381 protein-coding genes, 2 pseudogenes and 1 riboswitch (2 of these 384 cut by a window edge) are annotated in these 461,373 nt (G+C 55.7%); of the genes and pseudogenes, 240 read left to right on the plus strand and 143 right to left on the minus strand.

Annotation, left to right across the window (positions count from 1 at the left end):
* Positions 1 to 270, minus strand: the 5' portion of a protein-coding gene (locus ACQE3D_RS07035; protein ID WP_231883784.1) for a transposase. It extends 138 nt beyond the left edge of the window; only the first 270 of its 408 coding nucleotides appear in the window; its start codon is at positions 268 to 270; the stop codon falls past the left edge of the window.
* 1,715 nt (positions 271 to 1,985) lie between these two features.
* On the opposite strand from ACQE3D_RS07035, the gene ACQE3D_RS07040 reads away from it, so the two are divergent.
* From ACQE3D_RS07040 to ACQE3D_RS07050, 3 genes are all read left to right on the plus strand, one after another.
* A complete protein-coding gene (locus ACQE3D_RS07040) occupies positions 1,986 to 2,729 on the plus strand; it encodes a PEP-CTERM sorting domain-containing protein (protein WP_313728578.1) in 744 nt (247 codons plus the stop codon).
* A gap of 43 nt (positions 2,730 to 2,772) precedes the next feature.
* Complete coding sequence (locus tag ACQE3D_RS07045) at positions 2,773 to 3,573, plus strand: hypothetical protein (protein WP_313728577.1); 801 nt, start codon at positions 2,773 to 2,775, stop codon at positions 3,571 to 3,573.
* Between the two features lie 71 nt (positions 3,574 to 3,644).
* The gene (locus ACQE3D_RS07050; RefSeq protein ID WP_313728576.1) at positions 3,645 to 4,403 is read left to right on the plus strand and encodes a DUF1566 domain-containing protein; all 759 of its coding nucleotides are present in this window, start codon (positions 3,645 to 3,647) and stop codon (positions 4,401 to 4,403) included.
* Between the two features lie 494 nt (positions 4,404 to 4,897).
* On the opposite strand, the gene ACQE3D_RS07055 is transcribed toward ACQE3D_RS07050, so the two are convergent.
* Positions 4,898 to 6,268 (minus strand): glycoside hydrolase family 30 protein, encoded by a 1,371-nt coding sequence (locus tag ACQE3D_RS07055; RefSeq protein WP_313728575.1) that lies wholly within the window; start codon positions 6,266 to 6,268, stop codon positions 4,898 to 4,900.
* A 267-nt stretch (positions 6,269 to 6,535) separates the two neighbouring features.
* A complete protein-coding gene (gene ald / locus ACQE3D_RS07060; RefSeq protein WP_071158663.1) occupies positions 6,536 to 7,651 on the minus strand; it encodes an alanine dehydrogenase in 1,116 nt (371 codons plus the stop codon).
* 750 nt (positions 7,652 to 8,401) lie between these two features.
* Between ald and ACQE3D_RS07065 the strand changes: the two genes are divergently transcribed.
* Entirely contained in the window at positions 8,402 to 10,063 is a 1,662-nt protein-coding gene (locus ACQE3D_RS07065; RefSeq protein WP_064028197.1) for an ATP-binding protein, read from the plus strand.
* Between the two features lie 12 nt (positions 10,064 to 10,075).
* On the opposite strand, the gene ACQE3D_RS07070 is transcribed toward ACQE3D_RS07065, so the two are convergent.
* The 3 genes from ACQE3D_RS07070 to ACQE3D_RS07080 form a co-directional block, all read right to left on the minus strand.
* Positions 10,076 to 10,570 (minus strand): GNAT family N-acetyltransferase, encoded by a 495-nt coding sequence (locus ACQE3D_RS07070; protein ID WP_064028199.1) that lies wholly within the window; start codon positions 10,568 to 10,570, stop codon positions 10,076 to 10,078.
* A 66-nt stretch (positions 10,571 to 10,636) separates the two neighbouring features.
* A complete protein-coding gene (locus ACQE3D_RS07075; RefSeq protein ID WP_064028201.1) occupies positions 10,637 to 10,984 on the minus strand; it encodes a DUF6916 family protein in 348 nt (115 codons plus the stop codon).
* A complete protein-coding gene (locus ACQE3D_RS07080; protein WP_064028203.1) occupies positions 10,981 to 11,652 on the minus strand; it encodes a phage tail protein in 672 nt (223 codons plus the stop codon). The genes ACQE3D_RS07075 and ACQE3D_RS07080 overlap by 4 nt, the downstream gene beginning before the upstream one ends.
* 316 nt (positions 11,653 to 11,968) lie before the next feature.
* Here ACQE3D_RS07080 and ACQE3D_RS07085 point away from each other — a divergent pair, with 316 nt between their 5' ends.
* The 7 genes from ACQE3D_RS07085 (at position 11,969) to ACQE3D_RS07115 (ending at position 31,380) form a co-directional block, all read left to right on the plus strand.
* Entirely contained in the window at positions 11,969 to 12,823 is an 855-nt protein-coding gene (locus ACQE3D_RS07085; protein WP_313728573.1) for a sulfotransferase family protein, read from the plus strand.
* A 28-nt stretch (positions 12,824 to 12,851) separates the two neighbouring features.
* Positions 12,852 to 24,482, plus strand: coding sequence for an autotransporter-associated beta strand repeat-containing protein (locus tag ACQE3D_RS07090; RefSeq protein WP_427551433.1), 11,631 nt, complete (start codon positions 12,852 to 12,854; stop codon positions 24,480 to 24,482).
* Between the two features lie 23 nt (positions 24,483 to 24,505).
* A complete protein-coding gene (locus ACQE3D_RS07095) occupies positions 24,506 to 26,089 on the plus strand; it encodes a TolC family protein (RefSeq protein ID WP_313728570.1) in 1,584 nt (527 codons plus the stop codon).
* The gene (locus ACQE3D_RS07100; RefSeq protein WP_313728568.1) at positions 26,089 to 26,823 is read left to right on the plus strand and encodes an efflux RND transporter periplasmic adaptor subunit; all 735 of its coding nucleotides are present in this window, start codon (positions 26,089 to 26,091) and stop codon (positions 26,821 to 26,823) included. The genes ACQE3D_RS07095 and ACQE3D_RS07100 overlap by 1 nt, the downstream gene beginning before the upstream one ends.
* A gap of 3 nt (positions 26,824 to 26,826) precedes the next feature.
* Positions 26,827 to 28,167: an efflux RND transporter periplasmic adaptor subunit gene (locus ACQE3D_RS07105; RefSeq protein ID WP_313728567.1), complete on the plus strand. Its 1,341-nt coding sequence runs from the start codon at positions 26,827 to 26,829 to the stop codon at positions 28,165 to 28,167.
* Positions 28,152 to 30,281, plus strand: coding sequence for an HlyD family efflux transporter periplasmic adaptor subunit (locus ACQE3D_RS07110; RefSeq protein WP_313728566.1), 2,130 nt, complete (start codon positions 28,152 to 28,154; stop codon positions 30,279 to 30,281). Before ACQE3D_RS07105 ends, ACQE3D_RS07110 begins: the two co-directional genes overlap by 16 nt.
* A gap of 592 nt (positions 30,282 to 30,873) precedes the next feature.
* The gene (locus tag ACQE3D_RS07115) at positions 30,874 to 31,380 is read left to right on the plus strand and encodes a phage tail protein (RefSeq protein ID WP_064027195.1); all 507 of its coding nucleotides are present in this window, start codon (positions 30,874 to 30,876) and stop codon (positions 31,378 to 31,380) included.
* A gap of 210 nt (positions 31,381 to 31,590) precedes the next feature.
* Here ACQE3D_RS07115 and ACQE3D_RS07120 read toward each other — a convergent pair whose 3' ends face one another.
* On the minus strand, positions 31,591 to 33,189 hold the full coding sequence (locus tag ACQE3D_RS07120) for a flavin monoamine oxidase family protein (RefSeq protein ID WP_313728565.1): 1,599 nt from the start codon (positions 33,187 to 33,189) through the stop codon (positions 31,591 to 31,593).
* Positions 33,190 to 33,663: 474 nt separating this feature from the next.
* Positions 33,664 to 34,353, minus strand: a complete 690-nt coding sequence (aqpZ, locus tag ACQE3D_RS07125) for an aquaporin Z (protein ID WP_071159378.1) — start codon at positions 34,351 to 34,353, stop codon at positions 33,664 to 33,666.
* Positions 34,354 to 34,638: 285 nt separating this feature from the next.
* Here aqpZ and ACQE3D_RS07130 point away from each other — a divergent pair, with 285 nt between their 5' ends.
* Positions 34,639 to 35,448, plus strand: coding sequence for an NAD(+)--dinitrogen-reductase ADP-D-ribosyltransferase (locus tag ACQE3D_RS07130; protein WP_064027205.1), 810 nt, complete (start codon positions 34,639 to 34,641; stop codon positions 35,446 to 35,448).
* A complete protein-coding gene (gene draG, locus ACQE3D_RS07135) occupies positions 35,448 to 36,323 on the plus strand; it encodes an ADP-ribosyl-[dinitrogen reductase] hydrolase (RefSeq protein WP_313728564.1) in 876 nt (291 codons plus the stop codon). Before ACQE3D_RS07130 ends, draG begins: the two co-directional genes overlap by 1 nt.
* A 22-nt stretch (positions 36,324 to 36,345) precedes the next feature.
* Here the strand turns inward: draG and ACQE3D_RS07140 are convergent, their stop codons facing one another.
* The 8 genes from ACQE3D_RS07140 to ACQE3D_RS07175 form a co-directional block, all read right to left on the minus strand.
* A complete protein-coding gene (locus ACQE3D_RS07140; RefSeq protein ID WP_157197814.1) occupies positions 36,346 to 36,507 on the minus strand; it encodes a hypothetical protein in 162 nt (53 codons plus the stop codon).
* A 78-nt stretch (positions 36,508 to 36,585) separates the two neighbouring features.
* Positions 36,586 to 38,448: a 1-deoxy-D-xylulose-5-phosphate synthase gene (dxs, locus tag ACQE3D_RS07145; protein WP_313728563.1), complete on the minus strand. Its 1,863-nt coding sequence runs from the start codon at positions 38,446 to 38,448 to the stop codon at positions 36,586 to 36,588.
* Position 38,449: 1 nt separating this feature from the next.
* Complete coding sequence (locus ACQE3D_RS07150) at positions 38,450 to 40,081, minus strand: copper resistance D family protein (protein WP_313728562.1); 1,632 nt, start codon at positions 40,079 to 40,081, stop codon at positions 38,450 to 38,452.
* Positions 40,082 to 40,087: 6 nt separating this feature from the next.
* Positions 40,088 to 40,447 carry a copper resistance CopC family protein gene (locus ACQE3D_RS07155; RefSeq protein ID WP_313728561.1) on the minus strand — a complete coding sequence of 120 codons (360 nt, stop codon included), beginning with the start codon at positions 40,445 to 40,447 and terminating at the stop codon, positions 40,088 to 40,090.
* Between the two features lie 10 nt (positions 40,448 to 40,457).
* Positions 40,458 to 41,843 (minus strand): aspartate aminotransferase family protein, encoded by a 1,386-nt coding sequence (locus ACQE3D_RS07160; RefSeq protein ID WP_313728560.1) that lies wholly within the window; start codon positions 41,841 to 41,843, stop codon positions 40,458 to 40,460.
* A gap of 54 nt (positions 41,844 to 41,897) precedes the next feature.
* Positions 41,898 to 42,599, minus strand: a complete 702-nt coding sequence (locus ACQE3D_RS07165; protein ID WP_064026246.1) for a phosphorylase — start codon at positions 42,597 to 42,599, stop codon at positions 41,898 to 41,900.
* A 1-nt stretch (position 42,600) separates the two neighbouring features.
* A complete protein-coding gene (shc, locus tag ACQE3D_RS07170) occupies positions 42,601 to 44,556 on the minus strand; it encodes a squalene--hopene cyclase (protein ID WP_313728559.1) in 1,956 nt (651 codons plus the stop codon).
* Positions 44,557 to 44,565: 9 nt separating this feature from the next.
* Positions 44,566 to 45,657, minus strand: coding sequence for a phytoene/squalene synthase family protein (locus ACQE3D_RS07175; RefSeq protein ID WP_071159356.1), 1,092 nt, complete (start codon positions 45,655 to 45,657; stop codon positions 44,566 to 44,568).
* A gap of 438 nt (positions 45,658 to 46,095) precedes the next feature.
* On the opposite strand from ACQE3D_RS07175, the gene hpnH reads away from it, so the two are divergent.
* The 3 genes from hpnH to ACQE3D_RS07190 all read left to right on the plus strand — a co-directional run bounded on the left by hpnH (position 46,096) and on the right by ACQE3D_RS07190 (position 48,887).
* Positions 46,096 to 47,196, plus strand: a complete 1,101-nt coding sequence (gene hpnH / locus ACQE3D_RS07180; protein WP_313728557.1) for an adenosyl-hopene transferase HpnH — start codon at positions 46,096 to 46,098, stop codon at positions 47,194 to 47,196.
* Positions 47,197 to 47,263: 67 nt separating this feature from the next.
* Positions 47,264 to 47,869, plus strand: coding sequence for an ABC transporter substrate-binding protein (locus tag ACQE3D_RS07185; protein WP_427551757.1), 606 nt, complete (start codon positions 47,264 to 47,266; stop codon positions 47,867 to 47,869).
* A 22-nt stretch (positions 47,870 to 47,891) separates the two neighbouring features.
* Entirely contained in the window at positions 47,892 to 48,887 is a 996-nt protein-coding gene (locus ACQE3D_RS07190; protein ID WP_281022712.1) for an MlaA family lipoprotein, read from the plus strand.
* Positions 48,888 to 48,962: 75 nt separating this feature from the next.
* Here the strand turns inward: ACQE3D_RS07190 and ACQE3D_RS07195 are convergent, their stop codons facing one another.
* From ACQE3D_RS07195 to ACQE3D_RS07210, 4 genes are read right to left on the minus strand one after another with little or no spacing between them, the layout of a single operon-like run.
* A complete protein-coding gene (locus ACQE3D_RS07195) occupies positions 48,963 to 49,478 on the minus strand; it encodes an adenine phosphoribosyltransferase (protein WP_064026256.1) in 516 nt (171 codons plus the stop codon).
* A gap of 14 nt (positions 49,479 to 49,492) precedes the next feature.
* Positions 49,493 to 51,355 (minus strand): 1-deoxy-D-xylulose-5-phosphate synthase, encoded by a 1,863-nt coding sequence (dxs, locus tag ACQE3D_RS07200; protein WP_313728555.1) that lies wholly within the window; start codon positions 51,353 to 51,355, stop codon positions 49,493 to 49,495.
* Positions 51,356 to 51,406: 51 nt separating this feature from the next.
* A complete protein-coding gene (gene ispA, locus ACQE3D_RS07205; RefSeq protein WP_313728554.1) occupies positions 51,407 to 52,300 on the minus strand; it encodes a (2E,6E)-farnesyl diphosphate synthase in 894 nt (297 codons plus the stop codon).
* Positions 52,293 to 52,526, minus strand: coding sequence for an exodeoxyribonuclease VII small subunit (locus ACQE3D_RS07210; protein WP_064031835.1), 234 nt, complete (start codon positions 52,524 to 52,526; stop codon positions 52,293 to 52,295). The genes ispA and ACQE3D_RS07210 overlap by 8 nt, the downstream gene beginning before the upstream one ends.
* 72 nt (positions 52,527 to 52,598) lie before the next feature.
* Here ACQE3D_RS07210 and parE point away from each other — a divergent pair, with 72 nt between their 5' ends.
* Together parE and ACQE3D_RS07220 are read left to right on the plus strand one after the other, a co-directional pair.
* Entirely contained in the window at positions 52,599 to 54,488 is a 1,890-nt protein-coding gene (gene parE, locus ACQE3D_RS07215; protein ID WP_071157085.1) for a DNA topoisomerase IV subunit B, read from the plus strand.
* Between the two features lie 23 nt (positions 54,489 to 54,511).
* The gene (locus ACQE3D_RS07220; protein WP_064031833.1) at positions 54,512 to 55,342 is read left to right on the plus strand and encodes a CvfB family protein; all 831 of its coding nucleotides are present in this window, start codon (positions 54,512 to 54,514) and stop codon (positions 55,340 to 55,342) included.
* A gap of 96 nt (positions 55,343 to 55,438) precedes the next feature.
* Here ACQE3D_RS07220 and ACQE3D_RS07225 read toward each other — a convergent pair whose 3' ends face one another.
* Positions 55,439 to 57,028: a LysM peptidoglycan-binding domain-containing protein gene (locus ACQE3D_RS07225; protein ID WP_426994359.1), complete on the minus strand. Its 1,590-nt coding sequence runs from the start codon at positions 57,026 to 57,028 to the stop codon at positions 55,439 to 55,441.
* 88 nt (positions 57,029 to 57,116) lie between these two features.
* On the opposite strand from ACQE3D_RS07225, the gene ACQE3D_RS07230 reads away from it, so the two are divergent.
* From ACQE3D_RS07230 to ACQE3D_RS07240, 3 genes are read left to right on the plus strand one after another with little or no spacing between them, the layout of a single operon-like run.
* The gene (locus ACQE3D_RS07230) at positions 57,117 to 57,827 is read left to right on the plus strand and encodes a class I SAM-dependent methyltransferase (RefSeq protein ID WP_071157091.1); all 711 of its coding nucleotides are present in this window, start codon (positions 57,117 to 57,119) and stop codon (positions 57,825 to 57,827) included.
* Between the two features lie 13 nt (positions 57,828 to 57,840).
* On the plus strand, positions 57,841 to 58,284 hold the full coding sequence (rnhA, locus tag ACQE3D_RS07235; RefSeq protein ID WP_281022716.1) for a ribonuclease HI: 444 nt from the start codon (positions 57,841 to 57,843) through the stop codon (positions 58,282 to 58,284).
* Positions 58,281 to 58,631: a GIY-YIG nuclease family protein gene (locus ACQE3D_RS07240; protein WP_427551434.1), complete on the plus strand. Its 351-nt coding sequence runs from the start codon at positions 58,281 to 58,283 to the stop codon at positions 58,629 to 58,631. The genes rnhA and ACQE3D_RS07240 overlap by 4 nt, the downstream gene beginning before the upstream one ends.
* 48 nt (positions 58,632 to 58,679) lie before the next feature.
* On the opposite strand, the gene ACQE3D_RS07245 is transcribed toward ACQE3D_RS07240, so the two are convergent.
* Complete coding sequence (locus ACQE3D_RS07245; RefSeq protein WP_427551435.1) at positions 58,680 to 59,876, minus strand: cytochrome-c peroxidase; 1,197 nt, start codon at positions 59,874 to 59,876, stop codon at positions 58,680 to 58,682.
* A 108-nt stretch (positions 59,877 to 59,984) separates the two neighbouring features.
* On the minus strand, positions 59,985 to 61,487 hold the full coding sequence (locus tag ACQE3D_RS07250) for a hypothetical protein (RefSeq protein ID WP_071157095.1): 1,503 nt from the start codon (positions 61,485 to 61,487) through the stop codon (positions 59,985 to 59,987).
* 261 nt (positions 61,488 to 61,748) lie between these two features.
* Between ACQE3D_RS07250 and ACQE3D_RS07255 the strand changes: the two genes are divergently transcribed.
* The 8 genes from ACQE3D_RS07255 to ACQE3D_RS07290 all read left to right on the plus strand — a co-directional run bounded on the left by ACQE3D_RS07255 (position 61,749) and on the right by ACQE3D_RS07290 (position 66,506).
* On the plus strand, positions 61,749 to 62,300 hold the full coding sequence (locus tag ACQE3D_RS07255) for an FMN-binding protein (protein WP_175463667.1): 552 nt from the start codon (positions 61,749 to 61,751) through the stop codon (positions 62,298 to 62,300).
* Positions 62,300 to 62,788 carry a hypothetical protein gene (locus ACQE3D_RS07260; protein WP_071157097.1) on the plus strand — a complete coding sequence of 163 codons (489 nt, stop codon included), beginning with the start codon at positions 62,300 to 62,302 and terminating at the stop codon, positions 62,786 to 62,788. Before ACQE3D_RS07255 ends, ACQE3D_RS07260 begins: the two co-directional genes overlap by 1 nt.
* A 61-nt stretch (positions 62,789 to 62,849) precedes the next feature.
* On the plus strand, positions 62,850 to 63,344 hold the full coding sequence (locus ACQE3D_RS07265) for a nucleoside triphosphate pyrophosphohydrolase family protein (RefSeq protein ID WP_427551436.1): 495 nt from the start codon (positions 62,850 to 62,852) through the stop codon (positions 63,342 to 63,344).
* A gap of 17 nt (positions 63,345 to 63,361) precedes the next feature.
* Positions 63,362 to 64,231: an NAD(P)-dependent oxidoreductase gene (locus ACQE3D_RS07270; RefSeq protein WP_071157101.1), complete on the plus strand. Its 870-nt coding sequence runs from the start codon at positions 63,362 to 63,364 to the stop codon at positions 64,229 to 64,231.
* Between the two features lie 6 nt (positions 64,232 to 64,237).
* A complete protein-coding gene (locus ACQE3D_RS07275; protein WP_427551437.1) occupies positions 64,238 to 65,017 on the plus strand; it encodes a hydroxypyruvate isomerase family protein in 780 nt (259 codons plus the stop codon).
* A gap of 30 nt (positions 65,018 to 65,047) precedes the next feature.
* Entirely contained in the window at positions 65,048 to 65,422 is a 375-nt protein-coding gene (locus ACQE3D_RS07280) for a VOC family protein (protein WP_427551438.1), read from the plus strand.
* A 2-nt stretch (positions 65,423 to 65,424) separates the two neighbouring features.
* Positions 65,425 to 65,946, plus strand: coding sequence for a hypothetical protein (locus ACQE3D_RS07285; RefSeq protein ID WP_071157107.1), 522 nt, complete (start codon positions 65,425 to 65,427; stop codon positions 65,944 to 65,946).
* On the plus strand, positions 65,946 to 66,506 hold the full coding sequence (locus ACQE3D_RS07290) for a hypothetical protein (protein WP_427551439.1): 561 nt from the start codon (positions 65,946 to 65,948) through the stop codon (positions 66,504 to 66,506). The genes ACQE3D_RS07285 and ACQE3D_RS07290 overlap by 1 nt, the downstream gene beginning before the upstream one ends.
* A 21-nt stretch (positions 66,507 to 66,527) precedes the next feature.
* Here the strand turns inward: ACQE3D_RS07290 and trkA are convergent, their stop codons facing one another.
* On the minus strand, positions 66,528 to 67,889 hold the full coding sequence (trkA, locus tag ACQE3D_RS07295) for a Trk system potassium transporter TrkA (RefSeq protein ID WP_064031820.1): 1,362 nt from the start codon (positions 67,887 to 67,889) through the stop codon (positions 66,528 to 66,530).
* Between the two features lie 187 nt (positions 67,890 to 68,076).
* Here trkA and secA point away from each other — a divergent pair, with 187 nt between their 5' ends.
* The 3 genes from secA to trmL all read left to right on the plus strand — a co-directional run bounded on the left by secA (position 68,077) and on the right by trmL (position 73,948).
* Positions 68,077 to 70,809 (plus strand): preprotein translocase subunit SecA, encoded by a 2,733-nt coding sequence (secA, locus tag ACQE3D_RS07300; protein WP_064031819.1) that lies wholly within the window; start codon positions 68,077 to 68,079, stop codon positions 70,807 to 70,809.
* Between the two features lie 149 nt (positions 70,810 to 70,958).
* Positions 70,959 to 73,460 carry a glycogen/starch/alpha-glucan phosphorylase gene (locus tag ACQE3D_RS07305; RefSeq protein WP_071157111.1) on the plus strand — a complete coding sequence of 834 codons (2,502 nt, stop codon included), beginning with the start codon at positions 70,959 to 70,961 and terminating at the stop codon, positions 73,458 to 73,460.
* A gap of 11 nt (positions 73,461 to 73,471) precedes the next feature.
* A complete protein-coding gene (gene trmL / locus ACQE3D_RS07310; RefSeq protein ID WP_064031817.1) occupies positions 73,472 to 73,948 on the plus strand; it encodes a tRNA (uridine(34)/cytosine(34)/5-carboxymethylaminomethyluridine(34)-2'-O)-methyltransferase TrmL in 477 nt (158 codons plus the stop codon).
* 12 nt (positions 73,949 to 73,960) lie between these two features.
* Here trmL and ACQE3D_RS07315 read toward each other — a convergent pair whose 3' ends face one another.
* Together ACQE3D_RS07315 and ACQE3D_RS07320 are read right to left on the minus strand one after the other, a co-directional pair.
* Positions 73,961 to 74,806, minus strand: a complete 846-nt coding sequence (locus tag ACQE3D_RS07315; protein ID WP_071157113.1) for a sulfurtransferase — start codon at positions 74,804 to 74,806, stop codon at positions 73,961 to 73,963.
* A 2-nt stretch (positions 74,807 to 74,808) separates the two neighbouring features.
* The gene (locus ACQE3D_RS07320; RefSeq protein WP_071157115.1) at positions 74,809 to 75,783 is read right to left on the minus strand and encodes an NAD(P)H-quinone oxidoreductase; all 975 of its coding nucleotides are present in this window, start codon (positions 75,781 to 75,783) and stop codon (positions 74,809 to 74,811) included.
* 77 nt (positions 75,784 to 75,860) lie between these two features.
* Between ACQE3D_RS07320 and argC the strand changes: the two genes are divergently transcribed.
* Positions 75,861 to 76,889 carry an N-acetyl-gamma-glutamyl-phosphate reductase gene (gene argC / locus ACQE3D_RS07325; RefSeq protein WP_427551441.1) on the plus strand — a complete coding sequence of 343 codons (1,029 nt, stop codon included), beginning with the start codon at positions 75,861 to 75,863 and terminating at the stop codon, positions 76,887 to 76,889.
* An 88-nt stretch (positions 76,890 to 76,977) separates the two neighbouring features.
* Here the strand turns inward: argC and xdp1 are convergent, their stop codons facing one another.
* Together xdp1 and prsT are read right to left on the minus strand one after the other, a co-directional pair.
* Positions 76,978 to 77,835 carry an exosortase-dependent surface protein XDP1 gene (gene xdp1, locus ACQE3D_RS07330; protein WP_168032983.1) on the minus strand — a complete coding sequence of 286 codons (858 nt, stop codon included), beginning with the start codon at positions 77,833 to 77,835 and terminating at the stop codon, positions 76,978 to 76,980.
* A 227-nt stretch (positions 77,836 to 78,062) separates the two neighbouring features.
* Positions 78,063 to 80,891: an XrtA/PEP-CTERM system TPR-repeat protein PrsT gene (gene prsT, locus ACQE3D_RS07335; RefSeq protein WP_427551442.1), complete on the minus strand. Its 2,829-nt coding sequence runs from the start codon at positions 80,889 to 80,891 to the stop codon at positions 78,063 to 78,065.
* 226 nt (positions 80,892 to 81,117) lie between these two features.
* On the opposite strand from prsT, the gene ACQE3D_RS07340 reads away from it, so the two are divergent.
* The 9 genes from ACQE3D_RS07340 to ACQE3D_RS07380 are packed head-to-tail and all read left to right on the plus strand — an operon-like array spanning position 81,118 to position 90,812.
* Complete coding sequence (locus tag ACQE3D_RS07340) at positions 81,118 to 82,320, plus strand: sensor histidine kinase (protein WP_313728536.1); 1,203 nt, start codon at positions 81,118 to 81,120, stop codon at positions 82,318 to 82,320.
* Positions 82,307 to 83,689 (plus strand): sigma-54-dependent transcriptional regulator, encoded by a 1,383-nt coding sequence (locus tag ACQE3D_RS07345; protein ID WP_071157121.1) that lies wholly within the window; start codon positions 82,307 to 82,309, stop codon positions 83,687 to 83,689. The genes ACQE3D_RS07340 and ACQE3D_RS07345 overlap by 14 nt, the downstream gene beginning before the upstream one ends.
* 53 nt (positions 83,690 to 83,742) lie before the next feature.
* Positions 83,743 to 84,054, plus strand: a complete 312-nt coding sequence (fliE, locus tag ACQE3D_RS07350; RefSeq protein WP_427551443.1) for a flagellar hook-basal body complex protein FliE — start codon at positions 83,743 to 83,745, stop codon at positions 84,052 to 84,054.
* A gap of 18 nt (positions 84,055 to 84,072) precedes the next feature.
* Positions 84,073 to 85,821 (plus strand): flagellar basal-body MS-ring/collar protein FliF, encoded by a 1,749-nt coding sequence (gene fliF / locus ACQE3D_RS07355; RefSeq protein ID WP_139306178.1) that lies wholly within the window; start codon positions 84,073 to 84,075, stop codon positions 85,819 to 85,821.
* On the plus strand, positions 85,814 to 86,824 hold the full coding sequence (gene fliG / locus ACQE3D_RS07360) for a flagellar motor switch protein FliG (protein ID WP_064030356.1): 1,011 nt from the start codon (positions 85,814 to 85,816) through the stop codon (positions 86,822 to 86,824). Before fliF ends, fliG begins: the two co-directional genes overlap by 8 nt.
* Complete coding sequence (locus tag ACQE3D_RS07365) at positions 86,811 to 87,515, plus strand: flagellar assembly protein FliH (protein ID WP_427551444.1); 705 nt, start codon at positions 86,811 to 86,813, stop codon at positions 87,513 to 87,515. The genes fliG and ACQE3D_RS07365 overlap by 14 nt, the downstream gene beginning before the upstream one ends.
* A complete protein-coding gene (fliI, locus tag ACQE3D_RS07370; RefSeq protein WP_168032995.1) occupies positions 87,512 to 88,861 on the plus strand; it encodes a flagellar protein export ATPase FliI in 1,350 nt (449 codons plus the stop codon). Before ACQE3D_RS07365 ends, fliI begins: the two co-directional genes overlap by 4 nt.
* Complete coding sequence (gene fliJ, locus ACQE3D_RS07375) at positions 88,858 to 89,310, plus strand: flagellar export protein FliJ (RefSeq protein ID WP_071157127.1); 453 nt, start codon at positions 88,858 to 88,860, stop codon at positions 89,308 to 89,310. The genes fliI and fliJ overlap by 4 nt, the downstream gene beginning before the upstream one ends.
* Positions 89,311 to 89,339: 29 nt before the next feature.
* The gene (locus ACQE3D_RS07380) at positions 89,340 to 90,812 is read left to right on the plus strand and encodes a flagellar hook-length control protein FliK (RefSeq protein WP_427551445.1); all 1,473 of its coding nucleotides are present in this window, start codon (positions 89,340 to 89,342) and stop codon (positions 90,810 to 90,812) included.
* Between the two features lie 427 nt (positions 90,813 to 91,239).
* On the opposite strand, the gene ACQE3D_RS07385 is transcribed toward ACQE3D_RS07380, so the two are convergent.
* Positions 91,240 to 91,773 carry a DUF2380 domain-containing protein gene (locus ACQE3D_RS07385; RefSeq protein ID WP_427551446.1) on the minus strand — a complete coding sequence of 178 codons (534 nt, stop codon included), beginning with the start codon at positions 91,771 to 91,773 and terminating at the stop codon, positions 91,240 to 91,242.
* A 329-nt stretch (positions 91,774 to 92,102) separates the two neighbouring features.
* Here ACQE3D_RS07385 and ACQE3D_RS07390 point away from each other — a divergent pair, with 329 nt between their 5' ends.
* Together ACQE3D_RS07390 and ACQE3D_RS07395 are read left to right on the plus strand one after the other, a co-directional pair.
* On the plus strand, positions 92,103 to 93,455 hold the full coding sequence (locus ACQE3D_RS07390; protein ID WP_427551447.1) for a histidine kinase: 1,353 nt from the start codon (positions 92,103 to 92,105) through the stop codon (positions 93,453 to 93,455).
* The gene (locus ACQE3D_RS07395) at positions 93,452 to 94,135 is read left to right on the plus strand and encodes a response regulator (RefSeq protein ID WP_427551448.1); all 684 of its coding nucleotides are present in this window, start codon (positions 93,452 to 93,454) and stop codon (positions 94,133 to 94,135) included. Before ACQE3D_RS07390 ends, ACQE3D_RS07395 begins: the two co-directional genes overlap by 4 nt.
* A 19-nt stretch (positions 94,136 to 94,154) precedes the next feature.
* On the opposite strand, the gene ACQE3D_RS07400 is transcribed toward ACQE3D_RS07395, so the two are convergent.
* Complete coding sequence (locus ACQE3D_RS07400; RefSeq protein WP_071157137.1) at positions 94,155 to 94,457, minus strand: DUF6156 family protein; 303 nt, start codon at positions 94,455 to 94,457, stop codon at positions 94,155 to 94,157.
* 339 nt (positions 94,458 to 94,796) lie between these two features.
* Between ACQE3D_RS07400 and ACQE3D_RS07405 the strand changes: the two genes are divergently transcribed.
* The gene (locus ACQE3D_RS07405; protein ID WP_427551449.1) at positions 94,797 to 96,173 is read left to right on the plus strand and encodes a (Fe-S)-binding protein; all 1,377 of its coding nucleotides are present in this window, start codon (positions 94,797 to 94,799) and stop codon (positions 96,171 to 96,173) included.
* 217 nt (positions 96,174 to 96,390) lie between these two features.
* Entirely contained in the window at positions 96,391 to 98,097 is a 1,707-nt protein-coding gene (locus ACQE3D_RS07410; RefSeq protein WP_427551450.1) for an AAA family ATPase, read from the plus strand.
* 225 nt (positions 98,098 to 98,322) lie between these two features.
* Here ACQE3D_RS07410 and ACQE3D_RS07415 read toward each other — a convergent pair whose 3' ends face one another.
* The 3 genes from ACQE3D_RS07415 to ACQE3D_RS07425 form a co-directional block, all read right to left on the minus strand.
* Positions 98,323 to 99,015 carry a hypothetical protein gene (locus ACQE3D_RS07415; protein ID WP_427551451.1) on the minus strand — a complete coding sequence of 231 codons (693 nt, stop codon included), beginning with the start codon at positions 99,013 to 99,015 and terminating at the stop codon, positions 98,323 to 98,325.
* Positions 99,016 to 99,019: 4 nt separating this feature from the next.
* Positions 99,020 to 99,499, minus strand: coding sequence for a hypothetical protein (locus tag ACQE3D_RS07420; protein WP_427551452.1), 480 nt, complete (start codon positions 99,497 to 99,499; stop codon positions 99,020 to 99,022).
* 194 nt (positions 99,500 to 99,693) lie between these two features.
* Positions 99,694 to 101,850 (minus strand): hypothetical protein, encoded by a 2,157-nt coding sequence (locus tag ACQE3D_RS07425; protein ID WP_427551453.1) that lies wholly within the window; start codon positions 101,848 to 101,850, stop codon positions 99,694 to 99,696.
* Between the two features lie 823 nt (positions 101,851 to 102,673).
* Here ACQE3D_RS07425 and bamA point away from each other — a divergent pair.
* From bamA to ACQE3D_RS07475, 10 genes are all read left to right on the plus strand, one after another.
* Complete coding sequence (bamA, locus tag ACQE3D_RS07430; RefSeq protein ID WP_396642306.1) at positions 102,674 to 105,007, plus strand: outer membrane protein assembly factor BamA; 2,334 nt, start codon at positions 102,674 to 102,676, stop codon at positions 105,005 to 105,007.
* Positions 105,008 to 105,085: 78 nt separating this feature from the next.
* Entirely contained in the window at positions 105,086 to 105,586 is a 501-nt protein-coding gene (locus tag ACQE3D_RS07435; RefSeq protein WP_082885606.1) for an OmpH family outer membrane protein, read from the plus strand.
* A gap of 99 nt (positions 105,587 to 105,685) precedes the next feature.
* A complete protein-coding gene (gene fabZ, locus ACQE3D_RS07440) occupies positions 105,686 to 106,132 on the plus strand; it encodes a 3-hydroxyacyl-ACP dehydratase FabZ (protein WP_064030328.1) in 447 nt (148 codons plus the stop codon).
* A 3-nt stretch (positions 106,133 to 106,135) separates the two neighbouring features.
* Positions 106,136 to 106,906, plus strand: coding sequence for an acyl-ACP--UDP-N-acetylglucosamine O-acyltransferase (lpxA, locus tag ACQE3D_RS07445; protein ID WP_064030326.1), 771 nt, complete (start codon positions 106,136 to 106,138; stop codon positions 106,904 to 106,906).
* Positions 106,881 to 107,474, plus strand: a complete 594-nt coding sequence (gene rnhB / locus ACQE3D_RS07450) for a ribonuclease HII (protein ID WP_427551454.1) — start codon at positions 106,881 to 106,883, stop codon at positions 107,472 to 107,474. The genes lpxA and rnhB overlap by 26 nt, the downstream gene beginning before the upstream one ends.
* A 5-nt stretch (positions 107,475 to 107,479) precedes the next feature.
* A complete protein-coding gene (dnaE, locus tag ACQE3D_RS07455; RefSeq protein ID WP_427551455.1) occupies positions 107,480 to 110,968 on the plus strand; it encodes a DNA polymerase III subunit alpha in 3,489 nt (1,162 codons plus the stop codon).
* A 108-nt stretch (positions 110,969 to 111,076) separates the two neighbouring features.
* Entirely contained in the window at positions 111,077 to 111,712 is a 636-nt protein-coding gene (locus ACQE3D_RS07460; RefSeq protein ID WP_064030320.1) for a DedA family protein, read from the plus strand.
* Positions 111,713 to 111,721: 9 nt separating this feature from the next.
* Entirely contained in the window at positions 111,722 to 112,801 is a 1,080-nt protein-coding gene (locus ACQE3D_RS07465) for an AI-2E family transporter (RefSeq protein ID WP_064030318.1), read from the plus strand.
* Between the two features lie 3 nt (positions 112,802 to 112,804).
* Positions 112,805 to 113,584 carry a DUF3530 family protein gene (locus ACQE3D_RS07470; RefSeq protein WP_427551456.1) on the plus strand — a complete coding sequence of 260 codons (780 nt, stop codon included), beginning with the start codon at positions 112,805 to 112,807 and terminating at the stop codon, positions 113,582 to 113,584.
* Between the two features lie 15 nt (positions 113,585 to 113,599).
* Entirely contained in the window at positions 113,600 to 113,836 is a 237-nt protein-coding gene (locus ACQE3D_RS07475) for a TIGR02647 family protein (RefSeq protein ID WP_064030313.1), read from the plus strand.
* A gap of 52 nt (positions 113,837 to 113,888) precedes the next feature.
* Here ACQE3D_RS07475 and ACQE3D_RS07480 read toward each other — a convergent pair whose 3' ends face one another.
* From ACQE3D_RS07480 to ACQE3D_RS07500, 5 genes are read right to left on the minus strand one after another with little or no spacing between them, the layout of a single operon-like run.
* A complete protein-coding gene (locus ACQE3D_RS07480) occupies positions 113,889 to 114,254 on the minus strand; it encodes a DUF6164 family protein (RefSeq protein WP_281022748.1) in 366 nt (121 codons plus the stop codon).
* Positions 114,255 to 114,261: 7 nt separating this feature from the next.
* Positions 114,262 to 115,077 (minus strand): bifunctional DNA-formamidopyrimidine glycosylase/DNA-(apurinic or apyrimidinic site) lyase, encoded by an 816-nt coding sequence (mutM, locus tag ACQE3D_RS07485; protein WP_427551457.1) that lies wholly within the window; start codon positions 115,075 to 115,077, stop codon positions 114,262 to 114,264.
* 8 nt (positions 115,078 to 115,085) lie between these two features.
* Positions 115,086 to 115,709 carry a high frequency lysogenization protein HflD gene (gene hflD, locus ACQE3D_RS07490; RefSeq protein WP_071157158.1) on the minus strand — a complete coding sequence of 208 codons (624 nt, stop codon included), beginning with the start codon at positions 115,707 to 115,709 and terminating at the stop codon, positions 115,086 to 115,088.
* 1 nt (position 115,710) lies between these two features.
* A complete protein-coding gene (locus ACQE3D_RS07495) occupies positions 115,711 to 116,148 on the minus strand; it encodes a rhodanese-like domain-containing protein (RefSeq protein WP_071157187.1) in 438 nt (145 codons plus the stop codon).
* Positions 116,149 to 116,169: 21 nt separating this feature from the next.
* The gene (locus ACQE3D_RS07500; protein WP_071157159.1) at positions 116,170 to 117,375 is read right to left on the minus strand and encodes an EAL and HDOD domain-containing protein; all 1,206 of its coding nucleotides are present in this window, start codon (positions 117,373 to 117,375) and stop codon (positions 116,170 to 116,172) included.
* Positions 117,376 to 117,494: 119 nt separating this feature from the next.
* Here ACQE3D_RS07500 and ACQE3D_RS07505 point away from each other — a divergent pair, with 119 nt between their 5' ends.
* The gene (locus ACQE3D_RS07505; protein WP_064026296.1) at positions 117,495 to 117,704 is read left to right on the plus strand and encodes a heavy-metal-associated domain-containing protein; all 210 of its coding nucleotides are present in this window, start codon (positions 117,495 to 117,497) and stop codon (positions 117,702 to 117,704) included.
* An 86-nt stretch (positions 117,705 to 117,790) separates the two neighbouring features.
* Positions 117,791 to 120,028, plus strand: a complete 2,238-nt coding sequence (locus tag ACQE3D_RS07510) for a heavy metal translocating P-type ATPase (RefSeq protein WP_427551458.1) — start codon at positions 117,791 to 117,793, stop codon at positions 120,026 to 120,028.
* 36 nt (positions 120,029 to 120,064) lie between these two features.
* On the opposite strand, the gene ACQE3D_RS07515 is transcribed toward ACQE3D_RS07510, so the two are convergent.
* The 5 genes from ACQE3D_RS07515 to chrA all read right to left on the minus strand — a co-directional run bounded on the left by ACQE3D_RS07515 (position 120,065) and on the right by chrA (position 126,060).
* Positions 120,065 to 121,681 (minus strand): methyl-accepting chemotaxis protein, encoded by a 1,617-nt coding sequence (locus tag ACQE3D_RS07515; protein ID WP_427551459.1) that lies wholly within the window; start codon positions 121,679 to 121,681, stop codon positions 120,065 to 120,067.
* Positions 121,682 to 121,776: 95 nt separating this feature from the next.
* Positions 121,777 to 122,352 (minus strand): hypothetical protein, encoded by a 576-nt coding sequence (locus ACQE3D_RS07520; protein WP_427551460.1) that lies wholly within the window; start codon positions 122,350 to 122,352, stop codon positions 121,777 to 121,779.
* 11 nt (positions 122,353 to 122,363) lie between these two features.
* On the minus strand, positions 122,364 to 122,867 hold the full coding sequence (locus tag ACQE3D_RS07525; protein WP_427551461.1) for a hypothetical protein: 504 nt from the start codon (positions 122,865 to 122,867) through the stop codon (positions 122,364 to 122,366).
* A 2-nt stretch (positions 122,868 to 122,869) separates the two neighbouring features.
* On the minus strand, positions 122,870 to 124,303 hold the full coding sequence (locus ACQE3D_RS07530; protein ID WP_427551462.1) for a hypothetical protein: 1,434 nt from the start codon (positions 124,301 to 124,303) through the stop codon (positions 122,870 to 122,872).
* A gap of 419 nt (positions 124,304 to 124,722) precedes the next feature.
* The gene (gene chrA, locus ACQE3D_RS07535; protein ID WP_427551464.1) at positions 124,723 to 126,060 is read right to left on the minus strand and encodes a chromate efflux transporter; all 1,338 of its coding nucleotides are present in this window, start codon (positions 126,058 to 126,060) and stop codon (positions 124,723 to 124,725) included.
* A gap of 652 nt (positions 126,061 to 126,712) precedes the next feature.
* Between chrA and ACQE3D_RS07540 the strand changes: the two genes are divergently transcribed.
* From ACQE3D_RS07540 to tatA, 10 genes are all read left to right on the plus strand, one after another.
* The gene (locus ACQE3D_RS07540; protein ID WP_427551465.1) at positions 126,713 to 129,475 is read left to right on the plus strand and encodes a TonB-dependent receptor; all 2,763 of its coding nucleotides are present in this window, start codon (positions 126,713 to 126,715) and stop codon (positions 129,473 to 129,475) included.
* Positions 129,476 to 129,543: 68 nt separating this feature from the next.
* Entirely contained in the window at positions 129,544 to 130,506 is a 963-nt protein-coding gene (locus tag ACQE3D_RS07545) for an SMP-30/gluconolactonase/LRE family protein (RefSeq protein WP_427551466.1), read from the plus strand.
* A 511-nt stretch (positions 130,507 to 131,017) separates the two neighbouring features.
* On the plus strand, positions 131,018 to 131,491 hold the full coding sequence (locus tag ACQE3D_RS07550; RefSeq protein ID WP_427551467.1) for a rhodanese-like domain-containing protein: 474 nt from the start codon (positions 131,018 to 131,020) through the stop codon (positions 131,489 to 131,491).
* Positions 131,492 to 131,575: 84 nt separating this feature from the next.
* Positions 131,576 to 133,921 carry a DUF1549 and DUF1553 domain-containing protein gene (locus ACQE3D_RS07555; protein ID WP_427551468.1) on the plus strand — a complete coding sequence of 782 codons (2,346 nt, stop codon included), beginning with the start codon at positions 131,576 to 131,578 and terminating at the stop codon, positions 133,919 to 133,921.
* A gap of 77 nt (positions 133,922 to 133,998) precedes the next feature.
* On the plus strand, positions 133,999 to 135,462 hold the full coding sequence (locus ACQE3D_RS07560; protein ID WP_427551469.1) for a DUF1501 domain-containing protein: 1,464 nt from the start codon (positions 133,999 to 134,001) through the stop codon (positions 135,460 to 135,462).
* A 112-nt stretch (positions 135,463 to 135,574) separates the two neighbouring features.
* Entirely contained in the window at positions 135,575 to 135,964 is a 390-nt protein-coding gene (locus ACQE3D_RS07565; protein ID WP_427551470.1) for a hypothetical protein, read from the plus strand.
* Between the two features lie 13 nt (positions 135,965 to 135,977).
* Complete coding sequence (locus tag ACQE3D_RS07570; protein ID WP_071157177.1) at positions 135,978 to 136,568, plus strand: peroxiredoxin; 591 nt, start codon at positions 135,978 to 135,980, stop codon at positions 136,566 to 136,568.
* Positions 136,565 to 137,245 (plus strand): c-type cytochrome, encoded by a 681-nt coding sequence (locus ACQE3D_RS07575; protein WP_427551471.1) that lies wholly within the window; start codon positions 136,565 to 136,567, stop codon positions 137,243 to 137,245. Before ACQE3D_RS07570 ends, ACQE3D_RS07575 begins: the two co-directional genes overlap by 4 nt.
* A 168-nt stretch (positions 137,246 to 137,413) precedes the next feature.
* Positions 137,414 to 139,060: a PepSY domain-containing protein gene (locus ACQE3D_RS07580; protein WP_427551472.1), complete on the plus strand. Its 1,647-nt coding sequence runs from the start codon at positions 137,414 to 137,416 to the stop codon at positions 139,058 to 139,060.
* Between the two features lie 99 nt (positions 139,061 to 139,159).
* Positions 139,160 to 139,369, plus strand: coding sequence for a twin-arginine translocase TatA/TatE family subunit (gene tatA / locus ACQE3D_RS07585; RefSeq protein WP_064025479.1), 210 nt, complete (start codon positions 139,160 to 139,162; stop codon positions 139,367 to 139,369).
* Positions 139,370 to 139,556: 187 nt separating this feature from the next.
* On the opposite strand, the gene ACQE3D_RS07590 is transcribed toward tatA, so the two are convergent.
* Positions 139,557 to 141,806, minus strand: coding sequence for a PASTA domain-containing protein (locus ACQE3D_RS07590; protein WP_427551473.1), 2,250 nt, complete (start codon positions 141,804 to 141,806; stop codon positions 139,557 to 139,559).
* A gap of 1,121 nt (positions 141,807 to 142,927) precedes the next feature.
* On the opposite strand from ACQE3D_RS07590, the gene ACQE3D_RS07595 reads away from it, so the two are divergent.
* Positions 142,928 to 143,230 carry an REP-associated tyrosine transposase gene (locus tag ACQE3D_RS07595; RefSeq protein WP_427551475.1) on the plus strand — a complete coding sequence of 101 codons (303 nt, stop codon included), beginning with the start codon at positions 142,928 to 142,930 and terminating at the stop codon, positions 143,228 to 143,230.
* A gap of 193 nt (positions 143,231 to 143,423) precedes the next feature.
* Here the strand turns inward: ACQE3D_RS07595 and ACQE3D_RS07600 are convergent, their stop codons facing one another.
* The 10 genes from ACQE3D_RS07600 to ACQE3D_RS07645 all read right to left on the minus strand — a co-directional run bounded on the left by ACQE3D_RS07600 (position 143,424) and on the right by ACQE3D_RS07645 (position 159,114).
* Positions 143,424 to 144,188 carry a VPLPA-CTERM sorting domain-containing protein gene (locus tag ACQE3D_RS07600; protein WP_427551476.1) on the minus strand — a complete coding sequence of 255 codons (765 nt, stop codon included), beginning with the start codon at positions 144,186 to 144,188 and terminating at the stop codon, positions 143,424 to 143,426.
* Between the two features lie 387 nt (positions 144,189 to 144,575).
* A complete protein-coding gene (locus ACQE3D_RS07605) occupies positions 144,576 to 146,165 on the minus strand; it encodes an esterase/lipase family protein (RefSeq protein ID WP_427551478.1) in 1,590 nt (529 codons plus the stop codon).
* Between the two features lie 177 nt (positions 146,166 to 146,342).
* Positions 146,343 to 147,704: a lipase family protein gene (locus tag ACQE3D_RS07610; RefSeq protein ID WP_427551479.1), complete on the minus strand. Its 1,362-nt coding sequence runs from the start codon at positions 147,702 to 147,704 to the stop codon at positions 146,343 to 146,345.
* A complete protein-coding gene (locus ACQE3D_RS07615) occupies positions 147,688 to 148,911 on the minus strand; it encodes a hypothetical protein (protein WP_427551480.1) in 1,224 nt (407 codons plus the stop codon). Before ACQE3D_RS07615 ends, ACQE3D_RS07610 begins: the two co-directional genes overlap by 17 nt.
* 778 nt (positions 148,912 to 149,689) lie before the next feature.
* The gene (locus ACQE3D_RS07620) at positions 149,690 to 150,322 is read right to left on the minus strand and encodes a glycoside hydrolase family 19 protein (RefSeq protein WP_427551481.1); all 633 of its coding nucleotides are present in this window, start codon (positions 150,320 to 150,322) and stop codon (positions 149,690 to 149,692) included.
* A 35-nt stretch (positions 150,323 to 150,357) separates the two neighbouring features.
* Positions 150,358 to 151,983: a DUF2235 domain-containing protein gene (locus tag ACQE3D_RS07625; protein WP_427551482.1), complete on the minus strand. Its 1,626-nt coding sequence runs from the start codon at positions 151,981 to 151,983 to the stop codon at positions 150,358 to 150,360.
* A 365-nt stretch (positions 151,984 to 152,348) separates the two neighbouring features.
* A complete protein-coding gene (locus ACQE3D_RS07630; protein WP_427551483.1) occupies positions 152,349 to 153,161 on the minus strand; it encodes a lipase family protein in 813 nt (270 codons plus the stop codon).
* A gap of 174 nt (positions 153,162 to 153,335) precedes the next feature.
* Positions 153,336 to 155,408, minus strand: coding sequence for a S8 family serine peptidase (locus ACQE3D_RS07635; RefSeq protein WP_427551485.1), 2,073 nt, complete (start codon positions 155,406 to 155,408; stop codon positions 153,336 to 153,338).
* A gap of 197 nt (positions 155,409 to 155,605) precedes the next feature.
* On the minus strand, positions 155,606 to 156,487 hold the full coding sequence (locus ACQE3D_RS07640) for a hypothetical protein (protein ID WP_427551486.1): 882 nt from the start codon (positions 156,485 to 156,487) through the stop codon (positions 155,606 to 155,608).
* Between the two features lie 224 nt (positions 156,488 to 156,711).
* Positions 156,712 to 159,114 carry a hypothetical protein gene (locus tag ACQE3D_RS07645; RefSeq protein ID WP_427551487.1) on the minus strand — a complete coding sequence of 801 codons (2,403 nt, stop codon included), beginning with the start codon at positions 159,112 to 159,114 and terminating at the stop codon, positions 156,712 to 156,714.
* Positions 159,115 to 159,481: 367 nt separating this feature from the next.
* On the opposite strand from ACQE3D_RS07645, the gene ACQE3D_RS07650 reads away from it, so the two are divergent.
* Positions 159,482 to 160,162, plus strand: a complete 681-nt coding sequence (locus ACQE3D_RS07650) for a response regulator (RefSeq protein ID WP_427551488.1) — start codon at positions 159,482 to 159,484, stop codon at positions 160,160 to 160,162.
* Here ACQE3D_RS07650 and ACQE3D_RS07655 read toward each other — a convergent pair.
* From ACQE3D_RS07655 to ACQE3D_RS07685, 7 genes are all read right to left on the minus strand, one after another.
* Positions 160,107 to 161,999, minus strand: a complete 1,893-nt coding sequence (locus ACQE3D_RS07655; RefSeq protein WP_427551489.1) for an ATP-binding response regulator — start codon at positions 161,997 to 161,999, stop codon at positions 160,107 to 160,109. The genes ACQE3D_RS07650 and ACQE3D_RS07655 overlap by 56 nt on opposite strands.
* 530 nt (positions 162,000 to 162,529) lie before the next feature.
* Positions 162,530 to 162,751 carry a DUF1289 domain-containing protein gene (locus ACQE3D_RS07660; RefSeq protein ID WP_427551491.1) on the minus strand — a complete coding sequence of 74 codons (222 nt, stop codon included), beginning with the start codon at positions 162,749 to 162,751 and terminating at the stop codon, positions 162,530 to 162,532.
* A gap of 255 nt (positions 162,752 to 163,006) precedes the next feature.
* Entirely contained in the window at positions 163,007 to 163,321 is a 315-nt protein-coding gene (locus tag ACQE3D_RS07665; protein WP_427551492.1) for a DUF190 domain-containing protein, read from the minus strand.
* Positions 163,309 to 164,010: a fluoride efflux transporter CrcB gene (crcB, locus tag ACQE3D_RS07670; RefSeq protein ID WP_071157389.1), complete on the minus strand. Its 702-nt coding sequence runs from the start codon at positions 164,008 to 164,010 to the stop codon at positions 163,309 to 163,311. The genes ACQE3D_RS07665 and crcB overlap by 13 nt, the downstream gene beginning before the upstream one ends.
* 12 nt (positions 164,011 to 164,022) lie before the next feature.
* Positions 164,023 to 164,763 (minus strand): sulfate transporter CysZ, encoded by a 741-nt coding sequence (gene cysZ / locus ACQE3D_RS07675; protein WP_427551494.1) that lies wholly within the window; start codon positions 164,761 to 164,763, stop codon positions 164,023 to 164,025.
* A complete protein-coding gene (mtnA, locus tag ACQE3D_RS07680) occupies positions 164,760 to 165,788 on the minus strand; it encodes an S-methyl-5-thioribose-1-phosphate isomerase (protein WP_064029898.1) in 1,029 nt (342 codons plus the stop codon). Before mtnA ends, cysZ begins: the two co-directional genes overlap by 4 nt.
* A gap of 344 nt (positions 165,789 to 166,132) precedes the next feature.
* Entirely contained in the window at positions 166,133 to 169,984 is a 3,852-nt protein-coding gene (locus tag ACQE3D_RS07685; protein WP_427551496.1) for a PAS domain S-box protein, read from the minus strand.
* 213 nt (positions 169,985 to 170,197) lie between these two features.
* On the opposite strand from ACQE3D_RS07685, the gene ACQE3D_RS07690 reads away from it, so the two are divergent.
* The 5 genes from ACQE3D_RS07690 to ACQE3D_RS07710 all read left to right on the plus strand — a co-directional run bounded on the left by ACQE3D_RS07690 (position 170,198) and on the right by ACQE3D_RS07710 (position 176,850).
* Positions 170,198 to 171,517, plus strand: coding sequence for a TRZ/ATZ family hydrolase (locus ACQE3D_RS07690; RefSeq protein WP_281022787.1), 1,320 nt, complete (start codon positions 170,198 to 170,200; stop codon positions 171,515 to 171,517).
* 554 nt (positions 171,518 to 172,071) lie between these two features.
* Positions 172,072 to 172,809 (plus strand): class I SAM-dependent methyltransferase, encoded by a 738-nt coding sequence (locus tag ACQE3D_RS07695; RefSeq protein ID WP_427551498.1) that lies wholly within the window; start codon positions 172,072 to 172,074, stop codon positions 172,807 to 172,809.
* A gap of 84 nt (positions 172,810 to 172,893) precedes the next feature.
* On the plus strand, positions 172,894 to 173,700 hold the full coding sequence (locus tag ACQE3D_RS07700) for a glycosyltransferase (protein ID WP_427551499.1): 807 nt from the start codon (positions 172,894 to 172,896) through the stop codon (positions 173,698 to 173,700).
* A gap of 115 nt (positions 173,701 to 173,815) precedes the next feature.
* Entirely contained in the window at positions 173,816 to 175,273 is a 1,458-nt protein-coding gene (locus tag ACQE3D_RS07705; protein ID WP_427551500.1) for a glycosyltransferase, read from the plus strand.
* A 2-nt stretch (positions 175,274 to 175,275) separates the two neighbouring features.
* A complete protein-coding gene (locus ACQE3D_RS07710) occupies positions 175,276 to 176,850 on the plus strand; it encodes an ArnT family glycosyltransferase (protein ID WP_427551501.1) in 1,575 nt (524 codons plus the stop codon).
* Between the two features lie 95 nt (positions 176,851 to 176,945).
* On the opposite strand, the gene recG is transcribed toward ACQE3D_RS07710, so the two are convergent.
* The 4 genes from recG to ACQE3D_RS07730 all read right to left on the minus strand — a co-directional run bounded on the left by recG (position 176,946) and on the right by ACQE3D_RS07730 (position 183,224).
* Complete coding sequence (recG, locus tag ACQE3D_RS07715) at positions 176,946 to 179,063, minus strand: ATP-dependent DNA helicase RecG (protein WP_427551502.1); 2,118 nt, start codon at positions 179,061 to 179,063, stop codon at positions 176,946 to 176,948.
* Between the two features lie 80 nt (positions 179,064 to 179,143).
* On the minus strand, positions 179,144 to 180,265 hold the full coding sequence (locus ACQE3D_RS07720; RefSeq protein WP_427551504.1) for a HupE/UreJ family protein: 1,122 nt from the start codon (positions 180,263 to 180,265) through the stop codon (positions 179,144 to 179,146).
* Positions 180,252 to 181,475, minus strand: coding sequence for a hypothetical protein (locus ACQE3D_RS07725; RefSeq protein ID WP_427551505.1), 1,224 nt, complete (start codon positions 181,473 to 181,475; stop codon positions 180,252 to 180,254). Before ACQE3D_RS07725 ends, ACQE3D_RS07720 begins: the two co-directional genes overlap by 14 nt.
* An 81-nt stretch (positions 181,476 to 181,556) precedes the next feature.
* Positions 181,557 to 183,224, minus strand: a complete 1,668-nt coding sequence (locus tag ACQE3D_RS07730; protein WP_427551506.1) for a DUF4331 family protein — start codon at positions 183,222 to 183,224, stop codon at positions 181,557 to 181,559.
* Positions 183,225 to 184,030: 806 nt separating this feature from the next.
* Here ACQE3D_RS07730 and ACQE3D_RS07735 point away from each other — a divergent pair.
* The 4 genes from ACQE3D_RS07735 to ACQE3D_RS07750 all read left to right on the plus strand — a co-directional run bounded on the left by ACQE3D_RS07735 (position 184,031) and on the right by ACQE3D_RS07750 (position 189,400).
* Entirely contained in the window at positions 184,031 to 186,568 is a 2,538-nt protein-coding gene (locus ACQE3D_RS07735) for a hypothetical protein (protein WP_427551507.1), read from the plus strand.
* A gap of 14 nt (positions 186,569 to 186,582) precedes the next feature.
* Positions 186,583 to 188,460 carry a GMC family oxidoreductase gene (locus ACQE3D_RS07740; RefSeq protein WP_427551508.1) on the plus strand — a complete coding sequence of 626 codons (1,878 nt, stop codon included), beginning with the start codon at positions 186,583 to 186,585 and terminating at the stop codon, positions 188,458 to 188,460.
* Positions 188,461 to 188,602: 142 nt separating this feature from the next.
* Positions 188,603 to 189,205: a sigma-70 family RNA polymerase sigma factor gene (locus ACQE3D_RS07745; RefSeq protein ID WP_427551510.1), complete on the plus strand. Its 603-nt coding sequence runs from the start codon at positions 188,603 to 188,605 to the stop codon at positions 189,203 to 189,205.
* Positions 189,206 to 189,217: 12 nt separating this feature from the next.
* Complete coding sequence (locus tag ACQE3D_RS07750; RefSeq protein ID WP_205450505.1) at positions 189,218 to 189,400, plus strand: zf-HC2 domain-containing protein; 183 nt, start codon at positions 189,218 to 189,220, stop codon at positions 189,398 to 189,400.
* Positions 189,401 to 189,423: 23 nt separating this feature from the next.
* Here ACQE3D_RS07750 and ACQE3D_RS07755 read toward each other — a convergent pair whose 3' ends face one another.
* Positions 189,424 to 190,500, minus strand: coding sequence for a cobalamin-independent methionine synthase II family protein (locus tag ACQE3D_RS07755; RefSeq protein WP_427551511.1), 1,077 nt, complete (start codon positions 190,498 to 190,500; stop codon positions 189,424 to 189,426).
* Between the two features lie 102 nt (positions 190,501 to 190,602).
* On the opposite strand from ACQE3D_RS07755, the gene ACQE3D_RS07760 reads away from it, so the two are divergent.
* The 5 genes from ACQE3D_RS07760 (at position 190,603) to ACQE3D_RS07780 (ending at position 193,737) form a co-directional block, all read left to right on the plus strand.
* The gene (locus ACQE3D_RS07760) at positions 190,603 to 191,097 is read left to right on the plus strand and encodes a MerR family transcriptional regulator (RefSeq protein ID WP_205450507.1); all 495 of its coding nucleotides are present in this window, start codon (positions 190,603 to 190,605) and stop codon (positions 191,095 to 191,097) included.
* A gap of 95 nt (positions 191,098 to 191,192) precedes the next feature.
* Positions 191,193 to 191,519 (plus strand): hypothetical protein, encoded by a 327-nt coding sequence (locus tag ACQE3D_RS07765; RefSeq protein ID WP_205450508.1) that lies wholly within the window; start codon positions 191,193 to 191,195, stop codon positions 191,517 to 191,519.
* 15 nt (positions 191,520 to 191,534) lie between these two features.
* Complete coding sequence (locus ACQE3D_RS07770) at positions 191,535 to 192,407, plus strand: DUF692 domain-containing protein (RefSeq protein WP_427551513.1); 873 nt, start codon at positions 191,535 to 191,537, stop codon at positions 192,405 to 192,407.
* Positions 192,404 to 193,159, plus strand: a complete 756-nt coding sequence (locus tag ACQE3D_RS07775) for a DNA-binding domain-containing protein (RefSeq protein ID WP_427551515.1) — start codon at positions 192,404 to 192,406, stop codon at positions 193,157 to 193,159. The genes ACQE3D_RS07770 and ACQE3D_RS07775 overlap by 4 nt, the downstream gene beginning before the upstream one ends.
* A gap of 17 nt (positions 193,160 to 193,176) precedes the next feature.
* Positions 193,177 to 193,737: a DoxX family protein gene (locus ACQE3D_RS07780; protein WP_427551517.1), complete on the plus strand. Its 561-nt coding sequence runs from the start codon at positions 193,177 to 193,179 to the stop codon at positions 193,735 to 193,737.
* A 91-nt stretch (positions 193,738 to 193,828) separates the two neighbouring features.
* On the opposite strand, the gene ACQE3D_RS07785 is transcribed toward ACQE3D_RS07780, so the two are convergent.
* From ACQE3D_RS07785 to ACQE3D_RS07795, 3 genes are all read right to left on the minus strand, one after another.
* A complete protein-coding gene (locus ACQE3D_RS07785; RefSeq protein WP_427551519.1) occupies positions 193,829 to 194,008 on the minus strand; it encodes a hypothetical protein in 180 nt (59 codons plus the stop codon).
* Positions 194,009 to 194,815: 807 nt separating this feature from the next.
* On the minus strand, positions 194,816 to 195,577 hold the full coding sequence (locus ACQE3D_RS07790) for a haloacid dehalogenase type II (RefSeq protein WP_427551521.1): 762 nt from the start codon (positions 195,575 to 195,577) through the stop codon (positions 194,816 to 194,818).
* 70 nt (positions 195,578 to 195,647) lie between these two features.
* Positions 195,648 to 196,736 (minus strand): lactonase family protein, encoded by a 1,089-nt coding sequence (locus tag ACQE3D_RS07795; RefSeq protein WP_427551523.1) that lies wholly within the window; start codon positions 196,734 to 196,736, stop codon positions 195,648 to 195,650.
* A gap of 158 nt (positions 196,737 to 196,894) precedes the next feature.
* On the opposite strand from ACQE3D_RS07795, the gene ACQE3D_RS07800 reads away from it, so the two are divergent.
* Positions 196,895 to 197,017, plus strand: a complete 123-nt coding sequence (locus tag ACQE3D_RS07800; protein WP_427551525.1) for a hypothetical protein — start codon at positions 196,895 to 196,897, stop codon at positions 197,015 to 197,017.
* A 34-nt stretch (positions 197,018 to 197,051) separates the two neighbouring features.
* On the plus strand, positions 197,052 to 197,210 hold the full coding sequence (locus ACQE3D_RS07805; RefSeq protein WP_168033091.1) for an LPXTG cell wall anchor domain-containing protein: 159 nt from the start codon (positions 197,052 to 197,054) through the stop codon (positions 197,208 to 197,210).
* A 142-nt stretch (positions 197,211 to 197,352) separates the two neighbouring features.
* Here the strand turns inward: ACQE3D_RS07805 and ACQE3D_RS07810 are convergent, their stop codons facing one another.
* From ACQE3D_RS07810 to ACQE3D_RS07845, 8 genes are all read right to left on the minus strand, one after another.
* Positions 197,353 to 197,565, minus strand: a complete 213-nt coding sequence (locus tag ACQE3D_RS07810; RefSeq protein WP_082885714.1) for a hypothetical protein — start codon at positions 197,563 to 197,565, stop codon at positions 197,353 to 197,355.
* 199 nt (positions 197,566 to 197,764) lie between these two features.
* Positions 197,765 to 198,373: a sulfite oxidase heme-binding subunit YedZ gene (locus tag ACQE3D_RS07815; RefSeq protein ID WP_427551527.1), complete on the minus strand. Its 609-nt coding sequence runs from the start codon at positions 198,371 to 198,373 to the stop codon at positions 197,765 to 197,767.
* A 4-nt stretch (positions 198,374 to 198,377) separates the two neighbouring features.
* A complete protein-coding gene (gene msrP / locus ACQE3D_RS07820; RefSeq protein ID WP_427551529.1) occupies positions 198,378 to 199,295 on the minus strand; it encodes a protein-methionine-sulfoxide reductase catalytic subunit MsrP in 918 nt (305 codons plus the stop codon).
* 11 nt (positions 199,296 to 199,306) lie between these two features.
* Positions 199,307 to 199,918: a cytochrome P460 family protein gene (locus ACQE3D_RS07825; RefSeq protein WP_313728453.1), complete on the minus strand. Its 612-nt coding sequence runs from the start codon at positions 199,916 to 199,918 to the stop codon at positions 199,307 to 199,309.
* Positions 199,915 to 200,382, minus strand: coding sequence for a DoxX family protein (locus ACQE3D_RS07830; RefSeq protein ID WP_427551531.1), 468 nt, complete (start codon positions 200,380 to 200,382; stop codon positions 199,915 to 199,917). The genes ACQE3D_RS07825 and ACQE3D_RS07830 overlap by 4 nt, the downstream gene beginning before the upstream one ends.
* A 12-nt stretch (positions 200,383 to 200,394) precedes the next feature.
* Positions 200,395 to 201,165, minus strand: a complete 771-nt coding sequence (locus ACQE3D_RS07835; protein ID WP_064031500.1) for a DNA-binding domain-containing protein — start codon at positions 201,163 to 201,165, stop codon at positions 200,395 to 200,397.
* The gene (locus ACQE3D_RS07840) at positions 201,149 to 202,030 is read right to left on the minus strand and encodes a DUF692 domain-containing protein (RefSeq protein WP_427551532.1); all 882 of its coding nucleotides are present in this window, start codon (positions 202,028 to 202,030) and stop codon (positions 201,149 to 201,151) included. Before ACQE3D_RS07840 ends, ACQE3D_RS07835 begins: the two co-directional genes overlap by 17 nt.
* 9 nt (positions 202,031 to 202,039) lie before the next feature.
* Positions 202,040 to 202,312, minus strand: coding sequence for a BufA1 family periplasmic bufferin-type metallophore (locus ACQE3D_RS07845; protein ID WP_064031498.1), 273 nt, complete (start codon positions 202,310 to 202,312; stop codon positions 202,040 to 202,042).
* Between the two features lie 551 nt (positions 202,313 to 202,863).
* Here ACQE3D_RS07845 and ACQE3D_RS07850 point away from each other — a divergent pair.
* Entirely contained in the window at positions 202,864 to 203,505 is a 642-nt protein-coding gene (locus ACQE3D_RS07850) for a hypothetical protein (RefSeq protein ID WP_064031497.1), read from the plus strand.
* Between the two features lie 402 nt (positions 203,506 to 203,907).
* Here ACQE3D_RS07850 and ACQE3D_RS07855 read toward each other — a convergent pair whose 3' ends face one another.
* From ACQE3D_RS07855 to ACQE3D_RS07865, 3 genes are all read right to left on the minus strand, one after another.
* Positions 203,908 to 207,264 carry a hypothetical protein gene (locus ACQE3D_RS07855; RefSeq protein ID WP_427551533.1) on the minus strand — a complete coding sequence of 1,119 codons (3,357 nt, stop codon included), beginning with the start codon at positions 207,262 to 207,264 and terminating at the stop codon, positions 203,908 to 203,910.
* A gap of 386 nt (positions 207,265 to 207,650) precedes the next feature.
* Positions 207,651 to 208,163 (minus strand): hypothetical protein, encoded by a 513-nt coding sequence (locus ACQE3D_RS07860; protein WP_427551534.1) that lies wholly within the window; start codon positions 208,161 to 208,163, stop codon positions 207,651 to 207,653.
* Between the two features lie 275 nt (positions 208,164 to 208,438).
* Positions 208,439 to 208,771 carry a phage integrase N-terminal SAM-like domain-containing protein gene (locus ACQE3D_RS07865; protein WP_071160369.1) on the minus strand — a complete coding sequence of 111 codons (333 nt, stop codon included), beginning with the start codon at positions 208,769 to 208,771 and terminating at the stop codon, positions 208,439 to 208,441.
* A 126-nt stretch (positions 208,772 to 208,897) separates the two neighbouring features.
* Here ACQE3D_RS07865 and ACQE3D_RS07870 point away from each other — a divergent pair, with 126 nt between their 5' ends.
* The 3 genes from ACQE3D_RS07870 to ACQE3D_RS07880 all read left to right on the plus strand — a co-directional run bounded on the left by ACQE3D_RS07870 (position 208,898) and on the right by ACQE3D_RS07880 (position 210,431).
* Complete coding sequence (locus ACQE3D_RS07870) at positions 208,898 to 209,200, plus strand: hypothetical protein (RefSeq protein ID WP_071160371.1); 303 nt, start codon at positions 208,898 to 208,900, stop codon at positions 209,198 to 209,200.
* A 462-nt stretch (positions 209,201 to 209,662) separates the two neighbouring features.
* Entirely contained in the window at positions 209,663 to 210,046 is a 384-nt protein-coding gene (locus tag ACQE3D_RS07875) for a hypothetical protein (protein ID WP_071158574.1), read from the plus strand.
* A gap of 88 nt (positions 210,047 to 210,134) precedes the next feature.
* Positions 210,135 to 210,431 carry a DUF7660 family protein gene (locus tag ACQE3D_RS07880; protein WP_071159982.1) on the plus strand — a complete coding sequence of 99 codons (297 nt, stop codon included), beginning with the start codon at positions 210,135 to 210,137 and terminating at the stop codon, positions 210,429 to 210,431.
* Here ACQE3D_RS07880 and ACQE3D_RS07885 read toward each other — a convergent pair.
* Positions 210,422 to 210,940, minus strand: a complete 519-nt coding sequence (locus ACQE3D_RS07885; protein WP_139306320.1) for a hypothetical protein — start codon at positions 210,938 to 210,940, stop codon at positions 210,422 to 210,424. The genes ACQE3D_RS07880 and ACQE3D_RS07885 overlap by 10 nt on opposite strands.
* Positions 210,941 to 211,059: 119 nt before the next feature.
* On the opposite strand from ACQE3D_RS07885, the gene ACQE3D_RS07890 reads away from it, so the two are divergent.
* The 5 genes from ACQE3D_RS07890 (at position 211,060) to ACQE3D_RS07910 (ending at position 213,614) form a co-directional block, all read left to right on the plus strand.
* Complete coding sequence (locus ACQE3D_RS07890; RefSeq protein WP_139306321.1) at positions 211,060 to 211,410, plus strand: hypothetical protein; 351 nt, start codon at positions 211,060 to 211,062, stop codon at positions 211,408 to 211,410.
* Positions 211,411 to 211,527: 117 nt separating this feature from the next.
* Positions 211,528 to 212,025: an AAA family ATPase gene (locus ACQE3D_RS07895; RefSeq protein ID WP_064031101.1), complete on the plus strand. Its 498-nt coding sequence runs from the start codon at positions 211,528 to 211,530 to the stop codon at positions 212,023 to 212,025.
* A 123-nt stretch (positions 212,026 to 212,148) separates the two neighbouring features.
* The gene (locus ACQE3D_RS07900; RefSeq protein WP_071159978.1) at positions 212,149 to 212,694 is read left to right on the plus strand and encodes a DUF6817 domain-containing protein; all 546 of its coding nucleotides are present in this window, start codon (positions 212,149 to 212,151) and stop codon (positions 212,692 to 212,694) included.
* Between the two features lie 98 nt (positions 212,695 to 212,792).
* Entirely contained in the window at positions 212,793 to 213,083 is a 291-nt protein-coding gene (locus tag ACQE3D_RS07905; protein ID WP_064031099.1) for a DUF1330 domain-containing protein, read from the plus strand.
* Between the two features lie 102 nt (positions 213,084 to 213,185).
* Positions 213,186 to 213,614, plus strand: a complete 429-nt coding sequence (locus ACQE3D_RS07910) for a hypothetical protein (RefSeq protein ID WP_071159980.1) — start codon at positions 213,186 to 213,188, stop codon at positions 213,612 to 213,614.
* 83 nt (positions 213,615 to 213,697) lie between these two features.
* Here the strand turns inward: ACQE3D_RS07910 and tnpC (ACQE3D_RS07915) are convergent.
* The 3 genes and pseudogenes from tnpC (ACQE3D_RS07915) to ACQE3D_RS07925 all read right to left on the minus strand — a co-directional run bounded on the left by tnpC (ACQE3D_RS07915) (position 213,698) and on the right by ACQE3D_RS07925 (position 216,043).
* Positions 213,698 to 215,278 (minus strand): annotated as a pseudogene (gene tnpC, locus ACQE3D_RS07915) (IS66 family transposase).
* 31 nt (positions 215,279 to 215,309) lie between these two features.
* Positions 215,310 to 215,660 carry an IS66 family insertion sequence element accessory protein TnpB gene (tnpB, locus tag ACQE3D_RS07920; protein WP_427551536.1) on the minus strand — a complete coding sequence of 117 codons (351 nt, stop codon included), beginning with the start codon at positions 215,658 to 215,660 and terminating at the stop codon, positions 215,310 to 215,312.
* A complete protein-coding gene (locus ACQE3D_RS07925) occupies positions 215,636 to 216,043 on the minus strand; it encodes a transposase (protein ID WP_231883784.1) in 408 nt (135 codons plus the stop codon). The genes tnpB (ACQE3D_RS07920) and ACQE3D_RS07925 overlap by 25 nt, the downstream gene beginning before the upstream one ends.
* A 292-nt stretch (positions 216,044 to 216,335) precedes the next feature.
* Here ACQE3D_RS07925 and ACQE3D_RS07930 point away from each other — a divergent pair, with 292 nt between their 5' ends.
* Positions 216,336 to 217,205, plus strand: a complete 870-nt coding sequence (locus ACQE3D_RS07930) for a phosphatase PAP2 family protein (RefSeq protein ID WP_071157791.1) — start codon at positions 216,336 to 216,338, stop codon at positions 217,203 to 217,205.
* Positions 217,189 to 219,696 carry a PEP/pyruvate-binding domain-containing protein gene (locus ACQE3D_RS07935; RefSeq protein WP_427551537.1) on the plus strand — a complete coding sequence of 836 codons (2,508 nt, stop codon included), beginning with the start codon at positions 217,189 to 217,191 and terminating at the stop codon, positions 219,694 to 219,696. The genes ACQE3D_RS07930 and ACQE3D_RS07935 overlap by 17 nt, the downstream gene beginning before the upstream one ends.
* A gap of 80 nt (positions 219,697 to 219,776) precedes the next feature.
* Here the strand turns inward: ACQE3D_RS07935 and ACQE3D_RS07940 are convergent, their stop codons facing one another.
* On the minus strand, positions 219,777 to 219,917 hold the full coding sequence (locus tag ACQE3D_RS07940; protein WP_427551538.1) for a hypothetical protein: 141 nt from the start codon (positions 219,915 to 219,917) through the stop codon (positions 219,777 to 219,779).
* 255 nt (positions 219,918 to 220,172) lie between these two features.
* On the opposite strand from ACQE3D_RS07940, the gene ACQE3D_RS07945 reads away from it, so the two are divergent.
* Complete coding sequence (locus tag ACQE3D_RS07945; RefSeq protein WP_427551539.1) at positions 220,173 to 220,388, plus strand: addiction module protein; 216 nt, start codon at positions 220,173 to 220,175, stop codon at positions 220,386 to 220,388.
* A gap of 873 nt (positions 220,389 to 221,261) precedes the next feature.
* Here ACQE3D_RS07945 and ACQE3D_RS07950 read toward each other — a convergent pair.
* Positions 221,262 to 224,255, minus strand: a complete 2,994-nt coding sequence (locus tag ACQE3D_RS07950; RefSeq protein WP_427551541.1) for an HD domain-containing protein — start codon at positions 224,253 to 224,255, stop codon at positions 221,262 to 221,264.
* 218 nt (positions 224,256 to 224,473) lie between these two features.
* Between ACQE3D_RS07950 and hrpA the strand changes: the two genes are divergently transcribed.
* The 18 genes from hrpA to ACQE3D_RS08040 all read left to right on the plus strand — a co-directional run bounded on the left by hrpA (position 224,474) and on the right by ACQE3D_RS08040 (position 251,848).
* Positions 224,474 to 228,367, plus strand: coding sequence for an ATP-dependent RNA helicase HrpA (gene hrpA, locus ACQE3D_RS07955; RefSeq protein WP_427551542.1), 3,894 nt, complete (start codon positions 224,474 to 224,476; stop codon positions 228,365 to 228,367).
* Positions 228,368 to 228,802: 435 nt separating this feature from the next.
* On the plus strand, positions 228,803 to 229,312 hold the full coding sequence (locus ACQE3D_RS07960; protein ID WP_168032352.1) for a sigma-70 family RNA polymerase sigma factor: 510 nt from the start codon (positions 228,803 to 228,805) through the stop codon (positions 229,310 to 229,312).
* Positions 229,313 to 229,380: 68 nt separating this feature from the next.
* Positions 229,381 to 230,334, plus strand: a complete 954-nt coding sequence (locus ACQE3D_RS07965) for a FecR family protein (RefSeq protein ID WP_427551543.1) — start codon at positions 229,381 to 229,383, stop codon at positions 230,332 to 230,334.
* Positions 230,335 to 230,633: 299 nt separating this feature from the next.
* Entirely contained in the window at positions 230,634 to 233,066 is a 2,433-nt protein-coding gene (locus ACQE3D_RS07970; protein ID WP_427551544.1) for a TonB-dependent siderophore receptor, read from the plus strand.
* Between the two features lie 179 nt (positions 233,067 to 233,245).
* On the plus strand, positions 233,246 to 234,481 hold the full coding sequence (locus ACQE3D_RS07975; RefSeq protein WP_427551545.1) for a PepSY-associated TM helix domain-containing protein: 1,236 nt from the start codon (positions 233,246 to 233,248) through the stop codon (positions 234,479 to 234,481).
* A gap of 208 nt (positions 234,482 to 234,689) precedes the next feature.
* Positions 234,690 to 235,211 carry an RNA polymerase sigma factor gene (locus tag ACQE3D_RS07980; RefSeq protein WP_313728428.1) on the plus strand — a complete coding sequence of 174 codons (522 nt, stop codon included), beginning with the start codon at positions 234,690 to 234,692 and terminating at the stop codon, positions 235,209 to 235,211.
* A gap of 91 nt (positions 235,212 to 235,302) precedes the next feature.
* Positions 235,303 to 236,292, plus strand: a complete 990-nt coding sequence (locus ACQE3D_RS07985) for a FecR family protein (RefSeq protein WP_427551546.1) — start codon at positions 235,303 to 235,305, stop codon at positions 236,290 to 236,292.
* 376 nt (positions 236,293 to 236,668) lie between these two features.
* Positions 236,669 to 239,101, plus strand: coding sequence for a TonB-dependent siderophore receptor (locus ACQE3D_RS07990; protein ID WP_427551547.1), 2,433 nt, complete (start codon positions 236,669 to 236,671; stop codon positions 239,099 to 239,101).
* A gap of 125 nt (positions 239,102 to 239,226) precedes the next feature.
* Positions 239,227 to 240,387 carry a PepSY-associated TM helix domain-containing protein gene (locus ACQE3D_RS07995; RefSeq protein ID WP_368086602.1) on the plus strand — a complete coding sequence of 387 codons (1,161 nt, stop codon included), beginning with the start codon at positions 239,227 to 239,229 and terminating at the stop codon, positions 240,385 to 240,387.
* A gap of 379 nt (positions 240,388 to 240,766) precedes the next feature.
* The gene (locus tag ACQE3D_RS08000) at positions 240,767 to 241,477 is read left to right on the plus strand and encodes a rhomboid family intramembrane serine protease (protein WP_064030597.1); all 711 of its coding nucleotides are present in this window, start codon (positions 240,767 to 240,769) and stop codon (positions 241,475 to 241,477) included.
* Between the two features lie 141 nt (positions 241,478 to 241,618).
* On the plus strand, positions 241,619 to 241,942 hold the full coding sequence (locus ACQE3D_RS08005; RefSeq protein WP_064030588.1) for a hypothetical protein: 324 nt from the start codon (positions 241,619 to 241,621) through the stop codon (positions 241,940 to 241,942).
* 431 nt (positions 241,943 to 242,373) lie between these two features.
* Entirely contained in the window at positions 242,374 to 242,757 is a 384-nt protein-coding gene (locus ACQE3D_RS08010) for a hypothetical protein (protein WP_071157835.1), read from the plus strand.
* Between the two features lie 69 nt (positions 242,758 to 242,826).
* Complete coding sequence (locus tag ACQE3D_RS08015; RefSeq protein ID WP_071157834.1) at positions 242,827 to 243,468, plus strand: DUF2760 domain-containing protein; 642 nt, start codon at positions 242,827 to 242,829, stop codon at positions 243,466 to 243,468.
* Positions 243,465 to 245,300: an Hsp70 family protein gene (locus ACQE3D_RS08020; RefSeq protein ID WP_071157820.1), complete on the plus strand. Its 1,836-nt coding sequence runs from the start codon at positions 243,465 to 243,467 to the stop codon at positions 245,298 to 245,300. The genes ACQE3D_RS08015 and ACQE3D_RS08020 overlap by 4 nt, the downstream gene beginning before the upstream one ends.
* Before the next feature lie 866 nt (positions 245,301 to 246,166).
* The gene (locus ACQE3D_RS08025; protein WP_071157822.1) at positions 246,167 to 246,670 is read left to right on the plus strand and encodes a sigma-70 family RNA polymerase sigma factor; all 504 of its coding nucleotides are present in this window, start codon (positions 246,167 to 246,169) and stop codon (positions 246,668 to 246,670) included.
* Between the two features lie 6 nt (positions 246,671 to 246,676).
* Positions 246,677 to 247,651, plus strand: a complete 975-nt coding sequence (locus ACQE3D_RS08030) for a FecR domain-containing protein (protein WP_427551548.1) — start codon at positions 246,677 to 246,679, stop codon at positions 247,649 to 247,651.
* 437 nt (positions 247,652 to 248,088) lie between these two features.
* Positions 248,089 to 250,545 carry a TonB-dependent siderophore receptor gene (locus ACQE3D_RS08035; RefSeq protein WP_071157826.1) on the plus strand — a complete coding sequence of 819 codons (2,457 nt, stop codon included), beginning with the start codon at positions 248,089 to 248,091 and terminating at the stop codon, positions 250,543 to 250,545.
* 100 nt (positions 250,546 to 250,645) lie between these two features.
* Positions 250,646 to 251,848, plus strand: coding sequence for a PepSY-associated TM helix domain-containing protein (locus tag ACQE3D_RS08040; protein WP_071157828.1), 1,203 nt, complete (start codon positions 250,646 to 250,648; stop codon positions 251,846 to 251,848).
* Positions 251,849 to 252,023: 175 nt separating this feature from the next.
* On the opposite strand, the gene ACQE3D_RS08045 is transcribed toward ACQE3D_RS08040, so the two are convergent.
* The 3 genes from ACQE3D_RS08045 to ACQE3D_RS08055 form a co-directional block, all read right to left on the minus strand.
* Entirely contained in the window at positions 252,024 to 254,435 is a 2,412-nt protein-coding gene (locus ACQE3D_RS08045) for a TonB-dependent siderophore receptor (RefSeq protein ID WP_427551550.1), read from the minus strand.
* Positions 254,436 to 254,698: 263 nt separating this feature from the next.
* On the minus strand, positions 254,699 to 255,709 hold the full coding sequence (locus ACQE3D_RS08050) for a FecR family protein (RefSeq protein WP_427551551.1): 1,011 nt from the start codon (positions 255,707 to 255,709) through the stop codon (positions 254,699 to 254,701).
* A 72-nt stretch (positions 255,710 to 255,781) separates the two neighbouring features.
* Positions 255,782 to 256,348 (minus strand): RNA polymerase sigma factor, encoded by a 567-nt coding sequence (locus ACQE3D_RS08055; RefSeq protein WP_427551552.1) that lies wholly within the window; start codon positions 256,346 to 256,348, stop codon positions 255,782 to 255,784.
* A gap of 343 nt (positions 256,349 to 256,691) precedes the next feature.
* Here ACQE3D_RS08055 and ACQE3D_RS08060 point away from each other — a divergent pair, with 343 nt between their 5' ends.
* The 4 genes from ACQE3D_RS08060 to ACQE3D_RS08075 all read left to right on the plus strand — a co-directional run bounded on the left by ACQE3D_RS08060 (position 256,692) and on the right by ACQE3D_RS08075 (position 259,120).
* Complete coding sequence (locus ACQE3D_RS08060) at positions 256,692 to 257,288, plus strand: DUF938 domain-containing protein (RefSeq protein ID WP_427551553.1); 597 nt, start codon at positions 256,692 to 256,694, stop codon at positions 257,286 to 257,288.
* Between the two features lie 132 nt (positions 257,289 to 257,420).
* On the plus strand, positions 257,421 to 258,011 hold the full coding sequence (locus ACQE3D_RS08065; RefSeq protein ID WP_426994239.1) for a cold shock domain-containing protein: 591 nt from the start codon (positions 257,421 to 257,423) through the stop codon (positions 258,009 to 258,011).
* Positions 258,012 to 258,069: 58 nt separating this feature from the next.
* Positions 258,070 to 258,348, plus strand: a complete 279-nt coding sequence (locus ACQE3D_RS08070) for a YceK/YidQ family lipoprotein (RefSeq protein ID WP_427551554.1) — start codon at positions 258,070 to 258,072, stop codon at positions 258,346 to 258,348.
* Positions 258,349 to 258,658: 310 nt separating this feature from the next.
* On the plus strand, positions 258,659 to 259,120 hold the full coding sequence (locus ACQE3D_RS08075) for a hypothetical protein (RefSeq protein WP_427551555.1): 462 nt from the start codon (positions 258,659 to 258,661) through the stop codon (positions 259,118 to 259,120).
* A gap of 1,271 nt (positions 259,121 to 260,391) precedes the next feature.
* On the opposite strand, the gene ACQE3D_RS08080 is transcribed toward ACQE3D_RS08075, so the two are convergent.
* From ACQE3D_RS08080 to ACQE3D_RS08105, 6 genes are all read right to left on the minus strand, one after another.
* The gene (locus tag ACQE3D_RS08080) at positions 260,392 to 260,916 is read right to left on the minus strand and encodes a hypothetical protein (protein WP_139306306.1); all 525 of its coding nucleotides are present in this window, start codon (positions 260,914 to 260,916) and stop codon (positions 260,392 to 260,394) included.
* Between the two features lie 84 nt (positions 260,917 to 261,000).
* Positions 261,001 to 261,456, minus strand: coding sequence for an SMI1/KNR4 family protein (locus ACQE3D_RS08085; RefSeq protein ID WP_071159879.1), 456 nt, complete (start codon positions 261,454 to 261,456; stop codon positions 261,001 to 261,003).
* Between the two features lie 99 nt (positions 261,457 to 261,555).
* Positions 261,556 to 262,020 (minus strand): WapI family immunity protein, encoded by a 465-nt coding sequence (locus ACQE3D_RS08090; protein ID WP_427551556.1) that lies wholly within the window; start codon positions 262,018 to 262,020, stop codon positions 261,556 to 261,558.
* A gap of 111 nt (positions 262,021 to 262,131) precedes the next feature.
* A complete protein-coding gene (locus ACQE3D_RS08095) occupies positions 262,132 to 262,449 on the minus strand; it encodes a hypothetical protein (protein WP_427551558.1) in 318 nt (105 codons plus the stop codon).
* 81 nt (positions 262,450 to 262,530) lie between these two features.
* Positions 262,531 to 263,040 carry a hypothetical protein gene (locus ACQE3D_RS08100; protein WP_071158573.1) on the minus strand — a complete coding sequence of 170 codons (510 nt, stop codon included), beginning with the start codon at positions 263,038 to 263,040 and terminating at the stop codon, positions 262,531 to 262,533.
* Between the two features lie 1,249 nt (positions 263,041 to 264,289).
* Positions 264,290 to 270,721, minus strand: a complete 6,432-nt coding sequence (locus ACQE3D_RS08105) for a PAS domain S-box protein (RefSeq protein ID WP_427551559.1) — start codon at positions 270,719 to 270,721, stop codon at positions 264,290 to 264,292.
* Positions 270,722 to 271,433: 712 nt separating this feature from the next.
* Between ACQE3D_RS08105 and ACQE3D_RS08110 the strand changes: the two genes are divergently transcribed.
* From ACQE3D_RS08110 to ACQE3D_RS08170, 13 genes are all read left to right on the plus strand, one after another.
* A complete protein-coding gene (locus tag ACQE3D_RS08110; RefSeq protein ID WP_427551560.1) occupies positions 271,434 to 272,819 on the plus strand; it encodes an MFS transporter in 1,386 nt (461 codons plus the stop codon).
* Positions 272,820 to 272,850: 31 nt separating this feature from the next.
* Entirely contained in the window at positions 272,851 to 273,321 is a 471-nt protein-coding gene (gene ssb, locus ACQE3D_RS08115) for a single-stranded DNA-binding protein (protein ID WP_064030875.1), read from the plus strand.
* Between the two features lie 24 nt (positions 273,322 to 273,345).
* Positions 273,346 to 274,515 carry an MlaE family ABC transporter permease gene (locus tag ACQE3D_RS08120; protein WP_313728391.1) on the plus strand — a complete coding sequence of 390 codons (1,170 nt, stop codon included), beginning with the start codon at positions 273,346 to 273,348 and terminating at the stop codon, positions 274,513 to 274,515.
* A gap of 2 nt (positions 274,516 to 274,517) precedes the next feature.
* Positions 274,518 to 275,309 carry an ABC transporter ATP-binding protein gene (locus ACQE3D_RS08125; protein WP_427551561.1) on the plus strand — a complete coding sequence of 264 codons (792 nt, stop codon included), beginning with the start codon at positions 274,518 to 274,520 and terminating at the stop codon, positions 275,307 to 275,309.
* Positions 275,306 to 276,298, plus strand: a complete 993-nt coding sequence (locus ACQE3D_RS08130; RefSeq protein WP_427551563.1) for an MlaD family protein — start codon at positions 275,306 to 275,308, stop codon at positions 276,296 to 276,298. Before ACQE3D_RS08125 ends, ACQE3D_RS08130 begins: the two co-directional genes overlap by 4 nt.
* Positions 276,299 to 276,818: 520 nt before the next feature.
* A riboswitch (cyclic di-GMP riboswitch) is annotated at positions 276,819 to 276,895 on the plus strand.
* 102 nt (positions 276,896 to 276,997) lie between these two features.
* A complete protein-coding gene (locus ACQE3D_RS08135) occupies positions 276,998 to 277,816 on the plus strand; it encodes a PEP-CTERM sorting domain-containing protein (protein ID WP_168028885.1) in 819 nt (272 codons plus the stop codon).
* A gap of 108 nt (positions 277,817 to 277,924) precedes the next feature.
* Positions 277,925 to 278,689: a VPLPA-CTERM sorting domain-containing protein gene (locus ACQE3D_RS08140; protein ID WP_064030892.1), complete on the plus strand. Its 765-nt coding sequence runs from the start codon at positions 277,925 to 277,927 to the stop codon at positions 278,687 to 278,689.
* Positions 278,686 to 280,341, plus strand: a complete 1,656-nt coding sequence (locus ACQE3D_RS08145; RefSeq protein ID WP_427551564.1) for a hypothetical protein — start codon at positions 278,686 to 278,688, stop codon at positions 280,339 to 280,341. Before ACQE3D_RS08140 ends, ACQE3D_RS08145 begins: the two co-directional genes overlap by 4 nt.
* A 35-nt stretch (positions 280,342 to 280,376) precedes the next feature.
* On the plus strand, positions 280,377 to 280,961 hold the full coding sequence (locus ACQE3D_RS08150; RefSeq protein ID WP_427551565.1) for a cohesin domain-containing protein: 585 nt from the start codon (positions 280,377 to 280,379) through the stop codon (positions 280,959 to 280,961).
* Positions 280,962 to 281,158: 197 nt separating this feature from the next.
* Entirely contained in the window at positions 281,159 to 281,617 is a 459-nt protein-coding gene (locus tag ACQE3D_RS08155; RefSeq protein WP_427551566.1) for a YncE family protein, read from the plus strand.
* A 42-nt stretch (positions 281,618 to 281,659) separates the two neighbouring features.
* Positions 281,660 to 283,015: an IS1182 family transposase gene (locus ACQE3D_RS08160; RefSeq protein ID WP_071156645.1), complete on the plus strand. Its 1,356-nt coding sequence runs from the start codon at positions 281,660 to 281,662 to the stop codon at positions 283,013 to 283,015.
* A gap of 283 nt (positions 283,016 to 283,298) precedes the next feature.
* A complete protein-coding gene (locus ACQE3D_RS08165) occupies positions 283,299 to 285,806 on the plus strand; it encodes a YncE family protein (RefSeq protein WP_427551567.1) in 2,508 nt (835 codons plus the stop codon).
* Between the two features lie 112 nt (positions 285,807 to 285,918).
* The gene (locus ACQE3D_RS08170) at positions 285,919 to 286,497 is read left to right on the plus strand and encodes a PqiC family protein (RefSeq protein ID WP_426994222.1); all 579 of its coding nucleotides are present in this window, start codon (positions 285,919 to 285,921) and stop codon (positions 286,495 to 286,497) included.
* A 57-nt stretch (positions 286,498 to 286,554) separates the two neighbouring features.
* On the opposite strand, the gene ACQE3D_RS08175 is transcribed toward ACQE3D_RS08170, so the two are convergent.
* Positions 286,555 to 286,827, minus strand: coding sequence for a hypothetical protein (locus ACQE3D_RS08175; protein ID WP_426994221.1), 273 nt, complete (start codon positions 286,825 to 286,827; stop codon positions 286,555 to 286,557).
* A gap of 179 nt (positions 286,828 to 287,006) precedes the next feature.
* Here ACQE3D_RS08175 and ACQE3D_RS08180 point away from each other — a divergent pair, with 179 nt between their 5' ends.
* On the plus strand, positions 287,007 to 288,062 hold the full coding sequence (locus ACQE3D_RS08180; protein WP_064030891.1) for an FAD-dependent oxidoreductase: 1,056 nt from the start codon (positions 287,007 to 287,009) through the stop codon (positions 288,060 to 288,062).
* A gap of 13 nt (positions 288,063 to 288,075) precedes the next feature.
* Here the strand turns inward: ACQE3D_RS08180 and ACQE3D_RS08185 are convergent, their stop codons facing one another.
* Complete coding sequence (locus ACQE3D_RS08185; protein ID WP_427551569.1) at positions 288,076 to 288,741, minus strand: Crp/Fnr family transcriptional regulator; 666 nt, start codon at positions 288,739 to 288,741, stop codon at positions 288,076 to 288,078.
* 242 nt (positions 288,742 to 288,983) lie between these two features.
* Here ACQE3D_RS08185 and ACQE3D_RS08190 point away from each other — a divergent pair, with 242 nt between their 5' ends.
* The 6 genes from ACQE3D_RS08190 to ACQE3D_RS08215 all read left to right on the plus strand — a co-directional run bounded on the left by ACQE3D_RS08190 (position 288,984) and on the right by ACQE3D_RS08215 (position 296,122).
* Entirely contained in the window at positions 288,984 to 289,169 is a 186-nt protein-coding gene (locus tag ACQE3D_RS08190; RefSeq protein WP_064030865.1) for a hypothetical protein, read from the plus strand.
* Positions 289,170 to 289,199: 30 nt separating this feature from the next.
* A complete protein-coding gene (locus tag ACQE3D_RS08195; protein WP_064030864.1) occupies positions 289,200 to 289,451 on the plus strand; it encodes a hypothetical protein in 252 nt (83 codons plus the stop codon).
* Between the two features lie 13 nt (positions 289,452 to 289,464).
* A complete protein-coding gene (locus ACQE3D_RS08200; protein ID WP_064030863.1) occupies positions 289,465 to 289,899 on the plus strand; it encodes a hypothetical protein in 435 nt (144 codons plus the stop codon).
* A 43-nt stretch (positions 289,900 to 289,942) separates the two neighbouring features.
* Complete coding sequence (locus ACQE3D_RS08205) at positions 289,943 to 291,193, plus strand: HlyD family secretion protein (RefSeq protein WP_427551570.1); 1,251 nt, start codon at positions 289,943 to 289,945, stop codon at positions 291,191 to 291,193.
* Positions 291,194 to 293,323, plus strand: coding sequence for a peptidase domain-containing ABC transporter (locus tag ACQE3D_RS08210; RefSeq protein WP_427551571.1), 2,130 nt, complete (start codon positions 291,194 to 291,196; stop codon positions 293,321 to 293,323). It begins immediately after the preceding gene.
* Positions 293,324 to 293,608: 285 nt separating this feature from the next.
* On the plus strand, positions 293,609 to 296,122 hold the full coding sequence (locus ACQE3D_RS08215; protein WP_427551573.1) for a patatin-like phospholipase family protein: 2,514 nt from the start codon (positions 293,609 to 293,611) through the stop codon (positions 296,120 to 296,122).
* Between the two features lie 277 nt (positions 296,123 to 296,399).
* Here ACQE3D_RS08215 and ACQE3D_RS08220 read toward each other — a convergent pair whose 3' ends face one another.
* Positions 296,400 to 297,086 carry a lectin gene (locus tag ACQE3D_RS08220; protein WP_427551574.1) on the minus strand — a complete coding sequence of 229 codons (687 nt, stop codon included), beginning with the start codon at positions 297,084 to 297,086 and terminating at the stop codon, positions 296,400 to 296,402.
* Positions 297,087 to 297,330: 244 nt separating this feature from the next.
* On the opposite strand from ACQE3D_RS08220, the gene ACQE3D_RS08225 reads away from it, so the two are divergent.
* The gene (locus ACQE3D_RS08225; protein WP_427551575.1) at positions 297,331 to 300,558 is read left to right on the plus strand and encodes a hypothetical protein; all 3,228 of its coding nucleotides are present in this window, start codon (positions 297,331 to 297,333) and stop codon (positions 300,556 to 300,558) included.
* A gap of 803 nt (positions 300,559 to 301,361) precedes the next feature.
* Here the strand turns inward: ACQE3D_RS08225 and ACQE3D_RS08230 are convergent.
* Positions 301,362 to 304,628, minus strand: a complete 3,267-nt coding sequence (locus tag ACQE3D_RS08230) for a chemotaxis protein CheB (protein WP_427551576.1) — start codon at positions 304,626 to 304,628, stop codon at positions 301,362 to 301,364.
* A gap of 378 nt (positions 304,629 to 305,006) precedes the next feature.
* Positions 305,007 to 305,561 (minus strand): PAS domain-containing protein, encoded by a 555-nt coding sequence (locus ACQE3D_RS08235; RefSeq protein ID WP_071159834.1) that lies wholly within the window; start codon positions 305,559 to 305,561, stop codon positions 305,007 to 305,009.
* Positions 305,562 to 305,859: 298 nt separating this feature from the next.
* On the opposite strand from ACQE3D_RS08235, the gene ACQE3D_RS08240 reads away from it, so the two are divergent.
* The 3 genes from ACQE3D_RS08240 to ACQE3D_RS08250 all read left to right on the plus strand — a co-directional run bounded on the left by ACQE3D_RS08240 (position 305,860) and on the right by ACQE3D_RS08250 (position 310,155).
* Positions 305,860 to 306,417, plus strand: coding sequence for a sigma-70 family RNA polymerase sigma factor (locus ACQE3D_RS08240; RefSeq protein WP_082885647.1), 558 nt, complete (start codon positions 305,860 to 305,862; stop codon positions 306,415 to 306,417).
* An 87-nt stretch (positions 306,418 to 306,504) separates the two neighbouring features.
* Positions 306,505 to 307,482 carry a FecR family protein gene (locus tag ACQE3D_RS08245; protein ID WP_427551578.1) on the plus strand — a complete coding sequence of 326 codons (978 nt, stop codon included), beginning with the start codon at positions 306,505 to 306,507 and terminating at the stop codon, positions 307,480 to 307,482.
* 252 nt (positions 307,483 to 307,734) lie between these two features.
* Positions 307,735 to 310,155 (plus strand): TonB-dependent siderophore receptor, encoded by a 2,421-nt coding sequence (locus tag ACQE3D_RS08250; protein WP_427551580.1) that lies wholly within the window; start codon positions 307,735 to 307,737, stop codon positions 310,153 to 310,155.
* Between the two features lie 124 nt (positions 310,156 to 310,279).
* On the opposite strand, the gene ACQE3D_RS08255 is transcribed toward ACQE3D_RS08250, so the two are convergent.
* The 15 genes from ACQE3D_RS08255 to ACQE3D_RS08325 form a co-directional block, all read right to left on the minus strand.
* A complete protein-coding gene (locus ACQE3D_RS08255) occupies positions 310,280 to 311,224 on the minus strand; it encodes a YbgA family protein (protein ID WP_427551581.1) in 945 nt (314 codons plus the stop codon).
* Positions 311,221 to 311,748 carry a lipocalin family protein gene (locus ACQE3D_RS08260; protein WP_427551582.1) on the minus strand — a complete coding sequence of 176 codons (528 nt, stop codon included), beginning with the start codon at positions 311,746 to 311,748 and terminating at the stop codon, positions 311,221 to 311,223. The genes ACQE3D_RS08255 and ACQE3D_RS08260 overlap by 4 nt, the downstream gene beginning before the upstream one ends.
* Positions 311,741 to 313,141: a cryptochrome/photolyase family protein gene (locus tag ACQE3D_RS08265; RefSeq protein ID WP_427551584.1), complete on the minus strand. Its 1,401-nt coding sequence runs from the start codon at positions 313,139 to 313,141 to the stop codon at positions 311,741 to 311,743. The genes ACQE3D_RS08260 and ACQE3D_RS08265 overlap by 8 nt, the downstream gene beginning before the upstream one ends.
* Positions 313,142 to 313,144: 3 nt before the next feature.
* Entirely contained in the window at positions 313,145 to 313,654 is a 510-nt protein-coding gene (locus tag ACQE3D_RS08270; protein ID WP_168028853.1) for a hypothetical protein, read from the minus strand.
* A 15-nt stretch (positions 313,655 to 313,669) separates the two neighbouring features.
* On the minus strand, positions 313,670 to 314,581 hold the full coding sequence (locus ACQE3D_RS08275; protein ID WP_427551585.1) for a TIGR01777 family oxidoreductase: 912 nt from the start codon (positions 314,579 to 314,581) through the stop codon (positions 313,670 to 313,672).
* A 24-nt stretch (positions 314,582 to 314,605) separates the two neighbouring features.
* Positions 314,606 to 315,229 carry a sulfite oxidase heme-binding subunit YedZ gene (locus tag ACQE3D_RS08280; protein WP_064030848.1) on the minus strand — a complete coding sequence of 208 codons (624 nt, stop codon included), beginning with the start codon at positions 315,227 to 315,229 and terminating at the stop codon, positions 314,606 to 314,608.
* The gene (gene msrP, locus ACQE3D_RS08285) at positions 315,229 to 316,152 is read right to left on the minus strand and encodes a protein-methionine-sulfoxide reductase catalytic subunit MsrP (RefSeq protein WP_427551587.1); all 924 of its coding nucleotides are present in this window, start codon (positions 316,150 to 316,152) and stop codon (positions 315,229 to 315,231) included. The genes ACQE3D_RS08280 and msrP (ACQE3D_RS08285) overlap by 1 nt, the downstream gene beginning before the upstream one ends.
* A 10-nt stretch (positions 316,153 to 316,162) precedes the next feature.
* Positions 316,163 to 316,996, minus strand: a complete 834-nt coding sequence (locus tag ACQE3D_RS08290; protein WP_071159814.1) for a sterol desaturase family protein — start codon at positions 316,994 to 316,996, stop codon at positions 316,163 to 316,165.
* 17 nt (positions 316,997 to 317,013) lie between these two features.
* Complete coding sequence (locus tag ACQE3D_RS08295; protein ID WP_064030845.1) at positions 317,014 to 317,475, minus strand: PAS domain-containing protein; 462 nt, start codon at positions 317,473 to 317,475, stop codon at positions 317,014 to 317,016.
* A gap of 52 nt (positions 317,476 to 317,527) precedes the next feature.
* Positions 317,528 to 318,010, minus strand: coding sequence for an SRPBCC family protein (locus ACQE3D_RS08300; RefSeq protein ID WP_071159812.1), 483 nt, complete (start codon positions 318,008 to 318,010; stop codon positions 317,528 to 317,530).
* A gap of 96 nt (positions 318,011 to 318,106) precedes the next feature.
* Positions 318,107 to 318,553: a hypothetical protein gene (locus ACQE3D_RS08305; RefSeq protein ID WP_071159809.1), complete on the minus strand. Its 447-nt coding sequence runs from the start codon at positions 318,551 to 318,553 to the stop codon at positions 318,107 to 318,109.
* 67 nt (positions 318,554 to 318,620) lie between these two features.
* Positions 318,621 to 320,519, minus strand: coding sequence for an ATP-dependent zinc metalloprotease FtsH (gene ftsH / locus ACQE3D_RS08310; RefSeq protein WP_071159807.1), 1,899 nt, complete (start codon positions 320,517 to 320,519; stop codon positions 318,621 to 318,623).
* A 15-nt stretch (positions 320,520 to 320,534) separates the two neighbouring features.
* Positions 320,535 to 321,398: a protease modulator HflC gene (hflC, locus tag ACQE3D_RS08315; RefSeq protein WP_427551588.1), complete on the minus strand. Its 864-nt coding sequence runs from the start codon at positions 321,396 to 321,398 to the stop codon at positions 320,535 to 320,537.
* Positions 321,395 to 322,558 carry an FtsH protease activity modulator HflK gene (gene hflK, locus ACQE3D_RS08320; RefSeq protein WP_427551589.1) on the minus strand — a complete coding sequence of 388 codons (1,164 nt, stop codon included), beginning with the start codon at positions 322,556 to 322,558 and terminating at the stop codon, positions 321,395 to 321,397. Before hflK (ACQE3D_RS08320) ends, hflC (ACQE3D_RS08315) begins: the two co-directional genes overlap by 4 nt.
* 52 nt (positions 322,559 to 322,610) lie before the next feature.
* Entirely contained in the window at positions 322,611 to 323,855 is a 1,245-nt protein-coding gene (locus tag ACQE3D_RS08325) for a sigma-70 family RNA polymerase sigma factor (RefSeq protein ID WP_071159805.1), read from the minus strand.
* An 88-nt stretch (positions 323,856 to 323,943) separates the two neighbouring features.
* Between ACQE3D_RS08325 and ACQE3D_RS08330 the strand changes: the two genes are divergently transcribed.
* The gene (locus ACQE3D_RS08330; protein WP_064030838.1) at positions 323,944 to 324,843 is read left to right on the plus strand and encodes a MerR family transcriptional regulator; all 900 of its coding nucleotides are present in this window, start codon (positions 323,944 to 323,946) and stop codon (positions 324,841 to 324,843) included.
* 186 nt (positions 324,844 to 325,029) lie between these two features.
* Complete coding sequence (locus ACQE3D_RS08335; RefSeq protein WP_064030837.1) at positions 325,030 to 325,488, plus strand: GNAT family N-acetyltransferase; 459 nt, start codon at positions 325,030 to 325,032, stop codon at positions 325,486 to 325,488.
* A gap of 32 nt (positions 325,489 to 325,520) precedes the next feature.
* Here ACQE3D_RS08335 and ACQE3D_RS08340 read toward each other — a convergent pair whose 3' ends face one another.
* A complete protein-coding gene (locus ACQE3D_RS08340; protein WP_427551590.1) occupies positions 325,521 to 325,667 on the minus strand; it encodes a hypothetical protein in 147 nt (48 codons plus the stop codon).
* A 152-nt stretch (positions 325,668 to 325,819) separates the two neighbouring features.
* Here ACQE3D_RS08340 and mutL point away from each other — a divergent pair, with 152 nt between their 5' ends.
* The 5 genes from mutL to ACQE3D_RS08365 all read left to right on the plus strand — a co-directional run bounded on the left by mutL (position 325,820) and on the right by ACQE3D_RS08365 (position 332,601).
* Entirely contained in the window at positions 325,820 to 327,670 is a 1,851-nt protein-coding gene (gene mutL, locus ACQE3D_RS08345; protein ID WP_427551592.1) for a DNA mismatch repair endonuclease MutL, read from the plus strand.
* A complete protein-coding gene (gene miaA / locus ACQE3D_RS08350) occupies positions 327,670 to 328,605 on the plus strand; it encodes a tRNA (adenosine(37)-N6)-dimethylallyltransferase MiaA (protein ID WP_427551759.1) in 936 nt (311 codons plus the stop codon). Before mutL ends, miaA begins: the two co-directional genes overlap by 1 nt.
* Positions 328,598 to 329,194 (plus strand): 5-formyltetrahydrofolate cyclo-ligase, encoded by a 597-nt coding sequence (locus tag ACQE3D_RS08355; protein ID WP_427551594.1) that lies wholly within the window; start codon positions 328,598 to 328,600, stop codon positions 329,192 to 329,194. The genes miaA and ACQE3D_RS08355 overlap by 8 nt, the downstream gene beginning before the upstream one ends.
* A gap of 2 nt (positions 329,195 to 329,196) precedes the next feature.
* Entirely contained in the window at positions 329,197 to 330,351 is a 1,155-nt protein-coding gene (locus tag ACQE3D_RS08360) for a carboxynorspermidine decarboxylase (RefSeq protein WP_427551761.1), read from the plus strand.
* Positions 330,352 to 330,570: 219 nt separating this feature from the next.
* Positions 330,571 to 332,601 carry a reprolysin-like metallopeptidase gene (locus tag ACQE3D_RS08365; protein WP_427551596.1) on the plus strand — a complete coding sequence of 677 codons (2,031 nt, stop codon included), beginning with the start codon at positions 330,571 to 330,573 and terminating at the stop codon, positions 332,599 to 332,601.
* A 105-nt stretch (positions 332,602 to 332,706) separates the two neighbouring features.
* Here the strand turns inward: ACQE3D_RS08365 and ACQE3D_RS08370 are convergent, their stop codons facing one another.
* From ACQE3D_RS08370 to htpG, 4 genes are all read right to left on the minus strand, one after another.
* Entirely contained in the window at positions 332,707 to 333,516 is an 810-nt protein-coding gene (locus ACQE3D_RS08370; RefSeq protein WP_427551597.1) for an arylamine N-acetyltransferase family protein, read from the minus strand.
* A gap of 106 nt (positions 333,517 to 333,622) precedes the next feature.
* Positions 333,623 to 334,105, minus strand: a complete 483-nt coding sequence (locus tag ACQE3D_RS08375) for a metallophosphoesterase family protein (RefSeq protein ID WP_426994193.1) — start codon at positions 334,103 to 334,105, stop codon at positions 333,623 to 333,625.
* A 262-nt stretch (positions 334,106 to 334,367) separates the two neighbouring features.
* Positions 334,368 to 335,279: a restriction endonuclease gene (locus tag ACQE3D_RS08380; RefSeq protein WP_313728355.1), complete on the minus strand. Its 912-nt coding sequence runs from the start codon at positions 335,277 to 335,279 to the stop codon at positions 334,368 to 334,370.
* 215 nt (positions 335,280 to 335,494) lie between these two features.
* The gene (htpG, locus tag ACQE3D_RS08385; RefSeq protein ID WP_427551600.1) at positions 335,495 to 337,435 is read right to left on the minus strand and encodes a molecular chaperone HtpG; all 1,941 of its coding nucleotides are present in this window, start codon (positions 337,433 to 337,435) and stop codon (positions 335,495 to 335,497) included.
* 127 nt (positions 337,436 to 337,562) lie between these two features.
* Here htpG and ACQE3D_RS08390 point away from each other — a divergent pair, with 127 nt between their 5' ends.
* The 41 genes from ACQE3D_RS08390 (at position 337,563) to tnpC (ACQE3D_RS08590) (ending at position 381,402) form a co-directional block, all read left to right on the plus strand.
* On the plus strand, positions 337,563 to 339,191 hold the full coding sequence (locus ACQE3D_RS08390; protein WP_071159784.1) for a tetratricopeptide repeat-containing response regulator: 1,629 nt from the start codon (positions 337,563 to 337,565) through the stop codon (positions 339,189 to 339,191).
* Between the two features lie 3 nt (positions 339,192 to 339,194).
* Entirely contained in the window at positions 339,195 to 339,878 is a 684-nt protein-coding gene (locus ACQE3D_RS08395; RefSeq protein WP_427551602.1) for a sensor histidine kinase, read from the plus strand.
* Positions 339,879 to 340,149: 271 nt separating this feature from the next.
* Positions 340,150 to 341,220: a dTDP-glucose 4,6-dehydratase gene (rfbB, locus tag ACQE3D_RS08400; RefSeq protein ID WP_427551604.1), complete on the plus strand. Its 1,071-nt coding sequence runs from the start codon at positions 340,150 to 340,152 to the stop codon at positions 341,218 to 341,220.
* A gap of 4 nt (positions 341,221 to 341,224) precedes the next feature.
* Entirely contained in the window at positions 341,225 to 342,121 is an 897-nt protein-coding gene (gene rfbD / locus ACQE3D_RS08405) for a dTDP-4-dehydrorhamnose reductase (protein WP_427551605.1), read from the plus strand.
* A gap of 2 nt (positions 342,122 to 342,123) precedes the next feature.
* A complete protein-coding gene (rfbA, locus tag ACQE3D_RS08410; RefSeq protein ID WP_071159778.1) occupies positions 342,124 to 343,008 on the plus strand; it encodes a glucose-1-phosphate thymidylyltransferase RfbA in 885 nt (294 codons plus the stop codon).
* A gap of 334 nt (positions 343,009 to 343,342) precedes the next feature.
* Complete coding sequence (locus tag ACQE3D_RS08415; RefSeq protein WP_217631704.1) at positions 343,343 to 343,525, plus strand: hypothetical protein; 183 nt, start codon at positions 343,343 to 343,345, stop codon at positions 343,523 to 343,525.
* A gap of 100 nt (positions 343,526 to 343,625) precedes the next feature.
* Positions 343,626 to 343,859, plus strand: a complete 234-nt coding sequence (locus ACQE3D_RS08420) for a hypothetical protein (RefSeq protein WP_217631703.1) — start codon at positions 343,626 to 343,628, stop codon at positions 343,857 to 343,859.
* A gap of 23 nt (positions 343,860 to 343,882) precedes the next feature.
* The gene (gene rfbC, locus ACQE3D_RS08425) at positions 343,883 to 344,428 is read left to right on the plus strand and encodes a dTDP-4-dehydrorhamnose 3,5-epimerase (protein ID WP_071159776.1); all 546 of its coding nucleotides are present in this window, start codon (positions 343,883 to 343,885) and stop codon (positions 344,426 to 344,428) included.
* Between the two features lie 3 nt (positions 344,429 to 344,431).
* The gene (locus tag ACQE3D_RS08430) at positions 344,432 to 345,250 is read left to right on the plus strand and encodes an ABC transporter permease (RefSeq protein ID WP_071159775.1); all 819 of its coding nucleotides are present in this window, start codon (positions 344,432 to 344,434) and stop codon (positions 345,248 to 345,250) included.
* 134 nt (positions 345,251 to 345,384) lie between these two features.
* Positions 345,385 to 346,596 (plus strand): ABC transporter ATP-binding protein, encoded by a 1,212-nt coding sequence (locus tag ACQE3D_RS08435; protein ID WP_071159773.1) that lies wholly within the window; start codon positions 345,385 to 345,387, stop codon positions 346,594 to 346,596.
* A 177-nt stretch (positions 346,597 to 346,773) separates the two neighbouring features.
* A complete protein-coding gene (locus ACQE3D_RS08440; RefSeq protein WP_427551608.1) occupies positions 346,774 to 348,810 on the plus strand; it encodes a methyltransferase domain-containing protein in 2,037 nt (678 codons plus the stop codon).
* On the plus strand, positions 348,807 to 349,763 hold the full coding sequence (locus ACQE3D_RS08445; protein WP_071159769.1) for a glycosyltransferase family 2 protein: 957 nt from the start codon (positions 348,807 to 348,809) through the stop codon (positions 349,761 to 349,763). Before ACQE3D_RS08440 ends, ACQE3D_RS08445 begins: the two co-directional genes overlap by 4 nt.
* 3 nt (positions 349,764 to 349,766) lie before the next feature.
* Positions 349,767 to 351,524 (plus strand): glycosyltransferase family 4 protein, encoded by a 1,758-nt coding sequence (locus ACQE3D_RS08450; RefSeq protein WP_083386135.1) that lies wholly within the window; start codon positions 349,767 to 349,769, stop codon positions 351,522 to 351,524.
* 9 nt (positions 351,525 to 351,533) lie between these two features.
* Entirely contained in the window at positions 351,534 to 353,402 is a 1,869-nt protein-coding gene (locus tag ACQE3D_RS08455; RefSeq protein WP_071159766.1) for a hypothetical protein, read from the plus strand.
* 8 nt (positions 353,403 to 353,410) lie between these two features.
* Complete coding sequence (locus tag ACQE3D_RS08460) at positions 353,411 to 354,364, plus strand: NAD-dependent epimerase/dehydratase family protein (RefSeq protein WP_071159764.1); 954 nt, start codon at positions 353,411 to 353,413, stop codon at positions 354,362 to 354,364.
* Positions 354,361 to 355,227: an acyltransferase family protein gene (locus ACQE3D_RS08465; protein WP_427551610.1), complete on the plus strand. Its 867-nt coding sequence runs from the start codon at positions 354,361 to 354,363 to the stop codon at positions 355,225 to 355,227. The genes ACQE3D_RS08460 and ACQE3D_RS08465 overlap by 4 nt, the downstream gene beginning before the upstream one ends.
* 273 nt (positions 355,228 to 355,500) lie before the next feature.
* On the plus strand, positions 355,501 to 356,409 hold the full coding sequence (locus ACQE3D_RS08470; protein WP_217631701.1) for a decaprenyl-phosphate phosphoribosyltransferase: 909 nt from the start codon (positions 355,501 to 355,503) through the stop codon (positions 356,407 to 356,409).
* Positions 356,406 to 357,359, plus strand: coding sequence for a lysylphosphatidylglycerol synthase transmembrane domain-containing protein (locus ACQE3D_RS08475; protein ID WP_071159760.1), 954 nt, complete (start codon positions 356,406 to 356,408; stop codon positions 357,357 to 357,359). Before ACQE3D_RS08470 ends, ACQE3D_RS08475 begins: the two co-directional genes overlap by 4 nt.
* Entirely contained in the window at positions 357,356 to 358,651 is a 1,296-nt protein-coding gene (locus ACQE3D_RS08480; protein ID WP_083386133.1) for an FAD-binding oxidoreductase, read from the plus strand. The genes ACQE3D_RS08475 and ACQE3D_RS08480 overlap by 4 nt, the downstream gene beginning before the upstream one ends.
* Positions 358,648 to 359,403 (plus strand): SDR family oxidoreductase, encoded by a 756-nt coding sequence (locus tag ACQE3D_RS08485; protein ID WP_175463744.1) that lies wholly within the window; start codon positions 358,648 to 358,650, stop codon positions 359,401 to 359,403. The genes ACQE3D_RS08480 and ACQE3D_RS08485 overlap by 4 nt, the downstream gene beginning before the upstream one ends.
* Positions 359,403 to 360,032, plus strand: coding sequence for an HAD-IB family hydrolase (locus tag ACQE3D_RS08490; protein WP_071159759.1), 630 nt, complete (start codon positions 359,403 to 359,405; stop codon positions 360,030 to 360,032). The genes ACQE3D_RS08485 and ACQE3D_RS08490 overlap by 1 nt, the downstream gene beginning before the upstream one ends.
* 76 nt (positions 360,033 to 360,108) lie before the next feature.
* Entirely contained in the window at positions 360,109 to 361,074 is a 966-nt protein-coding gene (locus ACQE3D_RS08495) for a glycosyltransferase family 2 protein (protein ID WP_071159757.1), read from the plus strand.
* A gap of 11 nt (positions 361,075 to 361,085) precedes the next feature.
* Complete coding sequence (locus tag ACQE3D_RS08500) at positions 361,086 to 361,967, plus strand: glycosyltransferase family 2 protein (RefSeq protein ID WP_427551611.1); 882 nt, start codon at positions 361,086 to 361,088, stop codon at positions 361,965 to 361,967.
* The gene (locus ACQE3D_RS08505; protein ID WP_071159753.1) at positions 361,964 to 362,842 is read left to right on the plus strand and encodes an SDR family oxidoreductase; all 879 of its coding nucleotides are present in this window, start codon (positions 361,964 to 361,966) and stop codon (positions 362,840 to 362,842) included. Before ACQE3D_RS08500 ends, ACQE3D_RS08505 begins: the two co-directional genes overlap by 4 nt.
* A 141-nt stretch (positions 362,843 to 362,983) precedes the next feature.
* Positions 362,984 to 364,339: a tRNA 5-hydroxyuridine modification protein YegQ gene (gene yegQ, locus ACQE3D_RS08510; RefSeq protein WP_313728327.1), complete on the plus strand. Its 1,356-nt coding sequence runs from the start codon at positions 362,984 to 362,986 to the stop codon at positions 364,337 to 364,339.
* A gap of 17 nt (positions 364,340 to 364,356) precedes the next feature.
* Positions 364,357 to 364,842 (plus strand): ribonuclease E activity regulator RraA, encoded by a 486-nt coding sequence (gene rraA / locus ACQE3D_RS08515; RefSeq protein WP_281022904.1) that lies wholly within the window; start codon positions 364,357 to 364,359, stop codon positions 364,840 to 364,842.
* A gap of 37 nt (positions 364,843 to 364,879) precedes the next feature.
* Positions 364,880 to 365,836, plus strand: a complete 957-nt coding sequence (gene ispH, locus ACQE3D_RS08520; RefSeq protein WP_427551612.1) for a 4-hydroxy-3-methylbut-2-enyl diphosphate reductase — start codon at positions 364,880 to 364,882, stop codon at positions 365,834 to 365,836.
* A 25-nt stretch (positions 365,837 to 365,861) separates the two neighbouring features.
* The gene (locus tag ACQE3D_RS08525; RefSeq protein ID WP_064030802.1) at positions 365,862 to 366,221 is read left to right on the plus strand and encodes a rhodanese-like domain-containing protein; all 360 of its coding nucleotides are present in this window, start codon (positions 365,862 to 365,864) and stop codon (positions 366,219 to 366,221) included.
* Complete coding sequence (locus tag ACQE3D_RS08530; protein ID WP_064030801.1) at positions 366,214 to 366,612, plus strand: RNA-binding S4 domain-containing protein; 399 nt, start codon at positions 366,214 to 366,216, stop codon at positions 366,610 to 366,612. The genes ACQE3D_RS08525 and ACQE3D_RS08530 overlap by 8 nt, the downstream gene beginning before the upstream one ends.
* Before the next feature lie 183 nt (positions 366,613 to 366,795).
* Positions 366,796 to 368,571: a hypothetical protein gene (locus ACQE3D_RS08535; RefSeq protein WP_064030800.1), complete on the plus strand. Its 1,776-nt coding sequence runs from the start codon at positions 366,796 to 366,798 to the stop codon at positions 368,569 to 368,571.
* A 12-nt stretch (positions 368,572 to 368,583) separates the two neighbouring features.
* Positions 368,584 to 371,547 (plus strand): DUF748 domain-containing protein, encoded by a 2,964-nt coding sequence (locus ACQE3D_RS08540; RefSeq protein ID WP_427551615.1) that lies wholly within the window; start codon positions 368,584 to 368,586, stop codon positions 371,545 to 371,547.
* Between the two features lie 88 nt (positions 371,548 to 371,635).
* The gene (locus ACQE3D_RS08545; RefSeq protein WP_064030798.1) at positions 371,636 to 372,079 is read left to right on the plus strand and encodes a DUF1134 domain-containing protein; all 444 of its coding nucleotides are present in this window, start codon (positions 371,636 to 371,638) and stop codon (positions 372,077 to 372,079) included.
* Positions 372,080 to 372,096: 17 nt separating this feature from the next.
* Positions 372,097 to 372,423, plus strand: a complete 327-nt coding sequence (locus tag ACQE3D_RS08550; protein WP_071159743.1) for a hypothetical protein — start codon at positions 372,097 to 372,099, stop codon at positions 372,421 to 372,423.
* A gap of 159 nt (positions 372,424 to 372,582) precedes the next feature.
* Positions 372,583 to 374,181 carry a hypothetical protein gene (locus ACQE3D_RS08555; protein ID WP_071159741.1) on the plus strand — a complete coding sequence of 533 codons (1,599 nt, stop codon included), beginning with the start codon at positions 372,583 to 372,585 and terminating at the stop codon, positions 374,179 to 374,181.
* A 68-nt stretch (positions 374,182 to 374,249) separates the two neighbouring features.
* Positions 374,250 to 376,577: a ribonuclease R gene (gene rnr, locus ACQE3D_RS08560; protein ID WP_427551616.1), complete on the plus strand. Its 2,328-nt coding sequence runs from the start codon at positions 374,250 to 374,252 to the stop codon at positions 376,575 to 376,577.
* The gene (rlmB, locus tag ACQE3D_RS08565) at positions 376,574 to 377,317 is read left to right on the plus strand and encodes a 23S rRNA (guanosine(2251)-2'-O)-methyltransferase RlmB (RefSeq protein ID WP_064030794.1); all 744 of its coding nucleotides are present in this window, start codon (positions 376,574 to 376,576) and stop codon (positions 377,315 to 377,317) included. The genes rnr and rlmB overlap by 4 nt, the downstream gene beginning before the upstream one ends.
* A 4-nt stretch (positions 377,318 to 377,321) precedes the next feature.
* Positions 377,322 to 377,600, plus strand: a complete 279-nt coding sequence (locus tag ACQE3D_RS08570; protein ID WP_071159739.1) for a c-type cytochrome — start codon at positions 377,322 to 377,324, stop codon at positions 377,598 to 377,600.
* Complete coding sequence (locus tag ACQE3D_RS08575; protein WP_427551618.1) at positions 377,601 to 378,893, plus strand: FCSD flavin-binding domain-containing protein; 1,293 nt, start codon at positions 377,601 to 377,603, stop codon at positions 378,891 to 378,893.
* Between the two features lie 184 nt (positions 378,894 to 379,077).
* Complete coding sequence (locus ACQE3D_RS08580; RefSeq protein WP_231883784.1) at positions 379,078 to 379,485, plus strand: transposase; 408 nt, start codon at positions 379,078 to 379,080, stop codon at positions 379,483 to 379,485.
* The gene (tnpB, locus tag ACQE3D_RS08585; RefSeq protein WP_313727828.1) at positions 379,461 to 379,811 is read left to right on the plus strand and encodes an IS66 family insertion sequence element accessory protein TnpB; all 351 of its coding nucleotides are present in this window, start codon (positions 379,461 to 379,463) and stop codon (positions 379,809 to 379,811) included. Before ACQE3D_RS08580 ends, tnpB (ACQE3D_RS08585) begins: the two co-directional genes overlap by 25 nt.
* Positions 379,812 to 379,842: 31 nt before the next feature.
* A complete protein-coding gene (gene tnpC, locus ACQE3D_RS08590) occupies positions 379,843 to 381,402 on the plus strand; it encodes an IS66 family transposase (RefSeq protein ID WP_313728405.1) in 1,560 nt (519 codons plus the stop codon).
* Between the two features lie 659 nt (positions 381,403 to 382,061).
* Here tnpC (ACQE3D_RS08590) and trxB read toward each other — a convergent pair.
* Positions 382,062 to 383,018: a thioredoxin-disulfide reductase gene (gene trxB / locus ACQE3D_RS08595; protein WP_064030885.1), complete on the minus strand. Its 957-nt coding sequence runs from the start codon at positions 383,016 to 383,018 to the stop codon at positions 382,062 to 382,064.
* A gap of 299 nt (positions 383,019 to 383,317) precedes the next feature.
* Between trxB and ACQE3D_RS08600 the strand changes: the two genes are divergently transcribed.
* The 4 genes from ACQE3D_RS08600 to ACQE3D_RS08615 all read left to right on the plus strand — a co-directional run bounded on the left by ACQE3D_RS08600 (position 383,318) and on the right by ACQE3D_RS08615 (position 387,079).
* Entirely contained in the window at positions 383,318 to 385,630 is a 2,313-nt protein-coding gene (locus ACQE3D_RS08600) for a DNA translocase FtsK (RefSeq protein ID WP_427551619.1), read from the plus strand.
* Positions 385,627 to 385,815, plus strand: a complete 189-nt coding sequence (locus ACQE3D_RS08605) for a hypothetical protein (RefSeq protein WP_427551620.1) — start codon at positions 385,627 to 385,629, stop codon at positions 385,813 to 385,815. Before ACQE3D_RS08600 ends, ACQE3D_RS08605 begins: the two co-directional genes overlap by 4 nt.
* Positions 385,816 to 385,983: 168 nt before the next feature.
* Complete coding sequence (locus ACQE3D_RS08610; protein WP_064030789.1) at positions 385,984 to 386,253, plus strand: SemiSWEET transporter; 270 nt, start codon at positions 385,984 to 385,986, stop codon at positions 386,251 to 386,253.
* A gap of 19 nt (positions 386,254 to 386,272) precedes the next feature.
* On the plus strand, positions 386,273 to 387,079 hold the full coding sequence (locus ACQE3D_RS08615; protein WP_427551622.1) for a GntR family transcriptional regulator: 807 nt from the start codon (positions 386,273 to 386,275) through the stop codon (positions 387,077 to 387,079).
* Here the strand turns inward: ACQE3D_RS08615 and ACQE3D_RS08620 are convergent, their stop codons facing one another.
* Complete coding sequence (locus tag ACQE3D_RS08620; RefSeq protein WP_427551624.1) at positions 387,080 to 388,021, minus strand: ribokinase; 942 nt, start codon at positions 388,019 to 388,021, stop codon at positions 387,080 to 387,082. It abuts the gene before it with no gap.
* A 220-nt stretch (positions 388,022 to 388,241) separates the two neighbouring features.
* On the opposite strand from ACQE3D_RS08620, the gene ACQE3D_RS08625 reads away from it, so the two are divergent.
* The 10 genes from ACQE3D_RS08625 (at position 388,242) to kdpE (ending at position 398,484) form a co-directional block, all read left to right on the plus strand.
* Positions 388,242 to 389,030, plus strand: coding sequence for a hypothetical protein (locus ACQE3D_RS08625; RefSeq protein WP_427551626.1), 789 nt, complete (start codon positions 388,242 to 388,244; stop codon positions 389,028 to 389,030).
* A gap of 79 nt (positions 389,031 to 389,109) precedes the next feature.
* The gene (locus ACQE3D_RS08630; RefSeq protein WP_064030787.1) at positions 389,110 to 389,952 is read left to right on the plus strand and encodes a hypothetical protein; all 843 of its coding nucleotides are present in this window, start codon (positions 389,110 to 389,112) and stop codon (positions 389,950 to 389,952) included.
* 177 nt (positions 389,953 to 390,129) lie between these two features.
* Positions 390,130 to 390,666 carry a cob(I)yrinic acid a,c-diamide adenosyltransferase gene (cobO, locus tag ACQE3D_RS08635; protein ID WP_427551627.1) on the plus strand — a complete coding sequence of 179 codons (537 nt, stop codon included), beginning with the start codon at positions 390,130 to 390,132 and terminating at the stop codon, positions 390,664 to 390,666.
* A gap of 67 nt (positions 390,667 to 390,733) precedes the next feature.
* A complete protein-coding gene (locus ACQE3D_RS08640; RefSeq protein WP_064030785.1) occupies positions 390,734 to 391,144 on the plus strand; it encodes a ketosteroid isomerase-related protein in 411 nt (136 codons plus the stop codon).
* A gap of 104 nt (positions 391,145 to 391,248) precedes the next feature.
* A complete protein-coding gene (locus tag ACQE3D_RS08645; protein WP_064030784.1) occupies positions 391,249 to 391,611 on the plus strand; it encodes a hypothetical protein in 363 nt (120 codons plus the stop codon).
* A gap of 255 nt (positions 391,612 to 391,866) precedes the next feature.
* Positions 391,867 to 392,850, plus strand: a complete 984-nt coding sequence (locus ACQE3D_RS08650) for an ABC transporter ATP-binding protein (RefSeq protein ID WP_427551628.1) — start codon at positions 391,867 to 391,869, stop codon at positions 392,848 to 392,850.
* Positions 392,847 to 393,608 (plus strand): ABC transporter permease, encoded by a 762-nt coding sequence (locus ACQE3D_RS08655; protein ID WP_064030782.1) that lies wholly within the window; start codon positions 392,847 to 392,849, stop codon positions 393,606 to 393,608. Before ACQE3D_RS08650 ends, ACQE3D_RS08655 begins: the two co-directional genes overlap by 4 nt.
* Positions 393,609 to 393,781: 173 nt before the next feature.
* Positions 393,782 to 394,858, plus strand: a complete 1,077-nt coding sequence (locus ACQE3D_RS08660; RefSeq protein WP_427551630.1) for a radical SAM/SPASM domain-containing protein — start codon at positions 393,782 to 393,784, stop codon at positions 394,856 to 394,858.
* Between the two features lie 167 nt (positions 394,859 to 395,025).
* Positions 395,026 to 397,764, plus strand: a complete 2,739-nt coding sequence (locus ACQE3D_RS08665; protein ID WP_427551631.1) for a DUF4118 domain-containing protein — start codon at positions 395,026 to 395,028, stop codon at positions 397,762 to 397,764.
* A gap of 24 nt (positions 397,765 to 397,788) precedes the next feature.
* The gene (gene kdpE, locus ACQE3D_RS08670) at positions 397,789 to 398,484 is read left to right on the plus strand and encodes a two-component system response regulator KdpE (RefSeq protein WP_064030779.1); all 696 of its coding nucleotides are present in this window, start codon (positions 397,789 to 397,791) and stop codon (positions 398,482 to 398,484) included.
* Between the two features lie 174 nt (positions 398,485 to 398,658).
* Here kdpE and ACQE3D_RS08675 read toward each other — a convergent pair whose 3' ends face one another.
* Together ACQE3D_RS08675 and ACQE3D_RS08680 are read right to left on the minus strand one after the other, a co-directional pair.
* Positions 398,659 to 399,042, minus strand: a complete 384-nt coding sequence (locus ACQE3D_RS08675; protein ID WP_313728302.1) for a NifB/NifX family molybdenum-iron cluster-binding protein — start codon at positions 399,040 to 399,042, stop codon at positions 398,659 to 398,661.
* A gap of 159 nt (positions 399,043 to 399,201) precedes the next feature.
* Entirely contained in the window at positions 399,202 to 400,350 is a 1,149-nt protein-coding gene (locus ACQE3D_RS08680) for a GNAT family N-acetyltransferase (RefSeq protein WP_427551632.1), read from the minus strand.
* A 640-nt stretch (positions 400,351 to 400,990) separates the two neighbouring features.
* Between ACQE3D_RS08680 and ACQE3D_RS08685 the strand changes: the two genes are divergently transcribed.
* From ACQE3D_RS08685 to ACQE3D_RS08705, 5 genes and pseudogenes are all read left to right on the plus strand, one after another.
* On the plus strand, positions 400,991 to 401,293 hold the full coding sequence (locus tag ACQE3D_RS08685) for a hypothetical protein (protein WP_064030776.1): 303 nt from the start codon (positions 400,991 to 400,993) through the stop codon (positions 401,291 to 401,293).
* Between the two features lie 103 nt (positions 401,294 to 401,396).
* Positions 401,397 to 401,507: pseudogene (locus ACQE3D_RS08690) on the plus strand (transposase domain-containing protein); the annotation flags it as partial.
* Between the two features lie 389 nt (positions 401,508 to 401,896).
* The gene (locus ACQE3D_RS08695) at positions 401,897 to 402,016 is read left to right on the plus strand and encodes an HD domain-containing protein (protein ID WP_427501530.1); all 120 of its coding nucleotides are present in this window, start codon (positions 401,897 to 401,899) and stop codon (positions 402,014 to 402,016) included.
* On the plus strand, positions 401,976 to 402,278 hold the full coding sequence (locus ACQE3D_RS08700; RefSeq protein ID WP_139306303.1) for a hypothetical protein: 303 nt from the start codon (positions 401,976 to 401,978) through the stop codon (positions 402,276 to 402,278). Before ACQE3D_RS08695 ends, ACQE3D_RS08700 begins: the two co-directional genes overlap by 41 nt.
* An 878-nt stretch (positions 402,279 to 403,156) precedes the next feature.
* Positions 403,157 to 406,258, plus strand: coding sequence for a hypothetical protein (locus ACQE3D_RS08705; protein ID WP_427551634.1), 3,102 nt, complete (start codon positions 403,157 to 403,159; stop codon positions 406,256 to 406,258).
* Between the two features lie 450 nt (positions 406,259 to 406,708).
* Here the strand turns inward: ACQE3D_RS08705 and dnaQ are convergent, their stop codons facing one another.
* The gene (gene dnaQ / locus ACQE3D_RS08710) at positions 406,709 to 407,437 is read right to left on the minus strand and encodes a DNA polymerase III subunit epsilon (RefSeq protein ID WP_427551635.1); all 729 of its coding nucleotides are present in this window, start codon (positions 407,435 to 407,437) and stop codon (positions 406,709 to 406,711) included.
* Between the two features lie 9 nt (positions 407,438 to 407,446).
* The gene (ppk1, locus tag ACQE3D_RS08715; protein WP_269454749.1) at positions 407,447 to 409,558 is read right to left on the minus strand and encodes a polyphosphate kinase 1; all 2,112 of its coding nucleotides are present in this window, start codon (positions 409,556 to 409,558) and stop codon (positions 407,447 to 407,449) included.
* An 83-nt stretch (positions 409,559 to 409,641) separates the two neighbouring features.
* Between ppk1 and cysM the strand changes: the two genes are divergently transcribed.
* From cysM to ACQE3D_RS08785, 14 genes are all read left to right on the plus strand, one after another.
* Complete coding sequence (gene cysM, locus ACQE3D_RS08720) at positions 409,642 to 410,532, plus strand: cysteine synthase CysM (protein ID WP_064027120.1); 891 nt, start codon at positions 409,642 to 409,644, stop codon at positions 410,530 to 410,532.
* A 94-nt stretch (positions 410,533 to 410,626) separates the two neighbouring features.
* Complete coding sequence (gene rlmD, locus ACQE3D_RS08725) at positions 410,627 to 411,952, plus strand: 23S rRNA (uracil(1939)-C(5))-methyltransferase RlmD (RefSeq protein WP_427551637.1); 1,326 nt, start codon at positions 410,627 to 410,629, stop codon at positions 411,950 to 411,952.
* Entirely contained in the window at positions 411,949 to 412,437 is a 489-nt protein-coding gene (locus tag ACQE3D_RS08730; RefSeq protein ID WP_064027115.1) for a L,D-transpeptidase, read from the plus strand. The genes rlmD and ACQE3D_RS08730 overlap by 4 nt, the downstream gene beginning before the upstream one ends.
* A 10-nt stretch (positions 412,438 to 412,447) precedes the next feature.
* Entirely contained in the window at positions 412,448 to 413,251 is an 804-nt protein-coding gene (gene truA, locus ACQE3D_RS08735) for a tRNA pseudouridine(38-40) synthase TruA (RefSeq protein ID WP_427551638.1), read from the plus strand.
* A gap of 591 nt (positions 413,252 to 413,842) precedes the next feature.
* Positions 413,843 to 414,511, plus strand: a complete 669-nt coding sequence (locus ACQE3D_RS08740) for a hypothetical protein (protein WP_064027111.1) — start codon at positions 413,843 to 413,845, stop codon at positions 414,509 to 414,511.
* Between the two features lie 40 nt (positions 414,512 to 414,551).
* Complete coding sequence (locus ACQE3D_RS08745; RefSeq protein WP_064027109.1) at positions 414,552 to 415,274, plus strand: hypothetical protein; 723 nt, start codon at positions 414,552 to 414,554, stop codon at positions 415,272 to 415,274.
* Between the two features lie 739 nt (positions 415,275 to 416,013).
* The gene (locus ACQE3D_RS08750; RefSeq protein ID WP_427551640.1) at positions 416,014 to 417,456 is read left to right on the plus strand and encodes an amino acid permease; all 1,443 of its coding nucleotides are present in this window, start codon (positions 416,014 to 416,016) and stop codon (positions 417,454 to 417,456) included.
* Between the two features lie 103 nt (positions 417,457 to 417,559).
* Positions 417,560 to 419,224 carry an energy-dependent translational throttle protein EttA gene (ettA, locus tag ACQE3D_RS08755; RefSeq protein WP_064027107.1) on the plus strand — a complete coding sequence of 555 codons (1,665 nt, stop codon included), beginning with the start codon at positions 417,560 to 417,562 and terminating at the stop codon, positions 419,222 to 419,224.
* 193 nt (positions 419,225 to 419,417) lie between these two features.
* Positions 419,418 to 419,660: an RNA chaperone Hfq gene (gene hfq / locus ACQE3D_RS08760; protein WP_064027105.1), complete on the plus strand. Its 243-nt coding sequence runs from the start codon at positions 419,418 to 419,420 to the stop codon at positions 419,658 to 419,660.
* A gap of 11 nt (positions 419,661 to 419,671) precedes the next feature.
* Complete coding sequence (gene hflX / locus ACQE3D_RS08765; RefSeq protein WP_168028748.1) at positions 419,672 to 420,946, plus strand: ribosome rescue GTPase HflX; 1,275 nt, start codon at positions 419,672 to 419,674, stop codon at positions 420,944 to 420,946.
* 192 nt (positions 420,947 to 421,138) lie between these two features.
* Positions 421,139 to 422,353 carry an FtsH protease activity modulator HflK gene (gene hflK, locus ACQE3D_RS08770; RefSeq protein ID WP_064027102.1) on the plus strand — a complete coding sequence of 405 codons (1,215 nt, stop codon included), beginning with the start codon at positions 421,139 to 421,141 and terminating at the stop codon, positions 422,351 to 422,353.
* A complete protein-coding gene (hflC, locus tag ACQE3D_RS08775) occupies positions 422,343 to 423,197 on the plus strand; it encodes a protease modulator HflC (protein ID WP_064027100.1) in 855 nt (284 codons plus the stop codon). Before hflK (ACQE3D_RS08770) ends, hflC (ACQE3D_RS08775) begins: the two co-directional genes overlap by 11 nt.
* Before the next feature lie 70 nt (positions 423,198 to 423,267).
* A complete protein-coding gene (locus ACQE3D_RS08780) occupies positions 423,268 to 424,461 on the plus strand; it encodes an ATP phosphoribosyltransferase regulatory subunit (protein ID WP_396642169.1) in 1,194 nt (397 codons plus the stop codon).
* Between the two features lie 14 nt (positions 424,462 to 424,475).
* Complete coding sequence (locus ACQE3D_RS08785; RefSeq protein WP_396642167.1) at positions 424,476 to 425,771, plus strand: adenylosuccinate synthase; 1,296 nt, start codon at positions 424,476 to 424,478, stop codon at positions 425,769 to 425,771.
* Positions 425,772 to 426,216: 445 nt separating this feature from the next.
* On the opposite strand, the gene ACQE3D_RS08790 is transcribed toward ACQE3D_RS08785, so the two are convergent.
* From ACQE3D_RS08790 to ACQE3D_RS08800, 3 genes are read right to left on the minus strand one after another with little or no spacing between them, the layout of a single operon-like run.
* Positions 426,217 to 427,656, minus strand: a complete 1,440-nt coding sequence (locus ACQE3D_RS08790) for a TolC family protein (protein ID WP_427551642.1) — start codon at positions 427,654 to 427,656, stop codon at positions 426,217 to 426,219.
* A complete protein-coding gene (locus tag ACQE3D_RS08795) occupies positions 427,643 to 430,819 on the minus strand; it encodes an efflux RND transporter permease subunit (protein WP_427551643.1) in 3,177 nt (1,058 codons plus the stop codon). Before ACQE3D_RS08795 ends, ACQE3D_RS08790 begins: the two co-directional genes overlap by 14 nt.
* A 21-nt stretch (positions 430,820 to 430,840) precedes the next feature.
* Positions 430,841 to 431,926 carry an efflux RND transporter periplasmic adaptor subunit gene (locus tag ACQE3D_RS08800; protein ID WP_427551645.1) on the minus strand — a complete coding sequence of 362 codons (1,086 nt, stop codon included), beginning with the start codon at positions 431,924 to 431,926 and terminating at the stop codon, positions 430,841 to 430,843.
* Positions 431,927 to 432,488: 562 nt separating this feature from the next.
* On the opposite strand from ACQE3D_RS08800, the gene ACQE3D_RS08805 reads away from it, so the two are divergent.
* Complete coding sequence (locus tag ACQE3D_RS08805; protein WP_313728274.1) at positions 432,489 to 432,665, plus strand: hypothetical protein; 177 nt, start codon at positions 432,489 to 432,491, stop codon at positions 432,663 to 432,665.
* A 280-nt stretch (positions 432,666 to 432,945) separates the two neighbouring features.
* Here the strand turns inward: ACQE3D_RS08805 and ACQE3D_RS08810 are convergent, their stop codons facing one another.
* The gene (locus tag ACQE3D_RS08810; protein ID WP_427551647.1) at positions 432,946 to 433,311 is read right to left on the minus strand and encodes a hypothetical protein; all 366 of its coding nucleotides are present in this window, start codon (positions 433,309 to 433,311) and stop codon (positions 432,946 to 432,948) included.
* Between the two features lie 518 nt (positions 433,312 to 433,829).
* Here ACQE3D_RS08810 and ACQE3D_RS08815 point away from each other — a divergent pair.
* Positions 433,830 to 435,257 (plus strand): sigma-54-dependent transcriptional regulator, encoded by a 1,428-nt coding sequence (locus ACQE3D_RS08815; RefSeq protein ID WP_281022962.1) that lies wholly within the window; start codon positions 433,830 to 433,832, stop codon positions 435,255 to 435,257.
* Positions 435,258 to 435,273: 16 nt separating this feature from the next.
* On the opposite strand, the gene ACQE3D_RS08820 is transcribed toward ACQE3D_RS08815, so the two are convergent.
* The 7 genes from ACQE3D_RS08820 to ACQE3D_RS08850 form a co-directional block, all read right to left on the minus strand.
* On the minus strand, positions 435,274 to 435,753 hold the full coding sequence (locus ACQE3D_RS08820; RefSeq protein ID WP_064031343.1) for a cupin domain-containing protein: 480 nt from the start codon (positions 435,751 to 435,753) through the stop codon (positions 435,274 to 435,276).
* A 179-nt stretch (positions 435,754 to 435,932) separates the two neighbouring features.
* Positions 435,933 to 437,810 (minus strand): potassium transporter Kup, encoded by a 1,878-nt coding sequence (locus ACQE3D_RS08825; RefSeq protein ID WP_071159649.1) that lies wholly within the window; start codon positions 437,808 to 437,810, stop codon positions 435,933 to 435,935.
* 193 nt (positions 437,811 to 438,003) lie between these two features.
* Positions 438,004 to 438,711: a response regulator gene (locus ACQE3D_RS08830; RefSeq protein WP_064031345.1), complete on the minus strand. Its 708-nt coding sequence runs from the start codon at positions 438,709 to 438,711 to the stop codon at positions 438,004 to 438,006.
* A complete protein-coding gene (locus ACQE3D_RS08835) occupies positions 438,708 to 440,207 on the minus strand; it encodes a DUF4118 domain-containing protein (RefSeq protein WP_427551649.1) in 1,500 nt (499 codons plus the stop codon). The genes ACQE3D_RS08830 and ACQE3D_RS08835 overlap by 4 nt, the downstream gene beginning before the upstream one ends.
* Positions 440,208 to 440,258: 51 nt before the next feature.
* The gene (gene nhaD, locus ACQE3D_RS08840; protein WP_427551651.1) at positions 440,259 to 441,746 is read right to left on the minus strand and encodes a sodium:proton antiporter NhaD; all 1,488 of its coding nucleotides are present in this window, start codon (positions 441,744 to 441,746) and stop codon (positions 440,259 to 440,261) included.
* 223 nt (positions 441,747 to 441,969) lie between these two features.
* Positions 441,970 to 442,650 (minus strand): laminin B domain-containing protein, encoded by a 681-nt coding sequence (locus ACQE3D_RS08845; RefSeq protein ID WP_427551652.1) that lies wholly within the window; start codon positions 442,648 to 442,650, stop codon positions 441,970 to 441,972.
* A gap of 53 nt (positions 442,651 to 442,703) precedes the next feature.
* A complete protein-coding gene (locus tag ACQE3D_RS08850) occupies positions 442,704 to 443,234 on the minus strand; it encodes a hypothetical protein (RefSeq protein WP_427551654.1) in 531 nt (176 codons plus the stop codon).
* A 401-nt stretch (positions 443,235 to 443,635) separates the two neighbouring features.
* On the opposite strand from ACQE3D_RS08850, the gene cysT reads away from it, so the two are divergent.
* The 8 genes from cysT (at position 443,636) to ACQE3D_RS08890 (ending at position 449,694) form a co-directional block, all read left to right on the plus strand.
* Entirely contained in the window at positions 443,636 to 444,463 is an 828-nt protein-coding gene (gene cysT / locus ACQE3D_RS08855) for a sulfate ABC transporter permease subunit CysT (protein ID WP_071159638.1), read from the plus strand.
* 9 nt (positions 444,464 to 444,472) lie between these two features.
* On the plus strand, positions 444,473 to 445,336 hold the full coding sequence (gene cysW / locus ACQE3D_RS08860) for a sulfate ABC transporter permease subunit CysW (RefSeq protein WP_071159637.1): 864 nt from the start codon (positions 444,473 to 444,475) through the stop codon (positions 445,334 to 445,336).
* A 58-nt stretch (positions 445,337 to 445,394) separates the two neighbouring features.
* Positions 445,395 to 446,438 carry a sulfate/molybdate ABC transporter ATP-binding protein gene (locus ACQE3D_RS08865; RefSeq protein ID WP_427551657.1) on the plus strand — a complete coding sequence of 348 codons (1,044 nt, stop codon included), beginning with the start codon at positions 445,395 to 445,397 and terminating at the stop codon, positions 446,436 to 446,438.
* Between the two features lie 52 nt (positions 446,439 to 446,490).
* Entirely contained in the window at positions 446,491 to 447,396 is a 906-nt protein-coding gene (locus tag ACQE3D_RS08870) for a LysR substrate-binding domain-containing protein (protein WP_071159635.1), read from the plus strand.
* A gap of 166 nt (positions 447,397 to 447,562) precedes the next feature.
* Positions 447,563 to 447,988, plus strand: a complete 426-nt coding sequence (locus ACQE3D_RS08875; RefSeq protein ID WP_064031354.1) for a YeeE/YedE family protein — start codon at positions 447,563 to 447,565, stop codon at positions 447,986 to 447,988.
* A complete protein-coding gene (locus ACQE3D_RS08880; RefSeq protein WP_071159632.1) occupies positions 447,985 to 448,407 on the plus strand; it encodes a DUF6691 family protein in 423 nt (140 codons plus the stop codon). The genes ACQE3D_RS08875 and ACQE3D_RS08880 overlap by 4 nt, the downstream gene beginning before the upstream one ends.
* A 37-nt stretch (positions 448,408 to 448,444) precedes the next feature.
* Positions 448,445 to 449,101 (plus strand): thiopurine S-methyltransferase, encoded by a 657-nt coding sequence (locus ACQE3D_RS08885; RefSeq protein WP_071159630.1) that lies wholly within the window; start codon positions 448,445 to 448,447, stop codon positions 449,099 to 449,101.
* 197 nt (positions 449,102 to 449,298) lie between these two features.
* Positions 449,299 to 449,694: a CBS domain-containing protein gene (locus tag ACQE3D_RS08890; RefSeq protein ID WP_071159629.1), complete on the plus strand. Its 396-nt coding sequence runs from the start codon at positions 449,299 to 449,301 to the stop codon at positions 449,692 to 449,694.
* A 44-nt stretch (positions 449,695 to 449,738) separates the two neighbouring features.
* Here ACQE3D_RS08890 and ACQE3D_RS08895 read toward each other — a convergent pair whose 3' ends face one another.
* Positions 449,739 to 450,311 (minus strand): hypothetical protein, encoded by a 573-nt coding sequence (locus ACQE3D_RS08895; protein WP_139306301.1) that lies wholly within the window; start codon positions 450,309 to 450,311, stop codon positions 449,739 to 449,741.
* 255 nt (positions 450,312 to 450,566) lie between these two features.
* Between ACQE3D_RS08895 and ACQE3D_RS08900 the strand changes: the two genes are divergently transcribed.
* Complete coding sequence (locus ACQE3D_RS08900) at positions 450,567 to 451,952, plus strand: L-lactate MFS transporter (protein WP_071159627.1); 1,386 nt, start codon at positions 450,567 to 450,569, stop codon at positions 451,950 to 451,952.
* 19 nt (positions 451,953 to 451,971) lie between these two features.
* Complete coding sequence (locus ACQE3D_RS08905) at positions 451,972 to 452,100, plus strand: MFS transporter small subunit (protein WP_269454756.1); 129 nt, start codon at positions 451,972 to 451,974, stop codon at positions 452,098 to 452,100.
* A 113-nt stretch (positions 452,101 to 452,213) separates the two neighbouring features.
* Here ACQE3D_RS08905 and ACQE3D_RS08910 read toward each other — a convergent pair whose 3' ends face one another.
* A complete protein-coding gene (locus ACQE3D_RS08910; RefSeq protein WP_064028521.1) occupies positions 452,214 to 453,539 on the minus strand; it encodes a TolC family outer membrane protein in 1,326 nt (441 codons plus the stop codon).
* Between the two features lie 135 nt (positions 453,540 to 453,674).
* Here ACQE3D_RS08910 and galU point away from each other — a divergent pair, with 135 nt between their 5' ends.
* Positions 453,675 to 454,556 (plus strand): UTP--glucose-1-phosphate uridylyltransferase GalU, encoded by an 882-nt coding sequence (galU, locus tag ACQE3D_RS08915; RefSeq protein ID WP_071159625.1) that lies wholly within the window; start codon positions 453,675 to 453,677, stop codon positions 454,554 to 454,556.
* Positions 454,557 to 454,631: 75 nt separating this feature from the next.
* On the opposite strand, the gene ACQE3D_RS08920 is transcribed toward galU, so the two are convergent.
* The 4 genes from ACQE3D_RS08920 to ACQE3D_RS08935 all read right to left on the minus strand — a co-directional run bounded on the left by ACQE3D_RS08920 (position 454,632) and on the right by ACQE3D_RS08935 (position 458,818).
* Entirely contained in the window at positions 454,632 to 455,033 is a 402-nt protein-coding gene (locus ACQE3D_RS08920; RefSeq protein WP_168031420.1) for a tetratricopeptide repeat protein, read from the minus strand.
* A gap of 289 nt (positions 455,034 to 455,322) precedes the next feature.
* Positions 455,323 to 456,561, minus strand: coding sequence for a glycosyltransferase family 4 protein (locus tag ACQE3D_RS08925; RefSeq protein WP_427551660.1), 1,239 nt, complete (start codon positions 456,559 to 456,561; stop codon positions 455,323 to 455,325).
* Between the two features lie 29 nt (positions 456,562 to 456,590).
* Complete coding sequence (locus ACQE3D_RS08930) at positions 456,591 to 457,544, minus strand: glycosyltransferase family 2 protein (RefSeq protein ID WP_427551661.1); 954 nt, start codon at positions 457,542 to 457,544, stop codon at positions 456,591 to 456,593.
* A gap of 14 nt (positions 457,545 to 457,558) precedes the next feature.
* Positions 457,559 to 458,818: a hypothetical protein gene (locus tag ACQE3D_RS08935; RefSeq protein WP_427551663.1), complete on the minus strand. Its 1,260-nt coding sequence runs from the start codon at positions 458,816 to 458,818 to the stop codon at positions 457,559 to 457,561.
* 217 nt (positions 458,819 to 459,035) lie between these two features.
* Between ACQE3D_RS08935 and xrtA the strand changes: the two genes are divergently transcribed.
* Together xrtA and ACQE3D_RS08945 are read left to right on the plus strand one after the other, a co-directional pair.
* Positions 459,036 to 460,541: an exosortase A gene (gene xrtA, locus ACQE3D_RS08940; protein WP_071159617.1), complete on the plus strand. Its 1,506-nt coding sequence runs from the start codon at positions 459,036 to 459,038 to the stop codon at positions 460,539 to 460,541.
* Positions 460,542 to 460,686: 145 nt separating this feature from the next.
* A protein-coding gene (locus tag ACQE3D_RS08945) for a mannose-1-phosphate guanylyltransferase/mannose-6-phosphate isomerase (RefSeq protein ID WP_064028536.1) crosses the window boundary here: on the plus strand, positions 460,687 to 461,373 show its 5' end (the start). It continues 711 nt past the right edge of the window; only the first 687 of its 1,398 coding nucleotides appear in the window; its start codon is at positions 460,687 to 460,689; its stop codon lies beyond the right edge, outside the window.

Here is a 461,373-nt window from a genome sequence, read left to right on the forward strand (position 1 = left end):
CTCTGCGCTCAGCGACTGAACGGGCACAAAAGCCGGCAACGTTAATGGACTGTTCGGATTCGGATGTCCTGTTTCTCGGTAATGCCCCATCCACTTGCGCAGCAGATTGGCATTGATACCGTATTGCAGAGCGATCTTGGCAACCGATGTGCCCGAATGCAAGCAAACTTTCACTAGCTCCCGCTTGGCTTCCGGATCATAAAGGCAACGGCCGTCTCGCCCGTGCCCCACGATTAATGGCCGCGATAATCGCGTGTTATGCTCCTTCATAGGTGTCCACCTGATTATAAGTGGACACTATCTTCGTTCCTTTCGAGCTGTTTATACAGATGCTGTTAAAGGACCGCTTACGAAGGCGGAGGGAACCGCAAGCGCCAGCTTGCGGACGTCCTTCTCGATTGCAGGGTTAGACGTAGCGGATGCACACAAACAGATTTTTTGCTGCCTCATGAGCCCGCTCACTTGCCTGATAACAAAGATACGCCAATCAGGCTCGCCAACAAACCGGGGAAGCACCCACACAGGAAAAACGCTGCTTTGTGAAAGACAGATTCCTTCCTGATTTTGTGAAGCCTGAATGAATACAGGAGAGTGGCCGGGAGCACCAATACGACCAAAGCGACAAAAGCAATTGAGTGCATTGCGGACCACACCTTGAACAAAGCGGATACGAAAAACAACAACACCGCTCCGTAGCCCGCGAAGCTAATGAAAAACGGAATCTCTAGCTGCGCTGACACTCCTTGCCTACACATGCTCTTTACCAATAAGACATACGCAGCAACTCCCAAAACAGGAAGACAAATCAGCAGGCTCGCGTAGGCAAAAAGCATCTTGAGAGAGACGTCTAACGCCAAGCTAAGCGGAGCGTCCCTTTGAGCGACGTGTTATGGGGAAAGCCTCGCCATTTTGATGATTGCCGCACCGCTGACACCTCGCTGCTAAAAATTGGAAAGAACGCCGTTAATGTAAAGCCCTCTGCGACTGGAAGCAAGGCTAATGAATTCAGCGCCGCTAGCGGTCGGAAGACGGCTGCAATTTAAAGCTGCCGCAACCGGAAGCGCTGAGGCAAAACAATCAGTAACGCATAGAATTGTAAGGCCGCCAAACCACCAACACCTGGTTGACGACAGCGGAAAGCCCTCCAAAAAACTTGGTGCGGAAAACCGGAATATGACCGCTGACCTATAACGTTCGAGCTAACCGGACTGTGGAGGCAAGCGCCGTAGCGGGTCCGGTTGAGCGAGGGGTTAGGCGTCACCGCGCACCGCCCACTCAATACGTTGACGATCCTCGCTCGGCTCCAAAAGATACCGCTCGCCACTGAGCGGACTGACCTTAGAAGACTGATCGAGCGGCGGGCTACTCTGAGACGATCACGTCGCACCACTCACGCGGCGGATCCTTCTGTCCGAGCCCGACCGTGGTTTCAACTCACTCCAGTTCGGACTCATAGACCTCCGCTTCGTACAGGGTAGGTTGGCTGAGGTCCGGAGGGAAGTATGCAATCACCATTGGCAGATTGTCTGGGCCAGTAAATGCTTGGTCGAGTAGGACCGTGGGTTGAGGTAACGAACCCCAACATGTTGGCTAAACATAACATTGATGCCCTTCAAGCCATCAGTCACTTGGAAGTTTCGGCACCGACGGCGTGCGGATGGCTTTGCGGCTGTCTACGCTCTTGGCCTTGTTGGAATTGGGCGAAGCGGATGCTTGACGGTTTTATCGGCGGATGACGCTTCGCTTATCCGCCCGGTCATGAAAAAACCCAATATTAGTATTTGGTGCAATACAGGTCATATCACCTAAATTTCGATAGATTTAAGTGATTTCACGCAGTCCTTCCAGCTCAGCCCAGCCCAGTTCAAGGAATTATCCATGATACTGTAAGGTTTTAGGGCGTCATTTGATTTTGGCATATTTTCTGCCTCACCACTTAAGACAACTTAAGTCTAATTTTGCTAATTGTTTGGGGTATAGAAAATATGAAATTTAAAAACTCGGCACAGTCAATCGCCGCCGCACTCGTTTTTGGAGGGCTTTCATTCTCAGCGGAGGCTGCCTTAGTAGATATGGGGGGTGGTTTATTGTACGACAACGTCCTGGATGTGACATGGCTGCAGGACGCCAATTACGCACATACCACGGGATATTCTGCAACCGGTGTTGATACGACGACGGGTCGAATGACCTGGGATGCGGCAAACACCTGGGCAACTAACCTTGTGTATCACGATTCCGTGCGAAATGTCGATTATGGCGGTTGGCAGTTGGCTTCCGCCCTACCTGTGAATGGAGTCAGCTACAACATGACCAGAGCATTTGATGGCAGTACCGATAACGGTTTTAACATTACCAGTCAGAACTCGATGTTGATGTATATGCTTTATGTCAACTTGGGTCTGATTGGCGTGGTCGATACCTCTGGCAATTTTACGTATCACGATGGGCCATATGGAAACGGCACGTATCCCGCCAATTTCAATGTCCCGGTTATAGGTTTAGTGCACGACTTGATGACCAAACCTTATTGGTCCAGTGAATACGATGCAACCACTGCCTTCATTGGCAATATGAGTGGCGGCGGCCAGGCGACGAATCCAAAAACCAATCAATACTTCGCTTGGGCGGTACATCAAGGCAATATTGCCGCTGTTCCAGTGCCCGGTGCGGTATGGCTATTTGGCACTGGGCTTTTGGGTTTATTAGGTTTGCGCCGCAACAAATAAAGCCTGTTTTTAATTTGTATTGGAAAGAACACAAGGAATTTTTATGAAAAGAAAATTGGATAGAGCGATTGTTAGTATTTTAGGTGTTGCTGCATTGTCGGCAGTGTCTGCTGAATCATTTGCATTCGGTTCAACCAATTTGGGTGTTTTTACCGGGACGACGATTACCCAGACCGACTCAACCCCTCTGAGATCTTGGTCGGATTACGGTACTAGCTTTAACCTCGGTTGGGTACACACGGCTGATTGGTTCACAATTCAGGTTGGTAGCGCGTCCGATATCGCCGCAGGCAATCGCTTAAACGTCGAGTTCAAACTCACCGCTGGTTTCACCGACCCTTTAAGCTATGGCGGCTTTTCGATTTGGACCAGCGGATCAAACCCCATCGTCAACGGCAGTGGTTTTCATAAATACAATCAGGTACGCGGCCCTAACGATGGTGGCGTACACACTAACGATAAGTTAGCGTCGCCAGGTAACATTATTTCCGGTCATAACGGTTGGGTTGGGTACGCGCAGAACGGTTTGACCTTTACCAATTCGGACGGTGATTTAGTCGCTAATGGCGGCGCATGGAACACGGCATCACCTTACTTAAATGGCGGTGCCGCCAGTTCGGTGGATGGTTCTACTCTGGATTTGTACGGATTAAAAGCCGGGTATTACTTGATCGGCTTGGGTGGCGTCTGTCCGGATAATGCCGCGTGCATGAGCCAATCGCCGACCACCCGAAATTATGTGTTCACCGCATCAACAGCACCAGTCCCCATACCCGGTGCTGTTTGGTTATTCGGTACTGCAATTTCGGGTTTGATCGGTTTCGGTCGACGTAAATCAGCCTAATTTAGCGCACTCATCAAGGAAAAAGGCCACGGAAGGCTTTTTCTATTGTAAATTTTGGGAGTCTTGACAATATGACATTTAAACAATCAACGAAATCAGTAGCCATGGCACTGGTTTTTGGCGCGTTTTTTTCCTCCGCCAATGCTGCGCTGATAGACCGTGGAAATGGGCTGTTATATGACACGGTTTTAGATGTAACCTGGCTGCAAAATGCCAATCTTGCCGCAACCAATACTTTCGGCGTATCCGGCATTAATGCCAATGGCACCATGTCTTGGACAACTGCCCAAGATTGGATTTCTGCAATGAACTCTGCAAACTACCTTGGTTACAATCAATGGCGACTACCAGCGATCAAGCCGATCGACGGTAGCGCGACCAACTACAATCTAACCTATGCGACTAACGGTAGTTCGGATAACGGTTTCCGCATAGATAGCCCGTATTCGGAACTCAGTTATATGTATTACGTCAATTTGGGTCTGAAACCTGCTTTTGATGCCAACGGCAACTTTACTTCCGACTTTGGGATATTTGGTAATGGAACTTACAGTAGCTCAGCACCGTATCTGCAAAATAACGTAGGACTGGTTCAAAATCTCCAAGCTTATGCTTATTGGTCAGGTTCACCGGATTTGTCAAACCCTGTATATGCATGGTGGGTGAATTTCGGGAACGGTCGGCAAGGCAGATATTTCCAGACTGATAAATACGAGGCATGGGCCGTTATTTCTGGTGATGTTGCTGCAGTACCGGTTCCAGGTGCGTTATGGCTATTTGGCTCTGCAATTGCCAGCCTAGTTGGATTGAGCCGTCGTCAATCTGCGTAAATTTGATTATGGACTTACTGCTATGGAAGGCTTTCATCATGCTAATAAGTTCCAAAGAGTGCTGGGGAACCTCGTAACGCAACGATAGTGTTAATTTGCTCGCCGAATACCGGCCAGTCGCCTGGGCAAAAAATGTCCTAAATGTCGACATTGGATAGTTACCCCGACTGGCCGGGTTAGGCGGCTTTCCATTTCGATGCGGTCATGAAGCCAAAGCTCGATGATGGCCGGTAACGAGCATAACTCCCTCGCAAATTTGCACATAGCCGCTCACTGGGAACACTAATAATCCAACCAAGTTTGCTCAATGCGGAGTGATTTAAAACTTGGGTTAGCGCTAATTTTCAAGCCTAGAATGCAAATAGCCGGTTTTTGAAGGAAATCCGTGTTTGCAATGTAGTCGTTCGCGGCTAAAGCCCTCGGCCGTCAATTTTGAGTAGCGCGTAGCGATCGGCGTCGCTCGGTGACGGCTTCGAACAGGCCACTTTGCGACTTTACGCCCGCCAAACATACGTCGCCACGGTCCCGGCCGCCAGGCTGGCGGGGGCGGCGAGGTCGCTGTAGCGGATGCGGAAGTCGCGGGTCTCGGCAGTGTCGTTCAGAACGATCAACACGATGCGGTCGTCCGGGGTCAGGAAGGCGACGTTAGGCAGCGTGTCGGCGTCGGTTTCCAGGCGCAGCGAGCCGGGGCGGACCCATTTGGCGGCGTGGGCGATGATGTAGTAAGCGACATTGCGGGTGATCTGGTCGCCGTCTATCGTCAGCGCGCCGACGCAGCGGGCTTCGCCGCCGGCGGTGTGCGGCCGGCAGTGCGGGTCGGAGGCCAGGTTCCATTCCAGCACGACGCCGGCCCAGTGGCGGCTAGCGCCGATCAGCACGTTTTTGACGTGCCACAGCAAGTCGCCGCCGAATTGGCCGTCCGAGCCTACCCATTGTTCGGTGAAATACAGTTTTTTGTCCGGGTGGGCGGCGTGGATTTGCGACAGCACCGCGATGTCGCCGCCGTACAAATGCCAGGCCGAGCCGCTGAAATAGGCACGGGCCTGGTCGTTGGCCAACACGGTCAGCGGGTATTCGGGAACGTCGCAATTATGGTCCCAGCAAAATACCTCGACTTCGGCCAGACCGGCCTCGGCCAGGGCCGGCCCCAGATGCAGCCTGACGAAGTCGGCCTGTTCCTCGGCGCTCATGACCATGCTGGGGTCGTTTTTGTAATTTTGCGGTTCGTTTTGCGGGGTGACGGCGTGGATGGCGATGCCGCGCGCCCGCATCGCCAACAGGTATTTAACGAAATAGGCGGCGTAAACCGGCCGGCATTCCGGTTTGAGGCTGCCTCCGACCCAGTCGGCGTTGGTTTTCATCCAGCGCGGCGCGGACCAGGGCGTGGCGATGATTTTGATGGCCGGATTCAAGGCCAGAATGTCTTGCAGCAAGGGCACGACTTCGCGGTCGCCGGCCTGTAGATCGAATCGGGCCAGTTCGAAATCGGTTTCGCCGTCGGCCAGATCGTCGTAGGAATAGCTGCGCTCGCTCAAGTCCGACGCGCCGATACTGACGCGCAGAAAGCTGACCCCGATGCCGTCGCCGTCCGGCAAAAACAGTTCTTCGAGCAAGGCTTGCCGGATGGCGGCCGGTAGCCGGCTGATCAGCATGGCGCTGCCGCCGGTTAGCGTGTAGCCGAATCCTTCGATGGTTTGGCGGCGTTGGTCGGGATTGACGGTGATGGTCGGCGGTTCGGCGTCGTTGTCGGCGGTCTCGAAAGCCAGGGTCTCGAATTGCCGTTCGAATAGCCAGGTTTGGTCGGCGCTGGTTTGCCAGACCGTCGCTGCGAGTGGGATGTCCGTTACTGTGTCGCTTGCCTGCATCTGCTGTCCTCCTGCTCGGTCAGAGCCGGCAGTCTACCGAAGCGGCGCGGGATGTCCAGCGGCAAGGTGAAGTGGGTCGCTTCGGCTTGACGCCGGCGCCGGCAGCGAACGCCGGCTGAGCGGAGCCGAAGCAGGGCTGGTTCCTTTCCGCGCTCAACGACTTACCTAGCGACGATCATGAAACCGCCGTATCGTCCCAAGCGATGGCTTGCAGTCGGTGGGAGCGGCGTCCTGGTCGCGACGAAGGCGCCGCTCCCAACATGACTGTCACTGTAAAAACTGTTCTTGCGGCAAACACGCCATGCCGAAAGCGTCGGCGATGCCGGGGTAGGTAACGTGGCCGGCGACGACGTTCAGGCCTTTCAGCAAGGCCGGATTGTCGCGCAACGCGGTTTGCCAACCCTTGTTGGCCAGTTGCAGCACGTAGGGGAGGGTGGCGTTGGTCAGCGCCAGCGTCGAGGTGCGCGGCACGCCGCCGGGCATGTTGGCGACCGCGTAATGAACGATGCCGTCCACCAGATAGACCGGGTCGGCGTGGGTGGTGGGGTGGGTGGTTTCCACGCAGCCGCCTTGATCGACCGCGACGTCGACGATGACCGCGCCGGGCTGCATCGTCGCCAGGTCTTCGCGGCGGATCAGTTTCGGCGCGGCGGCACCGGTGACCAGTACGCCGCCGATGACCAGGTCGGCTTGGGCGATGTGTTCCAGAATCGCGTGGCGGCTGGAATACAGCAGTTGCACGTTGGGCGGCAGAATGTCGGCGAGGTGGCGCAGGCGGTCCAGCGACAGGTCCAATATCGTGACTTGCGCGCCCAAGCCGGCGGCCATTTTGGCGGCATGGGTGCCGACCACGCCGCCGCCGAGGATGACGACCTTGGCCGGCGCCACGCCGGGCACGCCGCCCAGCAGCACGCCGCGCCCGCCGTAGAGCTTTTCCAGATAATGCGCGCCTTCCTGCACCGCCAAGCGGCCGGCGACTTCCGACATTGGGGTCAATAGCGGCAACTCGCCATGCGGCAATTGCACGGTTTCGTAGGCGATGCAGGTGGCGCCGGAGGCCAGATGCGCTTCGGTCAAGCGGCGGTTGGCGGCGAAATGAAAGTAGGTGAAGACGGTCAGGTCAGGACGTAACAGCGACCATTCCGGCTCAATCGGCTCCTTGACCTTGACGACCAGATCGGCGCTGTCCCACACCGGCGCGGCGGCCGGGGCCAGTTCGGCGCCGGCCGCGACATAGAGTTCGTCGGCAAAGCCGGCGCCGGCGCCGGCGCCGGTCTCGATCACGACCTGGTGGCCGGCGCTTACCAGTGCGGCCGCGCCGGACGGCACCAGCGCGACCCGGTTTTCGTTGGGTTTGATTTCCTTGGGAATGCCGATTTTCATGTTGACCTCATCGAAGTGGTTGATGCAGGGTTTAAGTCCATTTCAGCGTGCTGCCGGCGGAGTATTCCCCCGGCCTGTCACTATTTGGCTGGGCTTCTCCAGCGGCCTTAATCCGGGTTTCCCCGTTTGGGGGTGCAGGAAAAGCCCCCCTCTCCTCGCGGGAGAGGGGGCCGGGGTGAGGGGGGATCACGAGGTAACGCATTGATTTTTATCTCCGCTCATCCTGCCCCTCGCTTAATTCAACTTGGTAGATTTCAGGCTTCCCCTTACCGAAGGCTGTCATTCCGGCATGGATTGCCGGACCCGTTAGCGCGCGGAGCGAATCTAGCCGCCATGGAGGGTTCGAAGCTCGCCATCCATGGCACTGGATACCCGCTTCCCGGCGGGTATGACGGTCTTTCTTCCAATCTGACAAGAACTACCCCCTCTTTCTCAAACTGGGGAACAGATCGCTGAGCGCTTGCCGTCTACCGACCCCGGCCTTTAAAACTCCGAATGGTGGACCGGATTTGCCGGTCGGCAATGGGGCCGAGTTAAGCATACCTACTATAGGTCAAGCAATATCCGCGCCTGGCGCCGTTCGGCGCCGAAGCGCCGGGAATCCGCGAGCCCCGGCGTTTCCGGCCGTCGGTCGGTTCCGGCATTGTCGGCAATGTCGATCCGGTTTGGCGTATCGCCGACAGAGCCGGCGGCGTCGGCGGAAAATTTTCGGCTAAGCTTAGCCCAGCTTGTTCCGCAGCCGAGATTGCCATGAGTGACACCACCGACAACATCCTGATCGCCTATTTGACCGAGGTGCGCGCCGACGGCATGGACGCCCGCATCGTCGCGGAGCACGCCACCGCGGCGCCGATCATCCGGTTGGGCGATGAAGAGATTCTGGCCGGCCATTTGGGTTCCTACGTGGTGATTCGCCAATCGCATATCGGGGTGCTGGCGTTGGTCTTCAAGATGTGGGAGCGCGACCGCTTCGATCAGGCCGGCAACCGCGCCACCGACCGCTTTATCGCGTTGATTCCGGTCGGCGAGCTGAACGAAAGCAATGTGTTCATCCGCGGCGTGCGCCATTATCCGACGCCCGGCGCGGCGGTGTATGCGGTGGGCTTGGCCGAGATCAACGCGATTTTTTCCAAGTTCCGCGACTACCAATTCTTCATCGGCCAGCTCGCCAGTCACAAGGATTACCATCTCAGCCTCGATCCGCGCGCCTTGTTCGGCCGGCATTTCGCGATCGTCGGCCAGTCCGGTTCCGGCAAATCGTGGACCGTGACCAGTCTGATCCAACACACGATCGCGGCGATGCCGAAGACCCATTTGATCATGCTGGACCTGCACGGCGAATATTGCTGGAAGACGCCGGACGGCAGCATCGAGTCGGCCTTCCCCAGCGAGCGCGTCAATTACGTCGACGCGATGGAATTGGAAATGCCGTATTGGATGATGACTTACGCCGAGCTGGTGGATTTGTTCATCGACCGCGACGATCCCGGTTCGTCGATTCAAATGGCCTTCATGCGCGAGATTTTGCAACAGCTCAAACGCAAGGAAGCCAAGAATGTCGGCTTGGGGGTGGTATCCATCGATACGCCGATTTTCTTTTCGCTGGCCGAGCTGTACATGCAGTTCAAGGCCGCCAACGAGGAACGCAAGGACTTCGGCAAGACCAAGGGCGCCTTGTTCGGCCAGTTCGACGAATTTTTGGTGCGGATGCAAAGCCGCTTCAACGACGTGCGCTACGACTTTTTATTGAAACCGAAAAAGCGCAACACCTCGGACAGCATGGCCGAATTGCTGCGCGAGTTCGTCGGTCTGGGCCGTAAGAAGGCCAATATCACCGTCGTCGATCTCAGCTCGGTGCCGACCGACGTGCGGCCGGCTGTGTCGGCGCAAGTCGGCCGGCTGGCTTACGAGTTCAATTACTGGAATCCGCGCCGCCGCGAGTTTCCAATCACGCTGATTTGCGAGGAAGCCCACGCCTATATTCCGCGCGAAAAAAGCAGTCAGTTCGAAGGCACCCGCAAAATGATGGAGCGGATCGCCAAGGAAGGCCGCAAATACGGGGTGTCGATCGGCGTGGTCAGCCAGCGGCCGACCGAGTTGTCGGAAACCATGCTGGCGCAATGCAGTTCGTATATCTGTTTACGCACCACCAATCCGGACGACCAGCAATACATACGCGGTCTGGTGCCGGAAGCCGAGGGCGATCTGGCCGACATTCTGAGTTCGTTGGGGCGCGGCGAGGCCCTGGTGCTGGGCGAGGCGGCACCGCTGCCGACCCGGGTGCAAATCTACCGGCCCAATCCCGAACCCAAAAGTAACGACGTCGATTACTTCACCGCTTGGCGGGAAGGCCCGGACGATTTGGACGTGGAAGGCATCGTCGATAACTGGCGCAATCAAAACCGTCACTAGGCCGGACGGGAGTCAAGCGCCGCCCGGATACCAAACCAGTAAGGCGTGGCTGTCGCTGGTTCTGGCCAGCCCGAAGCCCAGCTTGGCGTAAAACGCCAAGGCGCCGGGGTTGTCCAGCGCGGCGACCAACGTCAACGGTGCATGGGCCTGTCCGGCCGCCTGCTGTAAGGCGCGAATCACCGCCCGACCGTGGCCGCGATTTCGGGCGGCCGGCAGCAAGGCTAAATCGATCAAACGCACTTCGTTGTGGCCGAAATCGACGGCGACCCGGCCGACAGCTTGGCTATGTATTTCGATGATGAAATACATCGCATTTGGAAATTGTTGACCGTAGCCTTCGCGCTGGGCGCGAAACTGCATTTCGATCAGTTCCTCGACGAAGTCGCGCTCCGCGTCGAGCAGACGCAAGTCGTCGCGCAAGCTGTGGTACAGGCCGGCTAGAAAGGTCGCGTCATTGTCGCGTTGCGGCCTCAGATTCAAGCCGGCCGGCGATGGCGCTAGCGCCATCGCCGTCGCCGCTGGGGTTGAACCGAGCTTTTTCGCCGTTCGCGTCGGTAGGTATGCGCGCTCATGTCAGTTAAACACTGCTTGAAACAACGCCGCCGGTTGCGGGCCGGCGTTCAAGACCCGGCTCAGGTAAATGCCGGGAACCTCGAACGCTTGGGCGATGCGCATCGTAAACACACCGTCCAGATACGGACAATCGGCGTCGCCTTTCAGTAGCAGCGCGAACGGCATGCGGCTGTCCCGGTCGCCGCTCGGCGAGCGGGCGCCGGGTTTTTCGTCGACACGCGCCAGGACCGTGGCGATCGTCACCGCGCCGCTTTCCAACAGACAAGTTTGGCCGAGATAGGGCAGGAAATGCCCGCTACTCAAGTCGGCGATCGGTGCATTCTTTGGATCAGGATTCGCGGTACTCATTGCTGCATCGGGAAAATGCCGTTCAGCGCGATGCAGAAGTTCAGCGCCAGATAGGGCGACATCGCGGCCGGGACGCTGAAGTTCAGCGGTGCGCTGACCGGGGCGCCGGCGCCGGTATTACCGACCGTGACCGTGCCGTTGCCGCTCAACGTGGTCGTCACTCCGCCCAGCGTGATCGGGTTGGTTTGCGGCGTGGCGGCCGGCAGAAACACCGCGGCCGAGGTCTGGCCGTTTGGGGCGTTAGTCAGCGTGGCGTTGGCATCGGGATTAACGCCGCCGCCGGCGCCGGTGGAGACCTTGACGGCCGTGGCGGCGTTGACGCCGGCTAGCGATAGATCGGCGGCGTGGGTATGAGACGGCAAATTGGCGGTGGTCAAACTAAACGCGGTTTGGGTTTGGACCGTGGCGCCAGATGTGCCGCCGGTTTGCGCCATCTGGTAAGGTTGCGAAGCGGACAGCGGATTGGCGCCGAAATGAATCGGCGCCCGGCCTTGCAGATTGGGTAAATTGAAGAAGCTACGGCCGTCGCCGCCGAATCTTGTCCCAAGCAGCGCGTACAGTGCATTTTGTTGTTGTATCGCCATTTGCTGGCCGTTGCAGAACGCCCAATCTTGCGGGGCATATGCAAAACCGAAGATGTGGATTTCGCCTAAAAATGGATCAGCCATGATGGACCTCCTGGGGTCTTTGCGAAAAATAGCCGGGAAAAAGCCGCCAAGCTTGTTCTCCGGGCGAACGCCGAAATTTTGTAAAGCGTAAGCGACATTAAGCATAATCGTTCCTAACGGAAAAGCTAGGCTACTGTGAGATCCGATACCGATGTTCGGCTTGAATGCGCCGCGCGGTTGACAAGGTCGCGGTCTGCGACTATTTTTCGAACCCATTACCCGTTCGCGAACTTGTTACCGACACTGTGCTGATGAAAAATATCGATATGCCGCGGGTTGTCGACGCGACGGCCCGCGCCTTGGTGCTGGGTTCGCAATGAGTCATCGTTACCACTTTATTTCCGGCCTGCCGCGCTCCGGTTCGACGCTGCTGGCCGCTATTCTGAAACAGAATCCGCGCTTTCAAGCCGGTATGACCAGTCCGGTCGGCGCATTTTTTTCGGGTTTGCTCGATCAGGTCAGCGCCGGTAGCGAGTGGGGGCCGGTCGTGACCACCGCGCAACGCCGCCGCCTGCTGCGCGGTTTGTTCGACAGTTATTACGCCGAGGAAACCGGCAAGGATGTGGTGTTCGATACCAACCGGGCTTGGTGCGGCCGCTTGCCGGCACTGCTGGATTTGTTCCCGGACGCCAAGATCATTGCCTGCGTCCGCAACGTGGCCTGGGTCATGGACAGTCTGGAGCGGCTGTACCGGGCCAGCCCCTATGAAAACAGCCGCTTGTTCGCCGACGACGTCGAGCGCAATACCGTGTATAGCCGGGTGGAAACCTTGGCGCAGCGCAATCGCCTGGTCGGTTTTGCCTGGTCGGCGCTGAAGGAAGCGTTTTACGGCGAGCAGGCCGCTTCGCTGCTGGTCGTCGACTACGATTTGCTGGCTCGGGCGCCCGAGAAGGTGATGCCGTTGATTTACGATTTTCTCGGCGAGCCCGCGTATCCGCACGATTTCGCGAATCTGCAGTACGACGCGCCGGCCTTCGACAACAATTTGGGCTTGTCCGGCCTGCACAGCATTCGACCTCGAGTGACCTTGGAGAACCGGGCGACCATTCTGCCGCCGGATCTGTTCGAGCAATACGCCGATATGGCGTTCTGGCGCGACGGCCGCGGCAGTCGCGCCCACGTTGTTTCCGCGCAACCGGCCGCCGCTCGGCCGCTGGCGAAATCCGTTTGATTGACCGTCGATTTTGGGGAGCAAGACCATGAAACTATTCGAGCGTATTCGCCCCGCCGGGACTCGCCATCGTTCCAAGGCGGCACCGCTACGTGCCTGGGCCTTGGAACCGCGCATCCTGTTCGACGGCGCGGCGGCGGTCAGCGCCGACGCCGCTCAAGCGGACGCGCCGCCGACCGCCGATCAGCCGCCTTCGGCGCTGGACGCTCAACATTTGCTGGATGCGGCGGCCGCCTGCCAATTCCCGGAAGCGACGGCCGCCCGGCCTACCGCCGTCATCTTCGTCGACAGCCGGGTCAGGGACGCCGAAACCTTGTTGGCCGGCGCCGATCCGCGCGCCGAAGTCGTAATGTTGGAGGCCGGCCGCGACGGCGTGCAACAGATGGCCGACTATTTGGCGGATCGCCGCGACATTTCGGCGATTTCCATTGTCGCCGAGGGCGGCGAGGCCAACGTTTGGTTGGGCAATGCCTGGCTGAACAATGATTCAATCGGCGGCTACGCCGCTCAACTCGATACGATAGGCCAAGCGCTGGCGGCCGACGGCGATCTGCAAGTCTATTCCTGCAACCTGGGCAGGGGCGCCGACGGCGCTACGTTTGCCCGGACCCTGGCCGATCTGACCGGGGCCGACGTGGCGGTGTCCGACAACCGCACCGGCGCTGGCGGCGATTGGGATTTGGAAGTGCGCACCGGCGACGTCTCGGCACCCGCGGCGTTTTCCGCTTCGGCCATGGCCGACTACGATTACGCGCTGGCGACGGTCACCGTGACCAACAATAACGATAGCGGTGCCGGGTCGTTGCGCGCGGCGATTGCGTCGGCGTCGTCCGGCGACACGATTACGTTCAACGCCGGAATGACGATTACCTTGTCCAGCGGCCAGTTAAGTATCAGCCAAAATTTGACGATAGACGGCGATCTGGACGACAACGGTAGTGCCGATGTTACCGTCGATGCCAATTACCACAGCCGGGTGCTGTCGATTACCAGCGGCAACGTGACCGTCGACGGTTTGACGATCACCCACGGTTTGGTTTCGGGCGACGGCGGTGCGTATAACAGCGTCAACGGCGGCGATGCGTTGGGCGCCGGAATCTCGGTGACCGGCGCGGGCACCACGGCCACATTTTTGCATTCGACAATCACCGGCAACGTCGCGGCCGGCGGCGGCGGCAACGGCGGTAGTGACAACGGGTCTTACGGTTACGGCGGCGGCGGCGGCGGCGGTTGGGGGACGACTGTCGGCGGAACCGGAGGGGCTTTTAATAATACTACACCTGGCGCCTCGGGTTCCGCGGGTACTGGCGGAAATGGCGGTGTTAACGGGGTTGCCAGCGCCTCTGGCCGGGGCGGTAGCAGTGGCGCCAGTGGCGCCGGCGGCGCGGGGGGAACCAGCGGTAGTGCCAATGCGGGCGGAACCGGGGGAACCGCCGGCTCGGGCGGACTGAATTTTATCGGCGGCGGCGGCGGCGGATACGGTTCAGGCGGCAGCGGCAGCGCGGTGGTTGGCCGGGGCGGGATCGGCGCCGGCGCTTTAGCAATCGGTTCCGGCGCAACGGTGTACATGGCGTCGACCTCGATCACCAACAATCTCGGCGCCGGCGGCGGCGGTGCGGGTGGTTACGGTGTCGATGGCGGCGACGGCGGAGCCGGCGTCGGCGGAATCTACAACAATGGTGCCTTCAAATACGAAAACGCTACCATTACCCACACCTCGAATTACGGAGGCGGCGGTGCCGGCGGAACGTCCTCGGGCGGTAACCCCGGCGCCTCCGGGTCGGGCGGTAACGCCGGCACCGAATGGCTAGACGGGCCGGGTAGCACGGCCGCCTGGACGCCGCCCTCGCCGACGGCGTCGATTACGTCGGCTACCTACGACGCCGGCACCAACGTGCTGTCCGTCACCGGCGCTAATATGACCACCGGCGACAGCATCGATACCACCAAGCTGACACTGACCGGCGAGGGCGGCAATACCTATACCTTGGCCGGCAGTTACACGGTGACCGCCAGTAGTTCCACCAGTTTTAGCATTACTTTGGATGCCACCGATCAGCTCAACGTCGAAGGCCTGCTGAATAAGGACGGGACCGCGTCCGCCGGCGCGACCACCTACAATCTGGCCGGCGCGGCGAATTGGGACAGCACCGCCTCGGCATCCGCAGATACCACCGGCAACGGCGTTACCGTCAGCAGTACCCAAACGCCGACCTTGACCTCGGCGACCTACGACACCGCGACCGGCTTGTTGGTCGTGACCGGCACCCATCTGGTCAAGCAAAGCGGCGCGACCAACGATATCGACGCTTCGTTGTTTACGTTGACTGGTCAAGGCGGCAGCTACACCTTGACCGACACCAGCGACGTGGAGATCACTTCGGCGACTGCGTTCACGTTGACGTTGTCGGCCACCGACAAGGCCCAGGTCAACACCCTGCTTGATAAAAACGGCACCAGTTCCAGCGGCAGCACGACTTACAATTTGGCGGGGGCCGATAATTGGAACGGGCCAATCACCGGCGGTAGTATTGCCGATACCAGTGGCAACGGCATCACTGTTTCCGGCATCAATTCGGCGGCGGTGATTAGCGGTTTGAACGGCGATAGCGTGGCCTTGTCCGGCACCGTGACCCTCGATGCCAGCGGCAATTTGACCGTTTCCGATGCCGAAAACGACGTGAGCGGCTGGAACGGCGCTTCGTTGACCGTGCAGCGCGGCAAGATCGGCGATACCAGTATCGCCGATGCCACTAGCAACGACGTCTACAGCTTTAATGCCAGCGGTTTCAGCGATACCGGTTCGGCGTTGCAAACCGGCGGCGCGACCACCTTCGCTACTTACACCAATACCGGCGGGGTGTTGACGATCAACTTCAACGCCAATGCCACCACCGCGTTGGTGCAAGCGGTGATGCGCGGCATTCAATACGCCAACAGCACCCCGTTCGGCGATGCCACGATCCGTTTCGCGTTGAGCGACGGTACCGCGACGACGAATGCCGATGTCAGTGTGACCAGTTCCAGTATTTACGTGACCCAGACCAGCGACGACAGCGGTAACGACGCCGCCGACGGCTTCGGTTTGCGCGAAGCGTTGGCGCGCTCGACGGCCCAGGCCGGCGCGGATAGCGTGATTCTAAGCAATTTGACCAGCGGCACCACGCTGACCTTAACCGGCTCCACCGCAACCTTGGGTGCCGGCGATACGGTGACCTTGCAAGCGGCAAAGACCGTGACGATAGCCGGTAGCGGCGGTGGCGGTCTGGTACTGGCCGGGTCCGGCACCTTGAATTTGCTCGGCGCTAGCGCCGCCTTGACCGTGTCCGCCGATATATCCGGCGCCAGCGGCAGTCTCAGTAAAATCAGCGGCGGTGCCTTGACGCTGTCAGGCAGCAATACATACGGCGGAGCGACTTCGTTCAGTAACGGCGCCGTGACTCTGAACGGCGGCGCGGCGATCCCCAACGCCAGCGCGCTGACCTTGGGCAACGGCGCAAGTCTGGCCGTCACGCTGGGCGCGGATGAAACCATCGGGTCGTTGAGCGGCAGCGGCGTGACCGGCAGCTTCGATCTCGGTTCGTTCACGTTGACGACCGGCGGCGACGCCACCTCGACCGGTTTCGACGGCGTGCTGAGCGGAACCGGCGGCTTAACCAAAACCGGTAGCGGCACCTTCACACTGAGCGGCGCCAACACCTATACCGGCGCGACCACCGTGTCGGCCGGCACGCTGGCTTTGAGCGGCGGTAGCGCCTTGGCCGACACCAGCGCGGTCAGCGTGGCCAGCACCTTGAGTCTCAACGCATCCGAGACGATCGGTTCGTTGGCCGGGGCCGGTAGCGTCGTTCTTGGCTCCAATACCCTGACCGCCGGCGGCGACAATTCGTCAACCACGTTTTCCGGCGGAATCTCCGGTAGCGGCGGATTGACCAAAGCCGGCAGCGGCACCCTGATTTTGTCGGGTAGCAACACCTTCAGCGGCGCGCTGACCTTGTCCGGCGGCACGTTGCAAACCGCCAGTCTAGGTAGCGCCGGTTCGCTGGTCATGGACGGCGGTACCTTGGCGGCTAGCGCCGGGGGTATTACCTCCTCGGTTGGGGTATCGGTCACCGCCAACGGCGGCGCGTTCAATACCACGGCCGGCAACATCACGCTGAACGGTAATCTGACCGGTACCGGTGGCATCTCGGTCGGCGGGGGCGCGGGCAACGTGCTGAAGCTAGCGGGTACCAACACCGGTTACAGCGGCACCATTACGTTGAACAACACGATCATCGACATCGCGTCGGACAGCGCGCTGGGGACCGGCGCGCTGGCCTGGAACGGCGGCAAGCTGCGTTCGACCACCACGGCGCGCAGCATAGCCAACGCGATCACGCTCGGCGGCGATGTGACGATGTCGGGCTCGTTTGCGTTGACCTTTACCGGCAACGTCGATTTCGGCAATGCGGCACGCACCATCAACAGCGGCGTCGATACGACGTTCTCGGGTGTCTTGAGTAATAGCAGCGGTCTGTTCACCAAGACCGGCGGCGGCACGATGACGCTGTCGGGCGCGAATACCTTGACCGGCGCCGTCACGCTGTCGCTAGGCGGGTTAACGTTAAATAACGGGAGTGCCATCGCCAACAATACCGCGGTCACGCTTGCTAGCGGGACCACGCTGACGCTGGGTGCCGCCAAAACCATCGGTTCATTGGCGGGCGCCGGCAATATTGCGCTCGGGGCTTTTACGTTGACGGCCGGGGACGGCTCCAACACCAGTTTTACCGGCGTCATCAGCGGTAGCGGCGGTTTGACCAAGACCGGTTCCGGTACCTTGACCTTGGGCGGCACCAACACCTATACCGGTGCGACCACAATTTCGGCCGGTACCTTGACCACCAGCGGCAACAACCGAATCGCCGACAGCTCGGCGGTGACGGTGGCCAGCGGCGCTAGCTTGACGCTATCGTCTGCGAGCGACCGGATCGGTTCGTTGGCCGGCGCCGGCGCGGTGTCCTTGACCTCCAGCACTTTGGAAATCGGCGGCGACAACACCAGCACCAGTTTTACCGGCACGATCACCGGTAGCGGCGCGACCGTCGACAAAGTCGGCAGCGGAACGCTGACCTTGGCCCTGTCCGGGACGAATGCCTTGACCGCCACGTCGCGTCTCCAAGCGTCCGGCGGTACGGTGGTGTTGTCCGGTACGCTGAGCGGCACGCCCGAACTGGCGCTGAACGGCGGCTCCTACCAGTTAGCGTCGGATGTCAGCGTCGGCCAAATCAATAGCTACAGCAGCGGTAATATCGATCTGCAATCCTTCACGCTGACTAGCGATTCGGCATCGTCAGGGGCGTTTTCCGGGGTAATCAGCGGCAGCGGCGGCCTGACCAAGCTGGGTAGCGGCGAATTGGACTTGTCCGGCACCAATACTTACACGGGGGCCACGACGATTTCGGCGGGCACGCTGACCTTGTCCGGCAGCGGCTCGGTGCTGGCAGATACCACCGCCGTCACCGTGGCTTCCGGCGCCATTCTGAATCTGCACGCCATCGACGACACGATAGGCTCGCTGGCCGGAGCCGGCACCGTGACACTGAACAGCGGCACGCTGACGGTGGCCGGTAATGCTTCGACCACGTTCTCCGGTATTCTGCAGGACGGCGGAAATAGCGGCGGCTTTGCTAAAGCCGGCAGCGGTAGCTTGACCTTGTCCGGCGCCAATACCTATACAGGTTCGACCGCGATCGACGCCGGTACCTTGGTGGTTACCGGCAGCTTGAACGGCGCCGGAGCCGGCGCGGTTAACGTGGCCAGCGGCGCCACGCTGGCCGGCACCGGTAGCGTCAACGGCGGCCTGACGATCGCTTCGGGCGGGACCTTGGCGCCGGGCGTGGCCGGCAGCAACGACGGCGTCGGCACGCTGACCGTGACCGGCGGTTTAACTATCGCCTCCGGCGGCAGCTTGGCGGCCGACATTGCCGGTTCGGCCAGCTACGATAGCGTGGCGGTTACCGGCGCGGTCAATGTCAGCGGCGCCACGCTGAGCTTGTCCGGCGCCCATGTCGCCACCAAATCGGCGAGCGGCGAAGCCTTCACATTGATTTCCAACGACGGTTCGGACGCGATCACCGGCAGCTTTAGCGGTTTGGCGGCGGCCGGCACCGTGACGTTTAACGCGGTGGCGTTGACCGCCAGTTACACGGTCGGCAGCAACAGTAACGACTTTCGCTTGACCGGACCGGTCAACCAGGGGCCGGCCCTGGGCGGTACCTTTACTACCGCCGGCAGCGTCAACGACAATGCCACGACCACGCCGTTCGCCAACGTGACCTACACCGACGCCGACGACAGTTCGGGCACGTTCACGCTGACCATCAGCTACACCGGCGCCAACGGCACCTTGAGCAGCGCCGGCGGCGGTTTGACCGGTTCGGCCGGCAGCTACACCTTGACCGCGAACAGTCCCGGCGCGCTGCAAACCCTGCTGCAAGCGCTGGTGTTTACCCCGACCGACAACCAAGCCGTGCCTGCCGGCACCGTCCAGACCACGTTTACGTTGACCGGCAACGACGGCACCAGCAGCGGCTCCGCCGACAGCTCGACCGTGATCACCGCGACCTCGATTAACGACGCGCCGACCGATTTGCAACTTTCCAACAACGCGATCAGCGTGTTCGACGGGCTCAACGCCACGGTCGGCACGCTGTCGGCGTCCGACGTCGATACCGGCCAGACCTTGACTTATAGCTTGGTCAGCGGCAGCGGCGATACCGACAACGCCAGTTTTACAATCAGCGGCACCACGTTGAGCGTCGACAACGCGGCTTTGACCGCCGGTCAGACGTATTCGGTTCGTATCGGCGCCAGCGACGGCACCGATTCGGTCGAACAGGTCTTCTCGATCACGGTATCTAATGATCTGACAGTGACCGTCACCGCGATAGACGGCAATGCGGTCAGTAGCTTTAATGCCGACGTCGCCGACGGCGGCGGTTTGGACCTGCGGGAAGCACTGTATTACGCCGGCACGATTGCCGGGCCGACCACGATCAACTTCGCCGAAACCTTGAGCGGCACCATCACGTTGGGCGGGGCCTATACCGTGGCCGACGGCGTGACCTTGGCGATGGATAGCGACACCGACAGCCGCTCGCTGACGATCGCCAGCCAGTCCTTGAATTTGGCCGGCGCGATTGGGGTCAGTGTCGGCACCGGCGATACGCTGACCATCAATTCCGCGCTAGCCGACGACGGTAGCGTGGTTTCTAATTTGACCAAAAGCGGCGCCGGCAAACTGGTGCTCGGCGGCACCAACAATACCTCGACCGGCGGCACCAGCGGCACCGGCTTGAATACCGCCGGCATCGCCGGTGGCACGTTGGCGGTGGCCGGCGACGCCAATCTGGGAACCGGCAACCTGACCTTGAGCGGCGGTACCTTGCAGACGACCGGCGGCTATCCCAATGCGATCGACAACAATATCGTGCTGGCGGCGGACAGCGGGATTCTGGTCGATACCGGCGCCTACCTGCAACACACCGGGGTGCTGAGCGGCAGCGGGGCTCTGACCAAACTGGGCGGCTCCACGCTGGAGCTGGCCGGCGCTTCGGCCAACACCTACAGCGGCGGCACCGCGATCGGCGCCGGTTATCTGCTGACCAGCAAGAGCGGCGCGCTGGGTAGCGGCGGGGTGATTATCGCCAACGGCGCCTCGTTGCACCTACAGAGCGCGGCGACCTTCAGCAACACGATCTCCGCCGCCGGCGTCGGCGCGGACACTAACGGCGCGATCCGCGCCATCGGCGGCGACAATACTTTGAGCGGCCTAATCACTTTGACCGGCAACACCAAGATCGATACCGGCGGCAACACCTTGACGCTATCCGGCGGCATCACCGACGGCGCCAACAGCTATGCGCTGACTCAGTTCTGGACCGGCACGCTGCTACTGTCCGGTACCGGCGATTGGGACGGCGGTCTGGCCGTGACCGGCGGCACCGTGCAGACTGAAGGCGGCGCGGCGATCAAGGACAGTTGCGCGGTGACCTTATCCGGTGCCGGAGCGCTAAGCATCAGCGCTAGCGAGACGATAGGCACGCTGTCCGGCGGCAGTTCGGCGGTCGCCGGCATTAGCTTGGATAGCGGCGCGGTATTGACCGTCAATCAAGCGACCGGCAGCAGTTTTTCCGGCGCGATCGCCGGTGCCGGCGGTTTGACCAAGGCCGGCGCGAACGAGTTGGAACTGTCCGGAACCAATACCTACAGCGGCGCGACCACGGTAACGGCCGGCATGTTGTCGGTCTCGGGCGGCGAGGCCATCGGCGACGATAGCGCGCTCGACATCGCAGGCGGCGCCACGTTGTTTTTATACGACAACGAAACCGCCGGCTCCCTGTCCGGCGCCGGCAGCGTGACCTTGAACAGCGGCAGCCTGACCGTCGGCGGCAATAATGCCTCGACCGGCTTTTCCGGGGTGGTCGAAGACGGCGCCATTGGTGGGAATTTGATTAAAACCGGCACCGGCACTTTGACCCTGTCAGGCAATAACAGCTATAGCGGAGAAACCACGGTGCGTGGCGGCGGTACCTTGGCGATAGCCTCCGACGCCAATCTCGGCGGCGGCGATCTGACCTTGAACGCCGGCACGCTGTCGATTAGCGCCGCCACGAACATCGATAACAATGTAACCCTGATCGGCGCGGCGACCGTTTCGAACAGCGCCGCCGCGACCTTGTCCGGCGTGTTGTCCGGCAGCGGCTCGTTGACCAAGCAAGGTAGCGCGGCGTTGACGCTATCCGGCGCCAATACCTACAGCGGCACGACGACGGTATCGGCCGGCGCGCTGGCGGTGACCGGCGCGCTGGGAGGGACCAGTGGCGTTTCGGTGCAATCCGGGGCGACCTTGGCCGGCAGCGGCAGTATTTTCGCGGTCAGTTCGACCAATCAATTGACGATACTCGACGGAGCGACATTGGCTCCCGGAGTGGCCGGCACCAATAACGGCATCGGCGTGCTGACCGTCAACGGCAATCTGCGGCTCAGCGGCGACATGGCCGCCGAAGTCGGCGGCGACGGCGGCGTGGCCGGCACCGACTTCGACCAAGTCGTCGTCAACGGCGTCGTCAGTTTGAACGGCGGATCGTTGAGCGTGAGCCGGGTCGGCGCTTACAGTGCCAGCAACGGTGCCACGTATCGGATCATCGACAACGACGGCGCCGACGCGGTGTCGGGCAGCGCCGGCACTTTCAACGGCATACCCGAGGGCAGCGACGCGACGTTGAACGGCGACATTTATACCGTGCGTTACGCCAGCGGCACCGGCAACGACGTGGTGCTGACCGCGTTGGTCAACCCGCTAGTGACCGACGTGTCGGCTTCGACCGCCAGCGGCAGTTACAAAGCCGGTGACATCGTCACCATTACCGTGACCTTCAACCGGGCCGTGACGGTGACCGGCACGCCGACCTTGGCGCTGAATACCGGCCGTAACGCCAGTTTCAGCGGCGGCTCGGGCACGACCACGCTGAGTTTCAGCTATGTCGTGCAAGCCGGCGACACCAGTGCCGACCTGGACTACGCGGCCACCACCGCGTTGGCCTTGAGCGGCGGCGCGATACTGGATAGCTCGACCAGTCTACCGGCGATATTGACCTTGGCCGCGCCCGGCGATCCCGACTCCTTGGGTGTCAACCGCGACATCGTGGTCGATACCTCTGCGCCGGCCGCGCCGAGCTTGAGCTTGGCCACCGACAGCGGCACCAGTAACAGCGACGCCATCACCAACAGCGGCGCGGTGACGGTGTCCGGTCTGGAAGGCGGCGCGAGCTGGCAATACAGCAGCGACGGCGGCACGAGCTGGACGACGGGCAACGGCACCAGCTTTAACGTCAGCGGCGATGGGGCCAAGTCGCTGTTGGTTCGGCAGATTGATATTGCCGGCAATGTCTCGGCCAATTCCGCCGCGCTAGCCTTTACCCTGGATACAGTCTCCGCCGCGCCGAGCTTGGCCTTGGCCGAGGATAGCGGCGCCAGTGCCGTCGATGGCTTGACCAACAATGGCGTCGTCAATGCGGGCGCTCTGGAAAGCGGCGCCAGTTGGGAATACAGCATCGACGGCGGTACGACTTGGGTCGCCGGCAGCGGCGACAGTTTTAGCGTGGCCGGCGACGGCGCCAAGTCGGTGTTGGCGCGGCAGACCGACTTGGCCGGCAATGCATCGGCTGAGTCGGTCGCATTGACCTTCACGTTGGACACCGCCGCGCCGGCCGAGGCGAGCGGAAGCTTGAGCGTGGCCGAAAATGCCGCGAACGGCACGGCGGTCGGTAGTGTGACGGCCAGCGATCTGCATGCGGTGGTTTACAGTCTGGTTGACGACGCTAACGGCCGCTTCGCGATCGACGCCGCGACCGGCGCGGTCACCGTCGCCGATGGCGGCCAACTAAATTACGAAGTCGCCGCCAGCCACTCGATCACAGTGCGCGCCACCGACGCGGCCGGCAATAGCCGCGACACCGAACTGAGCGTGACGCTGACCAATGCCAACGACGCGCCGACCGGCACGTTGACGATACGCGGCACGCCGACCGCCGGCGAAACCCTGACGGTCGTCGATGCGCTGAGCGACGCCGACGGCAAGGGTAGCGTGGTATATACCTGGAAGGACGGCGACGGCAATGTCCTGGGGACCGGCTCTCGCTTGTTGCTGACCCAAGCTTTCGTCGATAAAACCATCAGCGTGACAGCCAGTTACACCGACGGCTTGGACAACGCCGAGGAAGTCACTTCCAGCCCTACCGCGGCGGTGGCGATAGGCATCGTCACCAACGCCACGCAAACCGTGGACTTTAACGCGGGAACTGGCGGTGGACTGGGCGGTTTCGGTGGTTTGGGCGGCTCGTCCGCTGGTGGTGTCGGAGCGACCGGCGCCGGCGGCACGGTTGGTTCGGGCGGCTCTACTGGCGGCGGTTTGGGTGGCGGCATCGGCGCTGGCGCCGCCGGCGGTTTAGGCGGGGGTTCCGGATTTGGCGGAGCCGGCTTAAGCGGCGGGCTCGGCGCCGGTGGCGGCGCGGGTTTCGGCACCTCACTGTTTTCCAGCACCGTTGGCGACGGCGGTTTGTCTTCGACCAGCGGGCAAACCACCTCCTTGCAAATGCAGGCCAGCGTGTCGGCGGATGGCGGCAATGCGTTTACGATGCCGGCTCAAGCACTGTCCAGCCTGGATACCAGCTCGGGCGTCAGTTTTCAGGCGACCCAGGCCAATGGCGCCAGCCTGCCGAGTTGGGTACGTTTCGATCCCGCGACCGGCGGCTTGAGCGTGCGAGAAGGACAGGGCGGCGATAACACCGTCGTCAAAATCACCGCGACCGACGGACGGGGCAACCAGACCGTCGTGACCGTGGTGCTGAAACCGCAGAACCGGCCGGGCCAGGGTACGGGCGGCGAAGGTCGGAGCGGAGGCGAAGGCCAGAACGGGGCCGGCGAAGGCCGGCCGGGCCAAGGCGGCGGACGCCCCGCTTCCGGCCGTGGCGGAGAGCCGCGCGCCGAGCTTGGCAAGACGCCGCTAAGCACCCAATTGCAAGCGTTCGGCAGCCAACGCACCCTACGGGATGCCGACACCCTATTGAACCATCTGGCGCGAGCGTTCCGCGATCCACGGGACGCCGCATGACTTTATCGACACAGGAATTCGCTATGGCTGAAAACCATTCCCGACCGACCCCTCGGTTTAATCCCGGCCTGTTGGCGGCGGCGATCGGTGCCGTATGGCTGACCGGTTGTTCGCTGACGCCTTCGCCGCTAACCCAGCAAGAGCGGCAGAGCCAGATCGGTCTCGATCAGAGTCAGTTGTTCAAGCAACAAGAACCGCTGACCGCGCCGTTGACCTTGTATCAGGCGATGTCGCGGGCACTCAAATATAACCTGGACCATCGGGTCAAGATGATGGAACGGGCGGTCGCGGAAGGCCAGGCCACGCTGGCGCGTTTCGATTTGTTGCCGGAAGTGGTGGCTTCGGCCGGCTATCGCAGCCGCGACAATTTCAACGCCTCGGCCAGCCGCTCGATTTCGACCGGCCGGCAATCGCTGGAAACCTCGACCTCGCAGGACCGCAGCCGCTACCTGGGCGATTTGAGTCTGCGCTGGAATATTCTGGACTTCGGCGTCAGTTATTTCCGGGCTCAGCAGGAAGGCAACAAGGCCTTGGTGACCGCAGAAAGCCGGCGCAAGGTCAGCCACAATTTGATGAAGGACGTACGTAGCGCCTATTGGCGAGCCTTGAGCGCGCAGCGAATGACCGCCAAGATTCAACCGGTGCTGACCGAAGCCCGCCGCGCCTTGGAACTCGCCAGCCAGGCCGAGGCGGAAAAACTACGGGCGCCTCTGGAAGCCTTGCGCTATCGAAAAAGCCTGCTGGAAATCGTCCGCCGCTTGGAAGGCTTGTTGGAGCAACAGCAATTGGCTAAAGCCGAATTGACCGGCTTGATCAATCTGCCGCCGAATCAGGACTATCAATTGGCCGATGTCGCGGCCGGTGCTTGGCCCGGCATCGCCACGCCGCAGTTGAGTCAGGAACAACTGGACGAATTGGCCTTGCAACTGCGTCCGGAATTGCGTCAGGAAATGTATCAAACTCGGATCGGCTCGGCCGAAGTCAAAAAAGCCATGCTGCGCTTGCTGCCCGGCGTCGAGGTGCAATTGGGCGGCAATTACGATTCCAACTCCTATTTGCTGAATCAAAGCTGGGGCGAAATCGGCACGCAGATTTCCAAGAATCTGTTCGAGCTATTGTCGGCGCCGCAAGCCATCGCCACCGCCGAGACGCAGGAGTCGCTGGCCAACTCGCGGCGCTTGGCCGCGCACATGGCGATTTTGACCCAGGTGCGGCTGGCCCGGCAGCAATTGGCGCTGAGCGAAAACCAATTGAAATTGACGTCCGAGCTCGACGACATCAATCAGCAGATCCACCATCACGTGTTGAACAGCGAGTTGACCGAAGCGATGAGTTCGCTGGAGCGGATACGCACGTCGGTCGATTCGGTCTTGTCCGAGTTGCAACGCCACCAAAGTTACGCGGATTCGCAGGATGCGCTGGGTAAATTGTATGTATCCCTGGGCTTCGACCCGTTGCCGGCGACGATGGCCGACGATAGCGTCGATACGTTGGCGCGGGCGATCGAAGCGATCGATCAGGATTGGGCGCAAGGCCGCTTTCCATCGCAAGCCACCGACGATCCGACACCGGAAACCGCCGCCGCCGGCCAGGGAGAACATTCCTGATGGGCAAAGCTTGGTTTTTGTTGGTCGGTCTGGCGTTGGCGCCGATTTTGCGCGCCGAGCCGGCCGCCGACACCGAAATCCGCGCGCAACTGACCGCGCGCAACGCCACCACGCTGTCGGCGGAACTGGCGGCGGTGATTAAGGAATTGACGGTGCGCGACGGCGAGCGCTTCAAAAAAGGCCAATTGCTGGTGGCTTTCGACTGCTCTATTCAGCAAGCGCAATTGGAAAAGGCCCGCGCCACCGCGCAGGGCGCGGCCAAGACCTACGAAGTCGATCAACGCTTGGCCAAGCTGGAATCGATCAGCGTGCTGGAAGTCGAAGTCGCCGCCGCCAAATTGGGCGAGGCCAAGGCCGACGTGGCGCTGACCCAGGCCGGTCTGGAAAAGTGCAAGATCGCCGCACCGTTCGACGGCCGGGTCGCCGAACTGAAAGCCCAGCGCCATCAACATTTGAAAGTCGGCGATCCGATCATGGATGTGTTGGACGACGGCCAACTGGAAGTCAAACTGATCGTGCCGTCGCCGTGGCTGCGCTGGCTGAAGGCCGGTCAAGCGTTTACCGTGCACATCGACGAATTGGACCGGGATTTCCCGGCCGAAGTCGTCACCTTGGGCGCCCGTATCGATCCGGTCAGCCAAACCGTTGCCATTTTGGGGCGTATCACCGGCAAACATGCCGAATTGCTGGCCGGCATGAGCGGCCGGGCAGCCTTTCCCAGTCAATCACACTAATTCATGAGCGAGACCGAGGACGCCCGCCTCCGTCAGGCGCGGGGCCTGGCGCTGCTGCTGCAACTGCAACGCCGGGCGCGGGCCGCCGAGGACTTGGCCGCGCTCGGCTTCGTGGCGGTCAACGAAACTCGCGGCTTGGTCGAATATCGGCAAGCCGCGTTATGGCTGGATCGGCCGTTGCGGCCGATCGCGGCCTTGTCCGGTGTCGCCGATGCCGATCCGCAAGCGCCGTACGCGGTCTGGTTGGCGGCGGTGTGCCGCTGGCTGCACGGTGCCGACCGCGCGTCGGCTTATCGCTGCATGCAGCTGGACGAACTGCCGGAGGCGCTGCGCGGCGATTGGCGGCAATGGTTGCCGGCTCAGGCCTTATGGTTGCCGTTGACGGCGCGCGGCCAGTGCCTCGGCGGCTTATTGCTGGCCAGGGAATCGGCTTGGCTGGACGCCGAAGCGCAACTGCTGGCCGAATTGGCCGACGCTTACGCTCACGCCTGGCAAGCACTGGCGCCGAGACCGGCTTGGTATCGGCGCGGGTTCGGCCGGCGCTCGGTCAAGCTGTGGGCGTTCGGCGTCCTGCTGGCGTTGATGTGGCCGCTGCGCTTGTCGGTGCTGGCGCCGGCCGAGATCGTCCCGGCCCGGCCCACGCTGATTCGCGCGCCGCTGGCCGGCGTGGTCGCCGCGTTTCACGTCCAGCCCAATCAAAGCGTCGCGGCCGGTGAACCGCTGCTGAGCCTGGAAAATACCGATATCGCCAACCGCTTGGACGTATCGCGCAAGGCGCTGGCGGTGGCCGAGGCGGAATATCGCAAGACCGCGCAACAAGCCATGTTCGATGCCGACAGCAAGGCCGAAGTCGCGGTCTTAAAGGCGCGGATGGACCAGCACGCCGCCGAGGTGACGTTCATGCAAGGCCAGCTGGCGCGGGCCGAGGTCGCAGCGCCGCACGCTGGCGTGGCGATCTTCGCCGACGTGCACGACTGGCTGGGTAGGCCGGTGGAATTGGGCGAGCGGATTTTAATGGTGGCCGATGCCAACCAAGTGGAGCTGGATATTCGTCTGCCGATCGGCGATTTCATCGAATTGGCGGACGGTGGCCCCGCGACGGTGTTTTTGAACGTCGACCCTCAGCATCCGATCGCGGCCGAGGTGTATAGCGTCAGTTACCAGACCTCGGCCGAGGTCGGCGACGCGCTGGTGTACCGCGTCAAGGCGCGTCTGACTGACAGCGAGCGGCCGCCGCGCATCGGTTTGAAGGGGACGGCCAAGCTTTACGGCGAACGGGTGACACTGTTTTATTACTTGTTTCGGCGGCCGTTGGCGGCCGCGCGTTTATGGTTGGGATGGTAGCCGATCCGACGGCCTTGCCGCCGTTGCGGGAAGAAATTCATTGTCTGGCCGGGCCCGCCGGATTTGACGGCGCGCCGACCTGGACCCTGCACGATCCGGCCAACAACCGTTTTTACCGGATCGGCTGGCCGGAATTTGAAATCCTCAGTCGCTGGCGGTTGGCGGTTCCGCAGGCGATCGCAGACGCGATCGGGCGGGAAACCACGCTGGCGGTGAGCGCCGAGCAAGTCGCCGATCTGGGCAAGTTTCTAATGGCGCACAATCTGCTGCGCGCGGAAGGTCCGGCCGGTCTGGAAGGGCTGCGCCGACAAGCGGCGGCCAGCCGAATCGGCGTCGGCGAATGGCTGTTGCACAATTATCTGTTTTTCAAGATTCCATTGGTGCGTCCCGACGCCTGGTTGGCGCGCTGCTATCCGCGATTGGCTTGGGTTTACAGCGGGCGTTGCGCCGCGCTGTTCGGACTGTGCGCGTTACTGGCGCTGTTTTTGTTGTCGCGGCAGTGGGACGCCTTCCTGAACACCTTTCCGTATTTCTTTAACTGGCTAGGTCTGGCCCAGTGGTTTCTGGCCCTGGCTCTGGCGAAAACCTTGCACGAGTTCGGTCATGCCTTGACCGCCCATCGCTACGGTTGCCGGGTACCGACGATGGGGGTTGCCTTCATGGTGATGTACCCGATGTTGTACACCGATGCCAGCGAGGCCTGGAAATTGGTGTCGCGCCGGCAACGCCTGGCGATCGCCGGGGCCGGTGTCGCCGCCGAACTGGGCTTGGCCGTGGTCGCGGCGCTGGCCTGGAGTTTTTTGCCGGACGGGCCGGCCCGTGGCGGCGCGTTTTTGTTGGCGACTTCGACCTGGATCGTCACGCTGGCGATCAATCTTAGTCCGTTCATGCGCTTCGACGGCTATTACCTGCTGGCCGACTGGCTGGGCGTCGATAATCTGCAGCCGCGCGCGTTTGCCTACGCCCGCTGGCGCACGCGGACTTGGCTGTTCGGTTTGGACTGGCCGGCCCCTGAAATCCTACCGCCGCGGATGGCGCGGTTTTTCGCGGTCTATGCTTGGGGAACCTGGCTGTACCGCTTTTTCTTGTTTTTGGGGATCGCGGTACTGGTTTACCACTTCAGCTTTAAATTGCTGGGTTTGTTGTTGATGGCGGTTGAAATTGGTTGGTTTATTGTCCGGCCCATCGTTTCCGAATTGCGGGTCTGGTGGAGCTTGTCCGGCCACGACATCGGCCAGGGCCGGCGTTTGACTGGACTCGCCGCGCTGCTCGGCGTAGCCGCCCTGCTGCTGTTGCCGTGGCAGGGTTATACGACCGCGCCGGCCATGATCCGCGCCGAGCAGTATGCCGAGATTGTCCTGCCCAGAGCGGGGCGCTTGGAGAGTTTTCCGGTCGCCGCCGGCCAGACCATCAAACGCGGCGAATTATTGGCCCGTCTGAGTTCGCCGGAGTTGGATTATCAAGCCTCGGACGCCGGCAGTCAGGGCCGCGCGCTGGCCTGGCAATTGGCTTATCAGGGCCTGCGCCAGGAGTTGTTGCAACGCCGGCGGGTGTTGTTGAAGGAATTGGAATCCGCCGCCGCCAAGCAGGCCGGCACCCAGGAGCAACAAGCCGAGCTGACGTTGTCGGCACCGTTCGACGGCGTGGCGCTGGACGTTAACGATGCGCTTCAGGTCGGTCAATGGTTACCGGCCGGCGAGGCGATGCTGATTGTCGCCGATCCCGGCGCTTGGTTGGTCGAGGCCTATCTGGCCGAAGAGGATTTGCTGCCCGCCGAGCAAGCGGTGTCCGGCTGGTTTTACCCGGACGATCCGGACGCGGCTCCGGTCGCGTGTCGGGTGGAACGCATCGATCGCGGCGGCTCGACTCGAATTCCCGATGCGCTTGCCTCCAGTTACGGCGGGGATCTGGCGGCGCGTCCGGACCGGCAGGGCCTGCAGATACCGGAAAGGGCGGTGTATCGGATCGTATTGCGGCCGATTCAAACCCCAAGCCGCAACGCCTTTCCCGGCGTACGCCGAGGTAGCGTGCGCTTGGATACGCCGGCCGTCAGTCTGCTCAGTAAAGCCTGGCGAAGGGTTGCCACCGTGGCGGTCCGCGAATCGGGGTTTTAGGCGTTTACTCATTCCGAAGATAACGTTCACGAAACCGTCGGGTCGTCCCAGCCAATCAAAGCGCCGGCGTGGGAGCGGCTTTAGCCGGGATCGGTGTCGTTCCCACGTCGGCACGCCGTGATTTGCTCCCTGATTTTCAGAAAGATGATCAGCTAAACGGCACAGCGAGGACAAAGCCGAGCGCAACTACGGCCTTGCCCAGGCTAGCTGTTCCTTATTTCCCTACTGCCCGGACTGGGCGGGCTGTTCCAGTCCTTCTTCTCCCGAGTTCGTGGCGTCCATCGGTGCGCCATTACGGCATACCGTATCGCGCACGAAATATCGTGGCGTTTAGACGGTGCCGATGAATTTGCTTGTCGCAGGTCTCCAGTCTATAGCGCTTCAGTTTCAATCGCTTAAGGCGGATTGAGCGTGGTTTGCATGACTTGGCATCCGATTTGCCCTTATAGATTCAAGTTCATCAAGTTTCTAGGTAATTTTTTTATCATCAAATTTGGTGACTTTCAGTTCTACCACACTATCGGATTATTCGACCTTGCATAAGGCAAATCCGAATCGTTTTAAATTAATTCACTTTGTTGGGGGATATATCATGAAAACATTGACCGGAATAATCAGCGTGATATTGGGTGTCGCCGCTTTTTCGGCAAACGCCGGTGGTACGGCCGTCGCGGAGGACCCGAATGCCAATAGCGGCCCGGCTACCTACTTTGAATTCAGCGCCGGCGCGATTACGACCTATTTCACCGACTGCAAGGGCATGGGTTCGCAAAATGAGGTTGTCGAATCCAAGGTCGTTAGCGGGCGGGGGGAAATGGGTGCGGTTAAAGTACCAGGGCGAATGTCGGTTAGAAATCTAACTTGCAGCAAAGCCTTGGGTAAATCGCTGGAGTTATGGAATTGGCGGCAACAGGTCGCGGACGGAAATATCGGCAGGGCACGTTACGATGCGACTTTGATTGCCTACGATGCGTCGATGACACCTATTGCGGAATGGTCTTTTAGTCGCGCATGGCCGGTATCGGTCGATTACAACGAAACCACGCCCGGAAAAGAAACCCTGATATTCGCCGCCGAACGTGTCCAGCGGGTGAAGTGATCGAGTCCCGGCCCGGCCTATCGCCGGATTGTGGGGCGTTGACGGTCGCGGTTTCAAATCCGTTTGAGCCGAGCGGATCGATAGACAATAAGTTTGGCCCCCCAATGCTTCGTGTAGCCAGGCCACGCAGGGGGCGGGTTTCGTCGCGGACCTTTTTATAACAGGTGGGGTGCCTGTTACTGTCTCCAGCGCTTGTTGCGGCGTGGGTGTTTATTCACGATGGTTTTGTAAGATGTCCAGCGCCAATGCCGCCGCCAAGCGGCCGGTTTGGGCGCCGCCTTCCATGAAACCGTAATTGGCGTCGCTCAAATGCTCGCCGGCAAAAATCAATTTGTCGAAAGCCACTTGTTGGGTCGCGGAGCCGTCGCCCTCGACCCAAAAAAATTCGGCGAATGTGCTCAGCTGTCCAGGCGCAAAGTTAGCGTAGCCGCCGCCGACATACGGATTATTGCCCCAGGCGCTTTTTGCCAAGCCCCCGCTCGCCGAGGCTTTCGCGCCAGGGATAAATTTGTCCAGATCGGTGATGAATTGTTTCGCCAGCGGTTTGATATTGCCGGTGTTATTCAGTTGTCTGGCCTGATCGCCGCCCAAGAAAAAATTCAACGCGCCGCCGCGACGATGCGGTTGGCGCTGAGTTTCGTCCCAGACCTCCGAGTAGCCGAAGTCCGTCCAGGCCGCCAAACTAAAACCGGCGGGGCTATGCCAGAAGCGTTGCTTAAAACCGGCGATCAATTTTTCATTGGCGCCCGGATTGGCTTCGGCGACGAAACGGCGAAACAAAGCGGGTAACGGGGCATCGAGCTCCACGTTGCGCAAGGCCGGAAAGGGTGTCGCAATGATGACGATGTCGGCTTCAACCCGGCTTCCGTCGCTGAAGGTCAGATGGTATTCGTCGTTGCGCAGCTTGAGCGCTCGCAAAGCTTTACGCAGATGAATTTGCCCCGCCAAGGCGCGCGCCAGCGCATCGGTGATCCGCGCCGAACCGCCGACCACGGCGTAAACCTCATCGCTGTAGCTGAGCAAATCGACGGCTTGACCGTCGACCACCGGCAAAATATCGATTAGTTGTAATGCCGACGCTTGTGAGGTTTCCGCGCCGAATTCGGTCCGCAGCATATTTCCCAGCAGGCTGCGCACATAAGGCGCGCCGATTTTATCGGCGTGTCGGTGCAAGTAATCGCTGACCGACCATTGATCGAACAGCGGCGCATGCGTTTCCCAGTCCTGGTCCAGCAAGCCGGCATCTTCGTGAATCTGCGCGGCAATGGCGCGCAAATCGTCGGCCAGCTGCGCTTCGCTAAAGCGTTCGCCGTTGAAGAAATAGACTTCTTTCGGATAAGGTAAGCGCGCCGCATCCTGGCGTTTATCGAACAGCTTAATCCCGAAGTCCTTGGCCAACCCCAGCATGTCCGGATGATTGGTATTGATCAGCTCCGCGCCCAAATCGATCGTCAAGCCGTCGTCGAGGCTGGCGGACAACATACGGCCGCCTACCCTGGAGTGCGCTTCGAAGACTGTCGCCGCAACGCCGGCTTTTTTTAGCCGGTAAGCGGCGTTTAGGCCGGCAATACCGGCCCCGATGATCGCCACTCGCGCATCGCCGCGATCTTTCGCCCAAGCCGGCGGCGCCAAGCTTGAGCCCAGCGCGCCGGCGAATCCGGCCGCCGTCGAGGTCTTGATAAAGCGGCGCCGGCTCCAGCCCGCCTGGCTAGCGGGAATCGGGTCGGGCAAGTGATTGGCTTTAAGATGGTCCCGTCTGGCAGCCTGTAAAATCAGAACCAGCCGCCGAAATAAAGTGCTATGCGTCATCAGCAAATCTCCCGTATTCGAAAATCGCATTATAGAATTAAAATCCGCCGCGGCTGAGGTCGCGCGCTGGAATAAACGTGTTGCCCGCTACCGCGATACCAAGCCGAGGACGGCGCTTTGGCGGGGAAATCGTCAAATCCGGCGTACGGTCGAATGGAGTCAGGCGGCCATCGGCTGTGTTTCTTCAGCTTTCTCCGTTTGCAAGATGACAGCGATACCGCTCTGAAAACGAATACCTCCATTGGAACGCCCTCGATCGCGGCTAAAGACGCTCCGGCCCGGTTTTTGTGCTGCGGGCGAAAACCCTTCCACGATCCTTAGATTGAGGCAAGCCGCGATGTTTCGAGCGAAAACCGCTATCTAGGCAAACGGACGGTCGCAGGCGTTGTGCGGCTGGGTTCGCCTGGTTCCGAGGTTCGCCGCCGGAACCAGGCGTTGGGCTTACTGATTCCGGACGGCGAATCGCGCCTATCCTTACTCGGCCGGCCCGCCGATAAAACGATATGCCAAAGCGCCCAATATCGCGCCGATAAACGGCGCGACCCAAAACAGCCACAGTTGCGCCAAGGCCCAATCACCAACGTACAGTGCGACGCCGAGGCTGCGAGCCGGATTGACCGAGGTATTGGTGACCGGAATGCTGATCAAATGAATCAAGGTCAGGCAGAGGCCGATCGCTATCGGCGCCAGGCCTTGCGGAGCGCGGGCGTCGGTGGCCCCGAGTATCACCAGCAGAAACATCATCGTCATCACGACTTCGGTGATCAGCGCCGCCAGTAGCGAATAGCCGCCCGGCGAATGTTCGCCGTAACCGTTGGAGGCAAAGCCAGCGGACACGTCGAAACCGGCCTTGCCGCTGGCGATCAGATACAAAACGCCGCCGGCAATTACCGCGCCGACGACTTGCGATGCGATGTAAGGCAACAATTGCTTGGCCGGAAACCGGCCACCCATCCACAGGCCGACCGATACCGCCGGATTGAGATGGCAGCCCGAGATATGGCCGATCGCGTAAGCCATCGTCAGCACCGTCAATCCGAAGGCCAGCGAGACGCCGAGCAGGCCGATACCGACCTGCGGAAACGCGGCGGCCAATACGGCGCTGCCGCAGCCGCCCAATACCAACCAGAAAGTCCCAAAGGACTCGGCTACATAATTTTTCATCTGATTCTCCCGTGTATAGTTATTGTGGTGCCGATTTTGGGACTTTATTTTTGTTTGTGAATCAATCGGCTAGCAGACTCTAGCCCCGCCCCGCACGCGCTGTCAATCACAAAAATTCGTGCTGACCACTAACCGGGGCGATGGTTGGATTTGGCGACGGGATTCTCCAGCTGGGTGGGCGTTCAGGCGAGGAAACCGAAGGCCGGTATCGGCGGTTTGGCAAAACCGGGTTATCGATGTGAAAATACTCGGTTAACGATCATTCCCAAGGTAGCCGACCCGACTATGCCCGACATTTCCCGTCACGGACACAGTACCAACCTGATCGGCGTGGCGACGGAGTGCATCGCGAGCCACTTGTTCAACGAATACCCCAAATCCCTAAGCATTGCCGGTACCCGCGAGGCGGCGCACGGCCTGTTCGACAAATTGGCCGAGCAAACCACGCTGGAACAATGCGGTCAGGTGTTTCAGGATTATATGTGCGTGGTGTTCGGTTTCGAGACCGAGCAACGTTTGAGCGACGACGCTCTAGGCCGGCGCCGTTACCGTAACAGTTATTTGCGGCTGATTCAGGATTGGGGACTGGATTCCAACAACGCTCAGGGGGCGGTGTTGAAGGGGTGGGTGGAAAGTCGATTCGGCTTGTTTCCCAATTATCATAAGACCCGTATCACCAGTTTCATGAGCTACGACTGGCTGGCCTATGTCGAAGAAAAGATGAACAGTCGCTATCACAACAACTGCATCTTCATGCAGTTGGATTTGCTGTATGAGTTTTGCCAATGGGTGGTCGCCCGCTTTCAGCGGCCGGCTGCCACGCACAAGACGCTGTATCGAGGGGTCAACGATTTAGGGGATTGGGTTGTCGAAGGCGTGGGCGATCACCATGAAAAAATCGTCCGCTTCAACAGCATCGTGTCGTTCACGGATAAGTGCGGTATCGCCGGCGAGTTTGGCAGCTACATTTTAGAAGTCGAGGTACCGATGGTAAAACTGGTGTTTTTCAGCGATCTGCTGCCGCACCATGCCTTGCGCGGCGAGGCTGAATATTTGGTGATCGGCGGCGATTACCGAGTTACCGTGAGGCGTTGATGAACGAAGCTTTGCTGAACCGCGCACTGGGCGCGTATCTGGGTTTTGCCTGCGGCGATGCGCTGGGCGCGACAGTGGAGTTTATGTCGCCCAAGCGCATTCAAAAGCGCTACGGCGTGCATCGCGAGATGATAGGCGGCGGTTGGTTGGATTTGGCGCCGGGGCAGGTGACCGACGATACTCAGATGTCGCTGGCCTTGGGCGCGGCTATCATCGCCCGGCCCGATTGGGATTTGGCGACGGTGGCCGACCATTTCGTGGCTTGGTTGGACACCGAGCCGCCCGATGTCGGCATGACTTGCCGGCGCGGCATCGTCCGCTATCGCGACGAAGGCGAATTGATCGGCTTGCCGCGCGAGGACGAGGCGGGCAACGGCGCATGCATGCGCAATTTGCCGGTGGTGTTGGCGACCTTGAATCGGCCGTTCGAATTCGAGCGCTGGAGTCTGGAGCAGGGCAGGATCACTCACCACAACCCCTTATCCGACGCGGCGACTCTGACGTTGGGGCGGATGACGCAGGCCTTGTTGTTGGGCAAAGGTGTTGCGGAGTGCAGAGCGCTGGCGGCCGGTTTGGTCGAACAATTCGAGCTATTCGCGTTCGAACCGTATCTGGGGAAGTCGTCCGGCTATATCGTCGATACGCTACATACTGTGTTGCACTATTTTTTCACGACCGACGATTTCGAGTCCTGTCTGGTGGCGACGGTCAATCAAGGCGGCGATGCCGATACGACCGGGGCGCTGGTTGGCATGTTGGCGGGTGCGCATTACGGTTTGGCCGGCATTCCGCCGCGTTGGTTGGAAAGCCTGGACGGCAAGGTTGCCGCCGAAATTCGCCGCCAAACCGAGAAATTACTGGGTCTAGCCGCTTAGCTGCGCCGAACGGCGGTCGCGGTCAGACCCGAGCGGCCAGTTTCAGCAACAAACCGGCGACCAATGCGGTCTGCAGCAAGCCGACGCCAACGACCGCGCGGATCGGTTCGGCCTGATGCTCGGTAAAGCCGTCGGCTTTGAGCTTATTGGCGAACTCGAGCGTATCGAGAATGATGCTGCTCATGGTGGGTAGACTCCGGATGCGGGACATTGACCGTAGAGTCGGCCCAAATTCAGAGCCACCGACAAAATGCCTCTTGTCTCAAGCGCAAAACGCCTCGATGCTGGCCAACAGGCCCTTGGCGTCGAGTCCGCACAAGCCGAGCAGTTGTTCTCTGGAGCCCTGCTCGACGAAGCGGTCGGGCAAGCCGAGGGTCAGGACCGGCATCAGTATCCGTTGCGCTTGCAGGAATTCCAGTACCGCACTACCGGCCCCGCCGGCAATGACGTTTTCCTCGACCGTGACGAACACGTCGTGGGTTTTCGCCAGTTCCAGAATCAAGCTTTCATCAAGGGGCTTGACGAAGCGCATGTTGGCGACCGTGGCACCCAGTTGCTTGCCGGCTTCGACGGCCGGGGCGACCATCGCCCCCCAGGCCAGGATGGCAATCCGGCCGCCCTGGTGGCGAATCTCGCCCTGGCCGATCTCAAGGTCGGTCAGGCGCGGATCGATCGCCGCGCCGGGCCCCTTGCCGCGCGGATAGCGCACCGAGGCCGGGCCATTGTAATGGAAGCCGGTGGTCAGCATTTGCCGGCACTCGTTCTCGTCGGCCGGGGCCATCACTAGCATGTTCGGAATGCAGCGCAGATAGCTGTAGTCGAAGGCGCCGGCATGGGTCGGGCCGTCCGGGCCGACCAGACCGGCTCGATCCAACGCAAACAACACGTCCAGATTCTGCAAGGCCACGTCGTGGATCAACTGGTCGTAGCCGCGCTGCAAAAACGTAGAATAAATTGCCACCACCGGCTTGGCGCCTTGGCAGGCCTGGCCGGCGGCCAGGGTCACCGCGTGCTGCTCGGCGATGGCCACGTCGAAATAGCGTTGCGGGTATTGCTGGGAAAACTCGACCAACCCCGAGCCTTCGCGCATGGCCGGGGTAATCCCCAGCAGCCGCTCGTCCTCGGCCGCCATGTCGCACAACCAACGGCTGAACACCTCGGTATAGGTCGGGTGCGGCGACGGCGCCGCCTTGGGCAGAAAATCCTGGGTCGGATCGAAGGCCGGCACGCCGTGGTAAGCCAAGGGGTCCTTCTCGGCCGGCGCATAGCCCTTGCCCTTCTTGGTGACCACGTGCAAAAACACCGGTCCGCGCAAATCCTTGAGCTTGTCCAGGGTCGACACCAAGATCTCCAGATCGTGGCCGTCGATCGGTCCGAAGTAATTAAAGCCCAACTCCTCGAACAAGGTGCCCGGCACGATCATGCCTTTGACATGTTCCTCGGCCTTGCGGGCCAACTCCCAAACGCTGGGCATGCTGGACAAGGCCTTCTTGCTTTCCTGACGGACCGACGAATACAGCTTGCTGGACAAAATCTTGGTCAGATAATTGTTCATCGCCCCGACCGGCGGCGAAATCGACATCTCGTTGTCGTTCAGAATCACCAACAGATTGGCATTGACGTCGCCGGCATGATTCATCGCCTCGAAGGCCATGCCGCCGGTGATCGAACCGTCGCCGATGATGGCCACCATCTTCTTATCCTCGCCGCGTAGCTGCGAAGCGATGGCCATGCCCAAGGCCGCGCTGATCGAAGTCGAGGAATGGCCGACGCCGAAGGCATCGTATTCGCTCTCGGCCCGGCACGGAAAGGCCGACACCCCGCCCAGGGTACGGATCGTGGTCATTCTGTCCTTGCGGCCGGTCAGAATCTTGTGCGGATAGGCCTGATGGCCGACATCCCAAACCAATTGATCGACCGGGGTATTGAATACGTAATGCAGCGCCACGGTCAATTCCACCGTGCCCAGGCCGGCCGCGAAATGGCCGCCGGAAATGCTGACGGTATGGGTCAGAAACCGGCGCACCTCGTCGGCCAACGCCTGGAGCTGCTCGGGCGCCAGCGCGCGGATGTCGGTCGGGCTGGCGATGGTGGCTAGCAGCGGAAATTCGTTAGTCTGTTTCATATTAGTACAGGGGTTCGCGGTAGAACATCAGAATCACGCCGATTTGGAATAGCGCAAAAACCGAGATAAAGCCGGCCACGTTTTTGCCCGGCGCGTCCAATTTCAGCTCCAGCCAACGGCCGCAAGCCAGGATTAGCGCGAACACGCCCATCAGGGTGTGGCCGACCTGGATTAGAAACGCGGTTTTAGCCTCGAAGCCGACATGCGAGTGCGCTAGCAGCATCATGCCGCCGAAGGCCGACATCAGCGGAAACAAATAGGGCAGAATACCGGGGTCGGCCTTGACGCGGGCGCGGGTCTCGTACAAGCCCAGCATAAACACCAGAAAGGTGGCGATCCGGTGTTGCAAAATCTCGCCGTTGTTGAAAGTGCTATCCCAAAAGCCGATCGGACCCAACGGCCAGCTCTCGGCGTCGGAACGGAAGAACAGGAATATCCCGAGTCCCATGAAGCCGACCGGCCAGTAGCGCGCCCAGTTGTGAAAGCGCTCCGAGTAGGACAGCATCGCGAAAAAACTCATCGCGGTCAGGAAGATACCGGAGATGTTGTGGTTGTAATCCGACCAGGCGGTGGCGGCTTCCGACGGGATTTGGCCGACGATGGCGATCCGGCCGGCCTCGCCGGCGAGCAGGGCTTCGTGGGTTGGCGATTCCCAACGCGGTATGCGCGGGTGAAACATGTTCAACACTTCTTCCCAGGTTGCGGTTAAGTGCGGAATATCCACCGACGGCGGTTGCGAGGCCAGACTGGCGGCGGTGAACAGAATGGTCAACAGAATCAGGGTTTCCGCTTCGATGTAGTAGGGCACCCGGGCGGTCAGCACGTACTGGCTGCGGCTGGTGAAGTACTCTCGGACGGCGGATTTGTTCATCCAGGCAAAGCCCAATGCCAGTCCCATCATCATGATTTTCACGGTTAGCAGGTTGCCGTAACCGGCGCCGATAAAGCCCTGGAAGGTGCGAATGTAATACCAGGCTAACGGGGTGCCGGTCACCAGCAGCAAGCCGACCGCGCCTATCCCCAGGCCTGAGAAACGCTTCAACAGCAGCGGCCAGATTTCCTCGGCGATGGCGTTTTGCTTGCGCAAGCCCCACAGAGCCAGTATTTGGAAAATGCCGCCGACCCAGGCCGCCGCTGCGATCTGATGGCTGACGGTCAAGGTCATTAGCAAACCGCGGTCTTCCAGGCGACTGGCTCCGTGGACCAGCCAGGCGGCGGCTATCACTAGCGGCACGATAATGGCGATCGCGATTTGCCAGTGCCGTTTGGAACGTAAGTGGTGTTTCAGGCCGAACTTGATGAATAAATACAGCGCAAAGGCAAATAGTGCGCGGGCCACGCCGGCGTTGAATTGCACGGTGTGAAAAAACGCCGGGAACGGCGATTTGCCCAATGTAACGGCCATTAGCCAAATTTTCAGACCGATTTTCGACAATTGGGTGATGACCACGGCTTTGCTGCCGAAGTGGATCAGATTGACGGTTCTGTCCAGTAACGCGCTATTGTAATTGGCGCTTTCGTCCCAGGGGCGCAGCACGAACAAGCCCCACAGCAAGCCGCCGATGGCGATGGAGTAGAAGGTCAGATCGACGCCGCCGATCAACGAGTCTAAATAATTGGCAATGCCTTCCATAAGGATTTATTTGGGTTCTTTAACGAAAAAGCGCAGCAGGTCTTCACTGAGATGACCGTCCGCGGCGAAAATCTTCAGTTTGATCGCATACTCGCCGGGCGCCAAGGCCGGCAGGTCGAGCACCACTTGGCCGGGTTTGGCGCCGAGCGAGGCGCTGACCGGCGTCATCACGTCGCCGGCGCTGACCAGAAACACTTCCGACAAATCGAGCTCCACTTTCGAATTGAACGACAATTCGACCTGGCTGGCTTGATTGACCGGCACCGGTTTCAATTTCAACGAGTTATGGGTAACGACGGCGTGACCGAACGCAATGTTGCTGGTAGCCAGCGTTAAAATCAAAAGTATCCGTTGTAACGAGTGCATAACAATCTCCTTATTTCTTGTTTTTCAGAGCATGACTGGCTAGGTTTTTGCCCAGCGTCCAGATCGAGCCGGTGACGTTGTGGGTATCGGCGATGGTTTTTTCCATCGCGTCGACGATCCAGTCGCGGTCTTTTTGCGTCAGGTTAAGCGGCGGCAACAGCTTGACGACATTCATGCCGTGGCCGGCGACCTGACTGAGCACCCGATGTTCCTTGAACAGCGGGATCGTAATCATCTGACAGAACAGACCTTTGTTGGCCGCTTCCAGCATCGCCCAGGCGGCTTTTAGCCCCAGGCTCTTCGGCGACTGGAATTCGATCGCGATCATCGAGCCCTTGCCGCGCGCTTCCTTCAGGAATTCGTACTTCGGACTCATCTCGTTCAGCGTGGCGATGATGTCTTCGCCGATCTTGGCGCTGTTTTCCACCAGCTTTTCGTCGTGGATCACATGCAGGCTGGCCAGGCCGGCGGCCATTGCCATATTGTTTTTCGAGAAGGTCGAACCGTGGACGACGGCGCGGTCCATCCGGTTGAACACCGTGTCCATGATTTTGGCGGTCATCGCCACGCCGCCGACCGGCACGAAGCCGCCGGACAGTGCTTTAGCCATCAAAATCATATCGGGCTTGACGCCCCAATGTTCAATCGCCCAGAACTTGCCGGTGCGGCCGATGCCGGTCTGGATTTCGTCTGCGACGAACAGCGTGCCGTATTTTTTACACAGGCGTTCGACTTCCGGCAGGTAGTCGTCGGACGGCAGGTTGACGCCCTTGCCTTGGATCGGCTCGACGATGAAGGCGGCGACGTCCTTGCCGCTAAGTACTTGTTCCAGCGCGGCCAGATCGTTGAACGGCACTGCCGAACAGTTCGGCAATAAGGGGCCGAAGCCCTCGCGGAATATTTCCTCGCCGTTCAGCGACAAGGCACCCATGGTCAGACCGTGATAGCCGTGTTCGCAATAAACGATGCGCGGCCGCTTGGTGGTGTAACGGGCGAATTTGATGGCGGCTTCGACCGCCTCGGTGCCTGAGTTGCAGAAAAACATTTTTTCCAAATTGTCCGGACAGGTGGCGATGATTTCCTTCGCCAGTAAGCCGCTCAATAAGGAAACGTCCATTTGCACCAGATTCGGTAATTCCAGCGTCAAGGTTTCTTGCAAGGCCTTGACGATGGTTGGGTGATTGCGGCCCATCGCGAACACGCCGAAACCGCTCAGCAAATCCAAGTACTCGTTGCCTTCGTCGTCGTACAGGTATTGGCCGATCGCTCGCTGGTATTTGCGGTCGTAACCGATGGTACGCAGGACTCGCACCATTTGGTTGTTAAGGTATTGCTCGTGCAGATCGAATTTTTCATCGAAATGCTGGGAAAACAGATCGGCAATGCTGAAGGACATTTATTACCTCGTAAGCTGCGCCGTTGCCGGTAATCGCGGCAAGGGCTGGTTTTTCTAGTAAATGACGATTTCGTTTAAGTGTTTGGCGATGGTTTTCAGCGTCTTTTGGGCGGCGCCGAAATGTCGGCCGAGTTTGATCAATCCTGGAAGCTCCCAAGGATGATTCAGCAAGTGGCGTAGTAATTTAGCCATCTCGACGCGGCCCTGATCGTTCAAGGCGCCGACCACCGCGCGCGGCAGGTCCATCGCGGCCGGATCGGCGATCGCGCGCAATACCAGGAATGGTAAATTGGCTTGACTGGCGACTTTGGCAATCGCGCCGCTTTCCATGTCCAACGCTACCGCGCCGGTTTCGCGGTGAATCAGTTGTTTGTCGCTACTCAGCGCGACGATACGCGCTTCGGTGGAGAGATTGCCGCTCCCCACCGTCAGGCGTTCGCTGAGTCGGTTGCGCATTTTGTGCGACCAACGTTTGTCGGTTTCGTAACTTTGACGGTCGAAAAAAATCTGGTCCGCGACTACCAGAACGCCGGGCCGCAACTGCGGCGCCAATGCCGCCGCGCAACCCCAGCTGATCAGCCGATCGGCGCCCTTGGCGATGAGCAGGCGAGCGGCGCTGGCGGCATTGTTGGGACCGGCGCCGGCATAAGCGACCAGGATGTCGGCGCTTATTCGGCAACATTCGCCGCGCGCCAATTTCCGGGAAGTCAGCGTGGCAAGTTCTTCTGGCAGGGCAACGACGATTCCGCAACTCACGTTACTGTTTATTCAGTTCGTTGCGGTATCGGGCTAAAGCCCACAACGGGAAGAACTTGTCGTAGCCGTGATATTTCAAATAAAACACCTTGGGAAAGCCGGGTGCGGTAAAGCAGGGGTCGTTCCAGACGCCGTCGGCTTGTTGGGTCCGCATCAGGAAGTCGATGCCGGCCTTGACTTCCGCGCTACGCGCTTCGCCGGCCGCGATCAGGCCCAATATCGCCCAAGCGGTTTGGAACGCGGTGCTGAAGTGGTAGCTGCCGCGATACTGAATGTCGTCGTGATAACTCAAGTTATCCTCGCCCCAGCCGCCGTCCTCGCGTTGCACGCTCTTTAGCCAAGCGGCCGCCTTGACGAACATCGGGTCGGTTTTCGGCACATCGGTTTGTTCCAGACCCAATAGGGTCGACCAAGTACCGTAGATGAAGTTGGTACCCCAGCGGCCGAACCAGGAGCCGTCGGCTTCCTGTTCGCCACGGATGTATTCGATCGTGCGTTGCAAGGCCGGACGGTATTCGTCGTGGTCCTTGGCGACGCGCGCCATCAACATGGCGCAACGGGCGCTGACGTCGACGGTCGGCGGATCGAGCAAGGCGCCGTGATCGGCAAACGGAATTTCGTTCAGGTAGTAATAGGTATTGTCGACGTCGAAAGCACCGTAGCCGCCGTTCTCCGATTGCATGCCGACGATCCAGCGCGTGGCGCGGTGGATGGATTCGTCCAGGTTGTCCAGGCCGGATTCGGCCATTGTGAAACCGACGATCGCGGTATCGTCCACATCGGGGTAATGCGGGTTGGCGAACTGGAAGGCCCAACCGCCGCCGGCTAAGTCGGGTTTCCGGACCCGCCAATCGCCGGGTTCGTCCGACAATTGCACGCTTTTCAACCAGTCGTAGGCATGGGTCAGGGCCGCGGCGTTACCGCGTTTGTCGGCTTCGATCAATGCCATGCTGGCCAATGCGGTGTCCCAAACCGGCGACAAACAGGGTTGGCAATAGGCGTCTTTTTCGTTGACGACTAATAGTTTATCGATGGCTTGCCGGCAGATAGTCACATTCGGGTGGTCGTTAGGCATGCCGAGCAACAGCATCGCCTCGTAGGCGTTGACCATGGCCGGGAAGATGCCGCCCAGGCCGTCCTCGCCGTTCAAGCGATCGGTGAACCAAGTCACGGCTTGGTCTATCGCGCGTTGGCGCATGCGGTTTGGGATCAAGGGTTCGGTGACTCGGCCCAGTTTATCCAGGGCCAGAAAGCATTTGTTCAACAACGTGCGTTCCGGGAAGTAGTGCTTCTCTTCGTCGGGGTGGACGACGAACAGTTCCAGGATGTCGATATTACGCGGATTCTTGGCCTTGGCTTTCAGCGTGCACAGGATGAACAACGGCACCATCACGGTTCGCGACCAATAAGAAACCTTGTCCAAATGGAAAGGAAACCACTTGGGCAGCAGCATGATTTCGACCGGGATGTAGGGTACGCCGCGCCAGGGCAATTGTTCGAATATGGCCAGCGCGATCCGGGTAAACACGTTGGCGCGCGCCGCGCCGCCTTGGGCCAGAATCCAGGTCCGTAGTTTGACCATGTGCGGCGCGTCGATGGCATCGCCGGCCATCTTCAGTGCGTAGTAGACCTTGACGCTGCAGCTGATGTCGCCGGGACCGCCCGTGAACAACGGATAACTGCCGTCGGGATTTTGCCGCCCGCGCAGGTAAACGGCGATCTTGGCTTGCAATTCTTCGTTAATGTCGTCCAGGTAATGCATCATCATGATGTATTCGGACGGGATGGTGCAGTCGGCTTCGAGTTCGAACACCCAATAACCCTTGGGATTTTGCAGGCTGAGCAATCGGGTTTGGGCGCGCTCGATGGCGATATTCAGCGCGCTTGACGCGTTGGATGTCGCCGAGCTGCTGGGTGAAAAGTCGTGGTTGCTCTCTACGGGGGCTTCAGTAAACATGGCGATTCCTTATTGTCCGGAGTGAGATACGGGTAAATACTGCCAGTCAGGCGTCTTCAGGCCCCGGCTGGACAGATTGAATAAAAGCGACAAAAGCCAGTTGCTGCGAGCCGCTAATTTACTGGCGACTATCGTGGCCTTGACGCTGTTGCGGCTGATCTTGACCTGACTCGAATCATTGAAATCAAGGTGTTGCTTGATTTTTTTCAAGGTCAGTACCGCCATGCCCAGTGCCCACAGGCAAAAATTGCGAATGCCGGTTTCGTGGCTGGGCAGAAGTTGGGTGTAAGTCAGGGCGTTTTGCAGATGGCCGTGGGCAATGTCGATCAAATGTTCCAGGCCTTTCCGAAAGCGTTGGTCGTTGGTGGTCGGCGTCAGTTCGGTCAGTTTGAAACCGGTCTCGTCGAAAATATCTTGCGGCAGCCAACAGACGCCGCGTTTGGCGTCGTCCCAAATGTCCTTGAGAATGTTGGTCATTTGCAGGCCTTGACCGAAGGAAACCGACAGCTTCAATAGTTCCTCCCGATGCGCGGCGATTTCCGGAGAATAGTGACAGAACAGTTTTGCCAACATCTCGCCGACGCAGCCGGCGACGTAGTAGCAATAGTCGTCCATGTCCTTCATTGTTTTCAGGCCGGCGTGTAGATCCAGCGCCTGGTAAATCGGCATGCCGTTGGCCATCGTTTGCACGCATTCGGCTAGCGCTTGAATTTGCGCCGCGTCAAGGCTGTGGGTGATCGCGATGACCCTTGGAATCACCCGGATCAAGCTGTGTTCGGCCGGAATGGTTTGTTCGGAAAGCAATGGTGCCAATTCGGCGGCAAACGAGTCAGCGTGGGCGCCGGTCTTGACGACTTCGATAAAGCCGCGACAGAAGTACTTTTTTTGCTCGGCATCCAGAGACACTTCGTCTTCGATGGTATCGACAATGCGGCACAGTAAGTAGGCATTGGCCACGGCCGTGTAGAGCGCGCCGGGCAATTGCGGGATGGTCAGGGCGAAAGTGCGCGACACGCCTTCAAGCAATACGGCTTGAAACCCGCTGTCCGGGAGCCGGTTGAGTTCGGCTATGTCGGTGATTGGCGATCGAGGTCCTTTCATGGTTTTACGGTCTATTGAAGATGTGTCAATGATAGTCGGTTTGTTGGTGATTTGCAAAGCGGTGTTGTTTTAGGGCAAATTTTTCGACGCTTTGCTTAAGGTAGGTCGTGAGTTAGTTGAGATTATTTAAGTAAGTATATGATTTATAAATGTGCTGATTTGTTGTGTTGGATCGGTTTTCCTATGGCGCGGCTGTTCAATTGAATAGATTTACCGCAAGCAATTTGCTGTTGTTGTTGCTTTTTCTTCATTCTTACTGGAGTGAATCCAGAAAAAGTAGTATTCTAGCGACATCTGCTTGTATCGCCGCACTGTATTTCGCTAGTATTTCTCAGGTTTTATGGGGCCTCGGCGGCATACGGAAGGTTGGCTTGGGTTGTTGTTTTTTTTTAACAACAAATCGATGTCAGTGTCTTGATAGATTTTGGAGAAAACGCTGTGAGTGTTCCTTTACGTCAGCAATGGGCTGTAGGTAGTTATCTGGTTAAGCAAAAACTCAAGGGTGTGAAAAAATACCCGTTGGTGTTGATGCTGGAGCCGTTGTTTAGATGCAACTTGGCTTGCGCCGGCTGCGGTAAAATCGATTACCCGGACGATATTCTCGATAAGCGCTTGTCGGTGCAAGAGTGTCTGGATGCCGTGGACGAGTGTGGTGCGCCGATGGTCTCGATTCCGGGCGGCGAGCCTTTAATACACAAGGAAATGCCGCAAATCGTCGAAGGTATCGTCGCTAGAAAGAAATTCGTCTATCTTTGCACCAATGCGTTGTTGTTGCGCAAGCGCATCAACGATTACAAGCCTTCCCCGTATTTGACTTTTTCGGTACACCTGGATGGTTTGAAGCATCGCCACGATGCCTCCGTTTGTCAGGACGGCGTGTTCGACATTGCCATCGAGGCCATCAAGCTGGCCTTGGGCAAGGGCTTCCGAGTCACGATCAACTGTACGTTGTTCCAGGGCGAAACCCCTGAAGAAGTTGCCGAGTTCTTGGATTACGCGATGGACCTGGGCGTCGAAGGCGTGACGATCGCGCCGGGTTTCAGTTACGAGCGGGCGCCGCGTCAGGATGTGTTTATCCGAGGCGTGGATACCAAGAACCTGTTCCGGGGTATCTTCAAACTGGGCAAAAAACGCAAATGGAAGCTTAACCACTCGGCGCTCTATTTGGATTATCTGGCCGGCAATCAAAGTTACGATTGTACGCCGTGGGGTAACCCGACCCGCAATGTGTTTGGTTGGCAGAAGCCTTGCTATTTGCTGGCTGACGAAGGCAACGCCGCGTCCTTTAAAGAACTGTTGGACGATACGCCCTGGGATAAATACGGCACGGTAAAAAATCCCAAATGCGCGAATTGCATGGCTCATTGCGGTTACGAGGCGACAGCGGTCGAAGATATGTTGGCGAATCCGTTGAAAGGACTTTGGGTGTCGTTACGCGGGCCGAAAACCTCCGGAGATATGGTTGCCGAGACGCAGCCTAACTATACCGGCGATCGTAAAACCTCGATTTCGGAAATTCCGGTGAAAATCGAGTCTTAATGTAAATCACCGAGAGCGTAACTTGAATTGGCGCTGTAAACCGAACAGTTTGGATGGCAAGGCAATGATGTTGAGAAAGATCTTATTGGGTATTGGTTTTCTGGCGCTATTATGCGTTTCTTCGGCGGGCATTGCCGGCGAAATGACGGCACGGCAGGTCGTCGAGGGCTTTCAGAACGAGCTGTTGGACGTGATGAAGCAAGGTAAAGCGCTTGGTTTTCAGGGACGATACGAAAAATTGGATGTTGCCGTCAAGAAAAGCCACGACTTGCCGAAAATTGCTCGTATTGTCGTCGGTAAGCAGTGGGAGGAGTTGGCGCCCGAGCAGCAATCCAAGCTGGAAGAAGTATTCAGTAAATTAAGCGTGTCGGCTTACGCGCATAATTTCAAGGATTATTCCGGGGAATCGTTTAACTTCGTGTCAGAAGAGGAAACCGGTCGGGGTGGCGTGGTTATTCACACTAATCTGTTGATTCCAGGTGAAAAAGACGTCAAGTTCGATTACATGATGAAGAAAAAAGACGATGGTTGGCAGATTATCAATATAATAGCCGACGGCGTTAGCGATTTGGCTCTGAAGCGGTCCGACTACACAAATGTGCTGAGTCGGGAAGGTTTCGATGCCTTGATCGCTAAAATTAACGAAAAGATCGATAGTTACGCGAAACAATAAGTCTGTTTTAGGAATTTCTGTAATGTTTAACCCCAGTTTTCAAGCGAAAAGTCAGGCTCCCCTGCTTTGGGCGCTGTTGGTTTCAGGCGCCTTGGCCGGTGGCGGATGCGCGACGACGGAGTCGCGTAGCGACCAAGCCGCCGGCAAGAGTAAGGATGTGTCTGGTTCTTCGAACTCCGTCGATCCGTACGAAGGATTCAACCGTTCGATGTATGGCTTCAACATGGGATTGGACAGGTATTTGCTCAAACCGGTCGCGGACGGTTACAAATACGTCACGCCGGATTTCATGGAAACCGGCGTCAGTAACTTTTTCAATAACCTTAAAGGCATCAACGTCGTGTTGAATGATGTTTTGCAAGGTAAGTTCGAACAAAGCGCGTCGGATACCGGCCGTTTTCTGGCGAATACCACATTCGGCGTCGCGGGTTTGTTCGATGTCGCCAGCGATTTGGGTTTGCAAAATAATGTCGAGGACTTTGGTCAAACCTTGGCGGTTTGGGGTGTCGATCAAGGCGCTTATTTGGTACTTCCGGTGCTGGGTCCTACCACGGTTCGCGACGGTGGGGCAGTCATTATCGATAAAGCCGCCAATCCGGGTACTTATGTGCCGGGCAGCGGCATCGTCGAAGGCATTAACGACCGCGCGAATGCCGAAGGCGCTCTGAATTTCATCGACGAAGCGGCGCTCGATCCTTATGTATTCACCCGCGAGTCATTCCTGCAGTATCGGAAAAACCTGATCAACGACGGTAAAGCCGATACCAGTAGTTACGATTTGGATGTCGACGCGGCGCTTGAAGAGACTTCGGGTTCAGAAGTCGAAAAAAAAAACAGTTCAGGAAAGCCGGCGCCGGCCGATAGCAGCAAAGTCGACCAACCGGTAGCCGCACCGGTCAAGTCCAGTGCCGTAGCAACGGCAGCGAGCCCGGCCTTCGAAAAAATGCTCAAATCCTTTGAGGAGGCCTCGGCTAAAATGGATAGGATTAGTAAAAAAAAAACCAGACACAAGCGTTAGTCTGAGCTGATTAGGTGTTTGCTAATAACAAAAAAGGCCGGTTTTACCGGCCTTTTTTGTTGGAAAGCCCTCGAATTAATAGTGCAGCAAGGAATGAATTTCGTACCCTTGCAAATTCCCTCTCCCGTTCAGAAAATCCAATTCGACGACGAAAGCGCATGCCACCACGCTGGCGCCGAGTTTTTCGATCAATTCGCAACTGGCCTTCGCCGTACCGCCGGTTGCCAACAAGTCGTCTATCAGCAGCACTTTATCTTTGCTATCGACGGCATCGATATGTACCTCAAGTTCCGCGGAGCCATATTCCAGATCGTAAGACACGCTTTGTACGTCGTAGGGCAACTTGCCGGGCTTTCGTAGCGGGACGAACGGAATACCCAGTTCCCAGGCAACTAGAGAGCCGAAAATGAAGCCGCGGGCTTCCATGCCGGCTACCGCAGTAATGTCGCGGCCGAGAAACGGATGTAACAGTTGATGTACAGCCAGCCGTAGCGTGGCCGGGTCCTTGACCAGTGGCGTGATGTCCTTGAAGACGATACCGGGTTTTGGGAAATCGGGAATGTCGCGAATTTTGTTTCTGAGTCTGTCCATTGTTGCCTGTTGTCTCAAGCGCAAAACGCCTCGATGCTGGCCAACAGGCCTTTGGCGTCGAGTCCGCACAAGCCGAGCAGTTGTTCTCTGGAGCCCTGCTCGACGAAGCGGTCGGGCAAGCCGAGGGTCAGGACCGGCATCAGTATCCGCTGCGCTTGCAGGAATTCCAGTACCGCACTACCGGCCCCGCCGGCAATGACGTTTTCCTCGACCGTGACGAACACGTCGTGGGTTTTCGCCAGTTCCAGAATCAAGCTTTCATCAAGGGGCTTGACGAAGCGCATGTTGGCGACCGTGGCACCCAGTTGCTTGCCGGCTTCGACGGCCGGGGCGACCATCGCCCCCCAGGCCAGGATGGCAATCCGGCCGCCCTGGTGGCGAATCTCGCCCTGGCCGATCTCAAGGTCGGTCAGGCGCGGATCGATCGCCGCGCCGGGCCCCTTGCCGCGCGGATAGCGCACCGAGGCCGGGCCATTGTAATGGAAGCCGGTGGTCAGCATTTGCCGGCACTCGTTCTCGTCGGCCGGGGCCATCACTAGCATGTTCGGAATGCAGCGCAGATAGCTGTAGTCGAAGGCGCCGGCATGGGTCGGGCCGTCCGGGCCGACCAGACCGGCTCGATCCAACGCAAACAACACGTCCAGATTCTGCAAGGCCACGTCGTGGATCAACTGGTCGTAGCCGCGCTGCAAAAACGTAGAATAAATTGCCACCACCGGCTTGGCGCCTTGGCAGGCCTGGCCGGCGGCCAGGGTCACCGCGTGCTGCTCGGCGATGGCCACGTCGAAATAGCGTTGCGGGTATTGCTGGGAAAACTCGACCAACCCCGAGCCTTCGCGCATGGCCGGGGTAATCCCCAGCAGCCGCTCGTCCTCGGCCGCCATGTCGCACAACCAACGGCTGAACACCTCGGTATAGGTCGGGTGCGGCGACGGCGCCGCCTTGGGCAGAAAATCCTGGGTCGGATCGAAGGCCGGCACGCCGTGGTAAGCCAAGGGGTCCTTCTCGGCCGGCGCATAGCCCTTGCCCTTCTTGGTGACCACGTGCAAAAACACCGGTCCGCGCAAATCCTTGAGCTTGTCCAGGGTCGACACCAAGATCTCCAGATCGTGGCCGTCGATCGGTCCGAAGTAATTAAAGCCCAACTCCTCGAACAAGGTGCCCGGCACGATCATGCCTTTGACATGTTCCTCGGCCTTGCGGGCCAACTCCCAAACGCTGGGCATGCTGGACAAGGCCTTCTTGCTTTCCTGACGGACCGACGAATACAGCTTGCTGGACAAAATCTTGGTCAGATAATTGTTCATCGCCCCGACCGGCGGCGAAATCGACATCTCGTTGTCGTTCAGAATCACCAACAGATTGGCATTGACGTCGCCGGCATGATTCATCGCCTCGAAGGCCATGCCGCCGGTGATCGAACCGTCGCCGATGATGGCCACCATCTTCTTATCCTCACCGCGTAGCTGCGAAGCGATGGCCATGCCCAAGGCCGCGCTGATCGAAGTCGAGGAATGGCCGACGCCGAAGGCATCGTATTCGCTCTCGGCCCGGCACGGAAAGGCCGACACCCCGCCCAGGGTACGGATCGTGGTCATTCTGTCCTTGCGGCCGGTCAGAATCTTGTGCGGATAGGCCTGATGGCCGACATCCCAAACCAATTGATCGACCGGGGTATTGAATACGTAATGCAGCGCCACGGTCAATTCCACCGTGCCCAGGCCGGCCGCGAAATGGCCGCCGGAAATGCTGACGGTATGGGTCAGAAACCGGCGCACCTCGTCGGCCAACGCCTGGAGCTGCTCGGGCGCCAGCGCGCGGACGTCGGTCGGGCTGGCGATGGTGTTCAGTAACGGGAATGTTCCGGAAAGCGTCATGTCGTGATTGGGTTTCTTCGGATTACCGATGGCGGTCGTGTTGCGGTTCGATTAATGGGTGCGCTCGATAATGTATAAAGACAGCTCGCGCAGCAGATCGGCTTCGTCACCGAAACCGGCCAAACTTTCGACGGCTTGCTCGTGCAGCTCTTGGGCTTTTTGTTTGGCGCCGGCCATGCCCAGCAACGCGGGGTAGGTCGGTTTATCATTGTTCACATCCTTACCTTGGGTTTTGCCCAAGGTGGCGGTGTCGGCCTCGATGTCGAGTATGTCGTCCTTGACCTGAAACGACAGGCCTATGCATTTAGCGTAATGATCCAGTTTTTTGGCGGTATCGGTCGCTAAATCCGGTTTGGAGAGCGCGGCCAGATTGACGCTGGCCCGAATCAGCGCCCCGGTTTTATGGATGTGCATGTTCTCCAGCTCGGGTAACGTCAGTTTACGGCCTACCGATCCCAAATCAATGGCTTGGCCGCCCACCATGCCTTGCGAACCGCTGGCGCGAGTCAACGCCGCGATCATCTTGACTCGGGCTTCCGCGCCGACCTTGATGGCGGCGTCGTTGGCCAACACGTCGAAGGCCAGCGCCTGCAAGGCGTCGCCGGCCAAAATCGCGGTGGCTTCGTCGAAGGCTTTATGGCAGGTCGGTTTGCCGCGGCGCAGGTCGTCGTCGTCCATGGCCGGCAGGTCGTCGTGAATTAGCGAATAAACGTGGATGAACTCGACCGCGCAAGCTTGGGCGTCCAAAGCGTCCTCGGCAATGCCCAATGCTTGACCGGTTGCGTAAGTTAATAGCGGGCGGGTCCGTTTGCCGCCATCCAACACGGAATAACGCATGGCTTGATGCAAAGTTTGCGGCAGAATATTTTCGCCCGGTAGTCGAACGTCCAGAGCGCGTTCCACGCGATTTTGACAGGCGGTCAGGTAGTCTTTCAGTTTACTCATCGGTGAATGGCTCCAGGGTTTGTTGGCCGTTTTTTTCTAATAGGATGTGCACTTTTTGCTCGGCGTCCTGCAAGGCTTGCTGGCAGGTGCGGGTGAGCTTGATGCCGCGCTCGAACGACTTTAACGATTCTTCCAAAGAGATGTCGCCGCGCTCCATTTGCTCGACCAATTTCTCCAGTTCTTCCATCGCTTCCTCAAATTGGGATGCGCTTTTGCGTCTCGACATATAATGCGCTGATGTGCTCGAAAAAATGACCGAGCATTATAGTATGAATTAACCGCCATTTGATGAGTAACGATGACCCAAGAATATAACGCCGCCGCGATTGAGGTGCTGAGCGGCTTGGACCCGGTGCGCAAGCGCCCCGGCATGTACACCGATACCACCCGGCCCAACCATCTGGTGCAGGAGGTGGTCGATAACAGCGTCGACGAGGCTCTAGCCGGACACGCCGACAGTATCGAAGTATCCCTATACAAAGACGGTTCGGTTAAGGTGATCGACAACGGTCGCGGCATGCCGGTCGATATTCACCCAGAGCAAGGCATGCCGGGCGTGGAGGTGATCCTGACTCAGTTACATGCCGGCGGTAAGTTTTCCAATAAGAATTACCAGTTCTCCGGCGGCTTGCACGGGGTCGGTGTTTCGGTGGTCAACGCGCTGTCCGAGAAATTGTTGGTCGAGATCAAGCGCGGCGGCGGTATCTATCAAATGGAATTCGCCGGCGGCGACAAGGTCGGCGAACTGCAGCAGACCGGTACGGTCGGCAAGAACAATACCGGCACCAGCGTACACTTTTGGCCGGACGGCAAATATTTCGATTCCAACCGAGTCTCGGTCAGCAAGTTAAAGCACGTATTGCGGGCGAAGGCGGTGTTATGTCCGGGGCTGAAAATCGTGTTGGTGTCCGAGCTCAGCGATGAACGCATCGAATGGTGTTACCAGAACGGTTTGCAAGAGTATTTGTTGGACAGGGTCGGCGACGCCGAGATCTTTCCGCAACCGCCGTTCATGGCTAAGATGGCCGCCAGCACCGAAGCGGTGGAATGGGGTATCGTCTGGACGCCCGACAGCCTGCCGGAAGCCGTTGCCGAGAGCTATGTCAATCTGGTGCCGACCGCGCAAGGCGGTACCCACGTCAACGGATTACGCGCCGGTCTGACCGAGGCGATCCGTGAGTTTCTGGATTTTCGTAATTTGCTGCCGCGCGGCGTCAAAGTCGCCCCTGAAGACGTCTGGGAAAATTGTCATTTTGTGTTGTCGGTAAAACTCGAAGACCCGCAGTTTTCCGGCCAGACCAAGGAACGCTTGAGCTCGCGCGAGTGCGTGACCTTCGTTTCCGGCGTCGCCAAGGATACTTTCAGCTTGTGGCTAAACCAGCATCCGCAGGAAGGCGAGAAAATCGCCGAGATCATTCTCGCCAGCGCCCAGAAGCGCTTGCGAGCCGGCAAGAAGATCGTCCGCAAGAAAATCACCAGCGGTCCGGCCTTGCCCGGTAAATTGGCCGATTGTTCGGGGCAGGATCTCAGTCGAACCGAACTGTTTCTGGTCGAGGGCGATTCGGCCGGCGGCTCGGCCAAACAAGCTCGCGACCGCGAGTTTCAGGCCATCATGCCGTTGCGCGGCAAGATTCTAAATACTTGGGAGGTCGATTCCGGCGAAGTGATGGCTTCTCAAGAAGTCCACGATATCGCCGTCGCCTTGGGTATAGAGCCGGACAGTAACGATTTGCAAAACCTGCGCTACGGCAAGGTCTGTATATTGGCGGACGCCGATTCCGACGGCAACCACATCGCGACCTTGATCTGCGCGCTGTTTTATCAGCATTTTAGGGCCTTGGTCGATGCCGGTCACGTATTCGTGGCGATGCCGCCGCTTTACCGGATCGACGTTGGTAAAAAGGTGTTTTATGCATTGGACGAATCCGAACGCCTGGGGGTATTGGCGCGCATCGAAGCCGAAAAATTGACCGGCAAGGTCAATATTCAGCGCTTCAAGGGCTTGGGCGAAATGAACCCGTCCCAATTGCGGGAAACCACGATGAATCCGGACACTCGCCGACTAGTACAATTGACCGTCGCGGAAAACGACAATACCCGCGAGCAGATGGATTTGCTGTTAGCCAAAAAACGTGCCAGCGACCGTAAGAGTTGGCTGGAAGACAAAGGCAATTTGGCTGACGTATAACCGCGCCCAACAGGACTGAAATCATGATAGAACTCGGCAAACTCAATACTTTAAGCATCGTCAGCCATCGCGATGATCAATGCTATCTCGATGGCGGCGAATGGGGCGAAATCGCGTTGGCCGACTCCGGCGGGGCGGCTGGTAAGCCGGTCGGCGATCGCCTAACGGTTTTCGTCTATATAGACGGCAAGAATCAAGTCGTTGCCACCTCGCAAACGCCTAAGGCGCAAGCCGGCGAAGTCGCTTGGCTGAAAGTGGTATCGCTGAGTCACGCCGGCGCGTTTTTGGATTGGGGTTTGCCCAAGGATTTGCTGTTACCGTTCAGCGAGCAAAAAGGTAAGGTGATCGAAGGGCGTTTCTGCCTGGTGCGGCTGTTTCTGGATGAAGATAATCGGATTGCGGCGTCGATGCGTCTGGACGATTTTATCCAAGATGAGGCGTTTTATTATCAGGACGGCCAGGCGGTGGAGTTGATCATCGCCGAGCATACCGAACTGGGTTTTAAGGCCGTTGTCGATCACAAATACTGGGGTGTTTTATATAAAAGCGAGGTGTTCCAGCCGTTGAAAAAAGGCCAGAAGCTGGCCGGCTTCATCAAAAAGATACGGCCGGATCGACGGTTGGATCTGATTTTAACGCAAGCTAAATACGGCGAGAAAGTCGATAGCACCTCGCAAAAAATCTTGGATATCTTGGCGGAGCGCGGCGGTTATATCGCGTTGACCGACAAAAGCGACCCGCAATTGATTTACGACACCTTTGGCGTCAGTAAGAAGGTGTTCAAGCAGGCTATCGGCGGCTTGTACAAGCAACGCCGAATAGTGCTGGAGTCGGATGGGATCAGACTGGCCTGAGGCCTAGCCAACGGGGTGACGCCGGACGGAGTTGCCCGCCCGGCAGCAAACAGAGCTGTGGGACCGGCTCTAAACAGCGCTCGCGGTGCCTTAGGCTTAGGTCGAAGGATGGGCGGTTTCTACGATGATCTTGAGTTTAGTGCCGGGTTTTATATCGGCCTTGTTTTTAGGGACATTGTTCCACTTGCGCAGCTCGGTGACGGCGACGTTAAATTTCTTGGAAATTTGCGCCAGGGTGTCGCCGGATTTAACCGTGTAGCTGATTTGCTTGAACGCCGGTGCCGCCGAAGCGACAGTAATGTCGCCGCCTTTTTTGACGGTGATTTTTTGACCAGGCTTCAGAACCGCTTTTTTCGGCAGTTTGTTCCAATTGACGATGTCGTCTCTATCCACGCCTAAATGTTGCGCGACGCTCCACAGCGTATCGCCTTTTTTGACCGTGTAGATTTGCTTGCTAGGCGCGGCTTGGGTTGGCGCCGAAGGTTGCGCGGCGGCTAGGTTGCCGGTCGGTTCGTCGCGCAAGGCTTTGTAAGAGGTCGGTATCAGCAATACCTTGCCGTCGGCGACTGTTTCGCCGTCCAGGTGATTGACTTGCATGATCTCGTCCACCGACGTGTTGTGTTTCTTGGCGATGACTTTCAAGCTTTCGCGGTGGCCCACGGTATGGTGCATCCATTTGATGCGCTCTTCGTGGGGCAATTCCGCCAGCTTTTCCTTGAAGGCCGGGGCTTTGTCGACCGGAATCAGTAAACGGTGCGGACCTTCCGGATCGGTGCTCCAGCGGTTGAACCCCGGATTCAGCTTGAAGAAATGGTCCATCGGCAATTGCGCCAGTTCGGCGGCCTTGCCCAAATCCAGTTGCGATTTGATATCGACCAGTTCGAAGTACGGTTCGTTGGGGAATTGCTGCAAACTGACGTTGTATTTCTCGGGGTTGGCGAAGATCTTGGCGATGGCCAGAAGCCGGGGCACGTAGGCGGAGGTTTCGTTGTTCAGGTCCAGCGACCAGAAGTCGGTGGGTTGGCCTCGATCGAGATTGCGATCTATCGCGTTTTTGATATTGCCTTTGCCGGCGTTATACGAGGCCAGTGCCAATAGCCAATCGTTGTTGAACCACTCGCTGAGTTCCTTCAAGAAGGTCGCGGCAGCTTGGGTGGACTCTATGACGTCGCGGCGGCCGTCGAACCAGCTGTTTTGTTTCAGGCCGTAGAGTTTGCCGGTGGGCGGAATGAATTGCCACAGGCCCGAGGCTTGGGCCGGCGACATGGCGTCGGGTCGGAATGCGCTTTCGACGGCCGGTAACAGCGCCAGCTCGCCGGGAATGTTTTTGGCTTCGAGTTCGTTCAGGATGAAGTACAGATAAGGCTCGGCACGCTGTTGTACCCTGGTCAGGTATTCCGGATTTCTCAGATACCAATTGACTTCGCGATCGATTCGGGCGTTATCGATTTCCGGTAACGCGTACAATGACAGCATCCGGTCCCAGATAGTCGAAAACTCCTTGGTTTCGCTCGGTGATTTTTCGTTACGGTTGGCTTGGCCGTTGCGGGTAAATATCGAGAACTTGCTGCCGACGGCCTGGCCCAAATGGTCTTTTTTAGTGGACTGGCTACAGCCGGACAACAGCAGTATCGGCAGAATCAAAGACAGATGACAGGCTGTTTTTTTCGAAAATGAGCAGGGCATTGTCTGTACTCGCTAAAATAAAAAAATTAGATGCTAGCATGGCTTTCCCGATTAGCCAAAAAAACATGCTCTAAAACGGTTGGGGTAAATGAAGAGAGACTTTTTGTTCGCACTGTATCAGACGCCTAGGGGCAAGCTGTTGCAAAGCATGGAGGCGAGTTATTTGAAACGCTCGATCACGGTTAGTTGCAAGCAGACGCAATTGCAGATCGGCGGATTGGGTTGGGAACGGGACTTCGTGGATTGCTCGCTCTACCAAAATTATTTAATTCTGGATGCCAAGCGTCTTGGTAGCGCCGAGGCGTTAAAGGTAACCGCCAAGGCCTACAGCTTGCCGATACAGACAGAGTCGATGGACTTGGTGATATTGCCTCATTTGCTGGAATTCGATGCCCAGCGTTTTCGAACCCTGCGGGAAGTGAATAGAGTGCTAAAACCGGGCGGTGAGTTGGTAATGCTGAATTTCAATCCGTTCAGCCCGTCGGTGCGCTTTCAATTCGTTTGGGACCGCAAACTGGCCGATTCCTGGCGCGCGCATTTCATCAGCCGCGCCCGGCTGTTGGACTGGCTGAAACTGCTGAATTTCGAAGTCTTGAACACCGTGGAATTTGGCTTGGACCGTTTTACGATCACCCACGGCCAATTTCGGACCGGTTATCCTTCGTTGCTGACGATGGCTTACGGTGTCAAGGTTGTGAAGCGTCAGTATTCGCTGATTCCGTTGGCGGCGGAATTTAAGCGCAAAGCCGGTTTGGCGACCGCCGGAGCCGGCGTCGAAAATCGATTACCGAATTACTAAAACAAATTAAATCATGAGCGAGTTAGTTGAAATCTATACCGACGGCGCTTGTCGCGGCAATCCCGGTCCGGGCGGTTGGGGGGTTTGTCTGCAATATAAAGGCAAGCAGAAACTGCTGCACGGCGGCGACCCGGAAACCACCAATAACCGGATGGAGTTGATGGCGGCGATTCAGGCCCTGGAAGCGTTGACGCACGCTTGCAACGTGCGTTTGCATACCGATTCCAAATACGTGTTGCAGGGTATTACCGAATGGATGGTCAATTGGAAGAAGCGGTCCTGGAAAACCTCGGCCAATCAAGCGGTCAAAAACGAGGATTTGTGGCGGAGGCTCGACGCGGCGATCCAACGCCATCGCATCGATTGGGTATGGGTGAAGGGCCACTCCGGCAACGACGGCAACGAGCGGGCGGACCGCTTGGCCAACCAAGGCATCGACGAACTCAAGCGCCGATGAATGCCGTCGGGCTATCGGATGCGGTGGGCTTGGTGGCCGGCGACGATGGCGGGCATACGGCCCCCGATGCGGAAGTCGTGTCCGTCGCTTGGTCGGTTTACATTGTGTTGTGCCAGGACGGCAGTTTGTATACCGGAATCAGCACCGACGTGGCGCGCCGCTTCGACGAACATCGGAGCGGGCGCGGCGCTAAGTTTTTTCGGAGTCGAATTCCGCTCGCGGTTGCCTATCGCGAAGCCGGACACGACCGCGCCTCGGCGTCTCGGCGGGAGGCCGAGATCAAGAAGCTGTCCAAGCGGCGGAAGCTGGCACTGATCGAAGCGGCGGGCGGGCGTGAAACGCTGTAAACCGCTGGGATTGGTAGCCTAGCCGATACCTGGTCCGGTTGCCGGTCGTTATTTAGGCGCCTTGTACGGCCACGGCGATTCGGATTTGTAGCCGTCGGTCAAAGTCTTCAAAAACGCCACCAAATCGTCGACTTCCTTTTTCTTCAGGTTCAATGCGCCGAGCTCGGTATGGTTGACGTTGGTATTTTCCTCGGGAGCCGGCCAACACTTTTTCGACAAAGCGGTCGCTTCCAGCGTTAACGTATTCCCGCAACGTTTTTTGATGTCGCGGTTGCTGTACAACTCAACCGCGCCTCGCAGGGTTTTGAAATAGCCGTTGTGCATATAAGGTCCGGTGACCGCGACATTGCGCAGGGTCGGCACTTTGATTTTGCCGAGTTCGGCGTTGAGGTGCAGGCGGCCGCCCAGGCCCTCGTCGATGAAGGTCGCGCCTTCCGGGTTCAATTCCGCGCTCAAGGTATAAAACAAGTTCGCCGGGTTCTTCGGCACGCCGAGGTTATCGTAACTGTGGTCCGTGAATAGCGGAGGAGTGCCGTTAGCCAGCGGACGATTGGGGTGGCAGGCCGCGCAATTGCCTTTGTTGCCGGCTTCGAAGAGTTGCAAGCCGCGTTTTTCCTGAGCGGTGAATTTGGCTTTGCCGAATAAGTAAAAGTCGTATTTGGACGTAAAGCGGTTGAATACCGGACTGCGCTCGAACTCGGCAATCGCGTTGGCGATCCTGTCGTAGGCGAGGTCGACGTCGTCCAGCGCGCCGTTGCCGTAAACGGAGTCGAACATCGCGGCATACGCGGCGGAGCGGACCTTGGACACGACCGTCGCGCTATCGGGGTTGGCCATTTCCACGGGGTTTAAAAACGGCCCTTTGGCTTGGTCTTCCAGCGTCGCGGCTCGGCCGTCCAGGAATTGGCCGCCGAGGTAAAGACCCGAGGCGCGGTCGTAATAAAACGCTGGGGCGTAACCGGAATACATCGCGGTCGGCGTGTTCCGGTTGCCCTGCAAATTGCTCAGTATGCCTTGCGATGTCGGCGAGTTTTTGTCCGGGTCGGTAAAGGCGAACGCCGGATCGTGGCAGGTAGCGCAGGCCTGGCCGGCCGGTTCGGATAGATTGGTGTCGAAAAATAACTGTTGGCCCAGTTGCGCCTTGGTACTGAGATTGCCGGCACCGGGCAGAACCGGAACGTCGGCCCCGGCAGTCGCGGCGAAGCAAGCGGCGGCGAGGGTAGTAAGCAGCGAAAATAATTTCATGATCGTATCTCGTGGGGACCGTTTCGCGCGAGGCGAGCGCACCCGAGGCGGCGGATATTGGTCAGGTCGCCGCCTCGTCGCCGTGGTTATTATTAGCTGTGGTTATTATTAATAGATAAAGCCGAAGCCTAGATTGAACTCGTCCCCGAACGGTACGCCGGCCGGGACCAGTTTTCGATCGCGGATGTTGCGGTAGTCGGCCTTGATGACGATATTGTCTATCGGTTTGTAGCTGAGGCCGGCTTGATAAATCCAACGATCGAGGCCGCTGCCTTTCTCGAAACCGCTAGCGACGGCGGCGACGGTGTCGTAACGCTCGACCCGGACGAATGGTGCGAGGTATTGGCTGCTTTCCTTCCAGACGAACGGCATGATGTCGTGAGCGGCTTCGAGGTACCAGCCGAAACTTTCCTTACCGATTGGGCCGTCGCCAGCGATGATCGGATTTAAGAATTCGGTGTTCTCGATACGGCTCCACGCCCCCAAGGCGCGCAGTTCCAGGCCGCGGTATTTGTATTGCAGATGGCCTTCGTAGAGTTGGGTGTAAAAATCCACGCCCTTGCCGTCGAAGTCGACCAAATTCTTTTGACTGCTGTTGCCTTGAAACGTCGATGCACCCACCATCAAGCCCGGCACAAAATTCGGCGAATAGTCCAGGCGGGCGGTGAAGGCAAAATCCTCGGCCTGGGCGTTGCTGCCGCCGCCTCTACCTTCCTTGATACCGATATTGGAGAAATTCGCGGCATTCAGGCCGTTGACGGCGTAGGCCCGATATTCCAGGCCCGGCAAGATCTCGCCGAACAGGCCGGCGCCCATTTCTCGCCAAGTGGACGGGATGATGTAGCGCTCGACGTCCGGGCGGTGATTGCCATGGTAGGTGGTCGGTTCGTGCATTTCGTTGATAAAGCCCATCGGCATCAACATCAATCCGGCACGGACGTTGTATTTGGGATTGAGCAGGAAATCGAGTTGCGAGAACTCGACGGAAATTTCGCCTTTTTCCTCGGAGCCCTCGCCGGTCGAGGCGTGTTCGAATTCGAATTCGTTGTTCAGCACGATCCAGTCGTTGAATTTGTAACCCAGGTAAATGACGGCGCGTTCCAGGTCGGCGGTGTCTTTATTAGTGGCACTGTCGCCGCGCGGATCGGCGTAATTGGTGTACATTGCTTCGCCGTAACCGCCGATTGAAATACCCCGATTGACGCGGTAGACATTGGATGCGGCCGGACCTAGACCGTATTGGCTCTTATATTCGCGAGACTCGGGTATGAACAATTGGGTTTTCAGGCGTTCGACTTCGGTTGCCAGCACATCGGTTTTGCGTTCCAGCTCGCCGTTTTGTCCGGTCTTTCCGTTAACTACCGGGGTGGATTGCGCCACTGCTTGGGTCGACTTTTGTTGTTCCTTCAATGTATTGACTTCCTGTTGCAAGGCCTCGTTTTGGGCGGTTTTGGCCTTCAGCGCTTCGATTTCCTGTTGTTGTTGCTGAACGATTTTCCACATCTCCTCCATCGTATTCGGCATCGGTGGCGCTGCGTGTGCCGTGCCCAGCGCCAAGCTAATAGCGCCCGCCAGGCAAACGGTTGGTTTGAATGGTTTGCTAATAATCATCGGATAACCCCTTGATAGGATGTTGAACAATAAGGTGAGTTTTTCAAATAATAAATGCCAAGCATTCTCATTTGCAAGAAATATTGCTAGGCCATCTGTGGTATTTCACGAACGACAGGGACTATCCGAGCGGGAAACGAGGCGAAAAAGATGCGGTACGCAGAACGAAGTGGCCGATAATGGAGGAAGTGGTATCGGGAAAGGTTTGGCAAATCGGTTGGCTGTCTCTATCATAGCCACCCTTTATTTGCGGGAACGGTAGTGAATATTTTTAGCCTGATCAGATTATCAATAGCGTTGATTGCCCTGTTGACTGCCGCAAGTTCGGCGCTGGCGACGGTGTATTACAGCAAGGCGGAAGCGCTGAAACTGGCCTTTGCGGAGGACGTCAGCGTCGAAGTGCTATCGCTGTTTCCGACGCCGGAGCAGGTTTTGGAAATCGAACGACTAGCTAAGGTCAAGCTCGATTCCAGCCTGATTAGTCTGCATGTCGGCAAAAAGCAGGGCCAGATTGTCGGATATGCGTTGATCGAGTCGCACACTGTCAGAACGCAGCCCGAAACCCTGCTACTGGTTTTGAACCCCGATGGGCGTCTACGCAACGTGTATACTTTGGCTTTTCATGAGCCTACCGAATATCAGCCGCCGGAACGTTGGTTTACGCTATTAACTAATCGCGGCCTGGAGGATTTGAGCTTCGACAAAGAAGTTCAGGCCGTGGCCGGCGCCACCTTGAGCTCGCGGGCGGCGTTAAACAGCGCCAGAAAACTGGTTGCCATCTTCGAAGTCCTGTTGAAACCAGCAAAACCCTAATGCGATTTTTTGTGACCGGCGAACAAAACCGCCAATTGTTGATCAATTCCTTGATCCTGATGTTTTTGGTCTACGTGGCGCTGTTATGGGTCAGTAACGGCTTGATGTATTTTCATAAGATGAGTTTAACCGTCGAGTCGGTGGTCGCTTTCTATCTCGGTTCGGAAGAAGCCTTCACTCAGCCCAGAAGCTATCAAAGTTTGCTCGAAGTTACCCACTTTCATCTGTTTGCGATGGGCATGCTGGTGTTGACTTTAACGCATTTGATGCTGATGACCTCGTTGCCGACTCTGTTGAAAGTGTGGTTAAGCGGCATCATATACGCGGCGGCATTGGCCGACGAAGCGGCCGGTTGGCTGGTCAGGTTTGTTGACCCCCGTTTTGCGTATTTCAAGATTGCCGCGTTTCTGACCCTAGAAGCCTCGTTGCTGGCCTTGATCGTCATCGTATCGATTTCGTTGATCCAGTCCCGGCAGCGTATTCAGTAACGCGGAACGAATCCGGCCGGCAATCCACGCGCATTCTAAATTTCATTAACAGTGGGTAACTATGAACAAGCATTTACAATTGGTTAAGGAATTTCATCGTCAATTCGGCATTGCTCAACCCGATGACGGCGATTTAGCACATCTGTCGGACATGGATATCGTCATGCGTCAGGCGCTGTTGTTGGATTGTGCCAGTTACACCTTCAAAGCGGTCGCTGGCGGCGATTTGTTGAAAATACTGGCGGGTTTGGTCGATTTGGCGTTCAACGCCTTGGCGGCGATTGCGTGTCGCGGCGACGAGGTGGTCACGGTGTCAGTGAACTGGCGCCAGGACGGCTCGGTATTGTCGTTGATACGAGCCTTATCCGATAAAGTCCACCAGTGCGTCTCCGGTGAAACCGTGCACTACTCGGCCTTGTATGCGTTATGCGGGCATTTGGCGCAACGCTTCGTGAATGCCGATTTCGATCAGGCGTTTCAGTTGGTCCACGGTCATCTGATGGCCGGCCTGGACGATAGCCAACCGATCGATCTGAGTCCGGCATTGTTCGAATAAGGTAGAAGAGGGCCGCGATGCGCTATACATTGGGATTTGTCGGCATCGGCTTGATGGGTAGGCCGATGACCTTGCGCTTGCTGGATGCGGGGTTTACCGTGCGCGTCTGGAATCGCAGCCCGGAAAAGCTGAGCGACGTTGCCGCCGCCGGTGCGGCCGTGTGTGCCAGCGTTGCTGAGTTGGTCGCCAATTCCGATGTGATCTTGCTGTGTCTGGCCGATAGTGCCGCCGTGGAAAGCGTCGTGGCCCAAGGCGTCATCGCCGCCGGCAACGCCCAGAAATTGTTGATCGACCTGTCCAGCATTCATCCGGATGTTACCCGGCGCTTGGCCGCCGCGGTCAAGGCCGGTTGCGGCATGCGTTGGGTGGATGCGCCGGTGTCCGGCGGTACGGTCGGTGCCGAGGAGGGCAGTCTGGCGATCATGGCGGGCGGCGAAGCGGACGATATCGATGTTGCCCGGCAGGTGTTGCGACCACTTTACAGTCGCTTAACCCACATGGGGCCGGTCGGCAGCGGTCAGATTACCAAAATCTGTAATCAGATGATCGTCAGTTGCAACGTGCTGGTCATCGCCGAAATGATGGCGCTGGCTCGGGCGGCCGGGGTCGACGCCGAGCGGATTCCGCAAGCGCTGGCCGGCGGCTTCGCCGATTCCAAGCCGCTGCAAATTGTCGGTCCGGAAATGGCGGAGGGTCGTTTCGAGCCGGTGAAATGGCGGGTAGGCACGCTATTGAAAGACCTGACGATGGCGGCGGATGTTGCCGGTCAAGCGGGTTCTGCGGTACCAATGTCCGGTCTGGCCGCGCAACTGCTGCGGCTCCACGCCGGTCGCGGCTTTCTGAATCAAGATCCGGCGACCTTGATCAAACTTTACCGCGAGACTTGATAGGCGATGTTGCGTTTTTCGGCCAATCTCAGTTTGTTGTTCGACGAATACCCACTGCTCGAACGGTTCCAGGCCGCGCGCCGCGCCGGTTTCGACGCTGTCGAAATCCAGTTTCCCTACGATTTGCCGGCCGAAGCGATCGCCGACCAATTGCAGTATCATGATTTGCGCCTGGTGCTGTTCAATGTCGACGCGGCCACTTTGTTGCAGGGCGGCGAAGGCCTCGCGGCTGTACCGGAGCGCGTCGCCGAGTTTCGGCGAGCGGTGGCGCAAGCCTGCCGCTATGCCCAAGTGTTGCGACCGGCGTTCGTCAACGTGTTGCCGGGTCGATGCTTGACGGCCGAGTATCGCCCGGCGTATTCGCAAACCTTGCTCGAAAATTTGCATTTCGCGGCTGATCAGTTCGCCGAATTGGGCATCGAGACAGTGTTCGAGGCGATCAACACCTTCGACATGCCGGGGTTTTTGGTCGATAGCGGTCGGCAAATGTTGGACATCCTCGATCAAATCGGTCATCCGCATTTAAAAATGCAGTGCGACATTTATCACATGACCCGGATGGGCGAGGATTGCGCGGCGTTTATCGCGGAACATGCCGAGCGAATCGGCCACATTCAGTTTGCCGACGTGCCGGGGCGGGGCGAGCCGGGGAGCGGGGCGGTCGATTTTTCCGCCATGTTCGGCGCGATCGCCGGATCGGCCTATCGCGGTTGGCTCGGCGCCGAATACCGTCCGTCCGGCGCCACGGTCGACAGTTTAGCTTGGCTGCCGGCATCGACGGTATAATCGACGGGATTTTCAATCCGGGGTAGGGCCATGACCGCACACAATTTTACGTTACATCATGCCAGTCTGTTGGTGTCCGATACCGAACAGTCTTTAAGGTTTTACCGCGACATATTGGGCATGCCTCAGACCGAGCGTCCGGATTTGCCGTTTCCGGGCGCTTGGCTGCAGATTGGCGCCCAGCAAATTCACTTGCTGGAGCTACCCAATCCTGATCCCACCAGTGGACGCGCGGCGCATGGCGGCCGAGATCGGCATGTGGCGATGCATGTCGATTCCATCGATGCCCTCAGGGAAAGTTTGGAGCAGGGCGGTATAGAATTCACACTGAGTATCTCTGGGCGTAAAGCCTTGTTTTGCCGGGACCGGGACGGCAACGCCCTGGAGTTTATCGAGCGTCCGTAACGATGTCCGGACGTTTGGTTTGGGCGGCGTTGCTGCTCGGTAGTTTAGCCATGCTGTTATTGTTGGCCGGGTTTTTGGCGATGCAAGCGGGCTTGGCGTTGCTAACCGGTTTGCTTTATCTGCTGGGCGCTAAAATTTTACTGGTGGCCTTGGCCTTATGGGGCGGCCTAGGGCTATTCGGTTTGATTAGAGAGGTCAGTCGCGATCTGCGGGCATTTTGCAGCGAAACCGCGGCGGCTTTGCGGCGCGTCGCCGCGCTGGAACTGGCCAGGCGCGCAGCCGCGACTCGCCGGGCTTTGGAGTTCAAGCAGTTGCAATATCGGGCGGCCATGCGGCGCCGGCGCATCCTGGCGGCCGATGATCGCAAGCAGTTGCGGGAGTTGTCGGCGGCTGTCGAGTCGGAATTGTTGGCGGGCAAGGCTCTGTTGCCGGCCAAGCGTTTCAAAACGCTTAGGCGCGAATTGAAACATTGTCTGCGCAGCGGCGACGTCGCGGGCATCCTTGCGGTCCGCGAGCAAGTCTGATGGCGGCGATCGGGCGCTGGCTGAGCGCGGCGCTTTCATTTTGGCGGCGGGCTAGCGACGATCAGCTTGATTGGCGTTTGGCGCGCCAAGACTTGGCCGCCGAATTGCGCCGAAATCAAGCCGTCGCGGAGCAGGCGCTAGCCGCCCAGCTGCGCAAACAGGCTCAGCAATTGGCCCACGAGTTGGCAGTGAACAAAGCGCGCAACGCCAACGAACTGGCGATGGTCAAGGTTCAATGCCAGCAGGATTTAAAGGACTACCGGCAATATCTGGAATCGTTGGACAAATTGAAAAACTCGCTACGCGCCAGTTACGCGCATTTGCCGGAGGCCGTGGCATTTACGATACATCACCACGCCAAGCAGTTGCTGAACAGGATGTGGGACAGTGATGAACCTGACGAAAAATTGCGGATGGAGATGGCCTTGTTGCAATTCATGGCGGCGGTGCACGAGGACAGCCGCGCCGCGTTGCAGCAGGAGACCAGCACCGCCGGCATGCCGCAACGCGCGTTGGCGTTTATCGATGCGGATCGCGAAGGTAAGCCGCTGTCGGATTGATGCCTTCGACGGGTGGTGCGCTCAGATCGGTTGGAAATATTCCTCGATATCCTTGACGTGCTTCTTGTTCAACGCAAACATCACCACATGATCGCCTTCCGCGAACACGGTGTCGTGATGTACCGGAATCACTTCCTTCTCGCGAATCAGCGCGCCCAGAATCACGCCGTCGGGCAGATTGACCTGATCGACCCGTAGACCGACCACCGAAGAGGCGTTTTTGCTGCGATGGGCGATCGCTTCGATGGCCTCGGCGCTGCCTCCGCAAACCGAGCTGACGCCGACCACGTCGCCTTTGCGAACGTGTTTCAAGATGCCGCCTAGGGTTTCCAGCTTGGGTTGTATCGCCAAATCGATGTCGCTGCCGTCCAGCAATTTCAGGTAGGAGTTATTGTTGACCAAGCAGATGGCTTTCTTGGCGCCGAGCTTTTTCGCCAGCCCCGCCGAAATCAGGTTGATGCCGTCGTTATTGGTGATGGCGCAGAACAGATCGGTATCCTCGATCATTTCTTCCAGCAGCAGCGATTCGTCGGTGCAGTCGCCGTGCAAAATCATCGTGTTGCGCAAATCGTTGGCGATGTCCTTGGCGCGCTCGATGTTGTGTTCGATCACCTTGACGTGATAGTTGTTTTCCAGCGCTAACGCCAGACGTTTGCCGATGTGGCCGCCGCCGGCCAGCATGATGGATTTGATCGGCGATTCCAGTTTGTGTAAATCGATCAGGGTCTTACGGACCTTGTCGCGCGGGCAGACGAAAAACACCTCGTCGCCGGTGGCGATGACCGCTTCGCCGTTGACCGGAATCGCCTTGCCGTCGCGAAAGATCGCGGCAACGCGGATCATACCGTCGGCCAGTTTTTCCTTGACCGCCTGGATGCGTTTGCCGGTCAAAAAGCCGGTGGCGACTACCTTGATCGAAAACAACCGCACCAAACCGTCGGCGAATTCGGAGACGTGCAGCGCGCCCGGAAATTTGATCAGGTTGCGAATGGCTTCGGTGACCACTTGTTCCGGACTGATGACGATATCGATAGGAATACCGTTAGGTTGGAACAGTTCGGGGTGGGTCAGAAAATCGATGGCCCTTACCCTGGCGATGGTTTTCGGCTTGCTGTACAGCGTATTGATAACCTGGCAGGCCAGCATATTGGTTTCGTCGCGGTCGGTCACCGCGATGACCATGTCGGCGTCGCGAATCCCGGATTGCTCCAAAACGCTGGGATGCGTGGCGTTGCCTTCGACAGTGGCGATGTCCAGGCGCGCTTTAAGGGCCGTCAGCAAGTGCGATTTTTGATCGATGACCACGATGTCGTTTTCTTCGCTGGCGAGAGCGCCGGCTACCGATGAGCCGGTGACGCCGGCGCCGAGTATCACAATTTTCATACGGAGGAGGCGTGCCGGAAAATGGGTGGCGAGGTGGGAAAGTGAAGGAGAGAAATTATACCTGCATTGCCTGGCTTGTCCATGTTCCAGCGGTTTTGGCGTTGGTGGCATGGGCTTGTTTTCTAGTCAGCGCCCCCCCATAACGTTATAATCGCAAACTTTGGTTCACTCTAATACTGGAATTATCATGCTGGGGAAGCTGGTTAAAATGGTAGTTGGCAGCCGGAACGACAGGCTGATCAAGAAAAAGCGCAGAATAGTCAAGAAGATTAATGCGTTGGCCGCCGAATACGAAACACTGTCCGATGCCGCGTTAACCGCTAAGACTCAGGAATTCCGCGATCGCCTGGCACGGGGCGAAAAACTGGACCAACTATTGCCGGAAGCTTTTGCCACGGTGCGCGAAGCGTCGAGCCGGGTGTTCGGCATGCGCCATTTCGACGTGCAGTTGATCGGCGGTATGGTGTTGAATTCCGGCAAGATCGCCGAGATGAAAACCGGTGAAGGTAAAACCCTGATGGCGACGCTGGCGGCCTATCTTAACGCCTTGCCCGGCCGCGGCGTTCACGTCGTGACCGTCAACGACTATCTGGCGCGCCGCGACGCCGAATGGATGGGTAAGCTCTACGGTTTTCTGGGTTTGAGCACCGGCGTGATCGTTAGCGACTTAAACCACGAACAACGCCAAGCCGCATACGCCGCCGATATTACCTACGGTACCAATAACGAATTCGGCTTCGACTACTTGCGCGACAACATGTCGTTCAGTCTGGAGCAAAAAGTTCAGCGCGACCTGAATTTCGCGATCGTCGACGAGGTCGATTCGATCCTGATCGACGAAGCCAGAACGCCGCTGATCATCTCCGGGCAGGCCGAGGGCAATACCGACGTCTATTTGAAGACCAACGCCATCATCCCGCTGCTGACCAAGCAGGAAAAATCCGAAGATCCGGAATTGCAAGACAAAATGCCGGGCGATTATGCGGTGGACGAGAAATCGCGGCAGATACACCTGACTGAAGCCGGCTACGAAAAAGTCGAGCGTTTGTTGGTTGAACACGGCTTGATCGAGGCCGGTTCCTCGCTATACGACGCGGCCAACATTCGTTTGATGCACTACCTGAATGCCTCGTTGCGGGCGCATATTTTGTTTCAGCGCGATGTCGATTACGTCGTTAAAAACGATCAAGTCATCATTGTCGACGAATTCACCGGGCGCATGATGACCGGCCGGCGCTGGTCGGACGGCTTGCATCAAGCGGTCGAAGCCAAGGAACGCGTTACCATTCAAAACGAGAACCAGACACTGGCCTCGATTACCTTCCAAAACTATTTCCGCCTGTACAACAAGCTGTCCGGGATGACCGGTACCGCGGATACCGAAGCGTTCGAGCTGAACAAAATTTACGGCTTGGAAGTTGTCGTTATCCCGACCCATAGACCGATGATCCGTAAAGACATGGGCGATTTGGTGTACTTGTCGGCGCGGGAAAAATACAACGCGGTCATCGAAGACATTAAGGATTGCGTCAAACGCGGTCAGCCGGTGCTGGTCGGCACCACGTCGATCGAAAACTCCGAGCGGATTTCGGCGATGCTGAAGCAACAAGGCATCCAGCACGAAGTCTTGAATGCCAAACAACATGAGCGCGAGGCCCATATCATCGAGTTGGCGGGTATGCCGGGCGCGGTGACGATTGCCACCAACATGGCCGGTCGCGGTACCGACATCGTGTTGGGCGGTAATTTGAATGCTGAGCTGGCGACCTTGGGCGAAGACGCCAGCGACGATGCCAAGGAACAGGTGCGAGGTGCGTGGTTGGATCGCCATGAAAAAGTGTTGGCGTCCGGCGGTTTACACGTGATCGGTTCCGAACGCCACGAGTCGCGGCGGATCGATAACCAGTTGCGCGGTCGTTCCGGCCGGCAGGGCGATCCGGGTTCAACCCGGTTTTATTTGTCGTTGGAAGACGATTTGATGCGGATTTTCGCATCTGAGCGGGTAGCTGGCCTGATGCAGAAGTTGGGCATGCAGGAAGGCGAAGCGATCGAGCATCCCTGGGTGACTCGGTCGATCGAGAGCGCCCAGCGCAAGGTGGAAAACCGCAACTTCGATATTCGTAAGGAAATTTTGGCCTACGACGATGTCGCCAACGATCAACGCAAAGTGATCTATTCGCAGCGCAACGAGTTGATGGCCGCCGAGGATATCAGCGACATCGTGGCGGCGATACGCGCGGATGTGCTCAACGACGCGGTGACCCAGTTCGTCCCGCCGAAAACGATGGAAGAACAATGGGATATTCGCGGTCTGGAACAGCATTTGTCGCAGGATTTTAACCTGAGCATGCCGTTGGTCGAGATGATGGCGCGGGACAAAACCTTGAACGAAGCCAAGCTGCGGCATTTGGTCGTCGAGAAAGCCGAGCAGGAAGCCAAGGCCAAGGAAGACAGTATCGGCGCTTCCGTGATGCGGCACTTCGAAAAATCGGTGATGCTGCAAGTCCTGGATAACAGTTGGAAGGAGCATTTGGCGGCGATGGACCAACTGCGCCAAGGCATACATTTCCGCGGTTATGCGCAAAAGGACCCCAAACAGGAGTACAAGCGCGAGTCATTCCAAATGTTTACCAGCTTGTTGAATCACATCAAACAGGAAGTCGTGACTATACTCTGCAAGGTGCAGGTCAGTCGCGAGGAAGATGTCGAAGCGATCGATCAACAACGCCAAGCGCCGCAGGAAATGCATTACGAACATGCCGAGGCTTCGTCGCTTTTCGAATCCGGCGACGAAACGGCCGAGCCGGCCGACGAGAATGGGGTACCGTTTGTACGCGGCGATCGTAAGGTCGGTCGTAACGATCCGTGCCCTTGCGGTTCGGGTAAAAAGTACAAGCAGTGTCACGGTAAGCTGAGCTGATTGGGTTGACGGGCGGCTCCGCCAGTCGCCCGACTCAAGTCGTCCGGTTTTGAGCGGATCGGATTGTTTGCCCGGCTTGCCGGGAGTGTATCGTCATCCATGTTTGCGCTATGGCTTCCAGAGATTCATTGTTTTACAGGGTAATCACGATGCCGCATAGAGTTTTTCATAAGAGCAATCCCGCTTCCGACATCACCAAGCTGCCCAAGTTGGGGATGGAAAAGAAGCATTTCATCTCCGATTTCAAACACTATTACAGCCATCGGTTGGGGCGAGACGAAAATTGCCGTTCGCCGCACTATGCCTACGAGGCTTTGTCGTTGACCATCAGCGACAGGTTGGTCGAGCGCTGGAAAAAAACTTACAACGTCTACCGCGATTCGGATTGCAAGAAGGCCTTTTATCTGTCGATGGAGTTTCTGATCGGCCGGTCCCTGAGCAACGCGATGCTGAATTTGGGCGTGGACGACGTGGTTACTCAAGCGCTATACGATCTCGGTTTGGAAGCCGAGGAACTGGTGGAGAGCGAGCCGGACGCCGGATTGGGTAACGGTGGCTTGGGTCGGCTGGCGGCCTGTTTCATCGACAGTTGCGCGACTTTACAGTTGCCGGTCACCGGTTACGGGCTGCGTTACGAATACGGCATGTTTACCCAGCAGATCGTCAATGGCGAGCAGGTCGAGCGGCCGGACCACTGGTTGCGGATGGGCAACGTTTGGGAGATCGAACGTCCGGAATACATGCATCGGATCAAATTCGGCGGCCGGACTCAAAGTCACATTGACGAACACGGCAATCGGCGTACCAGTTGGATAGAAACGCACGATATTCTGGCCATGCCTTACGACACGCCGGTACCTGGCTACAAGAACGGTACCGTCAATACTTTGCGGCTTTGGAAGGCAATCGCCACCGAAGAGTTTAATCTGCAGGAATTCAACGCCGGCGACTATGCCGAGGCGGTCGCTCAGAAGGTCACCGCCGAGAACATCACGATGGTGTTGTACCCCAACGATGCCAACGAAAACGGCAAGGCGCTACGCCTGCAACAACAATATTTGCTGGCATCCGCCAGTTTGCAGGACGTGATCGCAAACTGGGTCGGGCGGCACGGCAACAATTTCTCGAAGTTTTCCGAAAAGAATTGTTTTCAACTAAACGATACCCATCCCAGTATCGCGGTTGCCGAATTGATGCGTCTGCTGATGGATATCCATGGGTTGTCCTGGCGCGATGCCTGGAATATCACCCGCAACACGATGGCTTACACCAATCACACGCTGTTGCCGGAAGCCTTGGAAAAATGGTCGGTCAATCTGATGCAAAGTTTGTTGCCGAGGTTGTTGGAGATCATCTACGAGATCAACGCGCATTTCCTGGCTGAAGTGTCGGCGCGTTGGCCGGGCGACGGCGAGCGCATGGCGAGAATGTCCATCATCGAAGAAGGCCCGACCAAAATGGTGCGCATGGCCTATTTGGCGATCGTCGGGAGTTTTTCGGTCAACGGTGTGGCCGAATTGCATTCCAAATTGCTGAAGGAAGGCTTGTTCCGGGATTTCTACGAACTGTGGCCAGGCAAATTCAACAACAAAACCAACGGCGTCACACCGAGGCGTTGGCTGGCCGGTTGCAATCCCGAATTGGCGGAATTCATCACCGAAACCATCGGCGATGCCTGGATCACCGACTTGTCGCAATTGGCCGAGCTCAAACCCTATGCCGACGATGCGGCATTCCGCAAGAAATGGTACGAGCTGAACCGGGCCAGCAAGCAACGTTTGGTGGATTTCAAGAAATTCGAGTACGACATCGATATCAACGTCGATGCCTTGTTCGACGTGCAGGTCAAGCGGATCCACGAGTACAAGCGGCAAGTCCTGAATGTGCTGCATGTGATTCATCTCTACGACCGGATCAAGCGCGGCGACACCGACAACTGGGTGCCGCGTTGCGTGTTGATCGGCGGCAAGGCGGCGCCGGGCTATGCGATGGCGAAGAAAATCATCAAGTTCATCAACAATGTCTCGCATGTGATCAACAACGATCCGGATGTCGGCGACAAGTTGAAACTGGTGTTTTTGCCGAATTACTGCGTCTCGGCGATGGAAAAGATTTGTCCCGGCGCGGACTTGTCCGAGCAAATTTCGACGGCCGGCAAAGAAGCATCCGGTACCGGCAATATGAAGTTCATGATGAACGGTGCGCTGACGATAGGCACGTTGGATGGCGCGAACATTGAAATCCGCGAGGAAGTCGGCGAGGAGAACTTTTTTCTGTTCGGCTTGACCGAAGCCGAGGTGGAAGCGTTGCGGGGTCATTACGACCCGGAGGCGTACATCCGTGACGATAACGATCTGCAGCGGGTCATGTATTTATTGGAATGCGGCCATTTCAATCGCTTCGAACCGGGTATGTTCGATGACATTATCGCGTCGATTAAAAGCCCCAGCGATCCGTGGATGACCCTTGCCGATTTCCGCAGCTATCTGGAGGCGCAGAAACGCGTCGACGCCGCGTACCGGGATCAAGAGCATTGGACGCGGATGAGCATTATCAACACCGCCGCCAGCGGCAAGTTTTCGACCGACCGGACCATCAGCGAATATAATCACGACATTTGGCACTTGACGCCGATCCAAGTCGAGGGATAGCCGGGCGGGCGATGCTGGATATCGTGCTGTTCGAACCGGAGATTCCCGCGAACACCGGTAATATTATCCGGCTATGCGCCAATACCGGTGCGCATCTGCACCTGATCCGGCCGTTGGGTTTTGAGCTGGACGACAAGCGCTTGCGCAGAGCCGGTTTGGATTATCACGAGTGGGTTAATATTCGTCAGCACGGCTCGTTGGCAGACTACTTGGAGCGCGGAAAGCCCAAACGTTTGTTCGCGTTTACCACCAAGGGCACCAATGTGTTTAGCCAAGTGCGCTATCAAGCCGGCGATGCCCTGTTGTTCGGGCCGGAAACGCGCGGATTGCCTCAGGAATTCCTGGAGAGTTTGCCGCCCGAGCAAAAGCTCTACTTGCCGATGCGGGCAGAGAGCCGTAGCCTGAATTTATCGAATACTGTCGCCGTAGCTTTGTATGAGGCCTGGCGACAATTGGGCTATCCGGAGGCCTTGCCGAAGGCACGTTGAAACACCTCCATGTCAACCCTTCGCTAGCGGGCGATTGCGGTCCCGGATCCATTCGCTCCACGAGCCGGCATACAGCCGAGAACCGCCTAGTCCGGCGATTTCCATTGCCAACAGGTTGTGGCAAGCGGTTACGCCGGAGCCGCACATATGGACGACTTGTCGGGGCTCGATCGGACCGAGAATATCCTGGAATTGCGCTTTCAGATAATTGGCCGGTAAAAAAAAGCCTTTGCTATCCAGATTGGCCTGAAACGGCCTATTCCGCGCGCCCGGTACATGGCCAGCGACCGGGTCGATCGGTTCCTGCCGGCCCGCGAAGCGCTCAGGGGTTCTAGCGTCGATTAAAACGATTTCATGTTTGGCCAGACCGTCCCGAACCTTGTTCGCGTTCAGCCAACGGCTATCGTCAAGATAGCAACGAAACGTGCCGGAAATCGGTTTCGGCAATATCGTCGTTACCGGTTTGCCCAGGCGCCGCCAGTTTCGGTAATCGCCATCCAGCACCGCAACCCGGTCGTGTCCCATTGCACGCAACAGCCACCACAACCGTCCGGCAAAGGCGCCGGAAGCGTCGTCATAAACCACGACTTGATGGCGGGCACTGACTCCCCAGGCAATCAGCTTTGCGGTCAGTGCCCGAAAGTCCGGTAATGGATGGCGGCCGGTATAATCTCGGATGGGCGCGGAGAGGTCTTGATTGAGATCCGCATAGCGGGCGCCTGGGATATGATGCTGGCGATAGGCCCGATGTCCAGCTTCCGGCTCGGCCAGCGAGAAGCGGCAGTCGACGATCAGCCAATTCGGGTCGTCTAGGTGGGTGCTTAGGGTGTCGGCCGAGACTAGCGTAGTGCAAGACATCGTTATACCTCCAGGATAATTTTTCCGATATGTTGAGAGCTTTCCATTCTGGCGTGGGCTTCCGCGGCGTTTGCCAGAGGATAGAGTGAATCGATGACGGGTTTGATTCGGCCCGATTCAAGCAAGGGCCAGACTTGGCTCAGCAATTGTTGGGCAATCGCGGCCTTGAATGTATCGTCCCTTGCGCGTAAGGTGGAGCCGGCGATAGTCAGCCGCTTCATTAAGACCGCCGCCAAGTTGATCTCGGCCTTGGCGCCGGTTTGAATCGCGATCTGCAACAGGCGGCCGTCAGGCGCCAGCGCTTTCAGATTACGCGGAAAATAGTCGCCGCCGACGATGTCCAGTACCGCGTCCACGCCCCGCCCCACGGTCAATTGCTTGCAGGCCTCGACAAAGTCTCTTTCACGATAATTGATTGCCGCTTCAGCGCCGAGTGTCATGCAAAAATCGCATTTCTCTCGGCTGCCGGCGGTGACGATCACTCTGGCACCAAGCGCACCGGCGAGTTGGATAGCTGTCGTGCCGATGCCGCTGCTACCGCCGTGGACCAATAAACATTCGCCGGAGCATAACTTGGCTCGGTCGAATAGATTGCTCCAGACCGTGAAAAAGGTTTCGGGAATCGCGGCGGCCTGCACAAAGTCAAAGCCGGCCGGTATCGGTAGGCAGCAGACCGCACTGGCTATTGCGTATTCAGCGTAGCCGCCGCCGGTCAACAAGGCGCAAACGCTGTCCCCCGGTTTGGGAGAGACGACGTCCGAGCCGGTTTCAATCACCGTGCCGGCGACTTCCAGGCCTAAAATGGGGGATGCGCCTTCCGGTGGCGGGTATAAGCCGGCGCGCTGCACGAGATCCGGGCGATTGACGCCAGCGGCGGAGACCTTGATCAGGACTTGGCCGTTGTCTGGCTTGGGCGTCGGCAATTCGGTTAAAGCGAGTTGACGAGCTTCGCCGGGAAGAATCGTGATCGCGCGCATCGGCGTCTGCGGTTGGGGAAGAGTGTCGTATTATATGTGGCCATTTCGAGTATTAGCGGATTTTCAGCGAGATCAACATGATAAAAGCGGGCATCGTAGGCGGCACCGGATATACAGGGGTCGAATTGTTAAGAATCCTGACATTGCATCCCGAGGTCGAGGTCGCGGCGGTGACATCGCGGGCCGATGCGGGCACGCGGGTCGACAAAGTCTATCCTAGTCTGCGCGGCTATTGCGATGTGGTCTTCACGCGACCGGAAATAGAAAACCTTCGCGACTGCGATGTAGTGTTTTTCGCGACGCCAAACGGAATCGCGATGACCATGGCAGAGGCTTTGCTTGCGCTGGGGATCAAGGTGATCGATTTATCCGCCGACTTTCGATTGCAGGATAGTGCGGAATGGGAGCATTGGTACGGCGTCGAGCACGCCTGCCCGGAGCTGATCGGCGAAGCGGTTTACGCGCTGCCGGAAGTGAATCGCGCGGCGATACGCGCCGCCAGATTAATTGCCTGTCCGGGTTGTTATCCGACGGCCGTGCAGCTGGGATTTTTGCCGTTGCTGGAGCATGGGCTGGTTGATGTCGGCAATCTGATCGCCGACTGTAAATCCGGCGTTAGCGGTGCCGGTCGCAAGGCCGAGCTGTCCTCGCTGATGAGCGAGGCCGGCGAGAGCTTCAAAGCTTACGGCGTGGCGGGTCATCGGCATTTGCCGGAGATTCGTCAAGGCTTGCAGCGCGCCACGACCGAACGGGTCGGCCTGACCTTCGTACCGCATCTGACGCCGATGATTCGCGGCATACACGCGACCTTGTACGCCAGATTGACCAAGTCGGTCGATTTGCAGAGCCTGTACGAAACTCGGTATCAAGATGAAAAATTTGTCGATGTGCTGCCGGCCGGCAGTCATGCCGATACGCGTAACGTCAGAGGCAGTAATCGCTGCCAGATCGCGGTTCATCAGCCACGGGGTGGCGATGTCGTCGTGATTCTGTCGGTCATCGATAACCTGGTTAAGGGCGCCTCCGGTCAGGCGGTGCAGGCGATGAATTTGACGATGGGTTTGGATGAGTTTATCGGATTGGAGTTGGTACCGCTTTATCCGTAGTCTGTATGCCATGACAAATAAAAAGGCCCGTCCCCGTGGTTACAGGGGCGGGCCTTTATGTTTCGGTGCCGAGCAGCGATGGACGGGCTTAGGCTATTAGCAAATTTCCGCGAGTGTCTCTCATCCTGGCTCTAAAACCCAGCAAGCCCAGCGCAATCAATAGGGCGCTGGCGGGTTCCGGTACGCTGCCCGTAGTGGTGCTGACGATGCCTGAAACGGCGGACAATTTAAAGTAGTCGTTGCCGAAGCTTAATAATGAAGTCGAATCGCCTTTACCGGTTCCCGCGCTGGTCGTATAAGCGCTGATCAGCCAGTAACTGGACGACACATTATCGGAATTGATCGCTTTAGCGGTGTTGGTCGAACCCATATTGTAATTACCGATGAAAGACCAACCGGCACTGAGTAACTGAGCAAAGGTATGGTTGGCGATTGCGGCCGCCGCAGGCAAGGCGCCACCTACTAGAGAACCAGTGTAGGCCAGCACTGAAATGTCGGCATCTCCATTGATGTAGCCAACACTCAGGCTGTCGATATCGACACCGTTGGGGCCAAAATACAGCAACGCCGCGTCGACGTTTCCGTCAGGCGCGTAGTCGGTATATGACGACGCGCTGCCATCATTGTCGAACGCATGGTCCGGCTGGCTGCCGAGTGTTCCGTCGTTACTAGCGGCGGTCGCCCCTAAGCCGTAACCGGAATACAATGCCAGGGTTGCTGCGGCAAAAGTTGATGCGGGTGTGGCTGAGGTGGACGACGTTGAAAATGCCGATACCGTTAGGTTAGGCGCGCCAGCCGTGGATGATGAGAATGCCTGACTGTTGCCAGAGGTCGGAGAGTAAGTTGGGTAGTTTGCCGTACAGCCATTTAAACAATTCGCAGTATTTAACAAATTCCAGGCGGTAGCGTGCGCGGAAAGTGGCGAAAGAATGAAGGCTGCCAGCACTAAGTATGTTCTAGTCATTTGGGGATCTCCGTATTTAGCAGGTGTGCTCGCCCGGTATTCTCTATAATTTCCGATATAGAAACACTGTACTGAAGGATTAAAGCGGGAAGCGTCAATATTTTTACAGCAAGAAATGTGCGTATATTTGATTTATATGCAATTTCAATTGCTTGGTGTTGCTTGTGAGGGGCGGGGGACTGCGCGTGTAAAATAAGCCGACATGAGAGTTAGCGGTTGAGTTTTTCCAATAAAATCTTTGCTTTGTCGATCCCGTTAAATGATTGGCCACTATTCAAAGCTTCTTGCAACTCGGCCTTGGCTTCGTCATTCCGCTGCAGCATTTCTAACGCCGCGGCAATATGGTAGCGAATTTCCGGGTCGCCGGATAAACGAGAGTGTGCGTCGCGTAGGTAGCGAAGGCCTTTTTCCGGGTTCCCGGTATTGGCCAGAATCCATCCTAATGTGTCGTTTGCCGAAGGATGCTCGGGCGCCAATTTGACGGCGTTTTCCGCTAAAACCAGAGCTTTGGGATTGCCCAGATTGAAGTATACGTAGGCGAGATTGTTTAAAAACTGTGGTTCGTCCGGGAATTTTTTCAAGAGCTTATCGTACTGTTTTTCGGCGGCGGCAAATCTGCCGGCACGCATGTTTTCTTCGGCCAGCGCCGCCAGCGGGACGCTATCTTCCGGGTGTTTTTCGATCCAGTTACTCAGCAGATCGTAAGCCTCCGAGGCCCGGTCGGTTTGCTTTAAAGCGTCGAACAACTTCATCAATACTTGCGAGTTAGGCTCCAGATTGAAGCCTTCCTGAAAGTGAGTTACGGCTAATGCGTAATTTTTGTCATGCATCGCGATATCGCCCAACAAGGTGCGGGCGAAACTTCGGTTTGGGTACTGCTGACGTAAATTTTCGGCGCGGCTAAGCGCAAAAACCGGTTTACCGTAGTTCAGCTCGGTTTCCACCAGCGCGATCTGCGACGGCAGATGTTTAGGGTCGGCCAGGACCGCTTTCTTTAACGTTTTGATGGCTTCATATTGGTCTTCGGCGTCCAATTGACGACGGGCGACTTTGTAGAGCAGTTTCGCGCTCAGTCTGGCTTGATCCGCCATGCGGATGTAAATTGCCAGCGCTCGATCTCGGCTATTGTTCGCCAAGTAGCAGCGCGCAAGCGCGTCCAGCACTTTATGGTCGTTTTTATCGATGAGTTCGGCGGCTTCGGCGATACTGACGGCTTCCGTGGTTTTGCCAGTGTGTAATTTGACTTCGATCAGCGCCAGTAGAACCGGTATGGACTTTTGATCGACTTTGCGGGCCTTGGCCAGCCAGGACTCCGCGCGTTCGGGATTCCCGGCGGCCAGTTCGATCAGCGCCAACTCCGTCATCAGCGTCACATTATCGGTTTGTTTATTTAGCAGGTTTTCCAGTCTGGATTTTGCAGCATCGAGTTTATTCTCGGCTGCATCCAATCGGCCCAAATTCACATAAGCGGCTACGAAATTAGGTTCCAGTTCGATCGCGCGTTCAAAACTTTGTCTGGCCTGTTTGTATTGTTTCGCGCTGACTTGGGCGGTGCCCATTAAGTTGATCAGTGTAATATTTTTCGGCGCTTGTTCAACCATGGCCTTTGCAACGCGTAGCGCGTTTGCGGATTCGCCCCGGCTGATATAAATCGACACTAAATGGGTTCCGGCCTGAGTATTGCCGGGGTTGTTTTTGAATGACGCTTCCAACTCTTCGGCGGCCATCTGCTCTTGCCCCATCGACAGCAGGTTTAAGCCAATTTCGGTGTGGATTTGCTCACCATCCGCGCTTAAAGCCGAAGCCTTCTCCAACATGGTGCTGGCCAAATCGTGTCTGCCGGTGCGCATATAGGCGCTTCCCAGTAAAAACATCAGGCGATAGTCCCGAGGATTTCGGACTAATACCGGTTTGAGTAGGGTAATCACTTGTTCCGGTTCGTTTTTCGCAAGCAGTGCCGATGCCAGCAATTTATAGCCACCGATTTGTTCCGGAAATTGGCGGACGTACAGCTGCAAATGGTTTATCGCGATATCGTAGCGCTGCAGGCCGAAGTTTACCAAGCCTGACAACATCAAGGTCTGCGCGTGGGCGGTTACTAGTTCCGGCTTTAGATTGACTAACGTATCCGCCGCGGTATTGAGTTCCTTGACCGACTCGTCGATTCGATTGTTGCGCGCCAGAATGACTGATCTTAGATAGTTGCCTCTTGGGTCGAACGAATAATGTTCCTTGACGTAGTCCAAATCTTGTAGGGCCTGATCGTCACGATGCTGATCCATCAGTATCCCTATGCGGGCCAGGCGGGCGTCAAGATGTTCCGGCTGGGCCGCCAAGGTGGCGTCGTATTCCGTCAACGCCCCATTTAGGTCTCCTTGAGAATGCTTGATCGAGCCTATAACGAAGCGTACGCCGGGATCGTCGGGCTTCATCTGCAGTGCCTTGTCCGTGGCGGTCCGCGCGCCGTCGATATCGCCGCGACGTAATAAGGTATTGGCGCGCCCAATCAGCGAGTCGATTTGTCCCGGATTGATTTGGCTGGCCATATCGTATTCGTTAAGAGCGGCGCTGAGTTCTCCCAATTGCACATAAGCGTGGCCTCGAAACAAGTGAAGGGTGGGTTGCAGATCCCGGCTGAATCGGCTGGGATCGATTTCCTTAATCAATTGATCGTATTTGAGCTGATACAAGTACAACTGCGCCAGTGGCTTAATGAGCAGGGCTTGATCGGCGCCCAATTGCTTGGCCTGAGTCAGTTGCACCTCGGCTTCCGACAGCGACTGTTGTTTGAGGTAGATTTCGCCCAATAAAATATGCGCGGCGACATAGTTGGGGTTTTCTTGCAGCGCATTTTTTAGGTCAATGATCGCTTCCGGTAAATTTTGATTCTGCTGTGCCTGAATCGCTTGCTCGTAAAATTGACCGGCTCGAATTTCGTCGGAAATAGCGGCTTGAAACGGCGACAAGGTCGAAGCAAGCAACAACGCGGCGGGAATCCGGCGTAACGGTGGGCGAATTTCGGGCGGATGCTTGTGCATGGCGTTATGACGGTGATTGGTTAGCTCCGATAGCATAGCCTGAAAGAGGTCCCGCCACCAGCCGTATCGCGCGATTGAATCGATACCCGTTCTATCGAACTTGCCAGACTGCGGGAGAGCGGCGCCAAAATCTTGGCGTGATGGTTTAAGTGGTTGAAAATATGTGTAAATTATTCATGGTCCGGTTTTTGCTTTTTGCCTGGCGTAACCACTAGGCGTCAAGATTATGGAGACTTTCAGCTATCACCAACAACGGCAAGCCGAACGTTTGACCGATGCGTTTCGGGCCTTCAATGCCTTGTCCGAAAATCTAGCCCAGTCCTATCACGGGTTGGAAGAGCAAGTGACCGCTCTGAATCGCGAACTGGCGGCGGCGCGCGACGAACGCGTGAACACCTTGATCGAAAAGGAAAGACTGGCCAGCCGTTTGCAACAAATTCTGGCGGCGCTGCCTGCCGCGGTGATCGTGCTGAACCGAGAAGGGGTGGTGATCGATTGCAACGGCTACGCGGTGGATTTCCTCGGCGAGCCCTTATTGGGCGAGAGTTGGTGGCAAGTCGTTGGTCGCAGTCTGCAGCCGGTGTTCGATTCCCCGCACGAGAGGCAACTGCGTGACGGCCGTACCGTCAACATCACCTACAGCGCCTTGGGTAACGGCGCGGAGCAGCTGATTTTATTGTCCGACGTTACCGAATTGCGTTCCCTGCAGAATTTATTGGCCCGTCAAAAGCAATTGAGCGCGATGGGTGAGATGGTGGCCGGATTGGCCCATCAGGTGCGCACACCGCTATCGACCGCCATTCTGTACGCCTCGCAAATCAATACGCCGGGCTTGAGCGGCGACAAGCGCCTGCAATTCTCCGCCAAGATACTGGAACGCCTGCACTATTTGGAAAGGCAGGTTAACGATATGCTGATTTTCGCCAAGCAAGGCCGAATGGCCATGCAGGACTTCGAGTTGCAAACCTTGTGGCTATTGTTGGCGGATAGTGCGGATGCGCTGACTTGCGATTTTACGCTCGAGGACCGATCCGGTATCGCACGTTTGACCGGGAACCAGGATGCATTGCTCGGCGCGTTGCTGAATTTGCTGACCAACGCCGTAGAGGCCGGAGCCCGGTGTGTCATTTTGACCGCGACGGCCGGCGAGGTGGGCGATTTGCTCATCGAAGTGGTCGACGATGGGCCGGGCGTGCCCGAACCGCGCCGGGAGCGCCTGTTCGAACCGTTTTTCACAACTAAGGCTAACGGCACCGGTCTCGGACTGGCGGTTGTCGATAGCGTGGCCAAGGCGCATGGCGGCCGGGCGACTTATCGGCCCTTGCCCGAACGCGGCAGCCGTTTTACGTTAATTTTGCCATCAACCCGTTACGAACCCAGTTTATCGGCCGGTGTCGCCGGCCGCGGAGAATGCTATGAAACCGTGTGACGTATTGATCGTCGAAGACGACCCGGCTTTGGCCGAAGCCTTGTGCGACACGTTGGAACTGGCCGGCTATCAGGTCAAGTCAGCGAAAAACGGCGCCGACGCGTTGGGCTTGTTGTCCCGGCAAACGGCGCGGCTAATCGTCAGCGACGTGCAGATGCCGGTAATGGACGGCTATCAGTTATTGCAAAACCTCCAGCAAAAGCCCGAGGCGCCGCCGGTATTGCTGATGACGGCTTACGGCACGATTCCGAAAGCGGTCGAAGCGATGCAGGCCGGCGCCGCCGATTATCTGATCAAACCCTTCGAAGCCGGCGTTCTGCTCGACAAGGTGGCGGGATTTATTCAAGGTCCGCAACCCCAGCAGTGCGAAAGAGTCGTCGCCGACGCATTGATGAAAAAATTGTACGCTCTCGCGGCCAAGGTCGCGAAGACCGATGTGACCATGTTGCTGGAAGGCGAAAGCGGCACCGGCAAGGAAGTGTTGGCGCGGTACATACACCGAAACTCGCACTTTCATCAAGGTCCGTTCGAAGCGATCAACTGCGCGGCAATCCCGGAAAACATGCTGGAGGCGATGTTGTTCGGTTACGAAAAAGGCGCGTTTACCGGCGCGGTGCAGTCGATGCCCGGCAAATTCGAGCTCGCTCACGGCGGCACGTTATTGCTCGATGAAATATCCGAGATGGATTTGGCCTTGCAGGCTAAATTGCTCAGAGTCTTACAGGAAAAAGAAGTTGAACGGCTGGGCAGTCACCGCAAGATTGCACTGAACGTCAGAATTTTGGCGACTACCAACCGGAAATTGAAGTCCTATGTTAACGAGGGCCGGTTTCGCGAGGATCTGTATTTCCGATTGAGCGTATTTCCGTTACGCATCCCTCCCTTGCGCGAGCGTCCCGGCGATGTGCTGCCGCTGGCCTACGAATTGTTGGCGAAACACAGCCCGCATGGTCGGCCGGCCTGCACGATAGAGCCGGAAGCCGCCGTTCGCTTGCAACAATACCGCTGGCCGGGCAACGTGCGCGAACTGGAGAACGTGATACAGCGCGCGCTGATTCTGCAAAACAACGGTCGAATCGGTTGCGCCGAGTTGATATTCGAAGAGGGCTGCGAAATCTTGCCGGAATTGCCGGCCGAACTGCAAAGCCTTGCCTCGCCGAGCGATGGGGCTGCCGAGGCGGCGGGGGCTCTTTGCAGTGCCAGTCTCGATGAAGGCGTGCGTTCGGCCGAGGAAAAGATCATCCTGCAGATGCTGCATGAGGCCAGCGGCAGCCGCAAGGCCACGGCCGAGCGGTTGGGAATCAGCCCGCGCACCTTGCGTTATAAAATTGCCCGGATGAAGGAGGCCGGGGTGTTGGTTCCTTGTTAAAAATTGGCTTGAAATCTGCTTGTCCGATATAAAATCACCAGCGAGTCATTTTTATGTCAGATATGAATATCAACCAAGTCCTGGCTCAAATGCGGATCATGTCCATCGAAGCCGGCGGCAAACCGCCGGTTGGCGACAATTCCGGCGATTTCGCCGCGATGTTGAAGCAATCGATCGACTCGGTGAACCGCACTCAGCAAACCGCCAACGACATGGCGCAATCCTTCGAAATGGGCAAGCCGGACGTTAGTCTGGCCGAGGTGATGATCGCCTCGCAAAAAGCCAGCGTATCGTTCCAGGCCATGCTGCAAGTCCGCAACAAACTGGTCGATGCCTACAAGGACGTTATGGGCATGTCCATGTAAGCTGCTATGCTGTGAGCCATGAGCGAAATAGACCGAAACCTACCGATGGAAAGCGCGTTGCCGATGGTGACGACGGACAAGGGCAGAATGCAGACGGCGTTGAGAAGCCTGAGCAAACTGCCGCTGTCCAACCAATTGGGCTTGATGTTGGGCCTGGCCTTAAGCGTCGCTATTGGGGTTGCCGTCGTGCTCTGGTCGCAGGAGCAACATTACGACTTATTGTTTCCGGCAGTCGCCGAAAAAGATGCCACCGAAATCCTCGATGCGTTGACCAAGCTAGGCGTCGAGTATAAGGTCGAGACCGGTACCGGAACGATCATGGTGCCGGCCGAAAAAGTCCGCGAAGTCAAGCTCAAGCTGGCCGCGCAAGGTCTGCCGCGCAGCACCAGCCTCGGTTACGAGTTGCTCGACAAGGACAACGGTTTCGGCGCCAGCAAAAACGTCGAACAGATGCGCTTTCAGCGGGCCTTGGAAGGCGAGATTGCGTTGACCGTGCAAACCATCCAAAACGTCAAATCCGCCAAGGTGTTGCTGGCGATTCCGGTACAGTCGGTCTTCGTCCGCGAACGTAAAAAACCCAGCGCTTCGGTCGTGGTCGAGCTGTATCAGGGCCGCAGCTTGGAAAAGGAACAAATCGAAGCCATCGTCCACTTGGTATCGTCCAGCGTGCCGTTGATGGAGCCGGGCCAAGTCACCGTCGTCGATCAAAAAGGCCGTTTGCTGAACAGCAAGGAAACCTCGGAGGATATGTCCCTATCCAGTAAGCAGTTCGATTACAAACGCAATCTGGAGGAACACCTGCGCGGGCGGATCGAGAATATTCTGACGCCGCTGGTTGGCGGCGACGGCATGCGGGCGCAGATTTCCGCCGACGTCGATTTTACGGTGACCGAAAAAACCCAGGAAATGTTCAACCCCGATTTGCCGGCGCTACGCAGCGAGCAAACCCAGGAAGACAAAAACTCGCAATCCAAGGTGCAAGGCGTTCCGGGCGCGTTATCCAACCAGCCGCCGCCGACAGGCGTGGCGCCGGAAGTTGCCAGCGGCCAGGAGAAAACCGAAACCAGCGGAGAAACCGGTTCCACCAGCAAAAGCGCGACCCGCAACTACGAACTCGATAAAACCATTACCCACACGCGGCTCGCTACCGGCGCGTTGCGGCGACTGTCGGTGGCGGTCGTCGTCGATAACAAAAAGGTCGCTCAGGCGGACGGACAATTCGGCCAACTGCCGTATTCCCAGGAAGAACTCAACCAATTACGCGATTTGGTCAAGCAGGCGGTGGGCTTCGACAACAGTCGCGGCGATCAGGTCACTGTGACCAACGTGGCTTTCAAAATGCCGGAAGCGCTGGAAGAAGTGCCCAGCGAACCGTTCTGGCAACAAGCTTGGTTTGGCGGTAGCATGCGGCAATTGGCGGCCGTGCTGGTGGTGCTGATGTTGATTTTGGGTGTGCTGAGGCCGGCGGTGCGGACCTTGATCGCCAAGGAAGCGCAGATCGAAGCGTTGGAAGAGGCCAAGGCCATTGCCGAGGCGTCCGGGGGTATCGTGCGCTTCGACGAAGAAGGCCGGCCGGTGCCGGTCGCCGTCAAGGTCGATGAAGAAACCGGCGAGGTGCGGACGATCACGACCGGCGCCGAGGATTTGTTGCTGCTGGAAGCCCCGCAAAGCTACGAAAAAAGGCTGGAATACGTGCAAAAACTGATAGACGAAGATCCCAAACTGGTCGCCCAAGTCATCAAAACCTGGTTGAAGGACAATGGCTGAGGATCCCAATGACCTATCCCATGCCCAGCGCGCCTCGCTGCTGCTGCTGGCCGTCGGTCAGGACCGGGCGGCGACGGTACTGCGCCACATGGGACCCAAGGAAGTGCAATTGATCGGCTCGACGATGGCGCAACTGGGACCCATCAGCTCGGGGATGGTGGATCAGGTCTTGGAAGAGTTCATTATTCAGATCAAGAACGAAACCGGCCTGGGTTTGGATTCCGACGAATACATCCGGGCGATGCTGACCAACGCATTGGGTGCCGACAAGGCCGGCAGTATCATCGACCGGATTTTGTTGGGCGCCAACAGCAAGGGTATCGAGCAGCTCAAATGGATGGATACCCGCTCGATCGCCGACTTGATCCGTCTCGAACATCCGCAAATCATCTCGATCATTTTGTCCTTGTTGGACGCCGATCAGGCGGCCGATGTGCTGACGATGCTGCCGGAAAACATGCGTTCCGACATTCTGATGCGCATCGCCACGCTGGAAGGCGTGCAGCCCGCGGCATTGCGCGAGCTGGACGACATCATGGAAAAACAATTGACCGGCAGCGAAGGCGTCAAGTCATCGCAAATCGGCGGTATCGACGCTGCCGCCAATATTCTCAATTTCATCGAAAGCACGGTCAGCGATCCGATGATGCAAGACATCAACGAAGCCAATTCCGATCTGGCTCAACGTATTCAGGACAAAATGTTCGTATTCGGCGATTTGGTCAACGTCGACGACCGCGGCATTCAAACCCTGCTACGCGAAGTTTCCACCGACCAATTGCTGTTGGCTTTGCGCGGCGTGGACGGCGCCTTACGCGACAAGATTTTCGCCAACATGTCCCGCCGCGCGGCGGAAATGCTGCGCGACGACCTCGAAGCCGCGCCGCCGGCTCGCCTCAGCGAAGTCGAAGCCGCGCAAAAAGACATCCTGGCGATCGCCAAACGCTTGTCCGACGCCGGGGAAATTTCGTTAGGCGGCGGCGGCGGCGATGAATTCGTCTAAGGGCAATAAATTCTCCGACGCCGAGCTGCAAGCGCTGAATCGCTGGACCGATTTGCAGGATTTCAGCGCGCCGCGCTCCGAACCCGTCGATGTCAAGGAAGCCACGGAAACCTTGACGGTCGATCAAATCGAAGCGATCCAAAAACAGGCTTACGCGGAAGCCTACGCGCAAGGTCGGCAACAGGGCATGGAAGAAGGGCGCGAGATTGGCTTGGAAGAGGGACGGCGGCAGGGTTACGAAGAAAGCCTGCACTTGCTGCAAAAGCAGGCCGCCGAACTGAATGTGCTGCTCGAAGCCTTGAGCGAGCCGTTTCGAACGCTCGACGCCGCCGTCGAAGAAGAATTGGTCAAACTGGCCTGCGCGATAGCCGGCCAATTAGTCCGCCGCGAACTGAAAACCGAACCCGGCGAAGTCGTCGCGGTGGTGCGCGAAGCCGTCAAGGCCCTGCCGCTAGCCTCGCAAAAAATTACCGTCAATCTGCATCCCGAAGACGCGGCGTTGGTCAAAACCGCGTTGAGCCTGGACGAAAGCATGCCGCCTTGGTGCTTGCGGGAAGATCCCCTACTGAGTCGAGGCGGTTGCACCGTCGAAACCGAAGTGTCCAGCGTCGATGCCAGCGTCGAAACCCGTTTGGCCGCCGTGATAGCCACGGTTTTGGGCGGCGAACGCCGCCAAGACGCTCAGCGATGATTCCCACGCCGGACCGTGGACGGTTGTGGTTGGCACGTTTGCAACCATATCGGCAACGTTTGCTCGAGCCGCCGCCGTTAATCGTCGAAGGCCGCTTGACCCGAATGGTGGGGCTGACTTTGGAAGCCGAGGGTTGCCGAGCCTCGATCGGCTCGCTGTGCCGCGTCGTCACCAAGTCCGGCAAAGTCATTTCCGCCGAAGTCGTCGGCTTTTCCGGAGCCCGCTTGTTTTTGATGCCAACCGGCGATACCCATGGCCTGGAGCCGGGTTGCCGGGTGATTCCGCTCGGGCAGGACAGCCTGGTCGGCGTCGGTTTCGGCTTACTTGGCCGGGTGCTGGACGGCGCCGGTCAGGCGCTGGACAACAAGGGACCTTTGATCACCGATGCCAAGGTCTCGCTATCCGGCGTGCCGATCAATCCGCTGACCCGCAAACCGATCCGCGAAGCCTTGGATGTCGGCGTCAGAGCCATCAACTCAATTCTCAGCGTCGGCCGCGGTCAGCGGATGGGCTTGTTCGCCGGCACCGGTGTCGGTAAGAGCATCCTGCTGGGCATGATGACCAAATTCACCAATGCCGACATCGTCGTCGTTGGCCTGATCGGCGAGCGCGGCCGGGAGGTGAACGAATTTGTGTTGAAGATCCTGGGCGAGGAAGGCTTGAGCCGCGCGGTGGTGGTGGCGTCGCCGGCCGACGATTCGCCGCTGATGCGGGTGCATGGCGCGCTATTGGCGACGGCGATCGCCGAATATTTTCGCGACCAGGGCTTGAACGTGCTGCTGTTGATGGATTCCTTGACCCGCTATGCCCAGGCTTACCGCGAAATCGCGTTGGCCATCGACGAGCCGCCGGCCACCAAGGGTTATCCGCCGTCGGTATTCGCCAAATTGCCGCAGTTGGTGGAGCGGGCCGGCAACGGCGACGAAGGTGGCGGCTCGATCACCGCGTTTTACACCGTGCTGGCCGAGGGCGACGACACCAACGACCCGATCGCCGACGCGGCTCGCGGCGTGTTGGACGGGCATATCGTGTTGTCGCGGGCGCTGGCGGACTCGGGCCATTATCCCGCCATCGACGTCGAAGCGTCGGTTAGCCGGGTGATGCCGGATATTGTGGATAACGAGCACATGCGCATGGCTCGCGATTTGCGGCGTTTGTATTCCACTTACCAGCAAAACCGCGACTTGATCAGCGTCGGCGCTTACCGGCCCGGCGCCGATCCGCGCATCGATCAGGCGATCGAGCGCAATCCTGCCATCATGGCGTTTCTGCGGCAGGACATGGACGAATCGGTCGATTTGAGTCGTAGCATTGACGAGCTGGCGCAATTACTGGGCGGCCGATGAAAAAATCTCAGCGCCTGAATGTCATAGTCGATTTATACGTTCGCCAGGAACGCGAAGCGTTGGAGGCGATGGGCGTCAGCCAGCAACGGCTCGCCGATCAGCAAAACCAGCTCGATCAACTGGTTCAATATCGGCTGGAGTATTTGCAGCGTTTCGAGGCACGTCAGCGGGCCGGGATTAACGTTGGTCAGTTGCTGGAGTTTCGAGCGTTCGCCGACAAGCTGGACGGGGCGATCGAAGGTCAGCGCCGCCAGGTGCTGCAATGCGAAAGGGATTTGCAAAAAGCCCGTGGACTTTGGGAACAATGCCATCAGCGCACTAAAAGTTTGAAGCGCGTCAAGGAATTGGCGGCCGTCGACGAAGCGAAAACCGAACAAAAACGCGAGCAAGCCGAGCAAGACGACCGGGCAGCTCGCTCGCGCCGCGACGATGGCACGGGACGTGCTTAGATCGATGATATAGTCCGAGGAGTGGCGCCATGAATATTCAAGGTTTCAATTTGGTTTCGTTGTTGGCCGGCACCGAAAATGCCGCCGGTTTGAACGGTTTGAACGGTTTGAACGGTTTGAACGGTTTGAACGGTTTATTTTCCGGCGAAGGCGGTGCGGCCGGGTTTTCCGATACGCTGATGCGGCAGTTGACGGCCTTGCAGCAGGCCATGACATCCGGCGGCGCAAGCACCGCTGGCGATTTGTCGTTGCCGAGCCAAGTTTCGGGCAGCGAAGGCCAGGTGATCGACGGGCAAACCCTGCAAAACTTTGCCGCGTTATTCGGCAAACGCTTGCCGGCTACCACGGTCGGTCAAGCCGGCGGAGCGGATTCGGCCAAATCCGAAATCGATCTGGACGACACCTTGCAGGCTTTGGCCGAGGTGCTGCGATCGTTGCAAAGCCTTGAGGCCGCTGCGCCGGAAGCCGCTCAAGCAACGCCGGTCGCCGAGATCGACACGTCTACCGAGCAAAGCCACGATTCCGAGATCCGTAACTTGACCGAGCAGTTACAAGCCGCACTGGACGCCGCTGGCGTTACCAAGGTGCCGGCGTCCAAGATGGCGGAGCTTGGTTCTCAAACCTCGGCGGAGGTTTCTACCCAGACCGCCGCGACGGTTTCCGCCCAGACGGATGAGCAAGTGGCCAACGCCTTGCAAACCGCTTCGGCGATAGGTCAGGAACGCCAGCCCGCCAAATTGCAAACCGCGGCCGGCCGGGATGCGTTGCTGGCAAACTTGACCGGTGACGACGCCAAGAATTTGACGGCCTCGGCGGCGACCAGCATCGGTTCCACCGCGGGCACTGAAACCTCGACCGGTAACGCCGGCGGGCAGACCGGCAACAACGAGCAAGCGCCCCAGCAACCGTCGTCCGACAGCGGTCTGTCCGCCGTTAAAGTGTCCGCCGAAAGTGGCGATAGCGCTGACAGTCGCTGGTCGCGGGTCGCGGCGGATGTGGGCCAATTGAATAGAGTCGCGGCCAATGCAGGCCCGCAGCCTGAAGCCACTGTGATTGGACGGCCGGTCAACCACCCAGAATGGAATGCCGAGCTCGGTCAGAAATTGTTGTGGATGCACAATCAGGCGGTACCGTCGGCGGAAATTCGCTTGAATCCCGAACATTTAGGACCGATTTCGATCAAGATCGATGTCAATCAAGATCAGGCCAACGTCACGTTTACCACCCAGCACGCGGTGGTCAAGGAGGCGATCGAGGCGGCGATTCCCAAGCTCAGGGAGATGCTGGGCGGTCAAAACTTGAATCTGGCCGATGTCAACGTGTCGCAGCAACAGTCCGAGCAACGCTCGGGCCGCGAGGGTTTTCAAATGGCGGGCGACCAACAGCGTGGGCGGCAGGGTCAAGCCTCTGGGCAGGAGGTGTCGGTTGCCGACCCGGTCATCGACGAAATCGAGACCGGGCGGGCGATTGCCAGTAACGGCTTGCTGAGTTTGTTTGCCTAATTCTACTTTGTCAGAATAAAGCAACGCTGTCATGCTCGCCGGGAAGCGGGCATCCAGTGCCATGGATGGCAAGCTTCGATCGGTCCGTGGGGTCTGGATTTCGGCAATCCCTGCCGAAATGACGAGCACTACCAAGAGTCTGATAAGGTAGAACTAAGCCGGTTCGGTAACCTCCTGGGGCCACTCAGATTCCCGAGCCGGCCCGCGAGCAGGGACGTCTCACTTTCTAATTTGCTACCTAACGATCATGAAAGTGCTGCACCGCCCCGAGAAATGAAAGTCTGTGGTGGAGCGGCTTTTGCCTTGATTGACAGCGTTCCGACACCGGTTTGGGTGGCGGCCGTCCGGTGGCTTTCAGAGTACCCACCATTGGACCGCGAATCGGTCAGTCCGCGCGGACCCATTCGGGGCGCCCCCAGCATTTTGCTTATCGATTCGCTGGGAAAGAAACCGGCGCGTTTCCTGATCCGGCCAAGCTCTGCTGGATTTTGCGCGCCAGCGCGGCAATCGCGTGCTCGGTGACGCTGGAGTGGTTGCCTTTCAGTTCGATGTCGTAGCGGGCCAGAATTTGCCGGTTGCGAGTATCGACCAGATATGCCCAAAGATAGGACACCAAAAAGCTGGGTTTGCTGTGTTGGGCGACGACGATCCAGTCCGCGCCTTGAGCCTTGCCCAGATCGGCGGCCAGATCCGGATGGTGGAATAAATAGCCGAAGCCGGCGTTCGCCGAGGTCAAGGCCGCGTCCGCGACGCGTTCGCCGAGGTAAGCGCGGTCGTGGGACAGTGCGGCGATCAACAGCGGCGCCATCGACGCGGTACGCTGTTTTTCTTGCGGCGTATTCGGCAGCGAGGTAATGTCGTTTAGCTCGAAAGCGGGGATCGCGATGCGCGGCGCGGCCGGGGCTGGGCCGGCGATCAACCCGACTAGAACCAATAGCGGTTTCAGCAATGTTTTAGTCATGATTATCTCCTAGTGATCAATTACTTCGGTTGACCCTCGGGCATGAAAATCGGCGATTCGGCAGCAGCTCTAGCCGCGATTGGCGGCGTGCCGACATCGGCGGCAGCGCTACCGGCCTCTATTTCCACCCACCGGACGATTTGGCTACCGCCGCCAGCGAGGAGGCGATCGTCTTTCGCGAAGGTGGTGCCAGATTACGCCGCCCGGCCCAGCGGATCAGCCGAGATTTGCCCGGCCGATTCGGGCAATTTGCCCGCCGGGCGGTACTTGCTAGGCAGCTCGGGACGGGCTGCTTACAATGAGGCCATCCGTTTTTCCAGGCATGCTCGATGAATTTGAAGTGGCATTTGTTATCCCGCATCGCCGTCGCGGCGGTACTCTGCTTGTCCGCGATGTCGTATTACGCGTTGCAACGCAGTGCCAAGCAAGTCAATGCGTTAGTCGTCGCGAGCGCCGATTCGCTGGCTCGCCAACTGGATTACCAATTATTGATGGAGCGTTCAGGCTATCCGTCGGCAGCCGGGTTTCCGGATTTCGAGTTGTGGAAGCAAACCAGCCGCGTGCCGGGCTTGTGCGTCGGCTTTGAAGCACCGGACGGCCGCGTGATGCGCCATGTCTGCACCGGTGCAGCGTTGGCGGCGGCGCCTTGGCCGGTCTGGTTCGACGTGCTGTACCGGCACGGTTTCGGCGCGGAGCCGGTCGGCCGTCGCGATGTTGGTTTAAACAGCGCCTCGAAAGGCACGGTGGTTGTAGAAGCAGGCGCGGAGTTGACCGTGGCGCGTGCTTGGGCGACCTTGACCGATCTGGCCGAATTGTCGGCGCTGACGGTGCTGACGATTTCCGGACTGGTCTATCTGGCGGTTGGCCGGGCGTTGCAGCCGGCCGGTGACGTGGCGGCCGGTTTGGCGAGACTGGCGCGCGGCGAGCTGGACTATCGCTTGCCGGAATACGCCTTGTTGGAATGGCGCTTGATTGGCGCGGCGATCAACCGCTTGGCGGACAGTCAGCAACGTTTGCTGAGCGAGCGCCAGCGCTTGGCGGCGCGCTTGCTGCAAGTGCAGGAGGACGAGCGCCGTCATCTGGCCCGCGAACTGCACGACGATTTCGGCCAAGCCCTGGCCGCGATTAACGCGGTCAATGCGGCGATCGCCCAAACCGCTCGTCGCGACTGTCCGGAATTGTTGGCCGAAACCGAACGGATTGCTCGCTACACACGGGGGTTACATGACGGATTGCGCGGCTTGACGACCCGACTGCGGCCGGCGGAATTGGACGAGCTGGGGTTGGCGGCCGCGCTGGCTGCCTTGGTACGGTCCTGGCAGCGGCCGGTGGCCAACCACACCCGCTACGCGCTAAAAATAGACGGCGACTGCCGGCTTTTGTCGGCGGACGCCGCCACTGCGATTTACCGCTTGGTGCAGGAGGGGATCAACAATATCGCCAAGCATTCGGGCGCCGGTCTGGCCGAGATTTGCTTGACGATCGCCGAGCGCGCCGAATTGACGATTAGCGACGACGGATGTGCCGAAGGCCTACCGTTTGCGGACGGCCCTGGCATTGGCTTGGTAGGCATGCGCGAGCGGGTGACCGCGCTGGGCGGTCGGTTCGAGTTGGTCGTGCGCCAACCGCACGGACTGCGGGTGCGGGTCAGTCTGCCCTTGCCGGAACAGGCGGTCGAATGAACGGCGCGGCGATTCGCATCCTGCTGGTCGATGATCACGCCATCGTTCGCGAGGGGTATCGCGCCTTGCTGGCCAAGCAGCCCGATATGTTGTTGGTGGCCGAAGCCGGCGATGCGGCGACGGCTTACGGCTTATTCCGGGACGTCGCCCCCGACGTGGTCGTCACCGATTGGAGCTTGCCCGGCCAAAGCGGCTTGGAATTGATCGGCCGGATTCGCCAGCGCGATGCCCGCGCCAAAATCCTGGTATTCAGCATGCATCAGAATCCGGCGTTCGCTTGGCAGGCCTGTCGGGCCGGCGCGTTGGGCTATATCGGTAAAAACGAGGACCCGGAAACGCTGTTGCAAGCCATCCGCGATGTGCGGCGGGGCCGTCACGTCCTCAGCGGCACCGTGGCCCAAGCGTTGGCGATGGAAAAACTTGGCGGCGAGGGCTGGGCCTTGGAAGTCTTGACACCGCGCGAATTCGAAATTTTGCGTTTATTGGTCGCGGCGCGAACGCCGGCACAGATCGCGAAACTGCTCAATATCAGCGTCAAGACCGTTTGCAATAGCCATTACCTGATCAAGCGTAAATTGGGCGTCGGCAGCGACATCGAGCTGACCCGGCTGGCGATCAAGCTCAATGTCGTCGATTTGCTGGAGTTGACCGATCCCAACGAACCGGAACGCGACACCTAGCGGATTTGGCCCGGTGCGATCAGTCTAGCGCTTGACCGGCTTCGTCGAAGCTCAGTACCGTGATCTCACCGTCCACGTCGGTGATTTCCGCTTGGCTCAACGTGCCGTTACCGTGATAGCTATATTGATGGCGCAGTTCTACGTCGCCGTAAACCAGTTTTTCCAGCAGCAATAGCCGTTCGTCGCCGTCGAAAAAGCCGCGAAAGTAGGTGTTGCGGTTTTCCAGATGGCTTGCGTCGGGCAGTTCGTTAACCAGTTTCAGCGGCAGCTTGACGCCGCTGTAGCTGATGAAATAGCGACAGGCGCAGTTTTCCAATTCCACGGTGGGTTTCCTCGTTATTTTTTGAAAGCCTAATTTCCGCAAGTTTTGTGCCGAAATTAATCCGGCGCATAGACGAGTCCACGCGCTGAGCCGGGTTGGCGGGTGAAACCGCGCTTACGCCAAGGGCTTGATCGTTGAGTTGTCGCTATTCCAACGGTTCTCGCCGGATTAAGCCCGTAAAGTCTGTGGTAAATCGTTCGCGCCGGCCATTGATTGTCGGTTTTGCGACAATCGGCGCTGGCCCAGCCGCGTTGCGTTCGCCGCTAACCAGCGATTTCGGCCGGCGGAGCAGGGTGGCTTCGTTTTTGCTTGATGCTGGTTTTCACTCGTTCAGCATTTATGAAGTTGTTATTGGACTGGTCGTCCTACCGCAATGCCGGCATGGGCGATGCCTACGCCGACATCCCCAAGCACGGTGCCGATTTTGCCAAGGCGATCGCGGTTTGCATCGGCAGCAAGCAATGCCAGCAGCAGGCCGACAAGGGCGTGATGTGCCCGAGCTTTCGGGTTAGCGGCAATCCGGATTTGTCGCCGGGCGGACGGGTTAAGTTGCTGAAAGCCGCGCTGAATGCCGATGACGCGGAAGCGCTGTTCGATCCGGCCTTGGTCGCCGCGATGGATCTGTGCGTGGCCTGCAAGGGTTGCAGGCGCGAATGCGAAAACGAAGTGGACATGGCGGCGATCAAGGCCGAATTCCTGGCTCAGCAAGCGGCCCGGCGCGGCCTGCCGTTGCGCCGCCAATTGTGGGGGCATCTGCCCAAATTACTGAAGTGGCCGGTGCTGCGTCGGTTGATCGCGTGGCGTAACCGTTCGCCGCTGCTGGCCAAACTGGCGCAATCGGTGTTGGGCATCAGCGCCAAGGCGGAATTGCCGCTGCCGGCCGAGCGTCCGTTCCAAGTCCCGCGACAATCCAGTTTGGTTCTGCACCCGGATCTGAGTGATCGGCAAGTTGTACTGCTGGTCGACACCTTCAATTACTACTTCAACCCGGCCTCGGCCGAGGCGGCAAAAAATTTGCTAACGGCGGCCGGCTACCACGTCCATGTCGCGGCACCGTCCCCCACCGACAAAGACCAGCGGCCACTATGTTGCGGGCGCACCTATTTTTCCAACGGCATGCTCGACCAAGCTCGCGCCGAGGCTCGCCGGATGCTGGCCGCGTTGAGCGAGCATATCGACGTCGGCCGCGCCATCGTCGGTCTGGAACCATCCTGCATTCTGAGTTTACGCGACGAATATCTGAAACTGGATTTGGGCGAATCGGCCGGCAAACTGGCCGAAAAAGTCGTGCTGCTGGAAGAGTTTATCGTCCGCGAGCAAAGCGCCAAGCGCTGGAATCTGGTTTTTCAAGCGATCCCGAGTCAATCGCGGGTGCTGCTGCACGGTCATTGCCACCAGAAAGCGGTCGGCTCGATCAAGTCGGTCCGCAAAATTTTGAAGCAAATTCCCGGCTTGTCGTTCGAACTGATCGAGTCGTCCTGTTGCGGCATGGCCGGTAACTTCGGCGTCGAAGCCGAACATTACGACGATGCCCAGGCGATGGCCGAACTGGCCTTGTTCCCGGCGCTACGCGCAGAGCCCGATGCGCTATTGGTCGGCAGCGGATTTTCCTGCCGCGAACAAATTGTTGGCGGCGGCTTCGCCAAGCCGCTGCATTTGGCCGAATTGCTGTGTTTGGCGTTACCCCAACCGGACGGAGAGGCTAGCACCGGTTGAGTGGAGCAGAAGCCGGCTAATGTTTGTGAAAGAGCTTGCGTTCGGGAGATTGAAAAAGGTGGGTGTAAGCGCGGCTTTAACCGCGATCGAAGACCTTCCGACACAGAGATGTCTCGCTCACCGGTGTTCAGAGTAACCAGCGTTGATTTTGCCTCGACCGCGAGTCCACGCTCGCTAACCCATTTTGTTTTTCGCCGCTTTGATAAGGAATCGTTCGATGAAACTGTCCATAGATAAACCGCATCTTCAGCAACTGTTGACCGCTCACCCGCGCCTGACCGGCTTGAACGAGCAACTGCGTTTCGGCAATAAAGCCCAGGTGTTTTACGATCAACTCAGCGGCGTCGAGATGGAAACGTTGGCCGGCATTTACGCCCAACAAGGCGAGAGTTATCAGCAACAGGCCGCGCTGCTGACGGCGTTGCGGCAAGCCTTAACCGACGATCACCGCCGCTACGGACCGGACGATCTGGAAAAACTGCTGCCGGACATCGCGAGCTACTTGTTGGACGGCGCGATTCACGGCTGGTTGTTTCACGTCGAGCATGGCGGCCGAACCCTGGCTTATTTAGTTACCCGCGTCGATTACACGCCGCCGGGCGAGGAAGAAGCCGGGCGCATCCTGATTGAATTAAAAGCCAACAGCAAGGGCAAGATCGCCATCGAAACCCTGGTTATCCGCGGCAAGGATCTGGACCACAAAACCATTCCCGAAATCTTTGCCGGCAAGGGTTATTTGAAGGAGACCGCCGAGTTGACGGCCAGTTACGATGACGCAGCTGCCCGCTATTTCGATTGGCGCGGCCGCTACGGCGAGCAATTCTCCGGTTGGGGTACCGGCATCTACGCCGAAGACCCGACCGCCAGCCACCGCAGCAACGACTGGACCCGCAAAAATACCGTGGTGCTGTCGTCCGGCGGCGGCGCGTGCCGGCTGGTCAACGACGAAAATATCCTCAGCGACCGGGTGCTGACGCTGGAAGCCTCCGGCGACATCTTCGGCACCTATTTGCGCAAGGCCGGCAAAAGCATGCGCTACGACAGCAAGACCGAGAGCCAGATGGAGCAAGCCAAGGCCGAGGTCGGCAAGGGCTTGTTCACCGAACTGCCGGTACACGGCTACATCCTGCTGTTTCATCTGGAGTTGCACCACCACGTCTGGGTCCATGTCGACGATATGCAGCCCTACGTCTACCAGCCGGAACTGAAACAAAAGTTGATCCTGCCGCCGGAGCAAACCGATCTGATCGACATCTTGACCGCCGAAATGGACATGCTGATGGACGACATCGTCGAAGGCAAATCCGGCGGTACCACGGTGCTGTGCGCCGGGCCGGCCGGGGTCGGCAAGACCCTGACCGCCGAGGTGTATTCGGAAATCATCAAGCGGCCGCTGTACCGGGTGCATTCCGGCCAGCTCGGCTTGAACGTCGCCGAAATGGAGAAAACCCTGAAGGAAACCCTGATCCGCGCCCAGCGCTGGGGCGCGGTGATGCTGATCGACGAGGCCGATGTGTACATTAAGAAGCGCGCCGACAACCTGGCCTCCAATGCCGTGGTCGGCGTGTTCCTGCGGGTGCTGGAATACTTCAACGGCCTGTTGTTTCTGACCACCAACCGGGTCGACGACATCGACGAAGCCATCATCTCCCGTTGCATCGCGATGATTCGCTACCACTCGCCGAACAGCGCCGACCGCCGCAAAATCTGGAAGGTGATGACCGAACAGTTCTCGCTGCCGATCTCTGACGAACTGATCGAGAAACTGGTGGACTTGTTTCCCGGCGCCTCCGGCCGCGATATCAAGGGTCTGACCAAACTGGTCGCCAAGTTCTGCATGCAAAAACAACTGGCGCCGACCTTGGATGTATTTATTCGCTGCTCGGTGTTTAGGGGCTTGGAGTTGGTGGGGGAGGCGGCTTGAAACGCTGAACAGGACACTGGCCCGAAACGCCATCGGCGAAACAGATCGGAGACCTAGCGGTCGCCGGTGGCGTGGTCCAAGCCCGAGTCGGCTTAGAAACTTAGGTTTGTATCTCGGCTGACTCTTGAATGTATCGAGTTTTCTCGCGGCGGTAATCCTATGATTCGAGCCGAATGCTTGGGTATGAGACCTTCGGCCGCCGTGGTTGCGTGTATCGAGCAGAATTTACTGATTTAACGACATTGTATGAAGAAGAGCCCACACATCTTGTTCTACGGATTCAAGAAGGGCCTCATTCCCGGCGTCCACGGCACATTCGGCCGCTATAGAAAATTTCGGCGAATTGTTCTTGGCTTGGTTCGAACCGATTATCGCGGTAATAGTTAATGCCGCTGATCTATCAGCCGTATCCTTGCTGAACCAATGTTTGTGCGTGGTTTGCCAGCCGTTGTATTGGCCATTCAGTTTAATAGCCTCGAAAGCAATTCGTATCGCCCGGTCGGAACGTTTGGAATCGCAGCAAGGAACCGATAGGCCGTATTCCAGATAGTGATTGATACCGTAACCCATCAGGACTCGATTTCTGACGTAAGCAATCTCAGACGCCAGTTTGGCAAAATCCCAAGCGTATCCGACTTCATTGGAGGTGTAGCGTAGCTCTCGAAACTTACAATCAGCAAGATGGTCGCGCCGTTTCAGCATTAGCAACGACTGGATTCCGCTGTCCGGCGGATGGTTTGCAGAGATTCTATTTAACTCGGCAAGGTATTGCGACGTATCGTCATACCAGTGGCCGGGGACGGTCAATTTGACGATGCCTAGACGATCACTAACACGGGCCGGTTGCAACTGGGTACACGCTGACAGGATCAAGACCGCAATCGCAAAGATTAAGTAAGAATATCCCAAAGCGATCAACAGGTTAGCGTGTTGAGCGGGCGGGAATATGAAATTGTCCCGAGTTTCTCGCGGGAGCACTTACAGCGTTACTATCCTCCTCGATAAGCGGGATATCGGAAAACTCGGACTTGGAATCAATTGCCGCTTTCAAGTCTGGCTTTAGATTAGCGTAATCGGATTGTCTGTAGGATCGATTCCCGCATTCGGTGTTGTATTTTCCATTCAGTAGGTTCAGGGCGTTTGCCTTGTCGTTATAGGCGTTGACGGCTGCGTTATATGTTTTGATATCATCGTGATTTATTTGGATGCGTCGGTTGAAATCGTTCACGGCCTTGATGCTGTCGGCTTGTATACGTCCGCGTAGCTCATCCAACGCTTGAGTTTGTTCGTACAATTCCGTTTTTTCAGCCGCGAGTTTGACATTTTCCTTTTGCAAGGCCACTGAATCTTCCTTGGCTTTAATAATACGTTGGGCGCAAGCAACTAACTCGGATGCAGTCATCGGTTTCACTCCCGCTACCGATTGGCGAGATACGGCGTTACCGATACTGGGCATGGCGACGACATCCGAATCAAGAGCGGTTGGAGCGGGCGCCTTGGTTGGAGGAGCACTGCAAGCGGAGAGTAGGCCGCTGAATATTAAGGTAAGCCAATATCGTATCTGCGTTTGCCGCTGTGTTTCAGGGCGATAAATTGTCATATCGGGAGGTCGCGTTGTTGGATATTGGGATCAATGTCCGGGAAATAATTACGGTCTTTTTTGATTTTGAAGTCATTGGAATCGCCATCTTCGGCAAACTCGATTCGGTACCTTGTAGGTACATCGGTGAATCTACCGTTTTGCAACAGCAACAATTGTTGGACCGCAGGTTCATAACCTTGTTTCGCCGCCGACGTTGTCCATCGAATCGCTTGCTCTACATCCATGGTTTCCACACCTATACCTTGCGCATACATTAGCCCAAGGTTGTATTGCGCGAATGCATTGCCTTGTTCCGCCGCGGCAGTGAGATAGGTCACGGCTTTGCTCTCGTCTTTATCGGTGCCACGTCCCTCTAAATACATCATGCCCAATAAAAACCGGGCTTTTAGATTGCCGTGATCGGCGGCGGTTTTTGCCCATTTGAATGCGGCCTGTTGATCCTTGGACCAGAAATAGCGAGATAACCGATATTCAGCCTCCGAGTCACCAGCGTTGGCTTGCTCAATCAACCAATCCAGTTGAAAAATCTCGTAAATTAAGCCGGTTTTGCCGTTTTTAGCTTCGATTAAAACCTGGGAACTACTGGCGGGAAACGGCCCTTTCCAGTTCGTCTGGACTTCATCACCATTCTTGGAATGTACGATGACTTTTTCGATCGGAGCGAGCTGGAAAACGCCGCCGTTGGCGCGTTGTTTTTCCGCCATGGCATACCATTTTTCGGACTCCTTCGTATCGATTGGGACGCCTAAACCGGCTCGATACATCGAGCCTAAGTCTTCTTGGGCGGAAGCGTGCCCTTGTTCAGCGGCGGCCCTTATCCACTTTACCGCTCGCGAAAGGTCTTGTTTGATTTCCACGCCATCGCGCAATAACAAACCCAGGCGATACTGGGCATCGGCAAAATCTTGCTTTGCGGCGAGTTCGAGCCAACGCGCGGCTTCGATTTCGCTACGGGGAACGCCGTTGCCTTCCAGGTGCAGCAAGCCCAAACTTGCTTGCGCCATCTTGTGGTTTTGCTCGGCGGCCAGACGGTACCATTTGACGGCTTCTTCAACATCCATCGGCACGCCTGCGCCAATTCTGTAACAGTTTCCCAAATTGTTTTGCGCTTTGGCTAAACCCTGGTCGGCCGCTTTGCGATACCAGTCCGCAGCCTGTTTGGGATCGATTGCGATGCCTTTCCCCTGTTCGTAAATCACGCCCAGCGCGGCCTGTGAGTCAGGTAGTACGGCGGCTTTGAGGTACCATTTACGAGCTTCGACATAATCTTGATTTACCCCTTTGCCTTCAAAATACATGGTGCCTAAATTCTGTTGCGCCGCCGTGTAACCTTGCTCGGCAGCCGAACGAAATAAGGCTTCGGCTTCGGAAAAACTTTGTTTTACGCCTTTCCCAAAATAATAGAGCGCTCCCAAATCGGTTTGGGCTTGCGCTAAACCTTGGTTGGCGGACATCCGCAACCAACGCACACCTTCGTCAAGTTGATTGCCGTCCCGTAATAAAATACCGAGGTTATATTGAGATTCTTTATGGCCGCGCGAGGCGGCAATTCGAAATAGACGAGCGGCTTCTTGCCGATCGGGATTCAAACCTCGCCCCAACTGAAATAGTATCCCCAGATTGGCGGTGGCACCCAGATGGCCTCGATCGGCCGCGCTGGCATACCAGCGGCGAGCTTCTGTATAATCTTGTTCCACCCCTCGACCTTGATCGAACATGGTCGCCAAAGACATCATGGCTTCAGTAAAGCCATGTTCCGCCGCCAAGCGATACCAATGCGCCGCTTGCTTTAGATCACTTGCGACGCCAAGTCCCTTGTCGTAAAACACGCCGATGTTATTTTGCGAATCCGGATAGTTTTGCTCCGCGGCCTGACGGTACCAGTGCAAGGCTTTTTGGTAACTCTGGATAACGCCCAAACCCATTTGATTCATGACGCCCAAATTGTGTTGTGCTCGTTTGTCGCCGGATTCCGCCAGAGGAGTCCACAACGTTAACGCAGCGACATAATCGTTCCGAGCCGCGGCAGCGACCCCGTCTTCAAAATTACCTGCAAAAGCCGGAGTGGCCAGCGCCAAGAAATAAAGTAACTGGATGGTGTTCTTAGTTAATGTTTTCACGATACGGTTACTATTGGAGTTGTGCCGCAAATCCGCGGGCAGGGGGGGGTTGTTGGTCTAGTGGATGTTCTAGGGTGATTTTATTAGCAATCTGTTACAAATCGATGACGGCCATGGCTGAAGAGTGCATCGACGGTATGCAGATGAGTTCAACGAGCAAGCTCTGGCAAAAGTCTACAGCTGAGGCAAAGGAACGATTCAAGCGATTGTCGACGAGTCAAACCTAAGCAATTTTCCGAACGCTAAAAGACTTGCTCGCGGTAGTCCAAGCAAAACAGGGATTAAGCTCAGGGCGAACGATTGGATCAACAAATTGACAAGTCGCCAATGTCATACTCGGGCGTCGTGCCGCGCTTGATTGGGATGCGGTCGTGCAACATTCCCGCTTGGCGTCTCGTTACAATGGCAGTCGTAGGGCAAAGCGCGGATATGCCGCGTTGGAACGCTATCGGTCGCGGTTAATGCCGCTCACTCGCCGTTCTTTTGATTGTCAGGGGTGTAAATCCTTGCATAACCGCTGGATGCATGGTACGGGTTGATATCAAAGATCGTTTTGATCCTTACAACCCGGATTTATCGGTGTCGGACAAGCTGTTAAGACGATTTGGAACGCATTTGACTGTCGAATTGACAGTTTGCGTTTGGGCTGGAGTTAAAGCAACGACGTCGTAAATAAAATCAAGCTGTTATCTGCTGTTTTTTGTGTTGGATTTCGCAATGTTGATGTTTACGTTTGAAATTCAAAGGTAAAGCAAAATCCCGGCCAGCATTAACGATGATTTACTTTTCAACGCACTAGAATGGTGGGCACGCGTGTTACAATCGCCGCCATTTATACATCTTGGTTGAGTGCGTGAAGAAAAATCCGCTATTTCAAATACTGTTGCTGAGTGCCTTGGCCGGCAAATTGGCCCACGCCGGCAGCTTCGTAGTTGATGACATCCAGGTCAAGGGATTGCAACGGATTTCGGCGGGTACGGTATACAACTATCTGCCGGTATCGGTTGGCGAAACCTTCACCGACGAAAAACAAGCCTCGGCGATCCGCTCCTTGTTTAATACCGGTTTTTTCAAGGACATCACGCTGGAGCGCGACGGCAATACCTTGATCGTGACCGTGGTCGAACGGCCGTCGGTCGCCAAGATCGTCATCGAAGGCAACAAGGACATCAAGAAGGAAGACTTGACCGAAGCCTTGAAGAAAATCGGTCTGGCGGAAGGCAAGGTCTACAACAAACAAGTGTTGGACAAGGTCGAGCAGGAGATGCGCCGCCAATATTTCAGCCACGGTAAATACGGCTTGAAGATCAAGACCGAGGTCACCGATCTGACTCGCAACCGGGTCGGCATACGCATCGAGATTTCCGAGGGCCGGGTGGCCAAGATCAAGCAGATCAACATTGTCGGCAATAAAACCTTCGCCAGTGACGCCTTACGCAAGGAATTCGAACTCAGTACCACCAATTTTCTATCTTTTTATTCCAAGGATGACCAGTATTCCAAGCAAAAGTTATCGGCCGATTTGGAAAAGCTGCGTTCGTATTATCTGGATCGCGGCTACATCAATTTTTCGATCGAATCGACCCAGGTCGATATCACCGCCGATAAGAAGGAAATCTACATTACGATCAACGTCAAGGAAGGCGAGGTGTATACGCTGGAAAAGGTCAAATTGTCCGGCGAGTTGATCGTGCCGCCCGAGGACTTGATCAAACTGGTCAGGGTCGGGCCTGGGGAAATTTTCTCTCGTAAAAACGCCACCGAGACCTCGAAGGCGATTTCCGACCGGTTGGGCGACGAAGGTTATACCTTCGCCAACGTCAATATGGTGCCGGAAATCAACGAGCAATCCAAAACGGTGGCGATGACTTTTTTCGTCGATCCGGGTAAACGGGTTTACGTCAGGCGGATTAACGTGAAGGGCAACACCAAGACCCGCGACGAAGTGATCCGTCGCGAGGCCCGGCAAATGGAGTCCAGTTGGGCGGCTAGCAGTAAGATCGAGCGCACCAAGACTCGTCTGGACCGCTTGGGCTATTTCGAGGAAGTCGGCGTGGAAACGCCGCCGGTGACCGGCGTGGCCGACCAGATCGACGTCAATTACACGGTTAAGGAAAAAGCCTCCGGTAACTTGCAGGCCGGTATCGGTTACTCGCAGGTGCAAGGCATCATTTTCAACGCCAATGTGTCCCAGGACAACATCTTCGGTACCGGTAAGCGGCTGGATTTCGCGTTCAACAACAGTAGCATCTTGACCCGTTACAACTTGGGTTTCACCGATCCTTACTACACGCTGGACGGCGTGTCGCTCGGTTACAATTTGGGCTATACCTCGCGTAACGCTTATGCCGCCAACTTGGCCGCGTATAACACGACGATCACCAATGCCGGCGTCAACTTCGGCATTCCGCTAAACGAATTCGACAGGGTGGGTTTCGACCTGGAATTGAAACGGACCGAAATCGAAAATACCGCTTATTCGTCCGATACCATTCTGAAGTTTCTCGGCTTTACCAAATATACCAGCGGTCAAATTCGCTCGAAAAGCTTTACCAGTTTGTCCACGTCGGCCGGTTGGACCCACGACACGTTGGATCGGGCTACCTTCGCGCATAGCGGCGGCCAGCAGCGGATTTCGGCGTTGGCGACGATACCGGGCAGCGATCTCGAGTATTACAAGGTCGGCTATAAGCACCAACACTACTTTCCGCTATCCAACGATTTCACGTTCCGCTTATTGGGCGAGGTGGCTCACGGTGGCGGCTACGGCAGCACGGACGGTTTGCCGTTCTTCGAAAACTATTTCGCCGGCGGTACCGGCGACGTGCGCGGCTTCATGCAGAATACGCTGGGCGTGATCGACGCGACTACGCTCAACTCGAATGCCTACACCAATCGTCCGATCGGCGGCGCGACCAAGCTGATCGGTAAGGCCGAATTGTTTTTCCCGATTCCGTTTTTGAGCGACGTCAAGTCGGTACGGATCGGCTCGTTCGTCGATGCCGGTACCTTGTCGCCGGGCTTGAGCACCGGCGATTTGCGCAAATATTTCCGCTATTCGGTGGGCTTGTCCGGGGAATGGCTGTCGCCGTTCGGCGCGTTGGCGGTCAGCGTGGCTCAACCGCTCAATTCCGAGTCTGGAGATAGAACTCAGGCCTTCCAGTTCACGTTCGGCTCGGGATTTTAGTTCAGTTCAAGGCAGTTTTACCCTATAATCGGGCTTGCGTTCTGTCTTAACACAATTTAACCGGAGATGGTTATTACCATGAAAAAAAGTATTGCTTTATTCTTAACGCTGATGGCGTTTGCTGGCGTTAGTCACGCGGAACTGAAGATCGGTTTCGTCAACGTGGCAAAAGTATTGGAGAAGGCCCCGCAGGCAGCGAAAGCAAAAACGCGTTTGGAAACCGAATTTTCGCCTCGGGATAAAGCTTTGGTTTCTCAGCAAAAAGAAATCAAAACCTTGGAAGACAAACTCGGCAGGGATTCCGCTGTGATGGGGGAAGAAGAACGCCACCGTTTGGAAAAAGACATTTTGGATAAAAAACGCGATGCGGCCAGAGCTCAGCAAGAGTTCAGCGAAGACTTCAATATGCGCCGCAACGAAGAACTGGGTAACCTGCAAAAACGTATCGTCGAAGCAGTAAGAGCGTTAGCCAAGGAAGAGTCGTTCGACCTGCTGCTGACCGACGGCGTCATTTACGCCAACGACCAAATCGACGTCACCGCGCGGGTACAACAAAAGCTCGAAACGCTGTCGCAATAATTCAAGAGCGTTTCCGTCGGAAACGCCGACTTCAAAGCGAGGGAGACGGCCCGCCGGCTGGCTCCCTTTTTCGTTTACCTCCACCGACTCCGGACCATCATGACAGGTACGCTAGACATATTGCAAATTCAGGCACTTCTCCCGCACCGTTATCCCTTTTTGTTGGTCGATAGAGTCGTCGAGTGCGAACCCGGCGCGAAATTGGTCGGTATTAAAAACGTCAGTTTCAACGAGCCGTTTTTCCAAGGTCATTTTCCGGCGCAACCCATCATGCCCGGCGTGCTGATCCTGGAAGCGCTGGCGCAAGCTACCGCGCTACTGACCGCGAAAAGCGACGACAAATTGGGGCAGGGCAATACCACTTTCTTCTTGGCCGGCATCGACAACGCCCGCTTCAAAAAGCAGGTCGTGCCCGGCGACCAGTTGCGCCTGGAAGTGACCTATCTGAAACACAAACGCCATCTATGGTCTTTCGACTGCCGCGCCGAAGTCGATGGCGAACTGGCGGCCGGCGCACAAATCATGTGCGCGGTCGCGACGAGCTAAGTCATGATAGATTCCAGAGCGGTAGTCCATCCCAAGGCCGAATTGGCCGAAGACGTTTCGGTCGGTCCGTTCAGCGTCATCGGTCCCGAAGTGCAAATCGACGCCGGCACCGAAATCGGGCCGCACGTGGTTATTCGAGGTCCAACCGCGATCGGCCGCGACAACAAGATTTACCAATTCTCGTCGATAGGCGAAGACCCGCAAGACAAAAAGTACGCCGACGAAGTGACTCGGTTGGAAATCGGCGACCGCAACGTGATCCGCGAATTCTGCACGATGCATCGCGGCACGCTGCAGGATAAAGGCTTGACGTTGATCGGCAGCGATAATCTGTTCATGGCCTATACCCATGTGGCTCACGATTGCGAGATTGGCGACCACGTGATCATGGCGAACGGCGCATCGATCGCCGGCCACGTGCACATTGGCGATCATGCCATTTTGGGCGGTTTTACGCTGGTCCATCAATTCACCCAGATCGGCGAGTACAGCTTCTCGGCGATGGGTAGCGCGATTACTCAGGACATTCCTCCGTTCGTGATGGTTGGCGGCCGGCCAACCCGGCCGCACGGCATCAATTCGGTCGGCATGGAACGCAACGGTAAATCGCCGGAAGTGATACGCCAGATTCGTCAGGCCTACAAAATCTTGTACAAGAACAACTTGCGCCTGGAAGACGCCATCGAAGAGATGGAAGGCATGGCCGGCGAAAGCAACGAACTTTCCAATATGGTCAGTTTCTTGCGCAATGTCACCCGCGGCATCCTCCGTTAATCCTTCACGCCTGATCGCCGGCATCGACGAAGTGGGGCGAGGCTGTCTCGTCGGTCCGGTGGTCGCGGCGGCGGTGATCCTCGATCCGGCCAAGCCGATTGCCGGTTTGAACGATTCCAAAAAACTCAGCGAAAAACGCCGTGCCGCGTTGGCCGACGAAATCAAGGTTAAGGCCTTGGCTTGGGCGGTCGGCCGCGCCGAAGCCAGTGAAATCGACCGCATCAACATCTTGCAAGCCACCTTTGTCGCGATGCGCAGAGCCTTCAGCCAATTGGCGATCAAACCCGATTACATCATGGTCGACGGCAACCGGTTGCCCGGCATAGCTTGCCCCGGCGAAGCGGTGGTCGGCGGCGACGCCTTGGTCGCCGAAATTTCCGCCGCGTCCATCCTGGCTAAGGTCGCGCGCGACACGGAAATGGACGTGCTGGATAGACTCTATCCCGGTTACCAATTTGCCGTTCACAAAGGTTATCCGACCAAAACCCATCTGAGCGCATTGGCGGAATTGGGCGTATCGCCGCAACATCGCCGCTCCTACGCGCCGGTCAAAAAATTCCTGGGTTGACCGCGATGAATCCCCGCTTCGTCCACCTCCGCATCCACACCGAATTCTCACTGGTTGACGGTATCGTCCGCATCAAGCCGCTGGTCAAAAAGCTCGGCGAATTCAATATGCCAGCGGCGGCGATTACCGAGCAGAGCAATCTGTTCTCGTTGGTCAAATTCTACAAAGCCGCGCAAGGCGCCGGCATCAAGCCGATCGCCGGCGCCGATGTGCTGATTTACAACGACGACGAACCGGCCGCGCCGCGCCGCCTGACTTTGTTGGCTCGCAATCAACGGGGTTATGTGACCTTGACCGAACTGGTGTCGAGGGGTTACCAGGAAGGCCAGCATCAAGGCATTCCGATGCTGCAAAAAGCCTGGATAGCCGAAAACCACGAAGGTCTGATCGCCTTGTCCGGCGCAATGCAGGGCGATGTTGGCGCGGCCCTGTTGTCGGAAAATTTTGCCCTGGCTAAGGCTTGCGCCGAATTCTGGGCCGGTTTGTTCCCGGACAGTTTTTACCTAGAAGTCCAGCGCGTCGGCAAACCGGACGAGGAGCGTTACATCAAGCTGGCGGCGGATTTGGCCGCCGAATTGGACTTGCCGGTCGTCGCGACCAACGATGTGCGCTTTTTGAATCGGAGCGATTTCGACGCTCACGAAGTGCGGGTCTGCATCCATCAAGGTCGGGTTTTGGACGACAGCCGCCGGCCGAAGGATTACACCGAGCAGCAATATTTGCGCAGCGCCGAGGAAATGCTGGCGCTGTTCGCCGACTTGCCGGAAGCCTTGCAAAACAGCGTCGAAATCGCCAAGCGTTGCAATGTCGAGTTGCGCTTGGGCGAAAATTTCCTGCCCGATTTCGAAGTCCCCGAGGGGATGACGCTGGCCGATTATTTCAAGCAGGCGTCGCGCGAGGGATTGGAAGAACGCTTGCAGCAGCACGCGCCGGTCGGCAATGGCTCGTTCGAGGACAATCGCAAGGTCTACGACGAGCGGCTGGAAACCGAATTGAGCGTGATCGTGCAGATGGGTTTTCCCGGCTACTTCATGATCGTCGCCGACTTCATCCAGTGGGCCAAGAATAACGACATTCCGGTCGGGCCGGGCCGGGGTTCGGGCGCCGGTTCGTTGGTGGCTTATGCATTGAAGATCACCGACCTCGATCCTATCGAATTCGACTTGTTGTTCGAGCGCTTCTTGAATCCGGAACGGGTGTCGATGCCCGACTTCGATATCGACTTTTGCATGGAACGCCGTGACGAAGTGATCGACTACGTGGCGCGTCATTACGGCCGCGACCACGTGTCGCAGATCATCACCTACGGTTCGATGGCGGCCAAGGCGGTGATTCGCGACGTGGGCCGGGTGATGGGCCATGCCTACGGCTTCGTCGATAGGCTGGCCAAGCTGATTCCGTTCGAAATCGGCATGACGCTGGACAAGGCCTTGAAGGAAAGCCCGGAACTCAAGGACTTGTACGAGGCCGAGGAAGAGGTCAAGCAGTTGATCGACATGGCCCGCGCGCTGGAGGGCATCTCGCGCAACGCCGGCAAGCACGCCGGCGGCGTGGTGATCTCGCCGACCAAACTGACGGACTTTTCGCCACTGTATTGCGAGCAGGGCGGCGGCAACTTGGTGACCCAGTTCGACAAGGACGACGTCGAGGCGGTCGGCCTGGTCAAGTTCGACTTTTTGGGGCTGCGGACCCTGACCATCATAGCCTGGGCGCTGGAAACGATTAACCGCCAGCGCGCCGCGAAGGGCGAGCCGCCGGTGGACATTGCCCAAATTCCGCGCGACGACCTGCCCAGCTACGAACTGCTGAAGAAGGCCCAGACTACGGCGGTGTTCCAGCTCGAATCCAGCGGCATGAAGGCGCTGATCAAAAAGCTTAAACCCGACTGCTTCGACGACATCATTGCGTTGGTGGCGCTGTTCCGGCCCGGTCCGCTGGAGTCGGGGATGGTCGACGACTACATCAACGTCAAGCACGGCGCCAAGGCCGAATACGCCCATCCGCTGCTGGAACCTATCCTGAAGCCGACCAACGGCGTCATTCTCTATCAGGAACAGGTGATGCAGATCGCCCGCGAACTAGCGAGCTACACGCTGGGCGGCGCCGACATGCTGCGGCGGGCGATGGGTAAGAAGAAGCCCGAGGAAATGGCCAAGGAACGGGAGAAGTTCATGTCTGGTGCGGTCGCCAACCAGATCGACGCGGGCATCGCCACCTACGTGTTCGACTTGATGGAGAAATTCGCCGGCTACGGTTTCAACAAGTCGCACTCGGCGGCTTATGCATTGGTTGCTTACCAGACAGCTTGGCTGAAGGCGCATTATCCGGCGGCCTTCATGGCGGCGGTGATGTCCTCCGATATGGACAACACCGACAAGGTGGTGGTGTTGATCGAGGAATGCCGGGAGATGAAATTGCAAATCCGGCCACCCGACGTCAATCTGTCCGATTTTCGCTTCACGGTCAACGACCAGGGCCAGATCGTCTACGGCATCGGCGCGATCAAGGGTGTCGGTGAAAACGCGATCGAGGATTTACTGAAGGAGCGCAACGCCAACGGGCCGTATTCGGGTTTGTACGATTTATGCAAGCGCGTCGATCTGCGCAAGGTCAACCGACGAGTGCTGGAAGCGCTGATCAAGGCCGGCGCCTTGGATACCATCGACCCGAACCGTGCCGCTCACATGGCCGAACTGACCACCGCGCTCAGAGTGGCCGAGCAACATGGCAAAATGGCGCTGGCCGGCCAAAACGACTTGTTCGGCTTGGGCGTCGAAGTCGAGGAAAGCGATAACGAGGCCGACGCCTATTCCACCGCCGTCGAACCGTGGACCGAAAAAGAAAAACTGGAAGCCGAGAAGCAAACCCTGGGTTTGTTCCTGTCCGGCCATCCGATCGCCGAATATCTGCCGGAGCTCAAACACATCACCCACGGTACGCTGGGCAGCTTGGAAGTCGATGCCGGCCGGGCGCGCGGCAAGATGGAAGCCCGCGTCGCCGGCTTGATTGTGGAAATGCGTACCCGTCAGACCAAGCAGGGCAAGATGATGGGCTTCGCGACGCTGGACGACCGCACCGGCCGTTTGGAAGTCGCCGCGTTCAGCGGCATCTTCGACAAATACCGCAATCTGCTCAGCAAGGACACGATTTTGGTCGCCGAAGGCTCGTTGGCGATGGACGACTTTACCAACGGTTTGCGGATGACCGCTGAGAAACTTTACGGCATCGAGGAAGCCCGCGAGCTGTTTTCACGCGGTATTCAATTGACGATAGACACCGCCAACCGCAGTTTGAGCGGCGATTGGCCGGCGCGTTTGCAGGACATCCTGGCGCCGTTTCGCGGCGGCAATTGCCCGGTCCAGATCGACTATCGCACCGCCCGCGACAAGGCAGCGTTGCAACTTGGCGAAGAGTGGCGGGTCCGGCCGGCCGATGAGCTGTTGATTCGCTTGCGCCGTTTGTTGTCCAACGAGAACGTGTCGGTTAGGTATTGAGCCGTTAGGCGGTCTTGCTTGGCACGCCGGGCGCTTCGGCGCGAATTCGGCGGCGGCCGGTCGCTCCGGGCTATAATGAGCCGACTTCATCAACTTAACGGATTGAACATGGATTGGCTGCATTTCTTGCTCGACGTATTGCTGCATATCGATAAACACTTGGCCGATTTGATCGGCGAGTACGGCACTTTGACTTACGCGATTTTGTTTGCGGTGATCTTTATCGAAACCGGTTTTGTCGTGATGCCGTTCCTGCCCGGCGATTCCTTGTTGTTCGCGGCCGGCGCGTTCGCGGCGCTGGAGTCTTTCGAGATGCCGACCTTGTTGAGCCTGTTGGCGCTGGCGGCGGTGCTGGGCGATACCGTTAATTATTGGATAGGACGGAGCATCGGTCAAAAAGCCTTTACGCTGAGTTGGGTCAACCACCAGCATTTGTTGAAGGCCCAAGCTTTTTACGATACCTACGGCGGTAAAACGATTGTGTTGGCGCGCTTTGTACCCATCGTTCGCACCTTCGCGCCGTTTGTGGCCGGTATCGGTCGAATGCGCTATCGGGACTTCTTGCTGTTTAATCTGATCGGCGGCTTGGCGTGGGTACTGATTTGCGTCTTCGCCGGCTATTTTTTCGGCAATATTCCGGTCGTCAAGAAAAACTTCGAACTGGCGATCCTGGCCATCATCGTGATTTCAATTCTACCTATCGTCATCGAAGTCTGGAAAGCCCGGCGGCAACCCGCCGAATAGGAGAGGACGATGGGAGATCTCAGCGATTCGCAAAAATGGTTAGTGCTGGCTTTTCTGATTGGTGCTTCCGCATTGATTTACTTGCTGTCGCCGGTGCTGATGCCGTTCGCGGTGGCGGCAGTGCTGGCTTATCTTGGCGACCCGCTGGTTGACAGATTGGAAGCGCTGGACTTTAAAGGACGAAGCTTGAGTCGCACGGTTGCGGTGGTTCTGGTGTTTTCCGGCATTTCGCTGGCGATCGCCGCGCTGCTGATCGTGGTCATCCCGGCCTTGGAATACCAAATCGGCGAGTTCATCGACAAACTGCCGGCCTATTTGAACTGGCTGAATCGTACCGTGATTCCGGTGCTGCAAAAATATTTGGGCCGCGGCGTCCGGCCCTTGCATATCGAGCAGCTGAGCACCTTGATCAAAAACCAGTGGCAGGACGGCGGCGGGGTATTCGAAAACTTCATGCAGTCGGTATCGCACTCCGGTGCGGTGATCATCGGCTGGTTGATGAATCTGGTGCTGATACCGGTCATCACCTTTTATTTGTTGCGCGACTGGGATGTGTTGGTCGAGCGCGTTCACGATCTGTTTCCGCGACGTTACGCCGCTACGGTCGGCGCGCTGGCCGCCGAGGCCGACGATGTCCTCGGCGCCTTCTTGCGCGGCCAGTTTTACGTGATGTTGGCCCTGGGCGGCATTTACAGCATCGGTTTATGGCTGGTCGATTTGGAATTGGCGCTGGTGATCGGTATGACGGCCGGTTTGATCAGTTTCATTCCTTACATGGGGGCTTTGGTCGGCATTGTGTTTTCCTGCATTGCCGCGCTGCTGCAATTTCAAGACGCGGTACATTTATTACCCGTGCTGATGGTATTCGCGGTGGGGCAGAGCTTGGAGGGCATGGTGTTGACGCCCTGGTTGGTCGGTAACAAGATCGGCTTACACCCGGTCGCGGTGATGTTCGCGGTGATGGCCGGTGGCCGTTTGTTTGGCTTTCTGGGCGTGTTGCTGGCCTTGCCGGTGGCTTCTGTGATCATGGTCTTGCTGCGGCATTTGCACGAGCGTTACACCTTCAGCGGTTTTTACAGCAAGGGTTGAGCGATGCGTCTGGCGATCGCGTTTTGCGGTGTTTGCTTGGCGTTTTCGGCATCGGCGGGCGATCCGGCCCGCGAGCAGGCCTATGCCGATGCGATTCAGCAGCAACCGGCCATCGGCGAAGCGGTGTGGCTGCAAACCGGGGACGGCGGGCGATTTTTAGCGTTGTTCGTCGATGCCGAAAAAACCGCTAACGAGCAGGTGGTCATCATTCTGCACGACGCGGATGGCCATCCCGATCAGCAACCGCTGATCCGCGAACTACGCACGGTGTTGCCGCGGCACCGCTGGGCGAGTTTGGCGATACAGTTGCCGTTGCGCGAAGCCGGCGCGGCGCTGGAAGACTATTACCCGTTGGTTGGCGAGGCCGACGCCCGGATTCAAGCGGCCATCGATCATGCGATCAAAATCGGCGCCAAGCAAATCGCGATGGTCGGTTACGGCATCGGCGCGGCGATGGCGGCCGCCCGCCTCAGCCAGAATCCAGCCAATGTCGTCGCGTTTGCCGCGATCAGCTTGCCGGTGCCGGACAGCAGTCAGGCCGGCGTGCAAACCCTAAGCTTCGTGAAGAATATCAATCTGCCGTTGCTCGACGTTTACGCCGAAGCCGACTGGCCGGACGTGACGGAAACGGCCGTCAAGCGCCGTATCGCCTGTAAGGAGAACCCGGTCTACCGGCAGATCCGCATCGACGGCGACGATCACGCCTATCGGCAAAATTACCCGTTGCTGGTCAAACGCGTCTATAGTTGGCTGGCAACGACCATCATGGAAAATCAACAATAACAGAGGGGAGACTTTATGCCATTGAACGAAGACTTATATGCCGAGATTCGGCTGCTGGCGCTGTACAACCTGGAGTCGATTCAGGAGGGGGTCAAGGTGCACGGTAACGCCGAGCCGGCCTTGATCGCGGCCGCGCGACGTTTGCACGACAAAGGTTTGGTGAGCCAAGCCGACGGCGGTTACTTGACCGACTTGGGCGTCGAAGCCGCCGAGCACGCCCAAAAACTGCTAACCATCCTGAAAACGCGTTAAGCCGTTTTCAGTGTCGCCGGTCCGACGCGGAAAGCGCCGGTCCGGCGGCGCTTCACAGTCCCAAATCGAACAACCATTTTACCGAGGCGTAGCCGACCGCGGCGATCAATGCGCTGTAACTGAGAAAATGTAAGGGTTGGCCGAGGTTATGCCGCCAAAAACCGGTGTGTTGGCCTTGCAGTTTGCGTAGCCGATACAGTTCGCGCTGGGCTTCGGCGCGTTCGGCTTGGTAGGCGTCGCACAGCGCGCGGGCCTGTTCTAGGTCGTCGGCATCGTAAAGCCAGATGGCCGCGGTTGAAATGCCCCAATTGCCGGCCGAGGTTTCGTAAAAGCCGATCTCGTGTTCGGTCAGCAGTTGGCGGATGTCGTCGGCTTCGTCGAGCGGAACGTCTCTTAAATTGAAAAATAATACCGCCATGAACGATCTATTGTTGGCACGTGGGGCAGAAATAACTGGCGCGCTGGCCGATTTTTAGGTGTTGGACCGGCTCCCGGCAGCTTAAACAGGGTTCGCCGCCCCGGCCGTAAACCCGCAACGATTGTTTGAAGTAGCCGGGTTTGCCTTGCGCGTCGGTAAAGTCGCGCAGCGTGGTGCCGCCTTGGGCGATGGCTTGCTCCAGCACGGTTTTGATCGAGGCGCTCAGCCGGGCGCAATCGTCGGCGTCGAGGCCTCCGGCCGGCCGGGTTGGTAGTATGCCGGCCAGAAACAAGGATTCGTTGGCGTAGATATTGCCGACCCCGACGACGATGTGGCTGTCCATGATCAGCTGTTTGATCGGCACTTGCCGGCCGGCGAGACGTCCAGCCAGGTAGGCGGGATCGAAGTCGGCGGATAATGGTTCCGGACCGAGTTCGGCCAACAGCGGATGCGCATGGGGGACTTCCGCCGTCCACAACACCGCGCCGAACTTGCGTTGATCGTTATAGCGCAGCAAAGTGTTGTCGTCGAACACGAAATCGAGATGGTCGTGCTTGCCGTGGGCCAGCCCGGCCTGACCGATGCGCAAATTGCCGGACATGCCGAGATGAATTAGCAGCGTACCGTTTTCGAGGTTGAACAGAAGATACTTGCCTCGCCGGTCGATGCGGCGCAGCCGGCGGCCGGTCAGCAGAGCGGCCAGATCGGCGGGAACCGGCCAGCGCAAGCGGGATTCGCGAACAACCACCGAGGCAAAGGTTTTGCCTTCGATGTGCGGCGAAATACCGCGTCGGCTGGTTTCGACTTCGGGAAGCTCTGGCATCGCGGACCTTAAATTTGCGTCAGCAGAAATCGGGCTTCGTCCTGAATTTTTCGGCGCGACCATAACAAGGTCCAGCGCGTGCCTCCGCACTGCCGCCACAACAAGGTCGAGCGGATGCCTGCCAGCAACAAGGCCCGGATTTTATTGACGATGGCTTGGTTGCCCAGATATTGGGGGTCGCCCGCCACCATGATGCGCGGTTGCAGGGTACTGATGGAGCTGTGATAGATGTCGGCCAAATTGGCCAGGACGTTTTCGTGCAGGATGCCGAAATGCTCGGACTGGGCTTGCGCTCTGGCGATGCCTGCCCGGATGTTATCCTGCATCTCGGTTTTGCCGGACAGTTTTTTTTGAAGATAGACCAGTTGGGCGGCGTAGCGGGTCTGTTCCGCGCTGGCCTGTTCTCGATTTGCCAATTGTCGCTGCAACTGCTCGAGTCCGTGAGTGACGCCAGCAATGCCGCCGTAAACCTCGGCAACGCTGTCCGAGTCGATTTTCAGAAGGCTGCCGATGCTGCTCTGCATCGCCGGGGACGGGCAAGCGCCGGCGGTGGCCAATTGGTGTACGAGCGAGCAGGCCTGGGCGATACCGGCCAGCGCGATCGTCTGGTTGCTCAGCGTCTGTATTGTCATCTCAGTTGCAAGCGACCGTCGCGCAACTGGGTTTGACCGGTTTGCCGGATTTGATCCAGCCTTGAATGCCGCTGGACAGGTGGTAGATTTGGTTCATGCCTTTTTGCTCGGCCAACAATTTGCCGAGTTTGGCGCTGCGGTTGCCGGACCGGCATACCAGAATCACCGGCTGATCCGGTGACGTTTTCAATTTCTCGACTTGGCTGCTCCAGGCCTCCTGGTCGATTTGGCCGTTTGCGTCGAACGATTGCAACAAGCGGCTTTGCGGGATCACGCCGGACGCCTGCCATTCCTGTTCGGTACGCACATCAATCACCAGTGCGTTTTGGTTTTTTTGCATGTCCAGCAATTGCTCGGCGCCGACTTCCGCCAATTCTCCGGCCGTTAACCGAAAGCTGACCACCAGGGTCGACAGAGCCAAGAATATCGATTTTTTCATAAACCACCGGTAACGGGACATTTAAGTACTTAACAGCGGAAACACGCATTTGGCCCACCAATCGATGCTTTCCAAATACAGTTGGCCAATTCGAGTATGCGAAACGCCCCGATACGACCCCAAGGACGGTTCCCAACGCTCGTGAGCGACGCAAAACTTGAGCGCTTCGCCGGGGCCGCCCGCGTATTCCAGCACGGCTTGCATTATATCGTCGGACAGCGGCAGCTGTTCGATAACTTTCGGTAACGGCATGTCCAGCAAGGCATCCAGGCCGGACAGCATGCCGACGAAGAAAAACAGCTCCCTGTCCTGGCCGGTTTCCTGCGCCAACAGTTCGCACAGCTTGGCGCGGACTAATACGTTTTGTAGAACCGAGGAGGGCTTGTCGCTGAGCGACGACAGCGTCAGGATGTTGACCCAGCGTTTGACCTCGATGAGCCCCAGGCAGACGATGGCGTGCTTAATCGATTCGATCTTGCGCGGCAACGCGAAAAACGCCGAATTGATGTAATGCAGCAGCTTAAAACTCAGACCGACATCTTGAGAGACGATGCGGCCGATCTCCGAAAACTCGACATCGGGCTGGTTGACGGCCGACATTAGCCGGATAGCGGAGGCCTGGCTGACGCCGAGGCGCTTGCCTTCGACCAAATTGGGTTTGCTGAAGAAAAACCCCTGGAACAGTTCGCAGCCCCATTCCTTCAAGGCTTGAAATTCCTCGTGGGTTTCGACTTTCTCGGCCAGTAGGCTCAGCCCGTAACCTTTGAGCTCGGTGATCAAGGCGTGGGATTTCTCGAGGCCGTCGGCCATGACGTCCAGTTTGACGATGTCGGCGATTTCCAGCAACGGCCGCCATTCCGGCGTCAACACGAAGTCGTCCAGCGCGATGGTGTAGCCCAATTCGGACAGGGCCTTCAAATTGGCGACGATGGCGTCGTCGACCGCGACCGATTCCAGGACTTCGATGACGATGCGGTCCTTGGGCAAGTGTAGCGGTATGTTGTCCAGCAAGTTCCGGCCGGTAAAGTTGATGAAGGCCTTATGTGGGCCGACCAATTCGTTCAGGCCGATTTCCAGGATGGTGTCGGTAATGACTTGGCGGGTCGCGTTGGCTGCCCCATCCTGTTGACTCAGATCGAAGTCCTTGCCCCGAAACAGAATTTCGTAAGCGAAGGTGCTTAAATCCCGGTCCAATATCGGCTGTCGGCCGATTAGAAAATCTGTCATGCGTTGCGGCTCCCCCCGTGCATCCTCTATCATGAAGCTTGGTGGGGTTTTATACACGAGCGTGCCGCGCTCGTCGAGTGACCCGCCGATTCGGATTTCAACAACTTTGGGAGAACTCTATGTCGGAAACAGCGTCTTTAGCGGTAACGGGTATGAAATGCGGCGGTTGCGAGAATAACATCGTCGGAAAACTGTCGGCGGTGCCGGGCGTGATAGCCGTAAAAGCCTCGCATACCGAAAAACGGGTGGACGTCGAGTACGATCCGACCCAGACCGACCTTGATGAAATCGAGGACACCATCGTCGAAGCCGGTTTCAAAGTCGAATAAATCGCAATGCGCGCGTACCTGACCAAGGTGCCGACCGCCGGTGCCAACGATCAAGTCGCAACAACGGCAAATGCCGGGGATATTCAATGACCACTGACCAAGTTCAAACCGCCGAAACCCGCCTGTCGATTCTGGGCATGCGTTGCGCGGGCTGTATTGCCGCCGTCGAAACCGCATTGCAACAAGTGCCGGGCGTCGAATCGGTCGCCGTTAATTTCGCCGACCATTCCGCGACCGTCACCGGTGCCGCCGACCATGAAGCGATGAAGCGTTCGCTACGGGAAGCCGGCTACGACGCGGCGGTGATGGAAGGTCTGGAAGACCCGCGCGAGGAGGAAGAGCAGGAAGAACGGCGCTATCGCGATTTGATGAACAAGGCCAAGGTCGCCGGCGCGCTGGGCGTGCCGCTGATGTTGGGCGCCCATATGGACTGGTTTCCGGCGATGGGTACCGCCGCCGGCGCCGACTTTTGGTCCATCGTCGCCTTGCTGACGCTGGCGGTGATGTTTTATTCCGGCGGACATTTTTTCGTCAGCGCGGTAAAGCTGCTGCAAGTCCGGCAAAGCAATATGGACACGCTGATCGCGCTGGGTACCGGCTCGGCCTGGTTGTATTCTTGCGTCGTCATCGATTTTTCCGGGCAATTGCCGTCTCTGTCGGCGCATGCCTACTTCGAAGCCTCGGCGGTGATTTTGGCCTTCATCAATTTGGGCAGTGCCTTGGAAACCCGCGCGCGCGGTAAAACCTCCGCGGCGATACGCGCCCTGATCGGTCTGCAACCGCGGACCGCCCGCGTGGTCCGCGACGGCGCCGAAATCGACGTGCCGATCGAGCAGGTCGGTTTGGGCGAAACCTTGCGGGTCAGGCCCGGAGAAAAAATTCCGGTGGACGGCGTGGTGCTGGAAGGCCATTCCAGCGTTGACGAAGCGATGTTGACCGGCGAGTCGATTCCGGTCGAAAAGCAGGTCGGTTCCAATGTGGCTTCCGGCACGATGAACTTGCACGGCAGCTTTTTGTTCAGCGCCACCCGAATCGGCCGGGATACCGCGCTAGCACAAATCATCCAAAGCGTGCGTCAGGCGCAGAACAGCAAGCCGGCCATCGCCAAGCTGGCGGACCGCATTTCGGCCGTGTTCGTGCCGACCGTGGTCGGCATTTCCGCGTTCACCTTTTTGGTTTGGCTGATATTCGGACCGTCGCCATCGCTGGGTTACGCCTTCGTCACCGCGATGACGGTGCTGGTCATCGCCTGCCCGTGCGCGCTGGGCTTGGCCACCCCGATTTCGGTGATGGTCGCGGTCGGCCGGGCGGCGCAAACCGGCATATTGATCCGGCGCGGCGAGGCCTTGCAGAGTGCCGGCAACATCAGTTGTTTGGTGCTGGATAAGACCGGTACCGTGACCACCGGCAAGCCGAGTCTGGCCGACGTGGTGGCGTTCGGCGAATACTCGGTCGAGCAAGTGTTGCAGCGCGCGGCCAGCCTGGAATCCGGCTCCGAGCATCCGTTGGCGGCGGCCATTTTGGCCGGCGCGGCCGATCGCGGCTTGACCCTGGATAAAGTCAGACGCTTTCAGGCGGTGGCCGGCCACGGCATCAGCGGCCGGATCGCGGATCGTCTCTGGTTGTTCGGCAACGCCGCGTTGATGGCGGAAAACGGCATCGACGACATGCCCTACCGGGAAAAAATGGCCGAACTGTCGGCCAAGGGACAGACGGCGATGCTGTTGGCCGAAGAGCAGACCGTCGCCGGCATCGTTGCCGTCGCCGACCCGATCAAGGCCGATTCGGCCGAGGCGGTGCGTCGGCTGCAAGCCGCCGGCGTCAGGGTGTTGATGGTGACCGGCGACAACGAAATCACCGCCAAGGCCATCGCCGCGCAAGCCGGTATCGGCGAAGTTCGCGCTCAGGTTTTGCCGCAAGACAAGGCGGCCGTGGTGCAAGCCCTGCAACAGCAAGGGGAAGTGGTCGGCATGGTCGGCGACGGTATCAACGATGCGCCGGCGCTGGCCCAGGCGGATGTCGGTCTGGCGATAGGCACCGGCACCGACGTCGCGATCGAAAGTGCCGACATCGTGTTGCTGCAAGGCTCGCTGCTCAAAGTGCCGGAAGCGATGGCGCTGTCGCGGCTGACCGTCACCAATATCCAGCAAAATCTGTTCGGCGCCTTTATCTACAACACGATAGGCATTCCGGTCGCGGCCGGTTTGCTGTACCCGCTGTTCGGCGTGTTGCTGAACCCGATGATCGCCGGCGCGGCGATGGCGATGTCGTCGGTCACCGTGGTCAGCAACGCCAACCGGCTGCGCTGGATGAAGTTGGAGTAAACCAGGTCGCCGGCTGGAGCCGGCTCCGGCTAGCCGTTACAGCTTGAACTGCGAAATCGTGGTGCGCAGGTTGCCGGAAATCCGCTGCAGGGTACTGGCCTCGCCGGCGGTTTGCTTGGCGTCGTCGGCGGTATTGGCGGTGACTTCGTTGATCGCGATGACGTTTTGATTAATGTGGTCGACGACCAGGGTTTGTTCGCGGACCGCGTTGGAGATGTGGGCGTTCATTTCCGAGATTTGTTCGGCCATCCCGGAAATATTGTCCAGCAATACGCCGGTGTTTTCGATGACGGTGACGGTTTGCTTGGCTTGGTTTTGACTGTCGAACATCGCTTTGACCGCTTCCCTGGAGCCGCCTTGCAAGCGTTCTATCATCGCCTGAATTTCGTGGGTCGAAGCCTGAGTGCGGCTGGCCAGGGTGCGGACTTCATCGGCGACCACCGCGAAGCCGCGTCCTTGCTCGCCGGCCCTGGCAGCTTCGATCGCCGCGTTCAGCGCCAGTAGATTGGTCTGGTCGGCGATGCCCTGAATCACATCCAACACCGAACTGACGTTGACGCAGTCTTGCTCGACGTTGCCGATCACATGGCTGGCACTGTCGATGTAGGCCGACAACGCATGGATGGCTTGTACGGTCTCGGTAACCACGCGCTTGCCGTTGTTGGCGTCGGCGCTGCTTCTTTGCGCGGCTTGGGCGGCGCTGCCGGTGTTGCGGGACACTTCGGCGGCGGTCGATGACAGTTCGGTCACCGTGGTAGCCACCTGATCGGTACCCTGTTGCTGTTTGACCATGTCGAGTTGTACCCGTTCGGCCAATTGGCTCAGTCGGCTCGACGAGCCGGTGAGTTGTTCGGATTCTATCGCGACTTGCCGCATCATTGCGTGCAGCGTCGTTAAAAACTCGTTGAACAGATTTACAATCGTTCCGATCTCGTCCTCTCCGTCGTAGGGAATCCGCCGGGTCAGGTCGCCGCCGCCTTGTTTCAGGGCTTGCAGCGACTGCCGCAATGCGGTCAGCGGCGGCTCGATTTTAAAATAGAGCATCAACAAGCAGATCACGACGAACATCAGCAAGGCGATCGAAAACGCGATACGCGTGGTTCCGTAGTCGGTCAGCGTTTGGCCGAGCAACTGTTTGGAGCGGGCCACTTCGCCGTCTATTTGGGTGCTCAGGGTTTGCAGTTTTTCGGTCAGGCGGGCGGCCGAGTCGTCCAGCCCCGTGCCTGCGGCCTTCATCGTGGCGGTGCCGGCTTCGTTGCCGAACTTGATGTAGTCCCAACCCATTTTGACGCCGGTGTCGTGCATGGCCTGGACATGGGTTTTCAATACGTCGATTTGCGGCGATAGATTGGGTTCGATTTGACGGGCTTTTTCCAGATTCTCCAGGGCCGAAGCCAGGTTTTGCTTGGCCTCGGCGAAGCCGTCGTCGGAATGGGTCGCGCCGACGTCCGTCAGAAATTGCTGGATTTGCACGACATGAAAGCGAACGTGCGACAACGCGTCGGACACGTCCTGCTTGCGGGTGGCTTCCGCCAGCGTGCGATCGATCGATTGAAAGGCCTGCCACAGCGAAACCACGAACAGCAGATTGGCTAAGGCCAGTATCGAGGCGATGGCGATCAGATACGATTTAATGGAGGTCGATTTAAACATTAAGTGGGTAAGTGATTTTGAGTGGGTTAAACGGGTTGTTTCGGCGCATGGCGAGTTCTAAGGTAGCCGATTGCTGAAGGCCGGCCGCATACGACTTATAATTTTTCCAATTCGTCGGCCAACTTTGCCAGCGAGGCGAGGGCGTCTTGCTGGCTTTTCGACAAAGTTTCGGGGTTTTCCGCGACGCAGCGCTCGATTTGCCGGCGTTGCTCGGCAATCAGATGCAGGCGCTGTTCACGGCTGCCGCGCAGTTTGCCGACCATGTCGCTGAACGCGCCGGCCAGTTCCTGCAATTGATCGTTTTCCCTCAGCTGAGTGACGGTGTCCAGATTGCCGTTTCCGACTTCCCGGCACAAGGTCTCGAACCGGTACAACGGCCCCGCGATCTTGTGCGACGCGTACAGCACGCCACCGACCGCAATCCCGCCGGCCAGCAAAATAGCCACCACGTTGCCGATCAAAATCGATACGCCCAGGCGCTCGGCGGCGTTGACGATACTGACGTGCGCCGATTGCGCTTGTGCCTGCAAATCGCCGCCGGTCATCCAGTAAATCAGGAGCGCCGAGCATAGGCCGGCCAACAATATCAGCGCGAACACGCCGAGGATGAATCGACCCTGGAACGCTTTTTTAATGAAAACGCGGCTGCGTTTGGATTCGGTGTTGTTCATTTTCGGAAACCTTAGTTGACGTTGTGACAGGTTAGGCAAAGCTCGCCGTCGCTATTGTTGCGGCGCAGTAAAAAGCTTTTTTTCAAGCGTTCGGCGTTCATCAGCTTGTCTATGAAACTGTGACTGGCTTGCGGCCGATCGCTGTCCAACCTGCCGTGGGTGTAATGGCAGGTCAGGCAAGTCATATCGTGTTCTTCGTTCAGAGGCAGGTCGGCCGGTACCGGGAAATCGATATTCAAACCGACTTTATGGCCTTGATTAGGGTTGTGGCAAGAGGAACACATCGCCACCCCGTCCTTGGCGAAAGCCGCCAGATCCACCGTGTGATTCTTGGTGGTGAGTATCCCGTCATCCTTGATGTCGGCGGCGGTGTTATGACATTCGCCGCAACCGGATTGCGGCGTTTGCCGGGAGATTTCGTGCGGATTTTCGGCGGCGGTACGGGCGCCGCCGACGAACAGCAGCATCGCTAGGCTGCCGCCAACTACCAAACTTTGTATAAGACGCTTTTTCATGGCTAGAAAGACATCACGATTTGGGCGATACCCAGGCGGCGGTCGAAGTAACGCTCGTAGGTGCGAGTGCCCAACGAATCGTCGTACTCGAACTTGATCCGCAAGTGATCGCTGAATTTGTAATTGAAGCCCAGCGTCAGCATCGACAAATCGTTGACGGCGACGGTACTGCCGTCGAAATCCAAAGCCAGGTCTTGCGACGGCTGCCAGCGGCTATAGCGGGCAAACAGCGTGACCGGCTGCTTGACTAGGCTTTCCAGGTCGGCGGTTAATGTGGAGTGGTAACCCAGTTGGTGGCCCTTGCCGAACGGGTTTCGATCCGGATTGGGCACGATGTTGCCGCCGCTATCCAAAAATACCTGTTGATGAGCATTCAGCAGCATGAATTCGTTTTGCAAGCGCCACGGACCGTAGCCTATGCTCAAATCCGCACCGTAAACGGTGTTGCGGATGCGATTTTCGCCGTCGAGTTCGCTAAGGTGGGATACGCCGAGTTCGATGCCTTCCGGGTTGGCGCTGTGGATTTTGTAGGTATTTTGCCCCAAGGCCAGACCCAAGCGCCCACCGATCGCGTGACCGTCGTTGGCGTACAGCGCATCGGTCCAGAACACCGAATAATTGAACCCGTCCCAAGCGCCGTAGGACCGAACGCCGTCTGAGTTGTAACCGCCCAACTGCATGCGCGAGGTAGTCAGCGGCGCGGTCACGGTGATCCGGTCCTTGTTGGCGAAGTTTTGGTAATCGTTACCGAAGGGCAAGTCGAAACGGCCGGCTTGAATATGCAGACCCTTGTTGTTGAAGATACGGCCGCGCGGAGGGATGCGGTCGTTAAATAAATGGTAGTCGACCAATGCGACGGCGATGCCGGCCATCGTACTGCCGCCGCTCAATGCACCTGGGCCGCTGTTACCGCAAAAAATCGCGCCCGGCGCGCCGTAATCGGCATTCGACGAATTGCCGCACAGCACCAAGGCCGAGCTGGCACCGAAATGGTCGTCGTGCACATAATCCAAATCCAGTTCCACCGAGCCGACGCTAAAGGTCTGGTCGGTGGAATTGCCGGTCTTGGCGTTGATGTCGAAAAATCCGCTGATTTCCAGGCCGCTGGCCGATGCGGCTTGGCGGAGTTCGCTGACTTTTTTATCCAAAGCTTGCAACTTGCGGGCAACCGAGCCATCGTCGCCGGCGGGAGCCGGCTTAGCGGCCGCAACCGGGGGGGGCGGCACTGGTTGCCCTGGTGCGGTGGCGACCGGCGGCGCGCGTTCTTGCTCGAGTTGCTTAATGCGAGCCTCGAGTTGTTCGATCTTTTGATCTTTTTCCTTGAGCATCGTCTGCACAATTCGGCGGATGTGCTCGTCATCGGCTGGAGCCGCGATGGCCGATGTGGGCGCGGCGCTGAGTACTACCACCGATAACAACGATAAACTTCGACGCATATACAGGTTTGAATATCTGAGTTTGGAAATTAACCGGACTGTCATGTCGAAAATCAGCCTAGTCGGTTTTTTTGTGAATACAACCAAGTGATTTGCAGGGAAAATGTGCGCAAAAATCCGCGTGGCTTGAGCCGCACGCATGCTTAGTCTCGGTGAATTTAGGAAATCCTCCTGGTTGCGGATTTTTTTAGGCGTTAGTCGGTTTTCCGCCGGTTTTGACAAGCCAAGCGCGTTGGCAAGACACTCGCGCATATCCGGCGATTGGGAACACTAGTGTCGACGAGGCTCGCCGGCCAATCGGCGCCACCTTTCTGGCTGTAATGCGCTGGCGTGATGCTGGCTTGGAGATTGGGCCGTGCGGGCCGGGTTTGTTTGAAGTCGCTAAGCGTTTAGCTGAAAGCGAAGAGGACAGGCCGGATTCAGCCCCTCAGGCATCGCCATCCGGCACCCAGCAGCGCCGCCGCGACAATAACCGGGATGACGCCCAGGCGGTATCGGCCGAGCGCCAGTAGTGAAGCCGCACTCAGTGATACCGCAAAGCCGTCGATAGGGCCGTCCCAGCCGTTCGGCCAGCCGACGTGGTAGGCGAAAAATACCGCCAAGTCTACGATGACGCCGACCACGGCGGCGGTGACCGCCGTTAGCGGCGCCGTGAATCCGACATTGCCGTGGCTGGTTTCGATCAGTGGCCCGCCGGCCAGGATGAACAAAAAACTGGGCAGAAAGGTAAAGTAGGTAACGACGGTCGCCGCCAGCGCGCCAGCCGCGAACAAGCGTTCCGGTCCGAATAGCGCCTGGCCCCAACCAGCCACGAAGCCGACAAAGGTATTGACCATGATCAGCGGTCCCGGCGTGGTTTCGCCGAGTGCCAGCGCGTCCATCATTTGTTGAGCGCTCAGCCAGCGAAATTCCTCGACCGCGCCCTGATACACATAGGGTAGAACCGCATAGGCGCCCCCGAAAGTCAGCAACGCGGCTTTGGTAAAGAACCAGCCCATTTGCGTCAGCGTGCCGTTCCAGCCGAATAGTAACCAAAGCAGCCCCAACGCGCCGGCCCACAGCAAACCGCCGACCGCCGACAGTTTAACCAGGCGCGGCCAACTGAAAAGCGCGTGCGTCGGTATCGGTGTCGCGTCGTCGATCAGCGCCGGACCGAAATCGGCGCGGGGTTTGCCGCGACCGCCGCCGACCGCGAAGACCTGCGGAGCGAGCTTGCTGCCTACCGCGCCAATCAGCGCGGCGCCGATTAGGATCAAAGGAAACGGTGCCCGCAGCAAAAAGATCGCGCCGAAGGCGGCGGCGGCCAGTGCCGCTAGCCAGCGGTTTTGCAAAATCCGCGAACCGATCCGGTAAGCGGCAAACCAGACGATCGCGGTGACCGCCGGCTTGACGCCGTAAAGCAAAGCAGTCACCGCCGACAGATCGCCGAAACTCAAATACAGCCAGCCGAGAACGATCAGCATCAACATGGCCGGTAGAAAGAACAGACTACCGGCGACCAAGGCGCCAGGCGTTTTATGCAGCAGCCAACCCAGATAGGTTGCCAGTTGCTGAGCCTCCGGCCCCGGCAATACCATGCAAAAGTTCAGCGCGTGCAGAAAGCGGCGCTCGCTGATCCAGCGGCGCCGCTCGACCAGTTCCCGGTGCATGATCGCGATCTGTCCGGCCGGGCCGCCGAAGCTGATCAAGCCCAGCTTTAGCCAGAATCGGCAGGCTTCGCTAAAACTGGGGTGCGGCGGGGGCAGGGTTGGTGGCATATGCAATTTCCCGAAATAGTTGTTGGCCGAACATCGTTGACGCTCTATCAGCACTAAAGATCGCGGCTGGGGCGAGTTCGTGGCATCCGGTTCGGTGCGGAGCGGAAGCGAACGAGGGCAAGCGTGGTACTCGCTAAAACCATGAAAGAATGACCGCCTGTCCATCAATTTCCCCCCCCGGCGCGCCGACGAAACAACGGAGCGGCTTCAGCAGCGATGGACGACGGTCATGGATTCGTCGATCGGTAAACCGCACTCCAGCCTCTCTCTTGCTACTCGCGTCCGCTATCCTACCTCGAATCGGCGCCCGCTCGGCAAGCCGATCCCAGTCCGCTTTGCGGATACGGCAACACCGCGACGACAGGCTGTTGCTGATTGGGCAGCGAGTCAGCAGTTGCTGGCTCGCTGTCAGCAGGCGATCGCCGTGCCCCGCTTTCCGGCAGTGTCTTTACTCGCGGAGTTTGATGGGATTTTCTGTCTTTAATCAATAGAAATCAATTGTTTATCGAGGATGGTGCGGTTGGCGTCGGTCGCTAACCGCATTCATGGCATATCGGTTGCACTACAGGGCTTAGGCCGGTTTGCGCGCCGACGCTGTCGGCCGGGCAAACCGGTTCGAATTTTCGAAATTGACATTCGACTGGGTGAGACAGTGAAACAGTACTTAGATAGCGCCGATGCGCCAGGTGTCGGCCTTCGGGCCGGCGTTCCCAAAACTTTAGGTCGCAACACCTTGTCGGCTTGCGTGAGCTTGGCATTAGCGGGGGCGCCGCTGATGGTCGTCTCGGACGCCGACGCCGCGCCGACTAAAAAGTCGGTCAAAAAAATCGCCGCGCCCGACAAATCGGTATCCGATTTGGAAGAGAAAGTGGCCAGACTGACCGCGGAATTGGAAGCGTCCAAACGCCGCGAGCAGGATTTGCTCCGGAAAAATGCCGCGAGCGCCTCGGCGGCGGCCGGTGCGGCTGTCGCGACCGGCGCTGCCGCCGAAGTTGGCGCGGCCGGCGAAGCGGCCGCACTGGCGGCGGCCGAGCCCGAACCCGTCGTCGAAGAGGAGAAACCGAAGAATTTGTCCGAAGTTTCGGTCACCGCGCGGCGCAAGGAAGAAAAATTGCAGGAAGTGCCGATTCCGATCGCGGTCATCAACCGGGAAACCCTGGAGCGCGACAACGTGGTGTCGGTGCAGGATTTCTCCCGTCGCGCGCCCAACCTGGGCGTCACGTCCGCCAATGCCAGGCAAACCAGTATTGCCCTGCGCGGTTTGGGGAAAAACAGCGGCAACGAATCGATGGAGTCCAGCGTCGGCGTGATGGTGGACAACGTCTGGCGGGCTTGGGTCGGTTCGGCTTGGGCCAACTTCGCCGATCTGGATCAGGTCGAGGTGTTGCGCGGCCCGCAAGGCACCTTGCAAGGCAAGAACAGCAATCTGGGCTTGCTGAACATCACCACCAAGGCGCCGTCGTTCAAGGACAGTTATTACGTCGACGGCTTTGCCGGCGACCGCGATACCTTGCAAGGCAAGTTCGGCGCCACCGGTACGATACTGCCAGGGCTGTTGGCGTATCGGGCAAGCGGTTTTATCGACAAGCGCGACGGTTACATCAAAAATTACGACATTCACCGTAGCGAGGGCGATCTGGGTGAAACCAATGCGTTGGGCGGGCGCTTGCAATTTTTGTTGACGCCCAGCGACGTGTTGAGTGCGAAGGTCATCGTCGATAAAACCGCGTCTACCCAAACCATGAGCGTACAGCCGCTAATCGCCGATCCGTCAACTTTCGCTAACGGCGCTTCTAGGGGGACGACGTTTAGCACCCGCTTGGCTCGAAACTGGTTTGACCCGGTGCGCAGCAATGGTCAACCTTTAGCGATCATCGGAGATCCGCGAGCGATGGCGAACAATGAGCGACGTCAATCGCGCGGTGACGGTTCGGGCGTGTCCGCGGAAATCAACTACGACGCCCTGGGGCATCGCTTTACATCGATTACCGCTTGGCGCGACGCCTTGTTTGAACCCAACCACGACGGCGACGGTTCGACCGCCGACATCGAGCGGATCAGCGGTTGGACCGTCAAGAACCAGCAATGGTCGCAGGAGCTGCGGGTCAGTTCGCGCGATCCGGGCCCGATCGATTATCAGGCCGGCGTGTTTGCGATGCGCACCATTGCGGACACGTTTAACCAGCGTTTGTTTGGGAGTGACGCCGGGGCTTTTTATGCTAGCAACTCGCAATACTCAACCTTGAACAGCAATGCGATCGGGCGGCAAATGATGCTGGCGTCCCTTAACAACGTCATGTACCGGCAAAGCGTTGTGCCCGCGACCGACAGTTACGCGGCATATGGGCAGGTCAACTGGCATGTGACGGATGACGCGACATTGACCGTGGGTTTGCGGGATACCTTTGAACGGCGGGAAAACACCGGTTGGAGCCATCCGATTGGCGGAGTCGACTTAGACGTGCTCGGCGCCCAAATCGGCGCTTCGGCAAATCAGATTGCTGCCGCCAAGGCGGTTCGGAGTGGCCGTTTGGGAACCGAGTGGGATGCGCCGCGCCAAGGATTCGACCAAAACTCGCAAAACTGGCTGGTCAATCCCAGCTACAAAATCAACAAGGATCTGATGGTTTATGGCTCGGTATCGGGCGGCAACAAATCCGGCGCGGCACAATTTAACTTGAACACGGGTAAGGTAGAAAACGTCAATCCGGAGAACGTGATGGATTACGAATTCGGCATCAAGAGCACTTGGCTGGATCGCAAGCTGGTGGCCAACGTCAACTTCTACCAAACCGACATCGAAGGTTTCCAATCGCAATTGGTTATTCCCTGCACGATTGGCGTGGACGGATGCACCACCGGTAACCGAACGACCTTGGGTAACATCAAGGGCATCCAATTGCGCGGTATCGAATTGGAGACCAACTACGATATTACACCGGGCTTGAGCGTGTTCCTGAACGGATCATTCAATAGGGCGATTTATACCGACTTTGCCAACGCCCCGTGTCCGCCGGAAGCAAATTCGGTGATTTGCGACCAAACCGGACGGACCTTGCCGAATGCGCCGACCTTCACCGCCAACTACGGTGTGGACTACCGCGCGCCGTTGACTTTCGGCTTGGGTAACGACTACGGCTTGCAATGGCATGCCTATTTGATCGACAGCTATAAATCGGCGGCTAATTATAACGCCAGTCTGTCGGTGTACGGCAAACAGGCGGCCTACCACGTCACCGACGGCGGTATCGGTATCGGCACCAAGAACGGCAAATACAATCTGGACTTGGTCGGTCGCAACATCTTCGACACGATCTACTTTACCAATGCCGGAAATTTCTCCAATACCGCGGCGGCCAGCGCGTCGTTCGGCGACGCCCGGTATTACGGCGTGCATTTCCGGGCCAAATTTTAATGCGAGCCGGCCGGACGGCTTAACGGTCGCCCGGCCGGATGTTCCACTCATATCGATAGAGGAGTTTTATGTCAGTCACGTATTCGACCCTGTTGTTGAGTATCAGCGCTTTGTTGGCGGCCGGCGGTGCGCGCGCCGACGATCCGGTCACGCCGGCGATTCCGGGTGTCGCGGCCGGCGGCGTGGTGCTGGAATTGATCAAGGACGGCTTCAACGGCACCGAAGGACCGATAGGCTATAGCGACGGCAGCTTGCTGTTCACCGAGACCAATGCCAATAAAATCGTGCGCATCGGGCCGGACGATCAAGTGTCGACCTTTTTGGAGAATTCCAACGGCGCCAACGGCTTGGCCCTGACTCCGGACGGCAAGATCATCGCCGTGCAAACCAAGGATACCCAAGTCGGCGCGATTTATCCGGTCAAGGAAAAAACCGTGCTGGTCAAGGATTACCAGGGCGTTAAATTTCAACGGCCCAACGACTTGGTGCGCGCCGGCAGCGGCGGTATTTATTTCACCGATAGCGGCACCCGGCCGACCAAGGAAAATCCCAATCCGGAACCGTCGCATCCCGGCGTGTTTTACATCGGTCCGGACGGAGCGCTCAAGCAACTGGTCAACGACATCGAGCGGCCCAACGGCATCCAGCTCAGCAAGGACGAAAAGACCTTGTACGTCGCCAATACCCAAGGCGAACACATTCTGGCTTACGACATCGCCGCCGACGGCTCGCTTGCCAACCGCCGCAATTTTTCCAAGCTGGAAGGCTGGCAAAAAGGCGAGGACGGCACGTGGTCCAGCGGCGCGGACGGTTTGGCGCTGGATGACGAAGGCCGGCTGTTCGTGGCTTCGAATGCCGGCATTGAGGTGTTGAGCGGCAAGGGCGAAGCTTTGGGCACGATACCGGTAGCCAAAAAACCGCAAAATCTGGCCTTCGCCGGTAACGAAAAAAATATTTTATACGTCGTGGGTCGCGGTGCCGCGTACAAAGTCCCGTTGTTGACCAAGGGCATTTCCAGCCGGCCCAAATAATAGCGAGCGGAATACGAAATGCCAGGCGGCTGGGGCGGGAGCCGCACGTTACAACGGTTTGGACTTGATCGCCCGGAATAGCCATCTGGTTTGTACGCGCGGCTTTAGCCGCGATCGACAGCGCCTTCAATTTCCGCAAACGCGCGCCCAGAACACATGGGGTTTGGTTTATCGATTTAGGCATCGTGGTGGCCTCTTAACGGGACGAGGAATTTCCTCGGCCCGTTTTTTTTGCCTGTCGCTCGCTGCCGACAGCAGCGCCAGCATCGATGCTAGCCGAGCAGCACTGCCTGTTGCCAGGGTGCTGCAAATTCATCAGTCGCTAGCGGAATCTCGTGCAAGATTCGATTTTTCAAAAGAGTTTTACTTTAAAAGTCTTTTATAAACAGTATCTTGAATTGTTTTTGATTCGATATTTCCGATTGGCATACTACTTGCCCTATCACTAGAGAATTAACCCTTGCCGCGTCGAACGACGCTTGTTCAAAAAATGAAACGAGAAAACCCGAATATGAAACAACCTCTGTCATTAGTTTTGTTGGCGATGCTGCTGACCGCGCCGGTCTTCGCATCGGCGGCCGAGAAAGACGCGCACGTCCACGCCGATGCCAAACCTGCGGCGCAGGCGCCCAGGCCTTACGAGTACAAAACCCCCAAGCTGAATCGCGCCCAAGTCGATGCCTTACTGGCTAAACCCGGCGAATTGCTGTTCATCGATACCCGCCGCCCGGACGAAATCAGCAAGATCGGTTCGTTTCCGGTGTATCTGAACGTGCAGGTCGATGCTATCGATGCGGCGCTGCCCTTCATTCCCAAGGACAGGTCTATCGTCACGGTATCCAACCACGCCGGCCGCGCCGGCAAGATCGCCGATTTGCTGGCCGCGAAAGGTTTCAAAGTGGTCGGCGCGGTCGGTTCGCAGAATTACGAAGAAGAAGGCGGCAAGATCGTCAGGATCGTGCCGCCGGAACCTAAAACCAATTGATCGTAACCGCGGATCGCCGGATGGGCGGCGGTTCGCGTTCATCCGCACGGGGCGTTCCGGTGCTTGAGTTTTTGGAGTGGTGAAATGAATAAGAAAAAATTAACGATCGCAATCGCCTGGGCCTTGTCCGTGGCGATGGTGGGCGAGGCCGGTGGGGCCGATGAAAAATCCGCCGGCGATGCCGCTCCGGCGGCGCAAGGCAAGGCCAAACTTTGGTCGTATCAAGCGGTCAAGGCGCCGGCAGCTCCGGCGGTCCAGCATCAGGATTGGGTCAGGACGCCGATCGATGCCTTCATCCTCGCCAAACAGGAAGAAAAAGGCCTGACGCCGTCGCCGGATGCCGATAGAGCCGCCTTTATTCGCCGAGCCACGCTGGACGTGTGGGGCATCATTCCCAGCCCGGAAGACGTGGACGCCTTCGTCAACGATGAATCCGAAAACGCTTACGAAAAGCTGGCCGACCGCTTGCTGGCATCGCCTAAGTACGGCGAACGCCAAGGCCGCAAATGGCTGGATTTGGCGCGCTACGCCGACAGTACCGGCTTCCAGAACGACAACGATCGCTTGAACAACTGGCGTTACCGCGATTACGTAATCAATTCATTCAATCAGGACAAGCCTTACAGCCGCTTCATCCAGGAACAACTGGCCGGCGACGAATTGTGGCCCGGCGACGAGCAGGCCCTGATCGCGACCGGTTTCATGGCGCAGTTCCCGGATAACTCCAACTCGCGCGATCTGGTGCAACGTAAATACCAAATCACCACCGATATTACCGATACGGTCGGGAAAGTGGTGTTGGGTCAAACCTTGGAATGCGCGCGTTGCCACAACCACAAATTCGACAAGATCAGTCAGAAAGACTATTTCTCGTTCCAGTCCTTCTTCGCCAACGTGGCCCCGGTGGACAACATTCCGGCTAAGAAAGGTCCGATCGAAGTGGCCTACGACCAGCAATACGCCAAGTGGCAGGAAGCCACCAAGGACATCCGCGCCAAGCAAAAGGCCATTATCGATACCCATCGGGAAGAGGCGCTCAAGTATCACAAGGAACGTTATCTGACCGACTCGCGCGACGCGATTTTCAAACCCAAGGAAAAATGGACAGCCCAGGACCGCTGGGTCAATCATCGCTTGGCTAACGTCACCAACGAAGCCAGCATGCAATCCTACTTCCAGGAAAAAGGCGAAAGTACCGACGCCAAAACCCGCGATCCGAAGATTGCCGAGCAGTGGGCCGAATTGGAAAAGCTGAACAAGGAATTGCGTAAATTCGACGATTTGAAACCGGCGACGTTCTCGAATGAAATTTCGGCGATGACCGAACTGGGCCATCCGGATGCGCCGCCCAGCTTCGTGTTTGCGGTCGGCGACCATGAGAAACCGTTGGAACAGGTGCAACCGGCCTTCCCGGCGGCGATTACCGACGAAAAACCGGACATCAAACCGTTGCCGTTCTCGTCCGGCCGTCGCTCGGCCTTGGTGAAATGGATCACCAGTCCGACCAATCCGTTGACCGCCCGCGTTTACGTGAATCGGGTTTGGGACCAGTATTTCGGCAAGGGCATCGTCGCCACCGTCAGCGATTTCGGCAAGGCCGGCGAAAAACCGATCAACCCGGAACTGCTGGATTATCTGGCCGACAAATTCGTCAAGGACGGTTGGAGCGTCAAGAAACTGCACCGGGAGATTCTGTTGTCCAGCGTCTACCGGCAGTCGTCCGATTACCGCGAAGACGTGCATCAGGCCGATGCCGAAAACCAATTGTTGGCGGTATTCCCCAGACAGCGTTTGGAAGCCGAGCAAGTCAGGGATTCGCTGCTGGTTGCTTCCGGCAAGCTGGAGGACAAGGTCGGCGGTCCGAGCGTATATCCGCCGCTACCGTCGGCGATCAATACCAACTACGGGGTCAACAACGCCAATTTCAACGACAAAATGTGGCGGACTTCGAAGGACGAGAAGGACCATAACCGCCGTAGCTTGTACGTGTTCACCCGCCGCAGCATTCCGTATCCGATTCTGGATTCGTTCAACATGGCGTCGCCGCAGGAAGCCCACAGCAAGCGCGAGGTGACCACCACGCCATTGCAAGCCTTGACGCTGTACAACAGCGAATTGATCTTCGACTGGTCCAAATCGTTGGCTGGCCGGGTCATCAACGAGGCCGGCGAGAGCGAAGAAGAACGGATTGCCAGACTCTACCAAATCCTGTTTGCCCGCCAGCCGAACGACCAGGAAAAAGAAGAGTTGCAGGCCTTCTTGAACGAACAGGAGGGCGTGATTCGCGCCAAGGCCGCCAACGGTAAATTCGAAGTCAACGTGCCGGCCGGCGTCAAGGATAAAACGATCGGCGACCCGGTGCGGGCTGCCGCCTTCGTGGATTTGGTACACGTGGTCGCCAATTCCAACGAATTCATCTACCGGTTCTAACGATCAGTGCAAGCCTGGGGGCGCCTGTGGTGCCCCGATCAAGCAATTGCCGACAACTAAATTTAAGAGGTTTACCCATGAACAACAAATCGCGACGTGATTTTTTAGTAAAAACCGGCTATGGCTTGGGCGGTCTGGCCGTTAGCGCCTTTTTGCCCGGCGGCGGCGTTATTGCCAGCGCGTTGGCCGAAGACGCCGCTTTGAACGCGCTGACCGGCGGCAACCCGCTGGCGCCGAAAGCGCCGCATTTTCCGGCGAAAGCCAAAACCGTGATCTGGCTGCACATGGCCGGCGCGCCCAGCACGCTGGATTTGTACGATTACAAACCGGAATTGGTCAAACTGGCCGGCACCGGCATTCCGGCATCGTACTTGAAAGGCATCAAGACCAGTACCCAGGGCGGTATCACCAAACTGATCGCGACCAAGCGGACCTGGAAACAACACGGCCAAAGCGGCGCCTGGTTCTCCGACTGGTTACCCCATCTGGCCGAGCAAGCCGACGATCTGGCTTTCATCAAATCCAGCGTGACCATTGGCGCGACCCACGATATTTCGATCATGAAAATGAATACCGGCGGTCTGAATCCGGGCCGGCCGACTTTGGGCGCCTGGATTCAATATGCGCTGGGTTCCAACAACCCCAACCTGCCGGCTTACGTCGTGTTGTACAACGACAAGCGCGAGCCACGCGGCGGCGTGACCAACTGGGAGTCCGGCTTCCTGCCGGCGGTTTACCAAGGCACGCCGTTCCGGCCGGGCAACTCGCCGATTCTGCATTTGAACAATCCGCAATACGTCGTGGATACCGAAAAACGCAAGGCCTTGGATTTGTTGAAACGTTTGAACGAAGCCCACGCCGGCCGTTATCCGACCGATACCGAACTGCAAGCCCGCACCGAATCCTACGATTTGGCTTACCGGATGCAGGAAACCGCGCCGGAAGCCGTCGATTTCAGCAAGGAATCCGAAGCCACCAAAAAGCTGTACGGCCTGGACGAGGACATCACCAAACCTTACGGCGAATTGCTGCTGCGTGCCAGACGCTTGGCCGAGCGCGGGGTGCGCTTCATTCAAGTGGTGTCCGGTCCGACCGACATCAAAGGCGACAGCCGCGACTGGGATGCCCACCAAAACATCGAAGACAACCATGGCAAGCACAGCAAAATTATCGATAAACCGATCGCCGGTCTGCTGAAGGACCTGAAAGCCAAGGGCATGTTGGACGATACCCTGGTGGTGTGGACTTCCGAATTCGGCCGCACGCCGTGGAGCGAATCCGGCGACGGCCGCGACCACAATCCCTGGGGTTACACCCAATGGATGGCGGGCGGCGGCGTTAAAGCCGGTTACACCCACGGCGGCACCGACGATCTGGGCGTGCAAGCCATCAAGGGCACCGAAGTCGATACCTACGACCTGCACGCCACGGTACTTAACCAGCTCGGTTTGGACCACTTGAAGCTGATTTACAAATATCAAGGTCGATCCGAAAGGCCGACCGTGGTTTACGGCAAGGTGATTAAGGAGCTGATCGCCTAGGGACGCCGCCGTAGTTCGCTGCCACGCCAGCCGATCGATGCCGCGGGTCCGGTGTGGGACACGTGGCGGCTGGTTTGGGCGGCAGGGATTTTTTAAAGGGGGAATTTTTAGCATGATACGCAAGACCTTGCGGTTACTGGCCTGGACCTGGATTCTGGCGCCGGGAGCCGCGTTCGCCGAAGCCGAATTCGACTTCGAAGAATTGATGAAAGACGTCGAGACCAAGATCCAGAACGTGCAGAACACGATTTCCGCGCAGGATACCGCCACCGCCAGCGCCGAAACCAAACAATTGCAAGAGGCTTTTAAGCTGGTGGAAGGCTATTTCGCCAAGCGCGGCGATGCCGCCGACGCGGTGGCCGATGCCCAGGATTACCAAAACAAGGCGGCATCGATTCAAAACGCGCTGGGTGCCGGCGATTTGAACAGCGCCGCTAGCGCCGCCAACGATTTTTCCAAACAATGCCGCGGCGCCTGCCACGACAAGTACAAACCACTTTGACCGGAACTCCATTATGAAACCCGTTTTTTTGACCGGCCTGGCCTTGGCTTGGCTGTCCGCGCCGGCACTCGCCGCGCTGCCCGAAGGCCACCCGGCTCCGGCGATCGAGACCCAGGCATCGCAAGCCGGCAAGGCGTTCGCGTACTCGCTGGGCGACGCTTTAAAGAAAGGTCCGGTCGTCGTTTATTTTTATCCATCCGCCTATACCGGCGGCTGCAATATCCAGGCGCACAGCTTCGCGGTTAACCATGACAAATTCGCCGCCGCCGGCGCAACCATTGTTGGCGTGTCGCTGGACAGCATCGAGCGTCTCAACGAATTTTCCGCCGACCCCAATTTCTGCGCCGGCAAGTTTCCGGTGGCATCGGATGCCGGCGGCGCGATTTCCAAGGCCTACGATCTGGCGGTACGCGATCCGCAACCCGGTAAGACCGACAGTCGCGGCCAGGCTATCGATCACGGTTTCGCCGAGCGCACCACCTTCGTCGTGACGCCGGACGGCAAGATTGCCGCGACCCTGGGTGGTTTGAAACCCGAAGAAAACGTCGCGCAAGCGCTGGCCACCGTCGAGCGCTTGGCCGGCCAGCGCCACGCCGCCCAGTGAGCGCGGCGCGAAGGCCACGGGAATTTACCGCGAAAACCGCGATTCGTCGGCGCCGCTTGGGCCGGCGTTGGCTGGCGCTCGGCGCGATGGCGCTATTGACCGCCGCGCCGCAGGCTTCGGCCGAGCGGGTCGGCGATCCCGCCATCGGCCGGCTGACTTCCGAGACCGAGCGCTGTCAGGAATGCCACGGTAGCGAGGGTATCAGCGTTGCCGACAAGATTCCCAACCATGCCGGCCAACCGGCGGATTACCTGGTCAAACAGCTGCGGGATTTCCAGTCCGGCGCCAGGCAACACGAGACGATGACGGTGATGGCGGCCGATTTGGCGCCAGCCGACATCGTCGATATCGCCGCGTATTTTTCCGGCCGCCCGGCGCCTGCCGGCACTCGGAACGGCGAGCGATCGGCGGTAAGGAATCTGGTCGAACAAGGCGACGACAGTCGCAAGGTTCCGGCCTGTTTCAGTTGCCACGGTCCGGCCGGGAAGGGCCGAGTCGCCGACGGCATTGCCTATCCGCTGCTCGGCGGCCAACGCTTGGTTTATCTGCGTTCGCAATTGCGCAATTGGAAGTCCGGCGACCGCCGCAATAGCCCGGATGGGGTGATGAACCGGATTGCCGGCGCATTGAGCGACGACGAAATCGACGGGCTGGCAGCCTATTTGGCGACTTTGTAAAGATTGAGTACTGCCGCGATTATTCGCTAACGATGATCAAAGCGCTGCATCGCCCCATCAAATGAAAGTCAGTGACGTAGGAGCGGCTTTAGCCGCGATTGACAACGTTCCGACACCGAATTGGGTGGCTGCGTCCGGTAACTTTCATAGTAAGACAAGGAGATGGAAATGAAGAAATCGTTGAACTGGTTGCTATACGAAACCCACCGCTGGCTGGGCGTGGTCCTGGCGTTGTTCATGTTCGTCTGGTTTGCGACCGGACTAGTGATTATGTATTCGACGCCGACCGCGCAAAGCCGCGCTCAACAGTTGGCGCACGCCGAAGTGCTTCAGCCCGAATCCGGCTGGCTTAGTCTAGGAGAAGTCTGGCAACACAGTGCGGAGCAACGCAAGGCCGCCGCCGAACAGCGCAAAGCCAAACCGGCCGGCGGCGAGGCCGCGTCCGGTAAACCCGGCGGCGAGCCGGCGCTGGCCGATGCCCGGTTGCTGCGCAGCGCCGGCGAGCCGGTCTGGCTGGTCGATGATACCCAGGGGTTGCGTTACGCATTGTCGGCCGTCGACGGCGGATTGCGGGAAACCGATAGGACCCAGGCGCTGCGAATCGCGCAAAACTGGTTCGTCGCCGAGGGCCGTATTCCGGCCGAGCTGATTTATTTGGAAAGCGTTGAGGCGCCGGCGATCTTGCGTAACCGCGACACTTTACGGCCGTTTCACCGCATCGCCAGCAACGAGGGCGACGAGTTGTTGATTTCGGCGCGGACCGGCGAGGTGCTGCACGCCTCCAGCCGCTGGCAGCGCGGTCTGTTTTGGGCCGGCAACTGGATACATTTATTCAAACCGCTGGATTTGCTGGGGCTGGGCGATATTCGTCATGATGTACAGCTGTGGTCTGGTGCCGGCGCCACGATCGCCTGCATCACCGGTTTGATTATCGGCTGGTTGCGCTGGCGGCCTGGCTTCGGCGGCAAGCCGACCTATTCGCAAGGCCGAACCCAGCCTTACCGCGAATTCTGGTTCAAATGGCACTTTTGGACCGGTTTGATCGGCGGCACGGTGGCCCTGAGCTGGGCGCTGAGCGGATTTGTCGATACCAATCCCGGCAAAATCTTTTCCAACGGTGAATACAGCAAGGCGGAGTTAAAGCGCTACCTGGGCGCCGAAGTGCCGGCGACAATGTTGGACTGGCGACCGGCGCCGTTGCGGCTGGCCGGTAACGGTATTGAGGTGGTCGAGCTGAACTGGCGGCGTCTGGGCGGCGAAACGGTCTTGTTGGCGCAAGGCCGCGACGGCTTGCGTTTGCCGCTGACGCCCAGCGGGGCCGGCCCGCGTTTCAGCGAAAACGCGATCGGCGATGCGGTCCAGCGCTTGGCGGGTGACACCAAGGTCGCGGCAGTCAAAATATTGGACGACTACGACAGTTATTACTACCCGCGCCACCATCAAGGCTTGGTCGAAAAACCGCTGCCGGTGGTGCTGGCCGAACTGGACGATGCAGCCGGCAGCCGGGTTTATCTCGATCCGCAAGACGGCCAATTGCTGGCCAAGCTGGACCAAAGTCGCCGGGTGTTCCGCTGGCTGTATTCCGGTTTGCATCATTGGGATTTCGGCTGGCTGTATTACCGGCCGTTGTGGGACATCTGGATGCTGACCTGGGTCGGATTCGGCTTAGTGCTGGGGGCCAGCTCGCTGGTGATCGGCTGGAAGCGATTGGTGAAAACCTTTGCGCCGAAGAAACGCCGGGCCAATGCGGCAGCGCCGAGCGGCAATGCGGCGCCGAGTCGCGGCGCGACCCTGGCAACCGAAGCGGCCGATTGAGCCGGCTGATGACGTAACCGCGCGAGCGGGGTTTTGTGATTGGGGGTTCAGCCGTTTGGCCCGGACCCGGCTATCGAATTTTTTTAATTGAGGCGAAACATGGGTTTGAGCGTACCGCATTTGTTGGTGGTTTTAGCCATCGTGGTCTTGGTGTTCGGCACCAAGCGTTTGAAAACCGTCGGCGCCGATTTGGGCGATGCGATCAAAGGCTTCCGCAAGGCCGTTAAGGAAGCCGAAACCGACCAAGCCGAGCCGTCCGGCGGCTTGTTGAGCTCGGCGGGGGCCGAAGAGCGCGAGTCGGTTCGGTAAGTGAGCGGTAACGGCGGCGGATTTGGCGTATCAGGCGTCGCGCGATCCCCTTGGAGCGTCGAAATAGGCGAAATACCGCCGTTCGCTTGATCCGACTCGATGCGGATCGTTCCGTACGCCTACCGGGCCTCGTTGCACTCGGCTTACGGAATTCGGCGCACGGAACTGCTGGCGTGGTGGGTTCTAACTACAATGGCTGACGCGGGTTGCCACCACCCCCACGACCGCCACCGGTGCCGGTACAGGTCGATACCGATAGTTTTATCGCCGTACCCGGCGCTACGACCGCACCGATGGATGGGGTTGTACTTTGAACCGTACCGGGATCGAGACAGGTGTTTACGTAGGTGATTTCGCCGGAAGCGAGGCCGGCGGCATTGATGGCATCCATGGCCGAGGAAGCATCCCACGAACGTACATTGGGTACGGTGACTGCACCTAGGGACACGGTGATGTCGATCGGCGTTCTTGTTGCCACCGTGCTTCCGCTTGCCAGACTTTGGGCTATCACCGAACCCACTGATGCGAAGTTGACCTCGCGCGACACATTTCCCAGGCGTAAACCGGAATCCGATATTGTCCTACGCGCGGCATCTTCGGATAAGCCTGTGACGTTGGGAACATTGGAGCCGACGGTCCAGGTGAAGGTGATGGTGTCGGATTGATGGTTGGCTGAGGTGACCATCGCGGTGATCTTCGAAGATGTTATCGAGTAGTCGGACGGCGTACCCAATATCCGCCCGTCGGATGTTGCGTAGAGGCCGCCGGGGAGGCCCGACACCACCCAGGAATAGGGCGCAGTCCCGCCGTCCGCCGTCAACGTTTGGTTTACCGGCGTCTCTGCGATAGTCGTGACATCGCCTGGTGATTGTATGAGGGGGCGGCTGCCATCGCCACCGGCACTGCGCACCGCTCCGCTCGTCAGTACATCGCAGCGACCGTCGCCGTCGGCGTCCTCTAGCGTGACATCGGCTAAGCGGCTTGGCGACTGTTCCAAAAACACCCAGCGACCGCCAAGCCGCGTCGAGCGATACCACCAAGCCACGCCGGTGGCTATGAAGTCGTCGTCCTGACCGTCGGCGTCGAAATCGCAACGTTTACGCGCGTCGAACGTGTTGAGCCCGTATATATTTTCCGCCGCCTGCAGTCCCGTTTCCTCCTGGGTCATCGCACCCGGCGATACGCCTCCATTGATCCACTCCCATTGGTCTTGATGCGCGAACACGTTATGTTTTACGTCCATTCCAACCGAGAAGGAGCTTGGCGACTCGGATGCAAGAGCTGGCGTACCGCGCAGCTTGATACCGGTGCCGGCCGTGTAAAGGATGGTGTTGAACTGGATGTCCATCCATTCGCCCGCCAAGCCGCCGAAGCCGTTGTCGCCCCTGCCGTGCATATCGATCTGGTGCGTGTGGTAAATATGGTCGTCGTCCACCACACCGAGTTCGTTAAGCGGGAAGGTTAGCACGCCAAAAACGATGTCCCAAACATTCACGCAATGGAAGTGGACGCCGCCGTGCTGAAGGACTAGATTGCGATAAGCCTTATAGCCCGAACCGTCACGGCCGTCGCCGGCGATGGCGTGGCGGTTCCAATCGAATACGTTAGAGTCGATCAGCGCGTAGGCGCCGTAAGACACTTCCACGCCATAGCCGGCCGCATGACTGCCGCCGTCGATCAAACACAGGTTACCGTTGGGGTGCTGATTATGATGAATGTAATTGTCGTTTACCCGCACCGTGTCGGCATTGTCCTGGGCGATGCGGTTGTCGGGGTCGCGGATGCTGATACCTTTGCCCCGCCAGTGGTCGATTTCGTTGTGATCGATCTCGACGTTTCGGCTGGAACGGACAACTATCGCGGTAGCCTCGGGCTTGCCAACGGCTGTGAACGGGTCGTCGCTCATTCCGCCATCGAGACGGATGCCGGTGATGCGCACACCGTCACTTGGACCGTGGGCCTCGTCGCCGACGTGCAGCAGTTCGGAAGGAAACGTCCTGGTGTACAGACGGGGGCCCGCATCCCGGACGCTACGATCGCCGATTATCTGTACGCCTGGGGCGACATAAACGCCATCCAGACCGCTCAGGTCCATGTCGCCCTTGATAATCACGGTTTCGTTCGGTGTCCGTAGGGCCCGCACAAACAGGCGCCGTGAAACCGGATCGTTGCCGAGCAAGGTAATGGTTGGGCGCAAGTCGCTGTCGTCGGGTAATGGCTCGGGGTTCCATGGTTCGACCGCTAACGGAAGCGAAGCCAAGGTACGCGAACCGGCGCCGTTTACGGCAACCAACGCGACCGTGGTAGTCGCAGCCGGAGTCACACTGACGTGGCCTTGAGTACTCGTGTGCGACGTAGTGTTAGCCTGCAGTTGGTCGTCGGCTTGAATCTGGAGGGTTACGCCCATTCCGACACAATAGCTCGAAAGATTGGCCATCCATGAGACTTCTACGGACTCTCCCCAGACTACGCTAGGCCGAGACAAAGTTACCGAGCCGCCGGATAGCCTCAGGCACTCGTTCATGTCGAGGGCTTGGTCGGCGCGGGTTTGCTGCCAGTTTGCGAGTGTACCAATCGCCAAGAGCGTTACTGCGGCGGCACGCCAGGGATTTGGCCTCTTCGTTCTCGAGGTAAACATTTTTATGACGCTCGTCCCGCCGAATTTAAGCTTGCTCAACCGGAAATTATTTCCTTTCACCAGGACTTCTTCAGGTCGATCGGTTGGACAGACTGAATTAACAGGTAGCGGCCACACTCTAACGCAGAGCGGGATAAACCTTGGATGGAAGTAAATCATGACTCCTCCTTCAAAAAAATAGGGGGTAATGCCCTATGCCGCCCAGACCGTTCTAATTAGTCCAGGATTAAAAACTGTCATTCGATCTGAAAGGTCGTTTGTTCGCGAGCAAGTCCGGCTGTTAACAGAGCTGTACACAGCTTGTCTAATGTTCGAACACGCTTATTAAAAACGTAGTAGCGGCGGCTTTAAGGCAAGCGCCGTAACTCAGTGTGCTCTAGCTTACACAAGGTGTTGTTTGTTAAATATCCTCTGTGTGGGGGGTATTTAATCGTGGGGCCGGCAAGGGTTTTAGGTATTTGAATGGCCTTTGTCGGCCGATGGGGGGGCAGGAACGCAACATTTCCGACTTGTTTTGTCGCGGAACTAAAAATTCGCTAAATACCGGGGAAATATGTCGATTCAACTCAACGTTGTGGTGAATTTCGGCGGGTAGAAAGGAGCATTACGCCGCAGGTAATGTAGTTGTTGAATTTGATCGCTAAATTACGATTGAAGGTTGCCGGGTGACGCCGCTGAATCGCGATGACGCTCGAATAAGCAAGGGTACGTACGGCCGTACAGCGGATAGATCGCGCGGTGACGTGTCGTAGGGTGGATTCGCGAAGCAATCCACCATTGATGGCTTTTAATTTGCTCGCGCCCTTGCTATGCGGTTGGCTTGGGTTTTGGCGGATTGTCGCTGCGCTCCGAATCCGCCCTACGCCATTCCCATGGAGTTGCATGGCGGTGCACTTCATGGATTGATTTTAGGAGGGGTTGTGCCGAACTATCGACGGAACTTTGTGGCGGGCGGCTGCTATTTCTTCACGGTGAACGTGCTGGAACGCCAACGGACGTTGTTGACCGATCACATCGATTTGCTACGCGACGCGGTGCGTAGGGTCAAAAGGCTGTATTCGTTTCATATCGACGCCTGGGTGGTGCTGCCGGACCATATGCATATGGTATTGACCTTGCCGCCCGATACCGACGATTTTCCCGTGCGTTTGCGCTTGATGAAATTGTTGTTTGCCAAACAAAGGATTGCCGCGCACCGAACGTCTATCGGCCACGCGCCGTAAACGCCGCGAGCGCGGTGTTTGGCAAAAACGCTATTGGGAACATACCGTCATCGACGAATTGGACTATGTCCGGCATATTGATTACGTGCACGTCAACGCGTAAGGCGGAACACAACATGGTTTCGCCGGATGCTGGCTTTGATTGCGAATGACGGTTGAATTGACCGGCTTTCGCGTCGGTTTAGCGGAACGCCTACCGGCTGTGCTGGCTAAAGCGGCGTACAACACCACCCCAGGCTAAGCCGCTTAACAAAAGCAACCACGCTGCTGGCACTGGGACCGGCGTCACGCCATAAGTGATGCGAGTGACATCCCAACCCGACCAAGCCTTCACGGTGCCTCCCATGTATCTATTGCCACCGGTCAGGGTTACGCTGGAAAACGGGATATCCGAAACCAGACCAAAAAATGGCCTTTGGTTCAATCCGGTCAAATCACCATACGAATTTATGCCATTTGTCGAAGCGGAAACACCGGCCACATCAGTGCTGATATTGAAGGTTGAATTAAAGGCAATGGCCAAACCGACCCCGAAAGAGTTGATTGGGGTTGAAAACGTGAGTGTGACGGAATCGTTGAGTTGCGTTAAGCCGCCCGGTTGGAATGCCGTGCCGTCGCCAGGAGGGGTCAATACAGGGTTGAAACCCGACCAGGCATTGTTGACAACCTGCCCCGTCGTATCGTTTGGCAAGTTAGGATTGGCACGATTAAAGATACTAAAGGCATAGGTAATGCCATTGATGATGTCACCTGAATGAATAGTGCCAACCGGCATATTGGCTAATTCATTGACGACCATGGTTTGATTGGCGGTGGCGTCGGTGAATCTGGGACTGACCGGTAGGTAAGGATTATTAGAGACTATGTTGTAGTTTGAGAACGTTGTCACTGCTGCCGTTGCGGTATTACCAATGGCTACAACCGCGACTGCCATTGAAAATAAAATTCCTGTTTTCATAAATTCTCCTAGCGTTGATTTTCAGGCTTTAAATCCGTATTTAGCCTGTCAATTGCCCTGATCTCGTAACTTCACATTAGATTAGGAAGGCATTGACGAGGCAATTTGTGATCCACTTTGCCCTGTCGGCGGTGCTAGATTTCGAAGTTTGAATATTCATGTTTCATTGACCTCGCAAGCACATTTCCAAGCATAAAGTTGCTGGAAAGTGCTCGAACAGTATCAAAGAAACGTAAATTTAAGCTTAAAGTACCTTGCTATTTACAAGGTAATTTTTCGATGGCAAGTAACCCTTGGGTCAATCGCAAACCCGATGTCGGTTTAATATCAATTTTTGGACATAAGCAAAACTGGAGGACGTGTTACCGATGGGCCGGAATCCTCCCCTCACCGCCACCCCGAAACCACAAACCTCAACTTCCCGGTAATGCCGGGCGCTTTTTTGGCGACGGTGGGGATCGGGATTTCGACGGTCAGCGAGCCGCCGGCCTGGACAGCTTGGTGTTCGTCTTGGGTGATAAGCCGAACGTCGGTCGGTTTGGATTTGGCTTGGCTCCAGTGCCATGCGACTTGTTGGCCTGGGGTGATGGCGATGATCGCGGTGTCGCTGAACAGGCGGGCGCCTTCGACGTGGGAGTCGAACAGCCAGCCGTCCACCAGGTATTCCTGCACGCCGATGCCCAGTGTGACGGCATAGGTCAGCGTGTTGTCGGTTTGATCGACCTTGGCCCAGTTGGCCAGAAATACGCTGGACAGATACACACTACGTTTCTGGTGTTTGACGATCTCGCCGTGACCGCGAATCGCCGCCGAATCTTCCTCGGCGGTGCGCCGGGTCAGCAGGCCGCGCATTTTGCGCGGGGCGGCTTGCAGTTCGAAGTAGTAGTCGGCCTCGACTTTATCCGCTTGGCCTTGCAAGGATTCGGGCAGCGAGACCCCGGCGACATCGAACCAGATGTCGACCCGCAGATTGCCGAACAAGAAGCGGGTGAGGTTTTGAAAAGCGTCCTCGGAATTGACGATGCCGAAATAGCCGGAATGCGAGCGGTAGGTGTAGGCCTTGGGGCAGGGCACGCTTTGGCCGGCGCTGTCTTGGCCGGTCAACACCGCGTTGGCGACCTTGACCAAGCCGTCGCTGCCGTGGCCGGAAAACATCCGCGACAAGCCGGCGGCGACGTTGTAATCGGCACGGTTACTGCCGACCATGCAGAAAAAGCGGTCCGGCGGAAAGTCCCGGAGCAGATCGACGCGTTCTTCAGCCAGGTACTCGCTATCCTTGTCGAGATTCAGATATTCGGCCATGCGCGGCCGACTGAAGTTGTTCATGTCCGCCGCTTTCAGCCAGTCGGGTACGTTGACGCCGGCTAGTTCAATGCCGTTGTGCGGGGTGGCGTAGGTGAAGACTTTATCCACCCAGGCGCGGGTTTTGGCGTCACCCAACGCCGGATTTTGCAAGAAGGCTCGGCACACCAAGCCGCCCATCGAGTGGGCAACCAAATAGCATTTGAAGTCGGCGTCCGCGATTGCTTGGCCGGCTTCGTCGCGCGCCAGGTCTCGGACGCGCTGAATCAGTTTCCCCAGGCCCTCGGCATAGGTTTCGATCGGCGAGGATTTGCCGCTACCCAGCAGGCTGGAACCATCGTCGTAGTAGCGGTACACCACTACCGAACGGTAGGGAATGGTTTTGTCTTTCGGCCAGTCCCGGTCCATGATGTCCAGGCCTGAGTCGTAGACGTCGGCGTAACCGAAATCCGAAATCAAGCGGACTACCGGCGATTCGAAGATGAACTTGCGGGCCTTGGTGTCTTTGCCGCCGGTGCCGGCGCGGACCACGGTGGAGCCGGCGTTGAAACCGCAAAACGGATCCGCGGCGGTTTCGTCGCGTTCGGATTCGGTCATAGCGTAACCGCGCACATAAATGATCGGGTGGGCGGCGGGCTCGACGGCTTGTTGCAGGGCTTTGGCGGTGTCGGACATGGTTGAGGCTCCGTGTTTTAAGGTCGGGTGGTGGTGGTTGGCTTCGAGTTTCGGTTTATTGTTCCCTCGCCCCTCCGAGGCTGTCGTATTAGTCAAAATACAACCCTCTCCTCGCGGGAGAGGGCAGGGTGAGGGAATTAAAACAATGCGTTACCGGGCAGACTGACTTTCCTGGCTTCAGTGCCCGCCGGCGCAGTCGTCGCGCTTGCCCAATAATTGCATCGCGATCAATTTGCGGTAGCTGGTGGCGTGGTGTTGCAACAGGATGTCCGGGCGGTCGCCGATGGTGTAGCAATCGCCGCCCTTGGTCAGACCGAACACCGGGATCAGTTGGCCAGCCAGCGTGTAGTTCAGCGACTTGGGTTTTAGATCCGGCAGCTCGATCGCGGTATCGCCAAAGTAGCGCTCGACGGAGGCGGCGATGCCGGTTTCCTCGAAATCGTCGGCCAGGTGGCCGGTAAACACTTCGGCTATCGATCCGCGGATGGCGTTTTTGGCGCTGGTGACGGCATCGATGACATGGTCCAACGGCCCGCCGACGCTGACGTTGTCTTCTTCGACGAATTCGGCGACTTCCGAGACGGTTTCCAGACTGAGAGGCACTTGCGGGACCGGGTCTCTGTCGTTGTTGATGACATAAGCGGTTTCGGCGGCGATACGGGCGAAATCCTGGGCAAACTGCAGATTGCCGGGCTTGGGCTGGGCAAACAGATAGGATTTCAGCGCCGGCTTGGCGGCGAACGCCAGTTGGTAGGGATTGCGCTCGTCGTTGGTGGCGTAATACAAAAAGGCGTGAATCAGCGTGGCGACCGCCGCGCCCTGACTGTGGCCGGTCACCGTGATTTTGGTAATCGCTTGTTGCGCCAGTCGCTGTTGTAGTTGCGTCAGGATACCTCGCTCGGGATCGAACAACAGCGAAAACGCGGCGTAACCGAAACCCAGGTGAACTTCGGCGTCCGGGGTGGCGGCGAACACGATGGGTAGTGGTTTATTCTCGGGGTACTCGACGCCGGCGTAGGCGGGGATGGTCGTCGCGTAAGCGTCCGCCAGGATGCTGCGCCGTTCGCCGACCGTGCCGCGTATCGCAATCGCGACATGGCCGGGATCGCTGGTCGATTGCGCCAACAACCAGGCGTTGTTCAACGGTTTCAGACCGTTGGTCTTGATGTCGTTGGGGTTGTCGCCGTGCCCGTCCCACGGCCAGATCCGGTTCCATTCGGTGTTGCCGGGCTGGCGGCTGTCGTAGGCCAGTTGCCAGCCGGCCGGCTTGGCTTGGTATTGATGGTTGGGGTCGGGCAAATTGGGATTGTTGCGGTCGTCCTGGTTGTTCAGTTCTATGCAAAGCTCCAGCAACGAAGCGGCTTCGGTGGCGTCGAAGCCGCCCCAGGCCGGCCTTACCGGCGGCAGGCCGCTGTCTCGGAGTTGTTGATAGGCTTCTAGCGAATAATTTGTCGGCATCGTCGTGCATCCGGTAATGATGAATGGAATCAGGGCCAAACCCAGCTTGTGGGCAGTGCAGGCGTTATGGCGTCGTGGCATGGGCTTCTCCGGCTTGGGCTTTTACGCACCATTGGGCGCGCTCGGTGACGTGGCGGGCTACGACGCCGGCGGCGGTTTCCACCAGTTTGGCGACCGCTTCGTTGTTCAACGCGCCCCAGGACCCGCCGCGAATGGCCTTGCCGACCGCGCCGGCCACACTGGCTTCGGCTTTACGGGAATGGGCCTCGATTTCTTGGAAGCCGGCTTCGTCGATGCTGATGTCGGCGGATGTACCGGCGCGGCGGTCGTAAACCCAGTGCACCGGTTTGCTGAAATCAATGACGTAATCGGTCAAGCTGGCGGCGGCGTTGGTATTCGGCAGCACCGGCAACGGCGCGTAATGGTCGCGGACGGCTTCCAGGGCGATGCGCAAGGTGTCGGCGGCGACTTGGCTGTGGTCGATGCTGACGTGTGTGCCGGTTTCGACGATGCCCGGAAAGCCGTATTGGGTGCCGTCGCGACCGACGAAGCCGGGACTTTTTTTGGCCAGTTTGCTCGCGGCTTTGCCGAGTTGCTTGTCGAACAAAACCAGCACTTGCTCCAGCTTGGGGTCGTCGGCTTTCAGCTTCAACAGCGACGCGGCTTGCCGCTGCAATTCGGTTTGCTCGGCGGGGTCTTGGATGATTTGCGAAACCAGTTGCGCGCCGCCTTTTTTAAAATAGGCCTTTAGATATTCTTCTTCGAGCTTCAGGGCTTGCCGGGTGTCGGCTTCCAGAAATTCCTTTTCTGTATTGACCCGCTGTTTAAAGTGTTTGCGATGTTCGGCCAGATCGTCCTTGATTTTTTGGGCCAGACCGGCCGGGCCTTCCAGGTGCGGCGAGGTCGTCAGCTTGTCCAGCAGATCGGCTATCAGCGATTGCTTGCCCAGCAGATTGCGGTCGTCCAAGCCGCCCAGTGTGTCGAGTTTGGCTTTGAGTTCGTCGGTTTTCTCTTCAACTTCGCCGAGTACCTTGGCCAAGCCGGGTTCGAGGCGCGACGTCAACGGCGCCATGCAGCCGACGAAGCGGGCGGCGTCGATATTGAATTCCGGCTTGGGCAGCGTCAGGTTCAAGGCCTCTAGTTTGTCCTTGATTTTCTCGAACGCCGGCAATTGGCCTAACGTGGTCAGTGGCGCCTTCGGCGCATCGGCACAGCCGGCGATCAGGCCGGTGGATAGGGCCAGCAGCCAGGGTAGTAGTCGTGAAGTGTTGATGTTTGAGTGGTCCATGGTTTGTCCTCATTGGCGTGAGTCATTTTTATGTTCGGCAACCGTTCAGGCCGTTGCCGTGTCCGTTCCGGCGCGCTTGCACCCTGTGTCATCAACCGCGCCACGTCCCGATTCCGCGCGGATCGAGTATAGAAGCAATATCAAAAACTGTTAGGTGACTCACATTTAAATTGGTGCGCCGGTCAGAGTCGCGGCTCATCGGGAAGCGCCACCACCAAGCTGGAGTCGCAAACCTAGGTTTGCACTCCGGAGCGAGCATTACAGGCGCTTTCCCTGGTCTGGCTGTTGCCTAGGGTGCATGTTGCCGAGACTCTTTTGTCGCAATTCCGGCGCCGGACACCTTTGATTGCACCTGCTATAAGCGCCGAAAGTGGGTGCTTCTCCGGCAAACTGGCGTTGCAAATCTAGGTTTGCACTCCGGCGTGTGCGTTACAGGCGCTCCCAGACCTGTTTCGATTAAACCCGCGTTGGTGGGGCGCCGTCGCTTAAATCCATAATAGGAGGCGGTTTAGCGGAGGCTGCAAGCATATGCTCCGCCGGACGCCCCGGATCGAGACTGAAGCCGGTCCTACAGTCGCCGATGTAACAAGTGTTGGCCGAGACTGGGTGAAAACCGAGATTTAACCTCACCAACCGTTCGCTGAGCGAAGCCGAAGCGGATTTTGGTTTCGCTCGGTCCACCGGCTCATGGCTGCGATGCCGACCAGGGTTTGCCGTCGAAGGCATCGAACAGCCCGGCTCGCCGATTGGGCGAGCCACGCGCCATACGACTTTCCGCCTATTTCACCAACGGCTTGATGGTCCGATACAAGGCCAAGCGATCCTGCAATCCGGCGGTGCCGCCGTTGATTTTCTTGGTGATCGCGGTGAAGTCCTCGATGTCGTTGTCGTCGGTTTGGTCGTCGGCCAAGGCATTCAAACCGTGACCGAACCAAAAGTAGGCGGCGCTCAAAGCCGCCCATTTCGGTTCGATCAACAATTCCGGTTGCGCGAGCAAATCCACGCCCAAGGCCTTGCCGACATCGGCGTAATTGCTGCGGCCGGTGATTTGAATCAAGCCCCGGCCGCGAAACCGGTAGCCGTCGCCGGAGCTTTCCGGGCCGTTGCCGATCCGGTTGGCGTAAATGTAATTGGCTAGTTTTTCTTCGTTGGCGACATAGGGCGCGGCGACGGCTTCGGTCGGAAAGCGCTTGGGCCACACTGCTACCAGCCGCGCGGCGGTTTTGTAGAACAGGCCTTCCGTCAAGCGGTTGAATTGACCGGATTCGTGGCCGGTCTGGGCCAGAAAGCAGGCGATGCGGCCGGGATTGTTGATTTGAAATTGCTCCATCGCCGGGTTCAACGCCGCCGCCCAGGTATCGGGCGACTTACATTGCGGCAGCGCGGATTTGATTAGGTTGGCATCTATCATGGGTCACCTCCGTACAAGTATTCTTGGTTGGGACTTCACGATTGGGCGCTGTTTTTTTGCGCCGTGAGGACGAGTTTTATCAAGGTCGCCATGTCCTGGCAGGTTTGATCCAGTTTATTGAGCAAGGAATTGCGCCGGTAATACAGCGCCGCCAACGTGCCGAGCATCAGCAGAGAAATCCAGCCGTGGACTTCCACCACGTAGCGGATAAAGTTTTCGAAGAATACCGGTGTCAGATAACGCAGCAAATCCGAAATCGAGCCGCTGAAGCCGCCGCTGGTCAGGTTGGTTACCGAATCGGGCGGATAGACCCACATAAACCACGACGCTAGGATGATCGCCATCGTCAGTTCCGAGAACCAGACGTACAAGTGTTTCCTGGCGTTAATGACGGCGTCGGCCTCGGCGCTAAGTTGCTGCCAAGCGGCGGATTTTGCCGAGGTATCCACGGTCAGTACCACCTTGGAGGCCGCCGCCGCAGGCGGATTGTTTGCGTCGAACTCGTGGTCTACCACATTGAATTTAGGCGGCAGGCCATCGGGTGCATAGGCCTCGCTGACTTCCAGGATTTTTCGGAACGCACTGCGGTGAATGGCAATGTCGGCGTCGTTTTTAAGCAGCCACTTGCCGGTTTTGGAATCTTTGGATAACTCGGCCAAATTGCGCGGTCCGTAGCGGTAATACATCGCCAAGCCGTCGCGCGAATCGTAGAGTTTGTCGTAAATGTTGGCGCCGTCCCGATAGCTTGCCAACACGTCGTCGTAGATAACCAAGCCGTGGGCCATGGCTTTTTCCAGCATCCAGACCAAGGCCACGTCGGACATGCCGGTGCGCGGGTAGCCGCCGCCGACGTTGGAATGCACTCCGGCAAACCAGACTTGCTCGACGTAATGGTCGTAGTCGCGCTCGTCCCAAACCAAGGGATGAAAGGTTTCCCGATCGTCGTCGATGGCGATCGCGTGATAGGCATTTTGGATGGCGTTATTCAGTTTGTAATCGTAAAAGCTATGCTTCCACCACGGGCTATGATCGGTTAACCAGTCCATGCTTCGACCGAAGCCTTGCAGCAGAACGCTGAAGTCCTTGGGAAAGCCCAACGCCGACACGGTATCCCAAACGCCGACGAAATGGATCTTCAAGTTGCCGTCGGGTGCGTGGTTTGGATCTTGGAACGCGAATTGTTTTTTGAACTGCTGGTGTTGGTTCGGATTACCGGTGCCGTAGCAGGTCATGGCTTGCTTGACCAAGCCCGATAGCACCGCGGAATCGATCGAGCCGTCGGTCTTTAAGAAGTGTTTGGGATCGATCAAGCCGCAAGCGTTTAAAAATCCGGCAAAGGCGCGCACGGTCGCCGCGCCGCGGCTGAAACCGAATAAAAAGATGTTGTCGCCGGGTACGTAGCATCTGGCCAGGAAGTGGTACAGATGGAGCACGTTTTTTTGAAAACCGAAACCGAATGCGCCGGACATCGCGGTCCAGTATTTGTTTTTGCTGGTGTCGCTCTTGTCGGTGCCGACCCCTTGGTCGTAAAAAGTGAATTGATGAGCCTTGCCGCTGGTGACGTCCACGGCCTTATAGGTTTTGTACACGTTGCTGTCGCTACCATACCCGCCTTTGTTGCCGGTGCCGTCCGAGCACAGCACGATATTTTTATTGCTCATGGAATACCTCTCTTGAAATTGGCGAAGAGCTTGTTTTTATTATTCAAACACCGAGATAAATGGCTCTCGGCCCTAACGCTTGTTACCTCGGCAGTTTAGTTCAGCGCGGAAAAAACGCCTTGTCGGGCCGATGATCGAATGCCGATTTTTGATTCGGCCCGCAACACAGGCCAACGGCTATTTTTAAGTTCAAGGTTTATTTATGGTTATTAACCCGGCCCTTGAATACCGTTCGCCCTGAGTCCTTCGGCTGCGCTCAGGAGAGCCCTGTCGAAGGGCATGCCAGCCTGGGCTTAGCCGAGCTCGGCCCGAACGGATTACCAGTGATAAATAGCGCCGGGTTAATAACGCCGACCGGCCCCGCCTTATAAATTCTTCTCGATGTTTTGAATATAGTGATCGATAAAATGATGCTCGATAAAGGATGGAATTAAATCCAGTTTCTGGTTTAGCGAGCCTTTAATCCGCTCCATGAACTTAAACCAGTAACCGACATCCTCGTGTAATTTGCCTTCCGAATCGAAGAAGCGAATGCTGCCGCCTTCCTGGTATTGGTTGAGCCGGTCCGGCACGCGCGGCACGATGTCGTTATCGTTAACGAAGCGGAAATAGCGCGGCTTCAAGGCTTGGTCAAGCTCGCCGACAAAGCGGCGATCGCCGACCCGAGGTTGGCCGAAGGTGTACAAGCCGTTGATCGATTTGTAGATGCGTTGATCGATTTCCAGACTCAAGCGCGCGGCGGCCAGCACCGCCAACGCGCCGCCCAGGCTATGCCCGGTCAGCCATAGCGATTGCCCGTACTGGTGTACGTTTTCCAGCGTTTCGATCAAGGTATCCCAAATCACGTCGAGGGCATCGTCGAAGCCGGTGTGAATGTGGCCGTGCGGCGTCACGCGAAACGCCATCTTGGCGTCGGTACACCAGTCGTCCGGCACTTTCTCGGTGCCGCGAAACGCGATCACGATCGCACTGCCGCTGTGGGCGATAAAAGCTTGCGTATCCTGGTGCGAACCGGGAATCTTGCTGCCGTCGATGAAGCGGCCGTTAAAGCCTTGTACCGACAGTTTGTTCAAGACTTCGGCTTCGCCGGCATAGGCCAGCTTCGACGCCAGGGCCAGAGCATAGGCGTTCGGCAGCGAAAATTGGGTGTTGTTGGGTTCGATGCTGAGTTGTTTCATCTGATGTCCTCCGTTTGATTACAAAAAAGCCAGTGGCCTTGTCGGCGTGAGCTATTGGGTACCGACGCTGGCCGGGAGGCGGGTGGCTGAACTGGGCATCCTGCCCTTTATTCGCGCTACCCCAAGCCGTTGCAGCTAGGATAAAGCGTCGTCGCGCGAGCCAAAGTGACCAAATCAACTTGATTTTCCCTTAACGCGCTTGGATTTACCGGCCGGGCCAGCCGCCGCGATTGCCGACAAGTTCCGACTCGGGTGCGCGAATACTAGCTCAATGCCAAACGACACCAGCGTGCCGATGTCTCGGGGCGCCTTGTCCTCGATGTGCAAGGTCCAATTTCCCGTGCAATCCTTGCCCAACAACTTGGCCAGATCGGGCGCGGTGCTTTTGTCGTAGGTCTTCTTTAGATTTTTGGTCGCGCCGCCGGCTCGATTGTGCAACACGATCGGTTTCACGCCGGTGCCGGCCGGCGGCAGGATCGCGATCAGCAGATCGCCGATGTAGCTATGCTTGATGTCCACCGATACCGCGATGGCTTCCACCGGCGAGTTGTCGGCGACCGCCAGCGTGAACTCAACCGTTCGCAGGTCCGGTATCGGCGCGTCGAAGACTCGGCTGACCTTGACGCTATTACGGGGTTGCGGCTTCGCCAGATTGACGGCGGTCAGCGCGTTCAAGCGGCCGTAGCCGTATTTCGGACTATGGCCGTTGGCGTCGTAGTTGCCTTGTTGCGGATCGATCCGGTCGCAGGCGCGTTTGAACAACTCCTTGACCTCGAACCACTTTAGATTGGGATTGACCGCCAGTACCAAAGCCGCGACGCCGGCCGCGCCGGGGCAGGCGCTGGAAGTACCGCCGAAGCTGTTGGTGAAACTGCCGCCGGCATCGCCGTCCGCGACATTGCCGGCGTTGTAACCTTTGGCGCCGAGCCGGTCGGTGGTCCAAATGCCCGGCGTCAGCGGTTCCGGATGGCTTAATTGCGCCAGCCCCAAGTCGCTGCTCGGGAAAGCGCACCACACCGCGTTGCCGAAATCGCTGTAAACGCTGCGTTTGCCTTGGTCGTTGCAGGCCGCGACGGCCATCAGTTTGTCGTAACTGGCATAACCGTCGTTATCGACCGACTCGTTGCCGTTGCCGGCGGCGAACAGAATCACGCAGCCCTTGCCGCCGCGGCCGTTGGTCACGGCGTAGTCGATCGCCAATTTGGTACTGGCCGGCAGGCGGGTGATTTGCTGGTGCGCCGGATCGCCGAGGTTCCACCACTCGCCGTCGGCCGGTCCCCAACTGCAAGAAATCACGTCCGCGCCGTGATCGGCGGCCCATTTGAAGGCGTTGGCCTCCTCGATCGAGCCCAGGCCGGACGCCAGCCGAATCGGCATCAACCGGGCGTTGGGGGCAACGCCCGACGCGCCGAGCGTGCCGTTCGCGCAGGCGACGCCGGCGCAGGCGGTGCCGTGGTCGTCCGGAAAGCCCTTGTCCTTGGGCCTGGGGTCGCCGGTCTTGCTGGTGACATCCCTGGGCGCGACCACTTTACCGGTGCCGGAAAACTCTGGGTGATCGATGTCCACGCCGTCGTCGATCAGGGCGATCGTCACACCGTCGCCGAGGGTCAGGGTATGAGCGGCTTCGACGTTGGCATGGGCGTCGATGGTCACACCGTTCACGTTGGTTTTTTTCAAATGCCATTGTTGCGGGAAAATGCTTTTTCGGGTGCGTGGCCGGATCAGTTCGGGATGGCAATACTCCACGTCGTCGCGTTGCAACAGCTCGTTGGCAATATCGAATACCTTCTGCCCGGTGCCTTCGACAGCGCCGACGAAGTAGGCGTTGGTGGCGTAGCTGACTTGTTCCTTGATCCGCAAACCGAGGCCGGTCAAAAGCGCGCTACAGTCGTCCGGGTCGGCGCTATCGACGAATTTGACGAACAAGTTTTCGGTGTACAACACCGGCTCGCTGGTGCCGGGATCGATCAACACCCCACCGGCGAAGCGCACGTCCGGCGCCGCGCGCAGGGCGGCTTTCCGCTCGCCGAGCGAGCGCGTCGGCGGCACTCGATACACCTCGACGCCGACGTCGGGGTAGGCCGCCACCAACACGCCATCATTCAACTGAGCCGAATTGGGGTTGGGCACGGCGCCTCTGCTTTGAGTGATCGATCGGCCGCTCCGGGTCCGCACCGCGATTAAATCGTCGCCGGCTTCCAGATCGAATCCGGGCTCGTTTTTACTGCCGAAGTGGATGGTGGGCATGGTGGACTCCTCGAAAAGAAATTTGCGTTAACGCATTGCTACGGCTGACACCGAGAGAATTTTTGATTGCTTATCGAAACGCAGCCTTTGGAAAGGTAAAGCGGGCGGCGATAGGCGTTCCGCCGCTTCATCGATCAAATCACGCGGTGGAAACGCTAGCCGCTAAAGTATTCCGTTTTGCCAGAGCTGGTTTTTTGTTACTTCGACACAAACTCCACCGTGTTCAGATCAACTTCTATCCTAATCTGATTATTGACCTGCTCCAGCACCTGACTGAGCCGGCTCTTGAGTCGGCCGCCGTGGCTGACATGGGCAATTAACTGGTCGTCCTCTCTCTGCAATTCCGCTAGAAAATCGTCCAGGTCGCGGCCCGGCTCGAATTCGCCGCCGGCCCAGCGCAAGGCGTCTACGCAGCGCCGGAAAATCTTCGGATAAATCAAACTGCCTTGCTCGGGCTCCAGATCCTCCAGACGGGTAACGGTAAACCGCTTGGTTCGGTCCAATTTCCAGAGCCCTAATTTGGCAGTCTTGGCTTTCTTATAAGTGGCGATCAACTTGGACTGAATATCGAACGATAGTCCGCCCGAATACAGACCCAAGTATGTAAGTCCGGTTTTGACGGCGTGATAGTTGTAGGTTTTGCTGAGCAGGGCTTCGGTGAGTTTTATATCGGCGCCGTCATCGTCGTCCAATTCCCGCAGCACGAAGGCGATAGGTCTGCCGTGGCCTTCGAAGCCGTCGCACAGTATCGCCGCCTCGGTTTCCCACGCGAAGCCGCTGGGCGCGACACTCCAATTCCATTCCGCTGGATCGACACCCAGCCACCTCAAAAGCCCGTTGCGGCTTTCCATGCCTTGGGGTTGCGCCGCACCGCCGTAATGCAGCTCCGGCGTGTCGATGGCCTGAAAACGGAGTTGATAACTCTCCTCGCCGCCGGCCACACTGGGCGGCGCGAAGTGCGGCAGTCCCTCGAACAGCGACATGTCGTTGGCAATAAAACGCATGCTGTCCCCATCCGGCGACTGCCGCTGCCGAACAACCAGACGGCCTTTGATTAAACGATAGAAACCTAATGACATGATGAGCCTCTTTGTAGTTGGTTAGCATGGCCGTAGGGCGGATGCCGACAGGCGGTCCGCTAATGTGTGGAACGTATCGTTTGGTGGAACCGCTGACGCGTTCCACCTCATGGGTTAATTGCTAGGTTGATAAGTTCCTCAACAAGTTTTAGCAAATGTAAACATCCTGTATATCAGAGCAAGATTCTAAAAAAGATAGAGCGTACCATCCAAAAATCTGGTAATCAGTTGGCTGAGCTACGTGGCACATCCATTGATATAGGTACCTGTATGGAGCCGGTAATTTTGTTAGTCGCGGGCTTGTCGGTTGTGGGGGATGCTTGCGGCTTTACGTCAATAATTTCCACTTTTATAGGCGCCGTGAATAAGAAGTTTTTATTATCAGGTTTGATAGGGATTTTGAAGGAAATCGGCGAGCCTTCGGCGACTGTTGCCACAATTCGAATTTTATTATCATCCGGGGCACTAGAAACTTTAAATGAATCGGTGCTTTGCGGTACGACTTCTATCTTAGAAGTATCTAATTGCTTTAAGTTGCTTCCAAGAATTAGTATTTCGCTATTATCTGCTGTTATGCTGCTTCCAGTGCGGGTTAATCGTATTTTGTTTGGTATGACTTCCGTGATATAAGGCTGGGGCTTTGGCTTTGCGTCTTCTTGGGGTGTTGGAAATAAAATCTCTGATGGTATATCTTGAATGCTTATGCTGGCTAAAGGCCATTTCTGAGTCCAAAATTTACTGGTGAGGAAGTTATTGCTACGGGACAGTATCGCCATCTCTCCCTTAAGTTCATTACATTTTTCATTGTCTTTGTTTTCCTTACAGAAATCGTTCGCCTTATTTTGCAAGTTTTTGTAGTCATCCTGAAATTTTATGTATTTTTTATTTAATTCGTATAATATGTTCATCTGATCCGATGATTTGTCTTTGCTAAAGAAGTAATAGCCTGGATCAAAAAAGAAATTGCCAATTGTTCCCCAAAATCCGTAACTGTCTGCTCTTCGCCAATCGAAGTTTTGTTTCATTGCTAGATGTGGCTCCATTATTTTCCATTTATCAGGACCTGAACCTTGTTGCTTACAAGAGTTTTCTCCGTCAGGGTCTTTATCGACACATTTCTTGATCCGGAGATTCAAGTCATTCTGATCAAGGCCGATTAACAGCAATACCGGAAAGGATTGAGGCTGCAAAAGATTAGCGCTTTTTTCATTCTCTCCTTGCACATCCAGTCCCACAAATTGCGGTGCAATTTGATAGCCGAATTGACCACCATTAATACTATAAGAATTGACAATAGTATTCACCGTTCGTGTTCTGCTATCGTTTTGATTGCTTCGTACAAATTGTTCGAATATACTGGCCTGTCCTTCCAGGTTCATTTCTTTTAAAATACCGGCAAGAGCTAAGGAAAACTCCATAACATCACGCTCTGAATTGCTCAGATCCAGTGTTTGGCTGGCCGTCAACGGAGAAACAGCAGCAATTAGTGGATGAGGCCAATGATCTTCATTTTCTGACAAAATGTATTCATTTGGAAAATATTCGAGAGTCGTTGAGGTATTGCAGTTATCAATATATTGTTTTGCATTTTTAGTATTTGCACCTTCTGAACCCGTTGATTCTGTTTTTTTAGAGTCTTGCGGCGCCTTATCTTCCACAATATTCCATGTGCTTTTGACCATTTTTCGTACGTCACAAGGAACCTGATTTTGATTAATAAACTGCTGTTTTGCCTGATAACTCGCGGGCGTATACTCAATTTTCATTTCGGCTGATAATCGGGCGAAAAACCCCTCTCGCGTCCGCCAGCCGGGATTGACAGAGACCATTGAGGATGCAATAAGTAATACCTTGCCTTTGAATTGGTTTGCCATTGCGGGATCGCCAAGAATGCGGTAGGCGGTTTCGACTGCTTTGTCGCCAGCCGCGATATGTAGCGCATCGCGATTGCTGATGGATAATTGAAGATCGCTCGGCAACAGCGTTCCAGGCGCCTTAACCAAGGTACTGTCTTTTAATGTCGCTTTAGCTTCATCTGCAAATTTGGGGTCTTTGGGATCAACCGGCGTTGTCGCATCTCGACCGGGTGCCGTTGCTGAAACTGGTTTTAGATTGGTTAAACAATCGTCCCAGGCTTTTAATTTAGTTTCTTTTTTATCAGGGTCGCTTTCATCTATATATTGGGCTTTTCTTTCATCGCAAATCGCCATTTTTTTGATTTTGTATTGATCTAGTGCCGACTCTGAGCTTTGGTGTTGCTGTAAATCCGTCTGGAATTGCTGGCCGATCATGGAGTTATTTTTGACTTGCAATGAACCAGCGATGACATTTGCCATCATCAACATATGCGCGGCACCGCCTTGAGATATTTTTTTGGCTTCTTCCAAATACTCTTTACTGTCTTTCTTTAAATCGAAGTTGTTACTACTTTGACTTTTACCTAAAATCGGATAAGACATGACCACCTCGCCGAATTCATCATTCATACTACGCAGGTTGTCGAGTGCTTCGGCAGCGCTGTCAAGATGCTCTTTGATTTCATCGATGGAGGATTCAGGTCGACCTATTGAAGTAGATGTTAATAGAAATGCAGAAAGTGCAAACTTAAAAAGATGTCGGATGCTCATGAGTTTTCTTAATATTTTAAGGCGTTCGGATAAACTTAAGGTAATATTTATTTAGAATTGGTTGTCGGACTTTGTTGGTCGAAAGCTCGCTGTTAAACTGTGTTTTTAAATTCATCCTGGAAATTATTTTATTTTTGTACTTCAAAATTTTTGTTAATATCGGTTCAATAAATTCAATCATCTATCATGAGGTCGTGGCGTCATTTGAGTTTATTTGCGCTTTGATAAATATATTGAGAACTAGGACATACGGATTTTCACTCCAAAATGTCTCATCAAGCCACTTGTTTTCCGTACTAGTACAAATGTACTGGGTCTATTGCGGGCTGTCCGGGGTTACAATCCGTCCATCAGGCTTGCCATGGGGATGAAGACTGTGAATATTTTGTTGATCGACGATCACTTCTGCGCGCGGGAAGGGGTGGCGTGTTTGTTGAAGCAGATCTATTCGGACGTGCAAGTGTTCGAGGCGGAGAGTTTCGCTGCCGGCTTGGCTATCGCGCGCGCGCAGCCGTTGAATTTGGTGTTGTTGGATTTGCAACTGCCGGATTGCAGCGGTTTGGAGGGATTGGCGAAACTGAAGGAGGATTTCCCGGAGCTGTGCGTGGTGATGTTTTCCGGGGTCGGCGATCGGGACTTGGTGTTCCAGGCCTTGAAGTCGGGGGCGATGGGCTTCGTGGTCAAGACGATTTCCCGGCAAGGGTTTGTCGAGGCCATGCGTGATTTGTTGTCCGGCCGAGTGTATCTGCCTGCGACGGTGACCGGCGAGACGCCGGCCGGCGACGCCGGTGCGCCGAGCGGACTGGCTCCGATCACCGACCCGGCCAGTCTGGGTTTGACGCCGCGCGAGTTCGACATTTTGCGCTGGATCGCGCGCGGCTACAGCAACAAGCAAATCGCGTTGCAATTGGCGATTCAAGAGCAAACCGTCCGCAACCACCTGCGGCCGATTTTTTTGAAGTTCGGCGTAACCCGGCGTACCGAGTTGCTGGTCAAGCTGTTTGTGCGAGGGATTGTGTTTGGTAAGCCGGGAGTGGGCAATAGCTAGGCTGATCCGGCGCGTCGCCCATCGTGCGTAGCATCGCTTCCATCAGCGCCTGGGGATTGGCCGGTTTGCGCAATAGGCCTGTGTTGGCGGGCCAACGCGCCTTGTCTGGTGCGGAGATGCCGCCAGCCGATAGGATTAAGATCGGGACCGGGCCGCAGTCGGCCTGAACGGCGGCGATGATGTCGTGGGCGGTTTCGTGTTGCTTCAAATAAAAGTCGGTAATTAACAGATCCGGAATCGCCAGATTGTCGGCCAGCGTCATTTGGGTGTCGGCCAACGACGAGGCGGTTTGCACTTCGCAGCCCCAGCTTTGCAGTTGGCAGGCCAGGCCGTCGAGGGCTTTGGCGTCGTCGTCGACAATCAAGACGTAGCGGCCGCTGAAATCGCCGACCACCGGTGGCTCGTTGGCCTTGATGTCTTGCTGGCGGGCGACCGGCAGATAGACTTGAAAATCGCTGCCGACGCCGGGGCGCGAATACAAGTCCATGCCGTGATTCGGCAGATGCTGAATCATCGTGGACGCATAATACAAGCCTATCCCCAGCCCCTGGGTTTTGGCGTCGTTTTCGCGCCCGAGCTTACCGCGCACCGCGTCTTCGAAGATTTTGTCGCGCAGTTCCGCCGGTATCCCCGAGCCGCTGTCGCGGATATGCAGTTTTAGCCGGCCGGCGCCGATGTTGACCGCCGTCACGCTGATCCAGCCCGTGCGGGTGTATTTGATGGCGTTGTCGATTAGGTTGCCGACGATTTGCGCCAGGATGGTGTAGTCGGTATACACGTTGTACGGAGCCTTGCGGCGTAGCCGGACTTTTAAACGCAAGCCTCGCGCCGCCGCTTGCGGGGCGAATTGCGTTTCCAGGCCGGCGAGAAAGACATTGATATCGACATTGGCGAGTTGCGGGATTTGCTTGCCGTTTTCGACGTTGGCGATTTGAAAGATGTGATTGATGGTGCGGCTCAATTCGTCGATGGCCAGGCCCATGCGATTGGCCAGCGGGCTTAAATGCGCTTGCGCCGGCTCGCTGCAGGCGGTTTCCATCACTGAGGCATAACAGTTCAAGGCCTGGAGGGGTTGGCGCAAGTTGTGGCCGATTTGTTCGAGGAAGCGGGCCTTGTCGTCGGCGTTTTGCTGGGCATTGCGTTTTTCCCTAAAGGACTTGCGGGCGTAGGCTTCGAGCTGACAACGGGTGCAGACCCCAAACAGGTTGACGATGATCAGGTTAATCATTGACGAGATCAGGTCCGCCGCGCCGACACCCAGGAGGTGACCGGCCAACGGCATCGCAATCGACGTGGACCAGCCGAAGCCGATCGTCGCGCGCAAGGACATGAACATTTGTCCGTAACTAAAAAAGTACATCGGCAGTAAACAGGGCCAGGTCGATGGGTAATCGGCCGCTTTGCCGTCGATGAGGAACAGGATTAGCAAATTCGCGGCCGACAGGCCGGCGCTCCACTTAGCGATGGTATTAATTTGGCGGACGGCGTCCCCGTGAGTTTGCAAGTAAGCGAACAAGCCGATCAGTACCGCGACGATGGGCATTCGCGGCAGGGCATTGGCGATCGAGTCGGCGCCGGTGTGTAAATCCAGCAGGATATAGGCCAGGAAGGCGCTGGCACCGAGTAACAGCGCCCATTTCAACGGGGCTAATAAAACCTGGTAACGTTCCAGCCAAAATTCCTGTTCGGAAGCAGTGTCGAATTTGGGAAACGCAAACAAATGACCGGCACTTACCGCGTCGCAACAGGCCTTGAAGACTGCGGAAAATCCAGGTCTGGCGGGCGCTCTGAAAAAAGCGAGGTTGGCTAGATTTTGATAATGGTTGAATTTTTGCATGCCGCCATTTCCGAGTGCTCGGCGGCGTGTGCTGACGAATGAGAAAGCCGGCTAGCCGCGCTGATTGTTATTTTTCATGCGTGCGGCATTTTCCCTAGTCCGGACGGATTTGGCAATTGTGAAAATCTAACAGGGAAACTATAGCATTCCTCGGCTACACTTAACGGCTGGCTTTTGCAGCGCGACACCGATGTCGCCGGTAAACGTGGTGTGCTGGCTGACGGACGAGGGGACGTGCGCGGATCGTGGTTGCCGAAAGGTGCCTCGGGTGGGCGACAACGACTTTCTCACCCCCGCAAAAAACCTAACGTAACGGCTCAACGTTACTCTCGTTAAACAAACCTCACCGCCCGCAATCGCGGCTGAAGCCGCTCCGACAGTCGCCGAAGCGTTTTACCGAGCCCAAGCGCCGAATGTGGATTGAATTTTCAAAGGTGCCTGTCAGAGCGGCTAGTGCCGCTCCAACACTACCAATTTTTCTACAGCACGCCTGGCGGCCGTCAAAAATTACAGCGGCCGAACTTGCCGCGTTAGCCGGCGTTTTCCTCGGCGGCCTTGGCGAGTTTCTTCAATACACTTTTGCCTATCTTGGCCACGAAGTCTTCCGGATTGTCGTATTGTTGCTGTTGCACGAATTCGACGATGGATTTGACCAGTTTCTTGGTGTCGGCGATTTCCTGATGCGAACGGCCGCAGCCTTGGCAATGGCTGCCGTCGCTGGTGCATTGGTCGATACAAGGGTTGTATTTCATGGTCTGTCCTGTTCAAAGATTGAAGGTTGGTGAATCGAGTTCCGGGATTGGGCACTTTGACCGGCGCTCAGGGTCGCGTCTGTAGCGGTTATCGAGCACGCGTTCATACGAACAAAGGCAGCCCGCGATCGCTACCAAGCAAGGCGTCCCCGAAATCCGGTGTGGAGGCGCTGTCGATCGCGGCTAAAGCCACTCCTACGCCACTGACTTTCATTCGCCGGCTGGATGTAACGGTTTCATGACCGTTAGGGGGGCTTAACGCGCGTCCGCTTCCGGCGTGTGCAAGGTCACCGGCCAACTGACGATGTGCGCCAAGCCGCCTTGAATTTCCAGATGGGCGAGTATCGCTGTAACGCGCTCGGGGTTGTCGTAAAACTCGACCACCAACGGCAGGTCCAGCGCCAGATCGGCCAGCGCGGCGGTGCGGATTTCCCGGTCGGCGCCGAAGCCGGCGATGCCGCGCAGCACCGTGACGCCGCGGACGCTTTCGTCGCGTAAAGTATCCAACAACCGGGCCAGCAGGTGCTCGCCCTCGCGCAGGTAAATCCGCGCCAACGTTACGGTTTCCATTGCCATAGCCAATTCCCCAAGCGCGAACCCAACCAGACCGTCGCGACGCCGAGCATCGCATTGACGACGAACAAACTCAACAAGCCCTGGAACTCCAGGCGAATCTCAGGCAATCCCAACGTCAGTCTCAGCGTCGAGACCACGGTCAATAGCCCTAGCAGCACGACGTAAATCGCGGCTCGCCATTCGGCCGAGTATGCGCCCCTTTGCAACAACCATTCGGTGGCGGTGGCAATCAGCAAGGCCAACAAAAGTGCCAGCGCCATTTCGCCGTAGCGCAGACCGTGGCCCAGCCAGGGATATAAGGCGTCGGCGAACAAGGTGCGGCCCCAGATTAGGCCTACCCAGCAGGCCACCAGGCACAATACGGTGCTCAGTAAAATATTTAGGAAAGCCTTCAGTAAACTGCCGGCCTCGAACAGGTACAGGGTTTCGATGGCGAAGGTCGAAAAAGTGGTGTAGGCGCCCAGGAATCCGACCAGGATGGCGGCCCGCCATTCGACCGCCAGCGCAAAACGTTGCAGCATCAATTCGGTCAGAAACCCCATCAAAAACGAGCCGGACACGTTGATGAACAGCGTGCCGTGCGGAAAGCCGCGCCCTAGCAGCCCGTAGATCGCGTTCGCCAGTAAAAACCGGCTGACCGCGCCGATCGAACCGCCCAGGGCAATGGCCAGGATTTGCTGCATCGCCGAGGTCCGTCAGCTCGCTTCGTCGCTGCCGGCCGGCGGCAAGACCCGGTCCACGTACAAGGTCGCGGCGATCACTGCGGTCTGGCCCATCACCAGATTGACGATGGGCAGCGTCAGGCCCAGGCCGGTCAGTGCGCCGAAGCTCAACATGCTCCAGCGCCGCTGTTGCATGAAGCGCTTTTGCGCGTCGAAGGTTTGGCCGCGCATTTCCAGTGGATAGGCGATGAATTCCATCGCGATGCCCCAGGCCGCGAACGCCGCCCACAGCACCGGCGCGATCAGATTTACCACCGGAATCAGAAACAGCACCAATAGCGGCAGCACCCGCAGCAACAGATAGCCGATGCGCTTCAGTTCGCCGAAAAACACCCGGTCCCAGCCGGCGTCGGCCGCGACCGGCGCGTGGCCGTGCAACAGAGACAAGGTTTTGGCGGACAGGCGGCTGTAATAGGGCGCGGCGATCAAATTGGCGACCAGCGTGAACGTGAAGAAGCCGATCAGCAAGAAACTGATAAAAAACAACGGCCATAGTATCCAGCTCAACCAGGATAGCCAGTCGGGAATCGCTTGGTGGATCAGCGCGGACACCGAGTGATAGCCGAGGATGAAGGCGCCGGTATACAGCACCGTATTAATCAACAGCGGAATCAGCAAATACTGGCGCAGTTCGGCGCGGGTCAGTAATTTCAGGCCGTCCAGCAAACAGCCGACGGCCAGCAGCGGGCTGTTAGCGTCGCGGATAGCGTTCATGGCGCCAAACTCCTTACCCCGTGCAGGCCGGGATCGACGACGACACCGCGTTCGGTGACGATGGCGGTGATCAATTCGGCCGGCGTTACGTCGAATACCGGATTCCAGGCGCCGACTAGCGAATCGCCGCCCAAATAGCAATCGGCCAGCAATTCGTTGGGATTGCGTTCTTCGATTTCGATCGCGTCGCCGGTCGCCAGACTCAGGTCCAGCGTGGAGGAGGGCGCGGCCACCATCAACTTGACGCCGTGGCGTTTGGCCAGCACCGCCAGCGAATAGGTGCCGATTTTGTTGGCGACGTCGCCGTTGGCGGTGATCCGGTCGGCGCCGACCACAATCCAGTCGATTTTGCCTGACTTCATCAACCAGGCCGCCGCCGAGTCGGCGATCAGCGTGGCCGGAATGCCGTCCTGGGCCAGTTCCCAAACCGTCAACCGGGCGCCTTGCAGCCAGGGGCGGGTTTCGTCGGCGTAGACTTTGTTAATCTGACCGCGCCGGTGCAGGCTGCGGATCACGCCCAGCGCGGTGCCGTAACCGCCGGTGGCCAACGCGCCGGCATTGCAATGGGTCAGTACCGAGCAAGCCCCGCCGATTAAATCGGCGCCGCGTTCGCCCATCGCATAATTGGCGGCGATGTCGTCGGCATGGATGGCTTCGGCTTTGGCGGCGAGCGCCGCGAGCGGGTCGGCGGGCGCGGCGGCCAGCACGTCGCGCATTTGCGCCAGTGCCCAGAACAGATTGACGGCGGTCGGCCGCGATGCGGCCAGCAGGTCGATGTCGCGGGCGACTTTGTCTTGCCAGGTCGGGTCCGGGTAGTGATATTTGGCCGACAGTACGACGCCGTAGGCGGCGGCGATGCCGATGGCCGGCGCGCCGCGCACCCGCATCGACACGATCGCGTCGGCCACGCCGGCGGCATCGCGGTATTCGTCGTAACGGATATGCGCCGGTAAGGCCCGTTGATCCAAGACGTTCAGACTGGAGCCGGTCCACTGTAGGGCTTGTACCGATAATTGAGAGCTCATGCGTAAGATGTATGTTGTCGGAAAAGGGGGCTTGGCTTAGATCTACTTTGTCAGATTATTCAATAAGCATTGTCATTCCGGCATGGATTGCCGGACGCGTTAGAGCGCGGAGCGAACCCGGACTCCATGAATGGATTTAAGCCTACCCTCCATGGCACGGGATGCCCGTTTCCCCACAGGCATGACGGTCTTGAACAAATCCGACAAAGCAGAATTTAGTCGCTGTCGTCAGGCAACGGTTCGGGAAGTCGATGATTTTACCTGAGCGTTTCGACTATTTTAAGCCGATTCCGGCCCGCTTCGATAGGCCGGCGTTCGGCTTGACCGGGCGCGGAGGGCCCACTTTAACCGCTTTCGTCGTCCAGGCCGGGATATTGCGCTATTAAACCCCGTAAATAGTGCAAGGCCCGCGGCAGATCGTATTTTTCGACCAATGGGTCCATGGTTTGGATTGCTTCGGCCGCGACCACGCGGGCCAGCGCCGGCTTGAGGTCGCGCCAAGCGTCGGCGGCTTTCAAATTGCCGCCCGCCAGCAATATCGCCAGTTCCCGCAGCCGCTCGCGTAAGGTGTCGAGCGAAATCGGCGCGGCCGCCGCCGGCGGATCGACGTCGCGGGCGCTGGTGCCGGCGGCGGGAATCCAGCGTCGCAACACATCGAACAACAGGTCCGGATCGAAGGGCTTGGCCAGAAAATCGTTCATGCCGGCGTCGCGGCAGGCTTGGCGGTCTTCCTCGAAGGCGTTGGCGGTCATCGCCACGATGGGTAGCTCGCGGCCGTGGTCGGTGTTCCGAATCAAGCGGGTGGCTTGCAGGCCGTCCATAACCGGCATCTGCATGTCCATTAAAATAAGGTCGTAGCGGCGTAGCTCGACCATTTCCAGTGCTTGTTGGCCGTGCTCGGCCACGTCGACTCGCAAGCCGACGCTTTCCAGCAAGGCCTTGGCGACTTCTTGGTTGATATCGTTGTCCTCGACCAACAAAATCTCGGCCGAGCGACGGAAATCGGGCGCCGGCACTTGGGCGATCGGCGCGCTAGGGTTCAGCTCGCGTTGCAGCGGAACTTCGAACCAAAAGGTGCTGCCCTGGCCCGGTTGGCTGTCGACGCCGACGTTGCCGGCCATCATCCGCGCCAAGTGGCGGCTGATGGCCAAGCCCAAGCCGCTGCCGCCGTAGCGGCGGGTGGTCGAGGATTGGCCCTGCTCGAAAGCGTTGAATACCCGCGCGCACTGTTCCGGCGTCATGCCGATACCGCTGTCCTCGACTTCGAAACGCACCCAGCATTGGTGCTCGTCGCACGATTGCAGGCGGCTGCGCAGCACGATCCGGCCCTGTTCGGTGAATTTGACGGCATTACTCAGATAGTTGATTAAGATCTGGCAGATGCGCAACGGATCGCCGAGCAGTATCAAGGTGTTCAGCGGCGGATCGGTTTCGTGGGTCAAGCTCAGGCGTTTGGCGGCGGCGCGCTCGCCGACGATGCTGCAGGCGTGATCGGCGATCGCGGCGATATTCAGCGAGGTTTTCTCCAAGGTCATGCGTTCGGCCTCGATTTTCGACAGATCGAGGATATCGTTGATCAAACCGAGCAAGTGCTTGCCGGCCACGCTGATTTTTTCCAGCTTATCGCGTTGGCTGGGTTGGGTTATCTCCATGCGCAGCAAGTGAGCCATGCCCAGAATCGCGTTCATCGGGGTACGGATTTCGTGGCTCATATTGGCCAGGAAAGCGCTCTTGGCGCGATTGGCGCTTTCGGCTTCCTCGCGGGCGAGTTCCAGTTCGGCGGTACGCGAACGCACCAAGTCGGCCAGATGATCGCGGTAATTACGCAGCTCGGTTTCGGCCCGCTTGAGTTCGCCGATGTCGGTAATCACCACGACTCGACAGCTATGGTGGGCGAAGATGATGTCGTGCGAACTGACCACGACCGGTACCGCGCTGCCGTCCTTGCGCAGATGTTGCCATTCGCCGGTATTGGCGAACCCGCGCAGTTTGGCGGCGAGCTCGATGATCTTGGGTCTCTGCGTGGCGTCGAACAAGTCGGTCAGCAGCAGGTGTTGCGCTTCGTCGGCTCGGTAGCCGTACAGCGCGGTGAAGGCGTCGTTGACCGCCACCAGCTTTAACGTGCCGCGCTCGTAAATCAGCATCGGCGCTGGGTTGTGCTCGAACAAATTGCGAAATTGCGCTTCTATCGATTTGCGTTCGGTAATGTCCGACCAGATCAGCGATAACATCGGCCGATTTTCGATTTGAATCGCTTGGACGCTGACGTGAACATCGCGCGGACTACCGTCCTTGCAACGGCTGAGCGTGTCGAATTGCCGGGCGTCCCGGCCCTCGGTCGGAGCTAGCCTTTCCAGCATTGGCGCGGCGTCGGCTTGGATATCCGGCAGGCGCAGTTTGGCGAATTCGTCGCGGCTGTAACCGAGGTTTTCGCAGGCGGCGTCGTTGAATTCGACGAAAGCCAGCGTCTCGGCATCGATGAGCATGATGGCGTCCGAGGCTTGCGAAACGATGGCCCGAAAGATTTTCTCGCGCTTACGCGATTTTTCCTCGATTTGGCGGCGTTCTATCGTCGAAGCGAGCCGCTCGGCGACCGCATTCAGCAACTGTTGCTCTTCGGCCAGCATCGCTGGGGCGTCGGCCGGGGTGGGCGGCGGTATCGCGTAGGCGACGCTAACTTCGCCGTCGCTCAACGTCCCGACGCGGATCGGGGCGCTGATCCAAGCTGCGTCGGCCGAACAGTCGCCACTGCGAAATGTGAGATCTCGCCAGCGTATCGCCGCGACCGCGAAATCGGGGTAAGGCCAACCGGCCGGTAGTTCCTGGACAGCCGCTTGCAGCACGTCCGGCAACGGCAGGTTCAAATTTTCGGTGGCGCGAAACACCGCGTGTAAGCAGGCTTGCTCTTGAATGCGCCGGTCCAGGGCCCGTTGCGCTTGGTACAACTGAGTGATGTCGCGCGCCATGCCCAATACGCCGAGTAGCTTGCCGTCGGCGGTCGTCACCGGGGTTTTGATGGTTTCGTATAGCCCGGTGTGGCTGGCGTCGGCCAGGGTCAGCCATTCCTGGTTGATCATCGGTTTGCCGGCGGCGACGGCTTTGAAGTCGTGTTCCCTAAAAAAGTCGGCGAGTTCGACGTCGACGAAATCGTAGTCGGTCTTGCCGACGATGCTGGCTTCGTCGGCGCCGAATAGGGCTTCGAAACTGGCGTTGCAGAGCAGATAGGTGCCGTTGGGGTCCTTGAACCAGACTTTGTCCGGCATGGCCCTGAGTAGGGTGCGCAGTAGTTCGCGGTGTTCGGCCAAGGCGTCGAGCACCCGTTGGCGTTCGGAAAAATAACTGGCCAAGGCCATGCCGATCACCGACAGTACCGACATGAACAGCCAGTAATTGATTTCCGGTTGGCCGATCGGCCGGTTTTGGTAAATTTCCCAATGGTGTCCGTTCATGCCGACCATGGCTTGCATCGCGATGACCGCGAGAATCAGGGTCGTGGTTCTCGGTCCGACCCTGACCGCCGCCCAACTAACCAACAAGTAAATCCACGGCGTTTTGGCATATTCGCCCAAGTTGTCCTGAAACCAGTTTAAAAATACGATTTGGCCGGCCAGCGCGCTCAAGCCCAGAATCAGGCAGGCTTCGGCGACCGGCTTGACGCGGCGCGGTAGGCGAAGACCGTCCCGCCAGACCAGAATCAGCGGCGCGACCAGTATCGTGCCTAGCGTGTCGCCCAACCACCAGTGCAACAACGCGATCCGGAAACCGGCCGTATCGACTACGCCGTTGATCAATAGGCAGCTAGCGCCGACTAGCGCCGACAGCGTACACGCCAGTCCGCCGAAGCCGATCAATAACAAATAATCGGCGAGGTTGAGGATGCGGCGGTCGAATCCGTCGATTCGCCGCAGCAGATAAGCGCCCAAGCCGGCGCTGGCAATGCTACCGGCCGAGATGGCCAGCGCGATAGCCGGCGGTTGGCCTTGCCACAGATTTAAACTCAGCGCACCGAGCCCGAGCGCCCACAAATAACGGTGGCCGCCGAGAAGTATCGTCGCCAGCGCCAGACCGCTGGGCAAAAACAGCACGCTGGCGACGCTGACGGTGGAGAAATACAGCAGGGACAGTCGGCCGCTCAACGCATAAAGCCCCGCGATGCCGAAACCGATCAACCAGTCCGACAGCCTTACCGCTTTCATATCCCACTCACCAGCGCGCCGAGTGGATTGCGGCGCGGCCAGGTTTCGCCGCGCCCGGCCGGGAATATCCGAGGCGGGACGGCGCTAGAGAAACCGATTGGCTGCGAGGAAATGGGGTCTGACATGTTGTTTGACGCTTCTCGATTGGCGGGGACTGGTCTCGGCCCTACGGCGGCGCGGTATAATCATCGCCTTTTAAGCTCGGGAGTACCCATGCAGGTCGACCTTTTGATACAGGCCCGATGGATTATACCGGTGGAACCGGCCTCGGTAGTTTACGATAACTATAGTCTAGCGATAGACGGCGGCAGAATTGTCGATTTGTTGCCTAGCGACCTTGCCCTGCGAAAGTATCGTCCCAGGGTGCTGGAGATACGCGACCGGCATGCGCTAATTCCGGGCTTGATCAATTGCCACACGCATGCGGCGATGACTTTGCTGCGCGGCTTTGCCGACGATCTGCCGTTAATGGATTGGTTACAGAACCACATTTGGCCCGCCGAACAGCAATGGGCTAGCGAGGCCTTTGTGCGCGACGGTACCGATTTAGCCATAGCCGAAATGTTGCGCGGCGGTACTACCTGTTTCAACGATATGTATTTCTTTCCGGAAATCACCGCGCAACAAGCGCTGCAACACGGAATTCGCGCCAATATCGGCTTGATCGTGTTCGATTTTCCGACTCTGTGGGCGGAAAACGCCGACGCCTATCTGGCCAAGGGCTTGGCCCTGCACGAACAATTGCGCCACGAAAGCCTGCTCAGCCTGTCGTTCGCGCCGCACGCGCCGTATACGGTGTCCGACGCGCCGCTGAGCCGGGCGCTGACCTATGCCGACGAGATGAATTTGACGCTGCATATGCATGTGCACGAGACGGCCCACGAGGTCGAACAACAATTGGCCAACACCGGCCAGACCCCGTTGCAACGTTTGCGCGATCTGGGTTTGCTGACTTCCTCGTTCATTGCCGTGCACATGACCCAGATGTCCGCCGAGCAAATCGCCGAATTCGCCGAGACCGGCGCGCATATTGTCCATTGCCCGGAATCCAACTTGAAACTGGCCAGCGGATTCTGTCCGGTGGCGGACTGCTTGGCGGCCGGTATCAACGTGGCGCTGGGGACAGACGGCGCCGCGAGCAATAACGATCTGGATATGCTGGGCGAAATGCGCACCGCGGCCTTATTGGCCAAGGGTGTCGCCGGCGACGCCAGTGCGGTGTCGGCCTGGACGGCGCTGGAGATGGCGACGATCAACGGCGCGAAAGCGCTGGGCTTGGACACCGAGATCGGTTCGCTGGTGCTCGGCAAGGCAGCCGATGTCGTGGCCATCGATTTAAGCGCCCCGGAAACTCAGCCGTGCTTTCATCCGGTCGCGCAAATCGTCTACGCGGCCGGCCGGCATCAAGTCAGCGACGCGTGGGTAGCCGGCAAGCCCTTATTAAGTCAACGCCGTCTGACGACGCTAGATCTCGACGAACTGACGCAACGCGTCGAGCAGTGGCGCCAAAGGATGAACGCCGGGCCGAGCTAGAAGGAATATTGCCAGCGGTCGGCGCCGAAGGAAACACGGTGTTGATGGTCCTGACCGGTTGGCTACCTGCCGAGCCTCGATAGCGTGCCGGACAGGTTTTTGTTGAGGGCGCGCGTTGGCCGAAACGAAGTCATGGCTTCGGCTTCGCTTCTCTCAAGTTTCCCGCCCCAGCGCTCACCGCTTGGCTGCCGAGAACCAGAACGGCGCTTACCGGTCGCCGGGCGTAGGGATGTTCCGCCAAATCAAGAAGGCACGCTTACAGTTTCAAATTATCCAAGGCCGTAACAGAGACGGCATCTCCTAAAATTGTCTATAGAAAACTTCTGCAATAGGCTATATTTCAACCGGAACTGAAAAGTCTAAGCGGGAAAGCTAGCTTATCCGAGGTGTTGAAATCAGCTGGCGGGCCGCTTTAGATGGAATGGGTATATTTATTTAAAATTAAGCCTGATAATTTTTAAATTAAAAATATTCAATTGCATATTCGAATTTCGGCAGGGCTCTGTCGATGTTTGAACTTAGCTTCCAGGCACTATAGAGTAACTGAGCGTTTTATGAGTCAATCGGATTTCGAAGAGTATTCCCAAAAATCGATACATTTTTTTAGTCGCCGCGTTCCGCCGTTATTGGTAAAAGCGCTGAGTTTAATTCAATCAAATCCCACCGTGGTGGATGTCGGTTGCGGCGATGGGCATTTGGTTTGGTCGTTGTCCGAGAATAGTCATATCGCTGTCAATAGCCGAGTAATCGGCGTCGATATGTCGCCTATTCGCGTTCGACGATTCAGCGAATTAACCGGCTATCCTGGCATTGTGGCCGAAGGACACCATATTCCGGGATTGGCCGACGAAAGTGTCGATCTGACGATCAGTACCATGGTTTTGGAGCACGTACCGGACGAACTCGAATATCTGGCCGAATTGGCGAGAATCACCCGTCGGGGCGGTTGGTTGTATCTCAGTACCGTCATTAGAAAATCGGGCGCATGGTATTTTCGCAAGGCGCCGGACGGGCGGCGCGTACTCGATTCCACGCATCTTCGAGAATATCCTTCGGTGGATTCGGTGGTTAAATTATTAGAAGCCAGTGGTTTTACCGTAAATGATCAATGCCTTACCCGTTTGATTTTTCCGATTGCTCATCCTGTCGTCAGGCTTTTGCATGCCTGGAGACCGATTAAAGAGGTTCAGAGAATTTTCCTAAACCCGGCGTATGCGTGGATAGAGAAACTTGCGTTGCCAATTCCGCGTTATCGTTCGATTGAGCTTTTAGCGACGCGTCGCGATATCTGAGGCTCTCAAGATTCGAATGCTGTTTGATTCGGTCAACAAAATAATAAGGTTTTAGTAAAAATACCCATTGTAGGAAATCAGTTAGTGACATCTGAAAATATCGAGTTACCCCGTATTTTGATTGTGATACCAACCTTAGGCGAGCGGCTTGACACGCTGCGAAGAACGCTGTCGTCTATTAAAGACCAGGCAGGTGTTTTAGTGGATACCGTGTTGGTATCTACCGCTCAAACACCGGAGCTTTCAGAGATTGCAACTACTTTTGGCGCAAGAGTCCTGGTGCATCCAGGAAAAATTTCAGCGGCGGTGAACGCCGGATTCTCGGAAGCGTTGCAGGTGCATCGCTATGCGGGCTGGCTGGGCGACGACGATATGCTGCGTCCTGGGGCGCTGGCCACCGCGAGCGCTTTGCTGGGCAGCGATGCTTCCGCCGTCGTTGCTTATGGCGCTTGCGATTATGTCGATAGCAGCGGGAGTTTGCTTTTTACCCGCCGTCCGCCGTTCGCGGCGCCGTTTTTATTGCAGTTTGTTCCTGGTTTGATTAAGCAAGAAGCCTGCCTGTTTCGGCGTAGCGCGTTAACCGAGGTTGGCGGATTGGATGAAACATTAAAGTACACGATGGACTTGGACCTGCTGCTGAAATTACGGCGAGTAGGTGCGTTCGTTAAAACAGAACAGGTCTTGGCGGCGTTTTGTTGGCATGCCGGGTCGTTAACGATAGCCAACCGCCGGGCGTCGCTAGACGAAGCACAAGCCGTCCAGTGTCGGCATGTTCGCGGAATTTTCAAAATCTTCAGCCCGGTTTGGATGTATCCCATCAGGTATCTTATTTTCTTGCTGAATTGGAAAATCAACAAAGGATTAGCAAGCGCTTGTGAACAGCAATCATAAAATCTTATCCGTGTTATAGGATGTGGGTTTGTCGGCTGGCCTAATACAATTTTCAGCTTAATCAGAGCTGCAAATAATAAAATAAAATTCATTCTAAAAATTTCAGCGTTGAGCTATGACAAAGCGAAAAAAGTACAATCAGACTCGTCAGCTTGAAAATTCAACTCAAGCGGATCTGAATAAAAGGAGTTCGGGTGCTGGCCGCTCATTCAAGCTATTTAATGCACAGTTTTTTCGTTTCTTAGTTGTTGGTACGATCAATACCGGGTTCAGCTACTCCGTTTATGCTCTACTATTATTCTTTGGATTAAACTATAAGTTAGCCAATTTGGCGGCTTTGATTCTTGGTATTATCTTCAGCTTTATTACTCAGGGGCGTTTCGTATTTCGGAATACGAATGGCAAGTTATTTTTCCGTTTCGCATTTTGTTGGGCCTTGCTTTATATTTTTAACATTCGTCTGATCGAGTTTTTTATTAACCAAGGCTTCGATGCCTACCAAGCGGGCGCTATCGCGGTGCCACCAATGACGGTGCTTTCTTACTTTATTCAAAAAATAGTCATTTTTAGGAAACGCGCGGTTCAACCCGAGACGTCAACGATAGAAAATATCGTTAAGCCTAAACTATCTTTTAAGAATACTAAATTGTCGATAGTGCTGCCTTGTTACAACGAAGAAGAAGTATTACCCGAAACGAATAGCCGGTTGCTTGAGTTAATGAAGGAGATGCAAGAGCTTGGCTTGGTGTCGCAGGATAGCTTTATCTATTACGTTGATGACGGTAGCAAAGATAAAACCTGGGAACTGATTTCGAAATTTAATCAACAGCATGCTTGTATTCGAGGGATTAAGTTGTCTAGAAATCGCGGTCATCAGAATGCATTAATTGCCGGACTTTTTAATGCGGATGGCGAAGCAATTGTATCGATCGATGCGGACCTGCAGGACGATATTCAGGTTATTAAAGAAATGATTTATAAATTTAACGAAGGTTGCGAAATCGTGTATGGCGTCCGATCTTCGCGAGAGACCGATAGTTTCTTTAAGCGAGTGACCGCGCAACTTTATTACAAGTTGTTGAAAACGATGGGTGTCGATATTATTTATAACCATGCCGATTATCGATTAATGAGCAAACGAGTGATCGATTGCTTAAAAGACTTCAACGAAGTTAACTTGTTTTTGCGAGGCATCATTCCACAGCTCGGGTTTAACACCGCGACAGTCTATTACGAACGCGGCGAACGGTTTGCCGGCGAGTCCAAGTATCCGCTAAGTAAAATGTTGGCACTGGCGGCCGACGGCGTCACTTCGTTCAGCGTGGTGCCGTTGCGGATGATTACTTGGATTGGTCTTGGCGTCAGTTTGGCGAGTTTAGCGATGGTCGTTTGGATTTTTGTGGCTAAATTCGCTTTGGAAGCGACAATTCCAGGTTGGGCCTCTACCGTTTTGCCCATTTATTTTATCGGTGGAATACAGTTGTTGAGCATAGGCATCTTAGGTGAATATTTGTCCAAGGTTTACATGGAAACCAAGCAACGGCCAAGATTCTTTATCGAAGAGATTCGTTGATAATGATTGCAAACTTTCCCATCGCTTATTTGGACCGGCGATACCGCTTTTCTCTATACCTGTTTATTATCCTGTCGATTGCGTTGGCAACAAGGTTGGTGTTTTTTAACGGGCCTTTTGGTTCCGACGATCTGGTTTATCTCCGCCGCTCGCTTGATGTTACCTACGGCGAATGGGCTAGCGCGAATTACAACGGCGCATTACGCTACGGTTACAATATTCCGTCCGGTTTCATTCTCTATCTGTTTGGAGTGAATCTTTTTACAGCCAATTTATGGCCTTTGCTATGTTCATTAATTGAGATAGCTTTGGTATTTCGATTTGTTTGGAACGGGATCAACCACAAAACGGCGATTTATTCGGCACTTTTTCTGGCGTTGATGCCCTTGCATGTGGCCGTTTCTACACGGCTACATGCCGATCCCGTGGTGTCGATGTTTTTGACCTCTAGCTTCATTGCGTTTTTTAAGGCCGAAACAACCGGGAATAAATTGGCTTATTTTCTGACCGGTATCGCGTTAGGTTGTGTATTTTGGGTCAAGGAGTTGGCGGTATTAACTTTTAGTGCATTTCTTTTATACCCGCTGATTTTTCGTTGTTGGAAGTTTGGCTGGATTTATTTGGTTTTTGGCGGACTGGTGATGCTGTTGGCTCACTTTGCGCTGATGACAATGATTGCGGGCGATCCGCTGCACGCTTTTAAAACCGTCATCGGTCAGCTTAATCGTAGCTTTATTGGCGGAAACCAAGGCGAAGATAGTCCCTGGTACTATTTTTATTATTTGTTTTTCGATATTAAACATACCTGGTTAATACCGGTATTGGCGTTGTACGGTATCTGCGCGACTATCAAAACAATATTTTCCGAACGGTCCGTTAGCGCCGTTGCGTATGCCGCTTATTGGCTAGTTTCCTTGTTATTGGTGCTCTCGTTTTTTCCGGTGTCGTTGGCACCGCTAAAGTTTGCAATGAAACAATCCAATTATTTAACTTTGTTTCTAGCGCCGATCGCGGTTTTCGCCGGTATCGCGATTCAGCGTTTGCCACGCAAACTGGGCCATTTCTTGGTTTTTTTAGCATTGGCCGGTGGCATCGGTTTGTCGTTTTTGGAACAGCAGGCTTACCAAGTGTTTACCGCGAATAGTCGAGCGCTGGTGGCGTTCGCGGAACAACATCCCCAAAGGCTTGTTTTAGGTTCGGTCAATAATCGGAACATCGCCTGCGTCTATGCATTGCTGGGCGGCGGCACCTGTGATCGACTGCGAATAAACGATTTCGCCGATATTACCGCCGAACTCACATCCTCGAATTCCGAGGAAGCCTACGCAGTTATTGATCGCGAAACCTTGGGATGGAGTCCCAGGGATATTAAACTGGACAAAGCCCCCAACTGTTGGCGGGACGGAACGCTTTTAAGCCCGGCGGATAGCGGAAATAGTCAAGCTTTACTCACGCTCGTTTTAAATTCGGCGACATTCTTGCCGGCAAGCCTGAAGAATAAATTGCAGAGTTTGCAGACACCACAGCCCGCAACACTTTACCGGGTCGATTTGAACAATCTCTGGTGCGAAGGCTAACACCGGACTTGGCGAGGTTTTCGTAGAACTCGGCGCTGTTAAAAACCCAAGCCTGTGTCCATCTTGGTCCACGCACAGGCCGACGGACGTATCCGTCACGGCGCGTGCATCAAACCTATTTCGCCGGTTTCGTTGCGACCTATCCAGCGTTCGATCAGCGGCGCGATCGCTTCCGGCGCCAGCTTTTGCAATTCCGCGGCCGTGGGCGCCACCAAATCCAGCAAATGGCGGTCGCGGCCCAGATCGGCGATTTTGAATTGGATTTGGCCGGTCTGACGGCTGCCCATCACTTCGCCGGGACCGCGCAATTCCAAGTCTTTTTCGGCAATCACGAAACCGTCGTGGCTTTCCTTCAAGATACCCAGGCGTTGCTTGCCGAGTAGCGATAACGGAGCTTGATACATCAAGACGCAGAAGCTTTCCCGGTCGCCGCGGCCGACTCGGCCGCGCAATTGATGCAATTGCGATAGACCCAAGCGCTCGGCATTTTCGATGATCATCAAGCCGGCGTTGGGAACGTCCACGCCGACTTCGATGACCGTGGTCGCCACCAACAAGTCGCATTCGTGACGCTTGAAGGCCTGCATCGCGGCGTCCTTGTCCACCGTTTTCATGCGGCCGTGTACCAAGGCGATGCGTACGGCCGGCAGCGCTTGCGTCAATAACACCGCGGTTTTCTCGGCGGCTTCGCATTGCATTTGCTCGGATTCCTCGATCAAGGTGCATACCCAATAGGCTTGGCGGCCCTGAACGACCCAGTGACCGATGCGGGCGATGATTTGCTCGCGCCGCTCGGCGGGTAGGACGCTAGTCGTTACCGGCCGGCGGCCGGGCGGCAGCTCGTCGATGATCGAAATATCCAGATCGGAGTATTGCAGCATCGCCAGCGTGCGCGGAATCGGCGTCGCGGTCATCACTAATTGGTGAGGCCGCATGCCGGTGTTGCTGCCTTTTTCCCGCAGGGCCAAGCGCTGATGCACGCCGAAACGGTGCTGTTCGTCGATGACGATCAGTCCCAGTTTGTGAAATTGCACCTGGTCCTGAAACAGCGCGTGGGTGCCGACCGCGATGCCGGCGCCGCCGTCGGCCAGGGCTTGCAGCGTGGCTTGTCTGGCCTTGCCCTTGAGCTGGCCGGTCAAGAAATGCACTGGATAGCCGGTGTCGGCAAACCAGGTCGAGAAATTGCGGAAATGCTGCTCTGCCAGCAACTCGGTCGGCGCCATCACCGCGACCTGATAGCCGCTGTGCAGCGCCATCAAGGCCGCCAGCGCGGCGACCACGGTCTTGCCCGAGCCGACGTCGCCTTGTACCAGCCGCAGCATCGGTTGGGCCTGCTCGCAGTCGGCCTGAATTTCCGCGCTAACCCGTTGCTGGGCGCCGGTCAGCCGAAACGGCAGCCGTTCGATAAAGGCTTGCTTGGCTGAGTTTTCGAAATGAAATTCCGGCGCTCGCCAGCGTTTAAAGCTTTGTTTGCCTTGTAGGAGCGCTAGGTGATGAGCCAGAAATTCTTCGAACGCCAATCGCCTTAGGGCTGGGGATTGGCCGTCGCTGAGCTCGGCAATGTTTAAGTGCGGCGGCGGATTGTGTAGGGTTTGCAAGGCCTCGGCTAACGGCGGAAAACCATTACGGCTCAACACGGCGGCCGGCAGCCAGTCGCGGATACCGCCGCCTTCGCTTAAACATAAAGTCAGCGCCTGTTTGACCGCCTTGCGTAGCGTGGTTTGCGGCACGCCTTCGGTCAACGGATAGACCGGCGTCAGCGTCGGTTCGCAAAGTTGCTCCGGGGACTGGACGATCCGGTATTCCGGATGCACCATTTCCAAACCGGAGTAGCCGTAACGCAATTCGCCGTAACAACCGATCAGGGTACCTGGCTTGAGCTGTTGGCTTTGTTGCACCGAGAAATGAAAAAACCGCAACGATAAGCTGCCGCTGGCATCGCCGATCCGGCAAATCAGGCTGGGCCGGCCGCGTTGGATGGCGTCTATAAACTCCACCGTGCCGCAGACTAACGCCGACGTGCCGGGCAATAATTCGCCGATCGGCGTGATCCGGCTGCGGTCCTGATAGCGCAGGGGCAGATGGAATAGCAAATCCTGAAGCGTGCGAATGCCAAGCTTTTCCAGACGCGCGGCCGATTGTGCGCCGATGCCGGTCAACTTGGTGACCGGTTGTTGGGTGGGTTCCAGCGGAACGGATAGTGATTTAAGCATGCCGCCAATTTGGCATGCTTGGCGCGGAATGGCAATGCCCGGCTGTTGCAAGTCTTGTTGGTCCCCGCGAACCAAGCTAGTCAGGCCAAAGCGGCGCTGACCGAGTAATAGCAATACAGCAAGCCCGCGATACCGACCAGCAGCGAACCGAGTCGTTGTGAAGTGCTGGGTGCCGGTACCGCCACGCCGCGACTGCCAACCAAAGCCAGCCCGTAATATAAAGGTATCACGACACTCAAATGACCCAGCTCCACGCCCAGGCTGAACGCGGCGATGGCCCAGGCCACTTGCTCTGCCGACAGCGCGGCGATGCTGTCCAACAAGCCCCCAGCAAATCCCAAACCGTGAAACAAGCCGAAGCCGAATGCAATCGCTTGCCTGGGTTTACCGTGGCTGAGACGGGGCCAGACGACGTTTTGCAGCGACACCGCGACGATGCTGAACGCAATCATAGGCTCGACCAATCGCGGCGATACCCGCCACCAATCCAGTACCGCCAACGTCATCGTCAATCCGTGGGCCAGCGTGAACAGCAACACGATGACCGCCAATTCGCGCAGCGAACCGACCGCCAGCACCAGGCCGGCGACGAACAGCAAGTGATCGTAGCCGTGCAAGATATGCCGCCAACCCTGAACCGTGTAATCCCAGCCCAAGCGACTGTCGAAGCCGGCTGCGTCCAACGATAGTCTCAGTATTTCTTGGTAAGCCAGCAACGCTTGATTGACCAAGTGCCCGTCTCGATAAACGCTCAAGCGGTAGCTGACTTCCCACGGATTGCCCGGCGCAAACTCGATTTCCCGCAGCAGGTTTTGGCCGATCTTCACGACGCCGGGTCTTTCGACGGGCAGCGGATAGGTTAGCCGATAGACTAACGCCTGGTTGAGCGTAGTCGGTGCCGACACGGCTTTCCCGGTCAACGATACGGAATCGGCGGTAAGGTGCAGGTGGGCCAGCAGATAGTCGCCATGTCGATCCAGCGCTTGAGCGTCGATGCCGCTGTCGGCCGGCGCGCCTCGGTTGGCGATAACGATTTGCTCCAGCGGCACCGTCATCTCCAACAAGATTTGCTCGGTGCCGATATGCAAGGTTGCCGAACCTTGCGCAATCGGATGGGAAAAGCTAGGCCGGCCCGCCAAGCCGCCAGCCACTTGCAGACAGAAGCACAACAAGCAAAGCCGGCAAAGGCTAGCGATGCGCATGGAAATCGTCGTAATGCGGATTGATTTGCCGGGCGCGTTCCAACGCCGCCCGGCCTTCGGCGTCGAATCCCGCCGCCAGCAGAATCATGCCGGCATGGCCGTATAGATGAGCGTCTTCCCAGCGGTAGCTCAGCGCGGCACGGGCGTGAGCGACCGCCGCCTGGATTTGTCCGTCGCGGAACAGCGCCCAGGCCAACGCATCGTGGCTCACGGCGTTCGGCCGCTGTTCGAGATCAAGTCGCGCCCAAGCGCTGGCGTTGGTGCCGTCCAGATAAGCGTCGGCGTACAAGGCCGCCAGATGATGGTAGTACTGGGTTTGGCCATTGCGGGTGGCATCCAGGTAAAAATCCAAAGCCTTGTCGTGCCAGTATTTCGCCGGCTCGGCTTGGCCCAGGAATTGGTAAAGATCGCCCAGGCTTTGATAAAACTCCGGCTTGCGGGTGCAGAGCGCCAATTGCTGATAAACCGCCACGGCTTCGGCGTAACGCCGTTGCGCCGCCAGCCATTCGCCCCAGTAATCGGCGGCCAACCAATAGCCGGAATAGGCGCGTAGCGCCAACCGGTAGTGTGTTTCGGCCGCGCCGGCATTGCCGTGACTCAGTGCTAGATAGCCGCGCTGCAGTTCCAGCCAGGCAAAGTCGCGCATGGTTTTGGCGGTCAACATCTCCTCGGCGTCTTGATAGCTTTGCTCAGCCCGTTCGGTCTGTCCGGTTTTGTCCATCAGCAACGCGTATTGGGCCAACAGCGCCCAGTCGGTTTGCCGAGCCGATTCGGTCAGCAACTTTTGAGCATCTTCGATGCGGCCTTGCTGCAAGGCGATGTCGATCGCCAAGCCGAGCCGGCTCGGCGCGTCGTCCCAATTGGCCTGTGCGGCCAGTTCGGCTAGATGAACCGCTGCTTCGGCGGGTTTATGGTGGTGAGCGGCCCAGCGGGCCTCCAGCATCCGTAGCGCCGGGCTATCCGGCGCCGCGCGCCGCGCCGCCGTCAAGCGTTGTTCGACGGTGGCGCGGTCGCCGGGGGTGGCGCTCAGCCAGTAGCGTTGGGCGGCCAACATCGCCTGATTGACCGGGCTTTCGCCCGAAGTACCGGCCGCTAAATCGGTCAGCTTCGACCAATCGCGACGATAATCGGTGGTTTCGAAAGCGCCGAACAGTGCCAATGCCAGCCCCGCCCAGGCGGCCAGCATCCAGCCCGCCACCGCGAGAGCCATTCTCGTGGCTGACCGGGTTCGCGAGCGGACGCGGTCGCCACGCGGCGCGCCTGCCGGTCGGTGCATGGCTTCGGTAACGGCTTACCAGGGCTCGGCCAGATACGGGAATTCGGTTAAGAACGGCTTGTCGTTTTTGACCGGATTCGGCGTGGTTTTGGGCTCGATTGGGGCGGAAGCCCATAGCGCCGGGTTGTTCAAGGATTCCACGCTGCAGGGTTTGCCGCCGCACCCGTTTTCCATGGCCAGAAACAAGGACAAAAACCGCGTCGCCACCTGGTCTTCCAGGCGCCGGCCGAAGGGCCACGAGCCGTTGGTATCCATGTCTATCGACGCCACGTTCGGAATAAAGATTTCGAAGGTGCGCGGCGGTTTGATGTCCAGGCCTTTGACGTTCCAGCTGTTGTCCGGCATGTTGACCCGTTGGAAAAAACACTTTTTGGAGCGCTTGAAGGCCTCGATCGCCAGATCGTAGGTCTTGAACACCGAGACCGGCGCGTTGGAATGGTCGAAGCAACTGTTCAGCCCCAGTGCGTTGATCGACGGCCCGAAGCCCCAGCCCAAGTGGGCAAAGCGCTTGACGTAGACCTCGCCGAGTTTGACGTTGTCGGCCAGTTGCTTTTCGTCTTCCCGCAGATTCAGCGCGGCATCCAGGAAGGGTACGCCGTCCACGTCGACTTTTTTGTAATCGCTCAGACGGTTGTTGAAGCCGGCCACCGGCGCCGGCGATTCGTGCGCGCCACCGAGCTTGGCCAGCAACGACCATTGCGAATGTTCCGGAATCGCCTTGGCCTTCGCCGATGCGCGCAGCATCCAACTTTCACCCCATGTCCGGACAATGCGTTCGGTTTCCGGGTTTTTGGTCAAAAACTTCAGCGGCAGTTCCAGCACAATCGCGTTGACGTTGCCACCGGCGCGGGCGTCCTGGCCGGTATAAACGAAGCGGAAATTACCGTTGGCATCCTTGTAAAACCGGTTGCCGTTCCAGGTCATTGGCTGCTTGGGTAGGTCTTTTTTGACCGTGATGCCCCAGTCAGGCAGGTTTTTGTCGTAATTGAAAAAGCTGTTGCCTTCCAGTTCAAGCAAGGTCTTAGGAATCCTGGCCTCGGCGGATTTTTTGTCCTTGACCGGCACGTGGTAATACTGCGGCGCGTAGTTGATCGATCGGAAAAAACCGGGCAAATCGTTGAAGAAAGCATCGTCGCGGCCGCCGACGAAGGTCTTGATCGCGAATCCGTTCGGCGTTTTCAGTTCGACGACTTTGTTGGTATCGATCACCTGCGAGAAATCGCCGTCGGGAAAGCCCAGGAAATCCAGTTTCGCCTGGTTTTGTTGATTGAACGTGACCCTCACCTCGCCGGGTTTGAAATTAATGTATTTCTTGCCGACCGCTTCGGCGTAATTCAGCAGGTTTTTCAAATCGATTTGGTCGCCCATGCCCAGCGCTGCGCGCGGATCGGGATCGAATTGGATCCGGTAGAGCAGGTCAGTGTCGAATACCCCGGCCTTGGGAATGGACGCGAAGGTCAAGGCCACGACGACTTGTTCGCCCTGACCTTGGTCGGCACTGGGGTAGCCGAACAAATCGTACAAATCGGCGGCGCTCGGCGGGATGTCGGCGAAAATCGAGTTGATCGCGTTGGGGTCGTTGTGGTCGGCGGCTTGACCGAAGTGCGGAATCAGGCATAGGCCGAGTGTCGCTAGACCGATTCGGCAGGTACGTGCGGTGCGAAACGAACGGAAGATGTGCATGGCTGTGATCCCCTTCTGTAGTTGTTGTAGGGAAAGCGCCGTTCGGCGAGGACGCGGGCCGGACCGGATTCGGCTGGGGCGCGAGTGTCGAAACGGAGTCTGCAAGCTAACTCCAGACCCGAATAAAGTCAACGTTACGAAATGTAGGCTTATTTTATGGAACGGGAGCCGGAACATTTTGCAATGTCCCATAGGCGTAATTGAGTGAAAAAATTCACCGCTTAAAAAAAAATTTTGGTCTACGATTCACATTATTGGCAACCTACTAACGCCTTCCAAGGGGGTAGACCGTGGTGACAGGCGCGAAATCCTTAACTCTCGCTGGTAACGCACTCCGCGAAACTCCTACCATCTTTACTAAGCCGCCGCTAGGCGCAACGCTTGCTCGCCGTCTGTTTTCGAATCGGCGCACCTCCGAACTTGCCCGCTTACCGACCGGCCTCCGTCCTCCGGCCGGCGGTTTTTTTTGCGCCTGGATACGGCAGCAAGGCGAGCCGACTTCGGTTTCGGCCGCGCGGATTTTTTTAAGCTCCAGTTCCGTTTATCGATGTCGTCTTGACTCGCCGCCGCTTGGCTGAGCGCGACTTCGATCGAATCCCGTACCGGGCGGCGCCAAGGCGCGGCTCGGTTTAACTCACGGCTTGCCGAGCGGCGCGTCATCGCGCGCCACCGCTCGAGAAGCCGCGCGAAAAACGCAGCGGCGCGGGATGGCCCGCCCAGGCACAAGCCGCTGTCGGCGTTATCGAGCAAATGCCAATAACCATAACAAGGCGTTGCCCGCTGAATCTATCTATCCGGAGGAAATCATGAACTCACAACTACCCAAGTTATTGGCGCTGGTGGCGATACTGGTATCGTCGTCAACGGCGCACGCGACGTTTTGGTCCAAGGCCGGCAAGGTCAAGGACGAAGCCCTGCAAGCCGGCCGCGGCGCGGAAACCCTGAAGGGTGCCGACGACGATTACTTCAAGGACATGGACTACGGCGCCAGCAAGGACCCCGAGGCCTTGGCGCGCGCGCTGAGCCCCTACGTGCCGGGCATTTCCGCCAAGGATGCCCACGACGCGGTGGTACGCGGCCGCAACAACTGGATTGTCTGGACCGCCGGCAACGACCGCTTCTGGAACGACATCGGCAAAACCAGCGTCGGTACGCTGGATTTTTTAAAAATGCTGTCCAGCCACGACACCTTGAAATTCAGCCGCGACAATCGCTGGAATTATTTGGGCTTGGTCAACGAACCCTGCTTTAAAAAACCGACCGCGCCGCGCCAGGACCGCTATGGCCTGTGGCTGGACGAACGGACCGGCGATTGCCCGGCCGACCCGTTCGAGGACGAAACGAAATATCCCGGCGTTAAAATCGGCGCGCGCGGTAAAACCGTGCCGGTAGGCTCCTACTACGGTTACGCGACCGGCGTGGTCGGCTTGCGTTTGTTTCCGAATCCGGATTTCGACGAGAAAGCCGCCAAGGCCTGGAACCCGGAAAAGTTCTATAACGATCCCAGCTATTACAACAACAAAGACCTGATCCGGCCTTACCGGGTCGGCATGTCTTGCGGCTTTTGCCATGTCGGCCCCAATCCGTCCAATCCGCCGGCCGATCCGGAGAACCCGAAGTGGGAGAATTTGAATTCCAATCCGGGCGCCCAGTATTTTTGGATAGACCGGATTTTCTCCTACGAAGCCGATCCATCCAGCTTCCCGTTCCAGTTGTTCCATACCTCGCGGCCCGGCGCGCTGGATACTTCGCTGGTTTCGACCGACTACATCAACAATCCGCGCACGATGAACGCCGTGTATAACCTCGGCGCGCGGATGAAAAACGCGCTGAAATTCGGTCAGGAACGCATCGCCGGCGGCGGTCTGAACAATCGTCAGTTCAACGATTTGAAACTGCCGGCCGAAAGCCCGCTGAACAGCTTTTTCAAACAACCGGATACGGTGTGGACGCCTCGGGTGTTGAAGGACGGTGCCGATTCGGTCGGCGCGCTGGGTGCGTTGAACCGGGTGTTCGTCAACATCGGCCTGTTCAGCGAGGAATGGACCGAACACTTCCGGCCCTTGATCGGCGGCGAAAAAATCTCGCCGTTTCCGATCGCCACCGCCCGGAAAAACTCGTCCTACTGGAATGCCACCGAGCAGCAAACGCCCGATCTGGCTCTGTTCTTCCTGGCCACAGCCCAGCCGGATTATCTTAGCAAGGCACCCGGCGGCGAACAACATCTGAAAGCCTCGGCCGAGGTGTTGACACGCGGCAAGGAAGTCTTCGCCGAAACGTGCGCCCGTTGCCATTCCAGCAAATTGCCGGAAAAAGCCTATAGCTTCTTCCCCAACGGTTGCGTCGGTTCGGATTACCTAAGCTGCTGGAACAACTACTGGAAGTGGAGCAAAACCGACGAGTTCAAAACCGAGATGAAGGCCATCGTCGCCAAGCCGGACTTCCTGCAAGACAACTTCCTGTCCACCGAATTGCGGGTACCGGTGACCTTGCTGCAAACCAACGCCTGCAGCCCGTTGGCGACCAACGGCTTGGGCAACAACATCTGGGATAACTTCACCTCGCAAAGCTACAAGGATCTGCCGTCGGTCGGCAAATACACGGTGCATCATCCGATCACCGGCGCCGCCTACGACTACGACATGCCGGGCGGCGGCCGCGGCTACACCCGGCCGGCCTCGCTGGTCAGTCTGTGGTCGACCGCGCCGTATTTACTGAACAACTCGGTCGGCAAGTTTTATCCCAGCGGCTCGGTCGAAGACCGGCTCAAATCCTTCGACGACTCGATCCGGCAAATCCTGTGGCCCGAAAAACGCAGCGGCAACCGCGACATCGTGGTGGTCGATTCCGCCAATCCCGCCGAACGCAAGGTCTTGAAAGGCCAAGTTGACGTGACCACCGCCAGCAGCTATCTGCGGGTGCCGAAAGGCTATCTGCCGGACTTGCTGCAACCGCTGGTCGAGCCGTTCAGCTTGTTGAAACCTTGGGCCTTCGATAAGTCCGGCGTGGAACTGGGGCCGATTCCGAAAGGCACGCCGGTGAATCTGGTGTCCAACATGAACCTCGATCCCAGCGATCCCAAGCACGTGTTTCACTTAATCAAAGTGCTGAAGGACGTTAAAAAAGCCTTGAAAGCGATTCCGCAAGGCGCCAGCGACGAAGAGGCCATCAAGGTTTTCGATGACAGAAAAATCGTCGATGACATGTTAAGCGTCAGCAAATGTCCGGACTTCGTGGTCAATCGCGGCCATTACTTTGGTACCGACTACTTGGCCGAGGAAAAAGACCGGGCCTTGAGCGACGCCGACAAGGAAGCCTTGATCGAATTGTTGAAAACCTTCTGATCGGGGAAGCCACTATGAGCGATAGCACAAAATATGACTATATCGTGGTGGGGTCGGGTGCCGGCGGCGGCACCCTGGCCGCTCGATTGGCGGAAAACGGCCGCAAGGTGTTGGTGTTGGAAGCCGGCGGCGATCCGCTAAAGATGCAGGGCGGCAACGCGATTTCCGACGCCAACCGCCTGCCGGAAGACTACCAGGTGCCGGTATTTCACGCCCTGTCCAACGAGAACAAAGCCATGCGTTGGGATTTTTGGGTGCGCCATTGGGGCGATACCCAGTTGCAACGCCGCGACGAGAAATATCGCGACGTTTGGGATGGCGAAAAGGTGGACGGCGTGCTGTATCCGCGCGCCGGCTGCCTGGGCGGCTGTACCGCGCACAATGCGATGATCACCGTGTACCCGCATAACGACGACTGGAATCACATCGCCGATCTGACCGGCGACGCCAGCTGGCACGCCGACAACATGCGCGGTTATTTCGAGAAAATGGAAGACTGCCACCATCGTCTGCCGAGCTACCGCTGGGCCGCCAAATTGGGTATCAACCCGACTCGGCACGGCTTCGGCGGCTGGTTGCAAACCGAAAAAGCCATCCCGTTGGAAGCCCTGGGCGACAAAACCCTGGTGCAAACCCTGAAAGAATCGGTCGAGGAAGTTTGGAAAAACATCGATACCGATCCTATCGAAGGCGCCGAATGGTTCGGCGAAAGCCTGGGCGATCCCAACGATTGGCGGCTGGTCGAGAAAAACGCTACCGGCTTACGTTATCCGCCGTTGATGACCCGCAACCACGCCCGTTTGAGTACTCGCGACCGCTTGCTGGAAGTACAGCAAAAACATCCCGACCGGTTGCATATCGAGTTGAACGCGCTGGTGACCCAGGTGTTGTTCGACAATGACAATCGGGCCATCGGCGTTGAATATCAAAAAGGCGAAAAACTCTACCAAGCCCATTATCAGCCGGCGACGCAATCCGGCGAAACCCACCAGGTATTCGCCGCCAAGGAGGTGATCCTGGCCGGCGGCGCCTTCAACACCCCGCAGTTGCTGATGCTGTCCGGCATCGGCCCGAAAGCGGACCTGGAGCGCTTGCGTATCCAGGTCCGCGTCGATCTACCCGGCGTCGGCAGCAATTTGCAGGACCGCTACGAAGTCGGCGTCGTCAACAAGATGAAACAGGACTGGGAAGTTTTGAAGGGCGCCCGCTATGCCAAGGGCGATCCGCAATACACCGAATGGGAAACCCAACGCAAGGGCGTGTATACCACTAACGGCGCGGTGCTGGCGGTGATCAAGCGTTCATTGAAACAGCGCAAGTTGCCCGATCTGTTCTGTTTTGCGTTGCTGGCCCGTTTTCAGGGTTACTTCCCCAACTTCTCGCAATGGATACCGGAGTTGAATTACCTGACCTGGGCGGTATTGAAGGCGCACACCAACAATCGGGGCGGCGAAGTGAAATTGAAATCGGCCGATCCGCGCGAGCGGCCCTACATCAATTTCAAGTATTTCGAGGAAGGCACGCCGGACGGCGGCGAAGACTTGGAATCGGTGGTGGCCGGCGTCAAATTCGTGCGTAGCCTAACCGCGCCGCTGATCGCCAAGGGCATCATCGAGGAAGAAGCCTTTCCGGGCGCGGCCGTGCAAACCGACGACGAAATCCGCGACTTCATCCGCTATCAATCCTGGGGCCATCACGCCTCCTGCACCTGCCCAATCGGCGCCGACGGCGACGCCATGGCGGTGCTGGACAGCCGGTTTCGGGTGCGCGGCGTGAAAGGCTTGCGGGTCGTGGACGCCTCGGTCTTCCCGAGGATTCCGGGTTTCTTCATCGTCTGCGCGATCTACATGATCGCCGAAAAAGCCGCCGATGTCATTCTGTCGGAGGCTTGATTCGTAAACCGTCACCCGGCGAGTAGCCGCTAGTTTGCGGCTATTTGCCGGCTTATTTGAGCCTACTCTTCTTATTTTTTGTAAGGTATGACACTCTCCAAACGACTCAGCCTGTAGTCGGTCCGACTAAGGAGATTAACGCATGTTGCTGAGCGCAGAGATGAACCCACCCGATCAATTGAACGAAGTCCTGCTGGCCGAACATCGTCCGGTGTTGTTTCGTTACGCCTTGCTGCAATTGAAGGATAACGAGCTGGCCGACGATGCGGTGCAGGAAACCTTGCTGGCCGCTTGGCAATCGTCTGCGAATTTCCAAGGCACGGCTGGTTTGCGTACTTGGTTGATCGGTATTTTGAAACATAAGATTGCCGATCATTGGCGGCGAAGTGCACGAGAGATCACCGCCTCGGATTTCGATCAGCACGATGAACTCAGCGGTGAAAACTACGAGGATGACTGTTTCACTGAAAACGGCCGCTGGATTAGCAAGCCTGCTGCTTGGAACGATCCTGAAGCAGCACTCAAGCAACAGGAATTCTGGATGATTTACGAAACATGTCAGAACAACCTGCCGCCGAAAATGGCCCAGGTGTTCATGTTGCGCGAACTGGTTGGATTGGAAGCAGAGGAAGTCTGCCAGGAGACAGGCATCAGCGACGCCAATTACTGGGTCACCATGCATCGCGCCCGCTTGCGGTTGCGCGAATGCCTGGAAATTCGCTGGTTTAATCGATCAATCAATTAAAAGGAATGCCTGATGCGTCATTGTAAAGAAATTACCGAATTGGTATCCATCGACTTGGATAAGCCGCTTCGGCTAAGCGAGAAAATTGCAGTCAATGTTCATCTGCTGATGTGCTCTCATTGCCGAAACTTCCGCAACCAAACCGAGTTTATTCGTAAAGCCGCTAGAAGCTATTGGGACCATCGTTCCAAATAGCGTCTAACCGCCAGCACTGCCATTTACGATGAGCTTCGCTGGCCGAGTTTTTCCGCCGCCATGCGGGTACCCAATACGCGAGCCTCGATTTTGGCAAATGCGGTATCGCGGCCGGTCGAGGTATCGTCTTCGAATGGCGAATAACCGCAATCGTCGGTCGTTCCTAATTGACCGAGCGGGATAAACTCGGCGGCTTGCAAGACGCGGTCGCGAACCGTTTCGGGCGATTCCACATTCGAATCGAGCACGTCGATTACGCCGACGAACACGCGTTGCTCTGGGCGGAGATACTGTTTGATGACCGCCAGCGCGCGTTCGGGATAGGTGTCGCTGGCCATCTGCACGTAAAAGTTGCTCGCTTTCAAATTGAACAGCTCCGGCAACAATTCGGCATAATCGACATCGGCGCTGTGCGTGCTGTCGCAATCGCCGCCGGGACAAGTATGTACCCCGATACGGCGCCTCAATTCCGGCTGGAAACGTTCCAACACTCGATTGTTCAACTCGATGAAGCGCCTCAAAAGCTGTTTAGTTGGGTCCAACTTGACGGCGAGTCGGCCTTCGGTAAAGTCTATCTGTACGCAATGTGCGCCTGATTCCAGGCAGCCGCGTATATCCCTTTCGGCTTGGTCGACCAGATCGGCCAAAAACGTGGCCTCGTCATAATCGGCAAAGCCTTCGCTCGGATACAGCAAACTGAGCGCGGAAGCGGAAATGACGGCTTGCTTCACCGGTACCGTGGCATAGCGCATGGCCGCTTGCAAATAATGGTCGGCATAAACCCCGTACCGAAACGGGCCCGCCGTCAATCGCGGCAGTTGCCGGCTATGGCCGTCGGAAAAAGGTATCGTCAGACCGTCGGCGGCAATATTATCCAAATTCGCCAAGGGATAGGTAGCAAAACTGGGTTTGCTTTGCTCGCCATCGCTGATCACCGGAGAGCCCGTGGCTTCGAAGCGTTGCACGGTATCCCGCAATGCGGCGTCGTATTCGGCTTGCAACGTTTCGGCGGATACGTTGCCTTGATGGAATTCGCGCAGACAGGCCAATAAATTCGGGGGGCGTGGGATGCTGCCGATCGGTTCGGTTGGGATGAACATGTGCGCTCCTTAATTTGGGTGATTGGTTGATGTTCGCGGTATTGTTATAGTGAATCGAATACGAACTGTCAACATTATCTAACCTCAATGTAATATATTGTCATGCGATTACCGCCTCGCGAGCAACGCGATGTTTTGAAAATCGGCGAACTCGCCGAACAACTTGCCACGACGCCACGCACGATTCGTCTTTACGAAGAATTGGGCGTGATCGTGCCGGCTCGCACCGAGGCCGGCACTCGTCTCTATGCCCGAAAAGACATGAAGCGTATGGAGATTGCCTTGACGCTCAGTCGCTGCGGAGTGGACCTGGAGACGATAGGCCGCTTAGCGACGCTACGCGACCAGTACGAAACCGGATCGAAGGCGAGTAAAAACGTGCTACCGGAGCTAACCGCTCTGAAAACCGCACTTAGCGATCAAATCGAACGCCTTACCCAACTGGAACACGATATTGCGAAGGCTAGCGATTTGATCGGCCACTGCCGAGATTGTCCCAACCGGCCTAACCGGCAGGATTGCCCTCATTGCGAGGTTGATAAGCAGGTTGAGTCGTCGGATATCGCCCGCTTGATTTGGGACCCCGATACCCCTTAAAAATTTTGTAAGGAATTTCGAACGGCTCCGACTGATAGAGCAGGAAGGCATTGTTGCTTGTCCTGATCATTAATTTATCTATCGGAGAGAACACCATGAACAAAAAAACCTTGTCTTTGACATTAAGCAGCGCGTTGGCTTCAACCTTACTCAGCGCGGCGCCCGCCATTCAAGCGGGTGAAAATCCCTTTGCAATGTCCAGCATCAATCCCGCTCAGCAATTGGCGGCGGCGGACGGTAAATCGGCCGAAGCGGGTTGCAGCGCCAAAATGAAGGAAGGTAAATGCGGTGAAGGCAAATGCGGTGCCAACAAAATGAAGGACATGAAAGGCGCCGAGGGCGGTTGCAGTGCCAAAATGCCGGAAGGCGGCTGTAGCGCCAAGATGCCGGAAGCCGGTTGCAGCGTTAAAACCGCAAAATAAGCCGGAGTCGCGCCGATGTCTATCACCCATCCTTTCCATTTGAACGGTGCCGGTTTGGGCTTGCGCCGCAGCATGCTGCCGGCCTTGCAGGTTGAAGTGCCCGACTGCATCGATTTTTTCGAAGTATCACCGGAAAACTGGGTGGGCGTCGGTGGTTATCTCGGCAAGCAGTTCCGTAGTCTGACCGAGCGCCACCGCTTCGTGGCGCACGGTTTGGCCCTATCTTTGGGCGGCCCCGCGCCGCTCGATACTGCATTTTTAGGCGAACTGAAACAGTTTCTCGATCACCATGATTTTGCCCTGTACACCGAGCACTTGAGTTTTTGCAGCGACGAGGGGCATTTTTATGATTTATACCCGATCCCTTTTACGGAGCGGGCAGTCAAGCATGTCGCCGGCCGGATTCGCCAAACTCAGGATATTCTGCAACGGTCCATCGCCCTGGAAAACGCTTCTTACTATGTCCAGCCGCCACAGGCGGAGATGGACGAACTGACATTCATCAATGCCGTACTCAGCGAAGCCGATTGCTTTCTGCATCTGGATGTCAACAACATCTATGTCAATAGCGTCAATCACGGCAACGACCCAATTGCATTCTTACGCAGCTTGCCCGGCGAGCGCATCGTCTATGGGCATGTGGCCGGTCACGATCTGGAACCTTCGGGCTTGATCATCGACACCCACGGTCAGAATACGATCGAGCCGGTTTGGGACTTGCTGGCCGAGGCCTATCGAAGTTTTGGCGTTTTTCCGACCTTGGTGGAACGCGACAGTAATATCCCGTCATTGGCTGACTTATTGATCGAAGTGGAACGAATTCGTGACTTACAAAATAGTCATCGGCATTGCTGCGGCACACGTGGCCTCAGCGAGGTGGCGGCATGAACCCGACACCGGCTTTTCAACAGCAGCAAAAACAGTTTCTGAATTATCTGCGTCAACCGCAAGCAGCTCGATTACCTGCGGGATTCGCCCCTGAACGGCTAGCCGTGTATGTCGATCTGCTCTATAACAAATTCGACGAGAGCCTGACGGCCTGTTTTCCGGTCATTCACAGCCTGCTGTCGAAAGAGGACTGGCGAAAGTTGCTGCTGGAATTCATCGCCGAACATCGCTGTCTGACGCCGTATTACCGGCAAATTCCCGATGAGTTCCTGCAATATCTGCAACAGGAACGCCAGCAGCAGCCTGGCGAGTGGCCGTTTTTAGCCGAACTGGCGCATTTCGAATGGATCGAATTGCAGTTGTCGATTGCCGAGTCGGAGCCGGTAACCCGGAAGACGCTGTCTGCCGCCGATTTACTTAACAATGTCCCGGTATTGGCACCGGTCATGCAGTTGCTGCATTACCGCTGGCCGGTACAAGACATAGGCCCAAACTGTCTGCCGAATCAGCCGCCCGAATCGGTCAATCGCATCCTGGGTTTTCGCGATCGTGATGATCAAGTGCGATTTGTCAGCCTAAGCCCGGCCACGGCGAAGCTAATTTTGCTGCTCAATAACGGCATGACCGGGCAACAGACCTTGCAGGCCATAAACGGCGGCACCCCCGCGGATGCACAATTTCTGGAATTCGGCCGGCGCATGCTGCTCGAATTGCATCACCAGGACGTGATCATCGACGTCCAACTGATTTGAACCTTGGAGCTTTGGCCATGAACGATCTCATCGAATCCCCCGAAAACACCTGCACGGCCTACGTCGAGCGGCTGGGCGCTATTTCCAACCGGCTTTCTCGCTGGTTTGATCATCAACTGCATGGCCTGGCGCCGATTTTTCCGCGCCTGTTGTTGGCTTACGAATTTGGCGAAGCTGGCCTGGAAAAGCTCAACGGCGAGAATTGGTTTGCCGATTTGAGTTTTCCGTTTCCGTTCAGCTTATTGCCCGCCAATTTGAGTTGGGGCTTGGCTACTGGTCTGGAAATCATCGCGCCCATCGCCCTGATCCTGGGCTTTATGACCCGTTTCTTCAGCGCGGCACTAATGTTGTTGACCGTGGTTGCCATCGCCGCCGCACATTGGCCCACCGAATGGCATACCCTGGCCGAATTATGGAAAGGTTATGCGGTTATCGACAAAGGTTACGGCAATTTCAAACTACCGCTGGGCTATTTATTCATGCTCGGTTCGTTGGTGCTGAGCGGCAGTGGACGAGTGGGCGTTGATGCCTGGTTAAATCGACGTGCCGCTTCAGTATCGGCAAAATCCCCGCAATAGCGGGGATCGGGTTATTGATTATTCTGGGTTTCCGCTCAGACGGGAACGATCAAGATGAATCATTCGGCGCATACCTTGACCAGCTCCGCGTTTAAGCACACTGCCGGTTGCCGCATTGCGCGGGTTCATCCCAGGCTTCGGCCTGAAAAGCGGTATCCAGCGGCGCATGAATGATATGGTTGGTGTAGTTGCTCAAGGTTTTGAATGCCACGCCCAGTAACACTTCCAATACCTGTGTCCGGCTGTAGCCTGCTGTGATAAATTTGTCCAAGGTTTGCTCGCAAACTACACCTCGGTTTTTCACCACCGCGCGTGTAAAGCCAGCCAGAGCGTCCAATTTGCTGTCCAGCAGCGGTTTACCATTGCGTAAGTCTTCAACGATTGAGGGATCGGCCTTCGCTGAAAATCGTGGAAACGGAGCGTTAGCGAAGTGACGATTTTTAGTCCGCGATAGGCGTAGCGCCGGGCGGGTTTTCGCAGCGAAGCGGAGAAAACCTGCAAGGCATCGCGAAACGCCATCAAGTCATGCGAGAGCCCATGTTTCGCCCCCTTGTTGGGGCGAAACGAGGCGACGCGGACGAATCGGGGCCGCCGGAGGCATTGGCGGTCGCGTAATTTTTGCCGATTTTTCGGGCAAGGGATTGCCGAAAAATCTTTCGCAAAAATAGCGACTCCCCGGTTATCTGGGCGGTGTTGAGCATGGCTTGAATAGTGTGTATGGCGATCTAAAATAGCAAACTAGGCTAGGGCTTGGGGTCTAAAGCGGCTATCGTAACGGCAAACCGGCGCGTTGTGGGTAACGGCGTCGATTCGGCCGTCGGCGTTAGAGTTCTACTTTGTCAGATGACTAAATAAGCATCGTCATTCCGGCCTGGATGACCGGACCCGTTAGAGCGCGGAGCGAATCCGGACGCCATGGCCGGATTTAAGCCAACCCTCCATGGCGCTGGATGCCTGTTTCCCGGCGGGCATGACGGTCTTGAACAAATCCGACAAAGTATAGAATTAGCGCCATGCTAAGTCGGCACGACCGGCCCATTGCAGGGGCTTTGACGCCGGTCGGTCCTTGAGGCGGTTGTCAGCCCAAGGTCTGAATAAAATCGGCCAGATCGGTCAGCGTCTTGCCGCTGGCTTCGGCGGTCACGCCGAGGTGTTCTCGAGGCGCTTGCACGCGATTGACCCAAAAGGTCGGATAGCCGAAGGCCTTGGCGCCGGCCGCGTCCCAGCCGCCGAATGCGGCGAAGACGATTTGCTCGCGCGGTAGACCGAACGCTTCCGTACCCATCCGATACGCGCGAGGGTCCGGTTTGTAGGCCTTGACCCGGTCGGTGCTCAGGTGCTCCTCGAAAATCCCTTCCAGACCGGCCTGTTTGACGCAGGCGTCCAACATCGTCGCGGTGAAGTTAGACAAAAACGCCAAGCGTAATCCGGATGCCTTTAAACGGAGCAAGGCCGCCTTCGCGTCCGGCCAGGCGTCTAGCGACATAAACGCTTGCATCAAACGCTCGCGCTTCTCGCCGGTCAATTCCAGCGCATGTTGTTGGGCGGCAAAGATCAATGCCTCTTCGGTGACCTGCCAGAAGTCGGCATAATTGCCCATCAAGGTGCGCAGCCAAGCGTACTCGAATTGACGCGTCCGCCAGGATTGCGCCAGGGTTTGGCCTTGGCCGGGAAACAAGGTTTCCGCCAGCGCGGCGATCGGTCGGGGATCGAAAGTCGTAAAGCCGTCGAAGGCGACCGCCTTGATGCGGTTTGCTGCCTTGGCTTGGGTAACCTGTAGCAGCAGGCCGGCGCTGGCGGCACCGGACAGGCGTAGAAATTCGCGGCGGGTCAGTGGCATGGCAACTCCAAAGTGAATAGAACGAAAGGAAAGCCGGCCGCGCGGCGCAAACCGAGCGGCCGGCTTCGATTTAGCGGACCACCAAGCCGGTAACGCCGGCCGGTAAGGTGTTCAAATGGGTCACGGATTGCAATTCGCCGTCCGCGCCGATTCGATATACGCCTATGCTGTGGTCGCCGTTACTCAAGCTGTACAGCCGGCCGCCGTCGTAGGACACCGCCAAATCGTTGGGGCGGCTTTCTTCGGCGGCGCGGGCTTGCAGCAATTCCAACTGGCCGTGGCGGCCTATCGCAAACGATGCAATCGAGCCGGCCGGCGTATTCGCGGTGAACGCAAGTTTACCGTTCGGCGTGGTTGCCAGCCAGCAAGCGGCGGTTTGTTCCACGGCGACCGCGCCGTCCAGCAATTGCAAGCTACCGTCTTCGTGTAAGCGGTAGGCCGACACGGTAGCGCCGTTGGCCGCGCCGCCCTGCGCCTCGGAAACGAAGAATTGGTTGTGCTTGCCGAAGGCAAAACCGAACGGCGTGTTGCCGGCCGAGGCCAAGCTGTGCTTCTCGTCCGGCAAGCCGCGATTATCCAGGGTAAAACTGACAATTTTGTTACCGGCTTTCTCGGTCACCACCAGCGCGTCGCCGTCGCGGTCGAAACTGATCTGCGCCGGCCCGCTAGCGTCGTCGCCCAGTTTACGGTAAGACTGTTCCAGCGGATAGAGTCGGCCGCTACGCGCATCGAATCGGTAACCGAAAATCGAATCGTCGCCGGCGTTGACCACGTAAACCCGGTCGTGGGCGACGGTCAGGCTAACCGGCGTCACGCCGGGTTCGGCGGCGCGGTGCACCAATTCCAGGCCGTTGTCGCGCACTCTAAACACCGATACGTCATTACTGCCGGCGTTGATCGCGAACAGAAAACGCTGGTTTTCGCTGAAGGCCAACGCGCCTTGATTACCCAAGCCGGCACCGGTGCCGGCGCCGCCGGTTGCGTAACTGCCGGCCGGTTGCATTTTGCCGGCGGCGTTCAAACGGAAGGCGAGTACCGAGTTACTCGCGGCGTTCGACAGCGTGTAAGCGGTTTCCCGGTATGTCTCGGGCCAGGCCTGAGCGGTTAGCGGTAATAATAACGGTATGGCGGCGGCCAGCGTCTTAAGGGTGTTGTTCATGTAGACCTCGAAATTAAATGGAAGGGAATACCCCTCAATGGGGCGAAACGAATATTGCGCCCCAGCCGGTCACCGAATCCTCACGACGAAATCAAATCTTTGTCACTTGCTCGCTAGGCCATTTCAGGCAACCGGACCCGGTCGTTTCGGCGGCTGACATGCCCGCCGCTGATCGCGGCCAGCCGTTACGGGGCGGCGTGGCGATGAACCACACCCTGGACATCGAGGAATCGTGCGGTACGCTGGGTTTGGATTCGCGGTGCCGGTCAACGGCGCCGTAGAAGCGGATTTTCTGAAATTTGCGGGGAGAGAACGATGGGACCGTATTACCGTGGAACGTCGCAAGGCGTCGGCAATTTTTTCGAGTTGTTTTACCAGCATCCGGTGCTGATGCTTTTGGTCGTCGCGGCTAGCGCGGCGGCGGGATATTTTGTCTGGAAGCGGAAGAAACACAGCCAAGCTAGCGACGGCTGACAAGTTGAGGCGCCGGTGTTTTAGGATAGGCGCTTGCGTAGCGGCGATAACAAGCCCTTGGAATGCCCGAAGGCGTCGATTTCAACGGTGGCGAGCCATCGATTGAAACCAACGCGTTCGCGACGGGATTAACGTCTAGCGATCAAGCGGCCTTCGCGGTGGCGGCCGGCAGGCAATGTGGGCACGGTGTGACCATTTTCAAAAACTCGCTGGCTTTTTTGGCGGCGCTAGTCGGGTTCGAAATGGCCCCCAGGTAACGCAAAGTGTCTTTTGCAGGTAATGCCGTGCATTCGGCTCTGTGCAGAAAGCGTTCGCCAGTGTCTTGCGCGTTTAGTTCAACGTAAAATTCAGCCATGGTAAGTACCTCATTGTTCCGGTTAATAAGGATAAGGAGAACGGCCCGAAAAACGGACGGTTTGGTGATGGCGCTTGTGTCGGGCCTCGCACATTAGTGACGGGTAATGTGGAGGAAACGATACAAAAACCGGCCGAATCGCCCGTTTTTCGTGCTCGATTGGCTGTTCGCAAGTTCTGTTCCAGCAATTTTTATGTGGTTACTTGTCGCTGTGTAGTAAACGCGACAGTCGAACGATCAGCAACAGACCGAGAATTGCCGCGAACGTCAGCGGGCGCGTCAGGTCTTTTTTGACCAACCAGATAAAATGCGCCACGCCGCCGCAAGCCGCAACGTAAACCCAGCGGTGCAAGGATTGCCAGCGTTTGCCGCCCAGCCTGCGGACCATCGCGTTGGTCGATGTCGCGGCCAAGGCCAGCAGAATTAAAAACACCGAAAAGCCGACCGTGATGTAGGGGCGCTTGAACACGTCCTCGGCAATCGCCGGCCAGTCGAAGAATTGGTCCAGCACCAGATATGTCAAGACATGCAGCAGCGCGTAAAAGAACGCGAACAAGCCCAGCATGCGCCGCAAGCGCAACCACCAGGACCAGCCGGTCAACAGCCGCATCGGCGTCGCGGACAATGTGACCAACAAAAAAGTCAATGCCCAGTAACCGGTCAGGTGAGTGACTTTTTCGATCGGATTGGCGCCTAGGCTATCTGTATAGGCGGCATGACCCAGCTTTGCCAACGGCAACAAGGCCACCGTGAACAGCGTGACTTTCAGCAACGCGATGCGTTTCGAACTTGGGTTTTTCCAGCTCATCGCGTCAAAAATTCTCCCGCAGGTCCATGCCGCTGTATAGCCCGGCGACTTGCTCGGCATAGCCGTTGAAGGGCAGGGTCTTGCGCTTTAAAAATTCGCCGAGCCGGCGTTCCTTGGCCTGGCTCCAGCGCGGATGATCGACGTCCGGGTTGACGTTAGCGTAAAAGCCGTATTCGCTGGGCCCGGCCTTCATCCAACTGGTCAGCGGCGGCTTTTCCACCAAGCGAATTTTGACGATGGATTTCGCGCTCTTAAAGCCGTATTTCCAAGGGACGACCACCCGAATCGGCGCGCCGTTCTGCTTGGGCAGTAGTTCGCCGTACAGGCCGAAGGTCAGCAAGGTTAACGGGTGCATGGCTTCGTCGATGCGCAGGCCTTCGCGGTAAGGCCAATCCAGTACCGGATATTTTTGCCCTGGCATTTGCGCCGTATCGTGCAGACTGACGAATTCAACGTATTTGGCGTTGCCGGTCGGCTCCACCCGTTTCAGTAATTCGGCCAGCGAATATCCCAGCCACGGCACCACCATCGACCAGGCTTCCACGCAGCGCAGCCGATAAATCCGTTCTTCCTGCGGCGCCAATTTCAGTAACTCGGCTATGTCGAAAACTTTGGGCTTGCGGACCTCGCCCTCGACCGCGACGGTCCAGGGCCGGATATTCAGGCTCGCGGCCCGAGCCGCCGGGTCGTCCTTGCTGGTGCCGAATTCGTAAAAATTGTTGTATTCGGTGACCGACTTATAAGGCGTCAATTCTTCGTCCAATTTATAGGCCGACGCCTTCACGTCTGGCCACTTCTCGCCGGCCCACGACAGACTAGGCCACATCGCGGCCAGCAGCGCGCCGCCGGCGCCGCGCATAAAGTCGCGGCGGGCTTCGAACACGGCCTTGGGGGTAATTTCGGAAGGTTTGATCGGCATCATGCGGGGCGCTCCTATTTATGGGCGGATTCGGGTGATCGCTGGGTAGAGCCTGGACCGGCGGTTTCGGTTCCTGGCGCCGACAGCGTCGGGTAAGCTTGCAGATAGACGCCGTCGGTGGCCTTGGCCGGCAAATGGCAGTTTTGGCAGGATACCTGGTAACCTTGCGAAATGTTGGCTTGCGGGCTTTTGGCATCGAACAAGGCCCAACCCCAGCCGTCGGCCCAATCCCGGTGGCCCGGAAAACGCCGTTTGGCATCCTTGACCATGACAAAGCGAAGCTTGATCGCGCTGGCATAGTCGGCTTGGCCGGTACTCAAGGCTTGGCGGCCGATCGCGCGGATCTCCTTGACCAGCACCGTACCGTCCGGAAAACGGCCGCCGCGACGAAATTCGGCCGCTGCATCGGCTTGGGTGTAGACGTCGTGGAATCCGTATCCGGGGGCCTGCGGATCGGACACCAGCCAAGATCCCAAATGCACCCAGCGGCCGCGAACATCGTCCGGCGCGCGGATCGTGCCGTTGGCTGAAACCAGCGTGGTGAAGGTGTCGGCGATGCCGTCGCCGGCCAACGCCGTAGCGCTGGCGGCCAACAGGACGAACCCGATTGCGCCGTGTGATCTCATGTTGCCTCCCGCCGAGTCAGCCGCCGCCAAGCGTCCACCGACCAAGCGCCGGGGCCGCGCGCCGCCAGCGACAACAATACCAAACCCCAGGCCAAATGCTGTTCCAGCCCGGCCGGCCCCAAATCCGGGTAGGACAACACCGCCGCGGCGTTGAACAAGGCCAACAGCGTCGCCGTTACCCGGCCGTAACAACCCAAAACCAAGCATACCGGTAACACCAATTCGACGGCGGTCGCCAGGTAGGCGGCCCAGTCCGGCGCCAGCAGCGGCACCCGGTATTCGTATTCGAACAAATACAGAGTGCCGGCCCAACTGGCCAATTTTTGTTGGCCGGATACCCAGAATGCGTGGGCCAGCCAAAGCCTCAGCGCGAAATCGCTTGCGGCGGCGGTCCGGTTGGTCAGGGTCTCGAATATCGCCGGTTTCGGCGTCTTGGTGGTTGGATGAAAATAGATACTGTGCATCGCAAATCTCTGTCAACGGATAAAAAAGCCGGTTAGCAAACCCATGCGCAACCAGCGCGGTAGATAAAGGTCTAGCGGCGGCGCGGTGGTTTCGCCGCTTGGCCGGTCCATCGCCTGACTCAGCGTCAATCCGGCCGCCAACGCGGACAGCAGCCGGAACTCGCCGCGTTCGATTTCGCTGGCGTTCACCTCGAAACCGTTGCGATGCACCACGACATGGCTGGCACCTTCGGCCAGCGAAATCGGCGTGGCGGCGTCGGCGTCCGGCAAATTGGCTTGCCAGATCGCGAAAACCGGGTAAGGCGACGCCAACAAACGCAACGACGGATGGAAGCGCAGACGCAGCGCCGGATAAAGGCTGGCCGGCACCGCCGCCAGGCCGCGCGCGTCTAGCAGCGCGGCGTCGGCGGCGTGATAGGCGCCGTGCCAGTACCATTCCAGGCGGGCGACGTCGGCTAGATAGTCCAGCCCGTGGGTCGGCGGAAAATCGGTCAAAAAATCGGCCAGCGCCTCGCCGTAATGCAGCAAGGCTGCTTGCGCCGGCGGATGAGCTTCGATGAAAAACCGCGCCAGATAATTGAAAAATTGCTCGCCGACCAGGCGTTCGACGACCGGATATACCTCGCGCAAGGCTTGGGTCAGGCCCAGGCGAGTATTGTTGCGATATAGCGCCAAGCGTTTTTCGGCGGCGATTTCGCCGCCGACGATAGCCGCCGGCACCCGTTCGGCCAGGCCGAACGCGTAGTCCGCCATGTCTTGTTGCAAATCACGCAATGCATGCATCGTTGGTCTCCAATAACTCGTCGGCCTTGGCGGCCTCGTTTAGCAACACCGGCCAGGCCGGCAAATCCGCATCCCATTCGATTAAGGTCGGCCGCCGGCCGAAGCGTTGCAACACTTGCCGGAACAGTTGCCAGACCGATGCCGCCACCGGACCGGCGTGGGTGTCCAGCAGCAGGCTCGCGGTATCGATAGTACGCAACGCATGGCCGGCCAGATGCAATTCGCCTACCCGCTCGCCGTCCAACTCGGCCAGATAATCGGCCGCGTTCCAATGCAGGTTGTGGCTGGACACGTACAGATTATTGACGTCCAACAGAATTCCGCAGCCGCTACGCCGGGCCAGTTCGTTCAAAAACCCGCTTTCGCTGTAGTCGGCTTCCCGGTATTGCAGATAGCCGGCCGGGTTTTCGATCAGCAGCGTCCGTCCCAGAAAATCCTGTACCCGGTTCAGCCGGTCGCACAGGTGGTGCAGCGTGGCTTCGGTATAAGGCAGCGGCAGCAAGTCGTTCAGATAGCGGCCGCCTTGCGAACTCCAACTCAAATGTTCCGAGACCAGACCGGGCTCGACGCGGCCGATCAAATGCTTGAGTTGGCGTAAATGCTCGCTGTCCAGCGGGTCTGTCGAACCCAGAGACAGACCGACGCCGTGTAGACTGATCGGCAACGCGTCTCGCAAGGTTTCCAGGTAGCGCAGCGGCGGACCGCCGGCGCCGAAATAGTTTTCGCTGTGGACTTCCAGCCAGCCGACCGGCACCGGGCCGGCCAAGGCGTCGCCGTGATGGGTCGAACGCAGGCCGACTCCGGCGCAAGCCGGAATCGGCGCGGCGACCCGCCGCGAAAGTTGTGAGGATCGTGGCGTCGTCATCGCGGCGGCTTACATGCCGGGCATCTGGGTTTGGCCGCCGACGATGCGTTCGCAAGTGCCGGCCGGCACGGCGATGAAGGCGTCTTTTTGGCCGTCGCTGGTGGAATGGCCGGCGCAGGCGTTGGACAAGGTTTTGCAATCGTTCTTGCCGGCCTTGGCTACGCCGTAGCATTTCTCCATGTCCATCTTGTCGGCGGCCACCGCCGTGCTTTGCGCGCCGATCGCGGCCAAGGCTAACAACGAGGCGACGGCGCTGGTAATGATAGTGTTCGAGTTTTTCATGGTGGTATCTCCAATTAAGTGGTTTGGTTTGAGTGATGTCGGCGGCGCTCGCCGCGACGTATTAGGTATTACAAACGCCGTGCCAACTGGAGGTTGTCGAAAATAACCAAACGAATTCAATCTATTAGCGGATATTCGGCCGCAATCAACCGCTGCAACGACACCCCTATGCCCGCCACTATTCGCGGCGGCCGCCAATAGTGGTGGGTTGGGGCGCGAGCCGGGCATCGAGAAAATGTGTTGGAGCGGCTTTAGCCGCGATTGACAGCCTTCCGACACCGGATTGGGCGCGGCATCCGGCGACTTTCATAGTAAAAGCCACCAGTTGTTTAGGCATTTCAATGGATTATCCGGCGGGTAAGCGTAACGGACGAAGGTCTGCCGCCGAATCGCAACCTACAATAGCTCGCGGAGCCGGCGAGCGCGGGCTATCGATTAAGCCGAACTCGATGGCGTGCGTCTTGGGCTGCCGGCGGCGCAAAAGACTCTATACTTTGGGCGAGCTCCGCTCGACGCTGTTGCCCCGATAAAAATTCTAAACGAGACGCCCCATGCCAAACATCAATAGCGGTATTGCCTTCGATACCATCAAAACCTTAGCTAAAAGTTACGGAAAAGCCACGCCGCAAATGGTCAGCACCAACTTCAACGCGATGCCGATTGCGGTCTTTAACAATAATTTACTGAAATACGATCCGTTGGAGAACGTCGCGCAGATTACTTCGGACAAAAAGGTGGTTTCTCTGTTGCGAGAAACCAATGCGGGGGTAAAAACGCCGATTCGGTTTCTAAAATGGGGTCAAAATTGTTGCACGGGCATGGAACTCGATCCGGGCGCGCGCGTTGTGATCAGCGGTCCGTTCTCGGGCTGTTCCTTTTTGATCGCGAAGGATATGCACAGCGGCCGGACCGTGATGCTGCATTCCAACGACAACACCAATCAAGGGGCGATGAATCGAGCCAACACCCTGGCGACTCAAATGGCCAGGGCCAATCAGTATCTGCAAGTGTTTCATAACGGTGTTCAGCCGCTGTACCACTGCAGCTACGAGGAAATGGGCATGGTGCCCAGTTGGATTATCGCGGTTGACGAACACGGCGATAGCCGCAGTTGGTTGATTTACTGCGTGAATTTGCTGGCGAGTCAACGGGGTGAAAGCGTGTTTCAATTGGGCGGGTGTTTCGTATTATGAAGTGCCACGGCCATCGACAGGCTTAATTTGGCGGGTCGGATTAAACCCTCGGAGTTCGCCGACTGAAAGCGGATTTGGCGAATTCTACTTTGTCGGATTTGTTCAAGGCCGTCATGCCCGCCGGGAAGCGGGCATCCAATGTCATGGATGGTTGGCTTAAATCCGTCCATGGCGTTTGGATTCGCTCCGCGCTCTAACCGGTCCGGCAATCCATGCCGGGATGACGATGTTGATTTCCTAATCGGACAAAGCGGAACTAATATAGCCCTGCCAAATCCGTCGGGTTTCAACGCGCCGGCACGGGTAGATTGGGTGCCTCAACGCAAGGGTCTCGATCGATCTAGCGGAGCGCGGCTGGCGGCGTTGCCAGGTCGGCGGGTGCTCCATCGGTTCGGCGGGCGCTTAATATTGGCTCAACGTCCAGTATTCCGACAGTTGTTGAAACAACACCAGTAGCGCGCCGGTGCCGCCGAAGGCTTGCAGCAAGGGCCATTCGTACCAGGGCCGGAAGGCGCCCTCGCGCAGGGCGCGGGCGCTTTCGATCTCGGATTCGATCCGATCGATTTCCGCGCTCGTCGCGTTACCTGAGTGTCGCAATTCCCTTACCTTAAAGCTCCATTGCTCGATCGCTCGGCGCCGGGTGGTTCTGGCGCCGCGCTGCAACAGCCATTCCGCCGAAAACGCATAGATAAACATCAAGATAAACACCGCGCGCAGGCCCCAGGGCAAATTCCAGTCGTCGATGGCCGGATTGCGCGCCAGCACCATCAATCCAATCACCGCGACCGGCCCCCAGATCAACGGCTGCATGGCCTTGGTCAGCTCCTTGACCAACTGGATTTTCAACCATTCCGAAACGCAGAGTTGAGCGACCGCGTTGGCTTGGGCATGCTCGATGGCCCGCCGGTTCCAGCCATCGCTCTGTTGGGTGAGATTGGCGATCAAGCGTTCGCACAGCCGCGCGTGCTCGACGACCCACATGGTCAGCATCACGGTGGACAGAACCGACAGCAGCAACAAGGCGGCATTCACCGCGACCACCGAGGTACCGCGCGCCGGAATATTAGGAAGTTGCCCGAAGCGCATCGTAATGCCGGCGACGACGATGAAGGCCAGGCTATGGATCAATACCCGGAGCAGGTTGCCGGGAATGCCCAGTTTGGTGTTGTCCAGATAACCTAGATAGTGTTGCCAGAGCCGGGCGGTGGCTGCCGCAGGCGTGGCGAGTTTGCGCTGGATCGCGTCCGCGCCAAGTCGGATGCCGATCGCGCACGCGGAATTCATGACTAACAGGGTCAAGCCGACAAAGCTCAAGATGCTCAGGCCAAGGTATAGCTTAGTTTGCAGCGGCAGCGCCATCGGGGTTTGCGGCACGCAGGTTTGGGAATAGTAGTAAATCAACCACGCAAGCGTCGCGATCAGCAACAGATCTTTCACCAGCCAGTCGGAGAACGGCGGCACGCGTTGAGTCAACATTCGCCGGAGCGTATCCCAGCGGCCGGGTTGGGTGCGATTTTCCGTCACCTCCCAACTACCGACAAACATCAGCTTGCATTCCTTGATCGACGCATCGGCATGGTTCGGCAAACCGAACGTTTCGGAAATGGTTACGCGCATTTGGGCTAGCCGGCGTTGTCCCCAGCAAAAAAAGGCCACAGCAACCAGGTAGGAAACCAAGCGCAGGCCCTCGGTCGGCCAGATGCTGGCGCCTTCCAGCCAGTAAAACGGTTCGGCCATCGGGCTGGCAAGATATTCGTTAAAAACCACAAAAATGCCCAGCGCCGATAACGCCACCGCCGTGGCGATGCAGGCCGTGAGTCCGCTGTCTAAAACCCGGCAAACGGCCGACAATGCCCATTTGCGAATTTGCCAACTGACCAGACAGGCCATGCAGATCAGGCTAAGGCTTAAAAACAGCAGGTTTTTGAATTCAAAACTGAAGCGGCTCGATTTGACGGCCGGTTGAATCCCTTGATCCGTTTGCTCCCAGTTCGGCCACATGCAGTGCTCGGGATTGGGCGAAAGGCCGCGCGAGTGATCGCAGCGCGGCACCGCCAACGGAATCGGCCGGCTACGGCCGATTTCGAACAGCGTGGGTATGATGGGCTTGATGTTAAGCGGTGGAGGAGTGACCGCCAGCTGCGTGGACAGGAACAGCGCGGTCTGATAATTGTCGCGAAACGGCGGGATGCTGCCTTGCCACTGGTCGTCAAGATATAGGCCGTAGGGCGCCGCTACCAACAAATTATGGGTTTGCAGCCATTTGCTCGGATGATTGTAAATGGCGTCCAAATCGGTGGTAAAAAACAAGGTATGCGGGAAGTACTGGCGCAAGGCTTGTAAGATCATCAGCTTGTCGTAAACATCCGATCCCAGAATGCCGATCGCGGCAATCCCGCCGTCGGGGCTGCTCTGGATCAGGCACGCGTCCAGTTCGGCGATATTGCCGGCCAGTCGCCGCAGATAGTCTTTTTGGCTTTGACCTTCGGGCGTTTCGATGTTGGCGTTTTCCGCGGGTTTGTCCTTGTTCGCGCCGGATGCCTTGGCATCCGCGCTCTTATCGCCGGATTTCGGCAATTTGCCGTCCAGGCCGCGCATATAGCTGTAGCTATGCACGGTTTTCTGACCGCATTGGCTGCCGGGAGGCGTCGTCTTGGGTTTGGACGGCCAGGTTTTCACAAAGGTATCGCGCATCGCGCGGCCGTAGAAGGTATCCCACTCCGACAAGATGACGATATGCGCATTGGCGCTGATTCGCCGCAACGATAATTCGCTGACCAAGGCCTTCATCAACTCGTCATCGCCAGACGTGGTGCGCAGCAAGCGGATGCCCTTGTCGCTGAATAGCGTTTCCAGACAATGCTCGTTTTGGTTGTTGCATAGATTGCTCAATTCGAAGTCGGCGGCGGTGGCCGCCGCCGCGTAAAAACCGATGTCGAGTCTGCAATCGGCGGCATCGCCAAGTTTGGGCGATGTAGGGCAGGGGGGATGCGCGAAGGACGGGTTTTCGATTTCCGCCAGCATCGTGCGTAAAGTCGCCGAACTGTTAGGGCCGATCACCCGATAGCTGACCTGGTCTCGATCGGGCATGACCAGTTTCAGCAAGCGGTTGATTTTGGCGAACGGGGTTTCGGTCAGGCTGGCTTCATCCAGCCATAGCACCAGGATCGGCGATTTCTCATTTCCGTCGCGCGGCAACCACCATTCGAACGGGACTCGTTTTTGCAAATCGTCTTGGTCCGGCTCGAAGGCGCCGATGTGCTGTTCGTCGCTTGGTATCCAGTCTTGATTCGCCAATCCGGACAGCACGGCATAGCGTCGGCGCATGCGCTGCTCGGCTTCTTCGGGATAGGGTCCTCCAGGCAAGGTAACCGCCATCACCGTGATGGCCTGATTCGAATGTTTCAGCGCATTCGGAACGATGGATTTCTTTTCAACCGATGGTGGCGGAGTCGGTGACGGGCGAACTTCAACACTGGCCGGACGGCCGTCCAGAAACAGCGTTAACGATTTCGCCTCGGCGGCGGGCTTGTTGGCCGCGTTGGCGGCATTTTCGACAGTGGAAAACGGATCTTGCCAAAGCCGGGCGTCGATATTCTGCAACGACGGATGGCTGGATTTCAGCGGGTCGGCCGAAGGCCGTTCGTCCTGATAGGGCAGGGAATGGCCGATCAACAAACTCGCCAACATGGTCACGATTAATGCAATCGGCAACGGCGAACCGTAGCCGCCGCTTTCGGGTTTTCTATCCTCCGCCATAGTTTTTTCCCGCCGTTTAAACACCTTCGGCATGCTGGCGCAGTTTGGCGGTCTTTGGCAATAGCGCATTTGTGCCGGTACAAACGTACTGGGTCGGCATGATCGATGCGTTGCCAACTTCGCAAACTTCATAGCCTTGCGCACAAGTAAATTAGAGTCGCGCGCAAGCTTATTTGGCTTGCGGGCAAGGTTTTTTTCGTTGCGCGCAAGCCAAATAAGCGTGTGGTTGGAGTTTAATGCCTTGCGCTCAAGGCTTTAAGGCTTACGCCCATAGAAAATTGCCTTGCCCGCAAAGTCATTTACCTTGCGGGCAAGGCTTGGAACCTTGCGAGTGGTGCGAATAAGCTTGCGGGGGTAGCGGCAAAGCTTGCGAGCCTTGCCTTTATCTATTCCGCTATGGGCTGGAGCTTGGTTGGTGTGCCGGAAGGCCGAGCCGGGCGGCTGACCATCTTGTTTAGCCGACAGGCTGGCCGGCTTAGGTTTTTGGCCTGCCGCAGCGTTTCCAATCCTGCGCCTTTACCGGCGATTTTCAACGAGGCATAAGCATCCAGACTAAAACTATAAATATCGCAGCCCAGCGCCATGTCGGTATCTTCGGCTCTGCTCAATAAATCGCGCAGCCGATGCAGGCGAGGGCGGAGTCTATCGAGCGTCGCCAGATCGGCTTCCGCCGAGGCGGTATCCAGACCGGGCGGAATGGCCGACGTATTTTGGCTGGACACCGTCAGCGTCTGACGGCAGAACGCTTCGGTTTTATCGCCCATCTTGGGGATGGCGCGACGTTCTTCCGGGGTTAAGACCAGAAAGCCGGCGAAGCGGTCTTCCAATGTCTTCAGGGCGGCGTCTATATCCGCGAGATCGTTGTCGGAAAGGCTTAAAGAAATCAGATGTTGGTTCATGTCGGGCTCCTTTGGGCATAGCTGATACGGCGGACGATGGGGCAGTCCGCATATGAAAAGCGTAGGCTAAATTCAGAAACACGCGCTACATTGTTTACTAGAACGCTAACAGGCGTTGGATGGCATCCGAGTGCCAAGCGCTGGCTGGCAACTGGCGTTATTCGAACAGGACTATAGGCAAGGGATGCGAGCTAACCGGCGTTCTTTGTTACGGAGCCTGCGATTGGTGAAATCCGGCGGCGGTGCCGACTAAAATGGGCTTATAAACCGTTGAATTAGACCGCCGATGACCGGCGAAGCTCGACCATGCCATCCAACCAAGGCCATTGCACCGCTAGCACGTCGCGATACAAAAACAGAATGGCCGACAAAGCCTGATTTTGCGTGGAACTGGAGACATGCCGCTCGGTTGCCAGATAGGTCAAGAACCGTTCGACTTCGGCCGCGCCCATCTTCGTCGGATGACGCTTGGCGTTAAACAAAATAAATTGCTTAATCCAGGACACGTCGGTATCCTCGGTACTCAGGCCGTAGTGCTTGAAACGAATTTTATCGCGTACCTGATCCAGTCGTTTTTTTGGCGGTGCCGATGTCGTATTTGTTTCCATAACGTGTCCCGTTTGCCCGAGCGAATTCTTTCACAAACAATAACTTGCCATCATGAAAAAAGGATTATACGACATTATGCCCTGGATTATAGGACAAGCGATGTCGTATACATTACGTTATGTGTCATGATAGCTGAAGTCCATATTTTTTTGGCAAAAGCCACTTCGTCAGATGTAGAACGCTTTCCTACTGGTCAGCGTCACGCAATGCATATCTACGTACGGCAGTCGCTTGGCTCTGCTCACGACTGGGAGGCGGCAGAACTCGTGGCGCTAAATTGCGGGTGGTCTCAGGTTGAGATATTAAAAGCTGGAACTTTGCCCTTTGATACAGCGGAGCGAAAGGGAGAGCCTGAACGCTCCTGCTATTTGTCCGCACTTGAAAAAGGCGATGCCATTTTGGTCTATTGCACACCGGAGCAAGCATGATCACACATAACACGTCGCTCAAAGGGACGCTCCGCTTCGCTACGCGCCCGTTAGCTTAGCGTTATAAAGCAGGGCCTGAAGATATATGGATGGGATACAACTTCTAATCAATGTAATAAATAAACTTCCACCGTATAAACTAGCGGCGCTTGTAGTAGCCTTCTCCGTTTGGATGTTTGGACTCAGATTTTTAATCAAAAAACACAGTCAACGGCTTGAATCTGAAAACAAGGAATTCACAGAAAATATTCAACTACACCTAGTGAACGCCAAAGAGTGGCTTGTTTTCACAGTGTTTTTAATTACAGGATTCGGATTATTAGTATTTGCCGCAAATTTGTAAATTGCCTTATAACAACCACATCAACATGGAAAAAATAAAGCTACGTTCGCTATAGCTCACTCCTCTTTATTTTTCCTGTTATGTGGAGCGTTATGCAGTCAACCAATATGGAGCCACGAATGGGGCGTAATACGACGAATTGGATAAAGTTCTGGGGAATCCTTGCGATGCTTCTGGCCGGTACTGTCCTAGCGAAGTCGTCCAATTCTCCGAGCTACGTTACAGGAAAAGCCAAGAAACTATATAGCGTAATCTTTGGTATTGTGGTGGAGGTCAATGGGTCTGTTCGTTCAGTGCGGGTTGCCCGCGTCACTGATCCAATATCTGGCGGCGTAGCTCCAGTTGATGTGTCTGTTCCACCAGTATATGTAGATGCGGCTAAGAAATTTATCCTTGATAAGGGGTATTCACCGAAACTCGATAATGGCAAGCCGGTTGAGTTCTATACCTATTTCTTTTACGACCCAGCAAATCCTAACGTGTTGATAACCGAAACAAAGTAACAATCAATGCATAACTTATCATTCCAGCCGACCGCTTTCCGCTACGCTTCAAGCATCGGCTGAATTCTACGTTATGTGGCACAACACCATGGCAACTGACCTCTTTCAGCTAGCAGACACCGTGCATGACGAAAAGACATTCCTTGCCTTCGTTGAGGCCCTGCACGCTGACTGGGAAGATGAAAATGAAAAAGAGCGTAAAACTCCAAGCCCTCCGTTTAGCTCAGGAGCAAACGGATGGGAAAACGGAAGTGTGGGTGCCTTTCTGGATGCTGCGGCAAGTTGGGGAAAGGCATCAAGTCAAGGGCTTTCCACATACACAAAACCAGAAAACCCTTGGCGTCGGGCGGCACACATTCTTCATGCCGGAAAGTTTTATGAGTAAAGTGCCACATAACACGTCGTTCGTGCCGACGCCCGAGACAACGCGCCAAGTTTCCTGGCGTTTCCGTGGCGGGCGCGGCACAACTCAGCGTTAGGCGGTTCATCGTGGTCAGAAATAAAACTTCTAGTTCTCTTATCAAATGCGCTAACTGCGGCCATATGCTGGAAGTCTCTGTATGTCGCTCGTATCCCAAGGAGGACACGCCGAAAGAGAACATCCATCGTTTCTTCGCTCCACTGGATACGTTTGGAAGTTTCGGTTGCTACATTTGCGGTCATTTCACATGGAACGACAGAACCGAACGTGGCATCAGTGAATAATTCTGGACTTTCATTTAATAGTGTCCAATATGCTAAAGCTAATTCAGCATATTCCCTTGATTTTTCATTAAATCCAAATTCTTTTTTCTTAAAAGCAGATTCTAATGCAGCTGCAACACCAAAACTCTTAAAAATTTCCGGTATTTCATCAGGCGGTGTAAGTGGTATACCAATATTTATTTTTTCCATTTTTTATACCTTTTATGGTTTAAACAAATGCCTAACGAATAAGGTTAGATTGTGTGAGCAACGCGAACCACAATTCGCGCTCCGGCTGCCACTTACCTCTACGTTAGGAATTACCTAGCATGAAAATTATTTGGCCCAATGATAAAGAAGAGGAAAAGCCCCTTTCTATAATTGGGCGAATCATCCTGGTTTTGGTGGGCTTATGTGTTGCAGCTCCAATTATTTTTGGAGGTGCGTTATTTACTGCATTTGCGGGAACAATACATAGTGCGCCGAATTGGTATTTTCTATATCTTGGCATCACTCAAGCAATTCCACTTATTGTTGCTACCGTATCTTGGATTGCTATATTGATGACTATTCATACCAATATTTACAAAAGCAGATGGTCTGTTGCTCTTCTTTGTTCATTTTTGATTTATGGAGCTAGTTTTGTTGCGTTGGCTAGTGGCATTGTCCTTTCAAAATAAATTTAGCGAGTTCTTGACTGCGTCCCTAACCATCGCATCAACATGGAAAAAATAAAGCTACGCTCGTTCCTCACTTCGCTTCATTTTTCCAGTTATGCTTATCGTTAAGGAGTTGATGTGCCTAAGAAGGGGACTTTGATATTTTTCTGCGGAAAAATGGGGGCTGGAAAATCCACTTTCTCAAAGAAAATTTCCGCAGAACGTAATGCCGTCCTCATTTCCGAGGACGAATGGCTTGAGGCCCTTTATCCAAACCAGATTTCAGCATTCGAAGACTATTTAAAATACTCTGGCCAAATGAAGCCGTTGGTAAAGTCACACGTGGCAGGCATTCTAAAAGTAGGCACTAATGTAGTCATGGACTTTCCTGCAAATACTCTGAACCAGCGCCAATGGTTCCGAGACCTGATTTCCGAGGCTGGTTGTCCCCATGAACTCATTTACCTTAAGGCAAGTGACTCACTATGCATCACCCAAATCGCGCAGCGACGCGCCGAACAGCCATCCCGAGCCACATTTGACACAGAGGAAACATTCCAATTTGTTACAAAGTACTTTCAGGAGCCCCAGCTAAATGAAGGTTTCAATACAACTGTCGTGGCGAAAGACGCATAACCAGGCGTTGCAGTGGATGCCCACGCTCCCCCGATTTTGCGCAATGTGCTACGCACATTTTATTGCGCAAAACCGGCTCCGCTCCGGTCACCACTGAACTTGGCGTTATGCATCGGAAGCCAAATGATCGATCACGTGATTTTTGAAAGATTGCGAGACCTTGGCGCTGGGGAGTTTGAGCATTTGAATGGAACCCTACTCAGTCATCTGATAGGAACCCACGATTTGTTACATCGTTGGGGAGCAAATGAAGTTCTATGCAAGGCGGGTCTCTATCATGCCGTGTATGGAACTGATGGCTATGATGGGAAATTACTTGCCCTAAATGAGCGCTTTCAAATACAGAAGTTGGTCGGCTCGGAATCTGAAGAGGTTATTTATATGTATTGTGCTTGTGATAGAGACTTCTTCTGGCCCCAGTTCGGGATGGTTAAGAATCCAGTTTTTCGAAACAGATTTTCTTGCGAAGAATATGTGCTAGCGAATGATGCGCTCAAGAAATTCTGCGAATTGACAGCTGCCAATGAATTAGAGATTGCTGGCGGAAGCACTCAATTTATTGACCAATATGGGGCTGGCTTACGGTCTCTTTTTATGCGAATGAAACCATATTTAAGCAACCCAGCTTACGATTTTTTCATACAGACACTAGGTGAAGCAAATGGATAATACGTCGCTCAAAGGGACGCTCCCCTTAGCTACGCGCCCCTTAGCTTGGCGTTATACATCAATAGACATTAGGACTTGAGTTTAGAGAGAACCAAAGAATGAATGCGTACCTGATATTGGATTTATCAATCAACAATTTTGAGAGCTTTCGAGAATATATCGAAAAAATACCTCTATTTATAAAAAAGCATGGTGGTAGATATATCGTGCAAGGAGTGGAGCCTGAGGTAATGGAAGGTGACTGGTGCCCGGAACGTGTTGTAATTCTTGAGTTCCCCTCAAAAGAAAACGCAAAGGAATTTTTAGGGGATACTGAGGCTCAACCGTTATTCTCAATACGACATAAATCTACAACCAGTAAGCTAATCCTAGCTGAGGGATGTTCTTAAACTATGCCGCAAAATGTATAACATGGCGCTCAAGCGGGACGGTCGCAATCGCGCCAGCCCCTTAGCTTTACGTTGGGCCACTATCTCTGATCGGACTTTTCCATGAAACTGTTTCCGCTACTCGTCGGCGGTGTTGTCGCTGGACTCATAATTGTTGCCGGTGAGGCAGTCCTGAATTTGGTCGTTCTCGCTGACGAATGGGTCTATCTGTTCTCGCGCTTTTCCCTTCCTCAACCAACCCCACTCGTCGCAGCACAGGGACTACTTAAGCTGCTTCTCCTTGGCATCTTTTCTGTCTGGCTGGCGGCTACTCTTAAGTCTGCGTTTCCTAACCCCTGTCGTGCGGGTGTCGTATCGGGCCTTTGCGTTTGGTTTCTGGTCTGGGCCTGGGTACAGTGGGGAATGTTGCTCGCCGGTTACGTTACGACATACGTTGCTGCAATTACGGTCGCGTGGGGTTTTGTCGAATTGCCTTTTGCTATATGGGCAGGCACATGGGTGCACTGGCGACTAAACGGCGGGTTGCGGTGAAAGTGCTTTCGTGTGTTTTGTAAGCGATCTTTGAAGGACGCACTAGAACTGAAACGGACAATGACTTAACCGTTGGCGTGCGATTAGTCCGTTAGGGCGTCGAGATTCCAAGGCAACAGCGCTTCGAACTCTTCGACAGTTTTTGCGGTGGGAAGCTTTCGGAACAGATCGACCAGATAGGTGTAAGGGTCGACGCTATTGGCCTTGCAGGTTTCGATCAACGAGTAAAGATTAGCGCTGGCACGGGCGCCGGCCACCGTATCGTAAAACAACCAATTGCGGCGGCCCACCACGAAGGGGCGTATGGCGTTTTCGCAGAGGTTGTTGTCGATGGGCCAAGCGCCGTTGTCGACGAAGCGGATCAGTTTGGACCACTGCGATGACAAGTAATGCAAAGCCTTGCCCAGCAAACTACCGGGGATTACCGCATGCAGATGTTGTAGCAGCAGGGCTTCGATTTTGACCAAAACCGGTCGGCTTTGCTCCTGGCGCCGCTGCCCACGCTGTTCGACGCTCAGGTCTTTCGTCTGAGTTTCAATCGCGTACAGTTCACCCATCGCCGCGATAAACTGCGTCGCCAGTTGCTCCGGGCCACGCGCGGCTTTAGGAATGGCGGCTTCGGCCTCGACAAAATAACGCCGCGCATGCGCCCAACAGCCGAGGTGAATCGCACCCCGGCTGGCGGCAATGGCGTTATACACCTCATAGCCGTCGCTCATCAGTACCGCGCCGGGTTTGATGCCTTCATACAACGGCTGCGCATGCGTTCCGCCGCGCCCCGGCGTGTAGCTGAACAGCCGAATCGGCGGTCCGGAGCCGGTCATTTGTGCCCACAGATAGCTTTTGCTTTGCGCGGCTCGGCCGGATTCTTTGAGCACTTGAACCACGGTTTCGTCGCCCAGGATCAGATCGGCATCGAGTAGATGGTCGCGCAGCAAGTTGATGATGGGTTGCACTGCGTCGCCAACCCGCACCATGCTAGCCGCCAGCGTGTTGCGCGACAGATCGCCGCCGAAACGGCTCAACAGCGCGGCTTGCCGATACAGCGGCAGGCTATCCTGGTATTTGGCGGTGACGACCCAGGCTAATGCCGTTTCGGTGAGTAAGCCTTTGGGGATGATGCGAACCGGTGCCGGCGTCACGCGAATGCTTTCATCGCAGCACGGGCAGGCCTATTTGACGCGGTGATGTTGAATGACTCGCACCTGTTGCGGCACGATGTCGAGCTGCTCGCTGATTTCAGCGCCGATTTCCACCAGACGAGTACCGTCATGCGCACAGATGCGTTCGGCTTCCGCTAATTCATGGCGCACGATCTCACGCGGCAGATGCGGATCGAGCGGTTTGCGACCGCGTTTCTGGCGGCGGTGACCGGCCACCTCGACCGCTTCGGGCGTGGCTTCCTCGGCGATTGGAGCACCGTTCGGCGCCAACACTTCGGCTTCGTTCAGGAACAGGTCGCGCTGGGCCGGATTGGCCCGCGCCTCGGATTTTGCGGCATACAGCCTATGCAGAAAGGCATCCACACGTTCTTTCAATAAATCCCGCTCGACCGTCACCAACCGCAGTTGACTCGCCAGCCGTTGCTGCTCGGCCAGCAAGGCTTGGTGGTTGGACAGCAAGGCCTGATAGTCTTCGGCAGATGGCGTGATGGCGGTCGTCATGCTGCTATTTTACTCGCTTTAAGTCATTGTTTCAGCTGGTTTTTGTATACATTCGCAGCGGATGCGGCCGCATCGCCGCCAAGTCAATACCGGCTAACAGCCAGTGCAGTTGTTCCACCGTCAGTGTGATTATCGGCGCGTCTTTCGGCCAGCAGAACCGATCCGCTTCCAGCCGCTTGAGCATCAACCAAAAACCGGTGCGGTCCCACAACAGCAGTTTGATCCGATCCCGCCGGCGATTACTGAACACGTAGATGGCCGGCTCGAACGGATTCAAGCCTAATGCCTGCTCAACCAGCAGCGCTAAACCATTGATGGCCTTGCGGCCGTCGACCGGCTCGCGGTGCAGGTAGACCTTCAATCCTGCGTCGAAACGAAACATGGCAGCTCGGCCAACGCCTTCAAAATCACCGGCAGGTCGCTCAGTGCGACAGGCTGTAACGCGAGTTTAACGCCGTTGGGCAACTCCGCACTGAGCGCTGACTCAGCCGGTTTCTCTGCGCTCAGCGACTGAACGGGCACAAAAGCCGGCAACGTTAATGGACTGTTCGGATTCGGATGTCCTGTTTCTCGGTAATGCCCCATCCACTTGCGCAGCAGATTGGCATTGATACCGTATTGCAGAGCGATCTTGGCAACCGATGTGCCCGAATGCAAGCAAACTTTCACTAGCTCCCGCTTGGCTTCCGGATCATAAAGGCAACGGCCGTCTCGCCCGTGCCCCACGATTAATGGCCGCGATAATCGCGTGTTATGCTCCTTCATAGGTGTCCACCTGATTATAAGTGGACACTATCTTCGTTCCTTTCGAGCTGTTTATACAGATGCTGTTAAAGGACCGCTTACGGATTATTTTGGGTCGTGACCGTTTGCGTGGGTTTGTTTGTATGTGCCGGACCAAGTTGGTTTGTTCTTTACGGCGCGATCAGTACCGTTGGCCTATTGGCTTGGTACCGATTCCGTAAATTGACGGTAGCACTCGGTAACGCGGTTTTTCATCCTGAGATGAGGGCGGTATTGGTAACAGCCTATCGGAATTTGGCGGAGCGCAAAGCGCATGAATAAACTTCTCGACCCGCCCTTACGCTATTTCAGTATCTATCTGGGCGCTGTTTCAGCCATCGAAATCGCGCACCTGACGGTTTGGAGTCTATTGTTTTGTCCGATGTTGGCCGGCATGGCCGGATTGGCGCGCAGGTATTCCAGGCAACGCAGTTGGGGGCTATTGGCTGCCATTTGCGTCAGTCTGGCCGTGGGTATGAATGTGTCATATCAAGCCATGGCCGGGGCTATCCCCGCTGTCAGGAGCGTACGCTTCGATGCCCAGTTGTTGGCATTGGATCGGCTATTGATAGGCGAAACGCCGTCGGTATGGTTGGAACGATGGATTAGCCCACCGCTCACCGAACTAATGAGCGCTTGCTACTTGTTATTGATGCCATTGTTGCTCGTCAGTCTGCTGCGTTATTTTTTCCGGCGCAGGGAGTTGCTCGGCGAATTTTACACCGGCCTATTCGCGGTTTACGGCTTGGGGTTTCTCGGTTATCTGCTGGTGCCGGCTGCCGGGCCTTGGCTGGCCTATCCGGAGTTGTTCAACGTCAAATTGAGCGGCGGCGCGATCACGGCATTTAATCAAGCGATGGTTGAGCAAGGCAGCAATAAAGTCGATGTCTGGCCGAGTCTGCACGTGGCTGTGACGCTTTATATACTGGGATTTGCCGGACGGCATCATCGCCTTGAGTTTTGGGTGTTGTTATTGCCGATATTGGGTTTATGGATCGCTACTTTTTATTTGCGTTATCACTATTTTGTCGATGTCCTCAGCGGCTTGGCGCTGGCCGGTTTTGGTTTGTACGAAGCTCGCCGTCATGCTGATCACCCTGCCATAAACCCCAGTAAGAAGGATACCTATGCCAACGCTGTTTGATTTTCATCATCCGTCTGCTCTGGATTCCGCCATATCCGGCGGTAAGGGCGCCAACCTTGCCCGCTTGACTCAGGGAGGGTTCGCCGTTCCACCTGGCTTTTTGTTGCCGCCGGAAGGTTACTACTCGTTCATTGAGCAACACGGTGCACTGCCGGATCTGCTTCGGAATTTGCCTATAGACGAACCCCTGGCCTTGGAACAGGCGTGTACAAGTTTATGCGAGCAATTGACCCAGCTACCGGTGCCAGAAAGCTTGAAGCAGGCAATTGCGGAGGCGTTGTCTGAGTTTCCGGGCGATACGGCGTTCTCCGTGCGTAGTTCCGCCACTGCCGAGGACTTGGGCGGCGCGGCATTCGCCGGGCAGCACGAAACGTATCTGAATTGCATCGGCATCGACGACATTGTTTCGCGTATCCGGGATTGTTGGGTGTCGCTGTGGAGTGCCCGCGCCATTGCTTACCGCTTGCAGGCCGGTATCGGCTTGTCGAACACAGCGATGGCGGTGGTGGTGCAAAAAATGGCCTTCAATCGGGTCGCCGGCGTGGGGTTTTGCATCAATCCGGTTACCGGCGATCCAGCACAACAGTCGGTGGATGCCAATTATGGCTTGGGTGAATCGGTGGTGGGCGGTGAGCATCAGGTTGATCATTGGTTACTGGATAAGTCGTCCGGCCGAGTGTTGGAGGCGGTGCTGGCGCATAAATCCTCATGCATCGTCGCCGACCGCACGGGTACGCGTAGCGAGAACTTGTCAGATGATCAAGCTAATTTACCTTGTCTCAGCGAACCTGAATTGGCTGAGTTATCCGATTTGATGCGGCGCGTCGAAAAGTTTTACGGTTATCCGCAGGACATAGAGTGGGGTTTTGAGGGTGAACAGTTGTGGCTGTTGCAAGCACGGCCAATTACCCGTATCCCGCCGCGCTGGACCCGCGACGAATCCGCCGAGCGATTTCCCTCGGTGATTACACCGTTGGCTTGGGACTTGGTGGAGGAGGGTTTTCACCAATCGCTGTCGCATTCTTTCGAACTGATGGGCTTGCCGCCGTTTCACGGCAAGTGGTTCGCCTTATTCGATAATTATGTATACGGCAACCAAAATGCCGTCGAAGTTTATGCCGAAGGCACTGCAAATTCATTGAACGTGCGTTCAGTTGCCGAACTGCTGTCTGCTTTACCGACGCTGCGCAAACGCTATGCCTGGGTGCAGGAATTACCGATGTCGTGGTCGCGCGATTTGGATCGCTATTTACTCGGCCTCGGCGAATTAATGGCCGAACCACTGACAGGACGCTCTATTCCCGAGTTGTGGGATTTTGTACTGCGGGTGAAGCAGCTGGGTGCGGAATATTTCCTGCCTAATATTGCCATTTCCATTACTCAGCGGACCCTTTACAAATTGGTGTACAGCATCGTTGGGGCGACGGTTGGCGAAGCGGATGCGCCGGCGACCTTTGATAGCTTGCTGGCATACTGCGAAACCAAAACGGGTTTCGTCAATAGGGAGCTTTTCCGGTTGGGGCGGCGGATAGCCGAGTACCCCAAACTCGTGCAGGCGTTGCGAGCTCAAACTGGCCAGCAATTTCTGGCTTCCGGCGGGTTCATACAGGAAGCAGATATTGCAGCCGCTTTCCAGCGTTTTTTGCAGGACCATGGGCATCGGGAAGTGGAGTTTGACCCCTATCATCCGACCTGGTTGGAAGCGCCATGGCTGGTGATTGAAAATCTGAAAATGATGTTGGACTCTGCCCTGGAAGACCCTGCCGAAAAGGAACGTACTCTGAAAATCCGGATGTTGGAAACCGAACGGCAATTGATCGGCGGGTTGCCGGAGGATTTGCGGTTTCCTGTGCAGGAGTTGTTACGCTTGACTCGGGTTTATACCGCATTGGACGACATCGAACATTACCAGACGACACGGCTGACATTGCCGTTCCGCAAGGGTTTACGAGCCTTGGGTGTCGCCTTGCAGGCTAGGGGCATCATTACGGAAGCGATGGATGTGTTCTTTGCCAGAGCCGAACAGCTCTCGGAAGCAATCCGCCTCAACGACGCCGCGTCGTGGCGTTGTTTGGCGGATAGCATAGTCTGGGAAAAACAGGCTTATCAAAACCATAGGCAGCATTCACCGGAATGGGAGTTGGGTAAGTCACAAGCCTATTCCGCTAAAGACGGGGATTTTGTTGGTTTGCCCGGTAGCCCCGGCGTTGCCAGCGGCACGGTTTTTAAGGTGTTGTCGCAGGACGATTTCGCCGATTTTCCGGCCAACGCGGTACTGGTAGCTCGCACCACCAACCCTGCCTGGACACCTTTATTTTATAAGGCGGCGGCCGTGATCACCGAAAGCGGCGGACCTTTATCGCATGGCGAAGTGACTGCGCGAGAGGTGGGGTTACCCGCAGTAATGAGCGTCAGAGGTGTGCTGGATGCTTTGATGAATGGCGACAAAGTGACAGTCGATGGTACTGCGGGCCGAGTAAGACTGGATTGAAGCAAGTCTTCGTAAGCAGGTCGGTCGGTCCACTTTGCAAAAATTCGGGATACCCCCGGTTTTTGCCATAAGCGCAAGATTCATAGCTTTGGCTTGGCGCCGCGGTTAAATCGAACCGACATGGCCTGCCGCAGCGTTTCCAATCCCGCGCCTTTACCGGCGATTTTCAACGAAGCGTAAGCATCCAGACTAAAACTATAAATATCGCTGGCCAGCGCCATATTGGTATCTTCGCCTCGGCTCAATTATTTGCGCAGTCGGTACAGGCAAGGGTAGAGATTAGGGCCGCATTCGCCGATGCGATTCTGCCTCCCAAGCCGCGCGTACGCCCCCGCGTGGGGACTTAGTAGCGCGCGTCTAGCGGGGAATGGCACCTCTGCGGCGAGACGGGTTGGCGCGTGGGATCGATAAATCTTGGCTTTCAACGCTGTTTCCGGCTAGTATCGACCCGGCCATTCCGATACGAGAGTACCCTGATGATCAGCGCTGAACTGCGGCAATTACCTGCAACCGAAAAACTCAAGCTCATCGAAGCGCTGTGGGACGATTTGCTCGATAACGAAAATGACGTCCCGGCGTTACCTTGGCATCAGGAGGAATTACAGCGCACGGAAGTCGCTTATGCAGCAGGGGATGTCGAGGCGGTCGATTGGCGGCAAGCCAAAAAGGCATTACGCTCGCGGTTCAAATGAAAATTCGGATTTTACGCACTGCCATGGATGATTTGTCGGCAGGCTGCGTGTTTTACGATAAGTAGCAAGAAGGATTTGGCGATTATTTTTTCGATAGTCTGTTCGCCGAAATTGATTCATTAGCTTTATATGCCGTGGTTCATAGCCTGCATTTTGGATTCCATAGGCTTTTGGCAAAGCGGTTTCCCTATGCCATTTATTACAAAGTGATCGACGATCAAGCCCTTGTAATCCGAATTCTGGACTGCAGGCGGAATCCAAAGCGGCTTCGGCGGGAGATAGAGCATTAATCGGTTCAGGCTTAGCTGTGCCGCATTTCACGTATATTCAAGCTCTAGCTTGAATACCTAAAACTTGGAAGCTCTTGCGTCCTGTCAAATAAAGAGTGCTAGAGCTTTCAGGGTTCAGCTGCCAAGCTGGAGTTCGGTAACCAGTGTAAAAACAGCGGCAGTTGGCCAAGTGCGGACGGATAGTTTTTCCGACGAAGGTCTGTTGATTGATCTACAGCCGCCAGCCGTAATCCCAAAAAGGTGCGACCGCCTATAGGTTGTGCCGAGCCATGCGAGGCGCAACGATCGCGAACGGTGCGCCTGACGGCAGCACCCGTTAGTCTGCGCACCTTATGGCCTTGACAACCTCTGGAAAAGGAATGCTGCCGTCAAGAGTGGCATGTGCAGCTTCGGCAACAACTTCAGATTTCATAGTAATCCTTCAATGTAAGAGTATTAACGTCTAGCATGAAGCTAAGAGGCAGCGCGCTTTTGTGCTGTCCCGCACCGCTCATGCGGTGCATATTTGGACGCTGGAGCGTCCGTCATTGCGTTCCCACGCTGGAGCGTGGGAACGATGGATAAGTCCTAGTTCGATCAGGCGTTAAATTCCTCGTGCGCTTTTCCAGTCTTCCCAATATAGAGACGGCTTCATGATTTCGGTATCAATATAATAAATTAAACTCTCATATTCTTTACGAATGTCTTCAATCGATGCCTGTTGTTCTAAATTTGGTTGTAACCATTTACATAATGCGTCTAGTTCTGATGGTGTGGCAGAGACTTTGGGCGATGGTCTCCTACGACTTGTGCCAGAAAACAAAAATGGCAATAAAACAAATTTTGCAGTTGGTTGATAAATTTCAAATAGATATTCGGCTCTCAGCTTGGTGCTTTCGCTTAAATATAATTTTTCGAATTTATCTTGGAAGCCCAGAATAAAGCGGCGATTAGAATCCGATAAGTGCATTCGGTGAGCCAATTGTATTGCCAGGGCTTTGTTACTGTATAAGGGTTGCGGTTTTTTAGCGAATTGGTATCTTAAGTTAAAGTCATCTTTTTGATTGCTTTCGTTCTCAATAACTTGTACGGTTTTTCCTGTGGTTTTATACCATTCTTTAATTATTATTCCCTTTATGTAAGAACCGGATGCGTCATTATTTATAACTAGATCGCAGCCGGCAATAGGAAACCGATCATCATGCCCTTTAATCCCTAATATCCACGATTCTCGCTCGAATAATTCTTGGAATGTTATGTTGTTAGTGTTTAACTCTAGCCATGCGCCATCAACTTTTTTTGCAAGGTTAGTCCAGTTGCCGCCATAAACATAGGACATGGATTCAAGGAATAATGAAAATACGGCTTTTTTATGTTGAGCGTTGGAGTCTGGAAATAAGGTTGGAGTCTCCAAATCATCCTGCACAAGCTTTTCGAGTGCCAGCAAAGCTAATTGCGAAAAATCTTGCTCAGCCTCTTTCATGAGTTGGTCACGGTTGGCCATTAACCACTCACCCGCCTTGCCTGACATTAAATTTATTGCAACTGCGACATTAGGGAGATAAAGCGAGTTTTGCTTAAAAGGTTGTCCTCTATAGAAAGCCTCATTTTGACGGAATCCTAGGTTTGGTTGATATTTTAGAGAAACTTGATGTTCATTCACATCTATAAATCGCCATTTATCTATCAATTCTTCGGTAGGGAAATTTTCTGACCCTATCGCAAATTCTGGCTTATTAATAGGCTTTAGTTTTCCGGTAATAGGTAATAAAGAATTCTCTGAAAATGTATTGATTTTATCGGCCAACTCGGCTGCATTCAAAGGCAGAGCCTTGTCTAATATTGGATCATATAGATCGAGAAAGTTGCGTACGAGTGATTCTCCAACCGGCATACTATAGCTATTAGCAAATTTATTGAATAGTAGGAAAATTTCGATAGATGTGCCATAAGGTCTGGATATATTATTTTCCAATAATTTTAAAACAACCAATCCTTCCTTGTCCTTGGTTGGGCTGTGCATCGTTACTTCGAGTATTTCATTGGTAAAAATGCTTTTTGTTGTTAATTTAATTACGTCGGTAATTAGAAATACGCTTTGAAAACCGATACCAAAAGCCCCTGATGGTTTCATCCATTCAGGCATGCTATTAATTTTTAATTGGCGGGTGGTATTACTTTGTGATCCGCCTATTTTTAGCATGTAACCCAAATCGTCTCGACTGATTCCTGTGCCATTGTCTTTAATTTCTAATTTCCAGCATGATTTGTCGTCTGGTGTGTTTGCATCAGATGTTAATTCTTCGAATTTAACTTCGACTTTTCCGGTTTGGAATATTTTTTTGACGTCATCTGAAAATGGATTCTTCCATAAGTCGGAACTTTTCTCTTCCTGATGTGTAAGCCACAATCGCAATAGAGTAGCGTCAACCGCGTTTTGCAACAATTCGCGAATACAGGCGAATTTGGTGCTATATAAATTATTGCCTTGCAATAGTTTAATAGCTTGCTTGGCATCAATACCGAATTGAGGGCGTTGGCCTTCGTTCAGTATTTGTTCGTTCCCGCTTAAACGGACAGCTATTTCTCCTAATGTAGGCAACAAGCCTAATTCGCGACTGGGTACAATATCTTGCCAATGGGCCATTTGATCTTGTATTTCTTGTTTGAGCCAATCGAACCACTTAAATGTTTCCAAATAGCCGTCTATGGTTTCGCATTCTGCGGTAATTTCGATTCTCTCTTGATCTACACGAAGATGGCGGAGGCCGGCATGTTTATCTTCATGCGCTTTACTGATGCTCGGACGATTCTCCCCAGCAATGCGTTGCATTACGGGACAAAATCGATTGTCATCGAGATCGAGTAAATCACCCATACGCAACAAACATGCAATAAAGCGAGGATGGCAATCTTCTTGTGCCAGTCCAGCCTCTCGAAAAGGTAAACCAGTTGATGAAAGCAATTGCTTGAATGGTAGGCCATGCATATGGCAAATGCGACCTAGTAGTTTGAATAGTCTGGCCGGTATCAATTCGGTGCGAGGTGAGCTGATGCCTACGCTCTCCCACGGTGCTTGGACGATTTTGTTGGCTCGATCAGCGTGTTGTTGCCTAAACCATTCGGCCATCAATTGACGAAATTTATCGACTGCGTCCATTGGGTTGTCCGCGCCACCAAAACATTGGGAAATGTCTTTTGAATCAAAACTCTGAGAAAAACGATTCAATTCATGATTTGGGTTGTTACGAATCTGCTCGATATATTGCCGAAAAGAGGTATTTCCTAATGCATCCTCAATATCTTGTTGCGGTACGACCATTCCTATATCGTGCCAATAAGCAGCTTCTAAGAGTAGCCAAGTGTCAGTAGCGGTTAATTTGCCAATATTTACTGGTCCTAACAGGCGCTCGATATTGATTAAAATTTGCTTGCTATGAGATACATCATGTCGGCTGTAATGCGGAAAAAGGTTGACAATCGTTTGTAATGCTTTGGGTATTAATTTTTCATCGAATCCCCATTGATTCACCAACATTTCAAGAGCTGAATGCTCATGCGCTTTATTTTTTAAATGCTGAATCAGAAAATCAGCCATTGCCACTTCCTTATTGTTAGAGGTTAATCAAATGAAAGGCTCGTTGGCCGAGATTAGCGTAGCGAATTCTACGAATGCAAGGATAACGATTGAATTGTCATATTTCGATTATGCTAATCAGAGCATAACTGCCACATGTTATACCGCTATTCATGTTCCAATGTAAAACATCCATCCACGCCTTATAATGCCCAGCTTTTTACGATCTTTACCTCCCCATGTCCGTCCACGACACCTTGAAACAACTCGCCAAAAACCTTAGCAACTGCATGAGCGTAGACCGCCACGGCTTCAAGCGGCAGCTCGACCGGTTGCGCGGCGAGGCGGGGATGGGCAAGGATGTGTCTGGGCAAGTTCAGCAATTGGCGGAGAAAATCGAGCGTTCGGTGAGTCGCTGCAACCAGCGCCGCGTTTCGGTGCCTGCGATTAACTATCCGGATTTGCCGGTCAGCGGTAAGAAGGACGAGATTGCCGAGCTGATTAAAAACCACCAGGTGACCATCGTCTGCGGCGAGACCGGTTCCGGCAAGACCACCCAGTTGCCGAAGATATGTTTGGACATCGGCCGAGGCATTAGCGGCATGATCGGCCACACCCAGCCCAGAAGGATCGCGGCGCGTACCGTAGCCGACCGCATCGCCGAGGAATTGGGCCAGGCTATCGGTAACACGGTCGGTTACAAGGTGCGCTTCCACGACCAGACCGCGCCGAATTCGCTGGTCAAGCTGATGACCGACGGTATTCTGCTGGCGGAAACCCAGAACGACCGATATTTAAACCAGTACGACACGCTGATCATTGATGAGGCCCACGAGCGCAGTCTGAACATCGATTTTTTGCTGGGCTATTTGCGCTGGCTGCTGCCGAAGCGGCCGGATTTGAAAGTGGTGATTACCTCGGCGACCATAGACCCGGAGCGCTTCGCCAAGCATTTTAACGGCGCGCCCATCGTCAATGTCTCCGGTCGCACCTATCCGGTGGACGTGCGTTACCGGCCGATCGAACTGATCGAGGAAGACGACGAGACTTCGGCCGATTTGCAGCAAGCGATACTGGATGCGGTGGACGAGCTTTATAGAGACCTGCGTGGCGATATTCTGATCTTTCTGAGCGGCGAGCACGAGATTCGCGAGACCACCGAATCCCTGCGCAAGTCGCATAACAACGGCCGCTACGAGGTGTTGCCGCTGTATTCCAAACTCAGCGTCGCCGAGCAGGAGCGGGTGTTCAAGCCGTCCGGCAACAAGCCGCGCATCGTGTTGGCGACCAACGTCGCCGAGACTTCGCTAACTGTGCCCGGCATCCGCTGCGTGATCGACTCCGGCCACGCCCGCATCAGCCGCTACAGCGCCAAGAGCAAGATTCAGCGCTTGCCTATCGAGCGTATTTCCCAAGCCAGCGCCAACCAACGGGCCGGGCGTTGCGGCCGGGTCGCCGAGGGCATCTGCATTCGGCTGTATTCCAAAGAGGATTATCTGGCCCGGCCGGAATTCACCGATCCGGAGATTCTGCGCACCAATCTGTCGTCGGTGATCTTGCAGATGGCGGCCTTGAAATTGGGCGACATCGAGGAATTCCCGTTCGTCGAGCCGCCCGACGAAAAAATGGTGCGCGACGGCAAGACTTCGTTGTTCGAAGTCGATGCGCTGGATAAGCAAGGCAACTTGACCGACACCGGCCGCCAGTTGGCGAAGATTCCGACCGATCCGAAACTGGCGCGCATGCTGCTGGCGGCGGCGCAATTGGGTTCCTTGCACGAGGTCGCGATCATCGTCTCGGCTTTGAGCATTCAAGACCCGCGCGACAAGCCGGCCGACAAGTTGCCTCAGGCCGAGGCCAAACACGCCCAGTTCAAGGCCGAAGATTCGGACTTCCTGACCCTGCTGAATCTGTGGAATGCCTTCGAGGAACAGAAGAAACACCTGACCAACAGCAAACTGCGTAAATACTGCCAGGACAACTTTTTGTCCTACATCCGCATGCGCGAATGGCACGACATCCATACCCAGATCATGCAGGTGGCGCGCGGCGATTTGGGCTTAAAGACCGCCGGCAATCCGGCCAATTACGAGCAAATCCACATGGCGCTGTTGCCGGGTTTGTTGTCGAATATCGGCTTTAGGCACGAGCAATATGAATATTTGGGTGCCAGGGGCCTGAAGTTTTTCATCTTCCCTGGCTCCGGCCAGCATAAGGCGCGGCCGAAGTGGATCATGGCTGCCGAGCAGGTCGAGACCAGCAAGGTCTACGCCCGCACCGTCGCCAAGATCGAGCCGGAATGGATAGAAGCCTGCTCCCAACATCTGGTCAAACGCAATTACTACGACCCGCATTGGGAAAAAAACGCCGGTCGCTGCGGCGTGTTCGAACGCACCTTGTTGTACGGCTTGACGCTGACCGCCAAGCGGAAAGTGCCTTACGAAAACGTCGATCCGAAAGCGGCCCGGGAGATGTTTATTCGTCATGCCTTGGTCAATCAGGACTACCATTCCAACGCGCCGTTTTTTAAAGCCAACGAAAAACTGCTGGAGGAGGTCGGTTACATCCAGCACAAGGGCCGCCGCGTCGACTTGATCGAAGATGAGGAATGGCTGTACCAGTTTTACGATAAAAAACTGCCGGCCGAAGTCGTCAGCGGCATTGCCTTGGATCAATGGCGCAAAAAGGTCGAGCGCGATAATCCCAAGATTCTGTTTTTGACCAAGGAAGACCTGACCAGGAACGACGACAACCAGATTAACGAATGGGATTTTCCGGACAGCAAGAAAGTCGGCGATTTGACTATCGAATTGCATTACCGCTTCGAGCCGGGCCATGACGAGGATGGCGTCACGGCCATCATTCCGGTGCATCAGCTCAATCAGATTCGGCAGATGCCGTTCGATTGGCTGGTTCCCGGCATGCTGGAGGAAAAAGTTACGGCGCTGATTAAGTCGCTGCCCAAACATTTACGTAAACACTTCGTGCCGGTGCCGAACACCGCCAAGGCCTGTCTGGAAATCGAGCCGGATTTCAAGGGTTCGGTCTACGAATGGCTGAGCAATCGTTTGCGCAAGCTGACCGGCGAAGCGATCCCGCTCAACGAATGGCAGCCGGATCAACTGCCGGAACATTTGAAGATGAACTTCCGCGTCGTCGATGACGCCGGCCGGGCCATCGGTTATGGGCGTAATCTGGTCAAGCTGCAAGCCGAACACGCGACCAAGGCCGGCGACAGTTTCGACAAATTGGCGCAGGAAGAAATGAATCACACCGGCTGCATCGCCTGGGCCTTCGACGACTTGCCGGATACCTGGCAGTTCATGCAAAAAGGCCAGAGCTTCATCGGCTTTCCAGCCATCGTCGATGAAGGCCAGACGGTCGGCGTGAAAATACTGGAAACCCAGCACAAGGCCGAGCTGGCCCACTTCGACGGCTTGACCAAGCTGTATCAGTTGGTTTGTAAAAAAGATGCGCAATACCTATTAAAAAACCACGGCGTGTCGCCGGCCTTGCAACTGGCCTACAACCAGCTGCCGGCCCATCCCTTACTCAAAGACCGCGCCGGCGGCGACTTCAAGGACGATGTGTTGCACGCGATCTTCGCGGCGGTATTTGTCGAAGGCCAGGCCATCCGCACTCAGCAGCAATTCGAGGCGATTTTGGCGGCGAAAAAATCGACGCTAATGACGACGATGACCCAGGTCGGCAAGCAAATCGGCGACATCCTCGGCCAATACCAAACGCTGCGGAAGCGCTTGCAACAACCCGGCGTTGCGCCGGGCGTGCGACAGGACATCGAGCAGCAGTTGGAGTTATTACTCTACAAAGGTTTTTTGCGGCATACCCCTGCCGGGCAATTGGCGGCGATCGCGCGTTATTTGAAAGCCAGCGAATGCCGCTTGGATAAACAAAAGCCGGATTCGCCGGACGTACAAGGTCTGAACAGGTTGTGGCAGCATTATTGGCGGCATATCGAAAAACAGATGAAGACCTTGACGCCGACGCCCGAGCGGGAAAGCTTCCGCTGGGCCTTGGAAGAATTGCGAGTGTCCTTGTTCGCGCAACAGTTGAAGACGGCATTTCCGGTATCGGTACAGCGTCTGGAAAAGCAGTGGGATCAGGGGGTTTAGGCCGGCAGGCATCGCGCTTTGTCGGCTTAGGCTAATGTTCGCGAATCTCGATTTGCCACGAAGAAGGTTATTCGCGAGCCAGGAGCGGTTTCAGCGGCGAAGTGGCGGGTTTTTCGGTGTTCGATTTCGGCGCGCGAATGCGGCTCGGCTCGGGTTGCGACCGATCGTTTAACAAACTATGTTAAATAACGGAAATGAAATCCGGCAAATCCCTCGGCCCGGTTTGCGTTGAGCGCTGGCCGCGGCTTGCCCGGCAGCCGCCGGGTTCAATCAGAGAGTGTTGCCGGGCACGCGCGGATGCCTGCGGCCGGCGGTGCCCGGCAGGTGCGCCGGTTTAACCGCCCCGGCAGTATCGCTCGATTCGATTTGTGGCATGAAAATGGCTGGAGGTCCGGTTTGCCAATCGGATTCCGCCAGGTTCAGGCTCATGCGTTCATGACAGTCGACATCAGCAACTTGTATCAAAGTTACCGCAAGGAATTAATCAACCATTTGTCGCGCATCGTTAAATGCCCGGACACGGCTCAGGATTTGGTGCAGGACAGCTACATCATTTTGGCCAAAACTTCGATCGACACGCCTATCGAGCATCCGCGCGGCTTTCTGTACCGTATCGCCGGTAACTTGGCCTTGGATTATCTGCGGCATTCTAAGATCGTCGAACGCCACGTCGAAACCCATGTCGCCGACGAAGCGCAACATCCCAGCCCGGAGCAAGAAGTCGGCGCGGATCAGCGCCGAACCTTGCTGCATCTGGCGATCGCCGAACTGCCGCCGCGTTGCCGCGACGTGTTCATCCTGCACAAGTTACGAGGGCTGAGCTACCGGGAAATCGCGCAACGATTGGCGATTTCCGAAAGCGCGGTGGAAAAACATATTATCAAAGGCTTGCAGCATTGTCGGGACCGACTCGGTCCGCATTTTGGCCGGCCCGACTTCGACTGAGGATTCGGCGCCGATGGACGTCTTATCAGCGGCAGCCCCACGCCGTGCCCGCCGTTTTATAATGCCCCATGACCGATTCAGTACCCGATAACGCCAAGGCTCAAGCCGTTGCCGACCAGGCCATGCATTGGTTCGCGCGCTTGCGGGGTGATTCGGCGTTGACCGAGCGGGATGCGTTCGCCGAGTGGTACGCCGCCGATTCCGCCCATCGCGCCGCCTACGACGATATTGCCCGATTTTGGCAAGACGACGATTTGGCCGGCGCCTTGGCCGACTTTTCGATAAGTGCTTCGGCGTTGCCCGCGAGGCGGCGGGTTCGCTATCGCATGCCGCTGTTGGCGGTGGCGGCCAGTTTGGCGTTGGCGGCGGTGGTTCTGCGTCCCGGTTTGAGTTGCCTGCGCGCCGATTTCTGCAGCGCCGTGGGCGAAGTCCGCAACGTGGAACTGGCGGACGGCAGCCGGATCACGTTGAATTCCGACACCGCGCTGTCGGTGGACTATCGGGCCAGCGAACGCCTGGTTCATTTGGCGTACGGCGAAGCCTATTTTGAGGTCAGCCACAATCCGGAACAGCCCTTCGTGGTCGACAGCAAGCATTGCCGGACCCGGGTGTTGGGTACCCGTTTCATTGTCCGCGACGGCGTTGGCCACGACGAAGTCTCGGTGCTCGGCGGCAGCGTCGAAGTGGGGCAAGGCCGGCAAGTCGCGGCGGTATTGAAAGCCAACGACAGCATCGCGGTCGGCGCCGATCTGGACGGCGGCCGCCGCAAACTGGCACCCGCCGCGATCGGTGCTTGGTTGAAAGGTAGCGCGGTGTTCGACAATGCCACGTTGGCCCAAGTCGTCGCCGAGCTGAGTCGCTATCGTCGCGGCCGCATTTTAATCAAGGACGCCGCCACTCGCGAGCTAAAAGTCAGCGGCCGTTTCAGTATCGCCGATACCGACCAGGCCCTCGAAGCCCTGCGGCAAACACTGCCGATACGGCTATACAAACTGACGCCCTGGCTGGTCGTTATCGGTTGAATTGGCGAGGTAGGCACTGGCTTACGGCGCTTCATCGCGCGGGAATGCTCTCGGTCGCCGCTTTAGCGCCTACCGCGGCGGCCTGGGAAGCCGCCGGCTGGTAGGCGCGGCTTCGGCCGCGATCGATGGCGCGGAATTTGGCCGGGCTGTTACTTGCCGCAAATACGCCGCGCGCCGCTCCGGCGTAAATAGAAATCACCGAGAATATGTTTGCGCGACCTGAGGGAAACTCGTCGCCGCCCGTCTTCCTGTCAACCTCGAGGTTTTCGAGGATCTTTCGACTACATCAGGAGACACGCATGGCAATTCCGACTTTTCGTCCTATCACCGCGAATTTCGGCATCTCGTTGGCGCTGGCCATCGCGGCGGCGCTGACCTCGCCGGTCGCCATCGCCGCCGAGCAGACGCTGGACTACGACATACCTCCGCAAGCGCTGAGCAGCGCGCTGAACGCCTACGCCGACGTCGGGAACGTCCAGCTCAGCTACCCGGCCGGTTTGACCAGCGGCCTGCATTCGCCCGGCGTTTCCGGAAAATGGTCCCCGCGACAAGCTCTGGAAAAATTGTTAACCGGCACCGGGATCAGCGCCAAAACTACCGCCAACGGCACGATCACGCTGGAAAGCACGGCGGAGCCGTCAAAGCCTGGGGCCTCGGCGACCACGCCAACCTTGCCCAGCGTGACGGTGACCGGGCAGGCGACTTACTTGAATAGCGATCCCTATAATCCGGACTATCATCGGCGCACGGCGTCGACCGCGACCAAAACCGACACGCCGCTGATGGAAACGCCAACATCGATTCAAGTGGTGCCGCGCGCGGTGCTGGACGATCAACAAGCCATCCGGCTGGACGAAGCCACCAAGAACGTTAGCGGCGTGCAGGCTCCCAGGCAGTTGGGCGTGCTGTTCGACAACTTCATGATCCGCGGCTTTACGACGCCGTCGTTCAATGTTTATCGCGACGGTCTGCGCCTGGCATTGCAATCCTTCGAAACGGCTAACCTGGACCAAATCGAGATCTTCAAAGGTCCGCCGTCAACTTTGTTCGGCCGCAGCGCGCCGGGCGGCCTGGTCAACATGGTCACCAAAAAGCCGTTGTTCACGCCGTATTATTCGATCGGCCAGCAATTCGGTTCTTACGATTTGTACCGCACCACGCTGGATGCCACCGGTGCGCTTAACGACGATAAAACGCTGGCTTACCGAATGAATTTTTCGTATATGGATGCCAATTCCTTTCGGGATTTCGTCGGCAGGGATCGGGTGTTCGTGGCGCCGCAACTGACTTGGAAGCCGAACGACGCGTTTGAAATCAACCTGGGTTATGAATACAAAAAGGACAATATTATCGGGGATAGGGGAATCGCGGCGGTAGGCAACCGGCCGGCCAATGTGCCTATCAGCCGTTTTCTTGGCGAACCGAGTTTCTCTTCGCAGCAAGCCGAAAGCCATCTGGGTCACTTAAGTTGGACCTACCATTTTAATGACGACTGGAAGATTCAACAGCGCTTCGCGGTGAACATGCTCGATACCTTTAACCGTAACATCGTGCCGATTTCCATGGAAGCCGATAACCGGACTGTCAATCGCGGTCTGTTTTACGGTTTGACCGAACGGGCCACCTATACCCAAGATTTAAATCTCAACGGTAAGTTCGATACCTTCGGCATTGGCCACAACGTGCTGCTTGGTTTCGATTACTATCGCTTTGAGGAAAGTCGGGGGGTGACCTTTCTGCCTGGCGCGGCTTTTATTCCCGCAATCGATATCTTTAATCCGGTATACGGCAACGTCAAGCTTCCAAACGACTTGGCTAAAAACAATTTCGTTATCGAAAATCAAGAATGGTTCGGGTTATATTTTCAGGATCAGGTCGATCTAACCAAAAATCTGCATTTTTTGTTTAATGGACGGCACGATTGGTCTACTGCAATCGCGGGATTCTCCGACTCGGCGATGCCGGAGGCCACAGCAGTAGCGGCGGAAAAATTCAGCCCGCGCCTGGGCTTGGTTTATCAACCCGTTAAATGGCTTTCGTTGTTCGCTAACTGGACCGAGGCTTTGGGTGCGTCCAATGGCCGATCAGCCGCTGGCCAGCCCTTGCCGGCGGAACTTGCCGAACAATTCGAAGGCGGAATCAAAACCGAGTTTTTTGACGGACGTCTGACCGCATCGCTTGCCGCATATGAGTTGACCAAGCGCAATGCGCTTACCGACGACAGTTCCACCCCCGACCCGTCTGACCAAATCGCGGTGGGCGTGGCCCGCAGCCACGGTTTGGAATTCGATTTCTCCGGCGAATTGACCGACCGATGGAAAGTCATCGGCAGCTATGCCTACACGGACGCCCGGTATTTGCAAGACAATGGCCAATTCGGCGATGCACCGTTGGTCGGCAAGCGCTTGCCGAACTCCCCGGAACATTCCGCCAATTTATGGACCAGCTACCAAGTGACGGACGGTTTTAAAGTCGGTACCGGCGCCTATGTCGCGGGTAAGCGTCAGGCTAACGCGGCCAACAACTGGCAATTGCCGGGCTACGTGCGCTGGGACGCGATGGCGGCTTACCAATGGACGCTCGGCAAGTCTAGGATGACGGCGCAGGTCAACGTCAACAACATTCTCGACAAGCGTTACTATGCCTATGCCGACGAATTCGGGAATCCGCGCTTTGACGCGATGCCCGGCGAACCGACGACGATACTGGGCTCGCTGAAGGTTGAGTACTGAGACCTGGCTTGATTAATAACGGTCGTTTTAACTGGGGGAGGGAGGGCGGTCGTTTGTTCGTATGCGGCGGCCAGCCGACAACAAACGGGAGCAGGGATTTATTGGTTTGGCGGTAGGTAAAACCCAAGTTAAAAACGTCTTATCAGTATAAGCTTGCCGCGCGAAAGGACTATAAAGCCATGAACTCACCCGCATCCGCCGTTACCGCCGCTCCAGTCAATGCCAACGCCAAAAGAACCGCGCGTTTGGAAGGGCTCAAGGCCCGCCGCAAACTCTGGCTGAAAGTCCATCTTTGGCTGGGTTTGAGTCTGGGTTTGTTTCTGGCGTTGATCGGCTTGACCGGCTCGGTCCTGGTATTTTGGCAGGAAATCGACCGGGCGCTGAATCCCGCATTGTACGTTTCGGCGCGCGCCGGCGGCGATCACCAGTCCCTGGACTCGATATTCGCGGCGGCCGAGCGCGTCGCGCCGCCGGCTTGGGAGTCGGCCTGGGCCGACGCGCCTACCGCGGCCAACGGCAATTATGTGTTCGGTTTTTATTACCCGAGCGGCAGCCAATCGCCCGAATCCGCGCAATCGTTGAATATCGCCATCGACCCCTACACGGCTGAGCCGGCCGGACGGCGGGTGTTTTATCACGCCAGCAATCCGCTGAAACACAGCTTGATGGGGTTTTTCTTCAAGCTGCATTATGCCTTGCTGTTGGGGGATACCGGCGTGACGGTGATCGGGATATTCGGCGTGCTGTTTTTGGTTTCGGTTTTGTCAGGCCTGATTTTGTGGTGGCCATTGACCGGAAAATGGCGGCGGGTCTTGACGATTAAGCGGCGGGCCAGTCGCGAACGCTTCAATCACGACCTGCACCAAAGTGCCGGCTTTTATAGCCTGGCGGTCATGCTGGCCTTGCTGGTATCCGGCATTTACTTCAATTTGCCGGAGCAGTTTCGCTGGCTGGTCGGACAGTTTTCCGAACTGAGTCCCGAGCCGGCGATTCCGGCGCATGCTTCGCCCGGTCAAGCCGGCGCGCTGGACCGAGCGATCGAGCGCGCCCGGCGCGATTTTCCGGGCGGCGTAGCGCAATATTATACTTGGGAAGGCGGAACTCACCGGCGTTTTCAAGCCTGTTATCGCGACGTCGAATCCTTGCGATACAAGGTGATGAACGACCGCTGTCTGGTTTTCGACCCGGCTAGCGGCGCGTTGCTACAGGTTCAGGATGCCGAGCACGGTAGCGCCGGGGACGTTTTCATGCTGTGGCAATGGCCCTTGCATTCCGGCCGGGTGTTTGGCTGGACCGGTCGGATTCTGGTGTTCGTGACCGGTTTGCTTTGTCCCTTGTTATTCGCGACCGGCTTGATTCGCTGGTTGCAAAAGCGTAAATCCGCGAAAGCGAAACTTAGGGCTAGGATTGCGTGAAATAACATTGTTTAAATTCTGGTGACTCCGGTGGCTACCGGCGAATGCGCGCCGATAGGCTGGGCGATGCCAAGTTCTTCTTTGGGCGGAGCGGATGTGGCGCGGTTTCCAGCCAAGCTGCTGAGCTGAACATTGTTGTTCGGCAAGTTTCGGCGTAAATTTTGCTGGCTAAATGCCACACCATGACCGCCCCACTTCTATCCTCTCAATGCTTGAACTGACCGCCGACGACATTGCCGATCTGATGCATAAGCATCGGCGCGAATTGCTACGCTTTCTGGCGCAACGCATCCGTTGCACGGACGCCGCTCAGGATATTTTCCAGGAAACCTTTATTCGTTACGCCGGTTACGGCGGTAAGGATCGCATCGACAATCCGCGCGCTTTCATTTTTCGCATCGCCGCCAATTTGGCCACCGATTATTTGCGCAGCCACCAGCGCCACGCCGGGTGGGACCGCGAGGTTGGGGAGGGCGCGGAGAGCGACGGCGGCGAGCCGGCATCAGTCTCCGCCGAACGTACCGTGATGTCGCAACAACAATTGGAGCGTTTGATTGCCGCGCTGGACGAGTTGTCGCCCAAGTGCCGGGAAGTGTTCGTCTTACTAAAAATCCAACATTGCAGCTACGCGGAAGTGGAACAAAAATTGGGAATCTCGCAGACGATGATTTTCAAGTATTTGACCCAGGCCATGCGCCATTGCCGGCGGACGGTCGGCGAGTTGGATTGATTTGGCTGTCGATGGCGTCCAGCGCGGCGGCCTTTACCCGATCGTGGCTTTATAATCCGCTACTCGCACCAACAGCAGACCGGCCCTAGCGATGAATTCTCCCATTCCGCCATTTCCTCAAGGCAGCCCCGACGAACAAGCCGAGTATTGGCTGGCGTTGCGCGACTCGCCGTTTTACGACGGCGAGCAGGAACGGCGCTGGCAAGCTTGGTTGGCGGCGAGTGCCGACAACCGGGAAGCCTGGCGACGGGCCGAGGCGTTTTTCGGCCGAATAGAACGCATTGATCCGGCGCAGATCGTTGACATCCAAGCGGCGCTACGCGGCGCAACCGGCGCGCGGCTTGAAGTCGCCGACCGGCCGGCGCGACGCCGGCATTCCTGGCTGGTGCCGATGGCCGCCTGTCTACTACTGGCCGCGTGCTTGGGTTGGGCGATGGCTGCCGGTTGGTTGGCCGATTTCCGCACGGGCACCGGCGAGCAGCGCCGGATTCAACTGAGCGACGGCTCGACGGTAATTCTGAATACCGGCTCGTCATTGTCGGTGGATTTTTCCGAAACCCAACGAGTGATTCACTTGCACGGCGGGGAAGCTTACTTCAAGGTTGCCGCCGACGCAGGAAGGCCTTTCGAAGTAGTGAGCAGCGGCGGCCGGGTCAGGGCCTTGGGTACCGCGTTCGACGTTAAACATTGGCGGGACGATCTGGCGGTCACGGTTTACGAACACAGCGTGCGGGTCGCGTTCGCCGATGGCGAAACCGTGGAAAGCCTACCGGAAGGCCAGCGTGTCGAGTCGGTCGGCGGCAAGGCCGGCCGGCCGGAAAGCGTGAATCTGAAGCAAGTCGGCGCCTGGCGGGAGCGGCGCCTGGTGTTTAAGGAACAAGCGCTGCAAGCCGTGATCGACGACTTGAACCGCTACCGTCCCGGTCGGATCGTCATCGCAGACCCCGATTTGGCCCGGCATCGAGTGACCGGCGTGTTCGACGCCAACGACACTGAAGCGGCGCTGGCCGTCATCGAGAAAACCTTGGCCGTCGCCGAATGGCGGCTGACCGACGCTTTGGTGATTTTGCGGCGCAGATGAGCAGTCTCGTCGCTCGAGCATGGTGGGGGCAATCGGAAACCGCCGTTGAGCACGGCAGTCTCGTTAACTCGCATTGAGGCTAGCCGCGGGAGGCGCTTTAGCGGCGACCGACAGCTTATCCAGGTTCAAGCGGTCTTGAGTCGCGGCTAAAGCCCCTCCGACAACTATTCTTTTACGGCCATGGTCCGCGCTCAGCGATGGTTGCACCTTTGGCTTTTGCAAACCAACGCTTTTTTCTGCCGAAAAATATTTTTTTGCAATGAGGTTATAAAACCTGCCGGCCCGGTCGTCTTTGCTTACGAACCCGCACGGATTGTCCGAAGCAGCATTCGCTATCGGCGATCCGCGACTTTCGTAACCGACGCCAGGAGGCCCGATGAACCGCCGTTTATCTCCGATCAATCCATTTTGTTTGACACTGTTTGCCGCCACGCTGACGGCTAGCCCATTGTGCGCGGCCGAGGCTGAAATCGATTTTGCGATTCTGGCCGCGCCGTTGGCCGATGCCTTACTGCAGTTTTCCGAAACCAGCGGCGTCAAGGTGTTTTTCAGTTCGCAACTAACCGGAAATTTGCGCGGTAATGCGGTGCAAGGGCGTTACACGCCGCGACAGGCCTTGCAAAATTTGTTGATGGGCACAGGCCTTGTCGCCAAAAGCGCCGGTGATGGGACCGTGACGTTGGAAAAACTGGAAAGACCCGTCGAACCACAATCGGCGGTCGGTCCGACAACTTTGCCCAACGTGACGGTACTGGGAAAAACGATGACCGACCCCAATGACCCCTTTAATTCGGACTATCGCCTGCCTAATACCAGTGCCGCCACGAAAACCGATACGCCGATTATGGAGTTACCGATGTCGATACAAGTTATTCCCAAGCAGATATTGAAAGATCAGCAGGCGATTCGAATCAAGGACGCGCTCAAAAATGTCAGCGGCATAAATTGGGCCACCGATCCCATGTACGAAGGCTTTCAGTTACGTGGTTTCCAAACCGATGGCGCCACCACGGTTTATCGCAACGGTCTGCGTATCCGGCGCGCGGTGCAAGAGGTCGCTGATCTGGAGCGATTAGAAGTTCTGAAAGGTCCGGCTGCGGCGGTGTATGGCCGCATCGAGCCGGGTGGATTGATCAACATTGTTACAAAAAAACCGCTGGATACCCCGTATTACGCATTGGAGCAGCAGTTCGGTTCGTACGATATGTTCCGTACCACCGCAGACGCGACCGGGCCGATCAATCAAGACCATTCTTTGTTGTATAGAGTTAATTTGGCCTACCAGAATAATGACTTTTTTGTCGAGAAAATGGATCAGGAACGGGTGTTTTTCGCTCCGTCCATTACATGGAAGCCCAGCTACCGTACTGAAATCAATTTGAATCTGGAATATCTCTACGACACTCGTACCAGCTATACCGGATTGCCTGTTCTGGGCAATCGTCCCGCCAACGTGCCGATCAGCCGTTACTACGGTTTTGGGTCGGATAATGAAAAGTCGGTATTCGACAAGTTTTTGATCGGGTTCGATTGGTCGCATCAATTCAACGACAATTGGAAAATCCAGCATCGCTTTCATTACTACAAGCTGGATTACCAAATCAATAATTCATCCTTTTTTCCGGGACCGGTCAGTCCCGTCAATAATCGCACGGCAATTAGAAATGTCACCGATAGGCCGATCGATATTACCGATACCGTTGCGACCAACATTGATCTCACTGGCAAATTCAAGCTGTTAGGCACTGAGCACCGAGTATTGGCGGGATTCGATTACTTTTGGGAGGATTTCGAAGGGCAGGGATTTTTTGGTGCCCCCGCGCCGGCCAGCCTTAGGCCGGTGGTCGATATTTTTAACCCCGTTTATGGTCAGGTACCATCCGCTGCAAGCCAGGGTTTCAATAGTTTCAGTACATTGGAACAATATTGGTACGGTGCCTACTTTCAGGATCAAATTACGCTGTTCGATAAGCTGCATATCATGGGCGGTGGACGCTACGATTGGGCGACGCGCGTCAGCGGAGCGGCCTCGACTTCCATCGAAGCGGCCAGAAGCAGCGAGACTGAGGTTCAGAATGAGGCGTTTAGTCCGCGCGTGGGCTTGGTTTATCAACCCTGGCCGTGGCTGTCGCTGTACGGAAATTACGTGGAATCTCTGGGCGGGGCGAATAGCGCGTTGGCTTCGAACGGCAAACCGCTGGATGCCGAAACCGCGCAGCAGCACGAGGTTGGATTTAAAACCGAATGGTTCGATAAGCGGTTGCTGACCACCGTTGCCTTTTACGAATTGACCAAACAAAACATTGCAACGCCGGATCCGGTAAATACCCGGTTTTCCGTCCAAACCGGCGAAGCTCGAAGTCGTGGTATAGAAGTAGATGTGTCAGGGCAGGTTACCGACGGCTTGAATTTGATCGCGACCTATGCCTATACCGATGCGACCATCACTCAGGACAACAGCGGGAATCTAGGGCACAAGCTTTGGAACGTTCCGGCGAATTCGGGCAGCTTCTGGGCCAAATATGCGTTTCAAGATTCGACATTGCACGGTCTGAGCGTGGGGGCCGGTGCGTATCTGGTTGGTGAGCGCCAAGGCAATAATCGGAATAACTGGCAAATGCCGGGCTATGTCCGAGTCGATGCGTTGTTTGGATATTCTTGGGAAATCGGCAAATCTAAAGTAACCGCGCAGTTGAACGTCAACAATTTGCTGGATAAAACGATTTACGAAACATCCGCATTCAACGGCTATTTGACTCAGCCTGGCGCGCCGCGCAATTTCATGGGTTCGATCCGTTTGGAGTTCTAAGGTTCGGTTATTCGATGAAGCGACGGAGCTACTCACTTCTACACTTACCCGAGAAAGTGGTCTCGATCGCGTCGCTGATTGGTGATCGTAATTTGTCGAGGCTCAAGGCTCGACGCAAGTTCTGGTTGAGAGTGCATTTGTGGCTGGGTTTGGTACTGGGGGTTTTGCTGTCGATCTATGGCGTTACCGGAAGCATTTTGGTGTTTTACCCGGAGATCGAGGAATGGCTGTATCCGAAGGTATTGGTGGTCAAGCAACCGGCGAATACGCAATATCGCCCGTTGGCGGAGATTGTCGCGGCCGGCAACTCGGTGATGCCGGCCACGGCGAAGCACGCTTTCGCCTATTATCCGCGCAATCGGGAGGCGGCATTCAAGCTGCGTTTTGTTGTACCTATATCCGCCACTGTTCAAGAGCAGTGGTTGGTCGGCGTGAATCCCTATTCGGCTGAAGTAACCGGAAAATTTCTGCAACACCGCTCGGATGAATGGCTGCCGGCCACTTTCATCGATTTGATGTTCGAGTTGCATTACGCGCTGCTGATTCCGTCGAAAGACATCAGCAGGGTGGTCGTCGGCCTCTCGGCGGCGTTGCTAATGATTTCGACGCTGACCGGTCTGATCGTCTGGTGGCCGCTGACCGGGCAGTGGCGTAACGCGCTGACCTTCAAGCGCTGCGCCGGTAAGGTGCGTTTCAATTACGACCTGCACAAAACCAGCGGTTTTTACACCTTGCTGGTGATGCTGCCGGTACTGTTTTCCGGAATTTACATGGTGTTGCCGCATCACGTGGTGCCGGTGCTGGAATTGTTTTCGCCGGCGACTTATCGCTATTGGTTCGAATCCAAGCCGCCTTATCCGAATGCGCCGGCCATCGGCATGGATCAAGCGGTGGCAATCGCCGTGCAACAATATCCGCAAGGTCGGCCGCACTGGATTTACGGCGCGCCGAATCCCACTCAAACCTACACCGTCTGCCAGGATGGCGTGGATGCGCCCGGAAGTCTCTTGCAACGCCGCTGCACCGTGATCGACCGCTACTCCGGCGTCATTTTGGATCGGGACGATCCCAGCCTGTCGACCGCCACGGCCGGAGAAATCTTGACCCATTGGCAATGGCCCTTGCATTCCGGACAGGCTTTCGGCATGTCCGGCCGGATTCTGGTGTTTGTTACCGGTCTGGCCTGCCCGGTGTTGTTTGTCACCGGTTTGATTCGCTGGTTGCAAAAACGGCGTTCCGCAATTCGATCGCGGCTGACTCGATTGCCCGAATGCACCGCTCGGTAAGCGTGTTTCCGGCTTTCGCCTAAGTTCCCCTCGATCCCCTCGACCCGCTGAGCGGGCGGTTTTTGGCTGCTCAAGATCGCTAGGCCAAGCAAGTTGCCAAATTCCTGGCAAACTAGCGTACGAACCTGAAACCGCCGCGTCACCCCGGCATATCCAGTTGGGGCGTTAAACATCCCGAGCGACTAAGCTTATGTCGGCGTCGATGCGCCCGTTATTGGCGGCGATTCGGGAACCGTCTAAGCGACGGAACCAAGCGCCGGGCTATTTGCCGAAGTGTTTAAAGTACGCTGGCGGCATCGGCGTAGCGTTCGAAAGTGGGCATCGGCGCCCATCCCGTTGCGGACTGCGACATGATTCCGATTATTCAAGAGGCCAGACCATGATACCCATTCGAGATTCGATACCTTGCCAAACCAAGCCCTACGTGACGTGGGCCGTCATGGCGGTTTGCACGGCGGTCTATGTCGCGATGCTGTTCATGCCGGACGAGGTCGGTCAACACTTTGTCTATCTTTACGGCATGGTACCGATCCGCTACTCGAATCCGGATTGGGCGTATGCCTTCGGCTTGCCGCCGGATCATTATTTGTCGTTTTTGACCAGTTTGTTTCTACACGGTGGTTTTCTGCACTTGCTGATGAACATGGTGTTCTTGTGGATATTCGCCGACAACATCGAGGACTTGATGGGGCACTGGCGTTTCCTGGCGTTCTATCTCGTGTCCGGATTGCTAGCAACGGTCACGCAGTGGTATTTTTATCCGAATATCGCGATACCGGTGGTCGGCGCGTCCGGGGCGATTGCAGGGGTACTGGGGGCCTATTTCGTGAGGTTTCCGTATGCGACCGTCGTGATTATGGTGCCGATATTGTTCTATCCCTTGTTTTTTCAGGTGCCGGCCATCGCCTTTTTGGGTTTTTGGGTGATCGTACAAGTGGGCGACGTGTTCACCGCCGCGATGTTCGACAACGTCGCGGTCGATTCCGCCTGGTGGGCGCATTTGGGCGGTTTCGCGGTCGGTGCCTTGTTGCATCCGTTTTTCATCGACAAGCCGGCGCATCGGCGCGAATTGAGTCCGCCGGCCGAATGACGGCGCGACTTTCAGCCAAAAAGTTGAGGATTCCGTAGGGGTTTTATTTTATAATCTCGGCGTTCAAGGCTGGTCAGCCGGCCGAATCAGGCCGGTTGTCGGCGCTTACCGATTCTTTATTCATTCGAGACATTGAAAACCATGAAAAACCTAAATGTTGCTTTGGTCAGGCTGGTCCAGTTCGTCGTGTTCGTATTGTTTACGTTTATCGTACTGGTCTATTTCGGCACGATGATTTTGTTGCCGCTGGACATTGTGGTGCTGATCACCAAATTGTTAGGTGTTTTGGGTATCGGTAGCTTGTTCGGCGCTGTCGTCGCGGTGCCCTTGGTCGCTTATCTGGGTAAAATCGTCTACAGCACGCCGGGTTTGATCAAATTGGTGGTCGATAACGGTATCGAATTGGCCAACGCCGGCAAACAACGTGTCGAGGCCTTCAACGACATCGCCGCCGCCGTCAAATAAGCGCGCTGTGCCGCAAGCAAAAAGGGGCCGTTTCGGCCCCTTTTTTGTGTCTGGGGATTCGGGAATTGCCGGAGTGACTTGGCGTATTCAACGTAGTTTAATTATTGGCCCGCCCCGAGGACCATCCAAAGTCTTTGCGGTAGCGTGGGGGAGGGCGCATGCTGTCTCGGCCGGGCTTTATCGGGGCGCGGGCGATATTCGAAACAGTCGTCGCGTCTTGTGCGGTCTTGGTTTTCCGGTGGCCTGGAACCGGATACCGGCACTCTAGCGCGATTTTCTCGGTATCGTACCCGCGCTCGGCATCGGAATTTAACGGCGAACTGTTCGTCCGTCAACGCGTCGGCGCCGGTTCGCGGTCCATCATCAATTGTTCAATCTCGCCGCCATCGCGTAAAATCCCGGCTAAAAACTTTCAAGCCAGGAGCCATACCATGAAATATCTGTTGATCGCGTTGCTGCTGACCGCGAATTGCGCCGCCGCCGAAGAATCCGCCAAGGACGAGTGGAATGAAACCTCGCTCAGCGAAGACACCATCCAAAAAATCCAGCAAGCGCAATTCAAATATAAAAAGTGCGTCGTCGACGAGATGCGCAAGCCGGAAAACCAAAAACTGGAAAGCCGCAACGCCACCGACGCGATCGCCAAATACTGCGAGCCGATGTTGGGCGACATGCGTAAGGTCTACACCGACGTCGGCGTGCCGGGCGTCGTGGCCGACCGGCACTTGAAAAAACTGCGTATCCAGACCACCCGCAATATGTTGCAAGAATTGATGTACCTCGAAGCCGCCAAAAAAGCCGGCGCTCAACCCTGATAATCCGTGCGGCGGCCGGCCGCCGCGATTGCCGCCTCCGGCGGCTTGTTCTCAACCAAGCCTTACACCATGAACACCTATACCATCGATTTATCGCTACGCCCGACTACGTTCGATTTGTGGCACGTTTGTCTGGCCGGCACCGCCGCGGTGCTGGCCTTGATCTTGATCGCCGTTTTGATTTCGGTGCTGCTGGGTCTGCGCCGCTGCAAAAAATCCGAACCGGTGGCCGCGCCGGCGCCGCAACCCGAGATCAAGATCGTCGAGAAAATCGTCGAAGTCGAAAAAATTGTCCAAGCCCCAGCGCCCGAACCGGTGATTCTGAAGGAAGCCACTCCTGATGCGGCTTTGCAATTGCTCAGCCTGTTGCAAAAGGAAGCCCGCTTTATCGATTTTATCAAGGAAGATGTCGGCGCGTTTTCCGATGCCGACATCGGCGCGGCGGCGCGGGTGGTGCATCAAGGTTGCGTCAAGGCGATCAACGAGCATTTCACGCTGGCGCCGGTCAGTTCGGATGCCGAAGGCAACCGCGTCACCTTGAATCCCGGCTTCGACGCCGCGTCGTTCCGCTTGACCGGCAATATCGTCGGCCAGGCTCCGTTCACCGGTACTTTGGTGCACAAAGGCTGGCAAGTTACCGATTTGCGCCTGCCCAAACTGACCGAAGGCCATAACGCCAAAATCGTCGCGCCGGCCGAGGTGGAATTATGAGTGCCCGTTATTCGGTCGGTATCGACTTGGGTACCACTCACTGCGTGCTGTCCTATGTCGATTTGCAGGCCGGCGACGATCAAGTGGCGATCGAAGTATTCGCGATCCCGCAATTGATCGGACCGGGCCAGATCGAGGACAAAGCGCAGCTGGCGTCGTTTACCTATCTGGCCCACCCGGCGGAATTGGCCGAAGGCTCGACCGCGTTGCCGTGGTCGGCCAAGCCGGACAAATTGGTCGGTGAAATCGCCCGCAATCTGGGTGGCAAGACGCCGATCCGGCTGGTCGCCAGCGCCAAGAGCTGGCTGTGCCATGCCGGCGTCGATTGCAAGCAGCCGATTCTGCCGGCCGAGGCGCCGGACGAGGTCGAGCGCATTTCGCCGTTCGCCGCGACCCTGGCCTATCTGCAACATTTGCGCGATGCTTGGAACCATCGCTTTGCCGAAGACCGGCTGGAATACCAGGATTTGACCATCACCGTACCGGCCTCGTTCGACCCGGCGGCGCGGGAATTGACTGTCGAAGCCGCGCGCGCGGTCGGCCTAGGACAAGCCGTGCTGCTGGAAGAACCGCAAGCCGCGTTGTATAGCTGGATCGAAAACAGCGAAGGCGATTGGCGCAATCACGTCAAGGTCGGCGACGTGATTTTAGTCGTCGATGTCGGCGGCGGTACCACCGACTTGTCGTTGATCGCGGTGACCGAGCAGGACGGCAATCTGCAATTGACCCGCGTCGCGGTCGGCGACCATATCCTGCTGGGCGGCGACAACATGGACTTGGCGCTGGCCTATACCGTTAAGGCCAAGCTGGAACAGGACAGCGGCAAGAAGCTGGAATCCTGGCAGGTTCAGTCCCTAACGCACGGTTGCCGCGAGGCCAAGGAAAAGCTGTTCAACCAGCCCGAGCTGGGCAGCATGCCGCTGGTAGTCGCCAGCCGTGGTTCGTCGCTGATCGGCGGCACCTTGCGTACCGAACTGACCCGCGACGAACTCAATCGGGTCTTGGTCGAAGGCTTTTTGCCCAATGCCCAAGCCGGTGACAAGCCGGTCAGTCGGCCGCGTAGCGGTCTGCGTAGCGCTGGTCTGCCGTACGCGCAAGACGCGGGCATTACTCGCCATCTGGCGGCGTTTTTGGCACGCCAACGCCAGGCGACCGAGGAATTCCAGGCGGTGAATCTGCCCGAGCATGCCAGCTTTTTGCATCCGACCGCCGTGCTGTTCAACGGGGGGGTGTTGAAGGCCGGCGTGTTGGCCGAGCGCCTGATGCAAATCCTGAACGGCTGGCTGCAAGCCGAACAAGCCCCGGAAGCGCGCTTGCTGCAAGGCGCCGATCTGGATTTGGCGGTGGCGCGCGGTGCGGCTTATTACGGCTTCGTTCGGCAAGGCAAGGGTGTGCGCATCAAGGGCGGCACGGCGGCGGCCTATTACGTCGGCGTCGAAAGCGCGATGCCGGCGGTACCCGGCTTGGCGCCGGAAATCGAAGCGCTGTGCATCGCGCCGTTCGGCATGGAAGAGGGCACCGAGCAAAACCTGCCCAACGACGAATTCGGCTTGATCGTCGGCGAACCGGTACGCTTTCGCTTCTTCGGCTCCAAAACCCGCCGCGAAGACCAGGTCGGCACCCGGCTGGAAAGCTGGCACGACGACGAGTTGGAAGAACTCGACGAAATCGAAATCACCCTGCCGGAAGAAGGCCGCGCCGCCGGCGACATCGTGCCGGTCTATCTGTCCTCGGCGGTTACAGAAGTCGGCACGCTGGAATTGCGCGCCGTGTCCCGGCGCGAGCAGCAGCAATGGAAAATCGAATTCGAGGTCAGAGCCGGCGAAAGTTGATTCCGCCGACACACTGGGATCATTTCCAGCGCATGTTTTCGAATCGCCGATCCCAGTGGGATCGGCGTTTTTGTGTAGTGTCGCTGGGTATGGCGTACCGTTTGCGTAGAACCGGTAGTTAAGCCTAAAACTTAATAAACCGGCCCAGGTCCGGAATCCCGCATTGACAACCGCTATCGACTGTTCTCGATCCGAAAATTCAGTCGATTGTCGCGCGGTCCATCAAAAGCCTGTTCTACAAATCGTTCCTAACGGTGGTTAAAGGGGGGCAATAAAAGAAAAAGATAGGCGTAGGAAGGGCTTTCGCCGCGATTGGTATTTTTGTCTCGCGGTTACGTGTTTTCACATGCTTTTCATCGCCAAAATAAGTCATATGACACAGTGCTCCCTAGAGTTTCTTGATGGGCGGCCGTTGCTACGTGGTCTGCTTACACAATAAGCATCGTCATTCCGGCATGGATGGCCGGATCCGTTAGAGCGTGGAGCGAATCCAGGCTTCAAGGACGGATTTAAGCCTACCCTCCATGACACTGGATGTCCGCTTCCCGGCGGGCACGACGGTCTTGAACAAATCTGACAAAGTAGAGTTAGGACATTGTTGAAATATCGGCTTGGTTAGAATTTGTTATCAATGCCGAATTACATGTAAGTCGTATATTTCAACAATAAACCGCAATACAGAATACTGCGCGAAACATGCAGTGGAATAGTTTTTGCTTGAATGGAAGGCTTTTGGTAAAAAACAAGCTCTCTTGAGGGCGACAAAATCAGCAATCTTACGGATGGAGCGAGGCAAGCAAAATTATGATCAACCGCCCGCATGATGCATTGAAGCCACATCTTTCAATCGTAGACAGGAGTGATTAATGGCGACGGAATTACTGACGAGTGAAGCCCTGTCCCTGCTTTATCGCGAGCACCACTCCTGGCTGCTGGGGTGGCTGAATAAGCGTGTGCAATGTCGCTTGCAAGCCGAAGATCATGCGCACGATACTTTTGTACGGGTGATGGCATCGGGTCGCACACTGGATTTGGACGAACCCAGGCCTTACCTCGCTACCATTGCCAAAAATTTACTGATAAACCATTGGCGTCGCGCCACCATTGAACAAGTGTATTTGGAACGCCTGTCGGCACTACCTGAAGCCATTTCGCTGTCATTGGAAGAAAATGCCATTATTCTGGAAACGCTACAAGAAATCGATGGACTGCTTAATCGCTTACCGGTAAAGGCACGCAAGGCATTTTTTATGTCCCAGATCGATGGACTTACCTACGTCGAAATCGCCGAAAAACTCGGCGTCAGCGATCGTATGGTTAGAAAGTACATGGTACAAGCCATGGTGCTATGTCTGAGCGTGGAGTTCTAACCGAACATGTCGTCCGAAAATCGACAAAAAATCCATCCCCGCGTCGTGGCGGAGGCAGCTGAGTGGTTTATGGTTCTGAGCTCCGGCAACGTTCGTCCTGACGAAACCGCACAGTGGCAAGCCTGGTTGGCTTCGCATCCGGATCACCGAATGGCTTGGGCCAGAGTTGAGTTTTATACCGACAAATTTAAATCGCTGCCGCCACAAGCGGCCTTCGCCGCAGCCGAAGCGCTTAATGCCCCCGATCTCAATCGAAGACGCCTGCTGTTAAGCATGGCCCTATTGGGTGTGGCCGGATTGTCCGGCTGGCAGATGTATCGAGGTCGCTATTGGCAGGAATGGTCGGCCGATCAACACACAGCGCTCGGCGAAAGTAAAACTATCACCCTAGCCGACGGCACCAGCGTTGTTCTGGATAGCGGCAGCGCGGTTAACGTCGATTTTTCGGTTAATTTACGCAGGCTGCAACTGGTTAAAGGGGAAATTTACGTCGAAACAGCAGCCGATACCATTGGCTGGAAACGGCCGTTTGTGGTGGATACATTGGAAGGCAGGGTGCAGGCCCTCGGCACGCGCTTCAGCGTTAGCCAGCACCAAAATCTAACGCGGGTTGCCGTATTTCAAGATGCCGTAGAAATCCAACCAGCCGATGCAACATCGGCCAAACAAATCCTACGTGCCGGTCAACAAGTTCAATTTGCCTCAAACCACATTGAGCCGATCCACCGACACAGCCAGGAAAAACCGGCCTGGACCCAAGGCTTTATCGTTGCCGATGATTTGCCGCTCAGCGAGTTTTTGCTGCAACTGAGCCGTTACCGATCAGGCTATATCACCTGCGCTCCCGAGATTGCCGATTTACGGATCATCGGTTCCTACCCGCTGAAAGATACCGACAAAATTCTTGCGTTTCTGGAGGCTAACCTGCCGGTCAAGCTCTCACATCCGCTACCTTTCTGGGTTAAAGTCCTGCCGCGTTAATCATCCCTGCACCTCATCTAATGAATAAACGCGTTCTTCACCTTTGCGTACGCGTTCCAACACGCCGGCGGCCAAGTAATAATCTTCCATATCGTTCAACCTAAAAAGGGCAGTTGGCGTGTATTGCGGGCCGTTCGTGCTGAGCAACGTCGAAGCATGGACGGCTCGCAATACACTCACCAAACGGGTGAATGAAAAATCCCGCGCGCCCTTCGACAAGCTCAGGACGAACGGGCATCGCCGTTCAAGTGGATGGGAAAGTTGTAGACGGTGCTCGACACTGGCTCGCCAAGCGCATTGTTGCTTAAAAAGCGGATTATTTTTCCATCTAAAAACAATCCGTTAAAAAATTTATTAAATTTTTTTCAATTCGCAGTTCCGGTTTTTCCTGCTCGTTTGTATTGGTTAATGAAAACACCACAAATGGAGAAAAACCGATGTCAAACACACACCATCGCTGCGATCCGGGCTTTCGTTCATCCCGATTGAGCCACGCTATACAGGGGATTTTATTGGCTTCAGCGCTGACCGCTTCAGTGGTAGCGCAGGGAGAAGAAATAACCAACAGGAAAAGCTACCACATCGGCGGCGGCTCCTTGGGACAAGCACTTAGCCAGTTTGCGCGCGATGCCGGCATTCTGTTTACCGGGGAATCCAAATTGACCGACGGCAAAACCAGCAAGGGACTGGACGGCGAGTACACCGTCGAAGAAGGCTTTAGAAAGCTCCTCGCGGGAAGCGGTTTGACGTATATCATCACGGATGACAACGCGGTAGCGATCAAGGTTGCGGAAACTGGGAGTGATGCGGCATCGACTTTGCCGGCTGTTAAAGTGGTTAGTACTAAAGTAGGCTACGACTCAACCGATCCTTATACTAAGGATTACTCCGTCCCTCTTTCCAGCGCCGCCAGTAAGACGGAAATGGCATTGATGGAAACGCCGGTCAATATCCAGATTGTGCCTCGCACCATCATGGATGACCAGCAAGATATCGAAATCACGGAAGCTTTAAGTAGGAATGTCAGCGGCGTACAAAGAAGCCCTGACTATGGGGATCTTTACGAAAACTTTAATATCCGGGGATTCAGCACCAATTTTTCCACCTATCGTAATGGGTTGCGGCGTTATACCAACTATTCCGATCCTGCGAACATCGAGCAAGTAGAGGTTATTAAAGGCCCGGCAGCGGTGCTTTACGGGCAAATTCAACCCGGCGGCATGGTCAACGTCGTCACCAAACAAGCTCTGGATAAACCCTATTACTCTCTGCAGCAACAGTTCGGCAATTATGATCAATACCGTACGACGGCTGCGGCCACCGGCCCCATCGACGACGCTAAGACACTGAAATATCGGTTCGACGCGTCCTACCAGGATTTAAGCTCGTTCAAGAAATACGTGGGGGACGAGCGGGTATTTATCGCGCCCAAACTGAGTTGGACGCCTAATGACCGATTCGAGGCCAATGCCGAGTTGGAGTTCAAGCACGATAAACGTGTGAATGACAACGGAATACCGACGATTGGTAATCGTCCGGCGCCGGTAGCATTTAATACCTACCTTGGCGATGTGGCGAAAGGCCCCACCATGAATTCCGTGCTGACGGCATTTGATTGGTCTTACAAATTTAATAACCAATGGAAAGTGACGAACCGGTTTATGCACGAGGATTGGGATATCAATTATTTCGACCTTCAGCCTCAATATATGCTCAACGCTACAATGTTAAGGCGATTTCCAATAACTGGCGTGGCCTATCATGATACTTATGGAACCAACCTGGATTTAATTGGAAATGTCGAATTGTTCAATACCAAACACGAATTGTTAATCGGCGGCGATTTCTCGAGAAGAACCCGAAAAGCCGATAAAAACCGATTCGCGTGTTGTAACGGGAACAACACCGGCGGAACGGTTGATATCTACAACCCGGCTTATAATACCGTTGACTTGGCCGCCATTTATTCTTCGCCTTACGACTATGCGGTGAGAGAGAAAGAAGAATGGTTTGGCGTGTATTTTCAAGATCATATTACCTTGTTTGAAAAGCTCCATATCTTAGGCGGCGGCCGCTACGATTGGGCAACTTTTGGACGAGGTTTCGATTTTGCTACGGGTAGCTATGATGTGGCGAGCGCCAATTATAAAAGCACTGACAATCAAAAGTTCAGTCCGCGGATTGGTATTTTGTATCAGCCGATGTCATGGCTTTCTGTTTACGGTAACTATACCGAATCCCTTGGTAGTGCCAATACCGGAATGGTCTATGGGAACCAATCCATTAAGCCTGAAATTGGCGAGCAATTCGAGGCTGGTTTTAAAACGGAGTTCTTCGATCAGAGACTAAGCAGCATCGTATCTTTCTATCATCTGACAAAACAGAATATCCAGCTTTCTGATCCTATTCATACCGGTTTCACCGTGACAGCCGGAGAGGCTCGAAGCCAAGGAATTGAGGCCGACCTTAAGGGGCGTGTCACCGATGATTTAAATCTGATCTTAACCTATGCCTATACGGATGCCAGAATAACTAAGAATGGTGAAAATTCCGATGAGGCATTGGGGAAGCGTCTAATAAATGTGCCGGAGCATCAGGCAAGCTTATGGGGAACCTATCAATTTACTCCCGAATTTAAAGCAGGTATCGGCGGAGTTTTAGTGGGTTCGAGAGCGGGGAAAACATGGACTGATCTAGAGTTGCCTGGGTATGCGCGAATGGACATGATGGCCGCTTATGTTAAGCCGATTGGTAAAACTCGCCTAACCACGCAATTAAATATCAATAATATGCTCGACAAAGAATATTATGCCGGTGCGACTCAACAAGGGGCAAGTAATACTATTACCGGTAATCCTATTACCGTAATGGGATCGTTGAAATTGGAATATTAACTGAATCCAAAGTACCGGTATTTGTAACCCGGTAAGTTGGGTTTGCGTAGGTTTGGCTTCCTTAAGTCAGCCGAGCCTACCTTACTTCTTGAGCTATTTTATGGCTAATAAATTACAGCGCCATCATTTATCAATTTTGTTTTTAGCTAAAAATCTCCGTAAATTTTGGCTAAATCTGCATTTAATGCTGGCACTTAGCGTGGGGTTTGTGTTTGTTATTTTTGGGCTAACCGGTTCTTTTAATATTTTTTATTACGAACTCAACGAACTCGGGTTGCCAGCGATAAAGCAAAGCAGCCAGGATCTACGCAGTTTGGACGATGTAATGCAAACGGTTAAGGCGGCTAATCCCCAACGAAATGGCGGTTGGGCCATCGTTTTACCGGGTTATTTAAGTGATTATCTTTGGATTGAGTATCCAAAGCCCGAAGAAACTCAGGACGAGTTATTTGCGCCATTGGAAATTCTGGTAAATCCCTATACTAGTGAAATTATTGATCAGCATTTTTGGGGGCAAACCTTATTTAGTCTGATTTATGAACTACACGCTGATTTTATGATGGGTAAAATCGGCAAGGAAGTCGGCGAACTGGCTTTTAAAGTGGTGTGTTTCTTTGGCGTATTTCTGTTTATTAGCTGTTTATCTGGCTTATATTTATGGTGGCCACGCACTGGTAAATTCAAACAGGCATTGTCCATAAAACCCAATGCCAGCCGAGAGCGTTACTACTTTGATTTACACAAGATTACTGGATTTTATAGCTCGGTATTATTGCTGATTCTGGCATTTACCGGCTTTGCCTTTAGCTATAAAGACTACGTTACACCGCTAGTGTCGGTATTTTCACCCATCAAAAAAAACCACTTAAAAAATCCGCCTCTTAAATCGGAGGTATTGGATTCAGTTTCGCCTATTTCCATTGCTCAAGCCGTGGCAATTGCCGACCAAGTTTTTCCCGGCGCGGAATTGCGCGGTGTGAATACGCCGGATGGCAAAGAAGGCGTTTATATGGTGGCCAAAAGACAAGCGGGAGAAGCCAATCGCAAACGGCCTCGTAGTAAAGTCTGGATTGATCAGTACAGCGGCGCGGTGTTGGCGGTGCAAGACCCGAACCAGTTTACCGCCGGCGAGACGTTTATGAATATCTTGTGGCCTTTACATGACGGGCAGATTTTAGGACTTACAGGCCGTATCTTATGGTGTCTCGTCGGCTTCGCGCCGCTGATTTTATATATCACTGGCATTTTACGCTGGCTGCAAAAACGCCGCGTAGCGGACAAGAAGCTGGCCAAGGGGGCGTAGGTTGAGGTTACGATAGGAACCCCAACACGACAACCTTTGAGCCACTAGCCAAACAGAAAAGCGAGATCTCGCGACCAAATAAAACCATCGGCAAGCAGCAAAGGCCGAACCGGTTAAAAATGTTGGGGTTCGTTACCTTATCCCAGCCTAAGGTCCTAACCGGCTACTTGAACGGTTAATATTGGATATTGACCGACCCCATAAATGTACGTGGTGTGCCAAAATCGGCATTACCGGCGTTAAAACCGACTGGCGCGTTGTAATTGGTAAATAAATTCGAGGTGTAGTGATTGTCTAATAGGTTGTCGACATTCAACTGGGCGGTGATTTTGCTTTTGCCGACATCGATACTATAAGCCGCTAGTAAACCGACCGTGGCATAGCCGGGCAATTGGAAGGCGGGGAAGCTGCAACAAGCCGTCACTCCGTCGCGCACGGTCACTCCACCACCCAATTTAAAGCCGCGCATTGTCCCTGCTTGTAGTTCGTAAGTGCTCCACACGCTGCCAGTATTCCGGGGGACGTTCCAAAAACGCGTGCCGACCGCCTGATAACCGGTTTCCTCGGTTTTGATGATGCGGGCATCGGTATTTGCGTAAGTGCCAATGACCCTCCAACCTGGCAAAATTTCTCCGCTAATGTCCAGTTCCGGCCCACGGCTACGCACCGCTCCAGTCAAGATGGAAAAGCCGGGGTGGTTGGGGTCGGAGGTTGGGACGTTAGTTTTAGTCAAATCATAATAGGCCAACGTCGCCCGCAAGCGACCGTCGAAAAATTCGGTTTTGATGCCGCCTTCGTATTGTTCGCCTTCCGTCGGGGGTACCGGTTTATTGTCAGGCGTAAAAGTAAAAGCGGTGTTCACGCCAAAGCTTTCGACATAGTTGGCATACAAACTCAGCCAGTTTTCGGCTTGCCATAAAATACCGACGCGAGGCGTGACGGCATCATTGGACTGGACTGAAGGCAAGACAAAGTCAAAGCTGGGGAAATTAGCGACATGATCCTGATGGAAATTTTGGTAGCGGATACCACCCATGACATGGACGTTATGCGGCAATTTGATTTGATCTTGGATATAAGCGCCGTATTGGTCGGTGCGGCTGGAATTGATGACCAAAGGGTATAGCGGTTGGGTAAAAGGCGTACCGGGATGCACTGGATTGAGCAGATTTATATTAGACAGCGGATCGCTGACTGAATTTTTAAACACCGAATCAACCCGATAATAATCGCCGCCTATCAGTAACGTATGATGTAGCCCGGCAGTATCAAAATGGCCTGTCAAATCCAAGCTGGTGGCGTACGTGTTGTTTTGGGTATCGTAGCTGTTCAATTGTCTAGACACGTCAACGCCATCGGTGGCAATAGGGAAGACAAAATGCGGTTGCGCGATATTCTGCTGATTGACGGAAAAATGATGTTTGATAGACCAATCATCATTAAATTGGTGTGACCAATTAAAGCCGCCATAAACGGTTTCGGTGGTTGATGGCGAATAGCCGCCGTAATTACGGTTGCGCGGTACAGTGAAGATTTTATCGTTATACAGCGGGACGAATCCGGTATCCAAGCCCAGATGTTGGTGGTCGTATTCCAGTTCAAGAGTCGCCTGCGTTTGGGAGCTGATGTTCCATTTCAACACGGGGGCCAGAAACACATCTTCTTTACCGTTAAATTCCCGAAATGTGTTGTTGTTTTGGTAAGACATATTCATCCGGTACAGCAAACGGTCCTGATTGCCGACCGGGCCGGTGGCGTCGATCGTGGTGCGATAGAGATCGTAGGAACCAAACTGTTGGCCCAGCGCGTAATACGGTGTCGCCAACGGTTGCTTGGTGACCACGTTGACCATGCCGCCCGGTTCTACTTGTCCGTATAAAATCGCCGCCGCGCCTTTCAGCACTTCAACGGATTCCACATTCGCCATTTGCCGGTTCGCCCCGCCTTGCTGCAAGCGAAAGCCATTGCGGAAAAAAGTCTCCGATTCAAAACCGCGGATAAAAAACGATTGGTTCGTGCCGCCGAAGGTGACGTTGCCACTGCCGTTAGAATTGCTCGTGATGCCGCTGACATTTTTCAAAGCCTGATCCAAGGTAATCACCTGCTGATCCTTCAACACCTGCTTGGAAATCACCTGCACGTTCAGCGGCGTTTCCATGATCGGCGTGTCGGTCTTGGTGCCGGCGGTGGCATTGGGCAGCACGTAATTCGGGTTATAAGGATCGGTGGCATCGTATTCGGCCTTGCCGACCACCTTCACCGCAGGCAGCGTGCTGGAGTCGGCGGGTGCGGGCGGGTTGGTGTGTTCGGCTTTTTCCAGGGTGACGGTGTGGGCATCGACGAAGCGAAAGCGGTAACCCGTCTCTTGCAACAATTGGCGCAAGGCTTGTTCCGGCGTCAGATCGCCATCCAGGCCGCGCGTGTTGATGCCTCGGATTTGTTCGGAATTGAACAGCAGGATCAGTTTGGCTTCCGACGCGAATTTGGTCAGCGCATTGTTGAGCGATTGCGCGGGGATTTGATAATGCCTGATTTCCTCGGCTAGCAAGGGTTGGCTGATCAGCATGCTGCCGATCAATAACGACACCCGGCCTGCGGCGGTAAACGGGTGTAGGGAATATGGCGATGGGCGTCCTTTAGCTAAGCATTGGTCTGGATAACCGCTGTTGTTCATCTTTCCTCCGGGTGAATGATATTAATCTCCTTATAAACAACGATTGGCCGAGCAAACCTAGCCAAAAAAAGTGTTGCCCGCATGCATTTGGCCGCTGATCACTACTCCTGCACGCTGGTCATGCCGTGGCGATTTTCTGCCGAGATTGAGTGCTGGGAACTGATGGCACGAGATGCCTAGCGCTGCAATACCACCCACGGGCCCAGATGGGTAGCACGGATGCCGAGGACTTTGTGCAAGGTTTCCAGCACCACATCCGGATTGTCCAGCGGGAATACGCCGGTGACATGTTGCTGTTTCAGCGTTTCATCGGCGATATAAATCCGCCCCAGGCGGTAGCGTTCCAGTTCGTTAACCAGATCCGCCAGCGGCCGGTCGCTGACGATCAATTGCCGTTGCTGCCAGGCTTGCGCCAATTCTAAGTCGATCGTTTCCAATGTGCCTGTGTGACCGGGCCGATAGCTCAGTTGCTGGCCCTGCTCGATCCTGATGCCGTCGGCAGCCTGCCGGCCGGCCGGCAAGGCGAGTACGGCATGTTCTTCCACGATGACCTGAGTCTGGCCGCCGCTTTGGTAGACGTCGAAAACAGTGCCCAAGGCCCGCACGTTAAGTTCGCCGGCTTGTACCTGAAACGGATGCGCCGCATCGGCCGCCACCTGAAAACGAGCCTGGCCGTGGTGCAACACGATTTGCCGTACGTCGGCGTTGAAGTCGACCGAAATCGCGGTATTGGTATTGAGCAGCAGGTGGCTACCGTCCGCCAGTTCGAGTTGGCGCTGTTCGCCGGTGCCCGTATGGTAGTCGCTAAAATAGTCGGCAAGCAGATGGCTTTGTCTGGGCATAATCGTGAGCACGGCCAACAGCCAAACCGCCGCCATCGCTAGGCCGGAGCCAAGCCAATATCGGCCCCGCGCAGCTTGCCGCGACCGCCGCTCGGGCGGATGCGTCGGTGACACAGTCTGCGGCGGGAGCGTAACGGCCAATTTTTCGGAATGGGTTGCGACAACGGCCATCTCGTTCAGGGTGTTTTCCGCCGCGGCGAAGGCTTCGGAATGGCGGTAATCCTGCGACAGCCACTCGGCGAATGCCAGCGTTTCCGCTTCGCTCAAATCGTCCGAACGCAGGCGCACCAGCCAGCGCACGGCTTGGCGTTTCAAGTCTAAGGCGCTCGGATCGTTGCGGGTCATCGGCGGCATTCGACTGCCGAAAAGGGCAGCAGGGACTCGATACCTGCTAGTAGGGTGTGACCTGTATCCATATCAATCCTCCAGCCGCAGCATGCAATGCAAAATCGCCTGTTCCAGCAGCCTGCCGACCGAGCGCTGCGAGATATTCAGGCGACCGGCGATTTCCGCGTAGGACAGGTTTTCGATTTTGTTCAGGATAAATGCGGTGCGGCAGTCGGCGGATAATTCGCTCAATGCAGCTTCCATCGTGCCGAAGCGTTCGCGCGACAGCAGAATCCGCAACGGATCGGTCTGGGCGTGGTCAGCCACGGTGTCGGCCAATAGTTCGTCGTCAATGTCGGCCAAAATTTGGCTTTTGACCTTGCAATGACGCTGATAATCGATCGCCAGATTGACCGCGATGCGAAACGCCAAGGCTCGGGCGTTGTCCGGCAGGTTGGTATGGGCGCTTTTGTAGAAACGCAAATAGGTTTCGTGAGCCAAGTCCTCGGCGGCTTCCGGGCATTTGACCCGGCCGGTCAAAAACGTCCGCAAGTCGTTTGCCAAGGCCTCTGTCCACAACTGGGCGATGAAATGGTCGGTTATAGTCGCATTCAAGGTGCGTATTTTGGCTTCAGTGTACTGGTAAGCAATTGGCATTTAACCGCAGTCGGCGATCGGCCGTGGGCTGACTCTTCTGTCATTAAGCTACCGGCGGAGACGCCCCGTTGTCAAACGCAACGGATGCATGGGAGGTATTGGGTGGCGCTTAGGCAGGTGAAAATCGGCCAGAGACATAGGTTGAGAGTGAGGCAACGAACCCCAACAGGGATGATCTTTAAATCATCGCTGACTTGGATGTTTTGTTGTCGATGGCTTGCGGGATGGTTTTGCGGTTGTCGCGTTGGGGTTGCTGCCGTCTCGGCAATTGCTCCAGGCATTGTGATCGTCGCGCCGAATCAATAGCATAATACCCGGCATACTAATCCCGACCAGAACCGTAATGACAGCTAAGCCCTTCTCGCAAGCCTTCGAAAACAACAAAGACCCGATATTGCAAGTGTTAAAGACCGCGTTTACCGAGCCGGCGACGGTGTGGGAGATCGGCAGCGGCACCGGCCAGCATGCTTGCCATTTTGCCAGGCATTTGCCGCATCTGGAATGGCAGCCCACCGACCGCGCCGAGCATTTGCCCGGTATCGCGCTGTGGTGCGACGAAGCCGGACTGGACAATCTGCGCCCGGCCCTGGCCTTGGACGTGACCGACGCGATCTGGCCTTGTAACGGCATTGATGCCTTGTTCTCCGCCAACACCTTGCACATCATGGGGCATGCCGAAGTCGAAATCTTGTTCGAAAAGCTGCGGACTTATCTAAGCCCGGTCGCGACCGCGTGCTTTTACGGCCCCTTCAATTACCAAGGCCGCTACACTAGCGACAGCAATGCCCGCTTCGACGAATGGTTGAAACAGCGCGATCCGCGTAGCGGCATCAAGGATTACGAATGGATCGCCGACTTGGCGGCGTCGGCCGGCTTGACGGCTGTAGCCGATGTAGAAATGCCGGCCAACAATCGGACCTTGGTGTTCCGGACCGGCTGATCGCTCAGGGGAGAGCCGAGTGCGGCTATCCGCCGGATATGCAATTGTTGGCTACAGAAACCGTGTTAAAGCAGGCTGAGATAATTGCAAGTGAGTTGGCTGCTGAATCCTAAAATGACAAATAACTAAGCGATGGAAACGGAAAAGGGCAAACTGGTTGGTTGGGTAGAAGAAAGAGGCTTCGGTTTCATAAAACCGGAGTCAGGCGGCGCCGATATTTTTATCCACATATCGGCTTTGAAAAGTATGAGCCGTTCTCCAGTTGTTGGAGACGTTATTTATTACGAAACAAATCTTGATGATAATGGCAAGCTACGCGCGATCAACGCAAAAATAGAAGGCGTGTCTCCGGTTTTAACAGTCGCTCCAATTGACAGAAAGCGTAAAACACCGAAATCCACTTTACCGGAACAAAGACCTCACGGAAGCCGCAACACCTATAGACCACCGTATAAGAAATCAGGATATAGATTTATTCCTGTGCTGCTTATAGTTGCCGCTGTTTCAATCTTCAGCAAGTTTGCGAATCAAAATGGCTCTAGTGGTCAGCCGGTATTGCCAATTGCTGAACCCGAAAAACCCATTCAACATTTTCAGTGTCAAGGTAAGGTGTATTGCTCGGAAATGGGGTCGTATGAGGAAGCTGTTTTTTATCTCCGGAATTGCCCTGATACGAAGATGGATGGTGACAATGACGGCATTCCTTGTGAGCAACAGTTTTAGCTTATTTGACGTGATAAGCTAGATGGTAGGTTGAAGGCAATCATATAACAGGAATAAGTTGAAAACATTCGAGAATATCGTCATCTGTGTTTTTTGCAGTATGGGACTATCCGGCTGCGCCACTTTCAAAAGCTTAAATGCCGAAGTTCCGTTGTACGAGCGCGTATTCATCTACTGCGGCACTCGGCTGGATTGGGCGGCGTTGGAAAACGACAATCCGACTATCCGAAAACTCAAGACCGAAGCTCCACGCTATCCGCTGGTCGATCTGCCGTTCAGCTTTGCGATGGATTCCGTGTTTTTACCGTTAGCGATCAGTGCGGAGATTTTTCACTGATGGCGGTTTTTCATTTGGGATTCCCGTACCGTCTTTAAAAGGCTCAATTCTACGTTGTCGGATTTTGCGCCAAATTTGATGCCGTTGTCTAACACTTGGGCATTTCCGAAATATAAGCTCGCTGCTTCCGTTAGGCGTAGTCCTGCCTAATTGCCAAGCCCAGACTGGCTAAATTGGCCGGTTTTCGACAAATCCGTCAGTAATTAAACTAACATAAAAAATCAGTCATTTTTTTAAATGTTGGCTAGGCTTTAATACGCGGAACGACAGCTTATTCCGCGCGTTTGGTAATCAGTTTAAGGAGATGACGATGAGTCAAAATTTGATTTCAATCAGTTTTACCGATAGCGCGCTCGCTGAAATCGATGCGGCGCTGAGTGTTTTGGAAAGTCATTTTTCCAGCTTTCTCAATCTATCGCCCAACGAACGGCATAGTCTGGCGAAGATGGGCGATAAGACCGAAGCGTTTTGCCGGCAGACGCTCATCGTCTCCGGTCAAAATCCGCAAGCGCTGCCGCCCAGCCTGGATGTCAACGAAGCCGTGGCCGATTTTACCGCGCTGGATCAATTACGCCCGCGCCTGCATCGCTTGCGGGATTTGTTGAGTCGCGGCGAGGATACCGACATGGTCCTGGGCAGCGATATTTACAATTTTAGTTTGGATGCCTATGCCTCGTTAAAGATTGCCGGCAAGGGCGCCGCGTTGGAAACGCTGCGGCAAGCAATGTCGGTCCGTTTTAATCGCGGCGCTAAACCGAAAGCGGCTACCTAAGGACTGCCGATCGCCGAAAATCCTGCATTACGCGGCGAGCCGGCCGGCCCGACTCGCCGTAAACCGTTTTAACCACGCCGTGACCGCTGATTGGGTATCGGGTTGGCCGCCGGAGCAGCGCTTTCAACGCGAATCCGGCAATTAACGCGGTTTCCAGTCTTGATCGCAACGCAAAAGGTCTATCCCGCAACACTAAAAGTGATTCTCGCAACGCTTCGAGCAATACACGCAAGGCTCCAAGCCTTGCGGGCAAGGCAAATAGTGATTCCCGTAATGCTAAAAGAGTTGCGCGCAACGCTCCGAGCAATACACGCAAGGCTCCGAGCCTTGTGCGCAAGGCAAAAAGTGATTCCCGCAACGCTAAAAGAGTTGCGCGCAATTCTCCGAGCAATATACGCAAGGCTCCGAGCCTTGTGCGTAACACTAAAAGCCTTGCGGGCAAGGCAAATAGTGATTCCCTTAATACTAAAAGAGTTGCGAGCAACGCTCCGAGCAATAAACGCAAGGCAAAAAGCGGGACGGACGGGGATTTTCATTTACAGCGGCAAGTATGTTGCCGTTCAGGCTTCGATAGGACTCTTGCATATTCCGATCGAACCCGCGAGCGATTCCGACTTCAAAACTGCCAGGCATTCCGGTCGCGGAACGGTCGCCGGTTCCGACCCAAAGTCGGCCAATGACCGGAGGTAAGCCAATGGCCGACAGTAGGATGGGTAGAGCGAAGCGAAACCCATCAATCGAAGCGCCGGTAAATGCGATATGACAGAATATCGCCGACATCGCCTCAAAGGCGGTTGTTATTTTTTCACAGTCAATTTGGCGGAACGAAACCGGATTTTGCTGACCGATAGGATTGAACTACTTTGCGAGTCTTTTCGTAACGAGAAAGAGCAACTCTTCGATCGATGCAGTTGCACGGATATCAGTGCAAACACCGCGGCGGCCGCGACGAGTGCAGGGCCAAAACGGAGCCAGTACTCGACGGGTGCGAAAAGTAGTGGCATGAACCAAAGAGCGTCTTTTGCGGTCTTCGGATTGTCGATAGCAATATATACGCCAAAGAAGAAGGACCCTGCGACGTTGAACAGCAAGATGGTCAATAGGAGGCTGGTTGTGGCTCGGTACGCGGATGGGCTTCTGTTTCGCTTTTCGCGGATGATCGATTGACCGATCGCGGCAATCGTGGCGAAAACCGGGAACGCAAGCGCGACTGCAGCCCTCATACGCGGCCTAACGTGAAGCTAACCGATTGGCCCTCACGGCGCAACAACTCACTTCGTGACTTTCAGTCGCGCTGTAACAGAAAGGACTCGGCCAGAAACTTTGTCTTTGACGGTCGCTGTGACCTTGTAGTCGCCAACAGGATCAGTCTTGTCGAAGCCTACAGTCATACTGGCTTGGCCGAGCTGTAAGAGGCGTTGCTGCATGGGCTTTCCAGACCAAACTGGGCCACCACCCGCCGTCATTTTGCTTCCATCTGGCCCTTCGAGGATGAAATCAGATACCACGTCGCAAACGCCACCGACATTCGGCGCACAGCCATGAAAGATGAGGAGTGCGGAGACCGTTTCGCCTAGACGTACCGTGTTGGTAGTAGTCAGTTTCGGCGGGGGCGTGGATGAGTTCCATGTTTGGCGAAACTGACCTTCGTTCGCAGTAAGAACGATTTGAATGCCGAAGTCTCCAGCACTGCGCATGTTGTCAGAATCAGGAATGGGCTTTCCGCTCGGATCAATCCATCCGCTTTGAGCGGCAAGCGGAAGAAGCGCGACGAGTAAGGCTAGACACCATTTCATAAAAGAGGCTCCAATAGTGAGGGCCAACGACAAGCTCACCCGACGAAAACCGCATCGCGGTTTTTGGTCGGGTGAAGCGACGGGTTATGCGCATTCTTCATGCAGCCCATCAATAAATTCTGAAAGTGCATTGGACAACTTTGTCATATTCTCTTCCCAAGGCTCACCGTCATAATTTGCCATCTCATGATCCCAATAGTAAACAGCGCCATAGTCTTCGTCTTTTAGACTCAAGCAATAGACATTGCCACCAAGGCTTTCGCCGAAGGGAAGATAGTGGCCCGGAATTAAGTCTCGATAGTTCTCCGTACTCAGTATTAGGTCTGACACATACGAACGGAACTCTTCACCATAGAAGAAAGCAACAGAATCAAAGTATTCGCCCTCGAAGCAAACGGTGTCCGGTTTTGGTTTACCTCCATTGGACTTTAGCAGAAACATCTTTAGTTCCGACGGCAACTTAATGCCAATTCGTTCTTCTATACGCTCAATATCCGATTCACTGAGCGGAACTGCGGATTCGATGATTTCAGTTTCCATAGCTCTTTCGCGCATAACGTTTAAGGTAACGGGTGGCCAAACAGGCGGCGAAGCCGGCTGTTTGGGCGTCCCTGTTGACCGCATTGTTGGGCGTTTTGCTCATCTATTTAGCGCCTCGGGTTCTCTCAGCGGCAGCTTGGCAAGGATCGCTTGGCACCCCGCAACAATGGGCGGAAGGTACGATTGGTCAATGTTGTCTGTGTAGCTGTGGGTTTCAGTCATGTGATCTGGGGTAATAGATATCTTTACTCGTATGTGCCCACCTGTTTGCGCCAAGAGTTCTATTCCGAGATACGGTTCCATGCACTGCAGCGCGGCTTGGCCTTGGAGTGTTTTATAAAGACTCTCCGTTTCCCGAAGAAGACCAGCAATTTCTCCCAAATGAACAATGGAGCCATGTGTACGTACAGAAGAATTTGGATACAAGCAATAGGCCGTGACTCTTAGCCAATTGCCATCCCAGTAGTCCTCGGATTGAGGAAACTCGCGGCCATGTACCCATAGATGAAGGCCCGCAATTTTGAGATCGGGTTCGCCTAGTGCTTCAAGTTCCCGTGAGTTCATGCTCGTGATGCCCAACGTAGAGCTAACCGGCGCTGCGCGGCTTTATCGCGCAGCGTCCAGCGACTGAAAGGAGCGAGGTTGAGCGCCATGTTATGCGTGGTTTCATTGGCATTACTCATAAACAGATGAAATCCCATGCTCTTGAAGATGACGTTCCATCACTTCGAAATACTCAGAGACCAGACCATAGTAAGGGCGCCATTCCTCAGATGCCGGGCTTTGAAGCATGTGTACCCTGCCACGCTGAATGAAAAGGGGAATGGGTTCGGTGTTGTGCCCCAAATAACAGCCAATGATGTTATTTACGTAACAGACGAGCGTATAAACAGTGGTGTTTCTTCTAAACCCGTGCTGCGGCACATTTTCCTGTGCATTCAGGCGCCGATGCCAATTGTCCAACGCGCTCGAAACGAACAGATTACCGGCCATGGGAGTAACACGCATAACGTAAAAGTGAGGGGCGCGACGCCGATAGGCGGAGCGTCCCACTCGACTGCCGGGTTGGGCGGCTTATCGCTCGAAGAACCACTGCATGAACTCCTCGGCGACTTCCGGCGACAACTCCTGAACTGCCTCAGCAACAGCGACTTGGCCTTTTGATGCTGCAATGGCAGAGAGAGCACAAGACAACAAGGTGTCATCCCATTCGCGAGCGGAGGCAGCCGCAACTAAAGCTGGCAACCGTGACAATGCCTCAAAGTACGAGGGAGCAATATCTTCTGGAACGGGTACGCCTTTTTTCTTGCGGCATATCTCTACCCATGCGGGAAACTGAAAATAGGTGAAGTCCGCTTTCATGGGGGAAGACGCAAGCGCCTGTACCACATGCGGGACTGCTGCGAATGATGCTGAGTAAACATCGCCTTGATGAGCGAGAGCGCTCCACAAAGTGAACCAAGGTTCTTTGTCATCCGAGGAGTCTGGAACATCAGCTAGTTGCTCTAGCAAAGCTGGAATGTCGGAGGCGTGCCCGTAGGCATGCTGTAGCTCAGACCAACGAGGACTTTCGAGACTAAGCAATGCGTTCTCCTTTTGACGCCCAACGAATAGAGTTAACCTGCCAAAACGGAGCGAAGCGGAGTTTTGGTCAGGTTTAACGACTGGTTAAATGCCTTGATGACATTTCCAAACAATAATTTTGATTCAAGCAAAGAAACACGAATGACGCTGAAAATCATGGCTTAACCTGGAGGGAAAAACCTTGTCTGGTTGAGCGCATGTTAACCTGCAAGGTTTTTCCTTCCAGGTAATAACATATTTTCATGATTTCTTCAGCCATTATTTGCTATTTCTTTACGATAAATTAATTGCTTTCCAAGCCTTTCGAGATTGGCCCCGCATTTAACGAATAGAGTTAACCTGCCAAAACGGAGCGAAGCGGAGTTTTGGTCAGGTTTAACGACTGGTTAAATGCCTTGATGACATTTCCAAACAATAATTTTGATTCAAGCAAAGAAACACGAATGACGCTGAAAATCATGGCTTAACCTGGAGGGAAAAACCTTGTCTGGTTGAACGCATGTTAACCTGCAAGGTTTTTCCCTCCAGGCGATAACATATTTTCATGATTTCTTCAGCCATTATTTGCTATTTCTTTACGATAAATTAATTGCTTTCCAAGCCTTTCGAGATTGGCCCCGCATTTAACTATTGATTATCAGGCAAATCTGCCCGTATAACCTGATATTCACCGCCTTTTCAGGCACTTTTGCCTGCGTATCCGTAAAAGTGGGCATGTTTGCCTCGATAACTTGATATTGGCGGCCAATTCAGGCAACCTTGCCTGCGTATTAAATTCGCCGCTGACTTTATCAGGTAGGTGTTTTGTGTCAAGCACCAAATTGCCAAGCTTATTGGACTGTGTGTCGCGTGATGCGGTTGAAACATTATTCCTTGCATACCGAACGTAGTTACTGCGATTGGATCAAGCAAGGCCGTAAAGTGCAATCGTAAGGCGTAATAGGCGTAGCCGTATTGCACCGTATGTCATTCGGCGCATGACGCTACCGCTAATGCGCCCTACGCGAGCTTCAACACCGCCAGGCATCCGGTCGCGAAGCGGTCGCCGGTTCCAATCCAAATTCGGCCATCGATTCCGATGCCTTTACGCCGGCAGTGAATGACGGCGTTTGGGAATGGCGAATTGACGCAAACGACCCTTAGCCGCCTGTTACGTTTCTCCTAACCCGCCAGTCAGCCGAATCCGGATTCCGCGAACTGTAAGTCCGTAAAGCGACCATTCGGAATCTAATAAACCAAGCACAACCGATTAATTAAAATGGTCATTGTGAGTTTTCCAGTCGCGCAATTCTTTCAGCATCTGCTCGATCATCTCGGCTAGCCGCCGAGCCAAACCAAAAGCCTCCTCCTTCTGTTTGCGAGCCATCGTCGTCAATTCAATTGCGACCTGCATGACGGCATTGGCCTGCAGGTTACCGGCTTCGCTCTTGAGTTCGTGGGCCAGAGATTCGATGGCGACATAATTTCCTTCCGCTGCCAGATAGCGCAATTGCGCCGAGGTGCTGGTATGGGCGTCGAGAAATAATTGAACGATACGCCCGACCAAATTGGGGTATTTGCTGAAGTTTGTATGTAAAGCCGACCAGTCAATCAAACTCGGCGGATCTTCAATGCCTCGTTCGAGGACTGACTCTGCTGCCTTCGGGCATGTCGAAGCGGAAGCGCCGTTAACCTGTGCCAGGATGGTTTCCACCAGTTGGTCGATGGCGATGGGTTTGGTCACGGTCGCCACCATCCCGGCAGCCAGGCAATTGTCGTGTTCTACCTTCATTGCGTGGGCCGTCTGACCGATTACCGGCAGGTCGGGACGGATAGTCTTGATTCGTCGTGTGGCTTCCAGTCCATCCATGACAGGCATCTGCACGTCCATCAGGACGGCATCGAACGGCCGGGTCGCCTGCGTAACCGCATCGACAGCCGCCTGCCCATGCTCGACGATTAGCAGTTCCGCGCCTTCGTCCAAGAGCATACCTTCGATGACGACTCGGTTGATTTCGGTATCCTCAGCCACCAGCAGCCGCAAACCGGTCAATCGCCGGGTTCCCGTTATTGCCAGAGGGCTAACGGTCATGGGGAGTTCGGTTTCAGGCAGCGTTAGCCGCAAGGTAAAGGTGCTACCTATCCCAGGCGTACTCCCCACGGTCAACGAGCCGCCCATCAATTCTGCCAGACGGCGACTGATGACCAGGCCGAGGCCGGTTCCGCCGAATTTGCGGGTCGTGCTGCTGTCCGCCTGTTCGAAGGGCTGGAACAAGCGGGCGATCGTTTCCGGCGGAATGCCGATGCCGGTATCGCGAATCGCAAATACCCAGTCACCGCTATCCCGCCAAGCTGAGAGGCTGATTTCACCTTGCTCGGTGAATTTGACGGCGTTGGACAGCAAGTTGAGGAGAATTTGAGAAATGCGTATCGGATCGCCCAGGCAGCGAACGGGCAGATCAATCTTCTCTACCGATAGCTTGAGGCCTTTGCTGGAAGCCACGGTAGTAAAGGACTGGATAGCTTCTGCCACGACTTCGGCCGGGTCGAAGGGCACGGTTTCGATATCGAGTTTACCGGCCTCGATCTTGGAAAAGTCGAGGATGTCGTTGATGACGGTCAGCAGCAGTTTGCCCGAGTCGAGGATGCGTCCAAAGGTTTCTTGCACTTTGGGACGGCCGGCATTATCGCGGTAGCCGATCTGGGCCAGGCCCAGCACACCGTTCAACGGCGTCCTGATCTCGTGGCTCATATTGGCGAGAAATTCGGATTTGGCTAGAGCGGTTTGTTCGGCGGACTCTTTGGCCTGGTTCAGGGCTTCCTGCAAGGCCAGACGTTTACGAATGTCGAAGAAATAACCATATAAGTACTGCCGGCCGTCTCCCTGAAGAAGATTGATAGAGACCTCCACCGGTATCAGTTCGCCGGTGGCAACGCGATGGCGGGTCTGGATCGTTAAATGCTCCGCGGTTTTGATCTCGCTGAGGACTTCTTGGAGTTTTTCCGAACTAACATCCGGATCCCAATCCGGGACTCGCATCGTCAGAAGTTGCTGTTTGGGAAATCCATAATGTTTACAGGCAGCCTTGTTGGCAAAGATCAGGCGAAAACCATCGTCGGCATCCACCACATAAAAGGGGTCGGCACTATCCTCCACCATTGAATTGAGCAGTTGCAGATTTTCGTTGGCGCTTTTCAAAGCCTGCTGCTGTTGCTGCAGCGCCAATTCGAGTTGTTTCCGTTGACTAATGTCACGCCACGCCACCATCAAGGCCTTGCGACCCGAATAATCGATAGGCGAAACCGTTACCTCGGCCCAGAAGTCTTCGCCATCAAAGCGACGGTGTACCCATTCAAACCGGTTGTATTCTTGCTCGAGCGTCTTTTTGATTTTTTCGGGAACCGATTCCTGTGAGGTACGGCCATCAGGCTGTTGCGGCGGTGACACTTGATCCGGTGTCAGGCCGATAATCTCGGCTCTTGTGCCTCTCAGCATCTTCTCGGCGGCTTTATTACAGTCCGCGATCTTGCCGCCGTCGAGTTCCATGATGAGGTAGGCGTCGGGTGAGTCTGTAAATAAAATGCGCAGTTGGTGCTCGCTTGCCGCCAATTTTGATTCAGCGTTCTTGCGCGTGGTGATGTCCATCGCCACGCCTTGCAGGCCGATGGCGGCTCCACTGTCGTCTTTTACCAACTCGCCACAGGCAAATACCCACCCTCTACTGCCATCCGCGCGTTGAGTTTGCAGCTCAAGTTCGTAGGCTTCGCCGGTCTCGCGGGTCCGATGCAATGCTTCGTTCAACCGCTCCCAGCTGTCCGAGGTAAAGATGGCTGCCTGTCTGGAATAGTCGGGCGCTTCGGCCGATGGCTCTATCTCGAACATCCGGTAAAGTTCCGGCGACCAGGCTACCTTGTCGGTCGCCAGGTCCAGCGTCCAGCTCCCAATCTTACCGATGCGTTGGGCTTCATTCAGTGCTCGGGTACGCCGCTCGACTTGTTCCTCCAAACGTTGATTGAGACTGGCCAGCGCTGCCTCGCTGGTCCGTAGAATGTCTTCAGCTTGCTTTTGGCTTTCGATGTCGGTACTGGAGCCGAACCATTTGATGATTTCCCCGGCATCATTCCTGACAGCCTGCGCGAGGGATTTGAACCAGCGATATTCGCCGTCATGCCGCCGGATGCGGTACTCGATCTCGAACGGTAGGCCTTGAGCTGCAGTCGCCATCCAACCATCGATAGTCCGCTGGCGGTCATCCGGGTGGATCTGATCGAGCCAGCCATAGGTCAGTTGTTCGGCCTGGCTCAGGCCGGTATAGGCTACCCATTGCGGGCTCAAGTAATCGCACGTGCCGTCGGGTGTGCAGGTCCAGACCAGCTGCGGCAGGGACTCGGTTACTTGCCGGTAGCGGCTCTCGCTCTCGCGTAGTTCATTTTCCGCCCGCTTACGGTCGGTGATGTCGAGGGCGATGCGGCAGATGTATTCGGCCCGGCCCGCGTCGTCGAGGATCGGGAAGATGTGGGATAAGTAGATGCGCGGCACACCGTCCACCGGTACGCTTTCCTCTATGGAGTGGCGGGCCATGCTCTCCAGAACCAGCTGGTCGTGGGCCTGGAGGACCCGGGCGGTCGCCTCCGGGTATAAGTCAAAATCGGTCTTGCCGATGATCTGCGCCTCACTCAGATGGTGAATGCGTTGCAGGTTGGGGTTGGCCAGGGCGTAGCGGCCATCCGGGTGTTTGAGCGATAGGACCGAAGGCGAGTATCTAACGATAGAGTCCAGCCGGTGTTCCCGTTCGCGCAGGGCTGCCTCGGCTTGTTTGAGGTTCTCGATGTCGGTATTGGAACCAAACCATTTAACGATGTCGCCGGCATCGTTCCTGACCGGCTGGGCGACGGTTTTGAACCAGCGATACTGACCGTCATGCCGGCGGATACGGAACTCGATCTCGAACGGCAGACCGTGTGCGGCGGTTGCCAGCCAATGGTCCATGGCTAGTTGACGATCATCGGGATGGAGCTGATTTAGCCAGCCATAGCCCAGTTGTTCGGCCTCGCTCGTGCCGGTATAGGTCAGCCACTGCGGGCTTAGATAATCGCAGGGACCATCCGGCCTGCAGGTCCAGACCAGTTGCGGTAAGGATTCGGTCACCTGACGGTAGCGGCCTTCGCTCTCGCGCAGCCGCGCTTCCGATTGGCGTATCTCTTCGTTGGCCTGTCGAACGGAGGTAATGTCGGGCAGAGTAAGAACGACGCCGACAATCCGGCCATCGAGGTTTCTGTAGGGCAGGACCTTGCGCAAATACCAACGCCCCGCGGTACTGCGAACTTCCACTTCGGGCGCAATGCCCCCTTGCATGATCAGCAGGCAATCCCGCGCCAGTTCCGGATCATCGAAGTGGCGGACGATGTCGTCGAGGTGGCGGCCCAAGTCGCCCGGAATCACACGCATCAGTTGCGCGCAGGCGGGAGTGAAACGGCGGATACGCAATGCCTTGTCGAGCAGCAACGTGGGCGTATCGCTGTTATTCAAGAGGTTGCCGAGATCGGCATTAACGGTCTCGAGTTCGGAGACTTTGCCATCCAGCAGCGCATTGGTCGTCGACAACTCCTCATTTAGGGATTGCAGCTCTTCCTTGGAACTTTCCAGTTCTTCATTGGCCGACTGCAGTTCCTCGTTCATCGCCATCACTTCTTCGTTGGCGGTCTTGAGTTCTTCGCTGGAATGCCAAGATTGTTCGATGGTGCGGTGCAAATCCTCACGCACCGTATTCAATTCCCGGTCCAACTGTTGGGTAATCCAGGTTTCGCCGGCGCTGCCGGTTTGAACCACGGTACTTTGTTCGGTTCTTTCCTGCGGGCTCAACACAATCAGCAGGACCTCGTCAGCTTCCGTCTGCTCCAGTGGTGTAACCTCGATTCGTATCAGGGCATCCCCCTCGGCGGGATCGATAGTGACCGCGACCTTGTCGTGTTGCTCTCTGGCTCGACCGATCGCGGAACGCAGTATCGTGACCAAAGATGGGCGTACCAGCTTGAATATCTCGAGGGAAGGCTCACCGACCGGCACGCCGAGATAAGAGGCGGTGTTCCCGGACGTGAAGAGGACTTCATTGTTACCATTGATCAGCAATTGGACTGTGCCGAACCGGTCCAACAGGCTGCGGTAATATTGGGTATCTCCCCACGGGTTAGCTCCACTCCTGGCTTCCCGCAGGGAAGGGAAGCCGCGGCGCGGAGAGGCGGCGCCGGCAATCGGCAGCTGGGGCGCCTTGCGAGTATCGCTCTCGGATACAAGGTTGCGATAGATACGCCAAGGCTTTGATACTGAGCGGAAATAAGCGGGCTGATGGCCGATGCTTTCCGAACTGCCCAGAAAAAGGTAGCCTTCCGGATTCAGCACGAAATGGAACAGCGCCAAGAGCTTCTTTTGGACCTCGGCATTCAGGTAGATCAGGACGTTGCGGCAAATGACCAAGTCGAGTTTGGAGAACGGCGGGTCGGCAATCAAGTTGTGCGAGGCGAAGACGATGGATTCGCGCACGCCTTTCTTGATCCGATAACCGTCCTTGCTGCTGTCGAAGAATTGCTCGATCCGGGCCGGGCTTAGGCCGCTCAGGCCGTCTTGGGGGAAACTGCCGTTGCGGGCTGCCGCGAGGGCCGTTTCGTCGATGTCGGTCGCAAATATCTGGATCAGCGGCGGCTGTGCATGGGCGGCAAACCACTCAAAGAAAAGTATCGCAATTGAATAGGCTTCTTCGCCAGTGGAACAGCCGGCCACCCATACGCGGACCGGATCATTCGACGTTTTGGCTTGGCAGATGGCGGGAACCACCACCTCCTCAAGGATGCGGAAGGCCTCCGGATCGCGAAAAAACTCCGTGACACCGATCAGCAGATCTTGGGCCAACCGATCAATTTCCTCGGCTTGCCGGTCTAGCAAGGTGAGATAGGAGGAAACATCTTGGATTCGCACCGAAGCCATGCGCCGGGCAATGCGGCGCCGGATAGTGGCGGGTTTGTAGCCACTCATGTCGTTGCCCCAGCGATCACGGACCTTGCTGAGAATACGGTGAATAATATCCTCTTCCGGCTCTGGTTTGGGATCGGCAACGACCGGCGGAGTACTTGGCTTGCTAGCCCATGCCTGCAAGACGGTCGCGATGTCGACTACGGGCATGATCTGGTCGGCTATCCCCGACAGAATGGCACTGGTCGGCATGCCGTTAAAGTCAGCATCCACCGGGTCTTGGACGAGGACAATTCCACCCGCTTGTTTGATCGCCGCCCCTCCTTTGGTACCATCGACGCCGGTACCGGATAACACGACGAGCGCCAAATCCATGCTGTTCTGCTCAACAACCGCTTGACAGAATTCGTCGATCGGATGGAATCGTTCATCGGGCGATGCGGGCGAGGTCAAGTGTAGTATGCCATCGCTGAAACTGAGCGACATGCCGGCAGCCGCGACATGAATTCGGCCCGCTTCAAGTTGCATGCCTTCCTTGATCTCTATTGCCGGAAGATGTGTCCAGACGGACAGGAGCGAGGCCAACATGCTCTTGTGATCCGGGCTACGATGCTGAATCAGCACAAAAGCAACCTCGGTCTCCGCGCCGACATCTCGGAATAGTTCTTTGATAGCCCTCAATGACCCCGCTGAACCGCCGATGATAGCGAGTTTTGGTCCTTTAACGGTGCTCACAAAAGACTCCAAATCATACTCACTAAAGTTTCTGGGTTATAGAACGTTGGTTCCAGTATAGGCTAATTGCTTTATGCGCCACTACGACCGAGAGAGGGGGCATCTTGTCGAGTTTAAGGGGAGTCATTAATTCTACTTTGTCAGATTCTCGGTAGTGCTCGTCATTTCGGCGGGGATTGCCGAAATCCAGACCCCACGGACGGATCCAAGCTTGCCATCCATGGCACTGGATACTCGCATCCCGGCGGGCATGACGGCGTTGCTTCAATCTGACAAAGTAGAATTAATCGTGACTGGAATATGCATGCCATCGCTGTCGCATTGGAAGGTGGCGACCGGGAAGCGTCTTTAGTCGTCGGCGCCAGTGGTGATTTTGTCATTGGAGTTCCCGACCGAATTGGATTGAAACCGGCGGTGGTTTTCAATCGGAATGGGTGGCTGGTTTGGGGTGTTATATGTCGCTCTCTCACCAACGGCCCGCAACACGCGCCAACGGCTCTTTCTGGGATCAAGGATGACCAATGGACCGCCGAGTCGGTGATAGTCGAATATGCGGCAATGCCGGCCCATAATCGGATCTTGCTGTTCCGGCCCGGCGGCGGCCGGCTGATCGCGCCGGATTTGGGCCGCGAGCACCGTCCTTGCATTCCTGAGCGCCGCGTAACCTGATACCATAAGCGGCTTTAGGACACCGCGCGAAGAGGAGTTGGGTTTGACACAGGTTCAGGATATTACCAGTCCGATGACGGCCATGGAGAAACGGGCGACCGTCTCGCTGGCCAGTATCTACGCGCTGAGGATGCTGGGTTTGTTCATGCTGCTGCCGGTGCTGTCGTTGTTCACCGAGCAAATGCCCGGTTCGACTCCGAAATTGGTCGGTTTGACGATGGGCATTTACGGCTTGAGCCAGGCGATCCTGCAAATCCCGTTCGGACTATTGTCCGATCGTTTCAGCCGCAAGACCATCATTGTCGTCGGATTGTTGCTGTTCGTGGCCGGCAGCGTGGTGGCCGCGCTGGCGACCGATATTTACGGCGTCTTGATCGGCCGGGCCTTGCAGGGCTGCGGCGCGGTGTCGGCGGCGGTGATGGCCTTGCTGGCCGATTTGACTCAAGAGGTGCACCGCACCAAGGCGATGGCGACGATAGGCGCCAGCATCGGTATTTCGTTCGGCGTGGCGATCACGGCCGGGCCGATCATTGCCGACCATTGGGGCATCGCCGGCATCTTTTGGATGATCGCGCTGTTGGCGGCGCTGGCGATTCTAGTGGTGCTGTTCGTCGTTCCCAACCCGGAAAAAATCACCACTCACCGCGACGCCGAATACATTCCGTCCGAGCTGAGTTCGGTGATTACCAACCCGGATTTGCTGCGCCTGAATTACGGCATCTTTGCGTTGCATTTGATTTTGATGGCCAGTTTCGTGGTCGTGCCCTTGCTAATGCGCGATGCCGGCCTGGAAGGCGGCAAACATTGGCTGGTGTATTTGCCGGTGTTGGTCACGTCGATGGCCGGCATCATTCCGTTTGTCATCATCGCCGAGAAAAAACGCAAAATGAAGGGCGTGTTTCTGGCGGCTATTTCGACGTTATTGGTGGCGAATCTGGGCTTCGTGCTGCTGCACGGCGAGTTGATTGGCTTGATTGCTTGTTTGTGGATCTTTTTCTGCGGATTCAACTTACTGGAAGCTACGTTGCCGTCGCTGATTTCCAAAACCGCGCCCGGCGATTTGAAGGGCACCGCGATGGGGATTTATTCCAGCGCCCAGTTCATCGGCGCCTTTTTAGGCGGCGCGGCCGGCGGCTGGTTGTACGGCGAATTCGGCCCGGCCTCGGTGTTTTTGTTTTCGGCCGCTATCGCCGCCAGTTGGATATTGATCGCCTGGTTTATGGCGCCGCCGCGTTATTGGGCGAATCTGCTGCTGCCACTGAAAAACGTGTCGCCAGAGCAGAGTGGTGAATTTTCCAAACAACTGCTGACTATCGCCGGCGTCGAGGAAGTTCGCCTGCATTTCGAGGAACAAGCCGCCTATCTGAAAGTCGATAGCCAGCGCCTGAACAAGGACGATTTGAACCAATTTTTACAGCAATGGCGTTGAGCCGCTGCTTAGTTTTTTTACGGAGAAAACCATGCTGAATAAAGTCATGCTGATCGGAAATCTCGGGGCCGACCCGGAGGTGCGTTATATGCCGAGCGGCGATGCCATTACCACGATACGATTAGCCACCACCCGCCGCTGGAAGGATCGCAATTCCGGCGACCGCAAGGAAGAGACCGAATGGCATCGGGTCGTGTTCTTCTCCGGCCTGGCAAAAACCGCCGGCGAGTATTTGAAAAAAGGCAGCCAGGTTTATGTCGAGGGCCGGATTCGTACCCAGAAATGGCAGGGGCAGGACGGCCAGGATCGTTACACCACCGAAATCGTCGCCGAATCGATGAACATGCTCGGCAGCCGCAGCGGCGGAACCGCTAATTATTCCGATAACAATACGCCGCCGCCGAGCAGTTACGATCAGCGTCCTTCAGCGCCGTCTTCGTCGTCCGGTCCGCAATCGGCGCCGGCGTCTTACGACGATTTCGACGACGATATCCCGTTTTAATCGGTTAAGGCATCCCTCGTCTCGGTGACAACCGCACCCGCTATTCCGCCGGTCAACGCCGCTGGTTCACGGCCGCCCTCGATCGCCGCGAACGTAACGTCGGCGGGCTTGGAAGTCGCCTTCGTCGGCGATTGGCTGTTGCAGTCCGATTCGGCCGACATCGAGCCGATCTTGGCGCGGGTCAAGGCGTTAGAAGCCGGCCAGCGATTGTGTTTCGCGACGGCCGAGCTGGGCCGCTGGGACAGCCTGCTGGTGACCGAGTTGATCAAAATTATCGACTGCGCGACCGGAAAACGGTTGGCGGTCGATAAAGCTACGCTGCCGGCACCGTTGCAAGGTTTGTTGGCGCTGGTTTACGCGGTGCCGGAACGCCTGGACGCCCAACGCGTTACCCGGAAAATGCGCTGGAGCGAGGCGCTGAGCGCCGAAACCGCCGCCGCGGTCCGGCATGCCAAGGAGATGCTGATCTTCGTCGGCGACATGACGCTTAGCACCTTGGCCGCCGTGCGTGGTCAGGCGCATTTCCGCCGTCAGGATTTGTGGTTGTATATCCAGGAATGCGGCCCGTCGGCCCTGCCCATCGTCACGTTGATCAGTCTGTTGGTCGGTTTGATTCTGGCCTTCGTCGGCGCGGTGCAGTTGTCGCTGTTCGGCGCGCAAATCTACATTGCCAATCTGGTCAGTCTGGGCATGACCCGCGAAATGGGCGGGCTGATGACCGCGATTATCATGTCCGGCCGCACCGGCGCCGCCTATGCGGCGCAGATCGGCACGATGCACGTCAATAGCGAAATCGACGCATTGAAAACGATGAATCTGGACCCGATGGCTTTTCTGGTACTACCCAGAATGCTGGCCTTGATTATCATCATGCCTTTGCTCTGCTTGTATGCCGATTTGATGGGTATCGTCGGCGGCGGCTTGGTCACCGTGAATTTTTTCGACGTGTCTTTGACCGAATATCTTGACCGCACCGCCAGCGCGGTCAAGATGAAGGACTTTATCATCGGTTTCGTCAAATGTTCGGTGTTCGGAATTTTGATTGCCTTGTCCGGCTGCATGCGCGGCATGCAATGCGGCCGAAGCGCGTCGGCGGTCGGCGATGCCGGAACCTCGGCGGTGGTGACCGCGATCGTATTCATCGTGGTCGCCGACTCGGTGATGACGATAATCTGTAATCGCCTGGGAATTTAGCGATGGCCGATGCCTGCATCACGATCAAGGATTTGACGATGACCTACGGCGATTTCGTGATTCAGCACGATCTGAATTTCACGATCAATCGCGGCGACGTGTTTGTCGTGATGGGCGGCAACGGCTGCGGCAAGACCACGCTATTGCGGCACATGATAGGCCTGAAGGCGCCGGCCGCCGGCGACGTATTCTACGGCGATCAAGCCTTGTGGGCCGCCGATCCGGCCGGTCGCCAGCGCATTCTGCAGCGCACCGGCGTGTTGTTTCAAAGCGGTGCCTTGCTCAGCTCGATGACGCTGGCCGAAAACGTGGCGCTGCCGATTACCGAGGCAACCAGTCTGCCGGCCCGGAAGGTCCGCGACATCGTGTCGTACAAACTGGCGTTGGTGGGTTTGGCCGGTTTCGAGGATTATTATCCGTCCGAGTTGAGCGGGGGCATGCAAAAACGCGCCGGTTTGGCGCGGGCGATGGCGCTGGACCCGGAAATCTTGTTTTTCGACGAGCCGTCGGCCGGCCTGGACCCGATCACCGCCAAATTGCTCGACGACCTGATCCTCAGTTTGAGCCAGGCCTTGTCGGCCACCGTAGTCGTGGTCACCCACGATCTGGACAGTATTTTCCTGATCGGCAACAATTCGGTGTTTCTCGATGCCGAAACCCATACGATGATTGCCGGCGGCCCACCCAAACAATTGTTGGCGGAATCCAAAGACCCTAATATCGTGCGTTTCCTGACGCGCGGTGACGCCTCGGTATCCCGGCAAGCCGGTGGCCGCACTCGGAGTAGCCTGTGAGCAAGCAAGCCAATCCATTGGCGATCGGTTTGTTTTTGACCGGTGCGCTGACTTTGTTGACGATGGGCGTGATGATTTTCGGCGGCGGCGATTATTTTAAGGACAAAAATCGCTTCGTGATCTTCTTCGACTCGGCCTTGAACGGCTTGAACGTCGGCGCGCCGGTTAAGCTGCAGGGCGTGCAGATCGGCAACGTTAGCGAGATTTCGTTGGTGATGGAAACCGACACCGACCGAATCTACAAACCGGTGGTCATTGAAATCGACCCAGCCTTGCTGCGCAACACCTCGGGCGAGGAAAGCCACGGCCACACCAAGAAACAGCAACAGGAAGCGGCGCAACGCATGATAGAAGCCGGCTTGAAGGCGCGATTGGAAACCCAGAGCTTGCTGACCGGCTTGCTGTATGTCGATTTGAATTTCTACAGCGACAAGCCGATCAATCTGGTCAAACTGGATTATAAAAATTTGCCGGAACTGCCCAGCGTGCCGACTACGGTCGACGAAATCCGCAACACCGCCGACGAAATCATCAACCGGGCCAAGCAATTGCCGGTCGAGGAAACCCTGAAAAATCTGTCCGATACCTTGACCGAAATCCGCAATCTGTTGCAGTCGGATAACACCAAGCAATCGATGACCGCCTTGGCGAAGTCCTTACAGGAAACCCAAAAGTTGATGGCGACGCTGAACCGGCAAACGGAACCCTTGCTGAGCAACGCCAACGGCGCGCTAACCGACACCCGCGCCACGCTGCGGGATTTCAACCGGGAATTGCTGCCGGTGTTGCGCGCCGCCGAACAAAGCCTGGCCGCCGCGACCCAGGTTCTGCAGGAATCGCGGCACGCGCTGAATGCGGTCGAGACGCTGGCCGACGCCGATGCGCCGTTGAACCAGGCCTTGCTGGAAGTGCGCAACGCCTCGCGTTCGCTCAAAGACTTGGCCGAGGGGCTGGAACGCCAGCCGCAAGCCTTGATTTACGGCAAATAACTTTCCCACTCTTTGCGGCACCTTCGTTTCGCCGGTCCCGCTGAAACGATGTTTTCCGGCGTCAGTCCGGTTTTAGGCATCAATTAATCTTAAATTTAATAAATTATGTTATACGCCGCGAAGTGCATTGGGCATTTGCGGTAGGAATATTAATTTTAATTTTGTTTCAATAACTTAGCTTATCTATAGTTGAGATTAATTGAGTGAAATCACTCAGCAAAAATAGGCGAATGGCTTTGTCCGTTTGCTTTTCATGCGCCCCGTCGACCGCAGTCGACGATGTTCAGATTCTCTGTGTACCCCGGTTTTAGCAGTGATGACTCGGTTCTGGACTCCAATAGCGCCACCGACAGCCGGTCACCGTTTCCCGGTTTTAGCGAGGTATGGCTGGCACACTAACTGCTTGAGTCTGTTCGCCGCACCGGAAATTACTTTCGGAATCAGCATCTGGACAGCGTGCCGGCAAGAGCGGATCAGGAGAGGCCGCGAGAGTCGAGCCGAGTTTAAGGTGCGGTATCGACGGTAAATTTGCCACATCCGCCGCAAGACGGAGCCGGAAAGCCTTGGGTCTTGGTTCAAGACAGCCGGGTTGCCTCTCGAACGAGAGTAAGCGTCGGTTCGAAGCGTTCGAATCGGCTACCGAAAATCTATCTTTCAAGCCTATAGGAATTAAATATGCAATTTCATGGATCAAAAAAAATGACCTTAGGAAAAACCTGGTTTGCCGCGGCGGCGCTTGCGGCGACCAATCTAGCCAACGCCGGTACCTTGAACGGCGGTGTGTTCAATATCGCATTCAACGACCCAAACGACTTATTGGCCGGCTTGAACTTGGGAGAAGGTTCGATTACCTCCTACTACGTCGCCAATTTTTTCGATAAGGCGGTGGCCGACACCTTGACCGCGAACGATATGGTCGCGACTCCGACGAATACCTATCCGGCGCCGAACATATTAAGTTACGACGTGAATCCAAGCAGTTTGGCGGGCACCGGGATACCGACCGGTTATATCGGCGGCAGCGGGCGCAGTAATCAAGCGACGACGTTGACTTGGGCGTCCGATCAAGACCATCTGCTGAACGCCTCCAGCTTGACCGCGAGCGGTCAGGTCGGTTTGGATGGCGTGTATATGACGCGCGGTAGCTTTACCGGCACGCTGCTGTCCGGCGACTACAAATTCTCTTATATCGCCGCGCGAAACAACGGCACCAACACCGGTTGGACCTTAACCAACAACGTCAGTTTTGCTTCCAATACCTTCGACACCCGTAATATCAGTATTACCACCGACGGCGATAGCCTGGCCTTTACCGGTGAGCTCTGGTGGTCGCCCAACACATCGGCCTTTTTATTCGGTGGCGACGGTTCCAATTCCGCCGGCATGGCCGGCACCTTCAGTCTGATTTCGCCGGTTCCCGCCGCCGTTCCATTGCCGGCCGCCGCGTGGTTGTTCGGTAGCGGTCTGTTCGGCGTGCTGGCGTCGCGGCGTCGCAAGTCGGCACCGCTCGCCGCGTAACCGGCAACCTTGACCGGGCGCAATATCCGGACGACTAAGTCGTGCGGGTATTTTGCGCATCGGCTCTCAACGGAAATGACTTCCTCTGGCAAATTTATGCATATTCAAATGATAGGGTCGCGCGCGCTCGTTGCCGCGGCACTGCTGGCCTCGTTATCGCCGCCTGTTTCCGCCGCCACGGTTTCCGGCGGTACCATGGTGGTGAATCTCGATCGAGACGCGCTCGCCGACGCAATCGCGATTGACGCGACCGCCGCACCTTCGATGTACTTGGAGGAATTTTTCGACGCCCCGGCCGCGAATAGCCGCACCGCCACGCAAATTCTCGAAGATCATATCGTGCCGGGCGTCGCCGAAATTCCGGCTAAGAACCTGACGTTTTCAGTGAACGGCACGCATGTCGCCAATCTGACCGGGCGCCACGCAAAACCGACCACGATCGAATTCGATCCGGCCAATTTTGCCTCGACCGTTACCGGCGTGATTGGTTTATCCGGCGTGTTTCGGTTCCGGGTCGATACAGGATCAGAATTCAATCGCATTTTATCCGGCGACTACGCGCTGGAATACGACGCCGCCAATATGGATGGCGCATCCGGCCGTTCCGCATGGTCCTTGTACAATCATGTGTCGTTTCGCTCCCAATCCTATAATTTGTTCAATGTCGTGCTGGATATTCACGACGGTTCGCTGGATTTGAGCGGCGAACTGGGTTTGGGCGAAGGCTATGACCATTTGTTCGGCACCCGCGATGCTATCGTCGGAAATTTCAGTTTGCATACTTCGGTGGTACCGGTTCCGGCCTCGATTTGGCTATTTGTTTCAGGTTTGGGCGGTTTGGCGCGCATTGGCATGCGGAGGCGCCAACTATGACGCGCGTTTCCGCGATGGCGTGGTTAAGTAGCGCGGCGTGGATCGCGGCGGCCGGCTCGAATGCGGTCGCGGCGAACGCGCCACACCGATTCGGTGCCTACGCCAGCATACAAATCAACGTCGATTCGGACGGCAATAATATTGTCGGCGACGCGGCTAACGAGCCCGCGCTGGCGATCAATCCACTCGATCCCACCAACCTTGTCGCGGCTTGGCGGCAATTCGACTCGGTGGCGTCGTCGTTTCGTCAAGCCGGTTGGGCCTACTCGGCCGATGGCGGGGCGAGTTGGCATTTTAGCGGCGCTATCACCCCGGGCGAGGGACGCAGCAATCCGACCTTGGATGTCGACGCGTTCGGCCATTTTTATTTCCAAAGTCTGCATTTCGATCCGACCTACACCTTTGTTCAAGACATTCAGGTGATTAAATCGCTGGACGGTGGCCGCGGTTGGGAGGCGCCGGTCCACGCTCATGGCGAAGGCGGCGATAAGGCACAGCTAGCGGTCGATCGTAGCGGCGGCCCCGGAGACGGGCACGTCTATCTGAACTGGCGCGACTGCCTAGACGGCAAATGTTTTAGCCGTTCGCTGGACCGCGCCGCCAGTTTCGAAGCGCCGATCGAACTGCCGGAGAATCCGACCTTCGGCACGATGCGGGTTGGTGGCGACGGTACCTTATATATGGCCGGGCGTTTGGAATACCCGTACTTCGACGAAGAAAACATGGATCGCAACCTGCACAAGCATATTTTCGTCAAATCGACGAATGCCGGCGATGCGAACCAAAAGCCGACGTTCGAAGTACGCGAGATCGATATGGGCGGCTTGGCGCCGCTGTTTTTGTTCAGACAAAACCCGAATCAATACGGGCCGGTCGGCGACGTGCAAATGGCGGTTAACTCCGCAATCGGCGCCCGGCAAGGCGAATTGTACGTGCTCGCCACCGTCGATCCGGCAGGACCGGACAACTTGGACGTTAACTTTATCCGCAGCAGCGACGGCGGCGAAACCTGGTCGGCACCGATTCGGGTCAACGACGATACGCCAGCGGCGAATCATTGGAACTGGTTCGGAATGATGGGAGTTGCGCCGAACGGCCGTATCGACGCGGTTTGGTACGACACTCGCGACAGCAATAGCTACCGGGTTTCGCAACTCTATTACAGCTACTCGTGGGACGGCGGCTCGACCTGGTCCAAGAATCAAGCCGTCAGCCAGAGTTTCGATACGACGATCGCCTCGCCGCACGGTTCGCTGAAAATCGGCGATGCCACCACGCTGGTTTCCCGTGCCGACGGCGCTAGCGTCGCCTACACCGCAACCTACAACGGCGAACAGGATGTTTACTACCTGAAGGTATTTCCGGACTGCAACGCCAACGGCTGGTCCGACGTCGCCGACGTCGCCGAGCGCCGCGTCGGCGATACCAATACCAATCACATTCCGGACGTTTGCGAGACGATCACGGTGGCGGGCGATCTGGACGGCGATCGCGATGTCGATCAAGCCGACGTCAATTTCGTCATCGCTAAACGCAATCGCCGCGTGGTGGACGCCGATCCGGCCGACATTGATCGCAACGGCGCCGTCAACGTATTGGATGCTCGCAAATTGGCGTTATCTTGCACTCGGCCGCGTTGCGCGCTCGAGTAAACTTTTTTTTCAACTTACTTCAAGGAGACCATTCGATGACACATGGGTTTAGACAGATTTTAGCCGGAGCGATGTTGTTGTCGGCCGCCGCCGCCGCGAACGCCGCGATCGAGCTTTCACTATTGCCAGTCTCGCAAAGCGCGGCCGAACTTAGCGTCGGCGTCGCGATATCCGGATTGAGCGACGGCGCGGCGCCAGCCTTGGGCGCTTACGATTTCGACGTCTTGTTCGATACGGCACACCTCGCCTATGTATCGGCCGATTTCGGCGATGCGGGGTTAGGCGATCAATTGGATGCGTTCGCTCTAGGAGTCAATCCGCAATCGGCGGCTTTAGCCGAAGCTGGAAAATTGAATGTGTTTGAATTATCGCTCGACGATCCGGCCGACTTGAACGCTTGGCAAGCTGACAATTTCACGTTGGCGGTTTTGCATTTCAACATTCTGCAAGCAGGTGATACGACGCTTAGTTTGGCGGTCAACGCGTTGGGCGACGCGGACGGCGACGCCTTAGCCGCTAGTACGACGCCGCTAACGGTCACCGCGGTACCTGTACCGCCGGCCTTCGTGCTGATGGCGGCTGGCCTGGGTTTGTTGTTTAAACCGCGCCGTTCGGCTTAACGAAGGCTCTGGCGCTAAGGTCAATAGCGGTTCCGAGCGCGCGGGTGAGCCCTTGCGCTCGGAAGCCGAGCCGTTTCACAAGCCGCATTGGCCGCGAACGGTTCAAATCGGAGGCTGTCGCGGCCTATTCCCCTGCGGTGATTCGGCGCTCCATGACGGAGCGCCAATTTCATGCAAGCTAACAGGAGGTAAACAAAATGTTTAGACGAATTAACTACGCCCTAGCGTACTGTCTTATTTCGATAGGCGCGTTAGGCTTACCGACCACGGTCTCGGCGGGGAGTAAAAGCAATTTCACGTTGTTCGAAAGCGGACAGGTACGACCGTTGGCATTATCGGCAGACCGAGGCCGGTTGTTTGCCTTGAATACGCCGGATAATCGCCTGGAAATTTTTAAAGTAGGCGATCAGCGACTGACGCCCGTCGGGTCGGTACCGGTGGGTTTGGAGCCCGTCGCATTGGCAGTTAGAAACGATAAGGAAGTCTGGGTGGTTAACCATTTGTCGGATAGCATCAGTATCGTCAGCCTGGATGACAACGGCGGCGGTCGTGTCACTCGAACCCTACAGGTGGGCGACGAGCCGCGTGACATTGTATTTGCTAGGAGCCTGTCGGACTTAAAAGCCAATAGTCCATTCGGTAACTTGGTTAGATAAAATAGGTGGTATAGAAAGAACCAGCAACCGGGAGAGCCCTTGATGAGTCGATTCATTCCTGTCAACCGCCATCAAGTCTATCTATTACCCCCCTCGGTGGACGAATGGTTGCCGGAGGATCACTTGGCGCGTTTTGTCGTCGAAGTCATCGAGCAGTTGGATTTAAGCCGGTTGACGAGCCGCTATCAAGGTCGGGGTTCGGCGGCGCACCATCCGGCGATATTATTGGCACTGCTGGTCTATGGGTACGCCACCGGCGTGTTTTCCAGCCGGAAGATCGAACGAGCCACCTACGATTCGGTGGCGTTTCGTTTCTTGTCTGGTGATACCCATCCCGATCACGATACCCTGGCTCACTTCCGCAAGACGTTCCTGGTCGAGTTGGAAGACCTGTTCGTCCAAGTGCTGAGTCTGGCGCAAGCGATGAAGTTGGTGAAGCTGGGGCAAATCGCGTTGGACGGCACCAAGCTCAAAGCGAATGCCTCCAAGCACAAGGCCTTGTCCCACAGCCATATCGAAAAGCTCGAAGCACAGCTACGAGACGAAGTTCAGGCCTTACTGCAAAAGGCCGACGAAACCGACGCGGTGGACGACCGGGACGGCCTTGATCTGCCGGACGAATTGGCGCGGCGGGAAGACCGGCTGAAAGCCTTGCGTGAAGCGAAAGCCAAGATCGCCGAGCGGGCCAAACCGCGCGACGCGCAAGCCGAACAGGCATACGAGGACAAGGTGTCCCGCCGGGAAGCCCAGCGGCAAGCTGGCCAAAAGCCGCGAGGCCCGGAACCCAAGGCGCCGGTAGCCGGCCCCAAGCCCGACGATCAAATCAACCTGACCGACGAGGAATCGCGCATCCTGCCGAGTCACGAAGGCTTTGTGCAAGGCTACAACAGTCAGGCCGCCGTCGATGTCGATACGATGCTGATCGTGGCCACCACGGTCACGCAGCAGACCAACGACAAACAACAAGTTGAGCCGATGCTGGCCGAACTGAAAAAACTGCCCGACGCCTTGGGCCAAGCCGAAGCCCTACTGGCGGACACCGGCTACTTCAGTGCCGCCAACGTCCAGGCTTGCGAACGAAACCGGATCGAACCTTTAATCGCCATGGGCCGTGACAGTCATCATCGGCCGTTGGCGGAACGTTTAGCCCCGGATGCGCCGGAACCGACTGGCGACGATCCGCTGGAAAAGATGGCTTGGTACTTGAAAACCCGCGAAGGCAAAGCCCGTTATGCCAAGCGCAAATGCACGGTGGAACCCGTGTTCGGGATCATCAAACAGGTACTCGGCTTTCGCCAATTCTCCTTACGCGGTCTGGATGCGGTCACCGGTGAGTGGAAACTGGTGGCCATGGCCTTCAACTTGAAACGGATGCATATCTTGGCGAGGGTCGTCTAATGGTCGAAACGATTGGCCAGCAAAAGGCTCGATTGGCGTTATCGGAATCCAACGCCAAAACGCTCGCCTAACCAGTGGCAAATCCTTCCTTCGACCGCCGTCTTCGCTGAGCTGGATGACAACAGAAGTGCTGGTAAGTTAAGTCCGACAGGCTCCTAGCGGTAAGGCTTTCGTCACTAGCGCTCACCGCGGACAGAATACCGGCGTCGATCCGCAGTTGTCGGTACCTGGCGTGGGCCGAGCCGATGTGTGGGTGTTCGATGCCGGACAGCTAGGCGATGCGATGAACGGACCGCCTTTGACGGTGCTGACCTTATTCACCGACACGCCGCGTGCGCTAGCGGTGACGCCCGACGGCAAAACGGTTTACGCCGCCGGCTTTCACACCGGTAACGCCACGATGACGCTGAACGATGCTGTCGTCGAACGTGGCGTCGCGCCGCCATTCAATCGGGTTTATCCCGGACCGGCCACCAATCACGCAGGAGAAGCTCAACCCAAATCGGGCTTGATCGTCAAATACGACGGTAGCCATTGGCTAGACGAATTGGGGCAACAATGGGATGACATGGTGCCGTTCTCGTTGCCCGACCGCGATGTGTTCGCGATCGACGCCGCCGCCAATCCGCCGGCATTGCGGACGGATAAGGTCTACAGCGGTGTCGGTACCGTGTTGTTCAACATGCTGGTCAATCCCGCTAGTGGCAAAGTCTATGTGACCAACACCGAAGCGTTGAACCATAACCGCTTCGAGGGTGCCGGCGGTTACAGTAACGGTCAAACCGTACGCGGACATTTCAGCGAAAATCGCATCACCGTGCTGGGGGGCAATCCCACCGTGGCGCCCCGACATCTGAACAAGCATATCGATTACAGCCAATGTTGCGAGCCGATTCCGAATCGGGAAAACGCCGACAGCGTGGCGCTACCGCTGGACATGGCAATTACCGGCGACGGTAAGACGCTATACGTAGCCGCGTTCGGAACCAGCGAAATCGCGCGTTACAACACCGAGGAATTGGAAAATGACAGTTTCGTTCCCAGCAGCGCGGCGCAGATTCCGGTCAGCGGCGGCGGGCCCAGCGGACTGGCGCTCGACGAAGCGAGAGGCTTGTTGTACGTGTTGACGCGATTTGATAATTCGATTTCGGTAATAGACGCCGTCAGCGGCCGGGAGGTCAAGCATGCGGCAATGTTCAATCCTGAACCCAAGCATATCGTCGAAGGCCGGCCCTTCCTGTACGATGCGGCGCGTAGTTCCAGCCACGGCGATTCGGCGTGCGCCAGTTGCCATGTATTCGGCGACTTCGATAGCTTGGCCTGGGATCTGGGCGATCCGGATGGCGATCAAGGCGAAAATACCGGCCCGTTCCGCAGTACCCCCGAGGTGGCCGCCCGCGTATTGGGCCATGAATACAATCCGCATTTTCGGCCTATGAAGGGACCGATGTCCACCCAAAGCTTGCGGGGCATGGATAACCACGGTGCCTTGCATTGGCGCGGAGACCGCACCGGCGGTAACGATGCCAATGCCTTGCCGAATTCCGGTCCCAATGTCCAACCCAATGGCGGTTCGTTCGACGAAGACGCGGCGTTTCGAAAATTTAATGTCGCCTTTCCCGGATTGGTTGGGCGAAATGCGATGTTAGGCGACGAACAAATGCAAAAATTCGCCGATTTCGTCATGGAGATTACCTATCCGCCCAATCCGATACGCAATTTGGACGACAGCTTGACCGCTCAGCAGTCGGCGGGTCGAGACTTTTATTTCAAGGCCCTGCCTTCGGATAGCTTCTTTTCCTGTAACGGTTGTCATGTACTCGATCGAGAAGGCAACGCCGAGTATGCCGACGTCAGCAAACCGGGCTTTTTCGGAACGGACGGCCATTACAGTTTCGATCACGTGCTGCAAATCTTCAAAATTCCGCACTTGCGCAATATGTATCAGAAGGTCGGTATGTTCGGGCTAGCGTCGCAATCGACGACCACCGAGTCCAATTACTTTTTACCCAAGGGCAATATCGGCAATATGGGATCGCAGATTCGCGGTTTCGGCTTCGGACCCGACGGCAGCGTCGATACCTTGTTTCGCTTCCTGAGCGCGCAGATATTTTCCAAATCGTTTTTCTCGGCGGAACCCGATCCGAACGACGCTCGAACCCCAATCGAACGTTACTTGGCCGGTATTCCGATCGGAAACCCCGGTGGTTTCGGTTTCGGCGCGGACGGAAATACCGAGCGGCGTAACGTCGAAGCGTTTTTGTTCGCGTTCGACAGTAATTTGTTTCCGGTTGTCGGCCAGCAAGTAACCTTGAGCGCCGCAAGCACCGAAGCGGTTGCCGCGAGAATCGACCTGTTGAAGGCGCAGGCTGATGCCGAGCATTGCGATCTGGTCGCGAAAAATCGCTACAGCGGGTTTTGGTATGTTGGTGGCGGTAAGTTTAGAGCGTCGGCACAAGGGATCGGCGACGTCGGCGATCAGGACTTGCGCGCGTCGGCGGGGTTAACCGGCGGCGAGCTTACCTACACCTGCGTGCCGCCAGGTTCCGGCGAACGCATCGGTATAGACCGCGACAACGACGGCGTTTTGGATAACGACGAATTGCGCGCCGGCGATCTGGACGGTGACGACGACGTCGATAAGGACGACTTAAAGCGGTTGTTGGCCGGGAAAAGTGCCGCGGTCGCGCCCGGCGATCCCAGGGATCTGGATTACGACGGCGGCGTGACGGCGCGGGACGGGCGTAAACTGGTTGCGTTGTGCACGAGGCCGCGTTGCACATCGAACTGAAGCGGTAGTGTAAAAGCGAGCGGCGCAAGGCTTAACCGCCGCTCGAATACTATCGGTCGCGAGGTATATACGCGATAATCGGCGTTTAGCCTCGACGTATTCGGTTGCCACGATGAATTTACTCAGCAAGCTTGTTCTAACGGTTTTCGCCGGGTTGGCCCTGTACGGATGCGCGGGCGAGCCCATCAGGTTTTATTTGCTGACTGCCGAGTCCGGCGCCGAGGCGGTCGCGCCGTTGCCGGCCGGGAGCGTTGTTGGTCTGGGGCCGATCCGTTTGCCGGCCTATCTTGATCGGCCGCAATTGGTGGTCGAGGTTGGACCGCATGAATATCAGCTCGAAGAATATCAGCGTTGGGCGGAGCGGTTGGACGACAACATCACCCGCGAGCTGATGCAATCCTTGGCGCATCGGCTGGGCGTGGCGCAGGTATTGCGCTTTCCCTGGCCGCAGCGGCAGAGCGTCGATTACCAAGTCAGCGCCGATCTGTTGGCGCTGCATCAGACCGCCGCCGGTGTCAGCCGGATGGCGGTGCAATGGCAATTCAAAAAAGCCGAGCAAGCCTGGCAGGGGCGGCGTTTCGAATGCGAAGAGCCGGCCGGCGGCGACGCGGAAAGCATTGTCGCCGCGCAAAGCCGTTGTTTGAGCCGGTTCGCGGCCGAGATTGCGCTAGCTTTGGCGCAAGCGCGGTGAATTTCGGCCGGGGAAGAACCGACCTTGCTTGCCGCGTGGCGGTAATTCCCCAGAAACTTACCCAAACCAACGCCGTTTGCCGTGACCGTTTGTCAGCGCGAAGCTAACAGGCGCGTATTGCTCGCTAAAACGCGAGCCGCCGCAAGTGCCGCCGGACAGGGTTGACAACCATTCACCGAGCCGGCCGGTTTGCAACGATGCCTGGCGCATTGCGCGGATCGCGGAACTTCGCTGGAATGTCTCCTGTTTTGCCGACATCGCCCGAGCGTATCGGCTTTGGCGGGCATGTTCAACGACCGGAGATTCGGCGCCGTCCGTACCTGTTGTCATAAAACCTTAACCCAGCCGCTTTAAAAACCGTAAATTCAGGACTCAACCAGCGTTCCCTAATTTGCGGGCGACTAGCCAGTGCAATACTCGGATTGCTAGGGTGGCGGGTTTGCGAACTTTAACCATTTCCGGGCGAGCCGTGCGTAGCGCCCGGAATATTCAGCGGATTGGAGCATTTTGTGGAGATTGGTATCGTCGGCGGCGGCGTTAACGGTTTGTGTTGCGCTTGGCAACTAGCCAAGCTCGGCCATCGGGTCAGCGTTTACGAGCGCGGCAAATTGATGCGCGCCACCAGTTGCGCCTCGTCTAAGTTGTTGCACGGCGGGCTGCGATATTTGGAAAACGGCGAATTGCGTCTGGTGCGCGAGTCGCTACGGGAGCGCGACGCCTGGTTGCGGCGCGCGCCGCATTTAACCGAAGCCTTGCGCTTGCGGATGCCGCTCTATCGGCAAGGCCGGCGCGGTCGCTTCACGGTCGGGGCCGGTTTGTTTATTTACGACCGTTTGGCCGGCCGTAGTCTGTTGCCCGGCGCGGTCTGGCTGGACGCCGCGCAAATGTTGGCGGAGGATCCTGGTCTGGATGGCGACGGCCTATTGGGCGGCTACGAGTTTTCGGACGGCCGGATGGACGACTACGCCTTGGGCGTCTGGGTCGCCGAGCAGGCTAGGACTGAGGGTGTCGAGATGTTCGAGGACGTCGAAGTGCTGAGACTGGATACGGCCGGCATCATCGAAACTACCGCCGGCGTCGTTCGTGTCGACCGGGTGTTGAACGTCGCCGGCCCGTGGGCCGGTCGCTTGCTGGAACGCAGCGGCGTCGATTCGCCTTATCGGTTGGACTTGGTCAGAGGCAGCCATCTGTTATTGAATCAAGCTTGCCGGCAAGCTTATTTGCTGGAAGTGCCCGGCGAGCGGCGCATCTTTTTCGTGTTGCCTTGGAAAGGCCAAACCTTGCTCGGCACCACCGAGGTTCGCCAAGGCCTGGACGACGCGATTGCTTGCAGCGATGCCGAACGCGATTATTTGTTGGCGGCTTATAAGCGCTACTTTCCGAATCAAGAGGCGACGATAGCCGGCCGTTTCGCCGGCGTGCGGCCGCTAATTTCCAGTGCCGCCGATCCGTCCCGCGCCACCCGGGAGTACGCGGTGCATCGCACCGGCCAACTCATCAGCGTATTCGGCGGCAAATGGACCACCGCGCTGGCATTGGCCGAGCAGGTGGCGGCAAGGCTCTAATCGGCGCTCAAATTTACCAAGCCGCCGGCGGTTTATTGACGATTTTCAGCGCTTTGCCGTCAACCACCACGTAACCGCCCTTGGTGAGTTCCTTCATGATCTTATTGATCATTTCTCGCGACGAACCCACCATGTTCGCCAACTCCTGTTGAGTGGGCTTGTGGGCGATGACCTGAATGTCGCCGTCCTTCTCGGCCATGTCCTGCAACACTTTGATCGTTCGTTCGTACACATTGGACAGCGCCAGTTGTTTCACTTTTTCGGTCAAGTGGCGGACTTTTTCGGCCAGAACGCCGAGCAAGGTGATCGCCACATCCGGATGGGCCTTTAACCACAATATGAAATCGCCCTTAGCGACGATGCCGCACACGGTGTTTTCGGTGGCTTGGACCGCCGCCGAGCGCGGTTCATTGCTGAGTAGGGCCAATTCGCCGAAATAGCTGCCGGCTTCCTGAATCAACAGCGTGACTTCCTTATCCTTGTCGTCGGTCGAAAACACCCGCACGGCGCCCGACAATACGATGTACAACGAACTGGTGTCGTCGCCCTCGTAAATAATCATGGCCCGTTTCGGAAATTTCACGGTTTTCACCTTGGCGGCCAGCGCCGCCAAGGCCTCTTCCTCGGCGTCGGCCAGAAACGGGATTTTCGCCAGATTGGCAAGGACTTCGCTTTGCATGGTGTTTCCTAGGTCAACGTTCGCCGTCCGGCTGTTTCCGCCGGTTGATTCCCAATGATTTTAGCGCTTTCCACTGTGAAAAGCGTCACGAATTCCCGGTGAAGCTTGTCACAGCCCCCGGTGCCGGGAGTTGCGTACAGTACAAGCACCCGCCGAGTTTCGGCGGGCGGCGCGGCAAACTCACTGTAAGTTTAGATTGCCGCGGAATCGGCGCTAGCGCCATTTTACGACGGAGAAACGCAATGAACACAAAACAACCCTTTCAAGAAACGTTAAGAACGCTGAGTGCCCAAGAAATCGAGGCGGTATCCGGCGGACTGGTGTCGTTCGACGGCGACTTGAACCAATTTCCGAAGAAATTTTGGCCGGTGATCAATCCGGGCGCGATCAATATCAAGAACATCGCCACCAAATTCGCCATCGGTTAATTCGTATTCACATTCATTGAGGAAGTAGTCATGTCAAAAAAAGCATCGCGTATCGCAACATCTGAATTGGCCCAATTCGCATCGCAAGGTTTAAACCGGGCTCTGGAAGTCAGGGAATTAGCCGGTCAAGAATTGAGTCCGGAACAATTGGCGCAAGTCAGCGGCGGGGTGGCGCTGTTGAACTGGAACGGCATCATCAACGGCGGCCGCTTGCTCCAACAGCTTCAAGTCGCGCCGCAACTCGACGCGGGCCTGACGCTGAATAAATTCGCCGCATTCTAGGGTTGATCGTGCCATGGCCTCGGAAACCTTAGTGTTGTGTCCCAGCGCCCAACCGGATTGGGAGGGCAGTCAGGTCATCGGGGTGATGACCGGTTCGGCCGAGCAGCCGGAACTGGCTTATCTGAAGGAAGCGCTGCCGGTCACCGACGAGATCCTGGAAATGGCCGGACCGGTCACGCCCGGCGAAGTGTTTCGCTTTTCGGCGCCGTGTGCTTGCAGCGGATGCGGTCACTATCGGTCCGAACAGTCGAAGTGCGGTCTGGTCGAAAAGGTCGTGCGCTGGACCCCGGTGGTCGTCGAGCAGTTACCGACCTGTTCGATACGCTCGAACTGCCGCTGGTGGCTGCAGGAGGGCAGGGACGCCTGCCTGCACTGCCCGCAAGTGGTGACCAACGACCTGAACCCGAGCGAGGACATGCGGCGGGCGTCGGATCTGGATGTCGTCTGAGCGCCATGGTCCCGATCAGTCAATGCGTGGAAAAGGTGGCGATATGAACGAAACCGGATTGTTTCGAAGTCAGGCCCTGGCGTTCAAGCGCGACCGGCCGCTTGGCGAGGCGATAGGCATCGCGTCGCCGGCATTGCCTTTACTCACCGCATTGGCGTCGGCGGCGGCGCTGGCCTTGATCGCTTTCGCCTGTTGGGGCGAATATACCCGCAAGGCGCACGTCAGCGGGTATTTGGCGCCCAGCATGGGGTTGATCAAGGTTTACGCGCCGCAGTCCGGCACCATCGTCGAAAAGCAGGTTGCCGAAGGCCAAAGCGTGAAGGCCGGCGATACGCTGTATGTACTGTCCACCGAAAGCGGCTCCAAGGAAACCCCGCAAGTGCAGACCGCCGCGCTCGAACAACTGCGTCAGCGCCGCGACAGTCTGACCGCCGAATTAAACCAGCGGGCCGAACTCGATCGTATCGAATATCAAGCCTTGCTGGATCGCGAGCAAGGCCTGCGGCGCGAACTGCAACAACTGGACGGCGAGATCGCCACCCAGCAGGCCCGCGTCGAAGGCTCGGCCACTAGCGCCGAGCGGTTTCGGCAATTGGCCGGCAAGCATTTCGTGTCGCCGGTGCAAATCCAGCAAAAGCAGGACGAGTGGCTGGACAACCAAGGCAAGCTACAAGCCTTGCAACGCAACCGGCTCACCGCGCAGCGTGATTTGCAAGCCACTCAGACCGACATTGCCGGCGCCCGTTTGAAGTTCCAGAATCAGCGCGCCGCGATCGAACGCAACATTTCCGAATTGAACCAAAAAATCACCGAATCCGAATCCCGCCGCACCATCGTCATCAGCGCGCCGGGGGACGGCACGGTGACAGCGATCTTGGCCGAGCGCGGTCAAGTCGCCAATCCCGCCAATCCGCTGTTGTCGATCTTGCCGGCCGGCGCGGCCTTGCGGGCCCAATTGATGGTGCCGTCCAGCGCGATCGGCTTCGTCGAGACCGATCAAACCGTGTTGATCCGCTACCAGGCATTTCCTTACCAACGCTTCGGCAGTTATAGCGGCCGGATTGTCGAAATCGCCAAAACGCTGATTAGCCCCAAGGATGCCGACCTGCCGATCGAGCTGCAAGAGCCGGCGTATCGGGTGACGGTGGCCTTGGACCGGCAAGCGGTGTCGGCTTACAAACAAGAAATGCCGCTGCAATCCGGGATGCGTCTGGATGCCGATATTTGCTTGGACACCCGCCGCTTGATCGATTGGGTGTTCGATCCGCTGTACAGCTTAACCGGGAGAGTCTAAATGAGTGCGCCTATCGGGCTAAATTTCTCCGGCGGCAAGCGCACGCCGCTGATCCTGCAGACCGAAGCCGCCGAGTGCGGTTTGGCCTGCTTGGCGATGGTGGCCTCGCACCACGGCCATCGAGTTGATCTGGCTAGTCTGCGCCACCGCTTCGCGCTGTCGCTGAAGGGCGTGACCTTGAATCAGTTGATCGGTATTGCAGACCAATTGCAGCTGGCGTCCCGGCCGGTGCGTATCGATTTGCCGGACTTGAGCCGTTTGATCTTGCCGGCCGTCCTGCACTGGGATTTCAATCATTTTGTGGTGCTGACTCGGGTCGATAGCGGCCGGCTGGATATTCTCGATCCGGCCCAGGGCGCGCGCCGTGTGACTTACGCCGACGTCTCCAAACATTTTACCGGTGTCGCGCTGGAACTGGCGCCGACCCAAGAATTCGTGCCGCGCGAGGAACGCCGGCAAATCGAACTTTCCCGCCTCATTGGCCAGTTGGACGGTGCCGCTCGCGCTATCTGGCAAATCGTGACCTTGGCCTTGGCCATCGAAGTGTTTGCCATCGTAGCGCCTTTTTTTCTGCAACTGGTGGTCGATCAAGCCGTGGTGGCCGGCGACCGGCATTTGCTGACGGTGCTGGGATTGGGGTTTTCGTTATTGATGCTGATTCGGGTCGCGGTCACCGCGCTGCGGTCCTGGTGGGTGCTGATCTTGAGCAACTCGGTCAATCTGCAGTTATTGAGCAATCTGTTTGGCCATTTGCTGCGGCTGCCGATGACGTATTTCGAGAAACGCCATCTGGGCGACATCGTGTCGCGCTTCGAATCGATGAACGCGATTCAACGCACGCTGACCGGCAGTTTTTTGGAGGCTATCCTCGACGGCATCATGGCGGCGGTCACACTGGGCATGATGTGGTTTTACAGCGGACCGTTGGCCTTGGTCGTGGTGGCGGCGGCGGTCGGTTACGGATTGCTGCGCTTGGCTTTGTTCAGACCGCTGAAAGAGGCGACCGAGGAGCAGATTCTGCGCGGCGCCAAGCAGCAAAGCAATTTGTTGGAAACGGTGCGCGGTATGCAAAGCGTCAAGTTGTTCAATCGTCAATTGCAGCGCCGGGTGCAATATCAAAACCTGTTGGTCGAGCACTTTAATGCCGGCATTCGGGTCCAAAAGCTGGGTTTGTTGTATCGGACCTGCAACGGCTTGCTGTTTGGTATTGAGAATGTGGCGGTGATTTGGTTGGGCGCCTTGTTCATTCTCGACGGCGGATTTTCGGTGGGGATGCTGTTTGCATTTATGTCGTTCAAGGACCAGTTTACCGACCGGGTCGGCGGCTTCATCGAAAAAGGCATCGAATTCAAGATGCTGGCGCTACATACCGAACGGGTCGCCGATATTGCGTTGCACGAAACCGAAGCCGAGCGCTTGGCGGCGATGCCCGCCGATGACAGCCGGCTGCCGGCGATTAAAATCGAGAATCTGGAATTCCGTTATGCGCCGGGCGAACCGGCGGTCCTGCAAAATCTGAATCTGGAAATCGCCGCCGGCGAATCGGTGGCCATCGTCGGGCCGTCCGGTTACGGCAAAACCACGTTGGCGAAGCTCATTCTCGGCCTGTTGCAGCCGGTGCGAGGCGAGATTCGGATTGCCGGTACCCGCTTGAGCCAAATTGACACCCGCGTCTACCGCGACATGGTGGCGGCGGTGATGCAGGAAGATCAGTTGTTCGCCGGCTCCATCGCCGAGAATATCTGTTTCTTCGATGCCGCGCCCGACCAGGCCTGGATAGAGACGTGCGCGCAATTGGCGGCGGTGCATCACGACATTGCCGCGATGCCGATGGCCTATAACACCTTGATCGGCGACATGGGCACGGTCTTGTCGGGCGGCCAGAAACAACGGGTGTTGCTGGCCCGCGCGCTGTATAAACGCCCGAAAATTCTGATCCTCGACGAAGCTACCAGTCATTTGGATGTCGCCAGGGAAAAGTCGGTCAACGCGGCGATCGGCCAACTCAAGTTAACCCGGATTATCATCGCTCACCGCCCGGAAACGATAGCGTCGGTGGATAGAGTGATAGACCTGCAAGCTTTGGCGCAAGCCGACGCTCCCGCGCCGAACACAAAGGTATCGGCTTGATGGTTTCCGCTTCCGTGGGACTGTCCTCGAAGCAGCCGGTTGAAAGCAGCGGCGGCAGTCTCGGGCCGTCGGTCTTTGTTAAACGGCAAGTCCTCCGCGTCAGCCGAACTGGCTTGAATCGAGCGATTCCCGGCCAACCGAGATCACCGCTAAAACCTGGCTTGGCATTCAGTCCGAAATGAATCGCGGGCCGAGCTTGACTCTAACGCGCCAAGTTGGCTAAGTTAGTCCGGACCGCCGCGCCTCATACGGCGCCGCCGCTCGTCATCCAATGGAGACTCGCCCATGTCCGAAGCCATGTCGCTCGCCGAGCGACCCAGCGCCGCCGATAAAAAGGCCGCCCACGAATTCCTGACCGAACTGCGTACCCGCATCGCGACTCAAAGTCTGCCGTATCAATACGGTATCGAAGCCAGCGCCTTGCAAAGTCTGTTCGATTTGTTCGGCTTCGGCCGGACCGCGATCAAGGACAATCCCGGCTGCGAACTCTTTGCCGCTAAAGTCACTCAGTTGCTTAATGTCGAGTTACGGCCGGTGACTTCGAAATGGCACCGGGCCAAGGAAGCCGGCGTATTGGATTCACGCGACGGCGCCGACGCGTTTCGTGGCGAATTGCACCGGATACAGCGGGTGCTGCGCGAATTCGCCGACGAATTCCATCAAATGGCCTACGGGACCAGTTGGCGGGACCAGGATTGTCCGGGGGCCTTGGCACAGGAAGACGTCGAGGGCTTGTTCGAGGCTTTGCGCTTCGGCATTCCCGATGCCTACTTGCCGGACGGCGACCCCAGGGAGATTAACCGAGACGAAGCCGGCGATATCGGTCAGCGCCGGAAACAGTACTTGATCGAAACGCCGGAGGGTGAGGACGCGGTTGGGCTGGCCTTGTCCGGCGGCGGCATCCGTTCGGCCACGTTTGGTCTGGGCATCGTGCAGGTGCTGGCCGACCATCGATTGCTGCATCAGGTGGATTACCTGTCCACGGTTTCCGGCGGCGGTTACACCGGCAGTTTCATCAGCAGCCGCTTGAACGAAGGTGTTTCGATAAACGATTTAGGCAAACCGCACGGGCCGGACCCCGAGGCTATCCGCTATGTTCGACAACGCGCCAAGTTTTTGTCCGCCCAAAATCTGAAGCAAGCTTGGGGCATGGCTACGGCCACGTTGGGCGGTATGTTATTGAACTGGACGGCGCCGCTGTTTGTGATTGCGGCGATCGTCGAGTTAACGCTGCTGACCCAACCCTTTTTAAAGGGCTATTGGCAAGAAGCATTAAATGTTCTAGCCGGGCTGTCCGCGCTCAGTTTGATCGGCTGGGGCGTGGCGATGCGCTGGCGCCCCGACTACGCGAGCAAGGCCGGCTGGTTGTTCGGTACGCTCACCGGTTTCACGTTGTTGGGTTACTCCGCGCAAGCGATCGGCAACGGCTATAAAATCGCGCTGGACGTTTACGGATGGTTGAGAGCGCATTGGACTTTTCCGGCCGTCATCGGCGGCTTGGTCACCGCGACGCCGGCGGCGATGCGATTTCTGCCTATCTTCAAGGAACCCAAACTGCGGCGTATCGTGTTGCAGGTTTTGTTATGGTCGGCGGGCTTGTTGATTCCAATCGTGGGCTTGTTGCTGGGTTACGCGCTTTGGCATTTGCGGACCATCAACGTGGCGGTGCCGGTATTGGAATGCGTACCCGGCGACTGGGCGCTGCTGGCTATCCTGGCCGCCTCCGGCGTCATCGCCTTTTGGGTATTGAATATTAATTTGACCGGTCCGCACCGCTTGTACCGGGACGGCTTGTCCCGGACGTTTATCGGCACGGTCGAGCAGCCTTATCGAATCGTCGAGTTGGCGAAACTGAATAGCGGAAACCAGGCGCCTTACCATCTGGTAAACACCGCGCTAAACCTGCCGTCCAGCGAACGCCCCAACCTGCAGGATAGACGTTGCGACTTCTTTTTGTTTTCCAAGTACTGGATAGGCGCGCCTTCGGTCGGTTACGCCGAAACAACGCGTTGGCGAGCCAACGGCAAACCGGTGGATCTGGCCACCGCGATGGCGACTTCGGGCGCCGCGCTCTCCGCTCACATGGGTTTGGGCGCGATGCCGACGCTGACCGCGTTGTTGGCGGTACTAAATTTACGATTGGGATTCTGGATCAAGAATCCACGGATATGGTCGCCGTTTTCGGAACCCGGCTTCTTGTGCTTGATTCGGGAAATGTTCGGTGTCGGGATGTCGGAACGCAAGGCTTGGCTGAATCTGTCCGATGGCGGGCATATCGAGAATATGGCGGTGTACGAATTGTTGCGGCGGCGCTGTAAATTCATCGTCTGCGTGGACGGCGAGGCCGATCCGGGATTTGGCTTCGGCGGTTTGATGACTTTGGTACGCCACGCCCAAATCGATTTCGGCGTGCGCATCGATCCTGTGTTGGACGACATCCGCCCGAATCCGGCCAGCGGTTTCAGCCGGAGCCACGCCCATTTTTGCGTGATTGACTATCCTGCCATCGATGCCACGCCGGCCGGTACCGGTTTCTTGTTGTACTTGAAACTGTCGGTCACCGGCAACGAGCCGGCGCTGATCGAACGCTACCGTCTGAACCACCCGGATTTCCCGCACCAAACCACGCTGGATCAATTCTTCGACGAAGAACAATTCGAAGCCTACCGGCAACTGGGTGTGCATGTCGCCGAAGGTTTGTTTTCCCGCGCGCTGGTTGGCGCCAAGCCACCTAAGACCATCGCCGCCTGGTTCAGAAGCTTGGCGGAGAATCTATTGCTGCCAAGTCGAGCACGGTAGCGCTTGGTTTGAATGGAGTTACATCCTAGCGTTCTTGAAAAGATTTTCGCCCCGGAAAATGAACACGATGGGCGTGGGTGCTGCTTTAGCCGCGATCGAGGGCGTTCCGACACCGGTATGTCCATACCACGCCCAACGACTTCCTTAAGTTACAAGCGAAGCGCCCAACCGCTGGCTGAGCGGAGCCCAACCGCCGGCTGAGCCAATGACGCGCCGGGTCTTCAACGCCACGGCCGAAGCTCGGTCGCCGCGACAGCAACCTAAGTTGCGACGAAACCTAGTCGGCGGCAAAACAATAGAAATAGCCGGCCCCGCCGGTAGCGACCAGGTTTTCCTGGCTGCAACCCCGGCTGTCGTGGGTTGAGTTCCACGACACGTTACCGCCGGTGCGGCCGCCGTTGGTGCGGTCGAAATGGCCGACGCGGACCGTGCCTTCGCCGCTGCTCGTGTAATTTTTGCAGGTGTGGTCGGCGGCATCGGTATAGGCCGTGCCGTCCGGTTTAGACCCGGTCAGGATATCGTGTTCGTTCGGCGTGTCGCCGACGCCTTTCAGCGCTTCGCCTTTCTCGGTGTAGGCGGTCTTTTTATGCAGATTGTTACCCAACTGCGCCAGTTCCAAGGTATCGCCGTGCAAATGCGCGACGTCGTTCGCGACGATGACGCCGGCGGCATTGGCCCAAGGTCCTTTACCGATGCGGTCGCGGGCATTGACGGCGGGCTGGCCGCCGCTGGGCTGGGTGCTGAGATACGCATGCCAGGTTCGGTGGCCGGCACCGACCGCGCCGGCCAGTTGTTGGCAATGAGCATCGGCGCCGGCTAAGCCGCCCAGGTCGGCGCCCTTGCCCAGTCCGGTACTGGTCACGAAAAAGCCCAAGGGTGGTTTGGGAGCTTCCGGCGCTTGTTGAGCAAGGGTGGCTTGACTGCCTAAAAGCCACAGGCCGGCAACGAAACAAGTTTTCTTCATCTGATGTTCTCTCAATTGGAATGAATACGGCAGGCTCACTGTTAAGCCTACAACCAGGCACGGCGGCAGTTATCGTGCCAACTGCTCGAATCGCGCGGTGACAGGCGGCAACGCGTTTCTAAGGCGGTTGGGCTGTTGGTACTCGGGCAGGTATTGCTGGCGACATGCTGAAAAATCAGCAGTGGTTGGCCGCGATCGAGCGTTGCCCGCCAACGTGCCTACAGGCGGAAACGCCGAGTGAAACTTGGAAGTCTGTACTAAGCTGGACAGCGTTTTCATCGCGACATCCGAGGTCATTCCGTTGAACCAGTCCGCTTATTTCTTCGACTCGGACGGCGCTTTCGTCATCGAGCAATACAACGACCAAGCGCCGTTCGCCAGTTTTCTGCCGGGCATCGCCGGCATTTCGGGCCGTCCGGCCTGGGCGTTTTACGTCAATCGCGGCCAGGCCATCGCCAGCTTCGGCGTTCGCAACAAGGACGGCGCGTTCCTGGAGTTTTTTCCGGCCGACAAGGCCTACCAACTGACCGCGTCGCGCGGTTTTCGCACCTTTCTGAAGATCGGCGACGGCTCGGCCACGATTGGCCACGAGCCTTTTCAGCGCAACGCCGGCGCCGACGTTCGGCAACGTCTGTACGTGTCGGAGCACGAAGTAGGCGTCGAGGAATCTCATCCACGCCTGGGCTTGCGGATCCGCGCCGATATGGCAACCTTGCCGGAAGCGGCGGTGGCCGGGTTGTTGCGCCGAGTCGAAATCACCAACACCTCGCCGGTCGGTTTGTCTATCGAAGTCGTCGACGGCTTACCGCAAGTGCTGCCTTACGCAATGAATCAATGGATACTTAAATTCATGAGTCGTACTTCGGAAGCGTTTATGCGCGTCGAGGAGGCCGCCGGCCGGGTGCCTTTTTATCGGCTACGGGTGTGGCCGACCGACAGTCCGCAAGTCGAGCCGGTCGTGGCCGGCAACTTTTTTGCCGGGTTCCGGGACGGCGTGTTGAATCCGGTCATCGTCGATCCGGAGCGGGTATTCGGCTTGGCGGGGGATTTCGCGACGGCGGAACGGTTTTTTGGTGGTTCGGCGCTGGACTTGGACCGTCAGGTGGCCGGCAACCGCACGCCGTCGGCCTTCCAGACCCTGAGGCTGGAGGTGCCGCCCGGTGCCAGCCGGGCGTTTTACGGCATCTACGGCCACGCCGCATCGCCCGAGATTTGCCGAACCTTCGTCGCCGAGGCCGCCGAGACTGGCTATTTCGAAGCCAAGCGCGAGACCAACCGGCGTTTGCTGGACCGAATTGGTCAAAAGGCGTTTACCGCCACCGCCAAGCCGTTGTTCGACGCGCACGTCCGCCAGTGTTACCTGGATAATGGTTTGCGCGGCGGCTTCCCGACACCGGTGCCGGGCGGCGGGTTGCTGTATTTGTTCGGCCGTAAGCACGGCGATCTGGAGCGCGATTACAACGACTTTTTATTGCAGGACACGCCGTATTCCGAAGGGAACGGCGACTTCCGCGATGTGCTGCAAAACCGCCGCGTCGATTTGTTCTTCGAACCGGCGCTGGGCGCCCGCAACATTCGCTATTTTTTCAACCTGATTCAGCCCGACGGTTACAACCCCTGTGCGTTGCGCAACAGCCGTTTCGTGGTCGATGCGCCGGAGCGTCTGGCGGAACGGCTGAGCAGCCTACCCGGCGTGGCGGCCTTGTTGGCTACCGAGTTCAAATACGCGGAACTTTGGCAAGCGCTGACCGAGGCTGGCGCCGATGTCGAAGACTTGATCGCCGCGATCCTGGCCGAAGCCCGCGAAGTGGAGGATGCCGAGTTCGACCGCGGCTACTGGTCCGACCATTGGACTTATCTGGTCGATTTGTTGATCGCCTACCGGGCGATTTTTCCGGAGCGGCTGACCGACTTGTTGCTGGAAACCGGCTATAGCTTTTTCGAGACCAGCCACTTTGTCGCGCCGCGTACCCAAAAGAGCGTACTGACCACCCACGGGGTTCGCCAATACGGCGCGGTGCGATTCAGCGCCGACAAGCAAGCGATCATCGCCGCGCGAGCTGCCGATAAGCATCGGGTTCGCGACCGGCACGGCTTGGGTGAAGTGGTCTATACCAGCTTGCTGGGCAAGATTTTGACCTTGGTCGCCAACAAGCTGGCAACGCTGGACCCGGCCGGCATTGGCATCGAAATGGAAGCCGACCGGCCTGGCTGGTGCGACGCGTTGAACGGCTTGCCCGGCATTTTCGGTTCGGCGGTCAACGAGACGATAGAACTGCTGCGCTTGGTGGATTTCACCCGGCTGGCGCTGGACAGCCCGGACGGTAGCTGCGATTTGCCGATGGAACTGGCGGAATTCATCGCCGGACTACAACGATTGCTGGCGGAGCCGGAACCCAGCGCCGAGCGGTTTTGGCGCGACAGCGGCGATCTAAAAGAAGGCTATCGGGCTCGCGTATTCATGGGCTTTGCCGGCGAACTCAGGACGGTAGGCTTGGCCGAATTGCGCGAGTTTCTGGCCGAGGCCAGCCGGCATCTGACCGCCGCGATCGAAAAAGCTCGGATGCCGCAAGGCATACACACTTATTACTCATACGAAGTCAGCGATTACCGAGCGCTGGAAGGCGACAAGGTCGAAGTGCTTGGCTTCGAACAGCATACCTTGCCCCTGTTCCTAGAAGGCTTCGTGCATGCGTTGCGGATCGCCGGGCCGGACGAGGCGCGCCGCTTGTACCAGGCCGCTCGCGCTTCCGCGCTGTTCGATCGCAAACTGGGCATGTACCGCTTGAATGCGCCGCTGGGCAACGATGCGTTGGCCTTGGGACGAATCGGCGTGTTCAATGATGGTTGGCTGGAGAACGGCTCGATTTTTCTGCACATGCACTATAAATTTGTGTTGGAAATGCTCAGGGCCGGGCTGGTCGACGAATTCTATGCCGACCTCGAAAAACTGCTGGTGGCCTTCCGCGATCCAGCGGAGTATCAGCGCAGTCCCATCGAAAACTCCAGCTTCCTGGTCTCCAGCGGCTTCGACGTCGATCCACGCCAACACGGTCGCGGCTGCGTGGCCCGCTTGTCCGGTTCGACCGTCGAATTATTGCATCTGTGGACGCACTTGTTTCTCGGTCCCCAGCCCTTTGCGTGTCGGAACGGGGAACTCTGTTTCGCGCCGGCGCCGCTACTGGCCGGGACGATGTTCGCCGCCGATTCGCGAACCGTGAGCCCATTTGGGTACGACGAGATTCTGCCGGCCGACAGGGCAGCGATGGTCTTGTTTGGAAGCACGCTGTTGGTATATATCAATCCAAGTCGGCGGGACAGTTTCGGAATCAGCGCCGTTCAGCCGCTACGCTATCGCTTGTATGACGGGAATCGGGGCTCGAGGATCGTCGAAGGCGGTAGCTTGCCGGCCGGTATGGCACAAGCGCTGCGGGATGGGCAATTTCGGCGAGTGGATGTCGAATTGGGCTAATGGAAAGTTCTCGGCTGATTCGAAATGCCGCCGCTTCGGGTTGCGTTGGTCGTCGCTACGGCCGGGCCTAAGCCTGACTGGCGCATCAAGGTCCGGCGTTTTCTGGCGAATTTGCCGGTTTTCGAAATCAGTTGCTTTCACTCTGCCAGCCTATCTTACTCGGGCTGGGGTACGCCGAGACGCATACGGTGGCCGACATGCTGTTCGCCAGCTCAGTAGACGTCGACATTCGGCGCGGCCAACGACAAGCGATGTAGGGGCCAAAATTACCGCGAGTTCCGGAGCGCTAACCGATTAAAGTTGGCGGGCGTAAAGACGCCAGGAAAATTAAACCTTCCGACGCTATGGAGCTTGAGCAATTCTGGGGTTGGGATCGATTGCCGCATGCTGTTTAGACGGGGCCGATGACGACTTGGCAATTAGGCTGCGGATGAAACGCCGATTGACAGCGTGGTTATTAAGCGCGGAACACGAAAGCAGCGTTGGTCGTCGATTACAAACAGCTAATTGAGATCAGCTTAATGCCGTTTTTGGCGGTTCTTTGGCTTTGTTCAATTGCGCTAGAAAATAGGTTTGGTAGTTCCAGTTGATTCTGGGTGGAGGCGGGGTTTTGATTTGAGGCATTGCATTACTTCATTTGTGGAAAGCTTGCAGTCTACACTAAAAACCCAGCCGACCGCAGGTTTCATTTACTGAGCGCGACGGTTTCAGGCGAAATATGCTCGAAATGACCGCGAATCGGAAAAAACTCCGTACTTGGAAGCGGGCTTCCCACGCACAATGGGCTCAAAGACTAAGCAAGGCTAAACCGGTTTTTCTGTGGTAACGACCAAGATGGTATCGCCGTCTTGATAACCGAGTACCGACGCAATCATCGTAATGTCCAGTATTTGCTTATTGCGTGTCAGGCGCTGGCTTTGCGTAACCTGATAGTTGGATTTGCCGGACGTGATACTTTGAAACATTTCGCGGGCTTCAGTGCGGAGATAATCCGGCACCAAGCTGTCAAACTTCATGCCAATGGCCTCCGATCGGCTCCATCCGTACAGCGATTCCGCGCCGGTATTCCAAGCGACGATACTCCCCTCGAAATCGATGACGATGATCGCTTCGTCAACATCCATCAGAAGCGTGGCCAATTTTTGGATGCAGCTGATGCAATGGCGTTTGTCTATTAAAAGATGGCTTCTGAGATCGCGTTCGGTCAATGCAAAGATTTGGCCGGTATCGTTTTGCGACGAAAGCAAGGTGGCCGACACCGAGACATCGATGACTTCTCCGTGGCGGTTCAGACGTTTGCTATCGAATTGGGCCATTTGTTCGCCCTGTTGGAGCTTATCGAAGACGCCACGCATGCGCGGACGTTCAGCCAACGGCACCAGACTTTCGAAACGCATTTGCAGCGCTTCCTGCGAACTCCAGCCGTATAAATTTTCCGCGCCGCGATTCCAGGTAATAAATTTGCCCGTATCGTCCAGCAGAGTAATCGCGTCCGCCGAATCATTGACAAAACTGGCCAAACGTTGGGTTTCCAATTCGGTCTGTTGGCGCAAACTCTGTTGAGTTTGCTTTAACAGATCGATATCGACAAAGGTCAGAATGACGCCGGAATAGATTCGGTCGGATACGGCGTAGGGAATAATCCGCATGAAGTACCAATTGCCGTGTTGATTTTGAACCTCGGATTCCAAAATAATCTTTTTCTCGACTACCCGGCTGATCAGATCCTCGAGGTCGGTATCGCGAATGGAATGGGTCAGGTGAAAGAACGGCCGGCCGATGTCGTTTTCGACAATATGGAACAAGCTTTGCAGCTTATGGGTGAAGCGGCGAATATCCAGATTTTCGTCCAGAAACAAGATCCCGATATTGGTGCTATTGAACAAGTTGTCGAGATCGTTGTTCAGAATGGTCAATTCGGTAATTTTGCTCTGATGTTCGGCGTTGACCGTATACAACTCTTCGTTAACGGATTGCAGTTCTTCGTTGGTGCTCTGCAATTCTTCGTTACTGGCCAGCAATTCTTCGTTGGTCGCCTGCAATTCCTCGTTGGAGGTTTCCAACTCTTCAACGGTGGCTTGCAGGTTTTCGCGAGTCAGTTGCAGTTCATGCTCCAGATCGTTGATACGCTGGGCGGCATCCTGGTTAATATCGAAATTGTCGGCGACGAAGCCTATATCCTGGGTGGCATGATGATCAGCCTCGAAGATCAGAATGGCAATCAGGGTTTCTTGGCTTTTGCGGCCGGGAAGCAACCTAATATGAATATTCAGCGTCCGAGCTTTGTCTTTTTCGCGTAATTTGATGTTGGACATGTTGATGCTGTCGCCGCTTTTCAGCGCTTTCCGCACACCGGTCGCGATTGGAATCGACAAATCCTTGCTGACCAGTTTGGTAATATCGGTGACTAGCTTGCCGCTGGGATAGCTCAGGTAGCGCTGAGCGTCGCCAAAGATGTGGGATATTTCCATGTTTTCGTTCACTATCATCGTGAACGGCAGTATGTCTTTGGTCAGCGCGTTGAAAAAGCGTTCCAGAATCTTGTCGTCTTGGTAGCGATTGGCGAAGTTGCGACCCGATTGCGGCGAATTCGCGCGGAAAGAGGTCATCAGTGCCGGCGGCGGGTCCATGCTGCTAATGCCCAAGGTCCGATATTTACCTCGGGCCCGGTATATCTTGCCTTTCGGACTGATCATGTCGAAATAGTCGACCATTTCGCCGATGGATTCGCTGGTGCCGAGCATCAACAGGCCGTCTTTGACCAGCGAGAAATTAAACAGCTCGAGTATCTTTTTTTGCAGGACCGGCTGTAGATAAATCAATAAATTTCGGCAACTCAACAAATGAATATTGGTGAACGGCGGGTCCTTGATCAGGTTGTGTTGGGCAAATACCACCATTTCGCGGATCGATTGCGAAATTTGAAAGCTGTCTTCCTTGCGCGAAAAATATTTGACCAGCAAATGCGAAGGCACATCGGCGGCGATACTCTCGGGGTATAAACCGGTGCTGGCTTTTTCCACGGCTTTGGCATCGACATCGGTGGCAAATAATTTCATTCGGAAGAAATGCCCGGAATATTCTCGATACTCCGCCAACATAATCGCCAGCGAATAGGCTTCCTCGCCGGTCGAGCAGCCGGCGATCCAAACCCGAATTTCGTTGTTGGTCAGCGATTTGACCAAGGGCGTCAGCCATTTGCCGCGGATTTCTTCGAATACAAAGTCGTCGCGGAAGAAGTTGGTGACGCCGATCAGCAACTCCTGAAATAGCGCGGACACTTCTTGCGAATTATCTTCCAATAGATTGCGGTATTCCTTGAGGTCGCGGCATTGGTTGATCGAGATGCGGCGTTCAATGCGGCGGACTATGGTGTTGGGTTTATAAAACGTGAAATCGACTTTGTGCTTGTCGCGCAGCAACGCGAATATCCGCGTCAAATCGCTGTCTTCCGAGTGGATGGTGGCTTCTTGAACGGCATAGGGATGCTTGACGAATGCCATCAACTGTTTCGGCATGTCTTCGGGCGGCATTATGAAGTCGACCAGACCGGTGGCGATGGCGTTGCGCGGCATACCGTCGAATTTAGCGCTCTCCTCATCCTGAACCATCACCATGCCACCGTGTTCCTTGATGGCGCGAATGCCGCGAGTGCCGTCGCTGCCGGTGCCGGAGAGAATGATGCCGACCGCGAATTCGGAAACATCCTCGGCCAACGAGCGCATGAAGATATCGATCGGAAGATTGAGTTCGTTGGTGTGGTTTTGATTGTTCAACAGCAGATGGCCGTGAAACATCGTCAGGTTTTTGCGCGGTGGAATCAGGTAAACATGATTCGGCTCCACCTTCATGCCTTCTTCGATTCTCAGCACCGGCATTAGGGTGTGCTTCGATAACAGTTCCACCATCAAACTTTTATAGTCGGGCGACAGATGTTGGACGACGATAAAGGCCATGCCGGTATCCGGCGGCATTTTTTTAAAGAAACTTTCGATGGCTTCCAAACCGCCGGCGGAGGCGCCGATGCCTACGACGTATTGCGGCTCCTTCTTGTCATTGGGTGTCTTCATCGGTTCACGGCGCGGAGTAATCGGTGGCGGGAGTAGGTTTCCAAGGCTGGGCGGAAGGCGCGGTATTAGGCTTAGGTCGGGATTAGGCGACTCCGTCGGAACAGATTGCTAGTCATGGCTGCCAGGCGCGCCGCGTTGAGTCTATCGATGCTTAAACGGCGTTTTCTTTCCAGCCTTGCAAGGCGGAAAGCGGAATTCCAGCGGAAAGGTATCGTGGTTGGCTTTACACTGTCATCGAGGTATATCATCACGGCAATTCGATTTTGCTTGTTCTCGGGCCGCCGAGTCTAAACGAAACCGAGAGCGCCGATGGTGGAAAGCGTTGATTCGCAACGATACCTACGGTGGCGCCATGGACTAAGCCGCGCGAACAAGACGCTATAAATCGTTGACGTCCGCGACGGTGATGATCAATGTTTGGTCGGGTTGGTTCATTAGCGCGACCACATCGTCGCCGCCGATTTTTTTGCCCGACATTTTGACTTTCAACGCTACGTTTTTTCTGCCGTTCACGCTCAACACCAGCGACTTGCCGTCAGGGTTCTTGAAAAAGCTGTCGAAGCGAGAATTGAAAAGCACTTTATCGTCTTCGAGTATGACCGATGACAAGTGTTTTTTAACAAGCCGCCCTTTTTCAATACCGAGCCATTCCAGGAGGGTGTCATTGACCTGTTCCACAAAGCCGGTCGAGTTCACAATCACAATGCCGACCGGGAGTTGATGGAACAAGTAGTGGTAATTGTTTCTTGAACGGGTAAGTTCTTCTTGAGCGGTACGCAATTCCTGATTTTGCATTTTGAGCTCGATCTGATGAATTTGCAGATCATAGAAAATGCGTTGAATTTCATCTGGCGTGATCTGGCTAATTTCTTCCGGCGTGAAATCGATGATGTCTTCGGCCCTGTCGTTAATCTTCAGCAAATAATCCGCCATGGCAATTCTCCTATTGAAGTAATACACGTTTTCCAGTTCGTGACTGATCCGAAAGCTTACCAGAAAGCAATAAAGTTACAACGACTGTTAATGAACGAACGAAGTCTGGAACGGGCGTGGGAGTAAGGACGGGTCGCTAAATAGAACTGTGTTATTTAACATATATTGGGCCAAAGCACGTATTTTTTACCCGAAACACGGGGCGGCGATTGACCAGAGAATGTTGATTTCTATCGAGTAATGCTTTCAGGTGCGACTTGTGCTTGCCGACAGCACGACCGGTAACTCACACACCGCCATGGCAGACCATTCCGTTCCGACAAAATCATCGAAAACGTTAACGCATCAAACCAGCTTGACAGCCGCGCGGATTGCCGAATTTCTCGACCAGCATCGCGATCAGCTCAGCCGTTTTATCCTGCGCAAGCTGGGATCGGAAGAGATGTCGGCGGATATCCTGCAAGAAGCCTATCTGCGCCTAAGCCGGCACGGCGCGCCGGAACGCATCGAGAACCCGCGCGCTTTTGTGTATCGGGTCATCGGCAATTTGGTGATCGATTATCAGCGGCTGAGTGCAAATCGCTTGATGCAGGATATCGACGAAGTCAGTCTGCACGCTATCGCCGCTCCGGCACCGGGGCCGGAACTTAGATACGAACACCAGCAACGCTTGCAAGCGATGCAGCAAGCAATGGCCGAATTGCCCGACGATTGCCGCTTGGCGTTTTATTGGAATCGCGTCGAGGGCCTCGGTCATGCGGAAGTCGCCGCACGCCTGAATATCTCGGAAAGCATGGTGGCCAAGCACCTGGCCAGAGCCATGCGACATTGTCGGGACCGCCTGAAAGGCTATTAGACGCCTGCCGGCCACCGAACTCGAATTTTGCGGCAAGATGGCTAGGCAATCCCGTCATAATACTGTTCGAACCGCGATCCAGCACCGATGACTAAAGCGTCCGTTTCCGAAATCACCGTATTATCCGATCAAGCGATCGATTGGGTGATTCGCTTGCATGCCGGTAATGCAAGCGACCGCGAGCGACGGGCCGCCGCCGAGTGGCGCAATCGTAGCGCTGCCCATCTACGCGCATTTCGCGACGCTGAACGGTTATGGTTGGAAATGGGTCTGGCCGCGAGACCGGCGGAAGACTCGGCGCGCCCGCCGACGCGGCCGGATGACGTCAAACCAGGTACTTTCGGGGCTTTGCGGGTCTTGGCCGTCGCCGCGGTATTGGCATTCGTCGCCGTGCTTCCGTTCTTGGGCATGGCCGATGCCTGGTTTAGCGATTACCGCACCGGCGTTGGCGAGCAGCAAACCGTCAGGTTGGCCGACGGCAGCGTTGTGTTTTTGAACACCGATACCGCGTTGGATGTGCGCTATACCGCTAGCGGCCGCCAATTGACCTTGAAGCGCGGCCAAGCCTTGTTTCGGGTTGCCGCCGATGTCGGCAGGCCGTTCGAGGTGGCGACCGACTCGGCGGTGGTCAAGGCCTTGGGTACCGTGTTCGAAGTCTGGCAACAGGACGCCGCTACTCGGATTAGCGTAAGCGAACACGCCGTCGCGGTTAAAGGCTTGGCGGACGCCGATTACCGCGCCGATAGCCGCGTCGAGGCCGGAAATCAGGCGGTTTATCGCGCGCAAACCGGTCTGCAAGCGGATTTGGGCGTCGATGCCGGGCAAGTGTCTGCCTGGCAGCGCGGCAAGCTGGTGTTCAAAAACCGGAGCTTGGCTGAAGTAGTGGCGGAGTTGGACCGTTATTTTCCCGGCACCATCCTGATCGCGGACGCCAAGCTAGCGCAATTTCGGGTCAGCGGCGTGTTCCCGCTGAACGATGCCGACGCCGCGCTGGGGATGATAGAGCACATCCTGGCGATAAAAGTCAGCCGATTGACGCCTTGGTTGGCGGTGTTGCACGGCTGAGCGCGGACTTTGCTTGGGTGAACGTCGGGGCGATAGCCGGAACGTCCGATGCAGACGATCGATCGGCTCGCTAGTCAAACGCATCAACGCGCGGGGGCTGACGTTGCCGGTGTCGGCGGTATGGCCTGCCGCTTCTGCAACAGGCCGACGCGGCCCCTCGCAAAAAATTTCGGTGTTCATTACAAGATCGTTCCGCTCGTCCGTCTTAACGAAGACGCGGCATAGGCGCCGCCTTAACGTTAAGGAATCGACATGAAACTTCATCCGCAAACCCTCACTGCCGCCGAGCGCGCGTTCCGGCTCCGTAGGACGGCCTCGGCCCTGATGGTCGGCTGCGTCAGCCTGGCGGCGCTGGCCGACGAGCTTCGGCAATTCGATATTCCGGCGCAAGCCTTGGACGGCGCGTTGACCCAACTGGCCGATCAGGCCGACCTGCGTTTGCTGTATCCGGCCGAGTTGGTCGCCAAATTGCGTTCGCAGCCGCTGACCGGTCGCCATGCGCCGGAACAGGCGTTGCAAATCCTGCTGCACGCTTCGGGCTTGAGCGCTCGGAAGACCGCCGAACACACCTTTACCGTGGAAGCCGCGCCGGCCAAGCAGTCGGCCGAACCGCAATCGGCGGCGACGATGCCGGCGGTCTCGGTGGTCGGCGAAGCGGTCTACGATCTTAACTCGCCGGACAATCGGGACTACGCCGTGCGCACCGCCGCCAGCGCCACCAAAACCGATACACCGTTGATGGAAACGCCGGTCAACATCCAGATCATCCCGAAAGCGGTCTTGAACGATCAACAAATCATCCAGATGACCGATGCGTTGAAGAACGTGGCCGGCGCCACGGTCAGCCACGGGTCCGGCGGCTTGTCGGACGACATCTTTCTGCGCGGGTTTCGGAGCAGTACCTTTTTTCGCAACGGCTTTCGCATCGATAGCCAATTCGCGTCGATCGGTACCCGGCAAATGGCCAACGTCGAACGCCTGGAGGTCATCAAAGGCCCGGCCGCGATCATGTACGGGCGGATGGAGCCGGGCGGCATGGTCAACGTCGTCACCAAACAGCCGTTGGCGACACCGTATTACGCGCTGCAACAGCAGTTTGGATCCTTCGATTTATACCGCACGAGCTTGGACGCTACCGGCCCGCTGACCGACGACGACACCGTGCTGTACCGTTTCAACGGTTCGTTTGAAAGCAGCGCTTCGTTTCGCGATTTGGTCGACAGCGAGCGCACCTTCATCGCGCCGATGCTGACCTGGAACGTCAGCCCGCGTACGCAAATCAGTCTGGAAATGGAATATCGCCACGACAATCTGATTGACGATAACAATACTTGGCCGTATTTGAACGGCGGCTTCATCAACATGCCGCGTTCCCGCAATTTGATGGAAGCGGGTAAAGTCCGGGTCGAGGAAAAACTGATCGGGCTGAATTGGTCGCACCAATTTAACGACGATTGGAGCATCAAGCAGCGCTTTGTCGCCGATTTGCTGGATAACGTTCAGCATTGGACCAGCGCGGCGGCCGATACGTTGTTACCCGGCAACTTGCTGCCGCGCAGCCAAACTTTGATAGACGGCACTCACAACACCTACTTTACGACCCTGGACTTGACCGGTCGGTTCGCGACCGGGCCGTTGGCGCATACCTTGTTGTTGGGCGGCGACTATTACCGCGTCGATCATATTAGCGACCCGTACTCGGCCGAATTGGCGAACATCGACGTTTACCACCCCGTCCACAACGCCGATATTGTTAGCCCTTGGGTTTCCGCGGGCTGGGGCGGCAATAATAGCGCCGATTACATCGGGATTTACGCCCAGGATCAGATCAAGCTGCCGCACGGCCTGCATGTGCTGGGCGGATTTCGTTACCAGTACGTCAAGCAGTGGGATAATTTAAGCCACACCGCTCAACCGGTGGACGACGACGTGACGCCCAGGGTCGGCGTGCTTTGGCAAGCGCAAGATTGGTTGAGTTTTTACGGTAACTACATCGAAAACTTCGGGGTGTCCAATCAGTGGGCCATCTCGGCCAGCGGCAAACCGTTACCGCCAGAGAGTGCCCAGCAGTGGGAGATCGGCAGTAAGTTCGAATTTTTCGACGGTAAATTCAGCGCCACATTGGCGTATTACGACATCACCAAACAAAACGTCGTAACCCGCGACCCGAATTCGCCGCTCAACAGCAACTTCAGTATCGCCGCCGGCGAAGTGCGTAGTCGCGGGCCGGAAGTGGACATCCGCGGCGAATTGCTGCCCGGTTGGAACCTGATCGCCACCTATTCCAACTTCGATACTCGTGTGACCAAGGACAACAACGGTTTGCAGGGCAACCGCCTATACGCGGTGCCGCGTAATGTCGGTAGTTTGTGGTCAACCTACGACGTTCTGGGTGGCGAATTGCGAGGCGTGAAAGTCGGTGGCGGGGTGACCATGCGCGACGGCTCCACCGACGGCACCGGCGACAACTACCAGACCGCCGGCTACGCGACCGTGGACTTGCTGGCCGCTTATTCCTGGAAGGTCGATAAATCCAAATTGACCGCGCAGCTCAATGTTTACAATTTGCTTGATAAAAGCTATTTCACCGATGCTTATATCAGCGGGGCCAGTAGTAGCCGCACCATAGGCACGCCTAGGGCATTTTTGGGCTCGATCAAGTTGGAATTTTAGCGCGGACAACGAGGAGGGATGTCCCATCGTGCGTCCACGACCGGTCGGCCATCGGGTAAGCACAGCGTTTCCTGTTTGCCGACTGCGTGCGGGCTTGTCTGGCTGAATTGGCTGCGGCGACCCGCTATATCGCGTTCAACAGCGCCAATTCCGCCGGGTGCGGCGACAGGTAAAACGATTGGTCGATGAACGGATCGGGTTCGCGGCGGAAGTGGTGTTTCAGCAGCGTTAGCGGCACGATCAGCGGGAGCAGGCCGGTTCGATAGGCTTCGATAGTTTCGACCAGCTCCTGCTTGGCGTCGCTGTCCAGTTTCTGCTTCAAATAGCCCTGGATGTGCTGCAACACGTTGACGTGGTTGCCTCGGGTAGCGACGACCTTCAAACAGGCCATCATGGCCGCTAGGTAGGCGTCGGCGATTTCGGTCAGATTCGCGGCATTGGCGTCGGCGACCAGCCGGCCCAGTGCGCGGGCCTGATTTTGGTCGTGGCTCATCGCGATCAGTTTATGCCGGCTGTGAAAGCTCATCAGGGCGTGTACACCGAGGCCGGCCTCTGTCAGCTCCCGCCAACGCCGCAACACGAATACCCGCTGAATAAAGTTCTCGCGCAAGGCCGGGTCGCCGAGCCGGCCTTCCTCTTCGATCGGCAAATAGGGAAACCGGCGTTGGATAAATCCGGCGAAAATGCCGGTACCGCAACGCGCCGGTATGTCGTTTTTGTAGACCTTGACCCGCTCCATGCCGCAACTCGGCGAATCCTTCTTCAATATATAGCCGCACAGTTCGGCCAACCAGTCGGCCTGCTTTGCCGAGGCTTGTTCCAAACGCTCGGTGACGTCGAATCCGTGGTCCTTGACGCCGACGCAACGTATCACGCCGGGCGAGGTTTCTCGCAGTTGCACGCAAGGGCGTGGGATGCCTAGGCCAGCCTCCACTTCCGGGCAGAAGGCGCGGAATTCGAAGTACTGGCCCAGCGTGCGTTCGATGTAGCTGTGGTATTTGTGAGCGCCGTCGTAACGGACTTCGTGGCCCAATAGACAGCTGCTGATACCGACTGGAATTTTCGTCATGGGATTTGCTCGGATGGTGGGTGCCGGTCGTAAATCAGTTGATCGGTGGCAAAGCCCAGGGTTCGAGCTTGGTCCACCAAGGCTTTTAACGTCGCGGCGGGTAATTGCGGATCGCGGGCCAGTATCCACAAATAGTCTCGGTCCGGGCCGGCGATCATCGCGTAACGATAGCCCGGTTTATCCAAGGCGATGATGTTGTAGGCGCCGTAAAACGGCCCGAAAAACGACACTTGCAAGCGGCCGACAGTGGGCGTCTCGACGAATTCGGCCCGGCCTTCGGCGCTCTCCCGCTCTCCGGCTTCCGCCGAATAACCGCTGTTCAACACCTTGACGCTACCGTCGGAATTCAGACTGTATTCGGCGCGAATGTCGCTCAGGCCGCGTTCGAAGCGGTGATCCAGCCGAGCGATTTCGTACCAGGTGCCGAGGTACTGGGACAATTCGAAATCCTTGACCGCGACGACGCCGTCCGGGATGCCGGTGCAGCCGGCCAGAGTCAGTAACAGTAAACAGGTTTTACGCATCGGAGTTCTCTCGGATCGGTGGCGTGGACAGCGCCTTGAATTGGGCTTTAATTATCTGGCTTTGCGCGCCGTGCTCGACGATCGGTGGCGGATAAACGCCGGCCAGCGGTTGGCTGGCCCATTGGTGTATCACCTTCGCCGAGTAAGTCCGCAATTCCGGCAACCAGGTTTTGATGTAGTTGCATTGCGGATCGAACTTCTGTTGTTGCAGCCAGGGGTTGAAGATCCGGAAATAGGGTTGGGCATCGCATCCGGTGGATGCCGCCCACTGCCAATTGCCGTTGTTGACGCAGGGATCGTAATCCAGCAGATGTTGGGCGAAATAGCGTTCGCCCCAGCGCCAGGAAATATGTAAATCCTTGACCAGAAAGGACGAGACCACCATCCGCAAGCGGTTGTGCATCCAGCCGGTTTGCTTCAATTCGCGCATCGCCGCGTCGACGATCGGGAAGCCGGTCAAGCCCTTGGTCCAGGCCGTGAAGTCGTCAAGATTATTGCGCCAGGGCACGGCGTCGTAGCGGCGGTCGAAAGCCTGCCCGAACACGTGCGGAAAGCGATAGGCGATGTGGCTGAAAAAATCGCGCCAATACAATTGTCGCAGCAACGGATGTTCCGGCCCTAATTGATGCTGAATCGCGGCGTATGCCTCGCGGACCGAGCAGGTGCCGAATTTTAGGTGTACCGACAACCGGCTGGTTTGGGCCAGTGCCGGGAAATCGCGGTTTTGCGCGTAGTCGCGACAGCTCGACACGGCTTGCAGACTTTGCAACGCGCTGGCGCGGCCGCCGGCAATCGGGTTGCGATGCGGACGCCGGTAGCGTTCCGGTAAATCGGCATCGTCGCCGGCCAGAGTGTCGGTATACCAACCCCCGTCGGCCAGCGCTCCCGGCGCAGCGACCGGTATTTGCCGGGCTCGCCGGTAAAACGGGGTGAATACCTGAATGGGATTACCTTTAGCACTGGCGATTTGTTCCGGCTCGGTCAGCAGCAGGTCGTTGGTGATGTGCAAGGCCACGCCCAACGCATTGCAGCATTCGCGGATTTCGGCATCGCGACGCAGACTGAACGGCGTGTAATCGCGGTTGATGTAGACCGCATCGAGGCCGAGCGTTTCGCGGAGCCGGGCAATCAAATCGTGGGGCAGGGTTGCGAAGCAGTACAGCTTGCCGCCGCGGTTAACTAAATCGCGTTGCAGACCGGCGACGGCCTCCAGCAAGTATTGCAGACCGGGCTGGCTTTGATAGGGATGGGGTTGAATTTGGCGAGGATCGAACGCGAAGGCCGTTATCACACGGTCCGCACCGTGCCGCGCGGCATTCAGCGCGGTATTGTCGTCCACGCGTAAGTCTCGCCGAAACAGGAACAGCGCAACGCGATAGGGTTTGTCGCTCATGGCTTAGCAGTCGCCGAACTGTGCGATCATCTGCTGGCAATTGAACAGAATGTTGGGGTAATACCGATAAATCACCCAGCGCAACGCCAGATCGGCAAATGCGGCGATCGTGGCCAGCCTGGCCAGCACTGCCCAATATCTTGCCGTGCAATGCGCCGAGCAGCGCCACACCGCGCCGGTCCAGTAAATCAACGGCATCAGGCAGATGAGGTGTATCGTGATCCAGCTGGCGGCCGTGAACGAACCTTCCTGAAGTCGATAATCGACGCCGAACAGGATCGGATTGTAAATCAGGAAGAACGGCCAGAACGCGCTACTTAGCCTGGTATAGCCCAGCCAACTCCATTGTAGGTAGAGGTATAACGTATTCGGCAGCTTGACTTCCCAGTAAGCGGGTGGCGGCGGCGTTAGCGAGTACAGCAGGATGGTCAGCGCAACGCCGACGGCGAGTGCCTCCCACCAAGCCATGAAGGTGGTGAATTCCAGTAATAAAGCCAGACTGTTGAAGAGCATAGACGGTCGGGATGGTCAGTGGCGGAGTAAAAGTTGGTTTAAAGCGTCGTCCAAACGCGGATAGCGAAAACCGAAGCCGTGATTCGATAAGCGGGTTGGTAACACGCGTTGTCCGCCCAGCAGCAGTTCGGCCATTTCGCCCATTAACGGCCGTAGCAGCCAGGCCGGCAGCGGCAACAGCATCGGCCGACGTAGCGTCCTGGCCAGCGCTTGGCTGAATTGACGATTGTCGACCGGGGTCGGCGCGGTGGCATTATACGGTCCGACCAGGTTGCTATCGTTCATTAAGGTTTCGACGATCGCCAGCCAATCCGTCAAATGTATCCAGGACATCCATTGCCTGCCGTCGCCGATCGTGCCGCCCAGCCCCAGGCGATAAACCGGCAACAGGCGTTGCAGCAGGCCTCCGCCGTTGCCTAATACCAAGCCGGTACGCAGCAAACAGACCCGGCAACCGGACGATCCGGCGACAATGGCCGCCGCCTCCCAATCGGCGCATAGCTGCTGCGCGAAGTCGGGCTTGGGTGGGCTGGTCTCTTCCAATCGACGCTCGCCCTGGTCGCCGTATATGCCGATCGCCGAACCGCTAATCAGGACGCCCGGCGGCCGGGTCGAGGCATTAATCCAGTCGGCCAGTTGCCGGGTGGGGCCGATCCGGCTGTCGCGCAATTCCCGCTTGCGGTCCTGGCTCCAGCGCCGATCCAGAATGCCGGCACCGGCCAGATTGACGATGGCGCGGAATTCGCCGGCATCCGGCAAGTCTGTTAGCGTAACCACGGGCGCGACCCGATCGCCGAAGCGGGCGCGGACTTTTTCGGCGTCGCGGCTGAAGATGTGGACCGAATAGCCTTGCTTGAGCAGGACCTCGGTTAAGGCGCTGCCCAAAAAGCCGGTTCCGCCGGTGATTAATATCGCTGGATTTGCCATCTTCGTCGCCTCGTCGTCGGATCGTCAGTCGCGCTGGCCGGCGCCAAGCACCAAGGCTTGCCGCAGGCTCTTCAACCAGCCAACCAGTCTAAAGCCCAGCAGCAAACCGAGGATGACCAGATAAAAACCGGGCTCGGCCAGATTGCCCTTGAGTTGCCAATAGTAGTGCAGAATCACCAATACCGAGGCCAGATAGATGTAGCGGTGCAGCCGCTTCCACTGTTTGCCCATCCGTTTCATCGCCCATTTCGACGAGGTGATTGCCATCAACAGGATCAGGCTGTACGCGATCAGTCCCATCCACAAATAGTTGCTTTGCAGGACATCCGGCACGATGGCGTCCCAGGCCAGCGCGTGATCGACCCACAAATAGGCCAATAAATGCAGGCTGGCGTAAAGGAAACTGTACAGTCCGAAAATCTGCCGGTAATCGGCCATGCCGCGCCATTTGGATATGCTTTGTACGGGGGTAATCGTCAACGTGATCCATAAAAACCGCATGGCCCAATCGCCGAGCCGAATGTGCACGGCCTGAATTGGATTGGCGCCCAAACGATCCAGTTCGGTATCGGCGATCAGCCACAACAGCGGCAGCAAGCAGACCGCGAGCGTGATCGACTTTAAATGGCGGAGGATGAACGCGGACATTAGAAAAAATGATTCAGGTCCATCTGGCTATAAAGTTGGCCGACTTGGTCGGCATAGCCGTTGAACAATTCGGTTTTGCGGCGCGGCGTGAAAAAATCCGAGCCGAGCACGCGCTCGCTGGTTTGGGTCCAGCGCGGATGGGCCACCGCCGGGTTGACGTTGGCGTAAAAGCCGTATTCGCTCGGCGCGTAGCGGCTCCAGGACGTCAACGGCGCTCGCCGGGTCAATTCGATTTTGACGATGGCTTTGATGCTTTTGAAGCCATATTTCCAGGGTACGACCAAGCGCAGCGGCGCGCCATTTTGCTTGGGTAGATCCCGTCCGTACATGCCGCTGGCCAAAATCGTTAACGGATGCAACGCTTCGTCCAGGCGTAGTCCTTCGACATAAGGCCAGTCCAACATCGCGCCGGCCCGCAATTTGGGCATGGCCTCGGGTTGCGCGGCCGAGGTGAACTTGACGAAACGGGCGGCGGACAGCGGTTGAGCGCGTTTCAGCAAGTCCGCCAACGGAAAGCCCAGCCACGGAATTACCGCGGACCAACCTTCCACGCAGCGTAAGCGGTAGATGCGTTCCTGGCGGGGATGGTCGCGCAGTATGTCCTCGAGGCTGTAGACGCCGGGCTTTTCGACTTCGCCGGCGATTTCGATTTGCCAAGGCTCGACGGCGATATGTCTAGCCAATTGCGCGACGCTTTCCTTGTCGAAAGCTAGCTCGTAATAGTTGTTGTATTGCTCGACCAGCCTGGCCGGGGTAACGGCGTTGGCGTCGGCTATCGATTGCCGGTCTTCGGTCGCGGCGGCCAAGGTCCACGGCGCGGCGGCGGCCAGCCCCATGGCTTTCAGAAGAACGCGGCGGGTTTGGAATGTGGCAGGGTCGGTCACGTCGTGATCGCGAAACGCCGAGCGGGTTTTAATCAACATGGCCGGGACCTCACGGCTTTTTGCTGTTGGGTATCCAACGCAGCAACTTGCGAAACTGGCGTTCGGTAATGAAGGCCAGCGAAAACAATTGAATGAAATTTTCCGCTTCGATCAAGTCCAGTCCGATCTGGGCCGGCGCCAATTCCAGCCGGGTGCCGAACAGCCGGTCCCATATTGCCAGCACGATGCCGTAGTTACTGTCGTGTTCGCTACGCAATTTAGAGTGGTGGGTGCGGTGCAGCGAGGGGGTGATAATCAGTTGCGACAGGGTCTGCTCGTGCGGCACGCGCAGGTTGGCGTGGTGAAAAAAGATGAAAAACAGTTCGATGATTTCGATCGATAGCACTAGATAGGCATCCACCCCAATCAATACCACGAACACGCATTTGTAGAGGATTTCCAGCAACAGGTCGAAGACGTGGAAGCGAAAGCCGGTCGAGACGTTGAAACACTTGTCGCTATGGTGGATTTTGTGGAACCGCCACAGCCATTCGAAGCGATGACTGGCATAGTGCCAAGCGTAAATCGCCAAATCGAAAAAGGCGAAGGCCAACAGCCATTTCACCGGACCGTTGTCCAACTTGCCAAGTAGACCGAAATCGGCGAATTGTTGCGCGACCAGAAATAGCGACGAGGCGCGCAATACCGTCAATATCAGATTGTTGATTAAAAAGGCGGCGGTGTTGGTCACCAGCGATTCTTTGTAGATTTTGGTCGAAAACGGCAAATGGGGCTGACGTTTTTCCAAAACCAGTAAAGCGACGAAGGCGAGAATGGCGAGCCCGAACAAGGCTTGGTTAAAAGCGATCGCGGCGGCGGGTTGGGTATCGATTGCGGCGTTCATTGGACACCTCCGTCGGATTAACCGGTTTGGCCGGGCGTGCTGCCCAGCAGGGCGGAGAGGGCTTGGATTTCGTGGTCGGCGTTGACTTGCTGGGTAATGTCGTATTGCACGCCGAGGTAGTACATCACCCGTTGTTTGTTATCGAACAGCGGGATAATGCGTAGCCGATTGTGAAACAGGGTGCCGTCTTTCTTGTAATTCCGCAGTTCGACTTCGACCGATTCATGCTTACGCATCGCTTCCGCAATTTGGCGGCGGGCCGGCTGATCGCGGTCTTCACCTTGCAAAAACCGGCAATTGTGGCCGACGATTTCATCGCTACCGTATCCGGTCAGGCGCTCGAAGGCCTTGTTGGCGTAAACGATGGGGGCATCGTCGAGATCGGGATCGGCCAACGTCACGCCGTTGACGCATTCGTCGAGTATCGCCGATAGAATTTGCGGAATGATGCCGCTGTCTTTTTTGACTACGAAAGGCATGTTAGTTACTCCCGGTAAGCGTTTTATTTTTATGGTCGAACTTGACGCCAGACTAAGGCGACTCGGCGACGATCAGGTTGCGAATGTTTTCCACGGTATTTTCGGCGCCGTCTTCTATCGCGGCTCGGATCAGTTTCTCGAAGGGCCGCATGAACACGTCGAGATTGAGCAACTCGAAGCGAAAGGTCAGGCGAGTCGGGCTGCGGTCGTTGAGACCTTGGAGTAAATAACTATGCCGATACGGTGACGTCAAGCCGCGAAAAATCAGGGTGTCTTCGGGTTGGTATTCGGTGATTTCGAACACCGATTCGATGGGCTCGCCGTTTTCGAGTATGCATTGTCGAGCCTTGGCGCCGACGAAGACCTCCTCGCCGTCCAGGGCTTGAAACGCCAATAACTCTTCGGCCCATTTCGGGTAATTGTCGAAAAAGCGGGTGCCGACGAAATCGAACACTTCAGTGATCGGTTTTTCGATCTCGACACTGGCTTGGCCGGCGACCGGTCTGGTGGCGTCGAACGGTAGCTTGATAGGCATGGAGTCCCCCTCTCTGAATGCAAGCTTGGTGAAGTCGGCCGGTTTGTCGTTATTGTGGTGCCGGCCGTTGGTCGATTAACTTTGCGTAGTCATCGGTTAATGTCCTCTCGAAGCGGAAGATCCGCCGTGTCGATCTTGGCGGAATGCCGCTAGACCGCCGTACACCAGGTGAGATGCGCCGGCGTACAGGAATAGCTCGGCGTATTTCTCGTCGATTTCGATCTGGTTGATCGAAGCGTAAAACCCCAACGACGCGGTCAACAATAATAAAAACACGCCCAGACCGGCGACCGCGGCCGGGCTGTTGCCGTATAAATAAAAGCTGTAGACGGCAATCTGCACCAGACTCAAGTAAAACATCATCAAGCGCAGATTGTTGGCGAGCGGACCGTACAGGTCGCTGTTATCCTCGAAATAGATGGCACCGCCGAACATCGACAACGCCGAGCTGATCAGAACCAGCAACACCGCGGCGTTAAAGTTGACTTGCAGCAGCAATTCCACGATGTCGAGGGTTTTGCCCGCTAGGGTTTTGGTCTGCATCGCGACACCTCGAAAAAGATACCCTCCAAGAGTGTTGCAGGTTTGGAGGGTATATAGAGGAGGAAGGTTAAGACGCCAGGGCCGGTCCCGGTTCCAGGCTTCCGTCTATTGGGTTTGCGTCGGCGGGCTCCGCATCCGCGTCCTCGGCAACCACCGGTTCCGGCTCAGGTTCCGGCGGTGCGATTTGGTGGCCGCGCATCAGTTGGTCGATTTGAAATTTATCCAGGGTTTCCCAGTCCAGCAGGGCGTGCGCCATGTTGTGCAGGATTTCGATGTTTTCCTTCAAAATGGTCTCCGCGCGGTTGTAATTCGTATCGACCACCGCACGAATCTCGTCGTCGATCACTTGCGCCATTTTTTCCGACATCGGTTTGGATTGCGGGCCCATGTAGCCGCCTTCGCTGTCGCCGTAGTCCATTGGCCCTAGTCGTTCCGACAAGCCCCATTTGGTCACCATATTCCGGGCCAGTTGGGTGGCGCGCATGATGTCGTTCGAAGCGCCGGTGGTGACCTTGTTCTTACCGTAGATCAACGCTTCGGCGACCCGGCCGCCGAACAGACTGGAGATTTGGCTCTCCAATTTGTCCTTGCTGGCGCTGTACTGATCGCGCTCGGGCAGGAACATCGTGATGCCCAGCGCGCCGCCGCGCGGCATGATGCTGACCTTGTAAACCGGATCGTGCTCGGGCACCAACCGGCCGACAATCGCGTGGCCGGCTTCGTGGTAGGCGGTCATCAGCAAATCGTCACGGCTCATCACCATCGTGCGTTTCTCGGCGCCCATGATCATTTTGTCGCGGGCCTTGTCGAGCTCGGCCATCGACACCACTTTCTTGTTGTTGCGAGCCGCGAACAGGGCGCCCTCGTTAATCAGGTTGGCCAGTTCGGCGCCGGAAAATCCCGGCGTGCCGCGCGCCAGATCGTTGATGTTGACGTCCTCGGCCAGCGGCACCCGCGCGCCGTGGACTTTGAGGATTTGCTCGCGGCCCTTGATGTCCGGCAAGCCGACTTGCACTTGACGGTCGAACCGGCCGGGACGCAGTAGCGCCTTATCCAGCACGTCGGCGCGGTTGGTGGCGGCGATGACAATGATGCCTTCGTTGCCGCTGAAACCGTCCATTTCCACCAGCAATTGGTTCAGGGTTTGCTCGCGTTCGTCGTTGCCCAGATTGCCGCTGCCGCGCTGGCGGCCGACCGCGTCGATCTCGTCGATGAAGATGATGCAAGGCGCGCGCTTTTTGGCTTGCTCGAACATGTCGCGGACCCTGGCAGCGCCTACCCCGACGAACATTTCGACGAAATCGGAGCCGGAGATCGAGAAGAATGGTACGCCCGCTTCGCCGGCGATGGCTCTGGCCAGCAGAGTTTTGCCGGTTCCGGGAGGGCCGACCATCAGCACGCCGCGCGGGATTTTGCCGCCCAGGGCTTCGTATTTGCTGGGGTCTTTCAGGAAGTCGACCATTTCCTTGACGTCTTCCTTGGCTTCCTCGACGCCGGCCACGTCGCCGAAGCGAACCTTGACTTGATCCTCGGCCATCAATTTGGCGCGGCTCTTGCCGAAGCCCATTTGGCCGCCGGGACCCGCGCCTTGCTGACGGCGCATGAAATAAACCAGCACCGCGATCAATAGCAAGGTTGGCGCCCACGACATCAGTATTTGAAATAAGGTTGACGGCGGTTGCGGTTTTTCGACTTTGATCTTGACGCCGTATTCCAACAATTCGTCGATCATCCGGGCGTCATTCGGGTTATAGGTGACGAAGCGGGTGCCGTTCTGACGGCGGCCTTCGACGTCGTAACCGCTAATCACGACTTCGGTAACGACTTTGTTGCGGACATCCTCGATGAAATCCGAATAAGAGATTTCGTAATGCGGATCGTAATCAGGCAGGCTGCGGTTGAGCACCGCCGATACCACGATACCGATCGCCGCGATGATCGTAATGAAGATTAAGAATTTTTTCATGGCGCGGTTCCCCGTTTATTTTTCGCTGGAGAAGTATTTGAAAAAGTCCGAATCCGGTTTCAACACCAGGGTATCCTGAGTTTTCTCGAACGAGGTTTGGTACGCCTGCAGCGAGCGGTAAAAGGCGTAGAACTCCGGATTGCGTCCGAAACTTTTCGCATAGATTTCGGCGGAGCCGGCGTCGCCGCGGCCGCGAATGTTTTCGGCATCTCGCTGGGCGTTGGCTACGATGACTTGCCGCTGCTTGTCGGCCTCGGCGCTGATTTGTTCGGCGCTTTCGGCGCCTTGCGAACGGAATTCCCGGGCGACCCGTTCCCGTTCGGCGCGCATCCTTTGATAAACCGAGCTGCTGACTTCCGGTGGCAAATCGATGCGTTTGACGCGGATATCGATCAGGTCGATGCCGAACTTGGCCGCGGTCGGCGCCAGTTTTTGCAGCAAAGTGTTGCGCAACTCGCTGCGGTCTTCGGAGATCAGTTGTTTGATGGTCCTGACGCCGAATTCGCTACGCATCGCGTCCTTCATGATTTGGTCCAGGCGCAGGTTAGCTTGAAACTCGTCGCCACCGACCGTGGTATAAAAAAGACCCACATCACCGATTCGCCACTTGGCGAACGAGTCAACTATAACGTTCTTCTTTTCGGAGGTAAGAAAACGCTCGGACTTGGCGTCCAAGGTCAGCACGCGCGCATCAAACGTGCTGACGTTATTGATGATGGGGGTCTTAAAATGGAGTCCCGGCTTGTAATCGGCGCTAACCATTTCACCGAGACGGAACAGGATGGCTTTTTCATGTTCGCGGACGTAAAACACGGACATGTAGGCCAAAATCAGTAACAACAGACTGCTGGGAATCAGGACTTGGATTCGGCTGCTCATGGTTTGCTCCTGCTTGGGCGTAAATCGCCGCTGCTTTTGCGGGCGGCATTTTTATCTTTTGCGGACGGTTCGATGTTATGCTCGGCTTCTACTCCGCCGGTGGTCGCCGAACTGGCCGGATGGCCGGCGGTTTGCGGTAGCGGCATGTACAGCATCGGGTTGGCGCCGTCTGCGCCCAACATGATTTTATTGGTACTGCTGTACAGTTTTTCCTTGGCTTCCAGATAGAGACGCTTGCGGGTAATCGCCGGGTTTTTCTCGTATTCCACCAATAACTGATCGAAACGTTCGGTTTCGCCCTTGGCTTTGGCGAGTTTCTCAGCCTCGTAAGCCTCGGCCTCCTGGATGATTCGAGACGCGGCACCGCGGGCCTTGGGGATAATCTCGTTGGAATAGGCTTCGGCTTCGTTGATCAAGCGTTGCTTGTCCTCCCGAGCCCGAATCGCGTCCTCGAACGCGCCTTGAACTTCTTCTGGCGGTTGAGCGTCTTGCAAGTTGACGCTGGCGATCGTGATGCCGGTGCGGTAGTCGTCCATCGCTTGTTGAATCTGTTCCTTCAGTTCGGCGACGATTTGGCTGCGGCCCTCGGTCAGTACGAAGTCCATGTTGTTACGGCCGATCACCCCGCGTTCGACGCTCTCGGTGACTTGCTTCAACGTGTTTTCGTTATCCTTTACGCTGTACAAGTAGTTTTTGGCGTTGTTGACCTGATATTGCACCGCCAGACGGACATTGATGATGTTTTCGTCCGCGGTCAACATTAAGGATTCCGCCGGAATCAACGACGATTTGCTCAATCGGCTGGAATCGCGGTAGCCGATTTCGATGAAGCGTTGTTGCTCGACGTTGACGATGGTGACCTCTTCGATCGGCAGCGGAAAGTGCCAATGCGGGCCCGGTAGCGTCGTGTCGGCATAGGCGCCGAAACGGGCAACCACGCCGCGATTGCCTTCTCCAACGATGTAAAAGCCGCTGCCCAGCCAAGCGACGACCAGTGTGCCGCCGAGCATCGAAGCCACCTTGGACATGGAAAACAGGTGTTTGTGATCGTTATAAAAATCGTTGGCCTTGCCCGAAAACTGTCGCCATTGCTTATCCACCTCCAGCTTCCAGTCCGGCTGCGGCTCGTGTTTACCGGTATTTTGTTTTTCTGATGACATAATCACTCCTCTTGTTAAGTGTTAGCCTGACCTGCGTCGTTACTTGTTATAGTTAGCCATCCCTGGGCTCGAGAAATAGCATAAGGTCAAAACCAAACTGTTGTTTCAGTTTTTTTAAGGCATCGTTCTGAATTTGCCGAACTCTTTCCCGGGTGACATGCAGTTGGTCCGCGACGGCCTGTAAGGTCATTTCGGTATGATCGCGCAATCCGAAACGCATCGTCAGAATGGCCGCTTGCTTCTCCGGCAAGGATGCCACCGCTTTGTCGACGTATTGAGCCAAATCCCTTTCTATTAGTTCATCCAGCGGTAAACTGAATTGGTGCTGTTGCATTTTCGCCATCAGATCCAGGCCGTCTTCGTCGTCGTTGACCGCCGCGTCCAGCGAATGAGTCGCTTGGTAGTAGCTGCTGATGGTCTTGATCTCCTGTTCCGACAGATCACAACCCGCTTTCAGTTCTTCAAGCGTCGGCCAACGTTCGTTCTTTAAATAACAGGTACGCATCGCGTCGAACACCGTGTTGGCTTTTTCGGCCAGCGCGACCGGCAGGCGAACGATGCGCTCCTGCTTGACGATCAAGCGGGAAATCGCTTGTTTGATCCAGTAAATCGCATACGTGGAAAAGCAGATACCCCGATCCGGATCGAAACGGTCGACCGCCTTGATGAGTCCCACCAGCCCCTCCTGCATCAAATCGTCGAAACTCAGATTGCTGGTTTTGTATTTGTGGGCGACGAAGGCCACCAGGCCGGTGTTGGCGCTGATCATTTGTTGACGGGCGGTTTTCAATTCCTTTCTGGCCGCCGTCAATCGCGCCTTGTACGCCGTATCCTCGATCAAGGCTTCGGCGCTGGCGGCGACGGCCAATAAAAATACGGGCATGAAGTGCAGTTTGTCCAATAGCGGTAACAGAGTTCGGATGGCGTCGCATTGATTGAGCCTTTGCGGTTCGAAAAGTTGTACAAAGTAATCTTCTTGTACAAGTTCGTCATCGACAATCTGGTCGATTTGATCGGGGCAGTGGCTGCAATCGACGTTCAAACCGATGGCGAGCGTGTCCAACAAGGCTTTGTAGTCTTGCTGACTTCTGGAGGCCACCAGCTCGGAACAATCGCTGCCTTTTTGCAGTTGCCTGATCAATTGTTCGGCCAGGGCTTGTGCGGCGCTCCGGTCGTTCCGAATCAGGACGGACAGATGTTGCCGGGCATGTTCCAGTTTGCCGGCCAGCCGAGAGGTTTCCGATTCTTGCGTCGGTTGAATCTCTTCGAATGCATTGGAAGCGGTGAGCTCTGACATAGCGTTTCTTTTTTTATTTTTAAGTTGGCAATAACGTTACTACCTTGTAGAATATTTGTCAAAGAAAATAATGTACAAAACGTGAACAATGTACTCAATCAAGGCCATTACCTCGTTGACCGGCTTGACCCCCGAGACCCTTAGGGCCTGGGAGAGACGCTATTCGTGTATCACGCCGTCCCGCACCGGTACCGGTCGGCGCTATTATTCCCAGCAAGACCTGGAAAAACTGACCTTGCTGGTCAATCTGACTCGCAACGGCCATCCGATCAGTAAGATCGCCGGCATGGATTGCCCGCAATTACGGGCGTTCCAGGAACAAGCTGCGCCGACGGTGGCCGAGCCGCGCACTTTGCCGCTGATCGAGCAAATCGTCGATGCATTAGCCGAGTATCGGATCGAGCGTTGCGAGCAACTGTTGAAACGGGCGCTGTTGGCAAGCGAGCCGTTGGACTACGCCAGAGACGTTTTGTTGCCGGCGTTGCATAAAGTCGGTTATTTGTGGGAGCAGGGCCGATTGAACATTGCCCAGGAACATATGTTTTCGAGTTGCGTGCAGCGTATCGTGCTGACGATGGTCAACAATTTGCACCGACCCTCGCCTAACAACCCGTCCATCATGTTCGCGACCCCGAGCGGCGAGCCGCATGAATTCGGAATCCTGTTGTGTTGCCTGGTGGCTTCGGCCCAGCAATACCAATGTTATTACCTCGGCGCCGATTTGCCGGCGGCCGATATTGTCGCCGCCGCCGCGCATTTACGTCCGGACGCGCTGGTCATGGGGCTGGTGAAGACGCCGCCGGAAACAGCGACGCTCTTGGAACTAAAACAGATACTCGGCGCCAGTCTCGACAGCAAGCTTTGGTTGGGCGGCAGCGGTGCGGATTACATCGCCTCACACGCCCTGGCGGATTTGTCCCGGTGCGAATTGATCGGCGACATCGATCATTTCGACGCCAAGATCAAACAGCAACGGGTGCTGAGTTAGCGGGGCGCCAGACAGAGAGGGCCGCCGAGGATCGGGCATGCACCGAATGGCGTCGAAGCGCGTTTCCGGGCGCGTTACCGGAACCGTTTCGGCCGCGAACCTCGCCGAGCCGATTTTGTTTTAAAATTGCCGCCTTCCGCGTCATCGAGCGCACTCGGGTATTTGTAAAAACGCCACAGACCAGCGATGCACATTATCGATTTAGCGGCCGAGCCCGAGCATCTGCCAACCTTGGCTGCTTGGCACCATCAGCAGTGGGCCGACTTAAACCCCGGCTTCGTTCTGAGTGAGCGGGTCGCTCGAATGCAGGCTTATCTAGGCGCGGACTTGGTGCCGAGTACTTTTGTCGGCAAGTGGCAGGGTAGGCTGGCTGGCTCCGCCGCTATCATCGAATCCGACATGGATACCCGGCCGGAACTGAGTCCGTGGTTGGCCAGCGTCTACGTGGCGCCGGAATTTCGCGATCGCGGCGTCGGTTCGGCACTAGTGCGCCATGCGATGGCGCAAGTCGAGGCGGCCGGCGTCGGCGCTTTATATTTGTTCACGCCGGATCGCGCGAGTTTTTACCGCCGTCTAGGTTGGCGGAGCGTGGCCGAGGAATTTTACCGAGGCCACGCCGTGACGGTGATGCGGGTGGATTTTTGAATTGATTTATGCTGACAAGTCTTTGATATTTTTTATGAAAAACGAAACAGCTTGAGCGTATCGGTCATCCAGCCGTAAGCCGCTGCCCGATCCGTCAGCGGAGACCAGATGGCTTCGTTGTTGGAAACGAAGCCTTGCACTTGAGCGTGCGTGTTGAGTGCTTGAGTATGTATAGTCACGATCATGTCTCCACATCCCAACTTTTGCAGCATCAGGCGCATCTCGCACTGGACATACATCCCCTCGTCTAGGCTTATGTGTCATTGGACAAGGCTCCAAATCCCCGTTCGAGTCGCTATCCGTTAAAATACGCGCTTTTTGGGCGCTTGCCATGCGGATACACGCTTTACCTCCTCAACTGGTCAACCAGATCGCCGCCGGCGAGGTCGTCGAGCGTCCGGCGTCGGTGGTTAAGGAATTGGTCGAGAACTGCTTCGACGCTGGCGCCAACCAAGTCACGATAGACATCGAGCAGGGCGGTATCCGCCAAATTCGGATTCGCGACAACGGCTGCGGCATCGTCAAGGACGATCTGGCGCTGGCGTTATCTCGCCACGCCACCAGCAAAATCGCATCCTTGGACGATCTGGAGCAGGTCGGGACCATGGGGTTTCGCGGCGAGGCCTTGCCCAGCATCAGTTCGGTGGCGCGGTTGACCTTGATTTCCCGCACCCCGGAGGCCGAATGCGCCTGGCTGGTCAGTGCGGACGGCACCGAAAAAAACTTCGATCCGCAACCCGATCCGCATCCAGCCGGGACCACAGTGGATGTCCGCGATTTGTTCTACAACACCCCGGCCCGCCGCAAATTTCTAAAAGCCGAGAAAACCGAGTTTGCTCATATCGAAAGCCTGATCCAAAAACTCGCCTTGGCCCGTTTCGATGTCGGTTTCGTGTTGAACCACAATCAGCGCGAGATTCTGCATCTGAAGCCGGCCACCAGCCTGACCGAGCAGGAAAAACGCATCGCCGCGATCTGCGGCTCGGCGTTTATCGAGCAGTCGGTGAAGATCGATTACGCCGCGTCCGGTCTGCAACTGCATGGCTGGGTCGGCTTGCCGACTTTCTCGCGCGGCCAGCAGGATCAACAGTTTTTTTACGTCAACGGCCGCTTGATCAAGGACAGGTTGGTCGCGCACGCGGTCAAGCAAGCCTATCAGGACGTCCTGTATCACGGTCGCCACCCGGTGTTCGTGTTGTATTTGACGCTGGACCCGGTACTGGTCGATGTGAATGCGCATCCGACCAAACTGGAGGTGAGGTTTCGTGAGGGCCGGACGGTACACGATTTTTTGTTCCAGGCTTTGCATCGCAGTCTGGCGGCTCAGCGACCCGGTAGCGAGGGGGGCATCGCGATAGACCATCAAAGCTTGCCTGCTGCCCAAGTGCAAGTTCCGAATCCGGCTGCCGCGCCAGCGCCGTTGCAAGCCTCTTTACCGTTGGACTTGTCCGAGCCGCCAGCGCGGACCGGACAGCCGGCGCCAAGCGCTTACCGGCCAACGGCGCGGCCGGCGGTTAACGTGCCGGAGCAAATCCTGGCCTACGCCAAACTCTATCCGACCGACGATACGCCGCCCGCCGCCGCGCCGGCCTCGGCGATGCCGCCGCTGGGTTTCGCGGTGGCGCATATCCACAATATCTACATTCTGGCCGAAACGGCCGATGGCATAATTCTGGTCGATGCGCATGCCGCCCACGAGCGAGTGACTTACGAGCGCTTGAAGCAGCATTACCATCAGTCCGCCATCGTCTCCCAGCCTTTGTTGCTGCCGATCAAATTGCAGGTGACGGCCGCCGAGGCCGATCTTGCCGAACGTGAGCATGCGTTTTTTCACGACTTGGGCTTCGAATTGACCCGCTCCGGGCCGGAAACCGTGGTGCTGCGCGCGACGCCGGCCCTGCTGGCGAAGAGCGATGTCGATCGGCTGGTGCGCGATTTGTTGGCCGATTTGCTCAACGACGGCTTCAGTCGCCAAGTCGAGGAGAAAATCAATGCTGTGTTGGCGACGATGGCTTGCCACGGTTCGGTCAGAGCCCGCCGCAAGCTCAGTATCGACGAAATGAATGCCTTGCTGCGCGACATGGAGCAAACCGAGCGTATTGGTCAATGCAATCACGGCAGACCGACTTGGGTACGCTTGAGCCACCAGGATCTGGACCGCTTTTTCATGCGCGGTCAATGATGGAGCAGCCGAGCAAAGCCAAGGTGGTCTTGTTGATGGGGCCGACCGCATCCGGCAAGTCGGCGTTGGCGGTGGCCATGGCGCAAGCGATGAACAGCGAAATCGTCAGCGTCGATTCGGCGCTGGTGTATCGCGGCATGGACATAGGTACCGCTAAACCGACGCCGGCCGAGCGCGGCGGCGTCCCGCATCATTTGATCGACATCCTCGATCCGCGCGATAGCTTTTCGACCGGCCAATTCCGCGATCGAGCCCTGGCCGCGATCGACGACATCCTGCAACGCGGCCGGTTGCCGATTCTGGTCGGCGGCACGATGCTGTATTTCAGCGCGTTAACCCAAGGTTTGGCTCGATTGCCGGCCGCCGATGCCGACCTGCGGCGCCGGCTGGACAGCGAGTTGGCTGAATTCGGCAAGGCGGCGATGCACGCCCGCCTAGCGCAAATCGATCCGCAAGCGGCGGCGCGCATCCACGCCAACGATCCGCAACGGGTACAGCGGGCGCTGGAGGTTTACCAACTCAGCGGCCGGCCGCTGAGCAGTTTTTTCGGTGCGGCCGGCGAGGTCGAAACGCCTTACCGCTACGTCAAATTGATCGTGGCGCCCGAACACCGAGCTACCTTGCACGACAAGATCGCACGGCGTTTCGACGCTATGCTGGCCGGCGGATTTATCGACGAAGTACGGGCGTTGCGCGCGCGCGGCGACCTGGATACGGCGATGCCGTCGGTGCGTTGCGTCGGTTATCGCCAGGCCTGGAGCTATCTGGACGGCGAATACGACTTCGCGACCTTTCGGGAGAAAGCCATCGTTGCCACCCGTCAACTTGCCAAGCGCCAATTCACTTGGCTGCGTAAGGAACAGGACGCGCTGCATTTGTTGAGCGAGGCACCGGATTTATTGGCGCAAGCGCTGGCGGCGGTTGAACATGACTAAAGCCGATCAGCGCCGGCAAGCGTATCGAGCCAGAGCGGCGCAAAGCGAGCCGGCTTTGCATAGCGCGGCAATCCAATGTCGCTTAATGAATCAGATCTGGTTTCAGACCGCCGTTACGGTGCTGTGGTATGTCGGTTGTCGTTCCGAAGTCCAGACCCATACGGCGATTAACGACACCTTGGCGCTGGAAAAATCGGTGGTCGTGCCTTATTGCACCGAGGACGTCGGCGGCGCGCGCTGCTTGGGTTTGTGGCGCTTAAACGATTTAACCGAGTTGCGGCCCGGTACCTGGCGGATTCCGGAACCGCCGGTAGAAAGACGCTACCAACCCGAGCGGCAAGTGGCGGTCACCGATCTGGACTTGGTGCTGGTGCCGGGCGTGGCTTTCGATAAGCGCGGCGGGCGTTTGGGCAACGGCGCCGGGTACTACGATCGCTTGTTGAGGCAGGTTCGAGCCGATTGTTTATTGGTCGGCATTTGCTACGAGTCTCAATTGGTATCCGACGTCGTGACCGAGCCGCACGATGTGTTTATGGATTATGTGATAACCGAAGCCGCGCTTTACCGTGGCAGGGGGAGAGAGGGGTGACGATGTTTAGAGCGTGTTTGGAGAGCGTCGAGACGACACCGGCGTTTGTGTTGGACATGGACAAAGTCGCCGAAAATTTGCGACCGTTGTTGGCCTTGCGGGATATGGCCGGTTGTCACGTGTTGTATTCGATCAAGGCCTTGCCCTTGGGCTTTTTAATGGAATCGTTGCGCGGGCGAATCGACGGTTTTTCGGTCAGTTCCTTGTTCGAGGCGCGATGGGCTTACGAAATTCTGGGCGGGTCCGGCACCGTGCATTTGACTTCACCAGGTCTACGCCCGGCCGAAATCGCCGAATTGCGCAAAATTTGCACCCATATCAGCTTCAACTCCTTGAGCCAGTATCAGCGCCTGGCCGATAACTCCTTGTATGCCTCGAAGGGATTGCGGATCAACCCGAAACTTTCGTTTATCGACGACCCGCGCTTCGACCCGTGTCGGCCGCATTCCAAGCTGGGCGTGGATGTCGCCGAGTTGAGCGGCGGCTTACCGCCGGGTGTTAAGGGTTTGCACTTTCATAATGTATTCGAGAGCGCGGATTTTACCCCGCTGATGAAAACCCTGGCCGTGATCCAGCCGTTGCTGATGAAGGCGCCAACCTTACACTGGCTGAATCTGGGCGGCGGCTATCGTTACCGCGACGCACCCGGCCAGTTGGTTCAGGTCTTGCGACGCTTGCGCGAAAGCTTTGGATTGTCGGTGTTTTTGGAGCCGGGCAAGGCCTTGGTCGGCGACGCCGGTTATTTGGTGACTACAGTGCTGGATCGCTTCGACAGCGACGGCAAAACCGTGCTGATCGTGGATACGTCGATCAACCATCATCCGGAAGTCTTCGAGTACCAACGCCAACCCCGATTGTTGGATAGCGATGAATACGGCTTGCATTCGGCGATAGTGGCCGGGTCTACCTGTTTGGCCGGTGACGTTTTCGGTACTTACCGTTTTCGGCGTGTGCCGGAGGTGGGCGAAAAATTGGTGTTCGCCGAGCTCGGCGCCTACAGTCTGATCAAGGCCAATCGTTTTAACGGCTATAACTTGCCGGATGTCTATTCATTGTCGGCCGGTAGCCTGCAAATTCGCCAGCAATATGCCTACGATGTCTATCGCGAACAATGGCATTCCGCCAATTGTGAGCCGTCTCTAAGACCCGCGGATTAATCGGCCGATTTTTCCGTGTATCCCGCTAAACCGGACCGGTTTCACAAATTCGGTTCGGTGAATTCCTACAATAACTTCGTGTTTCAAATAAAGGGAGTGTCCATCTTAAAAGATGATACTTATTGGTTGGGAGATTTCCGAATATAGCGGAAACTCTCGGATTCAGCAGAGTTGGCTCGGTTGGTGTGCCTGCTGATGATAATTTAAAAGGTGACCGAAATGAAAGCGACAGAATATAAAAAGATAAGAACACTTGCGACCGCGATTTTGGCCGTGGTGTCCGCCAATGCAATGGCCAGCCAAGCGCCATTGATTAAAGAATTGCCCCACAACGTTTATCACGTTATTCAAAACAAAACCTTACGGGACGCCGCCGATCAATTGGCCAACCGTACCGGTATAACCTTTAAAATCAATGCCGATCTCGAGAATGACGCCATTACGCATAAAATTGTTGGCGACGATTGGAATATGGGATTGCATCAATTACTCGCCGGCTATAATCACAGCATAATCGCCGAAAGTGGAATTATTAAAACCGTAGTCATTACCGGACGCAACGGTAGTGGTTTAAATAAATCCGCGGACAATTCACTGGGTGCCGAAATGATCGTAGTCGCACCGGATTATGCGAATAATCTTCCGGAGCGATATAAAAATTTTAAACCAGGCTCGGTCATGAATGTTAATTTGCCGATGGATCAATTAGCTGAGGTACCGATCGGAAAAACCTTTACGCTGGATTTACCGATAGGCCAATACAACGTAGTTCACGATAATGCCGTAGAGCATGCGGATGGCAGTTCAACCTGGATAGGTTATTTGGACGACGAAGGTAAAGGTTATCGCGTTTATCTCTCCCAAGGCGATGCCGGTGTAATCGGCAATGTTTTCACACCGGATGGCGCCTACAATATCGAAACGGTCGACGGTAAAACGGTCGTGGTTGATTTGGATAAATCCGGCTTGCAAACCGCCGGTTTCGAGGGCGATCAACAGGAAGCCATGGCCGACGAATCGGTGACGATGAACGATGCTGTTGGAAACTCCAGCAATTTGGACGCACTGAGGACTGCGGCCGAAACTGCCAGGGCAACGGCGAATGCCTTAACCGCCGAAGCCAACGCGTTGTATCAACAATATCTGGTTGCAAAGTCTCAAGCCGACGCCGGAGCGCAAACCGTCGCTTCGCTAAGCAACGCATTAAATGCCGCCAAAACCGCTTTGGCAAATGCGAAAACCGCGTTGAACAAGGACAAAAAAAATTCGGCTTTAAAAGCGGCGGTGAATTCGGCGCAAGCTAATGTCAACAACTTGACCGCTCAATTGAGTCAAGCTAATTCGACCAATAAAACGGCTCAATCCAATGCGACACAATTGAAGTCGTCTTACGATAAAAAATATGCGCTCGCGGTAGCGGCGGAAACCAAGGCGAAAACCGCCGAAGCCACGTATGCGGCGGCTAGCGTGCAAACGACGGCTAACGCTACGGTCAGTACCACGACAAGTTCCAGCAATGCGGTGGTCGATTTGATGGTGCTTTACACCACCGTCAACCAAACCGCAACGTACGCGAAACAACGGATTGCCTATTTGGTCGACGTATCCAACCAATCTTACAAAGATTCGGGAATTAATATGAGCTTGAGATTGGTACACGCGAGACCAACCACCTATGTGGAGAGTAATTCCAACTCGCAAGCCCTGTCCGATTTGGCGTACGACAAAGGCGCGTTTGCCGGCACTGCCGCGCTCCGTAACAAGTACGGCGCCGATTTGGTGATGCTATTTAGACCGCTCTACGCGAAAACCGCCGGCAGCTGCGGCACCACCTACGTCGGCTTTGCCAACGGCGGCGCGGCGAACGCCAAATTCGGTTTCGGAACCATTGGCGACGGCTACTCCAAAGACTCGATGACCAATTACTATTGCGGAGCCAATACCTTCACTCATGAAATCGGCCATACCTTAGGCAATGTCCACGATCGTACGTACAGCAGTTTCCAAGGTAAATTTTCATATTCCTATGCATGGGGTATCAGCGGCAAATTCGGTACCGTGATGAGCTACTACGGTCCGTCCGTGATGTTGTTCGCGACGCCAAATTTGAGCACGCAATGCGCCGGCAGCGCTTGCGGTTTCGCGGAAGGCGATACCAATTCGTCCGACCAAACCAGAACGACGAATTACACCGCGCCATTGGTCGCCAACTACCGCTCCACCACGACCACCGTACCGGTTATTCAATAAACGATTCGTCTCGGTCCAGGCCCCGTCGAGGACACTCGACGGGGCTTTTTGTTTTTCGGTTCGAGTTGAATATCGTCACGTCGGCTAATTATCGCTACGAGGCGGTTAGTGGCCTGCCAACGCTAAGCGGTTGGCGAGAAGGACCAATTGGTCATCGTCGATTTCGATGTCGAATTGCTCGTTTAGCAAGGCTTGTAAGTGCGAGGCGCCTTCCACCGCAGTACTGATTTGCTCGCCGCCGATGAATTGGGAAAACCGGGTATTGAACAACTGCACCCAACCTGCGCAGGTATTGCGGCAAACCAACAGATTTTGCGACAGTAGCGATTGGTCCCAAGTCGTACATACCAGATTGGCCGCTTCCAGGTCGCAACGTTGGACTCTGGACAGATCGAAACTGTACAACGCAAACCAGCCGTCGTCTTGTAGCCGCTCCAGCACGGTTTCTCCGGAATCCGCTTCCCGGCGCAAGCGGAAGCGGTTATGGTCCTGTATTTGTTCCTGTTCGGTGTTCAACCGCAGCGGCCGATAGTGGCTGGGACCGCCGAAGCCGACATCCACCAACCAGGGTTCGCCTTCGGCTTCGACGATAAACGCCAGATGTAGACGCGGTCCGCCTTCGCTACGACCCATCCGCACCCGCGCCAGGATGGGGCGATAGGCGAATCTCAGTTCATCCAGCGCGTGCCCGAACAGACTGTTCAATTCGAAGCAATAACCGCCGCGCCGTTTGGCGATAATTTTGTCCATCAATGCAACGGTTTCTAAATCCGGGAGTAGACCCAACAGCGGATTGATGTTTTCGAACGGAATCGCACTGAGCTGCGCCTGTTGTAGTTCGCTCAGGCCGGCGAGGGTGGTTTCCGGTTTAGCGATGCCGATGCGGTTAAGGTAAGCGTTGAAGTCAAAACTCATGGTCGTTGGTTTTATCGCGGTTAGTCGAGATGAATAGGTTAGCTTGCGGGAAATGTGGCGTGGCAGCGTGTTGTCGCTTATGCGGCAGTGCTTAAAACAAAGTGCTTCAAATCCGCAGTGCGATGATTTCGGCCTTTACGGTTGGGGCGTCGACGATCAATTCGGCGACGGTGACCGGCAATTTAAATCGGTGCGGACCGGCGCTGCCGGGGTTTACATACCACACGCCGTTCCGTTCCGAAATCGACGGCTGGTGCGAATGGCCGGATATGACGACGCGAATTCCAGCTGCCGCCGGATCGACGTCAAGTTCGGCCAGATCGTGAATCAGGTAGATCCCGACTTGTCCCAGCTCGACGCGCGCGCATATCGGTAACTCGTCGGCCCAGACGCCTTTATCGTTATTGCCGCGTACCGCCGTCACCGGTGCCAACTCGTTCAGCGTATGCAATACTTCCGGCTTGCCGACATCACCGGCATGCAAAATTCGCTCGCAGCCGCGCAGCGCGGCCAGCGCTTGCGGTCGCAGCAGGCCGTGGGTGTCGGAGATGATGCCAAGGCGGGTAGGGCGCGCGGGTACGTTAGTCATGGTTCATTATGGCGGCGTTCGGCACCAGGCGGAAATAACCGGGCTGAATTGCGCCGATACGCCACCATGACCATTCCCGAATCGATATGAGATCAGCCCAGTGTGGCCTCGATGGAGCGTCAGCGGAATCGAGGGTGACGACCTCCGGTTATCAAGCCCACGCCCGAAATTGGGGAAATCCGCCATCAGATCATCGCGGACATGTCGGCAAATTATAGGGAGTTGGCCTTCGAATCCTCGATTGCATTGAGGCTACTCGCTATTAAAACATTTGAAACGGAAAGTATATTTCTCCCTTTTCAGTTGCATGGCGTCGTTTTCGAAAAAGCATATCTTTTAAGCTTGTTCTATTTTCTAATATTGCCATTAAATCTGATCCATCCATAAGAATCATGGATTTAATTATAGGTGAGCTAACTTTGGTGCTATCCGGTGAAAATCCATTAATAGAAATGAACAATCCCAAGGCTGCTTTAAACTTTCCATCTATTTTTCCGCCAAAATCAAATAAATCACCTGCTTGTATTGGTTCTTTTTGCCACTTGGCTTCCAATAGATAGTCTTGGTTATCAAATGTAAATGCTCCATCAACTTGTTCGCCAACAATTTTAAATGATTTCTTTGGGTCTAAATCAAAGGCGAGAAAGAGCTCATTTAAGAATTTTTCAAACATATAGCCACGCTTTTGTGGATTACTTTCAACTGATAATGAAAAAAAGTCATTTCTAAGCTCGGCTATTTTTTGTTGGCTATTCAGCTTTTCCGAAACCATAGCGGTATAAGCGGTTTTTCGTTGCTCTGCGCGTTCTCTTTCTTCCTTTAAAGTGAAATACCCCTCAGCATGTGTTCTTAGCGCATTTACGGAATCAGCGGCTTTCTTTATCTTTGAATCTGAGTCATCCCATTGCTTTAAATGGGAAAAGTCATTCATATGCATTACAGCATCGAACAAACGAAGCAGATCATCGTTATATATGTCCAATCGTGAAGCCATGCGATCGACTATATGCGATACACTTTCGTGTTTATAATTATTATCCCAGTCGATTGTGGTAACAATAGCTTTGTTATCTAAAGTATGATAAACAAAACTTCTAAGATCTTTCTTTCTCCAATAAATGTGAGTTAAAGCTTCTTTGAGCGCCTGAATGGCATTAGGAGAAAACTTTTTCATTCATATATTCCGTTAAAAATAGAAAGAATTAATTTAATGATTCTGTATGTCGCCCCAAGCTAACGAATATGCTATGAAACTCTAACACAGTAACCACAAAAAAGGCCGGTTTCCCGGCCTTTTCAACTGATGGTTGGTTTGAACAACAAACCCTATCGAAAGCCAACGTGTTGGGTTACGGCTGGCGCCTTTTATGCCCTCCGGGTAAACCCAACCTACTTCAATAGGTTTTGCAACAAGCCATTCAACTTATGCACAAACGCCGCCGGGTCGTCCAATTGGCCGCCTTCGCTGAGGATGGCTTGGTCGAACAAAATATGGCTGATGTCGGCAAAGCGGGCGTCGTCCTGCTCGTTTTTCAAGGTCTGGACGATGGCGTGGTCCGGGTTGATTTCGAAGATCGGTTTGCTGTTGCCGCCCATGCCGAACATCCCGCCGGATTGGCCGGCTTCCTTCATGATCCGCTCCATGTGCAAACTCATGTCGTAGGCGCCGGTGACCAGGCAGGCCGGGGAGTCGGTCAGGCGGTGGCTGATCTTGACTTCGCTGACTTTGTCGTCCAGCACTTCCTGGATTTGCTTGACCACCGCTTCGAAGTCCTTGCTGACTTCTTCCTGGTGTTTTTTCTCTTCTTCGCTGTCGAATTTGTCCAGGTCCAGCTCACCCTTGGCAATCGATTGCATATGCTTGCCGTCGAATTCGGTCAGGCTGGATACCAGCCATTCGTCGATGCGGTCGGTCAGCAATAAGACTTCGATGCCTTTCTTGCGGAATACTTCCAGATGCGGGCTGCTTTTGGCGGCGGCGAAGCTGTCGGCGGTGATGTAGTAGATTTTTTCCTGGCCTTCCTTCATCCGGCTGACGTAGTCGGCCAGCGACACGTTTTGGGTTTTGTCGTTGGTGTGGGTGGACGAGAAGCGCAGCAGACCGGCGACGCGGTCCTTGTTTTTGTGGTCTTCGATCGGGCCTTCCTTGATGACGTTGCCGAACATTTCCCAGAAGTTTCGGTATTTTTCGGCGTCGTTTTCGGCCAGGTCTTCCAGCAGACCCAATACTTTTTTCACAGCGCCGGCTTTGATATTGCTGATTTGCTTGCTTTGTTGCAGGATTTCCCGCGACACGTTCAGCGGCAGGCTGTCGGCGTCGATCACGCCGCGAACGAAGCGCAGATAGCGCGGCATCAGTTGTTCCGGGTCGTCGGTGATGAAGACTTTCTTGATGTACAGTTTGACGCCGTGCTTGGCGTCGCGGTCCCACAAGTCGAAAGGCGCGCGGCCTGGCACGAACAACAGTAGGCTGTATTCGTTGGTGCCTTCGACCTTGCTGTGGACGTGGACCAGCGGGTCTTGGAAATCGTGGGCGACGTGTTTATAGAATTCGTTGTATTGTTCTTCGCTGATGTCGTCCTTGGACTTGGTCCACAAGGCCGATGCGCTGTTGACGGTGTCGTCCTCGACACGGGCCGGCGCGGTTTCGTTGCCGTCGTCGTCTTTCTCGGCCGGGACTTCCTTGCTCATGATGATGGGCAGGTTGATGTGATCCGAGTATTTTTTGATGATGGAGCGCAGTTTCCATTCGCTCAAGAATTCGTCTTCGCCGTCTTTCAGGTGCAGCACGATTTCGGTGCCGCGATCGGCTTTTTCGACCGAGGCGATGGTGTATTCGCCCAGGCCGTCGGATTCCCAGCGCACGCCTTGGTCGTGCGGCGCGCCGGCCTTGCGGGTGGTCAGCGTGACTTTGTCGGCGACGATGAACGAGGAATAAAAGCCGACGCCGAATTGGCCGATCAGTTCGCTGTCCTTGGCTTGGTCGCCGGTGAGTTTTTCGAAGAAGGCCTTGGTGCCGGACTTGGCGATCGTGCCGATATGGTCTTGGACTTCCTCGCGGGTCATGCCGATGCCGTTATCGGTGACGGTGATGGTCTTGGCTTTTTCGTCGAAATCGACGCGGATTTTCAATTCGGCGTCGCCTTCGTACAGGCCGTCGTTGCCCAGCGCCTCGAAGCGTAATTTGTCGGCGGCGTCGGAGCCGTTGGAGATCAGCTCGCGCAAAAAGATTTCCTTGTTGCTGTACAAGGAGTGAATCATCAAATGCAGCAGGTGTTTGACTTCGGTTTGGAAACCCAGGGTTTGTTTATTGGCTTCAACAGTGCTCATGTCTATACTCAATTAGGTTGTGAAACGGACTGGGGCGACTTGGGGATGCCGACGAATTTTTTCAAGACCCTAACGATAAAGTTTGACGGAGCGTGCGATTGAACCGTTTGTTGATGTTTAACCGGCAATGAAATTCAGTTTATTAGGTAAGGCGACCTTGCTCGTCGACGACAATCCGGTGATGCGTAAGGCGATCAGGGAGATGTTGTACGCGCTGGATGCCGATCAGGTCAGCGAGGCCGACAGCGGTCAGGCTGCGATCGTGGCAATGACTAAAACCCGTTTTGACGTCGTCTTGTGCGATTACAACCTGGGACCCGGCAAGAACGGCCAGCAGGTGTTGGAGGAGGCGCGCTTCCGCCGCTTGATCGACTATCGCTGCGTGTTCGTGATGATCAGCGCCGAACAATCCACCGCCGCGGTCTTGGGGGCGATGGAAGGCAAGCCCGACGAATACCTAACCAAGCCGTTCAACGCGCAGCAATTGATCAGCCGGCTAAGCCGCAATTTCGCCCGCAAGGATTTTTTGGCGCCGGTCGAGCGAGCCATCGACAAGGGCAATCTGCCGCTGGCGATACAGCAGTGCGACCACTTGCTGGCCCAGAACGATAAGAAGATGCATCTGAATTTGCTGAAATTGCGCGCCGAATTGGCGATTTCCGTCGGCGATTTCGACAAGGCCAGGGCGATTTATCAGGAAGTGCTACACCAGCGCGAGCTGTCCTGGGCCAGGATAGGCTTGGGCGTCATCGATTTTCAGAACAATAACATCGAACAGGCGATTGCCGGATTCCGTAGCTTGATGGCCGAAAATCCGATGCTGATGGAATGTTACGATTGGTTGGGCAAGGCCTACGAGGCGCTGGACCAGTACGGCGACGTCGAGAACGTGATGCATCAAGCCTTGGAGTTGTCGCCGCAATCGATACTGCGGCAGAAAAAATTGGCCGAAACCGCCGACAAAAACGGCAATCTGGAAACCGCCGAAAAAGCCTATAAAAACGTTGTTAAATTGGGGAAGCATTCGGTGCATCGTTCCAGCGCCGATTATGCCGGGTTGGCAAGGCTTTATGCGCGAAGCAATGCCGGTACTCAGGCCCTGCAAGTCCTGGAAGAAATGCGTAAGGAATACGCAAACCAGCCCGAGGCCGATTTGCGGGCTAGCGCGCTGGAAATCGAGGTGTTCAAGGCACTGGGTAACGAGGAGGCGGCGGACAAGGCATTGCAACGCACCGTCCAGCTGGCGGGCTTGCTTGGTAACAAGGCGCCCAGGGAATTGCAGTTGGAGGTGGTCAAGGCCTGTTTCCAGAACGACCAGCACGGCAAGGCCGAGGAAATTTTGTACGATTTGATCAAATACCACATCGACGACGACGCGTTTCTCAACGCCGTCCGTAAGATGCAGAGCGACATTGGCCTGCACAATCATTCGGAAATCCTGATTCAAAAAACCAAACAGGCGTTGATTGCCGCCAATAACCGCGGTGTGGCCTTGTACAAGCAGGGCAAGTTCAAGGAGGCCCTGGATTTGTTCGAGCAGGCCATCGTCAACTTGCCGGACAATAAAACCATCATCTTGAATATGCTGAAAATCATGATCCACGATCTGAAAGCCAACGATTTCGACGAGGAGAAAAATCGCCGCACCAAGGCCTTATTCAAGAAAGCCAAACAGGTCGGAGTGGACCCGCATAAATTGGGCATTTTGCAGATCGAGTACGCCAAGTTGCTGCACGCCCATTCGGAACGGATCTAATCGATGACGGCGCGGGCGGATCAGGCCGGGATGTTTCCGGCGGTGCTGGCGTCCACCGTCCACGATATTAAGAATTCGTTGGGCATTTTGTTGGAACTGACCCGGCAATTGGCCGTGAAGTATCAGGATCGGGCCGAGGACATCAACCAGTTGGAGTTCGAGGCGACCCATATCAATCACACGCTGATGCAGTTGTTGGTACTGTATAAAATCGATGCCGATAAGTTTTGCCTGATGATCGACGCCTATCCAGTCATCGATATTCTGAATGAGGCCAGAGACCAACAAAGCCGTTTGTCGCGCTTGAACCATGTCGAGGTGGTTATCGAATGTCCGGACGATCTGCTGTGTTTTTGCGATTACCCACAGATAACCAATGCGTTGGCGACGATTTTGAACAACGCGCTACGTTATACGCGGGAGAAGATATTGGTCAGCGCCGTCGAGCAGGATGGCTATTTGCGGTTGGCGATCGAGGATGACGGCAAGGGGTATCCATCCGAGATACTCGACGCCGATCTGAGCAGCAGCGTTGATTTGGATTGGATCGGCGGCAATACCGGTCTGGGTTTGTTTTTTGTGTCGGTGATTGCCGCTTTACATAAAAACGGCGAGCAGAGTGGCTATGTCCGCGTCGATAACCGCAGTCGGCTGGGCGGAGCGCGGTTTTGTTTGTTTTTGCCTTAGTCCGGAAATTGTCAGCAGCTGGACAGCTAACAGTAGTTCTAAGGTACAATACCGACAAAACAGTTTTCTTATCCGTTAAGGACACCCTACTGATGTAGGGATGTAGCAAAGCGAACAATATTGTATCCTCGTTAGGAGCGTCGGTGGATTTTGCATGGCGGCAGGCAATGCAAAGCGAACTTTCCGGTTTGGTTGGTCAGTTTGTTGTAGCTTGGGGAGCCGGCGGGTTCGGATAGGTTGACGTCTTTAATAACTTGCTGATTTGCAACTCATGACTTTATTAGTGACCGGCGGCGCCGGATTTATCGGTAGCAATTTCGTTTTGGATTGGTTGGCGCAACACGACGAAGCCGTCGTGAATCTGGACAAGCTGACCTATGCCGGTAACCCGGAAAATTTGGCGACGTTGCAAGGCGACGGCCGGCACGTCTTCGTCAGGGGCGACATCGGCGATTATGGCTTGGTGTTGGATTTGTTGAAGCAGTATCAAATCCGGGCCGTCGTCAATTTCGCCGCCGAATCGCACGTCGATCGTTCGATACACGGTCCGGAAGATTTCATTCAAACCAACGTGCTCGGCAGTTTCCGCCTGCTCGAAGCAATCAGGGCTTACTGGGGCGGGCTGGATGAAGCCGGCAAAAGCGGGTTTCGTTTGCTGCACGTGTCCACCGACGAAGTCTACGGATCGTTGGAAAAAATCGATCCGCCGTTTGCCGAGACCAACCAGTATCAACCTAACAGTCCCTATTCGGCCAGCAAGGCCGCCAGCGACCATTTAGTGCGCGCTTATCACCATACCTATGGCCTACCGGTGTTGACCACCAATTGTTCCAACAATTACGGCCCCTACCATTTTCCGGAAAAGCTGATTCCGCTGTGCATCCAGAATGCGTTGGCCGGCAAGCCTTTGCCGATCTATGGCGACGGCCAGCAAATTCGCGATTGGTTGTACGTCAAGGATCATTGCAGCGCGATTCGCCGAGTGCTGGAAGCCGGCAAGGTTGGCGAGGTGTATAACGTGGGTGGTTGGAACGAAAAGGCCAATCTCGACGTCGTCAACGTGCTGTGCGCGATACTCGACGAACTGCAGGCGCGAGCCGATGGCAAGTCCTATGCCGAGCAAATTACCTACGTCACCGATCGCCCCGGTCACGACCGCCGCTACGCGATCGACGCCGGCAAGCTGGAACGCGAACTGGGCTGGAAGCCGGCCGAATCTTTCGAAACCGGCATCCGCAAGACGGTGGAATGGTATTTGGCGAATCAGGATTGGGTGCAAAACGTGATGTCCGGCGAATACCAATCCTGGCTCGACAAAAACTACGCGGAGCGCAAAGCCTAATACTATGAAGATTCTGCTGTTTGGCAAAAACGGCCAAGTCGGCTGGGAACTACAGCGTAGCCTGGCACCGCTTGGCGAGCTGGTGGCCTTGGACAGACACAGCCGCGACTACTGCGGCGATTTGGCCGATGCGGCGGGCATCGCCGACACGATTCGCCGGCTCGCTCCGGACGCGATCGTCAACGCCGCTGCCTATACCGCCGTCGATAAAGCCGAGAGCGACGCCGAAACGGCCCAGTCGATTAACGCGGCAGCCCCGCAAGTCATCGCCGAACAGGCCCGTTTATGCGGCGCTTGGCTAGTGCACTACTCGACCGATTACGTCTTCGACGGCAGCGGCGAACGTCCTTGGCTAGAGGACGATGGCGTTAATCCGCTTAGTGTCTACGGCCGGACTAAACTCGCCGGCGAACAGGCGATTCAAGCGTCCGGCGCCAAGCATCTGATTTTTCGGACCAGTTGGGTGTACGCCGCGCGCGGTAACAATTTTGCGAAAACCATGTTGCGTTTGGCGCGGGAACGCGAGCAATTGGCGGTGATAGCTGACCAGATCGGCGCGCCGACCGGCGCGGAATTGATCGCCGACGTGACTGCCCATGCGCTAAGAGCTACCGTCTGCAAACCCGATGTCTCCGGGGTTTATCATTTGGCCAGCGCTGGTGCCACTAGTTGGCATGCCTATGCCGAACACGTGTTTAGCGTTGCCCGCCAACACGGCGAAATCCTGAAAGCCGCCGAAGCCGACGTCAAGGCGATTGCGACTAGCGAATATCCAACGGCGGCCCAACGTCCGCTCAACTCGCGTTTGAACACCCAAAAACTGCAAACCACGTTCGATCTCCAAATGCCCGACTGGCAAATGAGTGTGGAGCGGATGTTGGCGGAAATTTTAGGAAATTAGTCATGGCAAATCGCAAAGGCATTATTCTCGCCGGCGGCTCAGGTACGCGGCTGTATCCGGTCACCAAGGCCGTCTCGAAACAGTTGTTGCCGATTTACGATAAGCCGATGATTTACTACCCGCTCAGTACGCTGATGTTGGCCGGCATACGCGATATTCTGGTGATTTCCACGCCCCAGGACACGCCGCTGTTTCGGCAATTGCTGGGCGACGGCAGCGATTGGGGTATCAACCTGCAATACGCGGTGCAACCCAGTCCGGATGGCTTGGCGCAAGCCTTCATTATCGGTCGAGAATTCATCGGGACCAGTCCGAGTGCATTGGTGTTGGGCGACAATATTTTTTACGGTCACGATTTGCACGTTCAGCTCAGAGGCGCCACGGAACAGGCTAACGGAGCCACGGTGTTCGCCTACCACGTCAACGATCCGGAACGCTATGGCGTCGTTGCCTTCGATGCCGCCGGCAAGGCCACATCGTTGGAAGAAAAGCCGATCAAGCCGCAAAGTAATTACGCCGTTACCGGTCTGTATTTCTACGACAATCGGGTTGTCGATATCGCCGCGGAATTAAAGCCGTCGCCGCGCGGCGAATTGGAAATCACCGACGTTAATAAAATCTATTTGGCCGAGCAGCAGTTGAGCGTCGAAATCATGGGACGGGGTTACGCTTGGCTGGATACCGGTACCCATGCCAGCCTTATTGAAGCCAGCAATTTCATCGAGACCATAGAATCCCGGCAAGGCCTGAAAATCTCCTGCCCCGAGGAAATCGCTTGGCGCAATGGTTGGATTGGCGATGAAAAAATCGAAGAACTGGCGAAGCCACTTGCAAAAAACGGCTATGGAAAATACCTGCTTGGACTGCTCGATAAGCAGGTGTTTTAACAAACGGGTTGATATTCGAAAATAAAATGCCAGGCCATGAGTTTGAACGAGCAGCAGAAATATTTGATCTTGCGAACTATTTGGCAAATTGCCGGAGAGGACACAGACGTTTATTTGTTCTGTTCCAGGCTTGATGATAGGCCCAAAGGCGGCGATTAGATCTGTTCTTGGAGTCCAATTTGTTGCCGTCTTCGCTTCGGCGTGCGCAAATAAAAATGCAGTTGGAGCGCGCATTGTGATTGCCCGTCGATCTGGTTTGCAAATCCAGAAACGCCGAAGCCAAACCATTTGAAGTGATAGCTAAAGCCAAATCGGTAAAATTGGAAGCTCGGCAATGAGCCAAGCCGCACTGTTAGCAGAGCAACAACGTCTGGCTGATTTATTGGAGGCCATACAGCGCTGTGCGTATTTTCTGAATGCCCCCAGCCGGAAAATTGATTGGCCGCTACTTGCAGACACGTTGCAATTGGAGAAAAAGAACGTGGCGTTGTTTGAAGCTCTGGCGGCAATCAATTAGAGGTTTGCCAAGCTACAGGATACGCTTGCCGCAGCCATGCGCTATGCCAGTTTGCTATTGGGAGAATCGAACGACCGTTTTCTTAAGGTACTGAGTTTCTATGAAAAAATCGGTGGAAGTTTGGCATTTGTGTCGGGCCGCACGCAATTTGATGGCTCATGATTACGAAATCGATTACGCGGAAATTACCGAACATTTTAGTACGTTACATGAACTAGCCCCTGTTCTTTATCAGGTTGCTGGGCGCTTTATGGAATATTGTCGACAAGCGCTTTCAATTCAGCCCAGCGGCAATGACTTTACCGATGACTTTAAGAACATTGCCGGGATTTAATTTATATTCTTAACAAAAAACTTATGGAAGCCAAGCGATTAGCAATACCCGATATAATTTTATTTACTCCAAAAGTATTTGGTGACGAGCGCGGTTTTTTCTTTGAAAGCTTCAATGAAAAAGTATTTAAGGAATTGACCGGCCTAACCGTTAATTTTGTCCAGGATAACCACTCCAAATCTCAAAAAGGCGTATTGCGTGGGTTGCACTACCAATTACCTCCAAAAAGCCAAGGTAAACTGGTTCGAGTTGTTCAGGGCGAAGTGTTTGATGTCGCCGTCGATATTCGCAAAAGCTCGCCGACATTCGGTCAATGGGTCGGTCAGATTCTATCGGCGGATAACAAACAGCAGCTGTGGATACCTGAAGGTTTTGCGCACGGATTTTTAACGCTGTCCGATAGTGCTGAATTCCTCTATAAAACCACGGATTACTATGCACCCGAATATGAGCGGTGCATAGCCTGGAATGACGCAGATTTAGCAATCCAATGGCAGATTACGGCTACTCCAGCGCTGTCTGGCAAAGACCTGCAAGGTCAAGCATTCATAGGTGCCGAGATTTTTTGATTGATGCAAAATTTCAGCATATCCCCCCGTGAAATGGTGGTCAGTTTATGGCGTAATCGCCAATTGACCAAAGTATTGATCAAGCGCGAAGTCATAGGCCGTTATCGCGGCTCGATGCTGGGTATCTTGTGGTCGTTTTTCAACCCGGTATTCATGCTGCTGATATACACCTTCGTCTTTAGCGTGGTTTTCAAGGCCCGCTGGAGCGGCGGTGGTGACTCAAAAACCGAGTTTGCCTTGATATTGTTTGCCGGATTGACGATTTTTAATTTATTTGCCGAATGCTTCAATCGGGCACCAAGCTTGGTCTTGGCTAATGTGAACTATGTAAAAAAAGTGGTGTTTCCGCTGGAAATCTTGCCCTGGGTCAGCATGGGCTCGGCCTTGTTTCACGGTATGATCAGCTTGTTGGTTTGGCTAATTTTTTATGCAATCCTGTTTGGCGTGCCGCATCCCGAAGCAGCATTATTCCCAATTTTGGTTTCTCCTTTGTTACTACTGACCATGGGTCTGTCCTGGTTTCTCGCCGCCTTGGGTGTTTACCTGCGGGACATTGCTCAAATCATCGGCTTGGTAACCACCTCGCTAATGTTCCTCTCGCCAATTTTTTATCCAGTGTCTGCATTACCGTTGGATTATCAACCCTTGTTACTACTCAATCCGTTAACACCAGTAATTGAACAAGGACGCGCCCTGCTGGTTTGGGGCACCTTGCCCGACTGGCAATTGTTTATCATGGATTTTTTTATTTCCTTGCTTGTCGCCTGGCTTGGCTTTGCCTGGTTTCAGAAAACTAGGAAAGGGTTTGCCGACGTGCTTTAAGAACTGACTGGGCTCGAATAATATTGCAGTTTGCTCTTTATTATGATTAATAATCACATTGAACAACACATGCCAACATCAATCCTCAAAATTTATATCACTGAATACTGTGTTTAATAATTCGCTATTTGAGTATGTCTGATATCGCCATTAAAGTTGAAAATCTCAGTAAGTGTTATCAGATATATAATCAACCCCATGATCGGTTAAAACAATCGATCTACCCGCGCCTGCAACGATTAATCGGACAACAACCTAGACAATACTTTCGCGAGTTTTGGGCGCTGAAGGATGTGTCTTTTGAAATCAAGAAAGGGGAAACGGTTGGCATCATCGGTCGTAATGGTAGTGGTAAATCAACATTGCTACAAATGATCTGCGGCACGCTTAATCCGACGAGCGGCAATATTCAAACGCAAGGGCGCATAGCCGCGTTACTCGAACTGGGTTCCGGGTTCAATCCGGAATTTACTGGGCGGGAGAACGTTTATATGAATGCCGCTGTGCTTGGATTGAGCAAAGAAGAAATCGATGCTCGCTTTGATGACATTATTGCCTTTGCCGATATTGGCGAATTTATCGAGCAACCCGTAAAAACCTATTCCAGTGGCATGATGGTCAGGTTGGCGTTTTCAGTCGCTATCAATGGGGAGCCGGAAATTCTCATTGTTGATGAGGCGCTGTCGGTAGGTGATATCGCGTTCCAAAATAAATGTATAGAGCGTCTCAAATTTTTGACGAGTAGAGGGGTTACGATCCTTTTTGTCTCGCATGATCTGAGTACTTTGCAGATGATATGTTCGCATGTTTTTTGGCTAGACAAAGGGCATCTCATTGCTCAGGGTGATTCAGTGCAGATTGCTCAAGAATATTATGTCCAACTTCTAGGTAATGCGGCACCGGCAGCTATTTCGCAGATTCAGCAGCAAAAAACCGGTAAAGCTTATTTTACCGAAATCAGTCTGTCAGCTAGTCAAAATGCCGGAAATTATTGCCCTGGAGGAAATTTTACTATTCGGTTCCGCCTGCAAGCAATAGAAGATTTGCCGATGCAAGTGTTTGGACTTAGTGTTTATCGTGCCGATGGTGATTGGTTAATTGGACTAACTAGTCTCGATAAAGGTATGCTTTGGCCCGCCTTAGCTACTGGTGAGGAGTCTTGTGGAGAAATTGACTTGTCACCTTTATGCTTAGCGCCTGGCGACTATTATCTGGCTTTAGGTGCTTATTCGCCTGATTATAGTTTATGCTTGGCATTGACGGACGCTTATCTTCGATTTTCAGTGCGTTCCAATCTACCTTCATGGGGGAAGCTTATCCATCCCTGTACATGGACGGTTGTGTAATTGAAATATTTCTTCATATTCATGAGATATTAATCAAACCTCATACATGAGAGATAAATAGCTGCTGACCAAGTCCTATATTTCAAGTAATACATCGAAGAATATTGGGCGGCCGGTAAAGTCCTGGCATAAAAACCTCAAGCTCTCTTGCCTGAATTATATTTTTCTAAGTAAATAATGATCACAAAGCCTTTGAATGACCGTAAAGTTCACGCTTGCCCCATCTGTATGCATCGAGATTCTATCATTCAACTTTGTCTGGTGGATAATTTTCAGATACTTACTTGCGAAAATTGTAATACTGATTTCGTTGATAACCCGCCAACGTCCGAAGAGCTAACTGCTTATTACAACCGACCTGAGTGGTTTGAAGGAGGGGAGCATGGTGGTTACGATAACTATGATAGCCAAACTGAAGGTAGTCTTATTACCTTCCGATCATTGCTAGAAGAATATGCAGGGCGAACAGGTTTGTCTGTGCTTGATATTGGTTGTGGCTATGGCAATCACTTGGCTCTGGCTGCTCGTTTTGGTTGGAAATGCTTTGGAGTTGAGCCAAGCACACATGCACGTCAAGTGGCGTCATCACGGCTTGAAGGCGCCGCGATGATTGTCAGTTCGCTTTCTGAACTAATTCCACATGAGTTTGATTTAATACTGATGTTTGATGTTATCGAGCATGTGTGTTCCCCATACGAATTGTTTTATGATCTATTTTCTATGGGAGCAATTGTTCCAAAAACTCGGGTTATAATTACCACTCCCAATGCGGGCTCAAAGTTAGCTTGTGACAATCCAGTGCAATGGGAATATAGACATCCGCCTTCACACTTGGTTTTTTATACTGCAAATTCACTTCGGTTTGTGCTAGAAAGGCTACAGTTTACTAATATTTTGGTAAAAGGTAGTCATCCAATTGATGGCTCGAAAAATGATGATGATTTTCTTTCATTTGCTGGATTAGAAGCGCAAGCGCTTGGCAGTAATTTTACAGAGTTTATGCGTGAACGATATGTGCCAGGAACTTGGTCAAAAGTGGCCCAATACGAGCACATTCCTCGTTATAAGTTTGCATGTTTATTTGCACAAGGGAAAAACGTTTTAGATTTTGGTTGTGGTACTGGATATGGTGCCGCAATGCTTTCGGAAGTGGCTGAAAAAGTAATAGGTTTAGATATAGATATTAATGCCAATAAATGGGCATGCAATACGCATTATAATTCTAATTTGAAATTTCATTTGTGTGACGATTTAGGTGAGGGGTTGAAATCAGGCTCCTTCGATCTGATAACTTGTTTTGAAATGATTGAGCATGTAGATCAGATTACGCAAACTGCCACAATCAAAAGCATTTCTAGATTGCTTCAAAGCGACGGTATTTTAATAATATCGACACCTAATCCTGAAGTAACGCAATTATATGGTGAAAATCCTTATCATCTCAGAGAAATGAATGAGCTTGAGTTTGTTGAAATACTTGCGGAGCATTTTTTATACATTAAAGTCATAAATCAAAAGGTTCTCTTAGGTATATCATTCGAAGAGCAAGAGGCTATTATATCATATAAAAACATAGCTAATGATTGGCATGATTCAAGTAACAATGGGGTTAAGCCATTAGCGTTTTTAGCTATTTGTTCGAATGCATGTCTGCCAGATATTTGCTCATTCGTAACTTTTGAAGATACTGATTACATTCGTGAATTCACAAGTAAGGAGAATGTGATAAATGCTTCACGGTCTTTAGTCTATCAGACATCAGTTAAGCTGTCTTCTGAATTATATAACTATCGCTCGCAGGCAGCAGAATTTAGCCGACAGGTTGCCTCGTTACAAAATAAATTGGAAAAGGCTCAGTCCCATATTGAATATCAGGCTATTGAAAAAATCGAACTACAAAGTGAACTGCAAGAATATGGCGAACAGGCTGCCGAGTTTTCCCGTCAAATAACGGCGCTACAAAATGAAATGGAAAAGGCCCAGTCGCACATTGCATATCAGGAAAATGAATTGAAAAAGGCTCAGTCGCACATTGCATATCAGGAAAATGAATTGAAAAAGGCTCAGTCGCAAGTCGCACAACAGGCTAGTGAACTCCTTCGTATCACTTCAGAGCGTCTGCATGAATTATCCAGCATCTATTTTTTATGGAATCAATTGATTGGGCTTGTATTAGCAAGAGTTACTGGAAAATTTGAAGGAAAAGCAAGATGATTCATTCTGATGGTAATTCTTTACTTTGCTCTATCGTTATACCCACAAAAAATGGCGGCGCTCTTTTTAAGAGTGTCATTCAGAAATTAGCCACTCAAAAACTTTGGTCGCAAGTTGAATTAATTGTCATCGACTCTGGGTCGACGGATGATACTGTTGATATCGCCCGTGCGTCGGGCGCAAGAGTATTTGAAATTTCAGCCGAGGAGTTTAATCATGGTGCGACACGCGATTTTGGAATATCGCTTGCCACAAGCGAGCATGTCATTCTTCTGGTTCAGGATGCCGTTCCATATGATAATGAATTGATAAATGCAATGTTGGCACCATTTGGCGATTCAGAGGTTGCCGGAGTTTATGCTCGCCAGTTACCTCAACTGAATGCCGATTCACTCACTAAACGTAACTTAAATTGTTGGCTTACTGGGCGAACAACTGCAGAAGTTCGTAAGATGAAAAGTCTTGAATGGTATGAATCGTTGGAACCGATTGAAAAATACTTTTTCTGCAATTTTGATAATGTCTGCTCTTCCATCCGAAAATCGGTATGGAAAGAGCATAAGTTTGGCAATATAAGCTTTGGGGAAGATATTGATTGGGCTGAAAGAATACTAAAGTCCGGTAAAAAAATTGTTTATGAACCTAAAGCAGTGGTTGTGCATTCTCATGAAAGATCTATTGCATATGAGTTCAAGCGAACATATGTATGTCATCGAAAGTTATTTCAACTATTTGGATTGCAACTCGTTCCTAATTTGTGGATAGCCATGAGATCATGGCCAAATCATATTTGGCAAGATGCAAAATATATAGAATCTCAGGAAGATGAATTGCCAAAGAAGCTTCGGGTATTGATAAAAATTCCCATATTAAGTTTGTTAAGTGTTCTAGCCCAGTATTATGCTGCAAAGGATGAAATGGCTAGTAAAGTTCGTAAAATTAATGGAGTTTAAATTTTGAAATTTCTTCTTACGGTCCATCAATTTTATCCCGAATATTTTTCCGGTACAGAAGTGCTGACCTATAGTGTCGCGCGGGAATTATTGGCTCGTGGTCACGAAGTATCAGTATTTACGGGCTATCCAGCGCGGGAATTGATGACTGATGCGCGACGTTTTGATAAATACGAAATTAATGGCATACAGGTATACCGTTTTTATCATGGATTTGTGCCAATGGGGCAGCAGCAGGTTGTGTCAGAAATTGAATATAATAATCAATTGGCGGCGTCTTATTTTAAAGGTCTACTCAATGAATTAGCGCCAGATATTGTCCATTTCTTTCATTTTTCAAGGCTTGGTGCAGCGTTGGTTGATGTAATTAGGCAGTTAGACATCTCCGCTTATTACACACCAACCGATTTTTGGGCGGTGTGTCCCACCAGTCAATTGTTACTTGCAGATGGTCAAACATGCTTAGGCCCCACATCTCAAGGCGGTAATTGTATCAAGCATGTGGCTATGATTACACATTGGAGACACTATTCCTCTATTGTTCATTATTTGCCCGATGGCATGATAGATAAGATCGCTGTCCTTGCAAAATCAGGTCTTAATATAAATTTCCCTTTCAGTCGTGAGATTGCAGCACTTAGTGGCAGAAAACACTTTAATATCGAACGGCTTAATGCTCTTCAAGGTATCGTTGCTCCAACAAAACTAATGGCTGATGTTTTGACAAGCAATGGGGTGAAGCCGGAACTGATTACGCAATCAGCTTATGGTATCAATATTACAGGATTCGAAGATTTCAATCGTTCGTATTCTGTCGATCGCTCTGTCACAATTGGATATATTGGCACTCTCGCTCCTCATAAGGGATGTCATATTCTGATTGATGCATTCACAAGGCTAGAACGTTGTGGAATGTCTTTAAAAATTTATGGCAACCCCAAGGAGTTTCCTGAATATGTGGCTGGCTTATATTCAACTGCAAAGGGTAATGATTCTATTGAGTTTTGTGGAACTTTTCCGAATAATCAAATAGCTGATGTTTTGTCGGGTATTGATATTTTGGTTGTGCCGTCTGTTTGGTACGAGAATACTCCGCTGGTTGTCTATTCAGCTTTGGCGGCTAAATGTCCGGTGATTGCCTCTGATTTTCCGGGAATGTCAGAAGTGGTGAGAGATGGATGGAATGGTCTGTTATTCGAGCCGAGTAACAGTATAGCGCTTGCCGACTGTTTTAAACGGTTGTATCAAGAGCCTACGTTGCTGATTAGCTTGAGCGATAATTGTCAATCTCCGAAATCCATCGCTACTTACGTCGATGAACTGCTTGATCTGTACGAGAAGAAGCAGCATGCGCCTAAATTTCCACTGGTGGGACAACAAGAGCTTGACGCCTATATACCAGCTAACCAGGGAGGTTATGTCGTTGGTTGGGCAAGCATCGGTGCAAATGCACCAAAGCGAATTGGTTTGATCAGTAATAATCAAGAAATAGGTAAGACAACACAATTTTTGCCTAGGCCTGACGTTCGAGATGGATTAAGAAATTCTGGTGTGAAGATTGACGCGATTAATTTGGGGTTCATTATTAACCTTACTCAAACAGTAGATGGCGATTTAACTTTCTTACAGATTGAGGCCATGGATGGTAACACGTATTGCGTTCCCTATGAATCGCTCCAGATTGGGCAATCTGTTTTTCTTGAAAGCCAGTTATGGCTTGGGTTGGATCAAGAATACTTAATACGGAATATCATAGAATGACCTTTTATCATGAATTTACAAACTAATCGTATATCCTCGCTGCAAATACTCGCCTTGTTTTCCGGCATTGTTTTGGTGTTTCTTTTTGCCATGCATAGTCGGTTAGGATTGGAAGTGGCCGATGATGGTGCTTTCTTCCTGCGTTACGCAGAAAACATGCTAAAAGGCCAGTTTTGGGTATGGAACTCTGGCGAAGCGCCGGTGTGGGGCGCCTCTGCCCCTCTGTACCCGTTGATTGTTGCAATCCCGATGGCGCTAGGGCTGCCACCGGAGGCGGCTATTGTTGCCTCCGGGTTAGCCTGCGCATCTGTTAGCCTTGCGGCGACAGTGTTGATGTTGGGTCACCGATTTGGAGTCATCGTCGGTTTGGCTTTCTTGCTTTTTTCCGCACTGGATACCGGAATAATGTATTTTTCCGGTGCCGGCTTGGAAACTCCGCTTACTTTGGCTTTACTGACGTTTGCATTGTGGACTTTGTTATACGAATCACCTGCTTGGGGTGTTGGGCTGGCTGCAGGCCTATTGATGGTCAATAAACTGGACTTGGTACCTGTTGGTGGCTTGCTGTTATTGTCTCATTGGCTGCAAGACAAAAGATTTCCTAAAGTCGCTGTCATAATTGCTGCCGCTATCGCTCTGGCTTGGTATGGCTTTGCCTGGTGGTATTTTGGTGCGCCGGTACCCAACTCATTTTTAACTAAGTCGTTGCATCAAGATAACCAACCTAAAATTATCGACTGGACTTGGTTTGCAGGTTTCGTGTTTTGGGTTGGAATTCATAAGTGGTTGACAGGGTTATCCGTGTTTACTCTGTGGCGTAAAAGTCGTGAGTTACTGCCACTTATGGTTTTTTTGGGAGGTATATTGATTGTGCATTTGGTAGCCTATACCATCAAATATCCTTTTGAGCCATATAATTGGTATGCGATGCCTGCACTTTTTACGCTTTTGGTTGCTGCATCAATTGGATTGGGATTGCCAGTAAAAATAGGGGGTTATTACTTTTTGGGTAGAGCCTGGGGGGCAAAAATCATCGCCGTGTCGTTTTTGATTTTAATCTTTTTCGCAACTATTCGTTCTGAAATATTTGGGACTACAAATATCAAGATGTTTGCCTCACATCATGAATTTGATCGAGCTGAGGCTGGGCGTTGGGTTGCGGAAAATACACCGGATACTTTTGTTGTATATACGATGTGGGGTAATCCAGCTTATTATTCGAAGCGAAAAGTATTGGATGGCTCTTTTCTCAATAGAAAGTTTGAGGATGCTGATTTAATAAAAAAATATCATCCGGAAGTGCTTATATTGCAAAATAATCCCGGCAGTACACCGATGAATCCAGTATTTGCCGCGACCAAAGGGGAAAATTATAGAGTTGTAAAGGTATTTGATAAGACTTATTCGGCTGGGATGGATTATTTTTTTGTTGTGCTCGTGCGTGAGGATGTTTTGGGCAAGGTTCGCAATATCGATCCACCACGCGATTTGATGCCATTTGTGAGTAATATTCAACTCGGTGACCAGTTCGGTATTTTAAAGCCACAAGGCCTTGAGACATTATTTGTGCATCCTGGGGCTGTGACAGCAACAAGTTTTCAATTCGACGCAAGTGGTTACTTGAGGGATGTCGAGAAAAAAGAGCTTTATATTCGTGCCGGTATTGCACCTAATATCCCAGAGGCCGCAATAAAGAGGGGGGCTGGTAATGTTCATATTCGTATCCTGCAGAATGAAAAACCTCTAGTTGACGACATTATTAAAGTGGGTGAACCGATTCAGCGTAATTTTCCAATCGCTGAGGGCCAATTTTTGTTGTTCGCCGTAGATAATAACGGTGGAGCCGATACCGATTGGCTGTTGCTTTCAATTCATTAAGGCATAACATGAATAATCCTAAGCGTTGCCTGGTCCTTGGTGGTCGTGGTTTTATTGGGTCTCATTTGGTTGATGCCTTGTTGGTTCGTGGTCACTTTGTACGTTGTTTCGATAGGCCGCATATAGCACCTCTTCCAGAAGCACAGATTTCGGATGCCAATTTTGAACTGTTTGAAGGCGATTTCGTCAGTGACGCCGATATCTCCGAAGCTGTTGATAGCTGCGAAGTTTGTTTTCACCTAATTTCCACGACTTTGCCTAAATCTTCCAATGCCGATCCTATATTCGACGTCGAGAGCAATGTTGTCGGCTCGTTACGCTTACTATCCCATTTGGTTCGGTCGGGCACCAAAAAAATTATTTTTGTATCTTCTGGTGGCACGGTGTATGGGATGCCAACCCAATTGCCAATTCTGGAAACGCATTCTACTAACCCGATGTGTTCCTACGGCATCACTAAATTGACGATTGAAAAATATCTTGGATTGTTCAAGGAATTGCATGGACTTGATTACACGGTATTACGTATCGCCAACCCATTTGGCGAACGACAGCGGACGCACGCGAGTCAAGGTGCAATTGCAGTTTTCTTAGGTAAAGTTTTACGCGGTGAGCCAGTGGAAATTTGGGGCGATGGTTCGGTGATTCGCGATTACATCCATATTGACGACGTCATTGATGCTTTGCTGGCGGCTTTGAATCATTCTACCAGTCAAAATACGTTCAATATCGGATCTGGTTGTGGTCACAGCCTTAATGAAGTGTTGGATGCAATTGAACGAGTGACTAGGCGAACTGCGAATCGCCATTATTTGCCGGGCAGGCCATTTGATGTACCTAAAAGCGTTCTGTCGATTCAGAGTGCGGAAGACGAGTTAGAGTGGGTCCCTCGCATTAATTTTGCAGATGGTTTGAGACGATTTGCTAATTGGATCGAAAAAAATGAAGGGTTGCAAAAATGATTGTGAAACCAGTTCGGCTTGAAGCGCTAACTTCTATGCGGTTCTTCGCATCCGCCGCTGTCGTGTTTTTGCATTCAAGACCATTTTTTGAGACAACCAAGAATTTGTACGCAGAAGCGCCGCTGCATTATGGCGTTACTTTTTTTTTCGTACTTTCAGGTTTTATTCTAACTTATGTTTATCGTGATTTGCAGCCAGTTGCTAGGGTTGATTTCTGGATTGCTAGAATTGCCCGTATTTGGCCTGCGCATATTTTCGCATTATGTTTGTTTCTACTGTTGATTCCCTCTGAACAGTGGACTTGGGATGGGGCAAATGTTCCTGCTGTCACTATGTCAAATCTCTTTTTATTACAATCAATTATTCCTATACCAGAATATTATTTTTCTTACAATGGTGTGTCTTGGAGTGTTTCAACAGAGGTTTTTTTCTATGTTGCGTTTCCGTACTTGATTATTAATTTTTCTAGTACATGGTTGCGAAAGCTGCTGTTATCAATGAGCATTGTTTTAATTATTTTGTCTGTGTCTTGCTTGTTTGATTTGCCGTCTTTTTCGCCTGATAAGTTTTTGGATGTTACATCTCATGGCATGATATATATCAGTCCATTGACAAGAATATTGGAATTTATTATAGGTATGGCTGCTGCGAGTTTTGTGATTGAATGTCGTTGGATAAATATTATTTGCAAATTTAATAATAAATGGGTGATTTATACTTTATTTGAAGTGTTGGCCTTGTTGTTGGCTTTATATATGGCGACATACTTAAGTCGTGTTGCTGGAGCGTTTGGTGGTAAACTGGAAACGCCGCTGGTTACCTGGGTGATGCATAGTTCTGGTGCGAATTTTTCGCCGTTTTGATTGCTGTAATATCGATGCAAAAGGGTCTTATATCTAGTTTTCTTAAATATAGGTTGTTTGTGGTTTTTGGTGAGATTTCATTTTCTCTTTATTTAATCCATCAGGTTTTAATTAGATTTTATGTGAGTAATATTGGGTTGTTTTATAATGTTCCTGATTTATTTAGAGTTTTTATTTATTGGTTGTTGTGCTTGATGTTTTCTTTTATCATATGGAGATTTTTCGAGGTTCCTGTAAGGGAGTATTTGCGGACATCCTTGTCGAAGATTTATCATGCTGCATTTGCTCCTCAAAGCTAATTTAAATTTGATGACCCAACTAATCCTTTTGTTGCGACCTCATCAATACGTCAAGAATTCATTTGTCTTGCTCGGTGTAGTATTTTCACATCAATGGGATAATGCTACATTGATTTTGGCGGCGCTGGCTTTTTTTGCCTTTTGCTGCATGGCAAGCGCTGTTTATGTTTTGAACGATATATTGGATGTCGAGGAGGATCGTCAGCATCCAAAGAAACGCTATCGACCGATTGCCAATGGCACCATTGCGGTGCCAACCGCATGGGGACTGTTCTCTATACTGACCGCAGCGTCGATTTTGCTAGGGATTGGTGCGGGCAAATTAATGCCGGTAATGTTAAGCATATACCTTGTTCTAAATTTGGCCTATTCGCTACGGCTTAAACATGTGGTGATCTTGGATGTTTTTGTTATTTCGACCGGTTTTATGTTGCGAATTTTGGGCGGCACATTGGGATTAGGTATTGCTCCGTCCCATTGGCTTTTACTATGCGGTTTGATGCTGACTCTGTTTTTAGGCTTTGCTAAGAGGCGAGCGGAGTTGTTAATGCTAGAATCCTTCGGAGAGTACAGTCGAGCGACTACCAGGCGCGTATTAGATGATTACAGTCCGATCATGCTAGAACAATATATTGCCGTGAGCGCGGCTTGTACGATTTTGAGTTATGGCTTGTATACGGTAAGTGACAGTACAATAGCCCTACACGGTTCAGATAAACTGGTTTATACCGTACCTTTTGTGGTTTATGGTATTTTTCGCTATCTGTTTTTGTTACATCATCGCCAACAAGGCAATGATACGGCAAAAGATCTTTTAACGGATCGGCATTTACTATTTACCGTTTTGGGTTGGTTTGTCACCTGTGTTGTAGCTCTTATATGAGTGAGTTACTACTTTCTGGTTGGCGTTACCGGGCCGTTATCATCTCTATTGTTATAGCAGCTTTAGCTTATTTGGGGTTTTCCTTATGGGCAGGCTTTAATGATGTCATGGCTGCATTGTTACAGGTTGGTGCGGTCGGCGTATTATTGATGTTGGGATTATCTCTCACTAACTATTTCTTGCGTTTTTTGCGATGGCAGTTGTATTTGCGTTCATTGGGTTACCAAGTGCCTTGGCTGGTCAGTTGGCGTATTTATCTCGCCGGTTTTGCGTTAACCACAACCCCTGGCAAAGCAGGTGAGGCATTGCGAGGAGTTTTTTTAAAAAGGTGGGGAGTTCCTTATATCCACAGTTTGTCGGCATTTTTAAGTGAACGATTATCTGATCTGGTAGCTATCCTATTATTAGCTTTGCTTGGCCTTAGCCTATATCCTCAAATGCAGGGCATTATTGTAGTTGGAGCTAGCGGGGTTATGGTTGGATTCCTTTTTTTATTGTTGCCTGCACCTATCAGATGGTTAGCATGCTGGGCGAAAAGGGGAGAGGGGTATTTTCGGAGATTCGCTTTACATCTTTCCAGGATGCTGAATGATGCTAGGGCTTGCCATACACTGAAAATGCTCATGGCTGCAACTTTACTGAGTATTGTTGCTTGGATGGCGGAAGCTTTAGCTTTTAATTGGATGTTAATTCAGTTGGGATTTGATGTGCCGATAGTTTTTGCGATTTTTGTCTACGCAGTTGCGATGCTTGCCGGGGCACTGAGTTTTTTGCCAGGTGGATTGGGTGGTACAGAGACAGTGATGGTGGGTTTATTGATCTGGAAAGGGGCCGGATTCCCTGAAGCGGTGGCCGCTACCGTTTTGATTCGACTGACGACTCTTTGGTTTGCCGTCATTCTTGGTGCAATTGCACTTGTGATGAGCCGTCACGAAGAGAAAGTTATATGATTCCATTATCCTGGAACCGCTGGCCTAGGGTTGATCATCGCAAAATCATTTCTGTCAATGATAGGTCGGTTCCCTTGCCATTTTGTGAAGGAAGCTTGCTCGCTCATGGTAATGGTAGAAGTTATGGCGATGTTTGTTTAAACGAAGCAGGTAATTTGTTGATGACTCGCGGGCTTAATCGCTTTATGGTTTTCGACCGGACAACTGGGCGTTTACAATGTGAGTCAGGTGTTTTGCTCAAAGAAATACTGGATCTAGTAGTTCCGCAGGGTTGGTTTCTTCCAGTAACACCTGGCACCCGTTTTGTTACGGTCGGTGGGGCAATTGCCAATGATGTGCATGGCAAAAATCATCATTCAGCTGGGACATTCGGCCATTATGTATGTAGTCTGGAGTTACTTAGATCAGACGGTCAGCGTTTGCTTTGTGGTCAAGAGGAAAATAAGCAATGGTTCGCTGCTACAGTTGGAGGGCTTGGTCTAACCGGATTGATAACATGGGCAGAATTACAGTTGATGCCAATCTCCAACGCTTTTATGTGGGTTCAGCCTCGTCGTTTTTCTAGTTTGAGTGAGTTTTGGGCTATCAATGAAGAAGCTGAACAGCGTTGGCCTTATACCGTAGCATGGATAGATTGTTTGTCCGGTACTAAGGATAATGTGCGAGGAATTTTAAGTGGTGGTGCACATGCGCCTGCTCAGGCTGAATTACCTTGTTTCAAGGAAAAATCACGCCACATGCCTTTAACTCCTCCGCTGTCTTTGGTTAATTCGTTGAGTCTACGTGCCTTCAATGCCTTTTATTACCATCAGCCTATCAAATCAGGGATAACTTTAGATCACTTTGTACCCTATTTCTATCCATTAGATGGATTGTTGGACTGGAATCGTGTTTATGGACGTAGAGGTTTTTTTCAATATCAATGCGTGCTTCCACTAGAAAGTAGCAGAGATGGGATATCGAAGCTTCTGCGTCGAATTGGAGCGAGCGGGCAAGGATCGTTCTTGGCTGTTTTGAAGACATTTGGCTCTAAACCTTCTGCTGGTATGTTGTCATTTCCTCGCGAAGGGGCGACGCTAGCGTTAGACTTTCCAAACTTGGGAGAGGCAACCCATCGCTTATTTCAGGAACTTGATGCAGTTGTACGAGATGCAGGTGGAGCGCTCTATCCAGCTAAAGATGCACGTATGCCTTCTGATTTATTTCGCGCTGGTTACCCGCTTTGGGAAAAATTCAGTACTTTTGTTGATCCCGGTTTTTCATCCAGCTTTTGGAGAAGAGTAAATTCATGATTCCTATGCAACGCACAGTCATTTTTGGTGCAACCTCAGCTATTGCGCAAGAGGTTGCACGGCAACTTGTTGTTAGAGGGGGGGCTCTTTATTGCATCGGTCGTAATTCTGCTAAGTTGGATGCATTGCTCGCGGATCTGCGTGTGCGGGCCGGATCAGGGCAAGTTATTGGAGGTGAAGAGGCTGATTTGAATGATCTTACAAGACACGAGAGTTTATTGTTATCCGCAGAAAAAGCATTAGGTGGTTTAGATGCGCTGCTTGTTGCACAAGGTAGTCTCTCAGATCAGAAGTCGTGCGAGGTCTCTCCGGACTTAACCGTGCGAGAATTCAATACTAATGCATTGAGTGCTATTTCTATTTTGACCTTGGCCGCTAATAAGATGGAAGCCCAAAAGGCCGGGGTTTTAGCGGCGATTAGTTCAGTGGCGGGGGATAGGGGGAGGCAGAGTAACTATGTTTATGGCGCAGCTAAAGGAGCACTCACTATTTTTATGGAGGGATTGCGCAATCGGCTAACCAAAGTCGGAGTTAGTGTAGTGACTATAAAACCTGGCTTCGTTGATACTCCAATGACGGCTTCGTTTGATAAAAATGGTGTTCTCTGGTCGAATCCAGAAATCATTGCTCGCGGCATTGTTATTGCCATGGAAAAAGGGAGCGGCGAAGTATATTTACCTGGTTTTTGGCGCTTCATTATGTTGGTAATTCGGCATATTCCATCGCGCATGTTTAATAAAATGAGTTTGTGATGGCTAAGGTTGCTTTTTTTGATTTCGATGGGACTCTTACTCGGCGCGATTCTTTGCTTCCATTTTTGCGATTGGTAGCTGGTACCCCCCGCTTTGTCGGACGTATGGCGTTATTAAGCCCTGTGTTAGCAGCTTACGCAATCAATTTGATAAGAAATGATGTGGCTAAAGAACGGGTTCTTTCTTATTTCCTTGAAGGCATGGAGCAAAAATCACTACAGCGCTTAGGTGCGAATTTTGCGAATGAGCGATTGCCGGACATGTTGCGTCTGGCAGGTGTTGAGCGGTTACGTTGGCATCAAGATCAAGGTCACACATGTGTTTTGGTTAGTGCCTCACTCGACGTTTATTTGACACCTTGGGCTAGTAAAATTGGTTTTGATGACTGGATTACTTCCAGTTTGGAAATTGATGATGCAGAGCGAATAATTGGAAGATTGAATGGCGGTAATTGCTTTGGCGAAAAGAAAGTGCATCGCATTAGAGATTGGCTGGCGAACAAAGAATTTTCGTATTCGTATGCGTATGGTGACAGTAGCGGCGATATACCCATGTTATCCCTTGTTAATGAAGGATACCTATTAAACGATGGGGAGTTTTCTTTGATTCATCAAGTAAAGAGACCTTAAAAAGTGAGCCAAAAGGGTATGTCGTATAGATATTGGATGGCTGAATGAAGCTATACTGCTTAATCCTCAATAAAAGATGAGCCATAAAGTTTCAGTAATCATTGTCAATTGGAACGGAGACCGTTTTCTCGAACGCTGCTTGTCGACATTGCTGGTTCAGTCAATTATGCCGCACGAGATTATCTTGGTCGACAACGCCAGTTCCGACGCTTCACTTAACATTGTACAGTATTTTTCGACGGTTAAATTATTACCGCAAAATGAAAACCTAGGTTTTGCTCGTGGGAATAATTTAGCTATCAACATCATCAGTCCTGACTCGGAGTGGATTGCTTTACTTAACCCGGATGCGTTTCCTAATCCAGATTGGCTGGAACGTCTGTTAGCTGCGGCCGATTCCTATCCTGAGGTTTCTGTATTTGCCTCTCTGCAAATGTGCGATGATAATGCGGAGGTTATTGACGGTGCAGGAGATAGTTATCATGTTAGCGGGTTGGTTTGGCGCGATCATCATGGTGGATTGATTTCTCCAATGGATCGAGAGAATAAGCCCGTTTTTAGTCCTTGTGCTGCAGCCGCATTATATAGACGGCAAGCCTTGATCGATGTTGGAGGGTTCGATGAAGATTTTTTCTGTTATGTCGAGGATGTGGATTTAGGATTTCGATTGCGTTTAGCCGGACATCAGGCGATGTTGGTAGGGGATGCTGTTGTGCGCCATGTGGGGGCTGCATCCACCGGAAGACAACGCAGTGATTTTTGTGTATATCATGGCCACCGTAATTTGGTTTGGACATTCGTTAAAAATATGCCGGGGTTGTTGTTTTGGTTGTTGTTACCAGTCCATCTTGCGCTTAATTTAATATCCGTCGTTTATTTTTCAATCGTCGGACAAGGGGGAGTGATTCTCCGTGCAAAATATGATGCTTTGAAAGGTGTGTCTAAGATGTGGCAAAAAAGACAAATTATTCAAAGCAGGCGTATTGCCTCGCTAGCCGATATTTGGCGGGTCTTGGATAAGCGTATTTTACCTTTTAAGTAAAAGATAAACTAATGACAGAATCCATTGACGCGATTGTCGTCAATTACAATGCAGGTAACCTATTGCAGACTTGTATAGCGTCTTTGCATGTCTGCCCGGTGGTTTCTAAAGTTATCGTGGTTGATAACTTTTCCCATGACGATAGCCTGAGGGCCATTCAGCATTTACCCGGTGTGCAAATAATTAAGAATAATAAAAACTTTGGTTTTGCCGCAGCCTGTAATATGGGCATTGAGAAAACCGATGCGGATTATTTGTTATTTCTAAATCCCGACTGCTCATTTTTGCCTGGTACTATGTCGCGAATAGTAGAGCATATGCGTGCTGATAGTGCCATTGGCATGGCTGGCGGCGTTTTGATTAATCCGGGGGACGGCACGGAACAGGCGGGTGGGCGGCGAGCGATTCCCACTCCATGGCGCTCATTTGTCAGGGCATTTGGTTTGCACCGGTATGCCAATCGTTGGCCTCGCCTGTTTTATGATTTTTGCTTGCACGATGAGCTGCTGCCGGGCGCCCCGGTTGCAGTGGAGGCGATTTCCGGTGCTTGTATGTTGGTTAAGCGGGAGGCAATCGACGATGTCGGTCTTTGGGATGAAGGTTATTTTCTGCATTGTGAAGATCTGGATTGGTGTATGCGCTTTCGTCAGAAAGGTTGGAAGATACTTTTTATTCCTGATGCAAAAATAATCCATCAGCAGGGTGCTTGTAGTCGCTCTCGGCCGTTTTTTGTCGAATGGCATAAGCACAAAGGTATGCTGCGTTTTTACCGAAAATTCTTCCGGCATCAGTATCCTGGGATTTTAATGTGGTTGGTTACATTCGGTGTATGGTTTAGGTTTTTTCTGGTAGCAGGGTATTATTTAGCCAAGCGAATGTTGGATAAGCTGTGACAATTTTGGCAAACAGTGTTTCTGTCGGTGTTTTGGGGGCGACGAGTCACGTTGGTAAGGCTTTGTTATATGAGTTAGTTGAACTAGGTTTTCCCGTGTTCGCCTTTTCCCGCCGGGTTTCTAATGCTTGTGATAGTAATGTGCGCTGGGAAAATATTTCACAGCTTTCTGACGCTCGCGAGTGCATCATTCCTTACTGGGTTAGTCTCGCGCCTATCGCAGTTCTTCCTGGTTATTTTGATGCGTTAATGGGTTGTGGTGTGAGGCGCATTGTGGTGTTGTCGTCCACTAGCCGTTTCAGTAAGGCTGAATCGTCGTCGCTCGGGGATCGTCAGTTAGCGCAAAGCTTTATTGATTCAGAGCAAAAGCTTCGATTTTGGGCTGAACAAAATAATATTGAGTGGGTAATTTTGCGACCTACATTAATTTATGGCTTGGGAAGAGATAAGAATGTTTGTGAGATTATTCGACTGATTCGTCGTTTCCGTTTTTTTCCATTGTTCGGAGATGCCCAAGGGTTGCGTCAGCCAATACATTGCAGGGATGTCGCGATTGCATGTTGTAATGCGTTAGCTTCTTTCGAAGCGACAAATAAGGATTTTAACCTATCAGGTGGCGAGACTTTGAGCTACTGTCAAATGGTGGAGCGTTTGTTCCGGTTTATTGATTGTACGCCGCGCTTCATCAAGGTGCCAACAGCGGTGTTACGCGGTATGCTGCGCCTGCTACGACTTTTGCCGCGGTATCGCAATTGGACTTTTTCAATGGTGGAGCGCATGGGACAGGATTTGGTTTTCGATCATTCGGAAGCGACGCGACATTTAAATTTCACCCCGCGGGTTTTCAAGTTAGATAAAGAAGATTTGCCGCGCTAGCCGGAATTAACCCTGGATGGGTGATGGTTTGCTTGAGTAGCGGCATAGTGAGTTCGGTCGGCTCTTGTGTGCCCGGTTGTATCGATATTTCTCTGGGTTATTTTGGTAGAATGAGGGCCGTTTATTCTCAATTGACCATCAATGAAACACGTCGAACTTCTTTCCCCGGCCGGTACGATTCGGAACATGCGTTATGCGTTCGCGTTCGGCGCCGACGCGGTTTATGCCGGGCAGCCGCGTTACAGCTTGCGGGTGCGCAATAACGATTTCCTAGCGGACAATCTGGCGAAGGGGATAGCCGAGGCACATGCGATCGGCAAGAAATTTTATTTGGCGGCGAACGTCATTCCGCATAACGCCAAGGTGAAGACTTTCGTCAAGGACATGCAACCGATTATCGCGATGGGGCCGGACGCGCTGATCATGGCCGATCCAGGCCTGATCATGATGACCCGCGAACAGTGGCCTGACGTGCCGGTGCACTTGTCGGTCCAGGCCAATACCGTGAACTATGCCAGCGTCAAATTCTGGCAACGCATGGGGGTAGAGCGGATCATTCTATCGCGGGAATTGTCGTTGGACGAGATCGCCGAGATTCGCCAGCAATGTCCCGACATGGAGTTGGAGGTGTTCGTGCACGGTGCGTTGTGCATCGCCTATTCCGGGCGTTGCCTGTTGTCCGGCTATTTCAACCATCGCGACCCCAATCAAGGGACTTGTACCAATTCCTGCCGTTGGAAATACGACACCAAGCCGGCCGACGAAACCGCCGAAGGCGATTACGTGTTGGCGGACAGGCCGGTGTTGTCGATGAACGATCTCAGTCACGGATTGAGTGGCGCGAGCTGCGGTGGTGCCGAGCGTCATCCGCTGGCCGATCAGATTTATTTTCTCGAGGAAGAAGGTCGGCCCGGCGAGTTGTTGCCGGTCATGGAGGACGAGAACGGCACTTATATCATGAACTCCAAGGACCTGCGCGCTATCGAACACGTGCAGCGTTTGGTGGAGATCGGCGTGGATAGCCTGAAAATCGAAGGGCGGACCAAATCGCATTTTTACGTGGCGCGTACTGCGCAGACCTACCGTCAGGCGATCGACGACGCGCTGGCCGGCCGGCCGTTTCAGCCGCAATTGCTGGGTGTTCTGGACAATCTAGCCAGTCGCGGTTACACCGATGGTTTTTATCAGCGTCATCATACGCACGAGCATCAGAACTATCTGTCCGGTTATTCCAAGAGCCATCAGCAACAGTTTTGCGGCGAAATCACCGCCTACGATCCCGACACCGGTCTGGCCGATGTCAGCGTCAAAAACAAATTCGCGGTTGGCGATCGGTTGGAAATGATTTTGCCTGGCGGCAATCGGGATATCGTTGTGGATCGGATGCTGGATAAATACGGCAATCCGATGCAAGAGGCCTTGGGCGGCGGATACGAAGTGCGAATTCCCTTGCCTAGCGAAGACTGTCGCTACGGCTTGTTGGCGCGTTATTTTTGATGGACTTGGAGGCCGATTTGGCATTTCTGACCGCCGATTTATGCGATCGCTTCGGCGATGCGGAGAATTTCCAGGTCGCCGAACCCATGCTGCGCCATTTCGGCGGGCGCCAACGGTTTTGCGGGCGAATCGCCACGCTGAAGGTTTTCGAGGACAATTCCTTGGTGCGTAGCGCATTGGAGGAAGATGGCAGCGAGAAGGTGTTGGTGATCGATGGCGGTGGCGGCAAGCGTTGTGCCTTGTTCGGTGATACCTTGGCAGCTCTGGCGATCGAAAACGGCTGGAGCGGCATCATCGTCTACGGTTGCGTGCGCGGCGCGGAACTGTTGGCGCAACTGCCGATCGGCGTAATGGCCCTGAATACCCATCCAATGCGTAGTCGTAAGCATGGTCAAGGCGACCGCGACGTGATGATCACGTTTGCCGGGGTCAATTTCAAAAAAGATCATTACCTCTATGCCGATAGCGATGGAATTATCGTCGCCGAGACAAAATTGGATTAGAATCCCAATGTCTTAACCTAGTAAAAAACTCAAGAATATGCAAATCGTACTCGCAAACCCTCGTGGATTCTGTGCCGGCGTGGACCGGGCCATTGAAATCGTCGATCAAGCCATCGATACCTTCGGCGCACCAATTTATGTGCGTCATGAGGTCGTGCACAACCGGACCGTGGTCGACGGATTAAAGGAAAAAGGCGCGGTGTTTATCGAGGATTTGAGCGATGTGCCGGTCGGCTCTTATCTGGTGTTCAGCGCGCACGGGGTTTCCAAGCAGGTGCAGCGTGAAGCCGAGGATCGCCAATTGACGGTGTTCGATGCCACCTGTCCGCTGGTCACCAAAGTGCACATGCAGGTCGCCAAGCACGCCAAGCAGGACCGTGAAGTGATCCTGATTGGTCACGCCGGCCACCCGGAAGTGGAGGGCACGATGGGGCAGTACGAGAAATGCACTGCGCACGGCAATATCTATCTGGTGGAAACGCCGGACGACGTCAAAAACCTCAAAGTTAATAATCCGGACAACCTGGCCTACGTCACGCAAACGACGCTGTCGATGACCGACACCAAGGTCATGGTCGATGCACTACGCGAGCATTTTCCGTCGATCAAGGAGCAGAAAAAAGACGACATATGCTATGCCACCCAAAACCGTCAGGATGCGGTGCATGATCTGGCGAAAATTTCCGATCTGATTTTGGTAGTTGGCTCCCCCAACAGTTCGAATTCCAACCGTTTGCGGGAAATCGCCGAACAGCTCGGCAAATCCGCGCACTTGATCGATACCTATCGCGACCTGAAACAGGAATGGTTGTCGGGCGTGGATGTCGTCGGCGTCACAGCCGGCGCGTCGGCGCCGGAAGTGTTGGTACAGGAAGTGATCGATCAATTGAAAGCCTGGGGCGGCGCCGACACTCTGGTCCGCGAGAATAAAGGTATAGAGGAAAAAGTGGTATTCTCTATTCCCAAGGAATTGAAGAAGCACATGGAAGCCTAACTTAATCAGCCCAACGAGGAACCGTATGGCTATTACCGCGCAAGATTTAGTCGCCGCCGCCAAGCAGCAGATTTCGGAGATCGACGTCGCCGCCGCTCGCGAACGCTTGACGACAAATTTGATTCTGGATGTCCGCGAGCCCAACGAATTTGCCGCCGGCCATTTGCCGGGCGCGGTCAATATTCCACGTGGCGTACTTGAATTCCAAATTGGTGGACATCCCGCTTTCCAAGGTCGGCAACAAGCCCCGACCGTGGTGTATTGCCAGGGAGGCGGCAGGTCGGCGTTGGCGACTCAAGTATTGCAGCAGATGGGCTACTCGGCGACCGTCAGCATGGCCGGCGGTTTCAAGGCTTGGGCGGAGAGCGGTTTGCCCGTTGAGTGAGCAAGACGAACTCCGTATCGATAAATGGCTATGGGCCGCGCGGTTTTTCAAGACCCGCGGCCTGGCGTCCGACGCGGTCAGTGGCGGGAAGGTGCACGTCAACGGCCAGCGCTGCAAGCCCAGCCGGGATGTTCGGCTTGGCGATCGCATCAGCATCACCAAGGATCAATATACTTGGGATATTCTTGTCACCGGTTTGAATCGGCAACGCCGTCCGGCCCAAGAGGCGGCCCAATTGTATGTCGAAGACGCGGCCAGCGCCGCCAAACGGCAACAATTGGTGGAATTGCACAAACAGCAGCAAGCCGCGTTCCCAGTCTCGGAGCGTCCCTTCAAACCCAACAAAAAGCAACGCCGGCAAATTCATCGTTTCAAAGAGGGTTCTGCCTGACCGGACCTCGTTCAACAAAACGATAGCCACACTTCCCGCAAGACTTTATTATTCCAGCGTTGTGCGCGCGCCGGAATAAGCCGGTGTTTGTCAAACGGCGGCCGGACCTTAAGTCCGGCCTAAGAACCGGCGTTTAATTTTCCGGTACGCTTTCACCCACGCAAGATTCCAAAAGGTTTTTGAATGTCGCAACGCTGTTTTTTCATAATCGCGCAAGCGGTGCTGGCCAGTGGATTGCTGGTCGGTTGCGCCACCACTCGGCAATTGGCGGTGGATTATCCGAAAACCGAATCGGTAGCCGTCAAGCCGTTGCGAGGGCAAACGACGGTTTCCGGCGACGATTACTACGTGCAGTGGCTGTCTGAGTTCGAGTTCAAGGGCGACAGCGCATTGAAAGGCGGTTGCAATGAAATGGGCGGTCATTACGAAAACGGCGATTTGTCGGCCGCCGTCGTGTTCGCGGTGCATAACGACGCCTTGAAGCTGCAGCGCGAAGCCAGCGGATTTCTTTATCAGGCGACGACCGGGCGGTGCAATTTCAAACTGGAGACCAAAAAGGCCAATTTGACGCCGTGGTTACGCTTGGATTCGGCCAAGGACACCCAGATTGAATACCGCTTTCTGACCAGTAACAGCCACGAGTCTAATCTGTCGCAGCTGGTCGAGGATCTGAATACCGCCAGCGGTTTGTTTGCGTTGACCGGCGTCGGTACCGGCATGGCGGTGATGGGGAAGTTGGCCGGCAATTGGGTGGAAAGCAATCCGCCGGTGGTCGCGAAAGCGCCGACGCCGGCCGGCAAGCTCAGTTCCGAGACCCACACGCTGCCGGCCGGCGTCGTACTTAACGCCGACAGCGCAGGTCTCAACCAAACCCGCTTGCCGGTTTACGAAGTGCTCGAAGGCGGTTGGAACATTTGGTCGTCGGAAACCAAGATGCTGGGCGAATTGCGGATTTATCCGGAATTGGTGTCGTCCCTGCTGCTGAAAACCGTTGGCGACGCGACGCCGGACGCTCACGACCTGTCTCTGGAAGAACTGTGGCGGGCGCCGATACAAACCGCCAACGGCGAACAGCGTCTCCAGCAATTGCTGGCTCAAATCGATGCCGCCGATCGGCCGAATCTGCAACCGGATTGGCGGGATTACAGCGATGTCGAGACTCAGTGCCGGCGGCTGAAACTGGTCATGAAGGACTTGGGGTTCAATAAATTCGACCGCAACGCCTTGCTCTACTACTTTCTGAATAAATCGCCGGATTGGAAGAATTTCAATATCTCGATGCAGCGGGCGATGACCGATGAAATCCGACCCAAATTGTTGGAGCAATACCGTTCCACCAACTTTTCCGGCTGTTTGGCGCCGGAAGATTATTGGGTCATGAAGAGCATGCGTCTGGCGGTCAATACCGAGCAGGACTGGGATGCGCTGGCCAGTTCCAGGCAAAAGAAGGAAGGCATCTTGAATCCGGTGCAGTCGGCGGGCCGACAATTGCTGGCGGCCCTGAAAAGCCCGGATAAGGATGAAGTGGCCCGTCAACTGTATCCGCTATTGAATACCGAAAAGGCCGGCAACGGTAGCGTATTGCTGCAAAACCATTTGAGTAATTTCGGCCTGGAAACCTTGCTGCAACTACCGCCGATTCCCGACGAAGGCGTGGTCGTTAGTGCCGCGCAATTGGCCGGGGTGTTCGCCGGTCTGAACGTCGATAGTTACAGTTGCGCTAGGCCGGCCCAGGAACAAGGTCAGCCGCTGGCCCATATCGGCATTCTGTTGTTCGCCACCAAGCCGGGCAGTCCTCGCGACAAAGGCGGCGCGCTCGAATTCGAACTGGCTCAGGGCCGCATCGTGCGTTTGGCGTTTCAGCATCCGTCGTTTCGCGATTTCGAACAGAATCTGGCCGATTATCCCGATCTCGGCGGCTGTCGCATCGACGCCGAATTTCTGAATCGACTGCATTAACACGGGGGTGCCATGGTCCTGAAACTCTCCACCGGGTATTGGATAGGCGGCACGCTGGTCGGCTTGGTCGGTTTGTATGCGGCGGCCGGATACTATGTTTTGCCCTATTGGGCGAGAACCCGCTTGCCCGAAATCGTTCACCAGGCCATCGGCGCTCAGTTCGGCATCGAGACGGTGGCCTTCGATCCTTTCGAATGGCGGGCCGAGTTGCGGGGGATACGTTTGACGGGTGCCGACGGCAAGGATTTACTCGGTTTGGAGAGTCTGGTTCTGGATATTCAGGCGATGGAGTCGCTAGGCATGCGCGGTTTGGCGGTAACGGCGATCGAATTCGGCAAGCCGACCATCAACCTGGAGCGCCGCGCCGACGGCCGCTTGAATTTGGCCGATCTGCGGCCTGCCGAAGCCGAGCCGGACCCTTCGTCCGAGCCCGCTAAAGAAGACTCGCCGCCGCCACTGTTGATTCACCGGCTGGCGATCGATGCCGGCGAAATCCGTTGGCGCGACGCGTTGGCGGGCGAGGATGCCGCCGAAACGCTGATGCCGCTGCAGTTGGAAGTCGCCGAGTTGGGTACCGTCAACGGAAAGAATGGCGCTAGCGGGCGTTTGGCGGTGGGCTTGGCGTCCGGCGGTACGCTGAATTGGCAAGGACAATTGACGTTGATGCCGTTGGTCTCGACCGGCAGCCTAAGGCTGGAGGGTATCGTCGTCCCGAAATTGCTGAAATTGGCGCCGAAGGACGTGCTGCCGGTTACGATCGACGCCGGCCAGTTGTCGGTCACCGCCGATTATCATCTGAGCCAGCACGACGGCGGTGTCAATTTGGCGCTAAACAACGGAGTTATCGACCTTAAAAAGTGGGCGATCAGCGAGCCGGCCCAGCATCGCTCGTTACTGGACTTGCCGTCGTTGACGCTTAGCGGCGTGGCCGTCGATCTGCAGGACCGGCAGTTGACCATCGCTAAAGTCGCCGCCGACGATGCGGCGATCCAAGTTTGGCTGCAAGCCGATGGCGTGGTGAACTACCAAGCCTTGTTTGCCGAGCCCGGCCAATCAAGCGCCAACGCGTCCAATCTGGCCGCCGCTCCGCCGACGCCCGCGGAGCCCGCCAAACCTTGGCGAGTTAAGGTCGACGACGTGGCATTAAGCAATCACCGCATCGAGTTCACCGATTACAGTCTGACCAAGCCGGTGACGCTGGAGTTGACCGAACTGGCCTTGGCGGTGCGCGGTTTCGATAGCGCCAATCCAGGCAAGTTACCGTTGACCTTCGCTACCCGTATTAACCAAAAGGCGTCCTTGAAACTGGCCGGCGATACCGTTTTGCAACCCTTCGGTGCCGCGTGGCAGGTAACGCTCGATAACTTGCTGATCAAGCCGTTTCAGGCTTATCTCGATCCCTATTTGAATCTGGAACTGGTGGATGGCGCCGTCAATCTGGATGGCAATCTGCAACTGACAACCACTGATCAATTTCAACTTACCTTTACCGGTAACGCCAACATCGACAATCTGGTAACCCGCGATCAAATCAAGAATAAGGATTTCTTGAAGTGGTCGGACCTGACCCTAGCCGGCATCGACATCGATCTGAACCAGCAGGATTTTAAAATCGACCGGGTGGTGTTCGAACGGCCCTATTTTCGCTTCAACATCAAGAAAGACGGTACGACCAATGTTGACGAACTTAGCGTCGTCAAGTCGCCGGCTCAGCAAAACGGGTCAAAAGTGGCGGAAGCACCGACCAAGCCGGACGTGAAATCCCCGGAACCGAAATTGGTCATCGGCAAAATCGAGATGAAAAACGGTCGCTCCGATTTCGCCGATTATTCGCTGATCTTGCCTTTCGTCGCGGAAATGAAACACCTGAATGGCGAAGTCAGCGGTTTTTCGACCGAGAAAGACGCCTACGCGCAACTGGATTTGCAAGGCAAGGTTTACGATCTGGCGTCGGTCGATATCAAGGGCAAATACCAATTCCAAACCGGCAATACCGATGTCGGCCTGAAGTTTACCCACATGCCCTTGCCGCTGATTACGCCTTACATGGCCGAATTCGCCGGCTATAAAATCGAAAAAGGCCAGATGGCGCTGGATTTGCAGTACAAAATCAGCAAGGGCCAATTGGAGGTCCAGAACAAATTGTTCATCGATCAGTTGGCGCTGGGCGACCACGTCGAGAATCCGAAAGCGATGTCGCTACCCTTACATCTGGCCATTGCTTTACTGAAAGACGCCGACGGTCGGATCAATCTGGATTTCCCGATTTCCGGCAGTCTGGAAGATCCGAAATTCAGCCTTGGGGCACTAGTTAGCGACGTATTGGTCAATCTGATTGCCAAGGCGGTGGCTTCGCCGTTCAAGATGTTTGGGGCACTGCTCGGCGAGGATAAGGATTACAGTGTCGTAAAGTTCGGTCCGGGTAGCGCCAAATTGGCGGCCGAGGAGTCCGCCAAACTCGATCAACTTGGGCAGGCCTTGACCACCAAACCGGAATTGACGCTGGAAATCAAGGGCAAGGCTTATGAAACCCAGGATTGGCCGGCGATGCGTTACGATGCGGTCAAGGATGTTCTGAAAAAAATGAAATCCGGCGAGTTGCGCGATCAGGGCCAGAAAATCCGCCATGAGTATCTCGAGTTGTCGGACGACGAATACCGGCGTCTGCTGGCCAAGTTTTTCGGCGAAGTGTTTCCCGAGGAATTGGATCGCGGCCTGTTCGGCAAGCCACGCTTGAAAAGCGATCCGAATGTAGATTTTTACAGCGTCGCTCAACAGCGCCTGGAAGGTATCTTTCATCCCGATCCGCAGCGCTTGACCGAGTTGGCGGTGGACCGGGCCAATCACATCGCCCAATACGTCACCATGCAGGGCAAGGTCGAACGAGGGCGGGTTTACATCTTGGCGCCGGAATTGAGTCAAGCGGAAACCGCCGACGGCCTGAACTCGGTGTTGTCGTTGGGGGCCTTGCCCTGACCGAGCGCGAAACGGCTTTGTACTATAATCGGCTGACTCGACGGCGGCTGGCCGGCTGGAAATTGGGGTTTAACACGTGGAGAAAACAATGAAAATCGGAACGTTCAACTATTTACCGCTAGTGCTTGGCATCGCATGCGCGGCGCTATCGGCCTCGGCCGCGGCGGGACCGCTGACCTCTTGCACGATGACCTACAAATTGAGCGGCTGGTCGCTGGTCTACAAACAATACGACGGTATCGGCAATATCAGTTGCAGCAACGGCCAGCGCGCCCAAGTCGCCTTGGCGTCCAAGAGCATCGGCTTCACGATAGGCAAATCGGAAATCGAAGGCACCGGGGTATTTTCGGAAGTCAAAAATCTCAATGAGATCTACGGCAACTTCGTGGCCTTGGAAGGGCACGCCGGCGCTACTAAATCCGTGGACGCGCAAGTCTTGACGCGCGGCGAAATTTCGCTGGCCTTATCCGGCAAGGGGCGAGGCATCGACATCGGCGTCACGCTGGGCGCGCTGACGATTTCGCCGCGCTAGGCCGTTTTTACCGGCACATGCCGTTCGTCACCCGAGACGCCGCCGGGGCGATCCGGCGCCTCGACGATACCGGGGCCGCTGGCGATTGGCTGGCGGATGACGATCCCGAACTGGCCGCGTTTTACCGCGACGCGGGCATGCGGGCCAAGCGCGCGCTGACCGAAACCGATGTCGATATGGTTAGGGTTATCGACGATCTGGTGGATGTTTTGGTGGCCAAACAATTGGTGATATTTACCGAGTTGCCGGACGCCGTGCAACAGAAGCTGCTGGCCCGTAAACAACTGAGAAGGGAAATCGGCGCGTTACAGAACTTAATGCTAGACGACGAAGGTTTGTTCTAATGAACCCATGTCGCGCCCGGTCGGCTTCGCGCTCGCCGCGATCGGCCCGCCTGGAATGGTACTGATTGGTGCCGCCGGCGCGGCCGTCAGCAACCGCGGGCGGCCGGAGTTTCGCCGGACAACGGTTGGAAGCGCCGTTGTATTGAATTTGGACTTTGCGTGAAGAACTCTTTTTTTCTGGTCATACCCGAACAAAAAAACGATCCCCGCTTGCTGGCGACTTTCTCGGAAACCGCCCTGCAACAATGGATCGCCGAGTTGCCCGCCGCCAATCCGGGTCTGGCCGCTCGTTTGTTTCAGGAATTGCTGTCCGAATTGATTTCGGTGGAAATGCCGGCTGCCAAGCGCTTGCAAGCGTTGGAGCAGCTCAGGGACAGTTTTTTTCTGATCGACGATTATTTGCGGTCGCGTCTGATCAAATTCGGCTTTCCGAAAGGCGATATCGAGAAAAAAATTTTCGGGCTGGTGTGCGTCGTCGAGCGCCAGTTTACGATCGGTTATTGGAGCGTGGTCAGGGACCTGACCCGGCGCGATGTCGGCTGGCTGCAGGGCAAGACCGTGGCCTTGGCGATACAGCGGACCATCAAGGGCTTGAGCCGCATCGTCGTCAGCCAGTACATGATGAGTTACCCGATTCCGGACTGGATTTGGATAGATCTGCATTCGCTGTACAAACTGGCGGTGAAGTTGGGCAAAGACGATACCAAGGTCGCCGACCAGCGCGGCCTGTTTACCAAGCATTCCTCGGTCGCCGACAGTTACAAGCAGATTTTGCTGCTCAGTCTGGCCTACCCGTCCGGCCTGATGCAGAAGGAATTCCAACTGGTTTACGAGTTCATCGATAAGATTAGCGATTTGGTAAACATAGAAGCCAAACCGGTTGCCGGACAAGCCGTGCAATGTCTGATTTCGATCGACGAAGACCTTGCCCCGGCCTTTCAGCCGGCCGCCAAGACGGCGGACCGACGCGGCGAGGCGGCCCTATTGTATTTGGATCTGACCAAATTGGCTAAGATCTACAAGTTGACCGATAAATACTGCGGCAAGGACGAAGCCAGATTCAGTTCGCTGGACATCGATCCAGGCAGCCATAACAAATTGTCGCCGGAACTGTTCGAGTATCTGATACAGCGCTGGCAGGGCAGGGAACCGCAAGGGACCGTGTATTTCGCCGATCGGCTGGATCGTTACGTAGTCATTGGCCTGGACGCGACGCACGATTTACTGGATACCGGCCGGATTGCCGCCGGCTATGAAGCGACACCGGAAATTCCGGCACACAGCGAATCCGAGCGGGCGTTGTCCTGCGTATTGCAGCAGGAAGGCTTGTTGTCGATCGGCAGTTTGGTCAGTTTTAGAAAAACCGATAGCTTGCCGCATCTGCGGGCCTTGGGCGTGGTCTGCAAGATTCTGCTGCCCAAGCAAGACAGCAAAGTGGTGTTCGAGTTGGTCGTGATTGCCCATCAAGCGTTTCCGGTGGCTTATCACGCGCTGGATGCCGAACCCGACACCGAACGCAAAAAAGCCCTGATTTATGGTACAAAGGACCAAGAAGGCGAAAAAAGCTTTATTATCATGGATTCTTTCATGCTCAAGGATGGCGACTTGTTACGGATGTACATGGGGAGCGAGAATTTTCCAATTATTTTGAATGGCCGGAAGAATATAGGCTTGGGCTATTGGCAATTCGAATGTCGGCAGATACTTGAAAATATCCCGTCGGCCCACGGCAAGAAGAAAGGCTATGACTTTATTTGAAACATCCGTTTGCCGGGCGCCCCATGCGCGACCCCGGCCGCATGACCCGACACCGAAACGACTACTCAATGACATCCAATTCCGATCAGCCCACTGATTCCAAAACGTTCGTCGATCCTTACGCCGAGCGCGAAGCCGAAAAATACGAACATCCCATTCCCAGCCGCGAACTGATACTGCAGCTGGTTCAGCAAACCGGCAAGCCGTTGCGGCGTCAACAAATCGCTCAACAATTCGGGTTAGAGTCCGCCGACGCTCTCGAAGCCCTGCGCCGGCGCTTGCGCGCGATGGAACGCGACGGCCAGTTGGTATTCAACAGCCGGCAAAAATACATGATCGGCAACGGTCAAAACTTGATTAACGGGCGGGTACTCGGTCATCCCGAGGGTTTCGGCTTTCTGAAACCGGAAGACGGCAGCGACGATTTGTTTTTGTCGCCCAGGGAAATGAAGCCGCTGATGCACAACGACAGGGTCGCGGTTAGGGTAACCGGCATCGATCGCAAGGGGCGCCGCGAAGCCGCCGTCGTTGATATTCTGGAACGCAATACCCACCAAGTGGTCGGCCGGTTCTTCACCGAGGGCCGCGTCGCTTATGTGGTGCCGGATAACAAGAAAATCATTCACGAGGTTCTGATCGCCAAGGAGGATGTCGGTGGCGCCAAAAACGGCCAGATCGTCGTCGCCGAAATCGTCCAGCAACCCAGCGCGCACTACCAGCCCTTGGGGCGGGTTGTCGAAGTGTTGGGCATGCATATGGCACCCGGCATGGAAATCGAAATGGCGATCCGTTCGCACGAGCTACCCAACCATTGGCCGGAGGCTTTGCTGGCCGAGATTGGCGGCTTGCAGGCGGAAGTGCCGGAATCGGCCAAGCAGGGCAGGGAAGACGTCCGCCACCTGCCGTTGGTGACGATAGACGGCGAGGACGCCCGCGATTTCGACGACGCGGTGTATGCCCAAAAAACCAAGAAAGGCTGGAAGTTATTGGTGGCGATCGCCGACGTATCGCACTACGTCAAGGTGGGTACCGCGCTGGACGACGAAGCCAAAAACCGCAGCACCTCGGTGTATTTCCCGGAAAAAGTCATCCCGATGCTGCCGGAGATTTTGTCCAACGGCTTGTGTTCGCTGAATCCCAAGGTGGATCGGCTATGCATGGTTTGCGAGTTGCTGATCGGCGAGGACGGCCTAGTGGTGCGTTCGCGGTTTTTCGAGGCCGTGATGCGTTCCCATGCCCGGCTAACCTACAGCGAAGTCGCAAAAATACTGGTCGACGGCGATCAAAAACTGGCCAAGAAATACGCGGATTTGGTGCCGCATCTGCAAACGCTGTACAGCCTGTACCAGGCCATGCGCCGGCAACGCGAATTGCGCGGGGCGATGGATTTCGACACGCAGGAAACCAAGATCGTGTTCGGGCCCGAGCGCAAAATCGCCGAGATCGTGCCGCTGGTCCGCAACGACGCGCATAAATTGATCGAAGAATTCATGATTACCGCCAACACCGCGGCGGCCAAATTCCTAACCCGCAAAAAGTTGCCGCGCCTGCTGAGGATACACGACGGCCCAGGCCCAGAGAAATTACTAGCGCTGAAGACCTTTTTGAACGAGCTGGGTCTGCATCTCGGCGGCCACGCTCAACCGACCCCGCTGGATTACATGCACTTGCTGGAATCGGTGGCCGGCCGCACGGATGCCCACCTGATCCAGACCATCTTGCTGCGCTCGATGTCGCAAGCGGTGTACAGCCCGGAAACCAAGGGTCATTTCGGCTTGGCGCTCGACGCTTACGCGCATTTCACATCGCCGATCCGCCGTTATCCGGATTTGCTGGTGCACCGGGCGATCCGCCACGCACTGGCCGGCAAGGCGCCGGACAGTTTTGCCTACAACTACGCCGACATGATGGCGCTGGGCGAGCACTGTTCCGCCAACGAGCGCCGAGCCGACGACGCCACCCGCGACGTGATTAGTTGGTTGAAGTGCGAGTATATGATGGACAAGATCGGCGAGGAATTCGCCGGAGTGATTTCGTCGGTCACCGGTTTTGGGTTTTTCGTCGAATTGCAGACCGTTTACGTCGAAGGCCTGGTGCATATCGCCTCCTTGCACAACGACTATTTCCAGTTCGATTCCGGCAAGCATCAGCTTTACGGCGAACGCACCGGCGTGCGCTACCGGCTGGGCGACGCGGTGCGCATCCGTGTGGTACGGGTCAATTTGGACGACAAAAAGATCGACTTCGAATTGATTCAGACCGGCAAGAAGGCCGAGAACGCCAAACCCAAAAAGGCCAAATCCAGCAAAGCCAAAACGACCGAGGGCAAAGGTAAGTCCGCCAAGTCCGAACCCGCCAAAAAATCTACCCGATCCAGACGGCGCCGTAAATCATGAGTTTGACTCAGCTTTTCGGCGTGCACGCCGTGCAGGCCGCCTTGGAACATTCTCCAGACAAAATCCGCCGCGCCTGGATCGACGGCCAACGCCAGGATGCCCGCTTGAAACCGCTGCTCGACGCGTTGGCGGAGTTGGGTGTCAATCCCGAGAAAACCGAGCGCAAAAAGCTGGAGCGGATGGCCGACGGCAAAAATCACCAAGGCATCGTGGTCGCGGTCGAATTGCCGGCGATGCGCAGCGAAGATCAGCTAAAACAGGATTTCGACGCGCTGACCGAAACGCCGTTTTATTTGATTCTGGATCAAGTCCAGGACCCGCATAATCTCGGAGCGTGCTTGCGTACCGCCGACGCGGTGGGCGTGCATGGCGTTGTAGTTACCAAAGACAATGCCGCCGGCATCACGCCGACCGTGTGCAAGGTAGCCAGCGGCGCGGCCGAGACGGTGCCGGTCTATCAGGTTACCAATCTGGCTCGGGTGCTGCGCTGGTTCAAGGACCAAAATGTTTGGATCATGGGTGCGGCCGGCGAAGCCGAGCAAACCGTCTACCAGATGAAACTGGATATGCCGCTGGCTTTGGTGATGGGCGCGGAAGGCAGCGGTTTGCGCCATCTGACCCGCCAGCATTGCGACTTTCTGGTAAAGATACCGATGGTGGGCCAAGTGGAAAGCCTGAATGTATCGGTCGCGACCGGCGTGTTGCTGTACGAGGTTTTCCGGCAAAAAGCCGCGAACTAAGCGAATGCGGGCGGCTGTCGGCTTACTGCTGCTAGTGTTGACCACCGCCGCGCGCGCCGATTTCGCCGCCGAGGCGATCGCCGCCAATTGCACGATCTGCCATCCGCGAGAGGACGGCGACGCCGGCATGCCCGCGCTGGCGGACCAGTCGGCTGAAAAACTTCGTCAGTCTTTGCTGGATTTCAAATACGACCGCAAAACCGCGACTTTGATGAATCGGATCGCCAAAGGCTACAGCGACACCGAATTAGCGGTGGTGGCCGATTACCTGGGAAAACGCTAGATGGCGGACTGGTCGCGCCGACGATTTCTGCGAACTGGTGCCGTCGCGACGGCCGGCTCGCTGAGCGCCTGTCAAACATGGACGATCGGCGGCGCGGCAAGGGCGCATGTCGTGGTCGTGGGCGGCGGCTTTGCCGGCGCCACCGCCGCCAAGTTCCTTCGCGTGTTCGACCCGACGATCGACGTCACCTTAATAGAACCCAAATCCGCTTATATCACCTGTCCGGCCAGTAACTGGACTTTGGCCGGACTGTTGAAACCGGCGCAGTTGCAAGTCGATTATCGGGCCTTGGTCGATCATTACCAAGTTCGCCTGATCGGTGACCGAGTGGCCGCGATCGACGCCGACCGGCGCAAACTGGTGCTGGCCGATGGCGATAGCTTGCGCTACGACCGGTTGGTGTTGGCGCCCGGCATCGATTTCGACTGGCAAGCCATCGCTGGCTACGATGCCGAAATGGCCGAGCGTTTTCCGCACGCCTGGCAAGCGGGCCCGCAGACCGAATTGTTGCTTCGCCAAATCCAGGCGATGCCCGACGGCGGCCGGGTGCTGATCTGCGCGCCGCCCGATCCCTACCGTTGTCCGCCCGGCCCCTACGAGCGGGCCAGCCTGATCGCGTTCTGGCTGAAGCAATTCAAGCCGCGCGCCAAGGTGGTGATACTCGATCCCAAACCGAGCTTCTCCAAACAAAAATTGTTCGAATCCGGCTGGCGCCGGCATTTCGGCTACGGCACGCCGGCCGCGAGCATCGAGTGGCTGTCGATCGCCAACAATCCGGTAGTGCGCTTGGAGGCCGCCGGTCGAGCGGTACTCACCGATTTCGGCGACCGCTTTACTGGCGACGTGCTGAACATCATTCCGCCGCAACGCGCCGGCCGCATCGCCGCCCAAGCCGGCTTGACCGACAGCGGTGGCTGGTGCCCGGTCGATCCTTGGACCAGCCGTTCGCGCTTCAACGAATTCATTCACGTAATCGGCGACGCCGCCGACTACGCGCCGATACCCAAGTCGGCCTTCGCCGCCAATTCCGAAGCCAAGGTCTGCGCGCGGGCCGTGGTCGATTTGCTGAACGGCCGCCCGCCAACCGAGCCGCATTGGCTGAACACCTGCTACAGCCTGATCGTGCCGGACCACGGCATTTCGGTGGCGATGGTATACGGGCTAAACGCCGGCCGGATTGCCCCGGTGCCCGGCGCCGGCGGCGTCAGTGCCGATAGCCCCGCAGCCGCCGCATTGGAAGCCGGCTATGCCGTCGCGGCCTACCGCAACCTCAGAAAGGACAGTTTCGAGTGAGCGGGGCGCCTGATCGCTCAACGGTTTTGGCTGCACGACCGTCAACGTGATGAAACCGACGCCGTTTACACCGGACACGCCGTTACTCCTTTACTGGTTAACAGTAAGCGGTCCTTTAACAGCATCTGTATAAACAGCTCGAAAGGAACGAAGATAGTGTCCACTTATAATCAGGTGGACACCTATGAAGGAGCATAACACGCGATTATCGCGGCCATTAATCGTGGGGCACGGGCGAGACGGCCGTTGCCTTTATGATCCGGAAGCCAAGCGGGAGCTAGTGAAAGTTTGCTTGCATTCGGGCACATCGGTTGCCAAGATCGCTCTGCAATACGGTATCAATGCCAATCTGCTGCGCAAGTGGATGGGGCATTACCGAGAAACAGGACATCCGAATCCGAACAGTCCATTAACGTTGCCGGCTTTTGTGCCCGTTCAGTCGCTGAGCGCAGAGAAACCGGCTGAGTCAGCGCTCAGTGCGGAGTTGCCCAACGGCGTTAAACTCGCGTTACAGCCTGTCGCACTGAGCGACCTGCCGGTGATTTTGAAGGCGTTGGCCGAGCTGCCATGTTTCGTTTCGACGCAGGATTGAAGGTCTACCTGCACCGCGAGCCGGTCGACGGCCGCAAGGCCATCAATGGTTTAGCGCTGCTGGTTGAGCAGGCATTAGGCTTGAATCCGTTCGAGCCGGCCATCTACGTGTTCAGCAACCGCCGGCGGGATCGGATCAAACTGCTGTTGTGGGACCGCACCGGTTTTTGGTTGATGCTCAAGCGGCTGGAAGCCGACCGTTTTCACTGGCCGAAAGAGGCAGCAGTTGTGATGTTGACGGTCGAGCAACTCCACTGGTTGTTAGCCGGTATTGACTTGGCCGCGATGCGGCCGCATCCGGCACGAACCTATACCCAAGTGGGCTGAAACGCGGATGTAAAGCCGGTAAAATAACGGCATGACGCCCACCATCACGCTGTCCACCGAAGACTACCAAGCCTTGCTGGCCGAGCAGCAACGGCTGGCGAGTCAACTGCGGTTGGTGACGGTCGAGCGGGATTTATTGAAAGAACGTGTGGATGCCTTTCTGCATAGGCTGTATGCCGCAAAATCCGAGGCGCGGGCCAATCCGGCCCAGCGCGACCTGTTCCTGAACGAAGCCGAAGTGTTGGCGCCGAACGGTGCTCCAATCGCCGAGGAAGCCACGCCCGAAGCGGTCGAGGTGGCCGGTCACCGCCGTAAGAAACGCGGTCGCAAACCGCTCGATCCGCATCTGCCGCGTGAGATCGTGCGCCATGAATTAGCGGAAGCCGAACGCATCTGTGCGCATGACGGTACTCGTCTGGTGGAAATCGGCGCTGAAATCAGCGAGCAGCTCGACATCGTGCCGCAACAGGTGCGAGTCATTCAACATCACCGCGTCAAATATGCCTGCCCGTGCTGCGATGAAAGCATTCGCGTGACGCCGGCACCGGTTCGCATCATCCCCAAAGGCTTACTCACCGAAACGGCATTAGCCTGGGTCGTCACCGCCAAATACCAGGATAGCCTGCCGCTGTATCGGCAAGCCGCGCTGTTGAGCCGTTTCGGCGGCGATCTGTCGCGCAACACGCTGGCGGCTAGCATGGTGCGGGTTGGCGACGCAGTGCAACCCATCATCAACTTGCTGCGCGACCATCTGCTCGATGCCGATCTGATCCTGGGCGACGAAACCGTGGTTCAAGTGCTCAAAGAATCCGGCCGAGCCGCGCAAAGCAAAAGCTATCTGTGGGCACAAATGACCGGCTCCGGACCGCCGATTCGGCTGTTCAGCTACACGCCGGGGCGCGGCGGAACGCATGCGCAGCCGTTGTATGAAGGCATCAAACCCGGCGCGGTACTGATGAGCGACGGCTATGAGGTGTATAACGCCATTGCAGCCAGCCGGGGTGCGATTCACCTCGGCTGTTGGGCGCATGCGCGGCGTTATTTTGTCGAGGCCGAAGCCGCCATTCCTAAAGCCGCGCGCGGCCCGGAGCAACTGGCGACGCAGTTTATCGCGGCGATGGGTGAACTGTACGCGATTGAAACTCAGACGGAAGACCTGAGCGTCGAACAGCGTGGGCAGCGGCGCCAGGAGCAAAGCCGACCGGTTTTGGTCAAAATCGAAGCCCTGCTGCTACAACATCTGCATGCGGTAATCCCCGGTAGTTTGCTGGGCAAGGCTTTGCATTACTTGTCATCGCAGTGGTCCAAACTGATCCGCTTCGTCGACAACGGCGCTTGGCCCATCGACAACAACCTCTGCGAAAACGCCATACGCCCCTTCGTGGTGGGCCGCCGCAATTGGTTGTTTTGCGATACGGTGGCCGGCGCCCGTGCCAGCGCTAATCTTTACTCGTTGATCGAAACCTGCAAGGCCAATAGCGTCGACCCTTACACCTATCTGGTCGATCTGTTCCGAAAGCTTCCCACCGCAAAAACTGTCGAAGAGTTCGAAGCGCTGTTGCCTTGGAATCTCGACGCCCTAACGGACTAATCGCACGCCAACGGTTAAGTCATTGTCCGTTTCAGTTCTAGTGCGTCCTTCAAAGATCGCTTACGGTTAACATCGCCAATAACGTCAGTTACCGCGACTGAATGTAATCGCATTGATGCCGGCGCTTTTATACTGAAGATAAAATTGGACAATTTCGGATGGATGGTTTTTCTGACGAACCTCTGTTGCCGGGGAGTCGCTATTTTTGCGAAAGATTTTTCGGGCATCCTGGGCCGAAAAATCAGGTAAAAATGACGCGACCGCTTATGCCTGCTACGGCCTCGATTCGTTCGTCGCGTCGTTTCGACCCGACAAGGGGTCGAAACATAGGTTCTCGCATGACTTGACGGCGTTTCGCGAGGCTTTTCTCCGCTTCATTGCGAAAACCCGCCTGATGCTATGCCTATTGAGAACTAAAAATCTTCACTTCGCCTTCGCTCCGTTTCCAAGATTTTCAGCGAATGATTTGCTGCTGCCAGCGGTAATCCCAAAATGTGCGACAGCCAGTAGTTACGTTGCCATTTTCGGCCTGTCCCCCATGATACCAGTCGCCAATAATGCCAGGGTGAGTGGTCTTCGGGCGCTTAAGTCGGAGGCCAAGTTCCGGCTATCCCTGCCGGAACGGTGTGCTTTTCAAAGCGGGGCGATCGGAAGTGGCTTTAGCCGGTTAGTTCGTCCAGGTACTTTTCGGCATCCAGCGCGGCCATGCAGCCGGCACCGGCCGAGGTGATCGCCTGTTTGTAGTGCGAATCCATCACGTCGCCGGCCGCGAATACGCCCGGTACGTTGGTCGCGGTGGCGTTGCCGTGTATGCCGCTCTTGACGACGATGTAGCCGTGGTCCATCTCCAGTTGACCGGTAAAGATGTCGGTATTCGGCGTATGGCCGATCGCGATGAATACGCCGTGTACGTCGATATCTTTGGTGCTGCCGTCGGCCGTGCTTTTGATGCGAATGCCGGTCACGCCCATGTCGTCGCCCAGGACTTCGTCGAGCTGGTAATTCCATTCGATTTTGACGTTGCCGGATTTGGATTTCTCGATCAGTTTGTCCGACAGAATTTTCTCGGAGCGGAACTTGTCGCGGCGGTGAACCACGATCACCTCCGAGGCGATGTTGGCCAGATACAAGGCTTCCTCGACCGCGGTATTGCCGCCGCCGATCACCGCGACCGGTTTGTTGCGGTAGAAGAAACCGTCGCAGGTCGCGCAGGCCGAGACGCCGCGGCCCTTGAAGTCTTCCTCGGACGGCAGGCCCAGATATTTTGCAGAGGCGCCGGTAGCTACGATCAGTGCGTCGCAGGTGTAAACGCCGGAGTCGCCGGTCAGCGTGTACGGTTTTTTCGACAGGTCGGCGGTGTGGATGTGGTCGAAGATCACTTCGGTATTAAAGCGTTCGGCATGGCGCAGCATCCGATCCATCAATTCCGGTCCTTGCACGCCGTCTACGTCGCCGGGCCAGTTGTCGACCTCGGTGGTCGTGGTTAGCTGGCCGCCTTGTTGCATGCCGGTGATCATCACCGGATTCAGGTTGGCGCGGGCGGCGTAGACGGCGGCGGTGTAGCCGGCGGGGCCTGAGCCCAGGATTAACAATTTGCAATGTTTGGCTTCGGCCATGTTAACGGTCTCCATTGAGTCGGGTGGGGGATGATCGGATTATAAGGGTTATTGGCAGGTGGCGAAACCGCGGTTTTGCTGGGTTTGCCGCGGGCGGAACCGACGCGGGGTCAGCGGCGGCTATCGGCCGTTAGGTTTTCGCGAAACTCGGCGTATACTGAAATCGCTCGGAGAGACTTCCGCGTGGTTAGTCCGTTTTGGGGCCGATTGCTTGGGGCGGTTGCGGGCAATCTAATGTGGTCTCGACGTTTATCATCTATAATCCTGTTTTGGGACGCTTTTATTGAGAGCTTTTAGTCATGGTTGCCGTTGTTGAAGAAAAAGCCGCGCGAGGTTATCGCGAAATCGCCTTGCTGGGCTGCACCAGTTGCGCGTTGTTTTTCCTGATTGCACTATTGACGTTTAGTTCCAACGATCCCGGCTGGAGCCACAGCACGTCTTATCAACAAATCGCCAATGCCTGCGGCCTATTCGGCGCGTGGTTGGCCGATTTCGTGTTGAGTTTTCTCGGCTTGATGGCCTACCTGATTCCGGTGATGATTTTTTGGTACGGATTCATACTGTTTCACGGCGGCAAACAGCAGCCGGGCGGCCAGTGGCTGATTGCGATGCGCTGGAGCGGGTTTCTGGCGACAATGCTATCCGGTTCGGCGATTTTATTCTTGCATCTGCATTTCCTGCGCACCAAGGTCGATCTGCCGGAAAGTCCCGGCGGTATTCTGGGCAGGGAAATCGGCGACGCGCTGGTGCATCTGCTAGGGAATTCCGGTTCGACCTTGTTGCTGCTGGCGATCTTCATGACCGGCGTGACCCTGTTCACCGGCTTGTCCTGGCTGATGATGATGACTTTGATCGGCAAGGGCGCGATGGCCGCTTGTTCGGTGGTGGGCCGTCAGGCGGTGGCCGCGCCCGGCCGTTATCGCGGCGAACGGCCGGCGACCGAGCGTCCGGATCGTCCGGAAATTCAGCGCAAAGCCAAACCAGCCGACGCCGGCAAAGCCGAAGAACGTACCGCCCGCAAACCGCAGATTCAGGTGGTCGAAACTCCGCCTACCGCGCCAGCGGCCGTCAAGCCGGCCCGCCGCAAGGACGCCAAGCCGCTGGAGAATTACGAACCCGGCGAGTTTTTGAACGCCTTGCCACCGCTATCCTTGCTGGAAAAACGCGACATCAAGGTTAAGCGTTATTCCAAAGTCGAGTTGGAAGAAATTTCCCGGCAGGTCGAGGATGTATTGCAGGATTACGGCATCGCCGCCGAGGTCGAGGCCGTGTTGCCCGGCCCGGTGATTACCCGTTTCGAACTGCGTTTGGCGGCCGGCGTTAAGGTCAGCCGGATCAGCAGTCTGGCCAAGGATTTGGCACGTGGCCTGTCGGTGACCAGCGTGCGTATCGTCGAAGTGATCGAGGGCAAGTCGGTGATCGGCTTGGAGATTCCGAATCAGGAACGCGAGATGGTGTCCTTGCGCGATTTGCTGGTGTCCGACGAATTCGACCGCGCCAAATCCAAATTGACGCTGGCGATGGGTAAGGATATTTCCGGCACGCCGGTAGTCGCCGATTTGGGCAAAATGCCGCATGCGCTGGTGGCCGGTACCACCGGTTCCGGTAAGTCGGTGGCGATCAATACGATGATTTTGAGCCTGGTCTACAAAGCCAAGCCGGAAGACGTGCGCTTGATTATGATCGACCCGAAAATGCTGGAATTGTCGGTTTACGAAGGCATTCCGCATTTGCTGACGCCGGTGGTCACCGATATGAAGGACGCGCAAAACGCCTTGCGTTGGGCTGTCGCCGAGATGGAGCGCCGGTACAAATTGATGTCCAAGGTCGGCGTGCGCAATCTGGCCGGCTACAATCATGCGGTTCGGGAAGCCGACGCCGCCGGCCAACCGCTGCGCGATCCGCTGTTTTACCCGCAAACGCCGATTCCAGCCGACGACTATCCGTTGTTGACCACCTTGCCCAGCATCGTCATCGTCATTGACGAGCTGGCCGATATGATGATGGTGGTCGGTAAAAAGGTCGAGGAATTGATCGCCCGGCTGGCGCAAAAAGCTCGGGCCGCCGGTATTCATTTGATTCTGGCGACTCAGCGCCCGTCGGTGGACGTGTTGACCGGCTTGATCAAGGCCAACGTGCCGACCCGGATCTCGTTCCAGGTGTCGTCGCGGATCGATTCTCGGACCATCATCGACCAAGGCGGCGCCGAAGCCTTGTTGGGTAACGGCGACATGCTGTTCCTGCCGTCGGGTACCAGCATTCCGCTGCGGGCGCACGGCGCCTTCGTCGACGACCACGAAGTCCATGCCGTCGTCGAGTTTTTGAAGAAAACCGGGCCGACCAATTATCTGGACGAAATCACCCAGGAACGCACCGACAGTGGCGAAATCGCCGGCGAGGGCGGCGAGGGCGGCGAAACCGATCCGCTGTACGACGAAGCGGTGGCTTTCGTTACCGATTCGCGCAAGGCGTCGATTTCCAGCGTGCAACGCCGCTTCAAAATCGGTTACAACCGGGCGGCGCGGATTATCGAGGAGATGGAAAACGCCGGCGTGGTGACGCCGCCGGAAACCAACGGTAGCCGCGAAGTGCTGGCGCCGCCGCCGCGATGAGTCCCGCCATCGCCGGCTTTCTGGGCGTGGCCGGCTTTGCCTGTTTGGCGGGCTGGTTGATTGTCCGGCGCAAACCGGTCGAAACCGCCGTTAAAGTCATGATGTTTTTCGGCTATTTCTGGTTGGTGGCGTTTTCGCTGCTGGTGCTGCTGGCCGGTGCTTATTATCTCCGGGAGTTTCTGTAATATTTCGCACGACCGGTTTTCAGTTCGTTTTCCGGCCGCCCATTTAAATTCAAGACCGTGGCCGCGGTGTTCGCGGTTTAAATTTACGCCCGAGTTTGTCTGTCCGTCGTAGGATTCAAGCCGCGTTTCCCAACCAACACTCCACTAAGTTCTAAACCGTAAGTTGCCATGGCATTTTCCTACGAATTCATCGGCTATCTGGCCGCGATGCTAACCACGCTGTCGTTTTTACCGCAAGCGATCATGACGATCAAAACCCGCGATACCGGTTCGCTATCGCTGGGCATGTACAGTATGTTCACGCTGGGGGTATTGATGTGGTTGATCTATGGTTTGTACTTGCGCAATGTGGCGATTATTGCCGCCAATGCGGTGACCTTAGTCTTGGCGGCGTCGATATTGTTGGTCAAAGTGCAAAACCTGCTAGGCAAACGCTAAGTATCGGGAGGCTCGAACGGTGGCAATCGCGTCCGACGGCATCAGTACCGGTTCTTTGGCCGCCAACGACAGTGCGGCCTTCATCGAGAAAATTCGTCCGAATGCCGGCGTATCGGAGCCGGTATACAAGCAATTGCAAAAACGCATCGCCGACATGATTCAGTCCGGCGAATTGGAAGACGGCTTCAGTTTGCCGTCCGAGCGCGCGTTGGCCGAAGCCTTGGCGCTGAGTCGGACCACGGTCAGACGCTGCTATGAAGAATTGCGGGCGCAGGATCGCATCGCCAGCCACGGCCGTTCCGGCGCCAAAGTCAAGGCGCCGGCGCGCATCAATCCGGAGATGGGGAAGTTGAAAGGCTTTACCGAGGAAATGCGCGAGCTCGGCATCACGCCGTCCACCCAAATCCTGGAACACCGGGTCGTTGTCGATCGAACCATCGCTTCGCTATTCAATCGGCCGGCATCGGCGCGGTTTCTACGTTTGGTGCGGGTGCGCCTCGGCGACGGCATGCCGCTGTCGCGCGAAGTGGCCTGGTACGATTTAACCGTGGCACCGGCGCTGGCCGATTGGGATGGCGAAGGTTCAGCCTACCAGTATTTGGAGTCCGCTTGCGATTTGGGTTTGGTGCACGCCGAGCAAACCATCGAGGCGGTGCTTTGCGACGATGTCGAAGCGGCGGTGTTTGGGTTTGTCGAGCCGGCACCCTGTTTGCTGCTAAAACGGAAAACCCACGCCGACAACGGCCAGATCGTCGAATATGTCGAAGGCACTTTTCGCGGCGACGCCTACACCTATCGGGTCAATCTAAAAATTCGGCCGGACTAATTAGTTTATTGGTATCGGATTGGTCGCGATAAAGGGCTCGATCTGAGCGCCGGTCGGCAAACTCTTTAGGACGCCTGGGCGGGCCGCGACCCAAGCGCCGCACGCGCTAGCCTTGAACAGCGCGTCCTCCGCCCGATGCGTTTCCAACCAACCGATCGCCAATCCGGCATTGAAGGCGTCGCCGGCTCCGGTGGTATCCACTGCAACGATAGGCCAGGCCGCTTGCCGGCAGACGCGGCCGTCACTCAAAGCCACGCAACCCTGGCCACCTAAGGTGACGATCAGCAATTTGCCGGACCAGCCGATCCGTTTTGCCCAGGTCGCCAATTCAAGTAGGCATTGCGCCGGCTCTATCCCGTCATTGTTGAGATTAAACAAATGGGCGGCTTCGGTTTGGTTCAGCACCAGAATGTCGGTCAACGCCAATATTTCAGGATCCAGCGCTCGCCACGGCGACGGATTCAACATCGTTGCCATGCCGCGTTGGCGGGCGATTTCGAATCCCGCGCGGATCGGCGCGTCCTGAATTTCGAATTGGGCATACATCAACGCCAAACCGGGCAGGGCGACGATGGCTTGCCGGACGTGGCCGGCGTCCAACAGCGCGTTGGCGCCGGGATAGACCGCCAGAAAATTCTCGCCGCTCGGGCCGATAAAGCCCACGCCAAATCCCGAGCTATCGCCAATCCGCAATAGCCAGTCCACATTCATGCCTTCGGCCATCAAGCATCGCGACACGCTGTCCGCCGCTGCGTCGCGCCCTAGCGGCAGTAGCAGACTTACTTCGGCGCCGAGTCTATGTAAGCCGACGCCGACGTTGAAACCCTTGCCGCCGTGTTCGGAAAGCAAGCTCTCGGCCGCCAGGGATTCGCCGGGCGCCGGCAAATGTTCGACGTTCAGGCAATGGGCCTGGACGTAACTGCCTAACACCAGGATGGACACGCTTACTCCCCAGCAGCAAAAGAATCCATGAAATATTACCGGATCGAAATCAATAATCCACGATTGACACCGAAATTTGTAACTGGTATTTCTATGGTATCTAAAATAGATACCAAATTGAGTGATAAAGTCGCGACGATATGTCAAATTCGTAGCGCTTAATCGCGCGGTGGCTTTTCGCTTCCATTCAACCGTTAACGGTTATACCAAGGGCAATACGATGAGACTCAAACAGACCGTACTCGCAATTTCCATCCTGAGTTTGATGGCCTTCAATCACGGCGCCGCGGCCGGCAGCGCCAGCTCGACCGCGGAGGTCAGCGTGGACTGGCGTAGTTTTCGCGTGACGTCCGGCACCGATGTCAACGCCGGAATCGCTTGGTACGACAGGTCGTCGCGCGTGGATACGCGCATGGAGACCCCTTACGGCGATGGCACCTATTCATCCGATTGGGTGACGCCGTTAACCAGCCTGCAAACAGGGAGCGGGATTCGTTCCCTGATCTCGAAAGCCGATGTCGATCCGGACTTGCTGCATGCCTATTCCCAGGACAGCGATCCGGCCTATGGCGACGCGGTGGCGACCGAGAGCTATCGCACCGGCAGTTTCACCGGTTCGGGAACGGGGGCGACCACATTTTCGGTCGATTACAGTATGAGTATCGGCTTGGTGCCGGGCAGCGGGATGAATGATGTCGCGGCGGCTTGGGTGTTGCTGGTGGTCAACGATTTCGGCGACCCCAACCAGGCTATGTCCAGCCGTAAGGATCTATTCCTGAACGCCAATCTGGTCGGACACGTGCCGACCCAGGCGTCGGGGACCTTATCGGTCACTCTACCGACCACGAGTATCGGCCGCATCTCCTTTAAGGTGACTAGCCACGCCTATGCGAACGTCTCGGGCGTTTCTCAAGTGCCGCTACCGGCCTCGGCCTGGTTGTTCGGATCGGCACTATTGGCGCCGGGCTGGCTTCGTCTCCGGCAGCGTTCAACATCCGTGCGGATTTGATGCACCCGAAATCCTTACTCGCATACGCCTTGTCGGCCATCCCATCTCCAATTACTAACCATCAATACCGAGGTAATTTATGAATCGCTTTGTGCTTTTGTTGCCGTTGTGCGCCCCATTCGTTTACGCGCCGGCCGCTAATGCCTACAACACTTCGTTAACCGTGACGGCTAGCGCCAACGCCGCCTATGGCAGCCCGTCCTACGATTCCGACTTCAAGGTGATAGATAACGTTAACGGCCCCTCCGCGTACGCGGTGGATGCGCTGTATCAAGTACCCGATCCGAGGAGCGGTCCAGGCTCGAACCTTGAAACGTATCGCTCGTCCGCCAGCGGCTTCGTCAGCGCCGGTATCTTGAAAGCCACCGCCAACGCCAGCGCGACCGCGTATGCCGCCAATGTCGCCAGCGGTAGCAGCAAGGTATCGTTTTCCGATCACTTTAGCGTGGCGGGACCGAGCGGCCGCAATATCGATTTGACCTTGACGTATCTGGTATCCGGGGGATTGTCCGGTTCGGCGACCGCTCGCGGCAGCGTCCAACTCGGTACCGGCGATAGCATCTCGTTCTCCGAGAATGGATACACGCCGCGCAGTTTCAACTGCTCTTGGACGCCGTCTTGCACCGGCGTCGCGACGTTTTCGGTGCCGGTGAATACGTTGATTTCGCTGGATGCCTTCCTGGAAGTGGGCGCGAGCGCCAGCAGCTACTTCAAACCCACGGCGACCCAATCGTCCGCCAATTTCGGGAGCACCGGATTGGTGTATTTGGGGATTGCCGACAATCGTTATCAGTTGCTGACCGACAGCGGATACGGTTATGCGCCGGTGCCGCTACCGGCCGCGGTTTGGCTGTTTGCCGGCGGATTGGCGCTATTCGGAACCTTGGTCAGCGACAAACGACGAGTCACCCAGGCACTTTAGAGCGCCGGCGGTCGCTGGCTAGATGGGTTTCTCTGTCGGATGTTTGGCGTTGGTTTTGTTCGGTTTCCATTCGTGAGCAGCTCAAGCGTTAGCCGGTAGCTTAGTCCGTCCCGCGCCGTTTAATTGTTACAATGCACGTGAACCCTGGCGTCGCCGGGAGATCACGAAGCAGAGACCATGAAAACCAGAGATAGAAGACAGGGTGTGGTGTTGGTCCACACCGGCGAGGGCAAGGGCAAATCCTCCAGCGCGTTCGGGATGGTGTTCCGCGCGGCCGGTTGGGGCATGAAGGTTTGCGTGATTCAATTCATCAAGGGCCAATGGCAGACCGGAGAGCAACGCGCGGCCGAACGTTTCGACAATATCGAGTGGCACGCGTTGGGCGACGGCTTCACCTGGGATACCAAAAATCCCGAGCAGGACATCAAGACGAGCCGCGACATTTGGGAATTCGCCAAGCAAAAAATCCTTTCGGAAGCGTTCGATTTGGTCATTCTCGACGAAATCAATTATTGCTGCGGCTACGGCTGGATCGGCGGCCCGGAAATCGCCGATTTCATAAAAAACCAAAAACCGGCTTGGTTGCATTTGGTGTTGACCGGCCGCAACGCGGCCCCGGAAGTGATTGCGGTCGCCGATACCGTCACTGAAATGACCCGGATCAAGCATGCTTACGAAACCGGCATCAAAGCCGAGCAGGGCGTCGAATTTTAAGCTGAAAAAAAAGCGGTTTTCTGGCAGAATCGCCGGCTTTTCAACACCTTTCCCGACGGGTAATGCCATGCAAAAGCAAGCGATCGAATTGATTCAGAACTACTACCAAGCGTTCAACAATGGCGACATGGACCGCTTTCTGAGCCTGCTGACCGACGATGTCGTGCATGACATCAACCAAGGTGATCGCGAAACCGGTAAGGAAGCCTTCGGTCAGTTCATGCAAAAAATGAATCACCACTACAAAGAGCAACTGGTGGACATGGTGGTGATGGCCAATGAAACGGGTACCCGCGGCGCGGCCGAGTTCGTCGTTTTGGGCGAATACCTGAACACCGACGAAGGTCTGCCGGAAGCCAACGGCCAGACCTATCGCTTGCCGGCCGGCGCATTTTTCGACATTCGCGACGGTAAGGTCGCCCGTATCACCAACTACTATAACCTGGGCAATTGGATAGAACAGGTCGACCCGCAATAACGGCGGTCGACTTCGATTGCCGCTGCCAGCCATTTAGCATAGAATCCGAAGGGCAATACTTCGGATTCGCCGAAAATAATTACAATAGAGAGAGGAGAGCTACAATGGGTGAGACACAGAAATTGATGATCGCTATGGTAGGCGTATTCGTGGTCGGCTTCATATTGGTCGGCGTCAGCAAGGATCAATCCAACGAAGAAAAAGAGGCGGCGGCGCAAATCCGCGCCCTGGTGGCGATGCAGGAAATGGCCAACCAAAAATGCCCGAAACTGATCGAGAACAAAACCGGCACGCAAGTGTTCTTTCCGTCCAAGACCTCCACGGATAAGGCTACTTACGTGACGATGGAATGGGTCGGCGAGAAAGACTCCAATTTTAAAACCGCGTCCTGCACCTTGCACTTGTCGCTGGGCGGCGTTTCCAAGCTGATTATCGACGACCAAGTCTTGATCGACAAAAAACTCTGATTCGTAACGTTGGCTGTCGAGCGCCGCTCGACGGCCAACATCATCGTTCCGCTTGTCTCTCGATGAGTTGCGGTCTGTTTTCTTCCCAAGACGCGCCGGTTGCGGTGCGAATCGTCAGGCAGCCTAAGGTGTTGAATTCGCTGCAACCTCTTCCTTCGATCTGATCGGTTGACCGCCGCTTCGCTAAATTGCCGGAACCCGGAAGCGGAATCACTGGTCGATTGCCTTCCCAACCACTTTCCATCGAACCGATCCATGCCACGGACCTTGCCCAACATCCCGCCGCCGGAAGCCCAGTCCCCCAACGTTATCGTGGCCGTGCGCGGCGTCAATAAAGTCTATGCCGGGGGTTTTCAAGCCTTAAAGAATGTCGATCTGGATATCCGCCGCGGCGAAATATTCGCGTTGCTCGGTCCGAACGGGGCCGGCAAAACCACGCTGATCGGCATCATTTGCGGTATCGTTAAAGCCTCGGCCGGCAGCGTCGTCGCCGACGATCACGATATCGCCCGCGATTATCGGGCGGCGCGGGCCAGCATTGGCCTGGTGCCGCAAGAACTGCATACCGATGCGTTCGAGTCGGTGTGGGCCACGGTCTCCTTCAGTCGCGGCTTGTTCGGCAAGCCCCCCGACCCCGGCTACATAGAAAAGATCTTGCGTGATCTGTCGTTGTGGGACAAGCGTAACGAAAAAATCATGGCCTTATCCGGCGGCATGAAGCGGCGGGTGCTGATCGCCAAGGCGCTGTCCCACGAACCGTCGATTCTGTTTCTGGACGAGCCTAGCGCCGGTGTCGATGTCGAGCTCAGGCACGATATGTGGCGCATGGTGCGCGCATTGCGCGAGCGCGGCACCACCATCATTTTGACCACCCATTACATCGAAGAGGCCGAAGACATGGCCGACCGCATTGGTGTCATCAGCAAGGGCGAACTGATCGTGGTCGAGGATAAAGCCGTCTTGATGCGCAAGCTCGGCAAAAAACAATTGACGTTAACGCTGCGCTTGCCGATAGACGAGCTTCCCGCCGGCTTGAGTCACTGGCCGCTGGAAATCGCCGAGAGTGGCCTGGCTTTGGTTTACAGCTTCGATAGTCAGACCGAGGAGACCGGGATTGCCGAACTGCTCAACGCGTTGGCCGAGCACGGCATCGAATTCAGGGATCTGCGCTCCAGCGAAAGCTCGCTGGAAGATATCTTCGTCAGTCTGGTTCACCAGCCCAAGGAGGCTAGCGCATGAACGTTTACGGCATTCGCGCGATTTACCGTTTTGAAATGGCGCGCACGTTTCGCACACTGGCCCAGAGCGTTGCCGCGCCGGTGCTCACCACGTCGCTGTACTTCATCGTGTTCGGCAAGGCGATCGCGTCGCGGATGGGCGACATCGACAGCGTCAGTTACGCTGCCTTCATCATTCCGGGTCTGGTGATGCTGAATTTGCTGAACGAGAGCATTTCCAACGCTTCATTCGGTATTTTCATGCCTAAATGGGCGGGTACGATTTACGAATTGCTGTCGGCGCCGGTGTCCTGGATCGAAGTATTGCTCGGCTACGTCGGCGCGGCAGCGACCAAATCGGTGATGCTGGGTTTGCTGATTTTGGCGACGGCCCGTTGTTTTGTGCCTTACGACATTGCTCATCCGCTGTGGATGGTCGGATTTCTGTTACTGACGGCGATTACCTTTAGCTTGTTCGGCTTTATCATCGGTCTTTGGGCCGACAGTTTCCAGAAATTGCAAGTGGTGCCGATGTTGGTCGTCACGCCGTTGACCTTTCTGGGCGGCGCGTTTTACTCGATTAACATGCTGCCGCCGCTGTGGCAGAAGATTTCCTTGTTCAACCCCGTGGTCTACTTGATCAGCGGTTTTCGCTGGAGTTTCTATGGTGTTGCCGACCTTAACGTCGGGGTCAGTATCGGAATGATTTGCGGTTTACTGGTGATTTGTCTGAGCTTCGTCTGGTGGGTCTTCAAGAGCGGCTACAAAATCAGACATTAATCGCGGGGGCGAGATACGCCGGATTTAGGCTGAAAATAGCGAGTTTGTCTTAAACAAGTTATAGTCTGTGGTGAATCCGCTGGGGCGTTAGATGCGCGTTTGGCGACACGCATCTCTCGGTCCCGCTGGCGGCACGTGCCATTTGCCGGTCGGTTCAAATTGGAGCTTGAACGATGAAAACGACCTCGCTGGCCCATATGGCCGTCAAACACGGTTATAACCACTTGGCCGAGGCCTTGTACCTTACGAGCGGCGCCGATTTGACCAAGCCCGTCAGCTTCTACGCGTTGATCAACGAACGCTGCAACGTGAAGTGTCGCTATTGCAAATTTTGGCGCTTGCCCGAGTACAAACCGGAAATGACGATTGAACAGTGGCAAACCGCCTTGCTGAGTATTCGGGCGTTCGTCGGCACCTACTCCATCAACTTCAGCGGCGGCGAACCCTTCTTAAAGCCGGGCTTTCTGGACTTGATGGATTTCTGCCGCAAAAACGGGATTCACAGCGGCGTAACCACTAACGGATCGACGCTGAACCGGAAAAATGCCGCCCGGCTGGTGGAAACCCAGCCGTTCAATTTGAATATCTCCTGCGACGCGCCGAGTGCGGAACTGCACGACTACTTGCGCGGCTATCCCTCGCTATTCGAGAGGCTGGTCAACGGTATTCGATACGTTCGCGATGCCCGCGACAAGGCCGGGCTGAATTTTCCTATCGTCATTAAAACCACGGTGAATGCCAAAAACTTCCGCTTGTTGCCGGAAATGGTGAAATGGACCCAAGAAGTCGGCGCAACCGCGCTGAACCTTCAGCCCTTGGATCGCTGGACCCCGGAAACCTACGACGAACTGTGGATCGAAGAATCAGACTGGCCGGAACTCGAGCGGGTGCAGAACACGCTGATCGCGCTCAAGCGCGCCGGAGAACCGATCATGAACAGCGAAACGGTCATCAACCAGATGGTCAAACATTTTCGCGAGGAAAAAGCGCCACCCGAGGCCATACCTTGCCGAGTCGGTATGCGCGACTTTTTTATTCGGACCAATGGCGATGTCCAAACCTGCTTCTACTTCCCGGTGATCGGAAATTTGACGCAACAGAGCGCCGAGCAGATCTGGCGGGGTCCGGCGGCCCGTAAAATTCGGAAGGAAACCATCGCTTGCCAGAAGTTATGCCTACATACCTGTCTTAGTCAAAAGACGCTGCGCGATAAGGTGAAGATGGGCTTGATTTTGCTCCGTGGGCGCTGAGGCAACGCTATTTAGTTCGCGCTTTTCCCGCCGCTGCTTCGATATGGGTGGGGATTGCGCGGATGGCCCGCCGTTCACAGCTTACCGCGTGAATCTTTACGGCATTTTTATCCGCTAGTCCGTACACTGATTGCTGTCTCCCAAATCAAGATCCGCTACATTTTCAAATGAATCCAGAACGCCCGGATCCCGACCAATTGCTGGCCCGCGTTGCTCGGGACCGGGCCAAGGCCAAGCGAGGCCGATTGAAGATATTCTTCGGCGCGGCGGCCGGAGTTGGCAAGACTTACGCGATGTTGTTGGCGGCCAGGGAGCGGCGCGCGGAGCAGTTGGATGTGATCGTCGGCTTGGTGGAAACCCACGGCCGTAAGGAAACCGAGGCCTTGCTGGACGGCTTGGAGTGTTTGCCGACCCGGCCGGTACCATACAAGGGCGCGGTTCTGCGCGAGTTCGATATCGACGCGGCCCTGAAGCGGCGACCGGCCATCATTCTGGTCGACGAGCTGGCCCACACCAACGCGCCCGGTTCCCGCCATCCGAAACGTTGGCAGGACATTCATGAATTGCTGGAAGCCGGCATCGACGTCTACACCGCGTTGAACGTGCAGCATCTGGAAAGCCTGAACGACGACATCGGCCAGATTTCCGGGATTCGGGTTTGGGAAACCGTGCCGGACACGGTATTCGAAGATGCCGACGAAGTCGAACTGGTGGATTTACCGCCGGACGAGCTATTGCTCCGATTGAAGGAAGGCAAAATTTATCTGCCGCAACAAGCGCAACAGGCAATACAGCATTTTTTCCGCAAAGGCAATTTGATTGCGTTGCGCGAACTGGCGCTCCGCCAGACCGCGAGCCGAGTCGATGCGCAGATGCTGGATTACCGAGAAGATAATGCGATCCGCGAAGTCTGGCAGGTTGGCGAGCGCTTGCTGGTGTGCATAGGGCCCAACCCGTTGGCCGAACGGCTGGTACGGGCCGGCAAGCGCCTGGCGGCCGGGTTGCGGGCCGAATGGATCGTCGCTTACGTCGAGACGCCCGAGCTGGCCCGGCTGCCGGCGGTCAAGCGCGACGGGGTGTTACGGATATTGCGACTAGCCGAGCAGTTGGGCGCGGAAACCGTCACGCTCAGTGCGCCGGCAATGAGCGAGGCGATCATCCGCTTTGCCCGGGAACGCAATATCAACAAAATCGTGGTGGGCAAACCCAGTCGGCGCGGTTGGCGGCGCTGGTTATTGGGGTCGGTCGTCGATGTGTTGATCGCTCAAGCCCACAATATCAATATTTATCTGTTGGGTAGTCCGCGTCGCGGCGAGATGGATGCGCCGGAAGCCGAACCGTCGCTGTTCAGAAAAAGCCCGCTGCCGGGACTCAAGCAGCGCATCCCGGCCAAGACGCGCCGGCGCTATCTGGGTTACGCCTGGGCGGTCGGCGTGACGGCGTTCAGTACCGCGGTCGGTTATTTATTGTTCGGCAGCGTCGAACTGGCAAACTTGGTCATGGTGTTTCTATTGGGGGTAGTGTTCGTTGCCACGCGCTTCGGTCGGGGACCATCGATTTTGGCGTCGGTGCTGGGTGTCGGCGTGTTCGATATTTTGTTCGTTCAACCGTTTTACAGTTTTTCGGTATCGGATAGCCAATATTTGATTACTTTGCTGGCGATGCTGGTGGTCGGCATCGTGATCAGCAATCTGATGGTCAATGTGCGTTCGCAGGCTAAGGTGGCGGCGCACCGGGAACGGCGGGCCGCGGCCTTATACGCGATGAGCAAGGAATTATCCGGCGCCCAGAACGAAGAGGATATCGTCAAAATCGCGGTCCGCCAGTTGTATTCCGAATTCAGCAGCCGCAACGCGATTTTGTTTGCCAACGCCGAGGATAGAATCGAGCATCCGCGCGGCGCGGCATTGGCGGAGTCTCTGCCGGGCGCCGATCTGGGCATCGCGCAGTGGGTCTTCGATCACAACGAAATGGCCGGACAGGGCACCAACACCTTGGCCGGCGCCGAGGCGATTTATTTTCCGATTCAAAACGATGATAAAGTCGTCGGCGTACTGGCGATGCGGCCGGTCAATCTGCGGCGGGTGTTTTTGCCGGAGCAGCAGAAATTGCTGGAAACCTTTTTACGCCAAATCGGCCAATCCGTGGCCCGCATTCGCTTCGCGGAAACGGCCCGCGTGACCCTGTTGCAAGTCGAGGCCGAACGTTTGCGCAACTCCTTGCTGAGCGCGATTTCCCACGATTTGCGCACGCCGCTGGCGACTATCATCGGCTCCGCGACCACATTGGCCGAAGACGCCGGCCAGTTGCAGCCGTCGGATAAATTGGAATTAAGCCGGGCCATCGTCGACGAAGCCGAACGGATGTCGACTTTGGTTAACAATATCCTGGACATGGCCCGCCTGGATTCCGGCGTACTGGAACTGAACAGGCAATGGCATCCGTTAGAAGAAATCGTCGGCACCGCGTTAACCGTGCTGCAAAAGCGCCTGGCCGGCAGACCGGTGCGGGTATCGCTGCCGGCCGGTATTCCGATGGTTTACGCCGATGCGGTGATGATCGAGCAAGTGTTGATCAATCTGCTGGAAAACGCGGCGCGCTATACGCCGGTGGGTAGCGATTTGGATATCCGCGTGGAAACCAGCGATCAGGCTGTCGAGCTCAGCGTCGCCGATCGGGGGCCCGGTATTCCGGCCGGCAAGGAAGAGCGGCTGTTCGAAAAGTTTTTCCAGGTTCGCCACGAAGCCGCCCAGAGCGGAGCCGGCTTGGGTTTGGCGATTTGTCGAGCCATCGTCGAAGTCCATGGCGGCCGGATTTTCGCCCGCAATCGGTCTGGCGGCGGCGCGATTTTTACCTTTATACTGCCGCTGGACCAACCACCGCCCAGCCTGGAGTTAGAAGAATGATGGTCGAAGCGACCGTAAGCCGGCATGGCTAAAATCGAGCCGGTCATCATCGTCGTCGAGGACGATCCGTCGATACGGCGGTTTTTGCGCACCGGTTTGACCACGCACGGTTTCGCGGTGTTCGAGGCCGAGACCGGCAAGCAAGGCCTGGTCGAGGCTGGCGTGCGCAAGCCGGATCTATTGATTTTGGACCTGGGCCTGCCGGATATGGACGGGGTTGACGTGATTCGCTCTTTGCGGGCTTGGTCGGCGGTGCCTATCATCGTATTGTCGGCGCGCAGCAACGAGCAACACAAGATCGACGCGTTGGACGCCGGCGCCGACGATTATCTGACCAAACCCTTCGGTTTCGGCGAGTTGCTGGCCAGGATTCGAGTGGCGCTCAGACACGCTAATCGCGGCGCGGAAGGTGCCGGCGAAGCAGTGTTTACGGCCGGCAACCTGCGGGTGGATTTGCAAAACCGTCTGGTTAGCGTCGCGGACGAGGACGTGCATCTGACGCCTATTCAGTACCGTTTACTGGCGGTATTGATCAAGCATGCCGGTAAAGTTCTGACTCATCGGCAGATATTAAAAGAGGTTTGGGGACCGTCCTCTCAAGAAAACGCGCATTACTTACGGATCTACATGAGTCAATTGCGCCAAAAACTGGAGGCCGATCCCACTCAGCCGCAACATCTGTTAACCGAATCGGGCGTCGGCTACCGATTCAAAGTTTGACGGTGAGCGATTCCGGCGCGGGCTAGCGACGCCAGCCCCAGCGGCCGCCGGCAATCCGGGCGGATTCGAGTGATGCGGACCCGGCCCGCGAATGCAATAAGCCATGTTTTTTCCGCGATGGCTTTGCAAGTCGCGGCGTGCTGGCGGCCAGCGGGGCGGTTTGCAATCGCCGGCTCAATGGTTATCTTTCAGGCAATGTTGTTCATCATGGGCCGGGCCTTCGCTCAGCGTGCCGGCCAGATAGGCTGCCAAGGCTTGATCGGGCGAGGTCTCGCCGGTGGTAAGCAACTCGGTAGAGCGGGTCGCCAGATTGCGGATCACGCCGTCGCCGGCCGAGCCGGCAATCGCGATATCGACAGTGTGCAAGGGGTGGCGATTGCCGTCGCCACGCACATGCCATTCGTGCAGACTGCCGATGTCGGTCAAATCCAGCGTCCAGGCCAGATCGGCGCGGGACTCCTTGGTAACGACGTAGACCAGCCAGCGCGACGCTCTGCCCGCGTGAGAAGCGACGCGGCCAGCGGTGTCCACGGCGATGGCTATCAGTTTGTCTGTCATAGTTTGAATGCCTCTGTTGATATCGAATCGAGTGCAACCATCGGAAAACGCACTCGGCGCACCTATTTCCCATAACAATTGCACGGTTAAAGGCAGTATCGCCGATTCGAATCTAAGCGGTCAATGGCTCGGCTAGCGAGGCTGGATCAGCGGGGAGGTTTACTGCCGATCCGGACCAGCGTGTTTGAACGGCAGATAGCCTTGGGCGGTGAGTTTGTAGCGCTGCATGCCGATCTTCTCCCGTTCCAGAAAACGTTCCACCGCGTCCGCGAAGCCGGGATCGCGCAGCCAATGGGCGGAATAGGTGGTAATCGGTTCGAAGCCTCTGGCAATCTTGTGTTCGCCCTGGGCGCCGGAATCGAAACGGCTCAGGCCGTTGGCGATGCAATAGTCGATGCCCTGGTAATAGCAGGCTTCGAAATGCAGTCCGCTGAATTCTTCGTCGCAACCCCAATAACGGCCGTATAAGGTATCGGTGCCGATCAAGCTCAGCGCGGCGCCGACATAGCGGTCGTCGTTGATCGCCAGGATCAGCAATATTCGCTGCGGCATGGTCAGCGCGATTTCTCGAAAGAAATCCAGATTCAAATAGGGTTGCGAGTGGTGCTTGATGTAGGTCGCCGCGTAGAAGCGGTAAAAGGCTTGCCATTGCTCGTCGGTGACGTCGGCGCCGGCGACGCGTTGCATGACGATGCCTTGCTCTTCTACCTTACGGCGCTCGCGTTTGACCATCTTGCGCTTGGCGGCGGTCATCGTATCGAGAAAGTCGGCGAAATCGCGGTACTCGCGATTGAACCACTGAAATTGCACACCTTCTCGAATGCTCATGCCCAACGCACGCAACCTGTCGGCCTCGTCGGGCCGCGGGAACAAACAATGCCAGGACGAGACCGCTTCCCGTTCGGCTCGGTCTTGCAGGTATTCAATCCAGCTTGTCAGCACCGTTTCGTTTCCGACACCGGGCGCTACGGCCCAACGCGGCCCTTGACAGGGCGTGAACGGAATCGCGGTCAACCATTTGGGATAATAGGCCAGCCCGTGTTGGCGATAGGCATCGGCCCACTGTTGGTCGAATACGTATTCGCCCCAGGAATGCGATTTGCGATACAGCGGCAACAAGCCGACCGGCCGGCCATTCTCCAGCGCCAACAAATGCTGCGGCCGCCAGCCTCCGCGCGGGCTAACCGAGCCGCTGTGTTCCAATGCCGTCAGAAACTCGTGGCATAAAAACGGGTAGCCGTCGCCGGTCAGTTCGTTCCAGACCGCCCGGTCGATGCGGTCCAGGTCGTCCAAGGGAATTACGTCCATTTTAAAATTGGTTGAGAAACTGACTGATGGTGAAAATGGCAAATGGCGTACGTCTGATGCATAAAAAACGGAGCCGGAATCTTACCGGGATAGTTCGGAGCGAATCGTAGAAAGGCCGTCCGACCCTGATACGGTTTGGGAAATCAGGTCGGGAGCGATCATTTCTACCTTCCGAATCGGGTTTGTCCAGCTGCTGTTTGCAGCGCAGAGCAGACTGTCGTGGTTGAAACGATTGGCGCGATCGTCACCGTTGCTTGAATACTAAACCGATTCCAAGCCGCTTGCCAGCGGCTTCCAAGCCCGCGTTGCTAAAGCTGTCCTCGAGTCGTTAAAAAATTGGGCTTCGCGAACGGCTTGGCCGGCGGCCCGGCGTAGTGAATTCGGCCTTCTTGGCGGTGAATGCACAGCCGTGCGAGCAGACCGAATGCGAGCGGTTCAGACAGGGGTAGGTTCGGGGTAGCCAGAATGTCGAGACAGCCCGACTGGTTGGATGGCGAATCAAGCCCCTCCTCAAGCCCGTCTTCCGCAAAACAAGCAACCTAGGCATGGCTTGCCGTTAAGTTTGAGTTAAGAGCCCGATGCGATATTTTTCTCTAATAGAACCGAATTCAAATTTCTAACGATTAGAGGGATAAACCGAATGAAACAAAGTATCGAATTTGACTCGAATAATGCGTTTACTCAAGTCAGGTCAGCCATCGCGGAGTTAATGACGTTTTCTTTCGCGGATAGGGAAGATGACATGCTGTATGCGGTGAATAAATTAAAGTCGGTATTAAGAGCCGTGCATGATAATTATCAGTGCTGGAATCGCGACACGATACGCGAATTCGTGCTTTGTAAAAACGATCCGTTGAGATTCGTTGATTTGAATTCCGACCAGTTCAATGCCCGAGTCCGCAACATCCAGCAAGATATGATCGCTAAATTCTCGTTGAATTAAAATTCAAAATTTCTAGCCTCTGTTTGGTAAGCAGTCTATTAACAGCATCTATATCAATAGGTCGAAAGAAGCGAAGATAGTGCCCATTTATAATGAGGTGGACATCGAGCCGCGCATCTATCTTGTCGCGTTGTTCCGTCAATTGCCATTGGCAAAAAACATCGAAGACTTCGAAGCCCTGCTGCCTTGGCATCTCGTCAACCCAACGGTCTAATCAAGCTCGTACGGCTTTATTCAAAAAATCAACGACGTTGTTTAAAGGACGCTTACCATTAAACCACGCCGTTTTCTTACAGCTCTAAAATCAGTGATCAGTTAGGGCTATCGGAATTTAGCTCGACGTCCCTAATCGATCGGTCCTAGACATTCTGAACCGAACTGCCCCGGCCGATGAATTGCACCGGTTCGGCGCATACGCGCTCGCCACTCCGAAAGGGAAAGAGACTGACTGGCCGAGGGTGCGCGCGGCCGCGAATCAGATGCGCGTCTTGGCGTTGGTTGTCCTCTAGCCGGCATTTTTACCGTTCCCGACGGAAAAATAAATGCTTAAAACGTCGCCGGGGTCATTCCCGGAACTTCTAGGGAGATTCCCGGATTGATGAGATGTTAAAAAATCTGGATTGGATTATTCCTGAACAAACTAAAAAGGTGATGAGCGATGCCGATTGGTTGATGATTGTACTTGCTGTCTACTTTCACGACATGGGGATGTTGGTCACCTAAAGATGAGTTCAATGCTAGAGTAAAACCTGAATCGGGGTTCACTGATTTTTGTGAGCAGGTGCTTTTCTCTGGGCAAAGCGGCCCTGACTACAAAGCAAAGGTCGCCAAACTTTCAGATCAGGATAAAGATCGCTTTCTTTATCAAGAATTCGTTCGCGCCAAGCATGCCGAAAGGATTCGCGCATGGATTATGGGGCAAACCAAAGATCAACTGGGTATCCGCGACTCGCCGCAAACCGCTCTAACCCACCGCGACCGCTAATGGGATATCCGGCTGGCCGCCGGAGCAGCGCTTTCAACGCAAATCCGGCAATTAACGCGGTTCCCAGTCTCGATCGCAACGCAAAAAGTCTATCCCGCAACACTAAAAGTGATTCTCGCAACGCTTCGAGCAATACACGCAAGGCTCCAAGCCTTGCGCATAACACTAAAAGCCTTGCGCACAAGGCAAATAGTGATTCCCGCAACACTAAAAGAGTTGCGCGCAATTCTCCGAGCAATAAACGCAAGGCTCCGAGCCTTGTGCGTAACACTAATAGCCTTGCGCGCAAGGCAAATAGTGATTCCCGCAACGCTAAAAGAGTTGCGCGCAATTCTCCGAGCAATATACGCAAGGCTCCGAGCCTTGTGCGTAACACTAAAAGCCTTGCGGGCAAGGCAAATAGTGATTCCCGCAACACTAAAAGAGTTGCGCGCAACGCTCCGAGCAATAAACGCAAGGCAAAAAGCGGGACGGACGGGGATTTTCATTTACAGCGGCAAGTATGTTGCCGTTCAGGCTTCGATAGGACTCTTGCATATTCCGGTCAAACCACCCAGCGATTCCGACTTCAAAACCGCCAGGCATTCCGGTCGCAAAGCGGCCGCCTTTTCCAACCCAAAGTTAGCCATCGATTCTGATACCATTACGCCAGTAGTGAATGACGGCTTTTGGAAATGGCGAATTGACGCGAACGACCCGTTGCGGTAGTTCGTTTAGTTATCCAAAATGTCCGGTTGAAATGCCATACCGGACGGCAAATTGAGAATGGCTTCGGTGGATTGGGTTGAGAGAGTCGATACCCAGCATTTAAATGAAAATTATCAGTTAAAATCTAGGCTTATCGTAGTACCCCGCCAACCAGTTTTACTAAAATACCAATGAATTTTCTCAACAAAAGTCACCGCTTTTCGATTGCCCTGTCTTTTCCCGGTGAACATAGAACTTTTGTTAAACAAGTAGCCGACATCTTGGCTGAAAAATTCGGCGAAGACGGGGTGCTCTATGACGATTATCATGATGCTGAGTTCGCTAGACCAGATTTAGATGTTTACCTGCCGAATCTATACCGAACAGAATCAGAGTTAATTGTATTGTTTCTGTGTCCTGTATATCCTCAAAAACGCTGGTGCAGACTGGAATGGCGGCATATACGCCAATTGATAGCCACATTAGATAGTGACCGAGTTTTTTTTCTAAGCTTTGGTAACCCAGGTGATTTATCTGAGTTTGGAATAATATCAGGAGACGGATATATCGACATCGAATATAAAGGTCTTAGTTCGCAGATGGTAGCTGAGCGCATTCTAAAAAGACTTGAGATTAATCGAAAAGCCACTTCCACGTTGCAACAAAATGATACGTTTGCAAAGGTGGGATTACATTCTCAATCTGAGCAAATTACCGAAGAGGTTATCCAACCGAAAGGCATTCTTCCAATCATACAAGCCATTACACCGTCATACATCAAACAATACAAATGGCACTCTATTAGCTTTTCAAATAGCCGTGATCTTGGGCCTGCCTTAATGGGGCGCGGACTTGGCCCGAGTGATGCGGTTGCCTGCCCGAAATTAATTGAAACTAGCATAATCATTCAGCAGCTAAAGTGCGCTTATTCGACAAGGCTTGTTGGTGACCCAGGCTCCGGTAAATCTGTATGCGCCTACCAAGCAGCATACGCATTAGCATGTGAAGGCTGGTTTGTTGTGCGCCTTGACGACACAAATCCTAATATTGATTTTTTGGGCTTAGATTTCGCCGATGAACGCAACACATTATATTTAATCGATGATGCACATCTGTTGAAGGCTTCTGTATTGAGGGAAATTGAAGATAAAACGAGCCCAAGCAAATTTTTACTTACGATTCATACGTTGTTGGATCGCACAGAGACGCATCGTGGGTCTATCCGAATTAACCAAAAACGTGCAGTTCAAACAATTGCCGCACAACTAAAAACGAATCTCAGTAATACCCTTGCAGCAGTAAAGCGAGCCGATGATAGAGTTGGAGAAGGATCATTTGATGAAGATTTGATACGCCGCATTGATTCGGCAGAATCATCGTCAGAATTTCCTTGGCAATTCTGCTTCATTTTAGGTGGTGGCTGGCGGCGGGCAAATGAAGTTGCTGACGCGAGTCGAGTGCATGAATCAGACCTGATTTTTGCTATCGCTGCGGCTCAACAATTGGCATCGCGTGATTCACCGACAATAAAAGATACCATGCTCCGCTTGGGTATATTGGCTGGTTTAACTATTGAAAAAATCGAGAATGGATTGGCTTGGTTGGTAATTGAGCGTCTTCTGCTTTCAGAGAGTGACTTGCGATGTCCACATCAACGCTTTTCTAGCGCCATTATCGGCAGAATTTACTCAAATTTAGAAGCGTCTGAGCGTAATTCATTTATCAAAGTTTGTAGAGAAATAGTCTTAGGCTCGACAACAACGTTAGCTGGTGTGCGAATTTTGATTCATGAGCTGAGATTTACTGGTTTCGACTTACGTTGGTACTATGAGCTACGGCCCAGCCGATGGATTAACGAGGAAACCCGAACAGCGTTAATGCAACGATGCTGGAACGCATCTACAGCAGAAGACAAGACGTTTGCATGTTTGTTAATAGCAGAAATAGGTGAACCTTGGGAGCATCTGATAAAAGACAGCGAGATTAAGCTACTTGGACAATGGTTGTCAGAGGCAACTCATCCAATGGGTTTTGGCTTAAGTCGTTTATTGAACGATATTTACAATAATGACAAAACACTTGCTGCCCAAATCGTATCAGCAGCCAATCCAATTAAGGTTGCTTGGTTAGTCAGCGAAGTTACACCTGAAAATGCTTATACCATCGGTGAAATGATTAATCGGGTAGCTTTGGTATGTAGTGACGAATGGAAATCTTCGTTCAATACCGCGTTGCAACGGAGTCGGATTTTAGAGACTATTCAGAAATGGCCTGAAAATGAATATATTGGCGATTTCGGAAAATATTGTTACTCATTGTCTTTTTATGATTTTGATTTTGCTTTTGAGATTATTAAGTGCGCTTTACCATGGCTACAAGTTACTATAGCTGCTGATCCTGTTAATAGTTTTAGACAGATTGAATACGACATTTTTATGTGCTTTCTTCGTGTTTTTGATCCCCTCGGAGTAAATAAGGGAAAGCACAGACCTGATCGTCAACGAGTTGAAATTGCCCGTGAATTGTGTAAGAAAATTGATTGTAAAAAGGCAGCAGAAAAAATATCAAATGTATCCCGAAGAGAATTCCAGAGCGCAGCGCATTTCCTCGCTATTTTCAGGAACTTGAATAAAAAACAATTTGCAATTTTGTGTCGTCATCTTGACTGGGATTCTATAGATAAAGCAATTGGAGATAATTGGGGGATTTTAGATCACGATTCTACAGTTTTTATCTGTCAAGTATCTATGGATGAAGAGTCACGAAAGAAGGCTGTTTCTGTCATACAGTCCCATATAGATGAAATTACAGTTTTACCTTCACGAATAGCCATCTTGGCACCTGGCCTTGCTTGCTCTCTAGTAGAACGGGGAGGGAAAATCGCCATAGGGGAAGATATGTCTTTGAACTGGAAAGTCGCAGTTTATGTTATCCATCAATTTGGTGAGCTGAGACCAGAGTTGGTTCCTTATTTGCTTGCGCCTCACGAGTCAAAAGCTGCGGAATCTTTGCAATCAAAGCAAACTAACATTCTCGATGATGCAGATATTTTTCTTCGCACTTTAGAACAATATGTGCCTGAGGGATTAACCCGAATTCTTTCTATGCTGGAACCCAAAGCGGCAGAAGATGCTTGGTCAGCCTGCTTTGCCAAAGGCGGCAAACCAAGCCGAACGGCGGCAATACTTGTTGAGCATTGCTTAGAAATGGATTGGGAACTTGGAATGGTAGCAAAACGTTTGCGGAAAAGATTTCCTAAGGCATCTATCCCAAACTTAACAATTTCTTCGTAGATGCTGTCTTCTTCGCCAAGCCTTAATTTCTTTTTGTCGAAAATCGGCTTGGTAAGGTCGACAGCTTTGACCTCACCAAAACGCGATGCACGACTTTAGTAAGTAGCCTCGATGGAATCGAGGATTCGAAGGCCAACACCATTACAGATTGCCGATGTTAGTCTGATGAAGGATGGCCGACATCCTCGATTCCGCTAACGCTGCATCGAGGCTACGCAAAACCTGCCCCTGTAGTGCAATCTCAAACAGCCTCAGGCGGCTATCCATTTCACTGCGGTCATAGAAGCGGAAGCGAGATGGTCCGCTCGTGGCCGTTCTATCCCAAACGCCATCACCGCATGAATGAATAATCCCCGCCCTTCGACTCAAGGGTGGCGGGTGAGCTTATTGATTGTTATCGCTCTTGCAAATTGCCGGTTTTAGGCAGTTCGTTGGGTAGGGCTGCGTAGCCTAAGTGGTCTCGGGCGGCTCCGCTAGCCACAGGCAGTTGCCGGACACTTTGGCGATTTTGGCTAGGCGCTGCTCGTGGGCGGTTTGTTCTTCGTCGTTGCAGGCGATGACTTTCAGGCGCGGCCGGTCGGCGGAGAGCTGGACGATGGCTTGTTCGCCGCTACGCTCTGTTTCGGTGTCTTCCAGCAACGAAAACTGGCCGCCGGTCATCAATAGATAAACGTCGGCCAGAATCTCGGCGTCCAACAGCGCGCCGTGCAGTTCCCGGTGGCTGTTGTCGATGCCGTAGCGCTTGCAGAGGGCGTCCAGGCTGGCGCGGGCGCCGGGGTGTTTTTTGCGAGCGAAGGGCAGGGTGTCGAATACGCTGCTGTTGGATTCGACGGTGCGGGTCTCGCCCGGCAGCAAACTCAGCTCGTGATTTAAAAAGCCGACGTCGAACGGCGCGTTGTGGATAATCAACTCGGCGCCGGCGGTAAAGGCCATGAAATCCTCGACGACGTCGGCGAAGCGCGGTTTGTCTCGCAAGAACTCGTTGGTGATGCCATGGACTTCGATGGCGCCGGCATCGATTTCCCGGTCCGGGTTTAAATAGACGTGAAAGTGGTTGCGGGTCAGCCGGCGGTTGATTAGCTCGACGCAACCGATTTCGATAATCTTGTGACCTTCCTTGGGATTGATGCCGGTGGTTTCGGTATCCAGTACGATTTGCCGGTGTTGGCGCGAGCTCATCGTTGCTCCTTAGCCGCAGAAGGCTTTCAACAATTCGGTTTGCACTTGGTAAGCCGCTTGTTCGCCACGTTCGGCGCGGCGGTACTGGCCGTCGCTCTGAAGCAACCACGCTTGAGCCGTGTCGCTCAAATAGCCTTCCAGATCGGCCAGAATCCGGTCGATGTTTTTTCGGTCGCCGATTGGGAAACACACTTCCACGCGGCGGAACATGTTGCGATTCATCAAATCCGCGCTGGAAGCGTATACCGCCCAATCGCCGCCGTTGTAGAACGCGTAAATCCGGGTGTGTTCCAGAAAACGGCCGACGATGGAGCGGACTTCGATGTTTTCGGAAACCCCCGGCACGCCGGGCTTCAGACAGCACATGCCGCGCACGATCATTTTGATTTCGACACCGGCCTGGGAAGCGCGGTACAGCGCGCGGATCGCCTGTTCCTCGACCACCGCGTTGACCTTGATGATGATCTTGGCCGACTTCCCCTTCTTGGCCTGGTCTATCTCCTTTTCGATCATCTTCATCAGGCCCGGATGCAGCGTAAACGGCGATTGCAGCAGTTTGTTCAATTTGCTGACCTTGCCCAGGCTGGTCAATTGCATGAACACCCGGCGCACGTCCTCGGCCAATTCCTTGTCGCACGTGAATAAGCCGTAGTCGGTGTACAGCCGGGCGGTTTTGGGATGGTAGTTGCCGGTACCCAGATGCACGTAGTTGCGCAGCGTGTTGTTTTCCTTACGCAACACCATGCACATCTTGGCGTGAGTCTTGTAGCCGACCACCCCGTACACGACGTGGGCGCCGGCTTCCTGCAACTTGGCGGCCAAGCCGATGTTGTCCTTCTCGTCGAAGCGGGCGCGCAGCTCGATGACCACGGTGACTTCCTTGCCGGCGCGAGCGCCCTTGATCAGCGCGGCAACGATCGGCGAATCGACACCGGTACGGTACAAGGTTTGCTTGATCGCCAACACGTCCGGATCGGCGGCCGCTTGCTTGATGAAATCGACGACCGGCGTGAACGATTCGTAGGGGTGATGCAGCAGTACATCTTGTTTGCGGATGCTGGCGAAGAAATCCTTATTGCGGCCGAAGGCGCTGGGCACGCTGGGTTTGAACGGCGGAAACTTGAGTTCCGGCCGTTCGATCAGGCTGTAAATCGCTTGAATCCGGCTCAGGTTGACCGGGCCGTTGGCCAGAAACAGCCGGTCGGCGGTCAGGTCGAAGCGGGCCATCAGGAAGTTGACGGTTTCTTCCGGGCAGTTGGCGTCGATCTCCAGGCGAACTTCGTCGCCGTAATTACGCATCGCCAATTCGCCTTCGACAGCCAGCATTAAGTCGTCGATGGCATCGTCGTCGACGAAGAAGTCGCTGTTGCGAGTGACCCGGAATTGATAACAACCCTTGACGGTCATGCCGTTGAACAAGTCGTTGACGAAGGCGTGGATAATCGAGGAAAGAAACACGAAATCGTGCGGACCGCTGTCGGTGTCGGCCGGCGGCAGTTGCACGATGCGGGGCAAGGCGCGCGGCGCCTGCAGCACGGCGCGGCCGCTATTCCGGCCGAAGGCGTCCTTGCCGGTCAGCGAGATGATGAAATTCAAACTCTTGTTGAGGATGCGCGGAAACGGATGGGCGGAATCCAGCCCGACCGGGGTCAGAATCGGCAGCAACTCTTCGTTAAAGTATTTTTCCAGCCAGGCTTTTTGCGAGGCGCTCCAGCGGTCGCGGCGTAGGAAGCGGATATGGTCGGCCTCCAAGCGGGGAATCAGGACTTCGTTGAGCACCCGGTATTGTTCGGCGACCAGATCGTGGGCCTTGACCGACAGCCGGTCCAGTTGCTCGTTGATCGTCAATCCGTCCGGGCTGATGACGTTGGCGTCCATTTCGGCCATTTGCAGCAAGCTGGCCACTCGCACTTCGTAGAATTCGTCGAGATTGGAACAGGAAATGCATAAATAATTGAGGCGCTCCAGCAACGGCAGGCTGTCGTCCAGCGCTTGCGCCAAGACCCTGGCGTTGAATTCCAAAAGGCTGAGTTCGCGGTTAATGTAAAGCTCCGGGCTATTAAGTTCGATTGGCTGCATGGCGGTCCTGGAAGGGGCGGTCTGGCGCCGATTATAAGGCAAATGCTTCGGCCTTAGGTTACGGCGGCGTTTAAGCGTCCGAAGTTGTTATAATCGCCGCCCAACGTTAATCGGATGTTTGATTCATGAATTTTCCAACGATAGAAGCTTTTGTCGGAAACACGCCATTGGTACGGTTGCAACGATTGCCGGTGGCGAATGCTTGCACGATTTTGGTCAAGCTGGAAGGCAACAATCCGGCCGGCTCGGTCAAGGACAGGCCGGCCTTGAGCATGATTCAGCACGCCGAAGCGCGCGGCGAGATCAAGCCGGGCGACCGCCTGATCGAAGCCACCAGCGGCAATACCGGCATCGCGCTGGCGATGGCGGCGGCGATCAAGGGGTACAAAATGACGCTGATCATGCCGGATAATATGAGCGCGGAAAGGATCGCATCGATGAAGGCGTACGGCGCCGAAATCATCCTGACTCCGGCCAAGGGCAGCATGGAGGGTGCGATAGACCTGGCGCGAGCCATGGAAGCGCGTGGCGAGGGCCGCATCCTCGATCAGTTTGCCAATCCGGACAATCCGTTGGCGCATTACGAAGGCACCGGCCCGGAAATTTGGCGCGACACTCAAGGCACCATTACTCATTTCGTCAGCTCAATGGGTACCACCGGCACCATCATGGGGACCTCCAAATATTTGAAGGAACAAAATCCGGCCATTGAAATTGTCGGCGTGCAGCCGGAAGGCGAGTCCAAGATTCCCGGCATTCGCCGCTGGCCTAAGGAATACCTGCCGAAGATTTATGACGACAGCCGGGTGGATAGAATTATCGAAGTCAACCAAATCAACGCCGAGAACACCACCCGCGCGTTGGCCGCCGAGGAAGGCATTTTCGCCGGCGTGTCGTCCGGCGGCGCGGTTTACGCGGCGCTGCAATTGTCCCAGCAAGTAGAAAATGCGTTGATCGTGGCGATAGTCTGCGATCGAGGCGATCGTTATTTGTCCACAGGGATCTTCCCGACCTGAAATTCGCAAGGCGTCGGTTAAATCGCCCGACCTCAAAGTTCCCCGCCGTCCCGTCGGATCGCGATGCGCCGATCCGACCCACGTTAATTGAATAATGGCTTACAAGAAAAAACTTCCGTTAGACCCGGTTACCGTTACCATCGAATCCTTGTCCCACGACGGCCGCGGCATCAGCCACGTCAACGGCAAGGTGGTGTTCATCGACGAAGCCTTGCCCGGTGAGAGCGTGGACTTCGTCTATACCGACAGCCGCCGCGATTACGCCGAAGGCATGGTCGTGAAACTGCACGACCGCAACCCACACCGCGTCGATCCGGCCTGTCCGCACTTCGGCAGTTGTGGCGGTTGCAGTTTTCAGCATGTCGACGACGCCGAGCAGATTCATTTCAAGGAAGATTTGCTGCGCGAGCAGTTTCGCCGCATCGGCAAGGTCGAGATTCCACAGATTTGGGAAGCGTTGACCGGACCGCACTGGGGCTATCGCACCAAGGCGCGGATGGGCGTGAAATGGGTCGCCAAAAAGGGCAGGGTGCTGGTCGGTTTTCGCGAGCGCCGCAATCCCTATTTGGCTGAAATCGATGCCTGTAAAGTGATGCACCCGATTGTCGGCGAAAAACTGACCTTGCTCGGCGACATGATCGCCGGCCTGACCATCAAGGACAAGATTCCGCAAATCGAAGTCGCGATCGGCGATAGCGAATGCGTGCTGGCGTTTCGGGTGTTGGAAATGCCGACTACCGAGGACAAGCAGCGGATGCGCGAATTTGCTCATCGTCACCAGATCAGCATTTGCCTGCAGCCCAAGGGACCGGACAGCATCGTGCCGCTGGATGGCGAGCCGGAGGTGATTCCAAGCTACGCCTTGCCGGAATACGGCGTCAAATTCAACTTTCGCCCGGCGATGTTTACCCAGGTCAATTACGACATCAATCGGCAAATGATCGCCCGCGCGTTGGCCGCGCTGGAATTGACCAAGGCCGACCGGGTATTGGATTTGTTTTGCGGGCTGGGCAATTTCACGCTACCGCTGGCGACCCGCGCCGGTTACGTGGTCGGCATCGAAGGCGACACGCCGCTGGTCAATCATGCCCGCGAGAATGCCCACTTGAACCGGCTGGACAATGTCGAATTTCATGTCGCCGATTTGACCAAGGACGTTCGGGATCAGCCCTGGAGCCAGCAAAAATTCACCAAGGTGTTGCTCGATCCGTCGCGGGCCGGCGCATCCGAGGTGTTGCACAACTTCAAGCATTGGCGGCCGGAGCGCATCGTCTACGTGTCCTGCAATCCATCGACATTGGCGCGCGATGCCGGTATTCTGGTCAACGAATTGGGTTACCAACTGGTCAAGGCGGGCGTGATGGATATGTTCCCGCAGACCGCCCACGTCGAGTCCATCGCATTATTCGTCAAACCATGAGTCCACATTGTTACATCGACGTATCGCTTGCCGACCAGCGTTTGTTGTTGATCGAAGACGACAGCGTGATGCGGGTGTTTGCGGTCTCCACCGCCAAGAATGGGCCCGGCGAGCTGAAAGGCAGCGAATGCACGCCGACCGGCTGGCACCGGATTCGCGCCAAAATCGGCGCCGAGGCCCCGGTCAACACCGTGTTCGTCGGCCGGCGACCGACCGGCGAAATCTTTACTCCGGAACTGGCACTGACCCAACCCGAACGCGACTGGATACTCAGCCGGATATTGTGGCTGGGCGGTCTGGAGCCGGGCAAGAACCGCTACGGCGAGGTCGATACCGCCTGGCGTTATATTTACATCCACGGCTGTCCGGATGAAGCGATGCAGGCGGTGCCGGCTTCGCACGGCTGCATCCGGATGCGCAATGCCGATATGATCGAATTGTTCGACATGGTGTCGCCCGGCTGCCGGGTGTTTATTCACGCCTGAGCGGCAGCGCGTGAGCCGCATCGTTCTCGGTGTCGAATACGACGGTAGCCGTTACGCCGGTTGGCAGATTCAGGCTGGTAAAGCCACCGTGCAAGGCGAGTTGGAACGGGCGCTGACCAACGTCGCTGCCCAACCGGTGACGGTGTTGTGCGCCGGCCGCACCGACGCCGGCGTGCACGCCCTGGAGCAAGTCGTGCATTTCGATTGCCCGGTCGAGCGGGATTTGCGCGGCTGGGTGATGGGCGGCAACAGCCATCTGCCGGACGATATCCGCATCACCTGGGCCAAGCCGGCCGTCGATGATTTTCATGCCCGCTACAGCGCTATCGCCCGATTTTACCGCTACGTGATTCTGAACCGGGCGATGAAGTCGGCGTTGCTGCGCGACCAGGCGACCTGGTGTTATCAAACGCTCGACGCCGAGCGTATGCACCGCGCCGCCCAACATTTACTCGGCGAGCACGATTTTTCGTCGTTCCGTGCCCAAAGCTGCCAGTCGGTCAGTCCCTATCGGTTGATGTATTTCATCGACGTGGTTCGCGACGGCGATAAAGTGGTCATCGACCTGTGCGCCAATGCGTTCTTGCACCACATGGTCCGAAACATCGCCGGCGTGCTGATCGATATTGGCAGCGGCAAACAGCCCGAAGACTGGACTTCGCACCTGTTGGAAATCAAGGACCGCGCCCAAGCCGCGAGCACCGCGCCGCCGCACGGTCTGCACCTGGCTGGCGTGTTTTATCCAGAGCGCTACGGCGTTCCCACTCATCCTGTCTTCTTGAAGTTGCCTAAAGACGCCAAACGTTTTGATTGACGGCGCCAATTGTTACTCAGCTTTACTTAATGCTTCTGTAGATTAGGTTTTTTTGACGTTTTGAGTTTGCTTCGGCTTGGTCCGAACGGATTAGATTCTCTCTCGGAAGGTCGTCGTAAAACCCTATTTTTTCGACTGTCCTTCATAAACCGGCCGTATTTTCCGTGACCAACCGAAATCCGTGGCAGTTGGCGGGCAAATGCCAACTGTCGAATATTCGCACGTGTGTGTCGGCAATCCAGTAAAACCTGATCAAGAGGCAGCGGCATCTCGGTGCCTGGATAAGCGTATTGCCCCTAATTCTGCCTACGTTAGCCAGAGCCGTACCGCCGTCTTATCCCGTTTGAGTTCCTCGCTAACCCGACCCATAGCTGACGATGGCCTACATGACGCGTTTGGCAGTACTTGTCATGCCATCGCTGACTGATACCTCGTGCTGCAAATCTGTGATAGACCTCAATAAAATCCTCATTTATTTGATTTCCATCAAAAAAACGGAATTGGCACGGAAAGCGCTTTATTCCCGAAAAGACAGATGGTTTGGCTTCAATCTGCTTTGTCAGTCAACTCAATCAACTTAGGGGAATTACATTGAACACGTCAAAATCCAAATTCGGCTATTTCACCGCCATTTTGTTGTTGTCCGCAGCTATGCACAATGCATCGGCGGCAACGCTAATCGATAACTTTACCGACTTTCAAGTTGCCGAAAACGGTACCGACGGGCCGCTGCCGATATTTGGTACCGATTTGGTTAACGCTTACAGAACCTTGACTGCGGAAGCAAACCCCACCGACGCCGATACCGAAGTTGCGGTGGAAAGCGGGATGCTGACGATCAGCAACAGCACCGATTCCAACGGTACCGCAAGCATTTTATATAGCTTCGATCCGATTAACTTGATGTCGGTCGCCGACGCGCTGCTATTGAATATCGGCTTTATCGATTTGAGCTTTGAAATTCAAGTGATCGCAAACGGATTGTCTGTGTTCGATTTTCACAATTTTGGCGGTACCGGTCAGCACGCCATTGCTTTTTCAGACTTCACCAATCCTTCCAGTTTCGGCAACCTGAGCAGCTTGCAGTTGAATTTTCGCGGCGTTGAAGCTTGGGACGCACAGATCGATTTGATGGCGGCCAATCGCACCGGCACGCAAACCAACACGGTTCCCGAGCCGACCACATGGGCACTGTTGATTATCGGCATGTTTTATTTGCGTCAAATGTCGGTAAAACCTGCGCTGTCCAAATTGTCTTGAAGCTTTATCAACGAATTCGAACCTATCAGAGGAATCCAACATGCGTAACCATTTTCCATTGAAACTACTGAGCTCGCTGCTGTTTTCAGGCTTGCTCTCGATTGCGGGTCATGCTGACGCCAGTAACCTGACCATCGATAATTTCAACCAACTACAAAATGTGACGGACCGCGGCAATGGAAGGCCGGGAGAAGTCTATGTGCCGGGTGCCACGAGCAACAGCGTCGCTGAAATTTCCGGCAGCGATTTGGCGCACGTATCCAGGACCTTTTCCGCGACGGCTACCGAAGGACGTTATGCGAATAAGGAAGAGATTCAATCCGGCGCCGGCGCTTTGAAAATCTCCAATTCCGCTGGTTCCGCCGGTGCCGCGTCGATTTTATGGACGTTTGATCCTACGAACTTCACGTTATACGGCAGTGCGATATTGTTAGAAGTTCTGACCATCGATCTGGACGTAAATATTGAAATGGTCGTTAACGATATCGCCGTGGCGGGCAGTAAGACGGTTAGTCAAACCGAAGATTTCTGGTTCGATTTCAATCAGTTTTCCAATCCCAGCGTGTTTTCCAACGTCTCCAGTTTACGTTTGAATTTTACCGGCCCGCAGGCTTGGGATGGTCAATTTCGCTTGTTGACCGCTGGTACTCCGACTCAACCTGACATTATCGGTTCGGTACCGTTGCCACCCAGCTTTGTAATGATGGGAACGGTATTGTTCGGCTTCCTTGGGGCCGGCAGACTGCGTAAGGCAACGGCTTAGTCGATTTAGGTAGGGAAGCCGCTTAATTACAAAACGCCCCTTCTCGCTGAAGTCCGCTGGCGAGGAGAGGCGATAGCGACGATGGACCAAGTAGGGGCGGGCAGGTTTTTGACGGAAGCGCCGCATTAGGGATCGAGTTTCCCAGCCACATTCGGATCGCCCGGTTTTTCGTCCGCCCGACGAGTGGCTAGCAAACAGGAATTGTGGATATCGAATCTTATCTACCTTCTCTGGGTTCCGCTCAATTTTTCAATCTCGTCGCCTTGTAAACAAAGGCAAACCTACTAGTTGCCATTCGCCAATTCCCTGCCGGTCAGGCCAATTCAATGCCTCGCATTTCAGGGGTTCTAACACTCGTCCGTCTTACGTTCGATAAATGCATTGGTTTCAATCCCGGTCCACGGGCGGTCCAGCCTTGGAACTGTTCTAAGCGGATATCATACCTAATCCGTGGATTTAGGTCTTAGCGTAATCCTTCGTGACATTTCGCCCCGAAATAGCGTAACTGCGCTGCTTCCGGCAAGCTCTTGTGGCAAACTTCCTGTTGTGAACATCGTTAGTCTGAGTAATTGCTATCGATTGAGGCTGAAGAGGGCTCATTACGTTATCTCTTTTTCTCCGAAGCAAAAGCCCTGTAATGAACATGATTGGATTGATCGTCATCGTTTGCTAGTGCGGGACCTAGGCTTTTCCGGTAACGTAAAGGCCACTGTCAAAGAGTTTCCATGGGAGAGTTTTGTTGACTGGCCGCCTCAATTCCGAAAATACAGCTCACGATTCGGCTATCGCGCCAAATTGGGCGGGTGGTAGCCAAGATCGCGGCAAAGCCGAACTATTGCAGCCCGGTCTTGGCGTGTTGCATTTGTTGGCGCTCGGTGTCGGCGCGATTGTCGGTACAGGCATTTTGACGTTGATCGGTGTCGGCGTCGCCAAGGCTGGGCCGGCGGTTATTGTCGCCTTCGGATTCGCAGGTCTGGTTTGCGCTTGCGCGGCGCTGGCTTACGCGGAAATGGCGACCGCAATTCCCAAGGCTGGTGGCGCTTATACTTACACGAGGGTTGTGATCGGTGAGACCGCCGGCTGGTTTGTGGGTTGGTGTCTGATTCTGGAATATTCGTTGGTGGTCAGCGCGGTTGCTGTGGGCTGGTCGGGTTACGCCGCGCCGATTTTGCAGGACTGGCTGGGGATTTCGACGACTTGGTTGGTCGCTCCGGCGCGGGGCGGAATCGTCAACTTGCCTGCCGTCGCAATCATTGGGGCGGTTGCGGGCTTGTTGACGCTGGGCACCAAGGAAAGCGCGACCTGCAACGCGTGGTTGGTAGTGTTAAAAATCGGCGCCTTGCTGATGTTTGTAGCGCTGGCCGCCCGTGGTTTCGATGCGAGCCATTTGCAGCCGTTCATGCCTTACGGCTTCGCGAAAACGGTCGGCGCGGACGGTGTCGAACGCGGCGTTATGGTGGCGGCCGCGATTATTTTCTTCGCGTTTTACGGTTTCGATGCCATAGCGACCGCCGCAGAGGAAGCACGCCGTCCCGATCGTGATTTGGCGGTCGGCATCATCGGCTCGATGCTGATCTGCGTGGCGATCTATATCGCGGTGGCGTTGGCTGCGTTGGGCGCGCTGGACTATCGCCGGTTTGCCGACAGTGTTGAACCCTTGGCGCTGGTGCTGCGGGAGTTGGGTTCGCCGCTGGCCGCGAAATGCCTGGGATTTACGGCGGTGGCAGCGCTACCCACCGTGATTTTGGCCTTCTTCTACGGCCAAAGCCGAATTTTCTTTGCAATGGCTCGCGACGGATTGTTGCCGAACGGCTTGGCACGCGTATCTCGACGCGGTAATCCGGTGCGCACGACCTGGTTTACCGCCGCGCTGGTTGGCGGCGTAGCCGGTTTTTTCCCGCTAGCGGAGATTGCAGCATTGGCTAACGCTGGAACATTGCTGGCTTTCGCCACGGTCGCGCTGTGCATGCTGGTTGCCCGCCGCCGGGCACAGGGCGCCGTTCGCAAATTCAGCGCGCCGTGGCCGTGGTTGACTGGGTCCGTAGCAATACTTGGATGCGGTTATTTGTTCGTCAGTTTGCCGACCAAAACGCAAATCGGTTTTTTCATCTGGAACGGATTTGGCTTGCTGATTTATCTGATTTTCCATTGCCCCCGTTTCTCGATGTTTGGGCGGCGTTGAGCGGCGAAATCGCAAGTGTGTCCGCTCGGCGCCGCTAAATAACGGCCTTGCATTTGGCTGGGTCACGGTATAATGCTTTTTTGTTTCCTTTCTTCCGAAAGCAATGGCGCAATACATATTTTCGATGAATCGGGTCGGCAAAATCGTGCCGCCGAAAAAGTATATCCTCAAGGACATCTCGTTATCGTTCTTTCCGGGCGCTAAAATCGGCGTCTTGGGTTTAAACGGTTCGGGTAAATCGACGCTGCTACGTATCATGGCCGGCGTCGATAAGGAAATCGAAGGCGAGGCGATTCCGCTGAAGGGCATCAACATCGGCTACTTGCCGCAAGAGCCGCAGCTCGATCCTAGCAAAACCGTGCGCGGCAACATTGAGGAAGCCGTGCAACACATCAAGGACGCTCTGGCCAAACTGGACGCGGTCTATGCCGCCTACGCCGATCCGGAAGCCGATTTCGACAAGTTGGCGGCCGAACAAGCGCATCTGGAAGACGTGATTAATGCTTGTGACGGTCACAATCTGGACCGGACCCTAGAAATTGCCGCCGATGCCTTGCGTTTGCCGGATTGGGAGGCTGACGTCAATAAATTGTCAGGCGGCGAGAAGCGTCGGGTGGCTTTATGCCGGCTGTTGCTGTCTAAACCCGACATGCTTTTGCTCGACGAGCCGACCAACCATTTGGATGCCGAGTCGGTTGCGTGGCTGGAGCGCTTCCTGCACGATTATACCGGCACCGTGGTAGCGGTAACTCACGACCGTTATTTCCTCGATAACGTTGCCGGCTGGATTTTGGAGCTGGATCGCGGCATGGGCATTCCTTGGGAAGGCAACTATTCGTCGTGGCTGGAACAAAAGGAAAAGCGCCTGGAGCTTGAGGATAAACAAGAGTCTTCCCGCCAGAAAGCGATGAAGGCCGAGCTGGAATGGGTGCGATCCAATCCCAAGGGTCGTCACGCCAAGAGCAAGGCGAGGTTGGCGCGTTTCGAGGAGTTGTCGTCGGTCGAGGTGCAAAAACGCAACGAGACTCAGGAAATCTATATTCCACCCGGACCGCGCCTGGGCGATGTAGTCATCGAAGCTGAAAATGTCGGTAAGGGTTTCGGCGATCGTTTGCTGATCAACGATTTGAGTTTCAAGTTACCGCCGGGCGGTATTGTCGGCATCATCGGTCCGAACGGGGCCGGTAAGACCACGTTGTTTAGAATGATGGCTGGTTTTGAAAAGCCCGATTCCGGTACGTTTACGATGGGACAGACCGTTCAGCTGTCGTACGTCGAACAGTTTCGCGATAACATGGACGATAACAAAACGGTTTGGCAGGAGATCTCCGACGGTCTGGACATGATCACCGTCGGCAAGTACGAAACGCCGTCTCGGGCGTATTGCGGGCGCTTTAATTTCAAGGGCGCCGATCAACAAAAACGCATCGGCGATCTGTCCGGCGGCGAACGCAACCGGGTGCATTTGGCGAAGTTGCTGAAAAGCGGCGGCAACGTGTTGCTGCTTGACGAGCCGACCAACGACTTGGACGTCGAAACCTTGCGGGCGCTTGAGGAAGCCTTGTTGGCTTTCCCCGGCTGCGCGGTGGTGATCTCGCACGACCGCTGGTTCCTGGACCGTGTCGCGACCCATATGCTGGCATTCGAGGGCGACAGCGAGGTGGTTTGGTTCGAGGGTAACTACGCCGACTACGAGGCCGACCGCCATCGTCGTCTGGGTATCGACGCCGATACGCCGCATAGGATCAAATACAAAAAAATCGGCTAAGCTGAACTTAAGCGTCCGTGCTTACTCTGACGGCGAGGGCGTGAGAGTTTACGTCCGAACAACTGGTTTTTTGATCCGGCTTGCGTTTAGGCCAGACCAGTTTAAATTTTATTCGCGCACCGCGTGTTGAAAATCACGGAGGTAGCGGGTAATGTATTAATCAGTACACCGAACAATAATAAGGAGAAATAGGATGTCGAAAGCACAAAACTTGCAGGATAATTTTTTGAATGCCCTGAGAAAAGAACACACTCCGGTGTCGATTTTCTTGGTTAATGGTATCAAGCTGCAAGGCCGTGTCGATTCTTTCGATCAATACGTGGTCATGCTTAAAAATACCGTGAATCAAATGGTTTATAAGCACGCCATATCCACCATCGTTCCCGGAAAAAACGTCAACATGCACCGCGAGCCGGAAGTTAGTGACGACAATTAAGGGGTGTTTTTTTGTTTGAACGTCCCGATGCAGGTGAACGAGCAATACTCGTTCACCTAAATTTGCAAGCCGGGCAAGAAGATCTCGACGAGTTAAAGGAACTGACCAAATCCGCCGGCGCCCTGCCGATACATGTGGTGACCGGCAGTCGGCACCGGCCCGACCCAAAGTATTTTGTCGGCATCGGCAAGTTGGATGAAATCAAGTCGGCGGTAACCGACGCTAGTGCCGATATCGTCATTTTCAATCATCCGCTGTCGCCTAGTCAGGAACGCAATCTGGAGAAAGCGCTGGAAGTGAGGGTCGTCGATAGAAACGGCCTGATTCTGGATATTTTCGCTCAGCGCGCTCAGACTTTCGAAGGCAAGTTGCAGGTTGAACTCGCCCAGCTTAAACATTTATCGACGCGCCTAATTCGCGGGTGGACCCATTTGGAACGGCAAAAAGGCGGCATCGGTTTGCGCGGTCCCGGCGAAACCCAATTGGAGACCGATCGACGTTTGCTGGGCGTTCGCATTAAGCAAATCCAGCAACGCTTGGAAAAAGTCGAGAAACAACGCCACCAGGGGCGCAGCAAACGCAAGAAGGCCGAGATCCCGGCGGTGTCCCTCGTCGGCTACACCAACGCCGGCAAATCGACTTTATTCAACACCTTGACCGGTGCCGGTATTTACGCGGCAGATCAATTGTTCGCGACCCTCGATCCGACCTTGCGGCAGTTGTCGCTGAGCAACGGCAACGACATTATCCTGGCCGACACGGTCGGATTCATTCGCCATCTACCGCACGAACTGGTGGCGGCCTTCCGATCAACCTTGCAGGAAGCCAGCGAGGCGGATTTGTTGTTGCATGTGATAGACGCACATGCCGAAGATCGCGACGAGACAATTTTCCAGGTCAATCAAGTGTTGAACGATATCGAGGCGGGTAAAATTCCGCAGCTCAAGGTTTTCAACAAGATCGACCTGCTCGATAGCATCCAGCCGCACATCGATTACGGCGAAGACGGCAAGCCGACCGCGGTTTGGATCAGTGCGCGGACCGGACAAGGTAGCGAATTGTTGTTGCAGGCTTTGTGCGAATTGTTTGCCAGCAGCAAAGTCGTCCGAAAATGTTATCTGCCGGCCGCGCAAGCCGGAGTCAAAGCCAAGCTGTTCGGTTATGTCCGGATACTCGACGAGGTTTGCAACGAAGCCGGCGATTGCGAATTGACCTTGGAGATCGATCAGAAGCATTTGGGCTTGCTAAAGGGTATCGAAACCTCGAGCCCGTTGGAAATGGCCTAATGCGTAACCGCGAACCGGATAAATTTGGCGCGCCGGTCTGACTTAGTTGTCCCGGTCGGAGTGATTTACGATAGAATGCCGCGTTCTTTGGCCTGTCGATACTGGTTTTTTTGAGTGGGATCGATTGGGTGAAATTGGTTCGGTGGTACGCGGTTTTTTAAGTTCTCAAATCCAATTTTTGGAGCATTTAGTATGTCTTGGAATGAGCCCGGCGGTGATAAAAAAGACCCCTGGAGTGGTCGCAACGACCAAAATAGTCCTCCCGATCTGGACGAGGTCGTGCGCAACTTGCAGGAAAAGCTGGGAGCTCTGTTTGGCGGCGGATCCAACGGGGGCGGTAACCGCACCTCGGGCTCATCAATGCGCGGTGCGGGTTGGGTTGCCGGCGGTGCATTGGTATTGTGGAGCTTGAGCGGGTTTTATACGGTTGACGAAGGGACTCGCGGCGTCGTTACGCGGTTCGGCGCCTATGTCGGCACGTCGCAACCCGGTCTGAATTGGCACGTGCCGGCACCGATCGAGCAAGTACAAGTCATCAATGTCGAGCAACAACGCTTTATAGAAGTCGGTTATCGTTCGGGCGGCGGTCAGGCGATGGGCTCGGTACCCAAGGAAGCGATGATGCTGACCAAGGATGAAAACATCGTCGATGTCCGTCTGGCCGTGCAATATCAGGTCAAGGACGCCAAGGATTATGCCTTCAACGTATTGGACCCGGCTTCGACTCTGAAGCAAGTCACCGAAAGCGTGCAACGCGGTGTGATCGGCCGTAGCGACATGGATTTCGTATTGACCGAAGGCCGTAGCGAAATCGTTCAAGAGATCAAGAGCGAGATTCAATCGGTGATGGATGCCTACCGCACAGGCATTTTGATCACTAGTGTCAATTTGCAGGACGCTCAGCCGCCCGAGCAAGTGCAGGGCGCTTTCGAAGACGCCATTAAGGCGCGCGAAGACAAACAGCGTTTGATCAACGAAGCCGAAGCTTATGCCAACGACGTGGTACCCAAGGCCCGCGGCGCCGCGTCTCGTATCGTGCAGGAATCCGAGGGCTATAAGGAAAAAGTCATTGCCAAGGCCAATGGTGATGTCAGTCGCTTCTCGCAACTGCTGACCGAGTACAAAAAGGCGCCTGGAGTGACCAAGCAGCGGATGTATATCGAAACGATGGAACAAGTCCTGGGGCGCGCCAGTAACGTGTTGGTGGACGTCAAGGATGGCGGTAACGTCATGTACTTGCCGCTGGATAAACTGGGCGTCGGTCGCACGGAAGCGGCGCCGGATTCGGTTACGAATCATGAGCCGGTTGCCCCTCAGCCGACCTTGCCGACAGTCAAAGAATCGAAAACCGATGTGCGGATTAACAGCCGCGAACGCGATGTGAGAGGACGTTACGATGGGAAATAAGATTTTAGTCGCGGTCGGCGCGCTGATTGTTGTGTTGTCGCTGTCGGTGTTCACGGTCGCCGAAACCGAGCGGGTGATTAAATTCCAGCTTGGCGAGATCGTCGGCGCCGATTTTCAACCGGGTTTGCATTTCAAGCTGCCGTTCATCAATAACGTCAAGAAATTCGATGCGCGCATCCTGACCATGGATTCCACGCCGGAACGATTTTTGACCGCCGAAAAGAAAAACGTCATTGTCGATTCTTTCGTCAAATGGCGCATTGGCGATGTCAAAACCTTTTACACCACGGTGGCTGGCGATGTGAATCAGGCCAACATCCGGCTAGATCAAATCATCAAGGATTCGTTTCGTAGCGAGTTCAGCAAACGCGACATCAGGCAATTGGTATCCAGCGATCGGAGCGCGATCCGCGAAGCGCTGATCACCAATGTTTCGCCCCATGCCGCCAAATTGGGTATCAATATTGTCGACGTACAAGTGAAGCGGATCGATCTGCCTAACGAGGTGAGTTCGTCGGTCTATCAACGGATGGAAGCCGAACGTGCCAGGGTCGCACGCGAATTCCGCTCGCAAGGCTCCGAGGCTGCCGAGCGTATCCGCGCCGACGCCGACAAGCAGCGCGAGATCATTTTGGCCAACGCCTACCGCGACTCCGAGATATTGCGCGGCGAAGGCGACGCCAGGGCCGCCGAAACCTTTGCCAAGGCTTACGGCGAAGACAGCGAGTTTTTCGCGTTTTACCGTAGCTTGATTGCCTACAGGGAAAGCTTGGGCAAACCGGGCAACGTAATGGTGTTGGAACCGAGTTCGGATTTCTTCAAATACTTCAAAACTCAAAAATAGTGGCCGCCGAGTTCGGCAAGACCATAACGCCCCGCTCTGCGGGGCGTTTGCTGTAACTGGAATAGATGACATGCAAAACAAAGACACCTGGCTGCTGCCCGAGGGCATCGGCGAAGTATTGCCGGAGCGGGCCGAGCATCTGGAGAGGCTGAGAGCCAAGTTGCTCGAGACCTTCGCCGCGTGGGGGTATCGCTTGGTGATCCCGCCGTTCGTGGATTTTCTCCGCTCCTTGCTCACCGGTTCGGCCCACGATCTGGAGTCGCAGACCTTTAAGCTGACGGATCCGCTTAGCGGCGAGACGCTCGGAGTAAGGGCCGATATGACGCCCCAGGTCGCCCGAATTGACGCTCACCATTTGCAACATCCGTGGCCGAACCGGCTGTGCTACGCCGGTACCGTATTGCATGCGGTGGGCGATCCGCTCGAAAAGAGCCGCAGCCCGATGCAAATTGGCGCGGAATTGTACGGCCACTCCGGACTCGAGAGCGACTACGAAGCCATACAGTTGATGTTGGAGATGTTGGCGATCAGCGGCATACAAAACCTGCATCTGGATTTGGGCCATGTGTCTATATACCGGGGCTTGGTCGAATTGGCCGGCTTGAATGTGGCGCAAGAAGCCGAGTTGTTCGATGTTTTGCAACGCAAGGCTGGCGCGGAGCTGGGCGAATTGGTCGAACGCTTTCCGGTCGGCGACGGATTTAAAACTATTTTTAACGCGCTGCCCAAACTGAACGGTGGTCAGGATGTGCTCGATCAAGCCGGGAAATTGCTGGCCGGTATCGACGCCAACGGCATGTTGGCGGCGGCACTGGCCGATTTGCGCGGGATTGCCGACCGGTTGCGCCGCGACTATCCAGTCTTGTCGCTCAGTTTCGATTTGGCCGAACTGCGCGGCTACCATTACCATACCGGCATCGTATTCGCCGCATTCGTGCCGTCGTTGGGACGAGAAATTGCTCGCGGCGGACGCTACGACAACGTCGGTCAAGTGTTCGGCCGGGCGCGGGCGGCGACCGGTTTTAGCGCCGATTTGAAGGTACTGGCGACGTTTTACGACGTCAGCGCCGATGCGCCGGTGCGGACAGTCTTCGCGCCCTATTGCGAGGATGCCGATCTGCGCGAGACCGTTCGCGATTTGCGGGCGTCCGGCGTTCAGGTAATTCAGCAATTGCCGGGGCAGCAGGGCGGGGCCGAAGACATGGGTTGCAACGCGATTTTAGAAAAACAGGCTCAGTGCTGGGTCGTTAAATCATTGGCTTAAGGTTAGAAAAAGTTATGGGAAAAAATGTTGTTGTCATCGGTACGCAATGGGGCGATGAAGGTAAGGGTAAACTGGTCGATCTGTTGACCGAGCAGGCCGCCGCCGTCGTTCGGTTTCAGGGCGGACATAACGCCGGCCACACCTTGGTGATCAACGGCGAAAAAACCGTGCTGCATCTGATCCCGTCGGGCGTGTTGCGGGAAGGCGTGCAGTGTCTGATCGGCAATGGCGTCGTGCTCAGTATGGAAGCCTTGCTGAAGGAAATCGAAATTCTGGAAAAGTCCGGCATCCCGGTGAAGAACCGGCTGCAGATCAGCGAGGCCTGCGCATTGATTTTGCCTATCCATGTGGCAATCGACCAAGCTCGCGAAAAGGCCAGGGGCGATAAAGCCATCGGCACCACCGGTCGCGGTATCGGTCCGGCTTATGAAGATAAGGTGGCGCGGCGCGGTCTACGGGTCGGCGATCTGCGTAATAGCGATGAATTCGCCGCGCGTCTGAAAGAACTGGTGGATTTTCATAATTTCATGCTGGTTCAGTATTACGGTGCCGAGCCGGTCGATTACGCCACGTTGTTGGCGGATACCCTAAGTCTCGGTGAAGTGATCAAGCCGATGCTGACCGATGTCGGCGAAGCGCTGTACGCCCACCAAGCCGAAGGCCACAATGTATTGTTCGAAGGCGCGCAGGGCGCATTGTTGGACATCGACCACGGCACCTATCCTTACGTAACGTCCTCCAACACCACGGCAGGCGGCGCCGCCACCGGCAGCGGCGTCGGTCCGTTGGCGCTGGATTATGTGTTGGGGATCACCAAGGCCTACTCCACCCGAGTCGGCAACGGCCCGTTTCCGACCGAATTATTGGACGAATACGGCGATCACTTGGGTGTCAAGGGCCACGAATTCGGCGCGACTACCGGCCGCAAGCGTCGTTGCGGTTGGTTCGACGCGGTGTCGATGCGTAAATCCGCGCAATTGAACAGTCTGACCGGCATCTGTTTGACCAAATTGGACGTGTTGGACGGCCTGGACAAAATCGGCATCTGTACCGCGTACAAAATCGACGGCGTCGTCACCGACACCGCGCCGCTCGGTGCCGATCAATATGCGGCTTGCGAAGCGGTGGTCGAAGAAATGCCGGGTTGGAGCGGTAGTACCGCCGGCATTACCGAATACGGGCAACTGCCGGCGAACGCCAAAGCGTATATCGCGCGCATCGAAGAGCTGGTCGGCGTAAAAGTGACTATCCTTTCCACAGGTCCCGACCGCAACGAAACCATCGTACTGGAACATCCGTTCGAGGCTTGAAACGCCTTAGCGAGCCCTCGTCAGCACCAAGCAATTCAAGGGCTGTCGAGGGCAACGGCATCTATTATAGGCGGGTAACTTACAGGCTAGACGTTGCTTCGCGAACAGTTCCGATCAGCTGTCGTTTCCGCGTCGGCAATAGAATTTGACGACTTTTTTCAATTGCACACTGCCCCGCTTTGGATATTGGCCTGCAACGTCGGTTTATCACCGGCCGGATCGGCAGGGGTTTCTGCAGCCGATGGCTCACGGGCGGTAGGCGCGGAGTGCATTCCATGCTGATGCACAACTGAAAATCAATGGGTACGGCGGATTCGTCACTGGGACCTCGTCTGATCTCAGTGTCGGGCTGACGGCTCGTTTTGAACTCGCTCGCCGGCACTGAACCCGCTTGATACCGTTTCGATATTAAAGAACACCGAGTAAAGGCCAATATTCTGAAATTCTAACTTTGCCAGCCGCCACCCAAAGCCTTATACAAATCCACCATCGCGCTGATTTGTTTTTGTTTGGTTTCGATCAGTTCCTTCTTGGCTTCCAGCGCGTCGCGCTGGGTCAATAAAACCTCCAAATAATCCGCTCTGGCCGAGATAAATAACTGGTTGGCGACTTCAATCGATTTGACCAACGAGTCCACTTGCTGGCGTTTTAGCTGGTAGTTTTTGTCCAGGTTGTCGATATTGGATATTTGATTGGCCACTTCGGCGTAAGCAGTAATGATGCTTTGCTCGTATTCGTAGGCCGCCTGCACTTGCTTGGCGTTGGCGTTTTTGTATTCGGCGGTGATCGCGTTTTTGTTGACCAGCGGGGCGACCAGTTCGCCGGCCACCATCGCCGCCAACGATTCCGGGGTATTGATCAGGTATTTCAACGCAAATGCCTGAAAGCCGATGCCGGCCTTGATGCCGAAGGATGGATAGAAATTGGCCCTGGCGACGTCGATGTTCAAGTCGGCGGCTTTTAATTCCAACTCGGCCTTACGGATATCGGGCCGGTTTTGCAATAATTCCGACGGCAGGCCGGCACTCAAGGCCTTGGGTTTGATGTCCATGAAACCGGCCGATGTGCGCGCTATCGGCTGCGGTGTTCGTCCCAGCAGCGTATTGATCCGATTCTCGACCACGGTAATCTGCTGCTCGATCTCGTATTTGCGGGCCTGGTTTTTTGCGACTTCGGCTTCGTAACGCTTGACGGCCAGTGTCGTGGTTCTGGCGAAGGTTTGCAATTGTCTGACCACTTGCAAGCCGTTCTGCTGAATCGCGATGTTTTGCCGTAAGTTTTCCAGCTGGTTGTCCAAGGCGATCAATTCGTAATAGGCATGCGCCACCTCGGCGACCAAGTTGGTTACCAAGAAATTTCGGCCTTCGCCGGATGCCATGTAATCGTAGACTGCCACTTGGGTGGCGTTCCGGAGCTTTTTCCAGATGTCGATTTCCCAAGTCGAGAACAGGCCGAATTTGTAATCGCCGAGAAAGGCCGGAAACGGTTGGCCCTTGGCGATATTCAGACTGTCCTCGACGGCGCCGTTGCGGGTGTATTGCGCGGTCTTGTCGCCGCCCGCCGAGGCGCCGAGTTTGACGAAGGGCATATATTCCCCTTTGCGCGCTTGGATTTCGTTCTCGGCGATGCTGATCCGTTGCGCCATGATGTTGATTTCCTTGTTATTGGCAACGGCGGTATCGATCAAGCCGCGCAGCTGCGGATCGTCGAAGAAATCCTGCCATTTCACGGTCGCGGCACTCGTCTGCTCGTTTACGCCGGGTTTGAATTGCTCTGGCAACTGCGTATCCGCGGTTTTCTTGGTCATGTCCGGAATGCCGCAGGCTTGCAACACAGCCATCGCCAAAGCAGTTACTAGCAAAACATGGGGTTTATTCGTCAGCATCTTGGGTACCGTAATGATAGGTTTCGGTGAACGGATTGACGTCTTCGTCTTTGATCATGCGTTTGCCTTCGATCAGTTTGGCGAAGATGTAATACAAGCCTGGGATCAGCACCACGCCGAACACGGTGCCGAACAGCATGCCGCCCAAGGCCGAGGTGCCGATGGTGCGGTTGCCTACCGCGCCGGCGCCGGTAGCGAAGGCCAACGGTACCAGGCCGGCGATGAAGGCAAACGAGGTCATCAGAATCGGCCGAAACCGGGCCTTAGCGCCTTCTATCGCCGCTTCGCGGACCGACAAGCCTTGTTCCTGGCGTTGCACCGCGTATTCGACGATCAATACCGCGTTCTTACCGAGCAAGCCGACCAACATCACCAAACCTACTTGGGAGTACACGTCGTTGGCCAAGCCCATGGTTTTCAGCAGTAAAAATGAGCCGAAGATGCCGGCCGGCAACGAGCAGATCACCACCAACGGCAACACAAAGCTTTCGTATTGGGCCGCCAACACCAAATACACAAACACCAGGACCACGACGAAAATCACCAGCGCCTCGTTGCCGCGCGCCGCTTCGTCGAAGGACAAACCCTCCCAGGCTACATCGAAGCCTTGGGGCAACGTCGCTTTGGCCACTTCCTTGATGGCTTTGATCGCGTCGCCAGAGGTATAGCCGGGCGCCGGTTCGGCGCGAATTGCTGCTGAGTTGTAGAGGTTGTAGCGGGTCAGCTCGTTTGGGCCTTGCTGCGGCTGAACGGTCATAAAGGCCGAGTAGGGCACCATTTCGCCGGCGTCGTTTTTGACGTAATAGTTCAAGACGTCGGTTGGGAAGCGGCGAAACTCCGGCAAGGCTTGCACGTAGACTTTGAAAAAGTTGTTGAAGCGGATGAAGCCTTGCTCGTAGGTGCTGCCGATCATGATGTCCAGATTTTCCATGGCCTTATCGATATTCACGCCTTTTTGCATCGCCAATTTGTTGTCGATTTTCAACTCGTATTGCGGGTAGTTGGCGGCATAAAAGGTGAACAAGCCGGTCAATTCCGGGCGCTTGCGCAACGCGGCCATGAACTCCTGATTGAGTTTGTCGAACTTGAAGTAATCGGTGCCGGTGGTCTTATCCAACAAGCGGAAGGCCAAACCCGATGCCGCGCCGTAGCCCGGTACCGCAGGTGGTTGGAAGAACTCGATCACCGCGCCGAAGTCGTGGGTTTTTTCCTCTAGCTGGCGAATTACGTCCTCCACCGACACCTTGCGCTGGGTCCAATCCTTTAGATTGATGATGCAGGTGCCGGCGTTGGAACCGCGGCCCTCGGTCAAAACCTCGTAGCCGGCCAACGACGATACCGACTGCACGCCGTCGATTTTTTCGGCGACTTCTTCCAGTTGTCGTGCCACTTTGTTGGTGACTTCGATAGTCGAGCCGGGCGGAGTTTGAATGATCGCGTAGATCATGCCTTGGTCTTCGCCGGGGATGAAGCCGGCCGGCAAGGTTTTATCCACAGTGAAGATGCCGAAGGAGAATGCAGCCAACACCACCACAGTGACGATGCGGCGGGTAACCACGACGTCCAGCAACTTGACGTAGCGGCCGGTAACTTTTTCGAACAGATAGTTGAAGCCGTCGATGAACAGCGTAATCGGCGTCCGGCGCTTGGGTTGGCCGTGGGTGTTTTTCAAGATCATTGCGCACAACACCGGCGCCAAGGACAAGGCGACGACGGCGGAGATGATGATGGATGAGGCCATCGCAATCGAAAACTGCCGGTAAAACACGCCGACCGGGCCGTTCATAAAGGCGATAGGCACGAATACCGACACCATCACCAACGTGATGGCGACGATGGCTCCGCCGATTTCGCCCAAGACCTGCCGAGACGCGGCATAGGGGCTTAAGTGTTCGGCTTCCATTTTGGCGTGTACCGCCTCGACCACGACGATGGCATCGTCAACGACGACGCCAATCGCCAACACCAACGCGAATAGCGTGATCAAGTTGATCGATAAGCCGAAGGCCGACATCACCGCGAACGAACCGATCAACGACACCGGCACCGCCAGAATCGGAATCAAAGTCGAGCGCCAGTCGCCGAGGAACAGGAATACCACCAAAGTCACCAACACGAAGGCTTCGCCCAAGGTGTGCAAGACCTTGTGAATCGAGGCTTCGACGAAACGCGACACGTCGTAGTTGATCTCGTAATCCATGCCTTCCGGGAAGGACTTTTTCAGTTCCTCCAGTTTGGCCTTGACGTCTTCGATGACTTTGGTGGCATTGGTGCCGTAGTTTTGCTTCAACACAATCGACGCCGAGGGGAAGGAATCCTTGTCCGAATAAATGTTGTAAAACTCGCTGTCTAAATCGACTTTGGCGATGTCCTTCAAGCGCAAGATTTCGCCTTCCGAATTGGCGCGAATGATAATGTCCGCGTACTGTTCCGGCGTGTTGTACCAGCCTTGGTAAATCAACACGTATTCCTTGGATTGCGCCGCCATCCCGGTGCTCTGGCCGATCCGGCCGGGACGGCCGATGATGCTTTGCTTGGAGATCGCATCCATCACTTCTTCGGTCGAAACGCTATAGGCGCGCATCCGGTCCGGATTTAACCAAATGCGCATCGCGTATTGGCGGGCGCCCAAAATCTGCGCTTGGGCGATACCGTAGATACGCTGGATTTCCGGTATCACGTTGACGTAGGCGTAGTTGAACAGGAATTTCTGGTCGGCGTTCTTATCCTTGCTGTACAGGTTGACGTACATCAGCATGCTGGGTTGGACGAAGTTGACGACCACGCCTTCCAGCCGTACCAGATTCGGCAAACGGCTCATCACCTGATCGACCCGGGTTTTGACGTTGACCATCGCGATATTCGGGTCCACGCCCAGCTCGAACAACACTTGAATCGTGGCTTCGCCGGCGCTGGTGGCGTCGGAGACGATGTATTTCATGCCCGGCACGCCGTTGATCGCCCGTTCGATGGTAATCAACGAGGATTTAACCAATACGTCGGCACTGGAGCCGGGGAAGGATAGGGATATCGTCACTCGCGGGGGGGCGATATCCGGAAATTGCGAAACGGGCAGGGTGCGGATTGCCAAGAATCCCATGAACAGGAAACTAAGCGACAACACGATCGCCATGACCGGTCTTTTAATAAAGATACTGAACATAGTTAATCTCTGCTCAAAGGATTATTCGGTATAGAGTTTTAATTCAGAGCGAACCTTTTCAGGCGGCAATAAATCGATGTCCACTTTATCGCCCGCGTGGACTTTTCTTAAGCCTTCCAGTAGGATTTTATCGCCGTCTTTCAAGCCCTCTTTGATAATGAACAAATAGGGCAGTTCGGCCCCGATTTTTACGAGTCTTTGTTCTAGTTTTCCGTCGTCTTTCACAACATAGACATAGGTTTTATCGAGAATTTCGAAAGTGGCTTTTTGCGGAATCAATAGCGCATGCTTGTACGGTTTTTTCATCAGTATCGTGCCGGTTTCGCCATGACGGAGCAATTTATCGGGATTGGCGAATGTGGCGCGGAATTCGATATTGCCGGCAGTATTATCGAAATCCGCCTCAATAGTTTCTATGGTGCCATCCGTATTATAAACCCTACCGTTAGCCATTCTTAATTTAACTTTGGTGATTGCCTCATCGGCTTTTTGAGATTTGAAATCAAGATATTCGCTTTCAGGTACGTTGAAATACACCCACAATTTACTAATGTCCGATAGCGTGGTTAATAAGGCGCCTTCCTCCACCAAACTGCCAGTCCTGACATTCAAATGGTCCATGATGCCTTCAAACGGCGCATTGATACTGGTGAAACCTAAATGAGTTTCGGCGAGTTTGACCTCTGCGTTAGCCTTGTCCAGCTTGGCCTTGGCCAATGCTAGTTCGTTTGGCGACACAATTTTTTGATCCGCTAAACCCTTGGTGTTTAGGTATTCGATATTCATCGTATTCGCTTCGGCCTGAGACTTTAGTAATTCGGCTTGATAGATGTTAGGCATGATTTTGAACATCGACTGACCTTGATGGACTAACTGGCCTTCGTCGACGAAAATATTCTGCAAATATCCCCGTTCCAGCGCACGCACTTCAATATGCCGAAACGCGTGAATCTGGCAGACATATTCCTTGGTTACCTCGGTGTCTTCCCATAAGGGTGTGGTGGCTTCCAGTTTGGGAGGCGCTTCGTGAGTTTCCGTTTCGGTTGTTTGGCAGCCGGATAATAGAATTATAATTAAGCTAAGATAAGCACGTGTTTTAATAATCATCGGTTTTCTCTATGCGAAGCTCCGCAATCGCTGTTGACTTCGGTTTTATGGTGAGTTGCATTAAATCCAATAGCGAATAGCTTGGTCTTGGGTGTAACGATTGAGTTAATATTTTGGTTTCCAGTTTTCCCTAAATTGCGACCGCTTATGAATGATTCGGCGAACTTCGCGCAAAAATGCGCGAATTGCATTAGTCTCGGTAAAGCAAGCAAAGTGCCAGTTTTTTTTGGCTTAATATCAGTGGGTTATGCGGGAGAGAGGTGAATTGGGGAATATTCCCCGGTGCAAATCCACAACGTGGGGAATATTCCCCACTTTAAAATTCGATATGAGCGGTGAGCCGAGAATGTCGCTTTATTTCAGGCTCGTAATTCTTGCGGCAGCGTTAACGTTTAGCCAAAACAGCGAGCTGGATTTCCTTTGTTTTCAACGAGTAGGCGCGACCACCGACGCTCTCCACTTCGGTGGAAGGAATTGCTGGCATGGATATCGCTGTAAGGGTTTGGAGCCCTACTGTTATCTGTCAAACGGCTCGTTTTCAAGTGAACTTGAGGAATGAATGATGAAAAATTACGTACACGAAATAGCCCAATGCACGGCAGCGATATTGATTTCCGCTATGCCGTTTTCGGTGAATGCCAGCGTCGATCCGTTACAGAGTATCAAACCGGCCGCCTTTGAAGTCAGTGTGGATGGCGACGCCAGCGAGCCGCCTTTGGTTGGAGAGCAAGACGAGTAATCGGTGCTTTAATCTCTCCGCATAAGCAATTCCCCGGCATCGCCGGGGAAGAGGTGTCGGCCAGGCCGCTAACGCTCGAGTCGATGTCGCATTTGCGAAGGCAACCAAAAGCTAACGTTTGCGCAACATCATTTTCTAGTCATGAACGGTCGGTGCGGCGTGAGCCAAGCTTAAGTCAGCTAAGACTGTTACTCCCGACCAAAATTGTGTGCCGCTAGGCAATCCGCTACGACAGTCCCGCCTTACTTTTCAAACCTCGACCTTGCTCGCCCAGCTCCGGTTAATCCTTGTTTTTGGGATTGCCGCTAGACACCAATCCCACGAACAACAAGCCGAATAACAGCAATAGTGGCCACGAATACGGAACGATCAGGAAAACACCGAGAAGGGCAAATCCGAGGGCGGCGAAAAACAGCATCATCCCGACGCCAACTAGTGCCAATACGGCCAGTATCCCGAATAGCGCGAACACCGCCAACAGGGTGGGGATTGCCGCCAGGCGAAACAAGGGCGACGCCACGGGTTGGCCGTTGATGGTCAGGTTGAATCCGCCAACTTCTGGATGAAACGCATAGATCAAGCTGGCAAGTAATAGCCCAAGTAGCAGGGTTGCGAATAACAGATGGCGGTTGGGGGATCTGGGCATGCGATTTTCCTCGGGCTAAGATGTGGTTGACGACGTCGCCGTCGCCGTCGCCGTCGCCATAAAATAGGAGTTCGACGGGCTGGTTTCGTCGGTACGGTATTGATGGTTATTTTCCATGAAAACTTCGTGCCCGTTTTTGTTTCGGACGGATGGCGTTGCCTCGCGACGTATTCCGCGAGCGCGGAACACTGGCGATTCGCCCGGAGTCGTGGGTTTGGCGCGGTATTCGAGTCGGCCTAAGTGTTGCCGACGGCAAAATCCGATACCGGCTATCATGCCAACTGTGGTTGCGTTGGTGATTTTCAACCAAATTAAACGGTGATTTTCCCCAAACCTCGATGGGCCAAGACCTTGGTGCGGCGACCGGACGGCTAACTGGACGTTCCGTTGAGCATAGGCGTCGATCTTGCATAAAAAGTTGATATCCGCTTGCCGCCACGACTAAGAACCAACAGTCGCGTTTCGGCCGCCGCAATGGGTGACGGTTTCACTCGCCCACCACCGCCTTTCGCCAACTTATGAACGACAGTATCCTGATCATCGAAGACGAAGCCTTGTTAGGTAGCGAGCTGCAGCGCTATTACGCCCGTATGGGGTTCGAGACCCTACTCGCGGCCGATTGCGCTCAGGCCCGGGAGATACTCAGCAATCCGGATTTGCGACCGTCGCTAATCTTATCCGATCTCAGTCTGCCGGACGGCAGCGGCTTGGACTTGTTGGAAGAAACCCGCGGTAACTTGTCGGATAGCGAATGGGTATTTCTGACCGGTTACGGCGACGTGCCGGATTCGGTACGGGCCTTGCGTCTGGGCGCTTTCGATTTTTTGATCAAGCCCTGTCTGCAGGAGCAACTGGACATGGTGGTGCGCAGCGCGTTGCGTAGTGCCAAGGCCCAGCGGCGGATTCTGACCGACTCGGTCAACGCCGGCAAACGCTACGCGCCTGAAACTTTTCTCGGCAACAGCCCGGTCACCCGCCAGACCGGCGACATGCTGCGCCAGCTTAGCCAAGTGCCCTACAGTGCGCTGATTCTGACTGGCGAGACCGGCACCGGCAAGGGCTTGGCGGCCAGGATTCTGCATTACAACAGCGAGCGGGCCAAGGAGCCGCTGGTCGAACTCAACTGCGCGGCCTTGCCGAAGGATCTGCTCGAGTCGGAATTGTTCGGCCACGAAGCCGGCGCCTTCACCGGCGCCAAGGCCCGCCATCGCGGGCTGATCGAACAAGCGCATCGCGGCACTTTGTTTCTGGATGAAATCGGCGAAATGCCCTTGGATCTGCAGGCCAAATTACTGAAAGTGCTGGAGGATCGCAAGTTGCGCCGCCTGGGCGGAGAGAAGGAAATCGACGTGGACATCCGCGTTATCGCCGCCACCAACCGGAATTTACAGGATGAAGTCAAAAACGGCGGGTTTCGTTCCGACCTGTATTACCGATTGAGTGTGTTCGAACTGCGCTTGCCCAGCTTGTGCGAGCGCATTGGCGACTTGGACGATTTGGTGCCGGCCTTGATCGCTGAATTCAATTTACTGGCCGGCAAGCGGGTCAGCCAAGTATCGCCGCGCGCCTGGCAATTGTTGAAGCGTTATCGATGGCCGGGCAACGTGCGGGAGCTGAGAAATGTGTTGGAGCGTAGCGTGATTTTATCGTCGTCCCAGCAGTTGCCGGAACAATGGTTGCCGAACGAGGATAACGGCGTCGCGGCGATTGCGCAGGAGTCGGTGCGTCCGGCTTGCGTTTCGAATGTCTCTGCCGCCGACGGCCTCGTCGCGCGCCTGGAACTGCAGTTTCCGACCGACGGCAGCATGGGCTTGGAGGATATGGAGAGCGAAATCGTCCGCAACATGCTGGACCTTTGCCACGGCAACGTCATGGAAGCCGCCCGTATCCTGAAAACCACCCGCGAAAAAATTCGCTACCGGATCGAGAAATACAAGCTCCGTTAAGTTGAGCGGCGGAGACTCAATACGGGCGGCCGTCCTTGTGTAAAAACTGCCATTGGCCGGCTGCGTCCAACCGCGCCTGCAGGTCGTCGTCGGGATATATAACCGTATCTCCGGGGGCGCGGTCGCCGATTTCCAGGTAAACCACGTCGGCATCGGTGCGGTTGAGTAAATGATGGGCGTCGCCGTCGCCGGCCGGGAAGCCGGCACACATGCCGGCGCATAGCCGGGTCTCGCCTTGATCGGTGACCAAGCTTGCTTCGCCCGACAAGATGTAAACGAATTCGTCCTGTTCGGCGTGGGAATGCCGCAAGGCCGAGCGGGCGCCGGGCGCCAAACGGGTCAGATTGACGCCGAAATTGACCAGGCCGAACGCATCGCCCAAGGGCCGTTTTTCCCGGCCGGCCATTAGCGATGCGAAGGGTTCCGGATAGAGCGAGCGACGGACTCGAGGCGGCACGTCCTCGGCGAAGATGGCGATAGGTTTTTGGCCGGTCATGGTTGTAAGGTCCTAGAATTAAATGGTTCGCGAAAGTATGGCCGGAAATTCGAAACCCACGGCGGCGAACCGAATAAGAACTTGGCGGCGGCGTCTTTCAGAATTTCGCTCGTCATGCGACGAGTCGCCGAAAAAATGGTCCGATCGCCTCGCCCGCGGCCGCCGTTGTCGCCGCGAGTTTACAACTCGATTCGTATCCCCAGTTCGATGACGCGATCGACCGGAATCTTGAAATATTCGATCGCGCTGGAGGCGTTATGGAATAAAAAGCGGAACAGCGGGCGTTGCCATTTGGGCATCGGACAGCGGCGGCGGAACGAGAGTTTTTCGCTGGCGATGAAGAACGACGCATGTTTCTGATCAATGATCAAACCCTCGCGGGCGCAGAGTTGCAAGGCCCGGCGCACATCTTGTTCCTCTTGGAAACCGAAATACATTTTGACCCGGTAGAAACTGTTGTTTTCCCCGAATAGTCGGATTTTGATGCGTTGAGCCTCGTCTACGTAAGGAACGTCCTTGGTGACGATGGTCAGAACGATCATTTGCTCGTGCAAGATGTGGTTGTGTTCCAGATTGTGCAGCAGGACCAGCGGTACGCCGTGCAGGGTTTTTGCCAGATAGATCGCGGTGCCGGGTACGGTTTTCAGTTTGCGGGTTTGCAGTCGGTTTTCCAATTCCTCGAACATCACCCGTTTTTCGTCCATGTGCCGGGCCAGTAACTGTCGGCCTTGGATCCAGGTGACGATGATGACGAACAGCGCCGCGCCGACTGTCAGCGGCAACCAGCCGCCTTCCGGAATCTTGATGCTGTTGGCTAGAAAGAACAACACGTCGAAACTTAAAAACAGCGACAGGAAACCGATGCTGGTGGCTTCGTTCCAACGCCACAACTCTTTGATGACGATGAAGGCCAGTATCGTCGTGGTAATCATCGTGCCGGTCACCGCCAGGCCGTAGGCCGAGGCCAGCGCCGAGGAGGAGCGAAATTCCAGTACCAGCACGAATACCGCCGCCATCAGCAACCAGTTGACCGCCGGGATATAGATTTGACCCATCTCGTCGCCGGAGGTGTGCAAAATCCGCATTCGCGGCGTGTAGCCCAGTTGTATCGCTTGGCGGGTCAGCGAAAACGCGCCGGAAATCACGGCCTGCGAAGCGATGACAGTCGCCAGCGTCGATAGCAACAGCAGCGGGTACAGCGCCCAATTCGGTGCCATCAGATAAAACGGATTTTCCACGGCGGCGGGATTTTCCAGTAGTAGCGCGCCTTGTCCGAAGTAGTTCAGTAACAATGCCGGAAAGACGAAACCAAACCAGGCGAACCGAATCGGTTTTAAGCCGAAATGCCCCATATCGGCATACAAGGCTTCGGCGCCGGTGATGACCAGCACGACCGATCCCATTACGACGAAACCCCGCCAACCAAGCTCGCTGAGCAGCGCTACGCCGTGGTAGGGATTAATCGCACCGAGGATTTGCGGATGGCTGGCGATGTTGACGATACCCAAGGCGGCCAAGCTGACAAACCAGACGCACATGACCGGAGCGAATAGCCGGCCGACGTGTTCGGTACCCTTGGCTTGCACCAAAAACAGCGCCGTCAGCACCGCTAGGGTAATCGGCAGTACGTAATGCTCCAGTTTGGGCGCGACGATCTGCAGGCCCTCGACCGCGCTGAGCACCGAAATCGCCGGGGTAATGATGCTGTCGCCGTAAAACAACACCGCGCCGATCAAGCCGGTGGTGATGATGAAGCCGGCCTTGCGCGGATCCTGTTTAGCGGTCTTCAGCGCCAGTGCCAGCAGGGCCATGATGCCGCCTTCGCCGTCGTTGTCTGCGCGCATGATGAAAATCGCGTATTTGGTGGTGACCACTAGCGCCAGCGACCAAAAGATCAATGACAGCGCGCCATGCACATGCGCGGTATCGGTCGATAGACCGGCATGGAACACTTCCTTGACCGCGTACAGCGGGCTGGTGCCGATATCGCCGAAAACCACGCCGATGGCGCTGAGTGTCAAGGTTTTCAGTTGCGACGGGTTGGGGTTTGCTGACATGAAGTATCCGGGCAAAAGGCTGGGGCGGGCGGAAATTGGGGTGCGCCTGCTAAAGGCAAAACGCCGGCCACTATAATGAATCGCGCATAAAAATGACGTAAAAAATCGCAGACTGGGCTACTAGCTGGCTCCAATTCCGTCCTGTCGAATCGTCGGCGACACAGCTTGTCTACGCGGTCGGATTCCATCGAGCCTACTCCTGTTCGCCGGCCGCTTCTTCGCAAACCAGGCGATAGCCGACGCCGACTTCGGTCAGTAAATAGCGCGGTCGGGCCGGATTGACTTCCAGTTTACGGCGTAATTGCCCCATGTAGATTCTCAAATAATGCTGGTCATGGACATGCTCGCCGCCCCAGACTTCCTGCAACAATTGGCGATGGGTGACCACCAGATCGGCGTGGCGGATCAACAAGCTTAGCAAGCGGAATTCTATCGGCGTCACCCTAACCTCGCTGCCGCGCATACAGACCCGGCGCCGCGCCATATCCACTTGCAGTTCCCCCGTCTCGAAAAGCTCTTGAGTCGCCGAGCCGCGCGCGATCCTTCGCAGCAAGGCTTGCAGGCGGGCATGCAATTCGCCGCTACCGAACGGTTTGGTCAAATAATCATCGGCGCCGGCGTCCAACGCGGCGATTTTATTGTGTTCCTGGCTACGAGCCGACAGGATCAGGATGGGCTGGTCCGACAGTTGGCGCAAGCGGCGGGTTACGGCGATGCCGTCCATATCCGGCAGTCCCAGATCGAGTATCACCAGATCGGCTTGGCCGGCCAACGTCAGCCCGGTCTTGCCACAATCGGCCTCGGCGATGCGCCAGCCGCGATTTTGCAGACTGGTCTTCAGAAATCTACGAGTTTGGGCGTCGTCTTCAATCAACAGAATGCGTGGGGCCGACTCGTTCATACTAGTTCCTCGAGCGCGGTCGGGAGTGCTTGTTCGGGTTGCGGCAAATCGATGACGAACACCGCGCCCTTACCTGGCTGATTTTCGGCCCGAATCCGCCCGCCGTGGGCCTCGACGATGGTGCGGCACAGGGCCAGTCCAAGACCGACTCCAGTGTGCTGGGTTTCGTGGGCGCCCCGGAAAAATTTCTCGAAAATCTTGTTCTCCAGGCCGCCGGGAATGCCGGGGCCATAGTCCGCGACACACAAGCGGATGCCGCCTTCGGCGCGTTCGGCGGATAAATCGACCGGCGTACCGGGCGGCGTGTGTTTGATCGCATTTTCGATCAGGTTGACTAACACTTGCTCCATCAGTACGGCGTCGATTCGCATCAGCGGCAAGTCGTCGGGAATCCGGGTGCGTACCGGACGCCCTTGCAAACCGCTGTCGAGCCGATGCAGCGCACTGCCGACCAGTTCCTCGATCGCATTCCATTCCCGGTGCAGGACCCATTCGCCGCAATTCAGCCGGGCCATGTCCAACAACTTGCCGGTCAAATCCGACATGCGCCGGGCTTCGTCGAGTATGGTTTTCTGGCAGTCGTCGCGGTCGGCGACGCTCAGACGGTCGCGATGGTCGATCAGCGCGCCGACCGCGCCGACAATGCGCGTCAACGGGGTACGCAAGTCGTGAGAGATCGAACTGAGCAAGGCATTGCGCAGGCCTTCGGCTTCGGCTTGCAAGCGGGCTTCCCGCGCTTGGCCGGCGAATTGCAGGCGTTCCAGATTCAGCGCGATCAGATTGCAAAACGTCTCAAGAAAGGTGTCCGCTTCGCGACTATCCGAATCGGCCCGCTTCAGTATTAGGACGCCTTGCCGCGATTGCGAGCCGCATAACGGAAAATAGCGGGCCGCGGCGGTGGTGACCGTCCGATTGTCCCGAAAGGCCAGCGTCGCGGCCGCCGGGTCGAGTTCGTCCGCGAGGCGAGGTGGGAGTTGGTCCAGATCGGCGGCCGCCACCAGCCTGCAAACCGTGCCGAAGACTTGGAGGATATGGCGCTCGGCGAGTTCGGTCACCCGTTCGCCGTTCTCGACGCCGGCCAAATCCCGGCTGAGTCGATACAAGGCGTCGCTGCGGGCTTCCCGTTGCCGGGCCAGTTCGGTCTGCTTTCGGGCTTGATTCTGCAATTTACTGGTGAGGTTGGCGACCACGACCATGACCGCCAAGCCGACCGCGTTTTCCAGATCGGAAATCGCGAACGAAAAAATCGGCCGGGCGAAATAAAATGCAAACATTGGCGCGCTGATCAGCGATGCGAGCAAAGAGGCGTTGCGCCCATAGCGACTGGCGACCAGAAACACGCCCAGCAAATAGGTCATTAGAATGCTGGCCTCGCCGAGCAGATGGCGTAGCGGCCAGGCCAACGCGGTACATAGCAACGGCGCGGCCAGGCCCCAAGCGTAGCCGGTCAGGCGTTGGCGGGATTGATGTGGGGCGGCGAGCGGGTTGCGATTCATCGATAGCTTGCGGTACCTGCCGGGTTGGGTTTAAGCCTACGGAGTTCGGCCCTAAAAGGTAGCGGCGTTGATCCAGAAATGTACGCCGATGCTGGCGAAGTAAGCCAGTAAAATCACCGGACACCATTTCATGTGACTGGCGAAGGTGTATTGGCCTTTGGCTTGGCCCAACAAGCCGATGCCCGGCGCCGAGCCTATCGCCAACAAACTGCCGCCGACGCCCAGCGTCAAGGTCAGCAGCAACCATTGGCCTTGCGGGATATCCGGATGCATCGTCAGTACCGCGAACATCAAGGTGCCGTTATCGACGAAGGCCGAGCAAAGTCCGATCATGACATTGGCCAGCGTCGGGCTGAATTGCCCATACAGTACCTGCGACACGGCATCCAAGTAGCCGATAAATCCCAAGCCGCCGATGCCCATCATCGCACCGTAAAAAAACAACAGGGTATCCCATTCCAGGCGGCCGACTTTGTCGAATATATCCAGACGGCGGGCTTCGAATGCGGATTGTTGCAGATCGCCGCCGCCGAAGAACAGCGAGAAATCCGATGGGATAGGTTTGGCGGGGTTGTCCGACTTTTGCAGGTAGAAGTAAAAGAATTGCAGCAGCGACAGTCCGGCCATCATGCCCGCCGCGGCCGGCAATTTCAGACTCATATCGAAACCCACCGCCAATGCGATCGTCACGCCGAATAAAAACAGAATCCGTTTGGCGCCGCGCGGCATCATCAATAACTCGGATGCCACGGCCGGCTTGGCGGCGGGTACCGCGAAGTGCATCGCCAGCGCCGGCACTAAGAAGTTGACCAGACAAGGCAGGAACAGTTTGAAGAATTCGGTGAAACCCAGCATGCCGTGCTGCCAGACGAATAGCGTCGAAATTCCGCCCAACGGACTGAAAGAGCCGCCGGCATTGGTTGCGATCACCACATTCAGACAGGCTAGGCTGACGAAGCGCGGGTTGTCCTTGCCGACCGCGACGACCACCGCGCCCATCAGTAAGCCGGCGGTCAGACCGTTGACGACGCAAGACACCAAGAACACCATCCCGCCGGTGATCCAGAACAACTGCCGGTAGCTAAGTTGCTTGTCAACCAGCCAAATTTTCAGCGCCTTGAATAGCCCCATATCCTCCATCGCGTTCAGGTAGGTCATCGATACCATGATGAACAGCAGCAGTTCGATGTAGCTTTGCAAATTGCTCTTGAAGGCGGCAACCGCGACCGGTGCTTGGCCGAGTTGCCGGTAGGCCAGCACGATCAGAAACCAAATGAGTGTCGCTGCCAGCAACATCGGCTTGGATTTGCGCAATTGGGTGGTTTCTTCGAACATCGCGGCGATGTAGGCGGCGAGCATCAATACCAAGCTGGCGTAGCCGGCCCAATGCCCGGTCAAATTGATCGGTATCGGCGCCGTCACCGACTCGGCATGACCAGGAACTGGCCAAAACAGCAAGGCCAACGGCAGGGACGTCGCTAGTCCGGTTCCTCCAAGCGCCAATCGGATTGGGGGGAGTTGAATCCGACATTGTGACATGCTGTTTTCGCGGCCTCTCGCAAGTGTGTGGGGCGCCGGCGCGGGCGGCGCGGCGTGGATGCGAGGATTCTAGCGGCAGGGGCGTAAAAATGGCGTAAAGGCGGTGGTTCGGCTAACGATGCGGCGAACGTCGATTCCGACAGTGGTTATCCGAATTGGGAGCCGAAACCGGCCGCGCTCGATGTTGTAAGTCGCGGCCGGAAATGGCGTCTGCCCTGTTGTCTCAAGCGGCCGCGCGGCGGCGAGATGAGAGGATGTTTAGCCCCAACAGGCCGAAGCCGAATAAGGTCGCCGCTCCCGGCAACGGAACGGCGCCCAGGCGCACGTTATCGAGGCCGGCGGTTTCGACGATCCCGTCGGTGTATTCGGCGTGGATGTACAAGCCGCTCAAATTGGACAACACGGTGCTGAAGTCGCCGATCGTGGCGAATGCGCCGTCGGTAGTCGCTACTCGCCATTCGGAGGACGGTGCGAAATTGACGCTAACCCGCGTCCAGCCGCTGTTCGGGACAATCGCGGGATCGCGGCGCCATAGCAGGCGTTGGCCTCCGCCGACCAGCATCAGGTCGGTGGTTTGCCAATTGACGGAACCGTCCCGATAAGTCAAGTCGTAAGACAGCGTCCGGACGGCGGCCTGGTTGCCCAAAAATGCCGCCGGCGCCGAAAACGTAAAATCGCCGTTGTCGGGATCGGTCGCGGCAATGTAATTGCCGGGATGGCCGCCTCCCAGGATGTGGTTGACGGCGTAACGGCCTTTCTCGGTGTAGTCGTTTCGACTGAAGTCGGTAAAGCTGACGACTTCCCAGCCTTCGCTATCGGTTTCGAAATTGCTGACGACGGTCGCGTGAGCCGCCGCGCCGTAAAACGCGGCGGCAATCATTGATACCAGTATGGATCGAGTCATGGCATGCTCCTTTTCGGGGTGGATAAAAAACGTTAACCGGCAACAGCGCAGGCTTAGTTGCGGTAGTGATGTATCTCCGGCGGTCTACCCAGTATCAGCAGGCCTTGGTCGACCGCGATCGGCTTTTGGTCGCGCGGCGTTCGATAAATCCAGTAAGTAAAGTATAGCGAGCCGGGTGTGGCGACCGCGCGTTTCTCCAATTCGCGAAACGGGCCGACGTTGATTGCCCCCAACTGCGGGACCAGATTGATGTCGGTGGGACCGCCCAAGGTGTGCGGAATTGCGTGGCCGCGATGATAGAGCGGACCGGCGCTGAGCGGGTGGCCGGCCATCCGCGAGCGATCCCTGGGCTCGCCGTGGCGGCCCCGGCTGACGCCGAAGGCCGCCAATAGGCGCTCGGCGGCGATATCGAACAAATAGTTAAAGCCGTCGACTTCGGTTTCGACGACGTCGAATGCGATGCCGATTCGACCGTAATCGTCCAGCCAGACCTTGATCAAGTACGGAATCACTTTATCGTCGAAGACCCCTGGTCCACCGCTTGCCGCGGCCAGGAATTTCGTCAAGTCGGGATAGTTTGCCATTGGTGCTCCTGAAAAGCCCCGTTCGGAGGGTGCCGGGGACGGTTTGCCTAGCCGGGATTCTGATTCGACCATAGCCGACGCGCAAGTGGAATTTTACCGGAACCGACTAGATTGGTTTGCATCGGGGATGGCAGTCCGCAATACCGAATGGCTTTTGATGCTCATCGCTTGACGGGTACTTGATCGCTGGCAACAACGACACTCAGAGGGTACAAGCCGTTTTGCAATTCGAACTCGACTTGGAGTTCGAGAAATTCGGCTATCCAACCAGGTCTCGCGATGAGTGAGTATCTAAAATACAGATTTAGTTTTCTATTTATATCATTTCATCTGTTATTCGCAATTCTTTACCATTGGCTCCGACTATATCGTTTTACGCAATAACGGAGCGGAGAGGCGCGATGACGCAAAGCAAGATCATACCGGGCTTTAGGCCGGCGCTGGCCTACACGCTGTTTTATTTGGCGCTGGTGGTTTTGATTCCGCTGAGTACCTTGGTATTCAAGAGTTTGCAATTGGGATGGCAGGAATACCTGGACATCATCACGCATAAACGCGTGTTGGCTTCGTTTCAAGTCAGCTTCGGCACCGCGCTGCTGGCGGCCTTGGTGGCCGGCGGTTTTGGCGGCGTGATCGCATGGGTGTTGGTGCGCTATCCGTTTCCGGGTAAGCGCTTGCTGGATGCGTTGATCGATCTGCCGTTTGCGTTGCCGACCGCAGTGGCCGGGGTGGTGCTGGCGACGATTTATCAACCCAGCGGCTGGTTGGGCAAGTGGTTGAACGCCAATCTGGGGCTGCAGGTCGCTTACAAGCCGCTGGGTATCGTGGTGGCGTTGATCTTTATCGGCATTCCGTTCGTGGTTCGTACCGTCGAGCCGGTGTTGCAGGAATTCGATACCAATATGGAAGAAGCGGCGGCTAGCTTGGGGGCTTCGCGCCTGCAGGTGTTCGGCAAGGTGATATTTCCGAACATGTTTCCGGCGCTGCTAACCGGCGTGTCGCTGGCGTTCGCGCGCGGCATCGGCGAGTACGGCTCGGTGATTTTCATTGCCGGCAATCTGCCTTACGTCTCGGAAATCGTGCCGCTGCTGATCGTCACCAAACTCGAACAATTTCAATACGGCGCGGCGACCGCGATCGCGCTGACGATGCTGGTGGTGTCGTTCTTATTATTGCTTTTAGTGAATTTATTGCAGCTCTGGGTGCGGCGGCGCTCCGGGCAGATTTAGGAGTTAACCATGCATGCCACTGTACATGTCGTCGGCGACGGTGCCGGTCAAGCCGAGCGGAAAGCCTTGCAAGATCCAAGTTGGCTGCGTTGGAGCTTGGTCGCGGTTGCGGTCGGATTCATCGCGTTGTTTCTGTGCGCCCCGTTGATTCTGGTGCTGCTGCAGGCGTTCGCGAAAGGCTGGGACGCGTATTGGCAAGCCTTGGGTCAACCGGATGCGGTCGCGGCGTTGAAATTGACCTTGCTGGTCGCGGCAATCACGGTGCCGCTGAACACAATATTCGGCGTCGCCGCCGCCTGGACCATCACCCGTTTCGAGTTTCCCGGTAAAAGCTTGCTGACCACGCTGATCGATCTGCCGTTTTCGGTATCGCCGGTGATTTCCGGTCTGATCTTCGTATTGCTATTCGGCGCGCAAGGTTGGTTGGGCGATTGGTTGTCGGCACAACAGATCAAAATCATTTTCGCGGTACCCGGCATCGCGCTGGCGACGATATTTATTACCTTTCCGTTTGTGGCTCGCGAATTGATTCCGCTGATGCAGGAAATGGGCAGCGAGGAAGAGGAGGCCGCGTTGTCGTTGGGCGCGACCGGCTGGCAAACGTTCTTCAAAGTGACCCTGCCCAATATCAAATGGGCCTTGTTATACGGCGTATTGCTGTGCAATGCCAGGGCGATGGGCGAATTCGGCGCGGTATCGGTGGTGTCCGGCCATATTCGCGGCGTGACCAACACGCTGCCGTTGCACGTCGAGGTCAGCTACAACGATTACGACGCGGTTGGCGCCTTCGCCAGCGCGTCAATCCTGGCCGGCCTGGCGATTATCACGCTGGTATTGAAGAGTTTCCTGGAATGGAAGCAAGCCCGAGCCTAAAGCACTCTCGGCCAAGCTTAAGCCAGTTCCCGAGCACCTTATTGATTGGAGTTCCAACATGAGCATTCTATTAGCCGACATTAGTAAAACCTTCGGCGCATTTCACGCGCTGCACAACATCGACCTGGAGATTCCGGAAGGCGAGTTGGTTGCGCTGTTAGGGCCTTCCGGCTGCGGCAAGACCACTTTGCTGCGGATTATTGCCGGCCTGGAGTCGCCCGACAGCGGTCGAGTCTTGTTGAGCGGCGAGGACAAAACCGACCAACATGTTAGCCGGCGCGGCATCGGCTTCGTGTTTCAACACTATGCCTTGTTCCGGCACATGACGGTGTTCGACAACGTGGCGTTCGGTTTGCGGGTCAAGCCGCGCAAGCAACGTCCCAGCGAAACCGACATCGCCAAGAAGGTCCACGCGCTGCTGGAGCTGGTACAACTGGATTGGCTGGGCGAGCGCTTTCCGGATCAATTATCCGGCGGTCAGCGCCAACGGATCGCGTTAGCCAGAGCCTTGGCGGTCGAGCCCAACGTGCTGTTGCTGGACGAACCCTTCGGCGCGCTGGATGCCAGCGTCCGTAAGGATTTGCGGCAATGGCTGCGCAATCTGCACCAGGAACTGCACGTCACCAGTATTTTCGTGACTCACGATCAGGAAGAAGCGATGGAAGTCGCCAGCCGGGTCGTGGTGTTGAACCAGGGCCGGATCGAGCAAAGCGGCGCGCCGGCGGAGATTTACGATCACCCGGCCAATGCCTTCGTGTCGCGCTTCATCGGCCAGACCAACGTGATCCATTTATCCGCGCAAGATCAACACTGGTTGGCGCGGGCGGGAATCACATTGGACGAGCCGGATGGCTTGATCGCCCATATTCGCCCGCAGCATATCGACGTCGCCAAGGCCGAGGCGGACTCGTCGTCGCAAATCATGCTCAAGGATTGGCAGCACCTGGGCTCGACGATACGGGTGGAATTGCTGAATCCGCAAGACAACGGTTCCGGGGCCAGATTGTTTGCCGAGATGCCTAACGAGCTGTTCACGCAACTTCAGTTGAACAAGGGCGATCGGGTCGATCTGCAAATACGGCAGGCACATTGGTTCAATTAACGCGGTAGCCGAACTCAGCCGTTTGTGGCGATTTGGCAAGGTAGGGAACTCTATGAATTTGAATCAACTGGAATTGCTGCGGGCGTTGCGGGAAACCAATTTCAACCAATCCAAGGCCGCCGAAAAGCTGCACGTGGTGCAGTCGGCCGCCAGCCGGCAATTGCAATTGCTGGAAGAGGAATTGGGCTCGCCGATCTACGAACGCCAGGGCAAAAAGCTGTTGCGGCTGACGCCGTTCGGCGAACGTATCATGGAGCAGGTGGAACGCATCACCCAGGCCAAGAAAAACATTCAGGTGATGGCCGACGACTTTCGCGATAATCGCAACGGCGCGTTACATATCGCCACCACCCACACCCAGGCTAAATATCTGCTGCCGGGGCCGGTGCAGCGTTTTCGCGGCAAATATCCCGGCATCACGATTTACATGGTGCAATCGGCGCCCGAGCAACTGATTGAGCAGTTGTTCCAGCACAAGGCCGACATCGTCATTTGCACCGAAAAACTGGTGGAAGACGAAAAACTGGTGGTGCAGCCTTGTTACGACTGGCAGCATATTGCGGTGGTGCCGCGGCATCATCCGCTGGCGCAGGGGGATATCAGCTTGGGACGTCTGGCGGCGTTTCCGATATTGACCTATACCCACGGTTTTACCGGCCGTTCCAATATCGAAAAGGCTTTCAAAACCGCCGGCAAGCCGCTGGACATTACGTTGGCGGCCGCCGACTCCGATGTGATTAAAACCTATGTTCGGCTCGGTTTGGGTGTCGGCATCATCGCCGATATTTCCTATCAGCCCGAGGAAGACAGCGATCTGGTGGCGCTGAATCTGGCTCACTTGATTCCGCGTTCGGTCACTAAACTCGCTTATCTGAAGCAGCTCTATCTGCCGGCCTATCTACGCTACTTCATCAGCGAATTGCTGGAGGGCCGGCCAGCCGGGCGATTTCCGGGCTGATTGGGTTAAAGTTGAGTGCAATTTCGGTTAACTACCTGGCGCACGACGCGGTTTGACGGGCAACGATACCTTGTCGCCAACCTCGGCGAACAAAGGAGGGGTTGCGCGAAGTCGCGGGGCCCACGTGTTTCTGATTTAATACACGGGTTTTTTCCGGATTTAATACATGAACCTTTCGACGATTTTATCTTCACTAGCCGGCGGCGCGCTGATCGGGCTGTCGGCGGCGTTGCTGCTATACACCCACAAACATACCGCCGGAATTTCCGGAATTGCCGCTGGATTATGGCAACGCGATGCCGGCTGGCGCGCTTGGTTTCTGGGCGGTTTGTTGATCAGCGCGCCGCTGTATCGCTTGGGCGGCGGCGAGATTGCGATGACGCTCGATCATTCTCCGGCGTGGCTGGCGGTGGCCGGCTTGTTGGTCGGTTACGGTACCCGTCTGGGCAGCGGCTGCACCAGCGGCCACGGGGTATGCGGTATCGCCCGCTTGGCACCGCGTTCGCTGGCGGCGACCGCCACTTTCATGCTTTGCGCGGGCGCGACCGTTTACGTGGTTAGACATATCCTCGCGGCAGGACAATCGTTATGAAAGATAGGGTGTACTTATTTGGATACGGTTTGTTGTTCGGTTTTGGCTTGATCGTCGCGCAAATGACCAATCCGGCCAAAGTGTTGGCGTTTCTGGACGTCGCGGGCGCTTGGGATCCGAGCTTGGCGTTGGTCATGATCGGCGCTTTGGCGACCTTGGGGGGCGCGCGCTACTGGATGCATCGCGATAACAGCGTTGCCGATCACGAGTTGGAACTATCGGTCGGGACTCGGGAGTCGAATCAAATAGATCGCAAATTATTGATCGGCTCAGCCATTTTCGGTATCGGTTGGGGATTGTCCGGGTTTTGTCCAGGACCGGCCCTGGTCGGATTGACCGGTGGGGACGCCGGAAACTATGCTTTCGTCTCGGCGATGTTCGCCGGATTTTGGTTGTTCAAACGCTTAAACCGATCCTAGCCGTCGTTGCTGGTTCGGTCGATATACAGGAGCTTTCATGCAGGCGGAATTTTGGTTGGAACGTTGGGCGCAAAATCAAATCGGTTTTCACAATCCCGATTACCACCCTGGCTTGGCGGCCTATTGGGACGATTTGCAAGTGCCCGAAGCCAGTACGGTGTTTGTTCCATTGTGCGGAAAGAGTTTGGATTTGTTATGGCTGCGCCGACGAGGCTACCGGGTCGTGGCGGTGGAATTGAGCCGAGTCGCGGTGGAGGCGTTTTTTGCCGAAAACGATTTATCGGTTTCAGTTAGCCGGCAGGGCGAGCTAGCCGTGTTCGCGGCCGACGGATTGACCATCTATTGCGGCGATTTTTTCGCGCTGACCGCCGCCGAACTCGCCAATGTAGCCGGCGTTTACGACAGAGCCGCCTTAGTCGCCCTGCCGCCAGCGATGCGATCAGCGTATGCCGCAAAAATGCGCGAACTCCTGCCCGCGGGCTGCAGGACGCTGCTGGTGACCTTCGACTACGATCAGGCTGAAATGGCCGGGCCGCCTTTCGCGGTGCCGGCTGGGGAAGTCGCTACGCTATACGGGAGTTGGTGCGATGTGGCTGAAAAGGCCGTGGCGGACATATTGGACGATGAACCTCGATTTCGCGAGCGAGGCGTCAGCCGAATCCAGGAATCGATTTATGCGCTGACCGTGCGTTGAGCCGGAATAAGGAGCCAGTTCAGCCGGAGTCTTTGGGCTGGCTTGCTGCGAGACCGGTTCGGGGATTGCCAGCGGACCCGGCCGAGTTTAGTTTCCGGAATAACTGATTTTACCGCTCTGGAGCAGGGCGCACTATACTAAGACTGTCGCTGGCTTCAGGCCCGCGGCTCATAATAATTCTTACAGCGAGGTGCGCCATGTTAGCCAAAATTGCCGCTGCCGATTACATGTCGGCTAACGTTATCACCGTTTCCGCACACACCGAAACCTCCATAGCCATCAAAAAATTGCTGGACCATAAGATTACCAGCATGCCGGTCGTCGATGAACACGGCAAATTGTTGGGAATATTTTCCGAACGCGACGGGATGCGCGTCGCGGTAGGTTCGGCCTATAACCAGAGCATGGAAGGCCGCGTCGAGGAATTCATGAATCTAAGCCCGGTCACGGTTAAGGCCAGCGACAGCTTGGTGGACATCGCCACCAAATTTCAGGATTCGCCGATGCGCAGTTTTCCGGTGTTCGAGAACGACTCGTTGGTCGGTATGATTAGCCGGGTGGATGTCCTTAGAGCCTTGCTGACGATTCGTTAACCCGATTCAAGCTTCCGGCCGCCGAACACTTCGGTCGTCGGGGGCTAAGCCTTTTCCACGCTTTCCAGGCAGACGACCATCGTGTGACGGACGATGTAAAACGTCATGGACATCGGGTACAGCGCGTAATGGCGGGTAACCAACAAACCGACGATGACAAAGCCGATCACCGATCCGAAATTGAAGCGGGTGATTTTTTCCAGGTAACGCAAATGTTCGATCGAGTCCAAATCAAAGCGTTCGGCACGGTTAATCAACGATAGCGTTACGAGGGTGGTCAGGGTCGCGAAATACACTGGAAAGAAGAAAAACATCGGCGCGTCGTCATTGAATTGCGGCTTCCAATAGGCGTACCAAACCAATAAGCCGGCACTCGCGAAGCCGTCGTGCCACACAATGGTCGGCAATTTTTTCAAGTAGCCGGCCAGCAGTGCGGTGCCCATCAAGGTTAGGCCGATCGCCAACGCGACCGGAGTTTCCAATAAAGCCAAGTAAGGATTGCCGTTCTGCACCAAGAAGGCCAGGCCAACGCAGCAAAAAATAAAGCCTATCATCGTAATGAACTCGTCCGGTGGCCCGGCGTTTTCTAGCCCGACCTGAAAAAATTTATGATCCACGCATTTGTGCGCGTGGCGGAAACTCAAAATATTCGTTGATCGGTTGAACAATTCCAGTTGATTATTCAACGGGTCATGGGTTAGTTAGCAAAGACCGGCCGATTGCGCCAACCGACGATTTAACGCTGATAGAATAAACCCTTTGACGGTGGCGGCACGAGCGAATTACCTTTTGTATCATCGCCTCGAGCTTTTTGGCGGGCAACTCAGGTGTTGCGGCCAATGAGGTAGGCCGTCGGATTTATCGGAGTGTTCATGAGTTTTTTTGCGAAACAAACCATCGTTGCCCAACCGGGATTCAACCGTTGGCTGGTGCCGCCCGCCGCGCTTTCGGTACATTTGTGTATTGGCCAGGCCTACGCGTTCAGCGTGTTTAACGAGCCTTTGAGCCGTGCGGTCGGTATCGGCGCCGCGACACCGGAAGACTGGAAGCTGACGACGCTAGGTTGGATTTTCAGCTTGGCGATTGTGTTCTTAGGGTTGTCTGCGGCGGTGGGTGGCAAATGGTTGGAGAAAGTCGGGCCGCGTTTAACCATGTTCGTCGCCGCGTGCTGTTTCGGTGGCGGTTTCTGGGTTGCGGCCTTGGGTGTCCAATTGCACGAAATTGGCTTGCTGTATCTTGGCTACGGTGTGCTGGGGGGGATCGGTCTGGGCTTGGGTTACGTTTCACCGGTGTCGACCCTGATCAAATGGTTTCCGGATCGGCGTGGCATGGCGACCGGCATGGCAATCATGGGTTTCGGTGGCGGGGCCATGATAGGCGCGCCGTTGGCGGTTTGGTTGATGACGCATTTCAAGTCGGCGACTTCGGTGGGCGTGGCCGAGACGTTCATGACCATGGGGAGTTTGTATTTTCTGTCGATGACTATCGGCGCGTTGGCGATCCGAATTCCGCCGCCGGATTGGCGGCCGCCGGGATGGACACCACCGACGGTACGCCACAAAATGATTACCGACAAACACGTACATATCGACCAAGCGCTGAAAACACCGCAGTTCTATTTGTTGTGGCTGGTGCTGTGTCTGAACGTGACCGCCGGCATCGGCGTGCTCGGGCAAGCGTCGGTGATGATACAAGAGATGTTCAAGGGCCGGGTGGATGCGGCGGCGGCGGCCGGCTTCGTTGGTTTGCTCAGCTTGTTTAACATGGTCGGACGGTTTTTTTGGTCGTCGGCATCCGATTACCTCGGGCGCAAGCAGACCTATTTCGTGTTCTTTGCCATCGGCGCCTTGCTGTACGGGACGGTACCGACATCGGGCGGCGCCGGTAATCTGCCGCTGTTCGTGGTGCTCTATGCCCTGATCATGAGCATGTATGGCGGCGGGTTCGCGACCATCCCCGCGTATCTGGCCGATATTTTCGGCACAATGTACGTCGGCGGCATACATGGCCGGTTGTTGACCGCTTGGTCCACCGCCGGTGTATTAGGGCCGGTGTTGGTAAATTATCTGCGCGAGTATCAAATCGGCCAAGGAGTGGCCAAAGGCGATGCTTATAACGTGACGATGTACATCATGGCGGGAATCTTGGTGTTGGGTTTTATCGCCAATCTGGCTATACGCCCGGTCCATGAAAAACATCATATGAAACACGACGAATTTGACGAGCTGGATGGGGTGTATCCGGCCGACGATCATTGAGCAACCTGGAGCAGGCGTCATGATAGAGAACAAACAACGCGGTATATCCCGCCTATTGATCGCAATCGTATTTTGGCTGTATGTGTTGATTCCATTGAGTTGGGGAGTGTGGTCAACCTTACAAAAAGCGCTGGCTTTGTTCGCTTAGAGCCCGCAAGCTATTGCCTGGATTAGCGGCGATCAATGGGGGTTCGCCTGTGCGTGAGGTTGGTTGGCTCAAACGATTGCGTTTTCATGTCGGGCGATCGACTCCGTGATCGGCTAATTTTTGCCGATTTGGCCGCCTAGGTATTGATTGATCTGCTCGAGGTCCTGTTCGGCTAAGCTGCCGGCGGCTTCCTTTAGGCGAATGCCGTTGATCAAATAATCGTAACGGCTACGGGCGAAGTCGCTTTTGGCCTTGTAAAGATTGCGTTGCTCGGTCAGTACGTCGACCATTGTCCGGGTGCCGACTTCGAAACCGGCTTCGGCGGCTTCCACGGCGACTTCCGCGGATTTACTGGTGGCTTCCAGTGCTTTGACCCGGCTGATGCTGGAGACCACGCCGCGAAAAGCATCCTTGACGTTGCGGTTGACGCTGCGTTTGACTTTGACCAGGTCCTCTTTCGCGGATTCGTATTCGTGCGCGGCTTGGCGGGTGCGAGAAACCGTGCCGCCGCCTTCGAATAGGGGGAGGTTGAGTTGCAGGCCGAAGCTTTCGGTGTTACCCAAGGTGCCGTATAGACTGCCGCTGCTATCCTGTTCGGAGTACTGAGCGACAATGTCTATTGTCGGTAAATGTTTGGATTGCTGCAGATCGACGTTTTTCCGAATGTATTCGGCTTGGTTTATCTGGGCGACGATAGAAAAGTTGCTGTTCTCGGCGGCATTGGCCCAACTAGCCATATCTTCCGGTGTCGGGGGGCTGAGCGGTAATTGCGGGGCGAGCGTTGTCAAATCGGCGGCGTTTTCGCCGATGATTTCGCGTAATGCTTCCTTGGTGTTGTCCAGCTGATTTTGCGCCTCGATCTCGCTGGCCGACGCCCTGTCGTAACCGGCTTGAGCTTCATAAACGTCGGTGATGGCGATGATGCCAACCTCGAAACGCTGTTTGGCTTGCTCCAGTTGTTTTTCAATGGCTTTTTTCTCGGCAGTGCTATATTCGAGATTGTCTTGGGCGGCTAGTATGTTGAAATAGGCTTCCGCCGTGCGGCGCATCAGAGCTTGCTGTTTGGCCTGAAATTGTGCCTCCGCCTGGGCGATACGGTTATCGGCTTGGTCGAGTTGTATCCAGTGGTCCCAGTGGAACACGGGTTGGCGCAAATTGAAAGTCAGTCTGCTGTCCAGATAGTGCTGTAGCGGCGTATTCGGTAAAAAGCTTTCGATTTCCAGGCGCGTGCGATTACTGCCGGCGGTGAACGAGACATTCGGCAGCATTTGGGCGATACTTTGAGACTTTAGTTCCGCTGTCGTTAGCTTGTTGATATCCGAACTTCTGAATTCCGGGTCGTTTTGTAGCGCCAAGCGATAGGTTTCGAGCAAATCCTGCCCGTAGGCCGAATTTGTCGCCACGAAAGCCATCAATAGGGTACTCAACGGTTTTATCATTGCCATATCTCGCGGAAAGGGTAAAAATACTCGGGTATTATCGCTTAAAAGAACACTAAATGTTTAAGTTTGCCATAAGGTTAGGCAAACAATATAGAAACGTCAAAAACAATTCTTTAATTCATCAGAGTCTATATGAGCCAAAAAATCAGCAAAGCCGTCTTTCCGGTCGCCGGATTGGGAACTCGTTCGTTGCCCGCGACTAAGGCGGTTGCCAAGGAAATGCTGCCTATCGTCGATAAACCGTTGATTCAATACGGCGTCGAAGAAGCGATTGCAGCCGGTATCGATACGATGGTGTTTGTGATCGGTCGCAATAAGGAATCCATCGCCAACCATTTCGATAAATCCTACGAATTGGAAAAAGAATTGGAAAAGAGCGGTAAAACCGAATTGCTGAACATGTTGCGCGGATTGCTGCCGTCGCATGTATCTTGCGTTTTCGTTCGTCAAGCCGAGGCTTTAGGTCTTGGACACGCGGTGCATTGCGCCAAACCGGTGGTCGGCAACGAACCGTTCGCGGTGATCTTGCCGGACGATCTGATCGAAGACGGTGAGCGGGGTTGTATGAAACAGATGGTCGAGTTGTTCGAGCACGAGCAGAGCAGCGTACTCGGTGTCGAGCGGGTCGATCCGAAGGAAACTCATAAATACGGCATCGTCGAGCATAGCGAAACCGCGCCGCGCGTTGGTCGTTTGAGTTCCATCGTCGAGAAACCGAAACCTGAAGTGGCGCCGTCGAATATCGCGGTCGTCGGGCGGTATATTTTGACGCCAGCCATCTTCGACAAAATTGAAAATACCGGTCGCGGAGCCGGTGGCGAAATCCAATTGACCGACGCCATTGCATCGCTAATGAAGGACGAGCAAGTATTGTCTTACGAGTTCGAAGGAAATCGTTACGACTGCGGGTCTAAGTTCGGTTTTCTATTGGCGAATGTCGAATACGGTTTGCTGCATAAGGAAATCAATCGCGAATTTTCCGAGTATTTGCGCGACCGCGTCTCAAAGATCTAGTCTTGACTTAACAATGGTCGGCGCCGCCTTGGTGCCGACCAGTGATAATTAATTTGGCGCAAAAACCACGCAACCCTATTTATTATTTTTTTTCAACTTGCTCATACGCCGCAACAGCATTTTGGAATCCGGTTTTTGTTCTAACCCATTCCGTAATATTTCGACCGCCTCGTCAGTCCGTCCCGATCTTGCCGCCAAGTCACTGAGGGCCGCATAGGCTAGGGCAAGTTTCGGGTTCAGCTTGATTGCACTTTGGTACTCTTGGATCGCTTCTTTGATCTGACCACTCTCTTCGTAAACTTGTCCTTTCTCGTAATGAATCCTCGGGCGCCAAGCAAAGTTTTTAGATGAGTGCTCTTCGACGTACATAAAGCCACCGATAGAGTTCTTATAAAGTTGCCTCTTCTCCATAGGGTCGCGCTCTACGCGTGCCAACATTGCCGAAAACAAGCCTTCACAATAGTGATGTATGTGCATTATGTCCGGGCCTATACGCTTCGCCCAGAGTTGGTACTCTGCGGTGTCTTTTCCTTTTAGTCTCACCCAGCAAAACCTGGGTAATCTGGCGAAGTCGTAATCTGTCGTTGGCCAAGCGCTTTGCGCTTGCGGGCAGATTCCGAATAGCGCAATTATCAACAATAAGCTTCTTAACAGCATGATCGATTGACCTCACATTGTTGTAATACCCCATTAGACAGTTTTTGGAGCATTTTTTGAAATTGATTGTTTAGAGGAATACAAATCGCCAACCTGATTATCTTGGAGCTCAGCGTTGCTTCCTGGGTGCCAACAAGCGACGATAAACCGTTTCGACCTGAGCAACATGGCTGCGTATCGAAAATCGCTGCAATGCGGATGTACGAGCTTGCTCGCCTAAACGGATGCCCAGTTGGCGGTCTGAGTAAACTCGATAAATCTGCTCGGCCAAACTCTCGGCATCGCCGGGCCTAAACAACAAGCCGGTTTTTTCGTGCTCTATCATTTCAGCGGCGCCGCCATGCGCCGGACCGATCAATGGTCGCCCCATCGCCAAAGCTTCTATAACCACGGTGCCTAGGGGTTCTGGACTAGTGGACGCCGAGACGATGACGTCCAAACCGTTATAAACCGTTTCCATTTTATTGATATGGCCGGTAAACGACACTGTCGCGTTCAAGCCTTCGTCCGCGACTCTGCTCACCAGATCAGCCTCGTAACCTTTACAGTCGTCCGGCGTGCCGCCGACGATGAGCATTTTCAAATTTGGGATTCGACTTTGCAAGCGTTTTGCCGCATCCAAAAACAGGTGTTGTCCTTTCCATGGTATCAGCAAGCCGATCAAGCCCACGACAAATTGGTCGCTTTGAATGCCGTATTGATGGCGGAAGATAGCACCATCGGCATGCGTATCCAGCTGATCCAGCGCAATGCCGTCGTATATCACGCTGATTTTTTCGGCCGGTATCTTAAGTTTATCGCGCATACTAGCGGCTACCCAAAGCGATACCGACACAAAATGGTCCGGCAGCGAATATGCCCAACGCATCGATCTTGAGCCTTGCTGATCGCCGCGCACGTGGCAAACCGCCGGAATGTTTAACACTTTGGCCACCAGTAACGCGGCGCGGTTGCAGAGCGGTTCGTTATTGGCGTGTATCAAATCGGCCTTGAAACGCCAGGCTTGCCAAAGCAAAGCCAGAAAGAACGGCAAAAAATTGGCTATGTCGTCGGCTCTCGCGAGTAGTTGGTTGCATAACACTCGCAATACCGGATGGTTTTGGATCGCTTCGATATCGGAGATTCTTTGCCGCCAACCGACGATGTCGAACCGGCGGTCCGGAATATGTCGCCATAGGGTTTCGTCGGCTATTTCCCGATATGACGGCCCGTCTCTACCCGTGACTACCATCGCCGAGAATTCAGTTGTGTCGAGGTTTCTAAGCAAATGGCGGAGGCAAATGATGGCCCCACCGTAGCCGATACCGTTTTCGACAAAGACGATGCGTTTAGGAACTGGTGCGGACATTGGAATAGGGGCGCGATGGGTTAAATGAATTAGTGGCCGATCAACCGCTGTTTAACGGCACGTACCGCCGCTATGGCACCCGGCGTTAGCTGGCTGGCGATCAGATAAAGTAAGGCCGGAGCATTTGCTTTGCGCGTTAAACTACTCCGGAAGGCGGAGCGAGCGTCAGTTCGAGCGCCGTTGTTGAAGTACCAATACCCCAATGTCCAAAACGCCCGAGAGACTAAATCATCCGGGGATACACCTTGAGCGCGCAGCTCCGGGCCAATTTGCTGTGCCAACGAGTCCATCACCCGAGTCAGATCAACCAGCATGCGTTCGCTGGCTTGAGTGGCGTTATTGCCATGCTGGCGGCGCAGCATTAAAGTGTCCGGCAGGCAACTGATCGGATGTTTTGCGGCGATTTTGGCCCAAAGCTCCAGGTCTTCGCCGAAGCGTATCGTCGGGTTAAACAGGCCGGCTTCGTAAAGCGCGGCTTTACTGACTAATACGGTACCGGTCGGAATAAAGTTTTTCGCGACCAAGGCCGCCAACGCGTTAGGCACTGGAGCGCCGGCCAATTGCGAAAATTTTTCGGAAAGCCCGTGTTTGTCCAGCACCGAAGCAGTGAGTAATCGATTGTCGGTGTCGATTTCCGCCATGTCGCCGGCGATTAGGCGTAGCGCTGGATGGGTCTGTAGCGCCTGTAATTGTTTGGCGATTTTATCGGGTGTCCACTGATCGTCCGCGTCTAAAAACGCGATCCAATCGCCGTTGGCCAGTGAAATGCCTTGGTTGCGCGCGGCGGAGGGGCCTTGGTTGTCTTGACGGTGATAGACAATATCGCTGCCTAGATCGGCGATAACCGTTTCGGTATTGTCAACCGAGCCGTCGTCCACCACTATGATTTCGTCGACTTGATGGCTCTGGTTGCGTACACTGGCGATGGCGTCCCGAAGAAATGCGGCGTTATTATAAGCGGGAATGACCGCGCTAATTTTCATCGAATTAAACGGTGTCAACTGTCGCGGGTGCTGGTTGCGCACACGAACCAAGCCGGGAAGATTAAACCGCTTAGATAGGCGATCCACGCCAGCTTCGGGTGTCGGTAATACAATCGGTAAAGAAACGCACCAACCTTACGATATTGACTTGCTTGACTCAAACCTTGCCAAGTTTCCCCGTTAAACCGATTGGTGATTTCATTTCGGTTGCCGTTTAGCCATTCCGCCAATTCCGGCGAAGCCAGAAACCGGACGTGGGGTAGCGTCGTGCAAATTCGACTTAACAGCTGCTGCAATCCGGCGATCGAGTCTCGGCACTGTGTATCGCTACGGGTGAAATTGTATTTGTGCGTGGAAATGGTCAGCGGCAAGGCCTGGCGACGTGCGGCTAAGGCTTCGGCGTAGGCGCTGTCGGGCGTATGTTTGCCGTCGGTGGGTTCGAACATGACGTTTCGAACCAAATAGACTTGGTCGTATCGGTTGCGCTCGCCGCAGCGGATCAGGGTAGGGTCGGCAAAATATTTGCCGTTTCCATCGCGCCCGAGGCAACGATAACCGGCGGTTTGGATCGCCGTAATTCGCTGCTCGCGCCAACACGCTTCGATGGCGTCGCCCCAAAGATAACACGGTGCAACCGTGGTCAGCGTCGGTTGCCCGAACATTTCGATAAACAAACGGCCGGCTGTTTCTACGATGTCGCGCGCTTTATTTTCGGCTATCGGTGTCGTCGGCAACTGGCTGCCGTCGACATAGTGGCCTTGCAGCGGTGAATCCAGCGATTCCCAATCCCACCAGTCGGCATGGGCTCGAGCGTCGTTTAGGCGCGAGTCGCCATCGCCTAGCAGTTTGGCGAAAGCTTCACCGTTAAGATGTTCAAGGCCGTGTAGTTGCGGAACGAATGTACCTTGCGTCACGCCCGATCGCATCGCTTCAAAAATTTCCGGAAAGTCGGTATCCAGGCGTTTTCGGAAGTATCGGTTGTCGGCATCGTCTTGGATTTTGGCGACGTCGGGCACGGCTAACACCACGTCGGCGGTTAACACCGCACAACGCCCCCGAGAATCGCGCGTCGTGGCCAAGGAGCCCAGCAGATTTCTGAGTCTTTCAGCCTGATAATCTCCGCCAGGCCCCCAGTCGTCGCTTTCAATCAATACCGGCGTTTCGGCGAAGTAAGGTTCTCGCCAAGTGGCGATGAACAATGGCTTTTTCCAGAACCAAAGCACGGTCAACGCGGTTAACCATAGGCATAAAAAAAACAAAATCACGATTAACATTGTTCGATAATACTCAGTTGAACGGATCTGGCGGGGTGGCGGATATACATCGTAGCAGAGAATCCGCTGGGATAAGCAAGCGACAGTTCGACACCGTGAATTTTATCGCGACGCGGTATCGAATCGACAATCGCATGTCACATGCCTATTCTAAAATGTATCCAGGCCCGGTCGCGGGGCTTGCTGAGCTGTCATAAAACCAAAGTTGAGGAAGCGAATGTTGATTTTCGGGGCTTTGCCCATTCAGTGGCGGTATCCGGTCGCGGGTGTCGTTTTGGTGACCTTGGTCTGTGTCGGCGCTTTTTTTTCGACTTGGGCATCCATTGTCGAGATTTGGTCGCGATCCGAGACATTTACTCACGGTTTTTTGGTGGCGCCGATCAGCCTTTGGTTGATCTGGTCCAGACGCCACTGTTACCGAAATCTGCAACCCGAGAGTGCCTGGCTGGGCTTGCTAGTGACGGCTATAGGCGGGTTCGTTTGGTTGGTGGCGAAATTGGTCCATGTGCTGGTTTTGGAGCAATGGGCTGTCGTAACGATCCTGATCGGCGGTTATTGGGCGCTATTGGGTGGATCGGTTATTAAAAAAATGCTGTTTCCCATCCTGTTTCTTTACTTGATGGTGCCTTTCGGGGAAGCGTTCATCCCGTGGATGATGGAATACACGGCGTCATTTGTGGTGTGGATGATACGCCTTACAGGCATGAGCGTTTACCGTGACGGCATGTTTTTTATGCTGACTTCCGGGAACTGGTCGGTAGTGGAGGGATGTAGTGGCTTGCGCTACTTAATTGCTTCGTTGACCTTGGGTCTTGTCTACGCGTATTTGAATTTCCGTAACTTACGAAAACGAACCCTATTCATTATCGCATCGTTTTTAACGCCGATTCTGGCGAACGGTTTGCGTGCTTACATGATCGTGATGATTGGTCATTTTAGTGGCATGAAATTGGCTGTGGGTGTCGATCATATTATTTACGGTTGGTTGTTTTTCGGGCTGGTCATGCTATTGCTGTTTTATGCCGGTTCGTTTTGGGCCGACCAAGAAACAATTGCCGATACATCGGCCGAGCAAAGTATGCCTGAGCCGATGACGAGGTATCAGGGGTTGTTGCCGATGATAGCCGTCGTCGTGATAGGTCTTATTGCTTGGCCTATCGTCTTTCGGAGTTTGGCCGCTCGGCAGGCGGTAGCGGCTGCCATACCTGACCAAATAGTCACGCTCCGAGGAAGTGGGGGGGCTGTTCAATCGCCGCCAGATTGGGGATGGCGGCCAACTTTCAATGGCGTCATGGCGGAGGTAAAAAACGCGGTTGACGATCCATCTGGAACAGTGGCGATGTATTTTGCGAATTTCGGTGACGAATCGCAGGGCGGAGAATTGGTGAACTCCCAAAATTTTCTGGTGCCGCAAAAGCATAAAGTCTGGCGTATGGCTTCCGAAAGAGCGGTACAGGTAGATTGGCCTGATGGAACGTCGGGCGAAGTCGTCGAGTCGCTGTTGAAAAGCGAGGCCCGAAACTTGCTTGTGTATCGATGGTATCGTGTCGGCAACTTCAATACCGCGAGCGATTATCGAGCGAAATGGTGGCAATTGCTAAAACGATTAACTGGCGATGCCGATCCGGAAATGTTGATCGTATTGTATACCGAAGTGATCGGTGACGATCTGGTCGAAGGCCGGGCGAGATTGCAACGAGTTTTGGCGGTTTGTTGTCAATGAACCGAGGATGCTCTCTAGCGGTGAATTACCCGCTTCACGCGAAAATGCGTCCGCTTGCGATGTCCATCCTCAGGTTGACGCCCGATGCAAGCATGATGCTAGACTACCCCCATTGTTTTTTATTTCGATGCAAGGAAACCAAACTATGACACCGGTAATACTCTCAGGCGGTTCTGGAACGCGACTGTGGCCACTTTCGCGCGGTCAATATCCCAAGCAATTCTTACCGTTGGTCTCGGGTTATACGATGATTCAGGAAACGGTATTGCGGCTGGATGGTTTAGCTGGATTAAAAGCGCCGATCGCCGTATGTAACGAGGATCATCGTTTCATGATGGCCGAGCAATTGCGCGAAATCGGCGTCAGGCCAGCCGCGATTATTCTGGAGCCGGTCGGCAAAAATACCGCGCCGGCCGTGGCAATGGCCGCGTTGAGTGCCGCCGAGGACGACGTGTTGTTGGTACTGCCCGCCGACCACGTCGTTGCCGACCGAGCTGCATTCCACCATGCGGTGCTGGAGGCTCGTGCATTGGCGGAACAGGATTTGCTGGTGACCTTCGGAATTGTCGCGACCGAACCCGAAACGGGGTACGGCTATATCAAGCGCGGTTCGCTACGCTATGGCCCCGCTTACAAAGTCGATGCCTTTGTCGAGAAGCCCGATGCGCAAACCGCTCAGCGTTATCTGGAAAGCGGCGAATTCTTTTGGAACAGCGGTATGTTTGCGTTTAAAGCCGGTGTTTTTCTGCGCGAGCTGGAGCGCTTCAATCCGGAAATGTTGGCGGTTTGCCGCGCTTCGCTGCAAGCCGCCAAACCCGACTTGGATTTTGTA

The sequence above is a fragment of the Methylomonas sp. MS20 genome (genome assembly GCF_050275925.1).
GTDB lineage: Bacteria > Pseudomonadota > Gammaproteobacteria > Methylococcales > Methylomonadaceae > Methylomonas > Methylomonas koyamae_A.

Bases quoted from the DNA above. Each gene is read 5' to 3' on its own strand.
- ACQE3D_RS07905 (WP_064031099.1), top strand. From the start codon at position 212,793: ATGAATGCGTACCTGATATTGGATTTATCAATCAACAATTTTGAGAGC.
- ACQE3D_RS07755 (WP_427551511.1), bottom strand. From the start codon at position 190,500: ATGTTCATCCCAACCGAACCGATCGGCAGCATCCCACGCCCCCCGAAT.
- ACQE3D_RS07185 (WP_427551757.1), top strand. From the start codon at position 47,264: ATGTTGAGAAAGATCTTATTGGGTATTGGTTTTCTGGCGCTATTATGC.
- tatA (WP_064025479.1), top strand. From the start codon at position 139,160: ATGGGTTTGAGCGTACCGCATTTGTTGGTGGTTTTAGCCATCGTGGTC.
- shc (WP_313728559.1), bottom strand. From the start codon at position 44,556: ATGTTTACTGAAGCCCCCGTAGAGAGCAACCACGACTTTTCACCCAGC.
- ACQE3D_RS07220 (WP_064031833.1), top strand. From the start codon at position 54,512: ATGATAGAACTCGGCAAACTCAATACTTTAAGCATCGTCAGCCATCGC.
- dnaQ (WP_427551635.1), bottom strand. From the start codon at position 407,437: ATGAGCTCGCGCCAACACCGGCAAATCGTACTGGATACCGAAACCACC.
- ACQE3D_RS07315 (WP_071157113.1), bottom strand. From the start codon at position 74,806: ATGTCTTGCACTACGCTAGTCTCGGCCGACACCCTAAGCACCCACCTA.
- msrP (WP_427551587.1), bottom strand. From the start codon at position 316,152: ATGTTGATTAAAACCCGCTCGGCGTTTCGCGATCACGACGTGACCGAC.
- dxs (WP_313728563.1), bottom strand. From the start codon at position 38,448: ATGAAACAGACTAACGAATTTCCGCTGCTAGCCACCATCGCCAGCCCG.
- ACQE3D_RS08035 (WP_071157826.1), top strand. From the start codon at position 248,089: ATGTCAAACACACACCATCGCTGCGATCCGGGCTTTCGTTCATCCCGA.
- ACQE3D_RS07570 (WP_071157177.1), top strand. From the start codon at position 135,978: ATGAAACCCGTTTTTTTGACCGGCCTGGCCTTGGCTTGGCTGTCCGCG.
- ACQE3D_RS08000 (WP_064030597.1), top strand. From the start codon at position 240,767: ATGATACCCATTCGAGATTCGATACCTTGCCAAACCAAGCCCTACGTG.
- ACQE3D_RS08795 (WP_427551643.1), bottom strand. From the start codon at position 430,819: ATGTTCAGTATCTTTATTAAAAGACCGGTCATGGCGATCGTGTTGTCG.
- hflD (WP_071157158.1), bottom strand. From the start codon at position 115,709: ATGACAATACAGACGCTGAGCAACCAGACGATCGCGCTGGCCGGTATC.
- ACQE3D_RS08205 (WP_427551570.1), top strand. From the start codon at position 289,943: ATGAACGAAACCGGATTGTTTCGAAGTCAGGCCCTGGCGTTCAAGCGC.
- fliJ (WP_071157127.1), top strand. From the start codon at position 88,858: ATGAAAAAATCTCAGCGCCTGAATGTCATAGTCGATTTATACGTTCGC.
- trxB (WP_064030885.1), bottom strand. From the start codon at position 383,018: ATGGCCGAAGCCAAACATTGCAAATTGTTAATCCTGGGCTCAGGCCCC.
- ACQE3D_RS07865 (WP_071160369.1), bottom strand. From the start codon at position 208,771: ATGGAAACAAATACGACATCGGCACCGCCAAAAAAACGACTGGATCAG.
- ACQE3D_RS08845 (WP_427551652.1), bottom strand. From the start codon at position 442,650: ATGACTCGATCCATACTGGTATCAATGATTGCCGCCGCGTTTTACGGC.
- ACQE3D_RS08780 (WP_396642169.1), top strand. From the start codon at position 423,268: ATGCAAAACAAAGACACCTGGCTGCTGCCCGAGGGCATCGGCGAAGTA.
- ACQE3D_RS07050 (WP_313728576.1), top strand. From the start codon at position 3,645: ATGACATTTAAACAATCAACGAAATCAGTAGCCATGGCACTGGTTTTT.
- ACQE3D_RS07040 (WP_313728578.1), top strand. From the start codon at position 1,986: ATGAAATTTAAAAACTCGGCACAGTCAATCGCCGCCGCACTCGTTTTT.
- ACQE3D_RS08490 (WP_071159759.1), top strand. From the start codon at position 359,403: ATGGCTAAGGTTGCTTTTTTTGATTTCGATGGGACTCTTACTCGGCGC.
- ACQE3D_RS07265 (WP_427551436.1), top strand. From the start codon at position 62,850: ATGAACAAGCATTTACAATTGGTTAAGGAATTTCATCGTCAATTCGGC.
- ACQE3D_RS08810 (WP_427551647.1), bottom strand. From the start codon at position 433,311: ATGCCCAGATCCCCCAACCGCCATCTGTTATTCGCAACCCTGCTACTT.
- tnpB (WP_313727828.1), top strand. From the start codon at position 379,461: ATGTTTCGTTTCGACGCAGGATTGAAGGTCTACCTGCACCGCGAGCCG.
- ACQE3D_RS08125 (WP_427551561.1), top strand. From the start codon at position 274,518: ATGGCCGATGCCTGCATCACGATCAAGGATTTGACGATGACCTACGGC.
- ACQE3D_RS08230 (WP_427551576.1), bottom strand. From the start codon at position 304,628: ATGAAGACACCCAATGACAAGAAGGAGCCGCAATACGTCGTAGGCATC.
- ACQE3D_RS07975 (WP_427551545.1), top strand. From the start codon at position 233,246: ATGAACTCACCCGCATCCGCCGTTACCGCCGCTCCAGTCAATGCCAAC.
- ACQE3D_RS07950 (WP_427551541.1), bottom strand. From the start codon at position 224,255: ATGGCTGATTTTCTGATTCAGCATTTAAAAAATAAAGCGCATGAGCAT.
- rfbD (WP_427551605.1), top strand. From the start codon at position 341,225: ATGAAGATTCTGCTGTTTGGCAAAAACGGCCAAGTCGGCTGGGAACTA.
- ACQE3D_RS07870 (WP_071160371.1), top strand. From the start codon at position 208,898: ATGATAGCTGAAGTCCATATTTTTTTGGCAAAAGCCACTTCGTCAGAT.
- ACQE3D_RS07565 (WP_427551470.1), top strand. From the start codon at position 135,575: ATGATACGCAAGACCTTGCGGTTACTGGCCTGGACCTGGATTCTGGCG.
- rfbC (WP_071159776.1), top strand. From the start codon at position 343,883: ATGGAAGCCAAGCGATTAGCAATACCCGATATAATTTTATTTACTCCA.
- ACQE3D_RS07190 (WP_281022712.1), top strand. From the start codon at position 47,892: ATGTTTAACCCCAGTTTTCAAGCGAAAAGTCAGGCTCCCCTGCTTTGG.
- ACQE3D_RS07120 (WP_313728565.1), bottom strand. From the start codon at position 33,189: ATGACGCATAGCACTTTATTTCGGCGGCTGGTTCTGATTTTACAGGCT.
- ACQE3D_RS08010 (WP_071157835.1), top strand. From the start codon at position 242,374: ATGAAATATCTGTTGATCGCGTTGCTGCTGACCGCGAATTGCGCCGCC.
- ACQE3D_RS07720 (WP_427551504.1), bottom strand. From the start codon at position 180,265: ATGCGCATCGCTAGCCTTTGCCGGCTTTGCTTGTTGTGCTTCTGTCTG.
- ACQE3D_RS07075 (WP_064028201.1), bottom strand. From the start codon at position 10,984: ATGAGTACCGCGAATCCTGATCCAAAGAATGCACCGATCGCCGACTTG.
- ACQE3D_RS07765 (WP_205450508.1), top strand. From the start codon at position 191,193: ATGAACAAAAAAACCTTGTCTTTGACATTAAGCAGCGCGTTGGCTTCA.
- ACQE3D_RS07885 (WP_139306320.1), bottom strand. From the start codon at position 210,940: ATGGAAAAAATAAATATTGGTATACCACTTACACCGCCTGATGAAATA.
- ACQE3D_RS07150 (WP_313728562.1), bottom strand. From the start codon at position 40,081: ATGGAAGGCATTGCCAATTATTTAGACTCGTTGATCGGCGGCGTCGAT.
- ACQE3D_RS07550 (WP_427551467.1), top strand. From the start codon at position 131,018: ATGAAACAACCTCTGTCATTAGTTTTGTTGGCGATGCTGCTGACCGCG.
- fliI (WP_168032995.1), top strand. From the start codon at position 87,512: ATGATTCCCACGCCGGACCGTGGACGGTTGTGGTTGGCACGTTTGCAA.
- ACQE3D_RS07735 (WP_427551507.1), top strand. From the start codon at position 184,031: ATGAACTCACAACTACCCAAGTTATTGGCGCTGGTGGCGATACTGGTA.
- dxs (WP_313728555.1), bottom strand. From the start codon at position 51,355: ATGACGCTTTCCGGAACATTCCCGTTACTGAACACCATCGCCAGCCCG.
- ACQE3D_RS07740 (WP_427551508.1), top strand. From the start codon at position 186,583: ATGAGCGATAGCACAAAATATGACTATATCGTGGTGGGGTCGGGTGCC.
- ACQE3D_RS08790 (WP_427551642.1), bottom strand. From the start codon at position 427,656: ATGCTGACGAATAAACCCCATGTTTTGCTAGTAACTGCTTTGGCGATG.
- ACQE3D_RS07410 (WP_427551450.1), top strand. From the start codon at position 96,391: ATGAAACTGTCCATAGATAAACCGCATCTTCAGCAACTGTTGACCGCT.
- ACQE3D_RS07045 (WP_313728577.1), top strand. From the start codon at position 2,773: ATGAAAAGAAAATTGGATAGAGCGATTGTTAGTATTTTAGGTGTTGCT.
- ACQE3D_RS08600 (WP_427551619.1), top strand. From the start codon at position 383,318: ATGGTTGCCGTTGTTGAAGAAAAAGCCGCGCGAGGTTATCGCGAAATC.
- ACQE3D_RS08360 (WP_427551761.1), top strand. From the start codon at position 329,197: ATGTTTAGAGCGTGTTTGGAGAGCGTCGAGACGACACCGGCGTTTGTG.
- ACQE3D_RS08210 (WP_427551571.1), top strand. From the start codon at position 291,194: ATGAGTGCGCCTATCGGGCTAAATTTCTCCGGCGGCAAGCGCACGCCG.
- ACQE3D_RS07750 (WP_205450505.1), top strand. From the start codon at position 189,218: ATGCGTCATTGTAAAGAAATTACCGAATTGGTATCCATCGACTTGGAT.
- ACQE3D_RS07385 (WP_427551446.1), bottom strand. From the start codon at position 91,773: ATGACTAAAACATTGCTGAAACCGCTATTGGTTCTAGTCGGGTTGATC.
- ACQE3D_RS08605 (WP_427551620.1), top strand. From the start codon at position 385,627: ATGAGTCCCGCCATCGCCGGCTTTCTGGGCGTGGCCGGCTTTGCCTGT.
- ACQE3D_RS07210 (WP_064031835.1), bottom strand. From the start codon at position 52,526: ATGTCGAGACGCAAAAGCGCATCCCAATTTGAGGAAGCGATGGAAGAA.
- ACQE3D_RS07470 (WP_427551456.1), top strand. From the start codon at position 112,805: ATGCGTCTGGCGATCGCGTTTTGCGGTGTTTGCTTGGCGTTTTCGGCA.
- ACQE3D_RS07640 (WP_427551486.1), bottom strand. From the start codon at position 156,487: ATGTCATTAGGTTTCTATCGTTTAATCAAAGGCCGTCTGGTTGTTCGG.
- recG (WP_427551502.1), bottom strand. From the start codon at position 179,063: ATGCTTAAATCACTATCCGTTCCGCTGGAACCCACCCAACAACCGGTC.
- ispH (WP_427551612.1), top strand. From the start codon at position 364,880: ATGCAAATCGTACTCGCAAACCCTCGTGGATTCTGTGCCGGCGTGGAC.
- ACQE3D_RS08265 (WP_427551584.1), bottom strand. From the start codon at position 313,141: ATGAGCGACAAACCCTATCGCGTTGCGCTGTTCCTGTTTCGGCGAGAC.
- ACQE3D_RS07690 (WP_281022787.1), top strand. From the start codon at position 170,198: ATGCAGGTCGACCTTTTGATACAGGCCCGATGGATTATACCGGTGGAA.
- ACQE3D_RS07195 (WP_064026256.1), bottom strand. From the start codon at position 49,478: ATGGACAGACTCAGAAACAAAATTCGCGACATTCCCGATTTCCCAAAA.
- ACQE3D_RS08090 (WP_427551556.1), bottom strand. From the start codon at position 262,020: ATGAACTCACGGGAACTTGAAGCACTAGGCGAACCCGATCTCAAAATT.
- crcB (WP_071157389.1), bottom strand. From the start codon at position 164,010: ATGCAGCAAATCCTGGCCATTGCCCTGGGCGGTTCGATCGGCGCGGTC.
- ACQE3D_RS07985 (WP_427551546.1), top strand. From the start codon at position 235,303: ATGAATTCTCCCATTCCGCCATTTCCTCAAGGCAGCCCCGACGAACAA.
- ACQE3D_RS08825 (WP_071159649.1), bottom strand. From the start codon at position 437,810: ATGTCAGCAAACCCCAACCCGTCGCAACTGAAAACCTTGACACTCAGC.
- miaA (WP_427551759.1), top strand. From the start codon at position 327,670: ATGGAGCAGCCGAGCAAAGCCAAGGTGGTCTTGTTGATGGGGCCGACC.
- ACQE3D_RS08240 (WP_082885647.1), top strand. From the start codon at position 305,860: ATGGCAGACCATTCCGTTCCGACAAAATCATCGAAAACGTTAACGCAT.
- ACQE3D_RS07980 (WP_313728428.1), top strand. From the start codon at position 234,690: ATGCTTGAACTGACCGCCGACGACATTGCCGATCTGATGCATAAGCAT.
- ACQE3D_RS08890 (WP_071159629.1), top strand. From the start codon at position 449,299: ATGTTAGCCAAAATTGCCGCTGCCGATTACATGTCGGCTAACGTTATC.
- ACQE3D_RS08430 (WP_071159775.1), top strand. From the start codon at position 344,432: ATGCAAAATTTCAGCATATCCCCCCGTGAAATGGTGGTCAGTTTATGG.
- ACQE3D_RS08095 (WP_427551558.1), bottom strand. From the start codon at position 262,449: ATGGCCGGTAATCTGTTCGTTTCGAGCGCGTTGGACAATTGGCATCGG.
- ACQE3D_RS07275 (WP_427551437.1), top strand. From the start codon at position 64,238: ATGTTGCGTTTTTCGGCCAATCTCAGTTTGTTGTTCGACGAATACCCA.
- ACQE3D_RS08280 (WP_064030848.1), bottom strand. From the start codon at position 315,229: ATGTCCGCGTTCATCCTCCGCCATTTAAAGTCGATCACGCTCGCGGTC.
- ACQE3D_RS08220 (WP_427551574.1), bottom strand. From the start codon at position 297,086: ATGAAGAAAACTTGTTTCGTTGCCGGCCTGTGGCTTTTAGGCAGTCAA.
- ACQE3D_RS08870 (WP_071159635.1), top strand. From the start codon at position 446,491: ATGAATTTGAATCAACTGGAATTGCTGCGGGCGTTGCGGGAAACCAAT.
- ftsH (WP_071159807.1), bottom strand. From the start codon at position 320,519: ATGAAAAAATTCTTAATCTTCATTACGATCATCGCGGCGATCGGTATC.
- ACQE3D_RS07780 (WP_427551517.1), top strand. From the start codon at position 193,177: ATGAACGATCTCATCGAATCCCCCGAAAACACCTGCACGGCCTACGTC.
- tnpB (WP_427551536.1), bottom strand. From the start codon at position 215,660: ATGTTTCGTTTCGACGCAGGATTGAAGGTCTACCTGCACCGCGAGCCG.
- ACQE3D_RS07545 (WP_427551466.1), top strand. From the start codon at position 129,544: ATGTCAGTCACGTATTCGACCCTGTTGTTGAGTATCAGCGCTTTGTTG.
- mtnA (WP_064029898.1), bottom strand. From the start codon at position 165,788: ATGAGCTCTCAATTATCGGTACAAGCCCTACAGTGGACCGGCTCCAGT.
- ACQE3D_RS08885 (WP_071159630.1), top strand. From the start codon at position 448,445: ATGCAGGCGGAATTTTGGTTGGAACGTTGGGCGCAAAATCAAATCGGT.
- ACQE3D_RS08815 (WP_281022962.1), top strand. From the start codon at position 433,830: ATGAACGACAGTATCCTGATCATCGAAGACGAAGCCTTGTTAGGTAGC.
- ald (WP_071158663.1), bottom strand. From the start codon at position 7,651: ATGAAAATCGGCATTCCCAAGGAAATCAAACCCAACGAAAACCGGGTC.
- ACQE3D_RS08470 (WP_217631701.1), top strand. From the start codon at position 355,501: ATGCTGCATTTGCTCCTCAAAGCTAATTTAAATTTGATGACCCAACTA.
- ettA (WP_064027107.1), top strand. From the start codon at position 417,560: ATGGCGCAATACATATTTTCGATGAATCGGGTCGGCAAAATCGTGCCG.
- mutL (WP_427551592.1), top strand. From the start codon at position 325,820: ATGCGGATACACGCTTTACCTCCTCAACTGGTCAACCAGATCGCCGCC.
- ACQE3D_RS07270 (WP_071157101.1), top strand. From the start codon at position 63,362: ATGCGCTATACATTGGGATTTGTCGGCATCGGCTTGATGGGTAGGCCG.
- ACQE3D_RS08745 (WP_064027109.1), top strand. From the start codon at position 414,552: ATGCGTAACCATTTTCCATTGAAACTACTGAGCTCGCTGCTGTTTTCA.
- ispA (WP_313728554.1), bottom strand. From the start codon at position 52,300: ATGAGTAAACTGAAAGACTACCTGACCGCCTGTCAAAATCGCGTGGAA.
- ACQE3D_RS08800 (WP_427551645.1), bottom strand. From the start codon at position 431,926: ATGATTATTAAAACACGTGCTTATCTTAGCTTAATTATAATTCTATTA.
- ACQE3D_RS07600 (WP_427551476.1), bottom strand. From the start codon at position 144,188: ATGAAAACAGGAATTTTATTTTCAATGGCAGTCGCGGTTGTAGCCATT.
- fabZ (WP_064030328.1), top strand. From the start codon at position 105,686: ATGACAGGTACGCTAGACATATTGCAAATTCAGGCACTTCTCCCGCAC.
- ACQE3D_RS08055 (WP_427551552.1), bottom strand. From the start codon at position 256,348: ATGCCAATTGCTTACCAGTACACTGAAGCCAAAATACGCACCTTGAAT.
- ACQE3D_RS08495 (WP_071159757.1), top strand. From the start codon at position 360,109: ATGAGCCATAAAGTTTCAGTAATCATTGTCAATTGGAACGGAGACCGT.
- ACQE3D_RS08060 (WP_427551553.1), top strand. From the start codon at position 256,692: ATGACAGCTAAGCCCTTCTCGCAAGCCTTCGAAAACAACAAAGACCCG.
- cysW (WP_071159637.1), top strand. From the start codon at position 444,473: ATGCATGCCACTGTACATGTCGTCGGCGACGGTGCCGGTCAAGCCGAG.
- ACQE3D_RS07930 (WP_071157791.1), top strand. From the start codon at position 216,336: ATGAATAAACTTCTCGACCCGCCCTTACGCTATTTCAGTATCTATCTG.
- rfbB (WP_427551604.1), top strand. From the start codon at position 340,150: ATGACTTTATTAGTGACCGGCGGCGCCGGATTTATCGGTAGCAATTTC.
- ACQE3D_RS08235 (WP_071159834.1), bottom strand. From the start codon at position 305,561: ATGGCGGATTATTTGCTGAAGATTAACGACAGGGCCGAAGACATCATC.
- ACQE3D_RS07800 (WP_427551525.1), top strand. From the start codon at position 196,895: ATGCCCGCCGCTGATCGCGGCCAGCCGTTACGGGGCGGCGTGGCGATG.
- ACQE3D_RS08730 (WP_064027115.1), top strand. From the start codon at position 411,949: ATGAGTCCACATTGTTACATCGACGTATCGCTTGCCGACCAGCGTTTG.
- ACQE3D_RS07525 (WP_427551461.1), bottom strand. From the start codon at position 122,867: ATGAAAAAGCGTCTTATACAAAGTTTGGTAGTTGGCGGCAGCCTAGCG.
- ACQE3D_RS08805 (WP_313728274.1), top strand. From the start codon at position 432,489: ATGAAAAATTACGTACACGAAATAGCCCAATGCACGGCAGCGATATTG.
- ACQE3D_RS08480 (WP_083386133.1), top strand. From the start codon at position 357,356: ATGATTCCATTATCCTGGAACCGCTGGCCTAGGGTTGATCATCGCAAA.
- ACQE3D_RS08195 (WP_064030864.1), top strand. From the start codon at position 289,200: ATGTCAAAAAAAGCATCGCGTATCGCAACATCTGAATTGGCCCAATTC.
- ACQE3D_RS08850 (WP_427551654.1), bottom strand. From the start codon at position 443,234: ATGGCAAACTATCCCGACTTGACGAAATTCCTGGCCGCGGCAAGCGGT.
- ACQE3D_RS07130 (WP_064027205.1), top strand. From the start codon at position 34,639: ATGCCCGACATTTCCCGTCACGGACACAGTACCAACCTGATCGGCGTG.
- ACQE3D_RS08155 (WP_427551566.1), top strand. From the start codon at position 281,159: ATGTTTAGACGAATTAACTACGCCCTAGCGTACTGTCTTATTTCGATA.
- ACQE3D_RS07110 (WP_313728566.1), top strand. From the start codon at position 28,152: ATGGTTGGGATGGTAGCCGATCCGACGGCCTTGCCGCCGTTGCGGGAA.
- secA (WP_064031819.1), top strand. From the start codon at position 68,077: ATGCTGGGGAAGCTGGTTAAAATGGTAGTTGGCAGCCGGAACGACAGG.
- ACQE3D_RS08920 (WP_168031420.1), bottom strand. From the start codon at position 455,033: ATGCACATACATCACTATTGTGAAGGCTTGTTTTCGGCAATGTTGGCA.
- ACQE3D_RS08900 (WP_071159627.1), top strand. From the start codon at position 450,567: ATGAGTTTTTTTGCGAAACAAACCATCGTTGCCCAACCGGGATTCAAC.
- dnaE (WP_427551455.1), top strand. From the start codon at position 107,480: ATGAATCCCCGCTTCGTCCACCTCCGCATCCACACCGAATTCTCACTG.
- ACQE3D_RS08250 (WP_427551580.1), top strand. From the start codon at position 307,735: ATGAAACTTCATCCGCAAACCCTCACTGCCGCCGAGCGCGCGTTCCGG.
- ACQE3D_RS07460 (WP_064030320.1), top strand. From the start codon at position 111,077: ATGGATTGGCTGCATTTCTTGCTCGACGTATTGCTGCATATCGATAAA.
- ACQE3D_RS07630 (WP_427551483.1), bottom strand. From the start codon at position 153,161: ATGAAACAACTCAGCATCGAACCCAACAACACCCAATTTTCGCTGCCG.
- ACQE3D_RS08570 (WP_071159739.1), top strand. From the start codon at position 377,322: ATGCGGGCGGCTGTCGGCTTACTGCTGCTAGTGTTGACCACCGCCGCG.
- ACQE3D_RS07095 (WP_313728570.1), top strand. From the start codon at position 24,506: ATGGCTGAAAACCATTCCCGACCGACCCCTCGGTTTAATCCCGGCCTG.
- ACQE3D_RS07435 (WP_082885606.1), top strand. From the start codon at position 105,086: ATGAAAAAAAGTATTGCTTTATTCTTAACGCTGATGGCGTTTGCTGGC.
- ACQE3D_RS08460 (WP_071159764.1), top strand. From the start codon at position 353,411: ATGAATAATCCTAAGCGTTGCCTGGTCCTTGGTGGTCGTGGTTTTATT.
- ACQE3D_RS07745 (WP_427551510.1), top strand. From the start codon at position 188,603: ATGTTGCTGAGCGCAGAGATGAACCCACCCGATCAATTGAACGAAGTC.
- ACQE3D_RS07660 (WP_427551491.1), bottom strand. From the start codon at position 162,751: ATGAAATACAACCCTTGTATCGACCAATGCACCAGCGACGGCAGCCAT.
- kdpE (WP_064030779.1), top strand. From the start codon at position 397,789: ATGGCTAAAATCGAGCCGGTCATCATCGTCGTCGAGGACGATCCGTCG.
- ACQE3D_RS07510 (WP_427551458.1), top strand. From the start codon at position 117,791: ATGACCACTGACCAAGTTCAAACCGCCGAAACCCGCCTGTCGATTCTG.
- rnhA (WP_281022716.1), top strand. From the start codon at position 57,841: ATGAGCGAGTTAGTTGAAATCTATACCGACGGCGCTTGTCGCGGCAAT.
- ACQE3D_RS08030 (WP_427551548.1), top strand. From the start codon at position 246,677: ATGTCGTCCGAAAATCGACAAAAAATCCATCCCCGCGTCGTGGCGGAG.
- cysT (WP_071159638.1), top strand. From the start codon at position 443,636: ATGACGCAAAGCAAGATCATACCGGGCTTTAGGCCGGCGCTGGCCTAC.
- ACQE3D_RS07405 (WP_427551449.1), top strand. From the start codon at position 94,797: ATGAAGTTGTTATTGGACTGGTCGTCCTACCGCAATGCCGGCATGGGC.
- ACQE3D_RS08545 (WP_064030798.1), top strand. From the start codon at position 371,636: ATGAAAATCGGAACGTTCAACTATTTACCGCTAGTGCTTGGCATCGCA.
- ACQE3D_RS08025 (WP_071157822.1), top strand. From the start codon at position 246,167: ATGGCGACGGAATTACTGACGAGTGAAGCCCTGTCCCTGCTTTATCGC.
- ACQE3D_RS07225 (WP_426994359.1), bottom strand. From the start codon at position 57,028: ATGCCCTGCTCATTTTCGAAAAAAACAGCCTGTCATCTGTCTTTGATT.
- ACQE3D_RS07685 (WP_427551496.1), bottom strand. From the start codon at position 169,984: ATGAAAGCGGTAAGGCTGTCGGACTGGTTGATCGGTTTCGGCATCGCG.
- ACQE3D_RS08415 (WP_217631704.1), top strand. From the start codon at position 343,343: ATGAGCCAAGCCGCACTGTTAGCAGAGCAACAACGTCTGGCTGATTTA.
- ACQE3D_RS08685 (WP_064030776.1), top strand. From the start codon at position 400,991: ATGAAACAAAGTATCGAATTTGACTCGAATAATGCGTTTACTCAAGTC.
- ACQE3D_RS08325 (WP_071159805.1), bottom strand. From the start codon at position 323,855: ATGTCAGAGCTCACCGCTTCCAATGCATTCGAAGAGATTCAACCGACG.
- ACQE3D_RS08630 (WP_064030787.1), top strand. From the start codon at position 389,110: ATGAATCGCTTTGTGCTTTTGTTGCCGTTGTGCGCCCCATTCGTTTAC.
- ACQE3D_RS08255 (WP_427551581.1), bottom strand. From the start codon at position 311,224: ATGACGAAAATTCCAGTCGGTATCAGCAGCTGTCTATTGGGCCACGAA.
- ACQE3D_RS07230 (WP_071157091.1), top strand. From the start codon at position 57,117: ATGAAGAGAGACTTTTTGTTCGCACTGTATCAGACGCCTAGGGGCAAG.
- ACQE3D_RS07845 (WP_064031498.1), bottom strand. From the start codon at position 202,312: ATGAAAAACTCGAACACTATCATTACCAGCGCCGTCGCCTCGTTGTTA.
- ACQE3D_RS08525 (WP_064030802.1), top strand. From the start codon at position 365,862: ATGGCTATTACCGCGCAAGATTTAGTCGCCGCCGCCAAGCAGCAGATT.
- ACQE3D_RS07965 (WP_427551543.1), top strand. From the start codon at position 229,381: ATGACCGATTCAGTACCCGATAACGCCAAGGCTCAAGCCGTTGCCGAC.
- ACQE3D_RS07055 (WP_313728575.1), bottom strand. From the start codon at position 6,268: ATGCAGGCAAGCGACACAGTAACGGACATCCCACTCGCAGCGACGGTC.
- ACQE3D_RS07395 (WP_427551448.1), top strand. From the start codon at position 93,452: ATGAACGGCGCGGCGATTCGCATCCTGCTGGTCGATGATCACGCCATC.
- ACQE3D_RS07590 (WP_427551473.1), bottom strand. From the start codon at position 141,806: ATGGCCAATCTTTCGAGCTATTGTGTCGGAATGGGCGTAACCCTCCAG.
- ACQE3D_RS07280 (WP_427551438.1), top strand. From the start codon at position 65,048: ATGACCGCACACAATTTTACGTTACATCATGCCAGTCTGTTGGTGTCC.
- ACQE3D_RS07250 (WP_071157095.1), bottom strand. From the start codon at position 61,487: ATGATTATTAGCAAACCATTCAAACCAACCGTTTGCCTGGCGGGCGCT.
- ACQE3D_RS07725 (WP_427551505.1), bottom strand. From the start codon at position 181,475: ATGGCTCTCGCGGTGGCGGGCTGGATGCTGGCCGCCTGGGCGGGGCTG.
- yegQ (WP_313728327.1), top strand. From the start codon at position 362,984: ATGAAACACGTCGAACTTCTTTCCCCGGCCGGTACGATTCGGAACATG.
- ACQE3D_RS08650 (WP_427551628.1), top strand. From the start codon at position 391,867: ATGCCACGGACCTTGCCCAACATCCCGCCGCCGGAAGCCCAGTCCCCC.
- ACQE3D_RS07695 (WP_427551498.1), top strand. From the start codon at position 172,072: ATGAGTCAATCGGATTTCGAAGAGTATTCCCAAAAATCGATACATTTT.
- ACQE3D_RS07580 (WP_427551472.1), top strand. From the start codon at position 137,414: ATGAAGAAATCGTTGAACTGGTTGCTATACGAAACCCACCGCTGGCTG.
- ACQE3D_RS07605 (WP_427551478.1), bottom strand. From the start codon at position 146,165: ATGTCCGACACCGCCAAAGCCCTGCAACAAGCCGTCGAGCCCGCCGCC.
- ACQE3D_RS07560 (WP_427551469.1), top strand. From the start codon at position 133,999: ATGAACAACAAATCGCGACGTGATTTTTTAGTAAAAACCGGCTATGGC.
- ACQE3D_RS08185 (WP_427551569.1), bottom strand. From the start codon at position 288,741: ATGCAAAGCGAAGTCCTTGCCAATCTGGCGAAAATCCCGTTTCTGGCC.
- ACQE3D_RS07555 (WP_427551468.1), top strand. From the start codon at position 131,576: ATGAATAAGAAAAAATTAACGATCGCAATCGCCTGGGCCTTGTCCGTG.
- ACQE3D_RS08170 (WP_426994222.1), top strand. From the start codon at position 285,919: ATGAATTTACTCAGCAAGCTTGTTCTAACGGTTTTCGCCGGGTTGGCC.
- ACQE3D_RS08190 (WP_064030865.1), top strand. From the start codon at position 288,984: ATGAACACAAAACAACCCTTTCAAGAAACGTTAAGAACGCTGAGTGCC.
- ACQE3D_RS07090 (WP_427551433.1), top strand. From the start codon at position 12,852: ATGAAACTATTCGAGCGTATTCGCCCCGCCGGGACTCGCCATCGTTCC.
- ACQE3D_RS07635 (WP_427551485.1), bottom strand. From the start codon at position 155,408: ATGCCCACCATCCACTTCGGCAGTAAAAACGAGCCCGGATTCGATCTG.
- ACQE3D_RS07610 (WP_427551479.1), bottom strand. From the start codon at position 147,704: ATGCCACGACGCCATAACGCCTGCACTGCCCACAAGCTGGGTTTGGCC.
- ACQE3D_RS07320 (WP_071157115.1), bottom strand. From the start codon at position 75,783: ATGCGCGCGATCACGATTCTTCCCGGCGAAGCTCGTCAACTCGCTTTA.
- ACQE3D_RS07520 (WP_427551460.1), bottom strand. From the start codon at position 122,352: ATGAACAACACCGAATCCAAACGCAGCCGCGTTTTCATTAAAAAAGCG.
- ACQE3D_RS08085 (WP_071159879.1), bottom strand. From the start codon at position 261,456: ATGGAAACTGAAATCATCGAATCCGCAGTTCCGCTCAGTGAATCGGAT.
- ACQE3D_RS08135 (WP_168028885.1), top strand. From the start codon at position 276,998: ATGACCTTAGGAAAAACCTGGTTTGCCGCGGCGGCGCTTGCGGCGACC.
- ACQE3D_RS08075 (WP_427551555.1), top strand. From the start codon at position 258,659: ATGAGTCAAAATTTGATTTCAATCAGTTTTACCGATAGCGCGCTCGCT.
- ACQE3D_RS08865 (WP_427551657.1), top strand. From the start codon at position 445,395: ATGAGCATTCTATTAGCCGACATTAGTAAAACCTTCGGCGCATTTCAC.
- ACQE3D_RS08395 (WP_427551602.1), top strand. From the start codon at position 339,195: ATGACGGCGCGGGCGGATCAGGCCGGGATGTTTCCGGCGGTGCTGGCG.
- fliE (WP_427551443.1), top strand. From the start codon at position 83,743: ATGTCAGATATGAATATCAACCAAGTCCTGGCTCAAATGCGGATCATG.
- ACQE3D_RS07935 (WP_427551537.1), top strand. From the start codon at position 217,189: ATGCCAACGCTGTTTGATTTTCATCATCCGTCTGCTCTGGATTCCGCC.
- ACQE3D_RS07940 (WP_427551538.1), bottom strand. From the start codon at position 219,917: ATGGCGCTGGCCAGCGATATTTATAGTTTTAGTCTGGATGCTTACGCT.
- rfbA (WP_071159778.1), top strand. From the start codon at position 342,124: ATGGCAAATCGCAAAGGCATTATTCTCGCCGGCGGCTCAGGTACGCGG.
- ACQE3D_RS08305 (WP_071159809.1), bottom strand. From the start codon at position 318,553: ATGCAGACCAAAACCCTAGCGGGCAAAACCCTCGACATCGTGGAATTG.
- ACQE3D_RS07065 (WP_064028197.1), top strand. From the start codon at position 8,402: ATGAGTGACACCACCGACAACATCCTGATCGCCTATTTGACCGAGGTG.
- ACQE3D_RS08540 (WP_427551615.1), top strand. From the start codon at position 368,584: ATGGTCCTGAAACTCTCCACCGGGTATTGGATAGGCGGCACGCTGGTC.
- ACQE3D_RS08365 (WP_427551596.1), top strand. From the start codon at position 330,571: ATGAAAGCGACAGAATATAAAAAGATAAGAACACTTGCGACCGCGATT.
- ACQE3D_RS07815 (WP_427551527.1), bottom strand. From the start codon at position 198,373: ATGAGCTGGAAAAACCCAAGTTCGAAACGCATCGCGTTGCTGAAAGTC.
- ACQE3D_RS07080 (WP_064028203.1), bottom strand. From the start codon at position 11,652: ATGGCTGATCCATTTTTAGGCGAAATCCACATCTTCGGTTTTGCATAT.
- ACQE3D_RS07650 (WP_427551488.1), top strand. From the start codon at position 159,482: ATGAAGACTGTGAATATTTTGTTGATCGACGATCACTTCTGCGCGCGG.
- ACQE3D_RS07420 (WP_427551452.1), bottom strand. From the start codon at position 99,499: ATGACTGCATCCGAGTTAGTTGCTTGCGCCCAACGTATTATTAAAGCC.
- ACQE3D_RS07260 (WP_071157097.1), top strand. From the start codon at position 62,300: ATGCGATTTTTTGTGACCGGCGAACAAAACCGCCAATTGTTGATCAAT.
- ACQE3D_RS08295 (WP_064030845.1), bottom strand. From the start codon at position 317,475: ATGCCTTTCGTAGTCAAAAAAGACAGCGGCATCATTCCGCAAATTCTA.
- msrP (WP_427551529.1), bottom strand. From the start codon at position 199,295: ATGATGCCGATCAAACCTTCCGAAATTACCCCCAAGGCCGTGTTCGAA.
- ACQE3D_RS07665 (WP_427551492.1), bottom strand. From the start codon at position 163,321: ATGGAAACCGTAACGTTGGCGCGGATTTACCTGCGCGAGGGCGAGCAC.
- cysZ (WP_427551494.1), bottom strand. From the start codon at position 164,763: ATGAACGCTATCCGCGACGCTAACAGCCCGCTGCTGGCCGTCGGCTGT.
- ACQE3D_RS07945 (WP_427551539.1), top strand. From the start codon at position 220,173: ATGATCAGCGCTGAACTGCGGCAATTACCTGCAACCGAAAAACTCAAG.
- ACQE3D_RS07530 (WP_427551462.1), bottom strand. From the start codon at position 124,303: ATGCGTCGAAGTTTATCGTTGTTATCGGTGGTAGTACTCAGCGCCGCG.
- ACQE3D_RS07155 (WP_313728561.1), bottom strand. From the start codon at position 40,447: ATGCACTCGTTACAACGGATACTTTTGATTTTAACGCTGGCTACCAGC.
- fliF (WP_139306178.1), top strand. From the start codon at position 84,073: ATGAGCGAAATAGACCGAAACCTACCGATGGAAAGCGCGTTGCCGATG.
- ACQE3D_RS07705 (WP_427551500.1), top strand. From the start codon at position 173,816: ATGACAAAGCGAAAAAAGTACAATCAGACTCGTCAGCTTGAAAATTCA.
- ACQE3D_RS07775 (WP_427551515.1), top strand. From the start codon at position 192,404: ATGAACCCGACACCGGCTTTTCAACAGCAGCAAAAACAGTTTCTGAAT.
- ACQE3D_RS08390 (WP_071159784.1), top strand. From the start codon at position 337,563: ATGAAATTCAGTTTATTAGGTAAGGCGACCTTGCTCGTCGACGACAAT.
- ACQE3D_RS08080 (WP_139306306.1), bottom strand. From the start codon at position 260,916: ATGAAATGGTGTCTAGCCTTACTCGTCGCGCTTCTTCCGCTTGCCGCT.
- cysM (WP_064027120.1), top strand. From the start codon at position 409,642: ATGAATTTTCCAACGATAGAAGCTTTTGTCGGAAACACGCCATTGGTA.
- ACQE3D_RS07795 (WP_427551523.1), bottom strand. From the start codon at position 196,736: ATGAACAACACCCTTAAGACGCTGGCCGCCGCCATACCGTTATTATTA.
- ACQE3D_RS07245 (WP_427551435.1), bottom strand. From the start codon at position 59,876: ATGAAATTATTTTCGCTGCTTACTACCCTCGCCGCCGCTTGCTTCGCC.
- ACQE3D_RS08050 (WP_427551551.1), bottom strand. From the start codon at position 255,709: ATGACCCGCAACGATCCGAGCGCCTTAGACTTGAAACGCCAAGCCGTG.
- ACQE3D_RS08535 (WP_064030800.1), top strand. From the start codon at position 366,796: ATGTCGCAACGCTGTTTTTTCATAATCGCGCAAGCGGTGCTGGCCAGT.
- ACQE3D_RS07890 (WP_139306321.1), top strand. From the start codon at position 211,060: ATGAAAATTATTTGGCCCAATGATAAAGAAGAGGAAAAGCCCCTTTCT.
- ACQE3D_RS08680 (WP_427551632.1), bottom strand. From the start codon at position 400,350: ATGGACGTAATTCCCTTGGACGACCTGGACCGCATCGACCGGGCGGTC.
- ACQE3D_RS07900 (WP_071159978.1), top strand. From the start codon at position 212,149: ATGATCGATCACGTGATTTTTGAAAGATTGCGAGACCTTGGCGCTGGG.
- tnpC (WP_313728405.1), top strand. From the start codon at position 379,843: ATGACGCCCACCATCACGCTGTCCACCGAAGACTACCAAGCCTTGCTG.
- ACQE3D_RS08695 (WP_427501530.1), top strand. From the start codon at position 401,897: ATGTTAAAAAATCTGGATTGGATTATTCCTGAACAAACTAAAAAGGTG.
- ACQE3D_RS08485 (WP_175463744.1), top strand. From the start codon at position 358,648: ATGATTCCTATGCAACGCACAGTCATTTTTGGTGCAACCTCAGCTATT.
- ACQE3D_RS08550 (WP_071159743.1), top strand. From the start codon at position 372,097: ATGCCGTTCGTCACCCGAGACGCCGCCGGGGCGATCCGGCGCCTCGAC.
- rnhB (WP_427551454.1), top strand. From the start codon at position 106,881: ATGTCACCCGCGGCATCCTCCGTTAATCCTTCACGCCTGATCGCCGGC.
- ACQE3D_RS08820 (WP_064031343.1), bottom strand. From the start codon at position 435,753: ATGACCGGCCAAAAACCTATCGCCATCTTCGCCGAGGACGTGCCGCCT.
- ACQE3D_RS08665 (WP_427551631.1), top strand. From the start codon at position 395,026: ATGAATCCAGAACGCCCGGATCCCGACCAATTGCTGGCCCGCGTTGCT.
- ACQE3D_RS07495 (WP_071157187.1), bottom strand. From the start codon at position 116,148: ATGAAAAAATCGATATTCTTGGCTCTGTCGACCCTGGTGGTCAGCTTT.
- ACQE3D_RS08275 (WP_427551585.1), bottom strand. From the start codon at position 314,581: ATGGCAAATCCAGCGATATTAATCACCGGCGGAACCGGCTTTTTGGGC.
- ACQE3D_RS07840 (WP_427551532.1), bottom strand. From the start codon at position 202,030: ATGACGACGCCACGATCCTCACAACTTTCGCGGCGGGTCGCCGCGCCG.
- ACQE3D_RS07770 (WP_427551513.1), top strand. From the start codon at position 191,535: ATGTCTATCACCCATCCTTTCCATTTGAACGGTGCCGGTTTGGGCTTG.
- xrtA (WP_071159617.1), top strand. From the start codon at position 459,036: ATGTTGATTTTCGGGGCTTTGCCCATTCAGTGGCGGTATCCGGTCGCG.
- ACQE3D_RS08300 (WP_071159812.1), bottom strand. From the start codon at position 318,010: ATGCCTATCAAGCTACCGTTCGACGCCACCAGACCGGTCGCCGGCCAA.
- ACQE3D_RS07380 (WP_427551445.1), top strand. From the start codon at position 89,340: ATGAATATTCAAGGTTTCAATTTGGTTTCGTTGTTGGCCGGCACCGAA.
- ACQE3D_RS08645 (WP_064030784.1), top strand. From the start codon at position 391,249: ATGGGTGAGACACAGAAATTGATGATCGCTATGGTAGGCGTATTCGTG.
- ACQE3D_RS07140 (WP_157197814.1), bottom strand. From the start codon at position 36,507: ATGAGCAGCATCATTCTCGATACGCTCGAGTTCGCCAATAAGCTCAAA.
- ACQE3D_RS07880 (WP_071159982.1), top strand. From the start codon at position 210,135: ATGGCAACTGACCTCTTTCAGCTAGCAGACACCGTGCATGACGAAAAG.
- ACQE3D_RS07625 (WP_427551482.1), bottom strand. From the start codon at position 151,983: ATGAGCAATAAAAATATCGTGCTGTGCTCGGACGGCACCGGCAACAAA.
- hflC (WP_427551588.1), bottom strand. From the start codon at position 321,398: ATGAGCAGCCGAATCCAAGTCCTGATTCCCAGCAGTCTGTTGTTACTG.
- ACQE3D_RS08785 (WP_396642167.1), top strand. From the start codon at position 424,476: ATGGGAAAAAATGTTGTTGTCATCGGTACGCAATGGGGCGATGAAGGT.
- ACQE3D_RS08165 (WP_427551567.1), top strand. From the start codon at position 283,299: ATGAACGGACCGCCTTTGACGGTGCTGACCTTATTCACCGACACGCCG.
- cobO (WP_427551627.1), top strand. From the start codon at position 390,130: ATGAAAACCAGAGATAGAAGACAGGGTGTGGTGTTGGTCCACACCGGC.
- ACQE3D_RS07085 (WP_313728573.1), top strand. From the start codon at position 11,969: ATGAGTCATCGTTACCACTTTATTTCCGGCCTGCCGCGCTCCGGTTCG.
- ssb (WP_064030875.1), top strand. From the start codon at position 272,851: ATGCTGAATAAAGTCATGCTGATCGGAAATCTCGGGGCCGACCCGGAG.
- parE (WP_071157085.1), top strand. From the start codon at position 52,599: ATGACCCAAGAATATAACGCCGCCGCGATTGAGGTGCTGAGCGGCTTG.
- rlmB (WP_064030794.1), top strand. From the start codon at position 376,574: ATGAGTTTGACTCAGCTTTTCGGCGTGCACGCCGTGCAGGCCGCCTTG.
- rnr (WP_427551616.1), top strand. From the start codon at position 374,250: ATGACATCCAATTCCGATCAGCCCACTGATTCCAAAACGTTCGTCGAT.
- ACQE3D_RS08335 (WP_064030837.1), top strand. From the start codon at position 325,030: ATGCACATTATCGATTTAGCGGCCGAGCCCGAGCATCTGCCAACCTTG.
- ACQE3D_RS08330 (WP_064030838.1), top strand. From the start codon at position 323,944: ATGTACTCAATCAAGGCCATTACCTCGTTGACCGGCTTGACCCCCGAG.
- nhaD (WP_427551651.1), bottom strand. From the start codon at position 441,746: ATGTCACAATGTCGGATTCAACTCCCCCCAATCCGATTGGCGCTTGGA.
- ACQE3D_RS07340 (WP_313728536.1), top strand. From the start codon at position 81,118: ATGGAGACTTTCAGCTATCACCAACAACGGCAAGCCGAACGTTTGACC.
- ACQE3D_RS08660 (WP_427551630.1), top strand. From the start codon at position 393,782: ATGAAAACGACCTCGCTGGCCCATATGGCCGTCAAACACGGTTATAAC.
- ACQE3D_RS08930 (WP_427551661.1), bottom strand. From the start codon at position 457,544: ATGAAAATTAGCGCGGTCATTCCCGCTTATAATAACGCCGCATTTCTT.
- hflK (WP_064027102.1), top strand. From the start codon at position 421,139: ATGTCTTGGAATGAGCCCGGCGGTGATAAAAAAGACCCCTGGAGTGGT.
- ACQE3D_RS08830 (WP_064031345.1), bottom strand. From the start codon at position 438,711: ATGAACGAGTCGGCCCCACGCATTCTGTTGATTGAAGACGACGCCCAA.
- ACQE3D_RS08500 (WP_427551611.1), top strand. From the start codon at position 361,086: ATGACAGAATCCATTGACGCGATTGTCGTCAATTACAATGCAGGTAAC.
- ACQE3D_RS08925 (WP_427551660.1), bottom strand. From the start codon at position 456,561: ATGTCCGCACCAGTTCCTAAACGCATCGTCTTTGTCGAAAACGGTATC.
- ACQE3D_RS08245 (WP_427551578.1), top strand. From the start codon at position 306,505: ATGACTAAAGCGTCCGTTTCCGAAATCACCGTATTATCCGATCAAGCG.
- ACQE3D_RS08140 (WP_064030892.1), top strand. From the start codon at position 277,925: ATGATAGGGTCGCGCGCGCTCGTTGCCGCGGCACTGCTGGCCTCGTTA.
- ACQE3D_RS08355 (WP_427551594.1), top strand. From the start codon at position 328,598: ATGACTAAAGCCGATCAGCGCCGGCAAGCGTATCGAGCCAGAGCGGCG.
- ACQE3D_RS07505 (WP_064026296.1), top strand. From the start codon at position 117,495: ATGTCGGAAACAGCGTCTTTAGCGGTAACGGGTATGAAATGCGGCGGT.
- ACQE3D_RS07390 (WP_427551447.1), top strand. From the start codon at position 92,103: ATGAATTTGAAGTGGCATTTGTTATCCCGCATCGCCGTCGCGGCGGTA.
- ACQE3D_RS07345 (WP_071157121.1), top strand. From the start codon at position 82,307: ATGAAACCGTGTGACGTATTGATCGTCGAAGACGACCCGGCTTTGGCC.
- ACQE3D_RS08445 (WP_071159769.1), top strand. From the start codon at position 348,807: ATGATTCATTCTGATGGTAATTCTTTACTTTGCTCTATCGTTATACCC.
- ACQE3D_RS08580 (WP_231883784.1), top strand. From the start codon at position 379,078: ATGAAGGAGCATAACACGCGATTATCGCGGCCATTAATCGTGGGGCAC.
- ACQE3D_RS07070 (WP_064028199.1), bottom strand. From the start codon at position 10,570: ATGGCGCTAGCGCCATCGCCGGCCGGCTTGAATCTGAGGCCGCAACGC.
- ACQE3D_RS08705 (WP_427551634.1), top strand. From the start codon at position 403,157: ATGAATTTTCTCAACAAAAGTCACCGCTTTTCGATTGCCCTGTCTTTT.
- hfq (WP_064027105.1), top strand. From the start codon at position 419,418: ATGTCGAAAGCACAAAACTTGCAGGATAATTTTTTGAATGCCCTGAGA.
- ACQE3D_RS08215 (WP_427551573.1), top strand. From the start codon at position 293,609: ATGTCCGAAGCCATGTCGCTCGCCGAGCGACCCAGCGCCGCCGATAAA.
- ACQE3D_RS07105 (WP_313728567.1), top strand. From the start codon at position 26,827: ATGAGCGAGACCGAGGACGCCCGCCTCCGTCAGGCGCGGGGCCTGGCG.
- lpxA (WP_064030326.1), top strand. From the start codon at position 106,136: ATGATAGATTCCAGAGCGGTAGTCCATCCCAAGGCCGAATTGGCCGAA.
- ACQE3D_RS07760 (WP_205450507.1), top strand. From the start codon at position 190,603: ATGCGATTACCGCCTCGCGAGCAACGCGATGTTTTGAAAATCGGCGAA.
- galU (WP_071159625.1), top strand. From the start codon at position 453,675: ATGAGCCAAAAAATCAGCAAAGCCGTCTTTCCGGTCGCCGGATTGGGA.
- hflC (WP_064027100.1), top strand. From the start codon at position 422,343: ATGGGAAATAAGATTTTAGTCGCGGTCGGCGCGCTGATTGTTGTGTTG.
- ACQE3D_RS08675 (WP_313728302.1), bottom strand. From the start codon at position 399,042: ATGACAGACAAACTGATAGCCATCGCCGTGGACACCGCTGGCCGCGTC.
- ACQE3D_RS08440 (WP_427551608.1), top strand. From the start codon at position 346,774: ATGATCACAAAGCCTTTGAATGACCGTAAAGTTCACGCTTGCCCCATC.
- ACQE3D_RS07480 (WP_281022748.1), bottom strand. From the start codon at position 114,254: ATGGCGGTATTATTTTTCAATTTAAGAGACGTTCCGCTCGACGAAGCC.
- ACQE3D_RS08270 (WP_168028853.1), bottom strand. From the start codon at position 313,654: ATGCTCTTCAACAGTCTGGCTTTATTACTGGAATTCACCACCTTCATG.
- ACQE3D_RS07970 (WP_427551544.1), top strand. From the start codon at position 230,634: ATGGCAATTCCGACTTTTCGTCCTATCACCGCGAATTTCGGCATCTCG.
- ACQE3D_RS08935 (WP_427551663.1), bottom strand. From the start codon at position 458,818: ATGTTAATCGTGATTTTGTTTTTTTTATGCCTATGGTTAACCGCGTTG.
- ACQE3D_RS07790 (WP_427551521.1), bottom strand. From the start codon at position 195,577: ATGCCACTGACCCGCCGCGAATTTCTACGCCTGTCCGGTGCCGCCAGC.
- mutM (WP_427551457.1), bottom strand. From the start codon at position 115,077: ATGCCAGAGCTTCCCGAAGTCGAAACCAGCCGACGCGGTATTTCGCCG.
- ACQE3D_RS07825 (WP_313728453.1), bottom strand. From the start codon at position 199,918: ATGAGATCACACGGCGCAATCGGGTTCGTCCTGTTGGCCGCCAGCGCT.
- ACQE3D_RS08260 (WP_427551582.1), bottom strand. From the start codon at position 311,748: ATGCGTAAAACCTGTTTACTGTTACTGACTCTGGCCGGCTGCACCGGC.
- trmL (WP_064031817.1), top strand. From the start codon at position 73,472: ATGCTGGATATCGTGCTGTTCGAACCGGAGATTCCCGCGAACACCGGT.
- ACQE3D_RS08880 (WP_071159632.1), top strand. From the start codon at position 447,985: ATGAAAGATAGGGTGTACTTATTTGGATACGGTTTGTTGTTCGGTTTT.
- ACQE3D_RS07115 (WP_064027195.1), top strand. From the start codon at position 30,874: ATGAAAACATTGACCGGAATAATCAGCGTGATATTGGGTGTCGCCGCT.
- ACQE3D_RS07855 (WP_427551533.1), bottom strand. From the start codon at position 207,264: ATGGCGGAGGATAGAAAACCCGAAAGCGGCGGCTACGGTTCGCCGTTG.
- ACQE3D_RS08655 (WP_064030782.1), top strand. From the start codon at position 392,847: ATGAACGTTTACGGCATTCGCGCGATTTACCGTTTTGAAATGGCGCGC.
- ACQE3D_RS07730 (WP_427551506.1), bottom strand. From the start codon at position 183,224: ATGCACATCTTCCGTTCGTTTCGCACCGCACGTACCTGCCGAATCGGT.
- ACQE3D_RS07465 (WP_064030318.1), top strand. From the start codon at position 111,722: ATGGGAGATCTCAGCGATTCGCAAAAATGGTTAGTGCTGGCTTTTCTG.
- ACQE3D_RS08370 (WP_427551597.1), bottom strand. From the start codon at position 333,516: ATGAGTTTTGACTTCAACGCTTACCTTAACCGCATCGGCATCGCTAAA.
- ACQE3D_RS08435 (WP_071159773.1), top strand. From the start codon at position 345,385: ATGTCTGATATCGCCATTAAAGTTGAAAATCTCAGTAAGTGTTATCAG.
- ACQE3D_RS07655 (WP_427551489.1), bottom strand. From the start codon at position 161,999: ATGCAAAAATTCAACCATTATCAAAATCTAGCCAACCTCGCTTTTTTC.
- ACQE3D_RS07100 (WP_313728568.1), top strand. From the start codon at position 26,089: ATGGGCAAAGCTTGGTTTTTGTTGGTCGGTCTGGCGTTGGCGCCGATT.
- ACQE3D_RS08015 (WP_071157834.1), top strand. From the start codon at position 242,827: ATGAACACCTATACCATCGATTTATCGCTACGCCCGACTACGTTCGAT.
- ACQE3D_RS07805 (WP_168033091.1), top strand. From the start codon at position 197,052: ATGGGACCGTATTACCGTGGAACGTCGCAAGGCGTCGGCAATTTTTTC.
- prsT (WP_427551442.1), bottom strand. From the start codon at position 80,891: ATGCACAAGCATCCGCCCGAAATTCGCCCACCGTTACGCCGGATTCCC.
- ACQE3D_RS07645 (WP_427551487.1), bottom strand. From the start codon at position 159,114: ATGAGCATCCGACATCTTTTTAAGTTTGCACTTTCTGCATTTCTATTA.
- trkA (WP_064031820.1), bottom strand. From the start codon at position 67,889: ATGAAAATTGTGATACTCGGCGCCGGCGTCACCGGCTCATCGGTAGCC.
- ACQE3D_RS07910 (WP_071159980.1), top strand. From the start codon at position 213,186: ATGAAACTGTTTCCGCTACTCGTCGGCGGTGTTGTCGCTGGACTCATA.
- ACQE3D_RS08625 (WP_427551626.1), top strand. From the start codon at position 388,242: ATGAGACTCAAACAGACCGTACTCGCAATTTCCATCCTGAGTTTGATG.
- ACQE3D_RS08020 (WP_071157820.1), top strand. From the start codon at position 243,465: ATGAGTGCCCGTTATTCGGTCGGTATCGACTTGGGTACCACTCACTGC.
- ACQE3D_RS08065 (WP_426994239.1), top strand. From the start codon at position 257,421: ATGGAAACGGAAAAGGGCAAACTGGTTGGTTGGGTAGAAGAAAGAGGC.
- ACQE3D_RS08465 (WP_427551610.1), top strand. From the start codon at position 354,361: ATGATTGTGAAACCAGTTCGGCTTGAAGCGCTAACTTCTATGCGGTTC.
- ACQE3D_RS08640 (WP_064030785.1), top strand. From the start codon at position 390,734: ATGCAAAAGCAAGCGATCGAATTGATTCAGAACTACTACCAAGCGTTC.
- htpG (WP_427551600.1), bottom strand. From the start codon at position 337,435: ATGAGCACTGTTGAAGCCAATAAACAAACCCTGGGTTTCCAAACCGAA.
- ACQE3D_RS07285 (WP_071157107.1), top strand. From the start codon at position 65,425: ATGTCCGGACGTTTGGTTTGGGCGGCGTTGCTGCTCGGTAGTTTAGCC.
- ACQE3D_RS07835 (WP_064031500.1), bottom strand. From the start codon at position 201,165: ATGCATGCATTGCGTGATTTGCAACAAGACATGGCGGACTACGCGTTC.
- ACQE3D_RS07620 (WP_427551481.1), bottom strand. From the start codon at position 150,322: ATGATAGATGCCAACCTAATCAAATCCGCGCTGCCGCAATGTAAGTCG.
- ACQE3D_RS08145 (WP_427551564.1), top strand. From the start codon at position 278,686: ATGACGCGCGTTTCCGCGATGGCGTGGTTAAGTAGCGCGGCGTGGATC.
- ACQE3D_RS08150 (WP_427551565.1), top strand. From the start codon at position 280,377: ATGACACATGGGTTTAGACAGATTTTAGCCGGAGCGATGTTGTTGTCG.
- ACQE3D_RS07875 (WP_071158574.1), top strand. From the start codon at position 209,663: ATGGGGCGTAATACGACGAATTGGATAAAGTTCTGGGGAATCCTTGCG.
- hrpA (WP_427551542.1), top strand. From the start codon at position 224,474: ATGTCCGTCCACGACACCTTGAAACAACTCGCCAAAAACCTTAGCAAC.
- ACQE3D_RS08160 (WP_071156645.1), top strand. From the start codon at position 281,660: ATGAGTCGATTCATTCCTGTCAACCGCCATCAAGTCTATCTATTACCC.
- ACQE3D_RS07365 (WP_427551444.1), top strand. From the start codon at position 86,811: ATGAATTCGTCTAAGGGCAATAAATTCTCCGACGCCGAGCTGCAAGCG.
- ACQE3D_RS08175 (WP_426994221.1), bottom strand. From the start codon at position 286,827: ATGACAACAGGTACGGACGGCGCCGAATCTCCGGTCGTTGAACATGCC.
- aqpZ (WP_071159378.1), bottom strand. From the start codon at position 34,353: ATGAAAAATTATGTAGCCGAGTCCTTTGGGACTTTCTGGTTGGTATTG.
- ACQE3D_RS08375 (WP_426994193.1), bottom strand. From the start codon at position 334,105: ATGACTAACGTACCCGCGCGCCCTACCCGCCTTGGCATCATCTCCGAC.
- ACQE3D_RS07240 (WP_427551434.1), top strand. From the start codon at position 58,281: ATGAATGCCGTCGGGCTATCGGATGCGGTGGGCTTGGTGGCCGGCGAC.
- ACQE3D_RS08875 (WP_064031354.1), top strand. From the start codon at position 447,563: ATGAACCTTTCGACGATTTTATCTTCACTAGCCGGCGGCGCGCTGATC.
- argC (WP_427551441.1), top strand. From the start codon at position 75,861: ATGATAAAAGCGGGCATCGTAGGCGGCACCGGATATACAGGGGTCGAA.
- ACQE3D_RS08290 (WP_071159814.1), bottom strand. From the start codon at position 316,996: ATGAACGCCGCAATCGATACCCAACCCGCCGCCGCGATCGCTTTTAAC.
- fliG (WP_064030356.1), top strand. From the start codon at position 85,814: ATGGCTGAGGATCCCAATGACCTATCCCATGCCCAGCGCGCCTCGCTG.
- rlmD (WP_427551637.1), top strand. From the start codon at position 410,627: ATGGCTTACAAGAAAAAACTTCCGTTAGACCCGGTTACCGTTACCATC.
- ACQE3D_RS07850 (WP_064031497.1), top strand. From the start codon at position 202,864: ATGCCAAACATCAATAGCGGTATTGCCTTCGATACCATCAAAACCTTA.
- ACQE3D_RS07810 (WP_082885714.1), bottom strand. From the start codon at position 197,565: ATGGCTGAATTTTACGTTGAACTAAACGCGCAAGACACTGGCGAACGC.
- ACQE3D_RS07615 (WP_427551480.1), bottom strand. From the start codon at position 148,911: ATGGACCACTCAAACATCAACACTTCACGACTACTACCCTGGCTGCTG.
- ACQE3D_RS07475 (WP_064030313.1), top strand. From the start codon at position 113,600: ATGCCATTGAACGAAGACTTATATGCCGAGATTCGGCTGCTGGCGCTG.
- ACQE3D_RS08005 (WP_064030588.1), top strand. From the start codon at position 241,619: ATGAAAAACCTAAATGTTGCTTTGGTCAGGCTGGTCCAGTTCGTCGTG.
- ACQE3D_RS07175 (WP_071159356.1), bottom strand. From the start codon at position 45,657: ATGAAAGGACCTCGATCGCCAATCACCGACATAGCCGAACTCAACCGG.
- ACQE3D_RS07710 (WP_427551501.1), top strand. From the start codon at position 175,276: ATGATTGCAAACTTTCCCATCGCTTATTTGGACCGGCGATACCGCTTT.
- ACQE3D_RS07290 (WP_427551439.1), top strand. From the start codon at position 65,946: ATGGCGGCGATCGGGCGCTGGCTGAGCGCGGCGCTTTCATTTTGGCGG.
- ACQE3D_RS07960 (WP_168032352.1), top strand. From the start codon at position 228,803: ATGACAGTCGACATCAGCAACTTGTATCAAAGTTACCGCAAGGAATTA.
- hflK (WP_427551589.1), bottom strand. From the start codon at position 322,558: ATGTCATCAGAAAAACAAAATACCGGTAAACACGAGCCGCAGCCGGAC.
- ACQE3D_RS08905 (WP_269454756.1), top strand. From the start codon at position 451,972: ATGATAGAGAACAAACAACGCGGTATATCCCGCCTATTGATCGCAATC.
- ACQE3D_RS08455 (WP_071159766.1), top strand. From the start codon at position 351,534: ATGAATTTACAAACTAATCGTATATCCTCGCTGCAAATACTCGCCTTG.
- ACQE3D_RS08610 (WP_064030789.1), top strand. From the start codon at position 385,984: ATGGCATTTTCCTACGAATTCATCGGCTATCTGGCCGCGATGCTAACC.
- ACQE3D_RS08835 (WP_427551649.1), bottom strand. From the start codon at position 440,207: ATGAATCGCAACCCGCTCGCCGCCCCACATCAATCCCGCCAACGCCTG.
- ACQE3D_RS07925 (WP_231883784.1), bottom strand. From the start codon at position 216,043: ATGAAGGAGCATAACACGCGATTATCGCGGCCATTAATCGTGGGGCAC.
- ACQE3D_RS08380 (WP_313728355.1), bottom strand. From the start codon at position 335,279: ATGAAAAAGTTTTCTCCTAATGCCATTCAGGCGCTCAAAGAAGCTTTA.
- ACQE3D_RS07990 (WP_427551547.1), top strand. From the start codon at position 236,669: ATGAACCGCCGTTTATCTCCGATCAATCCATTTTGTTTGACACTGTTT.
- chrA (WP_427551464.1), bottom strand. From the start codon at position 126,060: ATGCCACCAACCCTGCCCCCGCCGCACCCCAGTTTTAGCGAAGCCTGC.
- ACQE3D_RS08040 (WP_071157828.1), top strand. From the start codon at position 250,646: ATGGCTAATAAATTACAGCGCCATCATTTATCAATTTTGTTTTTAGCT.
- ACQE3D_RS08475 (WP_071159760.1), top strand. From the start codon at position 356,406: ATGAGTGAGTTACTACTTTCTGGTTGGCGTTACCGGGCCGTTATCATC.
- ACQE3D_RS08910 (WP_064028521.1), bottom strand. From the start codon at position 453,539: ATGATAAAACCGTTGAGTACCCTATTGATGGCTTTCGTGGCGACAAAT.
- ACQE3D_RS07830 (WP_427551531.1), bottom strand. From the start codon at position 200,382: ATGCACAGTATCTATTTTCATCCAACCACCAAGACGCCGAAACCGGCG.
- ACQE3D_RS08420 (WP_217631703.1), top strand. From the start codon at position 343,626: ATGAAAAAATCGGTGGAAGTTTGGCATTTGTGTCGGGCCGCACGCAAT.
- ACQE3D_RS07500 (WP_071157159.1), bottom strand. From the start codon at position 117,375: ATGACAGATTTTCTAATCGGCCGACAGCCGATATTGGACCGGGATTTA.
- ACQE3D_RS08200 (WP_064030863.1), top strand. From the start codon at position 289,465: ATGGCCTCGGAAACCTTAGTGTTGTGTCCCAGCGCCCAACCGGATTGG.
- ACQE3D_RS07515 (WP_427551459.1), bottom strand. From the start codon at position 121,681: ATGTTTAAATCGACCTCCATTAAATCGTATCTGATCGCCATCGCCTCG.
- draG (WP_313728564.1), top strand. From the start codon at position 35,448: ATGAACGAAGCTTTGCTGAACCGCGCACTGGGCGCGTATCTGGGTTTT.
- ACQE3D_RS07305 (WP_071157111.1), top strand. From the start codon at position 70,959: ATGCCGCATAGAGTTTTTCATAAGAGCAATCCCGCTTCCGACATCACC.
- ACQE3D_RS07160 (WP_313728560.1), bottom strand. From the start codon at position 41,843: ATGTCCTTCAGCATTGCCGATCTGTTTTCCCAGCATTTCGATGAAAAA.
- ACQE3D_RS08575 (WP_427551618.1), top strand. From the start codon at position 377,601: ATGGCGGACTGGTCGCGCCGACGATTTCTGCGAACTGGTGCCGTCGCG.
- ACQE3D_RS07860 (WP_427551534.1), bottom strand. From the start codon at position 208,163: ATGAACCAACATCTGATTTCTTTAAGCCTTTCCGACAACGATCTCGCG.